This window comes from Kineococcus sp. GCM10028916 (assembly GCF_042674865.1).
GTDB lineage: Bacteria > Actinomycetota > Actinomycetes > Actinomycetales > Kineococcaceae > Kineococcus.
Genome location: NZ_JBHTFM010000017.1, coordinates 1 through 453717, shown reverse-complemented (window position 1 = coordinate 453717; position 453717 = coordinate 1). Strand labels below are relative to the sequence as shown.

Genomic DNA, 453717 nt, shown 5'->3' with positions numbered 1-453717 from the left:
ACCGACGTCGGACGCCGTGCTCGTCGACGGTCGTCGCGAACTCGCCGCCGCCCGTTCCCTGTGCCGGCTCCTGCGCACGACCGGTCTCTCGCAGCCGTTGCTGCTCGTCGTCACCGAAGGCGGGATGGCCGCGGTCGCTGCCGACTGGGGTGCCGACGACATCCTGCTCGACACCTGCGGCCCCGCGGAGCTGGACGCCCGCCTGCGCCTCGCTGCGGGCCGCGTGCGACGACCGGCCGAGGACCCCGAGGGCGGCACCCCGAACGAGATCCGCGCCGGGGACGTCGTCATCGACGAGGCCGCCTACTCCGCCCGTGTCCGCGGCCGCCAGCTCGACCTGACCTACAAGGAGTTCGAACTCCTCAAGCACCTCGCGCAGCACCCGGGACGCGTCTTCACCCGCGCCCAGCTGCTGCAGGAGGTGTGGGGCTACGACTACTTCGGCGGCACCCGCACCGTCGACGTCCACGTCCGGCGACTGCGCGCCAAGCTCGGCGCGGAGCACGAGAACGCGATCGGCACGGTCCGCAACGTCGGCTACCGCTTCGTCTCCTCCGGTCGCGGCCTCGACGACGACCTCGCGATCGAGGACGAGATCGCCGAGGACCTGGACGGGGACCTCCCTGCCGCCCCGCGCCCCGAGGCCGACCTCGACGCGCCGGCGGCGCCGGGTGCCGAGCTGCCCCGCACCGGCTTCCCGCGCCGCTGAGCACCGTGAGCACCTCGCCCAGCGGCACGACCGGCACCAGCACCACGAGCACGTCCGCCCTGCCCGAGCGCGACCGGCAGGCCGTCCTCGCCCTGGGCGTCGCGGCCTCGCAGGCGGACGACGCGACCTCGCTGTCCGAGGACGCCGTCCTGCGCCTGCGGGCCGAGGACGGCTCCGTGCGCCACCTCCTGCGGCACGCCGACGGCGCTCTCGTCGGCTACGCCCAGCTCGTCGCTGCGGGGTCGGGCCTCGAGGGCGAACTCCTCGTCGACCCGGCGCACCGGCGCCGGGGTCACGGCGCGGCCCTGCTGCGAGACGTGAGCGCCCGCGCCGCCGGAGCCGACGTCCGGCTCTGGTCGCACGGCGACACCCCGGGTGCGGCGGCGCTCGCCGCGCGGACCGGCTGGTCGCGCGTCCGGGAACTGCTGCGGCTGGAACGGCCGGGCGCCGGGTTGACCGAGCTGCCCGTCCCCGCCCTGCCCGCCGACGTGAGCGTGCGCGCCTTCGTCCCCGGCGCCGACGACGAGGCCTGGGTCGCGCTCAACGCCGAGGCCTTCGCCACCCACCCCGAGCAGGGCCGCTGGAGCGTCGAGGACCTCCGCTCCCGGCTCGCCGAGCCGTGGTTCGACGCCTCGCTGCTGCTGCTGGCCGACACTCCGGGGGGTCTGGCGGCGTTCTGCTGGATGAAGGTCGAGGACGACCTCGCCGAGCTCTACGTCCTCGGGGTCGCGCCGGGTCGCGCCGGGGCCGGACTGGGCAAGGCGCTGCTCGTCCGGGGTCTCGCCGCGGTCGCCGACCGCGCGCGGACCGTCGACCTCTACGTCGACGGGGACAACGTCCCCGCCGTCCGGCTCTACACCGGTCTCGGCTTCCTCCGCGCCTCGATCGACGTGCAGTACGCCTCGCCCCGCGCGTGAGCGTTCACCCGCTGTTGGGCTGAGCGCCACCTCCCCGCCGCCGGGCACACCGGTGGGTACCGGCGCCGGTGGCAGACTGACCACATGACCGCCACGACACGCGCTTCCGCTCCCCTGCCTGCCGTGAGTCCGGTCGAGGAGCCCGCCGAGCTGCCCGAGGACCGCTTCGCCGACCGCGAGGTCTCCTGGTTGGCCTTCAACGAACGCGTCCTGCAGATGGCCGAGGACCCCGACGTCCACCTGCTGGAGCGGGCCCGCTTCCTCTCCATCTTCGCGAACAACCTCGACGAGTTCTTCATGGTCCGCGTCGCGGGCCTGAAGCGCCGCATCGCCACCGGGCTGGCCGTCACCGCCGCCAGCGGCCTCGAACCGCGCGAGGTCCTCGACGCGATCGCCGTGCGCGCCCACGAACTCACCGAACGGCACGCCGCCGCGTTCCTCGGCTCGGTGCGTCCGGCGCTGGCCGAGGCCGGCATCACGATCGTGCGCTGGGACGAACTCGCCCCCGGTGAGCAGGTGCGCCTGCACGGGTTCTTCCGGGACATGGTGTTCCCGGTCCTGACCCCGCTGGCCGTCGACCCGGCCCACCCCTTCCCCTACATCTCGGGTCTCTCCCTGAACCTCGCCGTCGTCGTGCGCAACCCGACGACGGACAAGGAGCACTTCGCCCGGGTGAAGGTGCCGCCGCTGCTGCCGCGGTTCGTCGCGGTGGAACCGGCCGAGGGCGAGGACCCGCGCGCGGCGCGGTTCGTCCCGCTCGAGGACGTCGTCGGCGTCCACCTCGACCAGTTGTTCCCCGGCATGGAGGTCGTGCAGCACCACACCTTCCGGGTCACCCGCAACGAGGACCTCGAGGTCGAGGAGGACGACGCGGAGAACCTGCTGCAGGCCCTGGAGAAGGAGCTCCTGCGCCGCCGGTTCGGGCCCGCCGTCCGCCTCGAGGTGGCCTCCGACATCGACCAGAAGGTCCGCGAACTGCTGGTGCGCGAACTCGGCGTCACCGAGCAGGAGGTCTACGAACTCCCGGAACCCCTCGACCTGCGCGGGCTCGGCGACATCGCCGACATCGACCGCCCGGAGCTGAAGTTCCCGAAGTTCGTGGCCCGCACCCACCGCGACCTCACCGACGGTGCCGAGACGGCGAAACCCTCCGACGTGTTCGCGGCGATCCGCAACCGCGACGTCCTGCTGCACCACCCCTACGACTCGTTCTCCACCAGCGTCCAGGCGTTCCTCGAGCAGGCCGCGGCCGACCCGAAGGTCCTGGCCATCAAGCAGACGCTGTACCGCACCTCGGGCGACTCCCCCATCGTCGACGCCCTCATCGACGCCGCCGAGGCGGGCAAGCAGGTCCTCGCGCTGGTCGAGATCAAGGCCCGCTTCGACGAGCAGGCGAACATCACCTGGGCCCGCAAGCTCGAACAGGCCGGGGTGCACGTCGTCTACGGCCTCGTCGGGCTGAAGACCCACGCCAAGCTCAGCCTCGTCGTGCGCCAGGAACAGGGCGGGCTGCGTCGCTACTGCCACATCGGGACGGGGAACTACAACCCCAAGACCGCGCGGATGTACGAGGACATGGGTCTGCTCACCGACGACCCGCAGGTCGGCGAGGACCTGACCCGGTTGTTCAACCAGCTCTCCGGCTACGCCCCGAAGACGGCCTACAAGCGCCTGCTCGTCGCCCCGCGCTCGCTGCGCACCGGGCTGGTCGACCGCGTCGACCGCGAGATCGAGAACCACCGCCAGGGCCTGCCCTCGGGGGTCCGGATCAAGGTGAACTCGATCGTCGACGAGGGGATCATCGACGCCCTCTACCGGGCCTCGAACGCCGGGGTCCCCGTCGACGTCAGCGTCCGCGGGATCTGCGCGCTCAGACCGGGAGTTCCCGGCCTCAGCGAGAACATCCGGGTCCGCAGCATCCTGGGGCGTTTCCTCGAGCACAGCAGGCTCTTCTGGTTCGCCTCCGGCGGCGATCCCGTCGTCATGATCGGCAGCGCGGACATGATGCACCGCAACCTGGACCGCCGTGTGGAGGCCGTCGTGCGCCTGAGCGACCCGCGCCACGTGCGCGAGGTCTCGCAGGTGCTCGACGACTGCATGGCCGACACGACGAGTTCCTGGCACCTCGGTCCGGACGGGACGTGGACGCGTCACCACCGCGACGCCGACGGCAACCCGCTCACGGACCTGCAGGAACACATCATCGCCACCCGCCCGGGTCGGCGTCCGAGCACCCGCCGCCGACGGTGACCCCGCCGACCGCGGCCTCGGAACGCGACCCGCAGGTGGACGTCGAGGCCGCGGGGTGCGTCGTCGTGCGCACCGGTGAGCAGGGGGTCGAGGTGCTGCTGGTGCACCGTCCGACCACGGCTGTCCGCGCGGCCGACTGGTCCTGGCCCAAGGGCAAGCTCGAGCCCGGTGAGCACGCCGCCGTCGCGGCGGTCCGCGAGACCGCCGAGGAGAGCGGCGTGCGGGTGCACCTCGGGAACCCGTTGCCCGAGCAGCGGTACGAGGTCGCCGGGGGCCTGCGCAAACGGGTCCGCTACTGGCTGGCCCGCCCCGCGGCGCCGGCCGACCCGGCCGTGGTCGAGGCCGCCGACCCCGACGAGATCGACGACTCCGCCTGGGTCTCCCCGGCCCGGGCGCGGGACCTGCTGAGCTACCCCGCCGACGTGGAGCTCCTCGACGTGGCCCTGCCCGGGGACGCCCTCCCCCGGCCCACGTGGCCGCTCGCCGTGGTCCGGCACGCGCGGGCGGTGAAGCGCACCGACTGGGACGGCTCCGAGGACGAACGCCCGTTGCTGGACCGCGGGCACGCCCAGTCCCGCGAGCTCGCCCCGCTGCTGGCCTGCTTCGACCTGCACCACCTCGTCACCTCGCCGTGGGCCCGCTGCGTGCAGACCCTGCTGCCGGCGGCGGAACTGCTAGACCTCCCCCTCACCGAGGAGGACGCGATCACCGAGGACGGTCACGACCTCGACCCGGCGGGCGCGCGGAAGCTCGTCGGCGAACTCCTCGCCGAGGGTTCCGGGGTCGTGCTCTGCTCGCACGGGCCGGTCCTGCCGACCCTGCAGTCGGTCGTCGGCGAGCACGCCGGGGACCCCGTCCTGCGGGAGCGGATCGAGGAGCGGCTGGGCAAGGGTGACGTCGTGATCGCCCACCTGGTCCAGCGCGGTTCGACCGCCCGGGTGGTCGCCGTCGAGCGTCACGGGGTCTGAACGGGGCGGACCGGCCGGCAACCCCGTGACGGGGCTGTGACCTGCAGCAACGGTCTCCCCCCGTTCGGGGCGGTTCACCGGCCGGACGCCCGTCCGTCGAAGATCGTCCGGCGACCGGACGGGTGCGGTTCACCGTCCGTTCACCTGCACCGAGCAACCCCGTCACCTGCCCTGCCTACCGTCCGGAACGAACCGGGGCGCGATCCGCCACGGTCAACCGTGGCCGGGGGTACCGGCCGTGACGATCCTCGAAAGGGACCGGACTGTGACGTTCTGGAAGACCTCCCGCCTCTTCGGCATCGCTGCTGTTGGTGTTCTCGCCCTCGCCGGATGCGGCTCCGACGACAACACCAACACCGGCTCGCCGGCAGCCGGCGCCAGCTCTTCGTCGGCCTCCGCCGCCGCCATCGACTGCAAGCCCGGCACCCTGAACGGTGAGGGTTCGAGCGCGCAGAAGAACGCCATCGACCAGGTCATCCAGGCCGGCTACCAGTCGCAGTGCACCGACGCGACCATCAACTACAACGCGACCGGTTCCGGCGCCGGCCGCAAGCAGTTCACCTCCGGCCAGGTCGACTGGGCCGGTTCCGACGCCGCCCTCAAGCCCGAGGAGCAGACCGCGGCCACCGCGCGCTGCCAGAACAACCCGGCGTGGGACCTGCCCATGGTCGCCGGCCCCATCGCGATCGCCTACAACGTCGAGGGCGTCAAGGACCTGGTCCTCAACGCCGAGGTGTCCGCCAAGATCTTCTCCGGCGCCATCACCACCTGGAACGACCCGGCCATCGCCGCGCTGAACCCGAAGGCCACCCTGCCGAGCACCGCCATCAGCGTGTTCTTCCGCACCGGCACCTCGGGCACCACCGAGAACTTCACCAAGTACCTGCACGCCGCCGCTCCCGACGCGTGGACCGCGGAGGGCAACCAGGAGTGGTCCGGCAAGGGCGAGGGCCGCGAGGGCTCCGCCGGTGTCGCGCAGGCCGTCGCCGGCGCCCCCGGTGCCATCACCTACGTCGAGTGGTCCTTCGCGCAGGACAACAAGCTCTCCGTCGCCCAGATCGACAACGGTTCGGGCGCCGTCGAGCTGTCCGGCGAATCGGCCGGCAAGACCGTCGCCACCGCCACCCAGGTCGGCACCGGCAACGACCTGTCGCTGAAGATCGACTACGCGACCAAGGAAGCCGGCGCGTACCCGATCGTCCTCGTCACCTACGAGATCGTCTGCTCCAAGGGTCTGGACGCGGACAAGACCGCTCTGCTGAAGTCCTTCCTCACGTACTACGCCGAGGACGACACCCAGGCCGGCCTCGCCGACATCGGCTACGCGCCGCTCCCGGCCGAGGTCTCCGCCAAGGTCCGCACCGCGATCGCGGCCATCGCCTGACCTGATCGTCGAACGGGGGCGGACACCAGCACGAACGGTGTCCGCCCCTGCCCGTACGACCGACCCGCACCACACATCCCCTTCGCACAGTGCAGGAGCACGATGTCCTCGATCACCGGCCGCTCGGCCGTCGAGCAGGGCCCAGGCCCCTCGGGTGACGCAGCTCGGGGCCGGCGACGCCTCGGTGACACCCTCTTCGGCGGCGGAGCCGGTCTGGCCGGCATCATCGTCATCGCCATCGTCGCCTTCACCGGGATCTTCCTGGCCATCAGCGCCGTCCCGTCCGTGCTGGACGACAAGGTCAACTTCCTGACCTCCACCGAGTGGTCGGCCGAGGCGGGGAACCTGCGCTTCGGCATCCTGCAGATCCTCTGGACGACGGTCTCGATCTCCGTCATCGCGATGATCATCGCCGTCCCGCTGGGCGTCGCGAACGCGCTCTTCCTGACCCAGTACGCGCCGAAGTGGCTGGCCCGCCCCGCGGCGAGCGTCATCGACCTGCTGGCCGCGATCCCCTCGATCGTCTACGGCCTCTGGGGCATCCAGATCTTCGCCCCGCACGTGACGGGTCTGCAGACCTTCCTCAACGACGCCCTCGGCTGGTTCCCGCTCTTCGGCGGACCGGTCAGCACCGGCACGGTCTTCATCGCCGGCATCGTCCTGGCCGTCATGGTCCTGCCGATCATCACCGCGATGTCCCGCGAGGTGTTCGCGCAGACCCCCGCGGCGAACAAGGAGGGCGCGCTCGCCCTCGGCGCCACGAAGTGGGAGATGATCCGGACCTCCGTGCTGCCCTTCGGCCGCGCCGGTGTCATCTCCGCCTCGATGCTGGGTCTGGGCCGCGCGCTGGGCGAGACGATCGCCATCACGATCATCGTCTCCAGCGTCTCCCCCGGCACCGACTTCTTCGGCTCCTGGCTCCAGGGTGGTGAGACCTTCGCCTCGAAGATCGCCAACAACGCCGCGGAGTTCAACAACCCCGAGTCGACGGGCGCCTACATCGCCGCCGGCCTGGTCCTCTTCATCCTGACCTTCGTGGTCAACGCCATCGCCCGCGTGATCATCAACCGCCGGAAGGCCTTCGTATGAGCGCCGTCGACACCGCCCCGGCCCAGGAGCTCCCGGCCGCGCTGGAGGACTCCCGCGGTCAGACCGGGCGCAAGGTCCGCAACGCCCTGGCGACGACGGTCATGGTGCTGGCCTTCGTCATCGCCGTCATCCCGCTGGTCTGGATCCTCTGGACCGTCATCCAGAAGGGCGCCGGGCTGCTGCCCGACTCCTCCTGGTGGCTCAACTCCCAGCGCGGGATCACCCCGCGCATCGCCGGTGGTGGCGCCTACCACGCGATCGTCGGCACCCTGCTCGAAGCGCTGGCCACGGCGGTCATCGCCGTCCCGCTCGGCATCATGGCCGCGATCCTGCTGGTCGAGTACGGCGCGAGCCGCATCGCCCGCGTCGTGAGCTTCACCGTCGACATCCTCTCGGGGCTGCCCTCGATCGTCGCGGCGCTCTTCATCTACGCCTTCTGGATCACCACCCTGGGCTTCTCCCGCTCCGGTTTCGCGGTGTCTCTGGCCCTGGTGCTGCTCATGGTGCCGGTCGTGGTCCGCTCCACCGAGGAGATGCTGAAGCTCGTCCCCAACGAGCTCCGCGAGGCCTCCTACGCCCTGGGCGTGCCGAAGTGGAAGACCATCGTGCGGATCGTCCTGCCGACGGCCTTCTCGGGGATCCTCACCGGTGTCCTGCTCGGTCTGGCCCGCGTCATGGGTGAGACCGCTCCGCTGCTGATCCTGGTCGGCTACTCGCAGTCGATCAACACCAACCTCTTCAGCGGCAACATGGCGGCCCTCCCGCTCATGATCAACAACGACCGTCAGCAGGCACTGGCTCCCGCGGTGGAGCGGGTCTGGGCGGCTGCCCTCACACTGGTGCTCATCGTGCTGGTGCTCAACATCGCCGGTCGGGCCATCGCCCGCTTCAGCTCGCTCAAGAAGTAGGAGAACCCGTCATGGCCAAGCGCATCGACGTCAAGGACCTCAACGTCTACTACGGCAACTTCAAGGCCGTCGAGGACGTCTCGATGACCGTGGAGCCCCGCTCCGTGACGGCCTTCATCGGCCCCTCCGGCTGCGGGAAGTCGACCTTCCTCCGCACGCTCAACCGCATGCACGAGGTCATCCCCGGCGGTCGCGTCGAGGGCAGCGTCATGCTCGACGACGACGACCTCTACGGTTCCAAGATCGACCCGGTGAACGTCCGCCGCACCGTCGGCATGGTCTTCCAGCGGCCCAACCCGTTCCCGACCATGTCGATCTTCGACAACGTCGCGGCCGGCATGCGCCTCAACGGCGTCCGCAGCAAGAAGGTCCTCACCGAGGCCGTCGAGACCTCGCTGCGCGGGGCGAACCTGTGGAACGAGGTCAAGGACCGTCTCGACAAGCCCGGCGCCGGCCTCTCCGGTGGCCAGCAGCAGCGCCTTTGCATCGCCCGCGCCATCGCGGTGAAGCCGCAGGTGCTGCTGATGGACGAGCCGTGCTCCGCGCTCGACCCGATCTCGACGCTCGCCATCGAGGACCTGATCGGTGAGCTGAAGAGCTCCTTCACCATCGTCATCGTCACGCACAACATGCAGCAGGCGGCCCGCGTCAGCGACAAGACGGCGTTCTTCAACCTCGCCGCCACGGGCAAGCCCGGCCGCCTGATCGAGATCGACGACACCGCGACGATCTTCAGCAACCCGACGCAGAAGGCGACCGAGGACTACATCTCGGGCCGCTTCGGCTGAGTCCCCGCCACCCACTTCTGGGGAGTTCTCCACCCTTCCGCCCGTCGGGAAGGGTGGAGAGCTCCCCAGAAGTCGTCACAGGAAGAGGTGCAGGACGAAGTAGAGGGCCGCGGCGAAGAGGCCGGCGGCCGGCAGGGTCAGCACCCAGGCGGCGACCATCGAACGCGCCACGCCCCAGCGCACGGCGGAGAGCCGCTTCGTGGCCCCCACGCCCATGATCGCGGACGAGATGGTGTGGGTGGTGGAGACGGGGGCGTGGAACTGCAGGGCCGCGACGTAGAGCACCACGGCCGACACCGCCTCGGCGGCGAACCCGCGGGCGGGGTCGAGGTGGATGATCCGGCGCCCCAGCGTCCGCATGATCCGCCACCCGCCCGAGTAGGTGCCGGCGCTGATCGCGAGCGCCGCGGAGAGCTTCACCCAGACGGGGATGCTCGTCCCGGAGTGGAAGCCGCCCGCCACGAGGGCCAGGACGATGACGCCCATGGTCTTCTGCGCGTCCTGCAGCCCGTGTCCGAGGGACATGGCGGCGGCCGAGACGGTCTGGGCGATGCGGAAGCGCCGGTGGGTCGGAGCGGGCGCCTTGTGCCGCACGATCCACAGGATCGCCACCATGACGAGGTAGCCGAGGACGAACCCGGACAGCGGTGAGACCACCATCGGGACGACGACCTTGTCGAGGACGACGCTCCACTCGATGGTCGAGCTGGACGCGATCCCCGCCCCGGCGAGGGCGCCGATGAGGGCGTGCGAGCTCGAGGACGGCAGCCCGAGGCGCCAGGTGATGAGGTTCCAGGCGATGGCACCGAGCAGGGCGGCCAGGACCACGGTCATGCCGTGGATGCCGAGGTCCACCTTGACGATGTTCGAGCCGATCGTCTCGGCGACGCCGGTGCCGAGGAAGGCCCCGATGAGGTTGAAGACCGCGGCCATCCCCAGCGCGATGCGGGGGGTGAGCGCCCGGGTGGAGACGGACGTCGCGATCGCGTTGGCGGCGTCGTGGAAGCCGTTGGTGAAGTCGAAGCTGAGGGCGACGACGATCACGACGAGGACGAGGGCGAGCTCCACCGGTTCAGGATTCCTTGACGGCGATCGTCTCGACCGTGTGCGCGACGTGCTCGAACGCGTCCGCGGCCTCCTCGAGCGTCTCGATGATCTCCTTGTGCTTCATGATCGCGATGGCGTCGTAGCCGCCGTCGAAGAGCGTCGCGACGAGGCGGCGGTGGATCTGGTCCGCCTGGTTCTCGAGGCGGTTGATCTCGACCCAGTAGTCGGAGAGGTCCGAGAGCGAGCGCAGGCGGGGCATCGCCTCGGCGGTCAGCTCGGCCTGGCGGGTGAGGACCTGGACGATCTCGCTCACGCCGGGGAGCATCTCGCCGACCTTGTAGAGCACCATCAGGTCGACCGCGGCCTGCATGAGGTCGAGGCAGTCGTCCAGGCGCGAGGTCAGCTGGTAGATGTCCTCGCGGTCGAAGGGGGTGACGAACGAGGAGTTCACCCGCCGCAGGACCGCGTGGGCCGATTCGTCGCCGCGGTGCTCGATCTCCTCCATGAGGGCGCCGAGCTCGACGCGACGGGCCTGGTCGCTGCCGATCGCCTCGGTGAGGACGGTGGTGGCCTCAACGAGGATCTTGCCGGTACCGGCGAACAGCTCGAAGAACGAGTTGTCCTGGGGGGTCAGTCGGAAACGCACGTCCATGCTCCGGGAAGGCTCGGTTCGTCGGGGGAGGTGTCTCCCGACCCGATCCGCGACTCTAGGCGAGGCGGGTGGCGGGGGCCGACAGCACCCGCTCACTTCCTACCCGGCGGAGCCGCCCTCGACACCCAGGACGCGGTCCAGCTCGACCTCGGGCAGCGGCCCGTCGCTCTCGGACGCGGCGACGACGACGTCGGTGTAGAGCTCGATCTCCTCCGCCAGCACGACGTCGGCGAGGGGAGCGCTGGGGCCACCAGGACCGACCCCGGGGACCTGGTCTGGTGACGAGTCGAAGTCGTCACCCGGCTGCGGATCGAGCGAGTGCGTCATGGTGAGGCCACCGTACGCCGACTGGCACCCCGACGGGGGGCAGTCGGGAAGCATCACCCCGACGGCTGCGTCGCCGAGCCCGTCGCCGAGCCCGAGGACGAGGACGAGCCGGAGGCGGTGGGGATCGGGACGCTCAGGGCGGGCCGGTCCTCGTCGCTCAGCACGGTCCGCTGCAGGTTGACCTCGGCCAGGCCCAGCCCGCCGACGGTCACCTCGTCGTAGGCGAGCAGCCTGCCCGCGTCCGGTCCGGTCCTGCCGAAGTAGAGCAGCGTGGCCGACAGCGGCAGCGGTGCGCCGTCGGCGAGGCGGTTCAGGCCGGCGGAGGTGACCCCGGCCCCGCCGGTGGTCCCCTCGACCATGATCCGGGTACCGGAGGAGTCCAGCGTCACCGACCGCTTGTGCAGGTGTCCTGCGAGGACGAGCGGGACCCGGCCGTAGAGGGGCTGCAGACCGCTGGGGTCGTGGACGAGGGCGATGTCGACGGGGTCGTCGGCGTGGGCGTCGTCCCAGGTCTCGATGCCCGCCGCGAGGGTCTCGTTGGCGCTCTCCTGGACCTGCTCGGCGCTGCCGGTGGCGGCCGCGCCCTCGCCGTCGGGGGTGAAGACGGGGTCCCCCTGGCCCGCGAGGACCAGCCCGGCGACCTCCGTCGTCGCGCCCTGGTCGAGGACGATCGCGCCCTGGGCGGCGACCTGGGCCTGGGTGTCGGTGGAGTCGTGGTTGCCGCGCACCCAGACGTAGGGGACGCCGATGCCGCCGATGCGGCCCAGGAAGCTCGCCTCCGCCCCGGTGCCCCAGGTGGTGGTGTCGCCGGTGTCGACGACGGCGTCGACCCCGAACTGCTTCACGAGGTTGTCGGTGAGGTCGTAGCCGAGGGGGTTGAGGTGCAGGTCGGAGATGTGCAGGACGGTGGTGACGTTCTCCCCCAGCCCCGTGGACCCGCTCTGCTCGTCGCCGAGGACCGGCAGGTTGGCCGCCGCGGCGTAGAGCGTGGAGACGCTGCGGACGATGTCGGACAGACCGCTGCGGTAGCTCTCGAGGCGGTCCAGGGCGTTCTGCGTGCTCGAGACCACGTAGGGCGCGCGGGAGAGCAGACCGGTGAACCGGGGCTGGCGCAACGCGCCGGCGTCGAAGGTGAGGGCGGTCCCCGCGCCGGCGGCGACGACGACGACGAGCAGGGCCGCGCCGGTCTGCAGGGTCCGACGTCGGCCGCGGTAGACCACGACGGCGGCCAGCACCGCTCCCCCGAACCCGCAGGCGAGGCTGTAGGCGGCGGCGCGGACCACCGCGGAGCGCACGGTGTCGGCGGCGGTGAGCTCGAGCGCGAGCAGCTGCTGGGGTGAGCGGACGAGGCGGGCGGCGGCGTCGACGTCGACGCTCTCGATGTTGGCGGTGACGATGATCGGCGCCCGGTGGGTGTCGAAGGTGACCTTCCCGACGGGCGGCAGGTCGACCTCGACCCCCGGGCTGAGGCTGGGCCGCACGCGGACCTCGGTCTGCAGCGGGCCGACGTAGGTGCTGGAGCCGGGGGCGAGGGCGAAACCGATCGCGGCCCCCACGCCCGCGACGACCAGGATGCCGAACCAGGGGAGGACGTGCCGGCGCGCGAAGCGGGGTGCCCGACGGGCCCAGAAGCCGCGCCAGGCCGCACCCCACCGCTCGGGCAGGCGCGGGACGAGGGGGCGCGAGGGTCGGCGGATCCAGGGAGACATCACGTCGATCTTCGCGCAGCGCCGGCGCGCACGCCGCCTCGGCGGCGTGGCCGGTCCCCGGCGGGACCCCCGGGAGACGGGGCGGGCGACGGATGCCGTTGCGTCGCAGCTGCTCCGGGAGCCCGCGACCCAGGGTGCAGACCGGCGTGGCGGCCACCGCGATCCGAGCTGACGCACAGTGACCGCGGTCTCGTGCACCGGCGACGAGACGGTGGGGTCGTGGGCGCGGCCGCGACGGTCAGGCGTGCGTTCCCGTCGGTCGCCGGCCGTCGAGCGAGGTGCGCACCCACGCGATCGCGGGTTCCGAGAGCGGGTCCACGTCGACGAGGTCCCGCACCCACGTGTCGAAGCGTTCCCGGACGTCGTGCACCACCGAGCGCGCCGTGCGCGCGGTCAGCCGCCAGGAGCGACCCTCGGCGACGAGGTCCTCCAGCCCGACCGCGGGCAGTTCGAACTCGCCGTTGACGCTCAACGCCAGGCGGGTCCGCCCGTACTGGGCGTGCGGGGAGACGTCGTAGCTGGGCGCGAGCCCCACCCGACCGTCGGTGGAGTGCACGAGCGAGATGTTCTTCGCGTGCGCGTCGGTGTTGCCGAGCAGGACGTTGAGCGTGGTCAGCCTCAGGAGCTCGCTCGCGTCCCCACCGTTGTCGAGGAGCGACGACCCGATGGAGCGGAGGTTCGCCGCGGGCCGGTGCCACCCGAACTTCGCCTCGATGTCGTCGCTGCTGAGGCCGAGCGCCTGGGCGGCGTCCTCCTGGTGCACCCGGGTCACGACACCGGGATCGGCTGCGTCCACCGACCGGTCGAACCGGGGTACGACGAGTGCGGCCGACCCGTCGAAGGGCTCCACGTGGGAGACCGCCGAGCGGAGCCCGACCGCCCGGGCCGCGAGGGAACCGAGCGCCTCGTCGTGGACGAGGGCGGGACGCTCCGGCAGCTGGGGTTTGAGGATGTGGGTGCTCGGCGCCCCGGCTCGTGGCACGAACCAGCGCCCGGCCACCAGGGTGAGCGCCGCCTTCGGTTGGACGCCGGGCAGGGAGGAGTCACCCACCCCCACGTGGTCGTCGCTGCGGGTGCGCTCGAGGTGTTCCCGCACGGCCCCCGGGTCCGGCAGGAGGTCGAGACGTCCCTCTCCCGGCGGGTGCCCCGCGAGGGTGAAGGTGGCCGCTCCCGGAACGTCACCGCCTGCGCTCGCGAGGAGGGCCAGGACGTCGGAGCTGTTCGCACCGGCGCGCCGGGCCAGCCGAGATCGGGAGCTCGTCCCGACCTCCGGGAGGAGACCCCCGAGCCAGGCCCGGACGAGAGCCGCGGGCGGGTGCACCGTCGGCGGTTGGGCGTCGAGCCGGACCGAGAGCACGGGTGCGCCGAGCGGTCGACGGTCGAGGAGGTCCGCCGACCAGGTGAGCCGCAGTCGAGCGCCGGCGTCGTCGACCCGGGCGACGAGGTCGCCGTGCAACCGGACGTCGAGGGTCGTCACCGCGGCGCGTGACCGCTGAGGGAGGCGCCCAGGGCAGAGGCCACGAGGAACAGGCGGGACAGCGTCACGTTCGTCCGACCCCGTTCGAGTTCGGAGATGTAGCGCTGGGAGACACCGGTCCGCTCCGAGAGCTGGTCCTGGGTCAACCCGGCCTGCAGACGCAGCCCGCGCAACCACCGGCCGACCTGGGCGCCCGTGGTGAAGGTGACCCCGTCGGCCCCCGGGGACGACACGGCGTCGGTCATGCGCACGACCCTTCATGACACTGGTGGATATCCGCAGTCATCCGCCAGGGTAATGCACGGCGGTCAGCGGGCGTCGTACTCCGCCTGGGCGACGCCGACCCGGGGCGCCGAGGCCTCGAGCAGGTCGGCGAGCGCGCGCAGCTTCTCGGCCACCTGCGCACCCATCGGGGTGAGTTCGTACTCGACGCGCGGCGGGATCGCGGTGACGACCTCGCGGGTGACCATCCCGTCGCGTTCCAGTGTCTGCAGGGTCTGCGCCAGCATCTTCTCGCTGACCCCGTCCACCTTGCGGCGCAACGCGTTGAAGCGGAAGGACCCCTCCCCCAGGGCGATCAGGACGAGCGAGGGCCAGCGGCCGGTGACGTCCTCGAAGGCCGCGCGCGACGTGCACCCGCGGGCGAACACGTCGACGACGAACTCCTGGGTGGGCCCTGCGCTCATGGTCCGAGGATACGCCCGGCACCGCGGGAATGCCTGGCACTGTGGAATAGTTAGTGCCATCGACAACGCAGTGCCCCATCCGGAGGAGAACCCCATGTCCACGACCTACGCAGTCACCGCCGCCAGCGGCAAGCTCGGCCGCCTCGCCGTCGAGGCGCTGCTCGCGCAGGGCGTCCCCGCCGACGACGTCGTCGCGGTCGTCCGCACCCCCGCGAAGGTCGCCGACCTCGCCGCCCGTGGTGTCGTCGTCCGCGCCGGCGACTACGCCGACCGCGCCTCCCTGGACGCAGCGCTCGTCGGCGTCGACCGCCTGCTGTTCGTCTCCGGCAGCGAACCCGGCGCGCGGATCGCCCAGCACACCAACGTCGTCGAGGCCGCGAAGACCGCCGGCGTGAGCCGGATCGCCTACACCTCGATCCTGCGCGCCGACACCTCCACGAGCCCGCTGGCCCCCGACCACCGGGCCACCGAGGACCTGCTGTCGGGCGCCGGCGTCCCCTTCACGGTGCTACGCAACTCCTGGTACCTCGAGAACTACACCGAGCAGCTCGGTCAGTACCTCGCCGCCGGGGCCGTGCTCGGCTCCACCCACGGTGGACGGGTCAGCGCCGCCGCCCGTGCCGACTACGCCGAGGCCGCCGTCGCCGCCCTCCTGGCCGAGGACCCCGCGCAGGTCTACGAGCTCGCCGGGGACAGCTTCGACTTCGCCGAACTGGCCGCCACGATCACCGAGGTCACCAGCACCACGGTCGTCTCCACCGACGTCTCCACGGAGGAGCACGTCGCCGCGCTGCAGGGCTTCGGCCTCGACGCCGGCACCGCCGGGTTCGTCGCTGCGCTCGACACCTCCATCGCGCAGGGCCAGCTCGCCACCGACCGCACCGACCTGGTGGAACTCACCGGACGCCCGGCCACCACGCTGGCCGAGGCCGTCCGGGCCGCTCGGGCCTGAGCCCGGGGCGGTAGTCGTGGCAGCATCACGGGCGTGCCCCGGCTCCCGCGACTGCCCCTGACCGCGGTCCTCCCACCGCCCCCGTCCGCGGGGGTGGTGGGCGACCCCGGGGTCTGCGTCCCCGGGGGCGAGTTCCAGCGGGTCAGCGCCGAACGGGGCGTCGTCCTCGGCGGACCGGCGGCGATCCTGCTCCAGGTCGCGCACCCCCTCGTCGCCGAAGGCGTCGCGGTGCACAGCGACTACACCTCCGGTCCGGCGCACCGGCTGCTGGGCACGTTGCAGGCCGCGCTGACCATCGCCTTCGGGGACACCGAGCAGGCGCACGCGATCGCCCGCCACGTCGGCGCGCAGCACGCCCGGGTCCGCGGGACCACCCGCACCGACGCCCCCGGCACCCCGGCCGGGACCCCCTACCGCGCCAACGACCCCGACCTCGCGCTCTGGGTCCACGCGACGCTGGTGTGGACCGCCCGACGCGTCGCGGAACGCTACGTCGGTCTCGTCCTCACCCCCGAGCAGCGCGAACGGCACTGGCAGGAGTCGAAACCGTTCGCGCGCCTCTTCGCCGTCCCCGAACGCGCTCTGCCCGGCAGCGTCGCGGAGTTCGACGCCTACGTCGAGCGGACCGTCGCGGGACTGGTCGTGACCGACGCGGCCCGGCGGGTGGCGGGCGACGTCCTCACCCAGCGGACCACTCCCCCGTTGCCCGGCGTGGCGGCGCTGGCCCGCAGCATCACGGCCGACCTGCTGCCGCTGCGGCTGGCCGTCGACTACGGCATAGCCCCGACGCGGGGACGACGCACCGCCGCCGGCCTCCTCCGCACCGGGTTGCGAGCCGCGAGACCCGTGCTGCCGCAACGCCTCGCCGAGTGGCCGCACGCCGAGGTGTCCCGGCGACGCGTCCGGGCGTCGCCCTCCCGGACGTCCGCCGGACCCGGCGGGACCGCGGGATGACCGTGCAGTCGGGACAGCGTGCCAGCCGGAGTGGTCGAGGGTCTCGATGCGGATGCCTCACCGTGCTCCCACGCGTCGTCGCAGTTCACGGGGAACCACGCCTGCAGCCTCTCCAGGGCGCTCGGCAGGTTTCCGCTTCCTCCGGCTGACACGATCGACTACCCGGAGGCTCGCCGGTTGACCAGGGCCAGCAGCCGATCGAGCTCGCCGCGCTCGTGGGCCGAGAGAGGTGCGAGGAACTCCTCCTGCAGGGCTGACAGCGATTCGTCGAGGCGGGACAGGAGTTCCTGGCCCGGCGACGTGATCTCGAGTCGGTTCCTCCGCGAGTCCGCCGGGTCGGGGGCCCGGAGGATGAACCCGTCGCGTTCGAGCCGGGCCGCTTCTTCCGACACGCTCCTGCGATCCATGCCCAGCCGCCGCCCGAGGTCCGCTTGACTCGAAGGACCGAACTCCTCGATGACGGCGAGGATGCCGAACGCCGCCTTGGTCGCCCCGAGACGGGTCACGCGCCGACCCGCCAGCTCGCCGGCCTGAGCGGCAGCCAGGGTGACCGCGTGACTCGTCAGTGCGCGCAGTCGCCGGGGGGATTCCCGTGGGTCCATGGACGTGACCCTAGACGAGCAGACCCCTCGATGTTACGTTGAGAACGCAACGTTGTGTACGCAACGTTGTCGAGCCGAACGGAAGGCCCCCCATGGAGAGCACCGCAGCCCTGGTCATCCCGCGGATCTTCGCCGCGATCGACGATCGCCGATTCGCTGACTTGAATGCCCTCTACGCCGAGGACGTCCACGCGACGACCGCGGTCGGACACCTCTCCGGCCGCGCACAACTGGTGTCGACCCTGCAGGCCATCCACGAACCGATCCCGGTCCTCCAGCACCTCGTCACCGGGGTCATCGTCGACGAGGACGGCGACGACGCCGACGCCGACGTGAGGGCGAACGTCACAGCGTTCTTCGGCGACGACCAGCACCAGCCGATCCTCGAAGGATCCAGCATCTGGCGAGGCCGCCTGCGCCGCTCGAACGGCCACTGGCAGATCGCCCAGGTCGACATCGAGTCGGTGTGGAACCGAGGCCGGATGCCCGGAGCATGACGAGCCCCCGTCCAGGATCACCTCACCGACCACCACCGGCTCTCCGGATCTGTTCTCGAGGGCGGCGGGAAAGTCGCTGTCCGCCGGACGCGGCAGCTCCTAGGGTGACCGCGTGGCCGTCATCGTGAGCGTCAACGTCGGTCGGCGGCGACCCGTCGCGGCGAAGTCGGGGACCAGCGGCATCGACAAGCGCCCGGTCGTCGGCCCGGTAGCGGTGCGAGCGCCCGGACCCGAGGGGGAAGGTGGTAGCGGCCTGGTCGGTGATCACATCAGCGACACCGCGAACCACGGTGGCGACCACCAGGCCGTCTACGCCTACGCCCGCGAGGACCTGGACCGGTGGGAGGGCGAACTGGGCCGCCCGCTCTCCAACGGCGTCTTCGGGGAGAACCTCACCACCTCGGGGTTGGCCGTGAACGAAGCGGTCATCGGCGAACGGTGGTCCATCGGTGAGGTGGTCCTGCAGGTCTCCTGCCCGCGGATCCCGTGCGTGACGTTCGCGGTGTGGTTGGGCGAGCAGCGGTGGTTGCCGCGATTCACCCGAGCGCGTGTTCCCGGGGCCTACCTGAGGGTGCTGACGCCGGGAACGCTCAGCCCCGGCATGCAGGTCAGGGTTCTGGACGTGCCGGCGCACGGGGTGAGCGTGGCGACGGCCTTCGCCGCGTTCACCACGCAGCCGGATCTGTTGCCGCTGCTGAGCGGCGTCCCGGAGCTGCCGCCGGAGGATTCCGAGGCAGTCGCTCGTCGCCTCGGTCAGCGCTGAGAGGCGCTCGGTGAGCAGTCATCGGGCCAGGCGAGCGCTGCTCGGGTGACGGCCACATCGAGAGACGATCGTGAACTCGAGTCGCTCCGAGGCTGCTGCGCTGCTGCGGGAGGACCGCGCGTCGCGCACCGCATCACAACCCTGAAGCCGCGGGTGGAGGCCTGGCGGCAGGGCCGCCGGCTACCGACGTTGTCGGCGATGCCGAATCAGGTCGCGGACGCGAACGGCAACGGTGGCGACTCCAGCCACCACCACGATCAGACCGAGGACGAGGTCCACAGCACTGGACGTGGACAGGCTTCGCAAGCCTTGAACGATGATCAACAGGGCCAGAAGGCCGAGGAGCCAGGTACGCCTGCGGTTGCCCGACCGGGCAGCGCGATCATCGCCTTCGACCACCACGTGAGGATGACACGTGGGCCTCGCCCCTCCTTCGGGATCGGACAGATCTTCCGCGGATCGCCGGACGAGTGAAGTCATCAGTCGTCAGCGACAACGCGCACACCTCGGGACGACCGTGCGCCCGAGCGCACCTCGCCCTGACCGGGACAGCTCCCGGGACGTCAGGAGGTCGGTGCTACGGCGCCGTTCTGGGCGTGTGAGGCGGCCGGTGCGTTCATGGACTCCCACGGCCCACCCAGCAGTGGAGTGAGCACGACGAGGAGGTAGGCGATGCCGACGCTGTAGAGGGTGGGTCGCAGGCCGAGGTGGTCGACGGCGAAGCCCGCTGCGAGGGAGCCCAGCGGCATCCCGGCCCAGGCGCCGGCTCCGATGACTCCGTAGACCCGGGCCCGCATCCCCGGTGGTACACGTTCGAGTTCGATGATGCCGATGATGGGGTTGATGGCTCCTGCGGCCAGACCGCTGAGGGCGGTCACGGCCACGATGGCCGGCAGCGGGAGACCGGTGGCCAGGGCCAGGTGCGGTGGTGCACCGGCCAGGACGAACGCGGTGACGAAGGTGGCTCGCCGGGGTAGACGGTGACCGATGGCGCCGAAGAGCAGGGAGCCGATGAGGGCGCCGCCACCCATCGTCCCCACGATCAGGCCGAAGGCGACGGAACCGCCCAGGTCGCGTTGGGCGGTGACCGGTAGGAGCACGCTGGACTTGGCCGCGTCGAAGAGGTTGGTGACCAGGACGAGCCCGACGACGCTGCGCAGCAGACGTTCTCGCCACAAGAAGCTGACGCCTTCGCGCAGTTCACGCCAGTACCCGGCTCGCGGTCCGTCCGCGGGGGTCGCGGTCGTGGAGGTGGTGCTGTCCGGTTCCTCGAGCTCGGCACTCGGCGAGGTCGGCGGAGTCGATGCGGTCGGTTCAGAGCCGTCGTCCGGTCGCGCGGCGGGACCGGCCCACGTCTGAGGTCGACCGGCTGGGACGAGGGAGAGCACCACGACGGCCGCTGCGACGAACGTCGCGGCGTCCCACGCCAGCACGTTCAGCGCCCCGACGGCGGCCACGAGCAGTCCGGCGAGCGGAGCACCGACCAGGCGGGCGCCGCGTTCGGTGGCTTCCATCCAGCCCACCGCCCGTTCCAACGGCACTGCGGCGGCGGTCGCGGCTTCGGGCAGCAGTGCTCGGCGGGCGGTCTGGCCGGGGGTGTCGAGCAGGCCGGTGGCGAAGACCAGCACCAGCAGTGCCCAGAACGGCAGCCCGGAGCTGTGGTGCAGGAGGGGTACGGCAGCGATCGTGACGGCACCGACGAGGTCGGCGACGACGCTGGTTCGGCGGTACCCGGCGCGGTCCACGAGCACCCCGCCCAAAGCTCCGCCGAGGATCACCGGGACGGTGGCGACGGCACCGGTCAGGCCGGTCAACGCGGCTGAACCGGTCTGGGCCAGGACGTAGAGCGGTAGCGCGATGAGCGTGAGCATGTTGCCGGTCAGGGAGATGGCGTGGGCGGTGAGCAGGCCGGTCAGGGGTCTGCGTGATCGCCGGACGGTGGTGGTCACGGTGATCACACGGAGGGGTCCCATTCTGCGAGCCGATCGAAGATGCGTCGGTCGCCTTCCGCGGCCAACGACTCGAGAGGGATGCGGTCGTAGAAGAAGAGGACCAGGTCGCTGGCCGAGCCCGTGGCTGAGGCGTCGGCCGGGTCGGTGTCGGGCCCGGTGGCTGAGGTGAGCTGGGCGGCTCGGGCGCCGTGGCGGGAGAGCCGCAGGCGCCAGGAACGGCCCTCGGTGGCGTGGTAGTCGACGACGGCGGGTTCGTGGGGCCAGGCGATCGTGGTGGCGCAGAGGGTGAACTGGCAGTCGTCGAAGCCGTCGAGGGCGACCTCTTCAGGGATTCGCTGCGGTGCACCAGTGGTGAGCTGGGCGTCGTGGGTGAAGACCGCGATCTCGCAGACCTGTCGCCGCGCCCAGGCCCCGGACGTCTGCGGCGAGGGTGAGTCGTCCCACCAGGTCCAGCACGCGCGGTCCGGCCCGGCCTCCCGCAAGACGTTCGTCAGGTGCTCGACGGACTCGGTCCACCAGTCCAGCAGGGCACCGCGTTCTCGCGGCGCACCTGCGCCGTCGTCCCACGCCGACGTCGGCGGAGGTCCGTCCGCGGGTCCCGCGGCGACGACAGCGGCAGTCTTCCGGCGACCCGTCCCCGCGTGCTGCACGAGGTCGGACAACGTCCGCCCGGGATGAGTCGGCACCGGCAGGTCGAGGTCGGGCGCCGCGGCCACCGCGGCAGCGAAGGCGGACGATCGCTCGTCGATGAGCCGCAGGTGGTCAGCGAACGTGAGGTGGACGAGGGGCACAGTTGTGAAGCTAACCCTTCAGGTCTGGATGTCAAGGGGCTCCTTCACATATGTTGGCGGGGTGGAGCGACCAGAGATGAACTTCGGTGTCCGCCTCACCGACCCCTCGGTCCTGCGGGCCCTGGGACATCCGGCGCGACTGCGGATCCTCGACGTCCTGGCCGAACGCGGTGGGGCTACGGCCACGCAGTGCGCCGAGGTCGTCGACCTCAGTCCGAGCGCCTGCTCGTGGCACCTGCGTCAGCTGGCCGCGGCCGGGTTGGTCCGTGACGCAGGCCGGCGTGGTGGCGAAAGTCCCAGCGGCGGTCGCAGTGGTGGTGACGGACGGGAGCGGGTGTGGGAGGCCACCGTCCCGGCGTGGCAGGTCGACATGGCGACCATCGACGCGGACCCCACCGAGGCCCAGGCTCTGGACATGGCGGTCACCCAGGCGCTGCTGCAAGCCGCGGATGCTGCGGTGGAAGGGTTCATCGTCCGTGCAGCGCAGGACCAGGAACCACAGCCGTGGCGTGAGGCCAGCCTGGTCAGCAACTCCACCTTGCGGTTGTCGGCGCAGGAGCTGAGCGAGGTGGTGCACCAGGTCATGCTGTTGCTGGATCCCTACCGGTTGCGCAACCGTCCTGAGCCCGGCCCAGAGGACCGGACGGTGCAGGCGGCGCTGCGTTTCGTGCCCATCGCCGCCCCCACCGAGAACGCCTCGGAGTAGCTGCACGCGGCCCTCGTGGTGGCGGTTCTCCTGCTGCTCCGGACGTTGCGGCCATCGACAGGAGCGCGACGTCACCGGCAACCGGCCGGAGAGCGGGAGACCGTGAAGCCGCCGGGAGGAACGAGTCGAGGGGCCTGTCGCGTCTCCTGATCTCCTGCCGGTGCGTCAGTCACGATCGACGGCGTGACCGACGCCGAGCTCAGGTGATGAGACCACCACCTCCCCCTCAGTGCCCTCCGCGCGGCCACAGCGGTCACCGGCTCGAGGGTTCGCCGCAGCGATCCGGGAGACGCTGCTGGTCGTCGTGGCGCTGGTGGTCTCCCTGGTTGGTCAAGACCTTTCTGCTGCAGGCGTTCTTCATCCCCTCGGAGTCCATGGAGGACACCCTCCTCAAGGGCGACCGGGTCATCGTCAGCAAGCTGACCCCTGGTCCCTTCGACCTGCACCGCGGGGAGGTCATCGTCTTCGCCGATCCCGGCCACTGGCTGCGGGAGAGCGTCCCGACCCGGCGCGGGCCCTTCGGGAGCGCCGTCGCCGGCGCGCTGACCTTCGCCGGGTTGCTGCCGGAGGATTCCGACGATCACCTGATCAAGCGGGTCATCGGCCTGCCCGGAGATCACGTCGTGTGCACCGACGCGCAGGACCCGGTGAGCGTCGACGGGGTTGCGGTGGACGAGTCGGCCTACCTGAAGCCGGGTGCTGCACCCTGCGGGACGGCGTTCGACGTCACGGTCCCTGCGCAGCGGTTGTGGGTGATGGGAGACAACCGTGACCACTCGGGGGATTCCCGCTGCCACCCGGATGCGCCCTACGGCGGTTTCGTTCCCGTGGACCTGGTCACGGGGCGGGCGTACGCGGTGGTGTGGCCGTTCTCGCGGTGGGCGTGGTGGGGAACTCCCGGTGACTTCGACTCCGTGACCGGTTCGTCGGGAGTTTCTTGAGCTGTGACGCGTCGTTCGTCCAGACGACGTGAAGCTGACCGAAGCCCTCGAGGCGCGAGGGAGTCAGGCGGAGGCGGGCGTGCTCGAGGGCCAGGCGCGCAACGCCCGCGTGACGGCGGTCTGCAGTTCCGGGGTGTCGGCGCCGTCGCGGGCCCGTGCTTCGAGACCGGCCAGGACCGTGTCGAGGTAGGCGCCCAGTTCGTCGGCCTCCTCGTGGGAGGTCAGCTCACCGGCCTCGACCGCGCGGTGGAGTCGCCGGGCGATGGCCTCTCGCGTCGCTGCGCGTCGGCTCGCGAGCAGCGGCTCGCCCATGACCAGGCAGCCTGGCGGGGTGCCGACGGCGGTGAACGCGTCGGCTGCGGTGCGCAGGACCGCCTCGACGGCTGCGCGGGCCGTCGGAGCCGCCAGGTCCTGGTTCAGTCGTTGCTCGAGCCTGCCCACGTAGAGCTCGGTGACCTCGTCGAACAGCGCCTGCTTGTCACCGAAGGCGGCGTACAAGCTGGGGGCGGCGATGCCGATGCGCTGGGTCAGGTGCGACACCGTCGTGGCGGCGTAACCCTGCTCCCAGAAGGCGTGCATCGCCTGCTCCAGGGCCACGTCTCGGTCGAAGGTGCGCGGTCTGCCGGCCATCCCATGAGTTTAACGGTCGCTAAAGAACCGTGCTACGGTCAATCTGTAGTGACCACTACAGAACTCGTGAGACGACGGGCTGGACCACCATGACCTACGACGACTTCTCCACCCTGCACATCCACCAGGCCGACGGCGTGGCCTGGGTGACGCTGGACCACGCACCGGTCAACGTCCTGGGCGCCGCCCTGGGAGGCGACCTCAAGCGCTTCACCGAAACCGTCGCCACCGACGAGAGCGTCCGCGTGATCGTGCTGCAGAGCGCGAACGAGGACTACTTCGTCGCACACGCCGACATGGAGTGGATGCTGGACGCCACCACCCTCCTGGGTCTGGCCGACGAGGGCGGTGACGCCCGGCTGAACCCGCTGCAACAGCTCAACGAACGCTTCCGCACGCTGCCTCAGGTCACGATCGCCAAGCTGCGCGGGCGCCTGCGCGCCGGTGGTGCGGAACTGGCCATGGCCGCGGACATGCGCTTCGCCGCGGCCGGGCGGACCTGGCTGGCCCAGCCCGAGACCCGGATGGGGATCTTCCCCGGCGGTGGGGGCACCCAGTACCTGAACCGGCTGGTCGGGCGCCCGCGCGCCCTGGAGATCGTCCTGGGCGCCGAACTCTTCCCCGCCGAGCTGGCCGAACGGTACGGATGGGTCAACCGCACCCTCGCCGACGACGAGCTCGACGAGTTCGTCGACGCGCTCGCCCGCCGCATCGCGGCGCTGCCCGCCGGCGTGGTCGCCGCGGCCGTGCAGGCGCTGGACGCCGCCGAGGCCAGCGGGGCGGTCCCGCACCTGCACGAGGAGGCGCAAGCACACGTTCGCGTCTACCCCTCGCCCGAGCACGTGGTGGAACGCATCCGCACGGCGCTGGAGGCAGGGGCACAGACGTCTGCCGGTGAGCACGACCTCGAGGGACTGCTGGACGCCGTCCCCTACCCCGCCACGGCGTGATCGGCAGGCCCCGGGCCCTCTCGGCTCGGGGCCTTCCGTCCCTGCGCCGATCGCCCGAGGCGGTACACCCTCATCGGTGCCCGGTCGCCGCGGGATCCGCTCGTGGCGACGACGCCGCTGCGCTCACGGGGACGGGCTACCGGCCCGCAGGTCCGAGGAGCCCGGAAACCGTGCTGACCCGGCGTGGCCCGTGTCCTACCGTGAGCCCGTGCCTGCTCCCACCCTCACGCCCGAGGTCGTCGCCGCTGCGGCCGCCGTCGCCGCCGACTGGATCGAGTTCCGTCGTCGGCGTCTCGACATCCCCGGTGTCCAGTTCGCCGTCCGGTTGAACGACGACCTGGTGCACTCCAGCGCCCACGGCCACGCCGACCGCGAGGGTGACGTCGCCCTCACCCCCGAGCACGTGTTCCGGGTGGCCTCGCACTCCAAGACCTTCACCGCGACGGCCGTGCTGCGCCTGGCCGAACAGGACCGGCTCCGGCTCGACGACACCCTCGCCACCCACGTGCCGTGGGTCGCCGAGGAGGACGCCGAACTGGCCCGGGCGAGCCTGCGTGAACTCCTCGGCCACGCCGCGGGCCTCACCCGCGACGGCCTCGACGGCGACTTCTGGCAACTGGAGCACGGGTTCCTGGACGTCGACGGACTGCGGACCGCCGTGCGGTCCGGGGGTTCGGTCATCCCCCGCTCCTCGCGGTTCAAGTACTCCAACATCGGGTACTCGCTGCTCGGCCTCGTCGTCGAGGCGGTGACGGGCACCCCCTACGGCGAGTTCGTCGCGAGCGAACTCGTCGCCCCGCTGGGTCTGACGCGCACGACTCCGGACCTGCCGGCGGCGGGCGACCTCGTGACGGGGTACACCCCCGCTTCGATCGGACCGCGACGTCCGCTCCCGCACCCCTCGACCGCCGGGATGGCCGCGGCGACCGGTTTCTGCTCCACGGCCGAGGACCTCACGGCGTGGTTCTCCGCGCACCGCCACGGACGCACCGAACTGCTGAGCGAGCACGCCAAACGGCTGGCGCAGCGCGCCGAGTGGCCGACGGAGGGGACCGACCGGTCCTACGGTCTGGGGTTCATCGGGGAGAAGATCGGTGCCCGGCAACTGGTCGGGCACTCCGGCGGGTTCCCCGGCCACATCACGAAGAGCCTCCTGGACCCGGAGTCGGGTCTCGCGGTGAGCGTCCTCACCAACAGCGTCGACGGCCCGGCGTCGGAACTCGCGGTCGGGGTCGTGAAGCTCGTCGACCTGTTCCTCGCCGAGTGGGGGACCGGGGAACCCACCGCCGACCTCAACGCGTTCTGCGGCCGGTGGGCCAACCTGTGGGGCCCGCAGGACGTCGTGCGGGCGGGTTCGGCGCTGATCTCCTTCGACCCCGACACGGCGGACCCCGCGGCGAACCCCGTGACGTTCGACGTGCTCGACGGGCAGACCCTGAAGGTCGTGCGCGACGGCGGTTTCGGATCGTTCGGGGAGGACTGGACCCTGGGCCGGCGCGCGGACGGCACCCCGACGCTGCGCGGCCACAGCGGCATCACGATGGTGCCGCTGGACCGCTACGCGCCGGTCTGACGTCTCGACGGTGACGTCTCGCGTCAGGCGTCGAGCGAGGCCTCGAGGGTGATCTCGACGCCGGTGAGGGCCTTGGAGACCGGGCAGGTCTCCTTGGCCGCCTGCGCGGTCTTGACGAAGGTGTCGTTGTCGATCCCGCTGACCTCACCGGTGACCTTCAACGCGATGCCGGTCAGCTTGAAACCACCGGCGGCGTCCGGGCCGAGGGAGACGTCGGCGGTGACCTCGAGGCTCTCCGGCGTGCCGCCGGCCTCGGCCAGCAGCGCCGAGAACTGCATGGCGTAGCAGGAGGAGTGGGCGGCGGCGATGAGCTCCTCGGGGCTCGTCGTGCCGCCGGCGTCGTCGGCCGCGCGCTTGGGGAAGGAGACGTCGTAGGTGCCGACCTTGGAGCTGGACAGCTCGACCTGGCCGGAGCCGGTCTCGAGGGTGCCGTTCCAGGCGGTGCGTGCGGTACGGGTGGGCATGGTTCCTCCGCTGTTCGGGACGTCTGGCGCCCTCATCCTCGCCACCTCACCCGCACCCCGCCACCCAGCACCCGTTCCCCTGGGGGCGGAACGACGACAGGGCCCGTGGGGAGATCCCCACGGGCCCTGTCGTCAGTCAGTCGTGCACCGGTCGTGCGTCAGTCGCGCGGAGCGCTCTCGCGACGCGGACCGCGAGGAGCGCCACCCTGACCCTCGCGGCGGGGACCGCCACGGAAGCCACCCTCACGACGCGGGCCGCGGCGCGGGCCACGAGCACCACCTTCGCGGGTCTCGGTGCGACGGGGCTTGATCACGACGACCTCGCCGGACTCGGCGACGGCGCGGACGGTCTCGTCCCCGGCGTTGACGTTCTCGACGTTCTTGGCCTCGACACCCGCGTCCCGGTGCAGCCAGCCGTAACGGCGGACCTGGTCGGGCAGAGCGATCGCGAGGACGGTCCCGGTCGCACCGGCACGCGCGGTGCGGCCGGAGCGGTGCAGGTAGTCCTTGTGGTCGTTCGGCGGGTCGACGTGCACGACGAGGTCCACGTCGTCGACGTGGATGCCGCGGGCGGCGACGTCGGTCGCGACGAGGACGCGGGTCTCCCCGGCCGAGAAGGCGTCGATCGCCTTGGAACGCTGCGACTGGCGCAGGTCCCCGTGGATCGCCTCGGCCGGCGCACCGGCTTCGCGCAGCTGGTCGGCCAGGCGCTGGGCGCCGAGCTTGGTGCGCACGAAGAAGATGGAACGCGCCGGACGCTTGCTGATCTCCGTGAGGATGGACAGCTTGTCGTGCGGCCGGACCGCGAAGACCCGGTGCTCCATGTGCCCGACGTCGTCGGGGTCGGCCGGCGCGGCGTGGAACGCCGGGTCGGTCAGGAAGTCGTTCACGAGGGCTTCGACACCGCGGTCGAGGGTGGCGGAGAAGAACATCCGCTGCCCGCCGGGCTTGGTGCCCTCGAGGATGGCCCGGACGTTGGGCAGGAAGCCCAGGTCGGCCATGTGGTCGGCCTCGTCGAGGACGGCGATGTCGACCTCGGCGAGGGAGACGGCGTCGCGCTCGATCAGGTCGACGAGTCGACCCGGCGTCGCGATGAGGATGTCGATCCCGCGCTGGAGAGCGGAGATCTGACGGCCGTAGGGGACGCCGCCGACGACCACGGACAGCCGCAGGTCGAGGGAGTCACCGAGAGGACGCAACGCGTCGGCGACCTGCATCGCGAGCTCGCGGGTCGGCACGAGGACCAGACCACGCGGTGCACCGGTGATGCGGGCCCGCTTCTGCGAGGCGAGACGCGCGAGCATCGGCAGGCCGAACCCGAGGGTCTTGCCGGAACCGGTGCGGGCACGGCCGAGGATGTCGCGGCCGGCGATGCCGTCGGGCAGGGTGCGCGACTGGATCGCGAACGGCGCGGTCATCCCGCGACGCTCGAGCGCCTGCACCAGTTCGTCGGGCAGACCGAGCTCGGCGAAGGTCGACTCGGCGACCTCGATCAGCTCGGCCGCGGTGAGGGCCTGCTCGGTCGCCGAGGGGGCGAAGGAACGCGGGCTGCGCGGGGTGCTGTTGCGGCGGTTGCCGCCACCCTGGTAGCCACTGCGGCTGCCGCCACCGGAGGAGAAACCACCGCGGCTGCTGCTGCTGCTGCCCTGGTACCCACCGGAGGACGAACCGCCACGGCTCTGGTAGCTGCTGCCACCACCACCCTGGTAACCGCCCGAACGGGGACGGTCGTCCCGGTCGAAGGAGCGGTCGGAGGACGGGCGGTCCTCCGTGCGGTAGCCGCGGGAATCGCGGCGCTGGAACCCGCCCTCGTCAGAACGCGAGGGACGGCTGGAACGGTACGAACGGTCTTCGTACTGGGGCATGGAAGAAGAACTCCACGTGGGCTCGTCGGCCGCACGGCGGTCCGCCCCCAGGGCGCGCGGTAGCGCACAGATGCTGAGGTATGGGACTCAAGCGACCTCGCGGGCGGCTCGCCCGCTGAGATGACGGCATCGACACCGTCCTGAGAAGAGTAACAGGCTTGAGCGCTCAACCCTTCCCGGCGTCACCCCGGCGGCCCCGGGGTGGGATCGTTGCCTCCCCGGGGTCACTAGGTGACCTCGGGGAGGCAACGATCCCGAGGCCGTGCGCCGCAACGGGTTCAGCCGCGCGAGGCCTGGATCGCGGTGAGCGCGATCGTGTAGACGATGTCGTCGACGAGCGCGCCGCGCGAGAGGTCGTTCACGGGCTTGGCCAACCCCTGCAGCATCGGCCCCACCGAGATGACCCCTGCGTTGCGCTGCACCGCCTTGTACGTCGTGTTGCCCGTGTTCAGGTCCGGGAAGACGAACACGGTGGCGCGGCCGGCGACGGGTGAGCCCGGCGCCTTGGAGGCCGCGACGGAGGCGACGGCGGCGGCGTCGTACTGCAGCGGCCCGTCGATGATGAGGTCGGGTTCGCGCTCGCGGGCGATGCGGGTCGCCTCGGCCACCTTGTCCACGCTGGAGCCGGAGCCCGAGGAGCCGGTGGAGAACGAGATCATCGCGACCCGGGGTTCGATCCCGAACGCCCGCGCCGACGCCGCGGACTGCAGGGCGATGTCGGCCAGGTCCTCGGCCCCGGGGTCGGGGTTCACCGCGCAGTCGCCGTAGATGACGACGTCGTCGGGCAGGCACATGAAGAACACGCTGGACACCAGCCGGGCCCCCGGTTTCGTCCGGATGATCTGCAGCGCAGGGCGAACCGTAGCGGCGGTGGTGTGCACGGCGCCGGCGACGAGACCGTCGACGGCCCCCGCCTGCAGCATCGCCGTCCCCAGCCAGATCGGGTCGGCGAGGGAGTCGCGGGCGACGTCGACGGTCATGCCCTTGTGCTTGCGGGCTTCGACGAGCACGTCGACGTAGGTCTCGACCAGACCGGCTGGGTCGAGCACCTCGACCCCGTCGGGGATCGTCAGCCCCAGCCCGGCCGCCACCGAGGCGACCTCGTCGGGGTCGGCCAGCAGCACGGGTCGGGCGATCCCGCGCTGCGCGCAGATGACCGCGGCCTGGATCGTCCGCGGTTCGGCGCCCTCGGGCAGGACGATCCGCTGCCGGCGTTCAGCGGCCAGCGTGGTGAGGCGCCGCCGGAAGGCCGCGGGCGAGAGGCGCGGGGTGTGCGAGGCCGTCGGCAGCTTGGCCAGCCAGCCCGGGTCGAGGGCGTCGGCGACCGTGGAGGAGACAGCGAGCGCCCGTTCCGCGTCGTCGGCGGGCACCTCGGGGTCGAGCCGGTTGACGGCCGTGGCGGTGGCGTAGGTGGAGCGGTCGGAACGGAGGATGGGCAGCCCGGTGGCGGCCGCGGCCGCGGTGAGTTCCTGCACGCGGGGGTCCATCCCGACGCCGGCGGTCAGCAGCAGACCGGCGAGGCGGTTGCCGTTGAGCGCGGCGAGGCAGGTGGCCATGACGACGTCGTGGCGGTCACCGGGGACGAGGATGAGGCGCCCCTCGCGCAGCAGCGGGAGCATCCCCGGGACGGCCTGCGCCGCGACGACGACCTCCTTGATGCGACGGCCCTGGTCGCCGTGGGTGAGCACTTCGACGTCGAGGTCGTGGACGAGGTCGCGCACCCGCGCCCAGGTGAGGTCACCGCGGAAGGGCACGGCCCCGACGAGGGGGATCTCGTGGTGCTCCAGCGCGCCGCGCAGCGCGGAGATCCGGGCCACGGCGGTCTCGGGGTCCTCGGGGACGGGCCAGCGCGAGACGACGCCGCCGATGACCCGCAGCGCCTCCCCCGTCCGGTAGGTGCCGGCGGTGACGGCCATGTCCTCGGCGATGCGTTCGGGGGCGCCGGGGTCGGTGCCGTCGGGGCCGGCGGACCCGACGAGCAGCACGTCGGCGTCCAGGGCGGTCGCGAGCGCCTGGTTGACCCGGCCGGAGAACACCTGGTCGGCGGAGGGGGCGAGGCCTTCGACGACGACGACGTCGTGGGCGGCGAGGACCTTCTCGGCGGCGGCGACGACCTCTTCCATCAGGTCGTCGATGTCGCCGCGCGAGAGGCGTTCGACGACGCGGGAGGCCGGGATGGGCTCGGAGGGGTCCAGCGTGGTGGTGAGCCGGACGAGCGCGACGGAGCGGTCGGCCTCGGACCCGCGGGTCGGCTGGGCGAGCGGCTTGTGGAACCCGACGGCGACCCCGCGGGCGTCGAGGGCCCGGACCAGCCCGAGGCAGGTCGAGGTGAGGCCGGCACCGTGGCCGGTGGGGACGACGAGCAGCACGCGGGCCATGGCTTCACCTTCCCCCACGCCGCCCCGGGCGGCGACGGCAGCCCCTGCGGGAGTTCAGCGGTGCTCGACGAGGGCGACCGTGTCCCGCGCGATGAGCAGCTCCTCGTCGGTGGGGACGACCATGGCCAGCGGTCCTCCGCCGGGGACGGTGATGCACCCGGTCGGGCTGGCGGAGCGGCCGTGTGCGTCGTTGGCGGCGGGGTCCTCGACGAGACCGAGGTGGGCGAGCTTGGCCAGCAGCATCGAGCGGATGTTCTTGGCGTTCTCGCCGATCCCGCCGGTCAGGACGAGGGCGTCCAGCCCGCCCAGGGACACCGTCAGCGCGGCGATGTGCTTGGCCGCCCGGTGCACGAAGACCTCCAGGGCCAGCTTGGCCCCGGCGTGGCCTTCCGCGGCCTTGCCGGACAGGGTCCGGACGTCGTTGGAGAGCCCCGACAGCGCCAGCAGCCCGGAGTTCGAGTTCAGCTGCTTCACCACCTCGGTGACGCTCGTCCCGGTCCGGGCGACGACGAGTTCGACGACCGCCGGGTCGACGTCGCCCGAGCGGGTGCCCATCACCAGGCCTTCCAGCGGGGTGAGGCCCATGGTGGTGTCGACGGATCGTCCGTCGAGGACAGCCGTTGCGCTGCAGCCGTTGCCGAGGTGGGCGACCACGAGCTTGAGCCCGCGCGGGTCCCGGCCGGAGGCCTGCAGCAGCTCGGTGGCCCGCTGGCTGACGTAGCGGTGGCTGGTCCCGTGCATGCCGTAGCGGCGGACGCCGAACTCCTCGTACCACTGCGTCGGCACGGCGTAGCGGTAGTTCGCCTCGGGCATCGTCTGGTGGAAGGCGGTGTCGAAGACGGCGACGTGCTCGAGGTCGGGCAGGACGGCCCGGGCGGCTTCGATGCCGGAGGCGTTGGCCGGGTTGTGCAGGGGGGCGAGGGCCGACAGTTCGTGGATCTGCGCGAGGACCCGGTCGTCGACGCGGACGGAACCGCGGAACACCGCACCACCCTGGACGACGCGGTGCCCGACGCCGAGCAGCGGCGGCAGGTCGAGGTCGAGCAGGCGCTGCAGGACGTGGGCGAGGGCGCCGCGGTGGGTGGTGGCGGCCGGGGTGATCGTGCGGGTCCCGGCGGCTGTGGTCATGTGGACCACGGCGTCGGGGGACCCGATCCGCTCCCCGAGGCAGCTGAGCGCCCGCTCCCCCGTCACCGGGTCCACGAGGGCCAGCTTCACCGAGGAACTGCCGCAGTTCACGACGACGACGGAACCCTGGCTGGTCGACACGCTGATCTCCTCACGGTGCTCGTCCCGCCCGTGCGGAACCCCGGATCGACCCTCTCACGCAGCGGGCCAGCCCTCACGGGCGTGGGCGGTCTCCCAGAACATCCACTCGTAGCGCGTCGCGGTCGCGAACGCCTCGTGCATCGCCTCGACGTCACCCGGGTTGGCGTCCGCCGCCTCGTCCACGAACCGCCGGGCCCGCTCGACCGAGAGGTGGAACTCCGGGGCGTCGTAGGCCGCGACCCACCGCGCGTAGGGGTGGTCGGCGACGAGGTCCGCGTGGGCGGCCAGTCGTCGCCCGGCGTCGGCGTAGATCCAGAAGCAGGGCAGCACCGCGGCGGCGGCGACGGCGTAGGGGGCGGTCGCCGCGGCGGCGACGAGGTAGGAGACGTAGCCGAGCGTCGTGGGGGACGCGAGGGCCGGTCCCGTCGGCTGCGGCAACCGCCCACCGGCGAGGAGGTCGGCGTGCAGGGACACCTCGACGCTCGCGGCGCCGTGCGCGGAGCCGGCCCAGAACCCCGCGCTCTCGGGCCCCGGTGCGCGGGCCGCGAGCAGGGACAACGCCCGGGCGTAGCCGGCGAGGTAGATCGTGTCCTGTTCCAGGTAGTGCCGGAACGTCGCGGGGTCCAGCGACCCGGCGCCGAGTTCGGCGAGGAACGCGGAGTTCTCGACCGCCGTGCGCAGGTCGGCGGTGCGGGTCCAGGTGTCGTCGGTGAAGCTCACGAGCGGTCCTCCCTGAGGGCGTGGGCGTGGTCCAGCGGTCCGTGCCCGGACCCGACGTCGAGGCGGGCGCCGGCGAGGAGGGCGGCCTGCAGGTAGTCGCGGGCAGGTTCCACGAGGACGTCCCAGCCGGTTCCGGGGTGCAGGGCGGCCTGCGCGGCCAGCGCCGACGACAGCGTGCAGCCGGTGCCGTGGGTGGCGGTGGTGTCGACCCGGTCGCGCCGGACGAGCACGGTGAGCGCGGGGCTCCCGGGACGCGCGAGCACGTCGACGCTGGCCTCCCCGCTGAGGTGCCCACCCTTGAGCAGGACGGCGGTGCCGCTGCGGCGCGCCAGTTCCTCCGCCTGGTCCCGGCACTGCGCCACGGAGGTCGCGGCGTCCACGCCCAGCAGGGCCGCCGCCTCGGGGACGTTGGGGGTGACGAGGTCGGCCAGCGGCAGCAGCACGTCGCGCACCGCCGCGACGGCACCGGGGTCGAGCAGCGCGTCGCCGCTGGTCGCGACCATGACGGGGTCGAGGACGACCGGTCCGAGCGCGCGGGAGCGGAGCACCTCGGCGACGGCGAGGACGACGTCGGCCCCCGCGAGCATGCCGATCTTGGTGGCGTGGACGGTGATGTCGTCCAGGACGGTGTCCAGCTGCAGGCGGACGAACTCCGCGGGGACCGCGAGGATCCCCCGCACCCCGTGGGTGTTCTGCGCCGTGAGCGCGGTGACGACGCTCGCCCCGTAGACCCCGTGCGCGGCGAACGTCTTGAGGTCGGCCTGGATCCCGGCTCCCCCGCCGGAGTCGCTGCCCGCGATGGTGAGGGCTACGCGGACGGGAGGGGCAACGGGTGCGCTCACGATCCCCACCGGGTCCGCAACGACCGGGCGGCGACCTCGGGGTCCTCGGCGGCGCAGATCTCGGACACGACGCAGAAACCCGCGATCCCCGTGCCGTGCAGCTGCTCCAGGTTCTCGGGGTGGATCCCGCCGATCGCGACGCAGGGCACGGGAGAAGCCCCCACCACGGTCGCGAGACCCTCAGGGCCGAGCGGCGCGGCGGCGTCGGGTTTCGTCGGGGTCGCCCAGACCGGTCCGACCCCGAAGTAGTCCACGACGTCCGGGTCGATCGCGGCGACCTCCTCGACCGTGGAGACCGACAACCCGAGCAGCATCCCGGGGGCGATCCGCCGGACGTCCTCGACCGGCAGGTCGGACTGCCCGAGGTGGACCCCGTCGACGCCGGCGATGAGGGCGATGTCGACGGCGTCGTTGACGAACAACGGGACACCGCTGCCCCGCAACGCCTCCTGCACGGCCAGCACGAGCGCGAGGCGTTCGCGGTCCCCACCGTCCTTGGCCCGCACCTGCACGGCGGTCACCCCGCCGGCGACGGCCGCACGGACCACCGCGGGAACTCCGCGGGGTCCGCACTGGGCGGTGTCGGTGACGAGGTAGAGCGTGGGGTCGAAACCCCGTCTCACGCGATCCGCCCGGAGCGCGCGAGGTCGTCGCGGACCGCGTCGGCGTCGACGGCGTCGAGTTCGTCCAGCCAGCGGATCGCGAAGGTCCCCGGCCCGACCCCCTGCGCGGCAGCGCGTTCCGCGGCGACGGCGACGTGGACGTGGGCGGCGACGGCCGCGACCAGGGGGTCCTCGGCGACGGCGGCGTAGGCGGCGACGAGGGCCCCGAGGGAACACCCGGCCCCGGTCGTGCGGGTCAGCAGCGGGTGGCCACCGCTCACCCGGACCGTGCGTCCACCGTGGACGATGACGTCGACGACCCCGGAGACCGCCACGGCTCCCCCGGTGCGGTCGGCGATCTCGCGGGCGGCCACCAGGGCCTCCTCGACGCCGTCGGTGGAGTCGACCCCGCGACCACCGGCTCCCGCGCCGGCCAACCCGAGGACCTCGGAGGCGTTGCCCCGCACCACGGTCGGGGCGTGCTGGAGCAGCTCGCGGGCGACGCGGGTGCGGAACTCCAGCCCACCCACGGCGACGGGGTCGAGGACCCAGGGGGTTCCGTTCCGGTGGGCGGACTCCGCCGCCAGCGACATCGCCCGGGCCTTCCCGTCGTCGAGGGTGCCGACGTTGACGAGCACGGCGGAGGCGAGCTGCGCGAACGCCGCGGACTCGTGGACGTTGTCCACCATGGCCGGGGAGGCACCGGCCGCCAGCAGGACGTTCGCGGTGATCGTCTGCACGACGGAGTTCGTGAGGCACTGCACGAGCGGGGTGCGCTCGCTCAGCGCGGCGCGCGCCGCCACGATCTGCTCGGGACGGACGTGTTCTGGTGCAACGGCTGTCATGGCCGCGACATCCCTTCGTCAGCATTACCTGCGTCAGGTTCGACGGGTGTGTTCTCAGCTCCGTGATCTGCGCGGAGCACCCCGTGTCGCGGCCGACAGTAGCACCGTCAGGCCAAGGTCAACGCTGGGTCAGCGCTGGGTCAGCTCTCCCCGCCGGCCCGCGCCTGGGCCCACAGGTCGACGCCGGAGTCGACGGCGAACTCGTCGATGGCCTTCAGTTCCTCGTCGCTGAACTCGAGGTTCGACACGGCGGCGACGTTGTCCTCGACCTGCTGGACGGAACTCGCCCCGATGAGCGTCGTCGTGACGCGACGGTCGCGCAGGACCCAGGCCAGCGCGAGCTGGGCGAGGGTCTGACCACGACCGTCGGCGATCTCCTGCAGGCCGCGGATGCGGGCCAGGGTGTCGTCGTTGAGGATCGAGGGGTCGAGGGACTTCCCCTGCGCCGCACGGGAGCCCTCGGGGATGCCGTTGAGGTAGCGGTTGGTCAGCAGACCCTGCGCCAGCGCGGTGAACGGGATGCAGCCGACCCCCTCCGCCTCGAGGACGTCGAGCAACCCGGACTCGATCCAGCGGTTGAACATCGAGTACGAGGGCTGGTGGATCAGCAGCGGGGTCCCGAGGTCACGCAGGATCCCCGAGGCCTGCAGGGTGCGCTCGGGGCCGTAGGAGGAGATCCCGACGTAGAGCGCCTTGCCGGAGCGGACGATGGCGTCGAGCGCCCCCATCGTCTCCTCGAGCGGGGTGTCCGGGTCCGGACGGTGGTGGTAGAAGACGTCGACGTAGTCGAGGCCCATCCGCTGCAGCGACCGGTCCAGCGACGCCGTGAGGTACTTGCGGGAACCGTGGTCGCCGTAGGGGCCGGGCCACATGTCCCAGCCGGCCTTGGAGGAGATCACCAGTTCGTCGCGGTAGGGCTTGAAGTCCTCCGCGAAGAGCCGGCCGAAGTTCGTCTCCGCCGAGCCGTAGGGCGGGCCGTAGTTGTTGGCGAGGTCGAAGTGGGTGATCCCCAGGTCGAAGGCGCGGCGGGCGATGTCGCGCTGGGTCTGGAACGGCTTGTCGTCGCCGAAGTTGTGCCAGAACCCCAGCGAGAGGGCCGGCAGTTCGATCCCGCTGCGGCCGCAGCGGCGGAAGGGCATGGACTCGTAGCGTCCAGCGTCTGCGGTGTACGTCACCCGCCGATCCTGCCACGACCACCCCGCAGGAGGCACTGCCGGGCGAGCACATCGGGCCTCCCTGCGAGACTGGTCCCGTGAGCCCGCCGCCCGCCCGGACGTCCCGCCTCGCGCAGCGCGCGGGGAGTCCGCGGGGAGCTCGCGCGCTGGTCCTGGACGAGCTGCGCCGCCGCATCGTCGGACTGGAGTACCCGCCGGGCACCCCGTTGTCCGAGAACGAGCTCGCGGCCGCGCTGGGGGTCAGCCGGACCCCGGTGCGCGAGAGCCTCATCCTCCTCGTGGAGGACGGTCTGGTGAACGTCGTCCCCCAGGTCGGGACGTTCGTCTCCCCCCTGCGCGAGAGCGAGATCGCCACGGCGCAGTTCGTCCGCGAGGCCCTCGAACTGGCCTCGCTGGAACAGGCGGTCCCGCAGGTGGGCGAGGACGACGTCGAGGACCTGCGCCGGTCCCTGGCGGACCAGCGCCGCGCCGCGGCCCGGGGCGAGCACGACCGGTTCTTCGCCCTGGACGAGGAGTTCCACCTGCGCCTGCTGGCCGTCTCGGGGCACGCCGCGGCCTGGCGTTCGGTGAGCCGGGCCAAGGTCCACCTGGACCGGGCCCGCCGGTTGTCGCTGCCGCTGCCGGACCAGTTGGACGTGCTGATCGACCAGCACGAGGCCGTCGTGGACGCGGTGGCCGCGCACGACGCGGACACCGCCGCGACCGCCCTGCGGAGCCACCTGCGCAAGGTGTTCGACGACATCGCCGTCGTCCGGGCCGAGCACCCGGAGTTCTTCTCCGACGACCGCTGAGCCGCGCGGCCCGGGCGGCCGGAGGGCGGGGAGGGCCGCTCACCAGTCGTGGACGGTCCCGTCGAGGCGACGGTTCACCGGCAGGTAGCGGGGTTCGTAGGGGAACCGCGCCGCCGCCGCCTCGTCGAACTCGACGCCGATCCCGGGGACGTCCCCGGGGTGCATGTACCCCTGCGCGAAGGAGTAGGTGGAGCGGAACACCTCCCCCGCGGGATCCCGGTGCCCCATGTACTCCTGGATGCCGAAGTTCGGGATGGCCAGGTCCAGGTGCAGCGCGGCGGCGTGCGCGATCGGCGAGAGGTCGCCCGCACCGTGCGCGCCGGAACGGACGCCGAACAACTCCGCGAGGGCGTACACCTTGCGCAGGTGCGAGATCCCCCCGCTGTGCGACACCGACATCCGGACGTAGTCGATGAGGCGTTCGGTGATGAGGGTCTGGACGTCCCAGATGGAGTTCAGGACCTCCCCCACCGCGAGCGGGGTGGTGGTGTGGGCGCGGATCGTGCGGAACGCCGACTGGTCCTCGGCCGGGGTCGCGTCCTCGATCCAGAACGGCCGGTACGGTTCCAGCGCGCGGCCGAGGCGCGCGGCCTCGATGGGCGTCAACCGGTGGTGGACGTCGTGCAGCAGGTGCACGCCGAACCCGAAGCGTTCCCGGACGGCCTCGAAGACGGTCGGGGCGAAGTCGAGGTAGGCCGAGCTCTCCCAGGACCCCTCCTCGGGGCGGTCGGAGTTCGCGGGTTCGTAGATGCGTCCGTCGTGGACGGAGACGCCGTAGGTCTTGGCGACCCCCGGTACGGCGGCCTGGATGCGGACGGCCTTGTACCCCTGCTCGAGGTACTCGGCGAAGCGGTCGAGGAGTTCGGGGACGTCGTGGCCGTCGGCGTGGCCGTAGACCATGACCCCCGAGCGGGACGCGCCGCCGAGGAGTTCGTAGACGGGCAACCCGGCGACCTTGCCCTTGATGTCCCACAGCGCGACGTCGACGGCCGCGATCGCGGTCATGCCGACGGGTCCCCGCCGCCAGTACGCCCCCTTGTAGAGGTACTGCCAGGTGTCCTCGATGCGGGCCGGGTCCCGGCCGATCAGCAGCGGGCAGACGTGGTCGCGCAGGTAGGACGCGACGGCGAGTTCCCGGCCGTTCAGGGTGGCGTCGCCGACCCCGACGACACCGTCGGAGGTCTCGAGCACGAGCGTGACGTAGTTGCGTCCCGGCGACGAGACGACGACCCGGGCATCGGTGATCTTCATCGGACCCTCCGCGGTGGACTACTGCCACACTAGTGCACCAGTACCTGGCGGGCGAGGGTCAGTCGACGTCCACCGCGCTCGCCCCGAGGGTCCCGCTGACGAGGACGCCGGAGTCGGCGACCTGGAACGCGTCGAGGTCGACGTGGGGCGGCACGTCGGACAACGCGATCGACCAGCCGCCGAACCCGGCCGCCTCGAGCAGTCGTTCCGCCCGGCTCAAGGGCACCTCCGCCCCCGCCACCTCGGCGCTCACCGGGTCCAGCGTCACGGACGCGCCGTCGAGTTCCGGACGGACCGTCACGGCCAGCTCCACCCCGAGGGTGAAGACGCGGACCGTCGTCGTCGCCCGGATCGCGTCCCCGGCACGCGCCAGAGCCACCCGCAGACCACCCGGGGACACCTGCTGCGCGAGGTCGGCGTAGGACACCTGTCCCCGGACGGTGCCGGCCGCCAGGTCGACCGTCCCGGAGCCCCCGACGAGGACCCCGAGCGGGACGTCGACCTCGGGGATGCGCACCCGCACGTCGCGCAGCGTCACCTTCCCCGCGGGCATCTGCCCGACGTCGACGGTGACGTCGTCGAAGCGTCCCCGCACCGCCTGCCACAGGAACGACCCGCCCGCCACGGTCACCGTGGGGTCGGCGGGCAGGTCGTACGCGCTCCGCAGCTCCCCGGCGAACCGTCCGGTCGCGTAGCTGCGGGCGGCCAGGTCGCCCGCGACGAGGATCACCCCGAGCGCGACGACGGTCACCAGCAGACGGATCAGACGGGAGCGGGCCACCCGCTCACTGTGCCCGACGGCCCTGGACGGGGAGGACGGAGCGGGAAGTCTTCACGGGTCCTCGTGGTTGGGAGAGACATGAGCACTCAGGCCCTGACCCTGGAGACCCACGACGACACCGTCAAGGACGGCATCGTCCTGATCGACTTCTGGGCCGACTGGTGCGGTCCGTGCAAGCAGTTCGCCCCCGTCTTCGAGAAGGCGTCGGAGTCCCACGGGGACATCACCTTCACCAAGGTGGACACCGAGGACCAGCAGCAGCTCGCCGCCCGGTACGGCATCACCTCGATCCCGACGCTCGTCGCCTACCGCGACGGCATCCCGGTGTTCGGACAGCCCGGTTCGCTCCCCGCGCCCGCCCTCGAGCAGCTGATCGAGCAGGTCCGCTCCCTGGACATGGACCAGGTCAAGGAGCAGTACGCGCAGGCGATGCAGGAGCAGGCCCGCCAGCAGGCCCAGGCCGCGCAGCCGTCCCGCGAAGGCGTCCGTGCGGGCACCGACCCGGCGGCCTTCTGACCGCAGACGCTCCACCGTCACCCCGTCCCCCACCAGGGGGCGGGGTGCTCTGCGTCCACGTCGAGGAGAAGGGCGAGGAGAACGTCGGGGAGAAACCCTGCGCGAGGTGGTCGCAGGTGGTTCGATGACACCGCTGCGTCCCCGGCCGGCAGGAGGTCCCCGTGCGCTCCGCAGGGCAGGTGCCCGACGCCGTCAGGACCGCGGTCTTCCGCGCGCTGCCGGCCGGCTACGTGGTCCTCAGCCCCGAGCAGGTCGTGCTCGACGCCACCGACGAGTTCCTGCGCCTGGTCGGGCGTCATCGTGCGGACCTCGTCGGCCGTCCGCAGTCCGAGGTCTTCCCGCCGGGACCGGGGAGCCTCCCCGAGCTGTGCGAACGGGTCCTGACCCACCGCCTCCCCGACACCGTCCCGCTGGTGCGCCACGACCTCCCGCACGACCTCACGCACGAGGACGCGCCCGGACCGGCCGAACGCTGGTGGTCGCTGACGGCGACGCCCGTCCTGGACGCCGACGGGCGGGTGCAGGTCGTGGTCGGTGGCGTTCAGGACGTCACCGCGTACGTGCTGGAGCACCGACGGACGGAACTCACCGGGCACCACGCGGCGCCGGAGTCGTCCCTCCGGATGGCGCTCGAGTCGTCCCTGCGGTCCCGGGTGCAGGACTCGCGCGAGGTCTCCGCACTGGCCGACGTGGGGCTCCGCCTCAGCGCTGCGCGAACCCTCGACGACGTCGTCCGCGTCGTCTCCCAGGGGCTGACCACCCTGGGTGCGGACGGCAGCGGGATCGCCGTCCCGGCCGAGGACGGGGGGTGGCGCCTCGTCGGCAGCAACGCGTTCGACGACGACTACCGCGCGCGGTGGGAACACGTCCCGCACGACAGCCCGCTCCCGGTCTGCCACAGCGCCCGCACCGGGGAGCGCCTGCTGCTGCCGGACGCCGCCACCGCCGACGCCTACCACCCGGTGATGCCCGCGGTGCGGGAGCAGAGCGGACGCGACGCCTGGGCGCTGTTCCCCCTCGTCGTCGGCGGCGGGGTGCTCGGGGCGCTGGCCGTGGCCTGGACGCAGGACCACACCTGCAGCGCGGACGAACTGGAACTCCTGGAGGGTTTCACCGCGCAGTGCGCGCAGGCCGTCGAGCGGATCGGCAGCGAACGCGTCGCCGAGGACGAGGTCCGGGCCGTGCGACGCATGGCGGAAACGCTGCAGCGCAGCCTGTTGACCCAGCCGCCGCTGCGCGAAGGGCTTCAGCTGGCGACGCGCTACCAGCCCGCCGCCCGCGGGGCGCAGGTCGGTGGCGACTGGTTCGACGCCTTCCCCACCCGCTCCGGCGGCACGGTGCTCGTCGTCGGCGACGTCAGCGGTCACGACCAGACCGCGGCGGCCGCCATGAGCCAGGTGCGCAACCTCGTCCGCGGCATCAGCTACGACGGTGACGACCGCCCCGCGAACCTGCTGGCCCGGCTCGACCAGGCGATGGCGGGGCTGGGCCTGGAGACCCTCACGACCGCCGTGCTCGCCGTCCTCGACGCCCCCGTCAACGGGGTCGCCGGTCGGCGGCTGCGCTGGGCCAACGCGGGGCACCTGCCGCCCCTGCTGCGCCACCCCGACGGCCGGGTCGAACGGCTCGGGCCGAGCGGGGACCTCCTCCTCGGCCTCGACCCCACGACCGTGCGGCGCGAGCACACCGTCACCCTCGTCCCCGGCGACGTCCTGGTCCTCTACACCGACGGACTGGTCGAGCGCCGCGACGGCGACCTCGACGACGGCATCGCGACCGTCGCCGACGCCCTCGCCGCCCCCGACGGTGTGACCGCCGGCGCCTGGGCGGACTTCCTGCTGGGAACCCTCGGACCGGCCGGGACCGCCGACGACACCGCGCTGCTCGTCGTCCGGATCGAGACCGACACGAGCCCCGACACCCTGCGCTCCCCCGCCGGGGACCCCCAGGAGATCGTGCTGCCCGCCGATCCGCGCTCGGTGCGCGACGCCCGCCGCCTCGCCCGCCGGTGCTGCCACCGCTCGGGTCTGCCCGACTCCGTCGCCGAGACCGCCGAACTGCTCACCAGCGAACTCGTCACCAACGCGATCGTCCACGGCCGCAGCGACACCCGGGTGCGGATCACCGCCACCCCCGACCTCGTGCACGTCGAGGTCTCCGACGACAACGACCGTCGCCCGCTGCTGCAGGCCCCGGACGACGACGCCCTCTCGGGGCGGGGCCTCAGCATGCTCGAGACCTCCGCCAGCAGGTGGGGCGTCGACGACGCCGACATCGGCAAGGTCGTCTGGTTCACCCTCGACGCGGTCTGACCCCGCTGACCCGGGGAGCCGGGTTCACAGCGTGAACGAGTTCCGGAACGCCTCGACCGCCGCCCGGCTGTCCCCCGAGGCGAACGCCTCCATCCCCACCCTCCCGCGGTACCCCGCACCGGCCAGCGCCGCCGCGACGACGGGGTAGTTGATCTCGCCCGTCCCCGGCTCGCACCGGCCCGGGACGTCGGCGACCTGGACCTCTCCGATCAGGTCCACGCAGCCCCGCAGGAGTTCGACGAGGTTCCCCTCCCCGATCTGGGCGTGGTAGAGGTCCAGGTTCATCCGCAGGTGCGGACTGGCGACCGCCGCGACGAGCGCGCGGGTGTCCGCCGCCGACGCGAACGGGGTCCCCGGGTGGTCCACCGCGACGTTGAGGTTCTCCAGCGTGAACACCACGTCGTGGCGTTCCCCGAGTTCCGCGATCCGGACCAGGGTGCGCTGCGCCGCGAGCCACATGGCCCCCGTGACCTCGACTACGGGACGCACGGGCAGTCCCCTCCCGTCCAGGCCGGTGCCGTGCAGGTTGAGGTTCGGACGACCCTGACCGCTGAGCGCCTCCGCCGCCGCGATCGAGCGCTCGGCGCTCGCCAGCAGCCGGTCCGCACCGTCGGGGTCGACGAGTTCCCCGTCGACGTAGCCGGTCATCGAGGTGAACCGCGCCCCGGTGGCACCGAGCGCGGACAGGTCCTTCGTGGTCCAGTCCCAGATCTCGACCGCGAAACCCGCGTCGTGCAGCGTCCGCACCCGGTCCGGCAGGGGCAGGTCCCGGAACACCATCTCGGCGCAGACCGCCAGCGTGAAGCCGCTCACCGGGTCCTCGCGTCCACCGACGCGGCCACGACGGCCGGGTCGACGGGACCGCCGCTGCGCACCGAGGCGATGCAGGACAGGGCGATCGACAGCGCACGCCGGGCGTCGCGACCGGTGACGGAGGGAGTGCGGCCCTCGCGGACGGCCGCGACGAACTCGGTGAGTTCACCGGTGTAGGCGTCGGCGAAGAGTTCGACGTCGGAGCGCGGGGTGGAACTGTGCCGGCCATCGGCGTCGAGGACCTGCAGGGCCGATCGTGACCCCTCGCCGATGCTCAGCATCCCCGCGGACCCGAAGACCTCACCCCGGACGTCGTAGCCGTAGCTGGCCGAGAAGTTGGCCTCGGCGACGGCGATCGCGCCGTTGTCGAACCGGATCGTGACGACCGCGGTGTCGAGCAACCCGGCGTCCTTGAAGTCCGGGGCGACCAGGGCGTCGGCCACGGCGTAGACGGAGACCGGTTCCGCACCGGGGTTCAGCCAGAGCAGGGTGTCGAAGTCGTGGATGAGCGTGAGGACGAACACCGCCCAGGCCGGGACCACGGCGGGGTTCGGCAGGCCCGGGTCGCGGGTGAGGGACCGCAGCAGCTGCGGGCGACCGATGCGGCCCGCGTCGATCGCGGCGCGGGCGGCGGCGAACTCGGGGGCGAACCGGCGGTTGAACCCCACCTGGAACGCGACACCCGCGGCGTCGGTGGCCGCGATGCCGCGGTCGAGCTCGGCCATCGAGAGCCCAGCGGGTTTCTCGCAGAACACGGGTTTCCCGGCGCGGGCGGCGGCCTCGACGAGGTCCGCGTGCGCCTCGGTGCTGGCCGTCACCACGACCGCGTCCACGTCGGGTCGCGCGAGGAGTTCCGCGGGGTCGGTGAGCCCGACCGCACCCAGGGGTCCGGCCAGCGCCGCGGCGACGCCGGGTCGCGGGTCGGCGACGGCCGCGAGCCGTGCGCCGGGAACCCTGGTCGCCACCAGCCGGGCGTGGGAACTGCCGATGCGTCCGGCCCCGATCAGGCCGATCCCGGTGCTTCTCACGTCGCCGTCGACGTCGGACATGCGTTCGCCTCTCGTCCCGCCGGGTCTCGCGACCCGGCATCACCCTAGAGCGCTCTAGGTCTAGATCGGTCCAGGGTGACCGGGCACGGGCCGGACGTCAAGCGGTCGGGCCGTTAGGGTGCGGCGGGTGACGCGTCCGCAGCCGGTGACCATGGCCGACGTCGCCGCCCGGGCGGGGGTCTCCCGGGCCCTGGTGTCCATCGTGTTCCGCGGAGTTCCCGGGGCGAGCGCCGCCAACCGGGAACGGGTGCTGAGAGCCGCAGCCGAACTCGACTACCACCCCGACGAACGCGCCCGCCTGCTCGGCTCCGGTCGCAGCCGGACGCTCGGAGTCGTCCACGGCCTGCACGTCCCCTTCCACGGCGAACTGGTGGAGGCGCTCTACGGCGCCGTCACCGACTCGCCCTGGCGCCTCAGGCTCGAGCCGCGCGGGCGCTCCCGCACCGAAGCCGCGGCCGTGCGGGCCCTGCTCGACCAGCGGGTCGAGGCCCTGGTCCTCCTCGGCCCGGGCGCCGGGCGGAACGAACTGCAGGAACTCGCCGCGCGGCTCCCGGTCGTCGTCCTGGCCCGGGCGCTGCGCCAGGTGGACGCCGGGATCGTCCGCACCGACGACGAGACCGGCGCCCGACTCGCCGTCGAGCACCTGGTCGGCCTCGGGCACCGCCGGATCGTGCACCTGCACGGTGGCCGGGCGCCGGGGGCGGCCGAGCGCCGCGCCGGGTACCGCCGGGCGGTGCGGGCCGCGGGGCTGCCCGCCGACCTCCGCCCGGGCGGAGCGGACGGCGCGAGCGGCGAGGCCGCGGCCGCGGACCTGCTGCGCGACGGGGTGCCCGACGCCGTCCTCGCCTTCAACGACGAGTTCGCCGCCGGGCTGCTGCACGCCCTGCGCGCCGCCGGGGTCGCCGTCCCGGGCGCCGTCTCGATCGTCGGCTTCGACGACAGCGCCGTGGCGGCCCTCTCGACGGTGTCGCTCACGACCGTGGGGCAGGACCCCGCCACCCTCGCGCGGCACGCGGTGGAACAGGCGATCGCCCGAGTGGAGGGGGCCGCCGAGGTCCGTCGCGAGGTGGTCGTCACACCCCGCCTCGTCGTCCGGGGGACGACGGCCGGCCCGGCCGACCGGATGCCCGTGTCCGGCTCCTGACCTACCATCTGCGCATGAGTGAAGATGCGCAGGCTTGCAGCCTCGGGGTCGACAGCCAGTACGTCACCCTCGCGGCCGAGATCTTCTCGCTCCTCGCCGACACCACGCGGATCAGGATCGTCCTGGCCCTGCGCGCCGGTGAGCTGTCGGTGAACAACCTCGCCGAGATCATCGGCAAGCCCCCCACCGCGGTGTCGCAGCACCTCGCGAAACTCCGGTGGGGTCGCATGGTCAGCACCCGCCAGGACGGGAACCGGGTGTTCTACCGCCTCACCGACGAGCACGCCCGCAGGCTCGTCGCCGAAGCCGTCTTCCAGGCCGAGCACGCCCTCGAACCCGAGAGCGCGCACGAACGCGCCGGCGTGGACGACTCCCCCGCCCAGGGCGGCTGCCCACGATGAGCCTGCCGACCACCACCGCACCGGTTCCCTCCCCCGAGCGGACCGGGCGCGTCCTGCCCCGACCGCGGTCGATCTTCCGCACCGGTGTCCGGTTGGCCGAGGTCCGCTGGGCCGCGGTGGCCCTCGGGTTCTTCCTCGTCGGCGGCGGTCTGCAGCTCGCCGGCGCCCCCGGCTGGTCGTGGTGGACCGCCTACCTCCTCTGCTACCTCTCGGGGGGCTGGGAACCGACCCGGGCCGGGCTGCAGGCCCTGCGGGAGAAGACGCTCGACGTCGACCTGCTGATGATCGTCGCCGCGATCGCCGCCGCCGCGATCGGTCAGGTGCTCGACGGCGCGCTCCTCATCGTCATCTTCGCCACCTCCGGGGCCATCGAGGCGCTCATCACCCAGCGGACCGCCGACTCCGTCAGTTCGCTCCTCGGTCTCGCGCCGGAACGCGCCACCCGACTGGAGGGAGGCGTCGAGCGCGAGGTCGACGTCGCGGAACTCGTCGTCGCCGACCTCGTCCTGGTGCGACCGGGCGAACGCATCGGTGCCGACGGCACCGTCGTGGACGGGGTGAGCGAGGTCGACCAGGCCGCCATGACCGGTGAGTCCGTCCCGGTCGTGCGTCGCCCCGGTGACGAGGTCCTCTCCGGAACGGTGAACGGGACGGGCGCCCTGACGGTGCGCGTCGACCGGGCCGCCGCCGACTCGGTGGTCGCCCGGATCGTGACCCTGGTCGAGGCGGCCTCGGCCACCAAGGCGAGGTCGCAGCTGTTCATCGAGAGGGTCGAGCAGCGGTACTCCCTCGGCGTCGTCGTCGCGACCCTGCTGGTGTTCGGGATCCCGCTGCTCGTCGGCGAACCCCTCGACGCGGCCCTGCTGCGCGCCATCACCTTCATGATCGTCGCCTCGCCGTGCGCGGTCGTCCTCGCGACGATGCCGCCGCTGCTGGCGGCGATCTCGAACGCGGGTCGCCACGGTGTCCTCGTGAAGTCGGCGACGGTCATGGAGAACGTCGGGCGCACCGACCTGGTCGCCTTCGACAAGACCGGGACCCTGACCGAGGGAGTTCCCGAGGTCAGCGCGGTGAACTCCCTCGGAGACCTCACCGAGGACCAGGTCCTCACCCTCGCCGCCGCCGTCGAGCAGTTCAGCGAGCACCCCCTCGGTCGCGCTGTGCGCCGGGCGGCCGCGGAACTCCCCGTCCCGGCGGCGACGGGTTTCCGCGCCCTGCCGGGACGCGGGGTCACCGGGATCATCGACGGTGCGCAGATCACGGTCGAACGGGGTGACACCACGCAGGTTCCCCCGGACGTCGCCGGGACCGTGGTCGTCGTCCGCCGCGACGGGACCCCGGTCGGCACCCTGACCCTCCTGGACACGATCCGCCCCGCGTCCGCGGCAGCGGTCGACGCGGCCGCCGCGCTCACCCGGGCGCCGGTCCACCTCCTGACCGGCGACGACGACCGGACCGCCCACCACGTCGCCGCCCGGACGGGCATCACCGCGGTGCACGCGCGGCTGCTGCCGCAGGACAAGACGCGCATCGTCGAGGAGCTGCAGAACTCCGGGCACCGGGTCCTGCTGGTCGGGGACGGCGTCAACGACGCCCCCGCCCTCGCGACGGCCTCCACCGGCGTCGCGATGGGGCGCCACGGTTCCGACCTCGCCCTCGACACCGCGGACGCCGTGGTCGTGCACGACGAGATCGAGGCGGTCCCCGCGTTGATCGCGATCTCCCGGCGGGCGCACCGGGTCGTCGTCGCGAACCTGGTGATCGCCGCCACGTTCATCACCACCCTCGTCCTCTGGGACCTGCTGGGCTCGCTCCCCCTGCCGCTCGCCGTCGCCGGCCACGAGGGGTCGACCGTCGTCGTGGCGCTGAACGGGCTCCGCCTGCTGCGACGCTCGGCCTGGGACGACCGGCGGTGAGGACTGGCACGACCTCTATCGCCGAGGGGTTCCGTGGGCCACACTGAGGCCGACGCCGGGACCCCGGAGAACGGCCGACGAAGGCAGGCTCACCCCATGGACCAGTCGAGCTCCACCACCCGTTCCGAGGCCGTGATCTCCGGGCAGGACTACGCCGTGGACGAGATCGTCCACGCGGGTTCCTCCCGGGCACCGAGTTCCCTGGACGAGTTCTGCGGCGACGTGTGCTTCCAGGTCTCCCACGGCCCGCACCGCCACGAGGTGGTGGGCGTGGGAAACCTCACGGGGGACATCGCGCTCGTGCACGAGAAGATGGGCGACGCGGGCGGGCGCGACGTCCGCGTCTGGCACGTCGCACCGGGTGCGGACGGATTCCTGGCCCGCCACGTCCCGCCCACGGGCTGAGCACCGTCGTCGCCGGGGTCACGCTCCCCGTCGACGGCGGGTACGGCCGCCGCTGAGCCCATCGCCCCCGGATGCGCGAGGATGGAGAGCATGAAGGTGCTCTCCATCCAGTCCGCCGTCGCCCACGGCCACGTCGGCAACTCCGCAGCGGTCTTCCCGCTGCAGCGCATCGGTGTCGAGGTCCTGCCGGTGTACACCGTGAACTTCTCCAACCACACCGGGTACGGCGCCTGGCGGGGTCCGGTCATGTCGGCCCAGGACGTGGCCGACGTGATCACCGGCATCGAGGAACGCGGGGTGTTCCCCGAGATCGACGTCGTCCTCTCCGGGTACCAGGGCGGCACCGGCATCGGCGACGTGATCGTCGACGCCGTGCGCCGGGTCAAGGCCGCGAACCCGACGGCGATCTACGCCTGCGACCCGGTCATGGGCAACGCCAGGTCGGGCTGCTTCGTCGCCCCCGAGATCCCCGAACTGCTGCGCGACCGCGTCGTCCCGGCGGCCGACCTCATCACCCCGAACCAGTTCGAACTGGGCTACCTCACCGGCACCGAGCCCTCCACCATCGAGAGCACCCTCGCCTCCGCCGACCTGGCCCGGGCGATGGGCCCGTCCACGGTGCTCATCACCAGCGTCGAACGTCCCGACGCCGAGGAGGGCACCCTCGAGATGGCGGTCGTGGACGAGCAGGGGGCGTGGATCGTGCAGACCCCGCGGTTGCCCTTCAAGGCCAACGGTTCCGGTGACGTCACCGCGGCGCTGTTCGCCGCGCACCACCGCGCCACCGGTGACGCCGCCCTCGCCCTCGAACGGACGGCCTCGTCGGTGTTCGACCTCATCGAGGCGACCTACACCGCGGGTTCCCGGGAACTCCTCATCGTCCAGGCCCAGCGGTTCTTCGCCGAACCCCGCCTGCAGTTCAGCGCGCAACGCCTGCGCTGACGGCCCGGGTCAGAACGAGGTGACCCCGCGGACGCGGTGACCGACGGCGATGGACTCGCCGGTCACCGCGTTGAGCGGGGAGGCGAGGAACGCGAGCAGGTCGGCGACCTGCTCCGGCGTCGACTCCCCGGCTGCGCCGACCGCCACGGCCGCCTGCGGGTCGGCGGTGACCAGACCCGGGTTGACGGCGTTCACCGAGATCCCGGTCCCCGCCAGGTCGTCCGCGAGGTTCTTGGCCACCACGATGGTGGCGGCGTTGCGCACCGAACCGGTGATGTTGCCGGTGAGCAGGGCGTTCTGCCCGCTCACCACCACGATGCGGCCGAACCCCGCCGCACGCATCGTCGGGACCACCGCGTTGGCGATCCGGAGGAAGACCATCGCCTTGCCCTCGAACGCCTCCAGGACCTGCGCCGGGTCGGACCGGCGCTCGGGGTCGAGGGTCCGCGCCGAGGGGGCGGCGGTCACGACGACGGCGTCGATGCGGCCGTGGGTCCGCAGCACCTCCTCCACCCCCGCCTGCACGGACGCGTCGTCGGTGCCGTCCAGCACCACCCCCTCGCCCGGGTTCCGGGAGGCGACGACGACCGTGGCCCCCTCCGTGCGGAGCCGGTCGGTGAGGGCCGCACCGATGAGGCCCCTCCCCCCGACGACGAGGACGACGCGGTCGCGGAACTGGAGGTCCATGGGGGCACGGTATCCCCGGGGCCGTCCTGGTCGGCGTCACCGGGATGCAGACACCGGGGACGCCGGCGTCACCGCTCCCGGGGAACTCCGCCCGCGTGGGCGGGCTCGGGGACACGGATCCGACCGGCGAGGACGGCGACGAACGCCGACGTCACGACGAGGAGGCCCAGCGCGACCCGCAGGGAGGACAGTTCGGCGACGAGGCCGACGACCGGCGGCCCGAGGAAGAACGCCGGCCACTCGCCCAGGTTGACCAGCGCGACCGCCCGTCCGGCGGGCACGTCGGGCTGGTTCCCGGCCAGACCCATGATGGTCGGGAACACGCAGGCGCACCCCAGACCGACGAGGGCGAAACCCACGAGGGCCAGGGGGACCGAGCCGGTCAGGACGGCCAGCAGCACCCCCGTCGCGGTCACCGTCGCCGAGAACCGGATGAACCGCACCCGGCCGAAGCGGTCGACGAGGCGGTCCCCGAACGACCGCGTCAGCGCGATCGCCAGCGAGTAGCACACCAGGGTCAGGGAACCCGTGGCGACGGTGGCGCCCAGCGAGACGGAGTACTGGGCGCTCCACTGCACCGCAGAGCCTTCGGTGACGGCGGCGAGGAGGGCGAGGCCCGCCAGCAGGAGGATCTGCCGGGTCGGCCGTGCCCTCCGGGGGGTCGGCCCGGATCCCCCGACGGGGGGAGCCTCGGCCCCCCGGGGCAGGGCCGTCGCCGTGACGCAGAGGACGACGGCGAGGACCAGGTCGCAGATCGCGATCTGCACCCACGGATCGGTCCCGAGGTGACCGGCGAGGGCCCCGGCGAGACCACCCCCCAGCTGCCCGACGCTGAACCAGGCGTGGAAGGAGGACATGATGCTGCGGCCGTAGCGGCGCTCGACGGTGACGGCGAGGGCGTTCATCGGGCTGAACAGCAGACCCGTCGCCAACCCCTGCAGCGCCAGCGCCGGGACCAGGAACGCCGGCGACGGCGAGGCCGCGGCCAGCGGGACCATGACGAGCAGCAGCACGGCCCCGGGCAGGGCCAGCGCACGCGGGCCGGTGCGGGAGATGACCCGCGTCAGCACCAGCAGGGCGAGCAACGTCCCCGCCGGTTGAGCCAGCACCACGAGTCCCCACCCCGCGTCGCTGAGACCGAGCTGGTGCTTGATCGTCGGGATCCGCCCGGACCAGCCACCCATGACCGCGCCGGCGATGAGGAACAGCGTGACCACGGCACTCCGGGCACGCAGCGGACTCACGGTGGTCGGGGGCGTTGCGGGCACGGGGCGTTGCTCCTCCTGGTCCGCCGTCGTCAGCGTGACCGACGCGAGCCTAATCCGGGCTCCGTCGACCGCTGCGTCCGCACCAGGCTGCACCGGCTGCACCCACCCGTTCCGCTGACCGGGTGAACATCCGGTTTCCTCGAGCAACTCAACGGGACCGTGTCCTAGTTTCACGATCAACCGGGGGCGAGGTCGCCCCCGGCTCGATCGCGAACGAAGGAAGAAACCCCATGCGCCTCGCGCGTCGCCTCACCCTCACCGCCCTCACCGGGGCGGCGCTCCTCGGAGCCTGCACCCTCACGGGGACCGCCGCCCAGGCCGCCGCTCCGGAGCCCGGCGTCTCGGGCGCCACGCACACGGCCGTCCCGAAGGTGGGCACCCCGTTCCCCTACGTGGGCCTCGTCCGCGCAGCCGGCGCCGACCGCTACGAGACCGCCGCCGTCATCGCCCGCGGTTCCTTCCAGCCCTCGGCCGGTTCGGCCGTCTTCGTCACCAGCGGTGAGGCCCCCGCCGACGCCCTGACCGCAGGACCCGCCGCGGCCTCCCTGGACGCGCCGCTGCTGCTGACCCAGGCCGGTTCCCTCCCCGCGGCGACCGCCGCGGAACTCACGCGCCTCACCCCGTCGAAGGTCTACGTCGTCGGCGGCACCGACCGCATCTCCGACACGACCCTCGCCGCGATCACCGCGGCCTCCTCGGGAGCCACCGTCGAACGCATCGCCGGTGCGACCCGCTACGACACGGCCGTCGACCTCGCGGAGAAGTTCTTCCCCGCGGCGAAGGGCGTGGTCCTCACCCGGGGCGACACGTTCCCGGACGCGCTCTCCGGCGGAGCCGCGGCGGCCGCCGCCAGAGTTCCTCTCATGATCACCGAGCCCGGGACCCTACCGGACCCCGTGGCCTCGTGGTTGAACGGGCAGACGTTCCAGGCCGCCGTCGTCGTCGGCGGCCCCACGTCGGTCAGCGAGGGCGTGGCCACGCAGCTCGCCGCCCACGTCAGCGACGCCACCGCGATGACCCGCCTCGCCGGGGCCGACCGCTACGACACCGCGGCGGCCGTCGCCGCGAGCGTCTTCCCCGACGCCACCACCGCGGTCATCGCCACCGGGGAGAACTTCCCGGACGCGCTCGCCGGAGTTCCGGTCGCGGCCCTGAACCAGGCCCCGATGCTGCTGCTGCCGCAGGCGTGCACCCCGGTGTCCCTGTACGACTACGTCTCCACGAGCCAGATCAGCAGCGAGATCGTCCTGGGTGGCCCCACCTCGGTGACCCCGGAATCGCTCCTGACCAACTGCTCGTGATCCACCGGGGTGGTCCCGACCGGGGCCACCCCGCCGCCGCGGCTCAGCCGTGGAGGGGCCGCACCGTGAGGGCCTGGGCCAGGGTTCCGAAGGGCCCCAGTTCGTCGTGCAGGACGCTGCTGGTCAGTCCGATGCCGTGGGCGCCGAACGACACCGAGGTGTCGAAACCCAGCCACCCGCGCTGCGGAACCCTGAACAGGTGGGCGGTGAGGTCGATGTTGGGGAAGGCGACGTCACGCGGGTCCGCCCGCACGGTCATGCCGTTCGCGACGTCGAACAACCCCGCGGTGGCGGCCAGGGCGCTGACCTCCTCGCCGGCCACGAGCGCCGTCGCGGTCCGCACCCAGGAACTCGCCCGGCCGGGTTCCCGTTGTCGACGGCGCACCTCCAGCGACGCGACGAGACCACCGGGCCACACCGAGGTCACGTCCCAGGCCGGCGTCTCCTCGGGGGGCGCGATCCGCGGCAGGGTGGTTCCCCCGAGTTCCGCGGTGTCGCCCGGCCGCAGGAGCCACGCCCGCAGCCGGAGGAAGTCCCGGCCGTCGTGGGCCAGGGACGCCTCGACGAGTTCGATCGTCCGGCCCGGCCGGAGAACGCTGACCCTCGCGTCGACGACGTCGACGGGCACCGTGCCGAGGATGTCGAAGGAGAGCCGGCCGAGGACCAGGCCGTCGTCCCGTCGGGTGTCGCGGTCGAGTTCGACGACGTGCACGGACAACCCCAGCGCCGCGGCGATGTGCTGCTCGTGCTCCCGCCACCCACCACCGACGTGCTCGGTCGCCCGGAACGCTGCCGCGCCGACCCTCTCGAAGTAGGCAGGGGTCCCCGGTGCGGTGGTCACGACGACGGATCGTAGACCCCGCAGCGGAACCCGCCCCGGCTCAGCCGGGCCGTCGGTCTCCGCGCGGCATGCAGACGACCGCGACCAGGAGGAGCACGGCGACGGCCACCGTCGCGAGGAAGACGTGGTGCACGGCCTGCGTCAACGGACCCGCCCCGACCCCGGAACCCTCGAGGGAGGCCACCCCGAGGGTGGCGTTCACGACCGCGCCGAACGCCGCGACGCCGACCGCGCTGCCCAGCGAGCGGAAGAACATGTTGACCCCCGTCACGACGCCGCGCTGCTCCCAGCCGACCGCCGACTGCGCGGCGATGAGCGTGGGGGCGGCGGTGACGCCCATCCCCAGTCCGATGGCGAAGCAGGTCAGGGCGACCTGGAGGATGCTGGAGGTGGCGTCCAGCAGCAGCAACGACGACGAGGCGGCGAGCACGACGAGCGACCCGATCAGCGCGGTGGCCCGGATCCCGATGCGCAGGTAGAGCCGACCGGCCTGCGAGGCGGAGATCGGCCACCCGATGGTCAGGGCGGCCAGCGCGAACCCGGCCACGAGGGGGCCGGCCCCCAGCGCGTCCTGGACGTAGGTGGGGACGTAGGTCGTGAGGCCCAGCAGCACGGCGCCCACGCAGGCCGAGACCAGGCTGGTCGCGGTGATCAACCGGTGCCGCAGCAGACCGAGCGGGAGCACCGGCTCGGCGGCGCGCCGCTCGACCTGCACGAAGACCACGAGGAACACCACGCCGAGGCCGAGCACCAGCAGGCTCGGCGGCGCGTCCCACGCCCACGCCTGGCCGCCCTCGAGCAGGCCGAGCACGAGCAGGGTGAGGCCGACGGTGAGCACGGCGGCTCCGAGGTAGTCGACCTGCGGCCGGCTGCGCCGGACGGTCTCGTGGAACCGCCGCCACACCACGGTTCCGGCGAGGAGGCAGAGCGGGACGTTCACGAAGAAGATCCAGCGCCAGCTGACGTACTCGGAGAAGACCCCACCCAGCGTCGGCCCCACGACCGAACTGACGGCCCACACCCCGGCCAGGTAGCCCTGGACCTTGGCCCGTTCGGCCAGGGTGTAGAGGTCACCCACGATCGTCAACGACATCGGTTGCACCGCACCGGCTCCGACCCCCTGCAGGGCCCGGAACGCGATGAGCGCCCCGATGTTCCAGGCGAATCCGCAGAGCACGGACCCCAGCAGGAACAACCCGATCCCGAAGAGCATGACCGGTTTGCGGCCGAAGAGGTCGGCCAGCTTGCCGTAGACGGGAACCGTGACCGCCTGCGCCAGCAGGTAGATCGAGAACAGCCAGGGGAACTGCGCGAAACCCCCGATGCTGCGGACGATCGAGGGCACGGCGGTCGCGATGATGGTCGAGTCGATCGCCACGAGGGCGGTCGAGAGCATGACCGCGATGAGCACCGGTCCCCGTTCGGAGCGGAAACCCACACCCGCCGCTGTCGCCGACGTCATCCAGCTCCTCCTCCGTCCGGCCCGGGGCGTACCGCCCCGGCCCGCCGGACGACGGGTGCCGGGGGCAACCGTACGAGGTGCGGCGGCACCCGGCTCGGTGACGGGTGGGACGGTGTCGGGCAGGAAGCTGGCGGATGGGAAGGTGTCGACGTTCCGGCTCCTCAGCGGGAGCGGGTCACCGCGTCCCCCGGTCCAGCGCGAACCAGACGACCTTCCCTGCGGCCCCGTGGCCCTCGACCGGACGGCAACCCCACTCGTCCGAGGCGTTCTGCACCAGGTGCAGACCGCGGCCGGAGAGGGCGGCCGCGTCGTCGGGCAGCAGCACCGGCATCCGTTCGTTGCCGTCCTCGACCTCGACCAGCAACCGGTGGGCCGTCGTCGAGGCGGTCAGCCGCAGGTCGCTGCGGCCGTGGATGACGGCGTTGGCCACCAGTTCGCTGACCAGGAGTTCCGCCGTGTCCACGTCGTCCTCGCCCCACCCTCCCGTCGTGGCCAGCGACCGGACGAGGGCACGTGCCACCGGTGCCGACGCGGCCTCGGGCCGGAGCAGCACGACCCGGCTCGTCCTGCCCCCGTCCACGCCGGAATCCCCGGCGCGGGAGGTGTCGCCGTCCCCGGAACTCCCCGGGACGACCGCCGTCGGGAGGGCGCGGACCACCAGCACCGTCCGGTCGTCCACGGGGTCGAACGAGCCGTCCCGCGGTTCCGGCCCCCCGGGCGGACGCGGGGAGGTCGTCGAGCCCTCCAGGTGGTCGCGCGTCCGTTCCGCCACGGTGCCGGGCCCTGCGCCGACGTCCGCGGCGGTGCCCAGAGCGGCCGCGAGGTGGTCGACCCCCACGGCCAGGGTGTGGTCGCGCGTCTCCAGGGCTCCGTCGGTGACCGCGACGAGGGTCGTCCCCGGTGACAGCAGCCGACGGTGCCCCCGGCGCGGCGACGGCCAGTCGACACCGAGCAGAGGATCGTCGTGGCCCCCGAGGACCTCGACCACGCCGTCAGGACGGCGCAGCAGCAGGGGCGGGTGACCTGCGCTCGCCCAGCGCACGTCGAAACCCGCGTCCGCCCGGCGGGTCAGGGTGAGCAGGACGGCCGTGGCGGTGGTGCCCGGTTCGAGGGCGGCCGTCGACCGGTCGAGGCGGTCCAGCAGGGGTGCCGGGCCGTCGTCGCTGTCCCAGGCGATCCCCCGCAGCATGGCGCGCAGCTGGATCATGGTCGACGCCGCCACCTGGTCGTGGCCGGCGACGTCGCCCACCACGACGACCACGTCGCCGTTGCGCCGGGCGAAGACGTCGTACCAGTCCCCCCCGATGGCGGCGCCGTCGGCGCAGGGCCGGTAGCTGACGGCCAGTTCCAGTCCGTCGAGGGTGGGGAGCCGGGTGACCACCCCTCGCTGCAGGACCGTGGCGAGCTGTTCCGTCTCCCGGTTCGAGCGCCGCTGCACCTCGCCGGCGAGGACCCGTTCGACGCTGGGGGCGCAGTGGGCGGCGAAGATCCGCAGCGCCGTCTCCTCGTCCTCCGTGAACGGGGCGGGCGACGTCCAGGAGACGGCCAGGGCGCCGACCACCTCCGCACCGACCCGCAGCGGCAGGAGCGCCCACCGCGGCCGTCCGGTGAGGTCGACCACCTCGGCCATCCGCGGGTGGACCTCGACGGCGCTCGCCCGGTCGGGCAGGAAGAAGTCGACGTCCTCCCGGGCTGCGCGACACGCGGGCAGCGGGCTGTCGTACGGCTCGTAGTCGAACCGGGCGCGCAGGACGGAACCGAAGGACGTGCTGGCCCCCAACTGCCAGCCACCGTCCTGGGCGCGGGTGATGATCCCGAGACCGGCCGCCGACAACGCCGGGACGCCGAGGTCGATGAGCGAGGTCACGACCTGCTCGACGGTGGAGGCGACGCTGAGGACCAGACCGAGTCTCGCCACCGCGGACCAGAACCCTGGTCCCGGCTGCTCGGACTGCCCGTCAGACATCATCCACTCCCAGGCCCGGGCGCGGGCCGAGGGATCCGCGCGCCCACCACTCCAGCACACCGACCACTCGGCAGCAACGGCTGCGGCGGCGTGGACGGACCGGTCCGCCGGGGAGGCCTTCGGCACCGGTTCGCCGGCAGGGGCGTTAGACCCGGGCGCGAGAGCTCTCGCGGCATCCCCATCCCCCGAAGGAGAAGCGCGAGCTCTCGCGCCCGGGTCGAGCCCAAACGGTACCGAGTGCATAAGTTTTGTCAACCAGGTCATCCACGCAGACGATGACCGCTAGTGTCCCCCCGTTCGGCCGGAACTCCCGAGGAGACGACGATGCTCACCCACGACGCCCTCCACGGCGACGCACCGCAGGTGCACGACGTGGTCTGCGACACCGTCCACACCGTCGGCTACGACCCCGCGACCCAGACGCTGCGCGTCGCCTTCCACACCGGCGAACTCCACGACTACCACGACGTCCCGACGGCGTTGTTCCGCGCGATGCTCGACCCGAACCCCTGGAGCCGGGTCGGCGTCCTCGTCACCGCCCACGACAGCACCCCCGTCGCCCAGCCCTGACGTCCGCGGGTTCCGCGTCACCCCTCCACGGAGTTCCGCGTGGGCGCGACCACCTGGTTCTCGGCGACGGGGAACAGGATCCGCACGACGGTCCCCTCCCCCTCCCGGCTCTGCGCCGACACGGTGCCCCCGTGACGTTCCACGACCGCCCGGACCAACGGCAACCCCAACCCGCTGCCCGCCACCACCCGGGCGGAGGGACTGCGGAACAACTCGTCCCACACGTGGGGCAGGTCCGCCGCGGGGATCCCCTGCCCGGTGTCCGCCACCTCCACCAGGACCCCCTCGGGGGTCTCGCGACCCCGGACCTCCACGCGCCCCCCGACGGGCGTGTACTTGACGGCGTTGTCGACGAGGTTCACCAACGCCAACGAGATCAGGTCCTCGTCACCGGGAACCAGGGGCAACGGCCACGGGGCCCGCGGCAGGTCCAGGCTGATGCGGTGCCCCCCGGCGCGGGGTTGTTCCCCGACCACCTCGACCGCCTCCTCCAGCAACGCCGTCAGGTCGACGGGACGACGGGCCAGCGGACTGGTCTCCACGTCCGCGATCTTGCGCAGGTCGGCCGTCAGGCGACTCAGGCGCAGAACCTGCTCGTCGATGCTCCCCAGTCCCCGGTCCCGTTGCGGTGCAGAGGAATCGTCTGCACTGACGTTCGCCAGCGCCAACCGGATGGCCGTCAGCGGGTTCTTGAGCTCGTGGTCGAGGCGCCCCAGCAGCAGTTGTCGGTCCCGGGTGGCCTGAGCCGCGACGCGGGCACCTTCGTGTTCCGCGGCGCGGAGAACGGCGACCCGTTGCCGGTGCGCCCCCCAGAGGAGGAGCAGCAGCAGGGTCGACAGGACCGCACCCAGGAAGAGCGACCAGTCACCGGGTCGCGCGCCGGCCCGGACCACGACGCGGTCGTCCCCGCCCGAGAACCACCCGACGGCCCAGGCGAGCCGGGCCAGACCACCCAGCGCCAACGGGACGAGAGCCGGCAGGAACAGCAGGACCCGTTCCTTCCGGGACGTGCGGACGGGTGGTGCAGAGGTCACGTCAGGCCTTCTCGACGTGTCCGGAGAACCGGTAGCCGGTGCCCAGGACGGTGCTGATGAGTTTCGGGGCGGAGGAGTCGTCCTCGAGTTCGCGCCGCAGTTCGGCGATGCGGGTGTCCACGGACCGGGTGGACGTCTGGAAGCTCCACCCCCACACGGCCTCCAGCAGCCGCTCGCGGGTCATCACCTCGTCGGGGTGGGTCATGAGGTAGGCGAGCAGGGCCGTCGCACGGGGGGTGAGCACGACCTCCCGGCCGTCCTTCCACACGCGCTGGGACACCCGGTCGAGGAGGACGCTGCCGCTGCGCAGACGCTGGAACTGCCCGAGACCGCCACCTCCCCCGCCCTCCCGGCGGCGCAGCACCGCACGGATGCGGGCCATGAGTTCCTGCGGGTCGAACGGCTTGTTGAGGTAGTCGTCGGCGCCCTCCTCCAGGGCCATCGCCCGCTCGCTGGACTCCCCGACCTGGGTGAGCAGGATGACCGGCGTCGCGAACCGCTCCTCGCGCAACCGGCGCAGGACGGCCCGCCCGTCCAGGCGGGGCATCATCACGTCGAGGACCACGAGGTCGGGGGCCCCGGCGCGCAGGCGGTTCAACGCCTCCTCCCCGTCGTGGGCGACGACCACCTCGAAACCCGCCCGCCGCAGCAGCGGCGCGAGGTTGTCCGTGATGGCCGTCTCGTCGTCCGCGAGCAGGATGGTCGGCACCCCCCGATGATGCCGTGTCGCGGGGGTCCCGACGGCGACCGGGACGACGTGTGTCCAGGTCGTGGCGGGTGTGTCCGTCCTGACACACGCTCCCGCGCCGTCCCCGCGGTTCCTAGGATGGCGACGTGCGGCGCCCCTCCTCCTTCCCGGTCCTCGTCGGCCTCACCGTGCTGACGGCGCTCGCGGGGTGCTCGGCCGGGGTGGACCTCACGGTGGAGCCGGCCGGTTCCCAGCACGCACCGGAGGTGGGGGTGGCCATCGAGCAGCCCCGGGGCGGTGGGGATCCCGTCGTGGCGGGACCGGCACCGACGGGCGGCTCGACGTCGACCGCGGCGCCCACGACGACCCCGCCGGCCCCCACTGCGGCGTCCCCGACGAACCCCGGTCCGACGGCACCCATCCCGACGCGACCCGTCCCGTCGCAGACCGTTCCGTCGCAGGCCGTTCCGTCGCAGGCCGTTCCCACGCAATCCGTCCCGACGCAACCTGTTCCGACGCGACCCGGCCCCACCGGGTCCACCCCACCCTCGGTCCCGAGCCCCGCGCCCACGGCGTCCGCACCCGTGACCTCGTGCACGACCGCCCAGCTCGTCGGGGAGGTGTCCGACGTCACCGCCGGCACCGGGACCTCCACGGCGACCGTGGTCCTCACGAACACGAGCGAGCTGACCTGCCGCGTCCGGGGTTTCGGCGGGATCTCCCTGGGCCGCAGCGACGGTGTCCCCGTCCTCTCCCGCCAGGTCCGTTCCGGCACGGCCACCTCGACGGTCACCCTGACGCCCGGTCGCTCCGCCCGGTCGACGATCAGCTGGTCCACCACGGCGAACACCGCCGTGGGAGAACCCGCGGTCGGCGACTGCGAGGCCGTCCCGACCTCGTTGCGCGTCATCCCCCCGGACCAGATCGCGGAGATCGCCGTCCCGTGGTCGGCCGGACCGGTCTGCGACCAGGGAACACTCACCCAGTCCCCCTACACGGGCGTCTGAAGCCCTCCTCCGCAGCGGCGGGGGCTCACCGGGGGGTGCTCGAGGACTGCCCTTGGAGGCGGCGACGACCTGCGCGTCGACCTGCGCCTGCTGCGCCGCCTCGGAGATGTCCTCCAGGGTCCGCGCGTCGGCGCCGGCCCAGGTCTGACGTCCCCCGCTCCCGGCCGTCGGCACCGCCTGGGCCAGCGAGCGGAAACCCTGGTGGCGGTCCGTCGCGACGTGCGGCGTCGGTCGGGCCCGTTCGGTGGGACCGCGTTCAGCGCACCAGGTCCACGGCCTGGGGGTGGCCGAACAGTCCCGGGAGGCCACCGCTGTGCAGGAGCACCGTGCGCTCGCCCGCCCCGACGTCGCCGGCCCGGACGGCGGCGAGGAGACCCGCGGCGGCGCGTCCGGTGTAGACGGGGTCGAGCACGATGCCCTCGGTCCGCGCGACGAGCGCGACGGCCTCCGCGACAGCCGGTGTGAGCACGCCGTAGCCCCCGCCGACCTGGTCGTGGCGCATCCGGGGCCGTCCCGGGTCCGCGGTGCCCGCCTCCCGCGCCAACCCGCGGGCCAGGTCGGAGACCCGGGCCTGCGCGTCCTGGACCGCTCCCGTGTCGATCCCGAGCACCCGGTCGACACCGAGGGCGTGCACCAGCCCGGCCATGGTGCCTCCGGAACCGATCGCGGTGACGACGGTGGTCAGGTCGGGCGCCTGGGTCAGCAGTTCCGCCCCGGCGGCGACGTAGCCGCGGGCCCCGACCACGCTCGACCCTCCGAAGGGGATGACCTCGGTCGGGGTACCGCTCTCGCGCAACGCTTCCGCCTCCCGCTCGACGCGGGCGGCCAGCGTCGTCGGGTCGACCTCGCCCGCCCAGACGATGCGCGCGCCCAGCAGGGCGTCGAGCAGGAGGTTCCCGCGCGCCTCCGCCGGTTCGTCACCCTCGAGGACGAGCACCGCCTGCAGACCCAGGCGCGACGCGGCGGCCGCGGTCAGTCGGGCGTGGTTGCTCTGCGGAGCTCCGCTGGTGACGACCGCCTCGGCCCCGGCCGCCAGGGCGGCGCCCAGGGTGTGTTCCAGCTTGCGGACCTTGTTGCCGCCGCCCCCGAGCCCGACGAGGTCGTCGCGCTTCACCCAGAGGTCCTCCGGTCCGAGACCCAGGGCCTGCGCGAGGCGCGGCGCGGGTTCCAACGGGGTCGGCCAGGATCCCAGGACGACCGGCTGGTGGACCGTGGCGGGAAGGTGCTCGGGCACCGCGTCTCCTCCGTGACGACCTGTGCGGTCGTCGACCTCGTGGGCCGTGTGTCGAACTCGACACACGCGGTGCCGGAACGGTGTCGGCGCCGACACCACGGTGCCACACCGGATCCCTAACGTTCTGGACGTGGCCGCAACGGCGACCACGACACCGGTCCCCGGACCGAACCGTCCTAGGAGAAACACCATGCGTACGAAGATCACCGTCGCCGCCGCCGCACTCGTCGCCGCCGCCGGGATCGCCGGCGCCGGCGCTGCGTCCGCGTCCTCCACCCCGACCGTTCCCACGGCCACGCCCATCCACTTCGCCCACGGCGCGACCTCGGCCCACGTCAGCGGTCAGGTCGCCGCGAACGGCGACCGTCGCTACACCTTCCAGGCCCGCGCCGGGCAGACGGCGACGTTCCACCTCTCCCGCAGCACGTCGGCCATGACCTGGACCCTGGTGGGGCCGACCGGACCGTCGGTGCACAACGCGCACAGCCCGCGCCAGAGCGACTTCACCTACCGCCTGCCCGAGAGCGGCACGTACTACGTCGACATCGTCTCCACCCGCTCCGCCAGCTACGACCTGTCGGTCGCGATCCCCGCAGCGACGTCGGGTGGTGCGGCGTCGGGCACGGCCGCGACGAGCGCCGCCCAGACCGCCGCGGGCCAGAAGATCCGCTTCGCTCCCGGGACGACGTCGACGACCATCACCGGTGGGGTCGGCACGACCGGTGCCGCGCACTTCCACTTCGACGCCACCGCCGGTCAGCGCGCGGTCGTGACGTTCCAGGACATCTCCGGGAAGGGGACCTGGTCCCTGGTCGCCCCCGACGGATCGCCGCTGCACACCAGCATGAGCGAAGGCCAGGGCCGCGCGACGATCACCCTGCCGCAGAACGGTTCCTACCGCCTCGACCTGCAGATCCCGTCGGGTGCCACCTACACCCTGTCGCTGTCCATCCCCCGCGGCTGACCCACCGCTCCGGCCGACCGGAGCACCGTCGGGTCCGCGCGCCGGAGGGGACGCGCGGACCCGGCGGCGCTCAGGGGGTCGGCTGTCGTCGCGTCAACCCCGCGCCGGGAAGGCGTGCCGGCGCGCGAGCGCCACGACGAGCAGCGCCGCGCCCGCGAGGACGACCATGAGCAGGGGCAGGGTGGAACCGGCCGAGCCACCGCCGATGAGCACCGCGCCGAAGACCCCGGCGCCAGCGATGGCGAGGTTGAAGGCCACCCCGATGAAGGAGTTCGCGACGTCGGCGTTCTCCCCCGCCGCGTGGGCCATCGCCGTCTGCAGCTGGGCGGCCGCGCCGCCGAAGGCGAGACCCCAGGCGACGACGGCGGCGAGCACCGCAGCCCGGGAACCCCCGGCCACGAGGAAGACGCCTCCGGCGAGGAGGAACGTCACGAGGCTGCTCAGGACCAGCGACCGCAGCGCCCGGTCGATGAGTGCGCCCGTCAGGAGGAGACCGACGAGGGCGCAGACCCCGAAGAGGACCAGCACCCGGTCCACCGACAACGGCACGGAGACCGCCCGCAGGTACGCGGACACGTAGGTGTACATCGTGTTGTGCGCGAGCATCCACAGGGGGATGACGACCAGGATCGGCGCGACCCCCGGGATGCGCAGCACCCGCCGCAACGGCAGCTGCGCCTCGGGTCGCCCTCCGGGCGCGTCGGGCAGGACGAACCGACCCACCACCACGATCACCAGGGCCAGCGCGGACGCGAGCAGGAACGACCACCGCCAGCCGAACGAAGCCCCCAGCCAGGAACCGAACGGGGTACCGACGGCCAGACCGACCGGAGTTCCCAGGGAGGCGATCGACAGGGCCCGGCCCGCCGAGGCGGGCGAGGAGATCCGCCGGGCGTAGCCGGCCAGCATCCCCCACAGCAGACCCGAGCACGCCCCGCACACGAAACGCATCACCAGGGTCAGGACGAGGTCGCCGGACACCGCGACGACGGAGTTGGCCAGCAGGAACACCCCGACCGTGACCAGCAGCACCCTCCGGCGTCCGACCCCACGGGTCAGCGCAGCGGCCGGGACGGCGCAGACGACGGTTCCCAGGGCGTAACTGCTGACGTACTGACCCGCCAACCCCTCGCTCACCCCCATCCCCGCGGCGATCTCCGGGAGCAGCCCGGCGGGCATCGTCTCGGTGGCGATGAGCAGGAAACCCGTCACCGCCATCACCAGGAGCGCCGTCAGGGGGAAACCCTCCGCAGGGGTCGTCGCCGGGGAACTCCGTCGGGCTCCGCGGGTTCGCAGTCGAGGCACGGACCCACCGTAGCCGTGGACGTCCCGCGTCCACCGCGCTCCAGGGTTCCCTGTCAGGGCACCTCAGGAGACGACACCGGCCCGGTGGTGCAGGTCACGGCACGACGTCGACGCTCACCGCACCGCCCTCCAGCAGTTCGAGCTGTTCGGCCGAGGCCTGGTAGGTCCCGAGGTGCAGCGTGTCGTCGGCGTACTCGATGCCGGAGGCGTCGTAGTAGAACCCCAGGTTCCCCCAGGGGGTGAAGTAGATGAGATCGCCGTCCTCGGGATCGGAGCCCGGGGACCCGGCGTGGTCCAGCTCCCGGGGGAGGTAGCTGATCTTCTCCCGCCCCGCCAGGTCCTCCACCGGGAGCGTCAACGGCAGCATCGAGAGGAAGTCCCGGGTCGCGGGGCTGTCCTCCCCGATCGTCACGTCGACGCTCGTCCGCGGGGAGGTGAAGCGCACGACCGTGCCCACCACGTCGGTCGTGGCGGGAAGCGTCGCGGTGTCGGCCTCACCCGCCGAACTGTCCGCCGAGCTGCTGGGCGGTCCGGTGACCGGATCGCCGGCCGGGGCCGCGGTCGGCGACGAACTGCAGGAGGTCACCGCCACACCGGTCAGGAGGACCACCGCGATCAGCAGGACCCGCGGGCCCGTCACGGCAGACGCTCCGCCGCCGCGAGCGGCCCTGGTCGTCCCGGTCCGCCGGTCGTCGATCCGCGTGCTCACCTTGTCGTCTCCCCTTCGTCGTCCCTCGCCACCGTCGTGCCCGACGGTTCCGGGAACCGTTCGACCGGAAACCCTCCGTCCGGACCGGATCCGGCCACACCCCGCACCACGAGCACGTCCCCTGAGGAGTTCCTCCTCTGAGGCGCACTGACAGGGCACCCCAGGAACCCCCGCCTCCCCCGGTCGACGTCGTAGCGTGAGGTCCGGGCCACGAGGGTCCCGGTCCCGGTCCCCCTCATCGGAAGAAGGACGAACGTGGCGAAACCTCCTGCCCGCGAACCGATCGCCGGTTCCGGCCTGCGCGCCCTCGCGGCGGTCGGTGCCGCGGCCCTCCTCGGGCTGACCGCCTGCACCAGCGCGACTCCCGCCGGCCCGCCGTCGACGGCCGGGACCGCAGCGAGCGGTGTCGAGGTCGTCAGCACCGACCTCGAGGCACCGTGGTCCCTGGCGTTCCACGAGCGGACCGCGCTGGTCACCGAACGCGACAGCGCCCGGGTCCTGGAGATCGCGGACGACGGGACCACCCGCGAGGTCGGGGTCGTCGACGGCGTCGGGGGCAGTGGTGAGGGCGGGCTGCTCGGCATCGCCGTCCTGGACGGGGACCTCTTCGCGTACTCCACGGGCGAGGGGGAGAACCGGGTCGAACGCTACGAACTCACCGGGGAGCCCGGGAACCTCTCCCTCGGGGAGGGCGAGACGATCCTCGCGGGGCTCGACGCCGCGGGCTACCACAACGGGGGCCGCATCGCGTTCGGCCCCGACGGGATGCTCTACGTCACCGTGGGGGACGCGGGTGACCGGAGCAGCGCCCAGGACCTGAACTCCCTCTCGGGCAAGATCCTGCGCATCGCCCCGGACGGTTCGATCCCGGTCGACAACCCGTTCGCGGGGTCCGCGGTGTGGAGCTACGGCCACCGCAACCCGCAGGGCATCGCCTGGGACGAGGACGGAACCCTCTACGCCAGCGAGTTCGGGCAGGACACCTGGGACGAGCTCAACGTCGTCCGGGCCGGCGGGAACTACGGCTGGCCGACCGTCGAGGGCGTGGCCGGACAGGAGGGTTTCGTCGACCCGGTGCAGCAGTGGGCACCCGAGGAGGCCAGTCCCAGCGGCATCGCCGTCTCCGACGGGGCGATCCACATCGCCAACCTGCGTGGTCAGCGGCTGCGCGACGTCCCGCTGGACAACCTCGGGAACGCCACGGAACGTTTCGGTGGAGAACACGGCCGCCTGCGTGACGTCGTCGTCGCCCCCGACGGGAGCCTGTGGATGCTCACGAACAACACCGACGGCCGCGGACGACCGTCGGCGGGCGACGACCGCGTCCTGCGCGTGAGCGGTGACTGAAGCGGCCACGCTCCCGGGTTCAGGTGGTGGCGCGCGCCACGACCGGAGTGAGACCCGCGGGCAGCGGAGGCAGCGGGTGACCGTCCAGGACGGCTCGACCACACGCAGCCAGGTGAGTTCCGAACTCGGCCATGCGCAGTCGCACCGTCGACAGCGGCGGTTCGAGCATCCACGACATGGCTTCGTCGTCGACCCCGAGCACCGCGAGGTCGTCCGGGATCCTCGAACCCCTCTGGCGCAGCACCTTCACGGCGAGACCGGCGTAGAGGTCGTTGAAGCAGGCCACCGCGGTGACCCCGTCGGCCATCCACTGCTCGAGGGTGGCCGTGCACTCCGGCAACGCGTCTTCCACCGGCCCCAGCCGCACCCGGTGGTCGCACTCCACCCCGACGGCGGAGGCGGCCTGGCGGACGGCCCGTTCGCGCTGCTCGGCGATGTCCCGCACGGCCTCGACGGAGGTGTTGAGGTAGCCGATGCGGCGGTGGCCGCGCTCGCGCAGGTGCTCGACCTGGGCGAGCGCCAGGGACGCGGTCAAGCTCATCGCCTCGCCCCCGGAGCCGGCCTCCGGGAACCCCTCGGGGGGAGCGGGTTCGTACCAGGGGACGCGGGACCGACGCAGGGCGTCGCGATCGACCTCGGACAGGCCGGCCGGGGCGAGGACCAGGGTCGGCATGAGGTGGGTGAGGGCGTGGCCGAGCGGGAAACCGGTTCCGGCGGAGACCAGGGTCATGCCCCACGCCCGGACCTCGCGGGCCACCGCGTCCCGGAGCAGGCCGCTGGTCGAACCGAGGGGCAGGACGTCCTGGTCCGGCCCGGGGATCCAGGCGTTCTCCTGCAGCAGCACGATGTCGGAACGCCCCGACCGCAGGGCCATGGCCGCTGGGTTGGGCACGTACCCCAGCGATCGGGCGGTCTGCAGGACCCGCTGACGGGTCTCCGCGCTGATGCGACGACCGGGACGGTCGTTGAGGACGTAGCTGACCGTGGCGCGCGAGACCTGGGCGGCGCGTGCGATGTCCTCACTGGAGACCCTGCTCATCCGTCCGCCTGCACCGATCCGTCGTCCTCGACACCTGGACGGCTCAGTGTAGTTGACATGGGTGACACGTGTGGCTCACGATGCGCTACACGTGTCACATCGACGAGGAGAGACACATGGCTCCGACGCAGCAGCTCGATCCCGAATTCAGCGCCGTCCGCCTGACCCGCTACACCACCCGCATCACCGACCGCCTCGACGTGCTGATGTACCTGGTGGAAGGTCAGGAGCGCGCGGTCCTCATCGACACCGGTTTCGGCGTCGGTGACCTCCCCGGCTTCGTCAAGGGCCTGAGCGACAAACCGCTGACCGTGCTCCTCACCCACGGCCACCTCGACCACGCCTTCGGGGCCGCCGGGTTCGACGACGTCCGCATGAGCCCCCTGGACGCGCCGGTCCTGCGCGCCCACCAAGCTCTCTCCGCCGAGGTCCTCGACGCGGCCCGGCAGGAAGGACGGCTCACCGCGGCGGTCCCGGACCCCCAGGCCTTCGAGGTCCTGAGCGACGGTCAGGTGTTCGACCTGGGCGGGGTCCACGTGCGCTCGCTCGCCGTCCCCGGTCACACCCCGGGTTCCACCGTGTTCCTCGTGGCCGAGGACCGGCTGCTGATCACCGGCGACGCCGCCAACCAGCGGACGTTCCTCTTCCACGAGGAGGCCTCCTCCGTCCGCGCGTACCAGGAGTCACTGGCCCGGCTGCGCCGCGACACCGCCGGCCTCTACGACCGGGTCCACGTCTCGCACGGCAGCGGGGACACCTCCGTCGACCTCCTCGCGGACCTCGACGCGTTGTGCACCCGCATCCGCCGGGGCACCGACGACGCGGTGCCGTTCGAGTTCATGGGCGTCAGCGGTGTGCTGGCGCGCCGGGTCGGCGGCACGACCACCAGCGCCGGTGTGGACGACAACGCCAACATCGTCTACGACCCCACCCGGATCGAGCGGACCCGCGACGCCTGAGCGCGTCCCGAACCCCGTCCCGCAGCACCACCGGTCGACGCCACCCGTCGACCGGACCGACCGCGGTCCCCGACCGCGGTGAAACCTCGCTCGCACCCGCCGGCCGACCCGGTGCCGGTCCGCAGGTGCTCGTTCAACGGAGAACACCCGTGTCCACTGCTGCACACCCGGGGCCGAAGACCCCCAACCCCTGGCGGGTCGGCGTCGTCGCCGGCATGGCCTCCTACATCGACTCCGCCGCCCTGGTCTCCACCGGCATCGCGCTGGTGATCTACCAGCCGAGCACCGGCATCACCGGCGACCAGCTCGGTCTGATGTCGGGCGTCCTCACGCTGTGCGTCGCGGTCGGCGCCCTGGTCGGCGGCCGGCTCGGGGACCGTCTCGGCCGCCGCCGGGTGTTCCTGACGACGATGTCGCTCATCGTCGCGGGCAGCGCCCTGACCACCTTCGGCAGCACGTTCTCCGTCCTCCTCGCCGGCATCGTGCTCATCGGCCTCGGCGTCGGCGCGGACCTCCCCGTCTCCCTGGCCACCATCGCCGAGGCGGCCGCCGACACCAACCGCGGGAAGCTCATCGTCCTGTCCAACACCCTCTGGCTGGTCGGCATCATCGTCGCCATCGGTCTGGCCTCCACGATCGGTGCGTGGGGACGACCGGGCGGTCAGCTGATGTTCGCCCACGTCGGCGTCGTCGCCCTCGTCGTCCTGCTGGCCCGCCTGAGCATCCCGGAGTCCCGGGCCTGGGTCGAGGCCCGCCGCCAGGAGCAGGCGGGCGGGATCGGGACGTCGCCGGACCGTGCGCGGGTCCGTGACCTGTTCCGCGGCCGGTACGGCGTGCCGATGGTCGCCCTGGTGCTGTTCTACGGCCTGACCAACCTGGGGGCGAACACCACGGGCCAGTTCAACACCTTCATCGCCACCACCTACGCCGGCGCGGACGTGGCCACGTTCAACCGGTGGGCCCTGATCTCCCTCGTCGCCTCGCTCGTCATCGGTCTGGGCTACATGCGCTTCGTCGACACCCACCGGCGGTTCACCTTCTTCGCCGCCGGCGCCGTCGTGGTCGCCGCCAGCTACTTCCTGCTCGCGTTCGCGGGTTTCACCCTGACCACCATGGTCGTCGCGCTGTTCATGGCCAGCCTGGGCAACAGCGTCGCCTTCGAGGGCATGATGAAGATCTGGACCCAGGAGTCCTTCCCGACGACGCTGCGCTCGACCGCGCAGGGAACCATCGTCGCCATCGCCCGGGTCTCCGCCGCCCTGCTGGCGGCGATCACCCCCGCGCTGCTGCGGTCCGACCTGCACGGGACCTTCATCGCCCTGGGGGTGCTGGCCGCGATCGGGTTCGTCGTCGGCGGGGTCACGTTCCGCCGGCCCCGCAGCAACGAGTTCGACGTCACGTCCGGCGGCGAGTCCCTCGAGACGGCCGCCCGGGCCGGGGAACCCGTCGACCGCACCGTGGGACACCGCGGCGTCGGACAGCCGTGAACTCCACTTCCGCAACCGCTCCGAGGACGACACCCGTGACCCCCACCGCCAGTGCCCCCACCTTCGAGCACCACGCTGCGACCCGCCTGGGCACCGGAGAACCCGCTCCCCGGCTGTCCTGGCAGGTCGCGGAGGCTCCGGTCGGGTACCGGCAGCAGGCGGTGCGCCTGGAGGTGCGCACCACCGGTCCCGACGGGGTGGCGCGCGTCAGCGTGCACGAGGTACCCGGTGACGCCCAGGTGCTGGTGCCGTGGCCGGCGCAACCGCTGCGTTCCGGCGAGGAGGCCGCGGTGCGGGTGCAGTTGTTCGACGGGCGCGAGTGGGGGGCCTGGGGTCCGGCCGGAACCGTCGAGGTCGGCCTCCTCGATCCCACGGACTGGCACGGCGCCTTCGTGGGACCTCCGCTCGACCGGACGGGCGAGCGGACCGACGCCCCGGGGCGGCTGCGCGTGGAGTTCGAGCTGGCCGCTCCAGCGCGACGGGCCCGGCTGCGCCTCAGCGCCCACGGGGTCGCGGAGGTCGAGGTCAACGGCCGGCGGGCCGGGGACGAAGAACTGACGCCGGGGTGGACCAGCTACCGACACCGGTTGCGCTACGCCACCTTCGACGTCACCGACCACCTGCGTGCCGGGCCCAACGCCCTGGGCGTGTGGTTGGGCGAAGGGTGGTGGCGCGGTCGCCTCGGTTTCGGCGAGGGCGTCACCGCCTTCTACGGCGAGCACCTCGCGGCGATGGTGCAGCTGGAGATCACCGACACCGACGGGGTCCGCCACCTCGTCGCCACCGACGCCACGTGGAAGGCCGGGCCCGGGCCCATCACCTCGAGCAGCCTGTACGACGGCGAGCACTTCGACGCCCGCCGCCACGACCCGGGGTGGTCCCGGCCCGGTTTCGACGACAGCACCTGGACGCCGGTGCAGGTGCACGGGAACGTGCCCGGGGAGGTGCCCGCCCTCGTCGCCCCCAGCGGGCCACCGGTGCGCTGCACCGAGGAACTCGCGCCCGTCGAGATCGTCGACCAGGGCGAGGGACGGTGGCTGCTCGACTTCGGGCAGAACCACTCCGGGCGCCTGCGGGTGCGCGCCCAGGGCCCGAGCGGGCAGCGGATCACCCTGCGCCACGCCGAGGTCCTCGTCGACGGTGAACTGTGCACCGCCCCCCTGCGCAGCGCCCGGGCCACCGACGTCCTCACCCTCGCGGGCGAGGCGCTCGAGTGGGAACCCCGGTTCACCGTCCACGGCTACCGCTACGCCGAGGTCTCCGGGTGGATCGGCCCGTTGGAACCCGGTGACGTCGTCTCCCGCGTCCTGCACACCGACCTGGCCCGCATCGGGTTCTTCCGCAGCAGCGACGAGCTCGTGAACCGGCTGCACGACAACATCGTGTGGGGGGCGCGCTCGAACTTCGTCGACGTTCCCACCGATTGCCCCCAGCGCGACGAACGGCTGGGCTGGACCGGTGACCTGCAGGTCTTCGCCCCCACGGCCGCCTTCCTCTTCGACGTCACCGGGATGCTGAGTTCCTGGCTTGAGGACCTCGCCGTGGAGCAGCAGGAACTCGACTGGGTGCCGCCCTACGTGCCCTACCTGCCCCTCGCCCCCTTCACCGAACTGCCCCGCGACCCGTTGGCGGTCTGGGGTGACGTCGCGGTCCTCACCCCCGACGTCCTGCACCGCGCCACCGGCGACATCGACCTGCTGCGCCGCCAGCTCGGCAGTGCGGTGGCGTGGCTGGAGCACGTCGAGCGTTCGGCGGGTCCGGGACGGATCTGCCACGACAGCGAACAACTCGGTGACTGGCTGGACCCGGCGGCGCCCCCGGAGAACCCGTTCGAGTCCGTCACCGATCGCTACCTGGTGGCCACCGCCTACTACGCGCACTCGGCGGCACGGCTGGCTGCGGTCGCCGGTGCCCTCGGCGAGAACGCGCTGACCCAGCGGTACAGCACCCTGGCCGCCGAGGTCCGGCGCGCCTTCGCAGAGCGTTACCTGCGGCCCGGGGGGCGGTGCACCAGTGACAGCCAGACCGCCTACGCGCTGGTCACCGTCTTCGACCTGTGGCCCAACACGTCGTCGCGCGCCGCCGGGACCGCGCGGCTGGCGCAGCTGGTGCGCGAAGCCGACGGGCGCATCGCCACGGGTTTCGCCGGGACCCCGGTCGTCTGCGAGGCCCTCACCCTGGGGGGGCACCTGGACGAGGCCTACCGGCTGTTGCAGGCCACCGACTGTCCCTCCTGGCTGTACACCGTGCTGCGGGGGGCGACCACGATCTGGGAACGCTGGGACGCCATCACCCCGGCCGGGAACGTCAACGACCCCACGATGACCTCCTTCAACCACTACGCCCTCGGCGCGGTGGCGGACTGGCTGCACCGCACGGTCGCCGGTCTGGCTCCCGCCGAACCGGGATGGCGCCGGATCCGTCTCGCCCCCCGCCCCGGCGGGACCCTCACGCACGCCGGAGCCACCCACCTCACCCCCTACGGCCCGGCGTCGATCGACTGGCGCCTGGACGGGCAGCGCCTGCACGTCGAGGTGCTGGTGCCGGTGGGAACCACCGCGGTCCTCGACCTCCCGCGGAACTCGCCCACCGCTCCGGAGGGTTTCCGCGAACTCGGCCACGGCCGGCACGAGTTCGACGTCCTCCTTCCCCGCGAAGCCGCCTGAGCCGGGAGGGGAGCCGTCAGTCGCGTGCCGGCGCGCTCCCCACCGCCGCACGGGCCAGGGTCCGCACCGCCTGGGCCGCCTCCGCGGCGACCAGCTCGTGCTCGTCGGGGAAACCCCGGAGGTCGGTGGGGTAACCGCTGACGCCTCCCCCTCTGGACAGCTGGGCGAAACCGTTCGCGACCGCGGTGAAGGCCCGCAGCAGGGGGTTGGCCGCTTCGACGCTCCCGGTGATGGTCATCGCCGGGGCCAGCAGCAGGTCGAACATCGAGCGCGTCACCTCGCGACGCTCCTGGTCGGGGAACGCCTGCAGTTCCTCGGCGAGGATCAGCTCGAACGCCGCCCCGTGATCCTGCTGGAAGCGGACCTGGACCCGGGCCAGCACGGCGAGGTCCTCCACGGCGCGGGTCACCGGGTCCACCGACCCGCCGGGAACGGGCTCCTCGAGCGCCGCCTGCATCTCGTCGTGCAACTCGCGTCCCGCAGCGGTGGCCGCGGCGGACAGCAGGTCCAGGCGCCCGCTGAAGTGGCGGTAGGGTGCCGCCCCGCTGACCCCGGACCGCCGGGCGGCTTCGGCGATCGAGACGCCGGTCACTCCCCGCTCCGCGAACAGTGCACGCGCGGCGGCGACCAGCGCAGCGCGGAGGTCGCCGTGGTGGTAGGTGCTCCGTGGGCTCACTGCTCTCCTGCGTCCGGTCGAGGCCGTGCGTGCATCGCGTTGACATGATGTTAGAGGTCTATTACATTCGTGTCGAGCCACTGGCCCCGCGTGTTCGAACCCCACCGGTCGAACGCAGGCGGCACCACGGCCACCCTCACCCCGCTGACGCCTGCAGGAACCCGCACCCGCCGGCCGTGGACCCACCCTGCCCGTCCGCGGCCCCCGACGGAAGGAACACCACCATGTCCCCCCGGATCCCCACGGTCACCCTGAACAACGGCGTGCAGATGCCGGTCCTTGGTTTCGGCGTGTACCAGGTGCCGGCCGACGAGGCGGAACGCGTCGTGACCGACGCCCTCGCCGCCGGCTACCGCCACCTCGACACCGCCGCCGCCTACGAGAACGAGACCGGCGTCGGCCGGGCCATCGCCACCAGCGGGATCCCCCGTGACGAGTTGTTCATCACGACCAAGCTGTGGATCCAGGACGCCGGCGAGTCCACGGCGGCCGCCGCCTTCGACCGGTCCCTGGACCGCCTCGGCCTGGACCACCTCGACCTCTACCTTGTGCACCAGCCGTACGGGGACTACCACGGTTCCTGGCGGGCGATGGAGGCGCTCAACCGGGAGGGCCGCGCCCGCGCCATCGGGGTGTCGAACTTCCACCCCGACCGCCTGGTCGACCTCATCGACCACCACGAGATCACCCCCGCGGTCAACCAGGTCGAAACCCACCCCTTCTTCCAGCGCGGCGCCGACCAGGCGGTCATGCGGGAGCGCGGGGTGCAGCACGAGTCCTGGGGACCGCTGGGTCAGGGCCGTGACGACCTGTTCACCCACCCGGTCCTGACCGACCTGGCCACGGCCCACGGGAAGTCCGTCGCCCAGGTGGTGCTGCGCTGGCTCCTCCAGCGCGAGATCGTGGTCATCCCCAAGTCCTCCCGCCCGGAACGCATGGCGGAGAACCTCGACGTCGTGGACTTCTCCCTCACCCCGGAGGAGATGACCCGCGTCAGCGCCCTCGACACCGGGGCCAGCACGGCCTTCGACCACCGCGATCCCGCGAGCGTGGCCTTCCTGGGCACCGTCCGGTTCGACACCTGAGCCGTCCCCGACGCGTCCGCCCGGCCGCGACCGGGAACTTCCCAGAACCCCTTCGGATCTCGAAAGGCGATGCACCGCATGATTAATCACACGTCCAGGAAACCGCCCACGTTCACCCTCAACAACGGAGTGACCCTTCCCGTCCTCGGGCTCGGTGTCTTCCAGAGCGCACCCGAGGAGACCGCAGCCGCGGTCGAAACGGCACTCGCCACCGGGTACCGACACGTCGACACCGCCGCCGGGTACGGCAACGAGCGTGAGGTCGGCGAGGGCGTCCGGCACTCCGGACTGGGTCGCGACGAGGTCTTCCTCGAGACGAAGGTCTGGGTCAGCGACTACGGGTACGAGGAAACCCTGCACGCCTTCGACAAGAGCGCCACGAAACTCGGCGTCGAGCAGATCGACCTGCTGATCCTGCACCAACCCATGCCCCAGCACTTCGACCGCACCCGTCAGGCCTACCGCGCTCTGGAACACCTCCTGACCGAGGGTCGGGTCCGGGCGATCGGGGTCAGCAACTTCATGCCCCACCACCTCACCGCCCTGCTCGAGCAGGCCGAGGTCGTCCCGGCCGTCAACCAGGTCGAACTGCACCCCTACTTCACCCAGCCCGACGTGCAGACCGCCAACGCCCGGCACGGTGTGCTCACCCAGGCCTGGTCACCGATCGGCGGCATCACCACCTACCCCGGGTGGGGCGAGAACCGCGCCAGCGCACTGGCCGACCCCACCATCGCCGGGATCGCCGAAGCGCACGACAAGAGCCCCGCCCAGGTGATGCTGCGCTGGCACCTGCAGCAGGGCCGTTCGGCCATCCCCAAGTCGACCCGGTCGAGCCGGATCGCCGAGAACTTCGCCGTCCTCGACTTCGCCCTCGACGCGACGGAGGTCGCCCGGCTGGACGCCCTCGACACCGGTTGGCGCGGCGGGCCGGACCCCGACGCCGTCGACCCCTCCACCTGGGACCTCAGCATCCCCGAGGCCTGAACGGCGGGAGGCGTGGACCTCACCCGGCCCGGCGGTTCTGCTTCCGGTAGGCGGTGGGGGTGAGGCCGAAACCGTCGAGGAACCGGCGGTTGAAGTTCGAGAGGTTCGCGTACCCCACGTCGGTCGCGATCGCGTGCACCGGCCGGTCGGTGTCGACCAGCAGAGCCGCCGCCTGGGTCAGGCGCAGCTTGCCGACCATCTCGGTGAACGTCAGCCCACTGGCCCGCTTGAAGTAGCGCGAGAACGCCGACTCGCTCATCCCCGCGTGCGCGGCGGCCACGGGCAACCGCACGTCACCCGTGAGGTTGTCCAGCACGTAGGCCAGAGCCCCGCCGATCACCTCCTCGGCCCGGGGGTCGTTCACCTGGGGTTCCCACACGCCGGAGATCAGGCGGTACTCGTCCTCGGGCGCGGTGTTCAGCAGGTGGAAGAGGGAGAAGACGTGGGCGAGCCGGTCCGCGCCCCGCGTGAGGCCGATGCTCTCCAGTGCCAGCGCGCCCGCCTCGGCGGTCCGGCCGCTGAACTCCACGCCGGACCGCGAGCGCGCCCACAGCGGCGCCAGCGTCCGCAACTCCGGCAGCAGCTCCTCGCACTGCTCCAGCCAGCGGCCGTGGAACTGGAACACGACGTCGCGTCCCTCGATCACCTCCCCCGGTCCGAGGTCGCTCATCCAGTCGTGCGGAACCTCCGGGCCGACGAGGGCGAGGTGACCGGCACCGAACCGGCCCACGTGGTCCCCGACGATGAACCGCCCCGGCCCGGACCGGGCCAGGTGGATCTCGTACTCCGGGTGGTGGTTCCACCGTGCGAAGGGCCCCGGGTAGTCGTGGACGTGCCAGCGGGCCGACAGCCGCGGATCCGGGGGAACCACCTCGCGAACGGCGCGGGCGCCGCCCCAGCGCCGACCGACCTGGGCGTGAGGATCCGACGGGGTCATACTGATCTTCCTCCGATGGGCGGCGTCGGCCCGATGTTGCGGTTTCCTGGCGCAGGAAAGTACCAGGATCGAGCATCCGGGTCGCTAGTCGCACGACCCGTGGACACCTACGCTCGCCCTGCGGGCGCGGGGTGGCGCGGCTCGGACGAGGACGACCGGAGGATGGACGACGATCTTGAGGCTGTCCGACAGGTTCGATCTCACGGGTCGCACGGCCGTCGTCACCACCGGGGCGGGGGGCGTGGCCGGCGGCTGCGCGCACGCGCTCGGGCTGGCCGGCGCCCGCGTCCTCCTGGCCGGTGGTGACACCGAGGAGGGCGAGCACCTCGTCCAGGTCATGCGCGCCGACGACATCGCGGCGGAGTTCCTGCACGTCGAGGTCACCGACGTCCACGACGTCGAGCGGACGCTGAGCACGGCCGTGGACCGGCACGGTCGGGTCGACGTCCTGGTCAACGCCGTGGACGTGCGAGCCCCGTCCGCGGCGCTCGACGTCACCGCGCCCGACTGGCGACGGGTCGTCGACGGCAACCTGGACACCGTCTGGCTGTGGTGCCAGACCTTCGGACGGGCGTTCGTCGCCCAGCGCGCCGGCGTGATCGTGAACATCGGTTCGACCGCCGGGATCATCGCGGGCCGACCGCACTGGGACCACGCCGCGGCGGCGTCCAAGGCGGCCGTCCACCACCTGACCCGCAGCCTCGCCGCCGAGTGGGCCCCGTTCGGGGTGCGCGTCAACGCCTTCGCCCCGGGTCACGTCGCCACCGACGGAGCCGCCGTCGAGGACCCGCGGGCCCGCCGCCACGTCCTGGAGGACACCCCGATGGAACGCATCGCCACCCTCGAGGAGATCACCCCGGCCGTCGTGTTCCTCGCCAGCGACGCCTCCTCCTTCACCACCGGGACGGTCCTCGTCGCCGACGGCGGCTACACCACCTGCTGACCCCGACACCACGACCGACCCCTGGAGAACCCGTGAACACCAGCGCCGTCCTGCACGCACCCCGATCCCTGGTCATCGAGCAGCGCGAGCGACCCGTCCCCGCCGCCCACGAGGTGCTCGTCCGCGTCGAGGCCGTCGGCATCTGCGGGTCCGACGTGCACTACTACGAGCACGGCCGGATCGGCGGCTACGTCGTCGAGACCCCCATGGTCGTCGGCCACGAGGCCGCCGGGACCGTCGTGGAGGTGGGTGCCGACGTGGACCGCAGCCGCCTCGGGGAACTCGTCGCCCTCGAACCGGGAGTCCCCGACCGCACCTGCGAGCAGTGCCTGGCCGGTCGCTACAACCTCTGCCCCGCGGTGGTCTTCTTCGCCACCCCACCCGTGGACGGGGCCATCGCGCAGTTCGTCACCCTCGACGCGGCGTTCGCGCACCCCGCACCCGCGGGGCTCAGCGCCGAACAGGCCGCCATGGCCGAACCCGTGTCCGTGGGGGTCTGGGCCGCACGCCGCGGCGGCATCACGCCCGGCGACCGCGTCCTCATCACCGGCGCCGGACCCATCGGGTTGTTCACCGCCCAGGTGGCACGGGGTTTCGGAGCGACCTCGGTGACGCTGACCGACGTCAGCGAGTTCCGCCTGGAGGTGGCGCGGGGCCTCGGGTTCACCGCGCTCCCGGCCACGGAACCCCTCACGGGAACCTTCGACGTCCTCCTGGAGTGCTCCGGCGCCGCGGCCGCGTGGCGCTCCGCGGTGGAGGTCCTCGCCCCGGCCGGCCGGGCCGTCCTGGTGGGCATGGGCGCCGACGAACTACCCCTTCCTGTACCGCTCGTCCAGGGCCGGGAACTCACCATCACCGGGATCTTCCGCTACGCCAACACCTACCCCACGGCGCTGTCCCTCATCGCCTCCGGCGCCGTCGATACCACCCCGCTCATCACCCACCGGTTCCCGCTCGCGGAGACCGAAGCGGCGCTGACCCTCGCCCGCCGTGACGCCCGGTCGCTGAAGGCCGTCGTCGAACCCCACTCGGCCTGAACCCACCTCGAGGGGAACCCGTGCACCCGTTGCCGCCGTCGAGGAGTTCCCGGGCCTTCAGGGCGTCCTCGCCGGGGCGTGCTGCGGGTAGACGGTGCGGAGGCCGAGGACCAGGACGGCGAACGCGGCCCCACCGCCCGCGGTCATGGCCAGGGGGAGCAACCGGCCGCCGCCCGAGGCGAGCACCAGCGCCCCCAGCACGCCCGCCGCGAAGATGGCGACGTTGAAGGCGACGGGGAGGAAGGAGTTCGCCACGTCCGCGTCCTCTCCGCCCGCGGCGGCCAGCGGGCGCTGCAACTGCGGGGAGGCCCCGCCGAAGGCGACGCCCCACACGGCGACCGCGACGTGGACCACGACCGGGGAGTGCGGGAAGAGCACGAGCACCACCCCGGACAGCGCGAACGCGCCGGCGCAGCCCAGGACCAGCGCCCGGGGCGCACGGTCGATGAGCGACGCGGTCAGGGCGATCCCGACGATCGAGGCGAGGCCGAAGACCAGCAGCAACCCCTCCAGGGGAACCGTCGAACCACCGGCGCGGAGGAACGGGGCGATGTAGGTGTAGGTCGTGGTGTTCCCCAGCATCCACAGGACGATCACGACGAGGGTGAGGGCGACCGCGGGAATCCGGACGACCTGCGACGCGGGCCGGTGCGACGTGGCGGACTGCCCGTCGGCGGCAGGCACCAAGGCGACGACCAGGACCAGGACGACCACGGCCAGGACGCTGAGTCCGGCGAAGGACCAGCGCCAGCCGAACGTGGTCCCGAGCCACGTCCCCAGTGGCGTTCCGAACGCGATCCCCACGGGAGCACCCACCGAGATCAGCGAGAGGGCGCGGCCGGCCGCCGCGGGCGGGGCGATGCGCAACGCGTACCCGGCCAGCATCCCCCACAACGTTCCCGAGCAACCCCCCGCGACGAACCGCGAGACCAGGGACAGCGTCACTCCACCGGAGAGGGCCGTGACCGTGTTGGCGAGGAGGAAGGCGAGGATCCCCGTGATCAGCAGGCGCTTGCGGGGCCAGGAGCGGGTCAGCGCGATCGCGGGGACGGTGAGCAGGACGGTTCCCAACGCGTAGGCGCTGACGAACTGACCCACGACCCCCTCGGAGGTTCCCATCCCGGAGGCGATCTGGTGTAGGACACCGGCCGGCATGGTCTCGGTCGAGATGAGGGTGAAACCCAGCAGAGCCAGCACGCCGAGAGCCGCCCGGGGGAAGGGGCGTTCGACGGGGGTCGAGACGGGTGACGGTGTCGGCACGGGACTCCGGGGGAACTGGTGGGCGGGCACGACCGGACGGGAATCCCACGATCCAAGCGCACCCGGCGTCCCGGCGCGCCCCACCAGGGGTACCCCAGCAGTACCTCTACCCGCAGGGACTTCTCCCGCCACCGCGACCGACCTTCGATGGGAGCTCGACGTTCCGCGAACTCCAGGAAGGCCATCATGACTTCGACGTCCCACGAGTCCGACACCGCCGAACTGCTCCCGCCGGGTTTCTCCCGTCGCCGCGTCCTGACGATGAGCGGCGTGGCCGCCGCGGCCGGAACTCTCGCGACGGTTCCGAGTTCGCCCGCGGCTCACGCCGAGGGACCCGCGCCGGAGGACGCGTGGGACAAGACGTTCCCCCGGAGCGCGGCCGTCGACCACCAGAAGGTGACCTTCACCAACCGGATCGGCATCGAACTGGTCGCCGACCTCTACCGTCCCCTGGACCTCGTCGGGCCGGCGCCGGCCCTCGTGGTGGGACACCCCTTCGGCGGGGTGAAGGAGCAGACCTCCGGGCTGTACGCGCAGACCATGGCCGAACGTGGTTTCGTCACGCTCGCCCACGACGCCTCCTACAACGGTGAGAGCAGCGGGTGGCCGCGCCACATCGCCTCCCTCGAGGCCTTCGTCGAGGACTTCAGTGCGGCCGTCGACCACCTCGGTACCCGCCCCTACGTGGACCGGGACCGGATCGGCGTCCTCGGTGTCTGTGCCAGCGGAGGTTTCGCCCTCTCCGCAGCTCAGGTCGACCCGCGCCTCAAGGCGGTCGCCACCGTGAGCATGTACGACATGGGCCGCGCCTACCGGGACGGTCTGGGTTACGCACCGGTCCCGAGCGAGGTCAACACCGTCGAGGAACGACAGCTCGCCCTCGCCGAGGCCGCCGAACAGCGGTGGGCGGAGTACGAGGGCGCCGAGGTGCGCTACGGAGGCGGCGACGCCGTGGCGCTGAAACCTTCTCAGCAGGCGGCGGCCGACGAGTTCGCCGCCTACTACACGACGCCGCGGGGTGCCCACCCGCGTTCGCACGCACTGTCCCTCACCAGTCTCGGCGCGATCACCGGCTTCATGCCGCTGGCCCAGCTCGAACTCACCGCACCCCGCCCCCTGCTGCTCGTCGCCGGCGAGGACGCGCACTCGCGCTACTACACCGAGGACGCCTACGCGCAGGCCCCGGAACCCAGGGAACTGCTCATCGTCCCCGGAGCCGGGCACGTCGACCTCTACGACCGGGTCGACCTGATCCCCTGGGACAGGCTCGCAGGGTTCTTCCACGAACACCTCTGATCCCCACGTCGTCCCCCTGGGACCACGTCCGGGGGGACGACGGGGGAACCTGAGCCCGCCCGGGTCGGTCTACTGCTGCTCGAGGCTCTGCGACGACTCGTGCCGGGCGGAGGCGGGTTCCCGGGCTTCGAGACGGGTCGCGGCCCACGACCCGAGGAGCTGCAGCCGTTCCGCCGTGACGCTGCTCGGCTCGGCCGCGTAGATGGTCAGGGTGAGACCCGGTTCGGAGACCATCGAGGTGGATTCGTAGGCCAGTTCGAGGTCGCCGACGGCCGTGTGGTTGAAGGTCTTCGTCCCCGAACCGTGGTGGCGGACGTCGTGGGTCCCCCACAGCCGACGGAACTCCTCGCTGCGGGTGGACAACTCCCCCACCAGGTCGTGCATCTCCTTGTCGCGGGGGTCGGCCCCGGCGGTGGTGCGCAGGATGGCGACCGCGATCGCGGCGGCGACGTCCCAGTGCGGGTAGAAGCGGTGGGAATCGGGATCGAGGAAGGTGTAGCGGGCGAAGTTCGGGGACGCGCCGGCGACCGAGGCGTGGACGGACTCGTACACCGAGGAGTGCATGGCCGCGCCGATCGTGTTGGCCGCCAGCAGGTCCATCCGCCCGCTGACTACGATCGCCGGCACGGTGATCGCCTCCAGCGTCCACTGCAGACTGGGACGCGGCGTCCAGCGCGTCGTGGACCGTCGACGCGGACGAGCCAGCGCGGAGGTGCCGTCGGCGGCCTGGGCGAGGGCGAACAGGTGCGTCCGTTCGGCGTCGTCCAGCTGCAGCGCCCGGGCCAGCCCCTCGAGCACCGAGGCGGACACCCCGCCGAGCGCACCGCGCTCGAGCTTCGCGTAGTACTCGACGCTCACCCCGGCCAGGGACGCCACCTCGGCCCGTCGCAGCCCGGGCACCCGGCGCTGACCGGCGTCGGGCAGACCGGCCTGGGCCGGGGTGACCTTGGCCCGGCGGGTGGTGAGGAAGTCGCGGACCTCGGCGCGGTTGTCCATGGTTTCGACGGTAGGCGCTACCGGCACCCGCTGACAGTCGGAACCCGCACCCTGGTGAGGGGTGTACTGCTGGTGAACCCCTCACCAGGGCACCGCTCCCGAGGGGTGCGGCGGCTCGGGCGGGGTCACCATCGGAGGGTGCCCGACCGGCTGCTCCGGCCTCCGCCGACCCGGCGGTCGTGCCCGGAGCAGTCCCACCCGGCCTGACCCACCCGTGCAGTCCGAACGAACCGAGGAGAACCCCTGTGCGCGCTGTCGTGATGCACGCCCCCGGAGACGTCCGTGTCCAGGACATCGCCGAACCCACCGTCGTGGAGCCGACCGACGCGATCATCCGCCTGGCCGCGACCTGCATCTGCGGGTCGGACCTGTGGCCCTACCGCGGCACCGACGAGGTCACCGAGCCCTTCCACATGGGCCACGAGTACGCCGGCGTCGTCGAGGAGGTCGGCTCCGACGTCCGCAACGTCGAGGTCGGTGACTTCGTCGTCGGTTCCTTCTTCGCCTCCGACAACACCTGCGAGATCTGCCTGGCCGGGTACCAGACCTCCTGCGTGCACCGGCAGGTCCTCGGCACCGCCGGCGGCGCTCAGGCTGAACGCATGCGCGTCCCGCTCGCCGACGGCACCCTGGTCGCCACCCCGGGCCAGCCGGACGCCGACCTCGTCCCGTCTCTGCTGGCCGCCTCCGACGTCCTGGGCACCGGGTGGTTCGGGGCGGTCGCGGCCGAGGTCGGCCCCGGCAAGACCGTCGCCGTCGTCGGGGACGGCGCCGTGGGCCTGTGCGCGGTCCTCGCGGCCAGCCAGCTCGGCGCGGAGCGGATCATCATCTCGAGCCGTCACGCCGACCGGCAGGCCCTGGCGCGCGAGTTCGGCGCCACCGACGTCCTCGCCGAGCGTGGCGAGGAGTTCGCCGCCGCCGTGAAGGAACTCACCGGCGGGTTGGGGGCGCACTCCGCGGTCGAGGCGGTGGGGACCCACGAGTCGATGCACCAGGCCATCGGAGCCACCCGCCCCGGTGGGCACGTCGGCTTCGTCGGCGTCCTGCACGACGTCGCCATCACCGGCGACGACATCTTCACGACCCACGTGCACCTCCATGGCGGACCGGCCCCGGTGCGCCGGTTCCTGCCCGACCTCATCCAGCTCATCTGGGACCGGAAGATCGACCCCGGCAAGGTCTTCGACCTCGAACTCCCGCTCGACGACGCCGCCGAGGGCTACCGCGCCATGAACGAACGCCGGGCCACCAAGGTCCTCCTGCGTCCCTGAACCCCCTCCACCTCCCGAAAGGAAACCCCGTGCAGCTCAACACCCCCGCACCGACCCAGAAGCCGACGGCCACGTTCACCGGCGAGGTGCTGATGACCCCGCTGGCCGCGGGTGAGGCCCCCTCCCGGATCGGAGTCGCCCACGTGCGCTTCACCCCCGGCGCCCGCACCCACTGGCACGTCCACCCGATGGGCCAGGTCCTGCACGTCACCGACGGAACCGCCCTGGTGGGCACCCGGGACGGGTCGGTGCTGCGGGCCCGGGCCGGAGACACCGTCGTCTGCTCCCCGGGCGAGGAGCACTGGCACGGCGCCACCACCGACTCCTTCGCCGCCCACCTGGCCATCCAGGAGGCCGCCGACACCGACGACGGTGGGACGAGCCCCGTGACCTGGCTGGAGCCGGTGACCGACGAGGACTACGCACGCGCCCAGGCCTGAACCGATCGGCCCGGTGCGTCCTGCGCCGGGCGGTACCCCCATCGCGAACGGAGACGCGACCATGCTGGAAACCACCACCGGGACGACCCCCACCGAGGCGACGGGGGTCCGTTTCCTCGGGAAGACGGCCTTCGTCACGGGCGCCGGAACCGGCATCGGTCGCGCCACCGCGCTGGCCTTCGCCGCGGAGGGCGCCAACGTCGCCGTTGCCGACATCGACGCCCACGACGCCGCCGAGACCGCCCGCATCATCGAGGCCGCCGACGGCAAGGCCCTGGCCCTCACCGTCGACGTCACCGACGAGTCCGCGGTACGCGATGCCCTCGCCCGGACCGTCGACACCTTCGGCGGTCTGGACGTCGCCTTCAACAACGCCGGCGTGGAACAGTCCCAGACGTGCACCGCCGACCTCAGCACCGAGGAGTGGACGAAGATCATCTCCACCGACCTCACCGGTGTCTTCCACTGCATGAAGCACGAGATCCCGCTCCTGAAGGACCGGGGCGGCGCGATCGTGAACACCAGCTCCGGCGCCGGCGTGATGGGCATCGCCGGTCAGGCCGGTTACGCCGCAGCCAAGTGGGGCGTCATCGGCATGACGAAGTCCGCTGCGCTGGAATGCATCGGCGACGGGATCCGCATCAACGCCGTCGCGCCCGGCGTCATCGACACCGAGATGATGGGGCGGGTGACCGGCGGAACCGACGAGGGTCGTGAAGCCATGACCAGCCAGGAACCCATCGGGCGCATGGGGCGTGCGGAGGAGATCGCGTCCGCGGTGCTGTGGCTGGCTTCCGACCTCGGCGGGTTCACCGTGGGGCACACCCTCGTCGTCGACGGCGGCCAGACCGTCGGCTGAATCCGCGGCGAGAGCCGCCGCCCGGGTACTCGACCCTGGGGCCCTCGGCAGGGCACCCCACTGCTGACTCTCGGCTGGAAGAACGTGATCCGACAGTTCAGCACCAGCACCAGCACCGGGCGGACGAGACGCGACTGGACCCTTCCCGTCGTGGACCCCGTCGCCGCGGAATCCCGCGGCCGAGCCGGCCGTGTCCGTGAGCACCCGAAGAGCGAAGCCGAACTCACCACCCGAGGAGATGACGCATGTCGATCGACAACACGTCCACCGCAGCCGCTGACCACCGCACCCTGAGCCGGCGTGGTGTGTTGGCCGCAGCCGGCGTCGGCGCCGCCGCGTTGGGGACCGCCGCCTCCGCGGGCACCCGAGACACCGCGGAAGCCAGCGAGGTCAGCCCGGTCGAAGGAGCCGACAACTTCCACACCAGCGACCGCGTGACGGTCCGCCGCGTGACGTTCCTCAACCAGTACGACATGACGTTGGCGGGCAACCTGTTCACCCCCGTGGACCTGCCGGAGGACGCAGCCGCGCCCGCGCTGGTGGTGGGTCACCCCATGGGCGCTGTGAAGGAGCAGAGCGCGAACCTCTACGCCACGAAGATGGCGGAGCGGGGCTACGTCACGATGTCGTTCGACCTGCCCTTCTGGGGCGAGAGCGACGGGTGGCCGCGGCAGTCGGTGTCCCCCGACCTCTACGCGGAGGCCTTCAGCGCCGCGGTGGACTTCCTCGGAACCCGGGCTCCCGTCGACCGCGGACGCATCGGGGCGATCGGCGTCTGCGGCAGTGGGGGTTTCGTCCTCAGCGCCGCCAAGCTGGACCCGCGGATGCGGGCGATCGCCACCGTGAGCATGTACGACATGGGCGGCCTGCACCGCGACGGCCTCGACGGCACGCAGCCGGCGCAGGCCCGCCAGAGCTGGCTCGCGGACGCCGCCGGACAGCGCTACGCCCAGGTCGACGGCGACGACGTCGAGTGGGGCTACGGCACCCCGCTGGAGCTGACGGCCGACTCCACGGACATCGAGCGCGAGTTCTTCGACTTCTACCGGACCCCACGTGGCGAGTTCACCCCCGCCGGCGCCTCCCCGGACCGCACGACGATGCGGCCGATCACGCAGGAGGCGAGGTTCGCGAACTTCCACCCCTTCGACGACCTCGAGACGATCTCGTCGCGGCCGCTGCTGTTCGTCGCCGGGGACCAGGCGCACTCCCGGAGGTTCAGCGAGGACGCCTACCGGCGCGCGGCCGAGCCCAAGACGTTGCACTGGGTCCGCGGGGCCGGGCACGTCGACCTCTACGACCGGGTGGACCTGATCCCCTTCGACCTGCTGGGCGAGTTCTTCGACCAGCACCTGGCCGGCTGAGCACCACGCGCTACCGTCCGCCGACGGGTTCCCCGTCCCCACCGCTCGCGCACCCTCCTGGAGGAACACCGTGACCACCATCGCCATCGTCGGGGCCGGCACGGGCCTCGGCGCCGCAGTCGCCCGCAGGTTCGGGGCGGAGGGCTTCGCCGTCGCCCTCGTCTCCCGGACCCTCGCCCACGTCGAGGAACTGGCGGCCGGGCTGCGCAGCGGTGGGACCACGGCGAGCGGGTTCGAGGCCGACGTGCGGGACACCGCGTCCCTGACGGCGGCGCTGCGGGCGGCCCACGACGAACTGGGCCCGGTGGAAGTGCTGCAGTACAGCCCCATCCCCGCGAAGAACTACCTGCGTTCCGTGGGCGAGACCACGAGCACCGACCTCGCCGAGGCCGTCGCCTTCTCGGTGGTCGGGCTCGCGTCGAGCGTCGAGGCGGTGCTGCCGGGCATGCGCGCCCTGGGCCGCGGGGCGATCCTCCTCGTCAACGGTGGTAGTGCCGTCCGTCCCCGGCTCGCGGTCACGGGGACGTCGGTGGCCTTCGCCGCGGAGAGCACCTACGGGGCACTGCTGCACGAGGGTCTGGCGGCCGACGGCGTCCACGTGGGTCAGCTGATCGTCCCGGGGGCCATCGTCCCCGGTCACCCGACGCACGATCCCGACGTCCTCGCCGAGCGGTTGTGGTCGATGCACACCGGACGCGAGCGGTTCCGCGAGTTCGCCGAGGCGATGGACTCGTGACCGACGTGCCGCGGAACCCGCCGGAGTTCGAGGGCAGGACCCTGCCGCGACCCCAGGACGACCTGGACGAGCAGGGACTGGGTTTCGACGTCGTGACCGTGCTCACCCGCCGGCGTGCCCTGGGGGTCCTGGGGTTCGGACTGTCGGGAGCCGGGTTGGTGGCGTGCTCCGACGGGGAACCCGCTGCGGCGCCGTCACCGACCACCGGTCGTGGGGCGGGAACGGGCTCCTCCACGGTCGCCGAGATCCCCGAGGAGATGGCCGGACCGTTCCCCGGCGACGGGTCGAACGGGCCGAACGTGCTGCAGCGCAGCGGAGTGGTGCGCGGCGACATCCGGTCGAGCTTCGAGATCGGCGCGACGACCGCGCCGGGGATCCCCCTGACGCTCACCCTGACCGTCCTCGACCTGACCCGGGGCGGGGTTCCGTTCGTCGGGGCCGCCGTGTACGCCTGGCAGTGCGACCGGGAAGGCCGCTACTCCCTGTACTCCCCGGAGTTGAGGGGTGAGAACTACCTCCGCGGGGTCCAGGTGGCCGCCGCGGACGGAACGGTGACCTTCACCTCCGTCTTCCCCGGGTGCTACACGGGGCGGTGGCCGCACGTCCACTTCGAGGTGTACACCGACCTCGCCGCGATCGACGACTCAGCCGACGCCCTCACCACGTCGCAGCTCGCGCTGCCCCAGGCCGACTGCACCGCCGTCTACGCCACCACCGGGTACGAGCGGTCGGCCGTCGAACTGGCCGGCGTCACCCTCGCGGACGACCTCGTCTTCCGCGACGACCTGGGCGTGCGGCAGCTGGCCACCGTCACCGGGGACTCCGGGGACGTGGCGGCGGGCTACGCCGCCACCCTGACCGTCGGGGTCGGACGCTGACGAGTCTGCAGGTTCCGGGTCCGACGCCCCCGTCGGTTTCCGCCCACCCTGCACGGGTAGCTCCCAAGGGTGAATTCCCACGATCGCCGGTACTACCTGACCGTCTACCTCAACGACCACCTCGCCGGGGCGACGGCGGGCCGGGCCCGCTTCGCCCGCAGCGCCCGGGCCCACCAGGGGACCGAGACCGGGCGCGCGCTGGAGCGACTGCACGACGAGATCGTCGAGGACCGGCAGAGCCTGCTGCACTGGATGCGGGTCCTCGGCGTCCCCTCGCAGCGACCGTTGCAGTACGCCGGTCGGGTCGGGGAGGCGCTGGGTGCGCTCAAACCGAACGGGCACCTGGTGCGGCCCTCGCCGCTGCGGACGGTCATCGAACTGGAGGGTCTGCTGCTGGGGGTCCAGGGCAAGGCCGCCGGGTGGCGCAGCCTGCGGGAGCTGGCCCTGACCGACGAGCGCCTGGACGCCGAGGCCCTGGAGGAACTGGTCCAGCGCGCCGACCGTCAGGCCGCCGAGCTGGAGCAGCTGCGGCGCGCTGCGGTCCGCGGCGTCCTGGGGAGCTGAGGCTCCGGTGGTCGCGGCACGACGCTCGCTGCCCGTGGGGATCCTCGTCGGGATCGGGGTCGCGGGGTTCCTGGACGAGACGGTGTTCCACCAGCTCCTGCACTGGCACCACTTCTACGACCGCTCCACGTCGACGGTCGGTCTCGTCTCCGACGGCTGGTTCCACGCCGGCAGCTGGATCGCCGTCGTCGCCGGCCTGTTCCTCTTCGCGGACCTCCAGCGGCGTCGGGCCGTCGTGGGCCACCGCGTGCTGGCCGGCGGCCTCTTCGGCTGGGGCGGGTTCCAGCTCTACGACGGGCTCGTGCAGCACAAGGTGTTCGGTCTGCACCAGATCCGCTACGGCGTCGACCTGTGGCCCTACGACGTGGCGTGGAACCTGGCCGCGCTGGTCGGGTTGGTGGCCGGCACCGTCGTCCTGCTGGTGGGACGTCGGCGCGGGCGGCGGCGGGACGCGTGATCCCCGGCTGGGTGCTCCTGTTCGCGGCGGGGGTCCTCCTGGCGTCGTACCTGGTGGCGGAGGGCGGTCTGCACCGGCGGGGTGACCGGTGGCCGGTCCCGCGGACGGGTGCCGCCGTCGCCGCGGCGGTGGCGTGGGCGGTCGCCGGGTTGTGGCCGGTCCGCGGGGCCGTGGACGACGTCGTCGTCCACCTGCTGGTGACGATGGCGGCGCCCGTGCTGCTGGCGTTGTCGGCCCCCGTGAGCCTCGCCCTGCGGACCGTCCCGCCCCGGCTGCGCGGCCTGCTCGTCCTGGGTCTGCACCTGCGCTGGTCGCGGGTGGTCACCTGGCTGCCGGTCGCGACCGCCCTCGAGGTCGGCGGTCTCTACCTGTACTACCTGGTCCCGGTCCCGCCCGCGGTGCACGGACTGCTGATGGTGCACATGGTCGCGGCGGGGTGGCTGTTCGCGACCGCCCTCGTGGGACCCGACCCGGTGCCCCACCGGCCGAGCCTCGGGGGCAAGGCCGTCGCGCTGCTGACCGTCTTCGCCGCCCACGACGTCCTGGCCAAGCTCCTCTACGCCCGCGGGGGCGGCGCGGCCGCCGAACTCCTGTTCTACGGGGGTGACGTCGTCGAACTCCTGACCGCGGTCGCGCTGTTCGGTCGGTGGTACCGACGGTCCCGTCCCCGTCCGGTCGGCCGTCCGGTGCGTCCGGGTGCCGTCCGGGACCGCGCCGCGCGCTGAACTGCCCGGCACGGAGCACTTGCGGGCACGCCCGGTCGGCGTCATCGTGGCGGGAGGTCGAGCCGGGGCCGTCGTCCGAGCCCAGGAGCAGCCGTGCAGCCCACTTCGCAAGAGCGCCTCGAACACCTCACCCGGTCCCTCGTCCTCCACCTGCGGGACCTCGTCGACCAGTACCCCGAAGGCGCCGTGCTGCTCCCGCAGCAGGACGGCGAGCTCTCCGCCTGGTCGGCCCGGGTCCCGGGGTTCCCGGGTCCGATCGCCGTCGGGGTCTGCGCACGATCCGCCCTGGACGGCCCTCTCGCCCACGCCGTGGAGGAGGCGCACGACGGCGGCGGCGTCCTGGTCGTCTGCGACGTGACGGACACCTCGACGGGGGAGGCCCGGACCGTGATCCAGCTCCCCGACGACACCGACGTGGTCGAGGTGCACCACCCCTCCGAGATCGCCGGCGCGGTCATCGAAGCGCTGGCCGGGGACGTGCCCCTCGTGCTCGACGTCCGGCTGAGCCCGGAGGAGGGCGCGTCGATGTTCTCCTCGGGACGGGACGCCCAGGTGCACTGACCCGCCGGACCGGATCGCCCCGTCAGAACTCCGCCGTCTCGCCCCGGGCGACGTAGCGCACCACCGACCCGAGCCCCCGGCGTTCGACCTCGGCCCGGAAGTCGGACAACGGCGAACGGAAGACCCCGTAGTCGTCGTGGTGCACGGGCACGGCCTGCGCCGGACGCACCAGCTCGAGGACGTCGGCTCCGGCCGCGCCGTCCAGGGTGACCACCACGCCTCCCGGCAGCGTGGTGCCGCCGAGGTGCAGGACGGCGAGGTCGACGTCGGGGTAGCGCGTGGGGATCTGCCGCAGCTCCGGGACGTTCAACGTGTCGCCCGACAACCAGACCCTGCGCTCCACCGCTCCCCCCACCCGGGAGAACTCCAGCACGCTGCCCATGACGGGGGGCAGGAGGGACTCCACCGCACCGAGGGCGTGCCGGGCCGGGGTCGCGGTGACGACCACCTGGTCCGAACCGGTGGTGAGCGTGCTCGACTCCCACGTGAACAGGCCACGGACGTCACCGAAGCCGTAGCGGCCCGTGAGTCGTCGACGCGCGTGCGGAGTCGTGACGACGGGTGTCCCCCGGTCGAGCCCACGGCGGGCCACCCGGTCGAAGTGGTCCCCGTGCAGGTGCGACAGGACCACCCCGCTGAGCGGTGGCAGTTCCGCCACCGACAGCGCGGGTTCGGTGAGCCGGCGCGACAGGAGTCCCTTGCCGAGGTAGGCGAACTGGCCCCGGTGCAGGAAGTTCGGGTCGGTCAGCACGGTCACGGCGCCCCACCGGAGGAGCACGGTGGCGGTGCCGACGAACGTCAGCGACAGAGTTCGGTCCACACCGTGCAGCTACCCAGCTGCGGGCCGGACACTCGTGACCACTGCAGGTGACCCACCAGCGGAGCGCGAACCCGTCGTGAGCGGTGACGTCGCCAGGCCGGGTTCACTGCCTCCCCCGGCCGCCGGCGGTCACCGGACCACTGCCCGGCGCTGATCGCGGCCACACCGTGTACCCGACCGCCCACAGGACCTCGACCGCCACCACCACCCCGAGCAGCGGGTGGAACTGCTCCAGCGCAGCGGTCCGGGACGGGTCGTCGATCCAGGCGCGAACCCCCAGGAGGAGTGCGGTCGCCACGAGCGCTGCGGCCGTGGTGCGCAGCACGTCGGCCCAGCAACGGCGTGCGTAGTCCCAGCGGTACAGCGCCACCGGCGCGGGACCGCCCGCGAAGCGGTGGGCGAAGCGGAGGTCGGCCCAGGCCACCAGCCGGCGGCCGTAGGCGAGGGTGAACCCCAGGTAGACCGCGGCGAGTCCGTGGGCCCAGCTCGCCTGCGCGCCGGCTCGCAGGTGCGCGGCGGTCGCGACGAGCAGGACGAGGTCGACCAGCGGCACGGCCGACAACAGCACGGCACCGAGCGCCGGTGCCCGCAGCGGGTAGCGAGCCAGCAGGCCCGCCACGACCAGCAGCCAGAAACCCACTTCGCAGGCCGCGATGAGCAGCACCACAAGAACCCCTCCTTTGCTAGTACGGTCGTACTAGCAAACAAGTTAGCACGGTCGTACCAGCAACGTAGGGTTCTCCCGTGCCCAAGCTCATCGACCACACGGCCCGCGAGATCGAGGTCGCCGAAGCCGCCTGGCGGGTCGCCGCGCGTGACGGCGTCCGCGGGGTGTCGGTGCGCTCCGTGGCCGCCGAGGCCGGCATCGCCCCCGCCTCGCTGCGACGGGCCTTCCCCACCCAGGCCGCACTCCTGGCCTACTGCCTCGACCTCATCCGTCGGCGCGCAGCGGCCCGCATCACCGCGCTGGCCGAGATCACCGACACGGCGTCCGCCGCCGCGGTGCTCGAGGAACTGCTACCCCTCGACGACGAACGCCGCCTGGAAGCGGAGGTGCAGTTCTCCCTCGGAACCGCAGCCCTGGCCGACCCGTCGCTGAGGACCGTGGCCGACGCCGCGCACCGGGACGTCACCCACGCCTGCCGTCTCGTCGCGCGAGTCCTCACCGCGCCCCCGCGGACGGAACGCACCACCGCGATGTTGCACGCCCTCCTCGACGGTCTCGCCCTGCACCTGATCCGTCAGGGCGAGGACGAGCCGACCGACTGGGCGGTGGAGGTCCTGCGGCGACAACTCGCCGACCTCCACCCCGCCGACGGCGGTTCGGGGAACACGGGGGCGTGACGCTCCGGGGCGGGCCCGGCCCGGAAGGCGCCGGCGGCGACCGTCAGTGCCCGTAGTCGCCGGCCAACTGCTCCTGCTCGGACAGGACCGCCGCGATGTCCGCCTGGACGACGTCCAGCTCACCGATCACCCGACCCGTCTCGCCGATCCCCGCCGCGACGCTGCGACTGCTGGCCTGGATGTCCGCGATCTGCTCACCGACCCGTTGGGTGGCCTCCGCCGTCGCCCGCGCCAACTCCTTCACCTCTCCCGCCACCACCGCGAAGCCCTTTCCCGCCTCACCCGCACGAGCGGCCTCGATGGTGGCGTTCAGCGCCAGCAGGTTCGTCTGTCCCGCGATCGAGGAGATGATCTTGATGACGTCGCCGACGGACGTGGTGACCTGCTCCAGCGCTTCCACCTCCTGCACCATGGCGCTGGCCTGGTCGCGCGCGGCCCCCGCCACCCGGTCGGAGTTGTAGGTGGCCTGACGCAGCCGCGACACCGTGTCCATGAGCGACCGCGCCGAGGAGGCGTCCTGCTCCGCGCGGTGCAGCATCTCCAGACGCTGGGACAGCAACTGCGCGACGTTGCGCAACGCCTCGGCCCGCGAGGCGGACAGCTCGATGCTCTCGGTGGTGAAGAAGTCCATCGTCCCCACGACCTGACCCCCGCTGAGCAGGGGGAAGCAGACCCCGGCGCGCACCCCGGCCCGCTGAGCCGCCGGCGCGCGCACGCAGTCGGTCATCTCCGCCAGGTCCGCGACGAAGACCAGGTCACGCGCCTTCCACGCCCGGCCCGACAGGCCCACCCCCTCGGCGAAGGAGGCGCGCAGGGTGACGTCCCGGAACTCCTGCCCGGCCGAACCGGACTCCAGCTGGAACTTCAGCGTCCGGTCCGTCTCGTCCAGGGCCCAGAACGAGCCGTAGGCCCACCCGAAGGCGCTGCGGACCGTCTCCAACGCGGTGCGCAGGGCGCTCGCGGCGTCCGGCGCCTCTCCGACCCGGGCGATGACGGTCGTCACGGCCTGGCGGTCGTGCAGGGTCTCCGCGAGCGCCGCGGAGGACAGCGCGTGCTGCACGCCGTAGGCCACGACGCGACCGATGGCCTTCCACTTCTCCGTGCGGACCCCGAAGAAGGGCAGCGGGGCGCTGCCGTAGTACTCGTGCAGCGCCACGACGCGACCGCCCACGACGACGGGGAGGATCGCGCCCTGACCCGCACCCGCACGCGCGGCGACGGTCCAGCGCTGGTAGGTGGGCACCTCGGCGGTGGAGGACTCGTCCAGCACGGCCATGGTGTGGGTGGCGGCCCACTGCAGCTGGTCGGGGTTCAAGGTGATGGTGTCGGTGCCACTGCGGCCGAGCGCCTCGCTCAACGCTCCGGTCTCCGCGACCAGGCGGAAGGGGTGACCGGCCCCGGTCGAACCTCCGGGGGCGGGCAGCCACACCGCCCCGTAGGTCAGCCCCAGCGCCTCCGAGAGGGCCACGACGACCGCACGGTGCGCGTCGACCTCGTTCTCGACGCCGCCGGACAGGGCGGCGAGCACCGCTTCGAGGGCTTCCACGTCACGCGGCATCGGGTGCGCGGGAGAGGTGGAGCGGTGCGCGGAGGAGGAGTTCTGACGTCCGAACACGTGTGGGCACGTCCTTCCGGTCACGAGGTCCGGGGGCGCGGCGCAGCGAGTCCTGACGGAGCTCGACCGGGGAGCCGTGCTGGTACCCGGGGCCGGTTGCTCGACCTGGTGGGTGATCTCGTCGACAGCGCGGTGACGTCGTCGACGGCGCACGTCCGGACTCTTCCGGGACCGCGCACCCATCACATCGGCAGGTGGGCGAGGATCTGGAGGGGCGTCGCGCTGCGACTTCCCCCCGTGGGCCCGGTCAGGGACGCTGCCCCGGCCGGGGTCCACGGTGGTGTCGCTGCGTCACAGCTGGTCCGGGGCGTGAACCGCGCGCAGGACCCTCAGCTGCGGCCGTAGCGGCGACGGAACTTCTCCACGCGTCCCTCGGTGTCCAGGACGCGGGCGTTGCCGGTCCAGAACGGGTGGCTGGCGGAGGAGACGTCGACGTCGACGACGGGGTAGGTGGCGCCCTCCCACTCCACGGTGGGCAGACCGGCGCGCGCGGTCAGCGTGGAACGCGACAGGAACGCGGTGCCGGCGGACTTGTCGCGGAACACGACGTCGTCGTAGGCGGGGTGGGTGTGGAGCTTCACGGTGACCTCCGGGTGGGCTGTTCTGACGTTCCCTCATGAGAACTCTTCTCAGTGGAGGGTTGTTCCCGTCCCCGGGCCCGTGCTCACCTACGCTGGCGCGGGTGAACAGCAGCAGGAGATCCGGACGCAGCGAACGTGCGGTCCGCGCCGTGCAGCACGCCACCCGCGTGCTGGACCGCCCCGTCACCACCGCCCGCCTGGGGCAGCGCCTGCACGACCTGACCGAGGCGGCGACCGACCTCGCCACCGTCGCGGGTCTCGACCTCGACTCCCCCACCGACCTCTACGGCGACGGCGTCGTCACCGTCCTGGAGCGACGCGTGGCGGACCTCCTGGGGAAGGAGGACGCCGCGTTCTTCCCCACCGGAACGATGGCCCAGCAGGCGGCACTGCGGTGCTGGGCCCGCCGCGGAGGGTCGGACGGTGTCGCCCTGCACGCCCTGTCCCACCCCCGCCTGCACGAGTCCGAGGCCCTCACCCGCCTCGCCGGCCTGCACACCGTCCCCCTCACCACCGCACCGCGACCCACCAGCGCCGAGGACGTCCACGCCGTCGCCGAACCGTTCGCCACCCTGGTCCTCGAACTGCCCCTGCGTGACGCCGGGTTCGTCCTGCCCTCCTTCGAGGAACTGGTGGACGTCACCGCGGCGGCCCGGACGCGCGGCGCGTCCGTCCACTTCGACGGCGCTCGCCTCTGGGAGACCACCACCCACTTCGGCCGTCCCCTCCCCGAGGTCGCGGCCCTGGCGGACAGCGTCTACGTCTCCTTCTACAAGTCCCTGCGCGGCCTCTCCGGGGCCGCCCTGGCGGGACCCGCCGACTTCGTCGAGGAAACCCGCCTCGAACGTCACCGCTACGGCGGCAACGTCTTCCAGCAGTTCCCGGCCGTCCTCACCGCACTGCACGGCCTGCACCGCGAACTCCCCCGGTTGCCCGACCACGTCGCCCACGCCCGTGTCGTCGCCGACGCCCTCACCCGAGAACTCGCCGAGCGACCCGACCGGGGGTCCACCGGTTCCCCCGGGGCCGCGGTCCACCCCGCCGTCCCGCACACCCACCAGTTCCAGTTCTGGTTCCCCGGGCCGGCCGACCGGCTGGACGAGGCCGCCACCCGGCAGGCCGAACGGACCGGCACCGCGCTGTTCGCCAACCCCTGGCGCGAACCCGGGCTGCCTCCGGGGTTCTCCTTCACCGAGGTCACCGTCGGGGAGGCCGGGCTCGCCTGGAGCGCCGACGACGTGCGCAGCGCTCTCCACGAGTTCCTCGGGTTCTTCGACACCGGTGCCTGAACGGGGGTCGCCGGGGCCGCACCGCTCCCCGGCGACCCGCGCGGTGGCCGTCTCCACCACCGCGGACTGGAGCCACCGGCACTCGTCCCGTGGCGGGGCTCCCCGAACCAGGAAATCGGGAAGCGCTCCGAGGCGGAAGGTGTCCTCCGCCGGCGCAGCCGTCCCGACGTGTCCCGCAACGACTCCACGGAGACGTGCACCTGTTCCAGGCTGGAACGGTCCGCGGCGCTGGCCCCTCGGCACGACTGGGCCGGACGGGTTGCGGGAGTCGGGGACACGGGCGGTACCCGGGGTATGGTCGTGGCACGAGCGACGCCCGTGAGGGCGGTGCTTCGTGCGGGTCAGGTGTCCGTGGTGACGCGCTCCGGTTCCACCGGAGAGGGCCAGGTTCAAGCCCTGGGACCCGCTCTTCCTGTCCTTCCTCCGCGGGTGGTCACCCGTACGGCGCCTGTGCCGTGAGGCAACCGTTGCCGATACCTGTTCTGCCGCCCCCACCAGGCGGGGAGCACCACGGCGACGAGAGGCACGACCATGCCCGGCACCGACTGGGAGCAGCGCGCGAGCTGCCGCGACTACGTCGAGGTCTTCGACCAGACCTTCGACTCCACGACCCGCACCAGTGCCCGCCACCACGGTCTCGCCGCCGAGGTCTGCCAGACCTGTCCCGTGCGGCGCGACTGCCTGCGGGAGGCGCTGGCCGTCGAGACGGCCACCACCCGCTTCGGGATGCGGGCCGGCCTCATGCCCGCCCAGCGGAGTCACCTGGCCCGGCAGAGCGCGTGACGCGGAGCGGGGCAGGTCACCGGCGGGTGGAGCCCGGTCCCGCCTGGTGCAGCAGCGCCGCGAACGCCCGGGGGTCCTCCAGCGGTCCCAGGTGACCCGTCGCCGTCGTGGTGAGCTCCGCCCCCGGGACGGCCGCCGCGATCGCCGTGTGGAACTCGGGCGGGCAGAGGGCGTCGTGGATCCCGGAGACCACCCGGACCGGCACGGTGAGCGCCGGCAGGCGGCCGAGCAGGTCCTGTCGGCTGTCCTGCAGCGCCAGTTGACGACGCAGCACCACCGCTCCGACGGCGTCCGCCATCGCCAGGGTCCGTTCGACCAGGTCCGGCCGGGCGACCGCCGTGGACGGGGCGAGCAGCAGGGGCAGGATCTCCTGCTGCAGGACGCGCGGCGGGACGCCCGCGTCCAGCCGCCGTCGCCACTCCCCCCACCCCCGGCGTTGCGCGTCCGTGGGCGCCCGAGCGTTCGTCGCCGTCAGCAGCAGTCCCGCGACGCGTTCGGGGGCCCGCAGGGCCAGGGCCATCGCGACGACGGCCCCCAGGGACGAACCCCCCAGGAGGAAGCGCGGCGGGAGCGTGCGCAGCAGGTGCCCGACCTGCTCGTCCACGCTCTCCCGGTCCAGCGGCGGGGTGAGGGCGTCGTCCACCCCGCACCCGCTCCACAGGTCCTCGGAGCAGTTCATCCCCGCCAGCAGCACCCAGCGCGTCACCCTGCCGGCCCCCCGTTCAGCCCTTGACCGCCCCGTCGCTCAACCCCGCCACCAGGTACTTCTGGGCGACGAAGGCGATGACGACGACGGGCAGGGTCAGCAGCAGCGACGCCGCTCCGGCCTGTTGCAGCATGGGCAGGGTCTGGCCCAGCTGGGTGGCGATGAACACCGGGACGGTCTTGGACGAACTGTCCGTCAGCACCAGCGCCGTCAGGTACTCCTGGAAGGCGAAGAGGAAGACGAAGATCCCCGCGGTCAGGATCCCGGGCCGCATCAACGGGATCATCACGCGGCGGAGCATGCCGATGCGGGTGCAACCGTCGATCATGGCCGCCTCGTCGAGTTCCCGGGGGATCTCCGCGAAGAAGTTGCGCAGCAGCCAGATGGTGAAGGGCTGGTTGATGGCGACGAGGGCCACGGCCAGGGCGAACGTCGTGTCGTAGATCCCCAGGGCCCGGCTGATGTCGTACATCGGCAGCACGACCGAGAACCGCGGCAGGGCGCGGAACACCAGGGCGAGCACCAGGAGGAACGCCGAGACGTAGGTCGGGAACCGCGACAGCGCGTACGCGGCCGGGATGCCGATGACGAGGGCGATGACGGTCGAGATGACGGCCACCGCGAGGGTGTTCGTCAGGTAGTCGGCGAAGTACGTCGTCTGCCACAGGTCCGCGAAGGCCCGCAGCGTCGGGGTGTACCCGGAGAACACCGGCGGGTTGGCGAAGGCCACGTTCGTGGGTTTCGTGACCGAGAGGGCCATCCACAGGAACGGCAGCAGCGTCACGACGCACACGGCGCCGAGCAGGACCCCGGTCACCACCGGCCTGCGCGGCCGGACCTGCCGCAGGACCGTCGTCCCCGCCGGGTGGTCCAACCGGGTCGGTGGTTCGGTGTGCACGGTCATCGGGCCACCTTCGCTTCCTTGAAGATCCCGCGGATGAAGGGGACGAGCATGAGGAGGATCAACCCGATCGTCAGGACGTTGATCGCGCTGCCCAGGCCCAGGTTCTGCGCTCCGTCGGCGAAGGCCACCGAGTAGACGTACATCATGATCGACTCGTTGCCGATGGCCGCGGCCTGCGGGGACAGCGGGATGAGGCTGTCGAAGGTGCGCAGCACGTCCATGATCGAGATCAGCGTCACGAAACCCAGCACCCCGCGGATGGTGGGGATGATGACCCGCACGTGCGTCTGGACCGCGGAGGCGCCGTCGATGGTCGCCGCCTCGCGCAGTTCGGCGGGGACGGACTGCAGCGCCGCCAGCACGATCAGCATCGCGAACGGCAGCATGTGCCACACGGTGTTGGAGGTGACGAGGAAGGCGTTGGGGACCTGGTCGGTGAACCACAGGACCGGGGACCCGCCGAGGGCGTCGACGAAGCGGTTGACCAGCCCGCCGAAGTTGTCGTCGAACAACCACGAGTAGGCGACGGCCCCGACGAGGTTCGGCAGGACGTAGGACACCAGCATGATGCCGAGCACGAGGGGCCGCGAGGTCGTCAGCCGGTTCACCCCGACCGCGACGAGGTAGCCGAGCACCAGCAGGACGGCCGTGGTCACCACGGTGATGACGACGGTGAACAGGACGGCCCGGCCGAACCGCGCATCGGTCAGGGCCGTGGCGAAGTTCGCCAGCCCGACGAACGTGCCGGGCGTCCCGTACCGGACGCTCTCCAGGCTCCACTGCACCGTGCGCACGAGGGGCAGCACCAGCAGACCGACCATGACGACCAGGCTGGGTGAGAACAGCAACCAGAACTCACGGGGTTTCACGGACGACCTCCCGGACGACGGTGGACTGGGTCGAGACCTCGCACCCCGACCTCAACCGACCAGACCTTCGCCGGCCGCCTGCATCTGGGCCGTCCCCGCCTCGACGCTGACCTCACCGGTGAGGACCTGCACGAGGATCGGCCGGATCGCCGTGCTCAGGTCGGCCAGGACCGGGGAGACGACCGGCGGCATGGTGGAGGCGATGGAGGCGTTGGCCGCCTCGCCGTAGGGAGAGTTCGACGGCGTGACGAGCCCTTCGCGGGCCGGGTAGGCGGCGGGGATCGACGCCTTCGAGGCGTCCTCACCGACAGCCGAGGCCATCATCGTGAAGAGCATGTCGTGGTCGAGCTTCGTGTTCGTCGGGATCGACCAGCCGTCGATGGAGAGGCGGCTGTAGCTGTACGGCGCGTCCGCGGTCACCTTGGGCGCACCGGCGAAGGCGAAGTCCTTCGAGAGGTCGCTGTTGGTGGGCAGCGTGAGGTCGTTCATCCGGCCCGAGAACATGACGGCCATGGCGGCGGTGCCGTTGAACATCTGCTGCTGGACCTTGGGCTGGTCGAACGTCGTCACCTGCGGGTCGAGGTACGGCTTGAGGCTCAGCATCGCCTCGAGCGCCTGCTTCGCCTCCGGGGTGTCGAGCGTGACCGTGCCGTCGGCGTCCACGAAGTCGGCACCGAAGGAGTTCATGGCGGCCTCGAAGCTCGTGGTCACGTCGGACGTGGCCAGCCACGGGAGGGCGATCGGGTACTGCATGGTGCCGGCGGCCTTGATGGCCTCGGCGGCCGTGACCATGTCGGCGAACGTCGTCGGCGCGGGCAGCCCGAGTTCCTCGAAGACGTCGGTGCGGTAGGCGAGGACGAACATCTGCGCCTGCATCGGCAGGGCGTAGAGCTTGCCGTCGTAGGACATCCCCTGCCGCATGGACTCGCTGATCGCGTCGAGCCCGAAGTCCTTGCCGTGTTCGTCGTAGAGGTCGTCGAGGGGGACGAGTTTCTCGTCCTCGGCCAGCGACGGGATGACGAACCCGTAGGTCTCGAGGATGTCGTAGGTCCCGGTGTCGCCGGCCAGCGTCGCGGTGGTCTTGGTGACCTGGCCGCCGAAGTCGATGGGGTCGTGCTTGACCGTGACGGGGTCCTTGGTGCAGCTCGAGACCATCGTGTTGGTGAAGGGGTCGATGGCCGAGGAGTTGTAGGCGAGCACGTTGACGGTGGTGTCCGACGCCGGGGCCTCGTAATCGCAGGTGACCGAGGTCGCGTTGTCGTTCCCAACACGACTCCCCGCACCGCAACCGGTCACGACGAGAGCACCCGCGACGGCCGCGGCGATGAGGACGAAGGCGCGCTTCTCTGTGGGCATGATGTGACCGTATACGTATGCATTTCTGAAGGGAAGAGTTCCCGGTAACAGCTGTGTGAACTCCGTTCCCGGCGTCAGGCGTGCGGGACGAGGAGTTCCGCGAGGTGCGCCATGAGGGCGTGCGCGAGGTTGTAGACCACGATCTGCGCGCCGTCCTCGAACGCCGCCGACGCCCGTGGGGAACTCCCGACGATGTCCACCCGGAGTTTCCCGCCGGCCGCGACGGCCGCGTTGATCCGGGCGATCGCGGCGGGGACCGGCAGGTCGTCCGGACCGGTGGCCGCAGCGAGGTCGGCGGGTCCCACCATGATGCCGTCCAACCCCGGGGTCGCGACGATCTCCTCGACCGCGCCGACCCCGGCGGGCGACTCGACCATGCCCAGGACCAGGGTGCGGCGCAACAGGTCGGCCAGGTGCGTCCGGGCGTCCGTGGTGCCGAACCGCCCGGCCCGCCCGTACGTCGCGAAACCCCGCCGACCCACCGGTGGGTAGTGCGCGGCGGCGACCACCGCGGCCGCCTCGTCGGCGCTGTCGACGTGCGGGGCGAGGATGCCCTCGGCCCCCTGGTCGAGGACCCGCAGGACCATCCCCGGGTCGTCGCTGCCGACCCGCACCAGGACGGGAACTCCGTGCAGCGCGGCGCAGGCGATGTGCTGGCGCAGCGCCAGCACGTCGGCCGGGCCGTGCTCGCAGTCGATCAGCACGAAGTCGTAGCCGGCCACGCAGACCATCTCCACGAGTTCCTCCGCAGGCATCCGCAGCAGCACCCCGAGCAGACGTTCGCCGGCCTGTGCGCGCTCGCGCAACGACGTGTCGGCGCGCTCGCGCAACGCCGCCATCACGCCACCATCCCGGCGGAGAGGTCGACGTCGGCCCCGCACATGCCGGGCATCGCGAGCATGGCCAGCACGGCCCGTCCGACCTCCTCCTCGGTGACCATGCGCCCCAGGGCCGCGCGCGAGACGAACGCCTCCTCCGCGACCTCGACCGGAACCCCCCGACGTTGCGCCTCGAGCCGGAGGTTGCGTTCCATCCGCGGTCCGAGCACGGGCCCGGGCGAGAGGGAGTTCACGCTCACCCCCGCCGGGCCGACCTCGAAGGCCAACGTCGAGGTGAGTCCGAGGACGGCCATCTTGGACGCGCAGTAGGGGGTGCGGTTCGCGAGGGGGCGCTTGCCCGAGACCGACGCGAGGTTGACGACGTCCCCGGACCCCCGCGCGACCATCGCCGGCAGGAAGGCGCGGCACAGCAGGAACGTGCCCCGCACGTTGACGTCGAACACCGCGTCCCAGTCGTCGACGGAGATCTCCGTCAGGGGGGCCACCGGCCCGGGGACCCCGGCGTTGTTCACCAGGACCGAGATCTCCTCCTCCGCCAGCTCGGTCCGCAGGCGCTCGACCGCGGCCTCGTCGGCGACGTCGCAGGACGCGGTGCGGGTGCGCTCCCCCAGCCGCCCGGCGACCTCGTCCAACCGGCCGCGGTCGCGTCCCACCAGCACGACGCGCGCGCCGGCCCCGTGCAGCGCGGTCGCGATGGCGGCCCCGAGACCGCTCCCGCCGCCGGTGACCAGCGCGGTCCGGCCGGTGAGGTCGGTGAGGTCGGTCACGGCGTCCCCGTCCCGACCGCGAGCGCGTCCTCGATCCAGTCGAAGCGGCGGCCGGTGTGCTTCCAGGCCCGGACGTCGCCGGAGCGGGCGTGTCCCTCGAAGAGCTCCACCCGCGCGGCACGGCCGCAGACCTCCCCCAGCCGGGCCGAGGACGCCGGGTCGCTGATCTCCTGGTACGTGACCGTGCGCAGGTACTTGCCGACCCACAGACCTCCGGTGTAGCGGGCCGCGCCCAGCGTGGGCAGCACGTGGTTGGTGCCGATCACCTTGTCGCCGTAGGAGACGCAGGTGTTCTCCCCGAGGAACAGCGCGCCGTAGTCGTGCATCTTCACCAGCGCCTCGCGCGGTGCGCGGGTGAAGACCTGCACGTGCTCGAAGGCGAAGGAGTCCGCCAGCGCGTACGCCTCGTCGAGGTCGTCCACCACCAGCACCTGACCCCAGTCGCGCCAGGCCGGTCCCGCGTAGTCGGCGGTCGGCAGGCCGGGCAGCAGCCGTTCGACGTGCTCGAGCACCCGCTCGCCCAGCGCGCGCGAGGTGGTGATGAGCACCGCGGGCGACTCGGGACCGTGCTCGGCCTGCGAGAGCAGGTCGACCGCGACGAGGAAGGGGTCGGCGGAGTCGTCGGCGACGACGAGGATCTCGGTGGGTCCGGCGAACAGGTCGATGCCGACCTCCCCGAACAGCTGCCGCTTCGCCTCGGCGACGTAGGCGTTGCCGGGACCGGCCAGGAGGTTCACCGGGGCGATGCTCTCCGTGCCCAGGGCCATGGCCGCGATGGCCTGCACCCCACCGAGGACGTGGATCTCGTCGGCCCCGGCGAGTTTCATGGCCGCGATGGTGGCGGCCGGGACCTCACCCCGGATGGGTGGGGTGCAGGCCACGACGCGGGGTACGCCCGCCACCTTGGCGGTGACGATCGTCATGTGCGCGGACGCCGTCAGCGGGTACTTCCCCCCGGGGACGTAGGCGCCGACCGCCTGCACGGGCACGTGCTTCTGCCCGAGCCGCACTCCGGGCAGGGTCTCGACCTCGAGGTCGACGAGGGAGTCGCGCTGGGCCTGGGCGAAGGTGCGCACCTGGTCCTGGACGAACCGGATGTCCTCGATCACCTGGGGGTCGAGACCGGCCACGATCTCCTCGACCTGGTCGTCGTCGAGCCGGGAGGGTCGCGTCCAGCCGTCGAACTGCTCGGCGTAGCGGCGGACCGCGTCGTCGCCCTCGCGACGGACAGCGGCGACGATCGTCCCCACCCGCTCGGCGACGTCGGCCTGGGCCGTGTCCGCGAAGGACTTCGTGGGGGCGCTCTTGAGCTGCAGGGGCATCGTCGGACCCTCGTTCCGTGGTGGTGTGCAGGGGTTTGCGTATACGTATGCTCGAACTGCGTCTACGTATACCTGACCGAGGCACCCGTCGGCTAGACTCCAGCGGTCGCAGCGGGTCGCGGAAGGGTTCACCCATGGCAGTCACGAGCCGCGACGTCGCCCGTGTGGCCGGCGTCTCCCAGCCCACGGTCTCCCGGGCCCTGCGGGACGACCCCCGGCTCTCGAGCGCCACGAAGCAGCGCGTCCGCGAGGCCGCCCAACTGCTCGGGTACGTGCTCAGCGACGCCGGCCGGGCCCTGTCCTCCGGGCGCACCCGGCGCATCGGGTTGCTCGTCACCGACCTGAACAACGAGTTCTACCACCACATCATCGCGCCGGTGCACCACGAACTCGAGAGCCGCGGGTACCAGCTCCTGCTGCACACCGAGTCCGACGACAACGGGAGCGTGGTGGACCGCCTGCTGGCGAACGGGATGGACGGGGTCGTCCTGGCCACGACCACGATCGACTCCACCGCACCCCTGCGGTTGCGCGACCGGGGGCTGCCGTTCGTCTACCTCAACCGCACCAGCACCCAGGTCGACGCCGACGCCACGGTCGTGGATCCCGTGCCGGGCTTCACGGCTGCCGTCCGCCGTGCGGTCGAGTTCGGCCACCGCCGGGTGGGCGCCGTGCTCGGACCGACCAACACCAGCACGGGACAGAGCCGGGAACTCGCGCTGCGCTCGGCCCTGGCCGACCACGGCCTGCCCCTGGAGACGCGGTACGTGCGCCGCGGCCCCTACGACACCGCCGTCGGCGACGCCGCGGTGAGCGAACTGCTGGCACTGCCCGAACCCCCCACGCTGATCTTCTGCGGCAACGACGTGGTCGCCTACGGCGCCCTCAACGCCGCCGGCCGCACCGGCGTGCACGTCCCCCGGGACGTCTCGATCGTGGGTTTCGACGACCTCCCGCCCGCCGCCTGGCCGATCGTGCAGCTCTCGACCATCGCCTACGACTTCGAGCAGATGGCCCGCGAGGCGGCCCGGCTCGCCGTGCGCCGCATCGAGGACCCAGGAGCCCCCCTGTCCCACACCACGTTCACCACCACCTTCGTCGAGCGCGGAACCCTCGGGACCGCGGGCTGACGCCCCGAGCCACCGGGCGCAGCCCCTTGCACCGGTTTGTGCATACGCATACGCTCAGCGTCGTGGTGGGCGCAGCAGCCCACCGCGACCACCGACGAAGGGATGCTCCCCAGTGGCTCTCGATCCGGTCGCGTACGCGCCGTACGCGGATCCCGACGACTTCATCCGCGAGGTGACCGACCTCATCTGGGTCGACCGCTCCATCAGCTTCATCCGCGAGAACTACGAACCGGACTCGATCGTCCACGGCGCCTACGGGACCTCCACCACACGGCAGGAGGTGATCGAGGGGACGCTGCAGCGCATCTCGGCGGACCCGGACCGGACCGGCCAGGCCGAGGACGTGGTGTGGGAGGCGCGGGGCCAGGACGCGTTCCTCAGCTCCCACCTCGTGCTGTCGGGGCACCTGCACACCTCCGCGCACAGCCGCACCATCGCCAACTGCCTCTACCGACGCGGCCGCATGGTCGAGGAGTGGGTCGTGCGCGACTCCCTCGCCGGCGCGCTGGACCTGGGGCTGGACCTCGACGAGCTCGCCCGGGCTCAGACCTTCCGCGGGTACACGGGTTCCTGGACCCAGCCCGCACCGGTCGACGTCGTCGTCGCGGGCGACTCCGGCCCCCGTCCGGACGAGCACCGCCCCGAGGTCGAACGCGTCCTGGAGATGATCCAGACGGTCTGGAACGACCGCGACCTGCAGAAGGTGGAGACGTTCTTCGCCCGCGACCTCGTCCTGCTGACCGTCGGGAACCAGGTCGTCATCCGTCCCGAGGGGTACCGCCGGGCCCTGCTGCGGTTCCTGGAGTGCTTCCCGGCGGGGCAGTTCGAGGTCCGCGACGTCCAGACCAACCACGACGTCCGCTACGCCGGGCTGCGGGTCGCGGTGACGTGGAAGTTCGTCGGCGACTACATCGGCGCCCCCACCTACGGTCCGCGCACGGGGAAACCCGTCGACGTGCTGGGGATCTCGCAGTTCACGTTCCACCGCGGCGCTCTCGTCAGGGAGGTGCGCCTGTACGACGACATCGCCCTGCGCACCCAGATCGCGGCCGCCCGCGGCGACGGCGACACCGTACCCGTCAACATCTACTGAGGATCCCCCGAGAACCACCGAGGACCTCGACCCCCTCTGGAGGAGGAGCACATGACCACCACCGAGCACGTGCGCCCGGAACTGAGCGACGTCACCGTCGGGGCCGCGGAGATCCAGCGCCGCACCGTCCGCAAGAGCGACTGGGTCCCCTGCAACGCGGCGTTCATCGACTGCCGCACGCCCGGTTCCGACCGCAAGGAGAACTACGCCTTCATCGGCGGCGGCGTCTCGCAGAACGCCTCCCAGTTCATCAACCTCACCGAGCCGCACGGTTTCAACACCGGGGCCGCGGGGATGCCGAACGGCATCTCCAACAACCTGCACCTGCACTTCACCGCGGAGGTGTTCGTCAACCTCGGCGGCGAGTTCCGCCTGCGCTGGGGCGTCGACGGGAAGCAGGGCGAGTACGTCAGCACCGACGGCGACGTCGTCTCCGTCCCGACCTGGATCTTCCGCGGGTTCACCAACGAGGGACCGGACGACGGGATCCTCTACACCGTGCTGGGCCGCGACGTGACCGGCGGGATCATCTGGGGTCCCTCGGTGCTGAAGGAGGCCGAGTCCCACGGCCTGCACCTGACGGCCGACAACCGGCTGATCGACACCGTCGCGGGCGACGCGGTGCCCGAGGGCGTCGCCCTCGTCACCCCGATGAAGACGCGCTACATCGACGAGCTGACGTCCTACTCCGTCGAGGAGATGCGCCGTCGCGTCGTGCAGCCCGGCGACCGCGTCTACAGCCGCAACGCGTTGCTGTGCGCGACGTTGCCCGGTGGGGCGGCCGAACTGGCCCTGGTCATCGGGTACGGCATGACGCAGGACCGTCGCCAGACCCCGTCGATCACCGAACCGCACTCGTTCAACCTCGCCTGGGTCCGGGCCGCGGCGGAGGAGGGCCTGCTGCTGCACCGCCACGACCGCAACCAGGCCCTGCTGGTGAAGTCCGGTCGCTGGTCGGTGACCCTCAACGGCGATCCGGCCACGGCGGTGGAACTCGGCGTGGGCGACTCGTTCTCGGTCCCGCCGGGGGCCTGGCGCGCGTTCCGCTGCGTGCAGGAAGGCCCGGACGGCCCGGGTGAACTGCTGGTCATCAACTCCGGTGACGACCGCGTCTACCTGGAGTGGGCTCCCGAGGTCGTGTACGCCGCCCGCCACACCGACCGGATGATCGACCCCAACGGCTACCTCGCGCCGGTCGGCGTCATGGTCACCGCCACCGAGGACGACTGACCGCCCCGCTCAGCCGGGCCAGGCCCCGCCGGGCCCGTCGGCGTCGTGCGCGAGCAGGCGTTGACGGGCCAGCCGGGCGAGTTCGCGCGTGGCCGGCGACAGTGCGATCCCCTCACGCTGCACCAGGGCCACGACGTCGTGCAGGGGGGTTTCGAAACCCACCGTCCCGAGCCCCGGGGGGAACGCCACGCTGTCCACCACGGCCCGGCTGACGAAGGTGTCGCCGATCCCCCGCGCCACGAGGCCGAGGGCCGCCTCGACGTGCTCGACCTCGATGAGGGGTTCCAACCTGACGCCCTCCAGCCGCGCGCGGTCGGCGAGCTGGCGACGCGTCGGGTCCCGCCAGCCGTGGTGGGCGTCGTAGAGGACCAGTGGCGCGGCGGCCAGGTCCGCCATCGTCACCGGCCGCCGCAGTCTGGCCGGGTCCGCGCTGACGTAGCGGACCTCGTCCCGCAGGACGGGGGTGACCGTCAGCCCGGCGTCGTCGACGGGCAGGACGACCAGACCCGCCTCGATCTCCCCCGCCGCCACGGCGGCCGCCACCGCCACTGAGTTCAGCCCCACCAGCCGCACCCGGACCGCGGGGTGGCGCCGGTGGAACTCCGCGACCAGGTCGGAGAGCAGGTAGTAGTCGGCGTTGCGCAGGACCCCGAAGGTGGCGACCCCGCCGCCCAGGCTGCGCAACGCCTGCACGGCGTCGCTCCCGGCGTCGGCCGCGGAGACGGACTGCTCCGCGAAGGGCAGGAGCTGCTCACCCGCGCCCGTGAGGACGAGCCGCCTCGGCCCGCGCGTGAACAACGCGATCCCGTGCTCCTCCTCGAGCCGCCGGACGAGTTCGGAGGCCGAGGCCGAGGCGATCTCCAGGTCCACGGCCGCCGCGGTGAACGACCCCGTCCGGGCGGCCGCGAGGAAGGCCCGGAGCTGGTTCAGCGTCACGACCGACAGGGTAGTCCTGCGGGTACCGGAGGATCTCCGGGTCTTGTCCTGAGGGTCGCGCAGTTCCTAGCCTTCCCGCATGCAGTTCACCCCCGCTGTCCTGTCCGCCCTCGCCGGCCGGTTCTCGCCGGTGAAGGTTCCCGCCGTTCAGACCCCGCCCGCCCAGCGCGACCCCGCGGTCGCCGCGCGCGTGTCCGGGATGCTCGCCGACATCGAGAAGAGCGGGCTCGACGCCGTCCTGCGCTACGCCGCGGAACTCGACGGCTACGACGGCAGCGACGGCCGCGCCGTGGAACTCGACGCCGACACCATCGCCCGCAGCGGCGAGCGCCTGCCCCCCGAACTGCGCGAGGCGATCGAACTCGGCGGTGAACGCACCCGGGCCTTCGCCGCGGCCCAGCGCGCGCACCTGAGCGACTTCTCCGTGGAGCTGACCCCGGGCCTGCTCGTGGGCCAGCGCTACGTGCCCGTGGGCCGGGTGGGGGCGTACCTGCCGGCCGGTCGGTTCCCGCTGACGGCGAGCGCGTTCATGACGGTGGGCGTCGCCAAGGTCGCCGGGGTTCCCTCCGTCGTGGCGTGCACCCCGCCGCAACCCCACGGCGGCGCCAACGACGCCGTGCTGTACGCCGCGGCGGTCTCCGGGGTCGACCGGGTGTTCGTCCTGGGCGGGGTGCAGGCCCTGGCCGCGATGGCCTTCGGCCTCGTCGGCGAGGGCCCCGTCGACATGCTCGTCGGAGCCGGCAACGCGTTCGTCGCGGAGGCCAAGCGGCAACTGTTCGGCACCGTCGCGATCGACCTCCTCGCCGGTCCTTCGGAGGTCGCGGTGCTGGCCGACGACAGCGCCGACCCGGTCCTCGTCGCGGCCGACCTGCTCGGGCAGGCCGAGCACGGCCCGAACTCCCCCGCGGCGCTGGTGACGACGTCGCGGGAACTCGCGCGGGCCGTGGTCACCGAGGTCGACCGGCAGCTCGAGGGGCTCGCGACGCGCGACATCGCCGGTGCCGCCTGGCGCGACCACGGCAGCGTGACCTGGGCCGTGGACCGCGAGACGGCCGCGACGCTCATGGACGACCTGGCCCCGGAACACCTCGAGGTGCTGACGATCGAGGACGACTGGTACCACGACCGACTGACGAACTACGGCTCGCTCTTCCTCGGGGAGTGGTCGACGGTCGCCTACTCCGACAAGGGCATGGCGGGGACCAACCACACGTTGCCGACGGCCGGCGGCGCCCGGCACAGCGCCGGGCTGTCCGTCGCGCGCTACCTGAAACCGCTGACGTACCAGCGGATCTCGCGCGAGGCCACTCCCGACCTCGCGACGGCGGTCCAGGTGATCTCCGACTCCGAGGGGATGGCCGCGCACAGCGCCACCGCCACCCTGCGCACCGCCCGCTGGCGGTGACACGGTGCGCGGAGCGCGCATGACCACCTCCGTGGTCCGGATCGCCTGCCACAGCTCCGCCCCCCGCATCGCCGACCTGGCCGCCAACACCCGGAACGCGCGGGCCGCCGTCCGCGGGGCCGTGGACGCCGGGGCCGACCTCGTCGTCCTGCCCGAGCTCGTCACGTCCGGATACGTGTTCGCCTCGCCCGAGGAGGCGGCGGGGGTGGCGATCACCCGCGACGACGAGGTGTTCGTCGGCTGGGCCGAGGAGGCCGCGCGCGGGGACGCGGTCGTCGTCGGGGGTTTCTGCGAACGCGGGGAGGACGGTCTGTACAACAGCGCCGCCGTCGTCGACGCGTCCGGTGTCCTGGCCGTGTACCGCAAGGTCCACCTGTGGGACGAGGAGAAGCGGTTCTTCCGGCCCGGCAACGCCCTGCCGCCCGTGCTGGCGACGCGGGTCGGCGCGATCGCCCCGCTGGTCTGCTACGACCTGGAGTTCCCCGAGTTCACCCGCGCCCTCGCGCTGGCCGGCGCAGAACTGCTGGCCGTCCCCACGAACTGGCCCCTCGTCCCGCGCCCGGCCGGTGAACGCCCACCCGAGGTCGTCATCGCCATGGCCACGGCCCGGGTCAACCGGGTCGTCGTCGCGTGCTGCGACCGCACCGGGACCGAACGGGGCCAGGAGTGGACGGCGGGAACGACGGTCGTGGGGGCCGACGGGTGGCCGGTGGCGTCGCGCGACCACGAGGGTCTGCTGCTCGTCGACGTCGACCTGGCCCCGACGCGCGACAAGCGGCTGACCCCTCGGGCCCACCTGTTCGGCGACCGACGGCCCGACGTCTACCCGGCGTGATCGTCGTCGACGGACCACGGTCCATGTCGCAGGAGGGACCTGCACCCCCGCCGACGTCGGAGCCGGGACGGTCGTGGGTCCCGTCGGGATCGAACCGACGACCCGCGGGTTGAACGATCGGTCCGCACCACCCTGACCTGCGTCGATGCTGCCGGGTGTGTTGGTCGGGCGTGGGGGTTCACGGACGTTCTGCGGACTGCGTCATCGCCGGGACTGCTGCTCTTCATCCACGTCGAGGCGTTCGTCGGCGACGTCTCGTCGGCGGGCGCGGCAGCCGTCGCCGGGCTCGCGGCCGGGCCGTTCACCACCGGCGGGACCATCGCGACCGTCGTGGCGTCCTTCGTCGGCTCCGGTGCCGTGCACCAGCTGCCGAACAAGGCGGACGCCGACCCGACGACCAGCAGCCCGGAAGCCGTGCACGAGCCAACGGGTCCACCGAGGTCCGCTGACTGGTCGACGACGCCGGCCCCCACCCCCGCTACCCGCGGTGTGGGGGCCATCGGTGTGCTCCAGCGGTATGACCGCCTCCTCGTGCCGGTGACCCCTCTCAGGGGGCCAGGCACGAATTCAAGGATTGAGCGCCAGCCTCCGAGGTTCTAGATACGAGATCCGTCAAGGATCAGAAGCCGGTAGAGACGAGGCCGTCATGACCCACCCCGCACCCAGCCAGCTGCCGTCCGACGCGGCCTCGGTCCCCTGCCCCCAACGGAGCACACACCGTCGCCGGCGCTCGGCGCTGCTCGTGCTCGCTGTCGGCGGGGTGAGCCTCGTCGGGGCCGGAACGCTGGCGTCCTGGCAGGCCACGTCCACCGCCACGAGCGGCACCGTCACCGCAGCCCTGGCCGCCGTGGACCTCGTCGACGCCAACGGCTCGGCCTTCCACGCCGTCATGCCCGACCTGCTGCCGGGCGACTACTGGTACCGCTACGTCGACCTGACCAACCAAGGCACGACCGCCGGCTCGTACTCCGGCGCGATCACCGCCACCGGCGACCTGTCGGGAGCGCTGGCCGTCACCGTGGAGCGCTGCTCCATGGCCTGGACGAGCACCGGTGACTGCCTGGGCGCCAAGACGACCCCACTGGCGGGCGAGGTCGCCGTCAACGAGACCGGCGTGTCGGTCAGTTACGCCTCCATCGCCCCCGGCGCCGTCGGCGCTGCGCACGTGCGGTACCGGTTCAAGCTCAAGGACGACGCCCCGCAGACGCTGATGGGCAAGAACGGCACCATCGCCATCAGCGTCAGCGGCCAGACCACCGGTGGGCGCGACCGCACGATGCCGTGAGCGCCCCCGGACAGGGTCTGAAGCGACCCGCGGACCTGGCAGTCACTCATGAGCTGAGGGTGTTCCGGCCGCTGAGTGTGCGGCGGGCAGCCCGGGACCGATCCCCGCTCATCGCGCACGTCGGGCTGGCGCTGGCCCTGGTGATCGCGCTGGTACTCATCGCTACCGCTCAGGCCATCCAACCGGCCCAACCCGCCCAGGCGGCCCCCTGGCCGCTTCGCCCAGCGAGCGCACGCACCGGCACCCTCACCGCAGCGGTGATCGGGCACGAGTTCACCCCCCTGAACGCTGTTGGCACCGGCGGCGCCCGGTTCACCGCGTCCAAGATGCTGAACGACTCCACCACCGCCTACGTGAACCTGAGGAACAAGTCCACCGTGCCGGTCCGCCTGACCGGCTCGGTCGACCTGTCCAGCTTCGGGGCGACGCTGGTGACCATCAACCGCTGCAGCCTGCCCTGGAACGGGTCCACCTGCCCGGGGCTCACCACCGCCGTGAGTGCTGCCATCCTGCCCACCCGACTGAACGTGGTGTGGGCACCGTCCATCAACCCAGGAGCAGCGGTGTACCTGCGCATCTTCATCAGCGGAACCCTCGCCAACCAGGTCACCTTGGACGCCAAGGCAACCTCGGTCCGAGCCCCCGGAGACCGGAGCAAGGGATGACCCCTCCCACCCCCCCTCACACCACTGCCACCCCGACTCCCACTCCGCGTTCCAACCGGCACGCGGGCGTGGGCGAACTGGGCGCCGCCGTCACCGCTCTCGTGGGGCTGCTCGGTGTCGTCGCCCTGGTGGCCAGCCTGCTGGGGGTCCGTGTCGTTCCTGTCCTGACCGGATCGATGTCCCCGACCGTGCCGGCAGGCTCCCTGGCCTTGACCACCCGAGTCGATGCCCACGACATCGCGGTCGGCCAGGTCATCGCCTTCCGGCCACCGCCGCCCTACGTCACCCAAGGCGATCGACCCGTCATGCACCGCGTCGCGGCCGTCTCCGAGCAGGGAGGCCAACGCACGGTGCGAACCCGAGGGGACGCCAACCCCGACCTCGACCCGTGGACCCTGGCGATCACCGACGGGACCGACCTGGGGCTCGCGCAGTTCAGCGTCCCGCACCTGGGTCGGGTCCTCGCCGGCGGCCCCCTCAGCGCCGGCCTCCTGCTCGCAGGCGTGGTCCTGCTGCTCGCGGCCGTGCGCCGAGCTCGCGGAAGCACGACCGTGCCCGGCTGCACCTGCAAGCGCACACACGCCACCCTCGGCCACGAGCGAACCTAGAGTTCCCACTCGGCGCCGGACCGACGATGGCCCCCACCTCCGCTACCCGCGGAACTGGGGGCCGTTCTGCCTGGGCACCGGCAGGCGATCGGTGCAGCGTCGACTCGAACTACCAGCACCGCGAACACCGGCGTGCGCGATGCCCTGCATCCGCAGCTCCTCGAACTGAGGGAGCACGAAGCACCTTCCGAACCACAGATCGAGGGCGAACCCTTGGACGTCAGCTGGAGGTGCTTCGGCCCGCTGGCGACCCGCGACAACCAGATCACCGTCGCGCTCGACATCCTGTTCCTGCGTGCAGGCATCCCGGACAGGGGACACAGCACGGCGACATCGACGACCGCCTGACGACCTCGCTGGATGCGCTGTCCGCTCCGCCGAACAGCCAAGCGCCAGGTGAAAGCCGGCTCGGTCTCCAACCCGGCGAGTTGTGCGTGACGCTGGTCGAAGACGATCACCTGTTGACGACTGTCGACGTGCGGACAGATCGCCTGCTCTACGCCAGGGATCCACGAAGGACAGTGGTCGTCGGGTGGGGCGCTTTCGTCATGGCCGCGGCCAGGGTCCCTGCTCCAGTGCTGCCCACGGGACGAGGTCGGGGAGTTCCCCCAGCTGCGGCATGCTCGGTCGGATGCAGTGAGGTGGGCGGAACCAGTGGAGCACCTTGCAGCGACCGGTGTTGGCCAGACTGGCTTGGCCGCGTCCGTGGACGATGTCGTGGCGCATCAGACGCAGGTCCCCGAAGGCGTCGACACGGATCGCGTTCTCGGGGCACCCGTGTGCAGCCTCGAGCCGAAGGCGGAACTCCTCGTCCCAGGTTGAGCAGAAGGCCACGATCCACTGTTGCCCCAGACGGTCCTCAACCTCCCCGTTGCGTCGGAGGTGGTACACCGCGGTCGACCGAGGCAGCGAAGCGTAGTGCGGTGGGTTGGGTCCGACCGGTTTGCCGTACCCCAACATCACCTTCGGGTTCGGGTTGCTGGGGTCTGGACGAATCTGCTGCAGCTGGTTCCGCATGTGCTGCAAACCCTCGGTCGCGAAGAATTGCGCAGCCAGCGACTCGTTCAGGTGCTTTCTCAGCTCGCGGACGACATCCGCAGGGCTCTCGCTCGGCACCTGGTCTCCTGGCGTCCGCCTGGATGGTCAGGGCCTGCGGCGGCGTTGCAGGTCCTTGTCATGTTGCGGCGAACCGTTCCAGATCGTGATCACTTTCGCTGACTGCGCGCTCAGCGCTCTCCGCTGCTTTCCACGGGGCGGTTCGCCGGTGGCGGTCGCTGCAGTCCGGGCGTGCCGGTGCCGCCTGCGAGACGACGTCCGTGTCGTCCGATGTCTCGTTCGTGCTCAGCTCCGTGAGGACGTACGGGTCTCGTCGAGCAGCCGCCGCACCATTCCTCCGTCGTCATCGAGGGGTCGGACGACCCCGCCGCGATGACACAGGTGCAGGCGACGTGGTCACGGGACGAGGTCATCGCCGTGCACGGGGTCGGCCCGCAGGACGGGACGCAGTGGCGGGTCCGGGTCAGGCTGTAGGTCGAGCGACGGTCGCGGAGGCCGACGACCGGACGACCGGACGACCGGACGACCGGACGACCGGACGACCGGACGACGAGGGTGATGGCCAGGCCGAAGGCCGCGCTCACAGCGGCGAAGATGGCGGGGAGCGTCAGCAGGGACCGCGGGTTCGTGCGCACGCTCGTGTCGCTGATGAACGACAGGGGCCGATCACCGAAGAGCGCGCCGCAGCTGACCACGTCCGCGCTCGAGGGTGCGAGCTCGACGAGGAGCAGGGTGACGAAGCTGAGCACGGCCCAGATCAGCGCGATGCGTCCGACGCATCCTCGTGCTGTGACGTATCGGCACCCCGTGCCGTCCACCTGAGCACAGGTGCCGCCACTCGCCGCTGCTGGCACGATCAGGCATCCCGCTGGCACGCGCCGTGTTCAGCGTGCCAGCAGATGAAGCGTTTTCGCACGTCAGGTGGGGTGGGCCCCGTCGGGATCGAACCGACAACCCGCGGATTAAAAGTCCGCTGCTCTGCCAATTGAGCTAGAGGCCCCGGACCCCGGAGGATCCGCGGCCATCATCGCAGACTCGACTCAACACCCTCCACCGTCCCCGTGACCGGGCACGTCCGCGCCGACGACGTGCCCGATCACGAGGGAACGGTCAGGAGTCGAGGTTGGCCATCACGTGCTTGATGCGCGTGTAGTCCTCCATGCCGTACATCGAGAGGTCCTTGCCGTAGCCGGACTGCTTGAACCCGCCGTGCGGCATCTCGGCGACGAGCGGGATGTGGGTGTTGATCCACACGCAGCCGAAGTCGAGGGCCGCGGAGACGCGCATGGCGCGGCCGAAGTCCTTCGTCCAGACGCTGGAGGCGAGGCCGTACTTCGTGCCGTTGGCCCAGCGGATCGCCTCGTCCTCGTCGGTGAAGCGCTGCACGGTGATGACGGGGCCGAAGATCTCGTTCTGCACGGCCTCGTCGTCCTGGGTCAGCCCCGACACGACGGTGGGGTCGTAGTAGAAACCGCGGGCGAGGTCGCCGACGGAACGCGCGCCACCGGCTCCGAGGACGGCGTGGTCGGGCAGGCGGTCGACGAACCCGGAGACGTGCGCCAGCTGATTGGCGTTGTTCACGGGCCCGAGGGCGGCGTCGGCGTCGTCGGGCAGACCGACCTTGGTGTTCCTGGCCTGCTCCGACAGGGCAGCGACGAAGTCGTCGTGCAACCGCGGCGCGACGAGGACGCGGGTCGCGGCGGTGCAGTCCTGGCCGGCGTTGAAGTACCCGGCGCCCGCGATCGCCTCGGCGGCCGCAGCCACGTCGGCGTCGTCGAACACCACGACGGGGGCCTTGCCACCGAGTTCCAGGTGGACGCGCTTCACGTCCTTCGACGCCGACTCCGCGACCTGCATGCCGGCGCGGATGGAACCGGTGATGGCGACGAGCTGCGGGGTCGGGTGCTCGACGAGCGCACGTCCCGTCCCGCGGTCACCGCAGACGACGTTGAGGACTCCCGGCGGGAGCACCTCGTTCGCGACCTGCGCCAGCAGGACCGACGACGCGGGCGTCGTGTCGGACGGTTTCAGGACGATGGTGTTCCCGGCGGCCAGGGCGGGGCCGATCTTCCAGATCGCCATCATCAGCGGGTAGTTCCACGGCGTCACCTGACCGACGACACCGATCGGTTCCCGGCGCACCCACGAGGTGTGACCCGCGAGGTACTCCCCCGCCGCCCGGCCCTCCAGGACCCGCGCGGCACCGGCGAAGAACCGCAGCTGGTCCACCGCGGGCGGCAGTTCCTCGCTGCGGGTCAGCGCGATCGGCTTCCCGGTGTTCTCCACCTCGGCGGCGACGAACTCCTCGGCGCGTTCCTCGATCGCGTCGGCGAGGTCGAGCATGAACTTCTGCCGTTCCGAGGGGGTCGTGCGCCCCCAGGTGGAGAAGGCCTTCGACGCGGCCTGGTACGCCGCGTCGACGTCGGCGGCACCCGAGACGGGAGCCGTCGCGTAGGCCTGTCCGGTGGAGGGGTTCACGACCTCGCTGGTCGCACCGTCGAGCGCGTCCCGCGATTCACCGGCGATGACGTTCTGGAACTGCTTCACGACTGGACTTCTCCTTCGAGGTCGGCGGAACTGCTGCGGCCACGGACGATCGTCTCGCCCCGGAAGAACCCCGGGCGGGCCCGGTACTGGAAGAACATCACGACGACACCGAGAGCGAGCACCCCCACTCCGAGCAGGAACACCAGCCCGATGCCGAACACCTGCGACCCCGAACCGTAGTCGGGGTCCATGGAGTCGACCGCGGTCTGCACGAAGAACACCAGCAGCAGCACCCCTCCGACCAGCGGCGCGAGGCAGCAGGACAGGAACGCCTTCACGTCACCGGCCCAGCTGCCGCGGAAGTACCAGACGCAGGCGAGCGCCGTGACGCCGTAGTAGAAGCAGACCATCATCCCCAGTGCGGAGATGGTGTCCCACAGGACGTCCTCGGACACGACGCGCATCGCGGCGTAGAACGCCGAGGCGACGACGGCGGAGACGATCGTCGCGTACCCGGGCGACTGGAACGTGCGGCTGACCCGGGCGTAGGCCGGCGGCAGCGCGCCGTAGTGGCCCATGGCGAGCATCGTGCGGGCCGGGGAGATGAACGTCGACTGCAGCGACGCGGCCGAGGACGCGAGGACCGACAGCGACATCAGCACGGCCACGGGGCCCATGACGGGGCCGGCGAGGGCGGCGAAGATGTTCTCCTGGATGTCTTCGTTGCCCAGGCCGAGACCGTCGGATCCGGTACCGGAGAACGACAGCACGGCGAGGGCGATCGTCAGGTAGAGCACGACGATCGCGGCGATGGTCGCGAGCGCGGCGCGTCCGGGGGTGCTGCGGGCGCCGGAGGTCTCCTCGTTCATGGTCAGGACGACGTCCCAGCCCCAGTAGATGAAGACCGACAGCGAGATCCCGGTGGCGAAGGCGGAGAACGACCCGACGCCGAGGGGGTTGAACCACTCCGGGTCGATCGCGAGACCGGCCGGCGCGGAGCCGTTCGCGACGTGGACGAACGCGGCGATCGCGAACCAGAGCAGCACGACCACCTGGAACGCGACGAGGACGTACTGGACGACCTTCGTCGCCTCGAGCCCGCGGTAGGAGATCCAGCACGCGAGCGCCATGAACACCAGGCAGGTGGCGACGTTGACGACGACGTTCGTCGAGAGGTCGGCGATCGAGTCCCGGCCGGTCACCTGGGCGAGCATCAGGTAGAAGAAGTCGACGGCGATGCCGGCGAGGTTGGAGAGGACGAGCACGGTCGCGGCGAGGAGGCCCCAGCCGCCCATCCAGCCGATCCAGGGGCCGAAGGCGCGGGAGCTCCAGGTGAACGTCGTCCCCGCGTCCGGCATGGCGCTGTTGAGGGCGCGGTAGCCGAGGGCGACGAGCACCATGGGGACGAAGCCGACCAGGAAGATGGCGGGCAGGTGCTCGCCGACCGCGGAGGCGGTCGGGCCGAGGGCGCCGGTGAGGGTGTAGGCGGGGGCGATGGTGGAGATGCCGATGACGACGGCACCGAGCAGCCCGACCCGGCCGTCACCGAGTCCCTTGGACTCGCTGACCTGTCGTTCCGGCGCGGCGGTCACGAGTCACCCCGGGGCACGACGACGACGGGGACGGGGACGTGGCGCAGGATCCGCGCCGCGGTGGGCCCGAGGAACGTCTGCCGGCCCTGGGCGAGGCGGGAGGAGCCCAGGAGCAGCAGACCTCCTGCGGCCCAGTCGATCGAGCCGACTGCTTCGGCCATCGTGCGTCCTCGCCCCATCTCCACGGTGACGTCCACCCCGCGGGAGCGGCTCGCGACGTCGTCGACCAGGTGCTGCACCGCGCCGACGGCCTCGCGGTCCGCGCCGGCGTTCTCGTCGAGTTCGACGAGGCTGACGACGTGCAACGGCAACCCGGTGCGGGCAGCCGCTTCCCACGCTTCCTCCAGGACGGTCGGTGCACCCTGGCGGGTGCCGACCGCGACGTAGAGCTGGTCGATGCCCGCCGGGGGTTCCCGCCGGGGCACGAGCATCACGGGCAGCGGTGCGGAGTGCAAGAGGGCACGCGCCACGGGACCGACCCCGAACGGGATCGCTCCCCCGCCGGCGCCGACGACGACGGCGGACGCGCCGAACTCCGCGGCGGCGTCGAGCAACCCCTCCGGGACGGAGCCGGCGGTGCGGACGTGGGTGCGCACCTCGACGTCGTCGGGCAGTTGCGCGACGGCCTCGGCCAGCCAGCTCTCGGCCTGTTCGGTGATGAGGCCGGTGACGTCGCCGACGGGCGGGTACGGACCGCCGAACGGGTCGTCGGTCTTCACCACGGAGACGACGTCGAGGGTGACGTCGAGGGACCGGGCGAACACCGCGGCCCAGCTCAGCGCGTCCTGGCCGCGGTCACCGCCGTCGAAGGCGACGACGTAGGACGGGGACGTCATGACAGCGCCGCGGTGACGTCGGCCGCCGCGTCCCGCCCGCTGCGCAGGGCGCCGTCGACGTGCTGGTACCCCTCGGCGGCGAGGTCGGAGCAGGCCCAGTGGATCGGCCCGACGGGGCGGCGCTGGTCGGCGCCGTAGCGGGAGAGGCCGCCGAGGTCGAAGCTGGCGGCGTAGGCACCGCGGGTCCACTCCTCGCTGCCCCAGTCGGACTCGAAGTACACGTCGGGTTCCAGGGCGCGGTCGCCGAGGAACTCCGCGATGGAGGCGAGGATGCGCTCGCGGCGCTCGCCCTCGGTCAGGGCGTGCAGCTCGTCGGCCTTCTCGTCGGAGACGAACGCGACGAGGGTGCCGCGGTCGTCGCCGTGCAGGGTGTTGTCGTAGACCTCCTGGACCAGCGTGGAGGTGCCGAACGCGGTGCCGGACAGGCCGTCCGCGCGCCAGAACGGCGTCGGGTAGACGGCGTGGACCTTGATGACGAGCCCCATGGAGAGGTGCTGGTGCATCTGGTGCTGGCGGCGCGGCAGCGGCGGGTCGTAGCTGATGCGGGAGAACAGCGGTGGCGGGACGGCGACGACGACGCGGCGGGCGCGCACCGTGACCCGGTCGGACTCGACGACGACGCCGGAGTCGGAGTGGCGGATCGTGCGGACCGGCGTCGAGAGGTGCACCCGGTCGCCGAGGTCGGCGGCGAGGCGTTCGGAGACCGACTGCATCCCGCCGACGACGCGCTTGTCGAGGATGAAGGACTCGTCGGTGAGGTTGGTGAACGAGCCGGCCGAGGCGGCCATCAGCACGGCCTGCAGCGTCGAGAACGCGTGGGCCGGTTTCGTCAGCATGGCCCCGGCGATGAACAGCGCGACGGCGGTCCGGGCCTCCTCGTCGTCGGACTGCTGGTGCAGCCAGTGCTCGAAGGAGACGGTGTCGAGTTCCCGGGCGCGGGGGTGGGCCCACGGTGCGTGCGCCCCGACGGAGGCGGCGAGGTCGTCCATCAGCTCGGTGAGGCGGTGGATCTCCTTGGCCGTGGCGTCGGAGACGGGGAACGTGTCGCCGCGGTAGCGGGAGCGGACGCCGTCGGCGCCGATGAAGACGTTCTCACCGTCGCGGTAGCGCGAGTAGGTGTCGATGCCGAGTTCGGCGAGGAGGCCGAGGAGTTCGGTCTGGTCCGGGGAGACCCACTGGCCGCCGATCTCGAGGGTGGCGCCCTCGACCTCGTCGGTCCAGGTGCGCCCGCCCACGCGGTCCCGCGCTTCCAGGACGACGACGTCGAGGCCGGCCCGGGTGAGGTGGCGCGCGGTGTTGAGGCCGGCGGGGCCGGCGCCCACGACCACGACGTCGGCGGTCTGTTCGGGGGGTGTTGCGGACTTCACGGGGTCCTCCTGAGGTCGTCGTCGGCCTGCACCACCTAAAGTGATTGGGCTTCATTAATGACCTGCGGAACGGTGCTGTCAAGGGTTGCGGGAGGATTCGAGTGCGTCAGGATGACCCGGTGATCGCCCCACCCCGCCGTCCCCGCGGTCGGCCCAGCAACCCGCTGCTGACCGTCGACGGCATCACCACCGCCGCCGTCGCGCTGCTCGAGGAACGTGGGCAGGACGGCCTGACGATGGCGGCGCTGGCCCGCAGGCTGGGCGTGGCGCCCTCCGCGCTCTACAACCACGTCGCCGACAAGCAGGACGTGCTGCGCGCGGTGCAGGACCACGTGAACGCCCGCATCGACTGCTCGGCCTTCGAGACGCTGCCCTGGGACGGGGCGCTCGCCGCGTGGGCCCGGTCCTACCGCGACGCCTACGCCCGCCACCCCGCCCTCGTGCCCGTCATCGCGATCACCCCGGTCCGCAGCGCCCCGCACACCGTCGCCATGTACGAACGCGTCACGGCCGGGCTGCTCGCGGGCGGTTGGCCCGAGCACCTGCTGACCGACGTCGTCGTCGCCGTCGAGTCCTTCGTCCTCGGCTCCGCGCTGGACACCCAGGCGCCGGCGGACATCTTCGACCCCGGCGACCTCGAGGACTCGGCTCCGGTGTTCACCGCCGCCACCCGCGCCCGTCCCGGCGGTGACACCGCCCTCACCGCCTTCGACCTCGGCCTGGGCGCCCTCCTCGCGGGCCTGCGCACCCTCCTCGCCGCACGTCGAGGAGGATGAGGGGACTCACCGAGGAGAACAGGAACCGCCATGGCCCTGCCGCCGTACCCGGCCAGCCCCTTCCCCGTCGAGCGCACCGCGATCGTCACCGGCGCGGCCTCCCCGCGCGGGATCGGCCGGGCCACCGCCGACCGGCTGGCCTCCCGGGGGTGGTCGGTGGTGGTCCTGGACCTCGATCCGGCCGCCAGCTCCGCCGTCGCCGCGGAGCTGCAGCAACTCCACGGCGTCCCCTGCCTGGGCCTGGGGGTGGACATCAGCGACCGGCCGGGCGTGCGGGACGCCGTCGCCACGGTGGTCGCCGAACTCCCGCAACTCGTCGCGCTGGTGAACAACGCGGGCGTGAGTTCACCCGTCCCGTTCCTCGAGGTGAGCGAGCAGGAGTGGCGCCGGGTCGTCGACGTGAACCTGCACGGCACCTTCCACGTCACCCAGGAGGCGGCGCGGGTGATGGCGTCCCACCGCCTCGGACGGATCGTCAACGTGTCCTCCGCCTCGGCCCAGCGCGGCGGTGGGGTGTACGGCCGGGCCGCCTACTCCGCCTCCAAGGCCGCCCTGCTGGGGCTGGCCCGGACCCTGGCCCGCGAGCTCGGGCCGCACGGGGTGACCGCGAACTCGGTCTCCCCCGGTTCCATCGACACCGACATCATGGGCGGCCCGCTCACCGACGAGCGCAAGGAGTTCCTGCTGCGGGAGCTGCCGGTGGGACGCATCGGTACGGTGCAGGACGTGGCGGCGGTCATCGCGTTCCTGGTCAGCGAGGACGCGGGGTACCTGACCGGCGTCACGTACGACGTCAACGGCGGATCGCACATCGCCTGAACACGACCGACAGCACGACCGATCGAGGAGTGACGACGTGAGAGCCGTGACCGTGCACGCCCCGGGTGACCTACGGGTCGAGGAGTTCCCGACCCCCGAACCGTCCCCCGGCCAGGTCCTCGTCCGCATCGTCTACGGCGGGATCTGCGGGTCGGACCTGCACTACGCCAAGGACGCCCGGAACGGGAACTACCGCGTCCTCGAACCCCTCGTCCTGGGGCACGAGGTCGTCGGTGTCGTCGCCGACGTCGGGGCGGACACCCCCGCAGCGCCACCGGTCGGGACCCGGGTCGCGATCCACCCCGCGACGCCCTCGGCCCCCGCCGGCGCGACCGGACCGACCGGCCTGCACCTGCAGCGCGGCGGGACGTACCTGGGCAGCGCGTCGACGCAGCCCCACACGCAGGGCGGTTTCGTCGAACTGCTCCGCGTGGGCGTCGACCGGTTGCGGGTCCTCCCCGACGGTCTGCCGCTGCGCCGGGCCGTGCTGGCCGAACCGCTGGCCGTCGCCCTGCACGGCGTCTCCCGCCTCGGGGACCGGGTCCGCGGCGCGCGGGTGCTGGTCAGCGGAGCCGGACCCATCGGCGCCCTCGCCGTCGCGGCCCTGCGCCACGCCGGTGCCCAGCACATCACGGCCGCGGACCTGCAGGAACTCCCGTTGCGGGTCGCCTCCGCCGTCGGCGCCGACGCGACGGTGAACCTCTCGACCGGGGGACTCCCCGAGGCGGAGTTCGACGTCGTCGTCGAGGCGGCCGGCGTCGTCCCCTCCCTCGTCGCCGCGATCCGGGCCGTCCGGCCGGGCGGCGCGATCCTGCAACTGGGCATCCTGCCGGCCGGGCCGCAGCCGATCCCCGTGTCCGAACTCGTCGGCAAGGAGGTCGCGTTGTTCGGGACCCAGCGCTTCGACGTCGAGCTCGACGCGGCCGTGGCCCTCCTCGCCGCCGAACCCGGGTTGGCGGCCGTGGTCACCGACGTGTACGAGATCGGCGACGCGGCAGCCGCGTTCGCCCGGGCGGCGGACTCCGCGCAGTCGTCGAAGACCGTCCTGGCCGTCAGCCCCGACCCGGACGCGTGAGCACCGCCGCGGTCCTCGGGCTCGGCCCGATGGGGCGCCCGATCGCCGGGCACCTCCTGGGCCACGGGGTCGACCTCCGGGTCTGGAACCGCACGGCCTCCGTCGCCGCCGCGTTCGGCGACCGCGCCGTCGGGGAACCGTCCGAGGTCCGCGCCGAGGTCGTGTTCTCCGCCCTGCCCGACGTCGACCAGTTCGACGACGTCGCCCCCGACGACGTGGTGCGCACCTGGGCCGGGCACGGCACCCGTCACGTCGTGGTGCTCAGCACCACCTCGCGCGACAAGGTCACCGCTCTCCAGGACCGGCTGCAGGGGCACGGGATCGCGCTCGTCGACGCTCCCATGAGCGGTGGGGACGCAGGCGCCCGGGCGGGAACCCTCAGCCTGATGGTCGGCTGCAGCCCCGAGTCGTTCGCCACCGTGGGACCCCTGCTGCGCAGCTTCGCGACCACGGTGGAGCACCTCGGCCCGGTCGGGACGGGAACCGCCGCGAAACTCGCGAACCAGGTCGTCGTGGCCGCCACCGTCGCCGCCGTCGCCGAGGCCCTCGACCTCGCCCGACGCGCCGGGGTCGAGGGGGAGCAGTTGTTGCGGGTGCTGCGCGGCGGGCTCGCCGGGGGCGTGTTCCTGGACAGCAAGGCCGACCGGATGCTGACCGGCGACCACCGCCTCGGCGGCAGCATCGACAACCAGGTCAAGGACCTGCGCTACGCCGCGGAACTGGCGGACCAGACCGGAGCCCCGCTGCGTCAGGCCCGCCGCACCGCGGAACTCTTCGTCGAGGCCGTGGAACGTGGTCTGGGTGGTCTCGACCACACGGCCGTCCACCGCGTCGTCTCCGCCGACCGGCCACCGGCCGACGCGGGCGGGTGAACGCCCCTCAGTCGAGTTCCGCGGTCGAGGGTCGCGGCGCGGTACGCACCGGGACGAACGCCATGACCAGACCGCCCACCGCCAGCACGGCGTGGACCGTGCTCATCGGCCAGTTCAGGTTGAACGGCGGTCCGCCCCCGTCGGCGTCCACCGCGCCGTAGGCGAACCACGCCCCACCGGCCAGCAGCAGGAACACGCCGTACCACCGCGCCCGGCGCGCCCCGGTGCGGGCGAGCACGCCCAGGACACCCAGCACCAGGTGCAGCACGTTGCTCAAGGGGTTCACCGCGAGCCCCACCACCTGTTGCTCCTTCGTGCCGCCGGTCCAGTCCGAGAAACCGGACACGAAGAACCCGACGACCCCGAGGAGGATCAGCAGCACGCCCACGATGAGCGACAGGTGCTGCGCTGCAGTGACGCGCGGACGAGAGCGGGTCACGGCTCCCGACATGTTCAGGCTCATACCCCCGTCCTACCCCGATGGGGACGCGGCAAACGAGGAGGCGGCTCAGGACTCCGGACGCTCCGGCGCGTCGCGCGGGTCGACCTGCTCCATGATCACCACGGCTCCCGCGTCGGCCACGCCCTGCAGCGAACTGACGGTCACCTGCACCGTCACCGCACGCCCCCGCCGGTTGACCGAGGGCACGAGCAGCGTCGAGGACACGCCGTCGGCGACGGCAGCACGGACGGCCGGTCCGATGCGTTCCAGCGGGAGGCCGATGTCGAGGGTCAGCAGGTGCGCGCCCACGACCTCGTCGCTGCGCACCCCCCAGAGGTCCGCCGCCCAGGAGTTCCAGATCCGCACGCCCAGGTCCGCACCCACCACGGCCACCCCGACCTGCAGACTGGCGAAGACGCTCTCCATGTAGGAGTTCAGGGCGTCGACCTCGTCGGTCCGGTCCCGCAGCTGGGTGTTGAAGATCTGCAGCTCGTCGTTCATGGACTGCAGCTCCTCGTTCATCGTCTCGAGTTCCTCGTTGGTCGAGTGCAGTTCCTCGTTCGTCGTCTCGAGCTCCTCGACGGTCGACTGGAGCTCCTCGTTCGTCGTCTCGAGTTCCTCGTTGGTCGACTGCAGTTCCTCGTAGGCGGTCTCCAGCTGGCGGTGCGTGGCCTCCAGCTCGACCTGCAACCTGTGGGCCCGGGTCACCTCCACGAAGCTCACCGCGGTGCCCAGCGTCGCCCCCTGGGGGCCGACCAGCGGGACGACCTGGACGTCGACCCACTGGACGTCCTGGCGGGCGCGTGACCACTCCACGTCCCGGATCCAGACCGTCCGCCGGTTCGCGTGCGCCTCCTCCACCGCCGACCGCAGCTCCAGCGGGCGGTAGGAGACCTCCAGGTCCTGGAACGGGCGACCCACGTCCGCGGCGGACAACCCGAACGAGAGGTCGGCACGCTGGTTGGAGGTCACGACGCGACCGTCGGCGTCCAGCACCAGCTGGGCCACCGGGCTCGCGGCGAGCGCCGCCCACCGCAGCCTGTCGTGGTCGGGGGGCAGGTCCTCACGCTCGCGCAGCGACGTCCGGCTCCCGGCCTCGCGCAGACCCTCGACGCGGCGGAACAGCCGGTTCTTGAGGTCCGCGGGCTTGAACAGGGCCGAGTGGCCCAGCAGCATCTCCGCCTTGCCGAGGAACAGGATCCCGTGGGGTCGCAGGGCGTAGTGCAGGCGTCCCGCGATGTGCGCCTGCGTCTCCGCGGTCAGGTACATCAGGGTGTTGCGGCACAGCAGCAGGTCCAGGTGCGAGATCGGCGCGTCCTGGACGAGGTCGGCCCGGCCGAAGATGACCGAGCGCCGCAGGTCCTGCCGGAACGTGAACTGACCGCCGCGGCGCTCGAAGTACCGGGCGAGGAGCTCCTCGGGAATCCCCTCGACCTGGCGTTCGGAGTAGGTCGCCGTCCGGGCCTGCGCCAGCGCCGCCTCGTCGGCGTCGGTGGCGTAGATCTTCACCCGGCTGCGGAACTCGTCCGGGCCCAGCAGTTCCGCGAGGACCATCGCGACGGTGTACGCCTCCTGGCCGGAGGCGCACCCGGCGCTCCAGACGCGCAACGCCCCCTCGGGTCGACGGCTGAGGACCTCCGGGAGCAGGACGTCGCGCAGCACCGCCCACGCCTCGGGGTCGCGGAAGAACGACGTGACGTTGATGAGGATGGTGTCGAACAGGGCGCCGAACTCCTCGGCCTCCACCTCGAGGACGTCGCGGTACTCGGCGAAGGAGGCGACCCCGACGTCGCTCATCCGGCGGCGCACCCGGCGCAGCAGGCTCGCCCGTTTGTACCCCGTCAGGTCCAGCCCGCGGGCGGAGCGCAGGTGCTGCAGGAAGTCCTCGAACTCCGCACCCTCCTGGACCCCCGCCGCTCCCTCCCCCGGGCTCATCCGGCCACCCCGCTCCGCTCGTCCGGCTCGCCCGGTCGCGGGGTCGCGGTGTCGTCCCGTTCCCGCCCCACCAGCAGGTGGCGGATGAGGTGCGCGGCCTCGGCGGTCTCCGCGGCACGTTCGTCGAAGCGCGTCGCACTGATGCGGCGACCCGACTCCTCGGCGCGTCGGCCGAGTTCGCGGTTCAGCGCGGAACGCTCCTCGAGACTGCGCAGCGCCATCCACAACGCCCGGTCGAGGGCGGCCGACTGCTCGTGCAACAGGCTCTCGGCCGACCAGGCGTGCCCCACCCGGCACCGGAACCGCAGGAAGCCGTGGTCCTCGATGCGCCAGAGCACCCCGGCGCAGTCGGGGCAGGAGAAACCGGACGGCGTTCCGGGGTGGTCGTCACCGGCCATGACCCCGAGGTCGAAACCCGCTTCGGCGATCTCCGCGTCGAGTTCGGTGCCGGTCCCCGCCGGCGCCTCCGGCGCGGTCTCGCGCACCAGCTTCCCGAGCAGAGCCGGGATCTCCGCCAACGGCAGGACGTGCTCGGGGTCCGCGGCGGCGATCGCGTTCAGCGGCATCGCCGCGTAGATGGCGTCCGAGGGTTCCTGCACGACCCCGACCCCGCCGCGGGCCCGGAGGGCGACGAGGCCGGCGGATCCGTCGTCCAGCGTTCCCGAGAGGACGACCCCGATCGCACGCGGTCCCACGGCCCTTGCGGCAGAACGGAAGAGAGTGTCGATCGAGGGACGGTGACCGTTCTCGTGCGGCCCCGCGGAGAGCGTGACGTGGTCGTCGGTGAGCATCAGGTGCCGGTCGGGGGTGGCGACGAGCACCGTGGACCGCGGGAGGACCTCTCCCGGCACCGCGGCCCGGACGGGCAACGGCGTGCACCGGTCCAGGATCGCCGCGAGCGCCCCGGTCCCGCTCGCCGGCACGTGCAGCACGACGAGCACCGTCGCGGGGAGGTCGGCCGGTAGACCGGCGACGAACTCGCGCAACGACTCAACCCCGCCGGCACTGGCACCGACGAGCACGACGTCCCGGGTGCTCACCGCGCGAGCCTAGCCGTGACGACGGGTCACGCCCCGCCGGCGTCGTCGAGGAGGGGGTCCCACCGGCCCTGCACGACGGCCTCGGCGAGTTCGTGAACCGTTCGGCCGGTGACGAAGGCGACGGCCCGCAACCGGCTCACGAGTTCGTCGACCTGAACCCCGTGCCGTTGCCGGAGGACCCCGAGAGCCGTCGACACGGTGTCGGGACGCAGGAACGGGACCGTCTCCCCGGCCGCCGACGGCCTGCTCGCGGTGGGCGGGGCCGTGCGGGTCAGCAGCAACGCCAGCAGGAGGTCGGCCAGGCGGGTGAGGACGAACTCGTCCTGGCGGTCGAAGGCCCGCGGCAGGTCGCGGGCGACGGTCAGGACCCCCAGCGTGCCCGTTCCGGGGGAGGAGACGGGAAACGCGGCGAGGGAGCGGAAGGAGGCCCACCGGCCGAGACCCGCGAGGTAGGGCCAGCGCCCGCGCTGCGACCCGAGGTCGGGCACGAGCACCGGCCGTCCGGTCTCGAGCGCCTCGACCTCCGGACCTTCCCGGACGGAGTGCTGCTGGTCGACGAACAGGACGAGCCCCGGGTCGGAGCCCGCCAGCGGAGCCACCGGCACGCCGGCCGAGGCCAGGCTGACGGCGGCACGGTCGAAGGGCACGACGCGGGCGGTCTCCAGGCACAACGTGAGTTCGGGTGAGGTCTCCGAGAGCCCCGGCGCCCGCGGTCCGCCCTCTCCGTCGACCTCGCCGTACGAGGAGCAGCCGCCCCCCAGGCGTCCGGCCAGCTGCCGGTTGGCCCGCCGCAGCCGCTCGTCGGTCCGCCGGGCTCTGGCCATCACCTGGGCCGCCTGACCCAGCACCTCACGGGAGGACGCTGCGCTCATGGGTCCATCGTGGCGGCTGCGGGCCGGTCCCGCACCGTCGAGACGGCAGGATCGTGCGGTGACCGCTCAAGGCTTCCTGCTGCTGCTCGAACTCGTCGGAGTCTTCGCCTTCGCCCTCGACGGGTCGCTGTCCGCCATGCGGGCGGCCCACCTCGACCTGTTCGGGGTCGTGACCCTGGGCATCGTCACGGCGCTGGGGGGCGGGATCCTGCGCGACCTGCTGCTCGGGGAGCTCCCACCGGCGACGTTCCGCACCTGGTACTACCTGACCACGGCGACCGTCGGCGCCCTGGTCGCGTTCTGGGGTCAGCGCCTCCTGACGCGGATGTCGCGCCCGATCCTGGTCTTCGACACCATCGGCCTGTCGCTGTTCGCGGTGACCGGGGCGCAGCTCGCCGTGGACTCGGGACTCGGGGCGGGGCAGGCGATCCTGCTCGGCGGGTTGACCGGCGTGGGGGGCGGCACCCTGCGCGACGTCCTCGTCCTGAAGGTGCCGACCATTCTCACGGGAGGGCTCTACGCCGTTCCCGCCCTGGTGGGTTCGAGCGTCGCCGTGGTCGGTCCGCTGCTGGGTCTGGAGTCGGGGGTGGCGGCCTTCGCCGGAGGTGTCGTCTGCGCCGGTCTGCGCGTCGGTGGCGTGCTCGGTGGGTGGCGTGCGCCCAGCGCACCCCGGTCCGCTCCCGAGGCCTACGACGAGTGATGCCCGGCGTCAGCCGCTGAGGGCCGTGGACAACCTCGCCAACTGGCCCACCCCGGCCCCTCCCGCCTCAGCGCGGGCACGGTGCGCCGCAGCGCGGCCCGCACCCGAACGGCACCAGGCGAACTGCTCGTCGAGGACCACCGGTCCCCGCTCGAGGAGTTCGTCCGCGCCCACCAGACCCGGCCACCCCCACGCGGCCGCCTGTGCGCTGACCTTCCCGCCGCCGGCCACCGGGTCGAGCGCCAGGGCGGGGACACCGCAGCGCAGGGCGAGCACGAGCCCGTGCAGCCGGGTCGTCACGACCACGTCGAGGCGCGACACGACGGCGAGGACCTGGTCCGGCGTCGCCGGCGATCGCCAGTCGCGCGGATCCAGCCGGGTGTCGAGTTCCAGGCGGGCGACGTCGAGCCCACCCAGCCAGTTCCCGAGGACGCCACCCACCGCCTCGTGGCGGCGCCGGGCGCCGTACTCGCCCTGCCCGTGGGTGAGGAACACCCCCACCACCTCGACCGTCCGCTCGACCGCGCCGGCGACCGGCCGCGCCGCCAGGTCACGACGGCCCGGGACACCGGGGGCGTCCCGCGCCACGACGACGTCGAAACCCGTGACCGCCGGGTCGTCGGCGTCGAGCACCGAGACCCCGACGGCGATCCGGCGCACGTCGGCGAACCTGGCGTGGAACTCCCGCACGGGTTCCCCCGCGAGCGGGCCGCAGACCCACACGACGGTGTCGTAGTTCCCGGGGTCCACGTCGTCGTAGCGACGACCCCCGCAGGACCCGTGCACCAGGAACATCGCCGGGCTCCACGCCTCGTCGACGGTGTGCCCCTGCGAGCGCAGGTGGTCGGCGACGGCCGCGGTGGACAGGACGTCGCCCGCGGTGGACTCACCGTGCAGGACGCTGGACCAGCCGACGAGCAGGACCCTCACCCGAACCTCGACTCCTCCCGCTCTGCTCGTCCCGTCGTCACGGGGTGGGCATACCGCCGTTCACGTTGATCACCGCACCGACGACGTAGCTGGACTCGGGCGAGGCGAGGAACACGTAGGCGGGGGCGAGTTCCGCGGGCTGTCCCGCACGGCCCAGGGGCGTCGACTGGCCGAACTCGGGCATCGCGTCGTCCGGCTGACCTCCCGCGACCTGCAACGGCGTCCAGACCGGGCCGGGGGCCACGACGTTGACCCGGATGCCCTTGGGGGCGAGCTGCTGGGCCAGGGCCTGCGACATCGCGATGATGCCCGACTTCGTCGTCGCGTAGTCGACGAGGTTCGGCGAGGGCTGGTAGCCCTGCACGGAGGAGGTGTTGATGATCGTCGACCCCGGCGGCAGGTGCGGGACGGCCTCCTGCACGATCCAGAACAGCGAGTTGAGGTTCGTGCGCATCGTCTCCTCGAACTGCTGCGACGTGAGGTCGGCGATCTCCTCGACGTGCTGCTGCTTTCCGGCGACGTTCGCGACGAGGTCGATGCCGCCCAGCTCGCGCACCGTCGTGCTCACGAGGCTGCGGGCGAACTGCTCGTCGACGAGGTCACCGGGGGCCAGCACGGCCTTGCGTCCCGCCTCGGTGACGAGTTTCGCGACCTCCTCGGCGTCGCTCTGTTCCTCGGGGAGGTAGTTGAGGACGACATCGGCACCCTCACGCGCGAACGCGATCGCCGTCGCCCGGCCGATGCCGGAGTCCGCCCCCGTAACCAGCGCCTTGCGACCGGACAGGCGGCCGGTCCCGCGGTAGGTGGCCTCACCGTGGTCGGGTTTCGGGGACTGCTCACCGGCCAGACCGGGGCCGTCCTGCGGCTGGGGGTCGAAACCTCCCTGGTGGTAGAGGGACACGGGGTTGCTGAAGGTGTACTGGTCGCTCATGGGTTCCACGGTAGGCAGCTCGGACGACCCCCGCTCGCCGGAGTTCCGACCGGGCCGGAGTGCGGAGGTGGCGACGGAACTGCACGCTGGAGGACATGGACGACGACGAGAAGAAGGACGTCGCGCAACGCTTCGACGACGCCGTGAACATGACCCCGAAGGAACTCGAGGACTGGCTCGCCACCGAGGAGTCGAAGTCCGTCGGGGTGGGTGAGGGCGAATCGGTCGGGCACCACTCGGGCCGGCGCATCGTCGAGATCCTCCGTGGGAAGAAGGGGGACCGCACCGACGCCGACTACGAGCACATGCGCAAGGTGGCCGGCTACGTCGCCCGGCACTCGAAGCAGCGCCCCGACGGCGACGTCACGGACACGAAGTGGCGCTACTCCCTCATGAACTGGGGCAACGACCCGCTGAAGTGAAGATCCGGCGAACACGACCGGTTCAGGATGCGGGCCGACGCGGTCGTGGGCACTGTGGACACAGGCGCCCGCAGTTCAGGGTGCACCGCAGAAGACCTCGATCCAGTCGGCGTCCCACGACGCCGCAGGAGGAGCACCGCATGAGCAGTGTCATCGAAACCGTCGACGTCTCGGTCCCGGTCCACACCGCGTACAACCAGTGGACCCAGTTCGAGTCCTTCCCCGAGTTCATGGGCGGCGTGGAGCGGATCACGCAGACGGACTCCACGCACACCCACTGGGTCACGAAGATCGCCGGGGTCGAGCGTGAGTTCGACGCCGAGATCACCGAGCAGCACCCCGACGAGCGGGTCGCCTGGAAGAGCGTCGACGGCAAGGAGCACGCCGGAGTCGTGACCTTCCACCGCCTCGGCGACAACGAGACGCGCGTCACCGTCCAGCTGGACTGGGAGACCGAGGGCCTGATCGAGAAGGCCGGGGCCGCCATCGGCGCCGACGACCGTCAGATCAAGGCCGACCTCAAGCGCTTCAAGGCCTTCATCGAGTCCCGCGGCGGCGAGACCGGCGCGTGGCGCGGAGACGTCACCCCCGCCACCTGATCCTCGCGATCTGACCCCCGCGCGCAACGGCCCGGCCCCCCTCGGGGTGCCGGGCCGTTCGCGTACCCGGCCCCTCCTGGCGTGCACGTCCGGTGGGGCTCTGGCAGGGTGCTCCCCGTGCGCGTTGATCACGCGCCGCCGCTCGAGCAGTGGGCGATCGACCTCGACACGTCGAGAGGCCGCCGCCATGCGCATCCTGGGGATCAACGCCGTCTTCCACGACACCGCCGTCGCGCTGGTCGTGGACGGGGAAGTCGTGTTCGCCGCCGAGGAGGAACGCTTCAGCCGGCGCAAGCACGGCAAGCGCCCCGTCCCCTACGCCACCTGGGAACTCCCGGATCTCGCCATCGGGCACGCGCTGCGGGCGGCGGGCCTCACGGCCGCCGACCTCGACCTCGTGGGCTACTCCTACGACCCGCGGCTGGTCCTGCCGAGCTCCGAACTCGACCTCGGCGACCCGGACGACGCCATCCGCACCCGCTACGCCGAACGGGCCCCTGAGGCCATCGCCACCGCGTTGCCCGGGCTCGACCCCGCGAAGGTGCGGTTCGTCCCCCACCACGTCGCGCACGCGGCGTCGGCCGCGCTGGCCTCGCCGGAGGCCGCCCGCGCGGGCGGGAGCAGCGTCCTCACCGTCGACGGCCGCGGCGAACGCATCTCCTCCCTCGCCGGCCGTTACCGCGGTGGTGTCCTGGAAGTGCTGCACGAGAACCGACTTCCGCACTCCCTGGGGTTCGTCTACGAGGACCTCACGCGCCACCTGGGGTTCACCCACTCCTCGGACGAGTACAAGGTGATGGCGCTCGCCTCCTACGGGAAACCCCGGTTCGCCGACGAGATCGCCGAGTTCGTCCACGCCACGGGTGACGGCGGTTTCGTCGCCAAGGTCCCGGACTTCTCCCGGTGGGCCGCTGCGCTGGCCGACGGTGAGCAGTGGGACCCGCGGGAGGACTCCGGGCAGGCCGACCTCGCCGCCAGCGTCCAGGAGGTCCTGGAGCGGACGCTCGTGGACGTGGCGACCTGGCTGCACGCCCAGACCGGTGACAACGTCCTGACCATGGCCGGCGGGACCGCGCTGAACTGCGTCGCGAACTCCCGCATCTGGCGGGAGACCCCCTTCGAGCAGGTCTACGTGCAGCCCGCCGCGGGGGACTCCGGCACCGCGCTGGGCGCGGCGCTGCAGCTGTCCGCGGACGCGGGGGAACTCGTCGCCCCGCTGCAGCACGTCGCGCTGGGTCGCTCGTGGTCCGACGAGGAACTGGCGCAGTGGCTCACGACGGCCCGGCTCCCGTTCACCACCCCGGCGGACCTGGCCGGGGAGGTCGCGGACGTCCTGGCCGCCGACGGCGTCGTCGCCTGGTTCGACGGGCGTGCGGAGTTCGGCCCGCGCGCGCTGGGCCACCGCTCGCTGCTCGCGCACCCGGGCCGGAAGGAGAACCTGGAACGGCTGAACGACGTGAAGGGCCGCGAGCAGTTCCGCCCCGTGGCGCCCATGGTGCTCGCCGACCGTGCCGCCGGGATCTTCTCGGGCGGCCCGGTCCCGAGTCCCTACATGTTGTTCGTGCACGACGTCGACCCGCAGTGGCGCGAGCGCATCCCGGCCGTCGTCCACGTCGACGGGACGGCCCGGATCCAGACCATCCACGACGACCGCACCCCGCACATCGCGGCGTTGCTGCGGGCCTTCGAGGAGCGCACCGGTCTGCCCGTCGTCGTGAACACCAGCCTCAACACCGCGGGGCGGCCCATGGTCGACGACCCGCGCGACGCCATGGAACTGTTCGGTTCCGCCCCGGTGGACGTCCTCGTCCTCGGGCCGCACCTGGTGCGCCGCAACCAGTTCACCCAGGGGCGGTGACCGTGGGCTTCTCGGTCGTCGTCCCCACCGTGGGTCGCCCGAGCCTGCGCGTCCTGCTCGACGGGATCGCCGCGCAGACCGGACCCGCACCCGACCTCGTCGTGGTCGTCGACGACCGGCGGACGCGTGGGAGCGGTACGCCCGCGGACGAGGACCCCTGCGAGACCGCCTGCGTCGCCCTCCGCGCACAGGGGGTGGAGGTGCGCCTGGTCCGCTCCGGCGGCCGCGGTCCCGCCGCCGCCCGCAACGCCGGCTGGCGCCGGGTGCGCAGCGAGTGGGTGGCCTTCGTCGACGACGACGTCGAGCTCCCCCCGGACTGGTCGGCCCGCCTGGCGGACGACCTCGGGTCGGTCGGTCCCGACGTCGGCGCCGTGCAGGGCCGGATCCGGGTCCCGCTGCCGCCCGGCCGCCGGCCGACGGACTGGGAACGCGGGACCGCCGGGCTCGCCGACGCGCAGTGGATCACCGCCGACATGGCCTACCGCCGTTCCGCGCTCGAGCAGGTCGCGGGTTTCGACGAACGGTTCCCCCGCGCGTTCCGCGAGGACGCCGACCTCGGCCTGCGCGTCGTCTCGGCCGGGTGGCGCATCGTCCGCGGTGACCACCTCGCGGTGCACCCGGTGCGCCCGGCGCCCGACCTGGCCAGCCTGAAGCAGCAGCGCGGCAACGCCGACGACGTCCTCATGACCGCCCTGCACGGCCGGGACTGGCGCACGCGGGCGGGCTCCGCGGTCGGACGCCTCCCCGGCCACCTGCTGACCAGCGCCGCGGCGCTGACCGCGGTCACCGCCGCGCTGGCCGGGAAGCGGCGCGCGGCGGGGGTGGCCGGCCTCGCGTGGGCGGGGCTCACCGCCGAGTTCGCGTGGCGGCGCATCGCCCCCGGCCCCCGCGACGCGGCCGAGGTCCGCCGGATGCTGGTGACGAGTGCCGCCATCCCGCCCGCCGCCGTCTGGCACCGGCTGCGCGCCGAGGTCGCCACCCGGCTCCACCCCCCGGCCCCCTGGCCCCCACCCGTCCGGGCGGTGCTCTTCGACCGGGACGGGACCCTGGTGCACGACGTGCCGCACAACGGCGACCCGGGCCTGGTGAAACCCGTCGACGGCGCCCGGGAGCTCCTGGACTCGCTGCGGGCAGACGGCCTGCGGGTCGGCCTCGTGACCAACCAGTCCGGCGTCGCCCGCGGGCTGCTGACCCGGGACGAGGTGGCCGACGTCAACGCCCGGGTCGCCGAGCTCCTCGGCCCCTTCGACACCGTCCAGGTGTCCTTCGACGGACCCGACGACGTCTCCCGCACCCGCAAACCCGAACCGGGTCTCGTCCTCGACGCCGCCCGCGCCCTGGGCGTGCTGCCCGCCGAGTGCCTCGTCGTCGGGGACATCGGGGCCGACGTCGAGGCGGCCCTGTCCGCCGGCGCCCGGGCCGTGCTCGTCCCCACCGACGTCACGCGCCCCGAGGAGGTCGAAGCCGCACCGGTGGTCCTCCCCTCGCTGTCGGAGCTGGTGGTCCCGTGAGGATCCTCGCGGCCCGCCTCGACAACGACGGCGACGTGCTGCTCACGGGTCCGGCGATCCGCGCCCTGGCCGCCTCGGGGCGCGTGGACGTGCTGGCCTCGCCCGCCGGGGCCGGCGCCGCGCGGTTGCTGCCCGACGTCGGCGAGGTGCTCGTGTTCGACCCGCCGTGGAGCGGTTTCGCCCCCGCCGCGCTCGACCCCGGGGCCGTCACGGAGCTCGTGGACGCCGTGCGCTCGCGCCGCTACGACGCCGCGGTGGTGTTCACCTCCTTCCACCAGAGCCCGTTGCCGCTGGCGCTGCTGCTGCGGATGGCCGGGGTTCCCCACCTGGCCGCGGCGAGCGAGGACTACCCCGGCTCGCTGCTCGACGTGCGGTTCCGCCGGGAGTCCGGTCCGGAACGCCACGAGGTCGAGGCCGCCCTCGACCTCACCGCCGCGGCGGGTTTCCGGCTGCCGTCCGGCGACGACGGGCGGCTGCGGGTGCGGGGGCTCCCACCGGTGCCCCCGGGCCTGCCGAGACGGTTCGTCGTCGTGCACCCCGGGGCCTCCGTCCCCGCCCGCGCGCCGTCGCCCGCTCAGGCGGTCGAGGTCGTGGACGCGTTGCGGCGCAGCGGACGCGAGGTCGTCGTCACGGGCGGCCCGGGCGAACGGGCCCTGACCGCCGCGGTGGCGTCCCCGGGCGCCCTCGACCTCGGCGGGGCCACCGACCTCGCCGGTCTCGCGGCGGTCCTGGCGGCGGCCGACGTCGTCGTCGTCGGGAACACCGGCCCGGCCCACCTGGCGGCCGCCGTGGCGACCCCCGTCGTGTCGTGGTTCTCCCCCGTCGTCCCGCTCGCCCGGTGGTCGCCCTACGGCGTCCCCCACCTCGCGCTGGGCGACCAGCAGTCCCCCTGCGCCGGGTCACGCGCCCGGGAGTGCCCGGTCCCCGGACACCCCTGCCTGACCTCGGTGACGTCCGACCAGGTGGTCGCGGCCGTCGACGCGCTGAGCGTCGCCCGCACCACCGCAGACCTCGTGGAGGGAATCCGGTGAGGATCCTCGTCTGGCACGTGCACGGTTCGTGGACGACCGCCTTCGTCCAGGGGCGGCACGACTACCTGCTGCCCGTCGTCCCCGACCGCGGCCCCGACGGCCGCGGCCGGGCCCGCACCTGGGACTGGCCCACGAGCGCCGTCGAGGTGTCGCCGGAAGCGCTGCGGGACATCGACTTCGACGTGGTGGTGCTGCAGCGCCCGGAGGAGGTGCGCCTCGTCGAGGAGTGGACCGGGCGGCGCCCCGGAGTCGACGTGCCGGCCCTCTACGTGGAGCACGACGCCCCGCGCGCGGGGGCGGTGGACAGCGTCCACCCGCTCGCCGACCAGCGGGCCGTCCCGGTCGTGCACGTCACGCAGTTCAACCGCACTTACTGGGACAACGGTTCCGCCCGCACCCACGTCCTCGAGCACGGCGTCCTCGACCCCGGCTACGCCTACAGCGGCGCGTCGGAGTCACTGGCCGTCGTGGTGAACGAACCGGCCCGCCGGTGGCGCACGGCCGGCACCGACCTCGTGGTCGCGCTGGCGGAGGAACTGCCGGTCACGGTGCACGGGATGGGCGTGGACGACCTCGCGCGGCGGCTGGAGGGGAGCACCGCGGGCAAGAACCTCTCGGTGCTCGACGACCTGCCGCAGGCCCGCCTGCACGAGGTCCTGGGCACCCACCGCGCCTACTTCCACCCCTACCGGTGGACGAGCCTGGGGTTGTCCCTCATCGAGGCGATGATGGTCGGCCTGCCCGTCCTCGGACTGCCCGCCACCGCTGCACCGGAGGCGGTCCCGGCGGCGGCCGGGGTCCTCTCCAGCGATCCCGACGTCCTGCTGGCCACCGCCCGGCGCTGGATGGCGGACCCGGACGAAGCCCGCGAACGCGGACTCGCCGCGCGGGAGCACGCCGTGTCGGCCTTCGGGATCGAGCGCTTCCTCGCCGATGCCGACGAACTCCTCGCGGAGGTGACCGCCTGATGCGCATCGCCATGGTGAGCGAGCACGCCAGTCCGCTCGCGGTGCTCGGCGGCGTCGACGCCGGCGGGCAGAACGTCCACGTCGCGGCGCTCGCGGGGGCGCTGGCCGACCGCGGTCACGAGGTCGTGGTGCACACGCGCCGCGACGACCCGGGGCTGCCTCGGCGGGTGGAACTGCGGCCGGGGGTCGTGGTCGTGCACGTCGACGCGGGGCCGGCGGAACCCGTGGCCAAGGACGACCTGCCGCCGTTCATGCCGAGGTTCTCGGAGGAACTGCTGCGGGCGTGGCGGCGGGAGCGGCCCGACGTCGTCCACGCGCACTTCTGGATGTCCGGTACGGCCGCGCTGCCGGCCGCCCGGGCCCTGGGGGTTCCGGTCGTGCAGACCTTCCACGCCCTGGGCAGCGTGAAGCGCCGCTACCAGGGCGCCGAGGACACCTCTCCGCCGCAGCGGGTCGCCGTGGAACGCGACCTCGCCCGCGACGTCGACCTCGTCCTCGCGACGTGCCGGGACGAGGTCGCGGAACTGCGGGCCGCGGGGGCGGTGCCCCGGCGCGTGCAGGTCGTGCCCTGCGGGGTGGACGTCGAACGCTTCGCCGCAGGCGGCGGGGACCCGGTGGGGCCACGTCGGCCGGGGTGCCGGACCCGCTTGCTCAGCGTCGGTCGTCTCGTCCCGCGCAAGGGCGTCGAGGCGGCGGTGCGGGCGCTGGAACTGCTGCCGGACGCGGAACTCGTCGTCGCGGGCGGTCCGGCCGCCCACGACCTCGACGGGGACCACGAGGCCGTCCGCCTGCAGAAGGTCGCGGTGGAACTCGGACTCGCCGACCGGCTGCGCATGCTCGGCCGGGTCTCCCCCGACGACCTGCCCGGTCTGCTCGTGAGTTCCGACGTGCTGCTCGCCACCCCTTGGTACGAACCCTTCGGCATCGCGGTCCTGGAGGCGATGGCGGCCGGTCTGCCCGTCGTGGCCACGGCGGTCGGGGGGATGCTGGACACCGTGCGCGACGGGGTCACCGGCCGCCTGGTGCCTTGCGACGCACGGGGTCAGGTGGATCCCGTGGACCTGGCCGGTACCGTGCGCTCGGTGCTGGAGGACCGGGCGACCGCCGAGCGGATGGGTCTGGCCGGGCGGCGCGCCGCACGGGAACGCTACGACTGGCGCCGGGTCGCGGCGGCGACGGAGTCCGCCTACGAACTCCTCCTCGCGGACAACCCCGCCCCGCCCAGCACCCGCGACTACCTGCGGGCGCACGTCGGCGAACTGGCGGGGGTGGTGCGCACGCTGGAGTCCGAGGCCGAGCGCATCGACCGCTGGGGCCGGGAACTCGTCACCGTGGTCGACCACGGCGGCCGGTTGCTCGTCGCGGGCAACGGCGGCAGTGCGGCCGAGGCTCAGCACCTCACGGCGGAACTCGTCGGACGTTTCACCGGGGAGCGTCGGCCGTTGTCGGCGATCGCGCTGCACGCCGAGACGTCCGCCGTCACGGCGATCGCCAACGACTACGGCGTCGAGGAGGTGTTCGCGCGCCAGGTCGAGGCGCATGGACGACCGGGCGACGTGCTGCTGCTGGTGTCCACCAGCGGTCGCAGCGCGAACCTGCTGCGGGCCGCCGAGCGGGCCCGTGCCCTGGGGGTCCGGGTGTGGGCCCTGACCTCCGACGGGCCGAGCCCGTTGCGCGAACTCGCCGACGACGTGCTGGGTTTCCCGGGGCCGAGCACGTCGGCCGTCCAGGAGGGGCACCTGATGGCCGTGCACGCCGTCTGCGTGGCCGTCGAGGCGCACCTCCCTGCGCGGACGCCCCGAACGGTCGACCTGACCGCCCTGGAGTCGGGGGTGCCGGTGTGAGCGGGCACGTCGGAGGAGCGGTGTGACCCGGGAACTCACCGGTTCCGACCTCCTCGTCCTGCGCGCCCTCGGGCTCGGGGACCTGCTGGCCGGGGTGCCGGCGTTGCGCGGGTTGCGCCGCCGCTTCCCCGGGCACCGGCTACTGCTGGCCGCGCCCGCCACGGTCGGTGGGTTCCTGCTCCGACGCGACGTCGTCGACGAGGTCCTGGTGACGAGCGGCCTGGAACCGCTGCAGGCGAAGGGGTCCGGCCACCTGGCGGTGGACCTGCACGGCAACGGACCGGCCAGCAGCGAGGTGCTGGCCGCCACCGGGCCGGCGGAACTGCTGGGTTTCGCGACGGCGGGGTTCGACGGGCCGCCGTGGGTCCGCCACGAGCACGAGGTCCACCGCTGGTGTCGCCTGGTCGCGACCTGGGGCGCGGAGTGCGGCCCCGAGGACCTGCGGCTGCGGCCCCGCGGCGCACCGGGGTCCGGACCGGTCGTGGTCCACCCCGGCGCCGCCTCGGAGGCCAGGCGGTGGCCGCTCGAGCGCTGGCGCGCGGTGGTGGCGACGCTGGTCGGCGACGGTCTCGACGTCGTGGTCACCGGCACCGCCGAGGAGGCGTCACGGGGTGCGGCCCTCGCCGAGGTGGGAGCCCGGAACCGTTGCGGCGCATCCACCCTGGACGAACTGGCCGAGCTCGTCGGGTCCGCCCGGGTGGTGCTGTCCGGCGACACCGGGACCGCGCACCTCGCCACCGCCCTGGCCGTGCGGTCGGTGCTCCTCTTCGGGCCCACCCCGCCCGCGTGGTGGGGTCCGGCGCTGGACCCCGATCTGCACACCGTGCTCTGGCACGGCCCTGCGGGCGCCGAGGACTACGTCGGCGATCCGCACGGGCGGGTGCTGGACCCGACCCTGGCCCGGATCGGCGTCGAGGAGGTGCTGCTCGCCGTGCGGCACCTGCTCGCCGCGGCCTGAACCACCCGGGTCACGACGACCTGCCACCCCCGGCCGGACGGTTCGCCGCCGTCCGCACGACCTCCTCGGCGATCTCGCGGAGCTTCCGGTTGTCGTGCTGCGACCGCCGGGCGAGCAGTTCGAACGCCGCGTCGGCCGTGACGCCGTGCCGTGCGATGAGCACCCCCTTGGCCTGCTCGATGACCGCCCTCGACTGCATCGCGACGACCAGGTTGTCGGCCCGGTCGTTCGACTCCGCCACCGCTGCGGCGTTGCCGAGGGCCACGGCCGCGTACTGCGCGAAGAGCCGCAGCGACTTCTCCGTCTCGTCCCCGGGGCCGTCGTCGGCGGACACACCGAACCGGTAGACGTTGATGGAACCCAGCGACCGGTCCGGTGCGGGGAGGCCGACGCTCACGACGCTGCGCACCCCGCGCCGCGCCGCCAGGGAGGAGAAGTCGGGGAAGACCTCGTCGGCGCTGGTGTCCTCGATCCGGATGGTGGTGCCCGCCTGCGCCGCGGCGAGACAGGGCCCGAACCCCAGGGAGTACTGCCGTTCGTCGAGGTCGACGGCGAGGTCGCCGTGGAACGCGACGGTGTGCGCCGAAGGACCCCTCATCAAGGTCACCGAGACGTCGTCAGCGCTGGGCACCGTCTCCACGACCAGGCTCGCGACCCGCTTCATGACGGCGGGCAACGGCTGGTCGAGCAGGATGCGGCCCAGCTCGAGGAACGCCGCATCGAGCGACAGCGACATCGGTCTTCCCTCCCGGCCCGCCGCCGGCGACGACAGGGAGCCGGGGTGCGGTCGGAGCGGGCACGACGGCCTGCTCGACGGCCTCCGTCACCCGTGGACGTGGCCAGGGTCGAGCGGTCGTGCGTGTGGCTGGAGGTTCAACCCGCCCGAAAACCTACACGACGCCGCCCGCCCCTGATCACGCGGTCACGTCTGGTCAGGCGCCTCCTCGGCGGGCTCACCGGGGGCGGTGGACTCGTCGCCCTCCTCGGCCTCCTGCGCGAAGCCCGTGTCGTTGCCGTAGCCGTCCAGGGTGGGCGACTCCGCGGCCTCGTCGGTACCGGGTTCTTCCTCGGGTCGTGTGGACACGTCGTTCCTCTCGGTAGGACTCACTGGACGGGCGGGACGGCGGAGGCGGTCACCAGGTCGGAGCGGTCCCAGACCCGGTGCGCCCCCAGGGCCGCCAGCAGCGGCGGCGCGAGTTCGGCGGCGTTCGAGGCCACCAGGACCCCGGGGCCCCCGGTGCCGATGCCGGCACCGGCGAGGACCGCGTCACCGCTGCCCCACGTGCCGAACGCCTTCAACTGGCGGTAGGCCTCCTGCAGGAGCACGACGGCCTTGACGTCGGCTCCGGTCGGTGCGCCGTCCGCGACGACGACGGCGTCGAACTCGACGGAGCGCGCCGTCACGTAGGTGCGCTCCACGACCTGCTCCGCGTCGCTCCCACCGCCGAGCACACCGCCGACGGGGGCGATCACCTTGAGCTGCACGCCTTCGGCGAGCAGGGCCGCGCGGAGGGCGGCGACGCCGGCGAGGTCGGCGTCGGGACCGGCGACGATCCCCACGATCCGGCCGTCGACCGGGTACGTCTCCCCCGTGATCTGGGTGAGAGCCGGCGAGGGCGGGAGGTGGTCCACCGCGTCCTGCGCCGGGGCGGGCAGCCCGAGGCCGGTGGCGACGGTCGCGGCGAGGTCGGTGTCGATCTTGGCGAGGACGGCGAGCATCCGCTCCTTGATGCTCTGCTCACGGACCTTGCCGAGTTCGAAGGTGTAGGCCTCCTTGACGTGCGTCTGCTCCACCGGCGACAGGCTGGCGTAGAACATCGCCGGCTGGGTGAAGTGGTCGTCGAAGGACGCGGGTGCACCGCGGACGACCTCCCCCTCGACCCGTCGCGGGATGTTGACGTAACCGCCCTCCTCCGCGCTGGAGGGGAACGGCGCACCACCGTCGAGGGTGTTCGGCGTGTACGGGGCGACGCCCTCGTGGACGGCGTGCTGGTGGAACCCGTCGCGCACGTTGTCGTTGACCGGCGCGTGCGGGCGGTTGATGGGGATCTGCGCGAAGTTCGGCCCACCGAGGCGGGTGAGCTGGGTGTCGAGGTAGGAGAAGTTCCGGCCCTGCAGCAGGGGGTCGTTGGTGAACTCGATGCCCGGGACGACGTGACCGGTGTGGAAGGCGACCTGCTCGGTCTCGGCGAAGTAGTTCGTGGGGTTGGCGTTCAGCGTCAACCGGCCGACCTTCTGCACCGGGCAGAGTTCCTCGGGGACGAGCTTCGTCGGGTCGAGCAGGTCGATCCCCTCGAACGTCTCCTCGTCGGTGTCGGGCATGACCTGCAGCCCGAGTTCCCACTCCGGGAAGGCGCCCGCGGCGATGGCCTCGGAGAGGTCGCGCCGGTGGAAGTCCGGGTCGACGCCCATCGCGATCTGCGCCTCCTCCCAGGTCAGGGAGTGGACCCCGAGGACGGGCTTCCAGTGGAACTTCACCAGGCTGGTCCCGCCGTCGGCGTTCACCAAGCGGAAGGTGTGGACCCCGAAGCCCTCCATGGTCCGGTAGGAGCGCGGGATCCCCCGGTCGCTCATGTTCCAGATCGTGTGGTGGGTCGCCTCGGTGTGCAGGGAGACGAAGTCCCAGAACGAGTCGTGCGCGGACTGCGCCTGGGGGATCTCGGTGTCCGGGCTGGGCTTCCCGGCGTGGATGATGTCCGGGAACTTGATCGCGTCCTGGATGAAGAAGACCGGCATGTTGTTGCCGACGAGGTCCCAGACCCCTTCGCCGCTGTAGAACTTCACGGCGAACCCGCGGGTGTCGCGCGAAGTGTCGGCCGACCCCCGCGATCCGAGGACGGTGGAGAAGCGCACGAAGACGGGCGTCTGCAGACCCTCCTGGGCCAGCACCTGCGCCCGGGTGACCGACGCGGCGTTGCCGTAGGCCGTGAAGACCCCGTGCGCCCCGGCACCCCGCGCGTGGACCACGCGCTCGGGGATGCGCTCGTGGTCGAAGTGCATGATCTTCTCGCGCAGGTGGAAGTCCTCGAGCAGGACGGGTCCCCGTGGTCCGGCCTTGAGGGAGTGGTCGGTGTCCGAGATCCGGACGCCCTGGGGGCTGGTGAGCCGTTCCCCTGCCTGCGCCCGAGGATCACGACCCGCCTGGGGGCCCTGGTAGGCCACTCCGGTCGGACTCACGGACCGGGGCGCCGCCTGGTCCGCCCGACGACGGAGTTGCTGCTCGGGCTCGGGGGTCATGGGTGGTGCCTTCCTGGTGGATCGCTCGCCGCCTGCTCGACGCTTCCGACTGCTGGCCGTGCGTCTCGAACGTAGGCCCGGGTCCCTCCGATCGCCCGTCCAACGAGTCAGTCGGTGAGGGGGGTGAGCGGTGCGGCCGGCTCGGACGCCCGCAGGTCCACCACGGTCCCCGCGGCGTGCGCCGCCTCCTGGGCGGCCGCGGCGAGCTCGTCGCGGAACCACTGCATGGTGCGGGCCAGACCGTCGGCCCAGCTCACCTGCGGGTCCCAGCCGAGGACGGTCCGGGCCAGGGTCGTGTCCGGTCGCCGGACCTGGGGGTCGTCGACCGGACGGCCGACGAAGGCGATGCGGGAGCTCGACCCTGCGCCCGCGATGACGTCCTCGGCGATGGCCCGCACGCTGAGCTCCTCCGGGTTGCCGATGTTCATCGGCCCCGGGTGCCCGCTCGCGGCCAGGGCGAGGATGCCGGCGACGAGGTCGGAGACGTAGCAGATCGATCGGGTCTGCTCACCGTCCCCGGCGACCGTGACGGGTTCACCCGCCAGCGCCTGCCGGATGAAGGTCGGGATGGCCCGGCCGTCGGCGGCCCGCATGCGCGGTCCGTAGGTGTTGAAGATGCGCACGATGGCGGTGTCCACGCCGTGGGTCGTGCGGTAGGCCGTGGTCAGCGCCTCGGCGTAGCGCTTGGACTCGTCGTACACGCCACGGGGGCCGACGGGGTTCACGTGGCCCCAGTAGGTCTCGGGCTGCGGGTGGACCTGCGGGTCCCCGTACGTCTCGGACGTCGAGGCCAGCACGAACCTCGCGCGCTTCTCCTTCGCCAGCCCGAGCGCGTGCCAGGTCCCGGTCGAGCCGACCTTGAGGGTCTCCAGCGGGAGTTTCAGGTAGTCGACCGGCGAGGCGGGTGAGGCGAAGTGCAGCACGAGGTCCACCGGTCCCGGGACGTGCACGAACTCGGTGATGTCGCACCGGCGCAGGTGGAAACCCGGGTGCTCCATGAGGTGGGCGACGTTGACCGGTGTCCCGGTGAGGAAGTTGTCGAGGCACACGACCTCGACCCCGGCCTCGAGCAGGGCTTCGCAGAGGTGGCTGCCGAGGAACCCGGCGCCACCCGTGACGACGGCACGGCGGTAGGGGAGTTCAGACACGGAACCGATGCAACCACCGGGCGGGACGTTCCGCGCGTCGGTAGCGTCGTCCTCATGGCCAGCGCCCCGGGAGCCCCTGACGTCACGGTGGTCGTCGCCACCCGCGACCGCGCCGACGACCTCCGCCGCACGCTGCCCCGGCACGAGGTCCCGGTCGTGGTGGTCGACAACGGGTCCACCGACGACAGCCTCGAGGTGATCGCCCAGGAGGCCCGTCGTCGCCGCGAGGCCGGGGAGGGTGAGTTGCGGCTCGTGCGACCCGGCGGGAACCTCGGGGCCACGGCCCGCAACCTCGGGGCGTCGGCCGCGCGCACCGGGCTGGTGGCGTTCGCGGACGACGACTCGTGGTGGGCGCCCGGCGCCCTGCAGCGGGCGGGCGAGGTGTTCGACGCCCACCCGCGGCTGGCCCTGCTGGCCGCCCGGACGCTGGTCGGGCCGCAGGAGTTCCTCGATCCGGTGTGCGCGGACATGGCCTCCGCGCCGTGGGGCCGCAGCGCCGACCTGCCGGGTCCCGACGTCCTGGGTTTCGTCGCCTGCGCCACCGTCGTCCGGCGCGAGGCGTTCCTCGGCGTCGGGGGGTTCGACCGCGTCGTGCACTTCGGGGGCGAGGAGGAACGGGTGACCTACGACCTCGTGGCCGCCGGCTGGGGACTGGCCTACGTCGACGACGTCGTCGCCCACCACCACCCCTCGCCCCGTCGGGGTTCCGCGGCGGAACGCCGGGAACTGCTGCAGCGCAACGCGCTGCTCACCGCGTGGATGCGTCGACCGCTCGCCGTCGCGGCCCGTTCGACGGCCGGCGCCCTGCGCCGGGAGGGCGAGGCCCGTCGCGGTGCGCTGGCCGCCCTGCCCCGGATCCCGTCGGCGCTGCGGGAACGGCGCGGGACCTCCCCGGCGGTGGAGCACCGGCTGGAGGTCCTGGGCCGTGGCTGAGATCCCCGCCGGCCCGGTCCACGACCGGGTGACCGTCGTCCTCATCACCTGGCAGCGGCGCGAGGAGGCGCTGCTGGCCGTGCGTCGTCTGCTGGAACTCCCGGAACGACCCCGGGTGCTCGTGCTCGACAACGGGTCGACCGACGGCACCGCCGCGGCCCTGCGCGAGCACCACCCGCGGGGTTCGGTCGGCGGTGACCGGCTCGACGTCATCGTGCTGCCCGAGAACCAGGGTGCCGTCGCGCGCAACACCGGTGTGGCGACGGCCACCACGCCCTACGTGGCGTTCTGCGACGACGACACGTGGTGGGACCCGGGTTCCCTGGAACTGGCGGCGGACCTGCTCGACGCCGACGGGCGCATCGCGGTCCTCACGGCCCGGATCCTCGTCGAACCCGGCGCGGTCGAGGACGACATCGTCGCCGAACTGCGCGACTCCCCCGTGCAGGGCGCACCCGGCCTGCCCGGCCCCGCGCTGGGGAGTTTCCTCGCCGGTGCGTCGGTGGTGCGCCGCTCGGCGTTCCTGGAGGTCGGCGGGTTCTCCCGCCGGTTGTGGCTGGGCGGGGAGGAGGAACTGCTGGCCGCCGACCTCGCCGCCGCGGGCTGGGAACTCTGCTTCGTCGAGGACCTGCAGATCCACCACCAGGCCTCGCAACTGCGCGAGTCGACCCGGCGTCGCCGCAACGGCATCCGGAACACCCTGTGGTTCACCTGGTTGCGCCGGCCCCTGCCCGCCGCGGCCCGACGGACCCGGGACCTCCTGTCGACGCTCCCGAGGGACCGCACCAGCGTCCTCGGGGTCCTCGACGCCGTCGCCGGTCTGCCGTGGCTCGTCCGGGAGCGGAAGGTCCTGCCTCCGCGGGCCGAGGCCCGGTTCCTGGCGCTGGAGGACTCCCAGCGCACCTCCCGGTCCCGGAACTACTCCCGCTGACCCTCCGGTTGCCGACGCTCGCGGTGGGTGCTGGAGTGTGCTGCACCGGGTGTAGCAGTCCGCCCTGACCACCGTGAAGACGGCTCAGGAGGCTGCAAGGTGACGTCCACCCCGACCCGTACGACCGTGCTGGACGAGCGCACGGTCGACGACCTCGTGCTCGCGCACCTGCCCCTCGCCCGGTCGCTGGCCTCGCAGTACCGCGACCGCGGGGAACCCCTGGACGACCTCGTGCAGGTCGCCTGTCTCGCGCTCGTCAAGGCCGCCCGGCGCTTCGACCCCGGTGCCGGGTTCCGCTTCGCCTCGTACGCGACCCCCACGATCACCGGGGAGATCCGCCGCCACTTCCGCGACCACGGCTGGATCGTCCGTCCGCCGCGCAGCCTGCAGGAGCTGCGGCTGCGCCTCCTGGCCGAGGACGCCGCCCCGGACGAGACCCTCGCGCAGCGGCTCGAGTGCACGGTGACGGAGGTCCAGGCCGCACGGCAGGCCTCGAACGGCTACTCGGCCGTCTCCCTCGACGCGTCCTGGGAGGCGGACGACACGTCGCTGGCCGACCTCGTGCGCGACGAGACCGACGACACCGCCACGATCGACGACCTGCTCTCGTTGCGCCGCATCACCTCCGACCTCGACGACCGGGAGCGCCGGATCCTGCACCTGCGCTTCTACGAGGAGGCCACCCAGTCGGAGATCGCCACCGTGCTCGGGGTGAGCCAGATGCAGGTCTCCCGGCTGCTGCGCGACCTGCTCCGGCGGCTGCGCGGCCTCCTCGACGATCAGGTCCCCGTGCGCGAGGTGGGCGCGACCGACCGCCGGCGCAACGGCCCGGTGGGCGCACCGGCGTGGTCCCGCATCCCCTCCAGCAGTTCCGTCAGCACGTCCCGGGCGGCGTGAGCCGGTCTCCAGTCCAGGACCTCCCGGGCGCGTGACGTGTCCATGACGGGAACGCCGTACCCGAGGTCGAGCCAGCCCGGTTGCACGGGGTGCACGTGCGCCCGGTAGGTGAGGTCGGCCGCGGCCCGGACCAGCTTCCGGTTCACGGGGAGGGCGCGTCCCGCCTGGAGGGCGTGCGCCAGGTCGGTCCCGTCGAGCACGGGATCGTCGGCCACGTTGAAGGCACCGCCGGGAGCCCGTTGCAGCACCCGCGCGATGGCGTCGGCGAGGTCGTCGGCGTGCACGACCTGGAAGCGCAGGCCCCGCGGCAGCGGCAGCGCCGGGAGCGGCACCCTCCGCAGGGCGCGGGTGGGTGCCAGCGCCCCGGCGAAGTAGCGCGCGATCTCGCTGCCCGCGTCGCGCTGGAACACCAGGGCGGGCCGGATCCGGGTCACGAGGAGCTCCGGGTGCTCCCGTTCCACGTCGTCCAGCTGGGTCTCCACGAAGGCCTTCTCGCGGGAGTACTGCGAGGGCGGGATCCCCGTCGCGGGCCAGGACTCCTGCACGGGAGCGTCGTCGACGGGGTGGGTGGCGTAGGCCCCGACCGAGGAGAGGTGCACCAGGTGCGGGACCCCGGCCCGGAGAGCGGCGTGCACGACCTGCCGGCTCCCCGTGACGTTGACCCTGGTCATCTCCTGCGGGTCCCGGGCCGGCTGGATCAGCCACGCCGTGTGCACCACGGCGTCGACGCCGGCGAAGACGTCGGTGAGCCGTTCCAGCGCACCGGGTCCGGCGACGTCGAGGCTCTCCCACCGCACCCCGGAGTAGGGCCCGACGGGTTCGGGGAGGCGGCGGCAGATCCCGACGACCTCGACGTCCTCGGCGGCGAGACGACGCAACAGGGCGGTCCCGACGTTGCCGGTGGCTCCGGTGATGGCGATGCGCATGTCACCAACCTCCCATCGTGTCCTCGTCCGGCAACCGGACGTCGGTGAGCAGGTACCCGCTGGCGGGGCGGGAGGGGACCGGTCGGGGCGCCATCCGCAGGTCCTGCGCGGGGAGGCGGTGCTCCACCGAGGCCAGCACCCGGACGGCCTGGGCCAGCAGGCGGACCGTCGCGGGTTCGCCGGGACAGCGGTGCCCGGTCCGGGCGTCGCCGGCCCCCTGGGGCAGGAACGCGTGCGAGACCGGACACATCCCCTGACCGAGGAAGCGGTCGGGGTCGAAGGCCTCGGGGCGCGGCCACTCGGCGGGGTCCCGGTGGGTCCCCACGACGTCGATGACCAGCCGGTCGCCGCGGCGCAGTCGCTGCCCGTCCACCTCGCCGTCCCGGCGCACGCGCGCGGCCAGCGCCGGGACGAAGGGGTAGCGCCGGCGCACCTCGTGCGCGACGGCCACGGCGAGCTCCTCGGCTCCCCCGCGGTCCCCGGCCGCGTCCGCGGCCAGGACGATGTCGCGCCAGTCCGGGTTCTCGTGCAGCGCCACCGCGGCCTGGCAGACCAGCCAGGCGACGGCCACGGTGGGGCGCAGCACGTTGAGGAGCTCCACGGCCGCCGTCCGCTCGTCGAGCAGGTCGCCGTGGGTGTCGCGGTGGTGCGCGATCGCCCCCAGCGCGGAACTCCCGGCCGCACCTCCCGCACGCGCCTGCCGCACCGCGTCCCGGGCCCACCGCTCGCAGCGGGACCGGGCGGCGCGGGCCCGGAGGAAGCGCCGTCCCGCGGAGCCGAAACCGTCGACGATCAGCATGAGGTCGTGCGCGCGTCGGGTGTCCCGCTGCTCGTCCTCGCCGTCGGAGACCCCCGACCAGCGCAGCACCGAGCGGCCCAGGACGTGCACGGCCTCCTCGAACAGCACGAACCGGCCGCGACCGCGCTGCCACCCCAGCACCGTCCGGCGCCACTGCGCGCCCGACTCGGTCAGCAACGACTGCACGTTCTCCGGGGCCAGGACGCTGGTGAACAGCTCCTTGCGCACCCGGTGCTCCGCGTCGTCGAGACCGTGCACGGCGCCGCGCCCGAAGAGCACGTTGCTCAGGACGCCGGGAACCGCCCCCGATCGGGCCGTGCGCGAGGAGTCGTAGAAGGTGCGCACCCCCTGCGGGCCGCGCAGCAGCAGCGCGCGACGGCCCATCAGACGGGTCGGCAGCGGCGCCCCGGACAGCCGCGGCAACCCGTCGAAACCCCGCGTCACGAGGGTCAGCAGGAGGTCGGGTCCGGGACGCCGCTGCGTCGCGGCCGCCCGCCGACCCGGTGGGGCGGGGGAGGTGGTCATGGGGTTTCGCTACCCCGTGCGGGTCCCGCGAAACGTTCGCCGTTCCACCGCGCGGAACCCGGGCGGAAGGCGTAGGACCGTCGCATGCCCCTGATGCGTTCCCTGTTCGACGCCCCCTCGCGGTGGACGGCCCTCGACCCGGTGGCCGCACGGGCCAAGGACGTCGCCGACCGCGTGCTGCCCGGTGGCCGCGTGCGGGGACTGCTGCACGGCCGCCCCGCCGGTCACGCCGTCCACCCGGCGATGGCGATGGTCCCCGTGGGCACCTCCGTCTCGGCGTTCGTCCTCGACGCCGCTGCGGTGCTGCTCCCGGGAGGGCAGGCTCTGGGCGCCCCCGCGCGACTGCTCGCCGCCGCGAGCGTCGCCACCGTCGCCCCGACCGCGATCGCCGGGTGGGCCGACTACGTCGACCTGCACCCCGACCAGCAGCGCACCGCGATCGTGCACGCGGCGGGCAACGCGGTCGCGGCCACGTTGTGGACGGCGTCGTTGTTCGCCGGGCGACGGGCCCGGCTGCTGCGGACCGCCGGAACCCTGGCCGCCGGGGCGGCCGGAGCCCTGGGCGGCCACCTGGCCTACCGCTGGGCGGCGGGGATGAACCACGCCGAGCACCTGGTCCACCTGGCCGGCGACGGGCAGGAGTTCTCCGACATCGGGACGCTCGACGACCTGGCGGAGGGTCGCCCGGAACAGCGCTGGATCGGCGACGCGCCGTTGTGCGTCCTGCGCCGGGGCGGTTCCGTCATGGCCCTCACCGACACCTGCACCCACCTCGGCGCCCCGCTGCACGACGGCGAGGTCAAGGGAACGGGTTCTGCGACGACCATCACCTGCCCCTGGCACGCGAGCGAGTTCCGCTTCGCGGACGGTGAGGTGCTCGACGGCCCGGCCAGCGCTCCGCAGCCGGTCGTCGAGACCCGGGTGGAGGCGGGGCGCGTCCTGGCGCGCGTCGTCGGACCGCCCCTCTGATTTCGAGAACACCACCGAGACGACAGGAGAACAGCGTGCGAGCACTGACGTGGCAGGGAAAGCGGTCGGTCAGCGTCGAGGACGTCCCGGACCCGCAGGTCGTCGACCCGACGGACGCGGTCGTGCGGATCACCTCGACGGCGATCTGCGGCTCCGACCTGCACCTCTACGAGGTCCTGGCCCCCTACATGGCCAAGGGCGACGTCCTGGGGCACGAACCGATGGGCATCGTCGAAGCGGTGGGGTCCGCCGTCACGAACCTGAGCCCGGGCGACCGGGTCGTGATCCCGTTCAACATCTCCTGCGGGCACTGCTTCATGTGCGACCGCGGGCTGATGTCGCAGTGCGAGACCACCCAGGTGCGGGAGAAGGGCTCCGGGGCGGCCCTCTTCGGGTTCAGCTCCCTCTACGGCTCCGTCCCCGGCGGCCAGGCGCAGTACCTGCGCGTCCCGCACGCCGACTTCGGCCCGATCAAGGTCGGCCGGGAGGGCGACAACGGGCTCGCGGACGAGCGGTACCTGTTCCTCTCCGACATCCTCCCCACCGCCTGGCAAGGGGTGCAGTACGCCGACGTCCCCGAGGGTGGCACCCTCGCCGTCCTGGGTCTGGGGCCGGTCGGTCAGTTCGCGGCCCGCATCGGCCGGCACCTCGGTTACGACGTCATCGCCGTCGACCCGGTCGAGGAACGACGCCAGATGGCCCACCGCAACGGGGTGACGGCCATCGACCTCACCGACGGCAGTGGTTCCGACGTCGCCACGCAGCTGCGCGAACGCACCGACGGGCGCGGCCCGGACGCCGTCCTCGACGCCGTCGGCATGGAGGCCCACGGGGGCGCGGAGGGCGCCGTGGCCAAGGCGGCCCAGACCGCCGTCGGGCTGCTGCCGGACAAGCTCGCCCAGAAGGTCATGGAGACCGGCGGGATCGACCGGTTGTGGGCCGTGCGGACGGCCGTCGACGCCGTCCGTCGCGGCGGGACCGTCTCGTTGTCGGGCGTCTACGGCGGTGAGGCGGACCCCATGCCGATGATGACGATGTTCGACAAGCAGCTGCAGTTCCGCATGGGCCAGTGCAACGTGAAGAGCTGGATCGAGGACCTGCTGCCCATCGTCGAGGATCCGACCGACCCGCTCGGCATCGACGACCTCACGACCCACCGGGTCCCGCTCGAGGACGCCCCGGACGCGTACGAGATGTTCCAGACCAAGCGCGACGGGTGCATCAAGGTCGTCCTCGAACCCTGACGCCTGCTGCACCACCCGCACCTCGGTCTCGCGCTGCGGACCGCGCTCGCTACGACCCTCGCCGGGATCGTGGCGGGCGCGGTGTCGTCCCTCGCGGTCGCCGAGGGGTGACGGGGCCCTGGTCCCCACCCCGTGAGCGGCGTCAGGCGCTGAGGTCGTGGGCGACACCGGCGGGGGTCCGTCCCAGGAGCCGGTCACTGGTGAGGACGGGGTGCGCGGTGGAACTCAGGACGCTCGCGCCCGGCAACGCGCGGACCCGGTCGACGAACTCCCGGTCCTCGTGCGCCGGCCGGGACGGGAACCCACCGGCGGCCCGGTACGTCGAGGCACGCACGCCGAGGTTCGCGCCGTGCACGTGGCGGTGGCCCGCGGCGCAGGTGCCTGCGGCGTACCGTCTCCGCCACTCGGTGTGGAGCGTGGCGGGCCCTGCGAGTCGGACGGTTCCGAGCAGCAGGTCGATCCCCGCGTCGGCCGCACGCCGATGGTGCGGCAACCACTGCCCGGGCACGACGGAGTCCGCGTCGGTGCAGGCGATCCAGGTCGAACGGAGTTCCCCGGCCGAGAGGCCCGCGAGCGCCTCGTCGACCCCCGCGGCCCGGGCCGCACCGACGTTGCCGGCCCGGGAGCGGATCACGTGAGCGCCTGCGGCGGCCGCGTTCTCGGCGGTCGCGTCGCGGCAGAGGTCGGCCACGACGACGAGGTCGACGGGGATCCCGAGACGGCCGGCCGCGACGAGGACCGAGGTGACGGCGGCGGCGATCGTCGTCTCCTCGTCGCGGGCCGGCACGACGACGACCATCCGCTCGAGGGCGGTCACGGGGTCAGTCCACCGGCCCGGGCGACGGAGGTGGCGGGGGGTCGGACGAGGACGTCGAGCAGGAAGTCCTCCTCCTCGTGGTGGGCGAGGACGGTGAGTTCCGGGGTGGCGCGCAGCACGCGGTGGACCTCGTCGCCGGTCAGCGGGTAACCCTGGACGAGGTGTCGCCAGTGGCAGGCGACGAGCACCCCGTCCGCGCTCAACGCGGCCGTGGCCCGGGCGAGGAGGTCGGCGAGGTCGGCCGGTCCGCAGTAGTAGGCGACCTCGGACAGGACGACGAGGTCGAACTCACCGGCGGGGAACTCCTGCGGGACCCGGGCCACCCTGGTCTCGACGGTGTCACCGAAACCCGCGGCGGTGACGCGGTCCCGGGCCTGCCGGACGGCGGACGCAGCGATGTCGAGGGCCAGGAGCCGGTCGCACCGGGCGGCGAGGTCGACGGTGAAGACCCCGGCGCTGCAGCCGATCTCCAGGGCGGACGCGAACCTCGGCCGGGGCAGCACCGCGGCGGTGAGGGCACGTTTGCGCTGCTCGTACCAGCGGTCCTCGAAACCCCAGGGGTCGTCGCCGTTCTCGGTGTAGAAGCCGTCGAAGAACTCCACGCCGAGGCTCCCGGTGAGTTCCTGCCCGTCGGGGACCAGGAAGACCTCGACGTCCCGGTCGAAGTGCTGCTGGACGGCGGGCGGCAGCAGGACCTCGTCCCCCGGGAGTTCGGACAACGGTCGCGTCTGGGAGACGTGCTCGGCGAGGGCGGCGCTCTTCCGCCCGCGGGCGACGGGGTCGAGGTCGAGGCGGACCCCTGCCGTCCAGGGGATCCGGTGGTCACCGGGGTGCGCCCAGTGCCACGCCCACACCGGGTACTGCAGGCAGCGGACCCCGGCGGTGACGGCCAGTTCCGCGCAGACCAGGCCGGCGGTGTCGTGGTCGGGGTGGGCGTCCCCGGACCACGGGCTGATCAGCAGGGTCCCGGGCCGGAGCAGGTGCTGCACCGCGTCGCGCACGCGAGCGGGGGCGGCCGTCAGGGTCCCGTCGGGGATCTGCGCCCGGTGCACCCGGGCGTCCGGCGCGGTCAGGGAGACGGCGCGAGCGACCTCCACGGCACGGACCTCGGCGAGGCGGTCGGGGGTCGTGGTGGACGACGCGGGGTGCGACGCCTCGCCGTCGGTGAGGACCAGGACGTCCAGCGGCAGGCCGCGGGCGGCGGCGGTGGCGAGGAGCCCACCGGCGCCGAGGGTCTCGTCGTCGGGGTGGGCGGCGACGACGAGCACGTGCGCGACACCGTCCCAGGACAACCGCGGGAGGTCGCGCAGGCCGGGCCAGGCCAGCCAGTCCGCTTCGGGTGTCCCGTCCCCGTCGTGGGTGAACTCGACGGGTTCCTCGTTCACGACGGCCATGCCGTCCCCTCCTCGGTCTCCTGGGCGGCTGTCTCGCCGGGTTCCTCGCCGGGTTCCTCGAGCATCTCGCCGAGGGCGGCGACGTCGCGTTCGGCGTGGTCCTGGCGCAGGTACACGGTGAGGTCGGCGACCCGGGCCGCGTGCGCGGCGTCGAAGGTCAGCGGCGCGGGCCCGAGGGCGTGACCCACGATCCGCAGGACGTCCTCGGCCGCTTCCGCGACGATCGCGCGGGTCTGCGCGGCCAGCACCTCGCCGGCCCGTCCGGTGGCCGCTCCGGCGTCGACGGCCACGGCGGCCGCCTCCAGCGCCAGCCGGGCGGTCCGCAGCCGCAGGTCGACGGTCCCGCGGTGGTACCGGGCGAGCTGGTCGTCCCGGGTTCCGTGCCGCAGGGCGCGGGCGACGCCCACGGCACCCCCGAACCAGCAGGCCGCGACCCCGATGCCGCCGTGGGCGAAACCCGGTCGCCGCAGGTACCAGCCGGCCTCACCGACGGGCTCGGCGGGGGCGCGGTGCAGGTGCACGGGTCCGCTGGGGACCTCGACGAGCCCCCGGCTGTGCCAGGCGCCGGCCTCGACCTCGACGGCCCCGCTCTCCCGGCCCGCTGCGAGGTCGACGGCGAACAGCCGGCGACCGGACGGCGTGTGAGCGGTGACGAGGGCGTGGGAGAGGTCGCCGGCGAGCGAGCACCAGGGTTTGGTGCCCTCCAGGACCCACCGTCCCGACGCGGTGCGGGCGTCCAGCCGGACGGTGCCCGACTCGGCGGCGAAGACCCCCCAGGTGCTTCCCGGGGGAAGGGTCTGCCCGGCTTCGGCCAGGATGGCGACCGCGTCGAGGTGGGCCTCGAGGATCCGGGCCGTCGTGAGGTCCTCCGCGGCCGACGCGGCGAGGAACCGCCAGCGGCGCAACGTGTCGCCGGATCCGGGGAGCGGCACGGTCGCCGAGGAACTGCTCGCCACGGCGAGGGCCTGCTGGATGGGCACGGGCGGCAACCTCCGGATCTCCGGCCGCGGAGGCTCTGCGACCTGCAGGAACGTAACCCCGTCAGGCCTGCCCGGCGCGTCGGAGGGCACCGTCCACCGGGTCCAGGTCGTCGACGATCTCCTGGGCGACGTCGCGCAGTCGCCGTCGCTCGGCCCGGGCCCGGGCCCGCAGCCGCTGGAACGCCTCGTCGGGGTGGCAGCGGTAGCGCTCCGCGAGCGCACCCTTGGCCTGTTCCAGCACGATCCGGCTGTCGAGGGCCTCCTGCAGCTGGGCCCGCACCCGCGCGCCTTCGGCGACGTGCTCGAGCTGGAGGATGCCGATCGCCCCGAACGACGCCATCGCGTGGGCGACGTCGAACTCCACCGGCGAGTAGGGACCCTCGTGGTCGCGGAACAGGTTCAGGGCCCCCATCGTCCGTCCCCCGCTCTCCACGGGAACGCTGTGGATGGCCGTCACCCCGGCCGCGCGGGCGCTGCGGGCGAACTCGGGCCAGCGTGCGCCCAGCTCGGCCGAGGTGGGGACGGAGACGACCTGCCCCGTGCGGTACGCGTCCAGGCAGGGGCCCTGCCCCGTCTGCAGCTGGACGAGTTCCACGCCGTGGGCGTCGTCGGAGGTGGCCGCCAGCAGCTGCAGGCGGCCGGCGTTGTCCTCGACCATCAGACCGACCGAGCTGGCCGAGAGCAGCCGGGCGCAGTGGTGCACGAGGCGGTGGGCGAGGTCCAGCGCCTCGCCGTGATCGGCGAGCACCTGGGCGATGTCGTTGACCGCCGCGGCGACCGCATCGGCGCGTACGTCCACGCCAGTCCTCCACGAAGCCGGCGTCCTGCCGGCTGGTCGTCCCGCCACACCTCGTCGGCACGCCCCGGGCTGCACGTGCCCGTCCATTCTTCACGACCACGCGTCCTGTGCGACACCGGGTCCGGGTGGTGATCACGAGGCTACGATCACCGGGGTCCCGCGACGAGGGCCGTCACGACCACCACGCACGACGGGGCAGGCGCAACGATGACGCAGATGGTGACGCGGATCCAGCGCACGGTCACCTCCGACGGACGGATCTCCTGACGTGTTCGGGCCGCTGAGCGCGTTCCCCGTCACGCCGCTGGACGACGGCCGCGTCGACGCGCGGGGCGTCCACACCCTGGTGAGCAGGGCAGCCCGGGGTGGCGCTGACTCCATCGGCGCCCTCGGTTCCACCGGCGGCTACCCCTACCTGAGCCGGGCCGACCGCCGGCGGGTCGCGGAACTCAGCGTCGAGGCCGCGGGCACGGTCCCGGTGCTCGTGGGTGTCGGGGCGCTGTCGACGCGCGAGGTGCTGGAGCACGTCGAGGACGCGCAGGCCGCGGGGGCGGCGGGCGTCCTGCTGGCGCCGTTGAGCTACCAGCCGCTGACCGACGACGAGGTCTTCGCGTTGTACGAGGACGTGACCCGGGAACTGTCGGTCCCGTTGTGCGTCTACGACAACCCGACGACGACGCGGGTGCGCTTCACCGACGAACTGCTGGGCCGGGTCGCCGCGTTGCCGCACGTGGTGTCGGTGAAGATCCCCGGCGTCCCGGGCGATCCCACCCAGGCCGCCGAGCGGGTCGCCCGGCTGCGGGCGGTCCTGCCCGCCGGGGTCACCGTCGGCGTCTCCGGCGACGTGCACGCCGTGACCGGCCTGGGGGCCGGCTGCGACCTCTGGTACTCGATGCTGGCGGGGGCCCTCCCCGGTCGCTGCCGCGCGGTCGTGGACGCCCTCGCCGCCGGCGACGGTCGCCGCGCACGGGAACTCTCCGACCAGTTGCTGCCGCTGTGGGACCTCTTCGCCGGGCACGGCGGACTGCGGGTCGTCTCGGCGGTGGTCGAGGTGCTCGGGTACGTCCCCGCCGCCACCCCGCCCCGGCCCCTGCTGCCGCTGCCCGAGGCGGCGCGCCGTCAGGTGCAGGAGGCGCTCGCCCTGGTCTCGGCGAGCGGTCCGCTGGCCTGACCCCGCACATCGTCGATCGCAACTGCGCGCTCCGCGTACCGTAGGGCCACGAACGGTGCAGCTCGCCGCTGGTCCGCGCGCACCGCCGCTGCCTACCGTCGTGGGGTGACCGCCACCCTCGACACGCCCACGTCCGCCGGGACCGCCCAGGCCCCGGCCGCGGTGGTGCTGGTGCGGCCGCACCACTTCCGTCCGAACCCGGAGACGGTCGCGGACAACAGCTTCCAGCGGCCCTCGCGGGGAGGGGACACCGCGGGCCCGGCCCACGCCGAGGTCACCGCCCTGGCGGCCACCCTGGAGGCGCACGGGGTCCGGGTGCACCTCGTCGAGGACACCGGGCGCACCACCCCGGACAGCGTCTTCTGCAACAACTGGTTCTCCACCCACCCCGACGGCACGGTCGTGGTCTACCCGATGCACGCCGAGAACCGACGGGGAGAACGTCGTGCCGACGTCCTGGAACTCCTCGCCCGCGACTACGTCGTCACCCGGACCCTCGACCTGGGCGCGGGGGTCACCCCCGGGACGGCCCTGGAGGGGACGGGGGCAATGGTCTTGGACCACCGTTCGCGCACCGCGTTCGTGTGCCGTTCCCGCCGCACCGACCCGGCTCTCCTGCAGCGTTTCTGCCGGGAACTGGAGTTCGAGCCCGTGGTCGTCGACGCCGAGGACGACGGGGTTCCCGTCTACCACACGAACGTGCTGATGTCGGTGGGGACCGACGTCGCGCTCGTCGGTACCGGTCTCCTGACCGACGCGGGCCAGCGCCGCCGACTGGTCGCCGCCCTCGAGGGTTCCGGCCGCGAGGTCGTCGACCTGCCCCGGGACGCGATCCGGAACTTCGCCGGGAACTGCCTGGAACTCGAGGGTTCGCAACGTCTGCTCGCCCTCTCCGAACGCGCCGAACGGGCTCTCCCGGACGGGGTCCGCGCGGTCGTGGAGAACCACGTGCGGTTGCTGCCGGTCCCCGTCCCCACCCTGGAACTCGCCGGGGGTTCCGTCCGCTGCACGTTGGGCGGGGTCCACCTCGTGCCGAGGAACGGGTCGGACCGTCAGAGGTGACGGAACGTCGTCCGGATCTCCTCGACGAGGAGTTCCGGCTGTTCCATGAGTGCGAAGTGGCCACCGCGGGCGACCTCACCGAAGTGGACGAGGTTGGGGTAGCGACGTTCGGCCCACCGCCGGGACCGCCGGACGTACTCGCCCGCATGACGCTGAGCCCGACCGGGACGGTCAGGGGGTCCTCGAGGGTGCCGGGGGTGGCCCAGCCGGTCCTGGCGGCCTCCCAGTACGTGCGGGCGGCGGAGGCGGCGGCATTGGGGAGCCAGTAGAGCATGATGTCGTCGATCATCTCGTCGAGGGTGAAGATCGCCTCGGCGTTCCCGTGCTCGGCGTGGGAACCTCCGACGTCCTGGAACATCGCGTAGATCCACGACGCCAGTCCGACCGGGGAGTCGGTCAGGGAGTACCCGATGGTCTGGGGTCGGGTCGACATCTCCTGCGAGTACGCCGACAGCACCTGCCAGTAGTAGCCGGACTCCGCCAGCATCGTCCGTTCCTCGGGGGTCGCCGCGCGGACCTCCTCGTCGGTGGGCGTGAACAGGGCCATGGTGAGGTGGACGCCGGCGAGGCCGATGGTGGCGGTGGCCTCGAGGGCGGCGAGTTCGGCGGTGACGGAGGCGCCGAGGTCGCCTCCCTGGGCGAACCACCTCGGGTACCCGAGACGCTCCATCAGGACGGCCCAGGCCTTCGCGGTCCGGGCGAGGGTCCAGCCGGTCGTGGTGGGTTTCCCGGAGAAGCCGAACCCGGGCAGGCTGGGGATCACCAGGTGGAAGGCGTCCTCGACCCGCCCCCCGTGCGCCTCGGGGTCGGTCAGGGGGCCGATGGCGTGCCGGAACTCCAGGACGGAGCCCGGCCAGCCGTGGGTGAGGAGCAACGGGCGTGCCCCGGGAACGGCGGAGCGGACGTGCAGGAAGTGGACGTCGAGGCCGTCGACGCTGGTCGTGAACTGCCCCCAGCCGTTGAGCAGCGCCTCGGTCCGGCGCCAGTCGTAGTCGGTGCTCCAGTGCCGGACGAGCGCCTGGACCTTCTCCAGCCGGGGCCCCTGCGAGGTGTCGCCGACCGTCTCCCGCTCGGGCCACCGGGTGTTCACGAGGCGACGCTGGAGGTCGTCGAGGTCGGCCTGGGCGACGTCGAGGGTGAAGGGGAGGACGGCGTCGGTCTGGGTCTCGGTCTGGGTCGTGGTCGTGGTCGTGGTCATGGCGGGTCTCCCGTGCGTTCGTGGACCCGAGGTGGGTCGGATCGTCTTTCTAAAAGACGATCTTTGCACATGACGTTCTATTCGGCGTACAGTTCTGGGGTGACGAGTTCTGCGAGGACGGTGGATCCCCTGCCCGAGATCGACTGGGACGCCGGCGGGATCGAGACCGAACTGGGCTGGGGGCTGGCCGCGGTGCAGCAGGGTTTCTCCCGCGCCGGGACGACCGCGGTCGCCGACCTGCCGGCCGGGCCCCGGGGCTACCAGGTGCTCGTGGCGATCACCACCGAGGAACCCTCCTCGCAGCTCGCGCTGGCCCACCGCCTCGGCATCGACAAGACGCAGATGACCTACGTCGTCGACGCGCTCGAAGCGGCAGCGCTCGTCGAACGGCGCCCGGACCCCGCCGACCGGCGCGTCCGCCAGGTGCACCCGACACCGGCGGGCCGGACGGCGCTGGCCGCGGCCCGCACCGCCCTGCGCGCGGCGGAGGCGGACCTGATGCGGCACCTCAGCGAGGCCGAACGGACCCGGCTGCGACACCTCCTGGCCCGGGTCGCCCTCACGGCCGTCGACGTCGCGCCCGGCACGCCGGCCGTTCCCGACGTCCCCCTGGCCGTCCCCGGTCGATCACGTCGACCGACCACTGCTCCCGAGAAGAAGTGAGACGAACCCCGTGACCACCACCGTCCTCGTCGCCGGCGCCACCGGCGACCTCGGCCACCGCATCGCCCGCGAACTCCTGCAGCACGACCTCCGGCTGCGGGTCCTGACCCGCCCCGGCAGCACGACGGCCACCACGCTGTTCGGTGCCGAACCCCGCGTCGAGGTGGTCACCGCCGACTACTCCGACCACGCCGCCCTGACCACGGCCGCCGCGGGGGTCGACGTGGTCGTCTCCGCGGTCAGCGGCACCCGTCCCGTGATCGTGGACGCCCAGCGCGCCCTCCTCGCGGCCACGGTCGCGGCCGGCGTCGCGCGGTTCGTCCCCTCGGACTACTCCGCCGACTACCGCAGCATCGCCCCGGGCAGCAACCGCAACTTCGAACTCCGTCGGGAGTTCGCCGCCGACGTCGACGCCGCACCGGTCCGCGCGACGTCGATCCTCAACGGGATGTTCACCGACCTGCTCACGGGTGAGGCGCCGATGATCCTCTTCGGCCGCCGTCGGGTCCTGTTCTGGTCCTCGCCCGACCAGGTGCTCGACTTCACGACGAAGGACGACGTCGCCCGCTTCACCGCGCTCGCCGTCCTGGACCCGGACACCCCGCGCGTCCTCGAGGTCGCGGGTTCGCGGGTCTGCGCCCGGGACGTCGCCCGGACGATGACGGAATTGACGGGAACCCCCTTCCGGCTGCAGTGGGCCGGTACGGCGGGAACCCTCTCGGCCATGAGCAAGGTCGCCAGATCACTGTCCCGCGACCCCGACGAGACCTTCCCGGCCTGGCAGGGCATGCAGTACTTCGCCAGCATGTTCAGCGGTCACGCGCAGCTGCGCCACGTCGACAACGACCGCTACGGTCCGCACGCGTGGACCAGCGTCCGCGACGTCCTGGGCGACCACGTCGCGGGTGCAGCGGTTCAGGGCAGCTGAGCGCCGAACCGGGCCTCGACCCGCTCGAACTCTCCCGCCCGCAGCGGGAGGATCCCGCCGTGCTTGGTGTTCGCGGGGACGTGGAACTCCCCGGGCGGCAACGGGTACCACCCGCCCCGGAGCGGGTCGTCGCTGGTGAGGACCAGGTAGCCCTGCGGGCGCACCGAGAACTGGTCGACGAAGAGGAACCACCGGTCGCGCCGCGCGTCGTGCACCAGCACGGGGGCCTCGACATCGGCGTAGAGGTCGTCGGCGATCCGCTCGGCCACGACGCGGAAACCGTCACCGGTGTCGACCTCGGCGAAGAGCTTGCGCGAACCCGGCAGCCGGGAGTCGTCCTTGGACACCCGGAGCACGGCGCCGGGGAGTCGGTGGACGGTGGTGTCGATGACCGCGACCCCGCGGTCGATGAGGACCTCGACCCCCTCGACGCTGCGGAAGTCCCGCGTCCGGGCGGTGAGGACGCGGCTGTAGCTGTCGCCCGCGTGCTCGTCGTCGGTGGTGTCGTAGAGGGCCGAGGACCAGACGAGCGTGAACTCCCCGCTGCCGGGGTCGAAGCTCGCCTCCGGGGCCCAGGCCATCCCGGCCTCGGGCGGGGCGACCTCGAGCAGCCACGGGTCCGACCAGGTGAGCAGGTCGACGGAGCGCCACACCACGATGCTGCGCGCACCGTGGCGCGTCCAGGCGTCCCAGCCGCGGTCGTCGCCGCCGTAGATCCGCAGGTCGGTGGCGAGGACGAAGAACTCCCCGTCCCCCCGCACGAGGAAGGGGTCGCGGATGCCGCCGGTGCCCAGCGTCGGTCGCAGGACGGGCGCTCCCCCGTTGAGCCGGCGCCAGAACCTCGGGTCGTCGCCGTCGCTGAGGGAGAAGAACACCTGCTCGCCGTGCCCGTCGGGGTCCTCGACGTGGTGGACGAAGAGGTAGCCGAACTCGTCCGCTGAGGTCACGTCGCCAGGCTAGTTGACAACTCCGGCTAATGGCCTTAGCTTTTAGCTAACGCAATTAGCCACTAGCCCGGAGGACGACATGCTCCAGCACCTCACCACCGACGAGGGCACCATCGCCTACGACCTGACCGGCGCGGGACCGCTCGTCGTCCTCGCCCACGGGATGGGCGACAGCCGGCACTCCTACCGCTTCGTGGCCCCGGCCCTGGTCGCCGCCGGCTACCGCGTCGCCAACGTCGACCTCCGCGGTTGCGGCGACTCCAGCGCGACCTGGACGAGCTACAGCCGCACCGACATCGCCGGCGACCTCGTCGCCCTCGTCCGCCACCTCGGCGGCCCCGCCGTCGTCGTCGGCCAGTCGATCAGCGGTGGCGCCGCGACCATCGCCGCCGCCACCGCACCCGACGTGATCTCCGCCGTCGTCGAGCTCGCCCCCTTCACCCGTAAGCAGTCCGTCGACCTCGTCGGCCTGCTGCGCAACAAGAACCACCGCGCGGGAACCCTCCAGCTCGGGAAGGTCATGACCACCGGCAGCCTCAAGGGCTGGCTGGCCTACCTGGACCTGGCCTTCCCCACCCGGCCCGCGGACTGGGACGCCGAACGCGCCCGCATCCAGGACACCCTGGCCCAGCCCGAGCGGATGGCCGCCCTGCGCGGCATGACGAAGACCTCCCCCGTCGACGCCGGCGCCCAGCTGGCCAACGTCCGCTGCCCCGTCCTCGTCGTCGAGGGTGGTCTCGACCCCGACTGGGCCGACCCCCGCGCCGAGGGAGAACGGATCGTCGCCGACCTGCCCGCCGGTCTCGGCGAACTCGCCGTCATCGACGGCGCCGGGCACTACCCGCACACCCAGACCCCCGACGCACTGCTCGCCCTCGTCCTGCCCTTCCTCGCCCGGACCCTCCCCCAGGACGCCACCCGTGCCTAGAGCCGGGCTGGACCCCGCCACCGTCACCGAGGCCGGCGCCGCGCTCGCGGACGAGATCGGCATCGCCCGGCTCAGCATGGGCGTCGTCGCCGAACGGCTCGGCGTGAAGACCCCCTCGCTCTACAAGCACGTCGACGGCCTCGCCGACCTCACCCACCGCATCGCGGTCCTGGCCGCGACCGAGGTCGGCGACGCGCTGCGCGACGCCACCCAGGGCCGTGCCGGGGGCGAGGCGCTGGCCGGTGCGGCGCAGGCGCTGCGGCGCTACGTGAAGGCCCACCCCGGCCGCTACGCCGCGACCGTCGGCGTCCGCGCGACCGGACCGGACGACCCGTTCGTCGCCGCCGCGCAGCGGACCCTCGCGTCGCTGGCGGCCGTGCTGCACGGCTACCGCCTCGACCCCGCCGACGAGGTCCACGCCCTGCGGATGCTGCGCAGCGTGCTGCACGGGTTCGCCACCCTGGAGGCCTCCGACGGCTTCCAGATGGCCACCGACGTCGACGAGAGCTTCGACTGGCTCGTCGAGTTCCTCGATCGGGGTCTGCGGGCGAACGCGGAACGGTAGCTTCGCGTCGTGATCAGCGCGCCGACGGAGTTCCCGCCCCGGGCCCGGGCGACGTGGCGGGGCTGGGCCGCGGTCCGGGCGGCGTTGCTGGTGCTCACGGCCGTGACCGTGCTCGCGGCGCTGCTGCTGGGGGTGCGGGACTCCACCGTCACGGACCTCGAACGGGCCGTGACCTCGGGCCGGGCGAGCGACGTGCAGGTCACCGGCGGCCTCCCGCCCGACGCCCTCGACGGGACGGCCACCCAGTAGGTCACCTGGCGCGAGGGCCGGCAGCGCCACCGCACCGAGAACCGTCAGGTCCGCGGCGGGACGGGCACCGCGCAGGACGTCGGGGTCCTCGTGGCGTCCTGGGACCGCAGCGTTCCGGTCGAGACCGTGCCCGGGCACTTCGGCTCCACGTGGACCGTCCTGGGTCTCGGGGTCCCCACCTGGGTCGGCGTCCTCACCCTGGTGCAGGGGTTCGGTGGGCTGGTGGTCCTGGTCAACGCCGCCCCGCCCTGGCGCGCGACCCGCTGGGCGTGGTTCTGGTTGTTCTCCCTGCCCTTCGGCGTGACCGCGTTCCTGCTGCTCAGCGGGCCGCTACCGGGCCGCCCCACGGAACGCGCGAGTTCCCGGCGGCTGCGGGGCGGCTGGGCGTTCGTCCTCTCGGTGGTGGTGCTCGGCGGGGTGCAGGGTTCGCTCTGACCCCGCCGGCGCTCAGAGCGTGCCGGGAACGGTGCCGGGGTCGCCGTCGGCCGCAGCGGCGAGCGCCGGGACGGCCTGCTCGATCGCGTACGGCAGCGAGAGCGGGCTGGAGCTGCCCAGGGCGCCGGCGAAGTCGCTGTCGAAGGTCGGCACGTAGACGGTGCGGCCCTGAGTCACGACGGCCAGGGCGGCGGCGGCCGGGTTGCTCGCGAACTCCGCCGCGCTGCGCCCGAGGACCACGAGCACGTCGGTGTCCAGCAACGCGACCTGTTCCTCGCTGAGGCCCTTCGGGTCCACGGCGGTGTTCTCGTCGAAACCGAACTGCAGGAAGAAGTTCCCGCGGGGGTCGGTGGAGTCGAGGGGGTAGTAGCCCTCGTTGAAGAGCACGACGCTGACGGTCTTGCCCGTGAACTCGGGGTGCGCGTCGGCGGCGGTCTGGAAGTGGCCCTCGACCTCGTCGGTCAGTGAACTCGCCTCGTCGGCCTTGCCCAGCGCCTTCCCGATGGCGGCGAGCTCCTCCTGCCAGCTCGCGGCCGCCGTCGAGCCCGCGGCCTGCCCCGCGGGGACGAGGTCGCCGATGGTCGGCGCGATCTGGGAGAGCTTGTCGTAGTCGGCCTGCTCGAGGTAGGCGTAGGCCCCGATGATGAGGTCGGGTTCGAGCGAGGCGATCGTCTCGAAGTTCAGCTCCGCCTGCCCGACCGAGGTGATCCCGCCGGCCGGGAGCAGGTCCACGGCCCACGGGCGCTTCGCGGCGTCGTAGCTGCCCAGCGGGGTGCGGGCTCCGACGGGGGTGACGCCGAGGGCCAGGACGAAGTCCTCCTCGTTGTAGCCGACGGTGACGACCTTGGTGGGGGCCGCTTCGATCGTCGTGGAACCCAGCTTGTGCTGGATGGTGACGGGGAAGACGCCGTCACCGGCGGAGGAGGTGGTCTGCGACGACGCCGACCCCGGGGTCGTGGAGTCGTCACCGCCTCCGCAGGCGGCGAGGGTGGTGAGGGCGCCGGAAGCAGCCAGCGCGGCGAGGACGGATCGACGGTGCACCCGTCAAGGCTAGCCTACCCTCACCTCCGGTTCTCGCACCGCGGCCGCTCACCCCGCGTGGCGGCGGACCTCACCGGGTTCGAGGGTGAGGTCCGCCCCGGCGAGGTCGACGACGCGGACGTCGTCGGCGAGGTTGGCGACCAGGACCGCGTCACCGCCCGCCCCGCGACCGCCGATCAGGTGGACCCCCTGCGCCAGAACGCATCCCGGCGCGAGTCGCAACCGCCGCGACCCGTCGAGCCCGGCCAGCAGCCGCAGGCCGGCGGCCGCAGAGCCGTCGACGTCACCGAAGCTGACGCTCGCGACCCCGGGAACGGCGAAGGCGGCGGCGCTCGCGATCACCCAGGCCGCGAAGCCCCTCCCGTCACGACGAGGATCGCGCGGCACCCGGTCGCGGTCGACCCGCCACGGGGTGGTCGCGACGGCGTTGAACCGGGGCCGGAGCGTCACCGGCCCGACGTGGACGGGCCGTCCGCCGCCGATCGCCACCGCCTGCCGGGCGGTGAGCTCCTGGACGGCGAGGGCTTCGAAGACCTGGTCCCGGCCGGTGTCGTGCATCTGCGGGGTGCTCGCGAACACGACCCCGGTGGCGTCCGCGGGAAGGAACTCCACCGTGCGGTTCAGCTCGGTGAAGTGCGACCGCGCGCCGGCGACGAGGTCCCCGGGGAGCCCCGCGCAGGCCGTGCGCAGGGCGGCCCAGAGCTCCGGGGTGCTGACGTGCGTCGTGCGCGAGTGGACACCGAACCGGAGCACCTCGACGCCCTGCGTCGCGTCCACCACGGTCCCGACCTCGGCCGGGTCGTCGGTGACGATGCGGACGTCGAGGGGTCGCCCGCAGCGCCGGGCGCGTTCCAGCACCTCGAGCCACTCCGGGTCCGCGGTGACCAGTTCGACGAGCAGCGGGCCGGCGAAACCTTCGACGTCCGACGTGCTCCCCCACTGCGGCGAGGGTTCGTCGGTGACCACCAGGTCGACGCGGGTGGGCCGGGCGGGGACGGGCACCGGGAGGGCGTTGGGTGCGCAGCGGACCACGACCTGCTGGTGCACGACCGTCCCCGGTTCCAGCCGCACGGGGAACGGTTCGGACAACGGGGTGCTGTACGTCTTGAACGACGCGTCGCTCCAGTTGCGCTGGTCCTCCATCTCGAACACGTCGCCACGGAACTCGACCGCGACGTCGACCCCGGGGCGGCTCCACCGCAGTTCCGCGACGTCGCGGGCCGGCTGGTGCGGGGCGATGGCGACCGGGAACTGCGTCGCCGTCCACGCGCCGTCCGGGTGCCGAACCCGCAGGGGCGTCCCGGCGTCGTCCGGGCGGTGCAGCACGACGAGTCCGAACCGGTTGCGCTGGAACGCACGACGCGTGGTCGCGGTGAACTCGACGACCAGTCGCCCGGGGTCCGCGCGGGCGCCGATCTCCCACGTCGCGTCGACGACGTCCTCACCCCCCTCGTCGTGGAACGTGCCGTGGACCCGGAGTCCCCCGTCGCGCGTGGTGACGTCGAGGACGGTGGCCGGCGCGGTCCGCCAGTCGCGGTCGCGCAGGACCCCGCGGACGGCCCGCAGCACCGCGACCCCGGAGAAGGTCAGGTTCGACAACGACCCGCCCCGGCGCAGTTCCAGCGACCACCGCCCCAGGTCGACCCGGCGGGGTCCGGGTTCCTCGTCGCGCCAGATCCCGCCGAGGTCGAGGGGGTTCACAACGTCGTCATCCCGCCATCGACCCGGAACAGGCTGCCGGTGGCGAAGGAGGACTCGTCGCTGGCCAGGTAGACCATGATGCCGACGACGTCGGCGGGTCGGCCGGGGCGACCCAGCGGGGTCCGGGCGACGATGGCGGCCCGGGACCCGGCGTCGCCGGAGATCGAGGTCACCAGGGGTGTCTCGGTGTACCCGGGGACGACGGTGTTCACGCGGATCCCGCGGTCGGCGTAGGCGGCGGCCACGGTCCGGGCCAGGCCGTGGATCCCGGCCTTGGTGCTGGAGTAGGCGGTGAAGTCCCGGCCCTCGCCGTTCAGGCCCGTCGGGGAACCGGTGAGGACGATGGACCCGCCGGTCGCCAGCATCGCGCGCACGGCGTGCTTCACGGTCAGGAAGGTTCCCGTGAGGTTCACGGCCACCGTGCGTTCCCAGACGGCCAGGTCGAGGTCGGCGATCGGGGCGTCCTGGCCGAACAACTGCACCCCGGCGTTGGCCACGACGACGTCGAGGGTGGACCCGCGTTCGAGCACCGCGGCGAACGCGGCCTCGACGGAACTCTCGTCGGTGATGTCGAGGGTGAGGCCGAACGATCCGCCACCCGCCGAGCGCGCCGCCTCGGCGGCGCCGGCACCGTCGCGGTCGGTGAAGGCGACCCGCGCTCCCTCGGCGACGAACCCCTCGGCCACCGCCCGGCCGATGCCGGAGGCGGCCCCGGTGACGAGGATGGTCTTGCCCTGCAGTCGCTCGCTCACGCGTCTCCCCTGACTCCGACCGCTGCGTCGCGGACCGGTCCGGCTCCGCATCGTGCGCGGCACACGTCCGTGTGTCAACCGGTTGACCGGTGCTCCTCCCCGCCGTCGGGTACCTTGACGGCGTGCCGGCCTACCGCAGAGACGACCCTGCGCTCGTGCAGATGGAACTCAAGGCCGTCCCCCGCGGCAGCGCCGTGTCGGAGGTCGTCCGCCAGCTGACGGGCCTGCTGTCCTCCGGTCAGTTCGCCCCCGGTTCCCGCCTGCCCCCCGAGCGCCAGCTCGCCGAGGAACTCGGCGTCGGCCGCTCCGCCGTCCGCGAGGCACTGGCCGCCCTCGACGTCCTCGGCATCGTCACCGTGCGCCCCGGCTCGGGAACCTACCTGCGCGACAGCATGTCCGAACTCCTGCCGACCACGCTGAGCTGGGGACTCATGCTCTCGGCCAAGCACACCTCGCAGCTCTCCGAGGTGCGCAGCGCCCTCGAGGTGCACGCGGCGGCGCTCGCCGCGGACCGCATCGACGACGACGGCGTCGAGACCCTGCGCACCTCGCTGGAGCAGATGGAGGCGAACCTCGACGACCTCCCGGCCTTCGTGGAGGCCGACGCGCTGTTCCACGTCACCATCGCCCGCTCCTCCGGCAACGACGTCCTGGGCGATCTCCTGCAGACGACGCGCAGCCTGCTGCGGCTGTGGGTGGACCGCGGGCTGCGCCGCCGGGAACAGGCCGAGACCGCCTGCGTGGAGCACCGCGCCGTGTACGAGGCCGTCGCGGCCCGCGACGCGCACCGCGCGGAAGCGGCGATGCGGACGCACATGCGCACCGCCGGCAGCCGGGTCGAGCACTCCGACGAGGACAACGCCACGCCCTCCGACGCACAGACGTAACCGGCAGGTAACACGGAAGGTCTTTCCCCCCGCCTCAGGAGTCACCACAGTCACAGGTGACCCATCCTGATGCGGAGGAACCTCGTGATCGACCTGGCAACTCTGAGCGAAGAAGCTCTCGACACCCTCATCACCACCCGGCTCGCCCTGGCCGGTGTCGACCTGGCGCAACTCCCCGAGGTCGCCGACCCGGCGACCGGGGTCCCGACCCGCGCCGCGGCCCTGGAGTCGCTGCGCGCGTTCCTCGTGCAGACCGTGCCGCAGCTCAACGCCTGGGAACCGCCCGTCGCCTCCCCCGAGGCGGCGCAGCAGGCCGCCGCCCCGCTGCTGTACCCCTCGATCGCCACCGCCTGGGCCCCCGGGTCGGAAGGGAGTGTCGCGTGAGCCGCGCCCTGAACCGCCGGACGTTCCTCGCCGCCTCCGGTGGGGCCACGTTCGCGGCCGCTGCCGCGGTGTCGCCCACCGCCCAGGCCGCGCCCGACGTGACGTTGCGCGCGGCCGCCGTGGACGACCCCACCGAGGCGACCATCGCCGAAGCCCTGACGATGCTGCGGGCCGGCACCCTGTCCGCGACCGAACTCGTCCAGACCCACCTCGACCGGATCGACCGGTTCGACGACACCTACCAGGCGTTCAACACCGTGACCGCCGACAGCGCACTGGCGAAGGCCGCCGAGGTGGACGCCCGGGGCGACGTGCGGCGGGCGTTGTCCGGGATCCCGCTGTGCATCAAGGACAACTACTGGACCGCGGGCGTGCGGACCACCGCGAACTCCCGGATCTTCGCCGACTTCGTCCCCGACACCGACGCGACGGCGGTCTCGCGGCTCACCGCGGCCGGCGGGATCGTCCTCGGCAAGGGACAGATGGGCCCGCTCGCCACGACCCGCGCGACGACCCCCGCCGGGGTCGTCACGACGGTCAACGCCTGGACCCCCGAGGACGTCACCGTGGACCCGGGCGGTTCCTCGACCGGACCTGCGACCTCGGTGGCGGGCCGGCTGGCGACGAGTTCCATCGGGACCCAGACCGGCGGCAGCATCACCGAACCGTCGCGCCAGCAGAACCTCACGGGTCTCAAACCGACGATGGGCCGTACCTCGATCCACGGCATCATCCCGTTGTCCTTCACCCGCGACCACTCCGGTCCGCTGGCCCGGGACGCCATGGACGCGGCGATCGTGCTGTCGGTGCTGGCCGGCCCGGACCCGCTGGACCCGCGGACGCTGGGGTTGCCGAAGGTGCCCGACCTGGTGACGGCGGCGACGCCCGTCTACGGCACCCGAGGGGTCGAGCTGCGCCGGGCCACCCGGATCGGGGTCCCGGGCGACTTCTTCGCCGACCTCACCCCGGAGGTCGCCGCCGCCCGCCAGAGCTTCCTCGACCGCGTGGCGGCCGTCCCGGGAGTCACCCTCGTGGACGTCACCTACCCGACCGACTGGGAACTGCTCACGGGAGCCTTCAACGCGATCCGGCTCTCCGAGCGCACCGAGCCGTTCCGGCACTGGCTGCGCCAGGACCTGTCGCTGTTCGGAGTGAGTTCGCTGTCCTGGCTGCAGGGCCTGCTGCTCTCCGGGGACGAGTGGATCACCGGGCAGCGTGCCAAGACGTGGCTGTTGCAGGAACTGTTCTCGGGGTTGTTCACGCAGTGCGACGTGGTGCTGCAGACCTCGCCGGTGCCCTTCGACATCCTCGGCCTGCCCGAGATCGCGTTCCCGATCGGCGAGGCGCCGGCCTACGACGGCGGGCCGCTCGCCCCGGTCGGCGTCATCCTCGGCGGCCAGCCCTACGAGGAGGACCGGTTGCTGCAGGTCGCCGCCGCGCACCAGGCGGTCTCGGACTTCCACCTGCGCCGCCCCGTCGACCCGGCACCGGTGCGGCTGCTCAGCTCGGCTGCACTGCAGTTGGACGCGGCCACCGTCGCCCGCACCGCCCAATGACGAAACCCGCGGTGGTCGAGCACGTCGAGTGCTCCACCACCGCGGGGTCAGGGGTGTCGGGAGGTCAGAACTCCCAGTCGGCGTCCTCGGTGGCGACGGCCTTGCCGATGACGTAGCTGGAACCGGAACCCGAGAAGAAGTCGTGGTTCTCGTCGGCGTTGGGCGACAGGGCCGAGAGGATCGACGGGTCGACCTTCGTCATGTCGGAGGGGAACATCCCCTCGTAGCCGAGGTTCATCAGCGCCTTGTTGGCGTTGTAGTGCAGGAACGTCTTGACGTCCTCGGTGAGACCGACACCGTCGTAGAGGTCGGCGGTGTACTTGCACTCGTTGTCGTAGAGCTCGTAGAGCAGCTCGAAGGCGTAGTCCTTGATCTCGTCGCGCCTGGCCTGGTCGACGAGTTCCAGACCGCGCTGGAACTTGTAGCCGATGTAGTACCCGTGCACGGCCTCGTCCCGGATGATCAACCGGATGAGGTCGGCGGTGTTGGTCAGCTGCGCGCGGGACGAGAAGTGCATCGGCAGGAAGAAGCCCGAGTAGAAGAGGAAGGACTCCAGCAGGGTGGAGGCGACCTTCCGCTTCAGCGGGTCCTCACCGCGGTAGTACTCCATGACGATGGAGGCCTTGCGCTGCAACGCCTCGTTGTCCTCGGACCAGCCGAACGCCTCGTCGATCTCGCGGGTGGTGGCCAGCGTCGAGAAGATCGAGGAGTAGCTGCGCGCGTGGACCGACTCCATGAACGAGATGTTCGTGTAGACGGCTTCCTCGTGCGGGGTGAGGGAGTCGGGGATCAGCGAGACCGCCCCGACGGTGCCCTGGATCGTGTCCAGCAGGGTCAGACCAGTGAAGACGCGCAGCGTCAGCGTGCGCTCCTCGGGGCTGAGGTTCTGCCACGACTGCACGTCGTTGGACAACGGGACCTTCTCCGGCAACCAGAAGTTGCTCGTGAGGCGGTTCCAGATCTCCAGGTCCTTGTCGTCCTGGAGGCGGTTCCAGTTGATCGCGTTGACGCGGTCGACGAGCTTCAGCTTTTCCATCGTTCCCTCTTCTCGCGGCTGCAGCTGCTCAGAGCATGCAGCTGACGCAGCCCTCGACCTCGGTGCCCTCGAGGGCCATCTGCCGGATCCGGATGTAGTAGATCGTCTTGATGCCCTTGCGCCACGCGTAGATCTGAGCACGGTTGATGTCACGGGTGCTGGCGGTGTCCTTGAAGAACAGCGTCAGGGACAGACCCTGGTCGACGTGCTGCGTCGCCGCGGCGTAGGTGTCGATGATCTTCTCGGGGCCGATCTCGTAGGCGTCGGCGTAGTACTCCAGGTTGTCGTTTGTCATGAACGGCGCCGGGTAGTACACGCGGCCGAGCTTGCCCTCCTTGCGGATCTCGATCTTCGAGGCGATCGGGTGGATCGAGGAGGTCGAGTTGTTGATGTAGCTGATCGAACCCGTCGGCGGCACGGCCTGGAGGTTCTGGTTGAAGATGCCGTGCTCGACGACGGAGGCCTTCAGCTCGGCCCACTCCGCCCGGGTCGGCAGGGCGATGCCCGCCCGGGAGAACAGCTCCGCGACGCGCTCGGTGGCCGGCAGGAAGTCGGTCTCGAGGTACTTGTCGAAGAAGGTGCCGTCGGCGTACTTCGAGTTCTCGAAGCCCTCGAAGGTCTCGCCGCGTTCGATGGCGATCAGGTTGCTGGCGCGCAGGGCGTGGAACAGCACCGCCGCGAAGTACACGTTGGTGAAGTCCAGGCCCTCCTCGCTGCCGTAGTGGACGCGCTCGCGGGCGAGGTAGCCGTGCAGGTTCATCTGGCCGAGGCCGATGGCGTGCGACTTCGAGTTGCCGTAGGCGATCGAGGGCACCGACTGGATGTCGCTGGCGATCGACACCGCGGTCAGCGCACGCACGGCCGTCTCGACCGAGCGGCCGAGGTTCCCGCCGTCCATGGCCAGGGCGATGTTCAGCGAGCCCAGGTTGCAGGAGATGTCCTTGCCGATCTCGGCGTAGGTCAGGTCCTCGGCCAGCGTGCTGGGCGTGTTGACCTGCAGGATCTCGGAGCAGAGGTTCGACATGTTGATGCGGCCGGCGATCGGGTTGGCCTTGTTCACCGTGTCCTCGAACACGATGTAGGGGTAGCCCGACTCGAACTGCAGTTCCGCGAGGGTCTGGAAGAACTCGCGGGCGTTGATCTGCGTCTTGCGGATGCGGTCGTCGGCGACCATCTCGCGGTAGCGCTCGCTGACGGGGATGTCGCCGAAGGGCTTGCCGTACACGCGCTCCACGTCGTACGGGGAGAACAGGTGCATCGGCTCGTTGTTCTTCGCGAGCTCGAACGTGATGTCCGGGACGACGACCCCGAGGCTCAGGGTCTTGATGCGGATCTTCTCGTCGGCGTTCTCGCGCTTGGTGTCGAGGAACCGCAGGATGTCCGGGTGGTGCGCGGAGAGGTACACCGCACCCGCGCCCTGACGCGCACCGAGCTGGTTGGCGTAGGAGAAGGAGTCCTCGAGGAGCTTCATCACGGGGATGACGCCCGAGGACTGGTTCTGGATGCGCTTGATGGGGGCGCCGTACTCGCGGATGTTGCTCAGCAGCAGGGCGACGCCGCCACCGCGCTTGGAGAGCTGCAGGGCGGAGTTGATGCCGCGCCCGATGGACTCCATGTCGTCCTCGATGCGCAGCAGGAAGCACGAGACGAGCTCACCGCGGGAGGACTTGCCGGCGTTGAGGAACGTCGGGGTGGCGGGCTGGAAGCGGCCCGCGATGACCTCGTCGACGACCGCGGTGGCCAGCGCCTCGTCACCGACGGCGAGGGTGAGGGCGGTCATGACGGCGCGGTCCTCGAAGTTCTCGAGGTACTCCTTGCCGTCGAAGCTCTTGAGCGCGTAGCTCGTGTAGTACTTGAAGGCCCCGAGGAAGGTGGCGAACCGGAACTTCGCGGCGTGCGCGTGGTCGGTCAGCGACCGCACGAACTCCGGGGAGTACTGGTCGAGCACGTGCTGCTCGTAGTAGCCGTTGTCGACCATGTGCGCGAGACGCGCCTCGAAGGTCGGGAACTTCCGGGTGCGCGGGTTGACGTGCTGCAGGAAGTACTGCCGCGCCGCCTCGACGTCGGCCTCGAACTGGATCTTCCCGTCCTCGTCCCAGAGGTTCAGCATCGCGTTGAGCGTGTGGTACCCGGGGGAGGTGGGAGCGGGAACGGTCTCCAGCTCGGGGGCGTCGGAGGTGAGGGTCACAGCGAGTCCAATCCGTCGCGCACACGGCGCACGTCGTCGGGAGTCCCGAAGAGTTCGAAGCGGTACAGGTGGGGCACCTTGCACTTGACGGCGACGACGTCACCGGCAGCGGCGTAGTGCTCCCCGAAGTTGGTGTTGCCCGCGCCGATCACGCCTCGGACGAGGCCACGGTTCACGGGGTCGTTGAGGAAGCGGATGACCTGCTTGGGAACCGCTCCCACCCCACCGCCGCCACCGTAGGTGGGGAGGATGAGGACGTAGGGGTCGGTGACGACGAGGGGTTCGTCACGCGCGTGCAGCGGGATCCGCAGGGCCGGCCGCTCCAGCTGGAGCTTGTCGACGAAGCGGTGCGTGTTGCCTGAGACGCTCGAGAAGTAGACGACGCCGGGCTTCACGGTCGTTCCTCCGGACGTGCTCAGACCGAGGCGGTGGCGCGGGCCAGAGCGTCGATGCGGTCGGGACGGAAGCCCGACCAGTGGTCCTCACCGGCGACGACGACGGGCGCCTGGACGTACCCGAGGGAGCGCACCAGCGCCAGCGCGTCGGCGTCCTCCGTCACGTCGACGACCTCGTAGGCGATGCCCTTGCGGTCGAGCGCGCGGTAGGTGGCCTTGCACTGCACGCAGGACGGCGTGCTGTAGACGGTGGTGGTCATCGGGGTGGTCCTTCCCTCGGGTGGTGTCGTGCGGGTCCAGCTGATCGGGCACCAGGTGGAGCGTGGAATCCGTGTCGGCTGGACGACGCGTCCCGTGCTGCTGGGGTCTCTCAGACACTACCCCTAGGGGGGCGGATGGCAAACCACCACAAGATGGTGTGTGACAAGGATGTTATTCACCTCGTCGGCCGGAGTGGACGGTCACCGACCGTCGCAAGCCTCTGACCTGCGGTTCTACCTGTTCGTCACCCGCCTGGCGGGCACCCGTCGTCAGTAGAGATGCACGCAGCGTGACCGGCGTGTCGATCTGCGTCGGCGTGTCCTCCACAGGCGTCCACACCTCCGTCCCCAGGACGTCCACACACTCATCCACAACACCTGGGGGCGCTGAACCCTTTCCGCCCCCAGATGTGGGGGTGGCCTGATCCCGGTGAACGCCCCCCGGAGCCGTTCTGAGCCGTTCTGGAGCCGCTCACGGCGATCACGGCACGGATCCCGCCGGCCTCCCCGCCCCCACCCGTGATCTTGCTGGGAGTCCCAGCGAGATCACGGATGGGTGAGGGCGGGTCAGCCAGCGAGCCGCCGCACGCCGACGCCCTGGCGGCGGACAAGGGTGCCGCACCGCACTCTGCGGTGCCGTCGTGGTCTTGACGCCGCGTCCGCACGGCAGGAGCCTGACGCCGGGACGGCTCCCGCTCCCGGACCCGACGAGGACGTCGAGGAGAACCGTTTGCCCGCCACCGACGCGGTGCTCGCCTACACGCGCGTGCTGGCCCCGCCCACGCACCGCAGGATCGTCGCCGCGGGTCTCGTGGCCCGGTTGCCGTTGGCCGTGCTGGGGTTCGCCGCCCTGCTCCACGTCCAGCAGCGCACCGGCTCCTTCGCCCTCGCGGGAACGGTCTCGGGGGTGCTCGCCGCCGCCAACGCCGCCGCCGGCCCCCTCCTCGGCCGCCTCGGCGACCGCCGCGGGCAGGCCCGGGTCCTGCTCGGGGCCGCGGTCGTCAACGTCGTCGGGTGAGCGCCCTGGTCGTGCTCGCGGCACCCGGGGTCGCGCGGGGCTGGCTGCTGCTCGCCGCCGCCGTCGCCGGGGCGGGTGTCCCCCCGGTCGGCTCGTTCACCCGGGCCCGCTGGTCGCGCCTGCTGGGTGGCGACCGCCCCCGGTTGAACACGGCGTTCGCCCTGGAGTCGGTGCTGGACCAGCTCGTCTGGGTCGGAGGGCCGGCCGCGGCGTCGTTCCTGGCCGCCGCCGTCGCTCAGGTCTGGGGGTTGTGGGCGACCTGCGCGGCGGGCGTCACGGGGACGGTCCTGCTCGCGGCCAAGCGCTCCAGCGACCCGCGGGGCGGAACCCCGGGCGCGCCGCGGCGACGCCGCTGGGAGCTGCCCTCGGTGCCGGTCGGGACCCGGGCCCTGATGGTCGCGGGCACCGCCGTCGGGGTGACCTTCGGCCTGGCCGACCTCAGTGCCGTGGCCCTCGCCCGGGAGGCCGGCGCGCCGGAACTGGCCGGCACCGTGCTCGGGGCCGGGGCCCTCGGCGCGGTCTGCGGTGGCCTCGTCGTCGGCGCGCGGCGCCCGCCCGAGGACCCCCGGCGGGGGTTGACGGCCGCGGCGGCGCTGTTCCTGCTCGGCTACGGTCCGCTGGCGCTGGCCCCGGGACTCGCGTGGATCATCGTCATCAGCTTCGTCGCCGGCACCACGTTCGCCCCGCTGAGCGTCGCCGCCAACCGGCTGCTCGAGGCGTCCAGCCCCGCGCACCGGCTGACCGAGACCCTGGCCCTCTTCAGCGCCACCCTCGTCATCGGCACGGCGCTCGGCTCCGGGCTCGGCGGCCGACTCGTCGACCACGGCGGTGCGCGCTTCTCCTACCTGTTCACCGCACCCGTCGCCGCCCTGCCGGTGATCGCCGTCGGCCTCGCCGTCCTGGCCCGCCGTTCGGGCCGAGCGGTCAGAACCGTCGGTTGAGCAGGACCGGGAGGACCGCGCGGACGTCGTCGGCGAGCGCCGGGTCGAGGTCGACGACGAGGCGGCCCGGTTCCTCCCCCAGCTCCGCGAGGAGCTCACCGTCCGGGGAGACGACGAGGCTGTGCCCCACGCCGGTCGGCGCCCCGCCGTGGTCCTCGGTGGCCAGCGCCTGCCCGCAGGCCACCACGAAGGAGGTCGAGTCCAGCGCCCGGGCGCGGGCGAGCAGTCGCCACTGCTCGACCTTGCCGGGCCCGGCCCCCCAGGAGGCCGAGACCACGACGATCCGGGCCCCGGACCCGGCGAGGTGGGTGAACAACCCCGGGAAGCGCAGGTCGTAGCAGGTGGTCAGCCCGACGCCGACCCCGTCGACGTCGAGCAGGACGGGTTCCGCCCCCGGTTCGACGGTGTCGGACTCGGCGAAGCCGAACGCGTCGTAGAGGTGGACCTTGTCGTAGTCGGCGTGGATCCCGCCGCCCCGGGCGAAGAGGGTGTTGCGCACCCGCCCCCGCGAACCGGGGGTGAAACCACCCGCGACGACGGTGAGGCCGGCCGCGTCGGCGATCTCCGTCAACGCGCTCGCCCACGGTCCGTCGGCGGGCTGGGCCACCGGCGCCAGCGGAACCCCGAACCGGCACATCGTCGCCTCCGGGAGGACGAGCAACCGGGCGCCGGCCGCGGCGGCGGCCGCCACCTCCTCGCGGACCAGTTCGAGGTTCGCGGCGGGATCGGCGGAGCTGGAGATCTGGGCCAGGGCGATGCGCACGCCCCAACCCTGCCGCACGGACGGTCGCAGTGGGAACCGGGGAGATCAGGGGGAGGAACTCAGGGGGTGACGCGTCGAGCCGTCGAGCGCCGCACGACGAGTTCCGGCTCGAAGACGATCTGCTGGGCCGGCCGACCTTCCACCTGGGCCAGCAGCAGTTCCACGGCCGTGCGTCCGAGGAGTTCCCGGGGCTGGCGCACCGAGGTCAGCGGAACGCTGGCGGTCGCCGCGAAACCGATGTCGTCGTAGCCCACGAGGGCGAGTTCGTCGGGAACCCGGACCCCCCGCCGCACGCACTCGTTGAGGACCCCGAGGGCCATCAGGTCGTTGGTGCAGAACACGGCGGTGGCCCGTTCCCCGGGCGGGGAGGCGAGGATCTGCGCGGCGGCCTGCGAACCGGCCCGGACCGAGAGCCCCGTGGCGTTGACGACCTCGACGGTCCCCGCCGCACCGACGGCCTCCCGCACCCCGCGCAGCCGTTCCTCGACCTGGCGCAACGGTGTCGCGACCCCCACGTAGGCGATGTGGCGGTGCCCCGCACCGATGAGGTGCTCCCCCGCGAGCCGCCCGCCGAGGACGTCGTCGACGGCCACCGAGGACTGCCCCGGGCTGGCGGCCCCCCGGTCGACGAGCACGACGGGCGTGCCGTGGTCACGGACCTCCGAGAGAGCTGCGCTCGGTGCGTCGTGGACGGGGGTCAGCAGCACCCCGAGCACCCGCTGCTGGTCGAGGCGGCGCAGGTGACGCGCCTCCCGGTCGGCGGAGTTCGCGCTGTTGCACATGACGACCAGCGAGTCGTGCCGTTCGGCGAGCTCCTCGGCACCGGCGATGACGTCGGTGAAGAAGGGGTTGGCGACGTCGAGCACGACCATCGCGATCGTCCGGCTGACCCCGGCCCGCAGCTGGCGGGCGGACTCGTTGCGGACGAAGCCGAGTTCGGCGATCGCGTCGAGGACGCGGGTGCGGAGTCCCTCGGAGACGACCTCGGGTCGGTTGAGGACGTTGCTCACCGTCCCCAGCGACACCCCGGCGCGCCGGGCGACCTCCTTGACCGTCGCCATCCGGGCAGGATGTCACCTCCGCGGCCGGCGCTCGGCACAGGACCGCGGGCGTGGCGCGCTCCTGGTCCGCGGATCAGTCCAGGTGGAAGTACTCCACGAGCCGCTCCCGGGGCCGGTCCTCCCCGGTGGCCGCGGCGCTGGGCTGGAAGTACCTCCCCATCGCCTGCTCCCAGCGGGCCGACACGTCCTCGCGGTCCATCGCCGCCGTCGTCGCCGCGAAGTCGTCGGTCTCGCAGTACCCCACGACCAGGCCGTCGGCCTCGCGGAGGAAGAGGGAGTAGTTGCGCCACCCGGTCCGGGTCAACGCCTCGAGCACCTCCGGCCACACCTCGCGGTGGACCTCCAGGTACTCCGGCAACGTCTCCGGCCGCAGGTGCAGCAGGAAGCAGGCTCGTTCACTCACGCGGGTTCCTCCGGAGGAGCGGTCGACGGTGACCGGACTCGTTGACACGATTCACGGCGAGGCTCCGGCAGTCTGGGCGAGCCCTCCCGGACCGTCAAGCCGTCGGTGGGTGGCCGGGCGGTCCGCGATCCGTCCCGACGAGGGGTCAAGCCCGGCCCCGGGGCAGCCGATCACTGAACCGTGAGCGACACCTTCCGCCTCGTGACCCGCAGCGACTTCGACGGGCTGGTCTGCGCCGTCCTGCTGCGCCAGCTCGACCTCGTCGACGAGATCACCTTCGTGCACCCCAAGGACGTGCAGGACGGGGTCGTCGAGATCTCGAGCCGGGACATCCTCACGAACCTGCCCTACGACCCGCGCGCGCACCTGGTGTTCGACCACCACCACTCCGAGACGCTGCGCAACGGCGAACGCGCCAACCACGTCATCGACGCGGACGCACCGTCGGCGGCCCGGGTGGTCTTCGACCACTACGGCGGCGCGGACCGCTTCCCGAAGATCTCGGACGAGTTGATGCGCGCCGTCGACCAGGCCGACTCGGCGCAGTACTCCGTCGAGGAGATCCTCCAGCCGTCCGGCTGGACCCTGCTGAACTTCCTCATGGACTCGCGCACCGGTCTGGGCCGCTTCCGCGACTTCCGGATCTCCAACTACCAGTTGATGATGCAGCTCATCGACATCTGCATCGAGTACCAGGACGTCGAGGAGATCCTCGCGCTGCCCGACGTCGCGGAGCGCGTCGAGCTGTTCCACGCCCAGGCCGAGCTGTTCGAGGCCCAGCTGGAACGCGTCACGACCCTGCACGGCGACGTCGCCGTCCTGGACCTGCGCGAGGAGGAGACGATCCACGCCGGGAACCGGTTCTTCATCTACGCGATGTACCCGCAGGCGCGGGTCTCGATGCACGTGCTGTGGGGCAAGGCGAAGATGAACACCGTCTTCGCGATCGGCAAGTCGATCGTCGACCGCACCTCCCCCGTCGACGTCGGCGCCGTGTGCCTGGAGTACGGGGGCGGCGGTCACCTGGCCGCGGGGACCTGCCAGGTCCCGCACACCGACTCCGTCCGCGTCCTCGACGAACTGGTCGGGAAGCTCCGCGCCGAGCGCTGAGGTTTCCCGTGATCACGATGTGGGGTACACACGTCGTGCGGTGGGGTCGGGCGTCTGGAGGGGCGAGCGGGGCGGTCACGTCCGACGCGGTGGAACTCCCGGGGTGACACCTGTCCACCGGTCACGCGAACCCGGCCCCACCGTCCGCCCCGTGCCCGGTCCCCGTCCACGCTGGTGAACGCCGAGCAGCCCCGGTCCTCCCGGACCGCCGGCTGCCACCCCTCTAGACTCGCGGTCTGGAGGTGGGACCGGTGACGACGCAGGACACCGAGGCCGAACAGCAGGAGTCCGACGCAGGCCGCGGGCCGGTGAAGTCCGCCGAGCGGACGGTCCGGATCCTGCAGGCCCTCGCCGAACCGCCGTACGTGCTGACCGTCGCGCAACTGCAGGAACGCACGGGCTACCCGCGCTCCAGCCTGCACGCGCTGCTGCGGACGCTCGTCGACCTCGACTGGATCGAGCCACCCACGGGGGGCGCGACGGGGGCGGGCGGGTACGGGATCGGCGCGCAGGCCCTGCTCACCGGCACCGCCTACCTGGACCGCGACCCGGCGCTGCCACCGGCCATCGCCGCCATCGAGGCCGTCCGGGACGAGAGCCGGTGCACGACCCACATCGCGCGCCTCGAGGGGGGCAGCGTCGTGTACCTCGCGACCCGCGAGGCCGCCGACGCCCACCGCGGACACTCCCGGGTGGGCCGTCTCCTGCCCGCCTACGCGACGTCACTGGGCAAGGCGCTGCTCGCCGAACGGAGCGCCGCGGAACTCGACGCCCTGCTCCCCGGCGACGTCCTGCCCCCGCTCACCCCGGACACGGTGTCGAGCCGGGCCGCGCTCGACGAGGAACTCGCCGCCGTCCGCCGTCGCGGTTGGGCCGTGGAACGGGGACAGAACCTGCCCGGGACGGTCTGCGTCGGGGTCCGCGTCGAGTACCGCATCCCCGCGACCGACGCGATCAGTTGCAGCCTGCCCGCCGAGATCGCGACGGAGGAGGAGGTCGAGCGGGTCGCGGAGATCCTCACCCGGCACGCCGGCGCGCTCGCCCGGCACCTCCGCTCCGTCGGGATCCGCTGACGCCGCAACCCCTGGGGTGGTGGCCGACCCACCTGGACCGGGGTTCGGCGGCGACTCGCCACGACCGGGGAACTCACGGCCCGGGTCGGTGTCGCGGCACGAACCTGAACAACCCGGCGGCGGCCCCGACCGCCAGCACCGCAACGCCTCCGGTCGCCACGACGAGGCTCCCCGCACCGGCCAGGACCCCCACCAGCAACGGGCCGGAGGCGGCACCCGCGTCGGTCACCAGTCGCCACGCCCCGAGGAACACCGCCCGTCCCCCCGGAGGGGCCGCGTCAGCGCCCAGCGTCATCACCAACCCGGCGCCCATGCCGTTGCCGAAGCCGAGGACCACCCCGACCAGGGCCACCGTCCAGGCGGTGTGCGTGAACGGGAGCAGCACGTGCCCGAGCGCGAGGACGAGCATCGAGGGAACTCCCACGGCCGCCCGGCCGAAGCGGTCCATCACCGAACCCGCCGGGTAGAAGAGCAGCATGTCGACGGCACCGGACACTCCCGCGACGAGGCTGGTCGTGGTGGCGTCGAGGCCGATGTGGTCGCACCACAGGGGCAGGACGGTCTGGCGCGACTGGCGCACGGCCTGGACGGCGAGCGCCGCGACGCCGAGGGTGGCGAGGACCCTCGCGTGGGAACGCAGGACCTCGCGCAGCGTCGGGGCCGGTCCGTGCCGGGACTCCTCGAGTTCCGGGTCCGGCAGCAGCAGGACGACTCCGGCGGCCAGCAGGACGGCGATGCCGGCGACGACGTAGGAACCCCGGAGCCCGAACAGCGCGCTCCCGCCGGCGCCGAGGAACGGTCCGACGAAGGTGCCGATCCGGCCCACCCCGCCGAGCGTCGACAACGCCCGCGCCCGCAGGTGGACGGGCGCGGCCGCGGTCAGGAAGGACTGCCGGGCGAGGCTCCAGACGGCGGCGGCCAGCCCGAGGGCGAGGACGCAGAGCGCGAGCACGGCCTCACCGGGGGCGAACACCGCCCCGGTGAGTGCGGCGGCGGAGACGAGAGCGGCCAGCAGCATCGCGGTCCGTTCCCCGGACCGGGCGACCAGCGCCCCGGCCGGCAGCGCCCCCGCGACCTGCCCGACCCCGAGGAGGGCGACGAGGAACGCGGACACCGCGACGGAGGCGCCGAGGTCGCGGGCGGTGAGGGGCAGGACGGGGAGGACGGCCCCCTGACTGGTGCTGAACAACGCGGCCGGGGCGTAGATCGCCGCGAGCGAACGCCAGGGGACCTCGCGGCTCGGCATCCGGCAACGATCCCAGACGGTTCCGCACGACGAACCTCGCCCCTCCGGGAGTGGACCGTTGACGCATCGGGCCAAACCTGTTGGCCTGATGCGTCAACGGTCCACTCCCCGGAGGGGTCGGGTGGGGTGAGGGCGTCAGCGGGCGAGGGCGGGCCGGGCCGCGACCGAGGGGATCCGGGTGACGGTGCCGGCGCGGACCAGCATCCCGGCGGCACGGCCGAGGAGCATCCCCAGCACCGAGAAGACGATCCCGTTGGTGATGACGGCGGTGATGTCGTCCAGCGCGACGCCGTGCCCGTAGAGCCAGGTGCCCACGTCCTGCCCGAACCAGTGCTGCGCGCCGTAGCTGAAGGCGAAGCGGACGGCGCAGGCGGCGATCCAGAAGGCGAAGTAGGCCGTACCGGCGCGGGTGACGGCCTGCCCGGTCGTCTCGTCCCGGCCGACCCGGGCGAGCAGCGCGGCCCCGGTCCCCACGAGGAGACCGAGGACCGCCCCGGCGGCCTCGACGGCGAGTCCGGTGCCGCCGGTGACGAGGTGCGCCGTGAAGAACAGGGCGATCGGGACGCCCACGAGCAGGGGGCGCAGCACCCGCCCCCGGCCCACCGGGCGGACGCCGCGGTCGAAGAGGAGCGTCGAGACGATCATGACGAGGGCGATGACGAGGGCGGTGGTGAGAGACATGGTCCGGCCTTCCGTGGGGTGTTCGGCGGTGTTCCCTGCAACACCTCGAGGTTCGCCCGGCGGGGCGCCCCACGTCGTCCACCGCCGAACCGATCCGGGGTGGAACCCGGGTGGAGACGGTCTCCACCCGGGACCCCGCCGCCCGGTCGTCCGCTCGCCGTCAGAGGCCCTCGTAGGCCCGTCGCGGGATCTGGGTGGCGAGTTTCCCGCCGGAGACGTCGACGAGGGTGCCGGTGATGTAGCCGGCCGCGTCGCTGGCGAGGAAGACGAGCAGGTCGGCGACGTCGTCGGCGCTCTCCCAGCGGCGCAGGGACAACGTGTCGAGCAGTTCGTCGGCCTTCTCGGGCGGGAGTTCGGCGAAACCGTTCATCGCGGTCGGGATCATCCCCGGTGCGTAGGCGTTCACGGTGATGTTCCACGGCCCGAGTTCGGAGGCCAGGACGCGGGTGAACTGCACGACGGCCGCCTTGGACGCCGCGTAGGCGGCACTGCCGACGCTCGGCACGATGGCCGCGAAGGAGGCGGCGTTGATGATCCGCCCCTTCCCGGCGCGTTTCATGACCTCGGCGACCGCCTGGCTGACGAGGAAGACCCCGCCGACGTTGACGTCGAAGCAGCGCCGCCAACCGTCCCAGGTGAGGTCCGCGACCCGACCGTCGACGTTGATCCCGGCGTTGTTCACGAGGACGTCGATCGTCCCGGAACGGCGCACGACCTCCTCGACCGCGGCGGTCACGGAGGCGGGGTCGGTCACGTCGCAGACGATCTCGGTCACCCCGTCCTGGGGTTCGAAGGCGCGGTCGAGACCGACGACCTGCGCGCCCTCCGCGACGAAACGGCGGGCGAGGGTGTGCCCGATCCCCCGTCCTGCTCCGGTGACGACGACCACCCGGCCTGCGACGTCGAGGTGCACGGGGTTCTCCTCCCATTGGACATACTATTGTCACCGGAGAACCTACGGTCGAGGAGGCCCCACGTGCAACGAGTGCTCTGGATCACCGGTGCCGGATCGGGCATGGGACGGGCGGTCGCCCTGTCCGCCGCCGCCGCGGGGTGGACGGTCGCCCTCAGCGGTCGTCGTGCGCAACCGCTGCAGGACACCGCTTCCACCATCTCGAGGTCCGGCGGGACCGCGTTCGCGCTGCCCCTCGACGTTCAGGACGGCGCGGCGGTCGCCGCGGCCCGGGCCCGGATCGTGGCCGAGTTCGGCCACCTGGACGGCGTCGTCCTCGCCGCCGGCGTGAACACCCCGAAGCGTCGCTGGGACGACCAGGAGATCGCGACGTTCCACGACGTCGTGGCGACGAACCTGGGTGCGGTTGCGACCACGCTCGACGCGGCCCTGCCGGACCTGCGGAAGACCGGTGGCGTCGTGGTGGTGATCTCGTCCTACGCGGGCTGGTCGTTCCACCCCAGCGCCGGGGTGGCGTACTCGGCGAGCAAGACCGCCCTGGGTTCCCTGGTCCGCACGTTGAACGCCCACGAGGCGGCGTCCGGGATCCGCACGACGCACCTCTGCCCTGGCGACGTCGCGACCGACTTCCTTGACCAGCGCCCGAACGTTCCCGACGCCGCCGCCCGGGCCCGGATGCTGACCCCGGAGGACGTCGCCCGGACGGTGCAGTTCGTGCTGGACTCCCCCGCCCACGTGCGCATCGACGAACTGGTCGTCTCCCCCGTCTCGCAGGCGTGAGCAGTCGCAGTCCCGCGTTCCGCCGCGTGCTCGACGACCTGGGCCGGGCCGTCGTGGCCGGGGACTTCCCCCCGGGACACACCACGTCGGTGGAGACGCTGACCGCGCGGACCCTGACCTCGCGCAGCATCGTCCGCGAGGCGACCCGGGTCCTGGCCGCCCTCGGGATGCTGACGGCGTCGCCGCGCGTCGGGCTCGTGGTGCGTCCGCGCCCGGCGTGGAACCTGCTGGACCCCGAAGTCATCCGGTGGCGACTGCAGGGCCCGGACCGCGACGCGCAGCTGGAGGAACTGCAGGAACTGCGGGCGGCCGTGGAACCCGCCGCCGCGGTGGCCGCCGCCCGGCGGATCTCCCGCTCGGGGATGGCCCAGCGCCTGCTCGACGCCGCAACGGCCCTGGAGGATCCGGCCGTCCTGGCCGATCCCACCCGCTTCCTGGCCGCCGACGAGGAACTGCACTCCGCCGTGCTGGAGGCCTCCGGGAACGCGATGTTCGTCCGGTTGGGTGCGGTGGTCTCGCAAGCCCTCGAGGAACGCGCCGAGATCGACCCGGTCGCCCGCGACGTGGAACTCCACACGACGCTGGCCCGCGCCGTCGCCGCCGGCGACGACACCACCGCGGGGGCCGCGATGGGTGAACTCGTCGCCCGCACCCGGGACCGGCCGAGGGTGCGGCGACCGGCCGCGCAGGCGGGTCAGAGGTCGCGCGAGGTCACGACCGAGACGAGGGGCGCGTAGAGGCGCAGGGCGTCGAGCGCCCGTTCGTGGTCGACGTCGCTCGCGCCGGCGCAGGCGTCGGCGACCACCGTCACGGGAACTCCGTCGTCGGCCGCGGCCAGGACCGTCGACAGGACGCAGCAGTCGGTGGACACCCCGCCGACCACGACGGGGGCGTCCCCGACGATCTGCGCGAGTTCCGGACCCCACTTGCCGAACGTGGTGCGGGTCAGGACGGGCACCCCGCGCCCGGAGAACCGGTCGACGAGGGCGTAGAGCGGGTCCTCGTCGGGGGCGAGCGCGAAGGGGAACTGTTCGTAGTAGGGCTTCCACGCGCCCCGCGGTTCGGTCGGGGCGACGAACCGGGTGAGCACGACCCGCGGCGCGTAGCGCTCGAGGAGTTCCGCGCAGACGCGCGCGGCCGCGTCGAACCGGGGCGCGGCCCACGGGCTCTCCGGGGCGCCGAAGATGCGTTGCAGGTCGATGAGGACGAGCCAGGGGGCGGGCACCATGGTGCGGACGCTACCGGCTGGGCCCTGGTGGCACAGTCTCCTCGTGAGCACTCGACAGTCGATCTCCAGCGGCGGGACCTGGGAGCCGGTCGTGGGCTACTCGAGGGCGCTGCGCGTCGGCGACCACGTGAGCGTCTCGGGCACCACCGCCGCGACCCCGGACGGTCCCGTCGGGGGCGACGACATCGGCGAGCAGACCCGCACCTGCCTGACGCGGATCCGCGCGGCGCTGATCGAGGCCGGCGCGACCCTGGAGGACGTCGTGCGCACCCGGATGTTCGTCACCGACATCTCCCGCTGGGAGGAGGTCGGACGCGTCCACGCCGAGTTCTTCGGTCACGTGCGGCCGGCCACGACGATGGTCGAGGTCCGCGCACTCATCGAACCGGATCTGCTGGTCGAGGTCGAGGCCGACGCGATCATCCAGCGCTAGGGTCACCGCCGGGTCCGGCCGCGCGCAGGTTCACCGCCTCGACCCACGCCTCGACGACGACGGGTTCCGGGCCCGGCACGACGTAGACCACCCGGCCCCGCCACCCCCGGGGCCCTCTCGCCCAGGCGACGACGATCCCCGGCCACGGCTGCGCCCCACCGTCGGCCGGTCGCACCCAGCAGTGCCGGACGGCGGGGCGCTCCCCGGCCTCGCGCCGGGCCTGGCGTTCGCGCACCAGTTCGTGGAGCGGGCGCTGCCCGTTCCTGCGCGACTGACCCCCGGACACCCCGCGAGCATCGCACAGCTTCGAACACCTGTACGAGTCACCGCGCGCGGGGTCCGGTCGTCCGCGCGCACCGCTCCCCGAACGGCGGAACCGCGGAGAACTGCACGCTGGTGCAGGACAGTCCCTGACCTCTTCTCCCGAGATGGTTCTTCCACACCCGAGCGGACGGCCCGCTCAGGTCGGAGGAGGACCACCGTGAGCGTCACCAGCACCCTGCACGTCAACCTGCGCGGCAACGCCAAGCAGGCCCTGGAGTTCTACCGGTCCGTGTTCGGTGGCGACGTCGTCGCCGTCCCCTACGGCAGCGCCCCCGCCGGCCAGGAACCGGACCAGGCCGAGCAGATCGCCTGGGGTCAGGTGGTCTCGCCCAACGGATTCCACGTCATGGCCTACGACGTGCAGGGGTCCAAGCCCTACGACCAGGGCCAGAACCCCTACTACCTGTCCCTGCGCAGCACCGACGCCGAGGAGATCACCCGGTACTGGAACGGCCTGCGCCCCAGCGCCGTCGACGTCGAGGTGGAACTGGGCCCGTCGATCTTCAGCCCGCTCTACGGCAAGCTCACCGACCAGTTCGGGGTCATCTGGATCATCGACGTCATCGTCCCCTGGTCCCCGGCCGAGTGAGCCCCGGTCGTGGGGCGGCGCCTCGAGGTCGTCCGGACGTGCGGACACCCGCTGACCACCGAGAGGGCACGCTGTCGCCATGGCTCTTCCCGCCTCCGCCACGTCCTCGCGCCTCCTGTCGCTGCTGTCCCTCCTGCAGTCCCGACGCGACTGGCCCGGGTCCGTGCTGGCCCGGAGGCTGGACATCAGCGAGCGGACCGTCCGCCGTGACGTGGACCGTCTGCGGGAACTCGGCTACCCGATCAACGCGGTCAAGGGGCCTGACGGCGGTTACCGGTTGGAGGCCGGCGCCCACCTGCCGCCGTTGCTGTTCGACGACGAGCAGGCCGTCGCCCTGACGGTGGCCCTGCAGCTCGCCGTCGTCACCGGTGCCGGGATCGGGGAAGCCGCCGCCCGAGCGCTCGGCACCGTCTCGCAGGTCCTCCCCTCCCACCTCACCCGACGCGTCGAGGGGTTCCGCCCGATCGTGGTGGAGCGGACCACGGGAGGAGGTGGCGAGCAGGTCGACGTCGACGTGCTGCTCGCCATCGCCCAGGCCGTGCAGCGCAGCGAAGGGCTGCGCTTCGACTACGGCGTGCCCCCGGCGGACGAGCACGACACCGTCCCGCCGACCGGACCGGCGGCGGCCCGGGAGGTCCACCCCCACCAGCTGGTCCTGCGCGCCGGCCGGTGGTACCTGCTCGCCTGGGAACCCCGGAAGGAGGACTGGCGGACCTACCGCGTCGACCGGGTGCGACTGCGGGTACCCGGTGGGGCCCGCTTCACCCCGCGCGAGATCCCCGGTGGTGACGCGGCTGCCTTCGTCGCGGGCCGGTTCAAGGGTTCGCCCGCGGGCGACGTGTGGCCGTGCACGGGGGTGGTCGTCGTGCACGCGTCCGCCGCTGAGCTGTCACCGTTCGTCGGGGACGGAACCCTCGAGAGCATCGGTCCGCGACGCTGTCGTCTCGTGCTGGGATCCTGGTCCTGGACCGGGCTGGCGGCCTCTCTGGCCCGTCTGGACGAGGACGTCGAGGTGGTCGAACCCCAGGAGTTGCGGGACGCCTTCACCCGCCTCGCCGAACGGGCAGGACGGGCTGCGGCAGTCGTTCCACGACCCGAAGAACTCCAGCAGGCGGATCAGCCGGGAGAAGTTCCGTCCTGACCTCGTCCGCCGACACCGGCGGATCGCTGCGACCCGACGTTCGACGTCGGTGTTCAGACCGGCGTGAACCGGCACGGAAACCTTCTGGTGGTTCCGGGGAGGAGAACACTGCGTCGTTCTGAAGCTTCTGTGCTGCAATGTAATTGCAACCGATCTTCCGTCAGAAGAACTCCGCCCGCACAGAGGCCGACCCGGCCCGTTCCACGGTCGCCGGCCCTGCTGCTGATCTCCGCCGGAGTGCAAGCACGACCGAGCAGCACCGAGTCGACGGGTCCGACGACGACCACCGCGCCGGAGAACTCCCCCTCGTGGAGGAAACTGCCACGGCGCCCCGGCCGGATCCCACCAGCCGACGGTCCCGCCCTGCCGAGGCCTGCTCGATGGCCGTGGTCGACAGCCCCGCAGTGAGGGCAGGGGGCCAGGACCGGGGCCGGCGGGTTAGCGTGACGGCGTGGCTCGCGACATCGACATCGTGCTCTTCGGCGCCTCCGGCTTCGTCGGGCGCCTCACCGCGGCGCACCTCGCCACGCACGCCCCCACCGGGACGCGGATCGCCCTGGCCGGCCGCTCGCGCGAACGGCTTGCGGCCGTGGCCCGCGACCTGGGACCCGCCGCCGCGAACTGGCCGCTCGTGGTGGCCGACGCCTCCGACGAGGCGTCCCTGCGCACGCTCGCCGAGTCGACCCACGTCGTGGTCTCGACCGTCGGCCCCTACCTCAGGCACGGGCTGCCGCTCGTGCAGGCGTGCGCCCGCGCCGGCACCCACTACGCCGACCTGACCGGCGAGGTCCTGTTCGCACGCCGCAGCATCGACACCGCCCACGAGACGGCCCGAGCCAGCGGAGCCCGGATCGTGCACTCCTGCGGCTTCGACTCCGTCCCCTCCGACCTGGCCGTGCTGCTCGCCCACGACTGGGCCCGGACCCACGACGCCGGACCGCTCGCCAGCGCGACGCTCGAGGTCGTCTCGGCGCGCGGCGGCTTCAGCGGCGGCACGGTCGACTCGCTGCGCCTGCAGCTGGACACCGCGCGCCGCGACCCGCAGGCCCGACGGCTGGTGGCCGACCCGTACGCCCTGAGCCCCGAGCGCGCGAGCGAACCCGACCTGGGCCGCCAGCCCGACGCGTTCGGCCCCCACCGACGCGGGGCGACGGGCGACTGGGTGGCCCCCTTCGTCATGGCCTCCTACAACACCCGGGTGGTACGACGCAGCAACGCCCTCCTCGACCACGCCTACGGCCCACGCCTGCGCTACGCGGAGGTCATGGCGTTCTCTGGGCGCACCGCAGCCCTGCGAGCGACCGCCGTCACCGGGGTCCTGGCCGGGCTCACCGGCCTGCTGGCCGTCCAGCCCCTGCGGCCGCTGCTCGACCGTCTGCTGCCCTCCCCCGGCACCGGCCCCAGCGAGCACACCCGCCGCACGGGCCGCTTCCACCTGCGCCTCGACGCGCGCACGCAGTCCGACCGCCGCGCCACCGTGACCGTCGCCGCCCAGGGCGACCCGGGCTACGCCGCGACCGCGGTCATGCTCGGCGAGAGCGCCCTGGCGCTCGCGCTCGACGGCGACCGCCTACCCGCCCGCGCGGGGGTCTTGACCCCCGCCACGGGCATCGGGATCCCGCTCGTGGATCGTCTGCGCCGCAGAGGTTTCACGCTCGACGTCGCGGACTGACGCCCCCGGGCGTCCGGCGCACCCACCGTTGACGACGGCGGCCCTGGACTCCCCGACGCTCGTGACGGCACTGCGGCCGGCCAGGACGGGCGGAGCCCGGAACCTGGCCGTGCCCTGCACCCCTGGGCTGTTGGTGCGTCGATGTGGCAGGCTCACTCCAGGACGACGACACGGCGGACCCGCAGTGAAACGGAACAACCCCTCGACCCGATGACGTTGTAGACCGACGACGTCGCCTCCACCGGAGGTGTCGTCGCCACCTGGGTCGAGGAACACACCGGTGAACCGACATCTGCAGCAGGCAGGAGTGATGACGTGCCCCGCACCACCATGCGCCGCGCCGGCACCGTCGCCCTGACCTCCTTCGCCACCCTCACCCTCCTTCCCCTCCTGGCCCCGGCCAAGCCCAGCGAACGGGTGCTCCTGCTGCTCGCCGCCGTCCCGGCGGCCGTGCTCCTCGGCTACCTCGCCGGTCACACCGCTTCGACGGACCCCCACTCCCACGACGAGCGGCTGCGGGAGATCCAGCAGCACATCGAGCAGCTGCAGGCCGCACAACGCAGTGCCGCCGTCACCGCCCAGCCGTCTGCGCCGGTGGTCACCGTGGTCAGCGAGCCCGTCCCCGGCCCCGGGACCGGTTCACCCATCGGCGGTGGCCACCTCGCCGCCCTGGCCCGACCGCCCGCAGACCAGCTCCGGCCCGGGCTCCACCTGGTGCACGCGTCCAGCCGCGGAGCCGTCACGACCCACGACGCACCGGCTGACGCCGCTCCCGGCGGGCTCGACGAGAGCAGTCCCCACCTCACCCTCATCGTCACCCACCCCGATCGGCACCTCACCAGCTGAGACCCGGCCCGACTCAGTTCGAGCACCTGCTCCGCTGAGGGCCGCACCGACACAGCCGTACGCCGTGCACGGGCCCTGAGCAGCAGGGCTGTCCGCAGATCGCTGGCACCTCCCATCCCAGGACCACACCGAAGGACCCGCCATGACCCAGATCCCCAGTCACGAGCCCACCAGCACCCGTGCAGGCGCTGATGGCGATGCTGACGTCGTCGTCCTCAACCACGAGGGTGAAGACCCCGCCACCCGCGCTGCCCGGACCCGCCACAACAACGCTCAACGTGCCGGTTACGCCGCCCAGGCCCTGCACCACCACACCCGTGCCAGTGCCAGCGACGCCGAGGACGTGCAGCAGGCCCTCATCGAACTGCTCACCGACATCCACCACCTCTGCAACACCTGCGACCTCGACCTCGCTCCCCTCCTCCACACCGCCGACCTCATCTACGCCGCCGAGGTCCAAGCCGCCTGACCAGCTCACGGGCACGACGGACAGGGCAGGGGGGTACGGCCGGAACAGCTCCGCCGGCGCCAGCGACCTGCACCTGCACCTGCACCTGTTTGGAGTCCACCCGAGCGGCGGACAGCGCCCCGGGTCTGCCGCCGCTCCCGAGCCGACATCGCCCGCAGCGTCGACGTCTCCGGGTCCTGCCTCGGACGCTTTTGAAGATCACCCCCACGACGAGGGCGCGTCCGCCTCCGCCCCGCGGTCAACGTGGATCTCGAGGTGGAGAACCACGAGCTGCGCGGACGAGAGCACCAGAGCGACGTTGGTCAGCGGTCGGTGCGGCACGCGCGGATCAGAGAGCGGGCCCACCAGCAGAGCAGGTGAGACCGTGAGTGGATCCCGGTCGTGGCACCGTCGGAGTTCACGAGCCACCCGCTCCACCGCCGGTCCGGAACCTGTGGAGCCCGTGAGGCAGGGGCTGTCCACGCGCTCCGCACTGGAGCCTCCCGGCGGGGATGGGCGATCCGCGCTGCGCCCGGCAGTGCCGTGGTGCACCGAGGCCGGGGCATGCAGCCCGCTCCTGGAACGCCGTGCTCGTAGTCGTCGTCGGACACCGGGGCCGTGAACGGGAGCGGGTGACGCCGAGGTCGACGAGTAGTTCGCGCGTGCGGTTCTCGGCGACTCACCCGCCTCGCGTCAAGGGCTTCGCAGATCCAGCAGCGCTTCCAGCCCTCGGTAGTCGTCGAGGTTGGAAGTCACCAACGGAAGCTCGTGCGCTCGAGCGGTCGCCGCGATCATCAGGTCCAGCCGCCGAGGTCTCGGCGTGCGACCGATGGCCACCACGGCAGCGTCGATGTCGGGGTAGGCCTCGAGAACCCGTCCGGACACCGGGAAGGGGTCTACGACCGATGCGGCGACGTCGTAGCGTCGCTTGCGGGCCGCCCTCACCGCCGGGTCGGCGGTGCTGTCGATCCCTCCGGCCAGCTCGAACGTCGTCAGGATGGAGATGGCGGCACCGTCGACGACGATCCCGTCGACGAGCGCGTTGGTGTCGATGAGGAGGGCCGCGTCGGAGTTCACCGTTCCCCGCGGAGGGTGGCGCGGAGGTACGGGTCGTCGAGCTCGTCGTCGACGACGTCGCGGACGTCCCGCTTCCAGGCCTCGGCCTGTTCGGTGCTCAACGGCGCCTCGGCGTACAGAGCTCGGAGGGTGTCGGCGCTGACGAACCGTCGGGGCTTGGCAGGGGGTGGGGTCATCCGCAGGATGCCGAAGCTCTCCCCGTTGATGGTGACTTCGAACTCCTCCCCGTCGCGCAGCTCGCGGAGGACTTCCCGCTGTCGTTGCGGAGCTCCCGCTGGCTGATCGTCCTCACAGAGCAACCGTAGCGTCGACCTGCTGCACGCGGCCGAGACCACGACGTCGAGGATCCTCGGAGCACGGATTCGGAGGACGTCCACGACGGTGGCCTCGGCCGCAGCAGCGGCCGCCTCACGAGCTCGCCGTCGAACTGCACCGGCCTCGGTCTGTCGCTCCACCACTGCCGTGCCGGCCTGCCGTCGGTGCGGCCGCCGCGCTCAGGTCCGGCGCGCGGTGACGACCTTCTGCAGGACGACGAAGGCCAGCAGCACGGCGCCGATGAAGACCCGGGTGTACCAGGAGTCCAGCCCCTCGCGGGCGATGAGGACCTGGATCAGGCCGTAGACGAGAACCCCGGCCCCGGTGCCGAGGACGAACCCGACACCCCCCGAGAGCAGGGTCCCCCCGATGACGACGGCGGCGATGGCGTCGAGCTCCATGCCGATCCCGGTGAGGTTGAACCCAGACTTCGTGTACAGCGCGAAGAGGATCCCCGCGATGCCCGCGCAGGTTCCGGAAATGACGTAGACCCCGATGCGGGTACGGGCGGGACGCAGGCCCATGAGTTCGACCGCGACGCCGCGGTCCCCGGCACCGAGGCCGTACACGCTGCGCCCGAAGCGGGTGTAGTGCAGGACGTAGACCGCGAGGAGCAGCACGGCGACGGCGATCACCATGCTGGCGTTGATCCGCCACGTCTCCCGGCCCTCCCCGAACTTGACGCTCCAGGACGCCAGGGCGGAGAAGGAGGGGTCGTCGATGACGAGGGAGTTGGTGCTGACCACGTTGGCCAGGCCGCGGGCCAGGAACATGACGGCCAGCGACGCGATGAACGGCTGGATGTCGAAGACCTGGACCATGACCCCGATCAGGAGCCCGCAACAGGTTCCGATGAGGACCCCCACCACCAGCACCACCGGCAACGGCGCCCCGGCGGTGAACAACTTGGCGGTGATGAGTCCGACGAGGGCGACCACCGCCCCCACGGACAGGTCGATCCCGCCGGCGAGGATGACGAAGGTCATGCCCACGGCCAGGACGAGGAGGTAGGAGTTGTCCAGGAGCAGGTTGGAGAGCAGTCGCATGCTGAGGAAGTCGGCGCGTGCGGTGCTGTACCGCTGCTGACCGACCCCGAGCATGACGACCAGGGTCAGGACCGTGCCGACGACGGGGAGGAACCGACGGTCGAGGCGGTCCAGGACCCGGCGGACGCGGTGCTCGCGCGGGCGGCGGGTGGCGCTCGGGGGCGCAGGGGACAGTTCGGTGCTCATGCCGCCACCTCCGTGGGGATCGATCGCTGGGGCCGGGGTGCGGGCCGGTGCAGACGCGAACGCAGGTACGGCGACGCCGCGACGCAGACCGCGATGAGCACGAGGGCCTTGAACAGGGGTGTCGTCTGGCTGGGGAGCTCGAAGACGATGACCGCGCGCTCCAGGGTCGAGAGCAGCAGAGCGCCGACGACGAGACCGCCGAGGTGGAAGCGCCCACCGTCCAGCCGGGTGCCGCCGAGGACGACCACCATGATCGCGTCGAGTTCCTTGAGGAGCCCGATGTTGTTGGCGTCGGCGGCCATCGTCGGTGCGCCGTAGACGATCCCGGCCAGAGCGGCGAGCACCCCGGCCAGGACGTAGACCGTCCAGGTCGTCGAGCGCGCCTTCACCCCGGCGAGCCGACTGGCCTCGCGGTTGATGCCGATGGACTCCAGGAACATGCCGAGCGCGGTGCGGCGCACGGTGAGGGCGACGAGGACGAAGACCACGGCGGCGATGAGAACGGGGACGGGGACGCCCAGGACGAAGCCGGAACCCAGGAACTTGAACGGCGCGCTGGTGACGGTGGTGATCTGCCCCTTGGTGATGAGCATGGCGATGCCGCGCCCGGCGACCATCAGGATCATCGTCGCGATGAAGGGCTGGATCCCCAGCGAGGTCACCATGAACCCGTTGAAGGCGCCGACCACCAGGCCCAGCGCGAGACCGAGCACGACCGCGATCGCGACCGTCCCGGGGGAACCGGGGTCGGAGGCTCCGGCGAGGTAGGTGAGGGAGACGGCCAGCGAGATCGCCATCACCGCTCCGACGGAGAGGTCGATGCCGCCGGTGGCGATGACCAGGCACATGCCCAGCGCCAGCAGCAGGGGCGTCGCGCTGTTGCGCAGCAGGTCGATGAGCTGACCGTAGAGGTTGCCGTCGCGGGTGGCGACGTCGAGGAACCCCGGGCTCTTCAGACCGCAGGCCAGGAGCAGGACGACCAGGGCCAGGACCGGCCAGAGCAGACCGTGCTGGGAGACCCGCTGCAGCAACGCGGACGGGTTCGCGTTCTTCGGGGTGCCGCTCACGACGCCCTCACCTCCGTGTCGGCGATGGTTTCGAGGATGGTGTCGGTGGTGACCGAGGCGTCGTTGGTGATCTCGGCGATCTTCTGCCGGTCGCGCATCACGACGATGCGCTGGCTCAGGCGCAGCACCTCCTCCAGTTCGGAGGAGATGAAGACGATGGACATCCCGTCGGCGGCGAGGTCGGCGACGAGTCGCTGGATCTCGGTCTTGGCCCCGATGTCGATGCCCCGGGTGGGTTCGTCCAGGACCATCAGCCGGGGGGCGGTGGCCAGCCAACGCGCCAGCAGGACCTTCTGCTGGTTGCCCCCGGAGAGGTTGCGGATGAGCGCGTTCGGGTTGGGCGGGTTGATGTTGAGGACGACCATGTACTTCTGGACGATCTCGTCGAGTTCACGCGCGGGGATGCGCCGCCAGGTGCCGCGGCCGGCCTGCAGGGCCAGCGCGATGTTCTCCCGGACCGTGAGGTCGCCGATGATCCCCTCCTTCTTGCGGTCCTCGCTGGACATGGCGATGTGGCGGCGCAGGGCCGCCAGCGGGGTGGGTAGTTTCACGGGGCGGGCGTCCAGCGTGAGCGTCCCCTGGTCGGGGCGGTCCGCTCCGACCAGGAGCCGGGCCGCCTCGGAACGGCCTGATCCCAGCAGGCCGGCGAAACCCACGATCTCGCCGGGGTAGAGATCGAGGTCGAAGGGTTCCACCACGCCGGACCGCCCGATCCCGAGGCCCGTCATGAGCGGGGTCTCGCGGGCGGAGTGGGTGGTGACGGCGGCGCGGGCCTGTTCCTCGATGCCGGCCAGCGCCTCCCCCGACCGGCCGATCATGTGCGAGATCAGTTCACGCCGGGGCAGTTCCGCGGTGAGGAACTCCCCGACGAAACGGCCGTTGCGCAGCACCGTCATGCGGTCGGAGAGGTCGTACACCTGCTCCAGGAAGTGGGAGACGAAGAGGATCGCGACCCCCGCGTCGCGCAGCTGACGGATGACGCGGAACAGTTCCGCGACCTCCGCCCGGTCCAGGCTGGAGGTGGGCTCGTCGAGGATGAGGACCCGGGAGTCCACGACCAGGGCCCGGGCGATGGCGCACAGCTGCTGGACGGCGATGCTGTGCGCGGAGAGCTGGGAGCGGACGTCGACGTCGAGGTTGAGCCGCTGCAGGTAACCACGCGCGGCCCGGCGGGTGGCCGCCCAGTCGATGAACGGACCGCGCCGGATCTCGTGGCCGAGCATGACGTTCTCGGCCACCGTGAGGTTCGGACAGAGGTTCACCTCCTGGTAGACGGTGGCGATCCCGGCGGCCTGGGCCTGGCTGGGACCGGTGAAGCGCACGTCGCGCCCCTCGACCGTCATCCCGCCGTGGTCGATGCGGTTCACCCCCGTCAACGCCTTGATGAGCGTGGACTTCCCGGCGCCGTTCTCGCCCATGAGAGCGTGCACCTCACCCCGGCGCAGGGTGAGGTCGACCCCGTCGAGGGCCTTGACCCCGGGGAAGCTGATCGTGATCCCCGTCATCCGGACGACGGTTTCCCCCGCCGTGGTTCGCGTGTTCGACATCAACGCCCTCTCTGGGCCGTCAGGGTTCCAGGGACCCGGGGTTCCGGGGCCGCCTCAGTAGGCCCGGGCGTCCACGGTGGCCTGGGTGGTGGTCTGGTCGAACGCCTCGTCCTTGACGATGGTCTCCTCGGGAACGTCCTCGCCGGCCGCCACCTTCTTGACCAGTTCCGCGAGCTGGGTCCCGAACACCGGGTTGCACTCCACGACGTAGTTGAACTTCCCGTCCACCAGGGCCTGCAGGCCGTCGCGGACGCCGTCGACGGAGACGATCTGCACGTCCTTGCCGGGGGTCTTGCCTGCGGCCTCGACGGCCTCGATCGCACCCAGTCCCATGTCGTCGTTGTGGGTGAAGATGAGGGTAGTCTCGGGGTAGGTCTGCAACGCGGCCTCGACGGCGGTCTTGCCCTCGGCCCGGGTGAAGTTCCCGCTGGCCTTGCCGACCACCTGGTTCCCGGCGACCGCGTTGAAACCCTTCTCGCGGTCGACCTGCGCACCGGAGCCGAGGGTTCCCTGGAGTTCGAAGACCTTGGCGTCCGGGGCGTTCTTGGCGACCCACTCCCCCGCGGTCTTGCCCTCCTGCTCGAAGTCCGCGCCGATCCAGGTGGTGTAGGGGTCCTCGACCGAGGTGTCGACCGTGCGGTCGACGAGGACGACGGGGATCCCGGCGTCCTTGATCTCCTGCAGGACCTCGTCCCAGCCGGTCTCGATGACCGGGGAGAAGGCGATGACGTCGACGTCCTGGGCGATGAAGTCGCGCAGCGCCTTGATCTGGTTCTCCTGCTTCTGCTGGGCGTCGACGAACTTCAGGTCGAACCCCTTGGCCGTCGTGAGGCTGGCCTTGACCGACTCGGTGTTCGCCGTGCGCCAACCACTCTCGGCCCCGAGCTGGGAGAAGCCGACGCTGACGGCGTCGCCGGCCGCGGCGGTCCCGGTGGACTCGTCCCCACCGCAGGCGCTGAGCCCCCAGACGGCGGCGGCGAGACCGGCGGCGACGAACGAGCGGCGAGAGGGGGAAGGGAACGTGGACATGGGCTCCTCCTAGAGCGTGGCCGACTGCTGTGTCGGGCCGACTTGGATTGTGAGCGCTCACAACCACGGGGGTCAAGCGGTTCTCGGTCACGGCCGAGTCACGACCGTGTCACCACCCTGGAACTCAGCGACGCGGTGGACCGCTGCTGGCCCGCACGGTCAACCGCGCACCGACGAGGGCCCCCTCGGCGGGCAGGTGGTCGATGGCCGCCGTCATGCGTTCCAGGCAGCGGGCCCCGAGCGCGGCCCAGTCCGGCGTCACGGTGGTCAACGGCGGGAAGAAGTGCTCGGACCCCTCGACGTCGTCGAAACCCACCACGGACACCTCCCGCGGGACGCTGACGCCGGCGTCGGCGAAGGCGTGCAGCAGGCCGAGGGCGAGTTGGTCGTTGGCGGTGAACACCGCCGTGGGCAGAGCCCGGTCGTCGCGCTGTCCGAGCAGGGACCGCCCGATGGCGAAACCCGAGGACGCCGTCCAGTCCCCCGGAACCGGATCGCGCGGCGCCGCTCCGGACTGCAGCATCGCGTCGAGCCACCCGCGTTCCCGCGCCCGCGCGTCCAGCCACATCGACGGCCCGCTGACGTGCAGGATCTCGGTGTGCCCCAGGTCCAGGAGGTGGCCCACCGCGAGACCCGCTCCGGCGTACTGGTTCACGGCCACGGTGTGGATGTCCCCGTTGACGCGCGTGGGCCCCACCATGACGACGGGCAACCGTCGGCTGTAGTCCTTCACCGCCCGCACGGCCTCGTCGTGCGAGGCGATGACGACGACGCCGTCCACACCCTGGTCCAGGAAGTGCTCCAGGGTCGCCTGGACCGTCGCCACCTCCCAGCGGGTGACCGTGGCGACCGAGACGTAGGTGCCCTGGCTGCGGGCCGCGCCCTCGATGGCGATCAACGTCATGGTCGGCCCGTAGAGCGGAGAGTCCTCGGTGATGACACCGATCGCCCCGGTGCGGCGCGTCACGAGGGCCCGGGCGGCCTCGTTGCGCCGGTAGCCGAGCTCCGCGATCGCCGAGCGCACCCGCGCCCGCGTCTCGTCCTTGACGTTGGGGTGGTCGTTGAGGACCCGCGACACCGTCTGGTGGGAGACCCCCGCGAGCTTGGCCACGTCGCTCATCGCCGGGGGCCGGGCACCGTCGACGTTCCCGCGGATCGTTTCAGACACGGCGGGACATCCGGACAGTGCGCATGGGACCCCTTCACCGTTGAGAGCGTTCACATCCTAGGGCGGCGGGCGAGCGCAGGGAAGCCTCCCTCGGTTTCCGGGGCGCCGTGCGACCCTGAGCCGTGACCGGGCTGACCCTGCGACCGATGACCCTGGCGGAGTTCGACGCCTGGCAGGACGAGACCATCCGCGCCTACGCCGACGAACAGGTCACCGCCGGCACCTGGTCCGCGGCGGAGGCCCTCGAGCGCTCGCGCCGCACGAACGCCGAGCTGCTGCCCCGGGGGTCGGACACCCCGCGGATGCTGTTCTTGCGCGCCGTCGTCGCCGGCACCCCCGTCGGACGGGTCTGGATCGGTCTGGACCACCCGCGGGGCACGGCGGACTGCGCGTACCTCTTCGACATCGAAGTCCTGGACGAGCACCGGGGCCGCGGTCTCGGCCGGGAACTCCTGCGCGCCGCGGAGGAGGTCGTCCGGCAGCGGGGCGCGGCCGCCCTGGAACTCAACGTGTTCGGGGCGAACACCCGCGCCGTCCACCTCTACCGCAGCGCCGGCTACACCGTGACCACGCAGCAGATGCGCAGAATCCTGACCTGACCCGTGCCGGGGTGACCACCACCTCCGCAGGGACGCTCCTGGTTCCACGGGTTCGCGGTTCGGTAGTCTCCGCCCGACCCGGGAGGAGGCACCGTGCCGCTGTTCGTCCACGACGCCCGGACTCCCCGTGCCTGAACCCCGACGCCTGGTCCTCGACGCCGAGACCTCGGCCGTCCCTCTCGCACGGCACTGGGCCTCCGAGGTCTGCAGCGGACAGGGCCTGCCCACCGGGGCGCTCGGGGTCCTCCAGCTGCTCGTGACCGAAGCCGTGGCCAACGCCGTGGAACACGGCAGCGGGCCCATCACCGTCGAGGTCGACGCCCTCGGCCGGGGTGTGCACGTCACCGTGCACGACACCTGCCCCGACCACCCCGTCCTGCGCCACGTCGCTGCGATGGCCACCGGCGGTCGCGGCGTCGCGCTGATCGACCAGCTCGCCACCGGCTGGGGCGTGGAGGACGAGCCCGAGGACGGGAAGACCGTCTGGTTCGACGTGGCCGCCGACGCCGAGTGGCCGACCTGAGGCTCGCCCTCAGCTGCGCCGCACGCCGTGCCGGACGTCGTCCCGCAGGTCCACGACGTCCGGCGCGGGCAGTTCGACGCGCCGCTCGCTCGGCGGTACGAGCACCACCGGTGAGCGCAACGTCCTGATCGGCATCGCCCGCACGCTCGCCGCCGCGACCACGACGAGGTCGCCCACCGTGAGGCGTTGCGGGACGACCTCCCCCACCGATCCCTCGGTCATGTCGGCCCGCACAGGACGGGCCGTGGCGGCGGACAGCACCGCGCGGACGGCCTGGTGGCGACCCGCGGCGACGAGGTGGGCGCGACGTCGTTCGACGTCGCTGGGCCGGGTCGCGACGGAGCGCGCCTGCCACGTCGTCAGCAGGCGCAGCGGGAGGTCGCCGCCCCGCTCCAGCGCCCACTCGCTCACGGCGGCGTCCGTCGAGGAGACGATCAGCAGCCGCCGGGGGGCCGTGAGGACGGCCTGCGGGCCGACGAGGACGACGGCGGCGGGGCTGCGCGGCAGGACCACGCTGAGGACCTTCCCCGTCCCGGGACCGATCGGGGCCACCTTCCGCCCGCACCCGAGGGCCAGTTCCGCGCTGTCGGCCGCCGCCCGCAGGAGCGCGCTCGCCGGGTCGCCGGTCGTGACGGTGACGTCCACCTCCGGTTCCCGGCCCGGGACCCGGCTCAGCTCCTCGGCGAGGAGGGCGTCCAGTTCACCCGGTCCGGCCGCGGCTCCGGAGGCCAGCACGACGTGCAGCGGGTGCGCGGTCGCCGCGCAGTCCTGGACCGCCCAGCGCACCGCCCGCCGGGACGCGCCGGACCCGGAGAAACCCACCGTCGTGCGCATGCGCCGCCTCCTCGCGGTCGGACCGCGACGTCAGTGCGGCTCCCCCGATGGTGCCCCGGTGAGCCCGTGCGCACAACGTGTGACCACTCACCCACCCGCCATCGTGCGGGCGATGTCGGAGGCGGAGTCACCCGATCGGCGCAGGACGAACGCCACGACGCCCAGGGCCACCAGGGTCAGCAGCAGCAACAGGGTGGAGACAGCGGCGATCTCCGGTCGGAGACCGGCCCGCAGCGCCGAGAACACGTAGACCGGCCACGGGCTCGCCCCGGGCAGCGACACGAAGCTGGCGACGATCGTGTTGTCGAGGCTCAACGTGAAGGCCATCAGCCCACCCGCGAGGACCCCGGGCGCGGCCAGCGGCAGCGTGACGTCGCGGAACCTGCGCCACGGGGTGGCGTAGAGGTCCGCGGCGGCCTCCTCCAGCCGGGAGTCCAGCCCCGAGACCCGGGCCCGCACGATGAAGGTGACGACGGCCGTCGAGAGCACCGAGTGCGCGATGACGAGCCGGGCGATCCCGTCGCCGAACAACGGCAACCCGGCCTCGGTGTTCAGCGAGACGAACCACCCCAGCAACGAGATCGCGTCCATGATCTCGGGGGTCACGAGGGTGAGGCCCAGCAACAGGGTGAGCAACGCCGTCCAGCGCCCCGCACGGCGCGCCAGCGCGAGGCCCGCCAGCGATCCGATGACCGCCGACAGCACCGCGGCACCCAGCGCCGACTCCAGCGACGTCACGACGGCGGCCCGGATCACCGGGCGGTCCAGTCCCGCGGCGTAGGCGGCGAACCCCGCCCCCTGCCAGGCGGTCAGCAACCGCCCGGTGTTGAAGGAGTAGACGACGATGACCACGATCGGCAGGAAGAGGAACGCCAGGACGAGCACGCCCCAGATCCCCAGCACCGTCGTCGACCCCGACCGGCGGTGGCGCCGCCGCGCGGGGGGAACCCCGACCTCCGCCGGTCGCTCGTCGATCACGCCGTCACCCCCTCGAGGTCGACCCGGCGCGAAGCACGCACGACGCGTCGCACCACGAGCAGCACGGCCGCCGTCAGCAGGACGGTGCCCCCCGTGAACAGCACGAGGACCACGGCCATCGCCGACCCGAGGGCCCAGTTCTGCGCGGTCTGGAACTGGCTCGCGACCAGCTGCCCGACCATGTTCCCCTTCGCTCCGCCCAGGACGGTCGCGGTGACGTAGTCACCCATCAGCGGGACGAACACCAGCAGGCAACCCGACGCGATCCCGGGGAACGCCAGGGGCAGGGTCACGTCGGCGAACGTGCGCCACCGTCCGGCGCCGAGGTCCCGGCTCGCCTCGCGCAGGGCCTGGCTCGTCCGCTCCAGGGCGACGTAGACGGGTAGCAGCATGAGCGGCAGGTAGTTGTAGACGACCCCCAGCTGGACGGCGCCGCGGGTGTAGAGGACGTCCAGCGGACCACCACCGATCGCCTGCAGCGCGGTCGAGAACGGTCCTTCCGGGGAGAGCGCGATCTGCCACCCCAACGTCCGGACGAGGAAGTTCGTCCAGAACGGCACCAGGACGAGCGCCAGCAGCAGACCGCGCCAGCGGGCGGGGACCTTCACCGCGAGCCAGTACGCGAACGGTAGCGCGACGACGAGGCAGATCAGCGTGCCGACGACACCGATGCGCAGGGTGTTCCAGAACGTGCGCAGGAACGACCCGCCCAGCGCCTCCCCGTAGCGGTCGAGGGACAGGACGTCGTTGGCGTGGGTTCCGAACAGCCCGGGTTTGTAGCCGAAGCTGTACCAGACGACCAGGGCGACGGGCGCGACGAAGAACCCGAGCAGGAACACCCAGGCGGGCAGGGCCAGCGCCCCGTGGAGGGCCCGGAGCCGGCGCAGCATCAGGACCCGGCCGCCGCGCGGATCGCGTCGAGGACGGCGACGATGCTGTCGTGCTTCTCGGTGATCTGACTCGCCGTCAACCGGTCCACGACCTCCTGGCTGGGGAAGACGAGTTCCGGACGGTCGAGCCCGGCCGCCGTGGCCTTGGCCTCGATGTCGGTGAGCGCGGTGTTGTAGCCGATGTAGAGGACGTCCTTGACGGAGTTGTCGACGTCGAGCATGAAGTCGATGAAGGCGTAGGCCGCGTCGGGGTGCTCCGCCCCGGCCGTGATGCACCAGTTGTCCATCCAGAGGTTCGCCGTCGGCGTCGCGTACACGAACTTCCACTTGTCCGGTTCCTCGGACCCGTCCATCCCCAGGCGGGCGTCACCGTTCCAGCACTGCATGAGGGCGTACGTCGACTGCGCGATCGCGCTGCCACCGGGGTTGGACTCGAAACCTTTGAGGTTCGGGGCCAGGTTCGCGACCATCCACTCCTTGCAGGCCGCGATCTCCGCGTCGTCGGTGGTGTTCGGGTCGATCCCGTTCGCCGCGAAGTACATCGAGGTGACCTCCCAGGGGTCCTCGAGGATCGAGGTGTTCCCCTTGCCCTCCTTCTGCGCGGCGTCGAGGAAGTCGGCCCAGGAGACGAGGTCCCGGCTGATCACGGTGGTGTCGTAGACGAACCCCGTGGTGCCCCAGTCCTTCGGGACCGAGTACTTGTTGTCCGGGTCCCAGCTCTGCCCGAGGTAGGCCGGGTCGAGGTTGCCGAAGTTCTTCAGCTTGCTGTGGTCGAGTTCGGCCAGCAGGCCGTTGCTGGACATCTGCGGGATGTAGACCCCCGTCGGCACGACGATGTCGTACCCGCTGGCCCCGTTGGCAGCGACCAGCTTCGCGAGCATCTCCTCGTTCGACCCGTAGCTGTCGACCTGCAACCGCGGACCGGTGTCCCCGAAGGCCTTCAGGACGTCCGGATCGTCGTAGTCCGCCCAGCTGTAGACGTTCAGGCTGTCCTCGACCTTCCCGTCGACCGAGGTGCCGGCGCTGCCGGAACTGTTCCCACCGCAGGCGGCCAGCGCGGCGGTCGACGCCAGCGCGGTCAGGACGCTGCGGCGGCGGGCGAGGGTCCGCCCGACGCGTTCCGCGGTCGCGGTCGGGACGAGGATGGACGCGGCGGGTCGATCGGTGCGGGACACGGGAGCTCCAGGTTCTGGGATCGGTCTCAGGCGGGGAAGACGTGGACGTTCTCGGGCGCGAAACCGCACCACACCTCGACCCCGACCTCGGCGGTGGCGGGTCCGGCAGCCCCGCGGGGAGCACGGGCGAGGAGCTCGATCCCCGAAGCGGTCACGACGACGCGCTGGACCACGTCGCCGAGGTGGGCGACCCCGGCCAGGCGCCCACGGACCCGGTTCGGGGTCGTGACCGGCTCGGTGGTGCTGACGTGCAGCGACTCCGGCCGCACCGCGGCCAGCACCGCCGTCCCGGCGGCGAGCTCACCCGCGCGGGAGCTCGACAGCGTCGCGTCGGCGCAGTGCAGGACGCCGGGCTGGACGACCGTCGCGGGCAGGAAGTTCTGCTTGCCGATGAACCCGGCGACGAAGGCGCTCACCGGTTCGGCGTAGATGTCCTCGGGTGCCCCGAACTGCTGGATGCGCCCGTCGAGCATGACCGCGATGCGGTCGCTCATCGACAGCGCCTCCTCCTGGTCGTGGGTGACGAACACGAACGTCGTCCCCAGCGAGCTCTGCAGGAGCTTCAGCTCGACCTGCATCTCCTCCCGCAGCTTGCGGTCCAGCGCCGAGAGGGGTTCGTCCAGCAGCAGCACCTGCGGCCGGTTGACCAGGGCCCGGGCGAGGGCGACCCGCTGCTGCTGCCCGCCGGAGAGCGCGGCCGGGGCCCGGGTGGCGAAGGCGCTCATGCGCACCATCTCCAGCGCTTCGCCGACGCGGCGGCGGATCTCCTCCTTGCCGACCCGGCCGCCTGCCCGGCGCTGACGCAGCCCGTAGGCGACGTTCTCGGCGACGCTCATGTGCGGGAACAGCGCGTAGGCCTGGAACACGGTGTTGACGGGTCGCCGGTGCGCGGGGAGCCTCAGCACGGACGACCCGGCGATGGCGATCTCCCCCTCGTCGGGGTCCTCGAAACCGGCGAGCATCCGCAGCAGGGTCGTCTTCCCGCATCCGGAGGGCCCCAGCAGCGAGAGGAACTCCCCCGACTCCACGGCCAGGTCGACCCCGGCGACCGCGGTCGCGGTGCCGAAGCGCTTGACGATGCCGGTGAGGGTGACGGATCCTCCGCCGACCCCCGTGAGGGACGCCGTGTCCGGGGCCAGGACGCTCACAGGACTCCTCCGCTGGTCAGGTTCTTCTCGTGCACGGGACGGCCCCCGACGAAGGTGTGGTCGACGGCGACCTCCCAGAGGTCGGCGGCGTCGAGGGCGAAGGGGTCGGCGCTGCAGACCGCGAGGTCCGCCACCGCACCCGGTGCGATCGACCCGGCTCCGGTGTGGCGGTTGATCCACGCCGATCCGGCGGTGTAGGCGGTGAGGGCCCGCGTGAGGGTGAGGGCCTGCTCGGGCAGGAACGGTTCCCCCGGTTCCCCCGGTGGGGTGCGGTTCACGGCGACGTGGATCGCCTGCCAGGGATCGGGGGTGGACACGGGCCAGTCCGAGCCCATGACCAACCGCGCCCCGGCCCGCAGGAACCCCGCGAAGGGGTACTGCCAGGAACTGCGTTCGGGACCCAGGAAGGGGACGGTGAGTTCGGACATCTGCGCGTCGTCGCAGGCCCAGAGGGCCTGCGCGTTGGCGGCGACGTCGAGCGCGGCGAACCGCGCGACGTCGTCGGGGTGGACGACCTGCAGGTGCGCCAGGTGGTGGCGACCGGTGCCCGAGGCCCGGCGGGCCGCTTCGACCGCGTCGAGGGCGTCGCGCACGGCCCGGTCGCCGATGACGTGCACGTGGACGTCGAACCCTGCGGCGTCCAGCGCCGGGACGGCGGCCAGCAGGAGATCCCGATCGAGGTAGGACAACCCCTGTTCACCGGTGCTGCAGCCGCAGCCGTCGAGGTAGGGCGCCAGCATCGAGGCCGTGCGGTTCTCCGCGACGCCGTCCAGCATGATCTTGATGCTCGTGGTGACGAACCGGTCCGACCCGAGTTCCGCCGTCCGCGCGGCGACGGCCTCGCGGTGGTCGGCGAACCCCTCGACCAGGGCGTCGACGTCGGTGACGGTGTGCCCGCGGGGCCACCAGAGCGCCCCCACGACACGGGCCGTCAGGGTTCCCGCGGCCACGGCGTCGAGGTAGACGGGAGTCGTGTCCTCGTGGCCGGCGTAGGCACCGACGATCGCGTCCTGCCACCCGGTCACGCCGACGGAGTGGAGGTAGCGCTGGCCCTCGGCGAGGCCGGCGGCGAGCTGGTCGCGGGTCACCGGGGGCAGGTGACGGGAGACGAGGTCCATCGCGCCCTCGTGCAGGGTTCCCGTCGGCGTTCCGTCCGGGTCGCGTTCGATCCGGCCGTCGGTCGGGTCGGGGGTGCGGGCGTCGACACCGGCCAGTTCGAGGGCCCGCGAGTTCACCCAGGCCCCGTGGTGGTCGCGGTTCAGCAGGAACACGGGCCGGTCGGGCACCACCCGGTCGAGGTCCTCGCGCCGCGGGGTCCCGCCGGGGAAGTCGGCCATCGCCCAGCCCCCGCCGGAGATCCACTCCCCCGGGTTCTGCGCGGCGAACTCGGCGACCCGCCGCAACGCGCCGTCCGGTCCCGACGTCGCCGTCAGGTCGCACCCCAGCCGTTCCAGCCCGCCCATGACGGGGTGGACGTGGGCGTCGGTGAAACCGGGCAGGACGAGCCGCCCCGCGAGGTCGAGGGTTTCCGCCGCCGCTCCGACCGCCGCCCGCACGTCGGCGTCGCTGCCGACGGCGACGACCCGTCCTCCCGAGACGGCCACCGCGGTGGCCGTCTCGTGGAGCCCGGTCCCGGTGAAGACCCGGCCCGAGTGCAGGACGAGTTCTGCGCTGTCCCTCATGAACCGGAACGTACAAGCAACTCGTCGCTGTGACAACGGATTCGATGTTTCGATCGTGTTGCCACCACGGATTCCGCTCCCCTCGTCCCGCGATCGGGGACTCGCCGACACCGGGGCGGAGTTTCACCTCACCGTCGACGGACTCCCGATGGCGGACCTCGCACGAAGGTCGCGCGGAGGCGTCAGTGCGCGGTGAGGCGGGCCAGGGCGCCGGAGAGCGGCGTGGGACGGTTCAGGACGTTCTCCGCGGCGTCGGCGGCGCGCGCGACGAGCAGGCCGGCGTTCACGCCGAGCCAACGCAGGGGTTCCGGTTCCCACCGTGGCGAGGTGTGGTTGAACCAGGGCAACCGCACGAGGTCGGAACCGGTCCCGGTCACGGCGTCGGCGAGCGTCCGCCCCGCGAGGTTCGACGTCGCGACCCCGTCACCGACGTACCCGCCGGCACTCCCGAGCCCGGAGGCCGGGTCGTGGCGGACGGCGGCGTGCCAGTCCCGGGAGATCCCGAGCGGGCCGCCCCAGGCGTGGGTGAAGCGCGCGCCGGCCACGGCGGGGAACATGTCGGCGAGCGTGCTCCGCAGCCTCCGGAACACGGTCTCGTCCCCGTCGAACTCCGGGCGCACGGAGGAACCGAAGTGGTACGGCGCACCCCGTCCGCCGAACACCAGCCGGTCGTCGGCGGTGCGCTGGCCGTAGACGATCACGTGGCGGAAGTCGGAGAACGTCTCCCCGCCGGACAGCCCGACCTCGTCCCAGAACGGTGCGGGCATCGGTTCCGTCGCCACCATGAGCGAGTACACCGGGACGACCTCGCGCGCCGCCCCGGGCAGTCGCGGGGTCCACCCCTCCGTCGCGCGCAGCACGTGCCGCGCCCGGACGACCCCGCGGTCGGTGCGGACCGCACCGGGCGAGAGGTCGAGGGCGCGGGTGCGCTCGACGATGCGCCCGCCGCGGCGTTCGACGGCAGCGGCCAGGCCGCGGGCCAATCGCAACGGGTGGATGCGGGCGCAGTCGGGGGTGTGCGTCGCTCCGAGGGCGCGGGTCATGCCGACGGTCTTGCGGGTCTCCTCGGCGTCGAGCAGGCGCAGGCCCTCGGGCGACCCGCCGGCCTCGTCCTCGGCGACCTCGGCCGTGGCGCGGGCGAGCTGCGGAGCGCTGCGGGCGACGACGACGGTCCCCCCGCGCCGCCAGTGGCAGTCGATCCCCTCCTCCCGCACGATCCGCTCGACCTCGTCCAGGGTTCCGCGCATCACGGTGCGCATCGCCTGCGCCGCGACCGGTCCGTGGTCGCGGGTCATCCGCTCGACGCCCTGCGGCAACAGGGCGGAACACCAGCCGCCGTTGCGACCACTGGCGCCGAACGCCACCGTCTCCGCCTCCACGACGAGGACCTGCAGGGTCGGGTCGCGGCGCAGCAGGTAGTAGGCGGTCCACAGGCCGGTGTACCCCGCGCCGACGACGCACACGTCGACCTCGGTGTCCCCCTCCAACGGGGCCCGTTCCGGGGCCTCCGGAGCGGTGTCGGCCCAGAGCGAGCGGACCCTCACAGGCGCTTCCCCGCCTCGTCGAGGACCGAGCGCAGGCGCCGCTCGATCTCGTCGAAGTCGCTCGGGCCGATGATCAGCGGAGGCGCCAGCTGGATGACGGGGTCGCCGCGGTCGTCGGCCCGGCAGTAGAGGCCGGCCTCCCACAACGCGGGGGAGATGAACCCCCGCAGCAACCGCTCGGCCTCGGCGTCGTCGAACGTCTCCCGGGTCTGGCGGTCCTTCACCAGTTCGATCCCGTAGAAGAACCCCGCTCCCCGCACGTCCCCCACGATCGGCAGGTCCAGCAGCTTCTCCAGGGTGGAGCGGAAGAGCGGTGCGTTCTCGTGGACGTGCTGGACGAGTCCCTCGCGTTCGAAGATGTCGAGGTTGGCCATCGCGACGGCCGCCGACACCGGGTGCCCCCCGAAGGTGTAGCCGTGGGCGAAGCTGTCCTCGTCGCGGCGGAAGGGTTCGAAGATGCGGTCCGAGGCGATGACCGCCCCCAGCGGGGAGTACCCGCTGGTGAGTCCCTTGGCGCAGGTGATCATGTCGGGGACGTAGTCGAAGTCCTTGCAGGCGAACAACTCCCCGATCCGGCCGAACGCGCAGATCGTCTCGTCGCTGACCAGCAGGACGTCGTGCTCGTCGCAGATCTCACGCAGCCGCTCGAAGTACCCGGGCGGCGGCGGGAAGCACCCACCGGCGTTCTGCACGGGTTCCACGAACACCGCGGCGACGGTTTCGGGGCCCTCGAACTCGATGGCCTCCCCCACCCGGTCGGCGGCCCAGCGCCCGAACGCCTTGGGGTCGTCGCGCAGGTGCTCCGGAGCCCGGTAGGAGTTCGTGTTCGGCACCCGGAAGGTGCCGGGCACCAGGGGTTCGAACTCCGCCTTCACCCCGGGGATCCCCGTGATGGAGAGCGCGCCGTGCGTGGTGCCGTGGTAGGCGATCGAACGGCTGACGACCTTGTGCTTGCCGGGCTTGCCGACGCGTTTGAAGTAGGCCTTGGCCAGTTTCCAGGCCGTCTCGACGGCCTCGCTGCCGGACGTGGTGAAGAACACCCGGTCGAGGTCGCCGGGTGCCTCGTGGGCCAGGCGCTCGGCGAGGTCGACGGCCGCGGGGTGCGCGTAGGACCACAGCGGGAAGAAACCCAGCGTCGAGGCCTGCCGGGCGGCGGCCTCGGCGAGTTCGGTGCGACCGTGCCCGACCTGGACGGTGAACAACCCGGCGAGGCCGTCGATGTACTCGCGGCCGTGCTGGTCCCAGATCCGCGCGCCCTCACCGCGGACGATGAGCGGGACCTCCTCGCCCCGCTCGTAGGGGGCGTGGCGCGTGAAGTGCATCCACAGGTGGTCGCGGGCGGCGGCGGAGCGCTCCGTGCCGCGCGGGGTCGTCGCGGGGAGGCTGGACATGCCCGGAGACTAGGCGCTCAGCCCGGCCCCGACAAGGGATTCAGTCGTCGAATTGGAGATGAGCGACGGATCCGTCAGCGGGTACCCCAGTTGTAGAGCTGTTTGCGCAGCTTGAGGTAGACGAAGGTCTCGGTCGCGACCACGCCGGGGATGGCCCGGATCTTGGCGTTGATGAGCTCGAGCAGGCCGTCGTCGTCCTCGCAGACGACCTCGACGAGGATGTCGAAGGAGCCGGCCGTCACCACGACGTAGTCGATCTGGGCCAGCTCGGCGAGGCGGTCCGCGACGACGCGGGTGTCCCCCTCGGCGCGGATGCCGATCATCGCCTGCCGGGCGAAACCGACCTGGACCGGGTCGGTGACGGCGACGATCTGCATGACCCCACCGTCGAGGAGGCGCTGCACCCGCTGGCGCACCGCCGCCTCGGACAACCCCACGGCCTTCCCGATCGCCGCGTAGGACATCCGTCCGTCCTCCTGCAGGACCTCGATGATCCGCTTGGAGACGTCGTCGAGAGCGGGGGCGGGAAGGCGGCTGGACACCGGGTGAGTCTACGGGCCACGCGGTGCGCGGTCAGGGGGTTCCCCCTTGTCCGACCGGCCGGGGGACGGTAGAACTCCCGGGGTGCCGTTCCTCTCGATGAGTTCCCCGGCCGTCGACGACGCTCTGCGCCACGCCGCGAGCACCCCCTTCTGGCTGGACGACCCCGGTCGCCCCGACCCGGAACCCGCCCTGCGCGGGAACTCGACGGCCGAACTCGTCGTCGTCGGCGGCGGCTTCACCGGGCTGTGGACGGCGTTGCGCGCCAAGGAACGCGACCCCGACCGCAACGTGCTGCTCCTGGAAGGGGCGTGGACGGGCTGGGCGGCGTCGGGTCGCAACGGCGGGTTCGTCTCGGCGAGCCTCACCCACGGGCGCAGCAACGGGGAACTACACCTGCCGGACGAGGTCGACCGGCTCGACGAACTCGGGCTCGCGAACCTCGACGCCCTGGGCAAGTCCGTCGCGCAGTACGGCTGGGTCTGCGACTACGAACGCACGGGCGGCCTGTCGGTGGCGACCGAGCCGTACCAGGTCGACGAACTGCGGGGGCAGGACGGTTTCCTCGACACCGCGGCCGTCCGGGACCAGGTGAACTCCCCCACCTACCTGGCCGGGGTCTGGACCCCTGAGGACACCGCCCTGGTGAACCCGGCCCGCCTGGTCTGGGAGCTGAAGCGGACCTGCCTCGAGCTCGGGGTCCGGATCGCGGAGAACACCCCGGTGCGGGCGATCCGCTCGAACCGGTCGGGGGTGTCGGTGCAGACGACGTCGGGAACCGTGCGGGCCCGCCGGGTGGCGTTGGCCACCAACGTCTTCCCGGCCCTGCTCCGGCGCTACCGGCTGCACACCATCCCGGTCTACGACTACGCCCTGGTCACCGAACCCCTCTCCACCGCCCAGCTCGCGGAGATCGGCTGGCAGAACCGCCAGGGCATCGACGACCTCGGCAACCGGTTCCACTACTACCGGTTGACCGCCGACGACCGCATCCTGTTCGGCGGTTTCGACGCCGTCTACCACTACGGCCGGTCGCTGTCCTCGGAGCACGACCAGAACCCGGAGTCGTTCCGGACACTGGCCTCGCACTTCCAGCAGACGTTCCCGCAGCTCGAGGGGCTGGGGTTCACCCACGCCTGGGGTGGGGCGATCGACACCTGCACGCGGTTCTTCCCGTTCTTCGGCACGGCCCACGACGGGCGCGTGGCGCACGTCGCCGGCTACACGGGCCTCGGGGTCGGCATGACGCGGTTCGCCGCGGACGTCCTGCTCGACCTGCTCGCCGCCGACGAGCAGGGCCCCACCGAGCTCACCGAACTCGAACTCGTCCGGCGCACCCCCGTCCCGTTCCGGAACCCCTCGCCTGGGCCGGGGTGGAGGCGACGACCCTGTCGTTGGCCCACGCCGACCGGCACGAGGGCCACCGCAACGTGTGGTTGCGGGCCCTCGACCGGTTCGGTCTCGGTTTCGACTCCTGAACCCCGACGGCTCAGGGTTTGCCGGTGGCGGGCGGGTGGCAGTGGCCGGACGGGCTCCGCGGCAGATCGAGGGTGGGGTTGCGGTCGAAGAACCCCGACGGGGTCAGGGAGAACGAGACGACGTCGACGGGCATGACCGGCCAGTCCTCGGGACGGGGGACGTGGTGGATGCCGAAGACGTGCCAGAGCACGACGTCGGTGTCCACCAGCGGTTCGTCGTCGGCGGTCCAGCGGGTCATCCCGAGGTCCTCGGAACTCTGCGTCGGGTGGTCACCGGCCGGCCACAGCTCGTCGTCGTGGTGGCGGGTGACCCACACGTCGTGCCCGATGACGGGGGCCCGCAGGAACTGCGGGGCATCGGGTGCGAACAGGTGCGGCAACGCGTTCGGAGTGTGCAGGGCGTAGGCCGTCGGGGTCCCCAGGGAGTTCCGCCGGTCGGAGCTCACGACCTTCCAGACCCGCTGGCGCTGCCAGTCGACGTCGCGGCCCGCCTCGCGCTCGGAACGGACCGGCGTCGCGGTCGTCGCGAGCGCGAGCCCGTGCGGGTTGTCCGGGCCGGTCGCCACGACGTGGGTGTCGACCTCGTGCACCGTGTTCCGCTGGCCGTCGACGTCGAGGTCGAGGCGGGCGACGAGGAAGTGCTGGTGGATCGGGGCGTAGGTCCGCTGGTCGACGAGGGTTCCCGTCGACGGGGTGGCGGCCCCCTCCGGCAACGGCGTCGTCACCATGATCCCGGTCGCCCGCACCTCGCACTCGATCGTGCCGTCGAGGTAGAGCCGCCAGTAGACGAGGTACTCGTAGTTCGCGACCGTCGCGTGGAAGGAGACGACCATGCGTCGCGACCGGCGGACCTCCGCGCCGGCGTTCTCGTCGACGTGCTTCCACAGGACGCCGTCGTCCTCCTCGTGCAGGCAGATCGCCTGCGGCACCGAGTACGGCTCCCCCCGGGAGTCGGACAGGACCGCGTCAAGGTAGCGGATCTCCCCGAGGCAGTCGCAGCCCAGTTCGAGCGAGGTCGTCATGTACCCGAGGCCCCACTCGCCGATGTCGTAGGCCGTGCGGCGGCGGTGGTCGAAGCTCGCGTCGCGGTAGGGCACGACCATCTCGGCGAAGGACAGGCGGTAGCCGATCTCGCGTCGCCCTGTGCCGTCGTCCCAGGCGAGCTGGTGCAGGACGAGACCCTCGCGGTGGGTGAAGCCGAGCCGCAACGACCACTGCGCCCAGCGGAGCTCCCCGTCGTCGGAGATCGTGAACGACGGGCCGTCCGGCTGGGTGATCTCCAGGGGCTGCAACGGTTCCCGCGGGACGAGCCCGGGGACGAGTTCGGGCACGTACTCCCCCATCACGGGGGCCGCCGCGGCGGCGACGTCCTCGTCGACGGACAGCAGTTCGAACGTGTTCACGTCGACGACGAACTTGAGCCCGCTCACGGGGTGGGCGTAGGGGTTCCCGTTCGGGGTCTCGCGCACCCAGACGTCGACCCACCCGAGGCGGCGGTCGCGCCACTGCGGGGGCATGACGGCCGCGCCGTAGGTCCAGGTGTCGAGAAGGACCAGGGACAGGTCGGTGATGCCCCGCGCCGCGAGCGCCGCGATCACGCGGGGTTCTGCGATGAGCGCCTCGGCGACCTCGTGGAACTCGTCGAGGGTGAAGTTCGGCGTGATCCCGGGCAGGTGCTCGAACCGTTCGACCACCCCGCCCTCGAGCTCGACCAGCACGTCGTAGGTGCGGTTGTCGGCGCGGTCCCAGACCGTGGAGCGCGCCCGCCGCTCGACGGGGTCACCGGGCTCCCAGGCCAGCACCCGTTCCTTCGGCGGTTCCGCCAGCACGACCCCGGCGAAGCGCATCGAGGGGGTCAGGCGGTTCTCGGCGCGGAGCACGTCGAGGTTGCGGCGGAACTCCTCCTCGCGGAGGGGGGTGAGCGGGTGCGCAGGCACGTCGGGGTCCTCCTGGGCGGGGCGTCGGAGCCACAGTGTGACCGCATCCCGCACCCCCTACAAGCTCGACCGGCGTTCTCCGTCGCGTGCCTCCTGGTTCACCACGGATTCCGTGGTGAGACCCCCTGGGACTGCTAGTGTCTCCGGGTTCTCGACCCTGAAAGCCCGCAAGGAGCCCCCGTGGCAGCAACCGACCACCCCACCGCCGCACCCTCCGGGAAGGGCCTGCAGTCCGGCGCCCTGGGGTTGTGGGGCAACACCGTCATCGGCCTCGGCGCGACGGCACCGGCCTACAGCCTGGCGGCGACGCTGGGGTACGTGGTGCTCGCGGTGCACGACAAGGCCCCGGCGATGTTCCTGGTCGCGTTCGTCCCGATGCTGCTGGTCGCGATCGCCTACCGCGAACTGAACCGCGCCGCTCCGGACTGCGGGACGACCTTCACCTGGGGCACCAAGGCGTTCGGGCCGTGGGTCGGGTGGATGGGCGGTTGGGGGGTCGCGGTGTCCGCGATCATCGTGCTCGCCAACGTCGCGGAGATCTCCGCGGTCTACACGCTGCGACTGCTCGGCCTGGACGCCGCGGCGGAGAACCTCCTCGTCCGGGTCGGCCTCGGCCTGGTGTTCATCGTCGGGATGACCTGGGTCAGCTACCGCGGGATCACCATCTCCGAGCGGATCCAGAACGTGCTGATCATCGTGCAGTTCGCGGTGCTGGGGATCATCTCGATCGGCGCCCTGTACCTGGTCTACTCCGGCGGGGCCGGCGCCCAGGCGGTGCACCCGTCGTGGGACTGGTTCAGCCCCTTCGGCGTGAGCGGTTCGGCGCTGGCCGAAGCCGTCATCCTCTGCATCTTCATCTACTGGGGCTGGGACGCCTGCCTCGCGGTGAGCGAGGAGACGAAGGACGCCGACCGGACCCCCGGGCGGGCAGCGCTGCTCGCGACGGTCATCCTCGTCGTGACCTACGTCCTGGTGGCCGTGGCGGTGCAGGCCTACGCCGGTTTCGGGACGAGCGGCATCGGGCTGGCCAACGAGGAGAACGCCGACGACGTCCTCACCCTGCTCGGCGATCCGGTCGGCGGGGCGGTGATGTCGGGGTTGCTGTTGTTCACGGTCGCGATCTCGGCGGCCTCCTCGACCCAGACGACCATCCTGCCGACGGCGCGGGGCACCCTGTCGATGGCGGTCTACGGCGCTCTGCCGCAACGGTTCGCGAAGGTGCACCCGAAGTTCAGGACGCCGTCCTTCGGGACGGTGGTGATGGGGGCCGCGGCCGTCGCGTTCTACCTCGTCCTCAGCCTGGTGAGCCAGAACGCCCTGCAGGACTCGATCGCCTCGCTGGGGCTGGCCGTCGCGTTCTACTACGGCATCACGGCGTTCGCCTGCGTCTGGTACTTCCGCCGCACCCTGAACCGGTCCGCCCGGGACTTCCTGCTGCGGGGTCTGCTGCCCGTGCTCGGCGGGATCGCGATGCTCTGGGCCTTCGTCCAGAGCTGCGTGGACATGCTCGCCCCGGACTACGGCTACACCACGTTCGGTCCCCTCGGCGGGGTGTTCGTCATCGGCGTCGGGATGCTCGTGCTGGGCGTCCCGCTGATGCTGCTCTGCGCGACCCGCCTGCGGGCCTTCTTCCGCGGCGAGACCCTCGACGCGGACACCCCGATCCTGGTGCCGGAGACCGGCGAGCCTCCCATCGGCGGCCTCTGAGTCAGAGGACGCGCTGGAGGGTCAGGCCATCGTCGAGGACGACGGCGCCACCCCGGGCACCGGGTTCCAGGTGCCCGACGTCGGTACGGCCCAGCACCCGGGCGGGGGTCGAGGTGAGGGCGGCGAGGGCGTCGTCCAGGTCGATCCCCGCGGTGAGCACGGCGAAGCGCAGCGCGTGGTCCAGGGTCAGGGTGCTGCCGGCGATCGAGCCCCCCTCGACGAGGCGGGCGACCCCGTCGACGACGTCGACCTCCAGGTCCCCCAGCAGGTAACGACCGTCCGCGGAACCCGTCGCGGCCATGGCGTCGGTGACCAGGGCGACGCGGCCCCGGCCGGCCCGGTGCGCGGCGAGCGACACCACGAGCGGGTCGAGGTGCACCCCGTCGGCGATGAGTTCGACGGTGACGCGGTCGTCGTCCAGCAGCGCCCCGACCGCCCCGGGGGCCCGGTGGTGCAGAGGCGGCATCGCGTTGAAGAGGTGCGTGGCGAGGCTGACCCCCGCGTCGACGGCCCGTCGCGCCGTGGCGGCGTCGGCGTCGGTGTGACCGATGGCCGCGACCGCTCCGGCCGCGACGATCCGTTCCACGGCAGCCAGTCCACCCGGCAGTTCGGGGGCGAGGGTGACGACGCGGACCAGGCCCGTGCCGAGCAGGCGGTCCAGGTCGCCCGGTTCCGGCTCGCGCAGCAGCGACGGGTCGTGCGCCCCCTGGTGCAGCGGGCTGAGCCACGGTCCCTCGAGGTGGACACCGGCCAGCACCCCGTCGGTGACGAGGTCGGCGTAGGCGTCGAGGGTGGCGGCGAGCTCGTCGACCGGGCGGGTCACGAGGCTGGCGACCAGCGTCGTGGTGCCGTGCGCGCGGTGCACGGCGGCGACGGTGCGGGCGTCCTCGAGCGAACCCCCGAAGCTCGCCCCGCCCCCGCCGTGGCAGTGGACGTCGACGAAACCGGGGACCACGTGCGCGCCGGTGATGACCTCGTCCGCCGCGGGCGCGGGACCCGTCCCGACCGCCACGACCTCCCCCGCCCGCAGCAGCACCCACCCGTCGGGGACGACCCGTCCCCCGGTGTGGACCGTCCCCCGCGCGAGGACGGTGCTCACCGGGTCTCCGTCACCTTGCGCAGCCCGCGCGGCGCGTCCGGGTCGAGACCGCGGGCGACCGCCATCTCGAGCGCGAGACGTTGCAGCGGAACGATCTGCACCACGGGAGCGAGGTCCTCGGGCATCCCGGTCGGCAGGTCGAGCCGGACGGTCGCGTCCGGGGCGCGGCCGGCGGGGGCGACCGCGCAGACGTCGGCGCCGCGGTCCTTCAGGGCGTCGAGGACCGGCGCCATGGCGTCCCCGCCGGGGCCTTCGGCCACGATCGCGATGACGGGCCGGTCCGCGTCGACCATCGCCAGCGGGCCGTGCATGAGGTCGGCGGCGGAGAACGCCTGGGCGGAGAGGTAGCTCGTCTCCATGAGCTTCAGCGCGGCCTCGCGCGCCGTCGGGTAGGAGTACCCGCGGGCGGTGACCACGAGGCGGTCGACGAAGCGGTAGCGCGCGGCGACCTCGGGGACGTCCGGGCTGGAGACGGCCCGTTCCAGGAACTGCGGCAACGCCTTCGCGGGCGTGAGGTCGCCACCGCGCCAGGTCGTGATCAGCAGCCACAGCGTGAGGAGCTGGGCGGTGTAGCTCTTGGTGGCGGCGACGGCGAGTTCCGGTCCGGCGTGGACGTCGAGGTGGTGCTCGGCGGCCGCGGCCAGCGGGGAGGACGGGTTGTTGGTGACGGCGAGGGTGATCGCCCCGGCCCGGCGGGCCGCGGCGGTCGACTCGACGAGGTCCGGTGACCCGCCGGACTGGCTGATGCTGATCCACAGCACCCCGCGCAGGTCGGGGGTCGCGCCGTAGACGGTGAGCGTCGAGGTGGAGGTCAGCCCGCAGGGCAGCCCGAGCCCGACCTCGACGAGGTACTTCGCGTAGAGGGCGGCGTGGTCGCTGGTGCCGCGCGCGGTCAGCAGCACGGCCCGCGGGGCCGCGTCGCGGATGAGGCCCGCGAGGCGCGCGACCTCCCCCGTCGCGCTGGAGAGGATCCGGTCGGCGACGGCCGGCTGTTCGGCGATCTCGGATCGGACGAGGTGTCCCCGGGGGGTGCTCACGCGCTGCTCCAGTTCCGTGGTGCTGACGATGAAGGAAGTTGACACGATCGTAGCCGTTCGTGAAAGTCATCGCCAGACCCCTCCTGGACGGAGCTCCGTGACCGACCCCGTGCACGACCCCACGCACGACCCCGCGACCGACCCGGTGACGCTGCACGCTCGCCTGCTCTCCGCGCTGCCCTCGGCGACGGCGTCCGCGGCGCGCGTCCTGCGGGAACTGCTCGACGACCCCGCGGGCGCCGCCCAGCTGACCGTCACCGAACTCGCCCGGCGGGCCGCCACGAGCGAGGCGACCGTGGTGCGTGCCGCGCGGTCCCTGGGTTTCGCCGGCTACCCGCAGCTGCGCCTCGCCCTCGCCGCGGCCGGCGCCGCCCACGAACCCGCCGCCCTGCTGACCGGTTCGCTCGAGGACTCCGCCGACCTCGCCACCGTGGTCGCGACGCTGGCCGCCGTCGAGACCGAGGCGATCACCGCGACCGCCCGCACCCTGGACGTCGTCGCCCTCGCCGCGGCCGCCGACGCGGTCCGCACCGCGCGGGTCGTCGACTGCTACGGCATCGGCGCTTCGGGCCTGCTCGCCGCGGACTTCGACCACAAGGCCGCCCGGGTCGGTCTCCTCACCCGGCTGCGCACCGAGGGGCACGGCGCCCTCGTCAGTTCCGCCCTGCTGGAACCCGGCGACACGGCCCTCGTCGTCAGCCACTCGGGGCGGACGGTCGACGTCGTGACCGCCGCCCGGCAGGCGCGGGACCGGGGAGCCACCGTCGTCGCGGTGACGAGTTCGGCGGGTTCGCCGTTGGCCGGGTACGCAGACCACACGCTGGTCGCGACCGGGCGGGAGACGGCCTACCGCGCGGGGGCGATGGCGAGCCGCGCGAGTTCCCTGCTCGTCCTCGACTGCCTGTACGTGGCGGTCGTGCAGCGCCTCGGGAGTTCCGCCACCGCTGCGCTGCAACGGACCTACCGCGCCGTCGAAGGACCGCGGTCGGCCGAGGGCGGGCGACCGGTCCGTCGCCGGTAGGCGGCGCTCAGGCTGAACGCGTCGGCGTAGCCGACCTCGCGGGCGATGGCGGCGATCGTCCGGTCGCCGGTCCGCAGCAGGTCCGCGGCGAGGTCGAGGCGGTGGGCCCGGAGGTAGGCGATCACCGGCTCCCCGGTGAGGCCGGGGAAACGCCGCGCGAGGGACGCCCGGGAGACGCCCACCCGGCCCGCGAGCTCCCCGACCGTCCACGGCCGGGCGGGATCGCCGTGCAGGAGTTCCAGCACCGGACCCACCACGGGATCGGCCACCGCCGCGAGCCACCCGGTGTCGTCGCGCGACCGGAGCACCGTGATGACGAGGAGGTCCACGAGACGGTCGAGGACGGCGTGCTGCCACGCCCCTTCCCGCACCGACTCCGTGGTCAGGAGTTCCCGCAACGCCGGTGGTGCGGGAGCCCGCACGACCGCGGGGAGGGCGGCGAGGACCCGCCGGTCGAGGACGTCACCCGCCGGGTAGGTGGCGTGGACGACGAGGGTCTCCGCCCCCAGCGCGCTCCCGTAGCTGCGGGCCTGGTCCAGGCGCCACCGGTCGCCCGCCGCGACCGCGGGTTCACCGGGTTCCCGACTCCGCCCCGGACCCTCGACGACGACCCCGGGCGGGGTTCCCCGGGCGTCCCGGAGTTCGTGCGGGCCGCGGACGAGCAGCACGTCACCCGGTTCGACGGCCTCCCCGGCGCACCCGGCCGCACCGCGGACGAGCACGTGGACGGTCAGTCCCGCGTCGCCGACGAACCGCATCCCCCACGGTTCCGCCAGGTAGGACAGCGAGACGTGCGTGCGGGCCCTCCCGCCGAGCAGATCGCCGAGCACCCCCGCACCGTAGACGCCGGAACATGCCCGTGAGCACCGGGAACCTGTTCCTCCGTCCCGGGAAGAGGTCGACTGGGTCCTAGAACCTGAGGAGGAAGCGATGCTGATCGTCCTGTCCGGACTGCCCGGCAGCGGGAAGACGACCGTGGCCCGGGCACTGACCGCCCGCGCGGGTGTGGTGCACCTGCGGATGGACACCGTGGAGCAGGCCCTGGTCGACTCCGGCCGCGAGACCCACCCCGTGAGCCCCGCCGGGTACTACGTCCTGCGCGCGTTGGCGGGCGACCTGCTGCGCCAGGGACACACCGTGGCCGCCGACAGCGTGAACCCGCTGACGATCACGCGGGAGATGTGGCGACGGGTCGCGCGGGAGGCCGGCGCGGGGTTCCGCGAGGTCGAGGTCGTGTGTTCCGACGTCGCGCTGCACGAGCGGCGGGTGCGCGAGCGCGTCGGTGACATCGAGGGGTTGCCGCTGCCGACCTGGGAGGACGTGCAGGCCGTGGAGTTCGAGCCGTGGGACGGGGACCGGCTGGTCGTCGACACCGCGACGGAGGCGGTCGCCGCGGCCGTCGAACGGGTGCTCGAGGGGCCGGCCCGACCGTGACGGGTGGCGGAACGTCTCCCGTCCTCAGGGGCGGAAGACCATCAGGAGGGTCTCGCGCCCCTCGTCCTCACCGCGCTCCCCCGTGGGCACGAAACCCGCCCGCTGCCAGGCGGCGATCGCCCGGGCGTTGTCCACCCCGGGGTCGACGGTGAGGGTCCCCCAGCCGGAACGGGTCAACTCCTCGGCCAGGGCTCGGGCGACCCGGGGGCCCGTCCCCCGACCCTGCGCGTGCGCGGCCAGGAACATGTCGAGACCGGCAGTGCCGTCGGGGTCGCGCCAGGCCTGCAGCAACCCGACCGGCTCGCCGTCCCGGAGCACGAGGTGGACGACGACGTCGGGAGCGCGCGCTCCGGTGTACCTGCGCCGGACCTCCGCGAGCGGCACCGGTTCGCCGCCCCACCAGCGGTGCACGTCCGGGTCCGCCAACCACCCGGTGATGAGCTCGGCGTCCTCGGACGTGCTGAGCCGCAACCCCTCACCACCCACGACCAGCGACTCCGGGTACGGCCGGTGCGGGGACGGGTCCGCGGGGCTCGGCGCTCGGCCGGTCTCCCGCTCCTCACCAGGTCGCAACGGTGTGCCGTTCCACGTGCTCCAGGTCCAGGTCGTCGCCGAGGCCAGGGGTTTCGGGCATGGCCACGAACCCGTCGGCGTCCATCGGATCCACGATCGAGTTCAGGTGCGGTGGGACCCGGTCGTAGTCCAGGTGCGGGTGCAGCAACCCGCGCTCGTACCAGCGCCCGTTGCTCATCGCGCCGAGCAGGGCCAAGTTCGCCGATCCCGGCCCGTGGATCTCGCAGTCCATCCCGAACGCCTCGGCGACGTGCACGGCCTTCATCGCCGCACCGATCCCGGCCCCGTTGGAGGCCCCCACCCGCAGGATGTCGCACGCCCCGGCGACCGCCCACTCCGCGCGGACGTGGAACGTCCCGAACGCCGTCTCGGGCCCGACGACCGGGATCTCCAACTGGTCGGCGAGCCAGCGGTAGGACTGCATCGAGGACTCCTCCATCGGTTCCTCGTACCAGGCGAAACCCAGCTCCTGGATGGCCCGGCCCAGGGTGAGCGCCTCCACCCGGGAGTACCAGTGGTTGGCGTCGAGCATCAGGGGGACGTCCGGTCCGACGGCCTCGCGGACGGCCGTGCAGGCGGCGATGTCCCGGCGGACGTCGGGGGCCCCGGGAACGGGCGGCATCCAGGTGTGGAGTTTGATCGCCGGGTACCCCTGGTCCAGGAGCTGCACCGCGAACTCCCCGTACTCCTGCGGGGAACTCAGCCCGCCGGGCACGTCGTCGCCGCACATCGTGCTGCCGTAGGCGGGAACCCGGTCACGGACCCCGCCGAGCAACCGCCACACCGGCATCCCGGTGCGCCGTCCGAGGAGGTCCCACAACGCCTGGTCGACGGTGCTGAGGGTCCGGTCCAGCAGCGCGCCGTGGGTGCCGCGTCGACGTTTCGCCAGCTCGTACCAGAGCCGGTCCCGCTGGTACGGATCCGCCCCGAGCAGGACGGGACGGACGTGCTGCTCGACCAGGGAACGTTCGACGGCGAAGGAAGGAGCTGCGAGACAACGGCCTTCGACCCCGTCGCTGTCCCGGACCGTCAGCAGCGCGGCCGTCGTCGTGTGCCCGGGGCCGGGGTGGGCGTGACCGTCGCTGTCGACGTGCAGCCGGGTCTCGGTCTCGAAGACCCGGACCGAGACGTCGGTGATGCTCGTGGGCACGGGTGCCTGCCTCCTCGCAGCGTGTGCGATCGACCCTAGGCAGCGGGCGGAGGGGTGTCAACGAAACCCCTCCGCGCAACTCCACGCCGACGGGACCCGGTCAGGGCAGGGTGAGGACGACCGGGCCGTCGGAGGTGATCGCCACGGTGTGCTCCTCGTGCGCCCCGGAACTCCCGTCGACGCTGCGCATCGTCCACCCGTCGTCGTCCGTCGTGAACTCGGGGCTCCCACCGGCCATGAACCAGGGTTCGATGGCGACGACCAGCCCGGGCTTCAGGACGAGCCCACGACCGGCGCGGCCGTCGTTGGGGACCGAGGGGTCCTCGTGCATCGTGTGCCCGACGCCGTGACCGCCGAAGGTGGTGTTGACCCCGCACCCGTGCGCCCGGCCGACGGCACCGATCGCGGCGGAGACGTCACCGATCCGGTTCCCGACGACGGCGGCGGCGATCCCGGCCGCGAGCGCCTCCCTGGTCGCCGCGACGAGTTCCGCGTCACCGGGGCGGGGAGTGCCGACGCTGAAGGTCGTGGCGGAGTCACCGGCCCAGCCGTCGAGGACCGCGCCGCAGTCGACGCTCAGCAGATCACCGTCGCGCAGGACGTAGCGGCCGGGGATCCCGTGCAGCACCGCGTCGTTCACCGAGGTGCAGATGACCCCGGGGAAGGGCGAGTCGGCGAACCCGGGCTGGTAGCCGAGGAACGGGGAGGTCGCACCGGCCCCGAAGATCACCTCACGGGCGACGGCGTCGAGTTCGTCGAGGCGCATCCCGACGGCCGCGTGCTCCTTCACCGCGGCCAGGGCCGCGCCGACGACCCGACCGGCGGCCCGCATCCCCTCGATCTCGCGGGGTGTCTTCAGCTCGACCACGTCGACCTCCTGCTCGTCACGGACTTGGTATTCCTATCCCGGTATTAGTATCACTCCATGGTCCGTCCGCCGCTGCCCGAGGAAGTCCGCGCCCGAGGTCGTCTCCTGGGCGAACTGCTCCGCTCCGCGCGCGGCGAGCGCACCGTCCCGCAGATCTCCGCCGCCTCCGGCGTCCCGGCCGAGACGCTGCGCAAGATCGAGTCCGGTCGCATCCCGACCCCCGCGTTCTTCACCGTCGTGGCCCTCGCGAACGCCCTGGACCTGTCCCTGGCGGACCTCGTGACCCACTGCGCCGCACCGGCACCCCGGGCGGAAGGGGTGGCGTGAAGCTGTTCACCGACGAGGAGTCCCGGCGCGCCGTCGCGACCGACCGCTCCGGCCACCTGCCGGCGACGTTGCCCGACGGGGTCGTGCGCGCGGCCACCGTCGACGACATCGTCGAGACCCTCCGCTGGGCCACCGAGCACCGCACCCCGGTCGTCACCCGGGGTGCCGGGACGGGCCTCGCCGCCGGGTCGAGCGCCCAGGCGGGCGAGATCGTCCTGGACCTGTCGGGGATGGACCGCATCGTCGCGATCCGCCCCGACGACCAGGTCGCCGTCGTCGAACCCGGCGTCCTCACCGCCGACCTGGACGCCGCGGCCGGCGAGCACGGGCTGTTCTACGCGCCCGACCCGGCCAGTTCCGCGATCTCCTCCATCGGCGGGAACATCGCCACCAACGCGGGCGGTCTGCGCTGCGCGAAGTACGGCGTGACCCGCGACGCCGTCCTCGGTCTGGACCTCGTGCTCGCCGACGGCCGGAAGGTCTCGACGGGGCGCCAGACCGTCAAGGGCGTCGCGGGCTACGACCTCACCAGCCTCGTCGTGGGTTCGGAGGGGACCCTCGCCGTCGTCGTGGGCGCGACCCTGCGGTTGCGGCCGCGACCGGCCGCGATCGCCACGCTGGCGGCGCACTTCGACGACCTCGTGGCCGCGGCGGCCGCCGCCTCGGCGATCACGACGGCCCGCCTGCAACCCTCCGTCCTGGAACTCGTGGACAGCGTCACCCTCGAGGCCGTCGACGCGGCCCGGGGTTCCTCGTTGCGCGCCCTGGGTGCCGCCGTTCTCGTCGTGCAGTGCGACGGCCTCAGCGCCCGGGCCGAGATCGACGCCGTCGCCGCGGTCGTGGCGCCGTTCGCGTCGTCGTGGCGTTCGACGAGCGACCCCGTCGAGGCCGAGGAACTGCTGGCCGCCCGCCGGGCGGGACTGCCCGCCCTGGAACGCACGGGCGACGTGTTCATCGAGGACGTCGCCGTGCCGCGGTCGCAGCTGGCCGCGGCCGTCGCGGGCATCCAGGAGATCTCCGCCCGCACCGGGGTGCGGATCGCGACGATCGCCCACGCCGGCGACGGGAACCTGCACCCGATCATCGTCGTGGAACGCGGCGGAACCGTCACGGAGGGCCCGCCGTGGGACGCGGCCTGCGCGGTGTTCGACCTCGCCCTGGCCCTCGGCGGGACCCTCACGGGTGAGCACGGCGTCGGGTTGCTGAAACGCACCTGGTTGCGGCGGGAACTCGGCGACGACTCGCTCTCGTTGCAGCGCAGCATCAAGGCGGTGTTCGACCCGCTGGGGATCCTCAACCCCGGCAAGGCCGTCTGATCACCGCGGGGCAGTGCGGAGGGCGTCGACGAGCAGGTCGAGCAAGCGGACGGGTTGTCCGGGCGGCCCGCCGGCGGTGGAGAGGAACACCCCGAGCAGCATCGCGGCCACGTCGTCGGGTTCGACGTCGGCGCGCAACGTCCCGGTCCTCGCCCCCTCCGCGAGGAACGTCGCCAGGACCGCGGTGATGCGTTCCCGCGTCGCCGGAGTGGTGATCCGACCCGAGGCCCAGCCGGCCCGCAACGTGTCCATCATCGCGCGCTTGGTGGCGACGGACTCGGCGTAGCGGGCCAGCCAGGCCCGCAGGGCGAGGTCGGGCGGAAGCTCGGCCAGCACCCCGGACGCGGCCTCGACGACGCCGTCGAGCTCTGCGCCGTAGACGGCTTCCACCAGCGCGTCCCGGGTCGGGAAGTGCCGGTAGAGCGTCCCGGTCCCGACCCCGGCGTCACGGGCGATGGTCTCGAGCGCGACGGCCTCGCCACCGGCGAAGGCCGCCCGGGCGGCGCTCAGCAGCAGCTCGCGGTTCCGGGCGACGTCGGCGCGCGGACGGCGGGGAGTGACGGACAAAGCGGAGGTTCCTCCGGTTCAGTGGTGACGTCGTCGATGCGGAGGCTCCTCCGCTTCAGCCCATCCTCCCACCTCGAGAGGGATCCCACGATGACCAGCACCGCCACGCTCGCGGGCCGCACCGTCCACCGCATCGGCTACGGCGCCATGCAGCTCGAACGGCTCCACACCGACCGCGAAGCCGCGATCGCCTTGCTGCGCCACGCCTTCGACCGCGGCGTCGACCACGTCGACACGGCGCAGTTCTACGGCGACGGTTTCGTCAACGGCGTGCTGCGCGCCGCGCTGCGCCGCGACGACGACGTCCTGGTCGCGACCAAGGTCGGCGGCGAACCGAACCCCACCGGCCCGGTCCCGTTGCGACTGGCCCAGCGTCCCGAGCAGCTCCGGGCGAGCGTCGAGGCGAACCTGACGAGCCTCCGCCTCGACCGGCTGCCCCTGGTGAACCTGCGCCGGGCCGAGGTCGGACCGGGTCTGATCGCGGAAGGTGACCAGGTCGTCGACCTCGACGACCAGCTCGCCGTCCTGACGGGACTGCGGGACGCCGGGAAGGTCGGGGCGATCGGCCTGAGCAACGTCACCCTGTCCGACCTGCGACGGGCACTGCCCGTCGGGATCGCCTGCGTGCAGAACTCCTACAGCCTGGTGAGCCGCGGCAGCGAGGACCTCCTCGACCTCTGCACGACGGAGGACATCGCCTGGGTGCCGTACTTCCCGCTCGGCGGGGCGTTCCCGGGCCTGCCGAAGGTGACCGACGAACCGGCGGTTCGGGCTGCGGCGCAGGCCCTCCAGGTCACTCCCGCGCAGGTCGGTCTCGCCTGGCTGCTGGCCCACACCGCCACCACCCACCTCATCCCGGGCACGGCGGACCTCGCCCACCTCGAGGCGAACCTCGCCGTCGGCGGGATCACGCTGGACGCCGCGACCCTGGCCGCGCTCGACGCCGTCCCGTCCCGCTCCGGGAACACCACCACCCGGTGAGACGCCCCGCCCTCCGGTCGGGCGATGTTTGCATGAACATGCACTCCGGTGCATAATGTTCCGCATGTCCAAGGTGCTCACGTCCCTGCCCGCCGGCGAACGCGTCGGCATCGCCTTCTCGGGCGGTCTCGACACGTCGGTGGCCGTCGCGTGGATGCGCGAGAAGGGCGCGGTGCCCTGCACCTACACCGCCGACATCGGGCAGTACGACGAACCCGACATCGACTCCGTGCCGGGACGGGCCTCGGCCTACGGCGCCGAGCTCGCGCGCCTCGTCGACTGCCGGGCCGCGCTGGTCGAGGAGGGCCTCGCCGCCCTGACCACCGGTGCCTTCCACATCCGTTCCGGCGGCCGCAGCTACTTCAACACCACCCCGCTGGGCCGGGCCGTCACCGGCACGCTGCTGGTGCGCGCGATGCTCGCGGACGACGTCCAGATCTGGGGCGACGGCTCCACCTACAAGGGCAACGACATCGAGCGGTTCTACCGCTACGGCCTGCTCGCCAACCCCTCGCTGCGGATCTACAAGCCGTGGCTGGACGCCGACTTCGTCACCGAGCTCGGTGGGCGCAAGGAGATGTCGGAGTGGCTGCAGGCCCGCGACCTCCCCTACCGCGCGAGCACCGAGAAGGCGTACTCCACCGACGCGAACATCTGGGGCGCCACCCACGAGGCCAAGCGCCTCGAGCACCTCGACGTCGGCGTCGAACTGGTCGAACCCATCATGGGCGTCCGGTTCTGGGACCCCGCCGTCGAGATCGCGACCGAGGACGTGACGATCGGCTTCGAACAGGGCCGTCCCGTCTCGATCAACGGTGAGACGTTCGAGAACGCCGTGGACCTCGTCCTGGCCGCGAACGCCATCGGTGGCCGGCACGGGCTCGGCATGTCCGACCAGATCGAGAACCGGATCATCGAGGCCAAGTCCCGCGGGATCTACGAGGCGCCGGGCATGGCCCTGCTGCACGCGGCCTACGAACGCCTCGTCAACGCCGTCCACAACGAGGACACCGTCGCGAGCTACCACAACGAGGGTCGTCGCCTCGGTCGCCTCATGTACGAGGGCCGCTGGCTGGACCCGCAGGCCCTCATGCTGAGGGAGTCGCTGCAGCGCTGGGTCGGCAACGCCGTCACCGGTTCCGTCAGCCTGCGGCTGCGCCGCGGCGAGGACTACTCGATCCTCGACACCCAGGGTCCGGCCTTCAGCTACCACCCGGACAAGCTGTCGATGGAACGCACCGAGGACTCCGCCTTCGGCCCCGTCGACCGCATCGGGCAGCTGACCATGCGCAACCTCGACATCGCCGACTCCCGCGCCAAGCTCGAGCAGTACGCGGGCATGGGCATGGTCGGCAGTTCCCAGGTCAGCCTCATCGGGGCCCTGGAGGCCGGCGGCGCGGAGGCGATCGCGTCCCGCGGCACGGGCAGCGGCGACGAACTCCTCGACCGGGCGGCCATGGAGGCCGGCACCGACTGACCGTCTCCGACTGACCGTCTCCCGGGGTCAGGCCGTCACGGCGCGACGGTCACCGGTTCGGCGTCGCAGATGCGCAGGAGCTCGGAGTACGTCGTCGGGAAGACCGTGTGCGGGGTTCCCGCGGCGGCCCAGACGACGTCGTAGCGCAGCAGGTCGACGTCGATCACCGTCCGCAGGTGGGCCGGGTGCCCGAGCGGTGCGACCCCACCGATGGGCTGCCCCGTCGCGGCCCGGACCGTCGCCGCGTTCGGGCGGGTCAGCTTCTCCACCCCGAGGGCGGCCGCGGTGTGCTCCGGGTCCACGCGGTGCCCACCGCTGGTGAGGACGAGGACCGGCTCACCGTCGGCGAGGAACACCAGGCTGTTGGCGATCGCCCCCACCGAACACCCCAGGGCACCGGCGGCGTCGGCGGCCGTGCGGGCCGACGTCGTCAGTTCCACGACCTCACCACCCGCCCCGGCCTCGTGCAGGGCTTGCGACACGACTTCGGCGTTGCGGTGCACGCGAACTCCCGGGATCGGGTGGAGCTACGAGGTGTCCTGGCGATCCTCGCCCCGGACCGCCGGGGAGAGCAAGCCGCTGCGCAGCCCGATCGACACCGCTTCGGCACGGGAGGACGCCCCGAGTTTGGCGAAGATGCGGGAGACGTGCACGCTGGCGGTCTTCTCGGCCATGAACAACTCCTCCCCCACCTGCCGGTTGGTGCGCCCGGCGGCGAGCAGGTCGAGGACCTGCAACTCCCGCGCGGTCAGCGGGCCGCGCCCGGGAGCGGCCGTGGCGCGCATCCGGCGGGCCAGGTCCTCCAGCGCCGCCGACAACGGGAGGGCGCGCATCGCCGACGCCGCCCGACGCGCCTCGTCGAGGGCGAGCAACCCCTCCTCGCGCAGACCGGCCGCGCTGCACGCCTCGGCCAGGCGACGCCGCGCCCGGGCCAGGTCGTAGGCGTCGCCGTAGGAGAACTCCTCGACCGCGAGGCGCCAGGCCCGCACCTGCTCCACCGGGTCGTTCCCGCGGAACCGGGCCACCTCGGCGTGCAACGTCGCGAGCCAGGCGCGACCTTCCGGGCCCATCGTCCCCGCGCGCGGTTGTCCCACCTCGACGAGGTGCAGCACGCGGTCGTGGATGCGTTGCACCAGCGCGTCGTCGGTGGAACGGGCGTCCGCGAGCGCCGCGACGGCCTGGGCTCCCAGGCGCAGACCGCGCAGGTGGGCGGGGTTCTCGATGCCCTCGAAGCTGAAGAGGGCCTCGGTCAGCAGCCGGGCGGCGCCGGCCGGGTCCCCGCGCCAGCTCAGCACCTCGGCCTGCACGACGGTGACGGAGAGGCCTTCCTCGGGGTCGTCGGACCAGGCGGGGTCGAGCAGGGCGGTGACCTCGTCGAAGGCTCCGCGCGCGGCGAGGACCTGCGCCTGGACGACGCCGACGGCCGCGGCGGCCAGGTGGGGGGCCTGCGGTCCGATCGCCCGGGCCTGGCGGAGCGCGCGGTCGAACTCCCCGGTGACGAAGCTCGTCGTGACCTGCAGCCAGAGCAGTTGCAGGCCGTAGGGCGCCCAGGACAGCCCGACCGAGGCGGCCCAGGCGCAGGAGTCGTCGAGGACCTCCGCCGCACCCGCGAGGTCTCCCCGGTCGTAGCGTTCGACGGCCAGGTTGTACCGGGCCCGCAGGGCGGTGCCGAGGTGGCCGGCCTCCTCGGCCGTGCGGGCGGCGCGGGCGAAGAGCGCGTCGGCGTCGGCGAGCGCGCCGTCGAGGTTGTCGAGACCGCCGAGGGTGATGAGGACGTCGGCCTCGGCCCCCGCGAGGTCGCCCGACGTGGCGACCAGGGCGAGCGCGCGTTCGGCTTCCCGCCGGCACTCGGCGAACCGGTCGAGGTTCAGGTAGCACCGGGCGATCACGGCGGTGGCCCAGCAGACCGCCTGCGCTGCAGCGGGATCGTCGCCGCCCCGGCGTTGCGCCTCGCGGGCCTGGGTGATGGCCCGCTCCTGCTGCCCGCACCCCCAGAGCGCGGTGGCGCACTGCCGGTGGACCTCGGCGGCCAACGCGGGCGCGGCGTCGTCGGGCAGGAGGTCGACCGCGGCGCGGGCGAGCAGGGCGGACCGTCCGGGATCCCCGGAGACCATCGCGAGGTCGGAGGCACGCGTGGTGAGTTCGAGGAGGGTCGTCCCGGACCGTCGGGCGGCGTCGGGTACGGCGTCGAAGAGCGGGAGGACCTCTTCGAGGTGTCGCCAGGCCTCGGCCGGGGCGCGCAGCCGTTCGGCCTCGTCGGCGGCGGCGACGCCCGCGACGAGCGCCCCGGCGAGGTCGTTGCTGCGGCGGGCGTGGTGGGCGAGTTCTGCGGCGGAGGCGAGGGAGTGTGTCGCGGCGGAGGCGAAGGGCTGCCCCGCAGCGGTGGAGCCGGTGATGGCGCGGGCGTAGGCGGCGTGCAGCCGGACCCGTTCACCGGGCAGCAGGTCCTCGTAGACGGCTTCCTGCAGCAGGGCGTGCCGGAAGGCGTAGCCGTCCTGGCCGTCGACGTCGAGCACCCGGAGGGCGACGGCCGTCCGGACCCGTGCGTCGAGGTCGTCGTCGGAGGTTCCCGTCGCGGCCCGCAGCAGGTCGTGCCGGACGCGGCGGCCGCCGACGGAGGCGGCCCGGACGAGGTCGGCCACCTCGGGTGGCAGCGTCTCGACCCGGGCGAGGACGACGTCGGCGAGGGCGGTCGGCAGGCGGCCGCCGCGCACGGGCGCGGCGAGCAGGAGTTCCGCCGCGTAGTAGGCGTTCCCCTCGGCGCGCTGGTGGATGCGGCTCGCCGTCGTGGGGTCGACGTCGCGCCCGACGAGGTCGCGCAGGAACTGACGCATCTCCGCACCCGTGAAGGGTTCGAGGGCGAGGCGCCGCACGGAGGCCAGCCGGCCGAGTTCGGCGAGGACGGGCCGCAGCGGGTGACGCCGGTGCAGGTCGTCGGTGCGGACGGTGGCGACGACGAGGAGTCGTTCCTCCCGCACCCGGCGCAGCAGGTAGGTCAGCAGGTCGCGGCTGGCGCTGTCGGCCCAGTGCAGGTCCTCGAGGACGAGCAGGACCGGCCGGTCCCGGGCGGCGGCGGCCAGGGTGGCGGTGACCGCGTCGAAGAGCTGCAGCGGGGACAGGTCGGAACCGGTCGGGCCCGGTCGGCCACCGAACCACCGGTCGGGGTCGTCACCGCGCAACGGTTCCAGGGCTTCGACGAAGGGCAGGTACGGCAGGGCCTCGCCACCGGCGGAGGCGCAGTGCCCGAGGAGGACGGTGTCCCCGTTCCCGCGCGCGCGGTGGGCGAGTTCGGCGACGAGCCGGGACTTGCCGACCCCGGCGTCGGCCTCGACCAGGACGGCCCCGGAGGCTCCCGCGCGGGCCGCACCGAGGGCTCCCTCGAGCACGTCGAGTTCCCGGGCGCGCCCGACGAGGCGGGTCGGGTCGGGCGGCAGCGCGGGCACGCCGGACATCGTGGCACCGAGGGGGGACGCGGGGCCGGTCAGCGCCGGAGCCGTCGCGTCCACCAGTGACGTCGCTGCGGCGGGCCGGCGGCGCGGCGGGCGGTGCGCAGCACCCGCACGAGGTGTTCGCGGGCGGCGAGGGCTTCGGCCTCCTTCCGGCGCTGGTCGAGTCCTCCGTGCAGTTCCCACTCCAGGGCGGTGAGGTTCATGCGGACGACGTTCCTGCTGAGGCCCGGGGGTGGTCGTCCGGCGTTCACGTCGCCTCGGCGCGCACTCCGCGCCTTAGTTACTTAGAGTTCATGAGGTGGAACGCAGTGTCCTGAGGCGTGGACCGGCCCGGTCGACTTCGACGCTCGAGCGTGCAGCGGCCCCGACGCCGAGCCACCATCGTGAGGTGGCCGTCTGGAAGTCCTTCATGGACCTCGTGCACCTCATCGGTGCGCTGGGGTGCCTCGCCCTGACCGGCGGGTTCGCCGCCGACGGCGAGGTCGCCCGGGCCGTCTTCTACGGCCTGCTGACCATGGCCTTCGCCATCGGCCTGGCCCAGCGCCGGACCGCGCACGACCGCGTCATCGACCTGCGCGAGAACGCCGCGACACCGGCCCTCCACCCGGTGGCCCGCCCGCGCTGACCCCCATCCGCGGTCGCTACGGTCTGGACATGAGCGCCACCACCACCAGCTCCGCCGCGGTCGACTCCGTCCACGTCGGGGACATGGACAACGTCGCCTACCTCGTGACCTGCCGCAGCACCGGCCGCCGCCTGCTGATCGACGCGGCCGCCGAGCCCGGGAGGCTGCTGGAGTTCGTCGGCGGCCCGCTCGACCTGATCGTCACCACCCACCGCCACCACGACCACGTCGGGGCCCTCGCCGCGCTCGTCGAGGCCACGGGCGCCACCACCGCCGCGGGTGAGGACGACGCCGACCACCTGCCCCTCCCCGTGCAGCAGCGCCTCACCCACGGCGACGTCGTCCGCGTCGGGGACGTGGCGCTCGAGGTCGTGCACCTGCGCGGCCACACCCCCGGGTCCGTGGCCCTCGTCCTGCGCGACGCCGACGGGCCCGACCAGGTCTTCACGGGCGACTCGCTGTTCCCCGGTGGCGTCGGCAACACCCGCGGCGACGCCGCCGACTTCACCCGGCTCCTCGACGACGTCAGCACGAGGTTGTTCGACGTCCTCGACGACGACACCGTCGTGCACCCCGGTCACGGGGCCCCCACGACGATCGGCACCGAACGCCCGCACCTGGCGCAGTGGCGCGAACGCGGCTGGTAGGTCATGGCGGGACGACCGGTTCCCGCATCGCCGCGGACGGGTAGACCGTCCCGACGCGCACCCCGCCGAGCCAGGACGTCAGACGCGCGGCCTCGGCCCGCAGCGCCTTCCGGGCGCGGGCGCCGACCTGCTCCAGCAGCCGCAGGTGCACCACGCCCGCCTCGTCCTGCACCCAGCAGCCCACGACGCGCCCGTCGACCCAGACGGTCGTGCCGGCGTTGCCGTTGCGGTCGAAGAGCTGCTCGCGGTGCGGGCCGAGGTAGAACTCCCGCGCCTTCCAGCCCATCACGGTCGGGTCCAGCACCGGCAGCAGCGACACCCAGGCGCCCGGGTCGGGCGTCTCCTCGACGTCGTCGGGCAGGAGGTACCCGAGCGACCCGCCGTCCAGCGAGACCTCGACGGCGTCGAGTTCACGCAACGCCGCACGCACGATCGTCTTGGTCGCGCCCAGCCACCAGACGACGTCGTCCTCGGTCCCCGGCCCGAACGTCCCCAGCCAGCGCCGGACGAGTTCCCGGTAGCCCTCCTGCGCCGAGGTGGGTGCGGGAACCTCCCCCAGCCAGTCCGGGGTCAGCGTCCACCGGGGCCGCGACGTCCGCCAGTGCCCGGTGTTGACGCCCCGCACCACGTGTCCCGTCAGCCCGAGGTGGGTGAGGATCCGCGAGGCCGACCACGACGACCCCGGTGAGACCGAGACCTTGACGTCGATCATCGGCACCGCGAGCCGGACCTGTTGCGCCGTCAAGCCTTCCGGCGCGTCGGCCAGGACGGCGAGGACCTCCCGGCGGGCGCGGTCCAGCCACTCCTGGCCCTCCTGCGCGAGGTCCGCCTTCACGACGTCCTTCGCGATCGTCGCGCGTTCGGTGGCCGCGACCCGCGCCGACGCGCTCGGCCAGACGTGGGGCAGCAGTTCCCTCGGGAACACGAACAGCGTGCGCCGCATCGCGAGCTGCTTCACCAGGGTGCGGTCGACGTGGAGCGCCCGTTCGACGTCGGCGACCCGCAGGTCCCGTCCCCGCGCCCAGCAGGAGAGGTGCACCGTCGCCGGTTCCGTGGAGTGCAGGACCGTCATCGCCCGCGTGACGGCCTCCGGGCTGTCCAGCCTCGCCGCCGGCGCCAGAGCGTGCCGCCACGCGATCCGGGCACGGCGTTCGGCGTCGGTCACGTGGCGCACAGCGCCATCCTCCTCCACCGCAGCGCGGGACCGCTGCTGCCAGGATCGGGTCGTGAACGACGTGGACGTAGTCCGGGACCTCGAGGTCGAACTGCTCTCCCCCGCCGCCCGACGCTCCCCGGAGCGGCTGGGGCAGCTGCTCGACGCGGACTTCCGCGAGATCGGCGCCTCCGGTCGGGTCTGGTCGCGCGCCGAGACGATCGAGCTGCTGGCGGGCGAGGACCGGACCGAGCCGACCCCGCACGCCGAGCTCACCGGGGAGGTCCTGGCCCCGGGCGTCGTGCTCCTCACCTACGTCTCCGACCCCACCGGCCGCCGGGCCCGCCGGTCCTCGCTGTGGCGCCGGACCCCGGACGGCTGGAAGTTGCGGTACCACCAGGGCACGCTCTGCTGATCATCGGTGGGAGTCTTGGGCCATGGGACTGGGTGGAGCGCCGGACGAGTGGGCCGACTACGAGTGGTTCAGGCTCGAGGACGTCCCCGCCCCCGAGGTCGTCCGCGTCGGCCCGGACCCGGCCAGCGACGCGCTGCGCCTGCTCGTGCGGGACTACCCCGTGTGGGCCCAGCAGGGTGCCCAGCGGGTCCTGCTCGTCGACCTGGACAACCTGCGGGCCTCCCCCAGCCGGTTGCGCGCCCGGCTCGCCGTCGTCGTCGAGCTCGCCCGTCAGGCCGACCACGTGGCGCTCGCCGGGCAGGTCGGGGCGGTGGCCCGCTCCAGGCCGTGGCTCGAGGAGTTCGCCGACCGGGCCAAGGCCGTCCCGCAGGGCGCCGACGTGGCCGACTACGCGCTGCTGGCCGCGGCCGCGAAGGTGGCGGACCCGGTCGAGTTCCTCGTGGTGAGCAACGACGGGATCTTCGCCGAACTCGCCGAGCGCGGTGACCTGACGATCCTCTCCCCCGGGATGGACGCGCTCAGCGCCGGGCTGCACGGGGCCGCGAGCATGCTCGTGGACCTCGCCGCCCTCGAGGCCGAGGCGGCGCGGAGCCGTTAGTCCAGCGCCGTCCCGCGGGTCTCGGGGAGCAGGAAGCTCGCCGACGCGGCGATCGCGAAGGCCAGCGCGAACACCACGAACACGACCGCGCTGCCCCCGGTGCCCAGGAGCACCGGGACGCTCAGCGGGGCCAGGATCGAGGCGATCCGGCCGAAACCCGCCGCCGACCCGGTGCCCCGGCCGCGCACGGCCGTCGGGTAGACCTCGGGCGTCACGGCGTACAGCGCACCCCACGCCCCCAGGTTGAAGAACGACAGGGCCATCCCGGCCGCGAGGATCGTCGTCGTGGAACCGGCTGCGGCGTAACCCAGGGCGGAGAGGGCCGAGCCGACGAGGAACAGCGCCAGGGTCCGCCGCCGCCCCCACGTCTCGACCAGCACGGCCGCGACCGCGTACCCCGGCAGCTGGGCGAGCGTGATGATCAGCGTGAACTGCAACGACCGGATCACGGTGAACCCGTCCTCGACGAGCAGGCTGGGGATCCAGGTGAACGCGCCGTAGTAGCTGAAGTTCACGAAGAACCAGACCAGCCACAGACCCAGCGTGCGGCGACGCAACGTCGGGTGCCAGATCCCCTGCCCGCCGACCGGTCGCGGATCGGGCACGAGGTCCCCGACGGGCCGGACCCCGGCGGCGGCCTCGAACTCCTCGACGACCGCGGTCGCCTCCGCGGTGCGACCCTTCGACAGCAGGAACCGCACGGACTCCGGCAAGCCGCGGCGCACGACGACGGCGTAGACGGCCGGCAGCGCCCCCAGCGCCAGTGCCCAACGCCACCCGTCCTCCGACGCCGGGACCAGGAGGTACCCGACCAGGGCGGCGAGGGTCCAGCCCAGGGCCCAGAACGCCTCCAGCGCCACGACGACCCGACCGCGGATCCGACGCGGCGCGAACTCGCTGACCAGGGTCGAGGCGACGGGCAGTTCCGCGCCCAGCCCGAGGCCGACGAGGAAGCGGAAGACCAGCAGGGCTCCCAGCGACCACGACAACGCCGCGGCGCCGGTGGCGATCCCGTACACGAGCAACGTCAACGCGAAGACCTGACGTCGCCCGATCCGGTCGGCGAGCAGGCCACCGAACGTGGCGCCGAGAGCCATCCCGGCGAACCCGATCGAGGCGATCCACGACAACTGCGACGCGTCCAGGTCCCACTGCGCCCTGAGCGCGACGAGCACGTACGCGACGAGGCCGACGTCGAAGGCGTCGAGCGCCCAGCCGACCCCGGAGCCGACGAGCAGGCGCCGGTGGCGGCGGGTGAAGGGCAACGCGTCGAGGCGTTGCGAGACGGTCGTGGGTGCGCTCACGTTCGCCAAGCCTAGGTGCTGGGCCCTCGACGGTCGCGACGCTCCCGGAGTCCACACGGTCGTCGCTGCCGTCGACGAAACTCGCGCGATCGGACACCAGGAACGCGATGAGCGCGGCGACCTCCTCGGGTTCGCCCCGCCGTTCCAGCTCCGTGGACGGCCGCTCCTCGTCGAGGAAACTGCTGATCACCTGTTCGACGCTCGTGCCGAGTTCCCTCGAGCGCTTCTCCACCACCGCGTCGGTCACGGGGGTCGCGGTGCAGGCGGTCGACGTCGGTGACGGCGACCTCCACACCCTCGGCGAGGAGGAGTTTCGCCGTGTGCCACCCGGTGCCGGAGTCGCCACCCGTGACGAGCGCCGTGCCCCCGGAGATCCGCAGGTCCACGCCGGTCACGCCGGTCACGCCGGACACGGCCGCGCGAGGCCGCCCGGTGGACTACCGGGGCGCCCGGCGCCACACGGCGCGCGGCGTGACCGTCATCGCGGCGGCCAGGGCGCGCAGGGTGCCGGGGACCCAGACGACGTCGCGCCCGGCCGCCAGACCGGCCACCACCGCGTCGGCCACCTGCGCGGGATCGCTGGCCAGCGGTGCGGGCGACATCCCCGTGGTCATCCGACCGACCACGAAACCCGGCCGGGCCAGCAGCAGCCGGACCCCGCTGCCGTGCAACGCGTCGGCGAGTCCGGAGGCGAAACCGTCGAGCCCGGCCTTCGCGGACCCGTAGACGTAGTTCGCCCGGCGCACCCGCGCCCCGGCGATCGAGGAGAACACCACGATCCGCCCGGACCGCAACGGCCGCAGCAGGTTCGCCAGGTGCGACAGGACGCTGACCTGGGCGACGAAGTCGGTGTGCACGACGGCCAGGGCGTGCGCGACGTCGGTCTCCGCCCGCGCCTGGTCGCCCAGGATCCCGAACGCGACGACGGCGTCGACCGCGCCGTGCCGGGCGACGACGTCGCTCAGCAGCGGTCCGTGCGAGCTGACGTCGTCGGCGTCGAACTCGACCGTCTCCACGCTCGCGCCCAGAGCGCTGAGCCGGGCCGATTCCCCCTGCAGCTCCCCAGAACGGCGGGCCGCCAGGACCACCGTCCGCGCGCCGACCCGCACGAGCCGTTCGGCCACCTCGAGTCCGATCTCGCTGCGGCCACCGAGGAGCAGGACGGGGTTCATCCCGCCATCCTGCCGTGTCCGCCTCAGCGGCGTGTTGGGCTACCTCCGTCGACGGATCGTGATCATGGAAACGGTGGAATGACGAGTCGCATGAGCCAGCATGCCGTGATCTCCAAGATCACGTGACTGTGCGCCTGCTCCTGCCCCACCAACGCCGAAGCGGTCTCTCCTCTCCGCCACGACTCCTCCCTCACCGACAGGGAGAGGGAGGTCCTGCGACCGCTCGTACCGCAACCAGATCCAGGGCGGGGTGGCCGTCCGGGCACCTACCCGACCCGGCTCGTGATCGACTCGATCCTCTCCGTCCTGCGCACCGGGTGCGCGCGGCGGGATGCTGCCCCACGACCTCGTCCCCGGGAACGTGGCCTACCGCTGGTTCGAGCACTGGACCGCCGCCGGGGTCTGGCACGACATCCACGAGACCTTTGCGCGACCGCCTGCGCATCACCGACGGCCGTGACCCCGCCCCACCGCCGCCGTCCTGGACGCGCAGTCGGTGAAACCAGCCGAAGGCCGCGAGGCCATCGACTACGACGCCAGCGGCAACCACCAGCCGGGCGTCGAGAACACCTGTCTCTCCGCCGTGCGCGGCAGCCTCGACGCTCCCGACGACGACTTCGTCCTGACCGGGGTGGGTGGCAGCAGCTGCGTCGGTGCCGAGCAGAACGTCCCGGCCACCTGGTCGGAGTTCCAGGGTTCCAGCTGCGGAGCCCACGACCAGGTGGAGATCTTGAACGCCGCCTTGAGCTACCCCTGCTGAGGTGAGCCGTCCATGGCTACTCACCAGCTTCGGGGCCGGCTCCGATTGCGCCCAGCGGGGCCGGCAAGGTGAAGCGTCACGGCTTTGATTCCGCTTCCTGATGAGTCAGGATGACGATCATGCCCAAGCAGTAGACCGTGCGTGCTGCGGGAGGCTGGCCACTTCCAGGCTCGGTAGGTCCTCGCGGCGACCTGGCAGCCCTGCTCGCTGAGCACAGCGCAACCGCGTCGTGGTGCAGGGCATCCAGGCCGAGGCCCTGGCCGCCATGCCGTCCTGCAGGCCCGCCGCGAACCCGGGGTCGACCCCGAGGCCGTCGACCGGGTCCCGCCTCGCCTGGACCAGCGCACCGTCTTCCTCGAACCGGCGACCTCACGTGCGGGTCAAGACCGCCGAGCAGATCCTCGAGTAGCTCGGCGACTACGGTCAACGAATCATCGACTCGCGACACCAGGTGTTCTCCGCGATCACCGCCGCGATGTCGGCGCCGCTGCGCGGCGGGGAGAACAGGAACCCCTGCGCGGTGCACACCCCCAGGTGGCTCAACGCTTCGGCCTGCTCAAGGGTTTCCACTCCCTCGGCGATCACCTCGCACCCCAACCGCAGACCCAGGTCGATCAGCGAGGACGCCAGCAGGTCGTCACGGCTGGAACGGCCTAGGGCGGTGACGAAACAGCGGTCGATCTTGACCACGTCGGGCTGGAAGCGCTGCAGGTAGGCGTGACTGGCGTAGCCGGTGCCGAAATCATCCAGCGCCAGTCGCACCCCCATCGCGCGGATCGTCGCCAGGGCGGTATCGACCTGCGCACCGGTCCCGGCCAGTGAGGTCTCGGTCAGCTCCAACGTCAACGCCGACGCGGGAAGACCGCTGACGATGAGTGCATCGGCCACGATGTCCACGACGTCCGGTTCGCTCAGTTGACGCCCGGAAAGGTTCACAGCCACGTGCAGTCCCTCGGCACCGGCAGTTGCGCAAGCGGCGGTGGCCGCGCCGCCCACGACCCCTGGGAACGCGTCACGCCACAACGCCACCTGTGTGCACGCCAGCGTCAGCACCTGCCGCCCCAGCGGCACGACCAGGCCGCTGGCTTCGGCCACCGGCAGGAAGGCGGCCGGAGCGAGCAGACCCCGCTGCGGGTGCTTCCACCGCACCAGGGCCTCCAGTCCTTCCCACCGCCCGGTGGGAAGGTTCACCACGGGTTGGTAGTGCACCACCAGTTGCTCCGCGTCGATGCCAGACCGCAACTGGTGGCTCTCGGTGAGCACTTGGCGAGCGTGCAGACCGGCGGCCGCGTCGAGGCGGCGCAGTTCCAGCAGCTCCGCAACGCTCGTGGCCAGTGCGTTCAAGGTCCGCACCCCGACCTCTTCGAAGTTCCGCGTCTGCCGGTCCAGGACGCACAACGCGCCCAGCGGCAGCCCGTCGCGACCGATGATCGGGGCGCCGGCGTAGGCGCGGACATGTTCGGGACCGGTGACCAGGGCGTTGTCGGCGAACCGCGCATCGGCGCAGAGGTCAGTCACCACGAGCGGTTCCTCACCGGTCACCGTCCATGCGCAGAAGGACACCTCCCGAGGCGCTTGGCGCGTCGCACGCTTGGTGATCACTTCCAGGCCGCTGGCCGAGGCGAACCACTGCCGGTCCTCGTCCACCAGAGTGATCAAAGCCGTGGGTGCCCGCAGTGCCCCGGCCGCGGCCATGGTCAGCGCGTCGAGCGCGGCGTCGGGGGCGGCGTCGAGCACGTGGTAGCTGCGCAGGGAGGCCAGGCGTTCGTCCTCACGGGGGTGCAGGGGCGCTGTGGGCATGGTCGGACTCCAGTTCACCCCGCTGATCGTGTGTCTGTGGGGATAGGTGCTTGCCGGTTGACGGGGTGCGTTGAACTGCGGTTCGGGTCTGCACGGGTCGGTGTGGTTCGTGTGGTCCAGATGATCTGGATTGGTCCTGCCCGAGAGCACCCGACTCCTGGCGTGACCGGCGCGTGACGGGATCCGAGGGCCCTGAATCGGGTGTCCTTCCTGGCGATCACACCGCGATCAGGCATTCACCACCACCGGATCGGGGCGGGTCGCCTCCACGTGCAGGGTTGCGCTCCCGGCAACCAGCACCAGGACCTTCAGGTACAGAACACCTCCAACCGGCGGCATCCCCGACGCCGCGCTCTGGGCGGTGTTCGCCGTCACCGGGGTGGGGGTGGTGGCGCACAACCCCAGCCCCGACCAGGGCGTCGGGCACGTCTCCAGGGTGACCGACAGACCCAGGGATGAGTTCAGGCGGTAGGTGATGCTTCCCGGCAACCGGCTACCAGTGTTGGCGACGGTGTAGTAGCGCGCCCCCACAACTGATGCCGAGATGGTGACCGCTGGTCCGGGGACGTAGGGCGGTGTGCTCGACCGGGTGACCACGACCCCCCAGCTCGCCGACCTCAGGTCCGCGGTGGACGTCGCCGCGCTCGAGGACGCGGCGTGCGCAACGGGAGCCGACCACGTCACGCACGCCGTGATCGCCGCCCCCAGGCGCACACCTAGGCTCCATCCGCGACCAGGCTTCGACATCGCGATCCTCCCCCTCCCGCCCCGCCGGCGCTGCGCGTGACAGACCACCTGGACGGGCCACTCAGTGGGTTGTCCGACAGGTCACTGGGCAGGTCGCGCAACGAATCATTCACCATGGGAGCAGCCACGCTGCCACCTCAGCGCTGGAGTCCGCTCAGGTGTTCGTGGTGGTGGCGGTCCGCTGCGCCAGGGTGAACTTCCACGTCAGGTTCGCGGCCAAGCCCTGGATGGTGGTTCCTGCCGCAGGCAGGGCCCCGTTGGTCGACACCTCCGCGTTGGTGAGGTCAGGAAGGGTCACCGACACACGGAAGTAACGGTCGGTGGAGGAGGTGAACGCCGGCGCTGCGAGGGTCACGGGTGTCGATCCCCCGCTGGAGATCACCGTGGCGGCGGGGGTGAGGGTGAGTGCGGCGGTGCTCGTGCCGCTACACGTTCCCCCGGGCATCGTCCATGCCACCGAGCACTCGCTCACCGCGACGGTCAGGCCCTTGGTGGTGCTGGTGGTCAGCAGAGTGGGGGTGCTGTCCGCTAGTCCCAGGGTGAGGTTCTGCCCGGTCAGTGTGCCGGTGTTGCGCACCTGGACGTAGCGGTTGACGACGTCGCCGGGGGCGATGTTGGCGAGGGGAGAGCCGAACCCCACGCTGCCGGTGGTGTTGTTCAGCGTGAGCAGGAGAGTTCCGCTGCCGACGTTCTGCGCGCTGGCGTTGAACGCTTCGGCGGTCAGGGCGGCGTAGACCCCGCCGGAGGTGATGGCCACCCCCGCCGCGATCGTCGCGGCAATGCCAGCGACCTGCAGGGAAGTACGCCGGGCCCCGTGACGCGTTCGTCGACTCCTGGAGTGGGTGTGGCGCTGGGCGCGGTCGGCGACCGGGGCGGGTCCGGTGTTGTTCTCAGCTGCGGGCATGGTGAACCTCCTGGTGGTCCTGGTCTGGCGCGGTGGGTTCCGGATCGGGCGAGGAAGCGGCGGGACTGCTCCCGTTGGAGGTTTCTGCGGCGGGGACTTCTTCGCTGCAGGACGGGCAGCGCGGGGCCGAGGCGTCGCCACCGCTGTCACGGTGATCTGCGCCGTCACCCGCGGCCGTGTTTTCAGCGCAGTCCAGGCAGTCGCAACGGCGACCCCGCCACTGCAGAGCCACGGTGATCACCGTCGCGACCACACCCAACCCGGCGATGATCAGGACCTGCAGGCCGATGCCCCACGTGCTCGGACCGTGCTCCAGCCATCCCGGAACACCCGGGACGACGGCGACCACGACGGGAATCTGCGCCCCAGGAAGCAGGTTCGTCCAGACGTCAGGGCTGGCGTTGGCGTCACCCTTGGTCCGCACGCTCACCGCATCGGCGATCGTCTTCACGTCTGCGACGCGGTGCGCGATCGGGGCGGGCATGTCCGGGGTTTGGACGATGACGACCTGGCCGCGGTGGATCTGCTGGGGTGTGATGTCGAGGGTGAGGATCTGATCACCCGCGGCGAAGGCGGGACGCATGCTGTTGCTGAGCACCGTGTGCGTGCTCAAGCCGAGACCGAAGTGGGCCAGTAGCAGACCGGCGGCGATGAACAGTCCGAGGCTGGAGAGCAGGATGCCCAGGAAGCGGCGGTTGGTCATGCCTGCGTCCCGCGCAGTGTCGCTACACCCATTCCCACGTCGGGTGCCGCGTCCGTCGGGAAGGACGCGTGAGCACCGACGCCGAGTTCACGCTGGTGTCGACTGCCGCGGCCTCCGAAGGCCGTGATCACGAAACGAGACATGTGCGCCCCTCCTGGTCGCCAATTACTAGTACTTCATCGACCAATAGCTAGGTATCTGAAGGCTCACTTCGCAGGTCTTCTGCGAGCTCGTTCCGCAGTCGGTGAGCCGAAAGACTCCCTCGACGACCCGCTCCCGACCTGCGTACGTGACCACGAACCGGCACCGTCACCGTCGCCTCTTGCCAGCCTCAACAAGGAGACGGGCCCGTGCACCGCAGCAGGAAGCTGCGTGCACCGCGTAGCGGTTCGGCAGCCACCGTCAAGACTGGAGCCGTCGGGACTGAAGCTGTGGGGACGAAGCCTCACGTCGCGGGTCGTGGTCGCGATCACGAGCAGGCCCTGGCTGCCTCTGGCCCTGGAAAGCGCACCCTCTGCGACGCCCTGAGCGTCGTCTCAACCATCCGTGCACATCGCCCACAGCGAGCCGGTGACCACCCGTGACCCACCGCTGGATCCGGCCCAACCCACCCCTCCGCCCCATCGTCGTGCCGGCGATTGTGCCTCGACCACCTCGAGGTGCCATCGTGGCTGGGACCCACTGAGACGATCAGTGCAGCTGGTGTCGACGAACGGCACTCCCCCGACCAGCGATGGAGGCGTCACCACGTGCACGGCACGGACGAGGTACTCGACGACGCGTGGTGGCCCCGTGTCCTGGATTCCATCGCCGCCGGGGACCACCGCATGTACATCCAAGCCCGTGACGGCGGCCGGGTCGTGGTCCTGGCGGAGTCGGAGCTGCAGCAGCTGGAAGCCGAGCTGCACCGCCTACGAGGACAGCTGAGCCCCGAGCGCGCCACCCCGGCCATCAACCGCCTCACCGCTCGCGAGGCCGAGACGTTGCAGCTGGTTGCTGAAGGTCTGAGCGGCACACAGATCGCCGAGAGGCTCCAGCGCTCCTCCCACACCGTGGCTCAGCACCTAGCGACGGTGCGCCGCAAGTACGGCGTGCGCAGCAGCGTCGCCGCAGTCGAGGCTGCCCGACGCGCAGGCCACCTGCCCCCCGGCGAAGAAGACCACCTGCAGCAGAGGACGCAGTAGAACCGGAGTGCAGGTGAGGTAGGAGTGCAGGTGAGGTGAGAGTGCATCGCTCGCTCGCAACCTGTTCGTCCCGGCACCGTAGCCCCGCCGCATCGACACCCAGTCCGCGTCGACGCCCCGCCCGAGCCGATGTCTCAAGAGCTGCCCCTGGGACCACGTCAGCTCCCTTCATGCTGATCGCCCCCGCTGATCGCCCCCGCTGGCCAGCTGCCGCTCGTCGCGTCGGCGCGGGGTGCGTTCCTGCTTCACCCGCAGTACCCAGTGACCTGAGGAAACAGGTGAGCTGGCTGGGCCTGCCCCCCGGAAGGGGGATAGTCAGGCGGGGAAGACGCCATCCGTGTTCTGCGGAGGACACCCCGCTCACGTCCGCGCACCACGCCGGCACGTCTTCCTCGCCCCGCGAAGCACCAATCCCCGGGGCCGCATAATCACGACTACCCGTCACATAGAGAGTTCTTATGCCACCATCGGATGAGGTAGGCGCAAAGCCTCAGCCACGACAGGGGTAGCGGTGAACGCAACGGGTCCAGGAGAGAACCCAGAGCAGCACCAGGACGAACGCGGTCGGAAGCGGATGGAACGGGCCCGGCATCTGGTGAAACTGCTGCAAGACATGTGGGGTGAGGAGATGCCCGCCACGCCAGATCCGCCGTTCACGATCCTCCTTGACGCTGTAGCCCTCGACGACGAAGCCGGGCGCGGGCGCCGGCTCGTCGTGCAAGGCGACGGGTTGAGCTACGAACTCCTCGCGCAAGTGGTGAATCTGCTCCCGGCCACCACGAGGAAACAACTGCCCCGGCCGTTGCAGCAGCACTTGGAGCTGTACCTGCCGCCCACGGCATCGTTGCCGTCCGTGCCCCCGGCGCTGCCCCAGCTGTCTCTGCTGACTCCTGCCGTCGGGACGTGGGAACTGGATTCACGCACCGGACACATCTCCTGGGACGCGCGTTGTGCTGACCTCCTCGACGTCCGCGACTCCGGCGCACCACTGGCCCGCCAACTGAGTGAGGTCATTCACTCGGATGACCGCGAGCACGTTGAACAGGCGCTGGCTACGGCACTCGCGACCGGCGGGGACTACGACGCTCACTTCCGCACCCGCCTCAGCGACGGGACCTGGGCGTGGCGACACGGTAGTGGACGCGTGGTGCAACCACCCGACGGCGAAGCCCGCATTCTGGGTCTGATGGCCCCCGTGCAATGAACGCATGCGGTAACACCTCGAACGAGGCTCGCGCAGCCGTACCCGGGTACTGCGGATGTGGGTAGGTGACGAGGTAGCGCCCCTGTCGTACCGAGCTGTTCACGCACCCCCCACCATGCGCAACCGCCAGCGCACCTGCGCGCCCGGGGCCTTCTCGACTGCTGCGCGGACCCTTGAATCCGTCGGGACCTCGACCCGCTTCTCCGGACACCATGATCGACCTGTCCAGAAGACCGGGACAAGCTCTGAACGGCGCCTGCGTCGTTGACGCATCAGCCGGTCGAGTAGTCAGGCGGTCAGGTGGAACGTGCTCACGAACCGCCCCAGGAGTATCCGGGGCCCGCTCAGCACCTCGACCACCCCACTGGCGATGGTCTGCTCCGCCGCCAGCTCCCCGGAGATGAGCCGGCGGATGTCCGGGCCCGCAGCGAAGGACAGATCAGCTGACCTGTCAAGGCCCGGGTTTGACACAACCTTCGAGCATGGATCGTCGAACGGGCTGGTGGAGTCGACGAACACGAAGGTCCGGGGGTTGACGCGGGTGGCGTTCGGGTTCCCTTCCGCGGCGGGGTTGGCGATGCTGTCGATGGGTGGGTTCTACCCGCCGCTGCCAGACCGGAAGGGGCGGTGAGGCTTCACACATCAGTCAGAGCAGCCACTTCTTCATGGCCCCGGACACACGCCACACCTGATGGACGGCTGTAGTGGCCTGCTGCCCACCGACGGGTCACCACACGGCGCAGACTAGCCCGCGAGCGCCGGCGAAACCCCAGACGCTTGAGTCCTGGTCACTCATGATGTCCAACCACCGACTTCTCCATCTCCGCGATCCCCCGTCCCGTCCCCACGTCTCGGACATCCGGTCTGCGCGAGCTTTGTGTGCTCGCTCGAGCAGGGGAGTACCGGGTCGCGCGACTCGTCAGCGATCGCGGCGGATCTGCGAGGTGATCGTGGCGTCGGTGATCACGCAATCGTGGGCGAGCAGCACTGCCTTGGACAAGATCAGGTCGAGAGTGCGGTCTCCCTCGAAGGGCAGGAACACCCGGTGCTGCGTGGCGTCTGCACGGCGCGTACGGGCAGATGCTGATGTTCGTGGACGACACCGTCGTGAGGATCACGGCTGACGACCACGCGGGGGCCGACCGGATGGTCCTGCGGGTACTGCAAGCTGTGGAGTCCTGAGAACGGGAAACGGCACGGCCGGCCGGTGCACGACGACCTCGTCCGCCGGAAGTTCACCGCCACCCGGCCCAACGAGTCGTGGCTGACCGGCGACACTGGACGGGCGAGGGCAAGGTCTGCCTCTGCGCCATCGAGGACGTCTTCTCCCGACGCATCGTGGGGTACGCCATCGACTCGCGGATGCAGTCTCGTCCGACTGTCCGCGCTTCGGCCAACACCGTTGCCAGACGTCAGGTCGAGGGCGCCGAGGTCGCTGGTCGTCGAGTTCGCAGCGACCGGGGCTCCCCATTCCGATCGAGGAAGTTTCTCCATGCCTCGAGCCGACACGGACTGGTCGGGTCGATGGGTCGCGTCGGTACGGCCGGGGACGAGGCGGCAATGGAGAGTTTCCTCGAGTTGCTGAAGGACAACGTCCTGGACCGCTGGCAACAGGCCACCCGCGGCGAACTGCGGATCGCTATCGTGGACCTGGATCGAGCGGACCTACCACGGGCGCCGGCGGCAGAGCGGGCCGGGTTCGGTCGACCCCGATCGAGTGCGAGACCATCATGATCTCCTCGGTCGCCCTGACCGCGTGACGTAGCGGGAGCCCGACAGCAGGTGCCGGGTTCGTCAGCGCCCGGGCCAGGGCCCGTTCCTCGAGGGTCCTCGCGCTCAGATCCATCCCGCCTTCCGGGCCAGGGCGACGGCCTCGTGGCGGTTGGCGGCGCCGAGCTTGCCGGAGGCGGAGGACAGGTGGTTGCGGACCGTCCCGGGCGAGAGCGACACCTTCACCGCGATCTCCTCGACCCCGGCGCCGTCGGCGGCGAGTTCCAGCACGTCGGACTCCCGGGCGGTGAGCGGGCTGGCCCCGGCGGCGATCGCGTCGGCCGCCAGCGACGGGTCGACGTAGCGGCCCCCGGACGACACGGTGCGGATCGCATCGGCGAGAACGGATCCCGAGGACGTCTTGGGCAGGAAACCCCGCACGCCCGCCTCCAGGGCCCGTTTCAGGTGACCGGGACGACCGTGGCTGGTCAGGAGCAGGGTCGTGATGCCGGGAACCTCGACGTGCAGCCGCTCGGCGAGGGCGATGCCGTCCGACGGCGCCCCCGCACGGACGTCCCCCGCCGGCATCTGCAGGTCGAGGACTGCCACGTCGGGGTTCGTCCTGGACGCCACGGCCAGCGCCTCCGCGCAGGACGCGGCCTGGCCGACGACCTCGAGGTCGTCCTGCAGGTCGAGCAGACCGGCGACGGCACTGCGGACGAGGTTCTCGTCGTCGGCGAGCAGGACTCTGATCACGCGGGGACCTCCAGTCGGGCGTCGAGGACGAACGTGCCGTCGCCCCGTCGGACGTCGAGGCGACCGCCGAGGGGGTGCAACCGTTCGGCCAGACCCGCCAGGCCGGAACCGTTCCCGGTGGCGGCCGAGCTCACCCCGTCGTTCTCGAGCAGCACCCCCAGCTCGTCGGCGGAGCGGGAGACGGTGATGCGGCACCACGTCGCGGCGCTGTGCCGCACGACGTTGGTGACCCCCTCGCGGATGACCCAGGCCGCGGCAGACCGGACCTCGACGGGCAGGTCGCTCTCGGTGTGCTCCACGGTGCACTCGACGCCGGCGGAGCGCAGCAGCGCCACCGACCCCTCGAGTTCCGTCGCGAGGTCGACCGCGCGGTACCCGCGGACGACGTCGCGGATCTGCTGCAACGAGTTCTGCGCGATCGTCCGGACCTCCTCGGCACGGTCGACGGCCTCGGGGCGGCCCCGTCGGGCCAGTTCCGCGACGAGGTCGCTCGTCACGGCGATGGCGGAGAGGTCGCGCCCCACGACGTCGTGCAGGTCGCGGGCGAACCGCAGCCGCTCCTCGGCCAGCGCCAGCCGGACCCCGACGCGTTCGGCGTCGGCCAGGCGGCGCACGACGTCCAGGAGCCACATCGAGAGCTGCAGGACGGACGCCAGGATCCAGCCGTAGACCACGAACATCGCGGCGACCGCCGGGGGCGCGGTGAGCGGTGCGGTGGCCGCCCCCACGACGACGACCACGACGGGGGCGTAGCGGCGGAACCGGAACCGGCCCAGCGGGGTCACCGAGAGGACCGCGGCGGCGGTCGCGACACCTGCCGCGGCGGTGGTCCCACGCAGGGCGAGGAGCCCGACCACGTAGGCGAGGGCCGACGCCGTGACCCACGCGACGACCAGCGGAAGCCCCCAGGCTCGGCGGTGCACGACCCGGCTGACCGCGAGCGCCACGGCGAACGCCTGCACGAGCGAGGCGGCGGCCGCCACCCACGCCCCGGAGGCGTCGGCCCCGACTCCCAGGCCGAGCACGAGCAACGGAGCGCAGAACACCGCCGGGACCAGCGACCAGTGGGTGTACAGCTCGACGCGCCGCGGGTCGTCCGCGGCGCGCCAGCGTCCCAGCAGGTTCACGGGCCGACTCTCCCAGACCCTCAGACCCGCGGCGACCAGCGGAACCGCCGCTGCACGACGACGACGGTCAGGACGATCCAGGCCAGCGCCACCCCCGCGGCCTGCAGGAGGTCGATCCCCGCGGGGTCACCGGTCCAGCCCGCGTTGACGAGGTCCAGCACCGGGCTCATCGGCGTGAACTGCGCGACCCGGTTGATGCTCCCGGGCAGGGCGTCCAGCGGCATCGCCAGACCGGCCCCCAGCACCGCGATCCCGATGACGGGCAGGCTGGTCATCTGCACGGACTCCAGAGTCGGTGAGAACACCGCCGTCACCAGCGCGAGCCCGGTGAACACGGCCGACCCGACGATGATCCCGGCCAGGGTGAGGACGGGGTTCTGCGGGACCGGCAGCCCGAGCACGACGGCCCCCGCCACGGCGAGGACCAGCGACTGCACCAGGGTGATCGCCACCGACGGCGCGGCGAGCGCGACGAGGATCTCGCCGTCGGCCGCCTCCCCGGTCCGCAACCGCTGCAGGACTCCTTCCTCGCGGCGGGCGACGGAAGCCGAGAGGACGTTGTAGTAGACGACGAACAACAACAGCATCCCGACCAGGCTGGCGATCGCGAGCGCCGTGGCGTTCCCCCCGTCCCCGACACCGTCGAGGGTGCTGAAGAGGCCGACGACGCTGATCGGCATGATCAGGGTGATGGACATCAGGGTCCGGTTGCGGCGCAGCAGCAGCAGTTCGGCGCGGGTGAGGGACCAGGTGCGGCGGGCGCTGGCGGCGACGCGGTTCGTGGTCTGGACCGCGGGTGCGGGTGCGGTCTCGAGGGTGGTCATCAGGCGGCCTCTTCCGTGACGTGGGTGCCGGCGAGTTCGAGGAAGGCGGTCTCGAGCGAGGCCGGGGTGGCCTTCAGCTCGGACAGGGCGAGGGCGTGGTCGTCGGCCCAGGCGAGGACCCGGGACAAGCTGCGCTGCAGGTGGTTCGTCCGCACGACCACGTAGCGTCCGTGGTGCTGGACGGTGTCGCCCGGACTGAGGTCCGCGAGCTCGGGACGCCCCGCGTCGGCGTTCCAGCGGATCTCCGAGCGGTGCCCGGCGACGACGTCGGCGACGGTCCCCTCGGCGGCGACCAGTCCCCGGTGCATGATCGCGAGGCGGTCGGAGAGTTCCTCGGCCTCCTCCAGGTGGTGGGTCGTGAGCATCACGGCCGTGCCCCCGGCGACGAGGTCGCGGACCAGTTCCCAGACCGAACGACGCGACTGCGCGTCCAGCCCCGTCGTGGGTTCGTCGAGGACGAGGACCTCCGGCCGGCCGAGCAGCGCGACCCCGAGGTCGAGACGGCGACGCTCCCCCCCGGACAACGACTTCACCGGGGCGTCCAGCTTGTGCTGCAGGCCCACGACCTCGACGACCTCCGCGGTGGGCCGCCGCCGGGTGAGGGTGCCGCTCCACATCTGCAGCGACTCCGCGACGGTCAGGTCCCCGGGCAGGCTGCCGGACTGCAGGACCACACCCGTGCGCGGCCGGACCTGGCGGCGCTCGCGGACGGGGTCGTGCCCCAGCACGCTGACGCTGCCCCCCGACGGTCGCACCAGCCCGGTGACGACGTCGACGGTGGAGGTCTTGCCCGCCCCGTTGGTGCCGAGGAGGCCGAAGACCTCACCGCGTTCGACGGAGAAGCTGATGCCGCGGACGGCTCTCGTGCCGCTGGCGTAGGTCCGTTCGAGGTCCCTGACGACGACTGCGCTCATGTCTCCAGGGTGGCGCCGGACCGGGCGTCGTCCCCGTGTCCGCCGTCACGAGTTCCGCCGCCTTCCGCACCCCTCACCCATGACGAACCTCACGGTCGTCGGCGCGGAACCGGGACCCCGAGGAACCTCTCGAGGGTCTCCTCAGCCCGTTGACGAGGCTGCTGGGCGAACCGCTGCTGCTAGGCCGAGAGCAGCACGTCCTTGGTCACCTCCATCTGCCCGAGGTGCTGGAACAGCTCTTCGACGACGTGCAGGAGGACGGCGTGGTCATCGCCGCCGCCCGCGAGGCGGGCGCGAGCGGGGTGGGACTGGCCGGCGCCCTCCTGCAGCCGCTGCAGGTCCGCCTCGACCCGGACCAGCGCCTGCGCCACCTCTGCGCGGCACTCCGCCGCGGTGGTCGTGCGGGCGAACTCGGCGTCTCGGTCACGGCTCGTCGGTCGCCCGAGGGCAACGTGCCCCAGCCAGAACTCGCAGACAGCACAGCAGTGCAGGACGAGCGCTCCCACGGCGTTCGTACCCCTCGGGGTGGGCCGCTCGTTCAGGAGCCGTGCATCCAGGAGTTCCACCAGCGCCAGCATCTGCCCGAAGGCGTACCTCAGGGAAGCGAGGCCCGTCGTGGTCGCTCGGTCCATGTCGGAAACCTAGCCGACCCGCTCGGCGCGACGGTTGGTAGCGCCGGCTGCGAAGTGTGCGATGCGCCTGCGGAACGGATCCACCGCGGCCGGGAGGTCTCCAGCGGCACCGGTCACGAACGAGCGCCTGCGGGACGGTCCTCGGGATCTCGTCCCCCGAGCAGGAACAACCGTCCCGCGACCCTCGATCCGCAGGAGGACGTTCCTGCGCGGCGCACCGCTCTCAGCGCCGGAACTCGTCGAGAGGACGACCGGCAGACCGTGTGGATCCGCGCCCTGCGCACCGCCGCTCGCCTCGATCGCCGCCGCCTGCTCAGCGGAGCAGCTGGAGCTGTCGGGCAGGCAGCAGGGTTCCCGTCGACCACGGCTGAGGCGGGCGATGGCGAACGCCGCCCGCCCCGGGTCCACTCCTCCACCGTCGGGTGACGTCACCCACGCGGCCGCGCCGTCCCGCCGGATCTCGAGTGCTGAGCACGTGCGGCGCGCGAGGACGGGATTTCCCGTGCACCACCACGAGTGGTGGTGCGCGACTCGCTGCCCGCAGGGGCGTGACCTGAGTTTCACCGTCAGCGGTGCTCCCCGGCCCGGGTGCGGTGCAAGACGACGTCCAGTGGCGTCGCCGCTACTCCGAGAACCTCCTGGGTGAGAGCGGAGTCCAGGACGTGAGGATTCTCGTTGCTGTACAACATCTCCAGCAGCTCACCGAACACCGGCTGCGTCCGGGCCAACACGACGAGGTCCTCGCGGTGCAGGCGGCGCAGCCGGGGGGCGGCGACTCCGGCCAACTCGGTCAGCTGTTCGCTCAGCACCCGTACCGACACCGACGACGTGGCGGGTACGTGCCACGCCCGACCCCACGCACCGTCCGTCCGGCTTGCTGCGACGAGCGTGGCGGCGATGTCTTCGGTGTAGTTCCAGCTGTGCGGGGCGTCGAGGTCGCCGGGCCAGGAGGCTTCCTGCCCCGCCAGCACGGCGGGGGCGACGAAGTAGGCGTAGGGACCGACCGGCCCCGGGCCGAGGAACCCTGCGGAGCGCACCTCGGTGACCCGCACGCGACCGGCCTCGTGCGCCGCCAGCGCGTCCAGCCACATCTGCGCCCGGACCCGGCCCTTGATCGTGGTGGCCGCCATCGGCAGGTCCTCGGTCATGGGCCCCTCCACGGGTCCGTAGCCGTAGGTGTTGCCGAGCATCACGTAGTCGGCGCCGGTGCGCTCCACCGCGCTCAGCAGGGCCGCGGCCATCGGCGGCAGGTCGTCGGCCCACCGCGGCAGGGGGGGAACGGCGCAGTTGACCAGGACCCGGGCGCCGTCGGTGAGTTCGGTGAGGCGGTCGGCGTCGGTGATGTCGGCGGCGACGAGCTCGACGAGGGGGTGGTCGACGCCGCGCCCGCTGCGGGTGATCTGACGGACGTGCTCACCGGATTCGGCGAACTGACGTGCGGTGGGCAGGCCGGCTGCGCCGGCCCCGGTGACGACGACGAAGGACATGACGTCAGCGTGCGCCGGCGCTCAGCCGTACGGTAGTGGCCAGAAAGCCACACTTCCGGAGGTTCAGGCCATGCACCGCGTCGTCGTCATCGCCGTCCCACCGGTCCTCTCGTTCGACCTCTCCATCCCTGAGCTGATCTTCCGCGCGGTGCAGATCGACGGGCGCCCCGCCTACGACATCCGGGTCTGCACGGCCGAGCCGGGGATCCTTCCCTCCGACGGCGCCTTCGACCTCGTCGTCCGCGAAGGTCTGGAGGCAGTCGCCGAGGGCGACACGGTCATGGTGACCGGCGGGGCCGGGCGGGAGGACGTGCCACCGGCCGTGCTGGACGCCTTGCGCTCAGCGGCCGCCTCCGGTGCACGCATCGCCTCGATCTGCACGGGTGCCTTCGTCCTCGCCGCGGCCGGCCTGCTGGAGAACCGCCGCGCCACCACCTTCTGGGTGAAGTCGGACGCCTTCCGCCGCCGGTACCCCAACGTCCAGCTCGAACCGGACGTGCTCTTCGTGGAGGACGGCCCGGTACTCACCTCCGCCGGTCTCGCGGCCGGCATCGACCTGTGCCTGCACATCGTCCGCTCCGACCACGGAGCGACGGTGGCCAACCAGGCGGCGCGATTGGCTGTCGTCGCGCCCGTGCGCCCCGGGGGGCAGGCCCAGTTCATCCGAGACCCGTTGCCCCCCGAAACCGGTGCATCGCTGGCCGCCACCCGGGAGTGGGCCGCGCAGCGACTCGACCAGCCGCTCACGCTCACCGACCTCGCTCGCCACGCCCGCAACAGCGTCCGGACCCTCACACGCCGTTTTCACGCCGAGACCGGCCTCAGCCCGCTGCAGTGGCTGCTGCACCAACGCCTGGACCTGGCCCGCGAACTGCTCGAGATCACCGATCTGCCGATCGACGTGGTCGCCGCCCGCAGCGGTCTGGGCAGCGCCGACTCGATGCGCCGACACCTGGTCCGGCGAGTCGGACTGACGCCGACCGCCTACCGCCGCTCCTTCACCCCGACACCGACACATCGCTAGGAGCACTGGACGCCACCGTCGCCGGCCCGGCCTCCCCGGTCACCGCGAGGTGAGGCGGGCGGCGAGGTGGAGCTTCGAGCCGTCGCGGCTGCGAACGGCGGTGGACCACCCGTCGGGTTCCTCGACGGCGACGTGCCGGACGGTCGCGGGGAGCAGCAGGGGCTTCCCGAACTCGACGTCGAACCGTGCCGCACCCGGTGGAGGGCCGCCGATCGCGGAGAGGCTCCGGGACGCCGTCCACATGCCGTGCGCGAGGGCCCGTCGGAACCCCAGGAGGCGGGCGGTGACCGGGGAGAGGTGGAGGGGGTTCACGTCACCGGAGACGGCGGCGTAGGTGCGGCCCGTGTCGGCGGGGACCCGCCAGAGCGTGCCCTGCCCCTCCGGTGCGGGGAGCCGTGCGGGCTCCTCCGCCCGACCGGGCCACGACACCCCGCGCGCGAGGTAGCGGCTGCGGCCCGTCCAGACCTTCTCGGTCCCGGTACGGACCTCCGTCACCAGGTCGACGGTCGCGCCGCGGCGGTGGGCGTGCATCCCGACGGCGCGGACGCTGACGTCGAAAGCCTCCTCCACCGACAACGGTCGGGTCTGCTCGAAGGACTGGGCGAGGTGCACGAGACCGAGCAGGGTGAACGGGAAGGGCTCCCGGACCAGGAGGTCCACCTGCAGACCGAAACCGACGAGGTGCGGGAACGGCAGCGGCACGGTGTCGCGGAGCGGGAACCCGGTGTTGCGGCAGAAGGCCGCCACCCGGTCGACGTCGAAGCGGTTGCCCCGCAGGGACACCGTGGTGCGGGGGAAGTCCACCGCGCGCCGGGGCCGGTGCAGCAGCGAACGCGCGTACAGCGCCGACAGCGACGGGGCCGTCCTGAGTTCCCGGGTCATCACGCCCCCAGCAGGCTCTGGCCGCACACCCGCAGCACCTGACCGTCGATGCCGGCGGCGTCCCGTTGCGCGAGCCAGCCGACCGCTTCGGCGACGTCGATCGGCAACCCGCCCTGTTGCAGGCTCGCGATCCGTCGCCCGAGTTCGCGCGGGACCGGCGGCATGGCCGCCGTCATGGGGGTCTCGATGAAACCCGGAGCGACGGCGTTGGCCGCGAGACCACGCTGCGCCAACGGTTCCGCGAGGGCCTGGACGAGACCGACGAGTCCCGCCTTGCTCGTCGCGTAGTTCGTCTGCCCCTTCGCGCCGGCGAGACCGTTGATGGAGGACAGGTACACGAACCGGGCTCCGGGCGCGAGCGCGCCGGGATGGTCGAGGAGTTCCGTCGTCAACCGCACGGGGGCGAGCAGGTTCACCGCGAGGACGGAGTTCCAGGCCTCCTCGTCGACGTTCACGAAGGAGCGGTCGCGGGTGATGCCGGCGTTGTGCACGACGACGTCGGCCCCGTCGAACCGGTCGGCCAGGTGGGTCGCCAGGGTCCGGGGAGCCGTCTCGGCCGTCACGTCCAGGTGCAGCGTCGACCCCTTGACGCGGTTCGCCACGGCGGCCAGCTTCTCCCCCGAGGCGGCGATGTCGACGCACACGACGTGGTGACCGGTGCGGGCCAGGACGTCCGCGATCGCGGCCCCGATCCCCTGCGCCGCACCGGTGACGGCGGCGACCGGTCGTTCCCGTGACGGAACTGGAACACCGGGTCCGACGACGATCGGCTGCCCGTCGACGAACGCCGAACGGGTGGAGCAGAAGAACTCGACGGCACTGCGCAACGACGTGCGGGCACCGGCCGCAACGCGCACGAGGTTGACCGTGGTGCCACCGCGGGCCTCCTTGGCGAGGCTGCGGACGAAACCGTCCACACCCTGCTGGACCGCACGGGCCTCGGGATCATCGAGTTCCCCCGGCACCGCGGCGACGACGAGGACCCGTCCCCTGGTCCGGCGGAAGGAGGCGGAGACGGTCAGCAGTTCCCCCAGATCCGTGACGCTCCGCAGACCGGTCGCGTCGAGCACCAGGGTCGACAACCGTTCGGCGTCGCGTTCGACCGCGAATCCCCCCTCGCGAAGCCACCCCGACACGTCGTCGACCCAGACCGCTCCCCTCAGACCCAGCACGGCCGCGGGGTCGAAGGCCCACTCCTCGTCGGCGACGTAGCGGCGCAGGCGCGGTGGTCTCGGCAGCCCCGCCCTCGAGGCCAGGAACTTCCCGGCCGGGGTGCGGACGAACGCGCCGTAGGGGTCGGACATCACGCCTCCACCAGGGCCGCGATGCCCTGCCCGCCGGCGGCGCAGACCGAGACGAGCGCGCGGCCACCCCCGCGTTCGTGCAGCAGCTTCGCGGTGGTCGCGAGGATGCGGGCGCCGGTCGCCGCGAAGGGGTGCCCCGTCGCGAGGGAGGAACCGGTGACGTTGAGGCGCGCGGGGTCCACCGTGCCCAGACCGGCGTCGGCCCACGCGGCCGTCGTCGCCAGGACGGTGGAGGCGAACGCCTCGTGGATCTCGACGAGGTCGAGGTCGGCCAGCGTCAACCCGTTGCGCTGCAACAACCGCGGCACGGCGACGACGGGTGCGGTGAGCAGCCCCGCACCGTGGACGTGGTCGACGGCGGCGGTCTCGGCGTCGACCAGGTGGGCCAGGACGGGGAGGCGGCGGGAGGCGGCCCACTCGTCGGTGGCGAGCAGGACGGCGGCGGCGCCGTCGGTCAGGGGGGTCGAGTTCCCGGCGGTCATCGTGGCCTCGCCGTCGAGGTCGCGACCGAAGACGGGACGCAGCGCGGCCAGCTTCTCCAGCGAGGTGTCGGGGCGCAGCAGGTCGTCGCGTCGCACGCCGAGGTAGGGGGTGAGGAGGTCGTCGAAGAACCCGCGGTCGTAGGCGGCGGCGAGGTTGCGGTGGCTGGCCAGGGCGAGTTCGTCCTGCGCCTCGCGGGTGACCTTCCACTCCAGGGCCGTGCGGGCCGCGTGCTCCCCCATCGACAGCCCCGTGCGGACCTCGGCGTTGCGCGGCGGGTCGGGCCTGAGCTGACCGGGCCGCAGCTTCGCGAGCGCGGCCAGCTTGGCGCGGGCGGTCCGGGCCCTCGACAGTTCCAGCAGCACCCGCCGCAGTCCGTCGTCGACCGCGATGGGGGCGTCGCTGGCGGAGTCGGCACCCCCGGCGATCCCGACGTCGACCTGCCCGAGGGCGATCTTGCCGCCCAGCAGGACGGCGGCCTCCAGGCCGGTGGCGCAGGCCTGCTGCACGTCGTAGGCGGGGGTGCCCGGGTCGAGCGCGGTCGACAGGACGGCCTCGCGGGTGAGGTTGAGGTCGCGGCTGTGCTTGAGCACAGCCCCGGCGACGACCTCGCCCAGGCGTTCCCCCGCGAGCCCGTAGCGGGCGACCAGCCCGTCCAGGGCGGCGACGAGCAGGTCCTGGGCCGAGGCCTGGGCGTAGCGGCGACCGGCCCGGACGAACGGGGTGCGGTTGCCACCGATGATCGCGACGTTGCGGACAGCACGGGTGCTCACCCGGCCGAAGTTATCAGGTACCACGGGTACCCGATACCCGTCGTCCGGGGTACCGTCGAGGGCATGGACGGTCGCGCCACGCGCTGGGAAGAGCACCGGAAACGGCGTCGCGAAGAACTCGTGACGGCGACGCTGCGCGCGATCACGGCCAAGGGCGCCGGCGTCGGCATGGACGAGGTCGCCGCGGCCGCCGGCACCAGCAAGACCGTGCTCTACCGGCACTTCGCCGACAAGGAGGAGCTCTACCTCGCCGTCGCCGAACGGGTGAACTCGCGGATCCTGCGCGAACTCGGCGAGGCCGTCGCCTCCTCGAACTCCCCCCGCGAGGCCCTCAGCGGGATCATCGCCGCCTACGTCCAGCTCGTCGAGGCCGATCCCGAGGTCTACCGCTTCGTCGTGGTCCACCCGTTCCTGGAACGGCCGCTCAGCAACGACCCCGTGCAGCGGATCTCCGGCACCATCGCCGACGAGACCGCCCGCACCATCACCGCCCACCTGCGCGTGGGCGGCGCCCGCGACTCCTCCGCCGACGCCCTCGCCCACGGCCTCGTCGCGATGATCCGCACCGCCGCGGACCGGTGGATCTCCAGCACCGACCGGGTGCCGGCGGCCACGCTCGTCTCCGATCTCACCCACCTGGCCTGGGGTGGCCTCGCCACCGTTCTCAGCGCCCCACCCCTGGCACCCGTTCCCGAGGAGGTTCCGTGACCACCACCGAACTGCGACCCGAGACCCCCCTCGACGAGCCCGTCGAGGTTCCGCCGCCGCTGGACACCGAGGTCCTGCGCCGTGTCCTAGACGGCCGTTTCGCCGACCTGCGCGAGCAGTTCCGCCGCGAGGCCCCCGCCGACCTCTTCACCCCCACCGACGACCTCTCGACCCGCGACCACCGGGACCTCACCCGGCAGCGGCTGCGGCAGCTGGCGGAACTCGGCGGGCACGAACTGGGCTACGCCCGGCCCTGGGGCGGTGACTCCCCCGGCGGTCAGGTCGCGCAGTTCGAGATGCTGGGGTTCGGCGACGCGTCCCTCATGATCAAGTCGGGGGTGCAGTGGGGCCTGTTCGGCGGCGCCGTCCAGGCGCTCGGCACCGAACGCCACCACTCGACCCTGCTCGAACCGTTGCTGCGCCTGGAACTCGTCGGCTGCTTCGGGATGACCGAGACCGGGCACGGTTCCGACGTCTCCTCCATCGGGACGACCGCGACCTACGACCCGGCGACGCAGGAGTTCGTCGTCCACACCCCGGACGTCTCCTGCCGCAAGGACTACATCGGCGGCGCGGCGGAGGACGCCGACGTCGCCGTGGTGTTCGCCCAGCTCGTCACCGGCGGAACCTCGCAGGGCGTCCACGCCTTCGTCGTCCCGCTGCGCGAGGACGGGGTGGACCTCCCGGGGATCTGGCGCGGTGACGACGGCCGCAAGATGGGGCTCAACGGCCTCGACAACGGCCGGCTCGGTTTCGACCGGGTGCGGATCCCCCGCACCGCGCTGCTGAACCGCTACGCCGACGTGGCCGAGGACGGCAGCTACTCCTCCCCCATCGCGAGCGCCAACTCGCGGTTCTTCACGATGCTCGGCGCCCTCGTCAAGGGCCGGGTCAGCGTCTCCGGCGGTGCGCTGTCGCAGACGAAGGTGGGCCTCGAGATCGCGCTGCGCTACGCCCTGCAGCGCACCCAGTTCAAGCGCCCGGGGGGCGACGGCGAGGTCGTCCTGCTCGACTACCTGGCCCACCAGCGCCGGTTGTTGATCCCGCTCGCGACGACCTACGCGCTCTCGTTCGCGCAGGACGACCTGCTGAGCGAGATGGACGAACTGCTGCGCGTCCAGCTCGCCGGGAACGAGCCCGACGCGACCCGGCAGCGGGCGTTCGAGTCGCACGCCGCGGGCCTCAAGGTCGCCTCCACCTGGCACGCGACCCGCACCCTGCAGACCTGTCGCGAAGCCTGCGGCGGCAACGGGTTCCTCGCCGATTCGCGCCTGCCGCAGTTGAAGGCGGACACCGACGTGTTCACCACCTTCGAGGGCGACAACACCGTCCTGCTGCAACTCGTCGCCAAGGGCCAGCTCACGGCGTACGCCCAGCAGTTCTCCGACCTCGACACCCTCGGCATGGCGCGGTTCGCGACGCGCGACTTCGTCAGCACCTACGCCGGCCGCAGCCCCGCCCGTTCCCTCGTGGCCGACGTCGTCGAAGCGGGCCGGATCCCCGAGGAGCTGCACGACCGGGCCTGGCAGCTGCGGATGCTCGCCGACCGCGAGCGCCACGTCGTGGAGTCGCTGGCCAAGCGGATGCGCAAGGCGCGGTCCAGGCCCGAGGCGGAGCGGTTCGAGGCCGTCGACGAACTGCAGGACCACCTGCTGCTGGCCGGTCGTGCGCACGTCGAGCGCGTCGTCGCCGAGGCCTTCGCCGCTGCGATCGCGCGCTGCGACGACCCGGCCGTCGTGGAACTCCTGTCCGACGTGTTCGACCTGCACGCCCTCTCGGTGCTCGAGGCCGAGAAGGGCTGGTACCTCCAGCACCGCCGGATGACGACGTTGCGCGCCAAGGCGGTCACGACCGCGGTGAACGCGGTGTGCCGCAAGCTGCGGCCGCGGACCGGGGAACTGCTGGACGGGTTCGGGACGCCCCGCGCCTGGCTGGCCTCGTCCCTGGTGCCGTGAACCGCCGGGGCTGAGCGGGCGAGCCGGGCCCCGGTTCCTCAAGACTCCCCCGGGGCGCCCCGATGACTTGTCCGAGGGGGTGATCGCCGTGGCGGAAGAGCGGCGACGACGGCGCATCGCCGTCGTCGTGGACGGGCTCGGGGAGCAGGTCCAGCAGTACCTGCACGGCCTCGAGAGCGTCCTGCGCCCCGAGGGGGCGGCGCTCCTCGTGGTCGTCCGGCACCCGCACCACCCGCGCCGGGGGACGTTGTTCGCCCACCTGTGCCGCAGCGGAGGGGTCGACGGGGTCGTCGTGACCCCGGTCCGCGACCTGTCCGGGCGCTCGGCGGTGGCGGCGGTCCTCGGCGTCATCCCCGACGGGCTGCCCACGGTCACGCTCGGGGAACGCGCCGCCGGGACCACCGGGGTGGACCGCCCCCGCGCGCAGGCGCTGGACGTGGCGCGCGACCACCTGCACCGCGGCGGCCGCCGATCGCTGCTCGTCGTGAGCTCACGGCCCGACGGCGAGGTGCACCAGCTACCGGGGACGCCCTTCCTCCGGGTCGTCGACCCGGTCGACGTGCACCGGCTCCTCCCGGCTGCGCTGTCCTCGGCGCGGGACGACGGTCACCCCGTCGATGCCGTCGTCTGCTGCGACGACGACCTGGCGATGGCTGCCGTGGAGGCGCTGGAACGCGAGGGCTACCGCGTCCCCGAGGACGTCGCGGTCACCGGTTCCGCCGGGACGAGTTCCTCCGAGGCGGCGTGGGCGGGTGTGACGACCGTGGACGAGCACCTGACGACTCTCGGTCGACGGGCCGCCACGCTCCTGCTGAACCTGTCGGGCGGTTCGCACCCCGTACCCGCCGACCCGCCCGCTCCGCACGTGGTCGCGCGGGGTTCCAGCGTCCTGGTGGCCCCCGTCGACGAGCGGGTCGTCCCCGACGCCTCAGCGGTGGTCACCGCCGCGCCGCCCGTCGCCCTCGGTTCCGAGGTCGCCGTCGCCGAGCGCCTCGCCGCGGTCCGCCGACGCTGGATCCGTCAGGTCGTCACGGGCACCCTCGACGCCGCGGGGACCGCGCAGATGTGCGCGGAACTGACCGAAGTCGTCCGGCTGCACCCCGAGCAGTCCTGGTGGGACCGGGTGCTGACCACCCTCGAGGACGACGTGGCGGCCAACGGTGCCGCGGGAGCCGCGCTCGACGCCGCCCTGCGCACCGTCCACCGGATGCAGCTCACGGTGCTGCGCGCCGTGGCCGGCGCCCACGTCGAGCGGGCGGCCCACGAAGCGCGGTCCGGTCGCGTCCTGGTGGAACTCATCCGGGCCCTCGGGACAGCGACGGAGACGACCGCCCTCGGCGACCTCCTCGCGGCGTGCCTGCCCCGGGTCGGGGTCGGCCGCTGCTTCGTGTCGTTGCTCACCGACGGGCCGCCCCCGTCCACCGAACCCGACGACGTGCGGGTCCGACTGGCCGTCGACCACGTCGAGGGCCCTCACGCCGCGCTCGAGGACACCCACGGTCTCGGGGAGCTCCTCCCGCCCCACCGCGTCGCGGAACTCGACCGCGGAACCCTCGTCCTGCAGCCGTTGTTCACCGGGGACCAGTGGTTCGGCTACGTCCTCACCGGCCACGCGCCGGACGCGTTCGCGGTCTCGGAACCCCTGCGGGCCGCGCTGAGTTCGACCCTCGACGGGCTCGGGCGCGCCCGGCGGGCCGCGGACCGGGCCGGGGAGCTCCACGACCTGGTGGCGTCGCGGACCGCGGAGCTCCGACGCGAGATCGCCGAACGGCGGGCGGCGCAGCAGGAACTCCGAGCCCTCAACGACCGGCTGCGCGAGGCGGCGCAGCGGGACGGCCTCACCGGCCTGGCCAACCGGCCGACGCTGGACGAGCACCTCGCCCACGTCTGGCAGGGCGCGCGCCGGAGCGGGAGTCCACTCAGCCTGCTGATGGTCGACGTCGACCACTTCAAGGCCTACAACGACACCTACGGTCACCTGGCCGGCGACCGGTGCCTGCAGCAGGTCGCCGAAGAACTGCGCCGGGCACCGGGCCGACCGTCCGACCTCGTGGCCCGCTACGGCGGCGAGGAGTTCGCCGTCGTGCTGACCGACACCGACGGCGCAGGAGCCGCGGTCGTGGCCGATCGGTTGCTGGAGGGACTGCGCGACAGGGCTTTCCGGCACGACCTGGGCGTGGAGGGGCGGGTCAGCGTCAGCATCGGGATCGCGACGGCGGTCCCCGGCGCCGCCACGGGCGGTGTCCTGGAACTCCTGGACCTGGCCGACCGCGGCCTCTACCTCGCGAAGTCCGGGGGCCGCGCTCGCGCGGCGAGGGCGCCGCAGGCGTCCACGGCCGAGCTGGGGACCGCTGCAGCCCCCATCTACGCTGCGGGGCTCACGTAGCCTGCCCGGGTGCATGGTGAGTACAAGGTCCCGGGCGGGAAGCTCGTCGTCGTCGATCTGGACATCGTGGAGGGCCGGCTCGCCGGGGTGCGCCTCAGCGGGGACTTCTTCCTCGAACCCGACGACGCGCTCGAGGCCATCGACGCGGCGCTGACGGGGGTCCCCGCCGACAGCGACGCCGCCGACCTCGCGCACCGCGTCCGCTCGGCCCTGCCGACGGGCGCGGTGCTTCTCGGTTTCACCCCCGAGGCCGTCGCGACGACGGTGCGACGCGCCGTCGGCGGGGCCAGCGGATGGCTGGACCACGACTGGCAGTTCGTCCACACGGGTCCCCAGTCCCCGCAGACGCACATGGCGCTGGACGAGGTCCTGACCCGCGAGGTGGCGGCCGGCCGTCGTCCGCCCACCCTGCGGGTGTGGGAGTGGGGCAGCTCGGCCGTGGTGCTCGGCAGTTTCCAGTCGCTCGTGAACGAGGTCGACGGCGACGCGGCGCAACGGCTCGGGGTCGAGGTCGTGCGCCGGGTCTCGGGGGGTGGCGCCATGTTCGTGGAGCCGGGCAACACCATCACCTACTCCGTCTACGCACCCGGTTCGCTCGTCGAGGGGCTCTCGTTCACCGAGTCCTACGCGTTCCTCGACGACTGGGTCCTCGTCGCGCTGGGCGACCTCGGCATCAAGGCCTGGTACCAGCCGATCAACGACATCGCGACCGAGCAGGGCAAGATCGCGGGCGCGGCGCAGAAGCGCCTCGCGGACGGGACGGTCCTGCACCACGTGACGATGTCCTACGACATCGACGCGGCGAAGATGCTGCAGGTGCTGCGGATCGGCCGCGAGAAGCTGTCCGGGAAGGGCCTCGCCAGCGCCGCGAAGCGGGTCGACCCGCTGCGCCGTCAGACGGGCCTGCCGCGCGAGGACGTCATCGACTCGATGGTCGCCACCTTCCGCCGCCAGTACGGCCTCACCGACTCCGCGCTGAGCGCCGCGGAGCTCGCGGCGGCCGAGGAACTGGTCGCCCAGAAGTTCGCCACGCGCGAGTGGGTGGCCCGCATCCCTTGAGTCTCGACAGCCGTCCGGCCGGGGCGCAGACTCGGTCGATGAAGCACGGTGCGGCGGTCGCGCGGGGAGTGCGCACGGGAGTCGTCCGGGACGCGGACCGGCCCGGGCGGGCGTTGCGGGTCAGCGCGCACCCCGCTGCCGCCACGGGGGACGGTCGTGTCGTCCTCTCGACCTGGCAGGACTCCACCTGCATCTCGACCGTCCGCCTCGACCGCGCCGAGGTCGTCGAGCTGCTCGCGGCCCTCGGGTCCTCCCTCCTCGTGGACCCGACCGGTACGTAGCCGCGATTGACAACGACCACGAAATCTGGGAAAATCACGACGTACCTCGGGATCGGCGATCAGCCGGACCGGGGTTTCGTCGTTCCGGGCCCCTACATGCGCTCCGGAGCGTCGATCCCCAGGAGACCCAGGCCCGCCGCGAGCACCTCCCGCGTCGCCCGGCACAGGGCGAGCCGGCTCGCCCGGACCTCCCCCTCCGCCGAGAGCACCGGACAGGCCTCGTAGAACGCCGACAGCGCCGTCGCCACCTGGTGCAGGTGACCGCACAGCCGGTGCGGTTCGAGCGTCTCCGCCACCGACGCGACGGCCCCGGGGAAGCCGGTCAGGAGCAGCGCGAGCCGCACCTCCGCGGGGTGGTCCAGCACCGACACGTCCCGGGTCACGATCGCGCTGCGCTCCAGCAGCGACGCCGCCCGGGCGTGCGCGTACTGCAGGTAGGGGCCGGTGTTGCCGTCCATGGCGACCATCCGCTCCAGCGAGAACACGTAGTCGCGACCGAGGCCGTTGACGAGGTCGGCGTACTTCACGGCGCCGATCCCGACGGCCCGCACCACCGCGGTGCGCTCCGACGCGTCGAGGCGCGACCCCCGTCCGCCCAGCACCTCGGCCGCCCGGCTCTCGGCCGCGTCGAGCAGCGCGCTGAGCGGGACGGTGCCCCCCGTCCTCGTCCTGAACGGTCGACCGTCCTCCCCCAGCACCGTCCCGAACGCGACGTGCTGCACCGTCACCTCCTCGGGGAGCCACCCGGCCTCCCGGGCGACGGCGAACACCTGGTCGAAGTGCAACGCCTGCCGGGCGTCGACCACGTAGACGATCCGGTCGGCCCGCAACGCCGTCACCCGGTGCCGCAGCGCCGCCAGGTCGGTCGCGTCGTAGCCGTACCCCCCGTCGGACTTGCGCACCACCACCGGCAACGGTTCCCCGTCGCGGTTCGCGAAACCCCGGGGGAACACGCACGACGCACCGTCCGACTCCACGAGCAGCCCCGCCGTGCGCAGGTCGTCCACCACACCGGCGAGGTCGGTGGCGTAACTGCTCTCCCCCGCGGTGTCGGCCGGGGTGAGGCCCGATCCCAACCGGGCGTACACCTCGGCGAACGACGTCATCGACGTGTCGACCAGCCTGCGCCAGACGTGGTGCGTCCGCGGGTCGCCGCTCTGCAGGGCGACGACCCTGGCCCGGGCCCGGCCCGCGAAACCCGGGTCGGCGTCGAAGCGTTCCCGGGCCTGCCGGTAGAACCCGTCCAGCGCCGAGAGGTCCGGGTCGGCGCCGTCGTGGCCCTCCTCGAGGAGGTGCTCGATCAGCATCCCGAACTGGGTCCCCCAGTCGCCCACGTGGTTCTGCCGCACGACGACGTCCCCCACCGCGGCGAAGACCCGGGCCAGCGCGTCCCCGATGACGGTCGAGCGGAGGTGACCCACGTGCATCTGCTTCGCGACGTTCGGCGAGGAGTGGTCGACGACGACCCGCCGCGGTGGATCGGCCTGTGCCACACCGAGGTGCGGATCGGCGAGGAGGGCAGTGACCTGCCCCGCCAGGAACTCCGGCCGCAACGTGAGGTTCAGGAACCCCGCTCCGGCGAAGGTCGGTGGCAGGCACACGTCCTCGAGGTGCGACCCGGCGAGCAGCCGGTCGGCGACCTCCCGGGGCGGCAGTCCCAGGGGTTTCGCCAACCGCACCGGGAGGTTGGTCTGGAAGTGCCCGAACTCGGGCCGGGTCGCCGGTCGCAGTTCGGGGTCCCACCCGGCGTACGGAGCGCCGAGTCCCTGGAGGGCCGGCTGGAACCGGGAGGCGAGGAGTCGATCGGGAGTGAGCACGGTGGAGTTTCCTCACGACAGGAGGGAGGTGCAGAGGTGTCGGACGTGCGTGCGGGACAGGGAACCCGCGGTGGACTGCGACTCGGTCAGACCGCGAGTCGGCGTCGCCCGGCGCGTCGTCGGGACGCGGCGAGCGCGTCACGACGGGAAGCACGGGTCGACGACATGCCAGGAGCATGACACGGGAACTCAGACCTCGTCCACCAACCCGGCCGGCTCGTTGTAGGGGGTGATCACCTGGATCTGCGAGGGCTGGGAACCCGGCCGTCCCGGCAGCGCCCCCTGGGCCTGCATGACCGCGCGGCAGACCCGGCGCACGTCGGTGCGCAGGTCGTGGTGCAGCACGGCGGTGAGGCGGCGGCGACGCAGCAGGACGAGGTTCTCGGCGTCGAGGTCGTGCGCGACGAACGCGCGGACGGTGCGCCCGGCGGCGTCGAAGGCGGCGAGGACGGCCTGGTTCCCCCCGCCGACCGAGTACACCGCGTCGATCCCCGGATCGCGTCCCAGCGCCGTCGACACCGTCGCGAACATCGACGCGTCGAGTCCGTCGGTGCCCTCGACCACGGTCACCGGCACCTGCGGCGCGAGGTCGCGCAACGCGGCGCGGAAACCCAGTTCGCGGTCCCCCTCACCGCGGAAGGTGCTGCGGCTCAACGAGACCAGGACCCCACCCGCGTCCGGGGCCACGACCGTCAGCAGGTAGGCGGCGGTGGCCCCGGCCGCGCGGTCGTCCATCCCGACGTAGGCGACGCGACGACTGGTGGGTACGTCGGTGACGAAGGTGACCACCGGGATCCCCGCGTCCTCCAGGCGGGCGACGGCCGCCACGACGGCCGGGTCGTCCGGTGCCTTGAGCAGCACGCCGCTGGAACCCTTGCGCGCGATGGCGTCGAGCTGGGTCGCGAGGTCCGCGGCGCTGCCCTCCTCGCGGAGGTGGAACCTCGCCCGGATCACCGCCGGGCGCAGCGACGGCAGCTCGGCCTCCAGGGCGGCCCGCACTTCGCGCGAGAAGCGGTCCGGCGCGAGGACGACCACGTCGAGGAAGAACGTGCGACCACCGATCCGGACCTGCGACGCCTGCCGTTCGAGGTCGGCGATCGCGCGGTGCACCTCGGCGACCGTGCTCGCGCGCACGCCGGCCCGTCCGTTGAGCACGCGGTCGACCGTCGCGGTGCTCAGGCCGGCCTGCTGCGCGATCTCACGGATGCGGTACGGGTGCGCCATCGCCATCCCCCGATGCGTGCGTGATGCGTTCTTGATGCGTCGAGGATGCCACGGCGGCGTCAGCGGGTCCTACCGTTGGACCAGCGCGCAGCCCACCGCACGACTCTCGACGAGGAGAAACCCCATGAGCGCCCCGACCACCACCCGGCACACCCCGATCCGGTTCCGCGAGAGCGACTGCGACGTCACCGAGTTCGCGAAGCTGCTCGACCGGACCACCGTCCTGGCCGACTTCCCGCACGCCGTCGACGTCCAGCAGAACGTCCTGGTCTACGACTCCGCGCTCCTGCGGCGGGCTGTCGCCACCGACGCGGGCCGCGAGGAGGTGGAGGGCGAACTCGTGCGGGCCCTCACCGACGGTCCTGGGGTCATCGTCCTCAAGGGCGCCTTCCCCGACCTCTCCGTCGTCGACCGCGTGACTGCGGTCTTCGACCGGATCATCGCCGACGAGAAGGCGTCCGGGACGGCCAAGGGCGACCACTTCGCCAAGGCCGGGGCCAACGACCGGGTCTGGAACGCCCTCGAGAAGCTCGCCGTGCGCGACCCCGAGGCGTTCGTCGACTACTACGCCAACGACGTGCTCGCCCTGGTCTCGACGGCCTGGCTGGGCCCGGGCTACCAGGTCACCTCGCAGGTCAACGTCGTCCGCCCCGGCGGCCAGGCACAGGACCCGCACCGCGACTACCACCTGGGTTTCCTGTCCAACCCCGTCGCCGCGCGCTACCCCGCGCACGTCCACCTGCTCTCCCCCGTCCTCACCCTGCAGGGGGCTGTGGCGCACAGCGACATGCCGCTCGAGAGCGGTCCGACGCTCTACCTGCCGTACTCCCACCAGTACCCGCAGGGGTACCTCGCGTGGCGTCAGGCGGAGTTCAAGGAGTACTTCGCCGAGCACCACGTGCAGTTGCCGCTCGAGAAGGGCGACGCCGGGTTCTTCAACCCCGCCCTGTTCCACGGCGCCGGGACCAACGTCTCCAGCGACGTGCAACGGGTCGCGAACCTGCTGCAGGTCTCCTCGGCGTTCGGGCGCGCCATGGAGACCGTGGACCGGGTGAAGGTGGCGAAGTCCGTCTACCCGGTCCTGTTGTCGCGCAAGGACTCCGGTGCCGACGAGGAGTTCATGGCGAACGCCGTGACCAGCGCCACCGAGGGCTACCCGTTCCCCACGAACCTCGACCACGACCCGAACGTCGACGGTCTCACCCCGCTGTCCGAGACCGAACTCCTGCACCGGGCGCTGGCCGAGGGGTGGGACGTCGAACGGACGACCACGGAACTCGACGCCTACGCGGCCCGGCGCCGGACCGACGAGATCTGACGCCTGGCCCCGACCGGCTGCGGCCGGTCGCCCCAGCGGTGGACATCGCACCTCGATCTCCGCCGAGGACGGCGGCCTCGAGGTTCTCAGCGGAGACGGCGTCAGGGGGAACCTCTACCGGGAAGGACCCGGAGGGGTGTCGGCTGCGGCGCTGAGACGTCGCGCCAGCGAGCGCACGAGCTCACGCAGGTCCTGCGGTGAGTCGATGACGAAGGGGACCGGCAGGCCGGCGAGCACGGCGGGCACCCACTCCAGGCGCTCGGCCCGCAGCGTGACCCGCACCCACTGCTGCTCCCCTGGTACCTGCTCCCCCGGTACCTGCTCGAGGGTGACCAACCCGGGCGGGAACAGCCCTGCGGCCTGCTCGAGGGTGGTGCGCACCCGCAGGGACACCTCGTGCCGCCACGGCACCTGGGCCAGGGCGGAGGCCACCTGGGCGCCGGCGTCGAAACCTGGCGGGACCTCGAAACCGTCGATCAGCACCTGCGCCGAACCGACGCGGTCCACCCGGAAGGTGCGCAGCTCCCCGCGGTCGGCGTCGGCGGCGCTGAGGTACCAGTGCCCGGAGGCGACCACCAGTCCGTAGGGGTGGACGGTGCGCCTGCTGCGGCGGCCGTCGGTGGCGGTGTAGGTCAGGGACAGCGCTCGTCGCTCGCGCACCGCCTGCCCCAGCACCAGCAGGACATCGGCCTGTGGGGTGCTGACCGGAGGAGCGGGGGGCATGACGCCCGCAGTGTGAACGGGGGCCGCGGCGTCCGCGGCGGCGAGGAGCGCGTCGAGGCGCTGCACCACGGCGGCGGGCAGGACCCGCCGCAGCTTGGCCACCGCGGCATCGGCCACCCCCGGGGAGGTCGCCACCACCCCCGCCCGACGAGCGGTGACCAACCCCAGCAGAACCGCGAGGGCCTCCTCGTCGGTGAGCATCAGCGGAGGCATGCGGTAGCCCGGGGCCAGGGTGATGCCGCCGTATCGGCCCCGCAGCGAACGCACCGGCACGCCGAGCTCGACCAGGTGAGCCACGTAGCGGCGCAGGGTCCGCTCGTCGACGTCCAGCCGCTGGGCCAGGTCCGCCACGGTGCGGATGCGGGCGCTGGACTGCAGCAGCTCCAGCAGAGCCAGCACACGAGCGGTCGGACGGGTCACCCTCCCAGGGTGCCACCTATACCGGGCGGAAACTGTCCGGTACCGGTCCTAGCGTGGTGTGCATGACGAGCACCCCGCACTCCCCCGCCCCTGCCGCGCGCCTGATCTCGGTGCGTCTGATCACCGACGACGTCGCGGGCCTGGTCACCTTCTACGAGCACGTCACCGCCGCGCCCGCGCAGTGGTCCACCCCCGACTTCGCCGAGGTGGTCACCGCGGTGGGCACCCTGGCCATCGCCGGCACGCGCACCGTGGCCCTCTTCGGTGCCGGCTCGGCGCGAGCGGGCGAGAACCACAGCGCGATCATCGAGTTCCTCGTCGCGGACGTCGACGCCGAGCACGCCCGGCTGCGCCCACTCGTGGACGGTGGCCTCGCGGAGCCGGTGACCATGCCGTGGGGCAACCGGTCCCTGCTGCTGCACGATCCCGACGGGAACCTCGTCAACCTCTTCACTCCCGTCACGGCGCAGGCCATCGCCAAGTTCGGCCTCTGACCTGCGGCGGTGGGGCCTCGGTCCTCAGCGCCTCCCGAGCCGCTGACCGAGGAAGAACGCCGCGCGGTCGAGGGCGTCGTCCGCCTCGTCGAGGACCCCCGCCCAGGACTGGAACACGTGCGGGACGCCGGCCGTGACGTCGAGGACGACGTCGACCCCCGCGTCGCGGGCGCGGGCGGCGAGCCGGGTCGAGTCGTCCAGCAGGAGCTCGTCGGTTCCCACCTGCAGCATGAGCGGTGGGAGCCCGGCGAGGTCGGCGGTGACCGCGGGGCTCAGCCACGGGTGCAGGACGTCGACGTCGCCCACGTAGAGCGGGCCGGTCCGGCCGAGGCCGGCCGGGGTGAAGATCGGGTCGATGCCCACCTTCGTGCGCATGCTCTCGCCGGTGCGCGAAGCGTCGAAACCTCCGGAGAGGGCGAGGCCGGCCGCGGGCAGCGGCAACCCGGCGTCCCGGGCCGCGAGCAGCGTCGTGACCACCAGCCCACCACCGGCGGAGTCGCCGGCGAGGACGACGGTGCCGGGATCGGTCCCCTGGTCCAGCAGCGCCCGGTAGGCGGCGAGGCAGTCCTCGACGTCGGCGGGGAACGGGTGCTCGGGCGCCAGCCGGTAGTCGAGGGAGTAGCTGCGGAACCCGGTGCGCAGCACGAGGTTCGCCGTCAGGACCATGGCCGTCTCCGGGGAACCGAAGACGTGCGAGCCACCGTGGAGGTACAGGATCGTCCCCGTTGCGGGGTTCCGCTCCCGCTCCACGAGCACCGCGCGTCGGCCCCCCAGCCCCGTCTCCGTGGTCACGGTGCCCGCGGGGAGGGCCATCGTCGACATGAACCGCGCGAAGCCCTCGCGGAGCTGGTCGACACCCCCGGTCACGGGCGGGGCCGACCTGAGGTCGGCGTTGATCCGGGCGCGCTGAGCGGTGGTCATCGTTCCTCCTGAAGTGGTTGCCGCTACAGTAGATGCCGTGGCATCTACTTCGTCAACCCTCGAGTTCTTCGACGACCTCGTCCGCTGCGAGACCCGGCTCTACAACGCGCTGAACGACGACCTGCGCCGGGACCACGGGATCGTGACGTCGCAGTACGAGCTCCTGCGGCACCTCCACGACCATCCCGGATCCCGGATCGCCGACCTCGCCTCCCGGTTCGCCGTCGGTGTCGGGGCGACCAGCAAGGGCGTCGACCGCTGCGAGCAGCGGGGCTGGCTGCGCCGCCTCCAGAACCCGACCGACCGCCGCTCGTCCCTGCTGGAACTCACGCCGGAGGGCCGGGAACTGGTCGACGCCGCGCACGCGACCGTCACCCGGCGACTCGCGGAACTGCTCGATCCGCTCACGTCGGCGCAGCTCTCGGGTGCTGCCACCGCCTTGGCGCAGCTGCGGCGGACCCTCGAGACCGGGCGGGTCGGAACTCCCGCCGGCTAGGACGTCACCAGGCGACGACGCCGTGACGGTCGCGGAACACGCCGGTCGGGCCGTCGGTGCCGATGCTCGCGAGCTCCACGATCGCGTCGGTCCCCTCGGTGACGGTCTGCGGGCCGCCGTGGCCGTTGAAGTCCGTGGCGGTGTAGCCGGGGTCGACGGCGTTGAACTTCACGTCGGGCAGCGCCTTGGCGTACTGCGTGGTCAGCATCGTCACCGCCGCCTTGGAGGAGGTGTAGAGCGGGGCGGTGAACGTGCCCTCGACGCGGTCCGGGTCGTGGGTCGCGGCGAACGAGCCGAGACCGCTGGACACGTTGACGACGACGGGGTTCGAGGACTTCCGCAGCAGCGGCAGGAACGCGTGGGTCACCCGCACGATCCCGAAGACGTTGACGTCGAAGACCGCTGCCGCGTCGGCGCCGGTCAGTTCGTCGGCGGGGACGTAGGGGCCCGGGACCCCCGCGTTGTTGACGAGGACGTCGACGGTGCCCTCGTGGGCGGCGACGTCGTCGGCCGCGGCCTGCACGGACGCATCGTCGGTGACGTCGATCTGGACGAAACGCGCACCGAGGGCTTCGGCGGCGGCCTGCCCGCGCTGCGGGTCGCGAGCGCCGATCAGGACGGTGTGCCCGGCGGTGATGAGGCGGCGGGCCGTCTCGTAGCCGAGGGACTTGTTGGCTCCGGTGATGAACGTGGTGGTCATGGGAAGACCATCGCCCGTTTCCTCGGGCTCAACCAGTGCCCGCTGCGACGGTGGGACGCGCAGTACCAGGCTGGGACGGCGTCCGACGCCTCGCGAGGAGGCAGGATGGTCCGGTGGTGGAAGGCGAGAACCTCGGAACGGCGCTGCGGCGGTGGCGGGACCGGTTGACCCCGGAGGCCGTCGGCCTGCCGCACCGGGCGAAGCGACGGGCGGCGGGGTTGCGGCGGGAGGAGCTCGCCGACCTCGCGGGCCTCTCCGTCGACTACGTCGTGCGGTTGGAGCAGGGCCGGGCCACGAACCCCTCGGCCCAGGTCGTGGCCACGCTGGCCCGTGCGCTGCAACTGAGCCGGGAGGAGCGCGACCACGCCTACCGGCTGTCCGGTCTGCTGCCCCCCGCGGACGGGACGATCTCCCACCTCGTCCCCGCCGGCGTGCAACGGATGCTGTCCCGGCTCGGGGCCTTCCCCGTCGGCGTGTTCGCCGCGGACTGGACGCTGCTGACGTGGACCCCGTCGTGGGCGGTGCTCATCGGCGACCCGAGCGGGAAGCCCGCGAAGGAGCTCAACCTCATCCGGGCCGTCTTCACCGAGGGGCGCAGCGGGCTCTCGAACTGGCCGGTGCGCTACGCCGACGTGGGTCTGCCCGCGGCGCTCGTCGCGGACCTCCGCTCGGCCCTGGTGGACTACCCGCACGACCAGGGCCTGGTCGCCCTGACCGCGGAGATGAAGGCCGCGAGCCCGGAGTTCGCGCGCTACTGCCGGGAGGGGACCGTGGGACGCCACGTCTCCTCGCGCAAGACCGTCGAGCACCCCGACGTCGGCGACATCACCCTCGACTGCGACGTCCTGACCGCTCCGGGTTCCGACGTCCGGCTCGTGGTCTACACCCCGGTGCCGGGTTCGGTGGACGAGGAGAAGCTGGAGTTCCTGCGGGTCACCCGAGGGCAGCGCGCCGGCGACGCGCCGTCCACTCCAGCACCCGCTCGACCGGCCACGTCGTGACGACGCGCTCGGCGGGGACGCCGCACTCCTCGGCGCGCGCGCAGCCGTAGGGCTGCCAGTCGAGCTGGCCGGGCGCGTGCGCGTCGGTGGAGAGGGTGAACGTGCAGCCGGCCTCGACGGCCTGCCGCAGCAGCGCCCGCGGTGGGTCGAGGCGTTCGGGACGGGCGTTGATCTCCACCGCGACGTCGAACTCGACGCAGGCCGCGAACACCTGCTCGGCGTCGAAGTCGCTCGGTGGGCGGCCCTTCTCGCCGACCCGGCCGTGCCCGCCCTTGACCATCCGGCCGGTGCAGTGGCCGAGGACGTCCATCCGGCCCGAGCGGATCGCGGTGAGCATGCGGCGGGTCATCGCGTCGCCGGGCATCCGCAGTTCGGAGTGCACCGAGGCGACGACGACGTCGAGGCGTTCCAGCAGGTCGGGCGGGCAGTCCAGGACCCCGTCCCGGCCGATGTCGACCTCGATCCCGGACAGCAGCCGGAACGGTCGCAGCGGTGCGGCGAGGGCCTCGATCTGGGCCAGCTGGTCCTCCCGACGGCCCCGGTCCAGACCGTTGGCGACCTTGAGACCCTCGGAGTGGTCGGTGACGGCGATGTAGTCGTGACCGAGCTCGACGGCGGTGAAGGCCATCTCGGCGAGCGGGCTGCCACCGTCGCTGGCGTCGGTGTGGGTGTGCAGGTCGCCCCTCAACTGCGCGCGCAGCGCCTCCCCGCCCTCGACGAGGGGGCCCGCTGCGTCCTCGAGCTTCCGGAGGCGGTCCGGGGTGCGGCCGGCGGCGGCCTGCGTGACGAGCTCGGCCGACGACTTCCCGATCCCCTTGAGGTCGGTCAGCGTGCCGGCGGCGAGGCGGGTGTCGAACTCCTCGGCGGGCAGGGCGAGCAGGACGGCCGCGGCCTTGCGGAACGCCTCGACGCGGAAACTGCTGGCCTGTTCGCGTTCGAGCAGGAAAGCGGTGCGGCGCAACGCCTGTACGGGATCCACGGCCATCTCCGGTTTCCGGGTGCGATCAGCGCCACCACTCTGCACCATCTCCAGGTGCCTCGCCTGCGCCGCGTCTCGGTCTCCTCCCCCGGCTTCTCCCGGCGACGTCGCGGGAAGGGCTGGACCTACTTCGACACCTCGGGTGGACGCATCGTCGATCCCGACGTCATCGCCCGGATCTCCCACCTCGCGATCCCGCCCGCCTACACCGACGTCTGGATCTGCCCGTTCCCCAACGGGCACCTGCAGGCGGTCGGCACCGACGACCGGGGCCGGCGCCAGTACCGCTACCACGAGGAGTGGCGACGCCGGCAGGACCGCGACAAGCACGAGCGGGTGCTGCGGGTCGCGGCCCGTCTCCCCGCGGCGCGGGAACGGGTCGAGGGGCTCCTGCAGCTCGACGGCCTGCCCCGGGAGCGGGTCCTGGCGGCGGCGTTCCGGCTGCTGGACCTCGGCTTCTTCCGGGTCGGCGGTGACGCCTACGCCGAGGAGAACGGCTCGTACGGCCTCGCCACGTTGCAGCGCCACCACGTGCGCCAGCACGGCGACGAGCTGGAGTTCCGCTACGTCGCGAAGTCGGGGAAGGACCGCGCGCTCGTGGTCAGCGATCCGGCCGTGCGCGACGTGGTGCGCTCGCTGAAGCGCCGCCGCGGCGGCGGGGAGGACCTGCTGGTGTGGAAGCAGGGCCGACGCTGGCACGACGTGACCGCCGAGGACGTCAACGACTTCCTGCGCGAGACGATCGGTCCCGACGTCACGGCGAAGGACTTCCGGACCTGGCACGCGACCGTCCTCGCCGCCGTCGCCCTCGCGGTGTCCGCCCCCGTCGCGGGAACACCGACGGCCCGTCGGCGCGCCGTGACCCGCGCCTGCGCGGAGGTGTCGGAGTACCTCGGGAACACCCCGAGCGTGGCCCGCAGCAGCTACGTGGACCCGCGGGTGATCGACCTGTTCGAGGACGGGGTGACGATCGCGCCGGCCCTGGACCGGCTCGGCGAGGGCGCCTCCTCCGGGCACCCCGCCACGCACGGCGCGGTGGAGGAAGCCGTGCAGGACCTGCTGCACACCGACCCGGTGGCGGTGACCCGCGCGATCGCCCGGGGTACCCGGCCCCGGCTCGCCTCGCCCCGGTTGTCGGTCGCGGGGACGGACACGGCCGCCTGAGCACCCGTCAGCAGCATCCGGTGACGTCCCTTATGCTGGACGCGCTCCGGCCTCGCGCCGCAGCGCCACGCCCTCATCGTTTAGTGGCCTAGGACGCCGCCCTTTCAAGGCGGTAGCACGGGTTCGAATCCCGTTGGGGGTACGCAGCAGCCCTGCCGTCAGGTGGTGCCGAACGGTGGTCACGACCACCGGCCGACATCGGGTAAGGTCTTCTCTGCAAGCAAGCACGACAGCAAGACAAGGTCTCTTCTGAGGCCCCGTAGCGCAGTTGGTTAGCGCGCCGCCCTGTCACGGCGGAGGTCGCGGGTTCGAGTCCCGTCGGGGTCGCTCGTCGTGTCGGTTCACCGACCCGGCACGGCCAGGTAGCTCAGTTGGTAGAGCGTCCGACTGAAAATCGGAAGGTCAGCGGTTCGACCCCGCTCCTGGCCACCTGGAAAGAACCTCTCGAAGGCCCTGACGCACCCGCGTCGGGGCCTTCGTCGTTCCCAGCCGGCCTCCAGCCCCACCCCGCACTGCACCGAGGTCCGGCCGTTAACCTCCTGGCGTGCCTGCGATCCCGAGTCCCGCCCTCATCGGCCCCGCCGTCCTCGGGGGGTACGTCCTCGGACGCACGACGGGGAACCGCGCGCTCGCCGGGGTCGCGCTCGCGGCCGGTCTGGGCCTCGCCCTCCCCCGCTGGGCGAAGCGCTCCCCCGTCCTCGCCGCCGCCCTGACCCTGGGCACGGTCGGTCTCGTGGGCGTCTCGCACCCGCTGTCCCAGCGCCTGGGCCCGTGGCCGGCCGTGCTGACGACGTCCGCAGCCGCCGCCGTCCTGGCGGGCGTGGGCGACGGCCTCGCGGGACGGGTCGGCAGCGCCGGGTCGTGACCCCCCACGGGGCGAGTCCCGACTGGCGCGCACTGGCCGCCGGAGCACCCGCCACCGCCCTCCTGCTCGGCAGCACCGTGCAGTGGGCCTCGCCGGGGCTCGCGGAGTTCGTCCTGATCGACCCGCGCGCCCTCGTCGGCACCGACGCCCTGGACCTCGTCCTGGCTGCCGACCGCCCCCGCGCCCGCGCCGCGCTGAGTGCCGTGCGAGAGCCGGGGCAGCGTTCCGGGCCGCTGCGGCTGCGGCCCGCCGCACGTCCCGAGGTGCGCCTCGAGCTCGTCGCCCGGGCCCGCGCCGCCAACCACCTCGTGGTGGCGGCCTGGGACGTCTCGCACCGGCTGGCGGTAGAACGGGAGCTCGGGCACCGCGCGAGCCACGACCACCTCACCGGGCTGCCCGACCGCGCGCTCCTGGCGGACCGCTGGGGCCGTTCCCGCTCCCGGGTGCAGGCCGACCCCGCCCTGGCCACGTTCGTCCTCCTGTGCGACGTCGACGGGCTGAAGGAGGTCAACGACGGGCTCGGGCACCGGGCCGGGGACGCCCTGCTCGTCGAGGTCGCCCGCCGGCTGGCCGCGGAGGTCCGCCCGAGCGACACCGTCGCCCGTCTCGGTGGGGACGAGTTCGTGGTCCTGGTCGAGGCGGTGCCCTCGGCCCACGTCGAGGCCCTCGCCCACCGGTTGCGCCGGAGCATCGCCGTGGTGCAGGCCGGCGTCCACGTGCGGCTCTCGGTCGGCTGGGCCGCCGACGACCTCACCCGCACCACGGAGGCCGTGCTGGCGGAGGCGGAGACGCGCATGTACGAGGACAAGCGTGCCGGTCGCAGCATCGACCTGCCCGGGATCCACGGCACCGGTCCGCACGCCTGAGGGCGGCGGCGTCAGACCTCGACGTCAGATCCGGTCCGCCGTCAGGTCGCGCACCTGCGCGTAGCGCTCCCGCACGTGGGGGGTCGGGTCGGCCTCGAAGGTCTGCGACGCGTTCAGCGTCCAGTCCGGTGGGGCCTCTGCACCGGAGAGGACCCACGCCGCCTGCCGCGCGGCACCGTCGGCGACGTACTCCCCCGGTTCGGGGACGACGACGGGACGGGCCAGCACCGCGGGAGCCAGGCGCCGCACGGCCTCCGAGCGCGCCCCGCCGCCGACGAGCACGACGCGCCCGATCTCGACCCCCTGGGCGACCAGGGCGTCCAGGCCGTCGGCGAGGCCGCAGAGCAGTCCCTCGACGGTGGCACGGGCCACGTGCGCGGGGGTCGAGGTCGACAGCGTGAGTCCGTGCAGCGCGCCGGTGGAGTCCGGCTTCACCGGGGTCCGCTCCCCCTCCAGGTAGGGCACGAAGACGAGTCCCCCGCTGCCGGCGGGGGCCGAGAGCGCCAGCCGGGACAGCTCGTCGTGGTCGACCCCCAGCATCCGGGCGGCGGCGTCCAGGACGCGTGCGGCGTTGAGGGTGCAGACCAGCGGCAGGTAGCGACCACTCGCGTCGGCGAACCCGGCGACCAGACCGCTCGGGTCGTGGGTCGCGACGTCGCTGACGACGCTGACGACGCCGGACGTCCCGATCGACACGACGACGTCACCGACCCGGGCCCCCACCCCGAGGGCGGCGGCCATGTTGTCCCCGGTCCCCGGCCCGATCAGGGCACCCCGGGAGAGAGCGCTGGCGCTGGCGCTGGCGCCCGCGGACTCCGCCGGCCCCAGGACGTCCGGCAGGTCCGGCGAGGCGCCGAAGGCGGACTGCAGCAGGTCCGTGCGGTAGCCCCCCTCGGCGGGTGACCAGTAGCCCGTCCCGGACGCGTCCCCGCGATCCGTCACCAGCCGCGCCCCCTGACCGCCGGCCAACTTCCAGGTCAGCCAGTCGTGCGGGAGGCAGACCGCGGCGGTGCGGGCCACGTTCTCGGGCTCGTGCTCGGCGATCCAGCGCAGCTTGGTGATCGTCAGCGAGGCCACCAGGACGCTGCCGACCTGGTCGGCCCAGGCCTTCGGGCCGCCCAGCTCGGCGGTCAGCGCCTCGGCCGCGGGCGCGGAGCGCCCGTCGTTCCAGAGCAGCGCGGGCCGCACGACCTCGCCGCTCTCGTCGAGCAGCACCGAGCCGTGCTGCTGGGCGCCGACGGCGAGCGCGTCCACGTCGTCGAGGCCGCCGGCGTCGGCGACGGCCTCCTCGAGGGCCTGCCACCAGCGTGCGGGGTCGATCTCGGTGCCGTCGGGGTGCTTGGCCCGCCCGATCCGCAGCAACTCGCCCGTTCCGGCGTCGCGGACGACGACCTTGCAGGACTGGGTCGAGGAGTCGATCCCGGCCACGACACGGCGGTCCGTTCCGCCTCCGACGCTGGTCATGGGCACAGCTAACAGCATGCGCGGCAGCCGCGCGGGACACGCTCGTGGGCCGTCCGGGGTGTCCAGGTGGCGACCGGGATGCCGGAAGGTCTCGCGAACATGTACCGTTGGAGCCACGGAGAGATGACAGCTGCTCCGGGGTCAGCACTGTCTGCCCCGGCCGACGCGCGAGGGGGTCGACGCCATGGGGCGCGGCCGTCAGAAGGCCAAGCAGACGAAGGTCGCTCGGGAGCTGAAGTACTTCAGTCCCGACACCGACTACAACGCTCTGCAACGTGAGCTTCACGGGCCCGACCCGTACCGCCAACTCGGGCGACCAGAGCCCCAGAAGGCGCCGGAGTCTGACGTGGTAGAGGACGACGACTCGGAGGACGAAGCCGAGGACTGGTCGAAGTACACCGCGACGGACGACCACGACGAGTGGACGTCCAAGCGCCGAGCCTGACCGGCTCGGAGGCTACGGGTCTACCGCAGCACGCACGACCGAGGCATCGCACGGGGCGTGTCCCGCCTCCACCGCCGTCACCAACCCTGGTGCCGGCCCTGGAGGAGGGTCACGCCTCCTGCGATGCCCTTGCCGTTGCTGGGGCCGTCCGCCTCGGTGCGTCCACGCACCTCACCGCACACCCACGCCGGGATGCCGGCCTGTTCCAGGGTGGCCACCACGGCGTCGACGCTGTCGGGACGCACGACGGCCAGCATGCCCACGCCCAGGTTCAGGGTGCGCTCGAGGTCGTCCGTCGGCACCCGGCCGAGGTCGCGGACCAGGCTGAACACCGCACCCGGGGTCCAGGTCGTGCGGTCCACCACGGCCGTCACGTCCGCCGGGAGGCAACGCGCCAGGTTGGCCGCGAGGCCCCCACCGGTCACGTGGCTCATGGCGTGCACGCCACCGGAGGCCAACGTGGCCAGCGCGGGCCGGGCGTAGATCCGGGTCGGGACGAGGAGCTCCTCGCCCAGGGTGCGGCCGAACTCCTCCACGTGCCGGTCGTAGGCCCACCCGGCGTCGGCGAAGACGCGGCGGACCAGCGAGTACCCGTTGGAGTGCAGCCCGGAGCTGGCCATCGCGACGAGGACGTCGCCGACCTCGACGCGTTCCGCGCCCAGCAGCTCGTCGGCCTCGACGACCCCCGTGACCGCTCCGGCGACGTCGTACTCCTCCGGCCCGAGGAGACCGGGGTGCTCGGCGGTCTCGCCGCCGATCAGCGCCACGCCCGCCTCCTCGCAGCCGCGGGCGATGCCGGCGACGATCGCGGCCATCCGCTCGGGGACGACCCGTCCGCACGCGATGTAGTCGGTCATGAACAGCGGCGTCGCACCGCAGACGACGATGTCGTCGACGACCATGCCGACGAGGTCGGAGCCGATGGTGTCGTGCCGGTCGAGCGCCTGCGCGATCGCGACCTTGGTGCCGACCCCGTCGGTGCTGGTGGCCAGCAGCGGGCGGCGGTAGTCCTTGAGCACCGACACGTCGTAGAGGCCGGCGAAGCCGCCGAAGCCGCCGACGACCTCGGGCCCCTGGGTCCGGGCGACGGACGCCTTCATGAGCTCGACGGCGCGGTCCCCCGCGACGACGTCGACCCCCGCGTCCGCGTACGTCGTCCCCGCGGGTGTCGTCGCCGGTGTCGTCGTCGCACTCACTGCTGGGCCCCCTGGGCGGGTTCGGACCGGGAGACCGGTGTGATCGGGATGCGCGGCTTGTCCATCGCGTGCTCGCCGAGGCGGTCGAGGTCGTTCAGCGGGACGGGGTACTCGCCGGAGAAGCAGGCGGTGCAGAGCCGCTCGACGGGCTGCTCGGTCGCCTCGATCATGCCCTCGGTCGAGATGTAACCGAGCGAGTCGGCCCCGATGCTCTGGGCGATGTCCTCGACGGAGAGGCCGTTGGCGATCAGCTCGGCCCGGGTCGCGAAGTCGATGCCGTAGAAGCACGGCCACTTCACCGGCGGGGAGGAGATCCGGACGTGGATCTCCGCGGCGCCGGCCTCGCGCAGCATCCGGATCAGGGCGCGCTGGGTGTTGCCGCGGACGATCGAGTCGTCCACGACGACGAGGCGCTTGCCCGCCACGACGTGCTTGAGCGGGTTCAGCTTCAACCGGATCCCGAGCTGGCGGATCGTCTGGTTGGGCTGGATGAAGGTGCGGCCCACGTAGGAGTTCTTCACCATCCCCTGTCCGTAGGGGATGCCGGACTCCTCGGCGTAGCCGATGGCGGCGGGCGTCCCGGACTCCGGGGTGGGGATGACGAGGTCGGCCTCGACGGGGTGCTCGCGGGCGAGGACCCGGCCCATCTCGACGCGGGCCTCCTGGACGACCTTGCCGTTGATGGCGGTGTCCGGGCGGGCCAGGTAGACGTACTCGAAGACGCAGCCCTTGGGCTTGGCCTCGGCGAAGCGGGTGCTGCGCAGGCCGTCCGCGTCGATGGCGATGAGCTCGCCGGGTTCGATCTCGCGGACGAAGCTCGCGCCGACGATGTCCAGCGCGGGGATCTCCGAGGCCACGACCCAGCCGCGGTCCAGGCGCCCCAGGACCAGCGGGCGGATGCCCTGGGGGTCCCGGGCGGCGTAGAGGGTGTGCTCGTCCATGAAGACGAGGCTGAAGGCGCCCTGCACGTGCGGCAGGACCTCGGCAGCCGTCGCTTCGAGCGTGTGGTCGGGGTCCCCGGCGAAGAGGGCCGTGAGGATCGCGGTGTCCGTGGTGTTGCCGCGGGCCAGCTCGCTGGGCGAGGGCCGTCCGGGCAGCACGGGACGGGCGGAGTTCGGGTAGCGCTCGGCCTGCAGGTCGCGCAGCGCGAACAGGTTCGTGAGGTTGCCGTTGTGCGCGAGCGCCACGGTCCCGCCGGCGGTGTCGCCGAGGGTGGGCTGGGCGTTCTGCCACCCGCCGCCACCGGTCGTGGAGTAGCGGGCGTGACCGACCGCGATGTGCCCCTGGAGGGACTCCAGCGCGGACTCGTCGAAGACCTGGGACACCAGACCGGTGTCCTTGAAGACGAGGATCTGCTCGCCGTTGCTCACGGCGATGCCAGCCGCCTCCTGCCCCCGGTGCTGCAGGGCGTAGAGACCGTAGAAGGTCAGTTTGGAGACTTCCTCACCGGGAGCCCAGACCCCGAAGACGCCGCAAGCGTCCTGAGGTCCTTTCTCGCCGGGAAGCAGGTCGTGGTTCAGACGTCCGTCACCGCGGGCCACGCTCGAAGTGTGTCACACCCCTGCGTCGGGGACCGACGTCGACGACTGCGCCGGGGACCGACGTCAACGACGGCGGCCGCGCCGCACGCGGGGGGCGGGCCGGGTCCCGGTGCGGCGGTCCACGAGCACGGCCACCAGACCCCCCAGCAGGACCCCGAACAGGGCCAGCGCGCAGAACAGGTACCCGAAGAGGGCGCGTTGGGAGTAGCCGTCGCGTGCCGGGGTCACGGCCGCGACGATCGCGGCGACGACGAAGGCGAGCACCAGTCCGGTGACGACGAAGGCGCGGAACCGGGGCGCCCGACGACGGGTGACCTGCACGAACGCGGTGCCCTCGCGCTCCGGCGACACCTCGGGGGACACCTGAGGGGTCTCCCCCGGCGCGTCGCCGGGGGACGGGGTCTGGGCCTGCTCGCTCACGGGAGAACGGTACGCGGTGGGACGAGCGGCAGCAGTTCGCCGAGGTCGGCGCGGTTGCCGCTGGCCTGGACGCGCCCCGCGGTCCGGGCCGCGTCGAACTCCGTCCGGCCCGTCGCGAGCTCGATCCAGGTCGTGGCGTCCATCTCCACGACGGCCGGCGGGGTCCCCCGGGTGTGTCGCGGGCCCTCGATGACCTGCACCGCCGCGAACGGCGGCACGCGCACCTCGACGCTCCCCCCGGGGTAGCGGGCGGCGAGCTCCTCCAGCGAGTACCGCACGGCGGTGGCCAGCACCGGCCGGGCGGGCTCCTCGCCCCGTTCCCAGAGGTCCTCCACGGCGCGGACGGCGGCGAGGCCTTCGGCGGGGTCGGTGCGGCGACGGGTGGGCATCGCGTCATCGTCCCAGGTCGAGCGTTCCAGGTCAGGCGCGGACCACCGGGCCGGGGACCGGCTGCGGGACGTGGCCCGGCAGACCCGGCAGACCGGGTGCTGCGGGCACTCCGCCGTCGGCGGCGCGGACGAGGAGGACGACGACCACCGCCACGACGACGGCGACGACCAGGGCCAGCCCGAGCAGCGCGACGGCCAGGCCGGGGTGCGGGTGGGGAGGGTGCTCGACCTCGAGACGGTCCGGGGCAGCGGTTCTCGTGGTGCGCACGTGGACCTCCTCACCGAGGGCCGGCGGCGACCTCCTGCCGGTCGTCGCCGCCACCAGTAGACACCTGGGCGGGGCCGCTGTCAGCAAGCTCCGAGCCGGGTTCGGAGTCGGGCGCGGGGTTGCGGCGCAGGGCCACCGCGACGGTGCCCAGGAGGGCGAGCACGACGACGGCGAGGACGGGGACCGAGACGTCGTAGGCGACCCCGGCGGAACTGCTGAACCCGACGGCGAGCGCCGGGACGGCCATCCCGAGGTAGCCGGCCAGGAAGATGCCGGCGGCCGCCTCACCGCTGGCCCCCGCGGGGGCCAGCGAGGTCGCCGTCGTGAGCGAGCCCTTGAGCAGGACGCCGACGCCCGCCCCCGCCACGACCGCGCCGCCGAGGAACACCGCGACGAGCCCGAGCACCACCCCGGCCCCGAGACCGACGACGCCGAGGGCGGTGAGGGCCAGCCCGATCCGCACCTGGTGGGTGGCGCGCAGGCGGACGAGGAGGACCTGGCTGAGCGCCGCCGCCGCGAGGACGGCGAAGGTGCTCGCCCCGCCGGTCACCGGGCCGGGGTGCCCGAGGGAGGCCAGGACGGCGGGGGCGAGGGAGGTGAAGAGTCCCAGGACGGCGAAGAGCGCGAAGGCGGCGAGGGCGGCGGCGAGGTAGCGGCCCCGGGCGGCGGCCGGGACGGCGATCCGCTGGACGCGGTAGGGCCGGTGCTCGCGATCGACGGTCTCGGGGACGAGCAGCGCGACGGCCGCTGCGGCGAGCAGCAGCAGGACGAGGAAGACCTCGTGCGGGACCCGCAGCGGGTCCCCGAGGTGGCCGACGAGCAACCCGGCGACGAGAGCCCCGAGGCCGAGGCCGCCGAGGTTGGCGGCGGTGGCGACGACGGCGCCGAGCCCCGGCCTGCGGGAGGCGGTCCGGCCGTGGAGCTCGGCGAGGTACGCGGTGGCGGTGGGGGTCAGCGCACCGACGGCGAGCCCGGTCACGATGCGGGCGACGATGAGGACGGCGAGGTTCGGGGTGAGCGCGAGGGCGAGCGCGGCGACGGCCTCGAGCACGAGGGCGGGGGCGAGGACGCGACGCCGGCCCAGGTGGTCGGAGAGGTGCCCGACGGTGAAGAGGGCGATGGCGACGCCGGCCGCGTAGACCGCGAAGGCGACGGTCACCACGACCGTGGGCAGCCCGTCGCGTTGGCGGTAGAGGGCCCACAGCGGGGTCGGCACGGTGGCGAAGGCCAGCGCGGTCGCGAAGGCGGAGGCGACGATCCAGAAGCCGAGACGGTGCCGGCGGTTCGATCCCATGGACCGTGCAAGCACCGGCCCGCATCAAGCCTTCCGTTCCAACGCTGGGCGGTGGGACCATCCATCGGGATCGGTGATGGAAGAGCGGTATGGAGCGGGATGGGAGTGCGGTGGAGCTGCGTCAGCTGGAGGTGTTCCTCGCCGTCGTCGAGGCGGGGACGATCAGCGCGGCCGCCCGGCGGCTGGGGGCGGCGCAGTCCGCGGTGAGCACCGTCGTGCGGGCGCTGGAGGAGGACCTGGGCGTCGCCCTGTTCGTCCGCACCTCACGCCGCGCCGTCGTCACCGACGCGGGCCGGGCCCTGCTGCCGGAGGCCCGACGGGTGCTCGCCGGGGTCTCCGAGGCGCGCTCGGCGGTGCTCGACGCCGACGGTGGACCCTCCGGGCCGCTGGTCGTGGGCGTCGTCACGACGATGCACCCGGTGGACCTGCCCCCGCTGCTGCAGCGGTTCACGACGGCGAACCCCCGGGTGTCGGTGTCGATGCGGGTCTTCGCCGACGGTTCGCGGGGTCTGCTGCGCGCTCTCGTCGACGGCGAGCTGGACGTCGCGTTCCTGTCCTGGCCGTTCCGGCCGCCGGCGAGCGTCGTGCTGCGCCACCTCGACCGGAGCGCCTTCCGGTTGCTGCTGCCCCCCGGGCACCCGCTGGCCTCCTCGGCCCCGGTGGAACTGGCGGACCTCGCGGGGGACCGCTGGATCGACGGCCCGCCGGGTTTCGCGAACCGCCTGCAGGTCGACACGCTGTTCGCGCGGGTCGGCGCGACGCGACGGGTGGTCCTGGAGGTGCCGGACGTCTCGACGTTCCCCCGCTACGTCGCCGCCGGTCTCGGCCCGGCGTTCGTACCGGGTTCGGTCCCCGTCGGGGCCGGCTGCCACGAGCAGCCCCTCGCGGGTGAGCCGCTGAGCTGGACGTTGTCGCTGGCGACCTCGCGTCCCTCCCCCGAACGTCCCGCGCGCAAGGCCGTCACCGCCTTCGCCGAGGCCGTCGACCGCCACGTCCGCCGCTCCGCGCCGGACCCGGGGGTCAGCACTCGGGGACGTTGACCCCGACGGTGGGGCGGCCGATGACGGTGAGGGCGAGACCGCCGAGGGAGGTCTCCTTGTACTCCGAGCGCATGTGCGCGCCGGTCTGGCGCATCGTCGCGATCGCGGTGTCCAGGCTCACGACGTGGCTGCCGTCACCGCGCATCGCGGTGCGGGCCGCGTGGATCGCGGTGGTCGCGCCGACGGCGTTGCGTTCGATGCAGGGGATCTGGACGAGCCCGCCGACGGGGTCGCAGGTGAGGCCCAGGTGGTGCTCGACGGCGATCTCGGCGGCGTTCTCCACCTGTTCGGGAGTTCCCCCGAGGACCTCGGCGAGACCGGCCGCGGCCATCGCGCTGGCCGAACCCACCTCGCCCTGGCAGCCGACCTCGGCGCCGGAGATGGAACCCGTCTCCTTGAGGATGATCCCGATCCCCCCGGCCGCCAGCAGGAACCGGACCGTCCCGGCGTCGTCGGCGCCGCGGACGAAGCGCCGGTAGAAGTGCAGCACGGCAGGCACGATGCCCGCGGCGCCGTTCGTCGGGGCCGTGACGACCCGGCCGCCGGCGGCGTTCTCCTCGTTCACCGCGAGCGCGAAGAGGCTGACCCAGTCCATCGCGTGCAGGACGTCGGCGGCGGTGTTCCCCTCCTCGGAGAGGAGTTCGCGGTGCAGGCGCGGGGCGCGGCGGCGGACGCCGAGCCCGCCGGGGAGGGTTCCGTCGGTGACGAGGCCGTGGTCGACGCAGGCCGCCATGGCGGCGAAGATGTCCAGCAGCCCGGAGTCCACGTCGTTCCCGGAGCGGAGGCTCTCCTCGTTGCGGCGCACCAGGTCCGCGACCCCGAGGCCGGTCGAGCGGCAGTGGTCGAGGAGTTCCTGGGCGCTGCGGAAACCGTGCGGCAACCCCGCCCCGGTCCCCACGACGGGTTCGCTCGCGTCCAGCGGGTGGTCGCGGACGAAACCCCCGCCGACGGAGTACGACGTGCGTTCGGCGACGACGTCACCGGCGGCGTCGCGGGCCGTGAACACCATGCCGTTGGGGTGGGCGGGCAGCGAGGTCCGGCCGATCAGGCGGACGTCGCCGTCGAGGTCGAAACCCACCGGGTGCCGGCCGAGGACCCGCAGTCGACCGCTGCGCCGGATCTCGTCGAGGAGCCCTCCCACGGCGTCGGGATCGATGAGTTCGGGCCGTTCACCGAGCAGTCCCAGGACGACGGCCCGGTCGGTGCCGTGTCCGCGGCCGGTGGCCCCCAGCGATCCGTAGAGGTCGACGGTGACGGAGACGACCCGTTCCAGCGCGGCGGTTCCCTCGAGGTGCTCGGCGAAGGCGAGGGCGGCGCGCATCGGGCCGACGGTGTGCGAGCTCGACGGGCCGATGCCGATGGAGAACATGTCGAAGACGGACAGCGGAGCGCTCACGCGTCAGCGCTCCCGACGGTAGAAGGGCAGTGCGACGACCTCGACGGGCAGTTCGGAACCGCGGACGTCGACGGCCAGCGCGGTGCCGGGGGCGGAGAGCGCGGCGTCGACGTAGGCCATCGCGACGGGGTAGCCGAGCGTGGGCGACAACGCGCCGCTGGTGACCTCCCCGACCGGGTTCCCGTCGGAGACGACGGCGTACCCGGCACGGGGAGCCCGGCGCCCCGATCCCTTCAGGCCGACCAGCACCCGGGCGGGTGCGACCTCGGCGAGTCGTCGCAGCGCCTCGAGCCCGACCGGTCCCGGGTCCTTGTCCAGCTTCACGACACGGCCGAGGCCGGCGGCGAACGGGCTGGTCTCGCGGGTCAGTTCGTGGCCGTAGAGCGGCATCCCCGCCTCCAGGCGCAGGGTGTCCCGGCAGGCCAGCCCGGCGGGGACCCCACCGTGCTCCCGGGCCGCGGACAGCAGCGCGTCCCAGACGGTGACCGCGTGCTCGACCGGGGCGAACACCTCGAAACCGTCCTCCCCGGTGTACCCGGTGCGCGCGAGCAGCACGGGGACGTCGCGCAGGGTGGCGGACGCGCTGCGGTAGTAGCCGAGCGCGTCGAGGTCGACGTCCACGAGGGGTCCGAGGATCGCCACCGACGCCGGCCCCTGCACCGCGACGAGGGCCCAGCGGGCGGTCTCGTCGGCGACGTGGACGTCGAAGGGGCGACACCGGTCGGCGATGGCCACGACGACGGGTTCGACGTTCGCGGCGTTGGCGACGACGAGGAACTCCTGCTCGCCGAGGCGGTAGGTCACGAGGTCGTCGACGATCCCGCCCTCGTGGTCGACGAGCATCCCGTAGGCCGCCCGGCCGATCGGCATGGTCGAGGCCCGCCCGACGAGGGCCGCGTCCAGCGCCGCTCCCGCCTCGGGGCCGGTGACCCGGATCTCCCCCATGTGCGAGAGGTCGAAGACCCCGGCGCGCTCGCGGACGGCCTTGTGCTCGGCGAGGTCGGAGGCGTAGCGCAGCGGCATCTGCCAGCCGGCGAAGTCGGTGAAGGAGGCGCCGAGCGCCGCGTGGACGTCGGCGAGGGGCGTGCTCGTCGGGCTGACCGTCGCGCTGCTGACCTGGGTGTTCACGGGGCTCCTCTCGTCGCGACCGCGCGGTGCGGTCGCGTGCTGGACCCCCTCTGTCGCGGAACCTGAGAGCTTCACCCTGCGGGGCAGGGCTTTCCCCGTCGGTGAGGACCCAGGGGTCCTGCTCTCCAGAGCGGCCTGCCCGTGGCGGTACGTGGACCTGAGAGGTTCCGGGGTGGTTGCTCCTTCGGTGCCCACCGGTGGGACCGGTGGGGCTCTCCCGCCCGGGGGAAGCGGCCGTGTGTTCAGTTGTGCTGCCTGTCAGCGTGGCACACGACCGCCCCCGGGGACCAGCGCCGCCGCGTCCCGCCGCGCCGGCTCAGAGCTCCCCGGTGAGGAACTGGGCGCGGCCGTGGCCGAAGGACCAGTCGGCGTCGGAGTTCTCCACGACCGAGACGACGACGTCGGAGGGTGCGGTCCCGCAGCGGGTGCGCAGCTGCTCGACGAGCAGGCGGTAGAACGCCTCCTTCTGCGCGCGCGGGCGGGGGCGGCTGGTCACCTGCAGCACGATGACGTCGCGGGTGCGCTCGATGCCGAGGCCGGTGTCGTGGACGACGAGTTCGCCCTCGGGGTGCTGGTGGACGACCTGGTACCGGTCGCCGTCGGGGACGCCGAACGCCTCGACCACGGCGGTGTGGGCGGCGTCGAGCAGGGTGGCGACCTCGTCGGGGCGACGGCCGGCGACGAGGTCGAAGCGGAGCAGGGGCACGAGAACCTCCGGGTAATTTGTCCTGTCATTTTGACATGACTGGACCGGTCGTGTCCCGCACCACCAGCCGCGGGACGAGGACGACGTCGGCGGGGCCCGGATCGTCCTCGCCGTCCAGGCGCCGCACGGCCGCCCGCACCGCGCACGCCGCCTGCCCGGCCGCGTCCTGACTCACCGACGTCAGCCGCACGTGCCCCAACCGGGCCAGGAGGCTGTCGTCGTAGCCGGTCACCGACACCCGCCCGGGGACCGCGATCCCCTCCCGCAGGAGGACGTCGAGGACGCCGAGCGCGATCCGGTCGCTGGCGGCCACCACCGCCGTCCCCGTCCACCCCCCACCCAGGACCCGCCGGGTGGCGGCCGCCCCGCCCTCCTCGTCGAAGGCCCCCTCCACGACCCGCCCGCGCACCCCGGCGGCCGCGACGGCGGCCTCGAACCCGGCGCGGCGGTCGGCGGCGATGTCCCCCGCGCCGCCCGAGACGTGCAGCAGGTCCCGGTGACCCAGGTCGACCAGGTGCTCGACCAGCAGCCGCGTCCCGACCTCGTCGGAGGCGCGCACGACGTCGGGCCCCGGCGACCCGGGGTCCGCGAGGCGCGGCCGCCGTCCCAGGACCACGACGGGGACGCGTCGCCGCAGCTCCGCCAGCTCCGCACCGGGCAGTTCCGGCCCGAGCAGCAGCAGCGCCTCGCAGCGGGAGTCCAGCAGGGTCTCGACCGCCGCCCGCTCCCCCCGCGTGCGGGTCACCGCGGCGAGCACGACGTCGTAGCCGGCCTCCTCCGCGGCGTCCTGCAGCTCCTCGACGAGCTCGGCGTGGAAGGCGTTGCGGACGGCCACGGTGATCCCGAGCAGGCGGGTGCGCCGCAGCGCGAGGCTGCTCGCCGCGCGATCGGCGCGGTACCCGAGGTCGGCGGCCGCCCGCAGCACGCGGGCAGCCGTCTCGGCGCTGGGCCCCGGCGCCCCCCGCAGGGCGAGGGACACCATGCCCTTCGACACCCCGGCCCGGGCCGCGACGTCCTTGATCGTGGGTCGAGCGGACACCGGACTCCCTCCCTGGCCCGCTTGACAACGGCGGACGGTCGAACCGATTCTAGCGGCAGTCGTTCAAACCGGTTTGAAACCACGTCGCACCAGTGCCGATGCCGACCCGCGACCCCTCCCGAGAGGCCCGACCGATGCCCCCCACCTCCCCCATCCCCCCGATCGGCGTCGCCGTGATCGGCGCCGGCATGGCCGGCCGCGCCCACCTCGCCGGCTACCGCGCCGCCACCACCCTCGCCGGCGGCCGCTACGGCGAGGGCCTGCCGCCGGTCCGCCTGGTCGCCGTCGCCGACGCGCACGAACCCTTCGCGATCGCTGCGGCGCAGCGCTACGGCTACGAGCGCGCCGAGACGTCCTGGCAGGCCGTCGCGCAGGCCGACGACATCGACGCGGTCAGCGTCGTCGTCGCCAACCACCTGCACCGCGAGATCGTCGAGGGGCTGCTCGCCGCGGGCAAGCACGTCCTCTGCGAGAAGCCGCTGGCCCCCTCCGTCGCCGACGCGGAGGCGATGGTGGCCGCCGCCGCGCAGCACCCCGACCTCGTCGCCGCGGTGGGTTTCACGTTCCGCCGCTCCCCCGCGGTCAACGCCCTGCGCGAGCAGGTGCTCAACGGTCACCTCGGGGCCGTCCGCCACTTCAACGGCCACTACTGGTGCGACTACGCGGCCAACCCGAACGCCCCCATCAGCTGGCGCTACCGGGGCGGTCTGGGGTCGGGGGCGCTCGCGGACATCGGCAGCCACCTGGTCGACCTCGGCGAGTACTTCTGCGGGCCGCTGGAGTCCGTGCGGGGCACGGTGTTCTCGCAGGTCACGACGCGCCGGCCGAAACCGGTCGGTGCCGTCGTCGGGCACGCCCTGACCGAGGTGAGCGCCGAGTTCGAGGACGTCGAGAACGAGGACCTGGCGACGTTCACGGCGACGTTCGCGAACGGAGCGACCGGGACGTTCTCGGTCTCGCGCATCGCGCACGGCCTGCCCAACGGACTGGGTTTCGAGATCTTCACCGAGCACGGCGCGGGGGCCTTCGACCTCAACCGCACCGGTGAGTTCACCATCGCCGACTCGACCGCGCCCGGCGTGGTCAACGGCTACCGGCAGGTCCTCGTCGGCCCCGAGCACCCCTACGTCGCGGGTGGGCTCCCGATGGACTTCGGCGGCGTCGGGCACGGGCAGAGCGACTTCTTCAGCTTCCAGTGCCGGGCGTTCCTCAACGAGGTCGCCGGTGGGGTCGGAACCCCGATCGGCGACCTGCCCGTGGTGCCGCCGATGGCCCACGGCCTGCACAACCTGCGCGCGCTCGAGGCGGTCACCCGGGCCGCCGACGGCACGGGCGAACCCGTCCCCGTCGATTGAGGGAGAACCGACCGTGAAACTCGGCGTCTACAACGCGATCCTGCACGACCGCTCCCTGCCCGAGGCGCTGGAGGTCGTCGCCGGCCTCGGGCTGGAGGGCATCGAACTCAACTCCGGCGGGTTCCTCCCCCCGGTCCACATCCCCACCTTCGACGACATCCTGGTCAGCGACACCGCGCGTGACGAGTTCCTCGGGACCTTCGAGGGCACCGGGGTCTCGATCGCCGGCCTGAACTGCAACGGCAACCCGTTGCACCCGAACCGGGTCATCGGCGACCAGCACGCCGAGGACGTCCGCCGTTCGATCCGGCTGGCGAACCGCCTGGGCCAGCACCGCGTCGTCACCATGTCGGGGCTCCCCGGCGCCGAGCCCGGGGCGACCCGCCCCACCTGGGTGGTGAACGCCTGGAACTCCCGCGACCTCGACGTCATCGACCACCAGTGGAGCGTCGCCGTCCCGTTCTGGAAGGAGATCGACGCCCTCGGTCGCGACCTCGACGTCAAGGTCGCCCTCGAACTGCACCCGCAGAACGTCGTCTTCAACCCGGCGAACCTGCGCGAACTGCTGGAACGCACGGGGGCCACCCACGTCGGCGTCGAACTCGACGCCTCGCACCTGTTCTGGCAGCAGATGGACCCCGTCGCCGTCGTCCGCGACTTCGGTCCGCTGGTGTTCCACGCCGCGGCCAAGGACGTGCGGATCAACCCGGCCGCCGCGGTCTACGGCGTGCTGGACAACCGGTTCCGTCGCCTCGACCCCTCCGAGGACCGCACGAACCTCGGGGGCGACGAGTGGGTCAACGAGTGGCCGAAGGAATCCGCGTGGGACTTCGTCGCCCTCGGCAGGGGCCACGACACCGCGTTCTGGGCCGAGTTCCTGCGCGTCCTGCACGAGGTCGACCCGGACATGGCCGTGAACATCGAGCACGAGGACACCTCCCTCGGGCGGATCGAGGGCCTGGAGGTGGCGGCGGAGGTCCTCAAGGACGCCGCCCGGGCCGCCGGGGTCTGAGCGGCGGCCCGGACGGACGGGACGCCCTGTCGCGCAGGGCGTCCCGTCACGGGTAGGCGATGGTCTCCGTCCGTCCGCTGGCCAGGGCGCGGGTGGCCGCGTCGGCCACGGCCTGGGCCGCGAGACCGTCCTCCAGCGTGACGGGCGGGGTGGTCCCCCGCTCCAGCGCGTCGACGAAGGCGGCCAGCGTGGCGGCGTAGGTCGGTTCGACCCGCTCGAACCAGCCCGGCGGCAACGCGTCGGCGACGACCCCGGTCGCGCCGTAGTGCACGACGTTTCCCCGGTGGTGACGGCGGGACTCCACCAGCCCCGTGGACCCCATGACCTCGATGCGCTCGTCGTAGCCGTACCCGGTGCGCCGGACGCTGTCGATCTGCACGAGCGCCCCCGAGGGCATGGTCAGCACGGCCACCGAGGTGTCGACGTCGCCGAAGCGCGCGATGCGGGGATCGGCCAGGGCGGAACCCGTGACGGAGACCGAGACCGGGTCCTGACCGCTGATCCACCGCGCGAGGTCGAAGAAGTGCACGGTCTGGTCGCGCAACTGGCCCCCGGAGACCTCGAGGTACTCGATGGGCGGGAGGGAAGGGCCGCGCGACGTCAGCTGCAGGAGTTCGACCTCCCCGACGCCCCCCTCCGCCACCACGCGACGGAGCGCGGCGTGGTCGCGGTCGAAGCGGCGGTTGAAGTCGAGCATGGCCGGCACCCCGCTGCGGCGGACGTGCGCGACGACGTCGCGCGCCGCGGCGATGTCGGGAGCGAGGGGTTTCTCGCAGATGACGGCCAGGCCGGCGTCGGCGGCCGCGCGCAGGTGCTGGGCGTGGGTGTCGGTGGAAGAGGCGATGAACACCGCGTCGACGTGGTCGGCGTCGAAGACCTCACGGAGATCGCCGGCGGCCCGCGAGCGGTGACGGCGGGCGAGGTCGTGGGCGCGGGCCTCGTCGATGTCGTAGACGAGGACGAGGTCGACGTCCGGGTGCGCGGCGAGGTTGCGGGCGTGGACGGAGCCGATGAACCCGGCACCGACGAGGGCGAAGCGTTGCACGGGGCTCAGCCGACCAGGATGGCGAGCAGGTTGCGCATGGTCGTCGCCACCACCAGCGGATCGTGCTCGTTGGCGCGGTCGGAGAACATCTCCGAGACCCACCAGCCGTCGTAGCCCGTGGACTTGATCGCGTCGACCCACTGCTGCAACGGGATCGCTCCCCCGCCGATGACGACGTTGCGGTGCACGCCCTGGTCGGCGACGTCGTGCTCGCGGTCGAGGTCGAGACCGTCGGAGAGGTGGACGGCCTTGATGAGTTCCGGCGGCAGGGCGGCGACCTCCTCGAGGGTGTCCCCCGTGGACCAGAAGTGCCAGGTGTCCAGCGCGATCCCGACGTTGGGCCGCCCGGCGGTCTCGATGATCCGCAGCGCGTGGCGGCAGTGGTTGAGCCGGGCCCAGGCGAGGGGTTCGAGGTAGAGCTCGAGGCCGTGGTCGGCGGCGATGTCGGCGGCCTCGCGGACGTTGCCCGCGGTCACGGCGACGGCCTCGGCCTCGTCCATCCCCAGGGTCGCGCGGTAGCGGGCGTCGTCGTCGGCCAGGGTTCCCGCGCGGTGGTCCTTGACCACGCGGACGTCCACCGGACCGGTGCAGAGCTGGACGATCGGGGCGCCGAGCGTGGCGGCGATCGAGCACATGCGGCGCACCTCGGCGAGAAAGTCCTCCCGCGCAGCGCCCTGGCGCTCGGCGTCGAGGACCGCGCCGAGGCCCGTCACCTCGAGGCCTTCCAGGAGGGGCGGCAGCGTGTGCACCGAGAAACCCGCGTCGAGGTAGCGGTAGAGCTTGGGGCTCTGCAGTTCGATGCCCCCGAACCCGGCCTGCCTGGCGACGGCGATGTCCTGGACGACGTTGCCGAAGAAGGTGGTGGTGACGTTCATCGACAACTTCGGCAGGGACGTCGGGGAGGCCGGGGACCCGGCCGGGGGTGCCGCCGGGACCGGGTGGGTCGTGGAGGTGGACACGGTGCTCCTCGCTGAGCGACTGGACAGGTGTGGACCGGTCCAGATTAGCGTCCAGCGATCCACGTGTCTGCCCCTAAGCTGCCCCCGTGGAACACCGCGACGGACGCACGCCGGCACCGCGGATGCCCACGATCCGGGACGTGGCCGAGCGGGCCGGGGTGTCGAAGTCGCTGGCCTCGCTGGCGCTGCGGGGGGACCCCGGGGTGAGCGAGGCCCGCCGCGCCTCGGTGCGGGCGGCGGCGGAGGAGCTGGGCTACCACCCGAACCGGCTGGCCCGGGCGCTGGCCCAGCCGCGGTCGGGCACGGTCGGGGTCCTGCTCAACGACCTGCGCAACCCCTGGTTCGTCGAGCTCCTCGCCGGCCTGACCGCCTCCCTCGACGGCGCCGGGCTGGCGCCCGTGCTCGCCGACTCCTTCACCTCCCGGCGGGTCGGGCGCTCGGCGGTGGACCAGCTGCGCTCGCAGCGGGTCGACGCGGTCGTCGTCGTCGGCACCACCGACGACGACCAGGAGCTGCGCCGGGCCGCGAGCGCCGGCCTGCCGATCGTGCTCGCCGGGACCTACGAACCGGGCGACCTGGACGCCGACGTGGTGGTCAACGACGACGGGGCCGGCGCGACCAGCGCGACCCGGCACCTGCTGGACCTCGGTCACCACCGGATGGTGCACCTGCGCGGTCCGGGACGGGTGGGTTCGCTGCGCGCCGAGGGGTTCGAGCGGACCCTCGCAGACGCCGGCCTGCCGGCGTCGGTCGTGGCCGGCGGCACGGGTGAGGAGAGCGGGTACGCCGCTGCCCGGCGGGTCCTCGAGAGCCGTGAGCGCCCGACCGCGATCTTCGCCTACAACGACCTGGCGGCCATCGGCACCCTGTCGGCGGCGCACGACCTGGGGCTCGGCGTTCCCGGGGACCTGTCGGTCATCGGCTACGACAACACCTACCTCGCCGCCATCCGCCACCTGTCCCTGACGTCGGTCGACAACGGGACCTTCGCCATCGGCGTCCAGAGCGGGCGTTTCGTCACCGAACGCCTCGCCGGCGGCGGCCAGGGGGGCCGCGTGCACCGGGTCGCCGCCACGCTCGCGGTCCGCCGGACGACGGGGCCCGCACCGGCGTCCACCGGCTGACCGCGGCGCCGGGTGCCGACCCCGCCCGCCGGGGCGACGATGGGCCGGTGCCCCTCCTGCCTCCCCCGCCGACCGAGCGCGACGCCGTGCGCGCCTGGGTCGCCACCCACCTCGGGCACCTGACCTGCGAGGCCCCGGACGAGGAGGTGGCGGTGTCCCCGGTGCGCGGCGGGCAGACCGCCGCCGACACCGCGCTCGCCACGCTGGACCTGACCGGCTACGCCGCCCGCCGCAACGAGGTGTTCCCGCGGGAGCGCCGCGGCGCGACGCGGCTCTCCCCCTACATCCGCCACGGCCTCCTCCCCCTGCCCGCCGTGTGGGCGGCGGCCGCCGACGCACCGGCCCGGGACCGCTCGAAGTTCCGCGACGAACTGCTCTGGCAGGAGTACGCGCGCCACCTCTACGCCCGCCTCGGCCACCGCACGGCGGACGCCCTGCGCTTCGAGGCTCCCGTCCCGGCGCAGGCCTGGCCCCGCGAGCCGTGGCCGCAGGAGATGGCGTGCGTCGCGGCGACCACCGCGGAACTGCACGAGGACGGCTGGCTGGTGAACCAGACCCGGATGTGGCTGGCGTCGCAGTGGTCGGTGCGGGCCGGGGCGGACTGGCGCGAGGGCGCGCAGGAGATGTACCGCCACCTGCTCGACGGTTCCCAGGCCGCCAACCGCCTCGGCTGGCAGTGGGCGGTCGGGACCGGGACGGGCAAGGTCTACGGCTTCAGCCGCTGGCAGGTCGAGAAGCGCGCACCCGGTCTGTGCCGCAGCTGCCCCCTGCAGCGGGCCTGCCCCGTCCAGGAGTGGCCGGACACCGAGGCCGGCCCCCGCGCCGAGGCCCCGGACGCGCTGGCGGGCGGTCCCACCGACGCCGGCCCCCGGTCACCGGAGGTCACCGGGGAACCCGACACGGTCTGGTTGACGGCGGAGTCCCTCGGGGACACCGACCCGGCCCTGCTCGCGCACCCGGACCTCCCCGCGGTCTTCGTGTTCGACGAGCCGTTGCTGGCCCGCCTGCGGTTGTCCGGCAAGCGACTCGTCTTCCTCGCCGAGACCCTGGCGGAACTCGGCTGCGACGTGCACCTCGGCGACCCCGTGGCGGAACTGGCCGGACGCCGTCTGGCCGTCACCCACGCCCCCGTCCCCGGGTTCGCCCGTCGGTCGGCGCGGGCGGACGTCGTCGCCCGCCACCCGTGGCCGTGGCTGCGCCGACCCGGTTCGGGATCCTTGCGCTCGTTCAGCGCGTGGGTGCGTTCGGCGGGCTGAGGACGCTTGACCTCAAGCGCTTGAGGGCGCGCAGGATCTCCCTGTGCGCACACGAGTCGACGACCTGAGCATCGCCGAGATGGCGGCACGATCGGGTTTCAGCGAACCCACGCTCCGCTACTACGAGAAGATCGGCCTGCTCGGCCCGGTCCCGCGCGACGTCGACAGCGGGCACCGACGCTACGACGAGGCCACGGCCGCCCGGATCGAGGCGCTGGCCTGCCTGCGCTCGGCCGGCGTCGGAGTCGCCGACCTGCGCCGCTACCTCGACCTGCTCGCGCGTGGTGACGCGGAATCCGCTGCCGCGCAACGTGACCTGTTCAGCGCGCAGGCAGCCCGCGTCGAGGCCGAGATCGCCCGGCTCCGGGTCCGCGCCGAGTACCTGCACCGCAAGACCGACCTGTGGGACGCCCGGGTGCGCGGGGACGCCGACGCCGAACAACGCGCCGTCGCCGCCGTGACCGAGGTCCTCACCAGATTCTGAAGGAGAACACCGTGGACCGCACCATCGTGGTGACCGGGGCGACCGGTCACGTCGGGAACCACTCGCTCGTCCGCCTGCTCGCCGACGGCGAACGCGTCCGGGCACTCGTCCGCGGCCCGGAGGGGAGGGACGTCGTGCTCGCGGCGGTGGACCGGGCCGGCGTCGACGCGACGGCGCTGGAGTTCGCGACGGCGACCCTCGACGTCGACGACGGCTGGAACGAGGCGCTGGCCGGCGCGGACGGGGTCCTGCACCACGCCTCACCGTTCCCGTCGCGACAACCCGAGAACCCTGACGACGTCATCCGGCCGGCCCGGGAGGGCGCACTCCGCGTCCTGCGCGCCGCCCGGGAGCAGGGCGTCCGCCGGGTCGTCCTGACGTCGTCGTTCGCGGCGGTCGGCTACTCCCGCAGCAGCGGAGGACCGTTCACCGAAGCGGACTGGACGGACGGTGACGACGTCACCGCCCCGCCCTACGTCCGGTCCAAGGCGCTGGCCGAACGGGCCGCGTGGGCGTTCGTGGCCGACGGCGGACCAGAACTGGCCGTGGTGAACCCGACCGGGATCTTCGGCCCGACGCTGTCCCCGCGCCTCTCGGCCTCGGTCGCGATGGTCGCCGCGCTGGTCGAGGGCCGACCCGTCGGCGATCCGGGACGGGCGTTCGGGATCGTCGACGTGCGTGACGTCGTGGACCTGCACGTGCGGGCGCTGGACGATCCCGGGGCGGTGGGGCGCCGGTTCCTGGCGAGCGCGGGGCCGGCCGTGACGCTCGAGTGGCTCAGCCGGGTCGTGGCCGACCGCGCCGCACCCGATCTCGCCCTGCCCGGTTCTCCGGTCATCGCCACCGGGGCGGCCCGCACGGTCCTGGGGTGGCGCCCCCGGGACGTGGTCAGCACCGTCCTGGACACCGTCGACAGCCTCGGGTAGTCAGCCCGCGCCGGTGGCTCTCCACGTGCCGAGCTTGGCGGGGTTCAGCTGGATCCAGACGTCGGTGACGAGACCGGCCCGCACCCGGAGGTTCAGCAGGGCCCGGACGTCGGGGCCCTGCTCGAAGCGGTAGGCGAGCCCGTCGCCGGTGACCTCCTCGACGGCCACCGTCCCCGGGTTCTTGCGGGCGATCCCGAGGAGGAACCGGGCGGCGTCGTCGACGCCGCGCACCGGTCGACGGGCCGCGCTGACGACACCCCCACCGTCGGAGCGCACCGTGACCGACGGGTCGAGCAGGGCTGCGAGCGCGGCGAGGTCCCCGGTCCCGGCGGCCCGGGCGAAGGCCCGGGCGACGGCGTCGTGCTCGCGGCGGTCGCCCCCGACGGCGTCGTGCTCGCGCACCCGCCGCCGCGCCGAGGACGCCAGCTGGCGCACCGCGGCCGGGGTGCGCCCGACGACCAGCGCGATCTCGGGGAAGGGCAGGCCGAACACGTCGTGCAGGACGAAGGCGACCCGCTCGGCCGGGGTCATCGCCTCCATGACGACGAGGACGGCGGTGCTCACCGACTCCTCGAAGGTGATCCGGTCCAACGGGTCCTCGGCCCCGTCGCGGGAGCCGGAGAAGAACTGCGCCGGAACGGGTTCCGGCAACCACTCCCCGACGTAGCGTTCGCGGCGCTGCCGGGCGGAGCCCAGGACGTCCAGGCAGACCCGGCCCGCGACCCGGGTCAGCCACCCCTGCGGGTTCCCGATCGCGGCTCGTTCGGCGTCGCTCAGGCGGTACCAGCGGACGTAGGTCTCCTGGACGGCGTCCTCGGCCTCCGCGATCGTGCCGAGCATCCGGTAGGCCGACGACACCAACCGCCGACGCTCCTCGGGGACCTCACCCATCCCGGCTCCTCCCGCTCCTCGTGAGCGGACAGCCTGCCCGGTCGTCGGGCCACCTCACACTCCGGCCCGCCGCGTCGTCAGGAGGACGTGAGCACACCGTCCCAGGAGGTCAGCCCGTGAAGATCGCCGTCGCCGGGGGAACCGGCACCGTCGGACGCCACGTCGTGGACGTGGCCCGGGAGCAGGGACACGACACCGTCGTCCTGTCGCGGGCCACCGGCGTCGACCTCGTCACCGGATCGGGCCTGCGACCCGCGCTGGAGGGGGCCGACGTCGTCGTCGACGTCTCCTCGGTCGGGACGCGGTCGGCAGCCACCTCGCGGGAGTTCTTCCGGGCGGTGACGCTCAACCTGCTGCGCGCGGAGGAGGCCACCGGGGTCGGGCACCACGTGGCGCTGTCGATCGTCGGCGCCGAGCGCGCGCCGTTCGGCTACTACGCCGGCAAGGCCCTGCAGGAGGAACTCCTGACCCGGAGCCGCGTGCCCTGGACGGTGCTGCGCGCCACCCAGTTCCACGAGTTCGCGGAGCAGGTCCTCGGTCAGGCCACCCTCGGCCCCGTCGGCCTCGTCCCCGTCATGCGTTCCCGGCCCGTGGCGGCGCGGGAGGTCGGCGAACGCCTCGTCGAACTCGCCGGGGAGGGGGCCGCCGGGCGCGTGCGGGACCTCGGCGGACCCGAGGTCCTGCGCCTGGTCGACATGGTCCGCGCCTACGCCCGCGCCACCGGCCGCAGGGGGCCGGTGGTCGCGGTGCCGCTGCCGGGCGGGTTCGGGAAGGCGCTGCGGGACGGGACGATCCTGCCCGGCCCCGACGCCGACCGAGGGCGGCAGACCTTCAGCGAGTGGGTCGCGCAGTCGTGAACGGGTCGCCCCGCGTCAGGCGCGGGGGTCGGCCAGCACGTCGCGCCAGGAGTGCTGCGGCTCGTAACCGAGCAGTCGGCGCGCCTTGTCGATGCTGTAGAGGGTCTCGTTCCGCCCCAGGTCCCGGCGGACCTCGACCCCCTGGTAGAAGGTGTCGAGGAGCTCCTGGGTGCTCGCCGCGACGGACGTGTCGTCGTTGGCCACGTTGAACACCTCGAACCCGAGGCCGTCGGTCTCGAGTGCGCGCAGGGTCATCTGCCCCAGGTCGCGGGTGTCGATGTAGGAGAAGATGTTGCGTCGGCGCAACGCCGGGTCCGCCAGGAAGGGCGGGAACTTCTCGGCGTACTCGTGGGGCTCGATGACGTTGTTGATCCGGAAGCCGTAGACGTCCGCGCCGGTCCGGGCCTGGAAGGAGCGCGAGACGACCTCCCCCGCCACCTTGGACATCGCGTAGGAGTCCTCCGGGACGACGGGGTGGTCCTCGTCGACGGGCAGGTACAGCGGTTTGCGCTCGCCGCGGGCGAAGCAGATGCCGTAGGTCGTCTCCGAGGAGGCGAAGACCACCTTGCGGATGCCGAGCCGGGTCGCGGCCTCCAGCACGTTGTAGTGCGCCAGGATGTTCGTCGCGAACGTCGTGGCGTCCGGGGCGATGAGGATCGCGGGGATCGCCGCGAAGTGGACGACGGCGTCGTAGGCCGAACCCTCGGCCGCGGCCGGGCCCAGCTCGTCGAGGTCGGCCATCGTCGGCATGCCCGCCATCGCGGAGTAGACCTGGCCGGCGTCGGTCAGGTCGACGCGCAGGTCGGTGACGTCGGGGTGGCGCAGCGGGGTGAGGTCGGCGTTGGTGACCTGGTGGCCCTGGGAGGCCAGGAACGGGGCGACGTGGTGTCCGGCCTTGCCACTGCCGCCGGTGAAGAAGATGCGCATGGGACCAGCCAACCACCCATCTCGCGTTGCGCCAGGCCGGGCTCCCGCCGACCCCGGACGCGGGAGGACCCCGGCAGGGAAACCCTGCCGGGGTCCGGTGGTCCGATCCGCGTCAGGTCAGCGCGTGCCGGCCTTCGCGTACTTCGACACCGCGTCGATGTTGCTGGAGTCGATGAACGCGGGCCCGGTCAGCGTCGCCTGCCCACCGCCGATGGTGTTGGCGTTGTTCAGGTACAGCCAGAGCGAGTCGATCGCCTCGTACCCCTGCAGGTACGGCTGCTGGTCGACGGCCCACTCGACCTTCTTGTCCACGATGGCCTGGACGAGTTCGGCGTTGGTGTCGAACGTCGCCAGCTTGGCCGAGCTGCCCGCCTCCGAGATCGACTGGGTGGCGATCAGCGCGATCGGAGCACCCAGGGTGATGACGTGGTCGATGGACGAGTCCTGCTGGAGCTTGGCGGTCAGGGTCGTCTGCACCGCCGAGGAGTCCGTGCCGTTGACGTAGATGTTCTCCACCGAGCCGGCCCCGCCGAGACCCGCGGCCACGCCCTTGCAGCGGTCCTCGAGCTGGACCTGTCCCTGGGTCTGGATGACGCAGAGGACCTTCTTCGCGCCGTCGGTGCCCAGGCGCGCGCCCGCCGCCTTGCCGGCGATGGCCTCGTCCTGACCGAAGTACCCGATGGCCCCGAGGGACTGCCAGTCGTTGAACCCCGCGTTGAACGCGACCACGGGGATGCCCGCGGCCTTGGCGTTCGCCAGCGCGGTCGTGAGGGCCGAGGCGTTCGGCATCGAGACCGCGATGGCGTCGACCTTGGAGTCGACGGCGTTCTGGATGAGCGTCGCCTGCTGCGCCGCGTTGTCGTTGTTGGAGTACTGGTAGGTGATGTTGTCCTTCGCCGCGGCGGCGTCGGCCCCCTTGCGGATGATGTCGAAGAAGGTGTCACCCGCCGAAGCGTGCGTGATCAGGGCGACCTTGAACTTCGGCGTGCTGGCGACGGCCCCACCACTGGCGTCGTCACCGCTCTTCTCGGCACCACCGGTGCTGCTGCAGGCCGCCAGCCCGAGCGCCGCGACCGCCAGAACTGCTGCGGTGCGGAGTCCTCCACGAGACGTCTTCATGTCGTTCCCATCCTCGTCGACAGGCGTCACCCGCACCGTGCGGGTGACTCAGTCCGGCCTGTTGGTCGTGCTCACCTGCGCCGACGGCCGGGCCGGGCGGTGCATCCGTGGGGTGACCCACCCGGGTGGGTGGGTCACCGGTCGATCACCAGCGGTCGACGAACTCCTGGATCCGCTGGCGCATGGAGCGGCTGGACTCCTCGGCCTTCTCCTCCCAGGCGAAGACGCTGGAGCAGAGGGCTCCGGAGAACCCGACCTCACCCAGAGCGGAGAAGATGCCGTCGAAGTCGACCTCACCCTCGCCGATGTTTAGGTGCTGGTGGATCCGTGCGGTGGAACCCGGCGGGTTGACGATGTAGCGCAACCCGCTGGAGGCCCGGAAGTCGAAGCTGTCCGCCACGTGGACGTGGCGGACCAGGTCACCCGCGTAGCGGATGATCCCCGGGCCGTCGCCGCCCTGGTGGTAGGTGTGCGGGGTGCAGTAGACGAACCCGATCCAGGGCTGGTCCAGACCCCGGACGAGGTCGACGGCCCGGTAGCCGTCCTCGACGAAGTCGTCGGGGTGCGGTTCGAGGCGCAGTTCGATCCCCTTCTCCTCGAAGTGCGGGAGCAGTTCCTCGAGGGAGTCGAAGAACCGCGCCTCGCTGGCTTCGGGGAGCTCCGGGCGACCGTTGAACTCGCTCTGCACCACGGGGACGCCGAGTTCCGTCGTCACCTCAAGGATGCGCTTCACGTTGCGCACGGCCTGCTTGCGCTCGTCCTCGCCCGGACCGGACCACCGCTGCACGAACTGCGTGGAGGCCACCCCGACCCCGGCCGCGTCCAGGGCGGACCGGAACTTCCGGACGGTCGCGAGGTCGACCCGGGGGTGGCGGAAGAAGGGGATGAAGTCCTCGCGCGGCGAGAGCTCGATCCACTCGTAGCCGAGGTCGGCGACCAGTCCGGGGAGGTCCAGCAGCGGCACCTCGCGGAACATGTAGGTGTCGAGCGCGATCTGCAGGTCCGCGTTGCGCGGTACGGCGTCGGCGACGAACCCGGGAGCCAGGCTCACGGTTTCACCCCCAGGTCGATCTCGACGCGCTCCCCGGTGCGCAGGGACTCCACCCCGGCGGCACACACCGCGGCCGCCGCGTAGCCGTCCCAGACGCCCGGCCCGTCGACGTTCGCCCCGGAGCGGACGGCGTCGATCCAGCGCTGGAACTCCACGTCGTAGGCGGCGCCGAACCGTTCCTTGAAGTCCTTGGGGATGCTGCCCCCCCAGCCCTGGCCGGACTGGGTGACCATGCCCTCGGGCAGGCCGATGCGCGCCTGCCCCTTCTCGGCCACGAGTTCGGTGCGCACCTCGTAGCCGAAGGTGGTGTTCACGAAGATCTCGACGTCCACGAGGATCCCGGACTCGGTCTCCATGATGACGAACTGCGGGTCCCGCAGCCCTTCGGGGGCGGCGCTCGTCGACCGCGGCGCGATGACGCGGATCGCCACGATCTCCTCCCCCGTCAGGTAGCGGGCGATGTCGACCTCGTGCACGACGGAGTCGAGGACGAGCATCTCGGAGGAGAAGTTCGGCGGGGTCGTCGCGTTGCGGTGGGCGCAGTGCAGGAACAGCGTCCGACCGTACTCACCGGACTCGACGAGCCCCCGCAGCTGCTGGTACCCGGCGTCGAAGCGACGCATGAAACCGACCTGCACGAGCGGGCGACCCAGGGCCGCCTCGGCCTCGACGATCCGCCGCGACGTCTCCGGCGAGGTCGTGAGGGGCTTCTCGCAGAGGACGGGCTTGCCGGCCTCGAGCGCCACCAGCACGAGGTCCTCGTGGGTGAAACCCGGGGTGGCGATGACGATGGCGTCGACCTCGGGGTCGAGGATCGCGGCCTTGGGGTCGTGGATGGCCCGGACCCCGAACTCGGCGGCCACGGCGTCGGTCCGCGCCGCGTCGACGTCGCTGACGGCGACCAGTTCCGCGCCCGCGGTCAGCGTCGCCAACCGCCGGGCGTGGTCCTGGCCCATCATGCCGACCCCGAGCACGGCGACCCGCACGGCGCGGTCCCGGTCGTAGCCCGCCCGGGCGCTGTCCGGTTCCAGGGCGGTGGTGGTCGAGGTGCTCATGACGGGTCGTCTCTCCTTCTCGTGCTTCTCGGGGTCTTGCGGGGTCTCGCGGGGTCTTCGGGTCAGAGCTTGTCGGTCGCCGCGGTGACGGCCGACAGTTCGTGGCTGAGGGCTTCGAGCTCGGCGCCCCCGGCCATCTCGTTGGTCAACTGGTCCAGCGAGATCTCCGCGCGGGAGGAGTCCAGGGACACGTTGCCGCGGTTGAGGATCACGAAGTGGTTGCCGACCAGGTACGCGTGGTGGGGGTTGTGGGTGATGAAGATGACCCCGAGTCCCGCGTCACGGGCCTTCGCGACGTACTTGAGCACCACCCCGGACTGCTTGACGCCCAGCGCGGCCGTCGGCTCGTCCAGGATCAGCACCTTCGCCCCGAAGTAGATCGCCCGGGCGATCGCGATGCACTGGCGCTGACCACCGGAGAGCGCCCCCACCGGACGGTCCAGGTCGGGCACCGAGATGCCCATCTTGGTCAGTTCCTCACCGGTGATCCGCACCATCGACTTCACGTCCAGGCTGGCGAAGGGACCCCAGCCCTTGCGCATCTCCTGGCCGAGGAAGAAGTTGCGCCAGATCGACATCAGCGGCACCAGCGCCAGGTCCTGGTAGACCGTCGCGATCCCCCGTTCCAGCGAGTCGCGCGGGGAGGAGAAGTGCACCTCCTCACCGTTCACGGTGAGGACCCCGTCGGAGTGCGTGTGCAACCCGGCGATGATCTTGATGAGCGTGGACTTCCCGGCGCCGTTGTCCCCCAGCACGCAGGTGATCTCACCCTGGCGCACGGACAGCGTCACCCCGCGCAGCGCGTGCACGTTGCCGTACTTCTTGCCCACGTCGTCCAGGCGCAGGATCTCCTGGTTGGGAGCCTGCTGGCCGCTGTCGGGACCTGTCATCGCGTTCACCTCTTCGCCGCCTGGTTCTTCACCACGAGGTTGACCACGGTCGCGATGACGAGCATCGCGCCCAGGAACAGCTTGTTCCAGTCCGCGTTCCACCCCGCGTAGACGATGCCGTTGGTGACGACCCCGTAGATCAGCGCGCCGATCGCGGCACCGATCGCCGAGCCGTACCCACCGGTCATCAGGCAACCGCCGACGACGGCCGCGATGATGTAGAACAGCTCGTTGCCGACGCCGTTGCCCGACTGGACGTTGGAGTAGGCGAACAGGTTGTGCATCCCCAGCAGCCACGCCGTGAACCCGACGCCCATGAACAGGCCGATCTTCACGGCCTTCACCGGGACACCGACCGCGCGGGCGGCAGCCGGGTCCCCGCCGGCGGCGAAGATCCAGTTCCCGACCCGGGTCCGCAGCAGGATCCACGTCGCCACGACCACGAGGACGACCCAGAAGATGATCGGCACCCGCAGTCCGTTGCCCACCGGCAGGGAGTAGTTGAAGAACGCCCTGGCCGAGGAGTACCCGGCCATGTCGGTGATCGTCGGCGAGGACACCCCGCCGGAGACGACCTTCGTCACGCCCAGGTTCAGACCGGTCAGCATGAAGAACGAGCCGAGGGTGATGATGAAGCTCGGCAACCCCGTCCGGACGAACAACCACCCGTTGAAGAGGCCGACGGCCAGGGCCACGACGAGCGAGATCAGCACGCCGACCCAGATGTTCAGGTGCAGCTGGTAGGCCGTGGTCGCCGCCGTCAACGACGCCGTCGTCACCGCGACACCGGCGGAGAGGTCGAACTCCCCGCCGATCATCAGCAGCGCCACGCTGACGGCCATGATGCCGATCGTGGAGCTGGAGTAGAGCACGGTGAAGATGCTCGCGCCCGAACGCAGCGTCGGGGCCACGGCGAGGAACAGCACGAGCAGGGCGATCGCTCCGATGAGCGACCCGATCTCCGGACGGGAGATCAGCGAGGCCAGCACGGAGCGGCGCTGGACGCGGTCGTCGGCCGAGGTGGCCTTCCCGCCCGAGTGCGTGGTCGGGGGTTCCTGTCCCGTGGCGCTCTGCACGCTGTGACTCACGGGGTCACGCTCCCCGTCGCAGTGCGAATCTCCATCGATCCGTTCCTCTCTGGTGTGCCGAGCCGATCCGGCGTTCGAACGGCGAAGGTCTAGCGGCAGGAGTTGAGGTACGTGCGGGTGCGGGTGGCGATCGGCAGGGGTGCGTCGAAGGCCACCGGGTAGAGGTCCTGCTCGACGATCGCGAAGAGGTCGCGGCCGAGGCCCTCGAGCGCCTCGAGGATCGGCGGCATGGCCGGGATCCCGTGCGGCGGCTCGACCATGGCGCCCAGCTTGACGGCCTCGCCGAACGGGAGGTCCTCGGCCTTCACCCTGGCGACGATCGCCGGGTCCACCTGCTTGAGGTGGACGTAGGCGATCCGGTCGGGGTGGTCGGCGATGATCTTCAGGTTGTCGCCACCGGAGTACGACACGTGCCCGGTGTCGAGGCAGAGCTTCACCACGTCGGGGTCGGTCAGTTCGAGGAACCGGTCGACCTCGGCGTGGGTGTCGATGTGGGTGTCGGCGTGGGAGTGGACCGCGATCTGCAGGCCGTAGCCGTTGCGCACGTCCCGGCCGAGGCGGTCCATGCCGGCGGCGAGGCGGGCCCAGCCGTCCTCGTCCAGCTCGCGCGGTTCGATCTGCTCGCCGGTCTTGTCGCTGCGCCACTGGCCGGGGATCACCACGAGGTGGGTGCCGCCCATGGCCTGGGTGAGCTTGGCGACCTGCTCGACCTGCGCCCACGCCTCGTCGTAGTGGTCGGGGCGGTGCAGGGCGGCGAAGATCGTGCCGGCGGACACCTTGAGCCGACGCTTCTCGAGCTCGTCGGAGAGCTCGGCGGGGTCGGTCGGGAGGTAGCCGTACGGCCCCAGCTCGATCCACTCGTAGCCGGCGTCGACGACCTCGTCGAGGAAGCGGGCGGCGGGGGTCTGCAGCGGGTCCTCGGCGAACCAGACGCCCCAGGAGTCCGGGGCGGTGCCGATGGTCACGGCGCCTGTTGTCGGGGTGCGGCCCATGGGGAAGTTCCTCCACGTCGTCGTGCGTCGCCGTCCCGGCGGGGAGGGCGACTGCGGAAACTGTCGCGCGTGAACGCGCGAACTGTCAAGCGATTGTCGTTACATACTTACCTCTCCGCGACCTCAGGAGAAGCGGCACCCGGCCCCACCGGGGCCGGGACGACGAACGTCCCCCCGGGTAAGTGCTTACCCGGGGGGACGTGGCGTCAGAGGAGCGGGCGTTGCGTCTCCTTCTTCCCCTCGTACCAGGTGCGCGCGGTCCGGGTGGACTCCAGGCGCGACACCTCCGAGACCGGGACGTCCCACCAGCCGCCCCCGTCGGGGGCCTCGGAGTAGAGGTCGGTCTCGACGTACACGCAGGTCGACTCCGTGGACGCCTTGGCGTCCTGGAGGGCCGCCACGAGCTCCTTGCGGGTCCCGGCGCGCAGCGTCCGGATCCCGAGGCTCTCGACGTTCGCCGCGAGGTCCACGGGGAGCTTCGCGCCCTCGAGACGACCGGACTCCGCACGCCGGCGGTACTTCGTCCCGTAGCGCTGCGACCCGTGCTGCTCGGACAACGCGCCGATCGAGGCGAACCCGTGGTTCTGCAGCAGGACGACGATGAGCTTCACGTCCTCCTGGACCGCCGTCACGAGTTCGGTCGGCATCATCAGGTAGGAACCGTCCCCGACCGTGACGAACACGTCCCGGTCCGGGGCGGCGAGGGCCACCCCGATCCCGCCGGGGATCTCGTAGCCCATGCAGGAGAAGCCGTACTCGACGTGGTACTGCTTCGGGTCGCGGCTGCGCCACATGCAGTGCAGGTCACCGGGCAGCGAACCTGCGGCGCACACCACGACGTCGCGGTCCCCGGCCACCTCGTCGACGGCGCCGATGACCTCGGCCTGGGCCAGCAGCCCCGTCTCGTCCCCGATCCCGGAGTGGAAGAACTCCTCCACCACGGCGTCCCACTCCCGGTTCAGCCGGGCCGCGCGCTCGCGGTAGGCGTCCGGGGTCGAGAAACCCTCCAGCGCGGCGGTGAGGGCCTCGAGGGCCTCCCGGGCGTCCGCCTGGACGGGCAGGCCGGCGTGCTTGACCGCGTCGAGGGAGGCGACGTTCACGTTCACGAACTTCACGTCCGGGTTCTGGAACACCGTCCGGGAGGCCGTCGTGAAGTCGGAGTAGCGGGTACCGATGCCGATCACGACGTCGGCCTCCGCGGCGATCTCGTTCGCGGCCGTGGTCCCGGTGGACCCGATGGCCCCCAGCGACAACGGGTGGTCGTAGCGGATCGCCCCCTTGCCGGCCTGCGACTGCCCGACGGGGATGCCGGTGGCCTCCACGAACGCCTTGAGCGCCTCGGTGGCCCGGGAGTACACGACCCCACCCCCCGCGACGACCATCGGCGCCTTCGCGGAGCGGATGAGTTCCGCGGCCTCGGCGATGACGATCTTCTCCGGGACGGGCCGCGCGATGCGCCAGGTCCGTTCCCGGAACAGCTCCACCGGGAAGTCCCAGGCCTCGGCCTGCAGGTCCTCGGGCAGGCAGATCGTCGCCGCTCCCGTCTCCGCCGGGTCGGTCAGCACGCGCATCGCGCCCAGCAGCGCCGAGACGAGCTGCTCGGGACGCCAGACCCGGTCGAAGAACTTCGACAGCGGGCGGAACGCGTCGTTGACCGACACGTCGTAGCCGTAGGGCTGTTCGAGCTCCTGCAGCACCGGCGAGGCGACCCGGGTCGCGAACACGTCGCTGGGCAGCAGCAGGACGGGGATCCGGTTGACCGTCGCGAGCGCGGCACCGGTCAGCATGTTCGTGGACCCCGGGCCGACCGACGCCGTCACGGCGAGGGTCTGCAGCCGGTCCTGCTGGCGGGCGAAACCCACGGCCGCGTGGACCATGGCCTGCTCGTTGCGACCGGTCATGTACCGCAGCTGCGCCGGCGGGTTCCAGTCCGGGGTGCCGACCTCGGCCTCCAGCAGGGCCTGCCCGATCCCGGCCACGTTGCCGTGACCGAAGATGCCGAAGACGCCGCCGAAGAACTGCTGACGGACGCCGTCGCGTTCGCTGAACTGGGCCTGCAGGAACCGCACGACGGCCTGCGAGACCGTCAACCGCACCGTCTGCACTGCCGGGTTGGGGGGAACCGCACTCATCTCGATCTCTCAGTTCTCAGCGGGGTACGGGACTGGCGCCCGTCGGGGTGGAGTAGAAGGGCAGCCGGGGGTCGACCGGCTGCTGTTCCCAGGTCGATCGCACCCAACCGTGGGCGGGATCGTCGCAGATCTTCCAGGCCCGTTCCGTCTCCGGTCCGGCCATGACGTTCAGGTAGTACATGTCGTAGGCGGGGTTGGCCACCGAGGGCCCGTGCCAGCCGTGCGGGATCAGCACGACGTCCCCGGACCGGACCTCCTCCAGCACCTCGATCGGTCGCGCAGGGTCGTCGACGTCGCCGTAGACCTGCTGGAACCCCACGCCACCGGGAACGGTCGGCACACCGGCCGGGGCCAGCGCGCGGAACTCGTAGTAGTAGATCTCCTCGAGGTCGCTCTCCACGTCGCTGGTCCGGTCGTGGCGGTGCGGCGGGTAGGACGACCAGTTGCCGCCGGGGGTGATGACCTCGCAGGCGATGAGCTTGTCGGTCTCGAACGCCGCCGGGGTGGCGAAGTTGTTGACCTGGCGGCTGCACTGCCCGGCCCCGCGCAGTTCGACGGGAACCCCCGAGGCCGGGCCGTAGCGGAAGGGCAGGCGGCGTGACGCCCGTGCGCCCGGGAACGAGAACACGCCGCCTGCGGCACTGTGGACGCTCAGCTCGCTGTCGCGGCCGACGTAGGCGAAGTCGCTGACCCCGTCGAAGACCCCGGTGCGGCCGTGGAGTTCGAGCGTCTCCCCCTCGACCGTCACCGAGCAGGAACCCGACAGCGGCAGGACGAGCAGTTCGTCCGCGCCGGTGGTGAAGGTGTGGCGGGCGCCGGGCGCCAGGGTCAGGGTGCGCAGGCCGGAGAACCCCCAGCCCGCCGACTCCGGCGTCACCACCAGGTCGAAGCCGTCGGCCCCCGCGCTACCGGCGGGAACGTGGAGATCGGTCACGGGAGACTCCTCAACGGACGAGCGAGACGGCGGTCTTGACGGCGGTGGCGACGTCACCGTCCGGCGGGTAGAGCAACGTCCGACCCACCGTGAGGCCGCGCACCGACGGCAGCGCGAGCGCCTTGCGCCACGTCGCGAAGGTCTCCTCCGGGGAGGTCGCCGGGTCCCCGCCGAGCAGCAGGGTCGGCAGGGTGGTGGACTCCATGACGCGTTCCATGTCATCGACGACGGGGATCTTGAGCCAGGTGTACGCCGTCGTGCGCCCCAGGGCCTGGGCCACGTTGACGGACTTGATGACCCCCTCGGCGCTGAGGTCGTGGACGACCTTGCCGCCCTCGTTGCGCGACCAGAAGGGTTCGATCATCGCGATGAGCCTGCGGGCGGCGAGTTCGCTGATGGCGTCGGCCGAGGCCGTCAGCGTCGGCAGGGTGCCGGCGTCGTCGAGGGCGATGCGGGTGAGGAACTTGCCGCCGTCGAGGTTCATGTCCTCGATGGCCTGCGCGTCGTAGCCGGTGAAGCGGTCGTCGAGTTCGAACGCGGCCCCCTGCAGGCCACCGCGGTTCATCGACCCGAAGACGACCTTGTCCTCCAGCGCCCCGAGGAGGGTGAGGTCCTCGATGATGTCGGCGGACCCGAGGAGACCGTCGACGCCGGGGACGGCGAGCGCCACCTGCAAGCGGTCGAGGAGTTCGGTCCGGTCGGCCATCGCCATGGCGTTGCCGCCGACGCCGTTGGCCCCGCGGGCGGGGTGGTCGGCGGCGATGACCATGAGGCGACCGTCGGACCCCAGCACCGGACGTCGCCGCCGCGCCCGGGAGAGCTCGAGGATGCGTTCGGGGTGGCGCGCGCGGATCTCCGAGACCTCGGCGTAGTCCTTCGCGAACTGGTCAGGCACGGGCAGCGACCTCCTCGAGCAGGGCCTCCACCTCGGAGGTGAACGGCATGGCGGTGGAGCACTCGCGCCGGGTGGCGACGATCGCGCCGGCGGCGTTGGCGAAGCGCAGGACCTTCTCGAGGTCCCAGCCGGAGAGCAGGCCGTGGCAGAGCGCACCGCCGAACCCGTCGCCGGCGCCGAGCCCGTTGACGACCTCGACCGGGGTCGGGGGGACCTCGACGAACTCGGTCCCGTTCGGGCCGCGGGTCGCGCCGAGCACGCCCTTGGGTCCCTGCTTGACGATGGCGATCTCGACCCCGGCGGCCAGCAGCGCCTCGGCGGCCCTGCGGGGTTCCGTCTCGCCCACGGCGACCTCGCACTCCTCCTTGTTGCCGACGGCGACGGTCACGTGCTGCAGCGCACGCTGGACCTGTTCGGTCGCCTCGGCCGCGGAGGACCAGAACATCGGGCGGTAGTCGAGGTCGAGCACGGTGAGCGGGGCGCGCCCGCGGGCCTGCCAGGCGGCGAAGTGCGCCCCGCGGCTGGGTTCCTCGGAGAGCCCCGTGACCGTGGCCCAGAAGATGCCGGCCGCGCGGACGGCGTCGAGGTCGAGTTCCTCGGCGCGGATCTGCAGGTCCGGCGCGGTGGGCTGACGGTAGAAGAGCAGCGGGAAGTGGTCGGGCGGGTACATCTCGCAGAACGCCAGGGGCGTGTTGAGCCCGTCGACCCCCGAGACGAACCGGTCGGAGACGCCGAAGTCCGCGAGCGCCTTGTGGATGAACGTCCCGAACGCGTCGTGGCCCGTGCGGGTGATGACGGCCGCGGCGCGACCGTGCCGGGCGGCGGCGACGGCGACGTTGGTCGCACTGCCCCCCAGGTACTTCCCGAAGGTCTCGACGTCCTCGAGGCCCGTGTTGTCCTGCAACGGGTAGAGGTCGACGCCGACCCTGCCCATGGTCACGACGTCCAGCGCGGCCGTGTTGCTCACGCGAGGTCCCCTCCCAGTCCGGATGATCTGTGCCGTCCCGGGCCGCAGCGGCGCGGTGGCAGGGACGAGCGTGCTCCGCGGGAGGCCTCCGTGTCAAGCTTTGTCAGGACAAACGAACCTCCTGACGTGCACACCTCCGGACGGCTACGATGACGGCTCGGCGGCACGGCGACGTAGCTGCGCCGCCCATCGCGACGTTCGGAGCTGTGGTGAACGATCTGTTCTACGACCTGGACCGCTCGAGCCCGGTCCCCCTGTACTTCCAGGTCGCCCGCCAGATCGAGCAGGCCATCGAGGGCGGCAAGCTCCCCCCGGGTTCCCGGCTCGACAACGAGATCCACCTGGCCGACCAGCTCGGGCTGTCCCGCCCGACGATGCGTCGCGCGATCCAGCAACTGGTCGACAAGGGCCTGCTGGTCCGCAAGCGCGGGGTCGGCACCCAGGTCGTGCACGGTCAGGTGACCCGCCCCGTCGAACTGACCAGCCTGCACGACGACCTGGTGCAGTCGGGCCAGCACCCGGCGACGCAGGTCCTGCTGCACGAGATGGACGGGGCCGCCGACGACGTGGCCGGCAGTCTCGCGATCGCTCCCGGGACCCCCGTCCTGCACCTGCGCCGGCTGCGGACCTCCGGTGGTGAACCCCTCGCGGTGCTGGAGAACTGGCTGCCCGCCCCCTACACCGACCTGACGCTGGAGGCCCTCACCGAACGCGGCATGTACCAGTTGCTGCGCAGCCGCGGGGTGGGGATGCGCGTTGCGCGGCAACGGATCGGGGCCCGCCGGGGCAGCGCCGAGGAGTGTTCGCTGCTCGACGAGCGCCGGGGTGCGCCGCTGCTGACGATGGAACGCACGACCCACGACGACTCGGGCCGGGTCGTCGAGTACGGCCGGCACGTCTACCGGGCCAGCCGCTACGCGTTCGAGGTCACCCTCGTCGACCGCTGACGCTCAGCCGTCGATCAGCCGTTGATCAGCACCGCGCCGGCCGCCTCCGCGAGTCCGGTCCCGAAGAGTTCGACCGGGGTGAAGGCCCCCGGTCGTCCGTCCCCCGCGGCGAGCCGCAACGTGACCTCGGTCGCGGCGGCGACCGTGAAGTCCATGGCCTCCTCGGCCCGCAGCCACGCCGTGCGGGTCGTGCCGTCCGGCCACTCGACGCGGGCCCGGGCCCAGGTGTGGGCGCGCGGACGGGGACCGGCCTTCGTCCGGACCCGGGCCAGCGCACGGCCCGCCACCCGGGCGACGGGCCGCGTCGCCAGGACCGGCGCGAGAGCACGCAGCACGCCGGCCGGCACCCCGGTGGGGACGAACACCGAGGCCGCGGTGACGTTGTCGGTACGGCTCAGCCGTGCGGCGGCGAGCAGTTCCCCCGACGGCAGGGTCCCGGTGACGACGGAGTCGCCGTCGGGGGTCCGGACGCGTTCGGGCTCGCGTCCGAGGGCCGCGGCCGCGGAGAACCCGCGGACGATCGTGCGGGCCAGCGCCTCACCCAGCCGCCCCTCCTCGCCCGCGAGGGCGGCGATCGCGTCGATCCGCACCCGGCTCGGGACCCCGCGGGCCTCCTGTCCGGCGAGGGCCGCCCCGAGTGCGGCCTGGGTGCCGAGCACCCCGAACCCGGCACAGCCCACCGCGGTCCGCCCGGTCGCCACGAGAGCGTCGTGGCGGTCCAGGACCTCCTGCAGCGCATCGGGTTCGTTGCCGACGTCGACGTAGTGAGTGCCGGGCGGGCAGGCGTCCAGCACGGGGCCCGCGGTCTCCAGGAACGGACCGACGGTGTTCACCACGACGGCCGGCCCCGCCTGGGCGATCGCCGCCAGCGCACGGGGCGTGTCGGCCTCGAGGACCCGGACGTCACCGCTGATCCCGAGCGCCTCGAGCCGACCGCGGTCGCGGCCGACCAGGACGACGGGACGCCCCGTCGCCGCGACGTGCTGCGCGACCCGTCGACCGACCCGACCGGTGGCCCCGAGGACCCACACCTCTGCACTCACGCGTTCCTCCTGATGACATGACGTGTCATGACCATAGCCGTGATGACACGCCGCGTCATCCCTCTACGATGAGGGGGTGGGCCGATGGGAACCGGGGACGCGGGAACGTCTGGAGCGCGCTGCCCTCGAGCTCTTCGTCGAGCAGGGTTTCGCGGAGACGACGGTGCCGCAGATCACCGCGCGGGCCGGCCTCACCACGCGGACCTTCTTCCGGCACTACGCCGACAAGCGCGAGGTGTTCTTCGCCGGCGAGGACGAGGTCCTCGCCTCCGTCGCGGGCCACCTGGCCACGGCCGACCTCTCCGACGGGGCCCTGCCCCGGCTGCTGGCCGACCTGCCCGGCGTGGCGCTGGCGATGTTCGGCGACCGCCGCGAGGAACTCCGGCTGCGCCGGGGTCTGGTGGCCTCCGACGAGGGGCTCGCCGAACGGGAACTGCGCAAACGCGCCGCCCTCACCGCGACCCTCCAGCGCGGTCTCCGGGACCACGGGGTGGGCCGGGAGGAGGCCGCGCTGGCCGCGGGGATCACCACGGCCCTCATGCACACCGCCGTCCAGGCCTGGCTCGACGGGGCGGAGGGCACGATCGACGTCGTGGTGCGGCGCACGACCTCGCAGCTCGTCGATCAGCTGGCGAAGTCGCGCACCTCCTTGTCGTAGATCCGGCCCGAGGTGACCGCGTCCTCGAGTTCCTCCAGCGTCCGGCCGCGGGTCTCCGGGACCTGGGTGTGCACGAACACCAGAGCCAGCAGGTTGATGACGGCGAAACCGAAGAAGCACCCGGTGATGCCGACGGACGCGACCAGCGTCGGGAAGTACAACCCCAGGAACGCGTTGGTCAGCCACAGGACGAACACCGACGTCCCCATGCCGAGCGCCCGCATCTTCTGCGGGAAGATCTCGGACAGGGTGACCCAGGTGGCCACGTTGAGGAACGTCTGCATCGACCCGACGAAGGCCACCACGAGGAACAGGATCACCCACGGACGCAGGGCGTTGCCCACCGGCAGGGCCAGCGACGCCGCGCCGATCAGCAGGTGGCAGACGGTCGTCAGCGTGTAGCCGATGACGAACGTCCTCCGGCGGGAGAAGCTGTCCATCATCCGCAGCGCGATGAGCGCGCCGACGACGGCGATGATCCCGGGCGCGATGTTCACGATGAGCGCCGTGCTGTCGTCGAACCCGGCCTCCTTCAGGATGGCCTGGCCGTAGTACATGATCGAGTTGATCCCCGTGAGCTGCTGCGCCACACCGAGTCCGATGCCGATCAGCAGGATCCGCCGCAACCACCGGTTGGACAGGATCTGGCGCCAGTCCAGGGCGACGCGCTTGGAGTCCTCCCAGGTGGCGTCGGCGATCTGGCGGGCCTCGGCCTCCGCCCGACCGGCAGGACGGAGTTCGCGCAGGACCTCGACGGCCTCGTCGAACTTGCCGTGGTCGATCAGCCAGCGCGGGGACTCCGGCACCCGCAGCATCCCGACGAAGAGCGCGATCGCGGGCAGGGTGACGAAGGCCAGCATGATGCGCCAGACCCCGCCGTACTCGCCCCACACGTTGCCGACGATCGCGTTGACGACGAACGCGGCCAGCTGGCCGATGACGATCATCATCTCGTTGCGTCCCGACAGGGACCCGCGGATCTCGTAGGGCGCGAGTTCGGCCAGGAACACCGGCACCACCGTCGAGGCGGCCCCGACCGCCAGGCCGAGCAGGACGCGGCCGACGACCATGACCGCGAAGGTCGGCGCGAACACGCAGACCAGGGCGCCGACGAAGAAGAACGCCGACATCAGCAGGATGGCCTTGCGCCGACCCCACGCGTCGGAGAGCCGTCCGCCGGTGATCGCACCGACGGCGGCGCCGAAGAGGAGGGAACTCGTGACGACCCCCTCGGTGAACGCGGTGAGCCCGAGCTCCTCGACCATCGGGTCGAGGGCCCCGTTGATGACGCTCGTGTCGTAGCCGAAGAGCAGGCCGCCGAACGTCGCGACGAGGGCCACGACCCCGAGCCTGCGGCGGTAGGGACCTGCGCTCAGGGGCGGTAGCGCCGTCCCCGCTCCTCGTCCGGACGCGGCCGGCTTGCCCTGGGTGGTCGACACGGGAGAACTCCTTCGTTCCGGATGCACCTCGCCCGGAACCGTAAGCGCGCCCTCGTCAAGATGTCAAGACAAAGTACCCTCACGCGGCCCTCCGCCCCTCCGGCAGCGCGGCCGGCGCAGCGGCACGAGAGGATCACCGGGTACCTGCAGCCACCACGATCCCCTGGGGAGTCCCGTGAACGACGCCGACCTGCTCGCCCGCCTCACCGCCGACGAGGAGGAGCTGGTCCTGGACCGGTTCGACGAGGACGACGCGTGGCGTCTCGGTTCGCTGCTCGTGCAGCGCGGACGGGCCGAGGGACTGCCGCTGGCGCTCGCGATCCGCCGCAACGGTCAACGCCTCTTCCACGCCGCGCTGCCCGGTTCCGCCGCGGACAACGACCGCTGGCTGCAGCGCAAGATGAACGTCGTGGACGCCTTCGGCCACTCGTCCTTCCTGGTGGGGACGCGGTGGCGCCTCAGCGGGGCCGACTTCGACGTGGACGCGCGGCTGGACCCCCGCGAGTTCGCCGCCCACGGCGGGGCCTTCCCGCTGCGGGTGCGCGGGGTCGGCGTCGTCGGGTCCGTCGCGGCCTCGGGGCTGCCCCAGGCCGAGGACCACGCGTTCGTCGTCCGGGTCCTCGCCGAGTTCCTCACCCCCTCCCACCCGTGATCTCGCGGGGCGCGCCGGGGGCTCAGAGCTCGATGCCGCGCTCCAGGACGGCCAGCAGGCGTCGGGCCATGGCGAGGTTGGCGCGGGAGCGGTCGAGCACGAGGTAGAGGAACAGGCCCTGGCCGTTCTGGCTCTGCAGCAGGCGGAGCAGGTGGAACTGGGTCCCGAGGGTGACGAGGATGTCCTCGGGGGCGTCGTCCAGGCCGAGGCGGGCCAGGGTGCGCAGTTCGGCGCGCACGACGTCGGTGTTCCCCGCGGCGGCGATCTCGAGGTCGAGGGTGCCGCCCCCGGCGGAACCCAGGGTCATGCCGGACTCGTGGTCGACCAGCAGGGCCGCGATGGCGCCCTCGATCTCGAGGGCGCTCTTCAGGGTCTCGTTGACGTTGCTCACAGCAGTGCTCCTGGGTTCGAGGGGGGGCGAGGTGGTCCGGGAAGTGGTGGGCGGGGCTGTTCGCCCCGACACCTCAACCATGGCTCGATGACCGTGAGTGTTCAACCAGCGACCCTACGGTTACCCCCAGTGGCAGAGCGACCCGCTTCTGGGCGGGTGAGACCACACTGGGCCGGACGGGTGAGAAGGTTCCCCTCACCGCCCCGCGCCGGGCCCGACGCGTGCTCAGACCAGCGGATCGGCCACGATCCGAGCCAGCGTCGAGCGCCCCAGCGCGCTCATCCGCGGGTTCGTGACCTCGTAGTACCAGACGAGACCCATCGCCTGCTGGAACGCCCACGCCTGCGACCGGACCCAGGCGAGCCCGTCGCTCCCGACCGCGGTCCGGAACTCCTCCCGCTCCGGGTCGTCGAAGAGGTGCCACCCGACGACCAGGTCGAGCGCGGGGTCCGCCGGAGCGAGACCCCCGACGTCGAGGACACCGGCGAGGCGCCCCGCGGCGACGAGCACGTTGCCCGGGACGAGGTCCCCGTGCACGACGACGTCCGCCGACACGTGCGGCAGCCGCCGGAACCCCGACCACAGCGCCCGCAACCGCGGGACGTCGAGGAGGTCGCGGAGGTCCTGGCTCCGCTCGAAGCACTCGGCCATCCACGCGTCGTGCGCGTGCAGGTCACCCCCGCGACCCGGACCGGCGAAGCGCCTGCCGTGCAACGGGAGGGAGCGCACGTCGCGGACGAACGCGGCGAGGTCGCGGGCCAGTTCCGCGCCGTGGGCCACGTCGACCTCGTCCGCGGTGGTGCCCGGCAGCCAGGTGAAGACCGACCACTCGAAGGGGTACCCCTCCCCCGGCGCTCCGAGCGCCACCGGTTCCGGGGTGGGGAACCGGGTGACCCCGAGGAGTTCGCGGGCGGCCTCGACCTCGCGGCGCACGAGCCCGGCCGCCCCGGGGTGCAGCGGCAACCGCACCACCCACCGGTCCCCCAGGCGGAACACGGCGTTCACCGTCCCCGGCCCGTCGAGGGCGCGGACCGGTTCGTCCCGCCAGCGCGGGAACTGCCCATCCACGAGCCGCCTCACCAGCTCGGCACTCACGTCGACCTGGTCCTCGTGCATCGGCAGCGTCACGACGTCGCCCCCACGGCCGCGGTGACGAGGTCCGGATCGGTCCGGTACCGGGCCCCGAACCCCGCGTCGGCGGCCAGCAGCGACCGGGCCGAGAGGTGGACGGCACCCACGCCGGTGGCGGCCACCAGGTCCGGGACCCGCTCGGGACGCACCCCGCCGCCCGCCATCACCGTGAGCCGGCCGGCCGCCGCCACGACGGCGCGGGCGATCCGGTCGGTCCCGTCGTGGGCGGAAGACGCACCCCCGGACGTGAGGACGCGGTCCGCGCCGACGGCCAGGAGGTCCTCGACGCCGGACTCGACGTCGGGGTTCACGTCGAAACCCCGGTGGGCGGTGAGTTCCGCACCCGTGGCGACGTCACGGAGGCGACGCAGGGCGTCGAGGTCGAGACGTCCGTCGGGCCGCAGCGGCCCCACGACGATCCCCGCGGCGCCCGCCCCGAGCACCACCCCGGCGTCGCGCAGGACGATCGCGAGGTCGTCCGCGTCGTGGACGAAGTCGCCCGGCCGGGGCCGGAGCAGGACGTGCACCCCGACCGGTCCGGCGGCCTCGACCGCCCGTTCGACGAGACCGAGCGACGGGGTCAGACCGCCGACCTCCAGGGCCACGCACAACTCCACCCGGTGCGCCCCGGCGGCGCGGGCGACCCGCACCCCGTCGACGTCGGTCACGGCCACTTCGACGACGGTGCTCACGCCCCCACCCTGTCGGGCCTCAGGCGAAGTAGCCACCCCCGGCGAGGTCCTCGCCCAGCGTCGGACCGACCGGCTCCCAGTCCAGCAGGGCCTGGGTCTTGACGCTGGACGCGGGCATGTCCATGCCGAAGAAGAAGCCGATCCACCCGAGGGTCGAGGCGACCTCGTCCCCCTCGACGGAGACGACGGGGAGGCCGAGACCCGCACCGATGGCGGTGGCGATCTCCCGGGCGGTGATCCCCTCCTCCGCGGCGGCGTGCAGTCGCGTCCCGCTGGGCGCGCCCTCGACGGCGAGACGGACGAGGCGAGCGGCATCGGTCACGTGGACGGCCGACCAGCGGTTGGCGCCGTCGCCCACGTAGGCGGCGCGGCCCGCGGCACGGGCCGCGGCGACGATCGCCGCGATGAAACCGTGGTCCCCCGTTCCGTGGACGGTCGGGGCGAAGCGTGCGGCGAGGACGCGAACCCCTCGGTCGACGTAGTCGAAGGCGAGGTTCTCCGCGCCGCCACGCATCGAGTCGGGGCCGACGAACGGACTGACGTCGTCCTCGGTGCCGACACGCCCGGGCGCCAGTCCGCCGAGTCCGCCGGCCAGCAGGAACGGCCGGTCGGAACCCACGAGAGTGTTCGCGATCGTCTGCACCGCAGCACGTTCGGCGGCGTTGGAGACGGCCGGGTCGGCGAAGTCGTGCTTGTTGGCGAGGTGGACGGTCCCCTCGGTGGACTCCGCGCCACGGCGGAGGGCGTCGAGGTCGTCGAGGTCGCCGCGCAGGACTTCGGCCCCCTTGGCCTGCAACGCGGCGGCGGAGGCCTCGGAGCGCGCCAGGCCGAGGACCTGGTGCCCGTGGGCGAGGAACTCGTCGACGGTGTGGGAACCGATCCAGCCCGATGCTCCGGTGATGAAGACGCGCACGAGGTTCTCCTCAGGTAGTGATGTCAGCTTGCGACATCACCGTAGCGCTCGATGTCAGGTTCTGTCATCACCTAGGATGGGGCCATGGCACGGTGGGAACCCGGTTCGTCGCAGCGGTTGCAGCAGGCGGCCCTCGACCTCTTCGACGAGCAGGGCTACGAGCGGACCACCGTGGCCGAGATCGCGGCCCGCGCCGGGGTGACCGAGCGGACGTTCTTCCGCTGCTTCAGCGACAAGCGCGAAGTGCTGTTCGCGGGCAGCGAGCGCCTGCTGGAGGAGTTCACCCTCGCCGTGGCGAACTCCGTCGCCACCGCCCCCGCCGAGATGGCCGCGGACGCCCTGAGCGGTTCGAGCGAGTTCTTCGGCGAGGAACGCCGGCCGTGGGCCCGGCGCCGCGCGGCGGTCGTGTTCGGCCACCCCGCGCTCGCCGAACGCGAACAGCTGAAGATGGGCGCTCTGGCGACGGCCGTGGCCGCTGCCCTGCGCGAGCGCGGCGTCGGCGAACCCGCGGCGACCCTCCTGGCCCACTCCACGATCACGGTGTTCCGGGTCGCGTTCGAGACCTGGATCGCGGACGACACGGGCCGGACGATGACGCAGATCCAGCAGGAGCTGTTCGCGGCCCTGCGCCTCAGCCTGGCCGGCTGACCCGGCTGACCCGGCACCCGCCGGCCCGGCGCGGAGCGGGCGGTCTCAGCTCCAGGGTTCGCCGCCGACCCGGACGTCGGCGTGCGAGCGGGCCGACTCGGCCATGGCCAGGCTGATCGCGTGGTCCTGGCAGGCCTGCGCCAACGGGTACGGCTCGTCCCCCTCGCCGCGCGCCCAGGCCCCCGTCCGGGCCAGGAGTTCGGCCACGGCCACGTCGTCGTCGCTCATCCTCGTCCCGGCCCAGGCGTTGCGGTGCACGACCCGGCCGTCGAGGGCGATCGTGTCGAGGTCCACGCCCTCAAGGTTCAGGTCGATCCCGCGCCGCCGGTAGGAGAGGAGCGAGGTGACCGGGGTGACCGGGTCGACGAGCCGCGTCACGGCGTCGTCCGCGATCTCACCGCGGGTCCCCCGCACCAGGAGACGACGGCCCCGCAGCGGGTTCCACCACTGGTTGTCGGTGAAGTCGTAGAGCCCCGTGCGGCCGCCGAAGTCGAGGGTGGCGAGGGTCGTCGTCGCGTCCCGGGGTCGCGCCGAGGGGTCCCACCCGGCACCCGAGAGCGGGTCGAGGAGCGGGGCGGTGAACTCGCGGGCGTTGACGACGACGTCGTCCGTCCCGACGCCGAGGAGGCCGCGGACCAGCGACACCGCGTGGTACATGTGCGTCGAGGAGATCTGCACCGACGTCGGTTCCCCGATGGTCCCGTCGCGGACGACGGCCAGCCGGGCCGCGTGACCGGGCATCAGCAGGTACTGCTCCGCCACCTGGACGCGTCCGGAACCGCCGACGTCGTGCCACAACGACCGCAGACCCTCGACGTCCGGGGCGGGCGGCGTCTCGGCCAGGACCGGCACGCCCGCCGCGACGAGTTCGCGGACGAGGTCCGGCATCGCCGCCCAGGGCACCGAGGCGATGACGAAGTCGGGCTGCTCGCGCAACGCCTCCCCGAGGGTCAGCACCGCGGGAACCCCCCACCCGGCGGTGATCTCCTCGGCGCGACCGGCGGTGCGGGTGACCACCGAGGTCACCCGCAACCGGTCGGGCGCCATCCGGGCGAGGCGCACGAAGAACTCCGACCGCCACCCGCTCCCGACGACGGCGAAACGGGTCGGGGCGGGTGGGGTCACAGTTCCTCCTGCGTTCGCGTGACCGGGTGCTGGGGTGGGGAGAGAGACTCAGCCGAAGTGCTTCGGCAGCGTCCCCGTGTGCGCCTCGCGGAGTTCCGCGACGGGGACCTGGAACCGGCCCTGCACGTCGAGCAGACCGGGCACGCTCCCGTCACCGTCGTCCGTCACCCCGATGCGCACGTGCGCGAGACCGCGCGCGGTGCACATGTCGGTGAACCGGATCTCCTCCTCGCGCGGCACGGACACGATCGCCCGCCCGGCCGACTCGGAGAACAACGCGGTGAACGCGTCGATCCCGTCGCGGTCGAGCAGCTCGTCGAGCCACACCCGCGCGCCGACCCCGTAGCGCAGGACGGACTCGACGAGGGCCTGCGCGAGGCCACCGTCGGACAGGTCGTGGGCGGCGTCGATCAGACCGTCGCGCGAGCACTGCACGAGGATGTCCCCGAGCAGCTTCTCGTGGGCCAGGTCCAGCACCGGCGGCAGGCCGCCGAGGTGACCGTGCTCGGCCCAGGCCCACTCGGAACCACCGAGTTCGTCGCGGGTGGTGCCGAGCAGGTAGACGTTCTGCCCGGACTCCTTCCAGCCCGACGGGGTGCGACGACGGACGTCGTCGAGGACGCCCAGGACCCCGATGACCGGGGTGGGGAGGATCGCGGAGTTCAGACCGTCGTCACCGGTCTGGTTGTACAGCGACACGTTGCCGCCGGTGACGGGGACCCCGAGTTCCTCGCAGGCCAGGGCGAGGCCCTGGACGGCCTCGGCGAACTGCCACATGACGCCGGGGTCCTCGGGCGAGCCGAAGTTCAGGCAGTCGGTGACCGCGAGGGGTTTCGCCCCGGCCGCGGCCACGTTGCGGTACGCCTCGGCCAGCGCGAGCTGGGCCCCGGTGCGCGGGTCGAGCCGCGCGAACCGGCCGTTCCCGTCGAGGCTCAGCGCGACCCCGAGGTTCGTCTCCTCGTCGACGCGCACGACACCCGCGTCGTCGGGGGTCGCGAGCGCCGTCCCCCCCATGACGTAGCGGTCGTACTGGTCGGTGACCCACGCCCGCGAGCAGAGGTTCGGCGAGGCGACCATGCGCAGCAGGGTGTCGCGCAGTTCCACGTCGGTGCCGGGACGGGGCAGGGAGTCGGGGGTGTTCGCCTGCAGCGCGTCCTGCGACGCGGGACGTTCGTAGGGGCGCTCGTAGACCGGGCCGTCGTGGGCGACGGTGCGCGGCGGGACGTCGACGACGGTCTCGCCGTGCCACTGCACGACGAGGTGGGTGCCGTCGGTGACCTCGCCGAGCACGGCGGCCTCGACGTCCCACTTCGCGGTGACCGCGAGGAACTCCTCGATGTTCGCCGGCGTGACGATCGCCATCATGCGTTCCTGGGACTCGCTCATGAGGATCTCCTCGGGCGAGAGCGAGGGATCGCGCAACGGGACGCGGTCGAGGTGGATGACCATCCCGCCGTCACCGGCCGAGGCCAGTTCGCTCGTGGCGCAGGACAACCCGGCCCCGCCGAGGTCCTGGATGCCCTCGACCAGACCGGCGTGGAACAGGTCCAGGCAGCACTCGATGAGCACCTTCTCCTGGAACGGGTCCCCGACCTGGACGGCCGGCCGCTTCGAGGGGCCGGTCGCGTCGAACGTCTCGCTGGCCAGCACCGAGACACCGCCGATGCCGTCGCCGCCGGTGCGGGCACCGAAGAGCACGACGAGGTTGCCGACGCCGCGGGCGTTGGCCAGGTGCAGGTCCTCGTGGCGCAGCGAACCGATGCAGAGGGCGTTGACGAGGGGGTTGCCCTGGTAGGTCGGGTCGAAGACGACCTCGCCGCCGATGTTCGGCAGCCCGATGCAGTTGCCGTACCCGCCGACCCCGGACACGACGCCCGGGACGACGCGGGCGGTGTCGGGGTGGTCGATCGTGCCGAACCGCAGCGAGTCCATGACGGCGATCGGGCGGGCGCCCATGGCCATGATGTCGCGGATGATCCCGCCGACGCCGGTGGCCGCACCCTGGTAGGGCTCGATGTAGCTGGGGTGGTTGTGGGACTCGACCTTGAAGGTCACGGCCCAGCCCTGGCCGATGTCGACGACCCCGGCGTTCTCGCCGATCCCGACCATGAGGGACGTCTTCATGTCCTCGGTGAGGTGGTCGCCGAAGGTCTTGAGGTGGACCTTGGAGCTCTTGTAGGAGCAGTGCTCGCTCCACATGACCGAGTACATCGCGAGCTCGGCGCCGGTGGGGCGGCGCTGCAGGATCTCGCGGATCCGCTCGTACTCGTCGGCCTTGAGGCCGAGTTCCTTCCACGGCTGCGGGTGGTCCGGCGTCTGCTCCGCACGACCCACGGTGTCCAGGGCGGTGAGCGTGCTCACGCGAGTGCCTCCAGTCCGGCGCTCAGCACCGAGGTGAACAGGCCGAGGCCGTCCAGTCCCGGGCCGAACAGTTCCTCGACGGCGTGCTCGGGGTGCGGCATGAGCCCCACGACGTTGCCGCGTTCGTTGCTGATCCCGGCGATGTCGCGCATCGACCCGTTGGGGTTGCCGTCGAGGTAGCGGAAGACCACGCGGCCCTCCCCCTCGAGGCGGTCCAGCGTCGCGGTGTCGGCGACGAAACCGCCCTCGCCGTTCTTCAGCGGGATCGTGATCTCCTGTCCCGCCGCGTACGTGGACGTCCACGCGGTGGCGGTCGACTCGACCCGCAGCCGCTGGTCGCGGCACAGGAACTTCTGGTGGTCGTTGCGGACCAGGGCACCCGGCAGCAGGTGCGACTCGCACAGCACCTGGAAGCCGTTGCAGATGCCCAGGACGGGCATCCCGCCCCCGGCCGCGCGGACGACCTCGGCCATCACGGGCGCGAAGCGGGCGATCGCGCCGCACCGCAGGTAGTCGCCGTAGGAGAACCCGCCCGGCAGGACGACCGCGTCGACCCCGTGCAGGTCGGCGTCGGCGTGCCAGAGCGCGACGGCCTCGCCGCCGGCGAGACGCACCGCGCGACGGGCGTCGCCGTCGTCGAGCGACCCGGGGAAAGTCACGACGCCGATCTTCACGCGGTGACCTCGGCCGGGGTGCCGGAGGCGTCCCGGACGCTGACGACGTCCTCGATCACGGGGTTCGAGAGCAGCGTCTCGGCGGCCTTCCGGGCCTGCTCGAGCACCTCGGGGGTGACCTCTCCGGCCACCTCCAGCTCGAAGCGCTTGCCCTGACGGACGCTGGTGAAGAGATCGAACCCGAGGCGCGGAAGGGCGCCGACGACGGCCTTCCCCTGCGGGTCGAGGATCTCGGGTTTCGGCATGACGTCGATGACGACGCGGCCCATGCGCGGCGCTCCTTCGAGGAGGGGGGAGATCGGCGTGCTCCAGGCTACCGCCGCCGCGGGGGCTCAAGGACCGCCGCGGTCCTGCCGACCAGAGGACGTGGACACCGCTCGCGCCCGACGCCGTGTGAGCACGTCCGTGCTCTTCGACGTCGGTGTCTTCGTGGCGGGGCTGCTCGTGCTGGTGGGCGCCGCCCTGTGGTGGCACGCGACCGGGTCCAGCCGGGACGTCTTCACGGCGCTGGCCCTCTGCATCCCCGTCGGCTGGGTCCTCACCCGCTTCCCGCTGATGGTGACGAGCGTGGCGACCGGCATCCAGGTGCCCTTCGCCCCCGTGCTGCTGTTCTACCTGCAGACCTTCTACGACACCCCCGTCGCGTTGCTGGCCTGGCCGCTCACCGCGCTGCCCGCCTACCTGGTCGACCGGCGGGCCTGGTCGAGCCGGCTCTTCAACGCGGGATCGTCGATCGTCTCCAGCCTGCTCGCGACCCTGGTCGTCGCCGCGCTGCAGCCCACCGACCCGGTCAGTCCGGCGCAGCTGTTCGCGGTGCTGGCCGGCGCGGCGACCTACTTCGCCGCCGACACCCTGCTCTCGGCCGTGTCCATCGCGATCGAGTACCACCGGACGCTGTTCGAGGAACTGGCCGACCCGGGCGCGCTCATCGGTGGGGCGCTGTTCCTGCTCGTCTCCGTCCTCGGCTACCTCGCGGCGGCCGTCCAGGTCGTCATGCCCACGTGGATCGCCTCGCTGATCCTCGTCCCCGGGATGGCCGTCGTGGTCGCGGCGTGGGCGTGGCGACGCGCCCACCAGAGCCGTGCGCAGCAGCGTGAGCTGTTCGAGGCCGCCGTCCGGATCCACGAGGTGACCACCGCGGACGACCTCGTGGCCGTGCTGGAGACCCGCTGCGCCACGCTGGTCTCCAGCGAGCGCCTCGTGGTCCGGAGCCAGGCCCCCGGCGGGGGCGAGGTCGGGTACGAGCTCGGCGACGAGGGTCCGCTGCGCTGGATCGTCGCCCCCCGGGCGAGCAACCGGGAGGGTCAGCAGTTCGACGAGGTCGCCCTGGCCTCGCTGGGCTCGCTGGCCTCGGCCGCGCTGGTCCGGCTGCGGCTGGCCGCGGAGGCGGAACGGCTGGCCCTCGTCGACCCGCTGACCGGGCTGCCGAACCGGCGGGCCTTCACCAGCCGGCTGGAGCAGGCCGTGGGCGCGGAGTCGGCGATCGCGGTCCTCTTCGTCGACCTCGACGGGTTCAAGGCCGTGAACGACACGCTCGGGCACGCGGCGGGTGACGAGCTGCTCTGCGAGGTCGCGGACCGGCTGCGCAGCGCGGCCGGGGCCGGTGGTTTCGCCGCCCGGCTCGGGGGCGACGAGTTCGCCCTGGTCCTGCCGGACCTCTTCCCCGGGGTCGCCGACGACACGGCCGAGGCCGTCGTCGTGACGCTGCGCTCGCCGTTCCTGCTCTCCGCCGGGCCGGCCACGATCAGCGCCAGCGTGGGGCTGACCGCCTTCGAGGACGGCGACGACGCCGACTCGCTGCTCTCCCGGGCCGACGCCGCGATGTACGCGGCCAAGCGCTCCGGCGGCGGACGGTGCGTCCTCGCCGAGTGACGACGGGCTGCGGGACGAGGTCCTGGGGAGTCCTCGCGGAGATCCGGTGACCGGCACCCCTCGACGGGGGTGCCGGGCCACCATCGGAGAGTGACCACCTCGACGCGGCGGGCAGTGCTCGCGACCGGTGCCGGTGTGCTCGTCGTGGGCGGGGCCGCGGTGGCCCTGGAGGTCCGGCCCGTCCGGAGCCGGATCCGCTCGACCCTGGGCATCGGGCAGGTCGCGGATCCCGTGCCGTCGGCCGGGGCCGGCGAACCCGTGTTCGCGACCTTCGACTCCGCGTCCCGCGGCCGCCCGGTGACCTGGGGCTGGGCGGCTCCCCCGGGCGTGGCCCCGGCCGGTCTGCCGGTGCTCCTCGTCCTGCACGGCCGCGGTGACGACGCGCGCGTCGCGTTCACCCAGCTCGGCGTCCACCAGTTCCTCGCCGCGCACGTCGACGCCGGTGGGTCACCGCTGGCCGTGGTCTCCGTCGACGGCGGGTCGACCTACTGGCACCCCCGCGCGGACGGTGACGACCCGCTCGCGATGCTGCGCGAGGAACTGTTCCCCCGACTCCTCGACACGGGGTTCGACCTGTCCCGCTGGGCGGTCACGGGGTGGTCGATGGGTGGCTTCGGCGCCCTCCTGCTGGCCCGGGAGGTCACCGCGGGACGGTTCCCCACGTCCGGGGAGCTCGTCGCCGCGGCCGCGGGGAGCCCGGCGTTGTTCGCCTCCGCCGGAGCGACGTCGGCGGGATCCTTCGACGACGCCGCCGACTGGCGGGAGTTCGGCGACCTGGTCCCCGACCCGGCGACGGGGTCGGTCGCCCTCTCGGTGTCCTGCGGGGTCGACGACCCCTTCCGGGCCCGGACCGAGGCGTACCGGGCGGCCTGCGATCCCGCCCCGGCGGGCGGGATCGGCGACGGCGCCCACACCATGGGCTACTGGCGCAGCCTGGTCCCCGGGTGGTTGCAGTTCGTCGACGCGCACCTGGCGTGAACCGTCACCGGGCGGACGATCACCGTGCGGACGTCTTCTCGCGGGCCTGCGCGAAGTCGCGCGGGCGGAACCGGCCCTCGTGCAGCCGGCTCTCGATCTCCTCCAGGCTGTGCCCCGTGAGCTCGGGCATCTTGCGGTAGAGGAAGACGAACGAGACGACGTTGAACGCGGCGTAGAGCCAGAACGTCTGGCCCGTGCCGATCGTGTCGATGATGCTCAGCAGCGACAACGTGATGAGCAGGTTCGTCCCCCACAACGACGCCGACTGGGCGGCGGCGCCCGCGGACCGGGTGGCGAGCGGGTAGATCTCGGAACCCGTGAGCCAGCCCATGAGCTGGATCCCCCCGGCGGTGAAGGCCATGAACGCGATGAGGGTGGCGACGATCCACGGGACCTGCGCCTTGCCGTCGTGGCCGGTGACGAAGAACGTGCCCAGCACGATCAGCGACAGGGCCGCCCCCGGGAGGGTGATGAGCGTGAGCCGACGCCGCCCGACCCGGTCGATGATGGCGAGGCCGATGAGCTGGGTGAGCAGGTAGGTGGCGCCGAGGGCGACCGAGACCTGCAGCGCCGTGCTGTCGGAGAACCCGTTGTCGGTGAGGATCGTCGGGGAGTAGTAGACGATCATCTCGATCCCGGACAGCTGGGTGAAGATCGCCAACCCGCAGCCGACGATCAGCGCCGGCCGCACCCACGCCTCGCGCAGACCCCGCCAGCCCTTGGTGCTGGCCTCGCTCTCGGCGTGCACGAGTCCGCTGATCTCGCGCAGTTCCCCGTCCACGTCGGCGCGGTCGGGCCGGACGCGTTCGAGCGCCTCACGGGCCCGGTCCTCCTGGTCCGACTTCAGCAGCCAGCGCGGGCTCTCGGGCAGCCGGAGCATCAGCAGGAACATGATCGCCGCCGGGACGGACGCCGCGCCGATCGAGATCCGCCAGTCCACCTTCTCGCTGGCCCCGACGATCGTGGCGATGAGGATGCCGACCCCGATGGCGATCTGGAAGCACAGGACGAGGCGACCGCGGTACTTCGTCGGCGACAGCTCGGCGACGTAGGTGGGGGCGGTCTGGGTCGCGCCGCCGACGGCGAACCCGAGCACGAGCCGGGCGAGGGAGAGGGTCACGGGATCGGGAGCCAGCGAGGCCCCGAGGGTGCCGATCACGAAGATCACGGCCACGACGAGCAGGGTTCCCCGACGGCCCCGGCGTTCGCTGAGCCGGCTGCAGGTGAGGGCCCCGACCACCGCGCCGGCCAGGATCGAGGCGGCGATGACCTGTTCCCAGCCGTTGCCGGTCTCGAAGTCGTCGCTGATCTGCAGCAGGGCGCCGGAGATGATGCCGGTGTCGTAGCCGTAGAGCAGACCCGAGATGGCCGACACCAGGGCGACCACGACCACCGCACCGGTCAGGCCACCACCGCCGTCCGCGACGCGATCCGACCCGTGGTGCTCGGTCATGGGGTTCCTCCGACGTCGACGTGGGCGGTTCCTGGTCTCAGGTGCGAAACGTCTAAGACAAGCACTCCGCCCGGCCACGCGCCCGTCGAGGGATCTGAGACGATCCACTCCCCTGGACCGTCCGACCTGCGAGGAACCCCGTGACCGCCAGTCCCCTCTTCGACGTCTCCGGCCGCCTCGCCCTGGTGACCGGTTCCACCCGCGGCATCGGGCGCGCCCTGGCCGAGGGTCTGGTCCGGGCCGGGTGCGACGTCGCGGTCAACGGACGGAGCGCGGAGGCCGCGGAGCGGGTCGCCGCCGAACTCAGCGCGCTCGGTCCCGGCACCGCCCACGCCTGCGCGTTCGACGTCACCGACTCCGCCGCGGTGGACGCCGCGGTCGCCGCGCTGGAGGAGGGGGTCGCGCCGATCGACGTGCTGGTGAACAACACCGGGATGCAGCAGCGGAAGCCCTTCACCGAGTTCACCGACGACGAGTGGCAGCGGCTGCTCGACGTGAACCTCACCAGCGCGTTCACCGTGGCCCGGGCCGTGGCTCGGCGGATGGTCCCGCGCGGGCGGGGGAAGGTCGTCAACGTCCTGTCCGTGCAGAGCGAGGTGGTCCGGCCCGGGATCGCGCCCTACGCCGCCACCAAGGGCGGGCTGAAGATGCTGACCAAGGGCATGTGCGCCGACCTCGGCGGGTACGGGATCCAGGTGAACGGCCTGGGTCCCGGGTACTTCGCGACCGAACTGACCGCGGCCCTGGTGGCCGACGAGGAGTTCACCGCCTGGGTCTCGGGGCGTACGCCTGCCGGTCGCTGGGGCGACGTCGCGGAGCTGGTGGGCCCGCTGCTGTTCCTGTGCTCCGACGCCTCGGGTTTCGTCAACGGGCAGACGCTGCACGTCGACGGCGGGATGCTCGCGGTCCTCTAGCCCCGCTCCGTCGTGCTCGAGCACAGTCCTCGTCGTTCAGGTTCCGTCGCGCTGGAGTGGAGCGAAGAGCTTCTCACAGAGCGGATCGAGCCGACTTCCGCTCCAGTCGATCCGGCGAGGGTGAGGCGCGGGGTCAGCTCTCGAGCTCGGCCAGCGCGTCGTGAGCCTTCGCGACCTCACCGACGCGGTGCCGACCTGCACCGCCACGTCGGGCGAGGACACCTTCGGCCAGCACGGCGACCGTCGTCATGACCGCGGCGTAGCTGTCGAAGGCTCCCGGACCGTCGACCGGGACCACGAGCCGGTGCGCGACGGGGGCCGCGGGCGGCCCGGCGGCGGGATCGGTGAGCAGGACGCACGGGACCCCGAGCTCCGCGGCGAGTTCCAGCACCGCCGGGACCGCCGGTGTCCGACGCCGGAAACCCACGACGACCAGGAGGTCCCGCGCGTCGAGTCCCGCGACCTCCTCGGCAACGGTCTGTCCCGGCAACGGTGCGACGGAGACGTCAGGCCGGGCCTGGAGGAGCTGTTCACGGAGGTGCAACGCCACCGGGTAGCTGTTGCGCCAGCCGAGGACGAGAACCCGCCGGGCCGCCGCCAACGTCGTGACGACGCCGTCCAGATCTGTGGCAGAGAGGTTCTCCGCGGTCCGGGTGAGATTCTTGACGTCGTGCGCGACGTGCGCCGCGACCGGCCCTGGGCTGCCGTCGGGGAGACCGCCCGTCGGCACCCCCCGGGCTCGCAACGACCGCGCGTCCACCCTGGCCTCGGCGTAGGAGGTGAAACCGAGCCGCCGGAAGAACCGGCTGACCGTCGCTTTCGAGGCACCGGAGAGTTCCGCCAGTTCCGCGCCGCTGAACCCGGCCAGGTCGTCGGCCCGTTCGAGGACCACCTCGGCGACCTGACGTTCGGAGGGGGTGAGGTCGGACCAGACCGCTTCGATGCGGCCCCTGACGCCCGGTTCGCTCATGTTCGTCGGCGGGCCACGTCGAGCACGGTGGCCTCGAACGCGTCGATCCCGATCGCCACGTCCTCGAGGGTCACCCTCTCCCCCGGGGCGTGGCTGATGCCGTCCTCGCAGCGCACGAAGATCATGGCGACCGGGGTGACGGCGGCGATGGCCATGGCGTCGTGCCCGGCCCGGCTCCAGATCGTCAGGGGTTCGGGGTCACCGGTCTCGGCGATGCCGGCGGTGACGGACTCCACGAGGTCGGCGTCGCAGTACACCCCCGCCGCGGCGTGGACCTCGGTGAGTTCGAAACCCAGACCGCGCAGGCCGCAGAACTCCTGCGCGTAGGCGGTGATCGCGTCGACCAGGACGTCGCGCTGCTCGTCGTGCTCGGCCCGGACGTCGAGGGAGAACTCGACCAGACCGGGAACGACGTTCACCCCACCGGGGAAGGCCTGCAGCCGACCGACGGTGGCGATGCCCCCGAGTTCCACGGCGAGGCGTTCGACGGCGAGCACCACCTGGGACGCACCGACGAGGGCGTCCTTCCGCTTGCCGTACGGAGTTCCCCCGGCGTGGCGGGCCTCACCGACGACGCGGCCGGCGAAGCGCCGGGCTCCCGCGATCGAGGAGACGACCCCCAGGGGACGCCCGGCGGCCTCGAGGTGCGGACCCTGTTCGATGTGCAGTTCCAGGTACCCGACGAGTTCCTCCGGTGCCCGGGCCGCCTCGCCGATCCGGGCGGGGTCGAGGCCGAACCGTTCCGCCGCCGCCCGGACGCTGACGCCGTCGCGGTCGGTCCGCCCCCACCAGTCCTCGTGCCAGTTGCCGGCGACCGCGAAGCTGCCCGTCAGCGCGGTGGAGAACCGGGTGCCCTCCTCGTCGGAGAACGCGACGACCTCGAGCGCGAACGGCAGTTCCGCGGCGCGCGGGAGGAGTCGGGCGGCGACCTCGATCGCGCTCACGACGCCGAGCATCCCGTCGTAGCGTCCCGCGTCGGTCACGGTGTCCAGGTGCGAACCGAGCACGAGCGCGGGCAGCCCGGGTTCGCGACCCTCCAGGCGACCCCACTGGTTGCCCGCCTGGTCGCGCCAGGTGCGCATCCCGAGCCCGGCCATCCACCCGGCGGCCATCTCGTTGACCCGGGCGTGCTCGGGCGAGAGGTGGACGCGTTCGATCCCGTACCCGATCGCGGAGACGGCGGCGAGTTCGTCGCAGCGGTCCATCGCGCGCTGTGCCGCACTCACCGGGCGTAGACCTGCTGCGCCGCCACGGTTCCGCCGCCGGGCGCCACGTCCGCACCGTGCGCACGGAGCACCTGTTCCAGGGACGCGAGCGTCACGAGGACGGTGTCCTTGCGGGCGTTGTAGCCCATCGTCCCGATGCGCCAGACCTTGCCGGCGAGCGGCCCGAAGCTCGTGCCGATCTCGATCCCGTAGTCGTTCAGCATCTCCGCGCGGACGGCGTCGCCGTCGACCCCGGCGGGGATCAGGACGGCCACGACGTTGTGCATCTTGTGCTCGACGTCGCCGTAGACCTCCAGCCCGAGACCGCGGACGCCGGCGAGCATGGCGTCGCCGTGGAGGCGGTGCCGGGCGATCCCGTTCTCGAGCCCCTCCTCGAGCACCAGCCGGGCGCACTCCCGTGCGCCGTAGAGCATCGTGGTGGCCTCGGTGTGGTGGTTCAGCCGCTTCTCGCTCCAGTAGTCGAGGATCATCCCGAGGTCGAAGTAGTTCGAGCGGATGCGGGCCGGGCTCGGCAGGGTGTCCTCGTCGGACTCCGGGTCGGCGCGCAGCCCGGCCTCCACGCTGTGCCGGGCCCGGATCACCTCGACGGCGCGCGGGGACAGCGAGACCGGGGAACTGCCCGACGGCCCACCGAGGCACTTCTGCAGACCGGCGGTGGCGACGTCGACCTCCCACGCGTCCATCTCGAAGGGGTTCCCGGCGATCGAGGCCGTGCAGTCGACGTAGAGCAGGGCGTCGTAGCGGTGGCACATCGCGCCGACCCCTTCGAGGGGCTGGTTCATGGTGGTCGAGGTGTCACCCTGGACCATCGCGACGAGCTTCGGCCGCACCTCGCGGACGGCGGCCTCGAGGGCCTCGAGGGTGAACACCTCACCCCAGGGGACCTCGATGGTGTGGACCTCCGCGCCGCAGCGTTCGGCGACCTCGCGCAGGAGGTGGCCGAAGCGACCGAAGACGGGCACGAGGACCACGTCGCCGGGCGAGAGGAGGGACACCAGCGCCGCCTCGATGCCGGCGCGCGAGGTGCCGTCGACGAGGACGGTCGCCTCGTTGGTGGTGCGGAACACCTCGCGGTAGAGGGCCTGCGTCTCGTTCATGTACGCCGTCATGGCCGGGTCGTACTGCCCGACGAGCTGGGCGGACATGGCGCTCAGGATGCGCGGGTCCACGGTGATCGGCCCCGGGCCCATGAGCAGTCGCGGCGGCGGCGCGACGGGCGCCCCGACCGAGGAGCGGAGCAGGCCGGGATTCAGGAGCGGGATCGACTGTTCCACGACACCGATCATATGCAACGATCGTTCCAGAGACCAGCCCTGAGGAGGCCTCCGTGACGGTCCACCTGCTTCCCTCCACGCCGAGCACCGTCCGGTGGGGCGACCTGCCCTGCGCCGGGGACCGCCCCGTGCTCGAGGTCGACCCCGGCGACGTCGTCGTCGTGGACACCGTGAGCCACGAGGGGATCCTCGAGGACCAGGGCCGCGACCCGCTCGCCTTCTTCACCGCCCGCGGGATCGACGCGGCGACTGTCCTGGCCGACGCCGTCGAGATCGCCCGTTCCGTCGCGCACGACCCGCTCGTCCAGGGCCCGCACGTCGTCACCGGCCCCGTCCGCGTCCGGGGCGCACGACCCGGCGACGTGCTGTCGGTGACCGTCGAGGCCCTGGAACTGCGCGCGGACTACGGCGTGGTCAGCAACCGGCACGGCCGGGGCGCCCTGCCCGGGGAGTTCCCGCTCGGTGGTGTCGACGTCGTCTCCGTGCTGGCCCGGGTCGAGACCGACCCCGACACCGGTCTGCGCCGCGGCAGCCTCCCCGCCGGCCCGGACACCGACGTCCGGGTGCGGTTCCCGCTGAGACCCTTCCTCGGTCTCGTGGGGGTGGGGACCCCCGGCCCGGACCACCTGCACTCGGTCCCGCCGGGGATGCACGGCGGGAACGTCGACGTCTCGGCGCTCGGTGTCGGATCCACGCTGCACCTGCCCGTCCAGGTCGACGGCGCGTTGTTCTACACCGGCGACCCGCACTACTCCCAGGGCGACGGGGAGGTCGCGCTGACCGCCTTCGAGGCACCGCTGCGCGCCACCCTCCGCCTCGACCTCGTCCCCGCGGACGCCGTCCGGGTCCGCGACGCGCTGTGGGGGGAGACCCCGGAACTCCTGGTGCCCATCGGCATCGACCTGGACCTCGGCGAGGCCATGCGGAAGTCGGTCCGCACCGCGATCGCCCTGCTGGTCGACCTCGGGATGGATCCCGCTCACGCGCTGGCCTACCTCTCCGCCGCCGGCGACTTCGCGGTGTCCCAGGTCGTGGACCGGGTGAGCGGCGTGCACGGGACGATCCGCAAGGCCGACCTGGTGGAACTCGGCCGGTTCCGCGACTGACCTCGTTCACCAGGGGCCGTGCCCGTCGGGGTTCTGCTCTGCGGTCGCGCCGAGCAGCAGCGCCTGCTGCGCACCGGCCGGGCCGACGTCGCGATCCTGCACCGCCCGTTCGACGACACCCGGGGTTTCGACACCGAGGAACTGCTGACCGAGGGGCAGGTCGCGATCCTCCCCGCGGGCCACCCGCTCACGACCCGCCGAGACCTCCGACTCGCGGAACTCGACGGGAGCTACCCCGACGGCCCCGGTCCCGAGGTCCGCGACCACGCACGACTGCGGCAGCTCGTCGCCCTGGGCCGCACCCTCACCGGCGCCCCGGAACCCGCCCGGTCGCAGGTGAGCGACGACGTCGTCGCCGTCCCGGTGCTCGACGCGCCGGAGGTCACGACGGTCATCGCGTGACCGACCTCGTCCGCACCGCGACCCGCCCCTAGGGTCGACGGGTGCCCACGCTGCCCTTCACCCAGGTCGACGTCTTCTCCACCGAGCCCCTCGGCGGGAACCCGGTCGCGGTCGTCCACGACGCCGACGCCCTGACGAGCGAGCAGATGCAGCGGTTCGCGAACTGGACGAACCTGTCCGAGACGACGTTCCTGCTGCGTCCCGGTTCCTCTGACGCCGACTACCGGGTGCGCATCTTCACGACGGAGGAGGAACTGCCGTTCGCCGGGCACCCGACCCTCGGCTCGGCACGGGCGTGGCTGACCGCGGGAGGGAACCCTCAGGCGCCCGGGGTCGTCGTCCAGGAGTGCGGGGCCGGGTTGGTCGAGGTGCGCGTCGAGGAACCGCACCTCGCCTTCGCCGCACCGCCGCTGTTCCGGGAGGGCCCGCTCGAGGCGGAACTCCGGCAACGGCTCGTGGCGGGCCTCGGGATCTCCCCCGCGGACGTCGTCTCGGGTTCACACCTGCACAACGGACCCCGCTGGGTCGTGCTGCAACTGACCGACGCTGCAACGGTTCTGGGGCTGATACCGGTTCCGGGTCCGCTGGCCGGCCTCGACGTGGGCGTGGTGGGGCGGCACCCCGCCGGGCACGAGGCGCAGGTCGAGGTCCGGGCGTTCCTCAGCGACGGCCGGGCCGTCGCGGAGGACCCCGTCACGGGCAGCCTGAACGCGGGGATCGGGCAGTGGCTCACCGACCTCCCGCCCCGCTACGTCGCGGCGCAGGGAACGGTGCTGGGCCGGAGCGGACGGGTGCACGTCGAGCGGGACGGTTCCCGGGTGTGGGTCGGTGGGGCGACCAACGTCGTGGTGACCGGGACCACCTACCTCTGAGGTTCTCCTGATCGAGCGTGGGGACAGGCCCTCCGGACCTCGTCGCCCTGCTCCTCCGGAGACCTCGACACCCTGGGGACACGAGGACCTGCGTGCTGGCTGCGCCGGTACAGCGCCACGTCCCGGTTCCCTCACCGCTACCCCCGCCCACGCGCCCGCGCCCGCGCCCGCCTGATGATCGCCCTCAGCTCCATGCCTCTGACGGTGTTCTGGGAACTCGCCGCGTCACTCAGTCCACTCCGCCCGACGAGACAACCCGCTCCTGCCCTGGTCCGCACACTTCACGGCTCCGCGGTTGCGTCGCTCGTGCGCGCCCCCGATGTACCGGCCACTGCCCTCCCACTCGCCCCACGAGTGCACGAGACCTCCCCGGTCCCCGTCGCGGTGACCTCCCGGTTGCCGAGGTGTCCCGCTCGGGATGTCGCGCACGGCGCGACTGCCCTGCGTCGAACGGTTCCACCGCGGATGCGGCGCTGACGATCGCTGAGGTCCATGCCTCCTCGCGAGCTACCCACGGTGCCCCACGGGTGCACGCTGAGCTGCGCCTGGGCCTCGGTATCGCCTGCGGGCGCAACCGCATCGCCCGACTGGTGCAAGCCGCTGGGGCGGCCGGCCTGCTGGGACCGGTGGGCCGGGTCGCTCCCAGCGTCGACAACGGACTGATGGAGAGTTTCGGTCCACGATGCAGCACCAACTGCTGGACCGCAGGTCGTGGTCCACGAGAGGGGAACCGGGGGACGGCGACGTTCCAGCAGATCGAGACGTTCCACGACCCCCACCGACGCCCTTCCGGCATCGGCTACCTCAGCCCTGTCGAGCACGACGCTCTTCACACCGCGGCGACGGCTGCGGCGTGATCAGGTCACCCGCCTGCCCGGGACACCGGGTGAAGATCCGTCATCGGACTGATCGTCCTGGCGTGGCGATGGGACATCAACGTCGCCTCCACCGCTCAGCTCTGCCGCTCAGCTCAGCAGGACACCGGTGAGCGCGCGGCTGCTGCTCACGAGATCGGTCGCCAGGTCGACGACGGCCCCGGCGGCCGAACCGTCGGCGCGTCGGGCGGCCCGCGCAGGCGACCACCACGGGTGTGGTCCCAGGGGTCTGGTTCCAGGGGGCGGACCCACCACCCCGCCCCAGGCGTCAAGATGGGGCCGTGCCCCGGGTGACCAGCGCGGACGTGGCCCGCGCCAGCGGTGTGTCGCGCACCACCGTCAGCTACGTGCTCAACGGTGCCGCGAAGCCGATCTCCACCCCCACCCGCGAACGCGTCCTCGCCGCCGCTCGCGACCTGGGCTACGCCCCCTCAGCGGCCGCGCGGGCGTTGCGTTCAGGACGCAGCGACCTCGTCCTGTGCGTCCTGCCGGACTGGCCGATCGGATCGGTCCTCGACGCCCTCATCGAGCACCTCACCGAAGAGCTGTGCGCGCGCGGCCTGCTCCTGCTGCTCCACCACGGCCGCGACCCCCGGCCGCTGGCCGAGCTCTGGCGCAGCGTCCAACCGCGGGTGGTGATCGGGCTCACGCCGTTCTCCGCCGAGGACCAGCAGGCGATGGCCCGCGCAGACGTCCAGGTGCTCACCACCGGCGAGCCCAGCGAGCTCGGGGCCTTCCAGGAGCGCACCGGCGCGCTCCAGGTGCACCACCTCGCCGCGACCGGCCACCGGCGGATCGGCTACGCGGCACCGGACGACGATCGCGTCGCCACCTTCGTCGTGCAGCGCCTCGCCGGTGCCCGGGCCGCGTGCGCCGAGCTGGGCCTGCCTCCCCCGGTGGCGCTCGAGGTCGCCCTGGACGCCACCGCTGCCGCGCACGCCGTACGCACCTGGCGCCCGGACGGGAACGGCGTGGTCAGCGCCGTCGCGGCGTACAACGACGACGTGGCGCTCGCGGTCCTGACCGGGCTGCGCGCCCACGGTCTGCGCGTGCCCGACGACGTCGCGGTCGTCGGGGTCGACGACACCGCGCTGGGTCGCCTCGCCGACCCCCCGCTGACCACGGTCTCGCAATCCGTTGAGGTCCAGGCCCACCACCTCGCCGCCCAGGTGATCGCCGTGCTGGACGGTCAGGCACCGCCCCCGCGTCCGGAGCAGGTCGTGCACCTGGTGCGGCGCGCGTCGGCGTGAGGCGCCGGTACGCACGGTCCGGGAGGGTCGGGACCCCGTCCCTCCCGGGCCGCGCCCGGTGTCCCGCCGGTCAGCCGGCGGGGTAGGCGACCACGTACTGCGGCGTCCCGGTGTTGCTGTTGTCCACCTGTCCCCCGACGCCGTTCACGACGTGTCGGGTGGTCCCGGCGCCGAGGTTGACGGTCAGCAGGTGCTGCAGCTGCACGCCCGGGGTGGTGGGTGCCTCGAACCCGTTCTCCGTCACGATCGAGGGGTTGTTGCGGTTGTAGACGTAGGAGCCGCCACCGTAGAGGTGGTGGGTCTTCACCCCGCGAGCCACCGCGTAACCGGGGTAGCCGAGCGTGCCGTCCGGGCGGGTCCAGTCGGCCTGCGTGGGCGGGTCGTAGGGCAGTTCGTTCTGGTACAGCACGGTGGTCCCGCGCTCGCCGTTCCAGGTGGTGTTGTAGCGCTGGAAGTGCTCGACGAACAGGCCGGTCGCCGTCACGTCGTCGCCGTTGACGACGACCCCGTCGCGTCCGGTGTTGGTGTTCCAGCGGTCGGTGTCGCCCTCGACGCCGGCGGTGAAACCCTCCTCACCGTGGTCTGCGCGCCAGACCCAGGCGTGGTCGACGAGGACGCGGTCGGTGTTGATCTCCAGGGCGGTGTCGGCCTTGCCGACGTGCGGGCCGCCGACGCGGAAGAAGACGTCGGACAGGGTCGTCGGGTTCGCCGGGTCGACCTTGCCCTTGCCGTGGCTGCCGTTCTTCGTGCCGACCTGCAGCAGCACCGGGGACTTCCGGGCGCCCGCGTCGATCGTGACGCCGGCGACGACGACCCCGGGGACGTCGGCGACGGTCATCGCCGCAGTGCCACCGGTGGCGGTGAGCGTGGCCATGCCCAGGCCGAGGACCACGGTGCCGGCCCGCTTGACGGCGATGGCCTTGTCGACGTCGTAGACGCCCGGGGTCAGGAGGAGGTTCTTCCCGCGCGCGAGGGCGTTGTTGATCTGCTGCACCGACGTGGCGGGCGTGGCGGTGAAGAAGTCGCGGAGCGCGACGGTGCGGCCCTGGGTCCGGTCCTGCACCCATGAGGTGCCGCGGGTCGAGGTGTGCGCGGCGGGAACGCGCACCTGGTAGGCGCCGGAGGCGTCGGTGAACAGGTACGGCTTCTCGCGGCTGACCGGGGTGGTGTCCAGCGTGGTGTACGGCGGGCTCGGGAAGGCGGTCCCGCTCGGGGCTCCCTCCACACCGGAGAAGACCTGGTTCCACACGCCGTTGGTCCAGTTCCCGACGCTGCTGTTGCGGGTCAGCCACTGCTGCTGGGACCCGTTGATGATCGTGTCGGCCTTGGAGTCGGCGATGAAACCGCCACTGGCGTACTGCGGGCCCGCCGTGCAGTAGTCCTGCAGCGACAGGTTGCCCCCGGTGACGTCGACCCGGCGCATCGGCGAGGCCTGGGAGACGGCGAAGAAGTTCGCCGAGGCGCGGCAGTCGTCCTGGCCCTTGCCGTTGACGGCGAGGTGGAAGTTCGACACCGAACGCCAGAAGTTGTCCAGCGCGATGCAGTTCGGGGTGCCGTCGGCGTTGGTGAGGCAGCGGTTGTAGACCTCGACCTTGCCGTTGATCGTCACGTCGTCCGGTGAGGCGCCGAGTCCGGCGACCTCGGTGTAGTAGCCGACCTTGAGGTGGAGCGGCTGCGCGTCGGTGCCGTAGGTGCCGGGCGCGAACAGCAGTGCGTAGCGCTCGGTTCCGAACTGGTTGTTCACCTGCCGGGCGTAGATCGCGTCCACGGTGGCCTGGATCTCGGCGAGGGGGGTGGCGGGGGTGAACACGGTGGTGCCGGTGCCGAGGGCAGCGGCTGCGGTGGGTGCGGGAGGCGGGGGTGCAGCAGGCGGGGGTGCGGCGATCGCTGATCCGCTGCCGACAGCGGTGATCAGGACGACGCCGGCCGCGGCGACCTGCGCCGCGTGACGCAGCCGCCGCCGGGGGCGGCGGGAGATGGGGAGTGCAGGCACGGTCAGCCTCCTCGTCGAGGTCATCACGGTGGTGACTCGTGTCACCAACGCCTGCTCACAGTAATCAGCGTCGAGCGTGCCGCGTCAAGCCCTCTCGTCACGCCGGGCGCCGGGTGACCGCTCAGCGTCCGCCGGTGAGCGTCTCGGCCGCCGGCGCAGCCCGTTGCACCGCCGCCGGCGGCGTGGGGGTTCCTACCCGCCCGTCCACCTGCACCTACGGCGTCCTGCAGGCGGGCGGAGCGCTGGGTGCACGCGGCGCCGGGTCGAGGCGGTCGTCCACGACAACGAGCTCCCGGGTACCGACCTCGGCGACGTCAGTGCCGTCGAACTGGAGCGCGAACCTGCGCACGGCGTCCATCCCACCGTGCTCCACCTTCAGCAGCACCTCGCCGACCCGGGTGACCACCGCGGGATCGCGCTGAGCCTGGGAGCGGGCGACGGCCGACGCCTCCAGGTAGGAGAAGTGGTCGGCGTGCTCGGCACTGTGCCGACACCCGCGATCTCGGCCAGGGCCGGAATCGAGGGTTCCCGGTACAGGTTCGGGCGATGGGTGCGCCGGGAGTCCCGACGTCCACCGGACGTCTCGCACCGGACGCGGGACGGGCGGAAACACCTCCGTCCCCGGGGCACGAGCACCCGGGGACGGAGGAACCACCCGCCGTGCCCCCGCTCGAGCAGGGTGGCGGCGGCACGGCCGGGCCACGGGCCCCTCCGCCGGGGAGGAGTTGCCGCCCGCAAGGGCGGCTCGCGGTCACCGCGCAGAGTTCCGGCCCGGAGGGGTGGCCGGATTCACGGCCTGCGAATCAGCTTCTTGTTGACGAACTCGTCGGCGCCGAGGTGGCCCAGCTCGCGGCCGATGCCGCTGCGCTTGACCCCGCCGAACGGAAGTTCCGGACTGTCTGCGAGGACCAGGTTGACGTAGACCATTCCCGCCTCCAACCGGTCGGCGACGCGCTCGGCCTGGGCCGGGTCCGTGGTGAACAGGTAGGAACCCAGGCCGAAGTCGGTGGCGTTGGCGACACGGACGGCCTCGTCCTCGTCGGCGATGCGGTGCACGACGGCGACGGGCCCGAACAGCTCCTCGCGGTAGACGTCCATCGCGGGGGTCACGCCGGTCAGGACCGTCGGCTCGACGTACGCGCCGTGCCGGCCGCCGCCGGTGGCCACCGTGGCGCCCTGCTCGACCGCGCGCCGCACCTGTGCCTCGAGCCGTTCGGCCGCCTGGACGGAGGACAGCGGGCCGAGCACCGCGTCGGGTTCCGTGGGCGCCGTCGGCACGACCTCGGACATCAGCTCCGTGAACCGGCTCAGGAAAGCGTCGTGCAGCTCATCGGCGATCAGGAACCGCTTGGCGCCGTTGCAGGACTGCCCGCTGTTGTCCAGGCGCGCGTCCACAGCGGCGCGCACGGTCGCCTCCAGGTCGTCGGTCGACAGCACGATGAACGGGTCGGACCCGCCCAGCTCCAGCACGACCTTCTTCAAGTTCCGCCCGGCCACCTCGGCCACCGCCGCGCCGGCACGCTCGGAACCGGTGAGGGAGACACCGCGGACGCGGGGGTCGGCGATCAACGTCGCTGCCTGCTCCTCGGAGGCGTAGACGTTGACGTAGGAACCTTCGGGGAATCCGGCGTCGCGGTGGAGGCCCTCGATGGCGGCCGCCGAGGACGGGCACTGCGGGGCGTGCTTGAGCAGGACGCTGTTGCCGATGAGCAGGTTGGGCGCGGCGAAGCGCGCGACCTGGTAGTAGGGGAAGTTCCACGGCATGATCCCCAGCAGGGGCCCGAGGGAGGACCGCCGAACCACGGCGGTCCCGTCGCCCTGGATGGACAGCGGCTGGTCGGCCATGATCGCGTCGGCGTTGTCGGCGTAGTACTCGATGATGTCGGCGGCGAAGTCGACCTCCCCGAGGGCGCCCTCGCGGACCTTGCCCATCTCGCGGACGATGAGGTCGGCCAGCTCCTCGCGCCGCTCGCGGTGCAGTTGCGCGACGCGACGCAGCAGCGCGGCCCGCTCGGGCACCCCCAGGTCGGTCAAGGGCCCGGCGTGGGCGGCCGCAGCGGCGGCCACGGCGCGCTCCAGCCCGGCGTCGTCGACGGTGGGGAACTTCTCGACGACCTCCCCGGTGGTCGGGTCGGTGACGGCGTACTGCGTCATGCTTCTCCTCGGTCGGTCCGTGGTGGTGTGGTTCCGGGTGCTCCCGGCAGGAGCAGCTGACGCAGGGCGGCGCCGGAGGCGAGCTGGTCGAGCGCGTCCTCGACGTCCTCCAGCGGGCGCCGCGCACTGATGAGCTCGTCGACGAACAACTCACCGGCCAGGTACTCCTCGACCAGTCGGGGGATGTCCCGCGACGGCCGGATGCCACCGTAGTTGGACCCGATGATGCGCTGGTCGAGGTCGACGAGGTTCTGGGGCTGGAAGTCCACCCGGGCGCCCTCGGGCGGGATGCCCACGATGACCGCGCTGCCGCCGATGGCCAGGGCCTCGATGCACCGGGCGGTCACCGCGGGAACGCCGATCGCGTCGAAGACGTAGTCGACCCCGTCGGGCAGGAGCTCACGCAGCTGCTCAGCGAGGTCGTCACCCGCGGCGGCGAGCACCTCGTCGGTGGCACCCAAGCGCCGGGCGAGCTGCGTCTTCTCCGCCCGCAGGTCGACGGCCACGATCCTCTCGGCGCCCGCGAGGCGCGCACCCTGCACGATCGACAGCCCCACGCCGCCGCAGCCGACGACGGCCACCGTCGCCCCCGTGGGCACCTGGGCGGTGTTGCGGACCGCTCCGACGCCGGTGGCGATGGCGCACCCGATGAGGCACAGCGGTTCCAACGGGGCCTCGCGCGGCACCTTGACCGCCCCTGAAGCCGGCACGACGACGCGTTCGGCGAAGGCCGAGGTGCCGAGGTAGTGGTGGACCGGCTGCCCGCCGGAGTTCAGCCGTACGGTGCCGTCGTTCAGGGTGCCCCCCAGCGCCACGGTCCCGGCCGCGACCTCGCACCGCACCTCACGTCCCAGCCGGCAGTTGCGGCACCGGCCGCACGGGGCGACCCAGGACAGCACGACGTGGTCTCCGAGCGCGAGGCCCTGGACGTCGGGGCCGACGCGGGTGACGACGCCGCTGCCCTCGTGGCCCATCACCAGCGGCAGCGGCACGCTCCAGTCACCCCGCCGCACGTGCAGGTCGGAGTGGCACACGCCGGCGGCGGCGATGGTCACCTCCACCTCGCCCGTCCGCGGCGCCTGCAGCTCGACGTCCTCGACCTCGACGGCACGCTCGCTGCTGCGCAACACCACGGCCCTCATGCCGACATCGTGCCCTCGGCGGGGGCGCCCGTGGCGCCGGCCGCACCGCTCGCGGCCTGCGCCGCGAGGGCGTAGCGAGGGCCGGCCGCCCCGCGCGCGATGCGGGCGCGCAGCTGCACCAGCCACCAGAGCAGCGCCAGCGCCATGACGACGAGGAAGACGACGGCGTTGGCCCGGAACTCGGGCAGGAGCAGCAGAGCCAGCATCACGGTGGTGAACACGACCAGGCCCACCACGTAGACCGGGGCCCGCCAGCGTCCGAGGTCGAAGCAGCCGGGCGTCGGGGAGGGGATCCGCCGGCGGAGGTGGGCGACGAGCAGACCCGCCGTGGACATCACGTAGACCCCGAAGTAGCCCAGCGCCGACATGCCGATGATGTAGGAGAACGTCTGGGCGCTGGCCAGGGCGGACAGCAGGAGCAGCACGGAGACCCCGCAGGTCGCCCAGACGGCGTTCGTCGGGACCTTGTGCCGGGCGGACACGCGGCGCAGGGCCGGCGAACCGGGGAGGACGTTGTCGCGGCCCATCGCGTAGACGAGCCGGGTCGCCACCAGCATGTTGGCCAGGACGCACACGAGGATGTTCGTCAGCGCCACCGCGACCACAGCCTTGGCGAACCAGGGCGAGACCTGCGCCGCGAAGATGTCGGCGATGGGCGAGGAGCTCCCCGCGACGGCCGCCGGGTCCTGGATGGTCAGGAGGAAGACGACGTACATGAAGAACTCCACGACCGCCGAGACCCCCAGTGCGTAGAACATCGTCCGCGGGATCGTGCGTCGTGCGTCGCGCGTCTCCTCGGCGATGTCGGCGGCCGCCTCGACCCCCAGCAACCCGAAGATGCAGCCCAGGCTCGAGGTCAGCCACGCCACCACGTAGGGCGATTCCCCGTGCGAACCGCGCGACAGGAGGAAGTCGACGCTCTGGTGGTTCCCGGTCACGACGAAGGCCACGATCGCGATGACGAGGGTCGCGCCCACCGTGACGACCAGTTCCAGGCCGACCCCGACGTTGTTCAGCACGGTCGCCAGCCGTACGCCGTAGGCGTTGATGAGGCCGCACGCGACCACGACGGCGACGGAGATCCAGATCTGGACGGCCGTCGTCACGTCCAGGCCCAGCAGTCCCCCGAGGTAGCCCGCCATGACGTAGGCGACGCCGGTGAAACCGCTGATGAAGCCGACGGCTCCCGCGAACCCGGTGAACCATCCGAGGTTCGGGCTCACGAGACGGCTGGTCCACTGGTACGCGTACCCGGAGATGGGGAGCTTGCTCACCAGGTCCGCAGCGACCAGGGCCCAGATGGCGAACACCACGACGGCCAGGGGGAACGTCCACACGAAGGCCGGCCCAGCGGTGCCCAGTCCGAATCCGAATCCGGAGAACACCGCTGTCGTGGCGCTGATGACCGCGAAGCCGAGCAGGAAGGAGGAGAACCTCCCCACGGATCGGTCCAGGGCCTGGGTGTAACCCAGTTCCCCCAGGCGGCGGTCCTCGTCCAGATCGCTCATCGTCCCGCTCCCGGCGCCTCAAGTGGTGTTCGTGTGATCGCGACGACTCTAGGGAGAGGGATGACCCGGGACAACGTTCAAGTGCGCGCCGCCTGGGATAGCTTCAGCCTATGACGCTGACGTTCTCGCAGCTGCGGATCTTCGCCCTCGCGGCTCGCCACGGCTCCTTCACAGCAGCCGGGCGGGCGCTGCAGATGTCCCAGCCGACGGTGTCCGAGGCGATCCGCCGCCTGGAGCAGGGTTACGGAACCAAACTCTTCGTGCGCGGTGCTCGCCACCTCATCCTCACGACGACCGGTGAGGAGCTGCTCCCGCTGGCCGAGCAGGCCGTCACGGCGGTCGACGCCGCCGACCAGGCGCTCACCGCGGTGCAGGAGCTGAAGGGCGGGGTCGCATCCTTCGGCTTGCTGCGCAACGCGAAGCACTACGCCATGGCCGACCTCCTCACGTCCTTCCACGAGAACTACCCGGACGTGCGGCTGCGCGTCATCGGCGTCAACTCCGCCGACGTCGCCGACCTCGTGAGGACGGGGGAGCTCGAGGCGGGGCTCATCGTCCTGCCCGTCGACACGGAAGGGCTCACCGTGCGACCGCTGACGCGTGACGAGGTCGTCTACGTCACGGCGTCCCTGGACCGCGACGACACGCCGGTCACGATCGAGGAGCTCTCCTCGACGGACCTGATCCTCTACGACGCCCACGCGGGGTGGAGGGACCCGACGCGTCGGCAGGTGGAGCAGCGAGCCCTGGCCAAGGGGCTGACCCTGCGGGCCCGCATCGAGGTCGAGCAGGTGGACGCCGCCCTCGAGCTCGCCGCCGCCGGGGCCGGCAACACGTTCGTCTCACGAGCGGTGGTCGACAGCGGCACCGCCCCGCCCGCGCTCCGCTACATCCCCTTCGAGGAACCGTTGTACGACACCATCGCCTTGGTCCGCCGCGACGGCGGGGTCCTTTCGCCCGCGACCCGGGAACTCGTGCGCCTCGCGCGGGAGATGCTCACCCGGAGAGCGCTCGAACCCTGAGGAGCAGCACGACGCCGTCGCCGGGATCTCGGCCTCGGCCCGGGCGAACTCGTGTTCCCGACCCGACCGCGAGCGCCGTCAGCGGCACCACCCTGACCTGGCAACCTGCCAGGCCGCGAGAGCCGCCGGCTACGGCCCCCACGTCGAGGGCCAGGGTTCCGGGTGCACCTTCCACCACGACGCGGACCACGTGGGTCTGCCTCCTGACGTGCCCCACCCCTCGGTCACCCACTGCGGTGCGAAGATCGAGCAGGGGCGGACGCTCCGTAGCGCAGTTCATGCTCGACGGGACTGACGCAACCGAGCCGGGAGTGGCGACGCTGACGGTGGTAGGAGATCTCGAGGTGGACGAAGGTCGCGTTCGCCAGCTCGACGCGGGTCCGCCGCTTCTTCCGGTTCAGCAGTTCGATCTGCATGCTGGACCAGAACGACTCCACCATCGCGTTGTCGCAGCCGTCGCCGATGGTTCCGAACGACGGCATCAGCCCCTCAGCCGGATCTTGTCGGTGAACGCCCAGGAGGTGAACGGAACTCCGTGGTGCGCGTGGACGATGCGACCGGCCGGTGGAGTGCTCCGCGATGTCGGTGACCCACCACTCCTCGGGCGAGAGCCGGTGGAACTCGCGGTACACCAGGTCATCGGCAGTCACGACACCACTGAGACGTTTGACCTTCGCGGCCCGGGAAGTGCGGCGATCCCAGCCAAGCTCGTCAACACTGCGACGAGACGTTCGCTGATCTGCACGCCCATCGCCTGGGTGATCTCGGCGTGGACGTCCAGACGGCACGGCGGGAACCGCTGGTTTGGCGGGACGCGGTGTGGACCCAGGAGGAACTGCCCTTCGCCGCGCACCCGACCCTCGGCTCGGTACGGCGTGGCTGACCGCGGGCGGTGTTCCCCGGCGACGAGGCGTCGTCATGCAGGAGTGCGGGGCGAGTCTCGCGGACGTGCGCCTCGCACGGGACCACCCTGACCTTCGTCGCACCACCCCTGCTCCGGGAGGGTCCGCCCGAGGCGGAACTCCGGCGACGGTTCGTGGCGGGCCTGGAGGTCGTCGAACTCCGTCCGAGCGGTGGTCAGGTTTCCTGGTCCCGGATCCAGAGGCCCATGAGCCTGCTGAAGAACTGCAGGAGTTCTTCGGCCGGCGTGCCCTCCGGGTCGGCGAGCTCGGCCAGGGCCAGTCCGTCGACGAAGACCCCGACGAACCCGGCGAGCACCTCCGGGTCCACGTCACCGCTGCCGTCCGGCACGTGCGCCTGCACCCAGGGGTCGGTGACCGAGCGCGCCGCCTCCCGCATCGCGCTGTACTGCTGCCGGGCGATCTCCGCCCGCCCTTCGGACCGCAGCGACCAGGTGGTCAACTCGTAGAGGGACAGGCGGCGGCCACGGTCGAAGGACTCCTCCGCGGCGAGGGCGGCGCGCAGCCGCCGCAGTGCGTCCTCCGCCGGCCCCTGGGGCGCGCCGGCCGGGACGTCACGCCCCGCGCCCTGCACCTCGCGCAGGTGGGCGAGGGCGACCTCCTGCACCAGTTCGTCCTTGCTGGCGAACCAGTAGTGGACGGTGCCCAGCGGGACGCCGGCCTCCTCGGCGATGCGGCGGGTGGTCGTCGCGGCGACGCCGTCACGACTGACCACCCGGGCGGCGGCGGCGATGAGCTCGTCGCGCTTCGCGCCCGGGTCACGACGGGTCCTCGGTGGTGCCATACCCGGGATGCTCGCACAACCGTCCCTGCACCGGAGACCCTCCGGCCGATCGACCGGAACGTTCGGCCGAAGATGGTCGACTCGCGGATCCGTTGCTGCGCAACGCGAATCAGCGGTCGCCGTCGCCGGGTCAGGCGAACGGGCGCGCCGGTCGCCACATCGAGGCCGGGCCGGTGACGGTCCCGAGCGCCTCGACGGTGGCCAGGAAGCGGAACCCGAAGGACTCGTAGAGCGTCCGGCTGCGGGGGGTCGACGCCTCCAGGTAGGCGGCCGCCCCGGCGGCGTCCACCTGACGCAACCGGGAGGCCAGCAGCGTCGACCCCACCCCGAGGCCCCGGGCGCCGTCGCCCACCCCGATAGCGGCGAGGTACCAGTGCTCCGGGACCGGGCGGTGCCGCGCCAGCACGGCCTGGTTGGCCAGGGCGCGACGGATCCCCCTCCAGCCCAGCGCCTTCCAGAAGGTCGGGAGCTGAGCGACCTGCGCCGGGAGGTGACCCGCGCTCCCGGGGGCCTCCCAGGCCGCCGCACCCAGCACGCGCCCGTCGGGACCCACCGCGACGTCCACCGCGCCGTGGCGCAGGGCCCCCGACGCCAGCACGGCCCGGAAGAAGCCGCGGGTGCGCCGGTGACGCTCGGGTCCGGTTCCGGTGAACGTCGCCATCACCGGGTCCGCGGCGAAGGCGGTGGCCAGGACGTCGGTGACGACCTCGAACTCACCGGGCGCGGCGGGGCGCACCTCGACGACCGGCGGGGCGGCAGCGTCCTGGGGGGTGAGCGGGGTCGGGAGCACGGGTCCTCCTGGTCGTGGCGGGTCCCTGGTCCGGGACCCCTCCACTGTAGGCAGAGATCTGGTCACTTGACCAGTTCACCTGACCAGATGGCCCGTGCCCCGTGGTCAGACCAGCTTCATCGCGTCGATCAGCGTCGCCCGCAGGATCTGCTCCATCTCGTCGAACTCCGCCTGACCGGTGGTCAGCGCGGGCGCCACCTGGATGACCGGTTCGCCGCGGTCGTCGGGACGGGCGTAGAGGCCGTTCCGGAACAGGGCCGACGGCAGGAACTGCTTGATGAGCGTCTCGCGCTCGCCGAGGTCGAACGTCTCCTTCGTCGTCTTGTCCTTGACGAGTTCGACGGCCCAGAAGTACCCGTCGCCCCGGACGTCGCCCACGATGTCCAGGTCCAGCAGCTTCTTCAGGGTGTCACCGAGGGCCTGCTCGTGGTCGAGGACGTTCTGGTTCAACCCCTCGCGCTCGAAGATGTCGAGGTTCGCCAGCGACACCGCCGCCGACACCGGGTGCCCGCCGAAGGTGTACCCGTGGGGGAAGAAGTTCTTGCCCTCGAGGAAGGGCGCCATGATGCGGTCCGAGGCGATCATCGCGCCGATCGGGCCGTAGCCGGAACTCATGCCCTTCGCACAGGTGATGATGTCGGGCTGGTAGCCGAACTTCTCGCAGGCGAACATCGTGCCGTGGCGGCCGAAACCGCAGATGACCTCGTCCGAGACGAGCAGGACGTCGTACCTGTCGCAGATCTCCCGCACCAGCTGGAAGTAGCCGGGCGGCGGGGTGAAGCACCCGCCGGAGTTCTGCACGGGTTCGAGGACGACGGCCGCGACCGTGTCGGGACCCTCGAAGAGGATCGCCTCCTCGATGCGGGCCGCGGACCACCGGCCGAACTCGACCGGGTCGGTCGGGGCACCCATCCGCTCGGCGCGGTAGATGTTCGTGTTCGGCACCCGGAAACCGCCCGGGGTCAGCGGTTCGAAGGCCTGCTTCATCGCCGGCAGGCCGGTGATCGCCAGCGCCCCCTGCGGGGTCCCGTGGTAGGCGGTCGCCCGCGAGATGACCTTGTGCTTCAGCGGTTTCCCGGTGAGCTTGAAGTACTGCTTGGCGACCTTCCAGGCGCTCTCGACGGCCTCGCCACCCCCGGTGGTGAAGAACACGCGGTTGAGGTCACCCGGGGCGTAGGAGGCCACGCGTTCCGCGAGCTGGATCGCGGGTTCGGTGGCGTAGCCCCAGACGGGGAAGAACGCGAGGGTCTCGGCCTGCTTGGCCATGACCTCGGCGAGTTCCGCGCGGCCGTGGCCGGCCTGGACGACGAACAGGCCCGAGAGACCGTCGAGGACCTTGTGGCCCTTGTCGTCCCAGATGTAGGCGCCCTCGCCCTTGACGATGACGGGAGCGGGCCTGTCCTGGTAGGCACCCATGCGCGCGAAGTGCATCCACAGGTGATCGCGTGCGGCGGTGGTGAGGTCGGAGGACCCCGCACCCTGGACGACCTGCTCGGTCACGGTCATGCCGAACCCTCCTCGAGTTCCAACGACGACGTCCGCCGGGCGTTGCCCGCCGATCCTCCCACCCTCCCGCCGTGGAGGACAGGGGCACCAGCGACGCTTCGTCGGCGCTGCGCCGGGACCACCGACGAACCGTCGGCGTTAGCCTGCCACCGTGCTCACCGTCGCGGACGTCCTGGCGCTGCCCGTCCTGGCCGCGGGCGGCCCGTGGGTGCGCGCCGGTGAGGACCGCCTCGGGGTGCGCGTGCGGTGGGTGCACGTCAGCGAGCAGACGGAGGTCGCCGGGCTCCTGGGGGGTGGCGAACTCCTGCTCTCCACCGGCATGGGGCTGCGCGACGTGGACCTCGCCGCCTACGTCACCTCCCTCGTCGACGCCGGAGCCGTCGGCCTGGTCGTCGAACTCGGCGACCACCTCGACGCCCTGCCGCCGGCGCTGGTCCGCGCCGCCCGCGCCGCCCGGTTCCCGCTGGTCGAACTGCACCGGGTGGTCCGCTTCGTCGAGGTGACCGAGCAGGTGCACGCCCGGTTGCTGGTGGACCAGCACGAGCGCCTGCGCTTCGCCGAACGCGTCCACGCCTCCTTCGCGGGGCTGAGCACGACGGGGGCCACCACGGCGGAGGTCCTGGACCGGGCGGCGGAACTCCTCGACGGGCCCGTGGTGCTCGAGGACGTGACCCACCGCGCCGTCGCCCACGTCGCCGGGCCGGCGGGGACGGCGCAGGTGCTCTTCGACTGGTCGCGGCGCTCGCGGCGCGGGGGCGGCCACGAGGGGTGGTCGACGGCGCCGGTGGGCGCACCGGGCAACCGCTGGGGCCGACTCGTCGCCCCGGGCCCGATCGGGGGCCGCGACGCGGTGCTCGTCCTGGAACGCGCCGCGGAGGTCCTGACGGTGCTGCGGCTGCTGTCCCCCGAGGGAGACCGCGACCTCGCCGACCGCGCCCACGCGGACCTCGTGCAGGACCTGTTGCGGGCCCGTCCCGTGGACGAAGCCGCACTGCGCCAACGGGTCCGCGCTCTCGGGTTGCCGACCCGCGGGGGTTTCGCCGCCGCGGCCGTGCACACTCCCGGCGGCGCGGACCGGGCCACGGTGGGGCAGACGCTCGCCCACGTGGGCGGGGTCGGCATCACCGGCGTCCTCGCCCACGACGTCGTCGGCGTGCTGCTGGTGGGGCGGGAGGACGCGACAGCGACGTTGCTGCCGCGGCTCGCGCAGGCCCTCCCCGCCGCGGCCACCCTCGGCGCCGCCGGGGTGGTCGGTGAGCTCAGCGCCACGGCGGAGGGTTTCGCCGAAGCCCGTCACGTCGCCCAGGTCGCGGCCGCCGCGCCGCGACGGGTCCCGGGTGCGGTCCACCGCACCGCCGACCTCGGCGTGCGGGGGTTGTTGTGGCACCTGCGCGGCGACCACCGGGTCGCGCAGTTCGCGGAGGCGCAACTGTCCCCGGTGCTGGACGCCGTCGACGGTGGCGACGCCGACCTCGCCCTGCTCACCGCCTACCTGGAGGTCGGCGGGTCGATGACCCCGCTCGCGGCGCGGCTGCACCTGTCCCGACCGGCGACCTACGGTCGGGTGGAACGGCTCGCCCAGCGCCTCGGCCGCGATCTCGACGACCCCGAGACCCGGGTGGCGCTGCACCTCGCGCTGCTCACCCGGGCCCAGCAGGAACGGCTCGGGGACGGGTGAGGAGTTCCCCGCGGGGTGGCGCCCCGAGGTCGAGGAGTTCACCGCGACGCCAGGTCGAGCGCACCGCGCCGGTGAAGGTGCGCCCCTGGTAGGGCGTGACCTTGTTCTTGTGCTGCAACGTCTCCGCGTCCACCGTCCACTCCTCCTCGGGGGCGAAGACGGCGAAGTCGGCGACGTTCCCGGCGGCGATCCGGCCGCGGTCGGTGAACCCCGCGAGGTCGGCGGTGGCCGAGGACATCCAGCCGACGACGGTCTCCAGCGCGACCCCGCGACCCCGGGCGGCCGTCCACACGGCGGGCAGACCGAGCTGCACCGAGGCGATGCCGCCCCAGGCGGTCCCGAAGTCCCCCTCCTCCAGGCGCTTCAGCTCCGCGGTGCACGGGGAGTGGTCGGAGACGACGCAGTCGATCGTCCCGTCCAGCAGCCCCCGCCACAACGCGTCCTGCTCGGAGCGGTCGCGGATCGGGGGGCAGCACTTGAACGACGTGTCCCCGTCGGGGACGTCGGCGGCGTCGAGGGTCAGGTAGTGCGGGCACGTCTCGACGGAGAGGCGGGTGCCGGCCGCCTTCGCCGCCCGGACCTCGGCGAGGCCGGCCGCCGAGGACAGGTGCACGACGTGCGCGCGGGCCCCGGCGCGGGCGGCCGCCTCGGCGACGGAGCGCACGGCGAGCGCCTCCGCGGCCGGCGGACGCGACCCGACGAAGTCCGCGAAGCGGCGCCCACCCGGGTGGGCGTGGGCGCCGATCTCCCCGGCGTCCTCGGCGTGGGCCAGCAGCAGGCCGTCGAAGCGGGCGAGTTCGGTCAGCGCCTCCTGCAGACCTTCGGCGTCCAGGGGCTGGAACTCCTCGATCCCGGAGTCGAGCAGGAAGCACTTCACCCCGAACACCCCGGCCTCGTGCAGCGGTTCGAGCTGGTCGGCGTTGCCCGGCACGGCACCGCCCCAGAAACCCACGTCGATGACGCACTTCCCCTGCGCAGCCGCCCGCTTCAGCTCCAGCGCCTCGGGGTCCAGCGTCGCCGGGGTGCTGTTCAGCGGCATGTCGAGGATCGTCGTGATCCCCCCGGCCGCCGCGGCGCGGGTCGCCGAGGCGAAACCCTCCCACTCGGTGCGCCCGGGTTCGTTGACGTGGACGTGGGTGTCGACCAGCCCCGGCAGCAGCACCTCGTCGTCGGCGAGGACCACCTCGCGGGCCGCGTCCCAGACGTGGTCGAACCCCTCGACGCCGACGACCAGACCGCTCCGCACCCCGACCGAGACCGGTCGCTGCGCACCCTCCACGACAGCTCGTGCCGCCCGCAGCACCAGATCCACCCGCACGTCCTCGCTCACCGTTCGTCCTCCGCCGTCGAAGCCGTTCCGCCCGTGTCCCGTCCGCCCAGTGTGCGGTAGCGCGTCCGGCGCACCGGAGCCGCCGCCGGCGGTGAGGACGACCGACGGGACCGGACCCGCGCGGTCAGGTTCTCCTGGTGCGCGGAGGCGGTCGCCAGCAACGCCTCCGCGTCCCCCGCGGCGAAGGCCGCGAGCATGGCGGCGTGCTCGGCGTGCAGGTGCGCGGCCTCGGCGGGGGCGAGGTCCTCCATCGGCCGGTACGGCTCGGTGAGGTCCCAGATCCGGTCGAAGACGGCCAGCAGTCGAGGCATCGCGGACGGCCGGGTCACCGCGACGTGGAACGCGCGGCTCTGGTGGTGGTACCCGCGTTCGTCCCCGTCGACGACGGCCTGCCACAGCTTCTCGTGGGCCTCCCGGGCGGCCTCGACGTCGCCCGGACGCACGAGCCGGACGGCGACGGCGAGCGCCGCGAGTTCCAGCGTGCCGCGGACGTCGAAGAGTTCGGCGAGCTCCCCCTCGGCGAGGAGGGTCACGGTGTACCCGCGGCGGGGCTGGTGCTCGACGAGCCCCTCCCCGACGAGCGTCATGAGCGCCTCGCGCACCGGGATGCGGCTGACGTCGTGGGTGGCGGCGAGGACGTCGACCTCCAGGGCCGAACCGGGCGGGACGACCCCCTCGACGATGTCGTTGCGGATGGCGTCCAGCACCGGACGCGCGCTCCTAGCGGACCGGACCACCCGACGACCGACCTCCCGCGCCCGGGCCCCCGCGCAGGGGCCATCCCCGCACGTCCTCGGCCCGGGGCGGAGCGTAGCTGCGGGCCTTGGAGGTGGACAGCCCCAGGGCGACCAGCGATTCGGCGAGGCGGGCACCGGCGGCGACCCCGTCGACGACCGGCACGGCCAGCGCGGCGGTGACGGTCTCGTGGACGCCGGACATCCCCGCGCAGCCGAGCAGGACGACCTCGGCGCCGTCCTCCTCGACGAGGCGGCGGGCCTGCTCGACGAAACCCTTCGCGGTGACCTCGGGGTTCGCCTCGAGTTCCAGGACGGGCAGGTCGACGCTGCGGATGCCGACGCAGCGCCCCGCGAGGCCGGCGAGCAGCAACCGGTCGTGGATGGCGGGGGCGGCCCGGTCCAGCGAGGTGACGACCCCGTACGTGCGGCCGAGCAGGCACGCGGTGTGCGCGGCGGCCTCGGTGATGTCGACGACGGGCACGTCCAGGACGTCCTGCAACGCCTCGCGACCGACCTCACCGAACCCCGCGTGGACGACGGCGTCGAACTCCCCGTCGTGGTTCTGGACGGCGTCGAGGACGCCGACCGCGGAGAGGTAGCTCTCGTAGTTCGACTCGACCGAGGCCGGGCCGAAGGTCGGGGTGAGCGCCACGACCCTGGTCGTCGCCGACACCGCGGCCTGCGCTGAGCGCCGGATGACCTCGGTCACCGCCTCGGAGGTGTTGACGTTGACGACCAGGATCGTGGGCATCAGACGGTTTCCCGGCTCGGGATGGAGTTCTTCAGGGCCAGGTAGAGCAGGAACGAGATCGCAGCCCCGATGAACCAGCTGAACGAGGCGGCGGTCGGGTTGGTGAAGAACACGATGCCGATGCCGATGACCGCGGCCACCGCGGTCGCCGCGACCGCGACCGGGTTCCAGCCCCTGGTGTAGTGGTAGGCCCCGTCGGGACTCATCGTGAACAGGTCGTCGACCTTCACCTGCTGCTTCTTCACCAGGTAGTAGTCGGCGATGAGGACCCCGTACAGCGGCCCGATGAACGCGCCCAGCGTGTCGAGGGTGTAGTGGATCATCCCGTCGGTGCTGTAGAGGTTCCACGGGGTGATGAGGACGGAACCGACGGCGGCGATCATGCCGCCGGCGCGCCAGGAGATCTTCTGCGGCGAGACGTGCGAGAAGTCGAACGCGGGCGAGACGAAGTTCGCGACGATGTTGATGCCGATGGTCGCGATGATGAAGGTCAGGCAGCCCAGGACCGCGACGGTGAGGTTGTCGAGGCGGTAGACCGTGTCGACCGGGTCGGTGATGAGCTGGCCGTAGACGGGGACCGTCGCCGAGGCCGTGACGACGCAGAGGACGGCGAACACGAGGAAGTTCACCGGCAGGCCGAGGAAGTTCCCCCGCTTGACCGCGGCCATCGACGTCCCGTACCGGGCGAAGTCGCCGTAGTTCAGCATCGGTCCGGAGAAGTACGACACGACGAGGGCGACCGCGGAGATCATCATGCCGACCGCACCGATGCCGTGGTGGGTCACGTTGCCCAGGTTCAGCGAGATGTTCGACGGACCCGCCTCGGTCACCAGGTAGGCGGCGAGGGCGAACATGACGACGTAGACGGCCGGACCGCAGAAGTCGATGAACTTGCGGATCGCCTCCATGCCGCGCCAGAACACCAGCGCCTGCAGGACCCACATGACGCCGAACGCGGCCCAGCCGATCGTGCTGAGGCCCACGAACCCGTGCTGCGCCTTGTCGGCCCAGGGCGCGAGGTCGGGGTTGATCTTCAGGACGAGCAGCACGAGCGCGTTGGAGGCCAGGAAGGTCTGGATGCCGTACCAGGCCACCGCGATGACGCCGCGGATCACGGCCGGGACGTTGGCGCCCAGCACCCCGAACGTCACCCGGGAGACCACGGGGTAGGGAACCCCGGTCGCCTGGCTGGGTTTCGCGACGAGGTTGCAGAGGAAGTACACGATGACGATGCCGACCAGCAGCGAGACGAGCACCTGCCAGGCGGCGAGCCCGAGGGCGAACAGGCTGCCGGCGGTCACGTACCCGCCGACGCTGTGCACGTCGGACATCCAGAACGCGAAGAAGTTGTAGGACCGCCAGTTCTGCTGCTTCAGCGGTGCGAGGTCGGAGTTCGTCAGGCGCGGGTGGTACCCGTCCTTGACGAGGCCGTCCCCTGCTGCGTGCGAACGGCCGGTGAGTTCCACCTCGGCCCGCGTCACCTCGGTCATGGCAGCTCCTGCGCGTCGTGGTGCATCCGGGGCCCGTCTCGGGCGCACCGGCGGGACCGGCGCTGGAAGAACGCTATTGACCTCAGGTTTCGCGCTTGTAACCTCGCGGATATATTCCGTGACCATGCGCGTCACGCACTTCGGCCACTCGTGCCTGCTCGTCGAGACCGGTGCCGCCCGGATCCTGGTGGACCCCGGCACCTACAGCCACGGTTTCGAGGAGCTCGAGGACCTCGACGCCGTCCTCGTCACCCACGCCCACCCCGACCACGTCGACGTCGAGCGCCTGCCGTCGCTGCTCGACAGCAACGACGCCGCGGTGCTGCACGCCGAACCGTCGACGGCGGCCTCGCTCACCGAGTCGGGCCTGCGGGCCTCGCCCCTGCACCCCGGGGACTCCGTGGTCGTCGCGGGCGTCACGGTCACCGCGGTCGGCGGGCGGCACGCCGTCATCCACGCCGACATCGCCCGCATCGGCAACGTCGGCCTGGTCTTCACGGCCGAGGGGGAACCGACGCTCTTCCACCCCGGCGACTCCTACGAGGCGGTCCCCGACGGCGTCGACGTGCTCGCCGTCCCCCTGAACGCCCCGTGGGCCGCGTCGAAGGAGACCGTCGACTTCGTCCGCGCCGTCGGCGCGCGCGAGGGCCTGCTCATCCACGACGCGCTGCTCGCGCCGCCCGGCCGCGCCACCTACGCCGGCCACGTCCGCACCCTGGGCGGTCTCGCCGTCCGCGAGACCGAGGGCACCACCCCGCTCACCTTCTGATCACCCGCTCACCCGATCGTGCGCAGGTGGTGGGCGGTGGCGCCGACGCCCGCCGCCAGCACGTCGGCCGGGGTCCCCTGCGCGACCACGCGGCCACCGTCCTCACCGCCGCCGGGGCCGAGGTCGACCAGCCAGTCGGCGCCGAGCAGCACCGCGGCGTCGTGCTCCACCACGACGACGGTGCTGCCCGCGTCGACGAGTCCGTGCAGCAGCCGCAGCAGCCGCTCGACGTCCGTGGGGTGCAGACCGGTGGTGGGTTCGTCCAGCAGGTAGAGCGTCCCCGCCACGCTGGTGCGCTGCAGTTCCGTCGCGAGCTTGATGCGCTGGGCCTCCCCACCGGAGAGTTCCGTCGCGGGTTGACCCAGGCGCAGGTAGCCCAACCCGATGTCGCGCAGCGCGTTCAGACCGCGCAGCGCGACGGGGAGGTCGTCGAGCGCCGTGCAGGCCTCGTCGACGGTCAGGGCGAGGACGTCGGCGACGGTGAGCCCACGGTGGGTGATCTCCAGAGTCTCCGGCGCGTAGCGGGTCCCGTGGCAGTCCGGGCAGGGCGACCACGTCCCGGGCAGGAACAGCAGCTCCACCGACAGCGCCCCCTCCCCCTTGCAGGTGGGACAGCGGCCGGCGGCGACGTTGAACGAGAACCGGCTCGCCGTCCACCGGCGGCGCCTCGCCTCGGGTTCACGGGCGAAGGTCTCGCGGACGGCGTCGAACAACCCCGTGTACGTCGCGAGGTTCGAGCGCGGGGTGCGCCCGATCGGGCGCTGGTCGACGCGCACCAGCCGGGTGACCCCCTCGAGGCCCGTCGCCCCGCGCACGACGGGGCGCTCCCCCGTCGGTCCGTCCGTCTCGTCGGACTCGTCGGGCTCGTCGGACTCGTCGGGCTCCTCACTCCCCAGGTGGTCCGTGACGACGTCGGCGACGATCCCCGCCAGCGTCGACTTCCCCGCCCCGGACACCCCCGACACCGCGGTGAACACCCCCAGCGGGAGGTCGACGTCGAGGTCGCGGACGGTGTGCGACGAGACCCCGGTGAGGCCGAGCCACCCCGTCGGGGTCCTCGCGGGCGTCCGCAGCCCGGGACGGAACCCCGGGGCGAGGAACTCCCGGGTCACCGACTCCGCGACGTCCTGCAGACCCGCGACCGGGCCGGAGTGCAGGACCCGTCCGCCGGCCGTCCCCGCCCCGGGCCCCACGTCGATGAGCCAGTCCGCCGAGCGGACGACGGCCATGTCGTGCTCGACGACGAGCACGCTGTTGCCGGCGTCGCGCAGGCCGGCGAGGACGTCCAGCAGCGCGACGGTGTCCGCCGGGTGCAACCCCGCCGAGGGTTCGTCCAGGACGTAGACCACGCCGAACAACCCCGACCGCAGTTGCGTGGCGAGCCGCAACCGCTGCAGCTCCCCGGTGGAGAGGGTCGGCACCGTGCGGTCGAGGGCGAGGTAGCCCAGACCCAGGTCGACCACGGCGGCGGCGCGGGCGAGCAGGTCGCGCACGATGACGTGCGCCGGCCCGTCGGCGGGGACGTCGGCGCCACCGAGGGCCTCGACGAGGCGCCGCACCGGCAACCCGGCCAGCTCGACGACGTCGTGCCCCGCGAAGGTCACCGCCAGCGCCTCGGGCCGCAACCGGCGACCACCGCACGCCGGGCACGGTGTGGCCTGCAGGAAACCCCGCAGCCGTTCCTTCGTGCTCGACGACCCGGTCGTCGCGAAGGTGTGCATGACGTGGTCGCGCACGCTGGTCCAGGTGCCCTGGTAGGGACGCTGGATGCGGTGCGCCTCGCGCACGGGGTGCACCGTCACGACGGGTTTCTCGTCGGTGAAGAGGATCCAGTCGCGGTCCGCGCGGGGCAGGTCGCGCCAGGGGACGTCGACGTCGTGGCCGAGGGTCGCGAGGACGTCCCGGAAGTTCTTGCCCTGCCACGCCCGCGGCCACGCGGCGATCGCCCCGTCCCGGATGCTCAGGGACGGGTCGGGGACGACGGACTCCTCGGTGACCGAGAACTCCGTGCCGACCCCGTGGCAGCGCGGGCAGGCCCCCACCGCGGTGTTGGGTGAGAACGCGTCGGAGTCGAGCCGGGGCGCACCCGCCGGGTAGTCACCGGCCCGCGACAGCAGCATCCGCAGCGAGTTCGACAACGTCGTGACCGTGCCCACGGTGGAACGCGACGACGACCCGGACCGGTTCTGCTGCAGGGCGACCGCCGGCGGGACACCGGTCACGGCGTCGACGTGCGGCGCCGCGACCTGCTGGATCAGGCGCCGGGCGTACGGCGCGACGGACTCGAGGTAGCGCCGCTGCGCCTCGGCGTAGATCGTGCCGAAGGCCAACGACGACTTCCCCGAACCCGACACCCCGGTGAACGCGACGACCGCACCCCGGGGCAGGTCGACGTCGACGTCGCGCAGGTTGTGGTCGCGGGCGCCGCGGACCCGGACCAGGTCGTCCCCGGGGGCGTGGAGGTGCACCCCACCACCGTAGGGTCAGCGGCGCACGGACGACATGTCCGGGTATCGCTCACCCGCCCCGGCCCCCACCGGCAGGACCGCGTCGAGGGCCGCCAGGTCCTCCGCCGTGAGCTCCACCTCGACCGCGGCGATGTTCTCGGCCAGGTAGCTGCGCCGCTTGGTGCCGGGGATCGGGACGACGTCGGGCCCCTTGGCCGACAACCAGGCCAGCGCGACCTGGCCGGCGCTCACCCCCTTGGCCGTCGCCAGGGCGCGCACCTCGTCGACGAGGGCGAGGTTCTTGTCGAAGTTCTCCCCCTGGAACCGCGGGTTGTGGCGGCGGAAGTCGTCGGGGGCGAGGTCGTCGACGCTGCGGATCGCCCCGGAGAGGAACCCACGACCCAGCGGGGAGTACGCGACGAAACCGATGCCCAGTTCCCGCACGGTGGCCAGCACGCCGTCCTCCTCGACCTCACGCGTCCACAGCGACCACTCGGTCTGCAGCGCGGTGACGGGGTGGGTGGCGTGCGCGCGCCGGATCGTCTCCGGCGCAGCCTCGCTGATGCCGAGGCGGCGGACCTTGCCGGCCGCCACGAGTTCGGCCATCGCCCCCCAGGTCTCCTCGACGGGAACGGCCGTGTCGACGCGGTGCTGGTAGTAGAGGTCGATGTGGTCGACGCCGAGGCGTTCCAGGCTCGCGTCGCAGGCGGCGCGCACGTACTCGGGCCGGCCGTTGACGGCGCGGGAGCCGTCGGCGCGGCGTTCGTTGCCGAACTTCGTCGCGAGCACCACCTCCTCGCGCCGTCCCGCGATGGCCCTGCCGACGAGCTCCTCGTTGGTGAACGGGCCGTACATGTCGGCCGTGTCGAGGAACGTGACGCCGGCGTCGAGCGCCGCGCCGATCGTGGCGAGGGACTCCGCCTCGTCACCGGGCCCGTAGAACTCGCTCATGCCCATGCAGCCCAGGCCCTGGGCCGAGACCGTGAGCTCGGTGCCGTTGGCCGTGCTGCCGAGGGTGCGTCGGGGGTAGCTCATGGCCCCACCCTGCGACTTCGAGCGCGCTCGAAGTCAAGCCGGGGTGACCGGCCGCGGAGGACGCGGTGGCTTCCCGACGCTGGGGTGCGGATCGGGTCGTGCAGTGGTCCCCAGGTTCCACGCGGCGGTGGCGGAAGGGGTTGACTGGCCCGGAGCACGCTCCGCTCCACCCGTTGTCCCGCACTCGAGACCGGAACGGCAGACCCGTGAACCGACCCACCGCCCGACGCGCCGTCGTCGACCGCCTCCGCGCGGCCGCCTGATCCACTCCGTCCGGAAGAGAGCACCATGACCGTCTCCACCGCCCGTGTCGTCGTCGTCGGCGCCGGCATCCTCGGCGCCTCCACCGCCGCGCACCTGGCCCGCTCGGGTGCCTCCGTGGACCTCGTCACCGAGGGCGACGTCGCCTCCGGGGCCTCCGGCCGCTCGTTGTCCTGGCTGAACTCCGCCGGCGCCCGCAGCGACGCGTACCACCTGCTCCGCACTGTCGCGGTCGACCGCTGGCGCACCTTCGCCCACCGCGCGGACCTGCAGCGGGCGGTCCGCTTCGACGGCGGGCTGACCTGGGCCCCTGCGGGGCAGAGCTACCGCGAGCGCCACGCCCACGAACTCTCCATCGGCTACGACTCGCTCTGGCTCGGCCCCGACGAGGTCGCCGCCTGGACGCCGGGCGTCGACCCGGCCGCGATCGCCGCCGAGGGCGCGGTGTTCAACCCCGGTGAGGGCTGGGTGGACCTGCCGCTCGCCGTGGACGAACTGCTCGCGCGGTTGCGGGCCGCGGGTGGGCGTCTGCACACCGGGGTCGGACGCGCCCACCCCGTCGTGGAGAACGGCCGGGTGACGGGCGTCCGCACGGACTCCGGCGCCACGTTCACCGCCGACGCCGTCGTGCTCGCGACCGGCCCGTGGGTTCCCCGCGACCTCGCCGAGCTCGGCGTCACCGTCCCCGAGGACACCCCCGTCTCGCTGCTGCTGCGGACGAAGCCCGTCGACGTGGCGCTGCGCGCGGTGCTGAACACACCGCGGGTCGCGGTCCGCCCCGCCCCGTCCGGCACCCTCGTGCTCGACTCCGGCTGGTCGGAGCAGGAGGTCGTCGTCCACGGCGAGGGTGACTACGAGGTGAAGGAGAGCACCCTGGCGGGGCTGCTGGCCGAGGCCTCCCGCGTCCTCGCCGGGAACCCGTCCTTGGAGCTCGCCGGTCACGGCGTGGGGCCGAAGCCGATCCCCGGCGACGGTGAACCCGTCGTCGGCCCCGTCGACGGGATCGCCGGACTGCACGTCCTGTTCACCCACAGCGGGGCGACCCTCGGGCTGGTGCTGGGCGAGTTCACCGCGCGCGAGGTGCTCACCGGGACGGCGCACCCCCTCCTGGCGTCGTTCCGTCCCGCGCGCTTCACCCCGGGGGCCTGAGGCTCGAGGGGTCGGCCGGCGCGGTCGACGGCCCGGCCTCGTAGAGGTCGATCTTGGCCGTGATCGCGCCGAGGTGGTGCGTGACCTCCTCGAGCTGGGACAGGACGCGTTCGCGGTGGGCGCGCAGGATCTGCAACCGCGCCTGCTCGTTCCCCGCCCCCGCCCGGCACAGCTCGGCGTACTCGCGGACCTCGCGCACGGGCATCCCGGTGGCGCGCAACCGCTGGACCATCACGATCCAGCGCAGGTCGGCCTCCTCGTAGCGGCGCCGGCCCGCGCTGGTCCGGGCCGGCGTCCCCACGAGCAGCCCCTCGGTCTCGTAGTAGCGCAGCGCGTGGGTGCTCAGACCCAGCCGTTCGGCCGCCTCGGCGATGCTCAGCCCGGCGCGTTCGTCGGTGGTGCTCACCGCAGGAGTGTCACCCCAGCAGGGGGCGCGGGTCGAAGACGACCCGGATGCGGTCGATGCCGTCCGGGCCGACGTGCATCCGGTTCACCACGGGGAACGGATCGACGCCGTCGAGGCGGGTCCGCATCTCGAACCAGGTGACGACCTCGTCGCCGTCGACCAGCAGCTTCTCCACCACGACCTCCTCGAGGAAGCCCTCGCGCATGCCGAGCAGCCCGGCGACGCACTCGTCGGGTCCGTCCGCGGCGCCCATCGGCCCCCGGAAGGACACCTGCGGGTCGAACAGGCCGCGCAGGGCGTCGGCGTCCCCGGCGTTCCAGCCGCGGAAGTAGTCCTCGGCGTGCTCACGTGCGGTGGCCCCTGCGGTGGTCATCGTGATCTCCTCTCGTCGTCCTGGTCCTCCGAGCCTGCTCCGGTTCGAGCCAGAAGTCCAAGACCGGTTCGTGACCGCTGCCATACGATGTGGTGATGGAGCTGAGGGCGCTGGAACACTTCGTCGCCGTCGTCGACGCAGGGGGTTTCACCCGCGCCGCGGCGAAGCTGCGGGTCGCCCAACCCGGGGTCAGCGCCCAGGTCCGCAACCTCGAACGCGAACTGGGACAGGCGTTGTTCGAACGCCACGCCCGCGGCGCGACCCTCACCGCCGCGGGGCGGACCGCGCTCCCGCACGCCCGGGCGGCGCTGGCCTCGGCCGCGGCGGTGGCCGACGACGTCGCCGCGCTCACCGGGTTGCTGCGCGGGACTCTGCGGGTCGGGATGCTGCTCTCCAGCAGCGGGATGCAGATGCCCGCCCTCCTGCGGGAGTTCCGCGACCTCGCCCCCGCCGTCGAGCTCCGGGTGACCGAGGACGACGCCGCGAACCTGCTCGTCGCCGTGCGGGAGGGGACGCTCGACGTCGCGTGGACGGCGACCGCGGACCGCGATCTCGACGACCTGGCCGGGATCACCGTCGCCCACGAACCCCTCGCCGCACTGGTCGCCACGGACCACCGGTGGGCCCGCCGTCGCACGGTGACCCTCGCCGAACTGTGCGGGGAACCGTTGCTGTCGGTCCCGCCCGGCGGGGGTCTGCGCACGGTGCTGGAGGAGACCTGCGCCGCCCACGGCCTGACGTACCGGGTCGCCCTCGAGGCGAACTCCCCCGTCCTGCTGGCGTCCCTGGCGGCTCAGGGGCTCGGCGTGGCCCTCGTCCCCGCCTCGTTCGCCGACTCCTCCACGGGAGGCACCGTCCACCCGCTGCGGATCGTGCGGCCGGGGCTGGTGGGCCGGGTGCAGGTGCTCTGGCGGCGGGAGAACCCCTCCCCCGCGACGCGCGCGTTCACCCGGCTCGTGACGCGCACCACCCACGGCTGACGGCCCGGCCGCCGGCGGGCAGGATGGTGACGTGTCCAGTCCCGTCCTGTTCCTGATGTCGACCGGTCCCGACGGCACGACGACGTTCGCGCCGGCCGACCCGACCGCCCCGCACCTGCGCGTCGACGACCTCGGCGCCACCCGCGGCGACGGGATCTTCGAGTCGGTGAACGTCGTCGGCGGCGTCGCGCAGAGCCTGCGCCACCACCTCGACCGGTTCGCGCGCTCCGCCGCGATGGTCGACCTCCCCGCCCCGGACGCGACCGCGTGGGCCGTCGCGCTGAAGCAGGCCGTGGCCGCGCACGACCCGGTGCCCGAACTGCTGGTGAAGCTGATCGTGACCCGCGGGGTCGAGGGCAGCGGTGTCCCCACCGGCTGGGTGCACGCGTTCGTCGCCGCCGACCACGCCCGCGAACGGGTCGAGGGCATCGACGTCCTGGCCCTGGAACGCGCCTACCCCAGCGACGTGATGACGCGGGCGCCCTGGCTGTTGCAGGGGGCCAAGACGTTGTCCTACGCGCTGAACATGGCCGCGCTGCGCCACGCCCGCGCCCGGGGCGCCCACGACGTCGTGTTCCTGTCCTCCGACGGCGAGGTCCTCGAGGGCCCGAACTCGACCGTCGTCGCCGTCTTCGGCGACCGCTGGGTCACGACACCCCCGGAACTCGGGATCCTCGAGGGGACGACCCAGGGCCGCGCCTTCGACTTCGCCCGGGGCCGGGGCGACCGCGCCGAGATCGGCCGGCTCGCGCTGGCGGACCTGCACTCCGCCGACGCGCTGTGGCTGGTCTCCAGCGGCCGCCTCAGCGCCCCTGTCCGCAGCGTCGACGGGACCCCCCGGCCCGTCGACGTCGTGCTCTCCGCCGAACTGCTGCAGCACCTGCTCACCGTCCACGACTGAGCCGGGGGCGGGGTTCGGGTTGGACCGTTGACGCTTCGGGCCGATAGGTGTGGCCCGAAGCGTCAACGGTCCGAAACCCGACCACAGGACGGCTACAGGCCGTAGGTCTCCAGCAACCGCAGCCAGACCTCGCTCATCGTGGGGTAGCTGGGCACGGCGTGCCAGAGCCGCTCCAGGGGCACCTCGCCGACGATCGCGACCGTCGCGGCGTGGAGCAGTTCGGCGACGTCCTGCCCGACGAACGTCACGCCGACGATCACCTTGCGCTGCTCGTCGACGACCATCCGCGCCTTCCCGACGTAGCCGTCGGCGACGAGGGACGCACCCGCGACGTTGCCGAGGTCGTAGTCGACGACCTTGACGTCGAGGCCCTGCTCGCGGGCCTGGGCGGCGGTCAACCCGACCTGCGCGACCTCGGGGTCGGTGAACACGACCTGCGGGACGGCGTGGTGGTCGGCCGTCGCGGTGTAGCGCGACCACGGGGGCGTCTCGATCGGCCCGGCGGCCCGGGCGGCGATGGCGTCGCCGGTCGCGCGGGCGTCGTACTTGCCCTGGTGGGTGAGCTTCACCCGACCGGACACGTCGCCCGTCGCGTACAGCCAGGAGCCCTCGACCCCGGCGACGAGCCCGGTGTCGTCGACCTCGAGGGATCCGCCGTCCTGCAGCCCGACGGTCTCCAGCCCGATGCCGCTGGTCGCGGGGCGACGTCCGGTGGCGACGAGGAACTCGTCGGCGTCGACGGTCGAGCCGTCGCCCAGGGTCACGTGCACACCGCTGTCGTCCCGGGAGACCCGCGCGAGTTCCGCGCCCGTGCGGACGTCGATCCCGTCGGCGCGCAACGCCTCCGCGACCATCTCGCCGGCGAAGTCCTCCTGCCCGGCCAGCAGCCCGGAGCGCACGAGGAGGGTGACCTGCGACCCCAGGCGCGCCCAGGCCTGGGCGAGTTCGCAACCCACGACGCCGCCACCGATCACGGCCAGGCGCGCGGGTACGCTCTTCGCGCTCGTCGCCTCCCGGCTCGTCCAGACCCGGGAGTCCGCGAGCCCCGGGACGTCGGGCAGGACGGGCACGGAGCCGGTCGACACCACGACGGCCTGACGGGCGGTCAGCTCCACCGTTCCCTCCGCCGTCTCGACGGAGACCGTCCGCGTCCCGGTCAGCCGCGCGGTCCCCCGCACCAGACCGAGTCCCGCGGAGTCCAACCACTTCGCCTGACTGCTGTCGTCCCAGCCGCTGGTGAAGCCGTCGCGGCGTTCCAGGACCTTCGCCGCGTCCAGCGACCCGGTCACGGCCTCGGCCGCGCCCTTCAGCCGCTGCGCCGCGGCGAGGGCCTGCCCGGAACGCAGCAACGCCTTCGACGGCATGCACGCCCAGTAGGAGCACTCGCCGCCGACGAGCTCCTTCTCCACCACCACGACGTCCAGTCCCGTCCGCCCGGCCCGGTCGGCGACGTTCTCACCCACCGCCCCGGCTCCGATGACCACGACGTCGACCTCTCGCTGAGTGCTCACGCTCGCGACGCTAGAGCAACCCCGCGATGGGGCGACAGCGGCCCCGGTGTGGTGTGATCGTGGCGTGGGTCGACGTGCCGTGGAGTTCAACGCCTCCCCCCGCCCGACGCTGGGCGTCGAGTGGGAGATGGTGCTCGTCGACCGGTCCTCGCGCGACCTCGCCTCCCGGGCCTCGGAGGTGCTGGACGCGGTCGACCGCGAGGACTCCCCGACGGGGCCGCGGATCACCAAGGAACTGCTGCGCAACACCCTCGAGATCGTCACCGGCGTCTGCGACACCGTCGGGGACGTCGTCGAAGACCTCTCGAGTTCCATCGCGGCCATCCGCCGGGTCAGCGATCCGCTGGGCCTGGAGCTGATGTGCGCGGGGACCCACCCCTTCGCGCGCTGGGACGAGCAGCAGGTCACCCCCGACGAGCGCTACGCGGAACTGCTGGAACGCACCCAGTGGTGGGGCCGCCAGATGCTCATCTGGGGTGTCCACGTCCACGTCGGCGTCAACTCGGTGCACAAGGTCCTGCCGATCCTCAACACCCTGCTGAACCACTACCCGCACCTGCAGGCCCTGTCCGCGAGTTCGCCGTACTGGACGGGCTTCGACACCGGCTACGCCAGCAACCGCGCGCAGATGTTCCAGCAACTGCCGACGGCGGGGCTGCCGTTCCAGTTCGGCGCCTGGGGCGAGTTCGAGACCTACGTCGACGACATGCTGGTGACCGGCGTCATCGACGGTCTCTCCGACGTGCGCTGGGACATCCGCCCCTCCCCGAAGTTCGGCACGATCGAGGTCCGGGTCTGCGACGGGACCCCGACGATGCGGGAACTGCGGGCCGTGACCGCGCTCATCCACTGCCTCGTCGTGCACCTCGACGACCGGCTCGAGGCCGGTGAGGAACTGCCGACGATGCCGCCGTGGCACGTCCAGGAGAACAAGTGGCGCGCCTCCCGCTACGGCCTCGACGCCGAGATCATCGTCGACGGCGCGGGCCGCGAGCGCCTCGTCACCGACGACCTCACGGACTGGCTGAACCGCCTGGAACCCGTCGCCCGGCGGCTGGGGTGCGCCGACGACCTCGCGCTGGTCGCGGAGATCCCCCGCCGTGGCGCGAGCTACCAGCGGCAGCGCCGCACGTTCGCGGAGGCCTGCGAGCGGGGCGCCGAGAACCCCTTGCACGACGTCGTCGACTCCCTCGTACGGGAGATGCACGAGGCCTGACGGTGGGCGTCAGCCCGCCAGCGCCTCGGCCACCGTGATCGCCGGGAGACCGTGCGCCGCAGCGACTTCGGCGTTGGCGAGCGAACCGGCGTGGGTCGAGAGCCCACCGGCGAGCGCGACGTCGGCACCGAGCGCCGCCTTCCATCCCGCGTCCGCGAGCTTCACGACGTAGGGCAGCGTCGCGTTCGTCAGGGCGTACGTCGACGTGTGCGGGACGGCACCCGGCATGTTGGCGACGCAGTAGAACACCGACCCGTGCACGGCGAACGTCGGGTCGTCGTGGGTGGTGGGACGGGAGTCCTCGAAGCAGCCGCCCTGGTCGATGGCGATGTCGACGAGGACCGACCCGGGACGCATCTGCGCGACGAGGTCGTTGCTGACGAGCTTCGGCGCCTTCGCCCCGGGGACCAGCACCGCACCGATGACCAGGTCGGCACCGCGGACGGCGCGGGCGAGTTCGTAGGAGTTCGAGACGATGGTGCGGACCGCGCCGCCGAAGCGGGCGTCGACCTCGCGCAGCTTGGGCAGCGACAGGTCGAGCACGGTCACCTCGGCCCCCATGCCCAGCGCGATCTGCGCGGCGTTCTGACCGGAGACGCCGGCGCCGATGACGACGACGTCGGCCCCGCGGACGCCGGGGACCCCGCCCATGAGCACGCCCCGGCCACCGGCGGCGCGCATCAACGAGTAGGCGCCCACCTGCGGCGCGAGACGGCCGGCGACCTCGCTCATGGGGGCGAGCAGCGGCAGCGAACGGTCGGCGAGCTGGACCGTCTCGTAGGCGATCGCGGTGGTGCCGGACGCGAGCAGCGCGTCGGTGCACTCCCGGGACGCCGCGAGGTGGAGGTAGGTGAACAGCACCTGGTCGGCGCGGAGGCGGTGGTACTCCTGCGCGATGGGCTCCTTGACCTTGAGCAGCAGGTCGGCGCCGCCCCAGACCTCGTCGACGTCGGCGAGGACCTTCGCACCCGCGGCCTCGTAGTCCTGGTCGGGCAGGGAACTGCCGAGGCCGGCGCCGGCCTCGACGAGGACCTCGTGGCCGTGACCGACGAGTTCGTGGACCCCGGCCGGGGTCAGCGCCACGCGGTACTCGCGGTTCTTCACCTCACGGGGGACGCCGATGCGCATGGTGCTCTCCTCAGGTCGGTCGGTGGTGACGGGTCGATCGCTTTCCGTCCAGGGTGAAGAGGGTTCGAGGGGACGGCAAGCAACCTGCAGGAGATTCGTGGGAGAGTCGGTTCGTGGCAGATCCTTCGACAGACCGCCCCCTCAACCCGCCGTCGCCGAAGAAGCTGCAACGCGTGGTGGACCCCGTCGACCGCGCGATCCTGCGCGTCCTGGCCGAGGACGCCCGCACCACCAACGCGGCCCTGGCCCAGCAGGTGGGGATCGCCGCCTCGACCTGCCTGCTGCGGGTCCGGGCGCTGCGCGAGTCGGGCGTCATCCGGGGTTTCCACGCCGACGTCGACCCCGCGGCCCTCGGGCTCGACCTGCAGGCGATGATCGCCGTGAAGCTGGCCGCCCACGCCCGCGGCAGCATGGGGCCCTTCGTGGCCCGGATGCGGCGGCGCCCAGAGGTCCTCGACGTCTACTTCGTCGCCGGGGCCGACGACTACCTGCTGCACGTGGCGGTGGAGAGCACCGCGGCCCTGCGCGACTTCGTCGCCGAGCACCTCTCCCACGACGCCGACGTGGGCCTCACCGAGACGAGCCTGATCTTCGAGCACACCCGCGGGGTGGGACGGGGCTGAGGCGGGTTCCGCAGGTCGTCGGTGATCTGCGGTCCAGACCCGGGCGCGTGTCGAACTGCGTCGAGCGGGTGACGGTGGAAGGCATCGTCCACCGATTCCGAACCGGCTGCCCCTGGTGCGGCGTCCCCACCGATCGCGGTGCCCGGCAGACGATCTGTCGCTGCCTCCCCACCTGGACCGAGGACGGGACCTTCGACACCACCCGGGACCCGCGCGGCGTCGAGGTTCACCACCCGCAGGAGGCGGGGGTCAGGTGACGATCCGGGGATCGTTCGACACGTCGCCGACGTGGACGTGGGTGTGGACGTCCTCGGCCCAGGGGGCCAGCTCCCCCAAGAGGTCGTCCAGTCGTCGCAGCACGACACGGTGCACTCTTCCAGCGACCTCGAGCAGCGGTGCACCGTAGGCGACGACGAGTCGGATCGTCACCGAGTCCAAGACGTCGTCGTCGCCGACCAGGCACGTGATGGCCTGCGCGGCGACCTGCGGTGTCGCGTCGATGGTCTGGCGCAGTTCAGCCACGACCACGTCGGCGGCGATGAAGAAGTCTCCGAACGCGTGACGCGCACGCACCGGCGCCGAGGGCCGGAACAACGTCTGGGCACGGGCCAGCACCGTGTCCTCGATGGCCTTCCAACCGCTGTCGGTGTGCTGACGCAGCAGCAGCGTCGCCCGGGCCAGTCGATCGGCGCCTGGAGAACCGACGACACCGACGGTCTCAGGACCGGCCGTGCCCGGTTCTGCGGCCGGGCCACCGGCCGCGTGGTCGCCGGGCGGCCGGTCGGCTCCGGAGCCGAGGGGAGAACGGGGACTCGTGTCGCTCACCGCCAGTCCTCCAAAGTCGCCGCCATCGCCGTCCGTGCCCGGTTGAGCAGACCGCGCACCGCTGTCGGCGTGCTCCCGACGACGGTCGCGATCTCGGCGTAGGAGAGGTCTTCGATCTCCCGCAGGATCCACACGCTGCGCTGTCGCTCAGGCAGCAACGCCAGCGCTGTGTCGATCGCGACCAGGAGTTCGCTCTCCAGGGTTGCACCTTCAGGACCGGAGTGCAGGTCACGCAGCTCCCCCGCGACCTCGTCGACGTCGACCACCGGTCGCGATCCCGACGCCGGGAACGGTGGGCGGTAGCGGGTGAGCATCCGCTGCGCCTGGTGTCGTCCCAGGACCAGCAACCAGGTCCGGACCGAGGAGTCACCGCGGAAGGAGGCGATGTTCTTCCAGGCGGTGAGCATCACCTCCTGGACGCAGTCCTGGGCGTCGGTGGTGCTGTTCACCAGTCGGGACACGTAGCGGTACAGGGCCGGGCCGTGGCGGGTGACCAACTGGGCGAAGGCCTGCTTGTCGCCCAACCCGGCCTGGCGGGCCAGCACTTCGTCGGGGACCTGCGACGCGGACGCACGGTCGGACAGGTGGTCGGTCCCCCGTGGCCGGGCACGTCGTTCACCCGGGGCTGAACTGGCCTTCGTGGCCGAGGTCTGCGATCCGTCAGCGTCGGAACCGACCTCCTGACTCACGCGTCGCCTCTCGTTGCGGGGAAGGTGTCGGGTGGGTGCTCCATCCGGTGGCGAGTTGAGCAGGAGTTCTGGCGATCGGCAACTTCACGTCCCTCCTGCGCGTGTGACGCACATCACACTCAAGTCAGCGTGACGATCCACCTCCCAACGGCTCTATACCCGTGACACCGCATCACCAGCCGCTACCGGCGGCCGAGCGGATGCGCCTCCGAGGAGACGCGGGTCCGCCCTGGTGCCGACCGACCCCCCGTCGGTTCCCGGCGTGCCGTCGGTCCCGTGTCGTCCCAGGTTGTCACCACGATGCCGGAACCCGGTGTCGTCGTCTCGAATGAAGGAGTTCACCATGAGCGAGCAGACCCTCGTCACCCCCAGGACCACCTCGACCGCGGGTTCCAGCAGCCTCGTCGGCCGCGACGGTGGCGCACTGGTCTCCAACCAGGGGACCACGTCCATCGCCGACACCGTCGTGTCGAAGATCGCCGGCATCGCCGCGAAGGACGTCTCCGGGGTGCACGCCCTCGGTGGCGGCGCCTCCCGGGCGGTCGGCGCGCTGCGCGAGCGGATTCCCGGTGGCCGGGTGAACCACTCCCAGGGAGTTTCCGTGGAGGTCGGGGAGACCCAGGCCGCCGTCGACATCGACCTCATCGCCGAGTACGGCGTCGCGATCGCAGACCTCGCCTCCGCGGTGCGTCGCAACGTGATCTCCTCCGTCGAACGCATGACCGGCCTGCAGGTCACCGAGGTCAACATCTCGGTCGCCGACATCCACCTCCCCGAGGACGACACCGACGAGGACGCCGAGTCCGAGCAGCGCACCGCGCGCGTGCAGTGACCGATCCCAGGACCGATCCCAGGACCGATCCCAGGACCGGACCCACGCTCGACGACCTCGACCGCGGAGCTCTCCTCGCGGTCGCTTCCGTGGAGGCCCCGGGTTCGACCCGCGTTCCGCTGGTCGAGACCGCCGACGAGCTCACCGCACTGGTCCTGGCCGTGCCCGGGGTCGACAGCCTGCACGCCGGCCGCTTCGGTGAAGTCGCGACCTACCTGCCCGGGCGCCGGGTGACCGGGGTCAAGATCGGTGAGGACCGTGTGGAGATCCACGTGGTGCTCCGTTTCGAGGCCGCCATCACGGCGGTCGCCCAGGAGATCCACGCGGTGGTCGCCGCCGTGGTGGACGTGCCCGTGCGGGTGTTCGTCGAAGACGTCACGGCCCCGCACGCGCCCTGACGCACCGCCCCGAAACCTCTTTCTCTCTCGCCCCCTCAGGGGTGCCCTGTTCCTGGAGGAACCCGTGTCTGCCTCGTCCGTCGGAATCTTCGCCGGCCTGCTCCTCGCCCTGGTGTTCATCCAGGGCGGTTTCGGCTGGTTCGTCCTCGCCCTGCTCTTCGCCGGTGTCGGCTACGTCGTCGGCGCCCACCTGGAGGGCAAGATCGACCTGACCGCCCTGGTGCCCGGCCGCAGTCGTGGCTGACGCCGGCACCGCCGGCGCCACCCGCAGGAGCACCGCAGCCCCTCCGGCGGAGCACTCCCCGGAGCAGCGTGCCGAGATGGGCGCGCGGGGTTCACTGGAGCTGAAGGACAAGGCGGTGGAACGCATCGCGCAGGCCGCCGTCTCGGAGGTTTCCGGGGTCGCCCCCAGCCAGGCCACCACGAGCGCGCTGGGAGGCACCCTGGGCAACGCTCTCGGGCGCACCTACCCACGGGTCGAGTGCCACCTCGCCGGTCGGCGGGTTCGCGCCCGGGTGGAGATCGTCATCCACTGGCCTCAGCCCGCCGCTCGGGTCGCCGCCGCCGTGCGCGACCACGTCGCCGACCGGTTGCGGGTCCTGGCCGACCTGGACGTCGACGCCGTCGAGGTCCACGTCGCGAAGGTCGTCCGTCCCACCACCCCGGAGAAGAGGCGCGTGCAGTGAGTTCAGACACCGCCGCCCAGCGGAAACCCATGCGGGCCGCCACGCAGAAGAGTGGCAGCGGTCCCATCGGCGTCGTCGGACCGGTCCTCGCCGTCCTGCTGATCGCCCTCGGGGTCCTCCTGCTGCGCGACGCCCTCGTCGCCGCCGGGGCCTTCGCGGGCAGCCAGTGGCTACCCGCCGCCGCCGCCGGTCTGAAGGGTTTCGCGCCTACCTGGTGGCTGATCCCCGCCGGGATCGTCGTGGCTCTCGTGGGCCTGTGGCTCGTCGTCACGGCACTGCGCCCGAGGTCTCGCAGAACGCTGGCCCTCAGCTCGCGGACGGGGGTCTTCCTGCACACCCGTGACGTCGCCCGCCTCGCCTCCGGCGCGGCCCACGACGTCGACGGCGTGCTGGACGTCTCCTCGACCGCCACCCGGCGCAAGGTCAGCGTCACCGCACAGGCGACCGCGCAACCCGGTGTGCGGGAAGCGATCACGACGGCGGTCACCGAGCGCCTCGCGTCGCTGCAGGCCCCGCCGCGCGTCTCCGTCACGATCCGCACCCCCGACCGCACCCGTGAGGAGAACTGATGGGCCGCGCCGTCCTCGGACTCAACCGCGTCCTCACCCTCCTGGCCGGTGTCGTACTGCTCGTCCTCGGACTGGCGGCCGCCGCCTGGGGGGCGGGCTGGCTGGTGCAGGTGTGGACCACCGCGCCGGAGACACTGCAGCTGCAGACCGCCACCGACACGTTCGCGATGGCCTGGTGGCCCTGGGCCGCGGGCATCGCCGGTGCCGTGTTCGTCCTCCTCGGGTTGTGGTGGCTGCTGGCCCACCTGCCCCGGCGAGGGGTGGGCATGCTGTCGCTGCCCGGGTCGGCCCGGGAAGGACGACTCCTGGTCGATCCCGCCGGTGCCGCCTCGACCGCCGCGGACGTCCTGGGCGACACCCCGGGGGTCCGGAGCAGTTCCAGCCGGGTGCTGCGCGACCGTGGGCAGCTCGTCGTCGAACTGAAGGCCGTCGTCGAACCGACCGCCGACCTGACGTCGGTGGTCGCGGCGACCGACGCCGTGAGCGCCGATCTGCAGCAGGTCCTCGGCCGCGACGACGCCCGTGCCCGGGTGCGGCTCGCCGTGGCCCGCCGCGCACGCAAGGCTTCCCGCGTCCACTGAGCCGGTCCGGGGTTCGACGCGTTCCTTCTGAACACCGAGCAGGGAGTTTCACGCATGTGGGTTCTACTGTCCGGCGGTCTGCGCCGCTGGATCCTGGTTTCGGTGGCCGTTCCCGTCGCTGCGAAACTCCTCGGCGAAGCGGGACGTCGACTGGAGTCCCGCAACGGGTCCACCACCTTGTCCAGGGGTTTGCAGAGCACCGGCCGCCTCGTGTCCTCACGCGAGCAGCGTGAGCAGCACTCGGCGCAGCAGCGCAGGTCGCTGCGCCGCTGGAACCGTTGACCGTTCCTTTCCGCGCCGTCGACCTACCGCTGTTCCCACGTCCTGGAGGAGAACCATGACCATCGGTGGCATCATCACCGCGATCGTCATCGGCGCCGTCATCGGCGCCCTGGCCCGACTCGTCCTGCCGGGCAAGCAGAACATCTCCATCCTGCTGACCATCGTCGTCGGCATCGTCGCCGCGTTGGTCGGCACCGCGATCGCCAAGGCCGTGGGTGTCTCCGACACCCCTGGTGTCGACTGGATCGAACTGATCCTCCAGGTTGCGGTCGCGGCCGTCGGTGTCACGATCGTTGGTGCCGTCACCGGTCGCCGCGCTCGCTGAGCGCTGCCAGACCTGACGCGCCAGACGTCACCCGCACGCAGCACTGACCACCACTGCACGATCCCCGGCCCGGCACACGCCGTCGGGGAAGGCACGACGAAAGGGAAAGACCATGGCTCGCAACTTCACCCCCGACGCCCTCTTCGGTGCGACCGTCACCGGCACCGACGGCGACAAGATCGGCAAGGTCGACGAGGTCTACCTCGACAACCAGACCGGTCAGCCGGAGTGGGTCTCGGTCAAGACCGGCCTGTTCGGTTCCAACGTCTCCCTCATCCCCCTCGCCGAGGCGGACGTGAACGGTGACACCGTCACGGTTCCCTTCGACAAGGCCAAGGTCAAGGACGCTCCCCACCACGACCCGGGGGCTGAACTCAGCGAGACCGACGAGGCGGACCTGTACCGCTACTACGGGATCGCCGACACCAGCAGCACCACCTCGGGTACCGGCACCGCCGGCAACCACGTCGAGACGGGCCGCGACGCCACCACCACGGGGACCACCGGTACCGCGGGTCTGGCGACCGACTCCGCCACGCGCTCCGCGGGTCACGACACCTCCGGCCCGAACACCGACGACGCCATGACGCGCTCGAAGGAAGAACTCCGCGTCGGCACCGAGACCCGCGAGGCGGGCCGCGCCCGGCTGCGGAAGTACATCACCTCCGAAACCGTCACCCGCACGGTTCCGGTCTCCCACGAGGAGGTCGTCGTGACCCGTGAGCCGATCACCGAGGCCAACCGCGGGGACGCCCTCTCCGGCGGGGACCTCACCGAGGAGGAGCACGAGGTCGTCCTCACCGAGGAGCGTGCCGTCGCGGCGAAGGAGACCGTTCCCGTCGAACGCGTCCAGGTCGGAACCCAGACCGTCCAGGGCACCGAGACCGTCGAAGCGCAGGTTCGCGAAGAGCACATCGAGCTCGACGCCGACGCCGGCGTCAAGGGCGACGTCAAGGGCGAGCGCGACAAGCACTGAGCACGATGCCCCACCGGGTTCCGATCCGGTGGGGCCCCGCCCGGTGGACGCAGTGCCCGGTCGACCCGAACCAGAACGAGGAAGCGCATGTCCCTCCCCAGTGAAGACGACGACTCCGGTGACACCGTCCAGCCGGGATCCGCCGCTGACGTCGTCGTGCACGCTGAACGCCTGCTGCTCTCCCGCGAGCGGGTCGCCGTGGAACGTGTTCGCTTCACGAAACGGATCGTGACCACGACCCGCACCGTGGTGGTTCCGGTCCGCGTCGAGCAGCTCGTGGTCAGTCACGAACCCTTTCCCGAAGGTACGGTCGTGGACGAGGGAGCCGCCCTGGACACCAACGGCCTGGGCGCGAGCGCCGCGGCCACAGGTGGTTCGAACCCGGGCGACGTGGACAGGGACGAACTGGTGATCCTCCTGCACGAGGAGGTCCCGGAGTTCACGGTGCGCGTCCAGCCCGTGGAACGGGTCACCATCGGGGTTCGGACCGTGGCGGAGGAAGATGTCGTGACCGCCGTGCTGCGCAGCGAGACGGTCGAGGTGGACGTCGCCGGTGCTGCGGGCCGTCTCGCGGAACAGCTCGGCACCGACTGACCCCTGAATTCCCGTTCCCTGGTGCTCGTGGGGGAACCGTCGTGCAGATTCCCGAGGATCGGATATCGTCCCTGTTCGAGGACCAGGGCGATGACGACGAGGCGCAGCAGGCTGATGCCGAACTGCCCCGAACCGCCGACGAGCACGCTGGACTGTCGTCGACGCCGGGTCTCGACCCGGCCGACCTGCTCACCAAGCTCGGTGGGGGCGGCCTGGCCGGCGGTATCGCCGGAACGCTCGGCCTCTGACGCAGCTGATGATCCGACGTCCTCGACGACCTCGAGGTCGTTGCGCTCCAACCTCGTGGCGCCTCGGACGACATCCGTCGTCCGGGGCGTCTCGCACGTCCGAACCCCCCGACGACCCGAACACCACTCCCCCGGATCTGGAGCCCCCATGAGCACGCCCACCGGTGACGGCGCCCACGCCGCGAGCAACGACTCGAACTCGAACCCAGCGTCCGCGCACCGCGATGCCCGCCCCGCGGGGACCGACCGCGCTCGAGCGGCCGCCCAGGACACCGCGCACAGGACCGCGCGCGACACCCCGCAGGTCGTGCACACCGACCGCGACTCCATGGACCGCACGGCGGTCGTCAACCGCGAGAAGAACGCCCACGGCGGCGTCAAGGTCGGTTCGGCGTTCTTCGGCTGGCTGACGGCCACCGGGACCGCCGTCCTGCTGACCGCACTGCTCGCGGCCACCGGTACCGCCATCGGCCTCGCGAGTTCCAGCAGCGTCGGGCAGGCCCTCGACGGTGTGCAGCAGGGGGCGACCCGGAACGCGGGGACCATCGGCATCGCCGGCGCCATCGGCGTCCTCGTCGTGCTGCTCGTCGCCTACTTCTGCGGCGGCTACGTCGCCGGGCGGATGGCGCGCTTCAACGGCGTGAAGCAGGGTGTCGCCGTCTGGGTGTGGGCCGTCGTCATCGCCGTCGTGGTCGCGATCCTCGCCGCCATCGCGGGCAGCGAGTTCGACGTCCTGGGGCAGCTGAACAGCTTCCCCCGCATCCCCGTCGACTCCGGTTCGTTGACCACGGGCACGATCCTGACCGTCATCGCCGCCGCCGTGGTGGCTCTCCTCGGCGCGGTCCTCGGTGGTCTGGCCGGCATGCGGTTCCACCGCCGCGTCGACCGCGCTGGACTCGGCCGGTGAGCACCAGCCCTTCCGGGAAGCCCTCGGACGCGGCCTCGGCCGGTCCGTCGAGCCCGTGGTCGCGCCCGGCCGCCGGATCGACGTCGATGACCCGTTCGCGAGGGCTGTTCGGCAGCACCGCCGGTGAGAACGTCCTGCGCTCGGGGGTGGCCGAACTGGTGGGGACCTTCGTGCTCGTCCTCGCGGGTACGGCCACGGCGGTCGGCGCCGCCACCACCGACCCACCGGTCTACGACGTGCTGGCCATCGTCCTCGCCTTCGGACTAGCACTGGTGGCGCTGGTCGCGGCCCTCGGGCACATCTCCGGCTGCCACCTGAACCCGGCGGTCACGATCGGGTTGGCCGTGACGGGGAAGTTCCCGTGGCGCGCCGTTCCCGTCTACCTCGTCGCCCAGCTCGCCGGTGGCGTCCTGGCCGCCCTCGCGACGTGGGCGGTCCACAGCGGACCCGGGCACGCCGTGGTCCGCTTCTCCACCACCAACCCCGCCCCCGGAGTGTCGGGCGGCCGGGCGTTCTTCGTCGAGGCGCTGGTGACGTTCGTCCTGGTGCTCGTCGTCATCTCCGTCGCCACCGACGACCGGGTACCGGCGGCGGTGGCGCCGCTCGCCGTCGGCGCGGCCCTGGCGACCTGCATCTTCATCGCCGCGCCGGTCACCGGTGGTGCGGTCAACCCAGCGCGGGCGTTCGGTCCCGCACTCGTGTCGGGCAACTGGCACGCCCTGTGGCTGTACCTCACCGCCCCTGTGGTCGGCGGTGTGCTGGCGGCCGTCGTCTACGACCGCCTCCTCGCCCCGGCCCACGCTCCCGAGACCAGCGAAACCTAGGGCGGTCCGACGGGTCAGCGCCGCCAGCACCGCACGATCGCAGCCGAGACGACCCCACCGAGGTGGGCGACGGCATCGGAGCGCGGCGGCCGCCCACCCGTGGCCCCCTTCGCCCAGCGGTGGGCGAAGGGGACCACTGCGTTCGGGAATGCCGGCGCGGATCCGCGCCGGCGCAAGGCGTTGCGGGTGGCGGGGTGGGAGCGGGCCTCGGCGGCCGGCACCGCATCGAGGAGGCTGCGGTGAACCGGCGCGGCAGCGTCTTGGACCACGACGGCGATGTCGTCCAGCAGTGGCAGCAGTTGCGGGTCTTCCCCGGCCTGGCCCGGGGTGAGGTGGGTCGAACGGGGGCGTCCGAGACGCGTCGACGCTGAGATGGATCTTCGTGTCCATCCGCCGCGGAAGCGGCCGAGGCCGCCACCAGACGGTTCTGCGGGCAGATCCTCGTCATTCGACCTGGCCCCCGTGAGGCCGGCGGGGACTCAGCGGGGAACGGTGCGTCCTGTTCGAGTTCGGTGACGGCGGTACCGGCGGCGTGCTCGTGGGCGTTGCCGGCGTTGATCGAGACAACCCGCTGCAGGTCTCCTTCGCGGGGAATCCGGCCTGCAGGGCGGCAACAGGTTCAGGCGACGGGCAGCGCGGCCAGGAACTCCTGCAGGACCGGCACCGGCAGGTCGCGGCGAGCCGTGCCCAGGCTGCGCAGCGAGGCCCCGGAGGAGGGCACACGCTCGCGCAGCGCCTGCGCGTGGTGCTCGACGAGGCGTTGCAGCGCAGCGCGGCAGCGGTCGTGGTCGGCGACCCAGGCCTGCCGGCGGGCGAACGCCTTGACCAGGCCGGGGAAGCGGTAGCGGCCACCGGGTTCGGCCAGCAGGAGGTGGGCGTCGACCAGTTCCTCCAGCGCCCCGCGGGCGTGGACCAGGGCGACGTCGAGGACGGCGGCGGCGGCGCCGTCGTCGAGCCAGGCGCAGTCGGGCACCGCGAGCAGGCAGAACGCCTGCCCCAGTTCGCGTCCCAGGCTGTCCTGCACTCGTTGCAGCGGCGCGTCGACGATCGCGCAGTCGGCGGCCATCACCACCGGCTCGCGCAGGTCGTCGGCGAGCTGGGCCGCGATCTGGGCGATGCTCCACCCCGGCCGGTCCAGCAGGCGCGCAGCCGCGACGCGCACCGCCAGCGGCAGGTGCGAACACGCGGCGACCACCTGCTCGGACACCTCCCGCTCGGCGAGGACCCGCTCGTGGCCGGCCACCGCTCCCAGCAGCTCGAGCGACTCGTGCGCGGGCAGCGGCCCCACGGTGGTCCAGCGCACCGGGGACAACGCGGGCAGCCGCCGGGCGCTGGTGAACAGGACGGCGCTGCCGGCTCCGGCGGGCAGCAGGTCACGCACCGTTTCCGCCGTGGTGACGTGGTCCAGCAGCAGCAGGAGGCGCCGTCCGTCGGTCACCGTGCGCCAGGTCGCGATCCGTTCGGCGCGCGCCTCGGGGACCGCGTGCGGGGCGGTCCCCAGCGCGCGCAGGAACGCACCCAGCACGTCGTGCGCGTTCACCGGGCCCGCACCGCCGCGGAGATCGGCGTAGAGCTGACCGTCGGGGAAACTCCCCCGCACCCGGTGCGCGACCTGCACGGCCAGGGCGCTCGTCCCGGTTCCGCCCAGCCCGGTGAGACCCTCGACCACGAGCCGGCCCGCGTCCGGCAAGGACGCCGCCAACCGGTCGAGGAGTTCCGCCCGCCCCACGAACGGCTCGGCCCGCGGCGGCAGTTGCGCCGGAACTCCGGCGGGCACCCCGCCCGGGGCGTCGGCGTCGGGGCGGCGGATCGCGGTCCGTCCCGCCAGCGCGGGGTCGGCCCGCAACACCCTCTCGTGCAACGACTGCAGACCGGGACCGGGGTCGACACCGAGTTCGGCGCCGAGGAACTCGTGCGCCTCGCGGTAGGTGGCGAGCGCCTCCGCCTGACGGCCGCTGCGGTAGAGGGCGAGCATCAGCAGTTCCCGGCGGCGTTCGCGCAGCGGTTCCGCGGCCACGGCGTCCACCAGCTCGGCGACGGTTCCGGGCCCGGGCCCGGCCGTCTCGAGCTCGGCCGCCCACAGGTCCTCCACCGCGTCGGCGTGCAGCAGTTCCAGGTGGGCGCGGCGAGCGGTCAGGTACGGGCCGTCCACCGCGGCCAGCGCACGACCGGTCCACCGCGCCAGGGCCGTGCGCAACCGCTCGTGCGCCAGGGAGTCCCGCCCGTCGCGCGCGGCGGCGCGGGCCGCGGCGACCTCACCGCGGAACAGGTCGACGTCCACCACCCCCGGGGGCAGGAACAGGCCGTACCCCCCGGAACGGGATTCCAGCCGGACCTCGCCGTCGGCTCCGCAGGCGGAGAGGACCCGCCGCAGACGGGAGACGTAGGTGCGGACCGTCGTGCGCGCCCCGGTGGGGGCCTCGCCGTCCCAGAGCGCCTCGACGAGTTCCTCGACGGGGACCACCTGCTGAGACCGCAGCACGAGGACCGCCCAGAGCGCCCGCTGCTGAGGGGTGCCGAGGTCCACGTCCGTACCGCACCAGCGCATCGAGACCGCACCGAGGACCGTCAGTTCGAGGTCCGGTGCGGGCTCCCGGTCCTGCCGGGAGACGTCGTGGGGCACGGGACGGTCCTCTCGAGTGCGCGGTGGGTGTGCTCGTAGGGTGAGCGCTCGGGCCCCCGCGGGGACAGAGCTGCAGCGCCAGAGATGGACGGCCCCACCTTGTGGATCTCACAAGGTGCAGGGGCTGGAGGGGGAACCGGTGACCGGAACGTCCGAGCGGATCGAGCGCGGGGCCGACCGGCCCCCGATCACGACGCTGACGGAACTCTTCACCCGCGCCCAGGACAGCGTCCCCGCCCTGACCCTGGAGGTCATCGACCTCATCCACGACCGGGTGGCGGAGTACGGCTCGACGACGGTGACCCAGCAGATCGGGCACACCGAGGGGCAGCTCCGCGACATGGTGACCGGGCTGGCCTGCGGTCGGGGCCCCGACGAGCGCGAACTCCAGGCCGCCCGCGACCTGGGCCGGCAGCGGGCCCTCGACCGCGTCCCGCTGCACGCGCTGATCAGCGCCTTCCAGGTCGGTTTCCAGCGGCTCTGGGCCCACCTGCAGGAACTCGCCCGGGAGTCCGGGCGCCAGGAGCTGCAGCTGGACCTGCTGGCGGGCGTCGACGGCGTCTGGTCCTGGATGCAGGCCATCACCGCGGCGGCCTCCCAGGCGCACAGCGAGGCCACCGTGGCCCTGGAGGCGGTCGACATCCGCTCCACCCACCGCTTCGTGCAGGCCCTCAGCCAGGGCGACGTCGAACGCGACGTCGCCGAACGCGCCGCGGTCAGCCTGGGCTACGACCTCGCGGGGCAGTTCCAGGTGGTGTGCTGGTCGGTCGGCGGCTGGTCGGAGTCACAGCTGCAGCGCTGGCACGAACGCGACGGGGTGCCGCGGCCGGCGACGCAGCACCTCCAGGTCGCCGGCGTCGGGCAGACCATGGTCGCCGTCCTGCAGGGCGCGGACCCCGCGAAGCTCGTCACCCGGGTCCACCGGGTCGACCCCGCCGCCCGGGTCGGCGTGGGCCTGAGCCGTCCGGGCGTCCCGGGGGCGGTCGACAGCTACCGCGACGCCGTCCTCTGCCTGGCCCACGCCGACCCCCGCCGACCGGTCGTGGCCTTCGAGCAGTGGTGGCTCCCGGTCAGCCTGAGCGAGCAGGCCCCGCGGTTGCGCCAGGTGCTCGAACCCGGTCTGCGGGCTGCCGTGGACAACCCGCACCTGCTCCAGACGGTCACCGCCTTCGCCGACGCGGGGTCGTCGCTGTCGGCCACGGCGAGCGCCCTGCACGTGCACGTCAACACCGTCCGCTACCGGCTGGACCGCTGGCGGACGCTGACCGGGTGGGACCCGACGACGTGGGACGGGTTGTGCCGCACGCTCCTGGTCGACTGGACCCGCGACGGCTGACCCGCAGCGAGCGGCCCCGAAGCGATCGACCCGCGATCAGACGAACGCCGCCACCTGCTCCTGCGAGCCCAGCAGGGTGCGGGCGTAGACGTCGACGTTGAGCCCCGGGGCGAGCAGCGGGTGGCGGGAGAGGACCTCCACGTCGCGCCAGACCGCCTGCAACGGGTTGCCCGCGGCGAAGGAGCGGGCCCCGCCGGCGTCGAGCAGGTGCCCCAGCGCCGCGCGCGTGGAGACGGTGATCGTGGCCAGGTCCGCCCGCACGCGCGCCCGGGTCGCGACGTCGAGCTGACGTCCCTCCCGCGCCCCCCGCTCGACCTCGCCGGTGGCGCGGGCCAGGTGCAGGCCGGCGGTGTCCACCAGCCGGGCGGCGCTCGCCACGTCGAACCGCACGCCCGGCGCGTCCCGCGCGTCGGCGTAGGTGGAGGAGGCGAGCGGACGGCCCTCCCCGAGGGCGTCGAGCACGAGCTCGAGACCGGCGCGCGCCATCCCCACCAGGACGGCACCGGCGCACACGCCCACGGCCGAGTAGGCGGTCGTCGACCGCAGGGGGTCGTCCGCGTCGGGCGCGCCCGCCCCGAGGAGGGCCCCGAACGGCGCGCAACGCCGCTGCGGCACGAGGACGTCCTGCGCGACGGCGGTGTCGCTGCCCGTGCCCGCCATCCCGACGACGTCCCAGGTGGGTTCGACGTCCAGCGCCTCGACGGGGACGAGGACCGCCTCCACCGCGGGCCGCTCGTCCTGGACGTCCTGGACGAGGACGGGCAGCAGCGCCCACCGCGCGTGGTGGACGCCCGACATCGGCTGCCAGCGTCCGCTGACCCGCAACCCCCCGGGGACGCGGCGGCCGGTGCCGGTGGGGAAGAAGCTCCCGCACACGCCGGCGCGCGGGTCGTCCGCCCACAGCTCCTCGCGACCGGCCGCGGGGAACCGGGAGGCGAGCAGGCCGGCGCCGGAGAGGATCACCGCGCACCACGCGGCCGACCCGGACCCGCGGGCCAGTTCGGCGTGCACGTCCACGGCGGTCGCGATCGAGGCGCCGAGGCCACCGAGGGCGGCGGGGGCGTGCAGGGCGAAGAACCCCGCCTCGTGCAGGAAGCGCGCGTCTCCCGGGGTCAGGCGGTGCCCCCGTTCCGCCGCCGGTGCCCCCGCACGCAGCGCCGGGACGAGGTCGCGGGCGGCCTCCACGAGGTGGTCGTGGGCGGCCGCCACGAGGTGGTCGTGGGCGGCCGCCACGAGGTGGTCGCGGGCGGCCGGCAGGGTGTCGTTCACGGGGTCCTCCTCAGGTCGGTTCCGGCGTGCGTGACCGTTCCGAGCGGGCGACGGGCGCTGGTCGCCAGCTCGATCTCCGTCGCCGCGGCCCGGGCACCGTCCTCCTGCCCCAGGGCGGAACCGATCGAGCGTGCACGTCCGGCGGCCTCCTCGGTCAGGACGCCGCGGAGGGCCTCGACCAGCCGGGGGGCCGTCAGGTCGCGGAACGGGAACCAGGCGCCGATGCCGAGGTCGTGCAGGCGTCCGCCCCAGAAGGGCTGGTCGAAGGAGACGGCGCAGACAACGGTCGGCAGCCCGGCGGTCACGGAGGCCGCCGTCGTCCCGGCGCCCCCGTGGTGGACGGCGGCGGCGCAGCGCGGGAAGAGCAGCGTGTGGTCCACCGGCCCGACGACGCGGACCCGCTCCGTCGCGTCGGCCGCGGCGAGGTCGGTCCACCCGGCCCCCACCAGCCCGCGGACCCCCAGTTCCCGGCACACGGCCTGCACCAGGGCTAAGAGGGCGGTGGGATCGGCGACGGGCATGCTGCCGAACCCGAAGAACACCGGCGCCTCGCCCGCGCGCAGCCACTCCTCCAGGTCCGCGTCCCACGTCGCCTCGCCCCAGCGCTCCCGTTGCTCCGGCGTCGCCACCACGGGCCCGGTGAGTGGGAACCGCGGGGACCAGGACCTCAGTTCCGGGACCAGCGCCTCGCCGTAGGCCTGCAGTTCCAGCGCACCGGCCTGCGCCAGGCGCCGGGCGATCGGGACGGTGGTCGCGGACAGGCCCACGGAGCGTCGGAAGGCGTTGGTGTAGCCCTCGGTGGCCTTCTGCTCCCACCGGGCGTACAGGGCGTGGGTCGCCCGGTTCAGGAGTCGGGGAACGCGTCGCCGCGTCAGCATGAACGACGGGAAGGCGGAGTTCGCCCGTCGGGGGGCGTGGTGGATCGCGACGACCACGGCCCCCGACGCCTCGGCCAGGCACGACGCCTCGTCCAGCAGCAGGGTGTTCGAGACGATGACGTCCGCGCCCTCGCAGGCCCGGACCATCGCGGGGTGCAGGACGTCCGCGTGGACGGTCTTCATCCGCACGAAACCCTCCAGGTACTGGTGGACGTCGGAGTTCCGGAGGAACTCCTGGCCCTGGTCGGAGCGGAGGAACGCGCGCATGTCGAACCCGAACGGGACGACGGGGAGGCCGAGGGCCTCACCGAAGTGGGTGAGGTCGTCGGTGGTGGCCAGCACCACCTCGTGGCCGCGGCGGACCAGTTCGGCTCCGAGGACGGCGGCCGGCTGGACGTCGCCGCGGGAACCCATGGCCAGGACGGTGATGCGCACGGTCAGCCCACCTCGGTTCCGCGGAGTCCTGCGGGCGGACGGTGCCGCCCCGCACGGGTCGGGGTTCGGCTGACGGTGACCACGGGTGCTGCCTCCGGTGCTCGGTGGGGCGGGACGTGCTCGGCGGGTGCTGGCACCAGTGCCGCACGGGGTTGTCGACGTGGCGTGGACGTCCCGTCGACACGGAAACCTGGGTTCACCTGATCTCCTGCTGCAGAACGATTCTCGACCGGTCTGCGGTTCCCCTGGTCGGGGCCGGGACCCGTGTCCGCCCTTCCGCGGACGGCGCAACCCCCCGCGGCCGGTAGTTTCCCGGCATGAACAGTTCCAGGAGACCGGTGCACGTCCGTCGTCCCGCGGGAGGCTGGGAACTCCTCCAGATCGCCCCCGAGGTGTTCTGCGCGCGGACCCCCCTCGCGAACTGGTACCTGCTGCGCGACGGGCGCGACCTGACCCTGATCGACGCCGGCTACCCCGGCCACGGGGAACTCGTCCTGGCCTCCGTCGCGGCGCTGGGGCACCAGCCCCGCGACGTCCGTGCGGTCCTCGTGACCCACGCCCACGTCGACCACGTCGGAGGTCTGAGCGCCGTGCTGCGCGCGGCGCCGGGGGTACCCGTGCTGCTGGACCCCGTCGAGGTCGCGCACGCCCGCCGCGAGCACCTGGAACAGGTCGGCGTCCCGACGGTGCTGCGCCAGGCGTGGCGTCCCCGCGTCGCGGCCTGGGCCGTGCGGGCGGTGCGCAGCGGCGGCACCCGGGACGTGCGGATCGCCGACGCGCAGGCGTTCCCGTCCCCGCGCGCCGGCGCGGCCCTCGACGTCCCCGGCCGCCCCGTGCCGGTGCCGACCCCCGGGCACACCAGCGGGCACAGCGCGTTCCTCCTCCCCGACCTGGGTGTGGTCCTGACGGGCGACGCCCTCGTGACCGGGCACCCGCTCAGCGCGGTCGAGGGCCCGCAATTGCTGAGGGGTTTCTTCCACCACGACCCGGCGGCCACCGCGGCGGCCCTGGACGTGCTGGCCGCGGTGCCGGCGGACGTCATCGGCCCCGGGCACGGCGCGCCCTTGGAGTTCCCGCTGGACCGGGCGGTGGCCGCCGCGCGGTCGCGCTGACACGGGCGTCCACGGGGCGTCCACACGCCGTCGACACGTCGTCGACGGGCGGGAGGTGGAGTGGTCCACGACGCCGGAACGAGCGGCGACCACGTTCCACCTCCTGGAGACGATGCTGTGAAGAACGCTGTGGACACCGTGACCGGGCAGTCCCCGGTCACCCCCGCCCTGGACAGCCTCGACGCCCTGGTCGGCGCCGTGGACGGGCAGGTCCTGCTCCCCGGCGACGACGGGTACGCCGCCGAGTGCTCGCCCTACAACCTCGCCGTGGCCCACTCCCCGGCGGTCGTCGTCGGCGCCGCGAGCGCCGCCGACGTGCAGGCCGCGGTGCTCTTCGCGGCCCACCGGGGACTGCCGGTGGCCGTGATGGCCACCGGTCACCAGGGTTCGCTGTCCACCGACGGTGCGGTGCTGGTCACCACCCGCCGGATGGACGACGTGAGCGTCGATCCCGTGCGGCGCACGGTGCGCGTGGGGGCCGGGGTCCGCTGGCAGGCGGTGGTGGACGCCGCCGCCGAGCACGGGCTCGCTCCGCTCAACGGGTCCTCACCCCTGGTCGGCGTGGTCGGTTACACCCTCGGCGGAGGGTTGAGTCCCACGATGGGCCGCGCCCACGGCTGGGCCTCCGACCACGTCACCGCCCTCGACGTCGTGACCGCCGACGGGCGGCTGCACCACCTCGAGAACCGGCCGGACTCCCCCGACGCCGACCTGTTGTGGGGTCTGCTGGCCTCCAAGAGCAACGTGGGGATCGTCACGGCGCTGGAGTTCGGGTTGTTCCCCGTGACCCACCTGCACGCCGGGGGGTTGTTCTTCGCCGGTGAGCACGCCGAAGCCGTGCTGTCCGCCTACGCCGACCTGACCGCGAACGCCCCGGACGAACTCACCACCTCGATCGCGCTGACGCGCTTCCCGCCGCTGCCGTTCCTGCCGGACTTCCTCAGCGGGAAGTTCGCGGTGCACGTGCGTTTCTCCCTCCTCGGGGACGCGGCCACGGCCGACGCGTTGCTCGCGCCGTTGCGCGGGTGCGCCCCGGTGGTGCTGGACACGGTCGCCGAGATCCCCTACCGGGAGAACGCGGCCATCCACAACGACCCCGTCGACCCGGCGCCCTTCGTCCAGCGCACGGTGCTGCTGCGGGAGTTCACGCCCGGGTCGCTGGCCGACCTCGTCGACCTGTTCGGTCCCGACTCCGACTGCCCGGCGCACATCGTGGAACTGCGCCAGCTCGGTGGTGCGCTCGCCACAAACCCCGACCTGCCCTACGCCGCAGCGCACCACGACGCCGCGTTCGCGTTGTGCGTCTTCGTCATCGGTCCGGCGCAGGCCGGCGAGGCGTCGGCGTGGACGGACCGGGCGTTCCGTCGCCTGGAACCGCACTCGGCGCCGGGCACGTACGCGAACTTCGTCGCGGCCTGGGACACCGATCCCGAGGACGTCCGCCGGGCCTACCTGCCCGAGACCTTCGCCCGTGCGCAGCGGGTGAAGGCGACCTACGACCCGCAGAACCTGTTCCGCCTCAACCACAACGTCCTGCCCCGCTCCTGATGCGACTCCCCTGGAGAACGAGAATGACCACGCGAACCCTCACCACCGACAGCGCGACGTCCGCGGAACTCAGCCACCTCGTGGACCACCACGAGGTCGTCGACGCCGTCCTGCGCTACACCCGCGCCCTGGACCTCGCCGACGCCGACCTCATGACCTCGGCCCTGACGCCGGACGCGACCGTCGACCTCACCCCGGCCACGGCGAAGATCGGTCTGGAGTTCCCCGTCCTGACGCCCCGGGAGACCGTCGTGGGCGCTCTCGTCGGCGCCGTCGGTCCCCTGGACACCAGCCACAGCGTCACCAACCCGCGCAGCGAGATCACCGGCGACACCGCTGTCCTGACCTGCTACGCCCAGGCCGTGCACTTCCTGCCCGGCCAGGGACCCGACCCCGTCCAGACCCGGCACGCCCTGATGATGAACCGCTACACCGCCCGGCTCGTGCGTGACGGGGCGACGTGGCGCATCCAGCACCTCAGCATCGACAGCGCCTGGTTCGAGGGGGACCCGACCGTCCTGGTCTCCCAGGTCTGAACCCCCCGTCAGGGTGGTCGGGACGCCCGCCGGACGGGCGCGCGGTGACCTCGCGCCCGAACCCGGCCACCTACCCCGGCACGTCGTCAGCCACCTGTTCTTGACTGAACGGTCCATCACGGCGTAGGTTAAAGACCGAACAGTCCACTACGAGAACGGAGCACGACGATGAACGCAGCACTCACCGGCAAGACGGCCCTGGTGACCGGCGGGACCTCCGGCATCGGCCTGGCGGTCGTCCGCCGGTTCGTCGAGGAAGGGGCCCACGTCGTCGTGACCGGGCGGCGCCGGGCGCAGCTCGACGCGGTCGCGGCGGAGCTCGGCGACGCGGTGACCACCGTGCAGGCCGACGCCTCCGACCCGGCGCAGGTGAACGCCCTGTTCGAGGCCGTCGCCGGTCGCGGCACCGGACTGCACGCGGTCCACGTCAACGCCGGCGGCGGGGAGTTCAAGCCCCTGGCCGAGGTCAGCGCGCAGGACATCGACACCGCCTTCGCGACCAACGTCCGCGGCACGATCCTCACCGTGCAGGGCGCGCTGCCCTTCCTCGGGGAAGGCGCCGCGATCGTGGTGACCGGCTCCACCGCCGGATCGGGGACGGAGAAGGACTTCGGCCTCTACGGCGCCTCGAAGGCCGCGGTGGCGACGCTGACCCGCACCTGGGCCGCCGAGCTCGCCCCGCGCGGGATCCGCATCAACACCGTCGTCCCCGGGCCCACCGAGACGCCGGGACTGACCGGTCTGGCCCCGGGCAACGAAGCCGGTCTCCTGGCGGCCATCGCCGCCGGGCTGCCCTTCGGCCGGGTCCTGCGCCCCGAGGAGGTCGCCGCCACCGTCCTCTTCCTCGTCTCCGACCAGAGCTCCGGCATGACCGGCGGCGAGGTCTTCGTCGACGGCGGCTCCACCATCGCCTGACCCACCCGGTCCGGACCAGCCCGCACCACACCAGCCGACGAGGAGGAGACCCCGATGAGCGACCGCACCACGTCCGTCCCGGCCACGACGGAACGCGAACCCGCACCCCCGCCGTCGCCCGCGCGCCGGGGACGACTCGGCGTCGCGTCCGTCGCCCTCGGGTCGTTCGCGATCGTCCTCTCGGAGTTCCTCCCCGTCGGGCTCCTCCCGGCCATCGCCTCCGGCCTCGACGTGCCCGTCGGGACGGCCGGACTGGTGGTCGTCGTCACCGGGCTGCTCGCGGCGGTCGCCGCCCCCGCGGTCACGGTGGCCGCCTCCGGACTCGACCGGCGCGTGGTGCTCACCGGGCTCGGCGCACTGCTGGTCGTCTCCGACGTCCTCGCTGCCCTGGCCCCGACCTTCCCGCTCCTCCTGCTCGACCGGGTGCTCCTGGGGATCAGCCTCGGCGGGTTCTGGGCGATCGGGGCCGGGATCGCCGGGCGCCTCGTGCCCCCGGCGGACACGATCCGGGCGACCGCCCTGATCACCGGGGGGATCTCGGTCGCCACGGTCGTCAGCCTCCCGCTGGGCGCGGCGGTCTCGGCGTTCGCGAGCTGGCGCCTCGCCTTCGTCATCGGCGGTGCGGTCGGCCTCGCCGCCCTCGTCCTGCAACTGATCGCCCTGCCCGGTCTCCCTGCGGCGCACCGTGTCCGGGTCTCGGCGCTCGGCGCGCTGTTCCGCGTGCCCCGCGCCCGGGTCGGACTCCTCGGGGCCGCGTTCGCCTTCGCCGCGCAGTTCGCCGCGTCCACCTACGTCACCCCCTTCCTGCAGGACCGGGCCGGCGTCGGCCCCGGGACCGTGACCTTCGCGCTCCTCGTGTTCGGCCTGGCCGGGATCGCCGGCAACTTCGCGGCCGGCGCGACGCTGGGCCGCAGCGTGCTGGGCACGGCGGGGACGGCCCAGGTCGTGCTCGCGGCGACGGTCGTGCTGCTGCCGCTGCTGGCGCACAGCACCGTCGGGGTCCTCGTGCTCGTCGTGGTGTGGGGCTTCGCGTGGGGCGCCCTGCCGCTGGCGATGCAGACGTGGATGTCCACCGCGTCACCAGCCGGGGCCGAGACGGGCCTCGCGCTGTTCGTGACGACCATCCAGCTCGCCATCGCCGCGGGTTCCGTCCTCGGCGGTCTGGTGGTGACCTCCGCCGGCCTCGACACGGACTTCCGCCTCGCCGGCGCGATCGCCTTCGCCGGGGCCCTGGTGTTCGTCGTCCTCGGTTCACGGCGCACGGCGCACGCTGCCGCGCAGGACCTCTCCCCCGTCGGTCCGACCCCACCTGGAGCACCGTGAACGCCTCCCCGGCCGTCACCACCACCCTCGACCTCGGGGGGACCACCCTCACCTACCTGCCCGACGGCGAGTTCCGTGCCGAGCCCGGCGTGGCCTACCCGGCAGGTCACGACGACCTGTTCGCCGACGACCTCGACGTCGTGGACGGGGACGGCCTGCTCGTCCTCAGCGTGGGCGCGGTCCTCATCAGCACGGGCGAGCGCCGCGTCCTGGTCGACGCCGGCATCGGCGCCCGGACCATCCCCCTGCTCCGTCCGGGGACGACCCGCGACGCCTACATGCGCGGTGGGACGCTCCTCGACAGCCTCCACGAGGTGGGCGTCGAACCCGGTGACGTCGACGCGGTCCTGCTGACGCACCTGCACGCCGACCACGTCGGCTGGCTCGGGAACGAGGCCGGCGACGGCGTCCCCACCTTCCCGAACGCGGAGCTCTGGCTCAGCGAGGACGAGTGGGACTTCTGGACCCACCCGGAGCGCGGGAGCGACCCCGTCGGTCCGCGGCCCCACGAGCTGGAGATCATCGGTGCCCGGCGCCGGTCCCTGGTCGAGGGCTGCGAGCCCGTGGCCGGGGTGCGGACCGTCGCGACCCCGGGACACACCCCGGGCCACCTCGCCTTCGCCGTGCGGGGGACCCGCGGCCACGCGCTCGTCGTCGGCGACGCCGTGCACTGCCCGGCCGAGGTCCTGCACCCGGACCTGGCCTGGGTGGGCGACCACGACGCGGCGGCGGCGATCCGCACGCGGGCCGACCTGGCCGACCGCGTCGGCCGCGACGGCGCGGTCCTCGTCGGGCCGCACTTCCCGGACGCGGTCTTCCGCCGCTACGACCCCGCCGCGACCCCGTCGCTCACGTCGCTCGCCCCCTAGGCGGGGCGGACGCCGGCGGCGCCCCCGCTCGCCGGGGTGCGTCAGGATGGTGCGACGCCCAGGTACCGACCCCGGAGGGACGACCATGCCCAGACCCCGCTCGTTCGACGAGGCGGACGTCATCGCCCGCGCGCGGAAGGCGTTCGCCGAGACGGGTTTCGCGGGCACCTCGCTCGACACGCTGCTGGAGGCGACGGGCCTGGCCCGCCAGAGCCTCTACAACACCTTCGGCGGCAAGCGGGACCTCTTCATGCGGGCGTTCCTCAGCGACGCCGCCGAGGCGGTGGACGCCGTGGAGTCGATCCGGCACGGCTCGGACGACCCCATCACCCGCATCCGCGCCCAGCTGGTGAAGGTGGCCGTCGAGCACGGCTCGGCGCAGGCGCCCCCGTCCCTCTTCACCAAGGCCGCCGTGGAACTCTCCGCCCAGGACCCGGAGGTCGCGGCGACCGTCGCCGCCGCCTTCGAGTCCATGCGGGCGCACTACGCCGCCTGCATCGTCGAGGCCCAGAGCGCGGGTGAGATCGAGACCGAGGCCGACGCGAACTCCCTCGGGGCGTACTTCTGCGCGGTCCTCGAGGGCATGTCCACGCTCGGGGGGTCGGGGGTCTCGCGCGCGACGCTGCTCGACATCGGGCTCACCAGCCTGGCGGCCGTCCCCCTCACCGCCCTCGGCCGCGAGCACCTCGGCACGGGCGAGGGCGAGTGGTCCTGAGCCGTCGCCGGCTCGGCGCCCGCCGGGACTAGGCGCAGGCGGGCGGCACACCGATCGCCCACGCCGGCGGGGTGCCCTCCATGGGGGGCAGCGGCCCCTCCGGAGGGCAGACGGCGTCGAGCAGCAGAGCTGCGTAGCGACGCCAGGCGGAAGGGCCTTCACCGCGGGTCCGGTCGGCGATGGAGCCGATCATCGAGGACACCGACGGCACGTCGGCCGCCGTGAAGCCTTCCCGGACCGCCCCCTCCTCGTGCGCGCGGTCCACGAGCCGGGTCACCACCTCGCTCAGGTCGGCCCGCAGCCGCTCGGCGTCCGCCGTGGCGGGAGCGGCCCGCATGACGGTGGTGGACAACGCCTTGTCCCCGGCCCGCAGCTCCATCGTCCCCAGCAGGTAGGACCGCAGGCCCTCCCGGCCGCTCGGCCGGTCGGCGCAGCGTTCGGCCAGCGCGAGCAGGTTCTCGAGCTTGGCCTCGACGAGCCCCCCGAGCAGGGCGTCCTTGTCCGGGAAGCGGCGGTAGACCGTCCCGACCCCCACCCCGGCGGCCTCGGCCACGTCGTGCAGGGTCACGTCCAGACCGCGCTCGGCGAAGAGGCGGCGGGCGGCGGCGACGATGAGCGCCCGGTTGCGGACGGCGTCGGCGCGCAGCGGTCGGTCGTGGGTCGTCGTGCTCACGGTCCCAAGGGTACTCGTGCGCCGGGAACAAATGGACGCATCGCGTCCGTTTGCGTGTACGCTGGTGGAAGTGGACGCGACCCGTCCGCTTGACGCCGGCCTCCGATCGCCGCCGGCACCTCGAAACTCCTGGAGAACTCGTGAGCTCCGACACCGCTCCGACCAACACACCACCCCACACGGGGCAGCACGCCGCGGCGCACCCCGCCCACAAGGCCACCAAGGACCACCGGTGGTTCGTCCTCGCCGTCATCGGCATCGCACAGCTGGCCGTGGTCCTCGACGCGACCATCGTCAACATCGCGCTCCCCGCGGCCCAGGCGGACCTCGGCTTCGCCGACGACCAGCGCCAGTGGATCGTCACGGCCTACTCCCTGGCCTTCGGGTCGCTGCTCCTGCTCGGCGGTCGCCTCGGCGACCTGTTCGGGCGCAAGAACCTCTTCATCATCGGGCTCATCGGTTTCGCCGGGGCCTCCGTGATCGGCGGCCTCGCCGAGAACTTCGGACAGCTCGTCGCGGCCCGCGCCCTCCAGGGCGTGTTCGGCGCCCTGCTGGCCCCCTCGGCCCTGGCCCTGCTGACCACGACGTTCACCGATCCCAAGGACCGGGCCCGCGCGTTCGGCGTCTTCGGCGCCATCGCCGGATCCGGCGCCGCCACGGGAGTCCTGCTCGGTGGCGTCCTCACCGAGTACACGACCTGGCGCTGGTGCCTCTACGTGAACGTCGTCTTCGCCGCCATCGGCGTCGTCGGCGCCCTCCTCTTCATGCCGAAGGCCGTCCGCGGGCCCCGTCCCCGCCTCGACCTGATCGGCACCATCACCATCACCGCCGGCCTCGTCGGGATCGTCTACGGGTTCTCCTCCGCCGAGACCAACGGGTGGTCCGACGCGGTGACCATCACCTGCCTCGCCGCCGGCGTCGCCCTCGTCGCCCTGTTCGTGGTCGTGGAGTCCCGGGTCTCGCACCCGCTGCTGCCGCTGCGGATCGTGCGTGATCGCGACCGCGGTGGAGCGCTCATCGCGATCGGCCTCGTCGGGGTCGCGATGTTCGGCATCTTCCTGTTCTTGACCTACTACCTGCGTCAGACGCTGCAGTTCTCCTCGCTGGAGACCGGGCTGTCCTTCCTGCCGATGCCGCTCTCGATCATGACGGCCGCGACGCAGATCACCCCGCGCCTGCTGCCGCGCATCGGGCCGAAGGCGCTCATCACCATCGGCTCGCTCGTCGCCGCCACCGGGGTGCTGCTGTTCCTGCGCACCAACACCGAGAGCCACTGGGCCGGAACGATCCTCCCCGCCCTGGTCGTGACCGGTCTGGGCATGGGGCTGATCATCTCCTCGGCCATGAACACCGCGACCAGCGGTGTGGCCCGCGAGGACGCCGGCGCCGCCAGCGCCAGCGTCAACACGTTCCAGCAGGTCGGCGGTTCCATCGGCACCGCGCTGCTGTCGACGATCTTCGCGAGTTCCGTCGCCGCTCACGGCGGGAACCCCGTCGACGCCGTCCTGCACGGCTACCACGTGGCCTTCGCCTGCGGCGCGCTCGCCCTGGTGCTCGTCGCGGTCATCTCCGGCAGCCTCATCAACCGGCACTCCGTCCGTCAGGAACGCCTCGCCGCGATCGGTTCCATCCCGGTCCCGACGGCCGCGCACTGACCACCAGCCCCACCCCGAACCGCGATCTTGCTGGGAAACCCAGCGGGATCGCGGTTCGTGTTTCCGGGGTCAGGCCTGGTCGAGGATGCGGTCGATGTCGTCGAGGACGCGTTGCCCGCCCAGCGGTCCGACCCCGGACACCCAGTAGGACGTGTCGACCAACGAGACCGCCGGGAACGCCGTCGGGTTGTCGCGGATCAGCGTCGGGACGGAACTCGGATCCTGGACGTCGGTGGTCGTGACGAACACGTGGTCCGCGGCGGCCTCGGGAACCCGTTCCGGGGAGACGTCGACGAGGATCGAGTCCTGCCAGTCGCGATCGGGGATCGTGAACCCCGCGCACTCCAACGTGCTCCCGGCGAACGACGTCGGCCCGTAGAGGCTCAGCGTCGCCTCGTCCCGGGGACGGACGAGGTTCGCCGTCGTCCCCGTCAGGCCGTGCTCGGCCTTGATCTCCTCGCAGCGCGAGCGGTACCCGGCCAGCAACCGGTCGGCCTCCTCCGCCTGACCGAGCGCCTCCCCGACGAGCCGCACGTTGTCCTGCCAGGGGTCGGCCTGGGTCGCCATGAACACCGTCGGCGCGATGCCGGCGAGCTTCCCGTAGAGGTCCCCGTGCCGGGAGTCCGTCCCGAGGATGAGGTCTGGTTCCAGGGCCGCGATCGCCTCGAGGTCCGGTTCGGGGACCGTGCCGACGGACTTCACGGCGCCGCCGACGCCCAGGTAGGCGGGGATCCCCGCCACGTTGCTCGCGACGGCCGCCCCGACCGGGGTGACCCCCAGCGCGACCGCGGTGTCGAGTTCGAGGGGTTCGAGCACGACGACCCGCTGGGGTTCCGCGGGAACCGCCGTCGTGCCCCGGGCGTGCGTCACGCTGCGCTCGGCCGTAGCGGCGGTCTGCTCCGGGGCCGACTGGGCGCTGGAGCACCCGCCGAGCAGGAGTCCGGCGGTCAGGGCGAGGGCGAGGGGTCGGGAGCGCACAAGAGGGGAGCCTAGCCTCACCTCAGGTGCGTGCTGGTCGCTCCCTGCGAAGATCGGGCCATGACCTCGCCGGAACGCGAGACCCTGAGGTTCAACCCGGACAACGCCACGACCGACGTCGTCGAACGCGTCCACGCCCCCGACGGCTCCACCCGCGTCCACAAGAGACTGCGACGCACCGGGACCGGCACCGACGCCCCGGCGCACTGGAGGTCGTCGTCGACCCCCGCGGCCTGGAACCACTGGGCCCGCGAGGCGGAGGTGTACGCGGACCCCGCCTTCCGCGCGTCGCTGGCCGGGACGGGCCTCGACCTGCCCGCCGCCGAGGTCGTTCCCGACGGCGACACGACGAGCCTGTGGCTGGAGGACGTCCCCGGCACCGCCGGAGCCGACTTCGCGTTCGCCGACCACGTCGCGACGGCCACCGCCCTGGGACGCTGGCAGGCCCGACCGCCGCACCCACGACCGACCTGGGCGTCGCGCGGGTTCCTCCGCGCGTACTCCACCAGCCGCCCCGGCGACCCCGCCCTCGTCGACGACGACGCCGCCTGGGACCGACCCCTCGTCCGCGACAGCTGGCCGGTCGACCTGCGCGCCGGGTGGCGCCGGCTGCTCGACCACCGCGAGCACCTGGTGTCCGTGGTGGAACGGTTGCCCCGCGCGCTGTGCCACCTCGACGCCTGGGTCGCGAACGCGATCCGCCGGCCCAGCGGCGAGGTCGTCCTCCTGGACTGGGCGTTCGCCGGGGACGGTGCCGTCGGCGAGGACCTGGGGAACTGGCTGCCGGACGCCTGCTTCGACCTGTTCTGGCCCGCGGAACGCCTCGGGGAACTCGAGGCCGCGTGCTGGCCCGCCCACCTCGACGGGTTGCGGGCCGGCGGGTGGGACGGGGACGAGCGCGACGCCCGGCTGGGCGTGGTGGCCTCGTGCGTGAAGTACGCGTGGTTGCTGCCGTTGCTGCTGGAACGGGCCGCCGAACCCGAGCACGACGCGTACCACCGCCCCGTCGACGCCGGGCACCTGTACCGGCAGCGCGGTCTGGTCCTGTCCCACCTGGTCCGCTGGTGCGACGAAGCCCTCGACCTGACCGGCTGACGACGGGTCTCCCCGTCAGGAGGAGATCAGGAGAAGAGCTGAGCCACGAGAGGCAGCGCGACCGTCATCGCCAGGGCGTTCAGCACCATCGCCGCGCTGGACCACCCACCCGTCACGTCGGACTCCACGAGCGCCCGCGAGGTCCCGATCCCGTGCGACACCATGCCGATCGCGAAACCCCGCGCCCGCGGGTCGGACACGCGCACCCGGTCCAGCAGCCACGGGCCGACCGTCGCCCCCAGGACGCCGGAGACCAGCGTCAGGACCACCGCGAGCGTCGTGTTCGCCCCGATCGTCTCCCCCACCGTCAGCGCCACGGGCGTGGTGACCGAGCGGGGCAACGTCGTGAGCACCAGGCTGTCGTCGGCCCCCAGCGCCAGGAGCGCGGCCACGGTCACACCGACGCTCACGACACCCGTCACCACGAGGGTCACGAGCACCGCCGTCCGGTCGGCGAGCAGCGCCCGACCCGACCGGAGCAGGGGCAACGCGAGGGCCACCGTGGCCGGGCCGAGCAACAGGGTCAGGATCGACACGGAGGCCAGGTACTCCTGGTAGGAGATCCCGAGAACCTCCAGCACCACCGAGACCACGACCATCGCGACGAGGACGGGAGCCAGCAGCGCGGGCCGCCCGAGCCGGCGGTGCAGTTCCCCGGCGCCGAGGTAGGCCGCGACCGTGAGCGCCAACCCGAAACCGGGCGCGTGGATCAGCGCACTCACACCGACTCCCTGCGCCGCAACATCTTCTGCAGCAACGACCCGGCGACGACCAACCCGGTCGCGAACGAACCGCCGACGGCGAGGGCCAGCGGCCCGGCCGAGTGGACCAGGGTCGACAACTGCGTCAGCGCCCCCACCCCGGGCGGGACGAAGAGCAGTTGCAGGTGCTTCAGCAGCGGTTCGCCCGCGGGTTCCGCCCGGCGCACGAGACCGGGGAACCGGGCTCCGACGACGAGGAGCACCACGAGGCCGACCACGGCCCCGGGGACCGGCAGGTGCGTGACGTCGACGAGCAGCGTGCCGAGCAGTTGCAGCCCGAGGAGCAGGGCCAGCGCCGCGAGGACGGCGGGCACGTGCGGGGCCCAGCCGCGGCCGGGCGGGCGGGGGACGTCACGCCCGCCCGCGTCGGGGTTCAGTCCCACCAGAACCGCCACACCCCCACACCGACGAGTTCGCTCGCGTACCCGTCGAGGTCCCCGGGCCCGTCCTGGAAGATCGCGTCGTAGCAGAGACCGAGGTGCTCCGCCGCGACGGGGAACGCCTCCGCGGCGTCGCTCGGCGGGGCGGCGACGCTGACGAAGAGGGTGTCGAAACCCATCGCCACCACCCGCGCCCCGAACCGGTCCTCCCAGCTGCGCAGGACCGACGACAGCGTCCCCGGACCGGCGTCGTGGTTCGTCGCCCCGAGCCAGCCGAGCTCGGCGAGCACGTCGGCCCCCCGCTCGGCCCGCACCAGTCCGAGGTGGCGGTGCGGCCCGTGGGTCAGCAGCTCGTCGGCGAGCACCGCGGCGACGGAGGCGGGGTCGGCCAGGGGCACGAGCGCCGGGGACAGGCCGGGCCAGGCGGGCGCGCCGTCGGGGAACTCGTCGTCGTCGAACGCGTCCGCGAAGTCGCCGGCGAGGAACTCCTCCACGGCCGCGGCGTCCAGGGCCCGCCAGCCGGTGGGGGCGAACTCGCCCTCCAGCCACGGGCGGGCGACGTCGTCGTCCGCGAGGCCCTCGAGCAGGACCGGCCACAGCCCCGTGACCGCGTGCGCGGCGGCCAGTTCCGTCCACGCACCGACCGACGCGGGCACCGCGGAGACCCACAGCAGCGGTTCCGCACCGGGGTAGCCCGCCGGGGACACCAGCCGCCCCGACGGCAGGCCGGGGACAGCCGCGACGAGGTCGGCCAGCGGTGCGTGCGCAACGGTCACGCGCCCACCGTGGCAGAACACCGACCCCACGCGGTCCGCGGGGTGCCCCCGGCGCGAACGGGTGGATCCCCGCGCCGCTCAGCGACGGGCCCGGCGCGTGCGGGCGAGGTCGGCGTTCACCAGCCCCAGCAGCGCCAGGTCGACGAGCAGTCCCGCGGTGGCCGCGAACTGCGAGGCGGCGAAGAGGAACACCTGGGTCACCAGCAGCGAGGTCAGCACCGAGCGCTGGAACGACTCCACCGCAGCGCGCCGGCCCCGCCGGCGTCCCCGCAGCAGTCCCACCAGGGTGAACACCAGCGACCCCGCCGCGCCCAGCAGCACCCCCGCGATCGCGAGGCCGTGCGGGTCGCCGCTGCGGCGCAGGGCCAGCAGGACAATCGCGGCCCCCGCCGTCTGGGCCAGCAGCAGGAACCCCATCGCCGGCAGGGCGAACCGCGACGACGCCGCCCGCTCGAACCCTCGCGCCACGGCGGCCCACACCGTCTCGAGGCGTTGCGGCGCAGCGGGAGGCCGGCCCTCGATCCGCTCCAGCAGGGACCGCAGCTCCGTCGCCGCGGGCACGTCGCCGATCCCGTCGAGGGAACGCAGCACCTCCCGGCGGCGGGGCTCGGACAGCCGGCCCGCGATCCCGTCGACGAGGACGTGCGCGGCCCCGGCGACGACCTCGGCGTCGGAGAGGGGACGTCGCCGCCGCCAGGACCGGGCCCCGACGACGAACCCGGTGAACACCACGTACACGATCGCCGCGGCCGGCTCGAAGAAGTAGTCGTTGTCGGAGGTGACGAACTTGCCCACCTCGTCGAGGAACAACCCGAAACCCGCACCTCCCACCAGGGCCGCCGCAGCCCGGGGTCCGGGCCCGATGCAGGAGAACTGCAGCCACATCGCCACGAGCATGAGCAGTCCGCCCGGCAGGACGTGGGCCATGTGCAGTCCGCTGTCGCCGCCGATCTGCGGGTACCCCGTCAGCGCCAGGTACAGCCGGGTCAGCAGGATCGTCGACACCGCGGCGACCACGAACGTCGTCAGGTGCTGGACGGCCTTGGCGCTGCGGACGAGGTCGAGGTGGAGCAGGCGGGTCAGGGGGCGCACCCGGGCACGCCAGCCCCGGGTGCGCGAGCCTCAGGCGTCGAAGCGCTCCCCGGTCAGCCGCTCGTAGGCGTCGACGTAGCGGTCGCGGGTCTTCTCCACGACCTCGGCGGGCAGTTCCGGTGGCGCGTCGGTACCCCGGCGGTCCCAGCCGGACGCGGGCGAGGTGAGCCAGTCGCGGACGAACTGCTTGTCGAAGCTGGGCTGCGCGCGACCGGGTTCCCAGGTCTCGGCGGGCCAGAACCGCGAGGAGTCGGGGGTGAGGACCTCGTCCCCGAGGATCGTCACCCCGTCGGCGCTCCCGAACTCGAACTTCGTGTCTGCCAGCACGATCCCGCGTTCGCGCGCGATCCCCTCGGCCCGGCGGTAGACCGCGAGCGTCAGGTCGCGGAGTTCCGCGGCGGCGTCGGCGCCGATGGTCGCGGCGACGTGCCCGAAGGTGACGTTCTCGTCGTGCTCGCCGAGTTCGGCCTTCGTCGCGGGCGTGAAGATCGGCTCGTCGAGGCGGGAACCGTCGAGCAGTCCCGCGGGCAGTTCCAGCCCGCAGACGGTGGAACTCTCGCGGTACTCGGCCAGACCGGAACCCGTGAGGTACCCGCGGGCCACGCACTCGACGGGGAACATGGCGAGGTTGCGGCAGAGCATCGCGCGTCCGGCCACGGCGGCGGGGACGTCGGTGGAGAGGACGTGGTTCGGGACGACGTCGCGCAGCTGCTCGAACCACCACAGCGACAGCGCGGTCAGCACCTTCCCCTTGTCGGGGATCGTGCTGGCCAGCACGTGGTCGTAGGCGGAGATCCGGTCGCTGGCGACCACGAGCACGGTCCCGTCGTCGCCCCCGGCCGGCACGTAGAGGTCGCGGACCTTGCCCGAGTAGGTGTGGGTCCAGCCGTCCAGCTCGAGAACGCTCATGCGATCACGTCCGTCGCTCGCGACCCGGTCGCCACCGTCAACGCGATGTCGCGACGGAACCGGCCACCCTCGAGGTCGATCAGTTCCACGGCCTCGTAGGCCACCGCCCGCGCCGCAGCGAGGTCGGCGCCGACACCGACGACCGAGAGGACGCGCCCCCCGGAACTCACGATCCCGGTGCCGTCGGGGGCGGGCGCGGTGCCCGCGTGCAGCACCGCGGCCCCGCCGACGGCGTCCGCGGTGTCGAGACCGCGCAGCAGACCGCCCGTCACCGGGGCCTCCGGGTACCCCGGCGCCGCGAGGACGACGGTGACCGCCGCGTCCGCGCGCCAGCGCAGCGCCGGCTGGTCGCGCAGGACACCGGTCGCGCAGGCGTGCAGCACCCCGCCCAGCGGGGTCGCGAGCCGGGCGAGGACGACCTGGGTCTCCGGGTCGCCGAAGCGGGCGTTGAACTCGATGACCCGCACACCGCGCGAGGTCATGGCCAGGCCGCAGTAGAGGACACCGCTGAACGGGGTGCCGCGCCGGGCCATCTCGTCGACGACGGGCTGGGCGATGCGCTCCACGACCACGTCGGAGAGGTCGGCCGGCGCCCACGGCAGCGGCGAGTAGGCCCCCATGCCGCCGGTGTTCGGGCCCTCGTCGCCGTCCAGGGCCCGCTTGAAGTCCTGCGCGGGGGCCAGGGCGATGACGCTCTCGCCGTCGGTGAGGCAGAAGACGCTGATCTCCGGGCCGTCGAGGAACTCCTCGACGACGACCGGGCCGTGGGCCAGGCAGGTGCGCGCGTGGGCCAGCGCCGCCTCCCGGTCGTCGGTGACGACGACGCCCTTGCCGGCGGCGAGGCCGTCGTCCTTGACCACGTGCGGGGCACCGAAGGCGTCCAGGGCGGCGGCGACCTCGTCCTCCGTGGTGCAGAGGTGCGCCATCGCGGTGGGGACGGCGGCGGCCGCCATCACCTCCTTCGCGAAGGCCTTGGACCCCTCGAGGCGGGCGGCCTCGGCCGAGGGGCCGAAGCAGGCGATGCCGGCGGCGCGGACGGCGTCGGCGACACCGGCGACGAGCGGTGCCTCCGGACCCACGACGACGAGGTCGGCGCCGAGGCGGACCGCGAGCGCCGCGACGGCGTCGGGGTCGGTCGCGTCGACGGGTTCGACGGGGGCGACGAGCGCGATCCCGGCGTTGCCGGGGGCCGCGAGCACGCGGTCGACCCCGGGATCGTCGAGCAGGGCACGCACCAAGGCGTGCTCACGGGCACCGGATCCGATGACGAGGACGTCCACGGGGACCGAGGGTAGAGGTTCCGGGGTGGCCTTCACGACGTCGTAGGAGAGGATCACTCCCGTGCCCCGCACGATCCCCTTCGCCGTCACCGTCCGACGGCGAAGCCGTACCGGCTGGCAGCGGTGGCAGGGTTCGTGGTGGCAGATCATGCAGTGCGGTCTCGGCGCCGGGGTGGCGTGGATGCTCGCGCAGGCCCTGTGGAACCAGCCCTACCCCGTCTTCGCGTGCGTCGCCGTCGTCGTCTGCCTCGGCGTGCAGAACAACCAGCGGCTCCGGAGGGTCGGCGAGCTGGGGGTCGGGGTCACGATCGGGGTGCTGCTCGGGACGGGGGTCGTCGCCCTGGTCGGCCGGGGACCGCTGCAGATCACCGCGATCGTCGCGGCGGCCATGCTCATCGCGCGGTTCCTGGACTCGGGGATCCTGCTGGTCAACCAGGCGGCGCTGCAGGCGTCGTTCATCGTCGCCTACCCCCCGCAGGCCGGGACCAGCGGTTCCGCGCGCTGGCTGGACGCCATGACGGGCGTGGTGGTCGCGCTGGCGATCGCGGCGCTGCTGCCGCCCGATCCGCGCCGGGACGTCCGTGGCCGCGCCAAGGCCTACGCCGGGCAGTTGGCGGACCTGCTGGAGGACGGCGCCGACGCGATCCGCGGCCAGGACGCCGCGAAGGCCCAGGAGGTCCTGGCCCGGGCCCGGAGCACCTCGACCGAGCTCGAGGGCTGGTCGCAGTCGGTGAACGCCGGTCAGGAGGTGCACCGGCTGTCGCCGTTGCGGCGCAGCGGTCGCGGCGAGATCCTGCAGCAGAAGAAGCTGCAGGCCGGGATGGACCGGGCCACCCGCAACGTCCGGGTCGCGTTGCGGCGGGTCGCGACGGCCCTGCAGTACGGCGAGCAGATGCCCGACTCCCTGGCCGGCGCCCTGGACTCCCTCGCGGCGTCGGTGCGCTCCCTGGGTGAACCGGCCTACGCCGGGGAGACGGTGCCTCCCTCGGTGGCCGGCCTGAAGGAACTGGCGGTGACGCTGGGCCCGCGCACGCTGGGGGCGGAGTCGTTGTCGGCGACGGTGGTGGTGGCCCAGCTGCGCTCGATCGTGGTGGACCTGCTGCAGGCGCAGGGGGTCAGCGCCGCCGAGGCGCACCGGCTGCTGCCGCACTGACCTCCGCCCTGACCTCGCCCCGCCGACCCGGGTCGCAACGACCTGGGATAGTAGGTCCATGAGCTCTCACGCCGCGGCTCCCGCCGCCATCGAAGCAGCCCCGGTCAGCGGCGGTCCCGTCTCGGGGTACGCCCGCGGGGTGGCCGTCCTCGTGCTGGGCCTGGGTGTCCTCGGGCTGATCCCGGGGGTGACGACGAACTACGACGGGATGGGCTTCTTCCGTTCCGACGCCCACCTCTTCGGGCTGTTCACGTCATCCGTGGTCAGCGCGTCGCTGCAGATCCTCTTCGGGCTGACGATCCTGGCGTTCTCGGGGTCGCCGCGCCAGGCGCACAAGACCGTCGTCTGGGTGGCCATCACCTACCTGGTCGTCGGTCTGGCGGGCGCAGGCATCGTCGTGAACTCCCCCAGCGACGTCCTGCCGGTCAACACGGCGAGCAACTGGCTGCACCTGGCCCTGGGCATCGTCATCGCGGCCGGCGCCGCGCGCACCCGCGCCAAGCACGTCGAGGAACTGGGCGTCTTCTGATCCCTCTCCGTGCCGTCGTCCTCGACCTGGACAACACGTCACACTGCCCGGGACGGGGTCCGACCACCACGGCGCCTCCCGCGCCGCGGTGGCGGACTGGCTCCGCAGTCTGGGCCGCGAACCTGACGAGGCGACGCAGTCGGCCTGGTCGCAGATCGAGGAACGCCACCACGCCGACTGGCGGGCCGGTCTGGTCTCGCACGACGAGCACCGCCGTCGCCGCCTCCGCGACTTCCTCCCGCTGGTGGACTCCCCGGTCGGCGACGACGCCGCCCTGGACGAGCAGTTCCACCGTGACCACCTCACCCGCTACCGCCGCCACTGGCGGGCGTTCGACGACGTCGAGGCGGCCCTGGCCGCGATCGGCGGGGCGGGCCTCCGCGTGGGGTTGCTGACCAACGGGATGCCCGGGCAGCAGAACGCGAAGCTCGAGGTCCTGGGCCTCGCCGGACGGGTCGGGCCGGTCGTCACCGCCGGGGAGCTCGGCCTGGCCAAGCCCCGGCCCGAGGCGTTCTGCGCGATCTGCGACCGCCTGGGCGTCGAGCCCGCCGCGACCCTGCACGTCGGCGACGACCACCCCGTCGACGTCGTGGGTGCGCGCGCCGCGGGGATGCCCGCGGTGCACCTGGACCGCCACGACGCGGGTCCCCACGACGAACCACACCGGATGCGGTCCCTCACCAGACTGCCCCGGTTCCTCGGGGCTCAGGTGAGCGGCAGGTCGTAGTAGTCCTCCGTCGTCACCGGCTCGAACCCGATCGAGGTGTAGAGACCGAGGGCGCGCGGGTTGTCGACGGCGACCTCGAGGCGGACCGACGTCGCCCCGTCGGCGAAGAACTCCCGACAGCTGCGGCGCAGCACGTCGCGGCCGATGCCGCGGCCCTGGGACCGGGGGTCGATCGCGAACCCGTACACGCCGCCGACCTCGCCGTCCCGGGTGAGGCGGACGGTCCCGACGGGTTCCCCGTCGTGCTCGATGACCAGCGTCCGGCTGGTCCGGAGGCTCTGCAGCAGGTGCCCGGGTTCGTGCCCGAAGGCGGCGGCCAGCACCTGTGTGAGGACGGGGACGTCGCCGGCGGTGGCGGCCCGCAGCGTCGTCGCGGGGTCCTCGACGCCCTCCGCCGGGACGCGGTCGAGGCGCAGGGCGTGCTCGGAGTGCTCCAGGGACGCCCCCACGCTCTCGGCGAGGTGGCGGCCCGCCTCGGAGGCCCGCGGCACGATGAGCAGCGCCTGCTCGGAACCGCGTTCCCGGCACACGTCGATCGCCGCGGCCAGCATCGCCGTCCCGATCCCGCGTCCCCGGGCACCGGGGTCCACCATCCCGGCGATCTCGACCGCCGGGCCGCCGTGGGAGTCGAAGGCCGCGAACCCGACGACGCGCTCCCCCTCGAACCACAGCAGGTCGTTGGTGCGCTCCCCCGAACGGTCGCGCAGGTCCTCCCACTCGATCTTCAGGCGTCCGCCGTCGTGGGCGACGACGCGGCGTTCGAGGTCGGCGACGGCGCGCAGGTCGTCGTCGGAGAGTCGGGTCCGGGGTTGCAGCACACCCCCATCCGACCGGTTCTGCCGGACGCTGGTCAACCGGGAATCCGCTGGTCACCGGCCCCGGACCGGGCCAGGGTGGTCGCGTGGACGAGGAGATCACCGCGTACTACGACCGCGGACGGGAACAGGGCCGGCTGACGTCGGGCGCGGGACGCCTGGAGTTCTGGCGCACCACGGAACTGCTGGGACGCTGGCTGCCCGCGGCGCCGGCGACGGTCCTGGACGTGGGCGGGGCCGCGGGCGTCCACGCCTTCCCCCTCGCGGAGCGGGGCTACGCGGTGCACCTGCTCGACCCGGTCGAACTGCACGTGGCGCAGGCCCGGGCGGTGGAGACCACCGCGCCGCTGGCCTCCGTGCTGCGGGGTGACGCGCGCGCCCTGCCCTTCCCCGACGGCAGCGCCGACGCCGTCCTGCTGCTCGGGCCGCTCTACCACCTGGTCGAGGCCGCCGACCGGCTCCTCGCCCTGCGGGAGGCGTTCCGGGTGCTCCGTCCCGGCGGGGTCGTGGTCGCGGCGGCCATCAGCCGCTGGGGTTCCGCGCTGGACGGCGTGGTGCGCGGCTGGATCGCGGACGAGCAGTTCGCGGCGGTGGTTGAGGAGGACCTGCGGACCGGTCGGCACCGCAACGACTCCCGCCGCGAACGGTGGTTCACGACCGCCTACTTCCACCGCCCCGAGGAACTCGCGGCGGAACTGTCGACCGCGGGTTTCACGGTCGACGGTCCCGTCGCGGTCGAGGGGTTGGCCGGTCTGGCCGACGCCCACCTCGGGGAACTCCTGGACGACCCGGTCAGCCGCGAACGCCTGCTCGGCCTCGTCCGCGCGACCGAACGCGAACCCGCGCTCCTCGGGGTCGCGGGGCACCTGCTGGCGCGGGGATCCCGGCCGTGACCTCGGGGGTCGCAGTGGGCGTCTCCGTCGAGGAGCGCAGGCTCGTCTCGCGGAAGAAGAACGCGATGACCAGGGCCAGCACGGCGAACGGGGTCGCGGCGAGGAACACGTCCGCCACGCCGGCGCCGTAGGCCGCCGCGACGATCCCGCGGACGGGTTCGGGCAGGGTGTGGACGTTCGGGACGCCACCCCCGCCGAGCGCGGAGGCCTCGATCCCCGCGGAGCGCAGGCCGGCCAGCAGGTGGGTTCCGACCCGGTGCGCGAGAACGGCTCCGAGCGCGGAGACGCCGATCGCGCCACCCAGGGTGCGGGTGAAGGCGATGAACGAACTCGCCGCCCCGAGGTCCTCCCGCGCCACGACGTTCTGCACGGCCAGGACGAGGTTCTGCATCATCATCCCGACGCCGGCGCCGAGGAGGAACATCGGGACCGCGACGAGGACGTAGGCGGTGTCCGCCGCGATGGTCGTCATCAGCGCGAGACCGGCGCTGAGCAGGACCCCACCGGCGACGATCCAGCCCTTCCAGCGTCCGGTGCGGGTGATGGACCGGCCGGCGACCGTCGAGGCCAGGGTGAGGCCGAGGATCATCGGCAGGGTGGAGAGGCCGGCCGTCGTCGGCGACTGCAGCCGGGCGGACTGGAAGTACTGCGACAGGAACACCGTGCCGCCGAACATCGCGATGCCGACGAACAGGCTCGCCACGGCGGAGAGCACCACGGTGGGTTCGCGGAAGAACCGCAGCGGGATGATCGGTTCGACCGCGCGGGACTCCACGAGGACGGTCAGGCCGAGCAGGGCGATCCCACCGCCGACGAGGGCGGCGGTCTGCCAGGAGGCCCAGTCGAACTGCTGACCGGCCAGCGAGACCCAGACGAGCAGGGCCGACACCCCACCGGCCAGCAGCAGCGCCCCGGCGTAGTCGATGTGGACCTCGCGCTTCACGGTGGGCAGGTCGAGGGTGCGACCGAGGACGAAGAACGCGAGCACGGCGAACGGGACCCCGACGAAGAAGCACCAGTGCCAGGACAGGTGCTCGGTGAGGGCGCCCCCGACGAGCGGGCCCCCCACGGTGCCCAGCGCGAACGTCGCCCCGAGGTAGCCGGAGTAGCGACCGCGTTCGCGCGGCGCGATCATCGAGGCCATGATCACCTGCGCCAGCGCGGTGAGACCGCCGGCGCCCAGCCCCTGGACGACCCGCATGGCGATGAGCATCCCCATGCTCTGCGACAACCCCGCGACCGCCGAGGCGACCACGAAGAGGACCAGCGCGGACTGCACCAGGACCTTCTTGTCGAAGAGGTCGGAGAGCTTTCCCCACACGGGGGTGGAGATCGTCGTCGCGAGCAACGAGGCGACCACGACCCAGGTGTACCCGGACTCGCTGCCGTGGAGGTCGGCCACGATGGTGGGCAGGGCGTTGGAGACGACCGTGGAGGAGAGGATCGCGACGAACATGCCGAGCAGGAGGCCGGAGAGGGCCTCCATGATCTGGCGGTGCGTCATGGGCGCCGGAGGAGCGGATGGTTGCTGCACACACCTTGTTTCGGTTCGTCCCGGCAACCGCTTGAGACCTCCGTCCGGGTGACGCCCGGAAGTCGGTCGCCGCGGCGGCGACCCCGTCACTACCATCGGAGGTGATGGACACCGAGCCCCCCGTGCTGTCCCGCCGCGGCGAGACGATCACCCTGGACCCCGACACCGCGGGTGACGTCCACCGGCACAGCGCCTTCAGCGTCTGGGACGACGTCGACGGGGTTCCCGCGGGCGTCGACCCCGGCACCCAGCTGCACGCGGGCAGCGAACCCGTCCCGGTGCGCCGCAGCGACCTCGACGACGTCGCCCGCGCCGAGACCGAGGCCCTCGTCTCCCTGGGCGGCGCGGTGGACCAGGCGTGCCTCACCCACCTGCTCTCCCTGGTGGCCGTCGAGGACGTCACCGCGGACGCGCTGGCCGGGTGGCTGGTCGCGGCGACGGCGTCCGTGACCGAGGCGGTCGCCCCGACCTGCACCCCCAACGCCTACCTCGACACGCTGCTGCGGCGCCACGCCCGCCTCGGCGCCAGCGGTGGCGGTCTGGCCCGGCGCCGCTTCGTCGACGCCGAGTGGTGCGAGGCGGACGTGCTGCTCATGAGCCGCCGCGAGACGCCGTTGCACGCCGTGGTCGCGGAGGAGCACCTCGCCGCCCTGCGCGGCTACCTCGAGGTCACCCTGACCTCGATCGACTTCGGTCCGGAGGAGTTCCTGCAGGCCCGGGCCGTCTTCAGCTACTCCCCGCGGATCAGCCTGCACCCGGGCGCGATCCGGATCGCGCGCGTGCAGGTCTGAGGGTTCACGAGGTCGGGACGCGCGGGCCGGGCTCGGCGTCCGGGCCGAGGTGGGCGAGCAGGTCACCGTCGCCGAGGTAGCGCGCCGCGACCTCGTCCAGGCTCGACTGCCGCAACGACCCCGGGTCGGCGAGTTCCGCCCACGTGCGGGGTGCGGCCGCGCAGGGTCGTTCGCGCCCCCGCGGGGAGTACGGGGCGATCGTGGTCTTGGCGGAGTTGTTCTGGCTCCAGTCCAGCAGGACCCTGCCGCCGCGCAGCACCTTCGTCATGCGCGAGACGACGAGTTCCGGTCGGTCCCGTTCCATCTCCTGGGCCAGCCGGTGGGCGTAGGAGCGCAGGACGTCGGCGTCCTGGGTCCCCGAGACCTTCGCGTACAGCTGCATCCCCTTCGACCCCGAGGTCACGGGGTGGCACTCCAGCCCGTCGGCGTCGAGGCGTTCGCGGACGGCGAGCGCCACCTCGGCGCACTCCGCCAGACCCGTCCCCTCCCCCGGGTCGAGGTCGATGACGAGGCGGTCGGGGTGGTGCACCCCGCCGCGCGGCCCGACGCGCCACTGCGGGACGTGCAGTTCGAGGGCGGCGAGGTTCACCAGCCACACCAGCCCGGCGAGGTCGTCGACCAACGGGTAGCGGACGCGTTCGCGGTCCTTGGTGCTGCCGGGGGCGTCGACTTCCACCGTCCGCACCCAGTCCGGCAGGCCGCGCGGGACGTTCTTCTCGAAGAACGAGTTCTTCCCGACCCCGTCCGGCCAGCGCTTGCGGGTCAGCGGCCGGTCCGCGAGCTGCGCCAGCAGGGCCGGGGCCACGGAACTCACGTAGGCGAGGAGCTCGGCCTTGGTCGTCCCTGTCGAGGGGTAGAGGACCTTCTCCAACCTCCGCAGCCGGAGGTGGCGTCCTTCGACGTCGACGACGGTCTCCTCGTGCGCCCCGGACGCGCTCGTCACCGTTCCTCCCGGACGTCGGACGGTTCGAGGTCGCTGCGCACCCCGCGCAGGGTGGGTTGGCGCAGCCTCCCGCCGGTGGTCGCCCCGAGGTGGCGCACCTCGACGACGACGACGGGCGCGGTGAAGTGCGCGCCCACGGAATCGGGACGCGGGACGTCGACGACGGGTCGCGCGAGCTCGTGCCCGGCGAGCGCCCCCAGCAACTCCTCCTCCATCTCCGCCCCGAGTCCGCTGCCGGCCCGTCCGACGTAGCGGAGCGTCCCGTCGGCCCCGGGGACGGCGAGGAGCAGGCCGCCCATCCGGGAACCCGCCCCCTCGACGGGTCGCCACCCGACGACGAGGCAGGCCTGGTGCCGGCGGTGGGCGTGCTTCACCCAGTCGGGACTGCGTCGCCCCGGTTGGTAGGGGGAGGTCCGGCGCTTCGCGACGATCCCCTCCAGCCCCTGTTCCCGGGTCGCGGTCAGCAGCGAGGCCGCGTCGGGGTAGACGGGCGACACCTGCCACGCGCTGCCGGAGGGTTGGAGCCGGTCGAGGGACTCGCGCCGTTCCTGCCACGGGCGGTCGAGGAGTTCGACGCCGTACAGCCGCAGGACGTCGAAGGCCATGAGCGTCACCGGGGTGCGCCGGGCGGCGATCGTCGCCGACCGCGCGTCGCGGACGTGCATCCGGTCGGCGAGCGCCGAGAACGAGGGCAGACCGTCCTCGAGGGCGACGACCTCACCGTCGAGGTGCACGTCGGCGTGCGCCTCGGCGAGCGCGGTGAGTTCGGGGAAGGTGGCCGAGACGTCGCGGCCGGTGCGCGAGCGCAGCAGGACGCTCCCCTCGTGGACGTCGGCGAGGATCCGCATGCCGTCCCACTTCACCTCGTAGGCCCAGCGGTCGGCGTCGGTGGGCACGCGCGAGGCCGCGGCCGCGGTCGCGAGCATGGGCAACACGGTCACACTCTGTCGCCGACCGGCGACCGGGGCCACCGGACCCGGGCGACCGCTCGTAGCGGCGCGCCCCGATTGTTGGTTAGCCTGTCCTCACACGACGTGGGGAGTTCGAGGGATGAGCACGGTGACCGGCACGGCCGAACGGACGACGCAGACCCAGCTGAGGCGGGCGTCGTACGCGCTGTTCCGCGTCCGGGTCTCGCGCGTCGAGCGCCTCGGGGAGAGCTTCGTGCGCCTCACCATGACGTCGCCCGACCTCGGGGACTTCGGCGCCGGCGGGTACGACCAGCGCTTCAAGGTGCTGCTGCTGAAGCAGCCGTTCGAGGCCTACGACCTCCCGGCCGAGGACTGGTACACGTGGTGGCGCGGGCTCGACGACGACGTGCGCCCGGTGATGCGGACCTACACGGTGCGCGCGTACCGCCCGGCGAGCGCCGACGCGCAGGCCGAGATCGACGTCGACTTCGTGCTGCACGGCGTGCGCGACGGGCACGCCGGGCCGGCGTCGGCGTGGGCGGCGGCCGCCACGGTGGGTAGCGAGGTCGTCCTCGTCGGGCCGAGCAGCCCCGGGACCGGGCGCATGTGGGGAGTGGAGTGGGCCCCGCCCGCCGAGGCCCGCACGCTGCTGCTGGCCGGGGACGAGACGGCCGTTCCCGCGGTCTCGGCGATCCTGGAACGACTGCCCGTGGGCGTGAAGGCGACGGTGGTGCTCGAGGTGCCGCGCGGGGGCGACCTGCTGGACCTGCGCTCCCCCGCCGACCTCACCGTAGAGTGGCTGCCGCGCAACGGTTCCCACGCCGTGGGCGAACTGCTGCAGGCCCGGGTCGAGGCGCTCGCGTCGGCGTTGGTCGACGAGGCGTCGCGGGCGAGCGCGGAGGACTTCACCGAGGTCGGGCTCGAGGGGGACGACATCCTCTGGGACGTTCCCGAGAACGCCGAGGCCGTGGGCCCGGAGTGCCTCTACGCGTGGTTGGCTGGAGAGGCGGGCGTGGTCCGGACGTTGCGACGTCACCTCGTCCGCGACGTGGGGGTGCCGCGGACCTCCGTGGCCTTCATGGGCTACTGGCGCGAGGGTCGCGCCGAGTCGGACTGACCGGTGGGAGACGACGTGCGCAACCCCTTCAGGCGCGAGAAGACCGGTGGCCGCGGGCAGCGGCTGGCCGTCGTCCAGCGCACCGAGCAGCTGGCCCCGCACATGGTGCGGGTCGTCTTCGGTGGCGAGGACCTCTCCGACTTCACCGTCGAGCACGCCGATTCCTACGTGAAGCTGCTCTTCCCGATCGAGGGCGTCGTCTACGACGAACCGTTCGACGTCGCGAGGATCCGCGAGGAGCGACCCCGGACCGAGTGGCCCGTGCAGCGGACGTACTCGGTCCGCTCCGTCGTGGACGGCGAGGTGACGATCGACTTCGTCGTGCACGGGGACGAGGGGTTCGCCGGGCCGTGGGCGGCGGGGGCGCGGCCGGGCGACGAGTTGTGGATCACAGGTCCGGGCGGGGCGTACACGCCGTCGGCCGACGCCGCGTGGCACCTGCTGGTCGGCGACGCGAGCGCGCTGCCCGCCATCTCCGCTTCGCTGGAACGAGTTCCCACCGGCGCCACCGCGGTGGCCGTCGTCGAGGTGCACGGCCCCGCGGAGGAGCTCGCGCTGACCTCGCCGGGGGACCTGCGGCTGCACTGGGTGCACCGGGAGGAACCCGACCCGGAGGCCCTCGTCGCGTTCCTGCGCTCCCTCGACCTGCCGACCGGTGTGCCGCAGGCGTTCCTGCACGGGGAGGCCGACAGCGTGCGCGCCGTCCGCCGCTGGGCCCGCGCCGACCTCGGGGTCACCCGGGAACTGCTGTCGGCGTCCGGCTACTGGCGACGCGGGCGCACCGAGGAGGGCTGGCGCTCCGAGAAGCGCGACTGGGCCGCCGCGGCCGACTCCGACGACGCGACCGCCGGGGTCTGAGCGGCAGGTGGACCGTTGACGCTTCGGGCCCGACCTACCGTCCCGTAGCGTCAACGGTCCACTCCGCGACCACCAGCGCACGGCGCCCCGGGACTCCCGCAACGGGTGGCTCTTCGACCCGGAGCGCGCCGCTCTACGCCGACGTGGCCTGAGCCAGCAGGGCGTCGCAGACGGCGATCAACCGGACCCGCAACGGGTCGGCCCGCTCGGCGAACTCCCGCTGGGCGCGGACGTAGGCGGCCTTGCCCTCGGGGGTCTCGATCGCCACGGGTTCGTGGCCCATCGAGGTGACGTCGTAGGGCGAGGCCCGCATGTCGAGGATCCGGACGTCCCGGGCGAGTTCGAAGCAGTCGAGCAGCAACTCCCCCGGGACCGCGGGCGAGAGCTTCATGGCCCAGCGGTAGCAGTCCATCGTGGCGTGCAGGCAGCCCGGCTGTTCCTGCGCGGCCTGGTCGACCCGCGTCGGCTGCAGTTCGTTGAGCGGGACGGCGCTCGGGGTGAAGAACCGGAAGGCGTCGTGGTGGCTGCAGCGGATCTTGTGCGACTCGACGACGTCGTCGGTGCCGGCGTGGCCGAGGCGCAGCGGCAGGCCGGCGTGACGGACCTGCTCGGGGCGGGTCCGGTGGACCATGGCCCACTCGTGGAGCCCGAAGCAGGCGAGCATCGGCGCCCGGCCCCGGGTCGCGGCCAGGACGTCGCGGGCCAGCCGGATCGTCGCGGAGCGGGCCGAGGCCAGCCCGGGCCCGTCGACGGCCACCCCGGTACCGGAGCGGACGTAGTTGGCCCAGTCCGCGCGCTCCTCGGCGTCCTCGAGGACGACCCCCACCCCGGGGTGCCAGCGGGCCAGCTTGCCGGGCGCCCAGTTGTAGTAGGTGAAGAGGAAGTCCTCGACCGGGTGCTTCTCCCCCCGGCCGCGGCGCTCCACCGCGGCAGCGGTCAACCGGTGCGCGCGCTGCGCGTGGGCGGCCTCGCGGGAACGCCACTGCGGCGACGGCAGAGTGGTCACCGATGGATCCCGTGCGGTGTCGTGGTCATCCCCGTACGGTGGGATTCCGGTCGTCTGAGGGGGTACGCCATGGCCCGCGCCATCTGGAAGGGCGCCGTGTCCTTCGGTCTGGTCAACGTGCCCGTGCGGCTCTACGCCGCCACCGGCGAACACGACATCCATTTCCACCAGGTCCACCGTAGCGATGGTGGCCGGATCCGGATGAAGCGGACGTGCTCCGTCTGTGGTGAGGAGGTCGCCTACGACGAGGTCGCGAAGGGCTACGAGAGCCCCGACGGCAAGCTCGTGGTCCTCAGCGACGACGACTTCAGCGACCTCCCGGTGGCCAGCGGGCACGAGATCGACGTCCTCCAGTTCGTCCCGGCCGACCAGGTCGACCCCATCCTGCTGTCGAAGCCGTACTACCTCGAACCCGAGTCGCGGGCGGCGAAGCCGTACGCGCTGCTGCGCGAGGCGCTCGCCGAGACCGACCGGATGGCCGTCGTGAAGATCGCGCTGCGCCAGCGCGAGTCCGTCGCCGTCCTGCGCGTGCGCGACAAGGCCATCGTGCTGCAGACCCTGCTCTGGCCGGACGAGGTCCGCGACGCCGACTTCGAGGTGCTCGAGACGGACGTCGAGCTCCGCCCGCAGGAACTGAAGATGGCCGCCTCCCTGGTCGAGTCGCTCGCGGGCGACTTCCACCCCGAGGAGTTCGAGGACGAGTACGCGGCGGCCGTGAAGACGCTCATCGACGCCCGCCTCGAGGACGCCGACGCCGCACCGTCCGCGGCGGCCGAGGAGGGCTCCGACGCGTCCGGGACGGGCGGCCCGCGCGGTGGCGAGGTCGTCGACCTGCTGACCGCCCTGCAGCGCAGCGTCGAACGCGCTCGCGGTGGACCGTCGAAGGACGAGCCCACCGAGGACGCGGCTCCCGCTGCGGAGGGGACGACGGCCCGCACGACGGCGACGAAGAAGGCCGCACCCGCGAAGAAGGCGGCCGCCGAGAAGACGCCTGCGAAGAAGACGGCCGCGAAGAAGACCACGGCGAAGAAGACGAGCGGGGCGGCCAAGAAGACCACCGGCGCGAGGAAGTCGGCCTGACCCCACCGGGGGTCGCGGGCTGAGCGGCCGGATACTTGCCTGAGGCTCTCGACCTCCACCGCCCGGCGGCGGGGTCGACCGACGGAAGGACCGGCCGCGCCCCCGCATGACCTCTTCGACGACGCAACCTCCTGTGGTCCGGCGCAACCTGGTCGTGGCCGCCATGCTCTCGGCGACCCTCATGGCCACGATCGACGCGTCGATCGTCAACGTCGCACTGCCGACCCTGGCCCGTGATCTCGACGCCTCGGCGTCCGACACCGTCTGGGTGACGACGGCGTTCCTGCTCGCTGCGGCCTGCTGCATCCCGGCCACCGCGGCCCTCGGTGACCGGATCGGGCGACGGCGGCTCTTCCTCGTGGGGCTGCCCGTCTTCGCCGTGGCCTCCATCGCCTGCGCAGCGGCCTCCACCCTCGGCCTCCTCGTCGCCGCCCGGGTCGTGCAGGGCATCGGGTCCTCGCTGATCCTGGCGGTACCGATCCCGACCTACCGCCACGTGTTCCCGCCGGAACGGCTCGGGAGCGCCCTCGGCCTCAACGCGATGACCGTGGCCCTGGGGACCTCCGCCGGCCCGACGCTGGGGGGCCTGCTCCTGAGCGTCGCGCCCTGGCCGTGGCTGTTCCTCGTGAACGTCCCCATCGCCGCCGTGTCGTTCGTGCTGGGCCTGCGCCACCTGCCCCGCGTCCCGGCCCGGCCCGGTCGCTTCGACGCCTCCGGCTCCGTGCTGATCGCCGCGGCGATCTCCTGCTTCCTGCTCGGCATCCGGGGGGTGGGAGCGACCTCGACGTTGCCGCTGTCCGTGGCGCTGCTCGTGCTCGCCGTCGTCCTGGTCGGGTTCTTCGTCCGGCACGAGGCGCGGAGCGCGAACCCGGTCATCCCGCTGGGGTTGTTCACCCGGCCGTTCTCGCTGGCGGTGCTGACGGCCGCGTGCTCGTTCTTCGGGCAGGGCACGGCCTTCGTGGCGCTGCCGTTCCTGTTCCAGGAGTCCTTCGGGGACAGTGCGCTGCGCTCCGCGCTGCTGTTCACGCCCTGGCCCCTGGTCATCGTGGTGGTGGCCCCGTTGTCCGGGCGGGCGGCGGACCGGGTCTCCCCACGCCTGCTGGCCCTGATCGGCCTCGTCGTCCTCGCCGGCGGGTTGCTCTCCCTCGCCCTGCTGCCCGACGGCGCGTCGACGGTGGACATCCTGGTCCGCACCGGGGTGTGCGGTCTGGGGTTCGCGGTGTTCCAGTCGCCGAACAACCGGGACATGATGGCCGCCGCCCCGTTGCGCCTCGCCGGCTCGGCCGCGGGGGTGCTGAACCTGAACCGCACGGTGTCGCAGTCGACGGGTTCGGGCGCGGTCGGCGTCCTGTTCGTGATCGCCGGGGTGGCGACCGGGTCGGCCGCCGCCCACACCCACGCCGTCTCCCTCGTGCTCACCGTCGGCGCGGCCGTCACCGCCGTCGGGGCCGTGCTGGCGGCGGTGCGACTGCGGGGCGCGTGACGCTCAGGCGTCGATCGAGACGTCCCCGAGCGGTCTGCTGCAGCAGATGAGCACCTTGCCGGCTGCGATCTCCCGGGGCCGGATGCCGCCGTTGTGCTGCATGTCGACGTCGCCGGAGAGCAGGACCGTCTTGCACGTCCCGCACATCCCCTGGCTGCAGGAACTCGGCGGCGACATCCCGGCCCGGAACGCGGCGTCGAGGATGAACTCGTCGGGGCCGCAGGGGAAGCTCCGTCCGGACTTCGCCATCCGGACGGTGAAGGCGGTGGCCGCCGGCTCGTCGTCCGGAGTGGGCTGGAAGTCGCCGATGTCACCGACGCCCTCGGCGACGGACTCCACGAACGCCGACGGCGCGAGCGACTCGAAGACGAAGGTCTCCTCGTGGTGGTGGGCCATGTCGAAACCGCGCTCGCGCAGGGCCTCGCGCACGGTGGCCATGTAGCCCTCCGGGCCGCACACGAAGACCTCGCGCTCGGCCAGGTCGGGGGCGATCTCCTCGAGCAGGGCCGCGTCGAGGTGGCCGCGGTGCCCGTGCCAGTCCTGGCCCGGGGAGTCCTCGCTGCAGACCTGGACGACGTTGACGGCGGGGAACTGGGTGGGCATCCCCCACTGCTCGGAGCGGAAGACGATGTCGGCGGGGGTCCGCGCCGAGTGCACGAAGAGCACGTCGACGTCGGAGCCCAGGTCGACGAGCGTGCGGACCATGGACATCACGGGGGTGATGCCGGACCCCGCCGACAGGAACAGGTACTTCGTCCGCGGGTGCCGCACGACGCTGAACACCCCCAGCGGCGGCGCGGCCATCACGCGGGTGCCCGGGACCATCGTGTCGTGCAGGAAGTTCGACACCAGACCGCCCGGCTTCCGCTTGACCGTGATGGCGAGGCGGTGCGGACGGGTGGGGGGCGAGGAGATCGTGTAGGACCGCTCGACCCGCCGGCCGTCGACGTCGAGGTGCAGGGTGACGAACTGTCCCGGGTCGAAGTGGAAGACGTGTCCGCCGGCCGACTCGAACCAGAACGTCTTGACGTCGTGGGTGATGTCGCGGACCCCGAGGCAGACGAGTTCGCCGAGGTCCTCCTCGTCACCCCACACCCCGACCTGCCCGGGGTGGGCGACGACGCCGAGGGGGTCGGTGACGGTCATGCGATCTGCTCGCGCAGCCGCGTGACGTACCAGTTCACGAACGCCTCGACGTCGTCCTCGACCATCGAGTACGGCCCCGGGACGTACCCGGGGTTCGCGCAGCCGCGCTGGGTGTTCGCGACGAGCGCGCGGTCCTGGTCGTTCGTCGCCCGCCACACCGACGTCAGCGCGTCGAGGTCGTAGTCGACCCCTTCGACGGCGTCCGGGTGCACCAGCCACGTCGTGCGCAGGACGCTGGTCCCCGTCGAGGTCGGCAGCACCGAGAACACGACGGCGTGGTCGGAGAGCAGGTGGAACCACGAGTTCGGCTGCATGTGCAGCGAGAGGTCGCCGAAGGCCGCGTCCTGGACGGAGCCCATGAGCTTCGTGCACACCGCGGCCCCGTTCGGGGCGAACGACTTCCCCTCGCCGTCGAGCGGCAGGTGCGAGAGCTGGAACCCGACGACGCGGGTGTCGAGTTCGCGGTGGTCGGTCAACGGAAGACCGTGCGCGGCCCGGACCTTCTCCAGCGCCTCGGCGGCCGCGGTGTAGCGGTCGAAGATCGGCTTGAGCCGCGGGGTGATGTCCTCGGGGTCGTAGGCGAACAGCGGGAAGTAGGCGGTGATGAGTTCCGGGTGCCCGTCGCAGTGGTAGCACTCGCGGTTGTTCTCCATCACCAGCTTCCAGTTGCCGGCCTCCTCCAGGTCGTAGGTGACGACGACCTTCGCCCGGTCCAGCGCGTAGGGCGCGAGGTGGGGTTCGAGGATCTCGGCGACGGCGTCGAAGTCCTCCGGAGCCTCGTCGGCGAGGCAGACGAACACCAGCCCGGACACGTTCCGGACGTGGACCGGGCGCAGCGAGAAGCAGCTCTTGTCGAACGTCGCGGGCTGGGACTCGGCGAACATGAGCTTCCCGTCGACCCCGTACGTCCAGCGGTGGTACGGGCAGACGATGTTGCCGACCGCTCCCTGGCGTTCCTCGAGCAGCCGTGAACCGCGGTGCCGGCAGACGTTGTGGAACGCCCGGACCTGCTCGTCGTCGTCGCGCACGACGATGACCGAGTACGCGCCGACCTCGACCGTGACGTAGTCGCCCGGTTCGGGGAGCTCGGCCGCGGCCGCCACGAAGATCCAGTTCCTCGCGAAGATCACGTCCAGGTCCCGCCGGTACACCTCGTCGGAGGTGTAGAACGGGGCCTCCAGGCTCTGACCCGGCACGCGGCGGGTGACGAGGTCGTCGATCGCCTCCGCGGGCGCGGCGACGACGGTCTGAGCGGTCATGCGGCTCTCCCTCTCGGGGTTCGGTGCGCCTCGTGCCTGTCGTGAACTGTGTTTCGCAGTGCGGAACGGTGCCCCATCGCGCAACAAGTCTGGGATGACGGGAACCGCGTGTCAAGCACTCCCGGCGCGCCGCGCCGGAGGCCCCGACGCCAGGAGCGGCAACAGGTTTCGACGAAACACGGCCGTAACCCGCACGGCGGGTGGGTAGGGTCTGCGGGTGCCCCACAGCAACGGCTCCCGTGACTCCACCGTGCAGTCCGTCGACCGGGCCGTCTCCCTGCTCCAGGCCCTCGCCCGGCGGGGCGCCGCCGGGGTGACGGAACTCTCGAGCGACGTCGGCGTGCACAAGTCGACGGTCTTCCGGCTGCTGTCCACGCTGGAGGCCCGCGGCCTGGTCGAGCAGGACGGCGACCGCGGCCGGTACCGCCTGGGCCAGACCGTCCGCTGGCTCGCCGCCGGAGCCGTCGGCGGGATCGACGTCGCGGCCTCGGCCCGTCCCCTCGCCCAGGAACTGGCGGCGACGGTGGGCGAGACCGTGAACGTCGTCGTGAGCGACGGTCTCGAGGTCACCACCGTGGACCAGGCCGCGGGCGGGTCCATCGTGAGCAGTTCGGACTGGGTGGGCCGACGGGGCCCCCTGCACGCCACCGCCGCCGGCAAGGTGTTCCTCGCCGCCATGGCCCCGGAGGAGCTGAAGGTCGCCCTGCGCCGCGGGCTCCCCCGGTTCACCGAGGCCACCGTCACCGCCCCCTCCACCCTGCGCGCGCAACTGGACGAGGTCCGCACCCGCGGGTGGGCCAGCGTGGTCGAGGAGCACGAACTCGGGCTCGTGGTGATCGCCGCTCCCCTGCGCAACGCCGACGACGCCGTCGTGGGCGCCCTCACCGTCGGCGGCCCCAGCTACCGCGTGAACCCCGACACGCTGCCGGGGTTCTGCGCGCCGCTGCTCGACGCCGCCGCCCGGATCTCCTGGCGGCTCGGCCACCTGAAACCGGGCTGACCCCCGTCCCGACGGGGACGGGGGTCGGTCCGCTCACTCCCCGGCGGGGACCTCGACCACTTTCCGGTCGACACCGTTGAGGTGCACCGCGGTGTCCGGGACCCGCAGCGTCGGGCCGGAGACCGGTCGCATCATCCCGTCGCTGCGGATGTCCTTCACCACGGCCACGCACATGAACACCATGACGAGGAGGAACGGTGTCGCCGCGATGATCGTGACGTTCTGCAGCGCCTGCAGCCCACCCGCGTAGAGCAGGACGATCGCCACCACACCGGTCAGCGCGCCCCACATCGCGGTGAGCCACCGGCGGGGTTCGTCGTCCCCGAAGCTGGAGAGCGAGGCCATGACGATGCTCGCCGCGTCGGCCCCGGAGACGAAGAAGATCGCCACCAGCACCACGACCAGGATCGAGGTCGCCGTGGCCAGCGGGAACTGCTGGAGCAGCGCGAACATCTGGGTCTCCTGCGAGTCGCCGGCGAGGACGTCGAGCGCCCCGGTCAGCTGCTCGTGGATGGCCGTGCCACCGAACACCGAGAACCAGATCAGGCTGACCAGGGTCGGGATGAGCATGACGCCGACGACGAACTCACGGATCGTGCGGCCGCGGGAGATCTTGGCCAGGAACGCCCCGACGAAGGGCGTCCACGAGATCCACCAGGCCCAGTAGAAGATCGTCCAGCCGGACAGCCAGTCGCCGCCGCCGTAGGCGCCGGTGCGCACCGACATCGCCGGCAGTGCGGCGAGGTAGTCGCCGGCCGCGTTGGGCATGAGGTTGAGGATGAACACCGTCGGTCCGACGACGAACAGGAACAGCAGGAGCAGCCCGGCGAGCACCATGTTGGTGTTCGAGAGGATCTTGACGCCCTTCTCGATGCCGCTGATGGCGCTGATGACGAAGCAGACGGTCAGGACGACGATGATGCCGACCTGCCAGCTCGTCCCGCTGCCGGCACCGAAGACCTCGGAGAGGCCGCCGTTGATCTGGGCCGCCCCCAGGCCGAGGCTGACCGCGGACCCGAAGATCGTCGCGAAGATCGCCAGGACGTCGATGGCCCGGGCCGCGCCCTTGGCCCGCGGACCGCGCAGCAGGGGCGCGAACACGGCCGAGAAGCCACCGGTCCGGCCCTTGCGGTAGCTGGAGTACGCCAGGGCCAGGCCGACGACGGCGTAGATGGCCCACGGGTGCAGACCCCAGTGGAAGAGGGTGTAGCTCATCGCCGTGTCGGCGGCCGCGTTCGTGCCGGCCGCGACGCCGGCCTCGGGCGGGGTCATGAGGTGGGTCACCGGTTCGGTGACGCCGTAGAACATCAGGCCGATGCCCATCCCGGCGGAGAACATCATCGCGATCCACGAGGCGCGCGAGTGCTCGGGCCGCTCGTCGTCGCGGCCGAGGCGGATCCTGCCGACCTTGCTGAACGCCAGGACCAGCGCGAACACCACGAAGCCGGTGGCGCCGATCACGAAGGCCCAGCCGAGGTTGGTGGTGATCCAGCTCAGGACCGCGCCGCTGCCGGAGGCGAGCTGTTCGGGGACGACGACGCCGATCACCAGCAGGATCGCCAGCACGGCCAGTGAGACGAGCAGGACGGGCTTGTCGAGGGGGAGCTTGGCGTGCTTCTCGCTGACCCCTGGGTCGATCGCCATGCCGGGTCCTCTCCGGAGGGGGTGCGGGCACCCGTGGGTGGGAGTGGAGCTTTCGCAGCCTAGGACCGCTGTTGCGCGATGAGCAACAGGTTCACGAGAACGGAACATCGATCCAACACCCCTGAAACACGGGACGCACGTCCACTACCGTCGCGGCATGACGAAGGACGCAGCCCGACGGACGGTCGTCACCCGTGAGGTCGCTGCGGACGCGGGAACGGTGTTCGCCCTGCTCGCCGACCCGCGCCGCCACCCCGAGATCGACGGCTCGGACACCGTGCGGGCGGCGGCGGGGACCTCCGTGCTCACCGGCACCGGTCAGGTGTTCGTGATGTCCATGGACCAGACCGCCCTCGGGCACCCCGAGGTGTCGGACTACGAGACCGAGAACCTCGTCGTGGAGTTCGTCCCGGACGCGCTGCTGACCTGGGAGACCGCGCGCCCCGGGAAGCACCCGACCGGTCTGTGGTGGAGCTGGGCCCTGGAACCCCTCGACGCCGGCCGGGTCCGGGTGACGCACACCTACGACTGGTCGCGGGTCACCGATCCGGCCCTCCTGGCCCGGATCAGCTTCCCGCGGATCCCCGAGGACGCGCTGCGCCGCACCCTCGACCGTCTCGCCGCCGCGGTGGAGACACCGGGGGTCAGCGGGCGGCCCTGAGCAGGTCGGCGCACTTCTCGCCGATGGCCATCGTCGTGATGTTCGGGTTGACGGCCGGCAGGAACGGCATGATCGACCCGTCGGCGATCCGCAGACCCCGCACCCCGCGCACCCGCAGTTCCGGGTCGCAGACCGCCATCGGGTCGGAGTCCGGGCCCATCTTCGCGCTGGCGCTGGGGTGGTAGACGGTGTTGTGGGTCTTCTTCACGTAGTCGGCGATCTCGTCGTCGGTCACCACGTCCCGGCCCGGGGCGAGTTCCGCCCCGGCCCACCCGGCCATCTCGGCCTGCTCGACGATCCTCCGGGCCAGCCGGATCCCGGCGGTCATGACGGCGAGGTCGTGCCCCTCGGGATCGGTGAAGTACCGGGGGTCGACCCGGGCCCGGTCCCGGAAGTCGCGCGAACGCAACCGCACCGTCCCCCGGGACCGGCCCTGGGTGACGTTCGGGGTGAGGCAGAACCCGTTGTCCGTCGTGGGGTAGCCCCACCGCACGGTGTTCATGTCGAAGGGCACCGAGCCGTAGTGCATCATCAGGTCCGGAACCCCGGCCGCCGGGTCGGCGAGCCCGGTCGTCGCGAAGACCCCGATCTCCCACCACTGCGACGAGCTCGTCACCATGGGCTGCAGCGCGTCCCAGAAGACCAGACCCTCGACGTGGTCGTCGAGGTTCTCCCCCACGCCCGGGGAGTCGACGAGGACGTCGAGACCGAACTCCTTCAGCTGGACCGCGGGCCCGATGCCGGAGAGCATGAGCAGTTTCGGGGTGTCGATCGACCCCGCCGAGAGCACGACCTCGCGCCGCGCCCTGACCGTGCCGTGGTGGACGAGGTCGGGGGCGAGGAACTGCACCCCGCTCGCCCGCAGGGCCCCGTCCTCGCCGGGTTCGACGACGACCTTCTCGACCCAGTACCCGGTCTTCACGGTGAGGTTGCGCCGCGACGCCATGACCGGGTGCAGGTAGGCGTGCGAGGAGGACATGCGCGAGCCGTCCTCCCCGGAGTTGATCTGGAACCAGCCCGCTCCCTGGCGCACGGTCTCGCCCCGGTTGAACTGCACCGTCGGCAACCCCGCCGCGGCGGCGGCCTCGAGCAGGGCGACGCCGCACGGGTCGAGCGGTGGGACGTCGCGGAGCCGGACGGGGCCGTCGGTGCCGTGGTGCGGCCCGGCGGCGGCGTTGTTCTCCAGCCGGCGGACCAGCGGCAGGACGTCGGCGGCCCCCCACCCGGTGCAGCCCACGGCCTCCCAGGCGTCCAGACCCTCCGCCGGGGGGTGGAAGGCGATGCAGGAGTTGTGCGAGGAGCACCCCCCGAGGACCTTCGCCCGGGCGTGGCGCAGGAAGCTGTTGCCGTTCTCCTGCGGTTCGACGGGGTAGTCCCAGTCGTAGCCGGAGTCCAGCAGGTGCATCCAGTCCGCCAGCACGAGGACATTCGGGTCGTCCACGTCGCTCGGGCCGGCCTCGAGGACGCAGACGGTGACGTCGGGGTCCTCCGAGAGCCGGGCCGCGACGACGCACCCGGCCGTCCCCCCACCGGCGACGACGTAGTCGAACTCGCCCAGGTCGCTGAACTCGCTCACTGCATCCCTTCCGTCGTCGCGGGCTCCACGGGGAGCGCGATCTCCGCGGTGTCGCTCGCGTGGCTGGCGAGGACCCCGGAGCGGTGGCGCAGCCGCAAGCGGTAGTAGAGGACACCGCCGCCCAGGACGACGGCGATGAACAGCAGCGCGCCCCACCTGAGGTACCAGTGGAACGGCGCCGCGGGGTTGTAGACCTCCCCGCGCGGCCAGAGCAGGTTGACCATCATGCCCAGGCCCCAGAGGACGGCGACGACGTTGACCGGCAGACCCCACCTCCCCAGCGAGAACGGGGCCTTCGACCCGTCCGGCATGGGCACGGGCCAGCGGCCCTGCAACCGCGCGACCAGCAACGGGATCGTCACCAGGAGGTAGGCCAGGTAGATCATGCCGACCGCGAGGCTGGTGAGGACCAGGAAGATCTGCGGCTGGCCGACGTTCACGACGAGGATCACGATGGCGATGACCCCGACGACGACGGCCGGCACGACGGGGGTCTTGTACCGCGGGCTGATCCGGGCGAGCTTCTCCCCCGCCGGCAGGTTGTTGTCGCGGGCCATCGCGAACATCATCCGGATGGTGGCGGTGTGCACGGCGAGGGAGCAGACCAGGACGGCGATGACGACGCAGACCAGGAACGGTTTGCCGAAACCGGACCCGACGGTCGCCAGCACCAGGTGCTGCAACCCGCCCGTCGCGGACGCGAGTTCCGGGTCGTCGACGTCGGGGACGGCCATGAGGCCCAGCAGCAGGATCAACCCGCCCAGCACGAACGAGGCGATGACCGCCCGCAGGACGGCCTTGGGCGCGGTGCGCCGCGGGTCCCTGGTCTCCTCGCCCAGCGAGCTGGCGGTGTCGAACCCGTACATGACGTACCCCGACGCCAGCGCCGCCACCAGGAACGCCCCGAAGTAGCCGCCGCTGTGGTCGACCCCGACGCCGCGGGTCTCCAGCACGACGCCGGGACCGCGGGTCACGTGGACGGCCAGCAGGACGATGATGACGACGGCCGCGATGAGTTCGAGGAACACGCCCGTCGAGTTGATGCGCGACATCAGCTTGACGCCGAAGGCGTTGACCATCGTCGTGAACACGACGACGATCCCCCCGAGGACGACGGCGTTCAGCGCGTAGTCCGTCGGGTCCGAACCGTCCCCGAAGAACTGGAAGCCCGACCAGAGCTGCGGCAGCGTCAGCTGCACCGCGAGGACGACGGCGGCGAGGGTCACGATCGAGGCGACGAGCATCGTCCAGCCCGCGGCCCAGGCGACGGTCGGCGACGCGAGGCGCTTCGTCCAGTTGTAGAGCGAACCCGCCACGCTGTAGCGGCTGGAGAGTTCGGCGAAGCACAGGGCCACCATGAGCTGACCGACGAAGACGATGGGCCAGGACCACAGGTACCTCGGCCCCGCGGTGCCGAACCCGAAGTAGAAGAGCTGGAACGTGCCCGTGAGGATCGAGATGTAGCTGACGCCCGCGGCGAAGCTGGCGAAGGAACCGATGCTGCGCTCGAGCCCGGGTTTGTACCCGTACTCGTCGAGACCGTGCGAATCCGTCGTGCTGCTGGTTGCCCCACTCGTCGTCATCGTGTCTCCGTGTGCTCGAAGGTCAGGAACCCGTGAACCAACCCGGGGCTGCGGGTCGCGTGTTGCGCCACACGTGCTTGCTCTCGCGGTACTCCGCCAGGCCGGACGGCCCGAGCTCCCGGCCGTTGCCGGACATGCGCTGGCCGCCCCACTCGGCCTGCGGGACGTAGGGACCGAAGTCGTTGATCCAGACGGTGCCGTGCTTGAGGGCGGCCGCCACCCGGTCACCGCGGTCGACGTCGAGGGTCTGCACCGCGCCGGCGAGACCGTAGGTGGTGTCGTTGCCCAGCGCGACCGCCTCGGCCTCGGTGCGGAACCTCTCGACGGTGAGGATCGGACCGAACGTCTCCTCCTGCACGATCCGCATCGAGCGGTCGCACCCGTCGAACACCGTCGGTTCGTAGAAGAAGCCCCGCTGCAGGTCCGGGTCGTCGGGGCGCCGGCCACCGGTCAGGAGCGTCGCGCCCTCCTCCAGACCCAGCGTGACGTAGGCCTCCACCTTCTCGCGGTGCTGGGCCGAGACCAGCGGTCCGCTCTCGACCCCGTCGACCAGGCCGCTGCCGAAGCGGATGCGCCGGGCCCGTTCGACCACGCCCGCGACGAGGTCGTCGGCGATCGACTCCTCGACGATCAGCCGGGTCCCCGAGGAGCAGACCTGCCCGGAGTGCAGGAACACCCCCGTCAGGACGGTGTCGACCGCGACCTCGAGGTCGACGTCGGCGAAGACGATGTTCGGGTTCTTGCCGCCGAGTTCGACGGTCACCCGCTTCACGGTGTCGGCGGCGGCCTTGAGGATCCCGCGACCGGTCGCGAGCCCGCCGGTGAAGGAGACGAGGTCGACGGCGGGGTGGCTGGTCAGCGTGGGCCCCACCGCCGCGCCGCCGCCCAGGACCAGGTTCACGACCCCGTCGGGAACCCCCGCCTCGGCGAGCAGCCTCACCAGGTGGACCGTGCTCAGCGGGGTGACCTCGCTGGGTTTGAGGACCACCGCGTTGCCCGCCACGAGCGCCGGGGCGACCTTCCACGACATCTGCAGCAGCGGGTAGTTCCAGGGCGCGATGAGGCTGCAGACGCCGACGGGGTGGTGCACGACCCGGCTGAGGACGTCGTCGCGGCCCGTGTCCACCGTGCGGTCGACCTCGACGAGGGCTTCCCGGGCGTAGTACCGGAACACCGCGGTCACGTCGTCGACGTCGATGCGGGCCTCGGCCAGCGTCTTGCCGGTGTCCAGGGTCTCGGTGCGCGCGATCTCCTCGCGGTCGCGCTGCAGCAGGTCCGCGGTGCGCTCCAGCAGGGCCGCGCGCTCGGCGACGGGCGTCGAGGGCCAGGTGCCCGCGTCGAAGGCGGCCCGGGCCGCGAGGACGGCGGCCTCCGCGTCGGCAGCACCGGCTTCGTCCACGACGGTGAAGGTCCGGCCGTCGTAGGGGTTGACGACCTCGCGCGTCTCCCCGGCGAGGGCGGAGCGCCACTCACCGGCGACGAAGAGTTCAGGCACTGGGTCCTCCTCAGGTGTGGGGTGGGCGTCCGGGTGGGACCATCCCAGCTGGAAGTGATCGCGTGCAAGGAGGAACACCAGATGTCTGCTGGAACCCGGGTGGTGGCCTGCCCGTTGGCCGCCCTGCCCCCCGGTGAGGTGGTGCGGCTCGACCGCCCCGAACTCACCGCGCCCGTCTCGGTCTTCAACGTCGACGGCGAACTCTTCGCCATCGACGACACCTGCACCCACGCCGACGAGTCCCTGGCCGAGGGCTGGGTGGAGGACTGCGCGGTGGAGTGCCCCCGGCACGCCTCCGCCTTCGACCTGCGCACCGGGGTGCCGTGGAGCCCACCCGCCCTCACCCCGGTGCGGACGCACCTCGTCGAGGTCGTCGACGGGGAGGTCGTGGTCGAGGTCGGGACGCCGCGTCCGAACTGACGGGTTCTGACTGACGGGTCCTAGCGGAAGACGACGGTGGAGTGGCCGTTGAGCAGGACGCGCTGCTGGCAGTGCCACTTCACCGCGCGGGACAGCGCCAGCGCCTCGGCGTCCCGGCCCACCGTGGCCAGGGCGACCGGGTCGTGGGTGTGGTCGATGCGGATGACCTCCTGCTCGATGATCGGGCCCTCGTCGAGGTCGGGGGTCACGTAGTGGGCCGTGGCCCCGACGAGCTTGACCCCGCGGTCGAAGGCCTGGTGGTAGGGCTTGGCGCCCTTGAAACCCGGCAGGAACGAGTGGTGGATGTTGATGGCCCGCCCGTGCAGGGACCGGCACGCGTCGTCGGAGAGGACCTGCATGTAGCGGGCCAGGACGACGAGGTCGGCCTCGTGCTCCCCGACGAGTTCCAGCAGCCGCGCCTCGGCCCGGGGTTTCGTCGCCGCGGTGACCGGGACGTGGTGGAAGGGCAGACCCGCGGCCTCGGCCATCGGCCGCAGGTCCTCGTGGTTGGACACGACGGCGACGATCTCGCCGCCGAGGCTGCCCGAACGCCAGCGGAAGACGAGGTCGTTGAGGCAGTGCCCCATCTTGGAGACCATCACCAGGATGCGGGTGGGTCGTTCCCCGGCGAGGGAGAACTCCATCCCGTACTCCGCCGCGACCGGTGCGAACTCGGCCTCCAGGTCGCTGATGCACGTCTCCCCCGAGAACGCGGTCCGCGAGTAGAGCTTCCCGCTGGTCCGGTCGTCGAACTGCTGGTGCTCGACGATGTCGCAGCCGTGGGAGAACAGGAACGAGCTGACGGCGTGCACGATGCCCGGACGCTGGGGACAGCTCAACGTCAGGGTGCGGGGGACGTTCATCCGCGGATCTTCTCCATTCCGGGGTCGACGAGGGGTTCGGCCGCGACGCTCGCCGCGACCGGTCGTCCGAAGTACGAGATCTCCACGCCGTCACCGACCTGCAGGGACGCGGGCAGCCAGGCGTAGGCGATCGGCCGCCCGACGGTGTGGCCGAACGCGGCGCTGGTGACGTAGCCGGCGACGGCGCCACCCACCGACACGGGTTCACCCCCCAGCACGACGGACGAACCGTCGTCGACGGTGAGGCAGGTCAGCCTGCGCTGCACCGTGTCCGCGGACACCCCGGCGAGCGCGGTACCGCCGGTGAAGCTGTCCAGCGGGGACCGGACGGCGAAACCCACCCCGGCCTCGTAGGGGTTGTGCTCGGTGGTCATGTCGGTGCCCCAGGACCGGTAGCCCTTCTCCAACCGGAGGCTGTTGAAGGCGGCCCGCCCCGCGGCGACGATCCCGGAGTCCTGACCAGCCGCCCAGAGCGCGTCCCACAACCGGGCGCCGTGCTCGGCGCTGGTGTAGATCTCCCAGCCCAGCTCGCCGACGTAGGACAGCCGCATCGCGGTGACCGGGACCCCGCCGACGGTCGCCTGCTTCGCCCGGAAGTACTTCAGCGCGCCGTCGGAGAAGTCGTCGGCGGAGACCCGCCCGATGACGTCGCGGGCCAGCGGTCCCCACAACCCGATGCAGCAGGTGCCCCCGGTGGTGTCCCGCACCGAGACGCCCGCGGGGGCCTCTCGTTCGAGGTGGGCGACGTCGGCGCCGGAGTTGATGCCGATCTGGAACTCCTCCGCGCCGAGCCGGGCGACCGTCACGTCGCTGCGCACGCCGCCGGCGGGGTCGAGGAACAACGTGTAGGTGACGGACCCGATCGACTTGTCCATCTTCGACGTCGTCAGCCGTTCGAGGAACTCGACGGACCCCGGGCCGGAGACGACGACGCGCTTGAGCGGGGTCATGTCGTACATCGCGACGGCCGTGCGGGTCTTCCACGCCTCCACGGCCGCGATGGGCGAGTGGAACTGCTCGGCCCACGGTTCACGGACCGGCGGGACCCACTCCGCCGGCAATTGCTCCAGCAGCGGAGCGTTCGCCTCGTACCAGTGCGGACGCTCCCAACCGCCCGCCTCCAGGAAGAACGCACCCAGGGCCTGCTCGCGCGCGTGGAACGGCGAGACCCGCAGGTCGCGCGGGGACTGCCGGGGCTGCAACGGGTGCAGGATGTCGTAGACCTCGACGAAGTTCTGCTGCGCGGTCTCGCTGACGTAGCCGGGGTCGAGCTGGACGTCCTCGAACCGGTGGACGTCGAGGGCGTGCAGGTCGACCGAACTCCGGCCGTCGACGAGGAGTTCGGCCACGGCCCGCGCGACCCCGGCGGAGTGCGTGACCCAGACGGCCTCGGCGACGAAGAACCCCGCGACCTCGCGGGACTCCCCGACCAGCGACCCGCCGTCGGGGGTGAAGGAGAAGATGCCGTTGAACCCCTCCTCGACCTTGGTCTGGGCCAGCGACGGCAGCAGCGTCAGGGTGTCCTCCCAGGAGGGCGCGAAGTCCTCCTCGGTGAACGGCTGCATCGACGGCATGGACGTGGCGGTGACCTCGCCGTCCTCGTCGAGGTCGGTGAGCGAGACGGGCATCGGCCGGTGCGCGTAGGAGCCGATGCCCACGCGGTCGCCGTGCTCGCGGTAGTAGAGGTCCCTGTCCTGGTGGCGCAGGATGGGCAACCCGGCCTCCTGCAGCTCGGAGTTGCGCCCGACGAGTTCCGCGACCTGACCGGTCCTGGCGTACTGGTGGGCCAGCGGCAGCAGCGGGACGCGCATCCCGACCATCGCGCCGATCGCCGGTCCCCAGAACCCCGCGGCGGACACGACGACGTCGGCGGGGACCAGGCCGTCGGTGGTGGTGACGCCGGTGACCCGGCCACCGGACTGCTCGACGCCGAGGACGCGCACTCCCCCGCGGAACTCCACGCCGGCCGCCGACGCCCGCCGGATCAGCGCCGTCACCGCCCGCGGCGCCTTGGCCAGACCGTCGGTCGGCACGTACAACCCGCCGAGGACCTGTTCCCGGTCGAGCAGCGGGTGCTTCGCGACGCACTCGGCGGGCGAGAGGACCTCCGCCCCCACGCCGCTGCCCTGCAACCACCCGAGCCGACGCTCGATCTCGGCGAGGCGTTCCGGCGTCGTGGCGACCTCGAGACCCCCGACGGGGTTGAAGCACCAGGCGCCGTCGACGTCGAGGCCGGAGAACTTGTCCCGGGTGTAGCGGGCGAGTTCGGTCATGGTGCGCGAGGCGTTCGCCTGGAACACCAGGCCCGGCGCGTGCGAGGTGGAACCCCCGGTCAGCGGGAGCGGTCCCTGGTCGAGGACCGTGACGTCGGTCCAGCCGCGCAGGGCGAGTTCGTCGGCGAGGTTGGCGCCGACGATGCCGGCGCCGATGATCACCACTCGGGGGTCGGTCACGGTCAGCTCCTGAACTCGAGGGTGGCGTCGACCAGCCAGTCGGCGAGGTACCCCGCGAACGACGACCGGACGAAGAGGGTGAACGCGTCGCCGGTGCTGCCCAGCGAGAGCAGGACCACGCCGGCCTGACCCAGCGTCGTCTGGGCGCAGGCGTTCGGGGCGAAGCTGCGGGGGTGGACGTCGATCGAGCAGCCCTTGGCCAGCACCGCCCGGGCGTGCGGACCGGCGAGCCGCAGACCGACCCGCTGGGCGGAGACGTCGACGGCCGTCCCCCCGAACGGGGTCACCGCGGTCCGCAGGGTCGTCTCCAGGTCGAGGCCGCTGCGGGCGGACACCGCGGGTTCCGTGACCAGCCACTCGTCGGGGCCGAGCCACACGGCGCGTCCCCTCTCGGTGACGGTCCAGGTGTTGTTCCGCACCGGGAGGTCCGCGCCGAGGATCCCGGCGACGACGGCGGCCCCGGGCCCCGGCGGGACCCGCAGCGACACCCCCGCCTGGAACTCCTCGACGGTGACGAGACCGCCGGTGCGTTCCGTCAGGTCGGCGCGGGCGGACAGGGCGTGGCTGCGCGGGAGGGTCTCAACCGTCACGACGGGCTCCTTCGGGGTCGACGAGGACGGCGGAGGTGACCTCGACGGTCACCAGCGAACCGTTCACCGGGACGCTGAGGCGGTCACCGGTCCGCGCGTGCCCGCCCTTGACCAGGGCCAGGGCGAACGGCCGGCCGAGGAAGGCGCTGCGGTAGCTGGACGTCACGTGCCCGAGCATCGGGACCGGCGGTGCGGGCAGTTCCCCGAGCACACCACCGGGGACGAGCTCGACGATCTGGGAACCCTCCGGCAGCACCGTCTCGGCGTCCACGGGCAGCAGACCCACCAACTGCTTGCGCAGCGGGTCCAGGTTCTCCGCCCGGCGGAAGGACCGCTTGCCGAGGAAGTCGACCTTCTTCTTCGACACGGCCCACCCGAGGCCGAGGTCGTGCGGGGTCACCGTGCCGTCGGTGTCCTGGCCGATGATGGGGTACCCCTTCTCGGCCCGCAGGACGTGCATCGTCTCGGTGCCGTAGGGGGTGATGCCGAACTCCCGGCCGGCCGCGAGGAGGCGTTCCCAGACCGGGGCCGCGTACCAGCCGGGGACGTTGACCTCCCAGGCGAGTTCTCCCGAGAAGCTGATGCGCGACAGCCGGACCGGGACACCCTCGAACTCGACGTCGGTCCAGGTCATGAACCCGAAGGCCTCGGCGGAGGCGTCGATCCCGAAGACGGCGGCGATCACGTCGCGCGAGCGCGGTCCGACGACGGGGAAGGTCGAGAACTGCTCCGTCACCGAGGTGAGGTGCACCCGCAGGTGCGGCCACTCGGTCTGCAGCCACTCCTCCATCCAGTCCAGGACCTTCGCCGCTCCGCCCGTGGTCGTGTAGACGAGGAACCGGTCGTCGGCCAGCCGCAGGACGGTGCCGTCGTCGAGGACCATGCCGTCGGGGCCGCACATGACGCCGTAGCGGGCGCGGCCGACCTTCAGCGAGCTCACGAGGTTGGTGTAGAGCAGGTCCAGGAACTCGCCCGCGTCGGCACCCGAGACGTCGATCTTGCCGAGCGTGGAACCGTCGAGGATGCCCACCGAGGTCCGGACGGCGGCGCACTCGCGCAGGACCGCGGTCTCCACGTCCTCCCCCGGGCGGGGGTAGTAGCGCGGTCGCTTCCACTGCCCGACGTCCTCGAACACCGCACCGGCGGCGACGTGCCACGCGTGGACGGCGCCGGTGCGTTCGGGGTCGAACAACCGGCCGCGTTCCCGTCCGGCCAGGGTCGCGAAACCGACCGGCGTGTAGGGCGGCCGGAACGTCGTGGTGCCGACGGCGTCCGGACCGGCCCCCAGCAGTTCCGCGAGGATGCCGGAGGTGAGGATCCCCGAGGTCTTCCCCTGGTCGTGCGCGGTACCGATCGTGGTGTAGCGCTTCACGTGCTCGGGCGAGCGCATCCCGGCCCCTACGGCCCGTTGGACGTCGGCGACGGTGGCGTCGCGCTGCACGTCGACGAACTGCCGCTCGGGCGGACCCTCGACCCGCCACAGCAGCGCCGGGTCGGCCGGGAGGGGATCGGGGGCGACCTCGGGCAACGCCGGCGGGGACGCCAGGTCGAGACCGAGGTTCGTCAGCACGGTCACCGCGGCGTCCCGACCCCGGGCCAGGGTTCCGGCGAGGTCGAGGGTGCCGTTCGCGGCCCCGGCGACGGTCATGCCGCGGACCTCGTCGGCGGGCAGGAAGGCACCCAGCACGGGGTCGAAGCGCAACCGGCCGCGGGCCTGGCTGAAGAGGTGGACCGCGGGGTTCCAGCCGCCGCTGACCAGCAGCAGGTCGCAGGCGAGTTCCCGCTCGCCCGCCGCACCCGAGACCGACGCCCCGGTGACGCGCTGCACCCCCGTGGTCCCGTGCACGACGGAGTCCGCGAGGACCTCGACCCCGAGCGCGGCGGCGGTGCGGAGCAGGTGCTCGGACACCGTCGCCCGCACGTCGACGACGGTCGCGGGAACCCCGGCGGCGGCGAGGTCGAACGCGGCGGCGTAGGCGCTGTCGTTGGTGGTGAACACGACGGCCCGGCTCCCGGCGAGGACGCCGTAGCGGTGCAGGTAGGTCCGGGCGGACCCGGCGAGCATCGTGCCCGGTCGGTCGTTGTCGGCGAAGACGACGGGACGTTCGTGCGCCCCGGTGGCGACGACGACGTGCTCGGCCCGGATGCGCCAGACCCGTTGCCGCGACAGGTTCCGGGGGGCGGACGCGCCGAGGTGGTCGGTGCGGCGCTCGACGGCGAGGACGAAACCGTCGTCGTAGACGCCGAAGGCCGTCGTCCGCTGCAGGTGGGTGACGTCGGCGAACCCCGCGAGTTCGGCGACGACGGCCGCGACCCACTCCGTCGCCGGGGCACCGTCGAGGACGTCGGTGCCGCCGAGCAACGCGCCACCCGCCTCGGACTGCTCGTCGACGATCGCGACGCGGGCGCCGGTGCGGGCCGCGGTGAGCGCGGCGACGAGACCGGCCGGCCCTGCCCCGACGACGAGGACGTCGACGTGCAGGTGCGAGCGGTCGTAGTGGGCGGAGTCGGGGACCTCGGCGAGCTTGCCCTGACCGGGGATGCCCCGGGCCACGAGGCCGTCGAAGAGTTCCAGGGTGCTGGCCAGCAGCATCGGCTCGGGGAAGGGTTCCTCGACCTGGACCAGGCTGCCCGGGTCCTCGGCCCAGGCCGCGCCGATCCCCCGGGGGCGGCCGAGGCGGATGCTCGTGCCGGTCTGGTGGATGCCGTGCGCGAGCAGCGCCGAGGCCAGGGTGTCGCCGGGGTGCCCCGTGAGGGTCTGGCCGGCGAAGGTGAACTCGAGCGTCCGGTCGCGGTCGACACGGCCCCCCGTCGGGGTGCGGAACGGCTGGGTAGTGGTGTTCACGAGGCCCTCTCCCCGACGCGGTAGACCGTCGTGAACTGGTAGGTGGTGGTGTCCCGGACGGCGTTGAACCAGCGCCGGCACCCCGCGCTGTGGGACCACCGTTCCGCGAACGACCCCTTCGTGTTGTCGCGGAAGAACAGGTACTCCGCCCACGCCTCGTCGCTCGTCTCGGCGGGGACCTCGGGGTAGGCGACGTGCGCCTGGCCCCCGTAGTGGAACTCCACCTCTTCGCGCGGCCCGCACCACGGGCACTCGATGAGTTGCACGACGACCTCCCTCAGTGCGCCACGGCGGCAGCGCCGTGCTCGTCGACCAGGCGACCGGACACGAAGCGGTCCAGCGAGAACGCCGCGTTCAGCGGGTGCGGCTCGTCGTGCGCGACCGTGTGCGCGAACACCGACCCCACCCCCGGCGTCGCCTTGAAACCACCCGTCCCCCAGCCGCAGTTCAGGTAGACGTTCTCGAACGGGGTCTTGCCCACGATGGGCGACGCGTCGGGGGTCACGTCCACGATCCCGCCCCACGTCCGCAACAGGTGGGCGCGGGCGAAGACCGGGAACAACTCCACGGCCGCCGCCATCTGGCGCTCGATGATGTGGAACGCGCCCCGCTGCCCGTAGCCGTTGTAGGAGTCCACCCCAGCCCCCATCACCAGCTCCCCCTTGTGGGCCTGGGAGACGTACACGTGCACGGCGTTGGACATGACGATCGTCGGGTGGACCGGCTCCAGCAGTTCCGACACCAGCGCCTGCAACGGGTGCGACTGGATCGGCACCCGGAAACCCAGCAGGTCCGTCAGCACCGACGTGTTCCCCGCCGCCGTCAGCGCGACCTTGCCGCACGCGATGTCGCCGCGCGTGGTGCGGACGCCCGTCACCCGGTCCCCCGCGGTGACGAAACCCGTCACCTCGCAGTCCTGGATGATGTCGATCCCGGCCTCGTCCGCCCGTCGCGCCAGACCCCACGCCACGTAGTCGTGCTTCGCGATCCCCGCCCGCGGCTGGTAGGTCGCCCCGAGCACCGGGTAGCGGATGTCCTGGGAGGTGTTCACGATCGGGCAGACCTTGCGGACCTCGTCCGCGTCCAGCCACTCCGCGTCCACGCCCTGGAGCTTGTTCGCCTCGACCCGGCGCACCGAGTCCCGCACGTCCTGCAGCGTGTGCGCCAGGTTCAGCACCCCGCGCTGGCTGAAGAGGATGGGGTAGCCGAGGTCCTCCTCGAGGCCCTCCCACAACTTCAGGGAGTGCTCGTAGATCCCCGCCGACTCGTCCCACAGGTAGTTCGAGCGGATCAGCGTGGTGTTGCGGGCCATGTTCCCGCCCGCCAGCCAGCCCTTCTCGAGCACCGCGACGTTGGTGATCCCGTGGTTCTTGGCCAGGTAGTGCGCCGTCGCCAGCCCGTGCCCACCACCGCCGACGATCACCACGTCGTAGGACGCCTTCGGCTCGGGGTTGCGCCACAGGAAGTCCGGGTGCTCCGGCAGGTCCGCCCCCGGGGTGCGCGGGGGGTGGGGAACGGCATCACCCGGGTCGCGCGAGAAGGCGTCCACTGTGGTCATCGGCTCGTCTCCGTCAGGGTCTCGACGACTGGTATATCAGTCGTCGACGAGCCTAGGGGTGGGTCGCGATCGACGTCAAGGGACGAGTGCGGCCCTCACGGACGCCCGCCGAGGGCCTGCGACGCCCTGGCGGCCGCCTCCACGACGGCGGGGACGACCTCGAGCAGCCGTTCCGTCGTGAGGCGGTAGGCCGGACCGGAGACGCTGATGGCCGCGACGACCGTCCCGTCGGGGCCGTGCACCGGCGCGGCCACGGCGTGGAGCCCGACCTCGAGCTCCTCCAGCGTCGTCGCGTACCCGTCGACGGCGATCTTGTCGAGGACCTCCTCGAGGTCACGACGACGGACGAGGGTGGCGTCGGTGAAGCGGCGCAACCGGCCGGACACCCCGGCCGAGCGGACCGGCGGGCAGAACGCCATCAGGACCTTCCCGCTCGACGTCGCGTGCAACGGCGTGCGTTCCCCCACCCAGTTGTGGGTCACCACGGAGGACGCGCCCCGGACCTGGTCGACGTTGATCGCCGCGTCACCGTCCGCGACGGCGACGTTCACGGTCTCCCCGGTGGCGGCGGCCAGCTCCTCGCACGCCGGACGGGCCCGGCGCGTGACGTCCAGCTGGTCGGCGACGGCGCCGGCGAGGCGGACGACGGCCATCCCCAGCCGGTACTTGCCGCGGTCCCCGACCTGTTCGACCAGTCCGCGGCCCTCCAGCGCGGTCACCAGCCGGAACGCCGTCGACTTGTGGACGTCGAGGCGCTGGGAGATCTCGGTGACCCCGGACTCCCCGAGCTCGGCGAGGACCTCGAGGATCGTGACGGCCCGGTCGACGGACTGCACCGGCGAGGTGCGCGGTGCGTCGCCGCCGGGAGTGTCCTTCACGTGGTCCTCACGCCGACATGGTCTCAAACGGGTCGCCGGGCCACCGCCCGAGCGGACCGCGCTGCCGGCGGACTGACGTACCAGTCCACGGACAGCCACCTAGGATGCTGCCGTGAGTGCGGAGACCTCGCTGGAGCCGACCCCCACGCTGGCCGACCAGGCCTACGAGCGGCTGCGCGACCGCCTGCTCGTGCTCGACATCAGACCCGGCGAGCCCCTCCACGACGACGCCCTGGCCAAGGAGTTCGGCGTCGGACGGACGCCGGTGCGCGAGGCGTTCAAACGCCTCGAGGCCGACCGCCTCGTCGTCGCCTACCCCCGCCGGGGCACGTTCGCGACCACCGTGGACATGACGGACCTGGGCCAGATCTCCGAGATCCGCCGCGCCCTGGAACCCCTGGCCGCCGCCGGTGCGGCCCGGCGGGCGGGTGCGGCCGCGCGCTCGGAGATGCGCGAGCTCGCCCGCACCGTCGCCGGCCTGCACGCCGAGGTCGACGGCGGGACGCTGACCCAGCGCGAACTCATGCGTCACGACGTCGAGGTCCACCGCAGCATCTACCGGCACTGCGGGAACGCCTACCTCGCGGACGTCCTCGTCCGCCACGACAACCTCGCGACCCGGATCTGGTGCCTCGTCCTGGACCGGCTCCCGACCTTCGCCGGACACGTCGGTGAGCACGTGGCCCTGCTGGAGGCGATCGTCGCGGGCGACGCCGACGAGGCGGCGCGACTGGCCCACGAGCACGTCACGGGCTTCGAGGAGACCGTGCGCGGCGTCCTCTGAACGCCGCGCACCACCCGCTCCGACCACAAAACGCACCGGAGACACGATCGAGTGGGCACATTGCTCGTCGAGCACGGCCTCGGATGCGCCAGGATGTCACCCGTGCGCCGTCTCGACACCATCGATGCCCGGATCCTCCTCGCCCTGGACGAGGATCCCCGCGCGACCGTGCTGGGCCTCTCGCGCCAGCTGGGTCTGGCCCGGGGGACGGTCCAGGCGCACCTCGAACGCCTCGAGGCCGACGGCGTCCTGCACCGGTTCTCCCGGCGGCTCGCCCCCGCCGCGCTGGGGTTCTCGGTCTCCGCGTTCGTCATGATCGAGATCCACCAGGGGCAGCAGGACGACACCCTGCGCCGGCTCAAGGACACCCCCGAGGTGCTCGAGGTGCACGGCATCACCGGTGACGGGGACCTCATGTGCCGGGTCGTGGCCCGCGACGCCGACGACCTCTACCGGGTGGGACAGGGGCTGCTGTCCATCCCCGGGGTCGTCCGGACCCGGACCTCGCTGGCCATGCGCGAGCTCGTGCCCTACCGGATCGACCCGCTGCTGAGCGACCTCGCCGACTGATCGGCGGCACCACCCGGCCGTTCCCGGCCCCCCGACCCCCCTCGCGGCGAGGTCGGGGCCCCCCGGTGCGGCAGAATCAGGCACGTGCTGCGCTGGCTGACCTCAGGTGAATCCCACGGACCCGCGCTCGCGGGGATCCTCGAAGGCCTCCCCGCGGGGGTGGAGGTCGACAGCGCCCAGATCCGCGCGGCGCTCGCCCGCCGCCGCCTCGGCCACGGCCGCGGCGCCCGGATGGGCTTTGAGCAGGACGAGCTCGAGGTCATCGGCGGCATCCGCCACGGGGTCACGCAGGGTGGCCCGATCGCGCTGCGCATCGGCAACACCGAGTGGCCGCGCTGGTCGGAGGTCATGGCCGCGGACCCGGTCGACGCCGAGGGCCGCCGCTACGACGAGCCGGGCCGGCTGCCGGCCCGGGGCCGTTCCGCCCCCCTGACCCGGCCGCGCCCGGGCCACGCCGACCTCACCGGCATGCAGAAGTACGGCTTCGACGACGCCCGGCCGGTGCTGGAACGCGCCTCGGCCCGCGAGACCGCGACGCGCGTCGCCCTCGGCGAGGTCGCCCGCGCCTTCCTGGCCCAGACCGTCGGGGCCGAGGTGGTCTCGCACGTGGTGTCGCTGGGCACGGTGGACGCCCCGGCCGGCGTCGTCCCCGCCCGCGGGCAGCGGGACGTCATCGACGCGGACCCGGTCCGCTGCGTGGACCCCGCGACCAGCGCGGCGATGGTCGCCGAGATCGACCTGGCCCACACCGAGGGCGACACCCTCGGCGGGGTCGTCGAGGTCGTCGTGCACGACCTGCCGCCGGGCCTCGGGTCCTACGTGCACTGGGACCGCAAGCTCGACGCGCGTCTCGCCGCGGTGCTCATGGGCATCCAGGCCATCAAGGGCGTCGAGGTCGGCGACGGTTTCGAGACCGCCCGCCGCCGCGGTTCCGCCGCGCACGACGAGATCGAGCGCACCGACGGCGGGGACGGCGCGGAGGGCATGACCGTCCGCCGCCGCACCGACCGGGCCGGCGGGATCGAGGGCGGGATGACCAACGGCGAGGTCCTGCGGGTCCGCGCCGCGATGAAACCCATCTCGACCGTCCCCCGCGCCCTGGACACCGTCGACACCTCCTCGGGCGGTGCGGCGCAGGCGATCGCGCAGCGTTCCGACGTCTGCGCCGTCCCCGCGGCGGGTGTCGTCGCCGAGGCCATGGTGGCGCTCGTGCTCGCCGACGCGGTGCTGGAGAAGTTCGGCGGCGACAACGTCGAGCAGGTGCGCGCGAACGTCGCGTCCTACCTCGACGGCCTGAAGATCCACGTCTCCGGCGCCTGATCGACCGACTCCTGGGAAGTTTTCCACCCCACCTCACGTCGTGAAGGGTGGAAACCTTCCCAGGAGTGGCCGGGGACGGGTGGGGCCGGGGTCTCACTGCAACGCGGCGGTGAGGCGCATGACGTTGTCGAGGTAGCGCTGGCGGAGGGGGCGCTGCGACCACTCCGCCGGCGTGAGTTCCCGGGACCGTTCGCGGTACTCCGAGACCTTCGCGGTGAGTTCCCCGACGAACGCGGGTTCCAGGCCGAGCAGCGACACCTCGTAGTCCAGGCTGAACGAGCGCATGTCCATGTTGCTGGACCCGATCACGGCTCGTTCGCCGTCCACGACCAGCACCTTGCTGTGCAGGACGGCGGGGAACGGCAGCATGTGGATCCGGACCCCGGCGTCGAGCAGCGTCGTGTAGTACGACCGTTGCGCGTGGTGGACCATGAACTGGTCCGCCTTCTCGGACACGAAGAGCTCGACGTCGACACCCCGGTAGGCCGCGGTCGTGATGGCCTGCTCCAGACCGTCGTCGGGGATGAAGTAGGGGCTGACGACGGAGACCGAACGGGTCGCGGCGTGGATCAGCGCGGAGAACATCCGCAGGTTCGGTTCCGTCGGGAACCCCGGACCGGAGGGGACGACCTGGAAGGCGCCCGTGGAGCCGCCGGACGGTTCCGGCCCCACGGCGTCCACCTGCGTCAGCGTCTCCCCCGTCTCGGCGAGCCAGTCGGTCGCGAACACCGCCTCCAGGGACTGGACGACGAACCCCGTGAGTTCCACGTTGAGGTCGACCCAGCGCCGCCCCGCCCGGACGTTCTTGCGGACGAGGTACCCCTGGTCGATGAGGTTCTGGGAACCGACGAAACCCGTCCGGCCGTCGACCACGACGAGCTTGCGGTGGTTGCGCAGGTCCGGGCGGCGCCACCGGCCGCGCAGCGGGTCGATCGGCATCATGCGGTGCCACTCGACCCCGTCGGCGGTGAGCCGCTCGTTCATGCGCATGTGACCGGGGTACTTGCGCGACCCGAGGTGGTCGTAGAGGAAGCGCACCGTCACCCCGCGCGCGACGGCGTCGCGCAGGGCGTCGAAGAAAGGTTCCGTCGTGGCGTCGAGGGCCGCGATGTAGAACTCGACGTGCACGCTGCGCTCGGCGGTCGCGACGGCCGCCGCGAGCGCACCGACGAACTCCCCGTCCGGCAGCAGCCGCCGGTGGTCGCCGGAGACGCAGGGCAGCGAGGTGAGCCGGCGGTTGAGCCCGAGCAGCGAGGCGAGGTGCGCGTCGGCCACCAGACCCGGCGGGAGCGAGGGGAGGTCCTCGACGCGTTCGGCGATGACCTGGTTCACCTGCTGCTGCAGGCGGTGGCGGCGGCCGGTGACGTAGGGGCTGCCCAGCAGCAGGAAGAGCGGCAACCCGACGATCGGCAGGAAGAGGATGAGCAGCAACCAGGCCGAGGAGGAACCGGGTTTCCGGTTCTCGGGAACGGTTCCGACCGCGACCACCTTCACGACGTAGTCGAGGACCACGAGGACCTCGCTGAGGATCGCGATCAGGCTCACCGGCAGCTCACCATCCGAGGCGCCCTGCGCGGCAGCAGGAAGCGTCGACCGATGTCCATGAGCATCCCGCGCAGGGCGTCGTCCGGGATGTCCCGGCACGTCTCGTCGCCCAGCGGGCCGACCATCCCGGTCAGGAAGAACACCGTCGCCACCCGCCGCTCGTCGTCGGCGTCCGGGCCGGCGAGCAGTTCGCGCAGTTCCTCACCGATCTCGCGCATGCGCGGGTGGTGCTCCTGCAGGTGCGCGAACACCGGGTCGACCGCCGCGACGACGTAGATCCGACGGACCTCGACGATGAGGTCCACGAGACCCGCGAGGGCGGTCTCGACCTGCGCCCGACGACCCCGCCGGGCCCGCGCCCGCTCGACGATCTCGAGCACGCGGTCGAGGAAGGGCGCGACCACCCCGACGACGAGGTCGTCCTTGGTCTTGTAGTGGTGGTACACCGCGGCCTTGGTGACGCCCATCTCGTCGGCGATCATCTGCAACGACGTACCGCTGATGCCGTGCTCCGCGAACAACCGCAGCGCCGCCTCGTGCAGGCGGGTCCGACCGGGTCCCGGCGGACGTCCGTCGCCGACCGTCGCCGTCATCGATCTCCCGCCCGTCACCGTGGACGTCCGGTGCCGTCCGGACGTCACTGTACCTGCGGCTACGACTTTCGACGGATGATCCACCCGTCGACAACTAGCCGATCGACTAGGTGATGTCTCTTGGCCCGCCTCGCGCGGCCGGGGTACCGTCGAGCATCTCCACGCAGTAGAGCGACGTCGCCACCGGCGCCGACGGACCTCGTGTCGTCCCTCACGAAGGAGCCTCTCCCCGATGGAAACCCTGCTGTACCGACTGGGCCGCTTCAGCGCCCGCCGCCACTGGCAGGTGCTCGCCGTCTGGGCCGTCCTGCTGGCCGTCCTCGCCGGCCTCGCCTACGGAGTCGACAAGACGGCCGCGACCGACACCAGCTTCTCGATCCCGGGGACGCAGGCCAGCGAGGGTCTGGACCTCATCGGGCAGAAGTTCTCCGCCGGCGCCAACAACGCCACCGCGACGGTCGTCTTCCAGGCCCCCGCGGGGCAGACCCTCACCGGTGCCGACGCGGCCTCCGTCGAGGACCTGCTGGCGCGGTTGCGCGGCCTCGACGGGGTCGTCTCGGTGAGCGACCCGCTCGCGGCCGAGACCCCGATGCTCTCCGCCGACCGGACGATCGCGTCCTCGACGGTGACCTTCGACGGGGTCGTCGGGGACATCACCAAGGAACAGGCCGACGCGCTCGTCGCGGCGACGGACCACGACGCCGGTGACGTCCGCGTCGAGATGACGTCGCAGGTCGTGACGAGCGAGGCCGGGCACGCCAGCGAGGCGATCGGCGTCGCCGTCGCGTTCCTCGTCCTCATCCTCACCTACGGCGCCCTGGCCGCCGCGGGGGCCAACCTCCTCACGGCGGGCCTCGGGGTCGGCGCCGGCATCCTCGGCATCACCGCGCTGGGCAACGTCGTCTCGCTCTCGGCCACCACCCCGGCCCTGGCGGGCATGCTCGGGCTCGCGGTCGGCATCGACTACGCCCTGTTCGTCTTCGCCCGCACCCGCACCGAACTGCGTCGCGGGGAGACCCTCGACCGGGCCATCGCGAAGGCGACCGGGACGGCCGGGACGGCTGTCGTGTTCGCCGGGACCACGGTCATCATCGCCCTGGCCGGTCTGGCCGTCGTCGACATCCCGTTCCTGACCCAGATGGGTCTGGCCGCCGCGGCCACGGTCTTCGTCGCCGTCATCGTGGCCCTGACCGCCGTCCCGGCGTTCCTCAAGGTCCTCGGCCTGAAGGTGCTGCCCAAGAAGGAACGCCACCGCGACCCAGCCGGCCTGCGGGCCGCCGCCGAGAGCGACGACCACGCCGAGGCCGACCTCGCCGGTCCGGGGCTGCTGGGCCGCTGGGCCCGCGGCGTCACCAACCACCCCGTCGTCTCGCTGCTCGTGGCCGTCGTCCTCGTCGGCGCCATCGCCATCCCCGTCGCCTCGATGCGGACGGCGCTGCCCTCGGCCGAGAACGACGACCCGGCGAGCTCCTCCCGCCAGGCCTACGACCTGCTCGTCCAGGGCTTCGGGCCGGGCTCGCAGTCCAGCCTCCTCGTCCTGGTCAACGGCACGGACCCGACCGCCGTCGCCGGCGCGGCCACCGAGGTCACGAACGAGGTCAAGGGCCTCGCCGACGTGGCGGCCGTCGTGCCGGGCATCCCCTCCGCCGACGGCACCGCGCAGCTCATCACCGTCGTGCCCGGTAGCGGGCCGACGGACACCCGCACCAGCGACCTGGTCCGCAACATCCGTTCCGCCACCGGCGGCACCACCGGGGCCGAGGTCCTCGTCACCGGTCAGACCGCGCTGGACATCGACGTCACCGACTCGCTCAACGACGCGCTGCCGAAGTACATCGCGCTGATCGTGGTCCTGGCGCTCCTCCTGCTGATCATGCTGTTCCGCTCGCTGGCGGTGCCGCTGCTGGCCACCGTCGGGTTCCTGCTCTCGCTCGGCGCCTCGCTGGGGGCGGTCGTCGCGATCTACCAGTGGGGCTGGCTCTCCGACGTCTTCCAGGTCCCCCAGCCGGCACCGCTGCTGAGCTTCATGCCGGTGCTGGTCGTCGGGATCCTGTTCGGGCTCGCGATGGACTACCAGATGTTCATGGTGTCGGCGATCCACGAGCAGCACGCCCACGGCCGCAGGCCCAAGGACGCCGTCCTCGCCGGGTTCCGCCGGTCGGCGCCCGTCGTCGTCGCGGCCGCGTTCATCATGTCCGGCGTCTTCGTCGGGTTCGCCACCAGCGGTGACCAGATCATCGGCTCGATCGGCATGGCCCTCACCGTGGGCGTCCTCGCCGACGCGCTCGTCGTCCGCATGGTCATCATGCCCGCGGCGCTGACCCTGCTCGGCAACGCCGCCTGGTGGATGCCGCGGTGGATGCAGAAGCTCGTCCCGAACGTGGACGCCGAGGGCCGCAGCCTCGACGCGCTGCTCAGCACCGAGGCCGCCGCCTCGAGCGGACCGGCCCCCGCGCAGGCGGTTCCGGTCCCCAGCCAGCGCGAGGAACGTCGCCGGCCGGTCGACCCGGAACTCGCGGGGACCCCGCACGGGATGCCGGCCGAGCAGCGGGTCGCGCGGATCCTGCAGGACCTCCCGCTCGGGATCGTCGGGCTGGTCACCGGGTCGGCGGGGAACCCGCTGGCCGGCGCCGTGCTCACCGTCACCGACCCCGCGGGACAGCAGGTCGTGCGGAGCACGTCCGACGAGGTCGGGTTCTACGAGCTGCCGCTGGACGCGGGCGGCACGTTCGTCCTCATCGTCGCCGCGGCGGACGCGAAACCCGCCGCGCACCTCGTCCCGGTCTCCGACCGCACGGTGCGCCACGACGTCCGGCTCGTCGGCAACGCCGCCGTGCACGGCCTCGTGACGGGGGCCGACGGGAAGGACCCGGTGTGCGACGGCGTCCTCACCCTGCTCGACGTCCAGGGCCGGGTGGTGGCCTCCACCCGCACCGACGAGGCGGGTCGCTACCGGTTGAGCGACCTGGTGGCCGGCACGTTCGTCCTGAGCGTGCTGAGCGAGTCGTTCCGTCCGGTGGCCCGCACGATCGACCTCGGGCCCGGCCAGGAGCTCGAGGAGGACGTGCGCCTCAGCCACGGTGGCCGGTTGATCGGCCAGGTGTCCGCGGCCAGCGACGGACGCGGGGTTCCCGAGGCCGCCGTGACGCTGGTGGACGGTGGCGGCTCCGTCGTCGAGCGTGCCACCACCGACCCCGAGGGCTCGTTCCACTTCGACGACCTCTCCGCCGGCCACTACACGCTGACCGCGGCGGGTTACGCCCCCGTCGCGACCACCGTCGAGGTCGACGAGGGCACCCACCGCGACGTCGAGGTCAAGCTCGGCGAAGGAGCCACCCCCTCCGACTCGTGATCTTGCGGGGAATCCCCGCAAGATCACGAACGGCAGGGTGAAACCCAGGGTTGACACAGTCGTCAACCCTGGGTTTCATGATGTCGGTGACGGACACGGAGGAGTGGCGCGAGGCCCTGCCGCACCGCGCCGGGGACTCCTCCCTGGGCGCCGTCTCGGCCCGCCTCGCCACCCGCACGACCCCGGCCGTCGTGCGCGACGTGGTGGACGACCTCGGACGCGGCCTCCTCGCCCAGCTGTGGGGAGAGCCCACTGGCCGCGACTGGCTCGGCGAGTGCGGGGGCCCGCTGGGGGCCGCGCTGGTGCTGGCCGAGGTCGACGCCGCCGCATCGGCGCTGCGCTCGCACGTGGCCGGTGCGCGCGCCTCGCTCCTCGCGGACCTGGTCGAGGACCACAGCCTGGTGGAACTCGCCGAACTCATCGGCGTCTCCCGGCAGGCCCTGCACAAGACCCTCAGGAACCGTGGACTGTGAGGACGACGACGATGTCCCAGGAACTCATCGACACGCTCCCGACGCACCCGTTGCGGCAGCGGGGCCCGGCACGGCGGCTCTACGCCGGGGGTCTGGTCGTGCAGCTGCTCAGCTGGCTCTTCATCATGGCGCTCGCCGTGACCCAGCAGCACGGCACCGGCCTCGGCTTCGTCGGGCCCCTCACGTTCATCGCCGCCGACCACGTCGGCACGGTCTTGAGGCGACGCGCCTGGTGGCACGTCCCGCTGCGCAACGCCGGGCCCGTTCCCGACCCGGTCGAGCTGGCTTACTGGACGTTCGTGGCCCTCAGCCTGATCACCGTCGCCGCCGTCGTGGCCTTCGGCCACCGTTCGGAGCCGAGCGGAGTCCTGTGGATGCTCTTCGTCCTGGCCTGCGCCCTCGCAGCGTTGACGCCGGACAAGCGACCCGCCCCGGAGCCGAGCGGTCGCTGGTCCCTCCGGGCCGCCCCGATGCTCGTCGCGGCGACCGCCGTCCTGGCGATCGGCATCAGCGCAGGCCGCATGAAACCGACCTCAGCGCTCATCGCGTGGCTCGCCGCGGCCTGCCTGCTGGCCTTCACCCGCCTCGTCGCCGCCCACCGCCACCCCTCCGACGCGTGATCCCGCGGGGATTCCCCGCCAGATCACGGGTCGGGGGTGGGGCTCAGGCCTGCTGGCGCAGGGTCCGGGCGAGCTCGCGGCGGCCGGCCTGCTCGGCGGGGTCGGGCACCGGCAACGAGGCGATCAGGCGCTTCGTGTAGTCGTGCCGCGGATCGCGCAGCACCTGTTCGCTGGTGCCGTGCTCGACGAGGCGGCCGTGGAACAGCACCCCGATCCGGTCGGCGAGCATGTCCACCACGGCGAGGTCGTGGGAGATGAACAGGGCCGCGAAACCGAACCGCTGCTGCAACTGCGTGAACAGCTCCAGCACGGTGGCCTGCACCGAGACGTCGAGGGCCGAGGTGGGTTCGTCGGCGATGAGGAGCTCGGGGTCGAGCGCGATCCCCCGGGCCAGCGAGCACCGCTGGCGCTGACCGCCTGACAACTCGTGCGGGTAGCGGTCCGCGTACGACGTGGGCAGCTCGACGGCCTCGAGCAGCTCGCGGACGCGCGCGGCCCGTGCGGTCGCGCCGACCTCGGGCCGGTGCACCACCAGGGGTTCCGCGACGCACTCCCCGATCGTCAGCCGCGGGTTGAACGACGCGGCGGGGTCCTGGAACACGAACCCGATCTGCTTGCGCAGCGGCCGGAACGCGCGCTCCTTGAACCCGACCATCTCGTGACCGAAGACGGTGAGCGACCCACCGGCGGCCGGAGTCAGACCGGCGAGGGTCCGCCCGATCGTCGTCTTCCCCGAACCGGACTCCCCGACCAGACCCAGGACCTCACCCCGCGCGATCGAGAAGTCGACCCCGCGCACGGCGTGGAAGTCCGGCTTGCCGATCCCTCCGGGGAACACGACCTGCAGCCCCCGGGACACGACGACCGGGTCCGCGACGGACACCTCGCGCAGCGGTTCCCCGGAGGAGGCCCCGGTGGAGATCCCGTCGACCTCCGTGACCGAGAGCCGCGGCACCGCGGCGAGCAGGCGCCGCGTGTAGTCGGCCTGCGGCGCGGCGAACAGGGTCGCCACGTCGGCGACCTCGACGACCTCCCCGCGGTACATCACGGCGACCCGGTCGGCCAGGTCGGCGACGACGCCCATGTTGTGCGTGATGAGGACGATCGCCGTGCCCGTCCGGTCCCGCAGGTCCCGCAGCAGGTCGAGGATCTCGGCCTGCACGGTCACGTCGAGGGCCGTCGTGGGTTCGTCCGCGACGATGAGTTCCGCCCCCAGGGCCAGGGCCATCGCGATGACGATGCGCTGCTTCTGCCCGCCGGAGAACTGGTGGGGGTAGTAGTCGTAGCGCGAGGCCGCGTCGGGGATGCCGACCTGCTCCATCGCCGCGACGGCCCGCGCCTTCAACTCCTTGCGGGAGGTCCGCGGGTTGTGCGCCCGCAACCCCTCCACGATCTGGAAGCCCACGGTGTAGACGGGGTTCAGCGCCGTCGACGGCTCCTGGAAGACCATCGACACGTCGGCGCCGCGCATCGCCCGCAGCCGCGCCGACGACGCGGTGAGGACGTCGGTCCCGGCGAGGACCACCGCCCCCGAACGGGTCGCGGTCTCGGGCAGCAACCCGAGGATGCTGCGGGCGGTCACGCTCTTCCCGGACCCGGACTCACCGACGATGGCCAGAACCTCGCCGGCCACGACCCGCAGCGACAGGTCGCGGACGGCCGGGACGTCACCGGAGTCCGTCGCGAAGGTGACGTGGAGGTGGGAGATGTCGAGGATCGCGCCCTCGGAACGGATGGGGACAGCGGCGCGCGCGGGAACGTGCCCGGCGGCGGACGCCGCCTTCAGCGCACGCTTGCGGCGGCGGAGCCGGGGGTCGGACAGGTCGTTCATGGACTCACCGACGAGGGTGATGCCGAGCACCGTCAGCACGATCGCGAGACCCGGGAACAGCGCCGTCCACCAGATGCCGCTCGTCACGTCGGAGACGGCCTTGTTCAGGTCGAAACCCCACTCCGACGCCGAGGTCGGCTCGATGCCGAAACCCAGGAAGCCCAGGGCCGCGAGCGTCAGGATCGCCTCGGAGGCGTTGAGGGTGGAGATGAGCGGGATGTTGCGGGTGGCGTTGCGGAACACGTGCCGCACGATGATGCGCAGGGTCGACTCCCCCAGCACCTGGGCGGCCTCCACGAACGGTTCGGCCTTGATCCGGGCCGCCTCCGAACGCACCACGCGGAAGTACTGCGGCACGAACACCACGGTGATGGAGATGGCGGCGGCGAGGACCCCGCCCACGACCTTCGACTGACCGCCCGAGATGACGATGGTCATGACGATGGCCAGCAGCAGCGACGGGAAGGCGTAGACGGCGTCGGCGACGACGACGAGCACGCGGTCGAACCAGCCGCCCAGGTACCCGGAGACCAGACCGAGGGCCACCCCGACGAAGAGGCTCATCGCCACGGCGACCACGATCACGAACAGCGCGGTCCGCGTACCCCACAGGACGCGGGAGAAGACGTCGAAGCCACCGACGGTCGTGCCCCACAGGTGCGCCGAGCTCGGCGGTTGCTGGGCGCCGAACCCGCCGTCAGCGTCGCTCAGCTGCGAGTACCCGTAGGGCGCGATGAGCGGGACGAACACGGCGACCAGGACGACCACGCCGACGATGACCAGCCCGGTGAGGAGCATGCCGCGCTGCAGCCCGACCGAGGACCGCAGTTCCCGCAGGACGGGGAGGCGCCACAGCGGTGACGACCGCCGGCCCGACGTCGGGAGGTCGGAGGTCGGATCGGGGGCCACGGTGTCCTGCTGCGGATCCGTCATGTCAGTACCTCACTCGAGGGTCGATCAGGGCGGCGATGACGTCCACCACGAAGTTCGTCACGGCGACGATCACGGCGAGCAGGACGACGATGCCCTGCACGGCGACGAAGTCGCGGGCGGTGAGGTACTGCGCGAGCTGGTTCCCCAGCCCACCCCACTCGAACGTCGTCTCGGTGAGCACGGCTCCGCCGAGGAGCATGGCGATCTGCAGGCCCATGGCGGTGATGATCGGGATCAGGGCCGGTCGCAGCGCGTGCCGGGTCACGAGGCGGAACTCGCTGACCCCGCGGGAGCGCCCGGACTCCACGTACTGGGCGTCGAGGGTACCGATGAGGTTCGTCCGGGTCAGGCGCAGGAAGGTGCTGCCGGTGATGACCCCGAGGCAGACGGCCGGCAGGACCGCGTGCGAGAGCACGTCGCCCAGCGCGCCGACGTCACCGATGCGCAGGGCGTCCAGGGTGTAGATCCCGGTGGGGCTCACGACCCCGCCCATGACGAGCTGCACGTTCGAACTCGCCCGGCCGGCGACCGGGAGGACCGGCCAGAAGGAACCGAACACGAGCTTCAGGAGCAGACCGGCGAAGAACACCGGGGTCGCGTAGCCCAGGACCGCGAGGATGCGCAGGGTCGCGTCGGGCCAGCGGTCCCGCACCCGGGCCGCCACCATCCCGAGCGGGATGCCCAGCACGACGGCGACGATCACGGCGTAGAACGCGAGCTCGAGCGTCGCGGCGCCGTACTCGAGCAGCACGTCGGTGACCGCACGGCCGTCGGAGATGGAGGTCCCGAAGTCACCGTGCAGCAGGTTCCCCATGTACTCGACGTACTGGACGAGGATCGGCCGGTCGTAACCGGCCTGGTGGACGCGTTCGGCCAGCTGCGCCGACGTGAGTCGCCCACCGAGAGCCGCGGTGATGGGGTCGCCGGTGATCCGCATCAGGAAGAACACGAGCGTGGTGAGGATCCACACGGTCGGGATGATCAGCAGGAACCGGACCACCAGGTAACGCAGGAGGCCGGAACCACCGCCTCGTCGCGGCGCCGCGACCGGGTCGGGTGCGCCGTCGGTGGTACCGGGGACAGCGGTCGTCGATGACATGGGTTGCTCCGGGGGTGGGCAGCGCCTGCAGGGTCGTGGCGCCGGGGCGACGGGAACCGCACGCACGACGAGGCGCCCACCGCGCGGGCGAGCGCCTCGTCGTGCGGCCGGAGGCCTACTTGCTCAGCGACGACAACCGGAACCGGAAGGAGGCGTCGAGCGTGTCGTCGACCCCCTTCACGTCGGTGCCGGAGATCGCGACCTGCGAACCCTGCAGCAGCGGCAGCGTCGGCAGCTGCGCGGCGACGTCGTCCTGGATCTTCCCGATCAGCGCCTTGCGCTGGTCGGCGTCGGTCATCCCGACCTGCTCCGCGATCTCGGCGTTGATCGCCTGGTCGCGGAAGTGGTTGGCGAGGAAGCTCGCCGACTCGTCGGTGTCGTAGAAGAACGGCGTGAGGTAGTTGTCCCCGTCGGAGTAGTCGGGGAACCAGCCCAGCTGGTACATCGGGTACACGTCGGAGGAACGGTCCTTGGAGTACTGGACCCACTCCGTCGACTGCAGGTCGACCGTGAACAGCCCGGTGTCCTCGAGCTGCTGCTTCACCTGCGCGTACTCGTCACCCGAGGACGCACCGTAGTGGTCGGGGTTGTACTGCAGCTTGATGTCGATCGGGGTGGTCACCCCGGCCGCGGCGAGGACCTGCTTGGCCTTGTCCACGTCCGGCCCACCGGAACCGTCGCCGTAGGCGCTCTTGAGGGACTCGTTGGCCCCGGCGAGACCCTCGGGGAGGTAGGAGTAGAGCGGGGTGTAGGTGCCCTTGTAGACCTGGTCGGCGATCGCCTCGCGGTCGACGGAGTCGGCCATCGCCTGGCGGACGGCGAGCGCCTTGGCCGGGTCGGGGCTGTCGGACTTGGCCCCGAACGGCATGGTGTCGAAGTTGAAGACGACGTAGCGGATCTCCCCGCCGGGGCCCTTGTGGACCTTGACCTTGTCGTTCTTCTCCAGGTCGGCGATGTCGGTGGCGGACAGCGAGCGCCACGCCACGTCGATCTTGCCGTTGGAGATGTCGAGCTTCATGTTGTTCGCGTCGGTGTAGTACGTCATGTTCACGGTGCTCGACGCGGGTTTGCCCAGCAGCCCCTGGTAGCCGTCGAACGCCTTGTACGAGACCAGCTTGTTGAACTGGTAGCTCGCGATCGTGTACGGGCCGGCGAACGCCTTCGCGGCCACGATGTCGGCGTCCGCGGTGAGCGAGTTCGGGGAGAACACCTGCTCGTCCACGATGGGCCCGGCGGCGCTGGCGAGGATCTGCGGGAACGTCTGGTCGGCCCGGTTCAGGGTGAAGACGACGGTGCTGGCGTCGGGCGTCGCGACGGAGTCGAGGGATCCCAGCAGGGAGGCCGGTCCGTTGGGGTCGGCGATCGCCTTCTGGCGGTCGAAGCTGAACTTCACGTCCGAGGAGGTGAGTTCGTGACCGTTGGCGAACTTCAGACCCGACTTGAGCTTCACGGTGTAGGTCGTGGGGTCGGTGAACTCGGCGGACTCGGCGATGCTGGGTTCCACCTCGGAGCTGCCCGGCTTCTGCTCCACGAGGTAGGGGTAGACCTGGTTCTCGACGAACGTCGAGCCCGTGTCGTAGGACCCGGCTGGGTCGATCTTGGTGACCTTGTCGGTCGTGCCGACCGTGAGGGCGTCACTCCCGCCGGCGGCGTCGTCGTCGTTCTGGGCCGTGGAGGTCGAGCAGGCGCTCAACGCCAGCAGACCCAGTGCGGCGATGGAGGCGGACAAACGTCGTTTCATGGTCCCGCTTCGTTCGTGGTGGGAGACGGACTGGACTCACCCCGTTGTAGTCCTCACGTGCATCCTGTCCGAGGCTGGACGATTTGACCACATCTCCGACGATGCACCAAACAATCCGCCCAGCCCGTAGCGCAATGGAAACACGAGCTTGACCTGCGCGAAACGTGGCGCGCCGACCGCGCCCGCACCCCGCCACGTCGCGGGGTGCGTCGGGTCGCTGCGGAGGTCAGGCGGATCGCAGCATCGGGACGTGCGGGATGGCGTCCTCGACGAACTCGGGGCCGCTGGCGGCGAAACCGAACCGGGCGTACCAGCGCTCGAGGTGGGCCTGGGCGTCCAGGACGACGTCCACCCCGGGGAGGAGTTCCAGCGCCCGGCGCATCAACGCCCCCGCGACCCCGGCCCCGCGGGCGCCGGCGGCCGTCGCGACGCGCCCGATGCGGCCGCGTCCGTCGGTGTCGCGCAGGACCCGCAGCGTGGCGAGCACGGAGCCGTCCGGCGCTTCGGCCCACACGTGCAGGCACGAGGGTTCGAGGTCGCGACCGTCGAGTTCGGCGTAGGCGCAGCGCTGCTCGACGACGAAGACCTCGACCCGCAGCCGGAGCAGGGCGTAGAGGACCGCGGGCGGGAGGTCGGCGAGCGCCGCCTCCCGCACCACGAACCGGACGGGACCCGTGTCCTCGCTCACGACCCGAGCAGGTCGTGCCGCACGACGGTCTGCTCGCGGTCCGGACCGACGCCGACGGCGGAGATCCGGGAACCGGAGAACTCCTCGAGGGCCTCGACGTAGGCCTGGGCGTTCTTCGGCAGGTCGGCCATCGTGCGGGCGCCGGTGATGTCCTCGGTCCAGCCGTCGAAGAACTCGTAGACCGGCGTCGCGTGGTGGAAGTCGGTCTGCGACATCGGGATCTCGTCGTGCCGGACGCCGTCGACGTCGTAGGCGACGCAGACCGGGATGCGTTCCCAGCCGGTGAGGGTGTCGAGCTTGGTCAGCACGAAGTCGGTCACCCCGTTGATCCGGGCCGCGTAGCGCGAGATGACCGCGTCGTACCAGCCGGTGCGGCGCGGGCGACCGGTCGTGGTGCCGAACTCGCCGCCGTCCTGGCGCAGCTTCTCACCGTCCGCGTCGAGCAGTTCCGTGGGGAACGGCCCCTCGCCGACTCGCGTCGTGTACGCCTTGACGACGGCGACGATGCGGTCGATCCGGTTCGGCGGGATCCCCGCCCCGGTGCAGGCACCGGCCGCGGTGGCGCTGGAGGACGTGACGAACGGGTAGGTGCCGTGGTCGATGTCGAGCATCGTGGCCTGGCCGCCCTCGAAGAGGACGATCTCGTCGCGGTCGAGGGCGTGGGAGAGTTCGAGGCTGACGTCGGTCACCATCGGCGCGATGCGCTCGCGGTAGGACAGCAGCTCGTCCACGGTCTGGTCGACCGACACCGCGCGACGGTTGTAGACCTTCAGCAGCAGGTGGTTCTTCTGGTCGAGGGCGCCCTCGACCTTCTGCCGCAGGATCGACTCGTCGAAGAGGTCCTGGACCCGGATGCCGATGCGGTTGATCTTGTCCGCGTAGGACGGTCCGACCCCGCGACCGGTGGTCCCGATCTTGCGGCTGCCCAGGAACCGCTCGGTCACCTGGTCGAGCACGCGGTGGTACGGCGCGATCACGTGGGCCGAGGCGGAGAGCAGGAGCTTCGAGCAGTCGACCCCGCGCGCCGTCAGCGCATCGATCTCCTCGAAGAGCACCGAGAGGTCCACGACGACACCGTTGCCGATGACGGGGGTGACCCCGGGGGTGAGGATCCCGCTGGGCAGGAGGTGCAGGGCGTACTTCTCGTCGCCGACCACGACCGTGTGGCCGGCGTTGTTGCCGCCGTTGAACTTCACGACGTAGTCGACCCGTGCGCCGAGGGCGTCGGTGGCCTTGCCCTTGCCCTCGTCCCCCCACTGGGCGCCGACGAGCACGATCGCGGGCATGAGATCCCCTGTCTTCCTGTGACACGACTTGTCCGGGTGCATCTGGCCCCACGGACCACCCGGCACCCGAGAGCGGTGGGGCGGTCGCCGCAGACCACGCCGAGCTTACCGGGTGGTGACCGCCCGGGCGGTCAGCCGGCGAACCGCTCCGCGAGATCGCGACCGATCGCGGTGCCCGACTCCCAGGCCGTCTGCACCTTGGGCCGTCCACCCCACGCGTCGCTGCAGACGCCCATCCGGCTGCCCTCGTCCCAGCCGAACGCCGCGTCGGCGTGCGGGCGCAACGGTTCCGCCAGGGACCAGCGGTGGGCGCGGGCCCAGGTCGGCGCGGGCGTCGCCGCCGACGTCAGCAGGGGTCCGAGCTCCGCGAGGACCTCGGGGACGATCGAGGCAGGGGCGTCGAGGTGGTCGCTGGAGACGTCCGGGGCCGCGTGCGCGACGAGGACGGGAGCCCCGTCGCCCCGGCGGGACCCGTCGTCGACGAGGAAGACGAGCAGGTCGGAGTCGTTGACGAAGGCTCCGTGGAAGTCCGGCCACCAGCGCTGGTCCCAGGCCGCGTAGACGGAGATGCAGGGACGCCAGTTCCAGCGCGCGGACACGTCCAGACGCGTCGCGACCATGCGCGGCAACAGGTCCGCGGCCTGCGGGTCCGGCATGGCGAGCACGACCGCGGCGGCGGCACGCCCGTCGACGACCGGGCCGTCGAGGGTGCCGTCCACGGCCTCCACGTCGATGCCGCTCACCACGTCCAGCGGCTCCCGTCCCGGTGGGGCGACGAGGTCGTCGAGCAGGCTCCGCAGCCCGCCGGGGGTCCCCCAGCGCACGGGGCCGGTCGAGGACCCCGCGAGCCCACCGCCCGCGGCGGCGCGGCCGGAGATCTTGGCGAACGTGTCGGTCCAGGGCCGGGCCAGTTCCCGACGTTCCCAGTCGGCCACGACCTCGGAGAACCCCCCGGACCCCTCGGCGGTGAAGTAGGCGGCACCGAGGTCGACCACGCGGGTCCCCACGCTCGTCTCGACCCGGCGCCCGCTCATGCGACCCCCGACGCGACGCCCGCGGTCCAGGACCCGCACGGGCACCCCGGCGTCGGCCAGCACGCGGGCGCAGGCCAGACCGGAGATGCCGGCCCCGACGACGAGGACGGGACGCTCGGGCGTCGCGGGGTCGGTCACGAGGGGATCAGCTCCCGGGCGGCGATCGGGTCGCAGTCCTCGAGCAACGTGGTGCAGCGCACGGCTTCCTCTGTCTCCTCGATGCGGGCCGCGGCCTGCTGCAGGACGGCGAGCGCCCGCAGGAAACCCCGGTTCGGTTCGTGCGCCCACGGCACGGGACCGTGTCCGCGCCAGCCGGCGCGACGCAACGCGTCCAGCCCGCGGTGGTACCCGGTGCGCGCGAACGCGTACGCGGTCATGGTCTCCCCCGCCGCGAGTGCGCGCTCGGCGAGCAGGGCCCAGGGCAACGACGCCGAGGGGTGCCCGGCGGCGACGGCGTCGGGGTCCTTCCCGGCGGCGAGCTCCGCGTCGACCTCGGGGACGGCGGGCAGGTGGGTGGGCGGGGGTCCGCCGAGCAGGTTGGTTCCGGTGGTCACGGGAGGTCCTCTCCTAGTTCTTCGGGGCGGTCGGGATCTCGACCCAGACGATCTTGCCCCGCCGGGTGCGGGTGGTCCCCCACCGGCCCAGCGAGGCGACGAGGCGCATGCCGTGCCCACCCGCGCCGTCGGGACGGGCCTCGACGACCTGGGGTTCCTCGGGACTGTCGTCCTCCACCTCCAGGCGCAGGGCGCCCGGCAGGTCGAAGAGGCGCAGTCCGATGGTCCCCCAGCCGTGCAGGACGGCGTTGGCGACGAGCTCGGAGACGACGATCTCGGCCTGCGGGCCGCACTGCAGGCCCCAGACGGCGCAGGCGCGCAGGGTGGCGTGCCGCGCCTTGCCGATGGAGGACGGCTCCGAGGGCAGCTGCCAGCGGCGACGGCGGGGGGTGTCGGCCGTGGGCAGCGCTCCGCCGTCGGCCTCGGACTCCTCCGGCACGCGGACGACGACGATGGCGGTGTCGTCCTCGGGGGTGTCGCCGAGTCCGCTGAGCAGCTCCTCCCCGATGCCGGCGGCGTCGCGCGCCCTGGAGGCGGCGAGGACCTCGACGAGGACCTCGAGCCCGTCGTGCAGGGGCCGGGCGCGGGTCTCGATGAGGCCGTCGGTGTAGAAGACGAGGACGTCGCCGGGCGCGAGGGCGCGCTCGCGGGTGGGTCGGGGTCGTTCGCCGAGCCCGACGAGGGTGCCGGTCGCCTCGCTCAGGACCTCCACCGCCCGGGGGTCGGCGTTCCCGCGGCGCAGCAGCGGCGGCAGGTGTCCGGCGCTGGACCAGGCCATCTCCCAGCCGCCGTCGTCGAGGCGCTGCAGGGTCGCGTAGACGAGGCTCGCCATCCGCGGGATGCGCATGCCGCCGGTGAGCTGGTCGACGCGCATCAGGACGCTGGCGGGGTCGTCGAGCTCGTGGGCGGCGGAGCGGACGACGGAACGGATCTGACCCATCGCGGCCGCGGCCTCGACGTCGTGGCCGACGACGTCGCCGACGACGATCCCGGCGACGTGCTGGCCGCCGCCGTCGACCGCCGGCGGCAGGACGTCGTACCAGTCACCGCCGACCTGGGCGTGCTCGGCGTTGGAGGCGTAGAACGTCCAGACGTCGAGGCCCTCGATCCCGTCGAGGCCCGTCGCGTCCGGAAGCATGCTGCGCTGCAGCGTCTCGGACAGGGCGTGCTCGCGGGCGTGCAGGCGTTCGTTCTCCACCAGCAACCCCGCGCGGCGCGCCGCCCCGGCGAGCACGGTGCGGTCCTCGGGCCCGGTCCCCCCGGGGTGCGGGACGACCACGAGGACGCCGACGACGTTCTCCCGACCCCGCAGGGGCAGGGCCAGGGCGGGGGTTCCCGCCGTGAGCTCGGCGAGCCACGCGGTCGCGGTCCCGGGAGGCGCGTCGAGCGCCGCGATCTCCAGGGCTTCCCCCGTGTCGGGCGCGGCGGGGTCGAGCAGCGGGTCCGAGCCGGCCTGGCGCGAACGGCGCAGCCGGTGGCCGACGAGCCCGTGCAGGTGCGGGCCGTGGGCGGCGACGACCTCGACCTCGGTGGCGGCGCCCCCGGGTCCCTCGCGCAGCAGCGCCACCATCGCGGCGGAGACGAGGTGGTCGCCCAGCACCCGCACGACCGAGCGGATCCCGTGGGTCACGTCCTCGTCGAGCACGACGGCGTCGAGGCGGCCGAGGACCTCGAGGCGGGTGGCGGCCCGCCGTTCGGCGCTGCGATCGGTGGTGTGGTCGGTGGCGCTCGCCTCGGCGGTGCGACGGGTCACGTCGGAGTGCCAGGAGACGACGTGGCAGACGGCGCCGGTGCGGTCCAGCAGCGGGACGGTGCGGACCTCGTGCAGGAAGGCGGTGCCGTCGCCGCGGTGGTCCAGGACCGTGACGGTCGTGGGCCGGGCCAGGGAGACGCTGCGGGTCAGCTCCGCCAGGGCGGCCTCGTCACGGGTGCTCAGCAGCTCCTCCCAGGAGCGGCCCAGCACGTCGTGCGCGGTGGCCCCGGTGGTGCGGGTGAAGGCGCCGTCGATCCAGTCCACGACGAGGTGGCCCTCGCGCAGGGCGGACAACGCCGTCCCGGGGCCGGCGGCGACGACGCCGCGGGTGTCGTCGTGGCCCGCGTGCTCGACGGCGTGGGTGCGCACCACGACGACGAGGAGCTGGTCGTGGCCGGGGACCCGGCCGGCGCTGACCCAGAGGTCACCGGGCAGTCGGGCGCCCGCGACCACCTCACCGCGTTCGAGGCGGTCCCAGACGGGATCGGCCACCAGTCCGGCCCGACGCAGGAAGTCCCGCAGGTCGCGCGGCGGGAGCTCGCCCTCGGCCACCCCGGCGGCAGCGCGGGCGGTCGCGTCGAGGGCCAGCAGCTCCCCCGTCGCAGCCCCCGGGACCGACACCAGCAGCAGCACGGCGGCCGGCTCGCGCAGCGCGAGCGCCTGCGGGCTGCTGCGGGACATCGGGGTGGAGCTCCTCGTGGTCTGGGACGCGATGGGTCGTCGCAGGTGCGCGACGACGGTGCGTGCCTCGGTCGATAGCATGCAGGGGGCTCGAACGGAGCGCGCGTCGAGGGTGGCGGGCACGACGTCGGGTCCACCGCCCGGTTCGAGACCGGACGGAAGGACATCCGCTGCCTGTAGAAGCCGGGCACGGCACACAGCGGTCGGACCACGGAGGACCCATGACGAACGACGCGACACCGCCGGGCGAGGCCCCCCGGGTGCCCCAGGTGCGCTCGGTGGACCCCGGCTCGGTGCACGTCCTCTACGAACCGCGGGCCACCCGGGTGGTGCTCACGGGCGAGATCGACGCCGAGCTCGGCCCGGACCTGCTCGAGGCGGCCGAGGACGCGCTGACCTCGGGCCGGCCGTTGCAGGTCGACGCCCACCACGTGACCTTCATGGACTCGACGGGGCTCGCGTTCCTCGCGCGCCTCGCCTCGCGGTCCAAGGGGCGCCGGGTGACGCTGATCCGCCCGCCCGCGGTCGTGAAGTTCCTCATCGAGACGACGAACATCGTCCAGCTCCTGGACGTCGTCGACGAGGAACCGGGGCTGACCGCGCCGGACGACGACGGGCCGCAGCCCGCCTGAGACCCGCCAGCACGAAGGCCCGGCCCCGCGAGGGGACCGGGCCTTCTCGCGTTCAGCGCGTCACTTCACGCTCTTGCCCGCGCTGCGCAGCGCCTGGGCGGCCTCGACGACGCGGGCGGCCATGCCCGTCTCGCCGGCCTTGCCCCAGACCCGCGGGTCGTAGGTCTTCTTGTTGCCGACCTCGCCGTCGACCTTCAGCACACCGTCGTAGTTGCGGAGCATGTGGTCCGCGATCGGGCGGGTGAAGGCGTACTGGGTGTCGGTGTCGACGTTCATCTTGATGACGCCGTAGTCGACGGCGTCGCTGATCTCCTGGTCGGAGGACCCGGAGCCGCCGTGGAAGACCAGGTCGAACGGCTTGTCCTTGCCGACCTGCGCGCCGACCTTCTCCTGGATCTCCTTGAGGATCTCCGGGCGCAGCTTGACCCCGCCGGGCTTGTAGACGCCGTGGACGTTGCCGAAGGTGAGCGCCGTCAGGTAGCGGCCCTTCTCCCCCGAGCCGAGCGCGTTCACGGTCGCCAGCGCGTCGTCGACGGTCGTGTAGAGCTTGTCGTTGATCTCGTGGGCGACACCGTCCTCCTCGCCCCCCACGACGCCGATCTCGACCTCGAGGATGATCTTGGCGGCGACGGCCCGGGCCAGGAGCTCCTCCGCGATCGAGAGGTTCTCGTCGAGCGGCACGGCCGAGCCGTCCCACATGTGCGACTGGAACAGCGGGTCGCGACCCGACCTCACGCGCTCGGCCGAGATCTCGAGCAGCGGACGCACGAAGCCGTCCAGCTTGTCCTTCGGGCAGTGGTCGGTGTGCAGGGCGATGTTCACGCCGTAGCCCTTGGCCACGTGGTGGGCGTACTCGGCGAGCGCCTGCGAGCCCAGGACCATGTCCTTGACGGTCGTGCCCGACAGGAACTCCGCACCACCGGTGGAGACCTGGACGATGCCGTCGCTCTCGGCCTCGGCGAAACCACGGATGGCGGCGTTCAGCGTGATGCTCGAGGAGATGTTGATGGCCGGGTAGGCGAAGGAACCGGCCTTCGCGCGGTCGAGCATCTCGGCGTAGACGTCCGGGGTGGCGATGGGCATGGAGACTCCTCCGTCTGGCGACTCTGGCAGGGCGATCCTTCCACGCCCCCCTCAGGCAGCGCAGCGTGCCCTTCACGGTGGCCTCACGGTGCCCTTCCCGGATGCCGACCGCCCGTCGCGGTGTCAGCGTGGGGCCATGACGGACACCAGCTTGCAGGGCAAGAAGGTCGCGTTCCTCGTGGCCACCGAGGGCATCGAGCAGGTCGAGCTGACCGAACCGTGGAAGGCCGTGCAGGAGGCGGGCGGGGAGCCCGTGCTGATCTCGACGAAGGCCGGTCAGGTGCAGGCCTTCGACCACCTCGACAAGGGCGACACCTTCGACGTCGACGTCGTCGTGGACGACGCGAGCCCGAGCGAGTACGCCGCGCTCGTCCTGCCGGGGGGGGTCGCCAACCCCGACGCGCTGCGGACGAGCCTGTCGGCCGTGAAGTTCGTCGGGCAGTTCGCCGCGTCGACGCGGCCCATCGCGGCCATCTGCCACGCCCCGTGGACCCTCGTCGAGGCCGACGTGCTCAAGGGCCGACGGATGACGTCGTGGCCCTCGTTGCGGACGGACCTGCGCAACGCCGGGGCCGAGTGGGTCGACGAGGAGGTCGTCGTGGACCTCTCCGGTCCCGGGCCCCTCATCACCAGCCGCAACCCCGACGACCTGCCGGCGTTCAGCAAGGCCCTCGTGGAGGCGATCGCGTGAACACCGGCATCGGCTACACCTGCATGAGCGAGCAGTCCGACCCGCGCTGGTTGGTGCGGGACGCGATGGCGGCCGAGGAGGCCGGTTTCGACACGATCGTCTTCTCCGACCACGCCTCGCCGTGGCTGACCTCGCAGGGTCACGCGCCCTACGCCTGGTCGGTGCTCGGGGCGGTCGCGGCGACGACGTCCCGGGTGGAACTCATGACGTACGTGACCTGCCCCACGATCCGCTACCACCCCGCGATCGTGGCCCAGAAGGCCGCGACGGTGCAGATCCTCTCCGAGGGGCGCTTCGTCCTCGGCCTGGGTTCCGGGGAGAACCTCAACGAGCACGTCGTCGGGCAGGGCTGGCCGGCGGTCGAGGAACGTCAGGACATGCTCGTCGAGGCCTGCGAGATCATCTCGAACCTCTTCGACGGGGAACTCCTCACCTACGTCGGCGACCACTTCCGGGTCGACTCCCACCGCCTGTGGGACGTTCCCGAGCACCGGGTCCCGATCGCCGTCGCGGTCAGCGGCGAGAAGTCGGCGACGAGGTTCTCGCCGTTGGCCGACCACCTCGTCGCGGTGGAGCCGGAGGCCGCCCTGGCCGCCTGGGACGCCGCCCGCGAACCCGGCCAGCGGCCCAGCCGCAAGATCGGGCAGATGCCGGTCAGCTGGGACGCCGACCAGGACGCCGCGACCGCCCGGGCGCACGAGCAGTTCCGCTGGTTCGCCGGTGGCTGGAAGGTGAACGCCGACCTGCCGACGACCGCCGGTTTCGCGGGCGCCACGCAGTTCGTGCGTCCCGAGGACGTCGCCGGGACGATCCCCTGCGGGAACTCCGTCGACGCGATCGTCGAAGCCGCGTCCGCCTACTTCGAGGCGGGTTTCACCGACCTCTCGCTCGTGCAGATCGGCGGGGAGCACCAGTCGGAGTTCCTGAAGGTGGCGCAGAGCGAGATCATCCCCGCCCTGCGCGAGGCGGCCCAGGGGTCTGACCCCTCCCCCAGCTGAACCGGTCGATCGTTCCCGACCCGCCGGCGCCCGGGCACGACCTGCCCGGGCTCCGGCGGACGCGGTCACGGCGGCGCCGCCTGAACCTTTCCTGAGTGTCACTTGAGCGCTACGCTGCGTGGAGACATCGGGGTCTCGGGCGAAGAAGGTCTTCATGCGTCAGCGCACGGCAGTTCTCGCGATCACTCCTCTCACCGCAGCGCTCCTGACCCTCGCTCCTGGGGCGTCGGCGGCGGCTGCGCCGCGGGCCGTGGTCGTCCCCTGCGGGACGACCCTCACGACCAGCGTGCGACTGGCCGCCGACGTCGTCTGTCCCGAGGGCGGCGGGCTGCAGCTCGCGCGTGACGGCATCGAACTCAACCTGAACGGGCACTCGGTCACCGGCCCGGGCGCCGGGACGGACAGCAGCGGCGTCTTCTTCGCCGCCCGGGACGTCACCGTCCGCAACGGCACGATCTCGGGGTGGGGTACGGGGGTCACCGCCAACTACTCCAACGACGACGGGCCGGTGAGCGTGAGCGGCACCGTGCGCGAGGCTCGGCTGCAGGGCAACGGGGTCGGGGTCGACAGCGAGCAGGGTGGCGACGTCGTCGTGCGGAACTCCCTCCTCAGCGGGAACTCCCGGGGCGGCGTCGCGGTCTTCGACGGGCGCCTGCGGGTGGAGCGGTCCACGGCCGAGGCCAACCAGACGGGATTCTTCACCTTCTCCATCGACCCCGGGGCCTTCGTCGTGCGGGACTCCCTCATCCGGGGGAACCGGGGCGCCGGGATCTCCTGCAGCCAGGACGGACGCTACGATGTCGACCGTACCACGTTGCAGCGCAACGGAACCGGGCTCGACGTGTTCGAGTGCGGTGGGATCGTCCAGAACTCGAAGTTCATCTGGAACCGGCAGCACGTCGGCGGGTTCCTCGTGGAGGGCGACCGGATCGACCTGGTCTGCAACAGCTACACCCGCGACGGCGGACCGGTGGAGTTCCCCGTCCAGCCCTGTCCCGCCGGGGTCAGCGCCCCCGCCATCGCCGAGGAGTCCTGAGTCTCAGTGACTGTTTCAGATGTGGGTCCATGTCGGGCATGCTGGTGCGGTGGCTGGTGATCGCAAG

At 72.6% G+C, this 453717-nt stretch carries 441 protein-coding genes, 4 tRNA genes, 9 pseudogenes and 2 riboswitches (1 of these 456 only partly in view); of the genes and pseudogenes, 212 read left to right on the top strand and 242 right to left on the bottom strand.

The genetic code is table 11. From position 1 onward, the window contains the following. From ACFQ46_RS18660 to pstB, 8 genes are all read left to right on the top strand, one after another. On the top strand, nucleotides 1–709 hold the 3' portion of the coding sequence (locus ACFQ46_RS18660; protein WP_380260852.1) for a winged-helix domain-containing protein. The gene continues 122 nt to the left of window position 1, outside the view; 709 of the gene's 831 nt are visible here — the last part of the coding sequence; its start codon lies off the left edge, out of view; the stop codon is at nucleotides 707–709. Between the two features lie 5 nt (nucleotides 710–714). Further along, nucleotides 715–1626 carry a mycothiol synthase gene (mshD, locus tag ACFQ46_RS18655; RefSeq protein ID WP_380260851.1) on the top strand — a complete coding sequence of 304 codons (912 nt, stop codon included), beginning with the start codon at nucleotides 715–717 and terminating at the stop codon, nucleotides 1624–1626. 84 nt (nucleotides 1627–1710) lie between these two features. After that, nucleotides 1711–3876, top strand: a complete 2166-nt coding sequence (locus ACFQ46_RS18650) for an RNA degradosome polyphosphate kinase (RefSeq protein ID WP_380260850.1) — start codon at nucleotides 1711–1713, stop codon at nucleotides 3874–3876. After that, nucleotides 3873–4844 carry an NUDIX domain-containing protein gene (locus tag ACFQ46_RS18645; protein ID WP_380260849.1) on the top strand — a complete coding sequence of 324 codons (972 nt, stop codon included), beginning with the start codon at nucleotides 3873–3875 and terminating at the stop codon, nucleotides 4842–4844. Before ACFQ46_RS18650 ends, ACFQ46_RS18645 begins: the two co-directional genes overlap by 4 nt. 265 nt (nucleotides 4845–5109) lie before the next feature. Beyond that, nucleotides 5110–6228 carry a phosphate ABC transporter substrate-binding protein PstS gene (gene pstS, locus ACFQ46_RS18640; RefSeq protein WP_380260848.1) on the top strand — a complete coding sequence of 373 codons (1119 nt, stop codon included), beginning with the start codon at nucleotides 5110–5112 and terminating at the stop codon, nucleotides 6226–6228. Between the two features lie 102 nt (nucleotides 6229–6330). Beyond that, complete coding sequence (pstC, locus tag ACFQ46_RS18635; protein WP_380260847.1) at nucleotides 6331–7317, top strand: phosphate ABC transporter permease subunit PstC; 987 nt, start codon at nucleotides 6331–6333, stop codon at nucleotides 7315–7317. Further along, entirely contained in the window at nucleotides 7314–8225 is a 912-nt protein-coding gene (gene pstA, locus ACFQ46_RS18630) for a phosphate ABC transporter permease PstA (protein ID WP_328292801.1), read from the top strand. Before pstC ends, pstA begins: the two co-directional genes overlap by 4 nt. Before the next feature lie 11 nt (nucleotides 8226–8236). Continuing rightward, nucleotides 8237–9013: a phosphate ABC transporter ATP-binding protein PstB gene (pstB, locus tag ACFQ46_RS18625; protein ID WP_380260846.1), complete on the top strand. Its 777-nt coding sequence runs from the start codon at nucleotides 8237–8239 to the stop codon at nucleotides 9011–9013. A gap of 75 nt (nucleotides 9014–9088) precedes the next feature. On the opposite strand, the gene ACFQ46_RS18620 is transcribed toward pstB, so the two are convergent. From ACFQ46_RS18620 to ACFQ46_RS18590, 7 genes are all read right to left on the bottom strand, one after another. Continuing rightward, nucleotides 9089–10081: an anion permease gene (locus ACFQ46_RS18620; protein ID WP_380260845.1), complete on the bottom strand. Its 993-nt coding sequence runs from the start codon at nucleotides 10079–10081 to the stop codon at nucleotides 9089–9091. Between the two features lie 4 nt (nucleotides 10082–10085). Further along, nucleotides 10086–10706 carry a DUF47 family protein gene (locus ACFQ46_RS18615; RefSeq protein WP_328292804.1) on the bottom strand — a complete coding sequence of 207 codons (621 nt, stop codon included), beginning with the start codon at nucleotides 10704–10706 and terminating at the stop codon, nucleotides 10086–10088. Between the two features lie 105 nt (nucleotides 10707–10811). Beyond that, on the bottom strand, nucleotides 10812–11039 hold the full coding sequence (locus ACFQ46_RS18610) for a hypothetical protein (RefSeq protein ID WP_380260844.1): 228 nt from the start codon (nucleotides 11037–11039) through the stop codon (nucleotides 10812–10814). A gap of 53 nt (nucleotides 11040–11092) precedes the next feature. Further along, nucleotides 11093–12748 (bottom strand): metallophosphoesterase, encoded by a 1656-nt coding sequence (locus ACFQ46_RS18605; protein WP_380260843.1) that lies wholly within the window; start codon nucleotides 12746–12748, stop codon nucleotides 11093–11095. Nucleotides 12749–12986: 238 nt separating this feature from the next. After that, a complete protein-coding gene (locus ACFQ46_RS18600; RefSeq protein ID WP_380260842.1) occupies nucleotides 12987–14225 on the bottom strand; it encodes a type II toxin-antitoxin system HipA family toxin in 1239 nt (412 codons plus the stop codon). After that, nucleotides 14222–14470, bottom strand: coding sequence for a helix-turn-helix domain-containing protein (locus tag ACFQ46_RS18595; protein WP_380260841.1), 249 nt, complete (start codon nucleotides 14468–14470; stop codon nucleotides 14222–14224). The genes ACFQ46_RS18600 and ACFQ46_RS18595 overlap by 4 nt, the downstream gene beginning before the upstream one ends. 63 nt (nucleotides 14471–14533) lie before the next feature. Further along, nucleotides 14534–14911 carry a winged helix-turn-helix transcriptional regulator gene (locus ACFQ46_RS18590; protein ID WP_380260840.1) on the bottom strand — a complete coding sequence of 126 codons (378 nt, stop codon included), beginning with the start codon at nucleotides 14909–14911 and terminating at the stop codon, nucleotides 14534–14536. A gap of 94 nt (nucleotides 14912–15005) precedes the next feature. Between ACFQ46_RS18590 and ACFQ46_RS18585 the strand changes: the two genes are divergently transcribed. Together ACFQ46_RS18585 and ACFQ46_RS18580 are read left to right on the top strand one after the other, a co-directional pair. Then, entirely contained in the window at nucleotides 15006–15863 is an 858-nt protein-coding gene (locus ACFQ46_RS18585) for an NAD(P)H-binding protein (protein WP_380260839.1), read from the top strand. 33 nt (nucleotides 15864–15896) lie between these two features. After that, nucleotides 15897–16817 (top strand): oxygenase MpaB family protein, encoded by a 921-nt coding sequence (locus ACFQ46_RS18580; protein ID WP_380260838.1) that lies wholly within the window; start codon nucleotides 15897–15899, stop codon nucleotides 16815–16817. A 158-nt stretch (nucleotides 16818–16975) separates the two neighbouring features. Here the strand turns inward: ACFQ46_RS18580 and ACFQ46_RS18575 are convergent, their stop codons facing one another. Continuing rightward, nucleotides 16976–17419, bottom strand: a complete 444-nt coding sequence (locus tag ACFQ46_RS18575) for a MarR family winged helix-turn-helix transcriptional regulator (RefSeq protein WP_380260837.1) — start codon at nucleotides 17417–17419, stop codon at nucleotides 16976–16978. Nucleotides 17420–17511: 92 nt separating this feature from the next. Between ACFQ46_RS18575 and ACFQ46_RS18570 the strand changes: the two genes are divergently transcribed. The 3 genes from ACFQ46_RS18570 (at nucleotide 17512) to ACFQ46_RS18560 (ending at nucleotide 19153) form a co-directional block, all read left to right on the top strand. Further along, on the top strand, nucleotides 17512–17916 hold the full coding sequence (locus ACFQ46_RS18570) for a nuclear transport factor 2 family protein (protein WP_380260836.1): 405 nt from the start codon (nucleotides 17512–17514) through the stop codon (nucleotides 17914–17916). 112 nt (nucleotides 17917–18028) lie between these two features. After that, complete coding sequence (locus tag ACFQ46_RS18565; RefSeq protein WP_380260835.1) at nucleotides 18029–18679, top strand: MOSC domain-containing protein; 651 nt, start codon at nucleotides 18029–18031, stop codon at nucleotides 18677–18679. Nucleotides 18680–18832: 153 nt separating this feature from the next. Next, entirely contained in the window at nucleotides 18833–19153 is a 321-nt protein-coding gene (locus tag ACFQ46_RS18560; RefSeq protein WP_380260834.1) for a hypothetical protein, read from the top strand. Between the two features lie 89 nt (nucleotides 19154–19242). On the opposite strand, the gene ACFQ46_RS18555 is transcribed toward ACFQ46_RS18560, so the two are convergent. Together ACFQ46_RS18555 and ACFQ46_RS18550 are read right to left on the bottom strand one after the other, a co-directional pair. Then, the gene (locus tag ACFQ46_RS18555; protein WP_380260833.1) at nucleotides 19243–20628 is read right to left on the bottom strand and encodes an MFS transporter; all 1386 of its coding nucleotides are present in this window, start codon (nucleotides 20626–20628) and stop codon (nucleotides 19243–19245) included. A gap of 5 nt (nucleotides 20629–20633) precedes the next feature. Continuing rightward, nucleotides 20634–21422, bottom strand: a complete 789-nt coding sequence (locus ACFQ46_RS18550; protein ID WP_380260832.1) for a maleylpyruvate isomerase N-terminal domain-containing protein — start codon at nucleotides 21420–21422, stop codon at nucleotides 20634–20636. Nucleotides 21423–21483: 61 nt separating this feature from the next. Here ACFQ46_RS18550 and ACFQ46_RS18545 point away from each other — a divergent pair, with 61 nt between their 5' ends. Beyond that, a complete protein-coding gene (locus tag ACFQ46_RS18545) occupies nucleotides 21484–22128 on the top strand; it encodes an ArsR/SmtB family transcription factor (protein ID WP_380260831.1) in 645 nt (214 codons plus the stop codon). A gap of 326 nt (nucleotides 22129–22454) precedes the next feature. Continuing rightward, complete coding sequence (lepB, locus tag ACFQ46_RS18540; protein WP_380260830.1) at nucleotides 22455–23069, top strand: signal peptidase I; 615 nt, start codon at nucleotides 22455–22457, stop codon at nucleotides 23067–23069. 63 nt (nucleotides 23070–23132) lie between these two features. Here the strand turns inward: lepB and ACFQ46_RS18535 are convergent, their stop codons facing one another. Then, a complete protein-coding gene (locus ACFQ46_RS18535; RefSeq protein ID WP_380260829.1) occupies nucleotides 23133–23699 on the bottom strand; it encodes a TetR/AcrR family transcriptional regulator in 567 nt (188 codons plus the stop codon). An 89-nt stretch (nucleotides 23700–23788) separates the two neighbouring features. On the opposite strand from ACFQ46_RS18535, the gene ACFQ46_RS18530 reads away from it, so the two are divergent. Continuing rightward, nucleotides 23789–24649 (top strand): enoyl-CoA hydratase/isomerase family protein, encoded by an 861-nt coding sequence (locus ACFQ46_RS18530; protein WP_380260828.1) that lies wholly within the window; start codon nucleotides 23789–23791, stop codon nucleotides 24647–24649. Nucleotides 24650–24857: 208 nt separating this feature from the next. Beyond that, nucleotides 24858–26222: a serine hydrolase domain-containing protein gene (locus ACFQ46_RS18525; protein ID WP_380260827.1), complete on the top strand. Its 1365-nt coding sequence runs from the start codon at nucleotides 24858–24860 to the stop codon at nucleotides 26220–26222. Nucleotides 26223–26245: 23 nt separating this feature from the next. Here ACFQ46_RS18525 and ACFQ46_RS18520 read toward each other — a convergent pair whose 3' ends face one another. The 9 genes from ACFQ46_RS18520 to mgrA form a co-directional block, all read right to left on the bottom strand. Further along, nucleotides 26246–26686 carry an OsmC family peroxiredoxin gene (locus ACFQ46_RS18520; protein ID WP_380161008.1) on the bottom strand — a complete coding sequence of 147 codons (441 nt, stop codon included), beginning with the start codon at nucleotides 26684–26686 and terminating at the stop codon, nucleotides 26246–26248. Between the two features lie 158 nt (nucleotides 26687–26844). Then, complete coding sequence (locus tag ACFQ46_RS18515; protein WP_380260826.1) at nucleotides 26845–28551, bottom strand: DEAD/DEAH box helicase; 1707 nt, start codon at nucleotides 28549–28551, stop codon at nucleotides 26845–26847. Between the two features lie 278 nt (nucleotides 28552–28829). Beyond that, complete coding sequence (gene pta / locus ACFQ46_RS18510) at nucleotides 28830–30929, bottom strand: phosphate acetyltransferase (RefSeq protein ID WP_380260825.1); 2100 nt, start codon at nucleotides 30927–30929, stop codon at nucleotides 28830–28832. Between the two features lie 54 nt (nucleotides 30930–30983). Next, nucleotides 30984–32198, bottom strand: a complete 1215-nt coding sequence (locus tag ACFQ46_RS18505) for an acetate/propionate family kinase (RefSeq protein ID WP_380260824.1) — start codon at nucleotides 32196–32198, stop codon at nucleotides 30984–30986. Between the two features lie 54 nt (nucleotides 32199–32252). Then, on the bottom strand, nucleotides 32253–32918 hold the full coding sequence (locus ACFQ46_RS18500; RefSeq protein ID WP_380260823.1) for a TenA family protein: 666 nt from the start codon (nucleotides 32916–32918) through the stop codon (nucleotides 32253–32255). Then, on the bottom strand, nucleotides 32915–33760 hold the full coding sequence (gene thiD / locus ACFQ46_RS18495; RefSeq protein ID WP_380260822.1) for a bifunctional hydroxymethylpyrimidine kinase/phosphomethylpyrimidine kinase: 846 nt from the start codon (nucleotides 33758–33760) through the stop codon (nucleotides 32915–32917). Before thiD ends, ACFQ46_RS18500 begins: the two co-directional genes overlap by 4 nt. Then, on the bottom strand, nucleotides 33757–34383 hold the full coding sequence (thiE, locus tag ACFQ46_RS18490) for a thiamine phosphate synthase (protein ID WP_380260821.1): 627 nt from the start codon (nucleotides 34381–34383) through the stop codon (nucleotides 33757–33759). Before thiE ends, thiD begins: the two co-directional genes overlap by 4 nt. Continuing rightward, nucleotides 34380–35207 carry a hydroxyethylthiazole kinase gene (thiM, locus tag ACFQ46_RS18485; RefSeq protein ID WP_380260820.1) on the bottom strand — a complete coding sequence of 276 codons (828 nt, stop codon included), beginning with the start codon at nucleotides 35205–35207 and terminating at the stop codon, nucleotides 34380–34382. The genes thiE and thiM overlap by 4 nt, the downstream gene beginning before the upstream one ends. Further along, a riboswitch (TPP riboswitch) is annotated at nucleotides 35201–35301 on the bottom strand. It overlaps the preceding gene by 7 nt. Before the next feature lie 46 nt (nucleotides 35302–35347). Continuing rightward, entirely contained in the window at nucleotides 35348–36382 is a 1035-nt protein-coding gene (mgrA, locus tag ACFQ46_RS18480) for an L-glyceraldehyde 3-phosphate reductase (protein ID WP_380260819.1), read from the bottom strand. Between the two features lie 77 nt (nucleotides 36383–36459). Here mgrA and ACFQ46_RS18475 point away from each other — a divergent pair, with 77 nt between their 5' ends. Continuing rightward, on the top strand, nucleotides 36460–37173 hold the full coding sequence (locus tag ACFQ46_RS18475; protein ID WP_380260818.1) for a GntR family transcriptional regulator: 714 nt from the start codon (nucleotides 36460–36462) through the stop codon (nucleotides 37171–37173). A gap of 39 nt (nucleotides 37174–37212) precedes the next feature. Here the strand turns inward: ACFQ46_RS18475 and manD are convergent, their stop codons facing one another. Further along, nucleotides 37213–38424, bottom strand: a complete 1212-nt coding sequence (manD, locus tag ACFQ46_RS18470) for a D-mannonate dehydratase ManD (RefSeq protein ID WP_380260817.1) — start codon at nucleotides 38422–38424, stop codon at nucleotides 37213–37215. 58 nt (nucleotides 38425–38482) lie between these two features. After that, on the bottom strand, nucleotides 38483–39205 hold the full coding sequence (locus tag ACFQ46_RS18465; RefSeq protein ID WP_380260816.1) for a DUF2993 domain-containing protein: 723 nt from the start codon (nucleotides 39203–39205) through the stop codon (nucleotides 38483–38485). 78 nt (nucleotides 39206–39283) lie between these two features. Here ACFQ46_RS18465 and trxA point away from each other — a divergent pair, with 78 nt between their 5' ends. Both trxA and ACFQ46_RS18455 read left to right on the top strand, forming a co-directional pair. Continuing rightward, complete coding sequence (gene trxA, locus ACFQ46_RS18460) at nucleotides 39284–39721, top strand: thioredoxin (RefSeq protein ID WP_380260815.1); 438 nt, start codon at nucleotides 39284–39286, stop codon at nucleotides 39719–39721. Between the two features lie 161 nt (nucleotides 39722–39882). Next, a complete protein-coding gene (locus tag ACFQ46_RS18455; protein ID WP_380260814.1) occupies nucleotides 39883–42033 on the top strand; it encodes a SpoIIE family protein phosphatase in 2151 nt (716 codons plus the stop codon). Between the two features lie 24 nt (nucleotides 42034–42057). On the opposite strand, the gene ACFQ46_RS18450 is transcribed toward ACFQ46_RS18455, so the two are convergent. Both ACFQ46_RS18450 and ACFQ46_RS18445 read right to left on the bottom strand, forming a co-directional pair. Further along, nucleotides 42058–42846 (bottom strand): TIM barrel protein, encoded by a 789-nt coding sequence (locus tag ACFQ46_RS18450; RefSeq protein ID WP_380260813.1) that lies wholly within the window; start codon nucleotides 42844–42846, stop codon nucleotides 42058–42060. Continuing rightward, nucleotides 42843–43895 (bottom strand): Gfo/Idh/MocA family oxidoreductase, encoded by a 1053-nt coding sequence (locus ACFQ46_RS18445; protein WP_380260812.1) that lies wholly within the window; start codon nucleotides 43893–43895, stop codon nucleotides 42843–42845. Before ACFQ46_RS18445 ends, ACFQ46_RS18450 begins: the two co-directional genes overlap by 4 nt. 127 nt (nucleotides 43896–44022) lie before the next feature. Here ACFQ46_RS18445 and ACFQ46_RS18440 point away from each other — a divergent pair, with 127 nt between their 5' ends. The 5 genes from ACFQ46_RS18440 (at nucleotide 44023) to pdxY (ending at nucleotide 48703) form a co-directional block, all read left to right on the top strand. Then, on the top strand, nucleotides 44023–45039 hold the full coding sequence (locus ACFQ46_RS18440) for a LacI family DNA-binding transcriptional regulator (protein ID WP_380260811.1): 1017 nt from the start codon (nucleotides 44023–44025) through the stop codon (nucleotides 45037–45039). A 14-nt stretch (nucleotides 45040–45053) separates the two neighbouring features. Continuing rightward, nucleotides 45054–45440, top strand: a complete 387-nt coding sequence (locus tag ACFQ46_RS18435) for an ArsR/SmtB family transcription factor (RefSeq protein ID WP_380260810.1) — start codon at nucleotides 45054–45056, stop codon at nucleotides 45438–45440. Continuing rightward, nucleotides 45437–47356, top strand: coding sequence for a heavy metal translocating P-type ATPase (locus ACFQ46_RS18430; protein WP_380260809.1), 1920 nt, complete (start codon nucleotides 45437–45439; stop codon nucleotides 47354–47356). The genes ACFQ46_RS18435 and ACFQ46_RS18430 overlap by 4 nt, the downstream gene beginning before the upstream one ends. 96 nt (nucleotides 47357–47452) lie before the next feature. Continuing rightward, nucleotides 47453–47761 carry a hypothetical protein gene (locus ACFQ46_RS18425; RefSeq protein WP_380260808.1) on the top strand — a complete coding sequence of 103 codons (309 nt, stop codon included), beginning with the start codon at nucleotides 47453–47455 and terminating at the stop codon, nucleotides 47759–47761. Between the two features lie 90 nt (nucleotides 47762–47851). After that, on the top strand, nucleotides 47852–48703 hold the full coding sequence (gene pdxY, locus ACFQ46_RS18420; protein ID WP_380260807.1) for a pyridoxal kinase PdxY: 852 nt from the start codon (nucleotides 47852–47854) through the stop codon (nucleotides 48701–48703). Between the two features lie 9 nt (nucleotides 48704–48712). Here the strand turns inward: pdxY and ACFQ46_RS18415 are convergent, their stop codons facing one another. Both ACFQ46_RS18415 and ACFQ46_RS18410 read right to left on the bottom strand, forming a co-directional pair. Next, nucleotides 48713–49390 carry an SDR family NAD(P)-dependent oxidoreductase gene (locus ACFQ46_RS18415; RefSeq protein ID WP_380260806.1) on the bottom strand — a complete coding sequence of 226 codons (678 nt, stop codon included), beginning with the start codon at nucleotides 49388–49390 and terminating at the stop codon, nucleotides 48713–48715. 68 nt (nucleotides 49391–49458) lie between these two features. Continuing rightward, a complete protein-coding gene (locus ACFQ46_RS18410) occupies nucleotides 49459–50658 on the bottom strand; it encodes an MFS transporter (RefSeq protein ID WP_380260805.1) in 1200 nt (399 codons plus the stop codon). A 230-nt stretch (nucleotides 50659–50888) separates the two neighbouring features. Between ACFQ46_RS18410 and ACFQ46_RS18405 the strand changes: the two genes are divergently transcribed. Next, nucleotides 50889–51959 carry a cell wall-binding repeat-containing protein gene (locus ACFQ46_RS18405; protein WP_380260804.1) on the top strand — a complete coding sequence of 357 codons (1071 nt, stop codon included), beginning with the start codon at nucleotides 50889–50891 and terminating at the stop codon, nucleotides 51957–51959. 43 nt (nucleotides 51960–52002) lie between these two features. On the opposite strand, the gene ACFQ46_RS18400 is transcribed toward ACFQ46_RS18405, so the two are convergent. From ACFQ46_RS18400 to ACFQ46_RS18390, 3 genes are all read right to left on the bottom strand, one after another. Beyond that, nucleotides 52003–52800, bottom strand: a complete 798-nt coding sequence (locus ACFQ46_RS18400) for a thioesterase family protein (protein WP_380260803.1) — start codon at nucleotides 52798–52800, stop codon at nucleotides 52003–52005. Nucleotides 52801–52840: 40 nt separating this feature from the next. Then, nucleotides 52841–54262 carry an MDR family MFS transporter gene (locus ACFQ46_RS18395; protein WP_380260802.1) on the bottom strand — a complete coding sequence of 474 codons (1422 nt, stop codon included), beginning with the start codon at nucleotides 54260–54262 and terminating at the stop codon, nucleotides 52841–52843. A 175-nt stretch (nucleotides 54263–54437) separates the two neighbouring features. Beyond that, complete coding sequence (locus ACFQ46_RS18390) at nucleotides 54438–56180, bottom strand: SpoIIE family protein phosphatase (protein WP_380260801.1); 1743 nt, start codon at nucleotides 56178–56180, stop codon at nucleotides 54438–54440. A gap of 333 nt (nucleotides 56181–56513) precedes the next feature. On the opposite strand from ACFQ46_RS18390, the gene ACFQ46_RS18385 reads away from it, so the two are divergent. Then, nucleotides 56514–56798, top strand: a complete 285-nt coding sequence (locus ACFQ46_RS18385) for a KTSC domain-containing protein (RefSeq protein WP_380260800.1) — start codon at nucleotides 56514–56516, stop codon at nucleotides 56796–56798. 17 nt (nucleotides 56799–56815) lie between these two features. Here ACFQ46_RS18385 and ACFQ46_RS18380 read toward each other — a convergent pair whose 3' ends face one another. Both ACFQ46_RS18380 and ACFQ46_RS18375 read right to left on the bottom strand, forming a co-directional pair. Further along, nucleotides 56816–57832, bottom strand: a complete 1017-nt coding sequence (locus ACFQ46_RS18380; RefSeq protein WP_380260799.1) for a sensor histidine kinase — start codon at nucleotides 57830–57832, stop codon at nucleotides 56816–56818. 1 nt (nucleotide 57833) lies between these two features. Next, nucleotides 57834–58541 (bottom strand): response regulator transcription factor, encoded by a 708-nt coding sequence (locus tag ACFQ46_RS18375; protein WP_328292843.1) that lies wholly within the window; start codon nucleotides 58539–58541, stop codon nucleotides 57834–57836. A 125-nt stretch (nucleotides 58542–58666) separates the two neighbouring features. Between ACFQ46_RS18375 and ACFQ46_RS18370 the strand changes: the two genes are divergently transcribed. Further along, nucleotides 58667–59527, top strand: a complete 861-nt coding sequence (locus tag ACFQ46_RS18370; RefSeq protein ID WP_380260798.1) for a DUF4232 domain-containing protein — start codon at nucleotides 58667–58669, stop codon at nucleotides 59525–59527. 256 nt (nucleotides 59528–59783) lie between these two features. Here ACFQ46_RS18370 and ACFQ46_RS18365 read toward each other — a convergent pair whose 3' ends face one another. After that, the gene (locus tag ACFQ46_RS18365) at nucleotides 59784–60761 is read right to left on the bottom strand and encodes a pyridoxal-phosphate dependent enzyme (protein WP_380260797.1); all 978 of its coding nucleotides are present in this window, start codon (nucleotides 60759–60761) and stop codon (nucleotides 59784–59786) included. A 190-nt stretch (nucleotides 60762–60951) separates the two neighbouring features. Here ACFQ46_RS18365 and ACFQ46_RS18360 point away from each other — a divergent pair, with 190 nt between their 5' ends. Further along, nucleotides 60952–61725, top strand: coding sequence for a peptidase (locus ACFQ46_RS18360; protein ID WP_380260796.1), 774 nt, complete (start codon nucleotides 60952–60954; stop codon nucleotides 61723–61725). Between the two features lie 93 nt (nucleotides 61726–61818). On the opposite strand, the gene ACFQ46_RS18355 is transcribed toward ACFQ46_RS18360, so the two are convergent. Continuing rightward, entirely contained in the window at nucleotides 61819–63030 is a 1212-nt protein-coding gene (locus tag ACFQ46_RS18355; RefSeq protein WP_380260795.1) for an MFS transporter, read from the bottom strand. 94 nt (nucleotides 63031–63124) lie between these two features. Further along, complete coding sequence (locus tag ACFQ46_RS18350) at nucleotides 63125–63739, bottom strand: cyclophilin-like fold protein (protein WP_380260794.1); 615 nt, start codon at nucleotides 63737–63739, stop codon at nucleotides 63125–63127. A gap of 255 nt (nucleotides 63740–63994) precedes the next feature. Between ACFQ46_RS18350 and ACFQ46_RS18345 the strand changes: the two genes are divergently transcribed. Further along, nucleotides 63995–65086 carry a PQQ-dependent sugar dehydrogenase gene (locus ACFQ46_RS18345; protein ID WP_380260793.1) on the top strand — a complete coding sequence of 364 codons (1092 nt, stop codon included), beginning with the start codon at nucleotides 63995–63997 and terminating at the stop codon, nucleotides 65084–65086. Between the two features lie 19 nt (nucleotides 65087–65105). Here the strand turns inward: ACFQ46_RS18345 and ACFQ46_RS18340 are convergent, their stop codons facing one another. Continuing rightward, entirely contained in the window at nucleotides 65106–66125 is a 1020-nt protein-coding gene (locus tag ACFQ46_RS18340) for a LacI family DNA-binding transcriptional regulator (protein ID WP_380260792.1), read from the bottom strand. A 116-nt stretch (nucleotides 66126–66241) separates the two neighbouring features. Here ACFQ46_RS18340 and ACFQ46_RS18335 point away from each other — a divergent pair, with 116 nt between their 5' ends. The 3 genes from ACFQ46_RS18335 to ACFQ46_RS18325 all read left to right on the top strand — a co-directional run bounded on the left by ACFQ46_RS18335 (nucleotide 66242) and on the right by ACFQ46_RS18325 (nucleotide 71237). Continuing rightward, on the top strand, nucleotides 66242–67084 hold the full coding sequence (locus tag ACFQ46_RS18335; protein ID WP_380260791.1) for an MBL fold metallo-hydrolase: 843 nt from the start codon (nucleotides 66242–66244) through the stop codon (nucleotides 67082–67084). 149 nt (nucleotides 67085–67233) lie between these two features. Further along, nucleotides 67234–68571 carry an MFS transporter gene (locus ACFQ46_RS18330; RefSeq protein WP_380260790.1) on the top strand — a complete coding sequence of 446 codons (1338 nt, stop codon included), beginning with the start codon at nucleotides 67234–67236 and terminating at the stop codon, nucleotides 68569–68571. Nucleotides 68572–68606: 35 nt separating this feature from the next. Then, the gene (locus ACFQ46_RS18325; protein WP_380260789.1) at nucleotides 68607–71237 is read left to right on the top strand and encodes a family 78 glycoside hydrolase catalytic domain; all 2631 of its coding nucleotides are present in this window, start codon (nucleotides 68607–68609) and stop codon (nucleotides 71235–71237) included. A gap of 16 nt (nucleotides 71238–71253) precedes the next feature. On the opposite strand, the gene ACFQ46_RS18320 is transcribed toward ACFQ46_RS18325, so the two are convergent. Continuing rightward, entirely contained in the window at nucleotides 71254–71913 is a 660-nt protein-coding gene (locus ACFQ46_RS18320) for a TetR/AcrR family transcriptional regulator (RefSeq protein WP_380260788.1), read from the bottom strand. 224 nt (nucleotides 71914–72137) lie between these two features. Between ACFQ46_RS18320 and ACFQ46_RS18315 the strand changes: the two genes are divergently transcribed. Together ACFQ46_RS18315 and ACFQ46_RS18310 are read left to right on the top strand one after the other, a co-directional pair. Continuing rightward, on the top strand, nucleotides 72138–72998 hold the full coding sequence (locus ACFQ46_RS18315) for an aldo/keto reductase (protein ID WP_380260787.1): 861 nt from the start codon (nucleotides 72138–72140) through the stop codon (nucleotides 72996–72998). 78 nt (nucleotides 72999–73076) lie between these two features. Beyond that, a complete protein-coding gene (locus ACFQ46_RS18310) occupies nucleotides 73077–73985 on the top strand; it encodes an aldo/keto reductase (protein WP_380260786.1) in 909 nt (302 codons plus the stop codon). Between the two features lie 19 nt (nucleotides 73986–74004). On the opposite strand, the gene ACFQ46_RS18305 is transcribed toward ACFQ46_RS18310, so the two are convergent. Next, nucleotides 74005–74922: an AraC family transcriptional regulator gene (locus ACFQ46_RS18305; protein WP_380260785.1), complete on the bottom strand. Its 918-nt coding sequence runs from the start codon at nucleotides 74920–74922 to the stop codon at nucleotides 74005–74007. Between the two features lie 175 nt (nucleotides 74923–75097). On the opposite strand from ACFQ46_RS18305, the gene ACFQ46_RS18300 reads away from it, so the two are divergent. Continuing rightward, the gene (locus ACFQ46_RS18300; RefSeq protein ID WP_380260784.1) at nucleotides 75098–75865 is read left to right on the top strand and encodes an SDR family NAD(P)-dependent oxidoreductase; all 768 of its coding nucleotides are present in this window, start codon (nucleotides 75098–75100) and stop codon (nucleotides 75863–75865) included. Nucleotides 75866–75897: 32 nt separating this feature from the next. Continuing rightward, nucleotides 75898–76902 carry an NAD(P)-dependent alcohol dehydrogenase gene (locus ACFQ46_RS18295; protein WP_380260783.1) on the top strand — a complete coding sequence of 335 codons (1005 nt, stop codon included), beginning with the start codon at nucleotides 75898–75900 and terminating at the stop codon, nucleotides 76900–76902. A 57-nt stretch (nucleotides 76903–76959) separates the two neighbouring features. Here the strand turns inward: ACFQ46_RS18295 and ACFQ46_RS18290 are convergent, their stop codons facing one another. Then, a complete protein-coding gene (locus tag ACFQ46_RS18290; protein ID WP_380260782.1) occupies nucleotides 76960–78192 on the bottom strand; it encodes an MFS transporter in 1233 nt (410 codons plus the stop codon). Nucleotides 78193–78348: 156 nt separating this feature from the next. On the opposite strand from ACFQ46_RS18290, the gene ACFQ46_RS18285 reads away from it, so the two are divergent. Beyond that, nucleotides 78349–79458 (top strand): alpha/beta hydrolase, encoded by a 1110-nt coding sequence (locus ACFQ46_RS18285; protein ID WP_380260781.1) that lies wholly within the window; start codon nucleotides 78349–78351, stop codon nucleotides 79456–79458. A 69-nt stretch (nucleotides 79459–79527) separates the two neighbouring features. On the opposite strand, the gene ACFQ46_RS18280 is transcribed toward ACFQ46_RS18285, so the two are convergent. Continuing rightward, complete coding sequence (locus ACFQ46_RS18280; protein WP_380260780.1) at nucleotides 79528–80454, bottom strand: helix-turn-helix transcriptional regulator; 927 nt, start codon at nucleotides 80452–80454, stop codon at nucleotides 79528–79530. A 245-nt stretch (nucleotides 80455–80699) separates the two neighbouring features. Here ACFQ46_RS18280 and ACFQ46_RS18275 point away from each other — a divergent pair, with 245 nt between their 5' ends. From ACFQ46_RS18275 to ACFQ46_RS18230, 10 genes are all read left to right on the top strand, one after another. Continuing rightward, nucleotides 80700–81725: a zinc-dependent alcohol dehydrogenase family protein gene (locus tag ACFQ46_RS18275; protein ID WP_380260779.1), complete on the top strand. Its 1026-nt coding sequence runs from the start codon at nucleotides 80700–80702 to the stop codon at nucleotides 81723–81725. Nucleotides 81726–81754: 29 nt separating this feature from the next. After that, nucleotides 81755–82165: a cupin domain-containing protein gene (locus ACFQ46_RS18270; protein ID WP_380260778.1), complete on the top strand. Its 411-nt coding sequence runs from the start codon at nucleotides 81755–81757 to the stop codon at nucleotides 82163–82165. 61 nt (nucleotides 82166–82226) lie between these two features. Continuing rightward, nucleotides 82227–83024 (top strand): SDR family NAD(P)-dependent oxidoreductase, encoded by a 798-nt coding sequence (locus ACFQ46_RS18265; RefSeq protein WP_380260777.1) that lies wholly within the window; start codon nucleotides 82227–82229, stop codon nucleotides 83022–83024. 245 nt (nucleotides 83025–83269) lie between these two features. After that, complete coding sequence (locus tag ACFQ46_RS18260) at nucleotides 83270–84388, top strand: alpha/beta hydrolase (protein WP_380260776.1); 1119 nt, start codon at nucleotides 83270–83272, stop codon at nucleotides 84386–84388. Between the two features lie 70 nt (nucleotides 84389–84458). Then, a complete protein-coding gene (locus ACFQ46_RS18255; protein ID WP_380260775.1) occupies nucleotides 84459–85124 on the top strand; it encodes an SDR family NAD(P)-dependent oxidoreductase in 666 nt (221 codons plus the stop codon). Then, nucleotides 85121–86002, top strand: coding sequence for a 3,4-dioxygenase subunit beta (locus ACFQ46_RS18250; RefSeq protein ID WP_380260774.1), 882 nt, complete (start codon nucleotides 85121–85123; stop codon nucleotides 86000–86002). Before ACFQ46_RS18255 ends, ACFQ46_RS18250 begins: the two co-directional genes overlap by 4 nt. A 69-nt stretch (nucleotides 86003–86071) precedes the next feature. Next, a complete protein-coding gene (locus tag ACFQ46_RS18245; RefSeq protein WP_380260773.1) occupies nucleotides 86072–86566 on the top strand; it encodes a hypothetical protein in 495 nt (164 codons plus the stop codon). A 7-nt stretch (nucleotides 86567–86573) separates the two neighbouring features. Then, nucleotides 86574–87023 (top strand): DUF2243 domain-containing protein, encoded by a 450-nt coding sequence (locus tag ACFQ46_RS18240; protein ID WP_380260772.1) that lies wholly within the window; start codon nucleotides 86574–86576, stop codon nucleotides 87021–87023. An 11-nt stretch (nucleotides 87024–87034) separates the two neighbouring features. Next, on the top strand, nucleotides 87035–87748 hold the full coding sequence (locus tag ACFQ46_RS18235; RefSeq protein ID WP_380260771.1) for a cytochrome c oxidase assembly protein: 714 nt from the start codon (nucleotides 87035–87037) through the stop codon (nucleotides 87746–87748). Nucleotides 87749–87841: 93 nt separating this feature from the next. Beyond that, a complete protein-coding gene (locus ACFQ46_RS18230) occupies nucleotides 87842–88309 on the top strand; it encodes a hypothetical protein (RefSeq protein ID WP_380260770.1) in 468 nt (155 codons plus the stop codon). Between the two features lie 22 nt (nucleotides 88310–88331). Here ACFQ46_RS18230 and ACFQ46_RS18225 read toward each other — a convergent pair whose 3' ends face one another. Beyond that, nucleotides 88332–89129, bottom strand: a complete 798-nt coding sequence (locus tag ACFQ46_RS18225) for an MBL fold metallo-hydrolase (RefSeq protein ID WP_380260769.1) — start codon at nucleotides 89127–89129, stop codon at nucleotides 88332–88334. 103 nt (nucleotides 89130–89232) lie between these two features. Beyond that, nucleotides 89233–89793, bottom strand: a complete 561-nt coding sequence (locus ACFQ46_RS18220; RefSeq protein ID WP_380260768.1) for a hypothetical protein — start codon at nucleotides 89791–89793, stop codon at nucleotides 89233–89235. Nucleotides 89794–89873: 80 nt separating this feature from the next. Here ACFQ46_RS18220 and ACFQ46_RS18215 point away from each other — a divergent pair, with 80 nt between their 5' ends. Continuing rightward, the gene (locus ACFQ46_RS18215) at nucleotides 89874–90473 is read left to right on the top strand and encodes a TetR/AcrR family transcriptional regulator (RefSeq protein WP_380260767.1); all 600 of its coding nucleotides are present in this window, start codon (nucleotides 89874–89876) and stop codon (nucleotides 90471–90473) included. A gap of 43 nt (nucleotides 90474–90516) precedes the next feature. Here ACFQ46_RS18215 and ACFQ46_RS18210 read toward each other — a convergent pair whose 3' ends face one another. Together ACFQ46_RS18210 and ACFQ46_RS18205 are read right to left on the bottom strand one after the other, a co-directional pair. Beyond that, a complete protein-coding gene (locus ACFQ46_RS18210) occupies nucleotides 90517–92088 on the bottom strand; it encodes a methyl-accepting chemotaxis protein (RefSeq protein ID WP_380260766.1) in 1572 nt (523 codons plus the stop codon). Nucleotides 92089–92417: 329 nt separating this feature from the next. Beyond that, a complete protein-coding gene (locus ACFQ46_RS18205) occupies nucleotides 92418–92669 on the bottom strand; it encodes a type B 50S ribosomal protein L31 (RefSeq protein ID WP_328292874.1) in 252 nt (83 codons plus the stop codon). A 92-nt stretch (nucleotides 92670–92761) separates the two neighbouring features. Between ACFQ46_RS18205 and ACFQ46_RS18200 the strand changes: the two genes are divergently transcribed. Continuing rightward, nucleotides 92762–93958 (top strand): threonine aldolase family protein, encoded by a 1197-nt coding sequence (locus ACFQ46_RS18200; protein ID WP_380260984.1) that lies wholly within the window; start codon nucleotides 92762–92764, stop codon nucleotides 93956–93958. Between the two features lie 531 nt (nucleotides 93959–94489). Beyond that, nucleotides 94490–94741 carry a WhiB family transcriptional regulator gene (locus ACFQ46_RS18195; protein ID WP_328292887.1) on the top strand — a complete coding sequence of 84 codons (252 nt, stop codon included), beginning with the start codon at nucleotides 94490–94492 and terminating at the stop codon, nucleotides 94739–94741. Nucleotides 94742–94757: 16 nt separating this feature from the next. Here the strand turns inward: ACFQ46_RS18195 and ACFQ46_RS18190 are convergent, their stop codons facing one another. From ACFQ46_RS18190 to hisD (ACFQ46_RS18160), 7 genes are all read right to left on the bottom strand, one after another. Further along, the gene (locus tag ACFQ46_RS18190; protein ID WP_380260765.1) at nucleotides 94758–95447 is read right to left on the bottom strand and encodes an alpha/beta fold hydrolase; all 690 of its coding nucleotides are present in this window, start codon (nucleotides 95445–95447) and stop codon (nucleotides 94758–94760) included. 16 nt (nucleotides 95448–95463) lie between these two features. Continuing rightward, entirely contained in the window at nucleotides 95464–96351 is an 888-nt protein-coding gene (locus tag ACFQ46_RS18185; protein ID WP_380260764.1) for a carbohydrate ABC transporter permease, read from the bottom strand. Continuing rightward, complete coding sequence (locus ACFQ46_RS18180; RefSeq protein ID WP_380160904.1) at nucleotides 96348–97220, bottom strand: carbohydrate ABC transporter permease; 873 nt, start codon at nucleotides 97218–97220, stop codon at nucleotides 96348–96350. Before ACFQ46_RS18180 ends, ACFQ46_RS18185 begins: the two co-directional genes overlap by 4 nt. Before the next feature lie 51 nt (nucleotides 97221–97271). Continuing rightward, entirely contained in the window at nucleotides 97272–98576 is a 1305-nt protein-coding gene (locus ACFQ46_RS18175) for an ABC transporter substrate-binding protein (RefSeq protein WP_380260763.1), read from the bottom strand. 74 nt (nucleotides 98577–98650) lie between these two features. Further along, complete coding sequence (locus ACFQ46_RS18170) at nucleotides 98651–99415, bottom strand: HpcH/HpaI aldolase/citrate lyase family protein (protein ID WP_380260762.1); 765 nt, start codon at nucleotides 99413–99415, stop codon at nucleotides 98651–98653. Continuing rightward, a complete protein-coding gene (locus tag ACFQ46_RS18165; RefSeq protein ID WP_380260761.1) occupies nucleotides 99415–100182 on the bottom strand; it encodes an SDR family NAD(P)-dependent oxidoreductase in 768 nt (255 codons plus the stop codon). Before ACFQ46_RS18165 ends, ACFQ46_RS18170 begins: the two co-directional genes overlap by 1 nt. Next, nucleotides 100179–101504, bottom strand: a complete 1326-nt coding sequence (gene hisD / locus ACFQ46_RS18160; protein ID WP_380260760.1) for a histidinol dehydrogenase — start codon at nucleotides 101502–101504, stop codon at nucleotides 100179–100181. The genes ACFQ46_RS18165 and hisD (ACFQ46_RS18160) overlap by 4 nt, the downstream gene beginning before the upstream one ends. A 134-nt stretch (nucleotides 101505–101638) precedes the next feature. On the opposite strand from hisD (ACFQ46_RS18160), the gene ACFQ46_RS18155 reads away from it, so the two are divergent. The 3 genes from ACFQ46_RS18155 (at nucleotide 101639) to ACFQ46_RS18145 (ending at nucleotide 104957) form a co-directional block, all read left to right on the top strand. Continuing rightward, the gene (locus ACFQ46_RS18155) at nucleotides 101639–102634 is read left to right on the top strand and encodes a LacI family DNA-binding transcriptional regulator (protein ID WP_380260759.1); all 996 of its coding nucleotides are present in this window, start codon (nucleotides 101639–101641) and stop codon (nucleotides 102632–102634) included. Between the two features lie 112 nt (nucleotides 102635–102746). After that, entirely contained in the window at nucleotides 102747–103727 is a 981-nt protein-coding gene (locus ACFQ46_RS18150) for an ester cyclase (RefSeq protein ID WP_380260758.1), read from the top strand. A gap of 51 nt (nucleotides 103728–103778) precedes the next feature. Next, nucleotides 103779–104957: a cupin domain-containing protein gene (locus tag ACFQ46_RS18145; RefSeq protein WP_380260757.1), complete on the top strand. Its 1179-nt coding sequence runs from the start codon at nucleotides 103779–103781 to the stop codon at nucleotides 104955–104957. A 9-nt stretch (nucleotides 104958–104966) separates the two neighbouring features. Here the strand turns inward: ACFQ46_RS18145 and ACFQ46_RS18140 are convergent, their stop codons facing one another. Beyond that, entirely contained in the window at nucleotides 104967–105893 is a 927-nt protein-coding gene (locus ACFQ46_RS18140; protein ID WP_380260756.1) for a LysR family transcriptional regulator, read from the bottom strand. 79 nt (nucleotides 105894–105972) lie between these two features. Here ACFQ46_RS18140 and hisD (ACFQ46_RS18135) point away from each other — a divergent pair, with 79 nt between their 5' ends. The 6 genes from hisD (ACFQ46_RS18135) to ACFQ46_RS18110 all read left to right on the top strand — a co-directional run bounded on the left by hisD (ACFQ46_RS18135) (nucleotide 105973) and on the right by ACFQ46_RS18110 (nucleotide 111039). Beyond that, nucleotides 105973–107298: a histidinol dehydrogenase gene (hisD, locus tag ACFQ46_RS18135; protein ID WP_380260755.1), complete on the top strand. Its 1326-nt coding sequence runs from the start codon at nucleotides 105973–105975 to the stop codon at nucleotides 107296–107298. Nucleotides 107299–107317: 19 nt separating this feature from the next. After that, a complete protein-coding gene (locus ACFQ46_RS18130; protein ID WP_380260754.1) occupies nucleotides 107318–108133 on the top strand; it encodes a nitrilase-related carbon-nitrogen hydrolase in 816 nt (271 codons plus the stop codon). 646 nt (nucleotides 108134–108779) lie between these two features. Continuing rightward, nucleotides 108780–109418 carry a hypothetical protein gene (locus ACFQ46_RS18125; protein ID WP_380260753.1) on the top strand — a complete coding sequence of 213 codons (639 nt, stop codon included), beginning with the start codon at nucleotides 108780–108782 and terminating at the stop codon, nucleotides 109416–109418. 59 nt (nucleotides 109419–109477) lie between these two features. After that, a complete protein-coding gene (locus tag ACFQ46_RS18120) occupies nucleotides 109478–110083 on the top strand; it encodes a hypothetical protein (RefSeq protein ID WP_380260752.1) in 606 nt (201 codons plus the stop codon). A gap of 68 nt (nucleotides 110084–110151) precedes the next feature. Beyond that, nucleotides 110152–110691 (top strand): signal peptidase I, encoded by a 540-nt coding sequence (locus tag ACFQ46_RS18115; RefSeq protein WP_380260751.1) that lies wholly within the window; start codon nucleotides 110152–110154, stop codon nucleotides 110689–110691. A 132-nt stretch (nucleotides 110692–110823) separates the two neighbouring features. After that, nucleotides 110824–111039 carry a hypothetical protein gene (locus ACFQ46_RS18110; RefSeq protein WP_380260750.1) on the top strand — a complete coding sequence of 72 codons (216 nt, stop codon included), beginning with the start codon at nucleotides 110824–110826 and terminating at the stop codon, nucleotides 111037–111039. 198 nt (nucleotides 111040–111237) lie between these two features. Here the strand turns inward: ACFQ46_RS18110 and ACFQ46_RS18105 are convergent, their stop codons facing one another. From ACFQ46_RS18105 to ACFQ46_RS18080, 6 genes are all read right to left on the bottom strand, one after another. Then, nucleotides 111238–111807, bottom strand: coding sequence for a hypothetical protein (locus ACFQ46_RS18105; RefSeq protein WP_380260749.1), 570 nt, complete (start codon nucleotides 111805–111807; stop codon nucleotides 111238–111240). An 867-nt stretch (nucleotides 111808–112674) separates the two neighbouring features. Then, a tRNA-Lys gene (locus ACFQ46_RS18100) sits at nucleotides 112675–112747 on the bottom strand. Between the two features lie 110 nt (nucleotides 112748–112857). Further along, the gene (locus ACFQ46_RS18095; RefSeq protein WP_380260982.1) at nucleotides 112858–114273 is read right to left on the bottom strand and encodes a gamma-aminobutyraldehyde dehydrogenase; all 1416 of its coding nucleotides are present in this window, start codon (nucleotides 114271–114273) and stop codon (nucleotides 112858–112860) included. A gap of 17 nt (nucleotides 114274–114290) precedes the next feature. After that, nucleotides 114291–115826, bottom strand: coding sequence for an APC family permease (locus ACFQ46_RS18090; RefSeq protein WP_380260748.1), 1536 nt, complete (start codon nucleotides 115824–115826; stop codon nucleotides 114291–114293). Further along, nucleotides 115823–116662, bottom strand: coding sequence for a universal stress protein (locus ACFQ46_RS18085; RefSeq protein WP_380260747.1), 840 nt, complete (start codon nucleotides 116660–116662; stop codon nucleotides 115823–115825). The genes ACFQ46_RS18090 and ACFQ46_RS18085 overlap by 4 nt, the downstream gene beginning before the upstream one ends. Beyond that, nucleotides 116659–118029: a flavin monoamine oxidase family protein gene (locus tag ACFQ46_RS18080; protein WP_380260746.1), complete on the bottom strand. Its 1371-nt coding sequence runs from the start codon at nucleotides 118027–118029 to the stop codon at nucleotides 116659–116661. The genes ACFQ46_RS18085 and ACFQ46_RS18080 overlap by 4 nt, the downstream gene beginning before the upstream one ends. Before the next feature lie 119 nt (nucleotides 118030–118148). Between ACFQ46_RS18080 and ACFQ46_RS18075 the strand changes: the two genes are divergently transcribed. Genes ACFQ46_RS18075 through ACFQ46_RS18060 form a run of 4 tightly spaced genes read left to right on the top strand, consistent with a single transcriptional unit; the run spans nucleotide 118149 to nucleotide 121571 of the window. Next, on the top strand, nucleotides 118149–118805 hold the full coding sequence (locus ACFQ46_RS18075) for a TetR/AcrR family transcriptional regulator (protein ID WP_380260745.1): 657 nt from the start codon (nucleotides 118149–118151) through the stop codon (nucleotides 118803–118805). 30 nt (nucleotides 118806–118835) lie between these two features. Beyond that, on the top strand, nucleotides 118836–119624 hold the full coding sequence (locus ACFQ46_RS18070) for an SDR family NAD(P)-dependent oxidoreductase (RefSeq protein ID WP_380260744.1): 789 nt from the start codon (nucleotides 118836–118838) through the stop codon (nucleotides 119622–119624). A 37-nt stretch (nucleotides 119625–119661) separates the two neighbouring features. Further along, nucleotides 119662–120699, top strand: a complete 1038-nt coding sequence (locus ACFQ46_RS18065) for an alcohol dehydrogenase catalytic domain-containing protein (RefSeq protein ID WP_380260743.1) — start codon at nucleotides 119662–119664, stop codon at nucleotides 120697–120699. Continuing rightward, nucleotides 120696–121571 (top strand): NAD(P)-dependent oxidoreductase, encoded by an 876-nt coding sequence (locus tag ACFQ46_RS18060; RefSeq protein ID WP_380260742.1) that lies wholly within the window; start codon nucleotides 120696–120698, stop codon nucleotides 121569–121571. The genes ACFQ46_RS18065 and ACFQ46_RS18060 overlap by 4 nt, the downstream gene beginning before the upstream one ends. A 7-nt stretch (nucleotides 121572–121578) precedes the next feature. Here ACFQ46_RS18060 and ACFQ46_RS18055 read toward each other — a convergent pair whose 3' ends face one another. Genes ACFQ46_RS18055 through ACFQ46_RS18040 form a run of 4 tightly spaced genes read right to left on the bottom strand, consistent with a single transcriptional unit; the run spans nucleotide 121579 to nucleotide 125860 of the window. Continuing rightward, nucleotides 121579–122034 (bottom strand): DUF4383 domain-containing protein, encoded by a 456-nt coding sequence (locus ACFQ46_RS18055; RefSeq protein WP_380260741.1) that lies wholly within the window; start codon nucleotides 122032–122034, stop codon nucleotides 121579–121581. 45 nt (nucleotides 122035–122079) lie between these two features. Further along, nucleotides 122080–123948, bottom strand: coding sequence for a CheR family methyltransferase (locus tag ACFQ46_RS18050; protein WP_380260740.1), 1869 nt, complete (start codon nucleotides 123946–123948; stop codon nucleotides 122080–122082). Next, complete coding sequence (locus ACFQ46_RS18045) at nucleotides 123945–124988, bottom strand: chemotaxis protein CheB (protein WP_380260739.1); 1044 nt, start codon at nucleotides 124986–124988, stop codon at nucleotides 123945–123947. The genes ACFQ46_RS18050 and ACFQ46_RS18045 overlap by 4 nt, the downstream gene beginning before the upstream one ends. A gap of 26 nt (nucleotides 124989–125014) precedes the next feature. After that, the gene (locus ACFQ46_RS18040; RefSeq protein WP_380260738.1) at nucleotides 125015–125860 is read right to left on the bottom strand and encodes a GAF and ANTAR domain-containing protein; all 846 of its coding nucleotides are present in this window, start codon (nucleotides 125858–125860) and stop codon (nucleotides 125015–125017) included. A 58-nt stretch (nucleotides 125861–125918) separates the two neighbouring features. Between ACFQ46_RS18040 and ACFQ46_RS18035 the strand changes: the two genes are divergently transcribed. Further along, entirely contained in the window at nucleotides 125919–126560 is a 642-nt protein-coding gene (locus ACFQ46_RS18035; RefSeq protein ID WP_380260737.1) for a trimeric intracellular cation channel family protein, read from the top strand. A 9-nt stretch (nucleotides 126561–126569) separates the two neighbouring features. On the opposite strand, the gene ACFQ46_RS18030 is transcribed toward ACFQ46_RS18035, so the two are convergent. Beyond that, on the bottom strand, nucleotides 126570–127490 hold the full coding sequence (locus ACFQ46_RS18030) for a polysaccharide pyruvyl transferase family protein (protein ID WP_380260736.1): 921 nt from the start codon (nucleotides 127488–127490) through the stop codon (nucleotides 126570–126572). A 37-nt stretch (nucleotides 127491–127527) separates the two neighbouring features. Further along, nucleotides 127528–128421 carry an SDR family oxidoreductase gene (locus ACFQ46_RS18025; protein ID WP_380260735.1) on the bottom strand — a complete coding sequence of 298 codons (894 nt, stop codon included), beginning with the start codon at nucleotides 128419–128421 and terminating at the stop codon, nucleotides 127528–127530. Nucleotides 128422–128516: 95 nt separating this feature from the next. Here ACFQ46_RS18025 and ACFQ46_RS18020 point away from each other — a divergent pair, with 95 nt between their 5' ends. From ACFQ46_RS18020 to ACFQ46_RS17985, 8 genes are all read left to right on the top strand, one after another. Next, entirely contained in the window at nucleotides 128517–128843 is a 327-nt protein-coding gene (locus ACFQ46_RS18020; RefSeq protein ID WP_380260734.1) for a DUF3140 domain-containing protein, read from the top strand. Between the two features lie 140 nt (nucleotides 128844–128983). Beyond that, on the top strand, nucleotides 128984–129442 hold the full coding sequence (locus ACFQ46_RS18015; RefSeq protein ID WP_328292919.1) for an SRPBCC family protein: 459 nt from the start codon (nucleotides 128984–128986) through the stop codon (nucleotides 129440–129442). A 187-nt stretch (nucleotides 129443–129629) separates the two neighbouring features. Beyond that, nucleotides 129630–131300, top strand: coding sequence for a carbamoyltransferase (locus ACFQ46_RS18010; RefSeq protein WP_380260733.1), 1671 nt, complete (start codon nucleotides 129630–129632; stop codon nucleotides 131298–131300). Further along, on the top strand, nucleotides 131297–132811 hold the full coding sequence (locus ACFQ46_RS18005) for an HAD-IIIA family hydrolase (RefSeq protein WP_380260732.1): 1515 nt from the start codon (nucleotides 131297–131299) through the stop codon (nucleotides 132809–132811). Before ACFQ46_RS18010 ends, ACFQ46_RS18005 begins: the two co-directional genes overlap by 4 nt. Then, nucleotides 132808–133842, top strand: coding sequence for a glycosyltransferase family 9 protein (locus ACFQ46_RS18000; RefSeq protein ID WP_380260731.1), 1035 nt, complete (start codon nucleotides 132808–132810; stop codon nucleotides 133840–133842). Before ACFQ46_RS18005 ends, ACFQ46_RS18000 begins: the two co-directional genes overlap by 4 nt. Further along, nucleotides 133839–134810 (top strand): glycosyltransferase, encoded by a 972-nt coding sequence (locus ACFQ46_RS17995; RefSeq protein ID WP_380260730.1) that lies wholly within the window; start codon nucleotides 133839–133841, stop codon nucleotides 134808–134810. The genes ACFQ46_RS18000 and ACFQ46_RS17995 overlap by 4 nt, the downstream gene beginning before the upstream one ends. Continuing rightward, the gene (locus ACFQ46_RS17990) at nucleotides 134810–136654 is read left to right on the top strand and encodes a glycosyltransferase (protein ID WP_380260729.1); all 1845 of its coding nucleotides are present in this window, start codon (nucleotides 134810–134812) and stop codon (nucleotides 136652–136654) included. The genes ACFQ46_RS17995 and ACFQ46_RS17990 overlap by 1 nt, the downstream gene beginning before the upstream one ends. Nucleotides 136655–136676: 22 nt before the next feature. Continuing rightward, entirely contained in the window at nucleotides 136677–137612 is a 936-nt protein-coding gene (locus ACFQ46_RS17985; protein WP_380260728.1) for a glycosyltransferase family 9 protein, read from the top strand. Nucleotides 137613–137622: 10 nt separating this feature from the next. Here the strand turns inward: ACFQ46_RS17985 and ACFQ46_RS17980 are convergent, their stop codons facing one another. The 4 genes from ACFQ46_RS17980 to ACFQ46_RS17965 form a co-directional block, all read right to left on the bottom strand. Next, nucleotides 137623–138348 carry an ANTAR domain-containing protein gene (locus ACFQ46_RS17980; RefSeq protein ID WP_380260727.1) on the bottom strand — a complete coding sequence of 242 codons (726 nt, stop codon included), beginning with the start codon at nucleotides 138346–138348 and terminating at the stop codon, nucleotides 137623–137625. Between the two features lie 186 nt (nucleotides 138349–138534). After that, on the bottom strand, nucleotides 138535–138696 hold the full coding sequence (locus tag ACFQ46_RS17975) for a hypothetical protein (RefSeq protein ID WP_380260726.1): 162 nt from the start codon (nucleotides 138694–138696) through the stop codon (nucleotides 138535–138537). A gap of 20 nt (nucleotides 138697–138716) precedes the next feature. Then, on the bottom strand, nucleotides 138717–140849 hold the full coding sequence (locus ACFQ46_RS17970; RefSeq protein ID WP_380260725.1) for a catalase: 2133 nt from the start codon (nucleotides 140847–140849) through the stop codon (nucleotides 138717–138719). 107 nt (nucleotides 140850–140956) lie between these two features. Then, the gene (locus ACFQ46_RS17965) at nucleotides 140957–141997 is read right to left on the bottom strand and encodes a UDP-glucuronic acid decarboxylase family protein (protein ID WP_380260724.1); all 1041 of its coding nucleotides are present in this window, start codon (nucleotides 141995–141997) and stop codon (nucleotides 140957–140959) included. Nucleotides 141998–142051: 54 nt separating this feature from the next. Between ACFQ46_RS17965 and ACFQ46_RS17960 the strand changes: the two genes are divergently transcribed. The 3 genes from ACFQ46_RS17960 (at nucleotide 142052) to ACFQ46_RS17950 (ending at nucleotide 144758) form a co-directional block, all read left to right on the top strand. Beyond that, entirely contained in the window at nucleotides 142052–142930 is an 879-nt protein-coding gene (locus ACFQ46_RS17960; protein WP_380260723.1) for a glycosyltransferase family 2 protein, read from the top strand. Further along, nucleotides 142923–143861 carry a glycosyltransferase family 2 protein gene (locus ACFQ46_RS17955; protein WP_380260722.1) on the top strand — a complete coding sequence of 313 codons (939 nt, stop codon included), beginning with the start codon at nucleotides 142923–142925 and terminating at the stop codon, nucleotides 143859–143861. Before ACFQ46_RS17960 ends, ACFQ46_RS17955 begins: the two co-directional genes overlap by 8 nt. 99 nt (nucleotides 143862–143960) lie before the next feature. Continuing rightward, nucleotides 143961–144758, top strand: a complete 798-nt coding sequence (locus ACFQ46_RS17950) for a sigma-70 family RNA polymerase sigma factor (RefSeq protein ID WP_380260721.1) — start codon at nucleotides 143961–143963, stop codon at nucleotides 144756–144758. Here the strand turns inward: ACFQ46_RS17950 and ACFQ46_RS17945 are convergent. Together ACFQ46_RS17945 and ACFQ46_RS17940 are read right to left on the bottom strand one after the other, a co-directional pair. Next, the gene (locus tag ACFQ46_RS17945; RefSeq protein ID WP_380260720.1) at nucleotides 144641–145684 is read right to left on the bottom strand and encodes an NAD-dependent epimerase/dehydratase family protein; all 1044 of its coding nucleotides are present in this window, start codon (nucleotides 145682–145684) and stop codon (nucleotides 144641–144643) included. The two genes, ACFQ46_RS17950 and ACFQ46_RS17945, sit on opposite strands and share 118 nt — an antisense overlap. A 1-nt stretch (nucleotide 145685) precedes the next feature. Further along, on the bottom strand, nucleotides 145686–147008 hold the full coding sequence (locus tag ACFQ46_RS17940; RefSeq protein ID WP_380260719.1) for a cytochrome P450: 1323 nt from the start codon (nucleotides 147006–147008) through the stop codon (nucleotides 145686–145688). 84 nt (nucleotides 147009–147092) lie between these two features. Between ACFQ46_RS17940 and ACFQ46_RS17935 the strand changes: the two genes are divergently transcribed. Both ACFQ46_RS17935 and ACFQ46_RS17930 read left to right on the top strand, forming a co-directional pair. Next, the gene (locus ACFQ46_RS17935; protein ID WP_380260718.1) at nucleotides 147093–147977 is read left to right on the top strand and encodes a Rieske 2Fe-2S domain-containing protein; all 885 of its coding nucleotides are present in this window, start codon (nucleotides 147093–147095) and stop codon (nucleotides 147975–147977) included. Between the two features lie 35 nt (nucleotides 147978–148012). After that, complete coding sequence (locus tag ACFQ46_RS17930; RefSeq protein ID WP_380260717.1) at nucleotides 148013–149221, top strand: zinc-dependent alcohol dehydrogenase; 1209 nt, start codon at nucleotides 148013–148015, stop codon at nucleotides 149219–149221. Between the two features lie 142 nt (nucleotides 149222–149363). Here the strand turns inward: ACFQ46_RS17930 and ACFQ46_RS17925 are convergent, their stop codons facing one another. The 4 genes from ACFQ46_RS17925 to ACFQ46_RS17910 all read right to left on the bottom strand — a co-directional run bounded on the left by ACFQ46_RS17925 (nucleotide 149364) and on the right by ACFQ46_RS17910 (nucleotide 153211). Further along, on the bottom strand, nucleotides 149364–150038 hold the full coding sequence (locus ACFQ46_RS17925; protein ID WP_380260716.1) for a glycosyltransferase: 675 nt from the start codon (nucleotides 150036–150038) through the stop codon (nucleotides 149364–149366). Next, the gene (locus ACFQ46_RS17920) at nucleotides 150035–151432 is read right to left on the bottom strand and encodes a PIG-L family deacetylase (protein ID WP_380260715.1); all 1398 of its coding nucleotides are present in this window, start codon (nucleotides 151430–151432) and stop codon (nucleotides 150035–150037) included. Before ACFQ46_RS17920 ends, ACFQ46_RS17925 begins: the two co-directional genes overlap by 4 nt. Further along, nucleotides 151420–152412 carry an acyl-CoA dehydrogenase gene (locus tag ACFQ46_RS17915; protein ID WP_380260714.1) on the bottom strand — a complete coding sequence of 331 codons (993 nt, stop codon included), beginning with the start codon at nucleotides 152410–152412 and terminating at the stop codon, nucleotides 151420–151422. Before ACFQ46_RS17915 ends, ACFQ46_RS17920 begins: the two co-directional genes overlap by 13 nt. A gap of 61 nt (nucleotides 152413–152473) precedes the next feature. After that, nucleotides 152474–153211: a GAF and ANTAR domain-containing protein gene (locus tag ACFQ46_RS17910; protein ID WP_380260713.1), complete on the bottom strand. Its 738-nt coding sequence runs from the start codon at nucleotides 153209–153211 to the stop codon at nucleotides 152474–152476. A gap of 268 nt (nucleotides 153212–153479) precedes the next feature. Here ACFQ46_RS17910 and ACFQ46_RS17905 point away from each other — a divergent pair, with 268 nt between their 5' ends. After that, nucleotides 153480–154382 carry a dihydrodipicolinate synthase family protein gene (locus ACFQ46_RS17905; RefSeq protein ID WP_380260712.1) on the top strand — a complete coding sequence of 301 codons (903 nt, stop codon included), beginning with the start codon at nucleotides 153480–153482 and terminating at the stop codon, nucleotides 154380–154382. Between the two features lie 105 nt (nucleotides 154383–154487). After that, nucleotides 154488–155444, top strand: a complete 957-nt coding sequence (locus ACFQ46_RS17900) for an arginine deiminase-related protein (RefSeq protein ID WP_380260711.1) — start codon at nucleotides 154488–154490, stop codon at nucleotides 155442–155444. Here ACFQ46_RS17900 and ACFQ46_RS17895 read toward each other — a convergent pair. Next, nucleotides 155435–156642 (bottom strand): annotated as a pseudogene (locus tag ACFQ46_RS17895) (epoxide hydrolase family protein). The gene ACFQ46_RS17900 and the pseudogene ACFQ46_RS17895 overlap by 10 nt on opposite strands. 99 nt (nucleotides 156643–156741) lie before the next feature. Between ACFQ46_RS17895 and ACFQ46_RS17890 the strand changes: the two are divergent. Both ACFQ46_RS17890 and ACFQ46_RS17885 read left to right on the top strand, forming a co-directional pair. After that, nucleotides 156742–157305: a MarR family winged helix-turn-helix transcriptional regulator gene (locus ACFQ46_RS17890; RefSeq protein ID WP_380260710.1), complete on the top strand. Its 564-nt coding sequence runs from the start codon at nucleotides 156742–156744 to the stop codon at nucleotides 157303–157305. A 10-nt stretch (nucleotides 157306–157315) separates the two neighbouring features. Beyond that, entirely contained in the window at nucleotides 157316–158233 is a 918-nt protein-coding gene (locus tag ACFQ46_RS17885) for an NmrA family NAD(P)-binding protein (protein ID WP_380260709.1), read from the top strand. Here the strand turns inward: ACFQ46_RS17885 and ACFQ46_RS17880 are convergent. Then, nucleotides 158221–159180, bottom strand: a complete 960-nt coding sequence (locus ACFQ46_RS17880; RefSeq protein ID WP_380260708.1) for a glycoside hydrolase family 43 protein — start codon at nucleotides 159178–159180, stop codon at nucleotides 158221–158223. The two genes, ACFQ46_RS17885 and ACFQ46_RS17880, sit on opposite strands and share 13 nt — an antisense overlap. A 79-nt stretch (nucleotides 159181–159259) precedes the next feature. Here ACFQ46_RS17880 and ACFQ46_RS17875 point away from each other — a divergent pair, with 79 nt between their 5' ends. The 4 genes from ACFQ46_RS17875 to ACFQ46_RS17860 all read left to right on the top strand — a co-directional run bounded on the left by ACFQ46_RS17875 (nucleotide 159260) and on the right by ACFQ46_RS17860 (nucleotide 161357). After that, complete coding sequence (locus tag ACFQ46_RS17875) at nucleotides 159260–160108, top strand: alpha/beta fold hydrolase (protein WP_380260707.1); 849 nt, start codon at nucleotides 159260–159262, stop codon at nucleotides 160106–160108. Next, on the top strand, nucleotides 160101–160673 hold the full coding sequence (locus ACFQ46_RS17870; RefSeq protein ID WP_380260706.1) for a TetR/AcrR family transcriptional regulator: 573 nt from the start codon (nucleotides 160101–160103) through the stop codon (nucleotides 160671–160673). Before ACFQ46_RS17875 ends, ACFQ46_RS17870 begins: the two co-directional genes overlap by 8 nt. A 9-nt stretch (nucleotides 160674–160682) precedes the next feature. Further along, complete coding sequence (locus ACFQ46_RS17865; protein WP_380260705.1) at nucleotides 160683–160922, top strand: hypothetical protein; 240 nt, start codon at nucleotides 160683–160685, stop codon at nucleotides 160920–160922. 90 nt (nucleotides 160923–161012) lie between these two features. Continuing rightward, complete coding sequence (locus ACFQ46_RS17860; RefSeq protein ID WP_380260704.1) at nucleotides 161013–161357, top strand: hypothetical protein; 345 nt, start codon at nucleotides 161013–161015, stop codon at nucleotides 161355–161357. A 12-nt stretch (nucleotides 161358–161369) separates the two neighbouring features. Here ACFQ46_RS17860 and ACFQ46_RS17855 read toward each other — a convergent pair whose 3' ends face one another. From ACFQ46_RS17855 to ACFQ46_RS17845, 3 genes are read right to left on the bottom strand one after another with little or no spacing between them, the layout of a single operon-like run. Continuing rightward, a complete protein-coding gene (locus ACFQ46_RS17855) occupies nucleotides 161370–162398 on the bottom strand; it encodes an ABC transporter substrate-binding protein (protein WP_380260703.1) in 1029 nt (342 codons plus the stop codon). A gap of 48 nt (nucleotides 162399–162446) precedes the next feature. After that, nucleotides 162447–164099: a hypothetical protein gene (locus ACFQ46_RS17850; protein WP_380260702.1), complete on the bottom strand. Its 1653-nt coding sequence runs from the start codon at nucleotides 164097–164099 to the stop codon at nucleotides 162447–162449. Beyond that, on the bottom strand, nucleotides 164096–164851 hold the full coding sequence (locus ACFQ46_RS17845) for an SDR family NAD(P)-dependent oxidoreductase (protein ID WP_380260701.1): 756 nt from the start codon (nucleotides 164849–164851) through the stop codon (nucleotides 164096–164098). Before ACFQ46_RS17845 ends, ACFQ46_RS17850 begins: the two co-directional genes overlap by 4 nt. A 161-nt stretch (nucleotides 164852–165012) precedes the next feature. On the opposite strand from ACFQ46_RS17845, the gene ACFQ46_RS17840 reads away from it, so the two are divergent. The 3 genes from ACFQ46_RS17840 (at nucleotide 165013) to ACFQ46_RS17830 (ending at nucleotide 167678) form a co-directional block, all read left to right on the top strand. After that, entirely contained in the window at nucleotides 165013–165738 is a 726-nt protein-coding gene (locus tag ACFQ46_RS17840) for a FadR/GntR family transcriptional regulator (protein ID WP_380260980.1), read from the top strand. An 84-nt stretch (nucleotides 165739–165822) separates the two neighbouring features. Next, entirely contained in the window at nucleotides 165823–166122 is a 300-nt protein-coding gene (locus tag ACFQ46_RS17835; RefSeq protein WP_380260700.1) for a hypothetical protein, read from the top strand. After that, a complete protein-coding gene (locus ACFQ46_RS17830; RefSeq protein WP_380260699.1) occupies nucleotides 166119–167678 on the top strand; it encodes an amidase in 1560 nt (519 codons plus the stop codon). Before ACFQ46_RS17835 ends, ACFQ46_RS17830 begins: the two co-directional genes overlap by 4 nt. A 64-nt stretch (nucleotides 167679–167742) precedes the next feature. Here ACFQ46_RS17830 and nrdF read toward each other — a convergent pair whose 3' ends face one another. The 4 genes from nrdF to nrdH are packed head-to-tail and all read right to left on the bottom strand — an operon-like array spanning nucleotide 167743 to nucleotide 171557. Then, the gene (gene nrdF, locus ACFQ46_RS17825; protein WP_380260698.1) at nucleotides 167743–168714 is read right to left on the bottom strand and encodes a class 1b ribonucleoside-diphosphate reductase subunit beta; all 972 of its coding nucleotides are present in this window, start codon (nucleotides 168712–168714) and stop codon (nucleotides 167743–167745) included. A gap of 28 nt (nucleotides 168715–168742) precedes the next feature. After that, entirely contained in the window at nucleotides 168743–170902 is a 2160-nt protein-coding gene (gene nrdE, locus ACFQ46_RS17820; RefSeq protein WP_380260697.1) for a class 1b ribonucleoside-diphosphate reductase subunit alpha, read from the bottom strand. After that, entirely contained in the window at nucleotides 170899–171297 is a 399-nt protein-coding gene (gene nrdI, locus ACFQ46_RS17815) for a class Ib ribonucleoside-diphosphate reductase assembly flavoprotein NrdI (RefSeq protein WP_380260696.1), read from the bottom strand. Before nrdI ends, nrdE begins: the two co-directional genes overlap by 4 nt. 20 nt (nucleotides 171298–171317) lie before the next feature. Beyond that, nucleotides 171318–171557 carry a glutaredoxin-like protein NrdH gene (gene nrdH / locus ACFQ46_RS17810; RefSeq protein WP_380260695.1) on the bottom strand — a complete coding sequence of 80 codons (240 nt, stop codon included), beginning with the start codon at nucleotides 171555–171557 and terminating at the stop codon, nucleotides 171318–171320. A 730-nt stretch (nucleotides 171558–172287) separates the two neighbouring features. Between nrdH and ACFQ46_RS17805 the strand changes: the two genes are divergently transcribed. Together ACFQ46_RS17805 and ACFQ46_RS17800 are read left to right on the top strand one after the other, a co-directional pair. After that, nucleotides 172288–172575, top strand: a complete 288-nt coding sequence (locus ACFQ46_RS17805; protein ID WP_380260693.1) for a hypothetical protein — start codon at nucleotides 172288–172290, stop codon at nucleotides 172573–172575. Further along, entirely contained in the window at nucleotides 172572–173516 is a 945-nt protein-coding gene (locus tag ACFQ46_RS17800; RefSeq protein ID WP_380260692.1) for an MFS transporter, read from the top strand. Before ACFQ46_RS17805 ends, ACFQ46_RS17800 begins: the two co-directional genes overlap by 4 nt. Here the strand turns inward: ACFQ46_RS17800 and ACFQ46_RS17795 are convergent. The 3 genes from ACFQ46_RS17795 to ACFQ46_RS17785 form a co-directional block, all read right to left on the bottom strand. Beyond that, complete coding sequence (locus ACFQ46_RS17795) at nucleotides 173500–174279, bottom strand: carbon-nitrogen hydrolase family protein (protein WP_380260691.1); 780 nt, start codon at nucleotides 174277–174279, stop codon at nucleotides 173500–173502. The two genes, ACFQ46_RS17800 and ACFQ46_RS17795, sit on opposite strands and share 17 nt — an antisense overlap. A gap of 59 nt (nucleotides 174280–174338) precedes the next feature. Beyond that, nucleotides 174339–175340 (bottom strand): LacI family DNA-binding transcriptional regulator, encoded by a 1002-nt coding sequence (locus ACFQ46_RS17790; RefSeq protein WP_380260690.1) that lies wholly within the window; start codon nucleotides 175338–175340, stop codon nucleotides 174339–174341. Nucleotides 175341–175413: 73 nt separating this feature from the next. Beyond that, nucleotides 175414–175743: an L-rhamnose mutarotase gene (locus ACFQ46_RS17785; protein ID WP_328292951.1), complete on the bottom strand. Its 330-nt coding sequence runs from the start codon at nucleotides 175741–175743 to the stop codon at nucleotides 175414–175416. A gap of 180 nt (nucleotides 175744–175923) precedes the next feature. On the opposite strand from ACFQ46_RS17785, the gene ACFQ46_RS17780 reads away from it, so the two are divergent. Beyond that, a complete protein-coding gene (locus tag ACFQ46_RS17780; protein ID WP_380260689.1) occupies nucleotides 175924–176853 on the top strand; it encodes an exopolyphosphatase in 930 nt (309 codons plus the stop codon). Between the two features lie 251 nt (nucleotides 176854–177104). Next, nucleotides 177105–177926 carry an IclR family transcriptional regulator gene (locus ACFQ46_RS17775; protein ID WP_380260688.1) on the top strand — a complete coding sequence of 274 codons (822 nt, stop codon included), beginning with the start codon at nucleotides 177105–177107 and terminating at the stop codon, nucleotides 177924–177926. 73 nt (nucleotides 177927–177999) lie between these two features. Here ACFQ46_RS17775 and ACFQ46_RS17770 read toward each other — a convergent pair whose 3' ends face one another. The 3 genes from ACFQ46_RS17770 to ACFQ46_RS17760 form a co-directional block, all read right to left on the bottom strand. Continuing rightward, nucleotides 178000–179172 (bottom strand): MFS transporter, encoded by a 1173-nt coding sequence (locus ACFQ46_RS17770; RefSeq protein WP_380260687.1) that lies wholly within the window; start codon nucleotides 179170–179172, stop codon nucleotides 178000–178002. A 135-nt stretch (nucleotides 179173–179307) separates the two neighbouring features. Beyond that, nucleotides 179308–179853 carry a hypothetical protein gene (locus tag ACFQ46_RS17765; RefSeq protein ID WP_380260686.1) on the bottom strand — a complete coding sequence of 182 codons (546 nt, stop codon included), beginning with the start codon at nucleotides 179851–179853 and terminating at the stop codon, nucleotides 179308–179310. Nucleotides 179854–180013: 160 nt separating this feature from the next. Beyond that, entirely contained in the window at nucleotides 180014–180766 is a 753-nt protein-coding gene (locus ACFQ46_RS17760) for an SDR family NAD(P)-dependent oxidoreductase (RefSeq protein ID WP_328292956.1), read from the bottom strand. A gap of 63 nt (nucleotides 180767–180829) precedes the next feature. Here ACFQ46_RS17760 and ACFQ46_RS17755 point away from each other — a divergent pair, with 63 nt between their 5' ends. After that, nucleotides 180830–181546, top strand: coding sequence for an SDR family oxidoreductase (locus tag ACFQ46_RS17755; RefSeq protein ID WP_380260685.1), 717 nt, complete (start codon nucleotides 180830–180832; stop codon nucleotides 181544–181546). Beyond that, on the top strand, nucleotides 181543–182283 hold the full coding sequence (locus tag ACFQ46_RS17750) for a FadR/GntR family transcriptional regulator (protein ID WP_380260684.1): 741 nt from the start codon (nucleotides 181543–181545) through the stop codon (nucleotides 182281–182283). Before ACFQ46_RS17755 ends, ACFQ46_RS17750 begins: the two co-directional genes overlap by 4 nt. On the opposite strand, the gene ACFQ46_RS17745 is transcribed toward ACFQ46_RS17750, so the two are convergent. Next, nucleotides 182241–182774 carry a cysteine hydrolase family protein gene (locus tag ACFQ46_RS17745; RefSeq protein ID WP_380260683.1) on the bottom strand — a complete coding sequence of 178 codons (534 nt, stop codon included), beginning with the start codon at nucleotides 182772–182774 and terminating at the stop codon, nucleotides 182241–182243. The two genes, ACFQ46_RS17750 and ACFQ46_RS17745, sit on opposite strands and share 43 nt — an antisense overlap. Between ACFQ46_RS17745 and ACFQ46_RS17740 the strand changes: the two genes are divergently transcribed. Continuing rightward, nucleotides 182773–183207 (top strand): RidA family protein, encoded by a 435-nt coding sequence (locus ACFQ46_RS17740; RefSeq protein ID WP_380260978.1) that lies wholly within the window; start codon nucleotides 182773–182775, stop codon nucleotides 183205–183207. The two genes, ACFQ46_RS17745 and ACFQ46_RS17740, sit on opposite strands and share 2 nt — an antisense overlap. On the opposite strand, the gene ACFQ46_RS17735 is transcribed toward ACFQ46_RS17740, so the two are convergent. Beyond that, nucleotides 183194–183493, bottom strand: coding sequence for a hypothetical protein (locus tag ACFQ46_RS17735; protein WP_380260682.1), 300 nt, complete (start codon nucleotides 183491–183493; stop codon nucleotides 183194–183196). The two genes, ACFQ46_RS17740 and ACFQ46_RS17735, sit on opposite strands and share 14 nt — an antisense overlap. A 195-nt stretch (nucleotides 183494–183688) precedes the next feature. Here ACFQ46_RS17735 and ACFQ46_RS17730 point away from each other — a divergent pair, with 195 nt between their 5' ends. From ACFQ46_RS17730 to ACFQ46_RS17710, 5 genes are all read left to right on the top strand, one after another. Beyond that, complete coding sequence (locus tag ACFQ46_RS17730) at nucleotides 183689–184120, top strand: VOC family protein (protein ID WP_380260681.1); 432 nt, start codon at nucleotides 183689–183691, stop codon at nucleotides 184118–184120. Nucleotides 184121–184199: 79 nt separating this feature from the next. After that, nucleotides 184200–185261 carry a helix-turn-helix transcriptional regulator gene (locus ACFQ46_RS17725; protein ID WP_380260680.1) on the top strand — a complete coding sequence of 354 codons (1062 nt, stop codon included), beginning with the start codon at nucleotides 184200–184202 and terminating at the stop codon, nucleotides 185259–185261. A 451-nt stretch (nucleotides 185262–185712) separates the two neighbouring features. Then, nucleotides 185713–186933 carry a saccharopine dehydrogenase family protein gene (locus tag ACFQ46_RS17720; RefSeq protein ID WP_380260679.1) on the top strand — a complete coding sequence of 407 codons (1221 nt, stop codon included), beginning with the start codon at nucleotides 185713–185715 and terminating at the stop codon, nucleotides 186931–186933. Between the two features lie 315 nt (nucleotides 186934–187248). Further along, entirely contained in the window at nucleotides 187249–187779 is a 531-nt protein-coding gene (locus ACFQ46_RS17715) for a hypothetical protein (protein WP_380260678.1), read from the top strand. A 142-nt stretch (nucleotides 187780–187921) separates the two neighbouring features. Further along, nucleotides 187922–188248 (top strand): hypothetical protein, encoded by a 327-nt coding sequence (locus ACFQ46_RS17710; RefSeq protein ID WP_328292966.1) that lies wholly within the window; start codon nucleotides 187922–187924, stop codon nucleotides 188246–188248. Between the two features lie 672 nt (nucleotides 188249–188920). Here the strand turns inward: ACFQ46_RS17710 and ACFQ46_RS17705 are convergent. The 7 genes from ACFQ46_RS17705 to ACFQ46_RS17675 all read right to left on the bottom strand — a co-directional run bounded on the left by ACFQ46_RS17705 (nucleotide 188921) and on the right by ACFQ46_RS17675 (nucleotide 195662). Further along, nucleotides 188921–189304 carry a PIN domain-containing protein gene (locus ACFQ46_RS17705; RefSeq protein ID WP_380260677.1) on the bottom strand — a complete coding sequence of 128 codons (384 nt, stop codon included), beginning with the start codon at nucleotides 189302–189304 and terminating at the stop codon, nucleotides 188921–188923. Beyond that, entirely contained in the window at nucleotides 189301–189480 is a 180-nt protein-coding gene (locus ACFQ46_RS17700) for a hypothetical protein (RefSeq protein WP_380260676.1), read from the bottom strand. The genes ACFQ46_RS17705 and ACFQ46_RS17700 overlap by 4 nt, the downstream gene beginning before the upstream one ends. A 318-nt stretch (nucleotides 189481–189798) precedes the next feature. After that, nucleotides 189799–190851 (bottom strand): sugar ABC transporter permease YjfF, encoded by a 1053-nt coding sequence (locus ACFQ46_RS17695; protein WP_380260675.1) that lies wholly within the window; start codon nucleotides 190849–190851, stop codon nucleotides 189799–189801. Next, nucleotides 190848–191918: an ABC transporter permease gene (locus ACFQ46_RS17690; protein WP_380260674.1), complete on the bottom strand. Its 1071-nt coding sequence runs from the start codon at nucleotides 191916–191918 to the stop codon at nucleotides 190848–190850. Before ACFQ46_RS17690 ends, ACFQ46_RS17695 begins: the two co-directional genes overlap by 4 nt. Then, complete coding sequence (locus tag ACFQ46_RS17685) at nucleotides 191915–193465, bottom strand: sugar ABC transporter ATP-binding protein (protein WP_380260673.1); 1551 nt, start codon at nucleotides 193463–193465, stop codon at nucleotides 191915–191917. The genes ACFQ46_RS17690 and ACFQ46_RS17685 overlap by 4 nt, the downstream gene beginning before the upstream one ends. 54 nt (nucleotides 193466–193519) lie before the next feature. Continuing rightward, on the bottom strand, nucleotides 193520–194494 hold the full coding sequence (locus tag ACFQ46_RS17680; protein WP_380260672.1) for an ABC transporter substrate-binding protein: 975 nt from the start codon (nucleotides 194492–194494) through the stop codon (nucleotides 193520–193522). Between the two features lie 124 nt (nucleotides 194495–194618). After that, nucleotides 194619–195662, bottom strand: a complete 1044-nt coding sequence (locus ACFQ46_RS17675) for a LacI family DNA-binding transcriptional regulator (RefSeq protein ID WP_380260671.1) — start codon at nucleotides 195660–195662, stop codon at nucleotides 194619–194621. 122 nt (nucleotides 195663–195784) lie between these two features. Here ACFQ46_RS17675 and ACFQ46_RS17670 point away from each other — a divergent pair, with 122 nt between their 5' ends. Both ACFQ46_RS17670 and ACFQ46_RS17665 read left to right on the top strand, forming a co-directional pair. Beyond that, on the top strand, nucleotides 195785–196261 hold the full coding sequence (locus tag ACFQ46_RS17670) for a GNAT family N-acetyltransferase (protein WP_380260670.1): 477 nt from the start codon (nucleotides 195785–195787) through the stop codon (nucleotides 196259–196261). A gap of 127 nt (nucleotides 196262–196388) precedes the next feature. Then, nucleotides 196389–196784, top strand: coding sequence for an ATP-binding protein (locus ACFQ46_RS17665; RefSeq protein WP_380260669.1), 396 nt, complete (start codon nucleotides 196389–196391; stop codon nucleotides 196782–196784). Between the two features lie 9 nt (nucleotides 196785–196793). Here the strand turns inward: ACFQ46_RS17665 and ACFQ46_RS17660 are convergent, their stop codons facing one another. The 9 genes from ACFQ46_RS17660 to ACFQ46_RS17620 form a co-directional block, all read right to left on the bottom strand. Beyond that, on the bottom strand, nucleotides 196794–197618 hold the full coding sequence (locus ACFQ46_RS17660; RefSeq protein ID WP_380260668.1) for a hypothetical protein: 825 nt from the start codon (nucleotides 197616–197618) through the stop codon (nucleotides 196794–196796). Nucleotides 197619–197705: 87 nt separating this feature from the next. Next, on the bottom strand, nucleotides 197706–198596 hold the full coding sequence (locus tag ACFQ46_RS17655) for an ABC transporter permease (RefSeq protein ID WP_380260667.1): 891 nt from the start codon (nucleotides 198594–198596) through the stop codon (nucleotides 197706–197708). Further along, nucleotides 198593–199486, bottom strand: coding sequence for an ABC transporter permease (locus ACFQ46_RS17650; protein WP_380260666.1), 894 nt, complete (start codon nucleotides 199484–199486; stop codon nucleotides 198593–198595). Before ACFQ46_RS17650 ends, ACFQ46_RS17655 begins: the two co-directional genes overlap by 4 nt. Beyond that, nucleotides 199486–200661: a spermidine/putrescine ABC transporter substrate-binding protein gene (locus ACFQ46_RS17645; RefSeq protein ID WP_380260665.1), complete on the bottom strand. Its 1176-nt coding sequence runs from the start codon at nucleotides 200659–200661 to the stop codon at nucleotides 199486–199488. Before ACFQ46_RS17645 ends, ACFQ46_RS17650 begins: the two co-directional genes overlap by 1 nt. A 26-nt stretch (nucleotides 200662–200687) precedes the next feature. Continuing rightward, complete coding sequence (locus ACFQ46_RS17640) at nucleotides 200688–201809, bottom strand: ABC transporter ATP-binding protein (protein ID WP_380260664.1); 1122 nt, start codon at nucleotides 201807–201809, stop codon at nucleotides 200688–200690. After that, nucleotides 201806–203491 (bottom strand): amidohydrolase, encoded by a 1686-nt coding sequence (locus tag ACFQ46_RS17635; RefSeq protein WP_380260663.1) that lies wholly within the window; start codon nucleotides 203489–203491, stop codon nucleotides 201806–201808. The genes ACFQ46_RS17640 and ACFQ46_RS17635 overlap by 4 nt, the downstream gene beginning before the upstream one ends. Before the next feature lie 182 nt (nucleotides 203492–203673). Beyond that, entirely contained in the window at nucleotides 203674–205035 is a 1362-nt protein-coding gene (locus tag ACFQ46_RS17630; protein ID WP_380260662.1) for an NAD(P)/FAD-dependent oxidoreductase, read from the bottom strand. Beyond that, complete coding sequence (locus tag ACFQ46_RS17625; protein ID WP_380260661.1) at nucleotides 205032–206426, bottom strand: aspartate aminotransferase family protein; 1395 nt, start codon at nucleotides 206424–206426, stop codon at nucleotides 205032–205034. The genes ACFQ46_RS17630 and ACFQ46_RS17625 overlap by 4 nt, the downstream gene beginning before the upstream one ends. A gap of 74 nt (nucleotides 206427–206500) precedes the next feature. Further along, nucleotides 206501–206968 carry an Lrp/AsnC family transcriptional regulator gene (locus ACFQ46_RS17620; RefSeq protein WP_328292983.1) on the bottom strand — a complete coding sequence of 156 codons (468 nt, stop codon included), beginning with the start codon at nucleotides 206966–206968 and terminating at the stop codon, nucleotides 206501–206503. 97 nt (nucleotides 206969–207065) lie between these two features. Here ACFQ46_RS17620 and ACFQ46_RS17615 point away from each other — a divergent pair. Then, nucleotides 207066–208444, top strand: a pseudogene (locus ACFQ46_RS17615) (NAD(P)/FAD-dependent oxidoreductase). Between the two features lie 11 nt (nucleotides 208445–208455). On the opposite strand, the gene ACFQ46_RS17610 reads toward ACFQ46_RS17615, so the two are convergent. Beyond that, nucleotides 208456–210381, bottom strand: coding sequence for a primary-amine oxidase (locus ACFQ46_RS17610; protein WP_380260660.1), 1926 nt, complete (start codon nucleotides 210379–210381; stop codon nucleotides 208456–208458). A 180-nt stretch (nucleotides 210382–210561) separates the two neighbouring features. Between ACFQ46_RS17610 and ACFQ46_RS17605 the strand changes: the two genes are divergently transcribed. Beyond that, nucleotides 210562–212088, top strand: a complete 1527-nt coding sequence (locus tag ACFQ46_RS17605; RefSeq protein ID WP_380260659.1) for an APC family permease — start codon at nucleotides 210562–210564, stop codon at nucleotides 212086–212088. 1 nt (nucleotide 212089) lies between these two features. Here the strand turns inward: ACFQ46_RS17605 and nagA are convergent, their stop codons facing one another. Continuing rightward, entirely contained in the window at nucleotides 212090–213187 is a 1098-nt protein-coding gene (nagA, locus tag ACFQ46_RS17600) for an N-acetylglucosamine-6-phosphate deacetylase (protein WP_380260658.1), read from the bottom strand. Beyond that, nucleotides 213184–214224, bottom strand: coding sequence for an SIS domain-containing protein (locus tag ACFQ46_RS17595; protein WP_380260657.1), 1041 nt, complete (start codon nucleotides 214222–214224; stop codon nucleotides 213184–213186). The genes nagA and ACFQ46_RS17595 overlap by 4 nt, the downstream gene beginning before the upstream one ends. Before the next feature lie 97 nt (nucleotides 214225–214321). Between ACFQ46_RS17595 and ACFQ46_RS17590 the strand changes: the two genes are divergently transcribed. Continuing rightward, nucleotides 214322–215245, top strand: a complete 924-nt coding sequence (locus ACFQ46_RS17590) for a MurR/RpiR family transcriptional regulator (protein ID WP_380260656.1) — start codon at nucleotides 214322–214324, stop codon at nucleotides 215243–215245. On the opposite strand, the gene ACFQ46_RS17585 is transcribed toward ACFQ46_RS17590, so the two are convergent. Beyond that, the gene (locus tag ACFQ46_RS17585; RefSeq protein WP_380260655.1) at nucleotides 215185–216075 is read right to left on the bottom strand and encodes an AraC family transcriptional regulator; all 891 of its coding nucleotides are present in this window, start codon (nucleotides 216073–216075) and stop codon (nucleotides 215185–215187) included. The two genes, ACFQ46_RS17590 and ACFQ46_RS17585, sit on opposite strands and share 61 nt — an antisense overlap. A 100-nt stretch (nucleotides 216076–216175) precedes the next feature. Between ACFQ46_RS17585 and ACFQ46_RS17580 the strand changes: the two genes are divergently transcribed. Then, nucleotides 216176–216679, top strand: coding sequence for an AAA family ATPase (locus ACFQ46_RS17580; RefSeq protein ID WP_380260654.1), 504 nt, complete (start codon nucleotides 216176–216178; stop codon nucleotides 216677–216679). A 24-nt stretch (nucleotides 216680–216703) separates the two neighbouring features. Here the strand turns inward: ACFQ46_RS17580 and ACFQ46_RS17575 are convergent, their stop codons facing one another. The 3 genes from ACFQ46_RS17575 to map form a co-directional block, all read right to left on the bottom strand. Next, nucleotides 216704–217150, bottom strand: coding sequence for a GNAT family N-acetyltransferase (locus tag ACFQ46_RS17575; protein WP_380260653.1), 447 nt, complete (start codon nucleotides 217148–217150; stop codon nucleotides 216704–216706). 88 nt (nucleotides 217151–217238) lie between these two features. Continuing rightward, nucleotides 217239–218402: an enolase C-terminal domain-like protein gene (locus tag ACFQ46_RS17570; protein ID WP_380260652.1), complete on the bottom strand. Its 1164-nt coding sequence runs from the start codon at nucleotides 218400–218402 to the stop codon at nucleotides 217239–217241. A gap of 100 nt (nucleotides 218403–218502) precedes the next feature. After that, on the bottom strand, nucleotides 218503–219270 hold the full coding sequence (map, locus tag ACFQ46_RS17565; protein ID WP_328292995.1) for a type I methionyl aminopeptidase: 768 nt from the start codon (nucleotides 219268–219270) through the stop codon (nucleotides 218503–218505). Nucleotides 219271–219327: 57 nt separating this feature from the next. Between map and ACFQ46_RS17560 the strand changes: the two genes are divergently transcribed. Beyond that, entirely contained in the window at nucleotides 219328–219597 is a 270-nt protein-coding gene (locus ACFQ46_RS17560) for a helix-turn-helix domain-containing protein (RefSeq protein ID WP_380260651.1), read from the top strand. Beyond that, on the top strand, nucleotides 219594–220913 hold the full coding sequence (locus tag ACFQ46_RS17555; protein ID WP_380260650.1) for an FAD-binding oxidoreductase: 1320 nt from the start codon (nucleotides 219594–219596) through the stop codon (nucleotides 220911–220913). Before ACFQ46_RS17560 ends, ACFQ46_RS17555 begins: the two co-directional genes overlap by 4 nt. Here the strand turns inward: ACFQ46_RS17555 and ACFQ46_RS17550 are convergent, their stop codons facing one another. Further along, nucleotides 220914–221480 (bottom strand): TetR/AcrR family transcriptional regulator, encoded by a 567-nt coding sequence (locus ACFQ46_RS17550; protein ID WP_380260649.1) that lies wholly within the window; start codon nucleotides 221478–221480, stop codon nucleotides 220914–220916. It lies immediately after the preceding gene. A gap of 90 nt (nucleotides 221481–221570) precedes the next feature. On the opposite strand from ACFQ46_RS17550, the gene ACFQ46_RS17545 reads away from it, so the two are divergent. Both ACFQ46_RS17545 and argG read left to right on the top strand, forming a co-directional pair. Continuing rightward, nucleotides 221571–222461, top strand: coding sequence for an aldo/keto reductase (locus tag ACFQ46_RS17545; RefSeq protein WP_380260648.1), 891 nt, complete (start codon nucleotides 221571–221573; stop codon nucleotides 222459–222461). 64 nt (nucleotides 222462–222525) lie between these two features. Beyond that, nucleotides 222526–223938, top strand: coding sequence for an argininosuccinate synthase (gene argG, locus ACFQ46_RS17540; RefSeq protein ID WP_380260647.1), 1413 nt, complete (start codon nucleotides 222526–222528; stop codon nucleotides 223936–223938). A gap of 35 nt (nucleotides 223939–223973) precedes the next feature. Here argG and ACFQ46_RS17535 read toward each other — a convergent pair whose 3' ends face one another. From ACFQ46_RS17535 to ACFQ46_RS17525, 3 genes are read right to left on the bottom strand one after another with little or no spacing between them, the layout of a single operon-like run. Beyond that, a complete protein-coding gene (locus ACFQ46_RS17535; RefSeq protein ID WP_380260646.1) occupies nucleotides 223974–224441 on the bottom strand; it encodes a YbaK/EbsC family protein in 468 nt (155 codons plus the stop codon). 24 nt (nucleotides 224442–224465) lie between these two features. Next, on the bottom strand, nucleotides 224466–227381 hold the full coding sequence (locus ACFQ46_RS17530; RefSeq protein ID WP_380260645.1) for an AAA family ATPase: 2916 nt from the start codon (nucleotides 227379–227381) through the stop codon (nucleotides 224466–224468). Nucleotides 227382–227419: 38 nt separating this feature from the next. Next, nucleotides 227420–227590 (bottom strand): hypothetical protein, encoded by a 171-nt coding sequence (locus ACFQ46_RS17525; protein WP_328293003.1) that lies wholly within the window; start codon nucleotides 227588–227590, stop codon nucleotides 227420–227422. Nucleotides 227591–227775: 185 nt separating this feature from the next. Between ACFQ46_RS17525 and ACFQ46_RS17520 the strand changes: the two genes are divergently transcribed. After that, nucleotides 227776–228012, top strand: a complete 237-nt coding sequence (locus ACFQ46_RS17520; protein ID WP_380260644.1) for a hypothetical protein — start codon at nucleotides 227776–227778, stop codon at nucleotides 228010–228012. 29 nt (nucleotides 228013–228041) lie between these two features. Next, the gene (locus tag ACFQ46_RS17515) at nucleotides 228042–228659 is read left to right on the top strand and encodes an MBL fold metallo-hydrolase (protein WP_380260643.1); all 618 of its coding nucleotides are present in this window, start codon (nucleotides 228042–228044) and stop codon (nucleotides 228657–228659) included. 1 nt (nucleotide 228660) lies between these two features. Here ACFQ46_RS17515 and ACFQ46_RS17510 read toward each other — a convergent pair whose 3' ends face one another. After that, a complete protein-coding gene (locus ACFQ46_RS17510) occupies nucleotides 228661–229833 on the bottom strand; it encodes a winged helix DNA-binding domain-containing protein (protein ID WP_380260642.1) in 1173 nt (390 codons plus the stop codon). Between the two features lie 52 nt (nucleotides 229834–229885). Between ACFQ46_RS17510 and ACFQ46_RS17505 the strand changes: the two genes are divergently transcribed. Further along, nucleotides 229886–230227 carry a DUF4440 domain-containing protein gene (locus tag ACFQ46_RS17505; protein ID WP_380260641.1) on the top strand — a complete coding sequence of 114 codons (342 nt, stop codon included), beginning with the start codon at nucleotides 229886–229888 and terminating at the stop codon, nucleotides 230225–230227. Between the two features lie 22 nt (nucleotides 230228–230249). Then, a complete protein-coding gene (locus ACFQ46_RS17500) occupies nucleotides 230250–230825 on the top strand; it encodes a hypothetical protein (protein ID WP_328293008.1) in 576 nt (191 codons plus the stop codon). On the opposite strand, the gene ACFQ46_RS17495 is transcribed toward ACFQ46_RS17500, so the two are convergent. The 3 genes and pseudogenes from ACFQ46_RS17495 to ACFQ46_RS17485 all read right to left on the bottom strand — a co-directional run bounded on the left by ACFQ46_RS17495 (nucleotide 230822) and on the right by ACFQ46_RS17485 (nucleotide 233301). Then, complete coding sequence (locus tag ACFQ46_RS17495) at nucleotides 230822–232129, bottom strand: MFS transporter (protein WP_380260640.1); 1308 nt, start codon at nucleotides 232127–232129, stop codon at nucleotides 230822–230824. The genes ACFQ46_RS17500 and ACFQ46_RS17495 overlap by 4 nt on opposite strands. A gap of 31 nt (nucleotides 232130–232160) precedes the next feature. Next, nucleotides 232161–232400, bottom strand: a pseudogene (locus ACFQ46_RS17490) (SDR family oxidoreductase); the annotation flags it as partial. Nucleotides 232401–232566: 166 nt separating this feature from the next. After that, entirely contained in the window at nucleotides 232567–233301 is a 735-nt protein-coding gene (locus tag ACFQ46_RS17485; RefSeq protein ID WP_380260639.1) for an SDR family NAD(P)-dependent oxidoreductase, read from the bottom strand. A gap of 126 nt (nucleotides 233302–233427) precedes the next feature. Between ACFQ46_RS17485 and ACFQ46_RS17480 the strand changes: the two are divergent. Both ACFQ46_RS17480 and ACFQ46_RS17475 read left to right on the top strand, forming a co-directional pair. Continuing rightward, nucleotides 233428–233625, top strand: a pseudogene (locus ACFQ46_RS17480) (transposase); the annotation flags it as partial. Nucleotides 233626–233797: 172 nt separating this feature from the next. Then, nucleotides 233798–234061 (top strand): hypothetical protein, encoded by a 264-nt coding sequence (locus tag ACFQ46_RS17475; RefSeq protein ID WP_380260638.1) that lies wholly within the window; start codon nucleotides 233798–233800, stop codon nucleotides 234059–234061. Between the two features lie 423 nt (nucleotides 234062–234484). Here the strand turns inward: ACFQ46_RS17475 and ACFQ46_RS17470 are convergent, their stop codons facing one another. From ACFQ46_RS17470 to ACFQ46_RS17455, 4 genes are all read right to left on the bottom strand, one after another. Next, nucleotides 234485–235879, bottom strand: coding sequence for an EAL domain-containing protein (locus tag ACFQ46_RS17470; RefSeq protein WP_380260637.1), 1395 nt, complete (start codon nucleotides 235877–235879; stop codon nucleotides 234485–234487). Nucleotides 235880–236089: 210 nt separating this feature from the next. Further along, nucleotides 236090–236392, bottom strand: a complete 303-nt coding sequence (locus ACFQ46_RS17465; RefSeq protein WP_380260636.1) for a hypothetical protein — start codon at nucleotides 236390–236392, stop codon at nucleotides 236090–236092. A gap of 370 nt (nucleotides 236393–236762) precedes the next feature. Continuing rightward, a complete protein-coding gene (locus ACFQ46_RS17460) occupies nucleotides 236763–237512 on the bottom strand; it encodes a TasA family protein (RefSeq protein WP_380260635.1) in 750 nt (249 codons plus the stop codon). Further along, complete coding sequence (locus ACFQ46_RS17455; protein ID WP_380260634.1) at nucleotides 237499–238215, bottom strand: signal peptidase I; 717 nt, start codon at nucleotides 238213–238215, stop codon at nucleotides 237499–237501. The genes ACFQ46_RS17460 and ACFQ46_RS17455 overlap by 14 nt, the downstream gene beginning before the upstream one ends. A 749-nt stretch (nucleotides 238216–238964) precedes the next feature. Here ACFQ46_RS17455 and ACFQ46_RS17450 point away from each other — a divergent pair. Together ACFQ46_RS17450 and ACFQ46_RS17445 are read left to right on the top strand one after the other, a co-directional pair. Next, nucleotides 238965–239399 carry a response regulator transcription factor gene (locus tag ACFQ46_RS17450; protein WP_380260633.1) on the top strand — a complete coding sequence of 145 codons (435 nt, stop codon included), beginning with the start codon at nucleotides 238965–238967 and terminating at the stop codon, nucleotides 239397–239399. 574 nt (nucleotides 239400–239973) lie between these two features. Beyond that, a complete protein-coding gene (locus tag ACFQ46_RS17445; protein WP_380260632.1) occupies nucleotides 239974–240603 on the top strand; it encodes a PAS domain-containing protein in 630 nt (209 codons plus the stop codon). 288 nt (nucleotides 240604–240891) lie between these two features. Here the strand turns inward: ACFQ46_RS17445 and ACFQ46_RS17440 are convergent, their stop codons facing one another. Further along, nucleotides 240892–241122, bottom strand: a complete 231-nt coding sequence (locus ACFQ46_RS17440; RefSeq protein ID WP_380260988.1) for a hypothetical protein — start codon at nucleotides 241120–241122, stop codon at nucleotides 240892–240894. On the opposite strand from ACFQ46_RS17440, the pseudogene ACFQ46_RS17435 reads away from it, so the two are divergent. Next, nucleotides 241076–241234: pseudogene (locus ACFQ46_RS17435) on the top strand (transposase); the annotation flags it as partial. The gene ACFQ46_RS17440 and the pseudogene ACFQ46_RS17435 sit on opposite strands and share 47 nt — an antisense overlap. Before the next feature lie 288 nt (nucleotides 241235–241522). Here ACFQ46_RS17435 and ACFQ46_RS17430 read toward each other — a convergent pair. After that, a complete protein-coding gene (locus ACFQ46_RS17430; RefSeq protein ID WP_380260631.1) occupies nucleotides 241523–241645 on the bottom strand; it encodes a hypothetical protein in 123 nt (40 codons plus the stop codon). A gap of 156 nt (nucleotides 241646–241801) precedes the next feature. Between ACFQ46_RS17430 and ACFQ46_RS17425 the strand changes: the two are divergent. Beyond that, nucleotides 241802–242363, top strand: a pseudogene (locus ACFQ46_RS17425) (DDE-type integrase/transposase/recombinase); the annotation flags it as partial. A 76-nt stretch (nucleotides 242364–242439) separates the two neighbouring features. Here the strand turns inward: ACFQ46_RS17425 and ACFQ46_RS17420 are convergent. The 6 genes from ACFQ46_RS17420 to ACFQ46_RS17395 all read right to left on the bottom strand — a co-directional run bounded on the left by ACFQ46_RS17420 (nucleotide 242440) and on the right by ACFQ46_RS17395 (nucleotide 248053). Then, entirely contained in the window at nucleotides 242440–243069 is a 630-nt protein-coding gene (locus ACFQ46_RS17420) for a response regulator (protein WP_380260630.1), read from the bottom strand. Then, complete coding sequence (locus ACFQ46_RS17415; protein ID WP_380260629.1) at nucleotides 243066–244196, bottom strand: sensor histidine kinase; 1131 nt, start codon at nucleotides 244194–244196, stop codon at nucleotides 243066–243068. The genes ACFQ46_RS17420 and ACFQ46_RS17415 overlap by 4 nt, the downstream gene beginning before the upstream one ends. Before the next feature lie 20 nt (nucleotides 244197–244216). Further along, nucleotides 244217–245020 (bottom strand): ABC transporter permease, encoded by an 804-nt coding sequence (locus tag ACFQ46_RS17410; RefSeq protein WP_380260628.1) that lies wholly within the window; start codon nucleotides 245018–245020, stop codon nucleotides 244217–244219. Beyond that, nucleotides 245020–245934: an ABC transporter ATP-binding protein gene (locus tag ACFQ46_RS17405; RefSeq protein WP_380260627.1), complete on the bottom strand. Its 915-nt coding sequence runs from the start codon at nucleotides 245932–245934 to the stop codon at nucleotides 245020–245022. Before ACFQ46_RS17405 ends, ACFQ46_RS17410 begins: the two co-directional genes overlap by 1 nt. Before the next feature lie 179 nt (nucleotides 245935–246113). Beyond that, nucleotides 246114–246566: a DinB family protein gene (locus ACFQ46_RS17400; RefSeq protein WP_380260626.1), complete on the bottom strand. Its 453-nt coding sequence runs from the start codon at nucleotides 246564–246566 to the stop codon at nucleotides 246114–246116. Nucleotides 246567–247132: 566 nt separating this feature from the next. Continuing rightward, nucleotides 247133–248053, bottom strand: coding sequence for an NAD-dependent epimerase/dehydratase family protein (locus tag ACFQ46_RS17395; RefSeq protein WP_380260625.1), 921 nt, complete (start codon nucleotides 248051–248053; stop codon nucleotides 247133–247135). Between the two features lie 70 nt (nucleotides 248054–248123). On the opposite strand from ACFQ46_RS17395, the gene ACFQ46_RS17390 reads away from it, so the two are divergent. Then, nucleotides 248124–249077: a GlxA family transcriptional regulator gene (locus ACFQ46_RS17390; RefSeq protein ID WP_380260624.1), complete on the top strand. Its 954-nt coding sequence runs from the start codon at nucleotides 248124–248126 to the stop codon at nucleotides 249075–249077. Nucleotides 249078–249116: 39 nt separating this feature from the next. On the opposite strand, the gene ACFQ46_RS17385 is transcribed toward ACFQ46_RS17390, so the two are convergent. From ACFQ46_RS17385 to ACFQ46_RS17375, 3 genes are read right to left on the bottom strand one after another with little or no spacing between them, the layout of a single operon-like run. After that, complete coding sequence (locus ACFQ46_RS17385) at nucleotides 249117–249959, bottom strand: MaoC family dehydratase (RefSeq protein WP_380260623.1); 843 nt, start codon at nucleotides 249957–249959, stop codon at nucleotides 249117–249119. Further along, on the bottom strand, nucleotides 249959–251263 hold the full coding sequence (locus ACFQ46_RS17380; RefSeq protein ID WP_380260622.1) for a 3-oxoacyl-ACP reductase: 1305 nt from the start codon (nucleotides 251261–251263) through the stop codon (nucleotides 249959–249961). The genes ACFQ46_RS17385 and ACFQ46_RS17380 overlap by 1 nt, the downstream gene beginning before the upstream one ends. Then, complete coding sequence (locus tag ACFQ46_RS17375; RefSeq protein ID WP_380260621.1) at nucleotides 251263–252516, bottom strand: acetyl-CoA C-acetyltransferase; 1254 nt, start codon at nucleotides 252514–252516, stop codon at nucleotides 251263–251265. Before ACFQ46_RS17375 ends, ACFQ46_RS17380 begins: the two co-directional genes overlap by 1 nt. 63 nt (nucleotides 252517–252579) lie before the next feature. Here ACFQ46_RS17375 and ACFQ46_RS17370 point away from each other — a divergent pair, with 63 nt between their 5' ends. From ACFQ46_RS17370 to ACFQ46_RS17350, 5 genes are all read left to right on the top strand, one after another. Beyond that, a complete protein-coding gene (locus ACFQ46_RS17370) occupies nucleotides 252580–253224 on the top strand; it encodes a TetR/AcrR family transcriptional regulator (RefSeq protein WP_328293023.1) in 645 nt (214 codons plus the stop codon). Then, a complete protein-coding gene (locus ACFQ46_RS17365; protein WP_380260620.1) occupies nucleotides 253221–255179 on the top strand; it encodes an acyl-CoA dehydrogenase in 1959 nt (652 codons plus the stop codon). Before ACFQ46_RS17370 ends, ACFQ46_RS17365 begins: the two co-directional genes overlap by 4 nt. A gap of 88 nt (nucleotides 255180–255267) precedes the next feature. Continuing rightward, on the top strand, nucleotides 255268–257565 hold the full coding sequence (locus tag ACFQ46_RS17360) for a diguanylate cyclase (RefSeq protein WP_380260619.1): 2298 nt from the start codon (nucleotides 255268–255270) through the stop codon (nucleotides 257563–257565). A 9-nt stretch (nucleotides 257566–257574) separates the two neighbouring features. Then, nucleotides 257575–258624 carry a biotin/lipoate A/B protein ligase family protein gene (locus tag ACFQ46_RS17355; protein ID WP_380260618.1) on the top strand — a complete coding sequence of 350 codons (1050 nt, stop codon included), beginning with the start codon at nucleotides 257575–257577 and terminating at the stop codon, nucleotides 258622–258624. 38 nt (nucleotides 258625–258662) lie between these two features. Further along, nucleotides 258663–258905 (top strand): hypothetical protein, encoded by a 243-nt coding sequence (locus tag ACFQ46_RS17350; protein WP_380260617.1) that lies wholly within the window; start codon nucleotides 258663–258665, stop codon nucleotides 258903–258905. A 92-nt stretch (nucleotides 258906–258997) separates the two neighbouring features. Here ACFQ46_RS17350 and argS read toward each other — a convergent pair whose 3' ends face one another. Further along, nucleotides 258998–260722, bottom strand: a complete 1725-nt coding sequence (argS, locus tag ACFQ46_RS17345; protein WP_380260616.1) for an arginine--tRNA ligase — start codon at nucleotides 260720–260722, stop codon at nucleotides 258998–259000. A 189-nt stretch (nucleotides 260723–260911) separates the two neighbouring features. Further along, a complete protein-coding gene (locus tag ACFQ46_RS17340; protein WP_380260976.1) occupies nucleotides 260912–261946 on the bottom strand; it encodes a LacI family DNA-binding transcriptional regulator in 1035 nt (344 codons plus the stop codon). A 124-nt stretch (nucleotides 261947–262070) separates the two neighbouring features. Here ACFQ46_RS17340 and ACFQ46_RS17335 point away from each other — a divergent pair, with 124 nt between their 5' ends. After that, a complete protein-coding gene (locus tag ACFQ46_RS17335) occupies nucleotides 262071–263264 on the top strand; it encodes a phytanoyl-CoA dioxygenase family protein (protein WP_380260615.1) in 1194 nt (397 codons plus the stop codon). Between the two features lie 114 nt (nucleotides 263265–263378). On the opposite strand, the gene ACFQ46_RS17330 is transcribed toward ACFQ46_RS17335, so the two are convergent. Continuing rightward, nucleotides 263379–264407 carry a helix-turn-helix transcriptional regulator gene (locus ACFQ46_RS17330; protein ID WP_380260614.1) on the bottom strand — a complete coding sequence of 343 codons (1029 nt, stop codon included), beginning with the start codon at nucleotides 264405–264407 and terminating at the stop codon, nucleotides 263379–263381. 62 nt (nucleotides 264408–264469) lie between these two features. On the opposite strand from ACFQ46_RS17330, the gene ACFQ46_RS17325 reads away from it, so the two are divergent. After that, complete coding sequence (locus tag ACFQ46_RS17325; protein WP_380260613.1) at nucleotides 264470–264901, top strand: VOC family protein; 432 nt, start codon at nucleotides 264470–264472, stop codon at nucleotides 264899–264901. 24 nt (nucleotides 264902–264925) lie between these two features. Here ACFQ46_RS17325 and ACFQ46_RS17320 read toward each other — a convergent pair whose 3' ends face one another. Continuing rightward, nucleotides 264926–265822 (bottom strand): alpha/beta hydrolase, encoded by an 897-nt coding sequence (locus ACFQ46_RS17320; RefSeq protein WP_380260612.1) that lies wholly within the window; start codon nucleotides 265820–265822, stop codon nucleotides 264926–264928. A 37-nt stretch (nucleotides 265823–265859) separates the two neighbouring features. Between ACFQ46_RS17320 and ACFQ46_RS17315 the strand changes: the two genes are divergently transcribed. Then, nucleotides 265860–266318, top strand: coding sequence for a MarR family winged helix-turn-helix transcriptional regulator (locus ACFQ46_RS17315; protein ID WP_380260611.1), 459 nt, complete (start codon nucleotides 265860–265862; stop codon nucleotides 266316–266318). A gap of 4 nt (nucleotides 266319–266322) precedes the next feature. Here ACFQ46_RS17315 and ACFQ46_RS17310 read toward each other — a convergent pair whose 3' ends face one another. Continuing rightward, nucleotides 266323–267018 carry an SDR family NAD(P)-dependent oxidoreductase gene (locus ACFQ46_RS17310; protein WP_380260610.1) on the bottom strand — a complete coding sequence of 232 codons (696 nt, stop codon included), beginning with the start codon at nucleotides 267016–267018 and terminating at the stop codon, nucleotides 266323–266325. A gap of 113 nt (nucleotides 267019–267131) precedes the next feature. Between ACFQ46_RS17310 and ACFQ46_RS17305 the strand changes: the two genes are divergently transcribed. After that, entirely contained in the window at nucleotides 267132–268019 is an 888-nt protein-coding gene (locus ACFQ46_RS17305; protein ID WP_380260609.1) for a helix-turn-helix transcriptional regulator, read from the top strand. Here ACFQ46_RS17305 and ACFQ46_RS17300 read toward each other — a convergent pair. Then, nucleotides 267952–269004, bottom strand: coding sequence for a PHP domain-containing protein (locus tag ACFQ46_RS17300; protein WP_380260608.1), 1053 nt, complete (start codon nucleotides 269002–269004; stop codon nucleotides 267952–267954). The two genes, ACFQ46_RS17305 and ACFQ46_RS17300, sit on opposite strands and share 68 nt — an antisense overlap. Nucleotides 269005–269052: 48 nt before the next feature. Here ACFQ46_RS17300 and ACFQ46_RS17295 point away from each other — a divergent pair, with 48 nt between their 5' ends. From ACFQ46_RS17295 to ACFQ46_RS17270, 6 genes are all read left to right on the top strand, one after another. Further along, entirely contained in the window at nucleotides 269053–270162 is a 1110-nt protein-coding gene (locus ACFQ46_RS17295) for a DNA topoisomerase IB (RefSeq protein WP_380260607.1), read from the top strand. A 69-nt stretch (nucleotides 270163–270231) separates the two neighbouring features. Continuing rightward, nucleotides 270232–270304, top strand: a tRNA-Glu gene (locus ACFQ46_RS17290). Nucleotides 270305–270415: 111 nt separating this feature from the next. Next, a tRNA-Asp gene (locus ACFQ46_RS17285) sits at nucleotides 270416–270489 on the top strand. Between the two features lie 29 nt (nucleotides 270490–270518). Then, nucleotides 270519–270591, top strand: a tRNA-Phe gene (locus ACFQ46_RS17280). Between the two features lie 115 nt (nucleotides 270592–270706). Then, nucleotides 270707–271027 (top strand): hypothetical protein, encoded by a 321-nt coding sequence (locus ACFQ46_RS17275; protein WP_380260606.1) that lies wholly within the window; start codon nucleotides 270707–270709, stop codon nucleotides 271025–271027. Continuing rightward, complete coding sequence (locus tag ACFQ46_RS17270) at nucleotides 271024–271893, top strand: GGDEF domain-containing protein (RefSeq protein WP_380260605.1); 870 nt, start codon at nucleotides 271024–271026, stop codon at nucleotides 271891–271893. The genes ACFQ46_RS17275 and ACFQ46_RS17270 overlap by 4 nt, the downstream gene beginning before the upstream one ends. Nucleotides 271894–271917: 24 nt before the next feature. Here ACFQ46_RS17270 and xylB read toward each other — a convergent pair whose 3' ends face one another. After that, nucleotides 271918–273357: a xylulokinase gene (xylB, locus tag ACFQ46_RS17265; protein ID WP_380260604.1), complete on the bottom strand. Its 1440-nt coding sequence runs from the start codon at nucleotides 273355–273357 to the stop codon at nucleotides 271918–271920. A 184-nt stretch (nucleotides 273358–273541) separates the two neighbouring features. Between xylB and ACFQ46_RS17260 the strand changes: the two genes are divergently transcribed. Next, the gene (locus ACFQ46_RS17260) at nucleotides 273542–273802 is read left to right on the top strand and encodes a DUF3073 domain-containing protein (protein ID WP_328293037.1); all 261 of its coding nucleotides are present in this window, start codon (nucleotides 273542–273544) and stop codon (nucleotides 273800–273802) included. A 77-nt stretch (nucleotides 273803–273879) separates the two neighbouring features. Here the strand turns inward: ACFQ46_RS17260 and purM are convergent, their stop codons facing one another. The 6 genes from purM to ACFQ46_RS17230 all read right to left on the bottom strand — a co-directional run bounded on the left by purM (nucleotide 273880) and on the right by ACFQ46_RS17230 (nucleotide 278910). Further along, a complete protein-coding gene (purM, locus tag ACFQ46_RS17255; RefSeq protein WP_380260603.1) occupies nucleotides 273880–274998 on the bottom strand; it encodes a phosphoribosylformylglycinamidine cyclo-ligase in 1119 nt (372 codons plus the stop codon). Then, nucleotides 274995–276539 (bottom strand): amidophosphoribosyltransferase, encoded by a 1545-nt coding sequence (gene purF, locus ACFQ46_RS17250; RefSeq protein WP_380160696.1) that lies wholly within the window; start codon nucleotides 276537–276539, stop codon nucleotides 274995–274997. Before purF ends, purM begins: the two co-directional genes overlap by 4 nt. 63 nt (nucleotides 276540–276602) lie before the next feature. Beyond that, the gene (locus tag ACFQ46_RS17245) at nucleotides 276603–276959 is read right to left on the bottom strand and encodes a hypothetical protein (protein WP_328293040.1); all 357 of its coding nucleotides are present in this window, start codon (nucleotides 276957–276959) and stop codon (nucleotides 276603–276605) included. Continuing rightward, on the bottom strand, nucleotides 276956–277348 hold the full coding sequence (locus ACFQ46_RS17240) for a sterol carrier family protein (RefSeq protein ID WP_380260602.1): 393 nt from the start codon (nucleotides 277346–277348) through the stop codon (nucleotides 276956–276958). Before ACFQ46_RS17240 ends, ACFQ46_RS17245 begins: the two co-directional genes overlap by 4 nt. A gap of 31 nt (nucleotides 277349–277379) precedes the next feature. Next, nucleotides 277380–277616 (bottom strand): hypothetical protein, encoded by a 237-nt coding sequence (locus ACFQ46_RS17235; protein ID WP_380260601.1) that lies wholly within the window; start codon nucleotides 277614–277616, stop codon nucleotides 277380–277382. A gap of 10 nt (nucleotides 277617–277626) precedes the next feature. After that, complete coding sequence (locus tag ACFQ46_RS17230) at nucleotides 277627–278910, bottom strand: MFS transporter (RefSeq protein ID WP_380260600.1); 1284 nt, start codon at nucleotides 278908–278910, stop codon at nucleotides 277627–277629. A 110-nt stretch (nucleotides 278911–279020) separates the two neighbouring features. Between ACFQ46_RS17230 and ACFQ46_RS17225 the strand changes: the two genes are divergently transcribed. Beyond that, nucleotides 279021–279950, top strand: coding sequence for a LysR family transcriptional regulator (locus ACFQ46_RS17225; RefSeq protein ID WP_380260599.1), 930 nt, complete (start codon nucleotides 279021–279023; stop codon nucleotides 279948–279950). Here the strand turns inward: ACFQ46_RS17225 and ACFQ46_RS17220 are convergent. From ACFQ46_RS17220 to ACFQ46_RS17205, 4 genes are all read right to left on the bottom strand, one after another. Beyond that, nucleotides 279931–281319, bottom strand: coding sequence for an L-serine ammonia-lyase (locus ACFQ46_RS17220; protein ID WP_380260974.1), 1389 nt, complete (start codon nucleotides 281317–281319; stop codon nucleotides 279931–279933). The genes ACFQ46_RS17225 and ACFQ46_RS17220 overlap by 20 nt on opposite strands. Nucleotides 281320–281349: 30 nt before the next feature. Beyond that, nucleotides 281350–282474 (bottom strand): glycine cleavage system aminomethyltransferase GcvT, encoded by a 1125-nt coding sequence (gcvT, locus tag ACFQ46_RS17215; RefSeq protein WP_380260598.1) that lies wholly within the window; start codon nucleotides 282472–282474, stop codon nucleotides 281350–281352. Nucleotides 282475–282514: 40 nt separating this feature from the next. After that, nucleotides 282515–282613: riboswitch (glycine riboswitch) on the bottom strand. A 177-nt stretch (nucleotides 282614–282790) separates the two neighbouring features. Continuing rightward, nucleotides 282791–283180, bottom strand: coding sequence for a tautomerase family protein (locus tag ACFQ46_RS17210; RefSeq protein ID WP_380260597.1), 390 nt, complete (start codon nucleotides 283178–283180; stop codon nucleotides 282791–282793). A 25-nt stretch (nucleotides 283181–283205) separates the two neighbouring features. Beyond that, on the bottom strand, nucleotides 283206–284219 hold the full coding sequence (locus ACFQ46_RS17205; protein WP_380260596.1) for a LacI family DNA-binding transcriptional regulator: 1014 nt from the start codon (nucleotides 284217–284219) through the stop codon (nucleotides 283206–283208). A 134-nt stretch (nucleotides 284220–284353) separates the two neighbouring features. Between ACFQ46_RS17205 and ACFQ46_RS17200 the strand changes: the two genes are divergently transcribed. Beyond that, complete coding sequence (locus tag ACFQ46_RS17200) at nucleotides 284354–285574, top strand: Gfo/Idh/MocA family protein (protein WP_380260595.1); 1221 nt, start codon at nucleotides 284354–284356, stop codon at nucleotides 285572–285574. Between the two features lie 13 nt (nucleotides 285575–285587). Then, entirely contained in the window at nucleotides 285588–286586 is a 999-nt protein-coding gene (locus tag ACFQ46_RS17195; protein WP_380260594.1) for a sugar phosphate isomerase/epimerase family protein, read from the top strand. Nucleotides 286587–286632: 46 nt separating this feature from the next. Here ACFQ46_RS17195 and ACFQ46_RS17190 read toward each other — a convergent pair whose 3' ends face one another. Both ACFQ46_RS17190 and ACFQ46_RS17185 read right to left on the bottom strand, forming a co-directional pair. Then, on the bottom strand, nucleotides 286633–287631 hold the full coding sequence (locus ACFQ46_RS17190) for a Gfo/Idh/MocA family oxidoreductase (RefSeq protein ID WP_380260593.1): 999 nt from the start codon (nucleotides 287629–287631) through the stop codon (nucleotides 286633–286635). 5 nt (nucleotides 287632–287636) lie between these two features. Further along, nucleotides 287637–288590 carry a sugar phosphate isomerase/epimerase family protein gene (locus tag ACFQ46_RS17185; protein WP_380260592.1) on the bottom strand — a complete coding sequence of 318 codons (954 nt, stop codon included), beginning with the start codon at nucleotides 288588–288590 and terminating at the stop codon, nucleotides 287637–287639. 86 nt (nucleotides 288591–288676) lie between these two features. On the opposite strand from ACFQ46_RS17185, the gene ACFQ46_RS17180 reads away from it, so the two are divergent. From ACFQ46_RS17180 to ACFQ46_RS17165, 4 genes are read left to right on the top strand one after another with little or no spacing between them, the layout of a single operon-like run. Beyond that, entirely contained in the window at nucleotides 288677–289714 is a 1038-nt protein-coding gene (locus tag ACFQ46_RS17180; protein ID WP_380260591.1) for a LacI family DNA-binding transcriptional regulator, read from the top strand. Between the two features lie 47 nt (nucleotides 289715–289761). Then, nucleotides 289762–290970 (top strand): FAD-binding domain-containing protein, encoded by a 1209-nt coding sequence (locus ACFQ46_RS17175; protein WP_380260590.1) that lies wholly within the window; start codon nucleotides 289762–289764, stop codon nucleotides 290968–290970. A 43-nt stretch (nucleotides 290971–291013) separates the two neighbouring features. Then, the gene (locus tag ACFQ46_RS17170) at nucleotides 291014–291454 is read left to right on the top strand and encodes a MerR family transcriptional regulator (protein ID WP_380260589.1); all 441 of its coding nucleotides are present in this window, start codon (nucleotides 291014–291016) and stop codon (nucleotides 291452–291454) included. A gap of 11 nt (nucleotides 291455–291465) precedes the next feature. Then, a complete protein-coding gene (locus tag ACFQ46_RS17165) occupies nucleotides 291466–292380 on the top strand; it encodes an NAD-dependent epimerase/dehydratase family protein (RefSeq protein WP_380260588.1) in 915 nt (304 codons plus the stop codon). Here ACFQ46_RS17165 and sigJ read toward each other — a convergent pair whose 3' ends face one another. After that, a complete protein-coding gene (sigJ, locus tag ACFQ46_RS17160; RefSeq protein ID WP_380260587.1) occupies nucleotides 292381–293271 on the bottom strand; it encodes an RNA polymerase sigma factor SigJ in 891 nt (296 codons plus the stop codon). 116 nt (nucleotides 293272–293387) lie between these two features. On the opposite strand from sigJ, the gene ACFQ46_RS17155 reads away from it, so the two are divergent. Then, nucleotides 293388–294128 (top strand): SDR family oxidoreductase, encoded by a 741-nt coding sequence (locus tag ACFQ46_RS17155; protein WP_380260586.1) that lies wholly within the window; start codon nucleotides 293388–293390, stop codon nucleotides 294126–294128. A gap of 15 nt (nucleotides 294129–294143) precedes the next feature. Here the strand turns inward: ACFQ46_RS17155 and ACFQ46_RS17150 are convergent, their stop codons facing one another. The 11 genes from ACFQ46_RS17150 to iolC form a co-directional block, all read right to left on the bottom strand. Then, nucleotides 294144–295055 carry an NAD-dependent epimerase/dehydratase family protein gene (locus tag ACFQ46_RS17150; protein ID WP_380260972.1) on the bottom strand — a complete coding sequence of 304 codons (912 nt, stop codon included), beginning with the start codon at nucleotides 295053–295055 and terminating at the stop codon, nucleotides 294144–294146. Nucleotides 295056–295172: 117 nt separating this feature from the next. Beyond that, nucleotides 295173–296174 (bottom strand): substrate-binding domain-containing protein, encoded by a 1002-nt coding sequence (locus ACFQ46_RS17145; protein ID WP_380260585.1) that lies wholly within the window; start codon nucleotides 296172–296174, stop codon nucleotides 295173–295175. Between the two features lie 145 nt (nucleotides 296175–296319). After that, nucleotides 296320–297174 carry a sugar phosphate isomerase/epimerase family protein gene (locus tag ACFQ46_RS17140; protein ID WP_380260970.1) on the bottom strand — a complete coding sequence of 285 codons (855 nt, stop codon included), beginning with the start codon at nucleotides 297172–297174 and terminating at the stop codon, nucleotides 296320–296322. A 47-nt stretch (nucleotides 297175–297221) separates the two neighbouring features. Continuing rightward, a complete protein-coding gene (locus ACFQ46_RS17135; RefSeq protein WP_380260584.1) occupies nucleotides 297222–298280 on the bottom strand; it encodes a Gfo/Idh/MocA family protein in 1059 nt (352 codons plus the stop codon). 62 nt (nucleotides 298281–298342) lie between these two features. Beyond that, nucleotides 298343–299170, bottom strand: a complete 828-nt coding sequence (locus ACFQ46_RS17130; RefSeq protein ID WP_380260583.1) for an ATP-binding cassette domain-containing protein — start codon at nucleotides 299168–299170, stop codon at nucleotides 298343–298345. A gap of 5 nt (nucleotides 299171–299175) precedes the next feature. Beyond that, nucleotides 299176–300159, bottom strand: a complete 984-nt coding sequence (locus ACFQ46_RS17125; RefSeq protein WP_380260968.1) for an ABC transporter permease — start codon at nucleotides 300157–300159, stop codon at nucleotides 299176–299178. Between the two features lie 188 nt (nucleotides 300160–300347). Next, the gene (locus ACFQ46_RS17120) at nucleotides 300348–301250 is read right to left on the bottom strand and encodes a TIM barrel protein (RefSeq protein WP_328293065.1); all 903 of its coding nucleotides are present in this window, start codon (nucleotides 301248–301250) and stop codon (nucleotides 300348–300350) included. A 206-nt stretch (nucleotides 301251–301456) separates the two neighbouring features. Next, complete coding sequence (iolD, locus tag ACFQ46_RS17115) at nucleotides 301457–303382, bottom strand: 3D-(3,5/4)-trihydroxycyclohexane-1,2-dione acylhydrolase (decyclizing) (RefSeq protein ID WP_380260582.1); 1926 nt, start codon at nucleotides 303380–303382, stop codon at nucleotides 301457–301459. Nucleotides 303383–303398: 16 nt separating this feature from the next. Next, the gene (gene iolB, locus ACFQ46_RS17110; RefSeq protein ID WP_380260581.1) at nucleotides 303399–304316 is read right to left on the bottom strand and encodes a 5-deoxy-glucuronate isomerase; all 918 of its coding nucleotides are present in this window, start codon (nucleotides 304314–304316) and stop codon (nucleotides 303399–303401) included. A 10-nt stretch (nucleotides 304317–304326) separates the two neighbouring features. Further along, nucleotides 304327–305211, bottom strand: coding sequence for a deoxyribose-phosphate aldolase (locus ACFQ46_RS17105; RefSeq protein ID WP_328293068.1), 885 nt, complete (start codon nucleotides 305209–305211; stop codon nucleotides 304327–304329). Beyond that, entirely contained in the window at nucleotides 305204–306145 is a 942-nt protein-coding gene (gene iolC, locus ACFQ46_RS17100; RefSeq protein WP_380260966.1) for a 5-dehydro-2-deoxygluconokinase, read from the bottom strand. The genes ACFQ46_RS17105 and iolC overlap by 8 nt, the downstream gene beginning before the upstream one ends. A gap of 242 nt (nucleotides 306146–306387) precedes the next feature. Here iolC and ACFQ46_RS17095 point away from each other — a divergent pair, with 242 nt between their 5' ends. Further along, nucleotides 306388–307125 (top strand): GntR family transcriptional regulator, encoded by a 738-nt coding sequence (locus ACFQ46_RS17095; protein WP_380260580.1) that lies wholly within the window; start codon nucleotides 306388–306390, stop codon nucleotides 307123–307125. 14 nt (nucleotides 307126–307139) lie between these two features. Here the strand turns inward: ACFQ46_RS17095 and ACFQ46_RS17090 are convergent, their stop codons facing one another. Next, nucleotides 307140–308168 (bottom strand): saccharopine dehydrogenase NADP-binding domain-containing protein, encoded by a 1029-nt coding sequence (locus ACFQ46_RS17090; RefSeq protein ID WP_380260579.1) that lies wholly within the window; start codon nucleotides 308166–308168, stop codon nucleotides 307140–307142. 76 nt (nucleotides 308169–308244) lie between these two features. Here ACFQ46_RS17090 and ACFQ46_RS17085 point away from each other — a divergent pair, with 76 nt between their 5' ends. Further along, nucleotides 308245–308826 (top strand): TetR/AcrR family transcriptional regulator, encoded by a 582-nt coding sequence (locus ACFQ46_RS17085; RefSeq protein ID WP_380260578.1) that lies wholly within the window; start codon nucleotides 308245–308247, stop codon nucleotides 308824–308826. Here ACFQ46_RS17085 and ACFQ46_RS17080 read toward each other — a convergent pair. Further along, nucleotides 308793–310265 (bottom strand): sugar porter family MFS transporter, encoded by a 1473-nt coding sequence (locus tag ACFQ46_RS17080; protein WP_380260577.1) that lies wholly within the window; start codon nucleotides 310263–310265, stop codon nucleotides 308793–308795. The genes ACFQ46_RS17085 and ACFQ46_RS17080 overlap by 34 nt on opposite strands. A 175-nt stretch (nucleotides 310266–310440) precedes the next feature. Between ACFQ46_RS17080 and ACFQ46_RS17075 the strand changes: the two genes are divergently transcribed. Continuing rightward, the gene (locus tag ACFQ46_RS17075) at nucleotides 310441–310917 is read left to right on the top strand and encodes a heme-degrading domain-containing protein (protein WP_380260576.1); all 477 of its coding nucleotides are present in this window, start codon (nucleotides 310441–310443) and stop codon (nucleotides 310915–310917) included. Between the two features lie 22 nt (nucleotides 310918–310939). Here the strand turns inward: ACFQ46_RS17075 and ACFQ46_RS17070 are convergent, their stop codons facing one another. From ACFQ46_RS17070 to ACFQ46_RS17055, 4 genes are all read right to left on the bottom strand, one after another. Beyond that, nucleotides 310940–311308 carry a hypothetical protein gene (locus tag ACFQ46_RS17070; protein WP_380260575.1) on the bottom strand — a complete coding sequence of 123 codons (369 nt, stop codon included), beginning with the start codon at nucleotides 311306–311308 and terminating at the stop codon, nucleotides 310940–310942. 225 nt (nucleotides 311309–311533) lie between these two features. Continuing rightward, nucleotides 311534–312424 (bottom strand): aminoglycoside phosphotransferase family protein, encoded by an 891-nt coding sequence (locus tag ACFQ46_RS17065; RefSeq protein ID WP_380260964.1) that lies wholly within the window; start codon nucleotides 312422–312424, stop codon nucleotides 311534–311536. 8 nt (nucleotides 312425–312432) lie between these two features. Continuing rightward, the gene (locus ACFQ46_RS17060; protein ID WP_380260574.1) at nucleotides 312433–313131 is read right to left on the bottom strand and encodes a copper homeostasis protein CutC; all 699 of its coding nucleotides are present in this window, start codon (nucleotides 313129–313131) and stop codon (nucleotides 312433–312435) included. 19 nt (nucleotides 313132–313150) lie between these two features. Further along, the gene (locus ACFQ46_RS17055) at nucleotides 313151–314044 is read right to left on the bottom strand and encodes an SDR family oxidoreductase (protein WP_380260573.1); all 894 of its coding nucleotides are present in this window, start codon (nucleotides 314042–314044) and stop codon (nucleotides 313151–313153) included. Between the two features lie 84 nt (nucleotides 314045–314128). Between ACFQ46_RS17055 and ACFQ46_RS17050 the strand changes: the two genes are divergently transcribed. Then, the gene (locus ACFQ46_RS17050; protein ID WP_380260572.1) at nucleotides 314129–314692 is read left to right on the top strand and encodes a TetR/AcrR family transcriptional regulator; all 564 of its coding nucleotides are present in this window, start codon (nucleotides 314129–314131) and stop codon (nucleotides 314690–314692) included. A 45-nt stretch (nucleotides 314693–314737) separates the two neighbouring features. Here the strand turns inward: ACFQ46_RS17050 and ACFQ46_RS17045 are convergent, their stop codons facing one another. Genes ACFQ46_RS17045 through purS form a run of 4 tightly spaced genes read right to left on the bottom strand, consistent with a single transcriptional unit; the run spans nucleotide 314738 to nucleotide 319121 of the window. Further along, a complete protein-coding gene (locus ACFQ46_RS17045; protein WP_380260571.1) occupies nucleotides 314738–315817 on the bottom strand; it encodes a Gfo/Idh/MocA family protein in 1080 nt (359 codons plus the stop codon). Nucleotides 315818–315865: 48 nt separating this feature from the next. After that, nucleotides 315866–318178, bottom strand: a complete 2313-nt coding sequence (purL, locus tag ACFQ46_RS17040; protein WP_380260570.1) for a phosphoribosylformylglycinamidine synthase subunit PurL — start codon at nucleotides 318176–318178, stop codon at nucleotides 315866–315868. Then, nucleotides 318175–318852, bottom strand: a complete 678-nt coding sequence (gene purQ / locus ACFQ46_RS17035) for a phosphoribosylformylglycinamidine synthase subunit PurQ (protein WP_380260569.1) — start codon at nucleotides 318850–318852, stop codon at nucleotides 318175–318177. The genes purL and purQ overlap by 4 nt, the downstream gene beginning before the upstream one ends. Beyond that, entirely contained in the window at nucleotides 318849–319121 is a 273-nt protein-coding gene (purS, locus tag ACFQ46_RS17030; protein ID WP_328293084.1) for a phosphoribosylformylglycinamidine synthase subunit PurS, read from the bottom strand. Before purS ends, purQ begins: the two co-directional genes overlap by 4 nt. Nucleotides 319122–319245: 124 nt before the next feature. Here purS and ACFQ46_RS17025 point away from each other — a divergent pair, with 124 nt between their 5' ends. Together ACFQ46_RS17025 and ACFQ46_RS17020 are read left to right on the top strand one after the other, a co-directional pair. Further along, a complete protein-coding gene (locus ACFQ46_RS17025) occupies nucleotides 319246–320724 on the top strand; it encodes a diguanylate cyclase domain-containing protein (protein WP_380260568.1) in 1479 nt (492 codons plus the stop codon). Between the two features lie 90 nt (nucleotides 320725–320814). Continuing rightward, entirely contained in the window at nucleotides 320815–321702 is an 888-nt protein-coding gene (locus ACFQ46_RS17020; RefSeq protein WP_380260567.1) for an alpha/beta hydrolase, read from the top strand. Between the two features lie 19 nt (nucleotides 321703–321721). On the opposite strand, the gene ACFQ46_RS17015 is transcribed toward ACFQ46_RS17020, so the two are convergent. Continuing rightward, complete coding sequence (locus ACFQ46_RS17015) at nucleotides 321722–323095, bottom strand: sugar porter family MFS transporter (RefSeq protein WP_380260962.1); 1374 nt, start codon at nucleotides 323093–323095, stop codon at nucleotides 321722–321724. 200 nt (nucleotides 323096–323295) lie between these two features. Between ACFQ46_RS17015 and ACFQ46_RS17010 the strand changes: the two genes are divergently transcribed. Beyond that, the gene (locus ACFQ46_RS17010) at nucleotides 323296–324069 is read left to right on the top strand and encodes an SDR family oxidoreductase (RefSeq protein ID WP_380260566.1); all 774 of its coding nucleotides are present in this window, start codon (nucleotides 323296–323298) and stop codon (nucleotides 324067–324069) included. 133 nt (nucleotides 324070–324202) lie between these two features. Here ACFQ46_RS17010 and ACFQ46_RS17005 read toward each other — a convergent pair whose 3' ends face one another. Genes ACFQ46_RS17005 through ACFQ46_RS16995 form a run of 3 tightly spaced genes read right to left on the bottom strand, consistent with a single transcriptional unit; the run spans nucleotide 324203 to nucleotide 327455 of the window. Continuing rightward, on the bottom strand, nucleotides 324203–325039 hold the full coding sequence (locus tag ACFQ46_RS17005; RefSeq protein WP_380260565.1) for a MurR/RpiR family transcriptional regulator: 837 nt from the start codon (nucleotides 325037–325039) through the stop codon (nucleotides 324203–324205). Continuing rightward, nucleotides 325036–326244, bottom strand: coding sequence for an allantoate amidohydrolase (locus tag ACFQ46_RS17000; RefSeq protein ID WP_380260960.1), 1209 nt, complete (start codon nucleotides 326242–326244; stop codon nucleotides 325036–325038). The genes ACFQ46_RS17005 and ACFQ46_RS17000 overlap by 4 nt, the downstream gene beginning before the upstream one ends. A 17-nt stretch (nucleotides 326245–326261) precedes the next feature. Further along, nucleotides 326262–327455, bottom strand: a complete 1194-nt coding sequence (locus ACFQ46_RS16995; RefSeq protein ID WP_380260958.1) for a pyridoxal-phosphate-dependent aminotransferase family protein — start codon at nucleotides 327453–327455, stop codon at nucleotides 326262–326264. 137 nt (nucleotides 327456–327592) lie between these two features. Between ACFQ46_RS16995 and ACFQ46_RS16990 the strand changes: the two genes are divergently transcribed. The 5 genes and pseudogenes from ACFQ46_RS16990 (at nucleotide 327593) to ACFQ46_RS16970 (ending at nucleotide 332044) form a co-directional block, all read left to right on the top strand. Further along, the gene (locus tag ACFQ46_RS16990; protein ID WP_380260564.1) at nucleotides 327593–328645 is read left to right on the top strand and encodes an acetamidase/formamidase family protein; all 1053 of its coding nucleotides are present in this window, start codon (nucleotides 327593–327595) and stop codon (nucleotides 328643–328645) included. A gap of 9 nt (nucleotides 328646–328654) precedes the next feature. Continuing rightward, a pseudogene (locus ACFQ46_RS16985) lies at nucleotides 328655–329047 on the top strand (LysR substrate-binding domain-containing protein); the annotation flags it as partial. Nucleotides 329048–329088: 41 nt separating this feature from the next. Next, the gene (locus ACFQ46_RS16980; RefSeq protein WP_380260563.1) at nucleotides 329089–329919 is read left to right on the top strand and encodes a PhzF family phenazine biosynthesis protein; all 831 of its coding nucleotides are present in this window, start codon (nucleotides 329089–329091) and stop codon (nucleotides 329917–329919) included. Between the two features lie 17 nt (nucleotides 329920–329936). After that, entirely contained in the window at nucleotides 329937–330776 is an 840-nt protein-coding gene (locus ACFQ46_RS16975; RefSeq protein ID WP_380260562.1) for an IS3 family transposase, read from the top strand. 299 nt (nucleotides 330777–331075) lie between these two features. Next, nucleotides 331076–332044: a LacI family DNA-binding transcriptional regulator gene (locus tag ACFQ46_RS16970; RefSeq protein ID WP_380260561.1), complete on the top strand. Its 969-nt coding sequence runs from the start codon at nucleotides 331076–331078 to the stop codon at nucleotides 332042–332044. A 70-nt stretch (nucleotides 332045–332114) separates the two neighbouring features. On the opposite strand, the gene ACFQ46_RS16965 is transcribed toward ACFQ46_RS16970, so the two are convergent. From ACFQ46_RS16965 to ACFQ46_RS16950, 4 genes are all read right to left on the bottom strand, one after another. After that, on the bottom strand, nucleotides 332115–334061 hold the full coding sequence (locus ACFQ46_RS16965; protein WP_380260956.1) for an adenylyl cyclase: 1947 nt from the start codon (nucleotides 334059–334061) through the stop codon (nucleotides 332115–332117). 765 nt (nucleotides 334062–334826) lie between these two features. Continuing rightward, nucleotides 334827–336191 carry an NAD-dependent succinate-semialdehyde dehydrogenase gene (locus ACFQ46_RS16960; RefSeq protein ID WP_380260560.1) on the bottom strand — a complete coding sequence of 455 codons (1365 nt, stop codon included), beginning with the start codon at nucleotides 336189–336191 and terminating at the stop codon, nucleotides 334827–334829. Then, nucleotides 336188–337333 carry a Zn-dependent alcohol dehydrogenase gene (locus tag ACFQ46_RS16955; protein WP_380260559.1) on the bottom strand — a complete coding sequence of 382 codons (1146 nt, stop codon included), beginning with the start codon at nucleotides 337331–337333 and terminating at the stop codon, nucleotides 336188–336190. The genes ACFQ46_RS16960 and ACFQ46_RS16955 overlap by 4 nt, the downstream gene beginning before the upstream one ends. Beyond that, the gene (locus tag ACFQ46_RS16950; protein ID WP_380260558.1) at nucleotides 337330–338841 is read right to left on the bottom strand and encodes an APC family permease; all 1512 of its coding nucleotides are present in this window, start codon (nucleotides 338839–338841) and stop codon (nucleotides 337330–337332) included. The genes ACFQ46_RS16955 and ACFQ46_RS16950 overlap by 4 nt, the downstream gene beginning before the upstream one ends. A 110-nt stretch (nucleotides 338842–338951) precedes the next feature. Between ACFQ46_RS16950 and ACFQ46_RS16945 the strand changes: the two genes are divergently transcribed. Further along, nucleotides 338952–339863 carry a LysR family transcriptional regulator gene (locus ACFQ46_RS16945; RefSeq protein WP_380260557.1) on the top strand — a complete coding sequence of 304 codons (912 nt, stop codon included), beginning with the start codon at nucleotides 338952–338954 and terminating at the stop codon, nucleotides 339861–339863. A 224-nt stretch (nucleotides 339864–340087) separates the two neighbouring features. Here ACFQ46_RS16945 and ACFQ46_RS16940 read toward each other — a convergent pair. The 4 genes and pseudogenes from ACFQ46_RS16940 to ACFQ46_RS16925 form a co-directional block, all read right to left on the bottom strand. After that, nucleotides 340088–340688 (bottom strand): annotated as a pseudogene (locus ACFQ46_RS16940) (IS3 family transposase); the annotation flags it as partial. 252 nt (nucleotides 340689–340940) lie between these two features. After that, complete coding sequence (locus ACFQ46_RS16935; protein ID WP_380260556.1) at nucleotides 340941–341567, bottom strand: TetR/AcrR family transcriptional regulator; 627 nt, start codon at nucleotides 341565–341567, stop codon at nucleotides 340941–340943. Between the two features lie 130 nt (nucleotides 341568–341697). Continuing rightward, nucleotides 341698–342357, bottom strand: coding sequence for a GNAT family N-acetyltransferase (locus ACFQ46_RS16930; protein WP_380260555.1), 660 nt, complete (start codon nucleotides 342355–342357; stop codon nucleotides 341698–341700). A 105-nt stretch (nucleotides 342358–342462) separates the two neighbouring features. Beyond that, a complete protein-coding gene (locus ACFQ46_RS16925) occupies nucleotides 342463–343863 on the bottom strand; it encodes an aspartate aminotransferase family protein (protein WP_380260554.1) in 1401 nt (466 codons plus the stop codon). 151 nt (nucleotides 343864–344014) lie between these two features. Here ACFQ46_RS16925 and ACFQ46_RS16920 point away from each other — a divergent pair, with 151 nt between their 5' ends. Then, entirely contained in the window at nucleotides 344015–345541 is a 1527-nt protein-coding gene (locus tag ACFQ46_RS16920) for a PucR family transcriptional regulator (RefSeq protein WP_380260553.1), read from the top strand. On the opposite strand, the gene allB is transcribed toward ACFQ46_RS16920, so the two are convergent. From allB to ACFQ46_RS16900, 4 genes are read right to left on the bottom strand one after another with little or no spacing between them, the layout of a single operon-like run. Continuing rightward, complete coding sequence (allB, locus tag ACFQ46_RS16915; RefSeq protein ID WP_380260954.1) at nucleotides 345504–346853, bottom strand: allantoinase AllB; 1350 nt, start codon at nucleotides 346851–346853, stop codon at nucleotides 345504–345506. The genes ACFQ46_RS16920 and allB overlap by 38 nt on opposite strands. Before the next feature lie 14 nt (nucleotides 346854–346867). Beyond that, a complete protein-coding gene (locus ACFQ46_RS16910; RefSeq protein WP_380260552.1) occupies nucleotides 346868–347578 on the bottom strand; it encodes a GntR family transcriptional regulator in 711 nt (236 codons plus the stop codon). Between the two features lie 13 nt (nucleotides 347579–347591). Further along, nucleotides 347592–348359, bottom strand: coding sequence for an aspartate/glutamate racemase family protein (locus ACFQ46_RS16905; RefSeq protein ID WP_380260551.1), 768 nt, complete (start codon nucleotides 348357–348359; stop codon nucleotides 347592–347594). Continuing rightward, complete coding sequence (locus tag ACFQ46_RS16900; protein ID WP_380260550.1) at nucleotides 348359–349849, bottom strand: NCS1 family nucleobase:cation symporter-1; 1491 nt, start codon at nucleotides 349847–349849, stop codon at nucleotides 348359–348361. Before ACFQ46_RS16900 ends, ACFQ46_RS16905 begins: the two co-directional genes overlap by 1 nt. Nucleotides 349850–349973: 124 nt before the next feature. Here ACFQ46_RS16900 and ACFQ46_RS16895 point away from each other — a divergent pair, with 124 nt between their 5' ends. Next, a complete protein-coding gene (locus ACFQ46_RS16895; RefSeq protein WP_380260549.1) occupies nucleotides 349974–350618 on the top strand; it encodes an MBL fold metallo-hydrolase in 645 nt (214 codons plus the stop codon). A gap of 8 nt (nucleotides 350619–350626) precedes the next feature. Here the strand turns inward: ACFQ46_RS16895 and ACFQ46_RS16890 are convergent, their stop codons facing one another. Then, nucleotides 350627–353086, bottom strand: a complete 2460-nt coding sequence (locus ACFQ46_RS16890; protein ID WP_380260548.1) for an ABC transporter — start codon at nucleotides 353084–353086, stop codon at nucleotides 350627–350629. A gap of 15 nt (nucleotides 353087–353101) precedes the next feature. Then, nucleotides 353102–354100, bottom strand: a complete 999-nt coding sequence (locus tag ACFQ46_RS16885) for an aldo/keto reductase (protein ID WP_380260547.1) — start codon at nucleotides 354098–354100, stop codon at nucleotides 353102–353104. Nucleotides 354101–354388: 288 nt separating this feature from the next. Here ACFQ46_RS16885 and ACFQ46_RS16880 point away from each other — a divergent pair, with 288 nt between their 5' ends. After that, the gene (locus ACFQ46_RS16880) at nucleotides 354389–355510 is read left to right on the top strand and encodes an NAD(P)/FAD-dependent oxidoreductase (RefSeq protein WP_380260546.1); all 1122 of its coding nucleotides are present in this window, start codon (nucleotides 354389–354391) and stop codon (nucleotides 355508–355510) included. On the opposite strand, the gene ACFQ46_RS16875 is transcribed toward ACFQ46_RS16880, so the two are convergent. After that, nucleotides 355494–355916: a MerR family transcriptional regulator gene (locus ACFQ46_RS16875; protein ID WP_380260545.1), complete on the bottom strand. Its 423-nt coding sequence runs from the start codon at nucleotides 355914–355916 to the stop codon at nucleotides 355494–355496. The genes ACFQ46_RS16880 and ACFQ46_RS16875 overlap by 17 nt on opposite strands. Before the next feature lie 10 nt (nucleotides 355917–355926). After that, nucleotides 355927–356289, bottom strand: a complete 363-nt coding sequence (locus ACFQ46_RS16870) for a nuclear transport factor 2 family protein (RefSeq protein WP_380260544.1) — start codon at nucleotides 356287–356289, stop codon at nucleotides 355927–355929. A gap of 95 nt (nucleotides 356290–356384) precedes the next feature. On the opposite strand from ACFQ46_RS16870, the gene ACFQ46_RS16865 reads away from it, so the two are divergent. Both ACFQ46_RS16865 and ACFQ46_RS16860 read left to right on the top strand, forming a co-directional pair. Next, nucleotides 356385–357269 carry a LysR family transcriptional regulator gene (locus tag ACFQ46_RS16865; protein ID WP_380260543.1) on the top strand — a complete coding sequence of 295 codons (885 nt, stop codon included), beginning with the start codon at nucleotides 356385–356387 and terminating at the stop codon, nucleotides 357267–357269. Nucleotides 357270–357300: 31 nt separating this feature from the next. Further along, on the top strand, nucleotides 357301–358170 hold the full coding sequence (locus ACFQ46_RS16860) for an aminodeoxychorismate lyase (RefSeq protein WP_380260542.1): 870 nt from the start codon (nucleotides 357301–357303) through the stop codon (nucleotides 358168–358170). 92 nt (nucleotides 358171–358262) lie between these two features. Here the strand turns inward: ACFQ46_RS16860 and ACFQ46_RS16855 are convergent, their stop codons facing one another. After that, nucleotides 358263–359681: a dihydrolipoyl dehydrogenase family protein gene (locus ACFQ46_RS16855; protein WP_380260541.1), complete on the bottom strand. Its 1419-nt coding sequence runs from the start codon at nucleotides 359679–359681 to the stop codon at nucleotides 358263–358265. A 64-nt stretch (nucleotides 359682–359745) separates the two neighbouring features. Between ACFQ46_RS16855 and ACFQ46_RS16850 the strand changes: the two genes are divergently transcribed. Continuing rightward, the gene (locus tag ACFQ46_RS16850; RefSeq protein WP_380260540.1) at nucleotides 359746–360897 is read left to right on the top strand and encodes a glutamate--cysteine ligase; all 1152 of its coding nucleotides are present in this window, start codon (nucleotides 359746–359748) and stop codon (nucleotides 360895–360897) included. 9 nt (nucleotides 360898–360906) lie between these two features. Here the strand turns inward: ACFQ46_RS16850 and ald are convergent, their stop codons facing one another. Continuing rightward, nucleotides 360907–362025, bottom strand: coding sequence for an alanine dehydrogenase (gene ald, locus ACFQ46_RS16845; RefSeq protein WP_380260539.1), 1119 nt, complete (start codon nucleotides 362023–362025; stop codon nucleotides 360907–360909). 173 nt (nucleotides 362026–362198) lie between these two features. On the opposite strand from ald, the gene ACFQ46_RS16840 reads away from it, so the two are divergent. Continuing rightward, on the top strand, nucleotides 362199–362648 hold the full coding sequence (locus ACFQ46_RS16840; protein ID WP_380260538.1) for an Lrp/AsnC family transcriptional regulator: 450 nt from the start codon (nucleotides 362199–362201) through the stop codon (nucleotides 362646–362648). A gap of 47 nt (nucleotides 362649–362695) precedes the next feature. Beyond that, nucleotides 362696–362905, top strand: coding sequence for a transposase (locus ACFQ46_RS16835; protein ID WP_380260537.1), 210 nt, complete (start codon nucleotides 362696–362698; stop codon nucleotides 362903–362905). Here the strand turns inward: ACFQ46_RS16835 and ACFQ46_RS16830 are convergent. Then, on the bottom strand, nucleotides 362898–363473 hold the full coding sequence (locus ACFQ46_RS16830; protein WP_380260536.1) for a hypothetical protein: 576 nt from the start codon (nucleotides 363471–363473) through the stop codon (nucleotides 362898–362900). The two genes, ACFQ46_RS16835 and ACFQ46_RS16830, sit on opposite strands and share 8 nt — an antisense overlap. Next, entirely contained in the window at nucleotides 363470–364162 is a 693-nt protein-coding gene (locus ACFQ46_RS16825) for an RNA polymerase sigma factor (RefSeq protein WP_380260535.1), read from the bottom strand. The genes ACFQ46_RS16830 and ACFQ46_RS16825 overlap by 4 nt, the downstream gene beginning before the upstream one ends. Nucleotides 364163–364505: 343 nt before the next feature. Between ACFQ46_RS16825 and ACFQ46_RS16820 the strand changes: the two genes are divergently transcribed. The 13 genes from ACFQ46_RS16820 (at nucleotide 364506) to ACFQ46_RS16760 (ending at nucleotide 371755) form a co-directional block, all read left to right on the top strand. Then, complete coding sequence (locus ACFQ46_RS16820) at nucleotides 364506–364994, top strand: Asp23/Gls24 family envelope stress response protein (RefSeq protein WP_380260534.1); 489 nt, start codon at nucleotides 364506–364508, stop codon at nucleotides 364992–364994. Nucleotides 364995–365083: 89 nt separating this feature from the next. Further along, a complete protein-coding gene (locus ACFQ46_RS16815) occupies nucleotides 365084–365392 on the top strand; it encodes a hypothetical protein (RefSeq protein ID WP_380260533.1) in 309 nt (102 codons plus the stop codon). Nucleotides 365393–365456: 64 nt separating this feature from the next. Then, the gene (locus ACFQ46_RS16810) at nucleotides 365457–365636 is read left to right on the top strand and encodes a DUF2273 domain-containing protein (RefSeq protein ID WP_380260532.1); all 180 of its coding nucleotides are present in this window, start codon (nucleotides 365457–365459) and stop codon (nucleotides 365634–365636) included. Continuing rightward, a complete protein-coding gene (locus tag ACFQ46_RS16805) occupies nucleotides 365629–366078 on the top strand; it encodes an Asp23/Gls24 family envelope stress response protein (RefSeq protein ID WP_380260531.1) in 450 nt (149 codons plus the stop codon). The genes ACFQ46_RS16810 and ACFQ46_RS16805 overlap by 8 nt, the downstream gene beginning before the upstream one ends. Next, on the top strand, nucleotides 366075–366647 hold the full coding sequence (locus tag ACFQ46_RS16800) for a DUF6286 domain-containing protein (protein WP_380260530.1): 573 nt from the start codon (nucleotides 366075–366077) through the stop codon (nucleotides 366645–366647). The genes ACFQ46_RS16805 and ACFQ46_RS16800 overlap by 4 nt, the downstream gene beginning before the upstream one ends. Further along, a complete protein-coding gene (locus ACFQ46_RS16795) occupies nucleotides 366647–367228 on the top strand; it encodes a hypothetical protein (protein WP_380260529.1) in 582 nt (193 codons plus the stop codon). Before ACFQ46_RS16800 ends, ACFQ46_RS16795 begins: the two co-directional genes overlap by 1 nt. A 337-nt stretch (nucleotides 367229–367565) precedes the next feature. Continuing rightward, entirely contained in the window at nucleotides 367566–367835 is a 270-nt protein-coding gene (locus ACFQ46_RS16790) for a GlsB/YeaQ/YmgE family stress response membrane protein (protein ID WP_380260528.1), read from the top strand. Between the two features lie 112 nt (nucleotides 367836–367947). Further along, nucleotides 367948–368811, top strand: coding sequence for a DUF2382 domain-containing protein (locus ACFQ46_RS16785; protein ID WP_380260527.1), 864 nt, complete (start codon nucleotides 367948–367950; stop codon nucleotides 368809–368811). 87 nt (nucleotides 368812–368898) lie between these two features. Beyond that, entirely contained in the window at nucleotides 368899–369405 is a 507-nt protein-coding gene (locus ACFQ46_RS16780) for a DUF2382 domain-containing protein (protein WP_380260526.1), read from the top strand. Nucleotides 369406–369446: 41 nt separating this feature from the next. Further along, nucleotides 369447–369653 (top strand): hypothetical protein, encoded by a 207-nt coding sequence (locus ACFQ46_RS16775; RefSeq protein ID WP_380260525.1) that lies wholly within the window; start codon nucleotides 369447–369449, stop codon nucleotides 369651–369653. A 148-nt stretch (nucleotides 369654–369801) separates the two neighbouring features. Continuing rightward, nucleotides 369802–370560 (top strand): hypothetical protein, encoded by a 759-nt coding sequence (locus ACFQ46_RS16770; protein WP_380260524.1) that lies wholly within the window; start codon nucleotides 369802–369804, stop codon nucleotides 370558–370560. Then, a complete protein-coding gene (locus tag ACFQ46_RS16765) occupies nucleotides 370557–371384 on the top strand; it encodes an MIP/aquaporin family protein (RefSeq protein WP_380260523.1) in 828 nt (275 codons plus the stop codon). Before ACFQ46_RS16770 ends, ACFQ46_RS16765 begins: the two co-directional genes overlap by 4 nt. A gap of 194 nt (nucleotides 371385–371578) precedes the next feature. Beyond that, nucleotides 371579–371755, top strand: a complete 177-nt coding sequence (locus ACFQ46_RS16760) for a hypothetical protein (RefSeq protein WP_380260522.1) — start codon at nucleotides 371579–371581, stop codon at nucleotides 371753–371755. Between the two features lie 248 nt (nucleotides 371756–372003). Here ACFQ46_RS16760 and ACFQ46_RS16755 read toward each other — a convergent pair whose 3' ends face one another. After that, entirely contained in the window at nucleotides 372004–374007 is a 2004-nt protein-coding gene (locus tag ACFQ46_RS16755; RefSeq protein WP_380260521.1) for a BTAD domain-containing putative transcriptional regulator, read from the bottom strand. 139 nt (nucleotides 374008–374146) lie between these two features. Here ACFQ46_RS16755 and ACFQ46_RS16750 point away from each other — a divergent pair, with 139 nt between their 5' ends. Further along, the gene (locus ACFQ46_RS16750) at nucleotides 374147–375343 is read left to right on the top strand and encodes a PucR family transcriptional regulator (RefSeq protein WP_380260520.1); all 1197 of its coding nucleotides are present in this window, start codon (nucleotides 374147–374149) and stop codon (nucleotides 375341–375343) included. A gap of 36 nt (nucleotides 375344–375379) precedes the next feature. Here ACFQ46_RS16750 and ACFQ46_RS16745 read toward each other — a convergent pair whose 3' ends face one another. Then, nucleotides 375380–376612 (bottom strand): acyl-CoA dehydrogenase family protein, encoded by a 1233-nt coding sequence (locus tag ACFQ46_RS16745; RefSeq protein WP_380260519.1) that lies wholly within the window; start codon nucleotides 376610–376612, stop codon nucleotides 375380–375382. Continuing rightward, nucleotides 376609–377925, bottom strand: coding sequence for a glycosyltransferase (locus tag ACFQ46_RS16740; RefSeq protein WP_380260518.1), 1317 nt, complete (start codon nucleotides 377923–377925; stop codon nucleotides 376609–376611). Before ACFQ46_RS16740 ends, ACFQ46_RS16745 begins: the two co-directional genes overlap by 4 nt. A 317-nt stretch (nucleotides 377926–378242) precedes the next feature. Between ACFQ46_RS16740 and ACFQ46_RS16735 the strand changes: the two genes are divergently transcribed. The 7 genes from ACFQ46_RS16735 (at nucleotide 378243) to ACFQ46_RS16705 (ending at nucleotide 384943) form a co-directional block, all read left to right on the top strand. Beyond that, on the top strand, nucleotides 378243–379037 hold the full coding sequence (locus ACFQ46_RS16735) for an MBL fold metallo-hydrolase (RefSeq protein WP_380260517.1): 795 nt from the start codon (nucleotides 378243–378245) through the stop codon (nucleotides 379035–379037). A 129-nt stretch (nucleotides 379038–379166) separates the two neighbouring features. Further along, nucleotides 379167–380585, top strand: a complete 1419-nt coding sequence (locus tag ACFQ46_RS16730; RefSeq protein WP_380260516.1) for an FAD-binding oxidoreductase — start codon at nucleotides 379167–379169, stop codon at nucleotides 380583–380585. A 23-nt stretch (nucleotides 380586–380608) separates the two neighbouring features. Further along, the gene (locus tag ACFQ46_RS16725; RefSeq protein ID WP_380260515.1) at nucleotides 380609–381121 is read left to right on the top strand and encodes a nuclear transport factor 2 family protein; all 513 of its coding nucleotides are present in this window, start codon (nucleotides 380609–380611) and stop codon (nucleotides 381119–381121) included. Between the two features lie 168 nt (nucleotides 381122–381289). Next, nucleotides 381290–382036 carry an SDR family NAD(P)-dependent oxidoreductase gene (locus ACFQ46_RS16720; protein WP_380260514.1) on the top strand — a complete coding sequence of 249 codons (747 nt, stop codon included), beginning with the start codon at nucleotides 381290–381292 and terminating at the stop codon, nucleotides 382034–382036. A gap of 54 nt (nucleotides 382037–382090) precedes the next feature. Further along, the gene (locus tag ACFQ46_RS16715) at nucleotides 382091–383359 is read left to right on the top strand and encodes an MFS transporter (RefSeq protein ID WP_380260513.1); all 1269 of its coding nucleotides are present in this window, start codon (nucleotides 382091–382093) and stop codon (nucleotides 383357–383359) included. Next, nucleotides 383356–384228 (top strand): MBL fold metallo-hydrolase, encoded by an 873-nt coding sequence (locus ACFQ46_RS16710; protein ID WP_380260512.1) that lies wholly within the window; start codon nucleotides 383356–383358, stop codon nucleotides 384226–384228. Before ACFQ46_RS16715 ends, ACFQ46_RS16710 begins: the two co-directional genes overlap by 4 nt. Nucleotides 384229–384313: 85 nt before the next feature. Next, a complete protein-coding gene (locus ACFQ46_RS16705) occupies nucleotides 384314–384943 on the top strand; it encodes a TetR/AcrR family transcriptional regulator (RefSeq protein ID WP_380260511.1) in 630 nt (209 codons plus the stop codon). Nucleotides 384944–384971: 28 nt separating this feature from the next. Here ACFQ46_RS16705 and ACFQ46_RS16700 read toward each other — a convergent pair whose 3' ends face one another. Continuing rightward, nucleotides 384972–385616 (bottom strand): TetR/AcrR family transcriptional regulator, encoded by a 645-nt coding sequence (locus ACFQ46_RS16700; RefSeq protein ID WP_380260510.1) that lies wholly within the window; start codon nucleotides 385614–385616, stop codon nucleotides 384972–384974. 140 nt (nucleotides 385617–385756) lie between these two features. On the opposite strand from ACFQ46_RS16700, the gene ACFQ46_RS16695 reads away from it, so the two are divergent. Then, entirely contained in the window at nucleotides 385757–387271 is a 1515-nt protein-coding gene (locus ACFQ46_RS16695; RefSeq protein WP_380260509.1) for an MFS transporter, read from the top strand. A 69-nt stretch (nucleotides 387272–387340) separates the two neighbouring features. Here ACFQ46_RS16695 and ACFQ46_RS16690 read toward each other — a convergent pair whose 3' ends face one another. Continuing rightward, nucleotides 387341–388249: an ABC transporter substrate-binding protein gene (locus tag ACFQ46_RS16690; RefSeq protein WP_380260508.1), complete on the bottom strand. Its 909-nt coding sequence runs from the start codon at nucleotides 388247–388249 to the stop codon at nucleotides 387341–387343. 60 nt (nucleotides 388250–388309) lie between these two features. On the opposite strand from ACFQ46_RS16690, the gene ACFQ46_RS16685 reads away from it, so the two are divergent. Further along, nucleotides 388310–389344, top strand: a complete 1035-nt coding sequence (locus ACFQ46_RS16685) for an aminoglycoside phosphotransferase (protein WP_380260507.1) — start codon at nucleotides 388310–388312, stop codon at nucleotides 389342–389344. Between the two features lie 26 nt (nucleotides 389345–389370). Here ACFQ46_RS16685 and ACFQ46_RS16680 read toward each other — a convergent pair whose 3' ends face one another. The 6 genes from ACFQ46_RS16680 to purD all read right to left on the bottom strand — a co-directional run bounded on the left by ACFQ46_RS16680 (nucleotide 389371) and on the right by purD (nucleotide 394542). After that, complete coding sequence (locus ACFQ46_RS16680) at nucleotides 389371–390066, bottom strand: LrgB family protein (protein ID WP_380260506.1); 696 nt, start codon at nucleotides 390064–390066, stop codon at nucleotides 389371–389373. Further along, the gene (locus ACFQ46_RS16675) at nucleotides 390063–390488 is read right to left on the bottom strand and encodes a CidA/LrgA family protein (RefSeq protein ID WP_380260505.1); all 426 of its coding nucleotides are present in this window, start codon (nucleotides 390486–390488) and stop codon (nucleotides 390063–390065) included. The genes ACFQ46_RS16680 and ACFQ46_RS16675 overlap by 4 nt, the downstream gene beginning before the upstream one ends. Continuing rightward, nucleotides 390479–391261 carry a DUF4253 domain-containing protein gene (locus ACFQ46_RS16670; RefSeq protein ID WP_380260504.1) on the bottom strand — a complete coding sequence of 261 codons (783 nt, stop codon included), beginning with the start codon at nucleotides 391259–391261 and terminating at the stop codon, nucleotides 390479–390481. The genes ACFQ46_RS16675 and ACFQ46_RS16670 overlap by 10 nt, the downstream gene beginning before the upstream one ends. 78 nt (nucleotides 391262–391339) lie before the next feature. Beyond that, the gene (locus tag ACFQ46_RS16665) at nucleotides 391340–392353 is read right to left on the bottom strand and encodes a hypothetical protein (RefSeq protein ID WP_380260503.1); all 1014 of its coding nucleotides are present in this window, start codon (nucleotides 392351–392353) and stop codon (nucleotides 391340–391342) included. Nucleotides 392354–392383: 30 nt separating this feature from the next. Further along, nucleotides 392384–393262 carry a phosphoribosylaminoimidazolesuccinocarboxamide synthase gene (locus tag ACFQ46_RS16660; protein ID WP_380260502.1) on the bottom strand — a complete coding sequence of 293 codons (879 nt, stop codon included), beginning with the start codon at nucleotides 393260–393262 and terminating at the stop codon, nucleotides 392384–392386. Further along, the gene (purD, locus tag ACFQ46_RS16655) at nucleotides 393259–394542 is read right to left on the bottom strand and encodes a phosphoribosylamine--glycine ligase (protein WP_380260952.1); all 1284 of its coding nucleotides are present in this window, start codon (nucleotides 394540–394542) and stop codon (nucleotides 393259–393261) included. The genes ACFQ46_RS16660 and purD overlap by 4 nt, the downstream gene beginning before the upstream one ends. A gap of 61 nt (nucleotides 394543–394603) precedes the next feature. Between purD and ACFQ46_RS16650 the strand changes: the two genes are divergently transcribed. The 3 genes from ACFQ46_RS16650 (at nucleotide 394604) to ACFQ46_RS16640 (ending at nucleotide 396951) form a co-directional block, all read left to right on the top strand. Continuing rightward, a complete protein-coding gene (locus ACFQ46_RS16650) occupies nucleotides 394604–395695 on the top strand; it encodes an aromatic acid exporter family protein (protein WP_380260501.1) in 1092 nt (363 codons plus the stop codon). Nucleotides 395696–395753: 58 nt separating this feature from the next. Then, entirely contained in the window at nucleotides 395754–396224 is a 471-nt protein-coding gene (locus tag ACFQ46_RS16645; protein ID WP_380260500.1) for a DUF4383 domain-containing protein, read from the top strand. A gap of 88 nt (nucleotides 396225–396312) precedes the next feature. Further along, nucleotides 396313–396951 (top strand): HAD family hydrolase, encoded by a 639-nt coding sequence (locus ACFQ46_RS16640; RefSeq protein WP_380260499.1) that lies wholly within the window; start codon nucleotides 396313–396315, stop codon nucleotides 396949–396951. Here ACFQ46_RS16640 and ACFQ46_RS16635 read toward each other — a convergent pair. Continuing rightward, complete coding sequence (locus ACFQ46_RS16635) at nucleotides 396930–397769, bottom strand: GNAT family N-acetyltransferase (protein ID WP_380260498.1); 840 nt, start codon at nucleotides 397767–397769, stop codon at nucleotides 396930–396932. The genes ACFQ46_RS16640 and ACFQ46_RS16635 overlap by 22 nt on opposite strands. A gap of 83 nt (nucleotides 397770–397852) precedes the next feature. On the opposite strand from ACFQ46_RS16635, the gene ACFQ46_RS16630 reads away from it, so the two are divergent. After that, nucleotides 397853–398659 carry a class I SAM-dependent methyltransferase gene (locus ACFQ46_RS16630; RefSeq protein WP_380260497.1) on the top strand — a complete coding sequence of 269 codons (807 nt, stop codon included), beginning with the start codon at nucleotides 397853–397855 and terminating at the stop codon, nucleotides 398657–398659. Here the strand turns inward: ACFQ46_RS16630 and ACFQ46_RS16625 are convergent. Further along, entirely contained in the window at nucleotides 398559–400163 is a 1605-nt protein-coding gene (locus ACFQ46_RS16625) for an MDR family MFS transporter (RefSeq protein WP_380260496.1), read from the bottom strand. The two genes, ACFQ46_RS16630 and ACFQ46_RS16625, sit on opposite strands and share 101 nt — an antisense overlap. A 134-nt stretch (nucleotides 400164–400297) precedes the next feature. On the opposite strand from ACFQ46_RS16625, the gene ACFQ46_RS16620 reads away from it, so the two are divergent. Then, nucleotides 400298–400984, top strand: a complete 687-nt coding sequence (locus ACFQ46_RS16620; RefSeq protein WP_380260495.1) for a hypothetical protein — start codon at nucleotides 400298–400300, stop codon at nucleotides 400982–400984. Between the two features lie 4 nt (nucleotides 400985–400988). On the opposite strand, the gene ligD (ACFQ46_RS16615) is transcribed toward ACFQ46_RS16620, so the two are convergent. Next, nucleotides 400989–401927, bottom strand: a complete 939-nt coding sequence (ligD, locus tag ACFQ46_RS16615) for a non-homologous end-joining DNA ligase (RefSeq protein ID WP_380260494.1) — start codon at nucleotides 401925–401927, stop codon at nucleotides 400989–400991. Continuing rightward, the gene (gene ligD / locus ACFQ46_RS16610) at nucleotides 401924–402853 is read right to left on the bottom strand and encodes a non-homologous end-joining DNA ligase (protein WP_380260493.1); all 930 of its coding nucleotides are present in this window, start codon (nucleotides 402851–402853) and stop codon (nucleotides 401924–401926) included. Before ligD (ACFQ46_RS16610) ends, ligD (ACFQ46_RS16615) begins: the two co-directional genes overlap by 4 nt. A 124-nt stretch (nucleotides 402854–402977) precedes the next feature. Between ligD (ACFQ46_RS16610) and ACFQ46_RS16605 the strand changes: the two genes are divergently transcribed. Then, a complete protein-coding gene (locus tag ACFQ46_RS16605) occupies nucleotides 402978–403955 on the top strand; it encodes a siderophore-interacting protein (protein WP_380260492.1) in 978 nt (325 codons plus the stop codon). A gap of 15 nt (nucleotides 403956–403970) precedes the next feature. Then, nucleotides 403971–404813, top strand: coding sequence for a siderophore-interacting protein (locus tag ACFQ46_RS16600; protein ID WP_380260491.1), 843 nt, complete (start codon nucleotides 403971–403973; stop codon nucleotides 404811–404813). Nucleotides 404814–404946: 133 nt separating this feature from the next. Here the strand turns inward: ACFQ46_RS16600 and ACFQ46_RS16595 are convergent, their stop codons facing one another. Continuing rightward, nucleotides 404947–405819 (bottom strand): 3-methyladenine DNA glycosylase, encoded by an 873-nt coding sequence (locus tag ACFQ46_RS16595; RefSeq protein ID WP_380260490.1) that lies wholly within the window; start codon nucleotides 405817–405819, stop codon nucleotides 404947–404949. 69 nt (nucleotides 405820–405888) lie between these two features. Between ACFQ46_RS16595 and ACFQ46_RS16590 the strand changes: the two genes are divergently transcribed. Both ACFQ46_RS16590 and ACFQ46_RS16585 read left to right on the top strand, forming a co-directional pair. Next, on the top strand, nucleotides 405889–406899 hold the full coding sequence (locus tag ACFQ46_RS16590; protein WP_380260489.1) for a Ku protein: 1011 nt from the start codon (nucleotides 405889–405891) through the stop codon (nucleotides 406897–406899). 106 nt (nucleotides 406900–407005) lie between these two features. Continuing rightward, nucleotides 407006–408382 (top strand): MFS transporter, encoded by a 1377-nt coding sequence (locus ACFQ46_RS16585; protein WP_380260488.1) that lies wholly within the window; start codon nucleotides 407006–407008, stop codon nucleotides 408380–408382. A 3-nt stretch (nucleotides 408383–408385) separates the two neighbouring features. Here the strand turns inward: ACFQ46_RS16585 and ACFQ46_RS16580 are convergent, their stop codons facing one another. Next, nucleotides 408386–409528 (bottom strand): 2Fe-2S iron-sulfur cluster-binding protein, encoded by a 1143-nt coding sequence (locus tag ACFQ46_RS16580; protein WP_380260487.1) that lies wholly within the window; start codon nucleotides 409526–409528, stop codon nucleotides 408386–408388. Beyond that, a complete protein-coding gene (locus ACFQ46_RS16575; RefSeq protein WP_380260486.1) occupies nucleotides 409525–410787 on the bottom strand; it encodes an aromatic ring-hydroxylating dioxygenase subunit alpha in 1263 nt (420 codons plus the stop codon). The genes ACFQ46_RS16580 and ACFQ46_RS16575 overlap by 4 nt, the downstream gene beginning before the upstream one ends. Before the next feature lie 217 nt (nucleotides 410788–411004). Between ACFQ46_RS16575 and ACFQ46_RS16570 the strand changes: the two genes are divergently transcribed. After that, on the top strand, nucleotides 411005–411787 hold the full coding sequence (locus tag ACFQ46_RS16570) for an IclR family transcriptional regulator (protein WP_380260485.1): 783 nt from the start codon (nucleotides 411005–411007) through the stop codon (nucleotides 411785–411787). A gap of 33 nt (nucleotides 411788–411820) precedes the next feature. On the opposite strand, the gene ACFQ46_RS16565 is transcribed toward ACFQ46_RS16570, so the two are convergent. Beyond that, the gene (locus tag ACFQ46_RS16565) at nucleotides 411821–413431 is read right to left on the bottom strand and encodes a BCCT family transporter (RefSeq protein ID WP_380260484.1); all 1611 of its coding nucleotides are present in this window, start codon (nucleotides 413429–413431) and stop codon (nucleotides 411821–411823) included. A gap of 157 nt (nucleotides 413432–413588) precedes the next feature. Between ACFQ46_RS16565 and ACFQ46_RS16560 the strand changes: the two genes are divergently transcribed. Beyond that, nucleotides 413589–414092, top strand: a complete 504-nt coding sequence (locus ACFQ46_RS16560) for an SRPBCC family protein (RefSeq protein ID WP_380260483.1) — start codon at nucleotides 413589–413591, stop codon at nucleotides 414090–414092. Here the strand turns inward: ACFQ46_RS16560 and ACFQ46_RS16555 are convergent. From ACFQ46_RS16555 to ACFQ46_RS16545, 3 genes are read right to left on the bottom strand one after another with little or no spacing between them, the layout of a single operon-like run. Further along, on the bottom strand, nucleotides 414076–415668 hold the full coding sequence (locus tag ACFQ46_RS16555; protein ID WP_380260482.1) for a GMC family oxidoreductase: 1593 nt from the start codon (nucleotides 415666–415668) through the stop codon (nucleotides 414076–414078). The genes ACFQ46_RS16560 and ACFQ46_RS16555 overlap by 17 nt on opposite strands. Next, nucleotides 415665–417251: an APC family permease gene (locus tag ACFQ46_RS16550; RefSeq protein WP_380260481.1), complete on the bottom strand. Its 1587-nt coding sequence runs from the start codon at nucleotides 417249–417251 to the stop codon at nucleotides 415665–415667. The genes ACFQ46_RS16555 and ACFQ46_RS16550 overlap by 4 nt, the downstream gene beginning before the upstream one ends. Before the next feature lie 22 nt (nucleotides 417252–417273). Further along, the gene (locus tag ACFQ46_RS16545) at nucleotides 417274–418746 is read right to left on the bottom strand and encodes an aldehyde dehydrogenase family protein (RefSeq protein ID WP_380260480.1); all 1473 of its coding nucleotides are present in this window, start codon (nucleotides 418744–418746) and stop codon (nucleotides 417274–417276) included. An 81-nt stretch (nucleotides 418747–418827) separates the two neighbouring features. On the opposite strand from ACFQ46_RS16545, the gene ACFQ46_RS16540 reads away from it, so the two are divergent. Beyond that, complete coding sequence (locus tag ACFQ46_RS16540; RefSeq protein ID WP_328293162.1) at nucleotides 418828–419166, top strand: bifunctional 3-phenylpropionate/cinnamic acid dioxygenase ferredoxin subunit; 339 nt, start codon at nucleotides 418828–418830, stop codon at nucleotides 419164–419166. 20 nt (nucleotides 419167–419186) lie between these two features. On the opposite strand, the gene purU is transcribed toward ACFQ46_RS16540, so the two are convergent. The 7 genes from purU to ACFQ46_RS16505 all read right to left on the bottom strand — a co-directional run bounded on the left by purU (nucleotide 419187) and on the right by ACFQ46_RS16505 (nucleotide 428311). Further along, the gene (gene purU / locus ACFQ46_RS16535; RefSeq protein ID WP_380260479.1) at nucleotides 419187–420029 is read right to left on the bottom strand and encodes a formyltetrahydrofolate deformylase; all 843 of its coding nucleotides are present in this window, start codon (nucleotides 420027–420029) and stop codon (nucleotides 419187–419189) included. Beyond that, nucleotides 420026–422482, bottom strand: a complete 2457-nt coding sequence (locus ACFQ46_RS16530; RefSeq protein WP_380260478.1) for an FAD-dependent oxidoreductase — start codon at nucleotides 422480–422482, stop codon at nucleotides 420026–420028. Before ACFQ46_RS16530 ends, purU begins: the two co-directional genes overlap by 4 nt. A gap of 2 nt (nucleotides 422483–422484) precedes the next feature. After that, the gene (locus ACFQ46_RS16525; protein ID WP_380260477.1) at nucleotides 422485–423072 is read right to left on the bottom strand and encodes a sarcosine oxidase subunit gamma; all 588 of its coding nucleotides are present in this window, start codon (nucleotides 423070–423072) and stop codon (nucleotides 422485–422487) included. Beyond that, the gene (locus ACFQ46_RS16520) at nucleotides 423062–425917 is read right to left on the bottom strand and encodes a glycine cleavage T C-terminal barrel domain-containing protein (protein ID WP_380260476.1); all 2856 of its coding nucleotides are present in this window, start codon (nucleotides 425915–425917) and stop codon (nucleotides 423062–423064) included. Before ACFQ46_RS16520 ends, ACFQ46_RS16525 begins: the two co-directional genes overlap by 11 nt. Beyond that, complete coding sequence (locus ACFQ46_RS16515; protein ID WP_328293167.1) at nucleotides 425914–426183, bottom strand: sarcosine oxidase subunit delta; 270 nt, start codon at nucleotides 426181–426183, stop codon at nucleotides 425914–425916. Before ACFQ46_RS16515 ends, ACFQ46_RS16520 begins: the two co-directional genes overlap by 4 nt. Nucleotides 426184–426194: 11 nt before the next feature. Then, a complete protein-coding gene (locus ACFQ46_RS16510; RefSeq protein ID WP_380260475.1) occupies nucleotides 426195–427475 on the bottom strand; it encodes a sarcosine oxidase subunit beta family protein in 1281 nt (426 codons plus the stop codon). Nucleotides 427476–427570: 95 nt separating this feature from the next. After that, nucleotides 427571–428311 (bottom strand): IclR family transcriptional regulator, encoded by a 741-nt coding sequence (locus ACFQ46_RS16505; RefSeq protein WP_380260950.1) that lies wholly within the window; start codon nucleotides 428309–428311, stop codon nucleotides 427571–427573. A gap of 154 nt (nucleotides 428312–428465) precedes the next feature. Here ACFQ46_RS16505 and ACFQ46_RS16500 point away from each other — a divergent pair, with 154 nt between their 5' ends. The 3 genes from ACFQ46_RS16500 to aroC all read left to right on the top strand — a co-directional run bounded on the left by ACFQ46_RS16500 (nucleotide 428466) and on the right by aroC (nucleotide 431027). Then, nucleotides 428466–429137, top strand: a complete 672-nt coding sequence (locus ACFQ46_RS16500) for a GntR family transcriptional regulator (protein WP_380260474.1) — start codon at nucleotides 428466–428468, stop codon at nucleotides 429135–429137. A gap of 93 nt (nucleotides 429138–429230) precedes the next feature. Then, on the top strand, nucleotides 429231–429707 hold the full coding sequence (locus ACFQ46_RS16495; RefSeq protein ID WP_328293171.1) for an Lrp/AsnC family transcriptional regulator: 477 nt from the start codon (nucleotides 429231–429233) through the stop codon (nucleotides 429705–429707). 84 nt (nucleotides 429708–429791) lie between these two features. After that, nucleotides 429792–431027, top strand: a complete 1236-nt coding sequence (gene aroC, locus ACFQ46_RS16490; protein WP_380260473.1) for a chorismate synthase — start codon at nucleotides 429792–429794, stop codon at nucleotides 431025–431027. A gap of 93 nt (nucleotides 431028–431120) precedes the next feature. On the opposite strand, the gene cls is transcribed toward aroC, so the two are convergent. After that, nucleotides 431121–432572 carry a cardiolipin synthase gene (gene cls / locus ACFQ46_RS16485; protein WP_380260472.1) on the bottom strand — a complete coding sequence of 484 codons (1452 nt, stop codon included), beginning with the start codon at nucleotides 432570–432572 and terminating at the stop codon, nucleotides 431121–431123. Then, nucleotides 432569–433165 carry a TetR/AcrR family transcriptional regulator gene (locus ACFQ46_RS16480; RefSeq protein WP_380260471.1) on the bottom strand — a complete coding sequence of 199 codons (597 nt, stop codon included), beginning with the start codon at nucleotides 433163–433165 and terminating at the stop codon, nucleotides 432569–432571. Before ACFQ46_RS16480 ends, cls begins: the two co-directional genes overlap by 4 nt. A gap of 232 nt (nucleotides 433166–433397) precedes the next feature. Here ACFQ46_RS16480 and ACFQ46_RS16475 point away from each other — a divergent pair, with 232 nt between their 5' ends. The 3 genes from ACFQ46_RS16475 to ACFQ46_RS16465 all read left to right on the top strand — a co-directional run bounded on the left by ACFQ46_RS16475 (nucleotide 433398) and on the right by ACFQ46_RS16465 (nucleotide 437610). Beyond that, nucleotides 433398–436517 (top strand): MMPL family transporter, encoded by a 3120-nt coding sequence (locus tag ACFQ46_RS16475; protein WP_380260470.1) that lies wholly within the window; start codon nucleotides 433398–433400, stop codon nucleotides 436515–436517. 86 nt (nucleotides 436518–436603) lie between these two features. Further along, nucleotides 436604–436990 carry a hypothetical protein gene (locus ACFQ46_RS16470; RefSeq protein WP_380260469.1) on the top strand — a complete coding sequence of 129 codons (387 nt, stop codon included), beginning with the start codon at nucleotides 436604–436606 and terminating at the stop codon, nucleotides 436988–436990. Between the two features lie 11 nt (nucleotides 436991–437001). After that, nucleotides 437002–437610 (top strand): hypothetical protein, encoded by a 609-nt coding sequence (locus ACFQ46_RS16465; protein ID WP_380260468.1) that lies wholly within the window; start codon nucleotides 437002–437004, stop codon nucleotides 437608–437610. A 43-nt stretch (nucleotides 437611–437653) separates the two neighbouring features. Here the strand turns inward: ACFQ46_RS16465 and ACFQ46_RS16460 are convergent, their stop codons facing one another. The 9 genes and pseudogenes from ACFQ46_RS16460 to ACFQ46_RS16420 form a co-directional block, all read right to left on the bottom strand. Next, entirely contained in the window at nucleotides 437654–439345 is a 1692-nt protein-coding gene (locus ACFQ46_RS16460) for a dipeptide ABC transporter ATP-binding protein (protein ID WP_380260948.1), read from the bottom strand. A gap of 75 nt (nucleotides 439346–439420) precedes the next feature. Then, nucleotides 439421–440239: pseudogene (locus ACFQ46_RS16455) on the bottom strand (ABC transporter permease); the annotation flags it as partial. 136 nt (nucleotides 440240–440375) lie between these two features. Next, entirely contained in the window at nucleotides 440376–441473 is a 1098-nt protein-coding gene (locus ACFQ46_RS16450; RefSeq protein WP_380260467.1) for an ABC transporter permease, read from the bottom strand. A gap of 115 nt (nucleotides 441474–441588) precedes the next feature. Next, nucleotides 441589–443214 (bottom strand): ABC transporter substrate-binding protein, encoded by a 1626-nt coding sequence (locus ACFQ46_RS16445; RefSeq protein WP_380260466.1) that lies wholly within the window; start codon nucleotides 443212–443214, stop codon nucleotides 441589–441591. Between the two features lie 226 nt (nucleotides 443215–443440). Beyond that, the gene (locus tag ACFQ46_RS16440) at nucleotides 443441–443902 is read right to left on the bottom strand and encodes a GNAT family N-acetyltransferase (RefSeq protein ID WP_380260465.1); all 462 of its coding nucleotides are present in this window, start codon (nucleotides 443900–443902) and stop codon (nucleotides 443441–443443) included. Then, entirely contained in the window at nucleotides 443899–445188 is a 1290-nt protein-coding gene (locus ACFQ46_RS16435) for an adenylosuccinate synthase (protein WP_380260464.1), read from the bottom strand. Before ACFQ46_RS16435 ends, ACFQ46_RS16440 begins: the two co-directional genes overlap by 4 nt. Nucleotides 445189–445319: 131 nt before the next feature. Further along, nucleotides 445320–446360, bottom strand: a complete 1041-nt coding sequence (locus ACFQ46_RS16430; protein WP_380260463.1) for an NAD(P)/FAD-dependent oxidoreductase — start codon at nucleotides 446358–446360, stop codon at nucleotides 445320–445322. Then, entirely contained in the window at nucleotides 446357–446776 is a 420-nt protein-coding gene (locus ACFQ46_RS16425; RefSeq protein WP_380260462.1) for a DUF3151 domain-containing protein, read from the bottom strand. Before ACFQ46_RS16425 ends, ACFQ46_RS16430 begins: the two co-directional genes overlap by 4 nt. Before the next feature lie 13 nt (nucleotides 446777–446789). After that, the gene (locus ACFQ46_RS16420) at nucleotides 446790–449210 is read right to left on the bottom strand and encodes a SpoIIE family protein phosphatase (RefSeq protein ID WP_380260461.1); all 2421 of its coding nucleotides are present in this window, start codon (nucleotides 449208–449210) and stop codon (nucleotides 446790–446792) included. Nucleotides 449211–449431: 221 nt separating this feature from the next. On the opposite strand from ACFQ46_RS16420, the gene ACFQ46_RS16415 reads away from it, so the two are divergent. After that, nucleotides 449432–449842: an STAS domain-containing protein gene (locus ACFQ46_RS16415; RefSeq protein WP_328293186.1), complete on the top strand. Its 411-nt coding sequence runs from the start codon at nucleotides 449432–449434 to the stop codon at nucleotides 449840–449842. Between the two features lie 60 nt (nucleotides 449843–449902). On the opposite strand, the gene fbaA is transcribed toward ACFQ46_RS16415, so the two are convergent. After that, a complete protein-coding gene (gene fbaA, locus ACFQ46_RS16410; RefSeq protein ID WP_380260460.1) occupies nucleotides 449903–450925 on the bottom strand; it encodes a class II fructose-bisphosphate aldolase in 1023 nt (340 codons plus the stop codon). Nucleotides 450926–451061: 136 nt separating this feature from the next. Here fbaA and ACFQ46_RS16405 point away from each other — a divergent pair, with 136 nt between their 5' ends. The 3 genes from ACFQ46_RS16405 (at nucleotide 451062) to ACFQ46_RS16395 (ending at nucleotide 453650) form a co-directional block, all read left to right on the top strand. Then, nucleotides 451062–451616, top strand: coding sequence for a type 1 glutamine amidotransferase domain-containing protein (locus ACFQ46_RS16405; RefSeq protein WP_380260459.1), 555 nt, complete (start codon nucleotides 451062–451064; stop codon nucleotides 451614–451616). Beyond that, the gene (locus tag ACFQ46_RS16400) at nucleotides 451613–452614 is read left to right on the top strand and encodes a TIGR03557 family F420-dependent LLM class oxidoreductase (protein ID WP_328293189.1); all 1002 of its coding nucleotides are present in this window, start codon (nucleotides 451613–451615) and stop codon (nucleotides 452612–452614) included. The genes ACFQ46_RS16405 and ACFQ46_RS16400 overlap by 4 nt, the downstream gene beginning before the upstream one ends. A 154-nt stretch (nucleotides 452615–452768) precedes the next feature. After that, entirely contained in the window at nucleotides 452769–453650 is an 882-nt protein-coding gene (locus ACFQ46_RS16395; protein WP_380260458.1) for a right-handed parallel beta-helix repeat-containing protein, read from the top strand. Nucleotides 453651–453717 lie beyond the last annotated feature (67 nt).

What these genes read in the sequence shown, in the direction of transcription:
- ACFQ46_RS17500 (WP_328293008.1), top strand. Translation starts at nt 230,250, where the DNA reads ATGGGACTGGGTGGAGCGCCGGACGAGTGGGCCGACTACGAGTGGTTC.
- ACFQ46_RS16925 (WP_380260554.1), bottom strand. Translation starts at nt 343,863, where the DNA reads ATGACCGTGACCGAGCAGGTCGTCCAGGGTGCGGGGTCCTCCGACCTC.
- ACFQ46_RS16405 (WP_380260459.1), top strand. Translation starts at nt 451,062, where the DNA reads ATGACGGACACCAGCTTGCAGGGCAAGAAGGTCGCGTTCCTCGTGGCC.
- ACFQ46_RS18285 (WP_380260781.1), top strand. Translation starts at nt 78,349, where the DNA reads ATGACTTCGACGTCCCACGAGTCCGACACCGCCGAACTGCTCCCGCCG.
- ACFQ46_RS16905 (WP_380260551.1), bottom strand. Translation starts at nt 348,359, where the DNA reads ATGCCCACGATCCTGGTCGTCAACGTCAACACCTCCGAGGCGGTGACC.
- ACFQ46_RS17680 (WP_380260672.1), bottom strand. Translation starts at nt 194,494, where the DNA reads ATGTCCACGTTCCCTTCCCCCTCTCGCCGCTCGTTCGTCGCCGCCGGT.
- ACFQ46_RS16715 (WP_380260513.1), top strand. Translation starts at nt 382,091, where the DNA reads ATGAGCGACCGCACCACGTCCGTCCCGGCCACGACGGAACGCGAACCC.
- ACFQ46_RS18360 (WP_380260796.1), top strand. Translation starts at nt 60,952, where the DNA reads ATGCGTACGAAGATCACCGTCGCCGCCGCCGCACTCGTCGCCGCCGCC.
- ACFQ46_RS17065 (WP_380260964.1), bottom strand. Translation starts at nt 312,424, where the DNA reads ATGCACGAGGACCAGGTCGACGTGAGTGCCGAGCTGGTGAGGCGGCTC.
- ACFQ46_RS17445 (WP_380260632.1), top strand. Translation starts at nt 239,974, where the DNA reads ATGGAACGGGCCCGGCATCTGGTGAAACTGCTGCAAGACATGTGGGGT.
- ACFQ46_RS16795 (WP_380260529.1), top strand. Translation starts at nt 366,647, where the DNA reads ATGGGCCGCGCCGTCCTCGGACTCAACCGCGTCCTCACCCTCCTGGCC.
- ACFQ46_RS16585 (WP_380260488.1), top strand. Translation starts at nt 407,006, where the DNA reads ATGACCTCTTCGACGACGCAACCTCCTGTGGTCCGGCGCAACCTGGTC.
- nrdF (WP_380260698.1), bottom strand. Translation starts at nt 168,714, where the DNA reads ATGGAAAAGCTGAAGCTCGTCGACCGCGTCAACGCGATCAACTGGAAC.
- ACFQ46_RS16885 (WP_380260547.1), bottom strand. Translation starts at nt 354,100, where the DNA reads ATGAGCTACCCCCGACGCACCCTCGGCAGCACGGCCAACGGCACCGAG.
- ACFQ46_RS17485 (WP_380260639.1), bottom strand. Translation starts at nt 233,301, where the DNA reads ATGAACCCCGTCCTGCTCCTCGGTGGCCGCAGCGAGATCGGACTCGAG.
- ACFQ46_RS16465 (WP_380260468.1), top strand. Translation starts at nt 437,002, where the DNA reads ATGTCCCAGGAACTCATCGACACGCTCCCGACGCACCCGTTGCGGCAG.
- ACFQ46_RS17970 (WP_380260725.1), bottom strand. Translation starts at nt 140,849, where the DNA reads ATGACCCCCGAGCCCGAGCAGCAACTCCGTCGTCGGGCGGACCAGGCG.
- ACFQ46_RS17725 (WP_380260680.1), top strand. Translation starts at nt 184,200, where the DNA reads ATGGCTCTTCCCGCCTCCGCCACGTCCTCGCGCCTCCTGTCGCTGCTG.
- pta (WP_380260825.1), bottom strand. Translation starts at nt 30,929, where the DNA reads ATGGCCCGCGTGCTGCTCGTCGTCCCCACCGGCCACGGTGCCGGCCTC.
- ACFQ46_RS18530 (WP_380260828.1), top strand. Translation starts at nt 23,789, where the DNA reads ATGACCTACGACGACTTCTCCACCCTGCACATCCACCAGGCCGACGGC.
- manD (WP_380260817.1), bottom strand. Translation starts at nt 38,424, where the DNA reads ATGAAGATCACCGATGCCCGGGTCGTCGTCTCGTCGCCGGGACGCAAC.
- ACFQ46_RS18305 (WP_380260785.1), bottom strand. Translation starts at nt 74,922, where the DNA reads ATGACCCCGTCGGATCCTCACGCCCAGGTCGGTCGGCGCTGGGGCGGC.
- ACFQ46_RS17230 (WP_380260600.1), bottom strand. Translation starts at nt 278,910, where the DNA reads ATGGGATCGAACCGCCGGCACCGTCTCGGCTTCTGGATCGTCGCCTCC.
- ACFQ46_RS16550 (WP_380260481.1), bottom strand. Translation starts at nt 417,251, where the DNA reads ATGACGACGAGTGGGGCAACCAGCAGCACGACGGATTCGCACGGTCTC.
- ACFQ46_RS16865 (WP_380260543.1), top strand. Translation starts at nt 356,385, where the DNA reads ATGGAGCTGAGGGCGCTGGAACACTTCGTCGCCGTCGTCGACGCAGGG.
- ACFQ46_RS17625 (WP_380260661.1), bottom strand. Translation starts at nt 206,426, where the DNA reads ATGTCCAGCCTCCCCGCGACGACCCCGCGCGGCACGGAGCGCTCCGCC.
- ACFQ46_RS18055 (WP_380260741.1), bottom strand. Translation starts at nt 122,034, where the DNA reads ATGAGCCTGAACATGTCGGGAGCCGTGACCCGCTCTCGTCCGCGCGTC.
- ACFQ46_RS16790 (WP_380260528.1), top strand. Translation starts at nt 367,566, where the DNA reads ATGACCATCGGTGGCATCATCACCGCGATCGTCATCGGCGCCGTCATC.
- ACFQ46_RS18025 (WP_380260735.1), bottom strand. Translation starts at nt 128,421, where the DNA reads ATGAGCGACCAGTACACCTTCAGCAACCCCGTGTCCCTCTACCACCAG.
- ACFQ46_RS18085 (WP_380260747.1), bottom strand. Translation starts at nt 116,662, where the DNA reads ATGACGTCCCCGTCCTACGTCGTCGCCTTCGACGGCGGTGACCGCGGC.
- ACFQ46_RS18185 (WP_380260764.1), bottom strand. Translation starts at nt 96,351, where the DNA reads ATGACCGTGCACACCGAACCACCGACCCGGTTGGACCACCCGGCGGGG.
- ACFQ46_RS18170 (WP_380260762.1), bottom strand. Translation starts at nt 99,415, where the DNA reads ATGGCGGCGTTGCGCGAGCGCGCCGACACGTCGTTGCGCGAGCGCGCA.
- ACFQ46_RS17660 (WP_380260668.1), bottom strand. Translation starts at nt 197,618, where the DNA reads ATGCGCACGACGGTGGGTTTCTCCGGGTCCGGCGCGTCCCGGCGGGCG.
- ACFQ46_RS16900 (WP_380260550.1), bottom strand. Translation starts at nt 349,849, where the DNA reads ATGACCGAGGTGACGCGGGCCGAGGTGGAACTCACCGGCCGTTCGCAC.
- ACFQ46_RS17875 (WP_380260707.1), top strand. Translation starts at nt 159,260, where the DNA reads ATGCTCCAGCACCTCACCACCGACGAGGGCACCATCGCCTACGACCTG.
- ACFQ46_RS16895 (WP_380260549.1), top strand. Translation starts at nt 349,974, where the DNA reads ATGCGCGTCACGCACTTCGGCCACTCGTGCCTGCTCGTCGAGACCGGT.
- ACFQ46_RS16705 (WP_380260511.1), top strand. Translation starts at nt 384,314, where the DNA reads ATGCCCAGACCCCGCTCGTTCGACGAGGCGGACGTCATCGCCCGCGCG.
- ACFQ46_RS17560 (WP_380260651.1), top strand. Translation starts at nt 219,328, where the DNA reads ATGGTCCGTCCGCCGCTGCCCGAGGAAGTCCGCGCCCGAGGTCGTCTC.
- ACFQ46_RS16575 (WP_380260486.1), bottom strand. Translation starts at nt 410,787, where the DNA reads ATGACCGCTCAGACCGTCGTCGCCGCGCCCGCGGAGGCGATCGACGAC.
- ACFQ46_RS18595 (WP_380260841.1), bottom strand. Translation starts at nt 14,470, where the DNA reads ATGACCGACGCCGTGTCGTCCCCGGGGGCCGACGGGGTCACCTTCACC.
- ACFQ46_RS18610 (WP_380260844.1), bottom strand. Translation starts at nt 11,039, where the DNA reads ATGACGCACTCGCTCGATCCGCAGCCGGGTGACGACTTCGACTCGTCA.
- fbaA (WP_380260460.1), bottom strand. Translation starts at nt 450,925, where the DNA reads ATGCCCATCGCCACCCCGGACGTCTACGCCGAGATGCTCGACCGCGCG.
- ACFQ46_RS17650 (WP_380260666.1), bottom strand. Translation starts at nt 199,486, where the DNA reads ATGCTGCGCCGGCTCCGGGCCCTCCACGGGGCGCTGGCCCTGCCCGCC.
- ACFQ46_RS18050 (WP_380260740.1), bottom strand. Translation starts at nt 123,948, where the DNA reads ATGAGCCCGGGGGAGGGAGCGGCGGGGGTCCAGGAGGGTGCGGAGTTC.
- ACFQ46_RS18015 (WP_328292919.1), top strand. Translation starts at nt 128,984, where the DNA reads ATGAGCAGTGTCATCGAAACCGTCGACGTCTCGGTCCCGGTCCACACC.
- ACFQ46_RS17935 (WP_380260718.1), top strand. Translation starts at nt 147,093, where the DNA reads ATGCCCCTGATGCGTTCCCTGTTCGACGCCCCCTCGCGGTGGACGGCC.
- ACFQ46_RS17940 (WP_380260719.1), bottom strand. Translation starts at nt 147,008, where the DNA reads ATGACCACCTCCCCCGCCCCACCGGGTCGGCGGGCGGCCGCGACGCAG.
- ACFQ46_RS17200 (WP_380260595.1), top strand. Translation starts at nt 284,354, where the DNA reads ATGCCCCCCACCTCCCCCATCCCCCCGATCGGCGTCGCCGTGATCGGC.
- thiM (WP_380260820.1), bottom strand. Translation starts at nt 35,207, where the DNA reads ATGACAGCCGTTGCACCAGAACACGTCCGTCCCGAGCAGATCGTGGCG.
- ligD (WP_380260493.1), bottom strand. Translation starts at nt 402,853, where the DNA reads ATGCTCGCGACCGCGGCCGCGGCCTCGCGCGTGCCCACCGACGCCGAC.
- ACFQ46_RS18605 (WP_380260843.1), bottom strand. Translation starts at nt 12,748, where the DNA reads ATGTCTCCCTGGATCCGCCGACCCTCGCGCCCCCTCGTCCCGCGCCTG.
- ACFQ46_RS17050 (WP_380260572.1), top strand. Translation starts at nt 314,129, where the DNA reads ATGGCACGGTGGGAACCCGGTTCGTCGCAGCGGTTGCAGCAGGCGGCC.
- ACFQ46_RS16725 (WP_380260515.1), top strand. Translation starts at nt 380,609, where the DNA reads ATGACCACGCGAACCCTCACCACCGACAGCGCGACGTCCGCGGAACTC.
- ACFQ46_RS18515 (WP_380260826.1), bottom strand. Translation starts at nt 28,551, where the DNA reads ATGCCCCAGTACGAAGACCGTTCGTACCGTTCCAGCCGTCCCTCGCGT.
- ACFQ46_RS17340 (WP_380260976.1), bottom strand. Translation starts at nt 261,946, where the DNA reads ATGGCGCACCCGTACCGCATCCGTGAGATCGCGCAGCAGGCCGGCCTG.
- ACFQ46_RS17335 (WP_380260615.1), top strand. Translation starts at nt 262,071, where the DNA reads ATGAGCGCCCCGACCACCACCCGGCACACCCCGATCCGGTTCCGCGAG.
- ACFQ46_RS18405 (WP_380260804.1), top strand. Translation starts at nt 50,889, where the DNA reads ATGCGCCTCGCGCGTCGCCTCACCCTCACCGCCCTCACCGGGGCGGCG.
- ACFQ46_RS17980 (WP_380260727.1), bottom strand. Translation starts at nt 138,348, where the DNA reads ATGTCGCTGTCGCTCGATGCGGCGTTCCTCGAGCTGGGCCGCATCCTG.
- ACFQ46_RS17685 (WP_380260673.1), bottom strand. Translation starts at nt 193,465, where the DNA reads ATGTCGAACACGCGAACCACGGCGGGGGAAACCGTCGTCCGGATGACG.
- ACFQ46_RS18010 (WP_380260733.1), top strand. Translation starts at nt 129,630, where the DNA reads ATGCGCATCCTGGGGATCAACGCCGTCTTCCACGACACCGCCGTCGCG.
- ACFQ46_RS18445 (WP_380260812.1), bottom strand. Translation starts at nt 43,895, where the DNA reads ATGTCCGACGTCGACGGCGACGTGAGAAGCACCGGGATCGGCCTGATC.
- purS (WP_328293084.1), bottom strand. Translation starts at nt 319,121, where the DNA reads ATGGGCCGCGTCGTCATCGACGTCATGCCGAAACCCGAGATCCTCGAC.
- ACFQ46_RS17120 (WP_328293065.1), bottom strand. Translation starts at nt 301,250, where the DNA reads ATGGGCCGCACCCCGACAACAGGCGCCGTGACCATCGGCACCGCCCCG.
- ACFQ46_RS17525 (WP_328293003.1), bottom strand. Translation starts at nt 227,590, where the DNA reads ATGAACCTCACCGCCCTGGAGTGGGAACTGCACGGAGGACTCGACCAG.
- ACFQ46_RS17240 (WP_380260602.1), bottom strand. Translation starts at nt 277,348, where the DNA reads ATGCCCACCCGTCGCCGCACCGACCCCGCCGAAGGCCTCGCCGCCGTC.
- ACFQ46_RS17455 (WP_380260634.1), bottom strand. Translation starts at nt 238,215, where the DNA reads ATGACCAACCGCCGCTTCCTGGGCATCCTGCTCTCCAGCCTCGGACTG.
- ACFQ46_RS17350 (WP_380260617.1), top strand. Translation starts at nt 258,663, where the DNA reads ATGAAGCACGGTGCGGCGGTCGCGCGGGGAGTGCGCACGGGAGTCGTC.
- ACFQ46_RS18585 (WP_380260839.1), top strand. Translation starts at nt 15,006, where the DNA reads ATGTCCACGACCTACGCAGTCACCGCCGCCAGCGGCAAGCTCGGCCGC.
- ACFQ46_RS16395 (WP_380260458.1), top strand. Translation starts at nt 452,769, where the DNA reads ATGCGTCAGCGCACGGCAGTTCTCGCGATCACTCCTCTCACCGCAGCG.
- ACFQ46_RS18070 (WP_380260744.1), top strand. Translation starts at nt 118,836, where the DNA reads ATGGCCCTGCCGCCGTACCCGGCCAGCCCCTTCCCCGTCGAGCGCACC.
- ACFQ46_RS16735 (WP_380260517.1), top strand. Translation starts at nt 378,243, where the DNA reads ATGAACAGTTCCAGGAGACCGGTGCACGTCCGTCGTCCCGCGGGAGGC.
- ACFQ46_RS17765 (WP_380260686.1), bottom strand. Translation starts at nt 179,853, where the DNA reads ATGTCTCTCACCACCGCCCTCGTCATCGCCCTCGTCATGATCGTCTCG.
- ACFQ46_RS17390 (WP_380260624.1), top strand. Translation starts at nt 248,124, where the DNA reads ATGCACCGCGTCGTCGTCATCGCCGTCCCACCGGTCCTCTCGTTCGAC.
- ACFQ46_RS17920 (WP_380260715.1), bottom strand. Translation starts at nt 151,432, where the DNA reads ATGGCCGTCGTGAACGAGGAACCCGTCGAGTTCACCCACGACGGGGAC.
- ACFQ46_RS17000 (WP_380260960.1), bottom strand. Translation starts at nt 326,244, where the DNA reads ATGGACCGCTGCGACGAACTCGCCGCCGTCTCCGCGATCGGGTACGGG.
- ACFQ46_RS18020 (WP_380260734.1), top strand. Translation starts at nt 128,517, where the DNA reads ATGGACGACGACGAGAAGAAGGACGTCGCGCAACGCTTCGACGACGCC.
- xylB (WP_380260604.1), bottom strand. Translation starts at nt 273,357, where the DNA reads ATGACCAGCGTCGGAGGCGGAACGGACCGCCGTGTCGTGGCCGGGATC.
- ACFQ46_RS16605 (WP_380260492.1), top strand. Translation starts at nt 402,978, where the DNA reads ATGAGCACGGTGACCGGCACGGCCGAACGGACGACGCAGACCCAGCTG.
- ACFQ46_RS16435 (WP_380260464.1), bottom strand. Translation starts at nt 445,188, where the DNA reads ATGCCCGCGATCGTGCTCGTCGGCGCCCAGTGGGGGGACGAGGGCAAG.
- ACFQ46_RS17460 (WP_380260635.1), bottom strand. Translation starts at nt 237,512, where the DNA reads ATGCCCGCAGCTGAGAACAACACCGGACCCGCCCCGGTCGCCGACCGC.
- pstA (WP_328292801.1), top strand. Translation starts at nt 7,314, where the DNA reads ATGAGCGCCGTCGACACCGCCCCGGCCCAGGAGCTCCCGGCCGCGCTG.
- ACFQ46_RS16565 (WP_380260484.1), bottom strand. Translation starts at nt 413,431, where the DNA reads ATGGCGATCGACCCAGGGGTCAGCGAGAAGCACGCCAAGCTCCCCCTC.
- ACFQ46_RS17635 (WP_380260663.1), bottom strand. Translation starts at nt 203,491, where the DNA reads ATGAGGGACAGCGCAGAACTCGTCCTGCACTCGGGCCGGGTCTTCACC.
- ACFQ46_RS17130 (WP_380260583.1), bottom strand. Translation starts at nt 299,170, where the DNA reads ATGACAGGTCCCGACAGCGGCCAGCAGGCTCCCAACCAGGAGATCCTG.
- ald (WP_380260539.1), bottom strand. Translation starts at nt 362,025, where the DNA reads ATGCGCATCGGCGTCCCCCGTGAGGTGAAGAACCGCGAGTACCGCGTG.
- ACFQ46_RS16995 (WP_380260958.1), bottom strand. Translation starts at nt 327,455, where the DNA reads ATGGGCCCGGGGCCGATCACCGTGGACCCGCGCATCCTGAGCGCCATG.
- ACFQ46_RS16540 (WP_328293162.1), top strand. Translation starts at nt 418,828, where the DNA reads ATGTCTGCTGGAACCCGGGTGGTGGCCTGCCCGTTGGCCGCCCTGCCC.
- ACFQ46_RS17260 (WP_328293037.1), top strand. Translation starts at nt 273,542, where the DNA reads ATGGGGCGCGGCCGTCAGAAGGCCAAGCAGACGAAGGTCGCTCGGGAG.
- ACFQ46_RS17710 (WP_328292966.1), top strand. Translation starts at nt 187,922, where the DNA reads ATGACCCAGATCCCCAGTCACGAGCCCACCAGCACCCGTGCAGGCGCT.
- ACFQ46_RS16685 (WP_380260507.1), top strand. Translation starts at nt 388,310, where the DNA reads ATGACCTCGCCGGAACGCGAGACCCTGAGGTTCAACCCGGACAACGCC.
- ACFQ46_RS16880 (WP_380260546.1), top strand. Translation starts at nt 354,389, where the DNA reads ATGACCGTCTCCACCGCCCGTGTCGTCGTCGTCGGCGCCGGCATCCTC.
- ACFQ46_RS16950 (WP_380260558.1), bottom strand. Translation starts at nt 338,841, where the DNA reads ATGAGCGATCTGGACGAGGACCGCCGCCTGGGGGAACTGGGTTACACC.
- argG (WP_380260647.1), top strand. Translation starts at nt 222,526, where the DNA reads ATGTCCAAGGTGCTCACGTCCCTGCCCGCCGGCGAACGCGTCGGCATC.
- ACFQ46_RS18415 (WP_380260806.1), bottom strand. Translation starts at nt 49,390, where the DNA reads ATGGACCTCCAGTTCCGCGACCGCGTCGTCCTCGTCGTCGGGGGGAGG.
- ACFQ46_RS16935 (WP_380260556.1), bottom strand. Translation starts at nt 341,567, where the DNA reads ATGGCACCACCGAGGACCCGTCGTGACCCGGGCGCGAAGCGCGACGAG.
- ACFQ46_RS17745 (WP_380260683.1), bottom strand. Translation starts at nt 182,774, where the DNA reads ATGGTGCCCGCCCCCTGGCTCGTCCTCATCGACCTGCAACGCATCTTC.
- pstB (WP_380260846.1), top strand. Translation starts at nt 8,237, where the DNA reads ATGGCCAAGCGCATCGACGTCAAGGACCTCAACGTCTACTACGGCAAC.
- ACFQ46_RS17150 (WP_380260972.1), bottom strand. Translation starts at nt 295,055, where the DNA reads ATGCGCATCTTCTTCACCGGCGGCAGTGGCAAGGCCGGACACCACGTC.
- ACFQ46_RS18130 (WP_380260754.1), top strand. Translation starts at nt 107,318, where the DNA reads ATGACCACCTCCGTGGTCCGGATCGCCTGCCACAGCTCCGCCCCCCGC.
- ACFQ46_RS16495 (WP_328293171.1), top strand. Translation starts at nt 429,231, where the DNA reads ATGTCACCCGTGCGCCGTCTCGACACCATCGATGCCCGGATCCTCCTC.
- ACFQ46_RS18145 (WP_380260757.1), top strand. Translation starts at nt 103,779, where the DNA reads ATGACCACCACCGAGCACGTGCGCCCGGAACTGAGCGACGTCACCGTC.
- ACFQ46_RS18040 (WP_380260738.1), bottom strand. Translation starts at nt 125,860, where the DNA reads ATGAGCGCAGCGTCCTCCCGTGAGGTGCTGGGTCAGGCGGCCCAGGTG.
- ACFQ46_RS16620 (WP_380260495.1), top strand. Translation starts at nt 400,298, where the DNA reads ATGGACACCGAGCCCCCCGTGCTGTCCCGCCGCGGCGAGACGATCACC.
- ACFQ46_RS17005 (WP_380260565.1), bottom strand. Translation starts at nt 325,039, where the DNA reads ATGAGCGAACCGGGCGTCAGGGGCCGCATCGAAGCGGTCTGGTCCGAC.
- ACFQ46_RS16415 (WP_328293186.1), top strand. Translation starts at nt 449,432, where the DNA reads ATGACGAACGACGCGACACCGCCGGGCGAGGCCCCCCGGGTGCCCCAG.
- ACFQ46_RS18175 (WP_380260763.1), bottom strand. Translation starts at nt 98,576, where the DNA reads ATGCCCACAGAGAAGCGCGCCTTCGTCCTCATCGCCGCGGCCGTCGCG.
- ACFQ46_RS17385 (WP_380260623.1), bottom strand. Translation starts at nt 249,959, where the DNA reads ATGACCCGGGAACTCAGGACGGCCCCGTCGCTGTCGGCGCTGTACGCG.
- ACFQ46_RS16625 (WP_380260496.1), bottom strand. Translation starts at nt 400,163, where the DNA reads ATGACGCACCGCCAGATCATGGAGGCCCTCTCCGGCCTCCTGCTCGGC.
- ACFQ46_RS18520 (WP_380161008.1), bottom strand. Translation starts at nt 26,686, where the DNA reads ATGCCCACCCGTACCGCACGCACCGCCTGGAACGGCACCCTCGAGACC.
- pdxY (WP_380260807.1), top strand. Translation starts at nt 47,852, where the DNA reads ATGAAGGTGCTCTCCATCCAGTCCGCCGTCGCCCACGGCCACGTCGGC.
- ACFQ46_RS17945 (WP_380260720.1), bottom strand. Translation starts at nt 145,684, where the DNA reads ATGCGCATCGCCATCACCGGAGCCACCGGCAACGTCGGGACCGCCCTG.
- ACFQ46_RS17370 (WP_328293023.1), top strand. Translation starts at nt 252,580, where the DNA reads ATGGACGGTCGCGCCACGCGCTGGGAAGAGCACCGGAAACGGCGTCGC.
- ACFQ46_RS18340 (WP_380260792.1), bottom strand. Translation starts at nt 66,125, where the DNA reads ATGAGCAGGGTCTCCAGTGAGGACATCGCACGCGCCGCCCAGGTCTCG.
- trxA (WP_380260815.1), top strand. Translation starts at nt 39,284, where the DNA reads ATGAGCACTCAGGCCCTGACCCTGGAGACCCACGACGACACCGTCAAG.
- ACFQ46_RS16780 (WP_380260526.1), top strand. Translation starts at nt 368,899, where the DNA reads ATGTCCCTCCCCAGTGAAGACGACGACTCCGGTGACACCGTCCAGCCG.
- ACFQ46_RS18335 (WP_380260791.1), top strand. Translation starts at nt 66,242, where the DNA reads ATGGCTCCGACGCAGCAGCTCGATCCCGAATTCAGCGCCGTCCGCCTG.
- ACFQ46_RS16450 (WP_380260467.1), bottom strand. Translation starts at nt 441,473, where the DNA reads ATGTCATCGACGACCGCTGTCCCCGGTACCACCGACGGCGCACCCGAC.
- ACFQ46_RS18590 (WP_380260840.1), bottom strand. Translation starts at nt 14,911, where the DNA reads ATGAGCGCAGGGCCCACCCAGGAGTTCGTCGTCGACGTGTTCGCCCGC.
- ACFQ46_RS17300 (WP_380260608.1), bottom strand. Translation starts at nt 269,004, where the DNA reads ATGGCCGTGGATCCCGTACAGGCGTTGCGCCGCACCGCTTTCCTGCTC.
- ACFQ46_RS17695 (WP_380260675.1), bottom strand. Translation starts at nt 190,851, where the DNA reads ATGAGCACCGAACTGTCCCCTGCGCCCCCGAGCGCCACCCGCCGCCCG.
- ACFQ46_RS16870 (WP_380260544.1), bottom strand. Translation starts at nt 356,289, where the DNA reads ATGACCACCGCAGGGGCCACCGCACGTGAGCACGCCGAGGACTACTTC.
- nrdH (WP_380260695.1), bottom strand. Translation starts at nt 171,557, where the DNA reads ATGACCACCACCGTCTACAGCACGCCGTCCTGCGTGCAGTGCAAGGCC.
- ACFQ46_RS18310 (WP_380260786.1), top strand. Translation starts at nt 73,077, where the DNA reads ATGATTAATCACACGTCCAGGAAACCGCCCACGTTCACCCTCAACAAC.
- ACFQ46_RS16960 (WP_380260560.1), bottom strand. Translation starts at nt 336,191, where the DNA reads ATGACGCAGTACGCCGTCACCGACCCGACCACCGGGGAGGTCGTCGAG.
- ACFQ46_RS17380 (WP_380260622.1), bottom strand. Translation starts at nt 251,263, where the DNA reads ATGTCCGACCCCTACGGCGCGTTCGTCCGCACCCCGGCCGGGAAGTTC.
- ACFQ46_RS16965 (WP_380260956.1), bottom strand. Translation starts at nt 334,061, where the DNA reads ATGACCTCGACGAGGAGGCTGACCGTGCCTGCACTCCCCATCTCCCGC.
- ACFQ46_RS17400 (WP_380260626.1), bottom strand. Translation starts at nt 246,566, where the DNA reads ATGGACCGAGCGACCACGACGGGCCTCGCTTCCCTGAGGTACGCCTTC.
- ACFQ46_RS17320 (WP_380260612.1), bottom strand. Translation starts at nt 265,822, where the DNA reads ATGACCACCGCTCAGCGCGCCCGGATCAACGCCGACCTCAGGTCGGCC.
- ACFQ46_RS16420 (WP_380260461.1), bottom strand. Translation starts at nt 449,210, where the DNA reads ATGTCCCGCAGCAGCCCGCAGGCGCTCGCGCTGCGCGAGCCGGCCGCC.
- ACFQ46_RS16955 (WP_380260559.1), bottom strand. Translation starts at nt 337,333, where the DNA reads ATGAGGGCCGTGGTGTTGCGCAGCAGCGAGCGTGCCGTCGAGGTCGAG.
- ACFQ46_RS16720 (WP_380260514.1), top strand. Translation starts at nt 381,290, where the DNA reads ATGAACGCAGCACTCACCGGCAAGACGGCCCTGGTGACCGGCGGGACC.
- ACFQ46_RS17990 (WP_380260729.1), top strand. Translation starts at nt 134,810, where the DNA reads ATGCGCATCGCCATGGTGAGCGAGCACGCCAGTCCGCTCGCGGTGCTC.
- ACFQ46_RS16660 (WP_380260502.1), bottom strand. Translation starts at nt 393,262, where the DNA reads ATGAGCGTTCTCGAGCTGGACGGCTGGACCCACACCTACTCGGGCAAG.
- ACFQ46_RS16445 (WP_380260466.1), bottom strand. Translation starts at nt 443,214, where the DNA reads ATGAAACGACGTTTGTCCGCCTCCATCGCCGCACTGGGTCTGCTGGCG.
- ACFQ46_RS16475 (WP_380260470.1), top strand. Translation starts at nt 433,398, where the DNA reads ATGGAAACCCTGCTGTACCGACTGGGCCGCTTCAGCGCCCGCCGCCAC.
- ACFQ46_RS16510 (WP_380260475.1), bottom strand. Translation starts at nt 427,475, where the DNA reads ATGACCACAGTGGACGCCTTCTCGCGCGACCCGGGTGATGCCGTTCCC.
- ACFQ46_RS17790 (WP_380260690.1), bottom strand. Translation starts at nt 175,340, where the DNA reads ATGGCGACGGTCAAGGAGGTCGCCCGGCGCGCCGGGGTGTCGCTGGGG.
- ACFQ46_RS18430 (WP_380260809.1), top strand. Translation starts at nt 45,437, where the DNA reads ATGAGCCTGCCGACCACCACCGCACCGGTTCCCTCCCCCGAGCGGACC.
- ACFQ46_RS18125 (WP_380260753.1), top strand. Translation starts at nt 108,780, where the DNA reads ATGACCCACCCCGCACCCAGCCAGCTGCCGTCCGACGCGGCCTCGGTC.
- ACFQ46_RS17395 (WP_380260625.1), bottom strand. Translation starts at nt 248,053, where the DNA reads ATGTCCTTCGTCGTCGTCACCGGGGCCGGCGCAGCCGGCCTGCCCACC.
- ACFQ46_RS16770 (WP_380260524.1), top strand. Translation starts at nt 369,802, where the DNA reads ATGAGCACGCCCACCGGTGACGGCGCCCACGCCGCGAGCAACGACTCG.
- ACFQ46_RS18575 (WP_380260837.1), bottom strand. Translation starts at nt 17,419, where the DNA reads ATGGACCCACGGGAATCCCCCCGGCGACTGCGCGCACTGACGAGTCAC.
- iolD (WP_380260582.1), bottom strand. Translation starts at nt 303,382, where the DNA reads ATGAGTGCGGTTCCCCCCAACCCGGCAGTGCAGACGGTGCGGTTGACG.
- hisD (WP_380260755.1), top strand. Translation starts at nt 105,973, where the DNA reads ATGCAGTTCACCCCCGCTGTCCTGTCCGCCCTCGCCGGCCGGTTCTCG.
- ACFQ46_RS16590 (WP_380260489.1), top strand. Translation starts at nt 405,889, where the DNA reads ATGGCCCGCGCCATCTGGAAGGGCGCCGTGTCCTTCGGTCTGGTCAAC.
- sigJ (WP_380260587.1), bottom strand. Translation starts at nt 293,271, where the DNA reads ATGGGTGAGGTCCCCGAGGAGCGTCGGCGGTTGGTGTCGTCGGCCTAC.
- ACFQ46_RS17325 (WP_380260613.1), top strand. Translation starts at nt 264,470, where the DNA reads ATGACGAGCACCCCGCACTCCCCCGCCCCTGCCGCGCGCCTGATCTCG.
- ACFQ46_RS17840 (WP_380260980.1), top strand. Translation starts at nt 165,013, where the DNA reads ATGGAACTCAAGGCCGTCCCCCGCGGCAGCGCCGTGTCGGAGGTCGTC.
- ACFQ46_RS16945 (WP_380260557.1), top strand. Translation starts at nt 338,952, where the DNA reads ATGACGCTGACGTTCTCGCAGCTGCGGATCTTCGCCCTCGCGGCTCGC.
- ACFQ46_RS16785 (WP_380260527.1), top strand. Translation starts at nt 367,948, where the DNA reads ATGGCTCGCAACTTCACCCCCGACGCCCTCTTCGGTGCGACCGTCACC.
- ACFQ46_RS16580 (WP_380260487.1), bottom strand. Translation starts at nt 409,528, where the DNA reads ATGACCGTCACCGACCCCCTCGGCGTCGTCGCCCACCCCGGGCAGGTC.
- pstC (WP_380260847.1), top strand. Translation starts at nt 6,331, where the DNA reads ATGTCCTCGATCACCGGCCGCTCGGCCGTCGAGCAGGGCCCAGGCCCC.
- ACFQ46_RS18280 (WP_380260780.1), bottom strand. Translation starts at nt 80,454, where the DNA reads ATGGACAACCGCGCCGAGGTCCGCGACTTCCTCACCACCCGCCGGGCC.
- ACFQ46_RS17220 (WP_380260974.1), bottom strand. Translation starts at nt 281,319, where the DNA reads ATGTTCTCCATCGGCATCGGCCCGTCGAGCTCGCACACCGTCGGCCCG.
- ACFQ46_RS18265 (WP_380260777.1), top strand. Translation starts at nt 82,227, where the DNA reads ATGCTGGAAACCACCACCGGGACGACCCCCACCGAGGCGACGGGGGTC.
- ACFQ46_RS18315 (WP_380260787.1), top strand. Translation starts at nt 72,138, where the DNA reads ATGTCCCCCCGGATCCCCACGGTCACCCTGAACAACGGCGTGCAGATG.
- ACFQ46_RS16560 (WP_380260483.1), top strand. Translation starts at nt 413,589, where the DNA reads ATGACGAAGGACGCAGCCCGACGGACGGTCGTCACCCGTGAGGTCGCT.
- ACFQ46_RS16480 (WP_380260471.1), bottom strand. Translation starts at nt 433,165, where the DNA reads ATGACGGCGACGGTCGGCGACGGACGTCCGCCGGGACCCGGTCGGACC.
- iolC (WP_380260966.1), bottom strand. Translation starts at nt 306,145, where the DNA reads ATGGGCAGGGTCGGCGTCGACCTCTACCCGTTGCAGGACAACACGGGC.
- ACFQ46_RS18155 (WP_380260759.1), top strand. Translation starts at nt 101,639, where the DNA reads ATGGCAGTCACGAGCCGCGACGTCGCCCGTGTGGCCGGCGTCTCCCAG.
- ACFQ46_RS18425 (WP_380260808.1), top strand. Translation starts at nt 47,453, where the DNA reads ATGGACCAGTCGAGCTCCACCACCCGTTCCGAGGCCGTGATCTCCGGG.
- ACFQ46_RS17740 (WP_380260978.1), top strand. Translation starts at nt 182,773, where the DNA reads ATGGTGCGGACGCTACCGGCTGGGCCCTGGTGGCACAGTCTCCTCGTG.
- ACFQ46_RS18650 (WP_380260850.1), top strand. Translation starts at nt 1,711, where the DNA reads ATGACCGCCACGACACGCGCTTCCGCTCCCCTGCCTGCCGTGAGTCCG.
- ACFQ46_RS18260 (WP_380260776.1), top strand. Translation starts at nt 83,270, where the DNA reads ATGTCGATCGACAACACGTCCACCGCAGCCGCTGACCACCGCACCCTG.
- ACFQ46_RS17515 (WP_380260643.1), top strand. Translation starts at nt 228,042, where the DNA reads ATGAGCGCCACCACCACCAGCTCCGCCGCGGTCGACTCCGTCCACGTC.
- ACFQ46_RS18570 (WP_380260836.1), top strand. Translation starts at nt 17,512, where the DNA reads ATGGAGAGCACCGCAGCCCTGGTCATCCCGCGGATCTTCGCCGCGATC.
- ACFQ46_RS17770 (WP_380260687.1), bottom strand. Translation starts at nt 179,172, where the DNA reads ATGCCGAGCCGCGAGGTCCCCTGGCGTTCGCTCGCGGCGATCTACGCC.
- ACFQ46_RS18435 (WP_380260810.1), top strand. Translation starts at nt 45,054, where the DNA reads ATGAGTGAAGATGCGCAGGCTTGCAGCCTCGGGGTCGACAGCCAGTAC.
- ACFQ46_RS17310 (WP_380260610.1), bottom strand. Translation starts at nt 267,018, where the DNA reads ATGACCACCACGTTCATCACCGGAGCCAACAAGTCCCTCGGCTACGAG.
- ACFQ46_RS17145 (WP_380260585.1), bottom strand. Translation starts at nt 296,174, where the DNA reads ATGAAGACGTCTCGTGGAGGACTCCGCACCGCAGCAGTTCTGGCGGTC.
- ACFQ46_RS16645 (WP_380260500.1), top strand. Translation starts at nt 395,754, where the DNA reads ATGAGCTCTCACGCCGCGGCTCCCGCCGCCATCGAAGCAGCCCCGGTC.
- ACFQ46_RS17960 (WP_380260723.1), top strand. Translation starts at nt 142,052, where the DNA reads ATGGCCAGCGCCCCGGGAGCCCCTGACGTCACGGTGGTCGTCGCCACC.
- ACFQ46_RS17410 (WP_380260628.1), bottom strand. Translation starts at nt 245,020, where the DNA reads ATGACCACCCTCGAGACCGCACCCGCACCCGCGGTCCAGACCACGAAC.
- ACFQ46_RS16820 (WP_380260534.1), top strand. Translation starts at nt 364,506, where the DNA reads ATGAGCGAGCAGACCCTCGTCACCCCCAGGACCACCTCGACCGCGGGT.
- ACFQ46_RS17405 (WP_380260627.1), bottom strand. Translation starts at nt 245,934, where the DNA reads ATGAGCGCAGTCGTCGTCAGGGACCTCGAACGGACCTACGCCAGCGGC.
- ACFQ46_RS17135 (WP_380260584.1), bottom strand. Translation starts at nt 298,280, where the DNA reads ATGAGCACCTCGACCACCACCGCCCTGGAACCGGACAGCGCCCGGGCG.
- ACFQ46_RS18395 (WP_380260802.1), bottom strand. Translation starts at nt 54,262, where the DNA reads ATGACGTCGGCGACAGCGGCGGGTGTGGGTTTCCGCTCCGAACGGGGA.
- purU (WP_380260479.1), bottom strand. Translation starts at nt 420,029, where the DNA reads ATGAACGTCCCCCGCACCCTGACGTTGAGCTGTCCCCAGCGTCCGGGC.
- ACFQ46_RS18195 (WP_328292887.1), top strand. Translation starts at nt 94,490, where the DNA reads ATGCCCGGCACCGACTGGGAGCAGCGCGCGAGCTGCCGCGACTACGTC.
- ACFQ46_RS17545 (WP_380260648.1), top strand. Translation starts at nt 221,571, where the DNA reads ATGACCAGCACCGCCACGCTCGCGGGCCGCACCGTCCACCGCATCGGC.
- ACFQ46_RS17700 (WP_380260676.1), bottom strand. Translation starts at nt 189,480, where the DNA reads ATGACCCCACCCCCTGCCAAGCCCCGACGGTTCGTCAGCGCCGACACC.
- ACFQ46_RS18535 (WP_380260829.1), bottom strand. Translation starts at nt 23,699, where the DNA reads ATGGCCGGCAGACCGCGCACCTTCGACCGAGACGTGGCCCTGGAGCAG.
- hisD (WP_380260760.1), bottom strand. Translation starts at nt 101,504, where the DNA reads ATGCCCCTGCAGCTCAAGAGCGCCCCCACGAAGTCCTTCGCGGACACG.
- ACFQ46_RS17580 (WP_380260654.1), top strand. Translation starts at nt 216,176, where the DNA reads ATGCTGATCGTCCTGTCCGGACTGCCCGGCAGCGGGAAGACGACCGTG.